At 43.3% G+C, this 461,373-nt stretch carries 376 protein-coding genes, 29 tRNA genes, 1 other RNA gene, 7 pseudogenes and 1 CRISPR repeat array (2 of these 414 only partly in view); of the genes and pseudogenes, 306 read left to right on the plus strand and 107 right to left on the minus strand.

What is annotated here, in order from left to right; translation table 11 throughout:
* On the plus strand, positions 1–53 hold the 3' end of the coding sequence (locus JK628_RS07035; RefSeq protein WP_202288788.1) for a LysR family transcriptional regulator. The gene continues 850 nt to the left of window position 1, outside the view; 53 of the gene's 903 nt are visible here — the last part of the coding sequence; the start codon falls outside the window, past its left edge; its stop codon occupies positions 51–53.
* Between the two features lie 68 nt (positions 54–121).
* Here the strand turns inward: JK628_RS07035 and JK628_RS07040 are convergent, their stop codons facing one another.
* The gene (locus tag JK628_RS07040; RefSeq protein ID WP_202288790.1) at positions 122–727 is read right to left on the minus strand and encodes a YjaG family protein; all 606 of its coding nucleotides are present in this window, start codon (positions 725–727) and stop codon (positions 122–124) included.
* On the minus strand, positions 717–3,524 hold the full coding sequence (barA, locus tag JK628_RS07045) for a two-component sensor histidine kinase BarA (RefSeq protein ID WP_202288792.1): 2,808 nt from the start codon (positions 3,522–3,524) through the stop codon (positions 717–719). The genes JK628_RS07040 and barA overlap by 11 nt, the downstream gene beginning before the upstream one ends.
* A 97-nt stretch (positions 3,525–3,621) precedes the next feature.
* Here barA and rlmD point away from each other — a divergent pair, with 97 nt between their 5' ends.
* From rlmD to rpoS, 13 genes are all read left to right on the plus strand, one after another.
* Positions 3,622–4,956 (plus strand): 23S rRNA (uracil(1939)-C(5))-methyltransferase RlmD, encoded by a 1,335-nt coding sequence (rlmD, locus tag JK628_RS07050; protein ID WP_202288794.1) that lies wholly within the window; start codon positions 3,622–3,624, stop codon positions 4,954–4,956.
* A gap of 141 nt (positions 4,957–5,097) precedes the next feature.
* On the plus strand, positions 5,098–7,311 hold the full coding sequence (gene relA, locus JK628_RS07055; RefSeq protein WP_202288796.1) for a GTP diphosphokinase: 2,214 nt from the start codon (positions 5,098–5,100) through the stop codon (positions 7,309–7,311).
* A gap of 23 nt (positions 7,312–7,334) precedes the next feature.
* On the plus strand, positions 7,335–8,138 hold the full coding sequence (mazG, locus tag JK628_RS07060; RefSeq protein ID WP_202288798.1) for a nucleoside triphosphate pyrophosphohydrolase: 804 nt from the start codon (positions 7,335–7,337) through the stop codon (positions 8,136–8,138).
* Positions 8,139–8,253: 115 nt separating this feature from the next.
* Positions 8,254–9,891: a CTP synthase gene (locus tag JK628_RS07065; RefSeq protein ID WP_202288800.1), complete on the plus strand. Its 1,638-nt coding sequence runs from the start codon at positions 8,254–8,256 to the stop codon at positions 9,889–9,891.
* Between the two features lie 127 nt (positions 9,892–10,018).
* On the plus strand, positions 10,019–11,320 hold the full coding sequence (gene eno, locus JK628_RS07070; RefSeq protein WP_202288802.1) for a phosphopyruvate hydratase: 1,302 nt from the start codon (positions 10,019–10,021) through the stop codon (positions 11,318–11,320).
* Positions 11,321–11,410: 90 nt separating this feature from the next.
* Positions 11,411–11,707 (plus strand): cell division protein FtsB, encoded by a 297-nt coding sequence (gene ftsB, locus JK628_RS07075; RefSeq protein ID WP_202288804.1) that lies wholly within the window; start codon positions 11,411–11,413, stop codon positions 11,705–11,707.
* A 34-nt stretch (positions 11,708–11,741) separates the two neighbouring features.
* Positions 11,742–12,446 carry a 2-C-methyl-D-erythritol 4-phosphate cytidylyltransferase gene (ispD, locus tag JK628_RS07080; RefSeq protein ID WP_202288806.1) on the plus strand — a complete coding sequence of 235 codons (705 nt, stop codon included), beginning with the start codon at positions 11,742–11,744 and terminating at the stop codon, positions 12,444–12,446.
* Positions 12,447–12,481: 35 nt separating this feature from the next.
* On the plus strand, positions 12,482–12,961 hold the full coding sequence (ispF, locus tag JK628_RS07085) for a 2-C-methyl-D-erythritol 2,4-cyclodiphosphate synthase (protein WP_202288808.1): 480 nt from the start codon (positions 12,482–12,484) through the stop codon (positions 12,959–12,961).
* Positions 12,962–12,976: 15 nt separating this feature from the next.
* On the plus strand, positions 12,977–14,041 hold the full coding sequence (gene truD / locus JK628_RS07090) for a tRNA pseudouridine(13) synthase TruD (RefSeq protein ID WP_202288810.1): 1,065 nt from the start codon (positions 12,977–12,979) through the stop codon (positions 14,039–14,041).
* Positions 14,038–14,793 (plus strand): 5'/3'-nucleotidase SurE, encoded by a 756-nt coding sequence (gene surE, locus JK628_RS07095; protein WP_202289738.1) that lies wholly within the window; start codon positions 14,038–14,040, stop codon positions 14,791–14,793. Before truD ends, surE begins: the two co-directional genes overlap by 4 nt.
* A gap of 77 nt (positions 14,794–14,870) precedes the next feature.
* Positions 14,871–15,506 (plus strand): protein-L-isoaspartate(D-aspartate) O-methyltransferase, encoded by a 636-nt coding sequence (locus JK628_RS07100; protein ID WP_202288812.1) that lies wholly within the window; start codon positions 14,871–14,873, stop codon positions 15,504–15,506.
* 72 nt (positions 15,507–15,578) lie between these two features.
* Positions 15,579–16,475 carry a peptidoglycan DD-metalloendopeptidase family protein gene (locus JK628_RS07105; protein WP_202288815.1) on the plus strand — a complete coding sequence of 299 codons (897 nt, stop codon included), beginning with the start codon at positions 15,579–15,581 and terminating at the stop codon, positions 16,473–16,475.
* Between the two features lie 76 nt (positions 16,476–16,551).
* On the plus strand, positions 16,552–17,520 hold the full coding sequence (gene rpoS / locus JK628_RS07110) for an RNA polymerase sigma factor RpoS (protein ID WP_202288818.1): 969 nt from the start codon (positions 16,552–16,554) through the stop codon (positions 17,518–17,520).
* Positions 17,521–17,568: 48 nt separating this feature from the next.
* Here the strand turns inward: rpoS and mutS are convergent, their stop codons facing one another.
* Positions 17,569–20,151 carry a DNA mismatch repair protein MutS gene (mutS, locus tag JK628_RS07115; protein WP_202288821.1) on the minus strand — a complete coding sequence of 861 codons (2,583 nt, stop codon included), beginning with the start codon at positions 20,149–20,151 and terminating at the stop codon, positions 17,569–17,571.
* Between the two features lie 318 nt (positions 20,152–20,469).
* Here mutS and recA point away from each other — a divergent pair, with 318 nt between their 5' ends.
* The 24 genes from recA to JK628_RS23270 all read left to right on the plus strand — a co-directional run bounded on the left by recA (position 20,470) and on the right by JK628_RS23270 (position 47,025).
* Positions 20,470–21,540, plus strand: coding sequence for a recombinase RecA (recA, locus tag JK628_RS07120; protein ID WP_202288823.1), 1,071 nt, complete (start codon positions 20,470–20,472; stop codon positions 21,538–21,540).
* 481 nt (positions 21,541–22,021) lie between these two features.
* Positions 22,022–24,649, plus strand: coding sequence for an alanine--tRNA ligase (alaS, locus tag JK628_RS07125; RefSeq protein ID WP_202288825.1), 2,628 nt, complete (start codon positions 22,022–22,024; stop codon positions 24,647–24,649).
* Between the two features lie 475 nt (positions 24,650–25,124).
* A complete protein-coding gene (gene csrA / locus JK628_RS07130) occupies positions 25,125–25,322 on the plus strand; it encodes a carbon storage regulator CsrA (protein ID WP_202288827.1) in 198 nt (65 codons plus the stop codon).
* Between the two features lie 200 nt (positions 25,323–25,522).
* Positions 25,523–25,614 (plus strand) — tRNA-Ser (locus JK628_RS07135).
* Positions 25,615–25,635: 21 nt separating this feature from the next.
* Positions 25,636–25,712 (plus strand) — tRNA-Arg (locus JK628_RS07140).
* A gap of 32 nt (positions 25,713–25,744) precedes the next feature.
* Positions 25,745–25,821: transfer RNA gene (locus tag JK628_RS07145), tRNA-Arg, on the plus strand.
* Positions 25,822–25,860: 39 nt separating this feature from the next.
* Positions 25,861–25,937, plus strand: a tRNA-Arg gene (locus JK628_RS07150).
* 33 nt (positions 25,938–25,970) lie between these two features.
* Positions 25,971–26,047, plus strand: a tRNA-Arg gene (locus JK628_RS07155).
* 33 nt (positions 26,048–26,080) lie between these two features.
* A tRNA-Arg gene (locus JK628_RS07160) sits at positions 26,081–26,157 on the plus strand.
* 33 nt (positions 26,158–26,190) lie between these two features.
* Positions 26,191–26,267: transfer RNA gene (locus JK628_RS07165), tRNA-Arg, on the plus strand.
* A 103-nt stretch (positions 26,268–26,370) separates the two neighbouring features.
* Positions 26,371–26,462, plus strand: a tRNA-Ser gene (locus JK628_RS07170).
* A 466-nt stretch (positions 26,463–26,928) separates the two neighbouring features.
* Entirely contained in the window at positions 26,929–28,479 is a 1,551-nt protein-coding gene (locus JK628_RS07175; RefSeq protein ID WP_202288829.1) for an arylsulfatase, read from the plus strand.
* A gap of 105 nt (positions 28,480–28,584) precedes the next feature.
* Positions 28,585–29,562 (plus strand): AAA family ATPase, encoded by a 978-nt coding sequence (locus JK628_RS07180; protein ID WP_202288830.1) that lies wholly within the window; start codon positions 28,585–28,587, stop codon positions 29,560–29,562.
* Complete coding sequence (locus JK628_RS07185) at positions 29,559–30,497, plus strand: DUF58 domain-containing protein (RefSeq protein WP_202288832.1); 939 nt, start codon at positions 29,559–29,561, stop codon at positions 30,495–30,497. The genes JK628_RS07180 and JK628_RS07185 overlap by 4 nt, the downstream gene beginning before the upstream one ends.
* Positions 30,494–30,961 carry a DUF4381 domain-containing protein gene (locus JK628_RS07190; RefSeq protein WP_202288833.1) on the plus strand — a complete coding sequence of 156 codons (468 nt, stop codon included), beginning with the start codon at positions 30,494–30,496 and terminating at the stop codon, positions 30,959–30,961. The genes JK628_RS07185 and JK628_RS07190 overlap by 4 nt, the downstream gene beginning before the upstream one ends.
* Positions 30,951–31,952 (plus strand): VWA domain-containing protein, encoded by a 1,002-nt coding sequence (locus tag JK628_RS07195; protein WP_202288835.1) that lies wholly within the window; start codon positions 30,951–30,953, stop codon positions 31,950–31,952. The genes JK628_RS07190 and JK628_RS07195 overlap by 11 nt, the downstream gene beginning before the upstream one ends.
* Positions 31,942–33,519, plus strand: coding sequence for a vWA domain-containing protein (locus tag JK628_RS07200; protein WP_202288837.1), 1,578 nt, complete (start codon positions 31,942–31,944; stop codon positions 33,517–33,519). Before JK628_RS07195 ends, JK628_RS07200 begins: the two co-directional genes overlap by 11 nt.
* Positions 33,512–34,765, plus strand: coding sequence for a BatD family protein (locus JK628_RS07205; RefSeq protein WP_202288838.1), 1,254 nt, complete (start codon positions 33,512–33,514; stop codon positions 34,763–34,765). Before JK628_RS07200 ends, JK628_RS07205 begins: the two co-directional genes overlap by 8 nt.
* A gap of 487 nt (positions 34,766–35,252) precedes the next feature.
* On the plus strand, positions 35,253–35,498 hold the full coding sequence (locus JK628_RS07210) for an OadG family protein (RefSeq protein ID WP_202288839.1): 246 nt from the start codon (positions 35,253–35,255) through the stop codon (positions 35,496–35,498).
* 17 nt (positions 35,499–35,515) lie between these two features.
* Positions 35,516–37,324 (plus strand): sodium-extruding oxaloacetate decarboxylase subunit alpha, encoded by a 1,809-nt coding sequence (gene oadA / locus JK628_RS07215; RefSeq protein ID WP_202288840.1) that lies wholly within the window; start codon positions 35,516–35,518, stop codon positions 37,322–37,324.
* Between the two features lie 8 nt (positions 37,325–37,332).
* Positions 37,333–38,463 carry a sodium ion-translocating decarboxylase subunit beta gene (locus tag JK628_RS07220; RefSeq protein WP_202288842.1) on the plus strand — a complete coding sequence of 377 codons (1,131 nt, stop codon included), beginning with the start codon at positions 37,333–37,335 and terminating at the stop codon, positions 38,461–38,463.
* Between the two features lie 172 nt (positions 38,464–38,635).
* The gene (locus JK628_RS07225) at positions 38,636–40,348 is read left to right on the plus strand and encodes a type I secretion system permease/ATPase (protein ID WP_202288843.1); all 1,713 of its coding nucleotides are present in this window, start codon (positions 38,636–38,638) and stop codon (positions 40,346–40,348) included.
* 10 nt (positions 40,349–40,358) lie between these two features.
* Entirely contained in the window at positions 40,359–41,672 is a 1,314-nt protein-coding gene (locus tag JK628_RS07230; protein WP_202288845.1) for an HlyD family type I secretion periplasmic adaptor subunit, read from the plus strand.
* A 37-nt stretch (positions 41,673–41,709) separates the two neighbouring features.
* On the plus strand, positions 41,710–47,025 hold the full coding sequence (locus JK628_RS23270; RefSeq protein ID WP_272931648.1) for a calcium-binding protein: 5,316 nt from the start codon (positions 41,710–41,712) through the stop codon (positions 47,023–47,025).
* A gap of 57 nt (positions 47,026–47,082) precedes the next feature.
* Here the strand turns inward: JK628_RS23270 and JK628_RS07300 are convergent, their stop codons facing one another.
* Together JK628_RS07300 and JK628_RS07305 are read right to left on the minus strand one after the other, a co-directional pair.
* Complete coding sequence (locus JK628_RS07300) at positions 47,083–47,271, minus strand: hypothetical protein (protein WP_202288847.1); 189 nt, start codon at positions 47,269–47,271, stop codon at positions 47,083–47,085.
* A gap of 95 nt (positions 47,272–47,366) precedes the next feature.
* Positions 47,367–48,617: a dicarboxylate/amino acid:cation symporter gene (locus tag JK628_RS07305; protein WP_443019991.1), complete on the minus strand. Its 1,251-nt coding sequence runs from the start codon at positions 48,615–48,617 to the stop codon at positions 47,367–47,369.
* A 491-nt stretch (positions 48,618–49,108) separates the two neighbouring features.
* On the opposite strand from JK628_RS07305, the gene JK628_RS07310 reads away from it, so the two are divergent.
* The 5 genes from JK628_RS07310 (at position 49,109) to JK628_RS07330 (ending at position 56,209) form a co-directional block, all read left to right on the plus strand.
* Positions 49,109–51,946: a M16 family metallopeptidase gene (locus JK628_RS07310; RefSeq protein ID WP_202288849.1), complete on the plus strand. Its 2,838-nt coding sequence runs from the start codon at positions 49,109–49,111 to the stop codon at positions 51,944–51,946.
* 178 nt (positions 51,947–52,124) lie between these two features.
* Complete coding sequence (gene gshA, locus JK628_RS07315) at positions 52,125–53,690, plus strand: glutamate--cysteine ligase (protein WP_202288850.1); 1,566 nt, start codon at positions 52,125–52,127, stop codon at positions 53,688–53,690.
* 3 nt (positions 53,691–53,693) lie between these two features.
* A complete protein-coding gene (locus tag JK628_RS07320; protein ID WP_202288852.1) occupies positions 53,694–54,122 on the plus strand; it encodes a hypothetical protein in 429 nt (142 codons plus the stop codon).
* Between the two features lie 122 nt (positions 54,123–54,244).
* Positions 54,245–54,862: a transglycosylase SLT domain-containing protein gene (locus JK628_RS07325; protein ID WP_202288854.1), complete on the plus strand. Its 618-nt coding sequence runs from the start codon at positions 54,245–54,247 to the stop codon at positions 54,860–54,862.
* Between the two features lie 165 nt (positions 54,863–55,027).
* A complete protein-coding gene (locus tag JK628_RS07330) occupies positions 55,028–56,209 on the plus strand; it encodes a methyl-accepting chemotaxis protein (RefSeq protein ID WP_202288856.1) in 1,182 nt (393 codons plus the stop codon).
* Here JK628_RS07330 and JK628_RS07335 read toward each other — a convergent pair.
* A complete protein-coding gene (locus JK628_RS07335) occupies positions 56,206–57,420 on the minus strand; it encodes a diguanylate cyclase domain-containing protein (protein ID WP_202289741.1) in 1,215 nt (404 codons plus the stop codon). The genes JK628_RS07330 and JK628_RS07335 overlap by 4 nt on opposite strands.
* 556 nt (positions 57,421–57,976) lie before the next feature.
* On the opposite strand from JK628_RS07335, the gene purE reads away from it, so the two are divergent.
* The 3 genes from purE to JK628_RS07350 all read left to right on the plus strand — a co-directional run bounded on the left by purE (position 57,977) and on the right by JK628_RS07350 (position 59,961).
* Complete coding sequence (purE, locus tag JK628_RS07340; RefSeq protein ID WP_202288858.1) at positions 57,977–58,480, plus strand: 5-(carboxyamino)imidazole ribonucleotide mutase; 504 nt, start codon at positions 57,977–57,979, stop codon at positions 58,478–58,480.
* Positions 58,481–58,784: 304 nt separating this feature from the next.
* Positions 58,785–59,339: a sigma-70 family RNA polymerase sigma factor gene (locus tag JK628_RS07345; protein WP_202289742.1), complete on the plus strand. Its 555-nt coding sequence runs from the start codon at positions 58,785–58,787 to the stop codon at positions 59,337–59,339.
* Positions 59,332–59,961, plus strand: a complete 630-nt coding sequence (locus JK628_RS07350) for a hypothetical protein (RefSeq protein WP_202288861.1) — start codon at positions 59,332–59,334, stop codon at positions 59,959–59,961. Before JK628_RS07345 ends, JK628_RS07350 begins: the two co-directional genes overlap by 8 nt.
* A 43-nt stretch (positions 59,962–60,004) precedes the next feature.
* On the opposite strand, the gene JK628_RS07355 is transcribed toward JK628_RS07350, so the two are convergent.
* Complete coding sequence (locus JK628_RS07355; RefSeq protein ID WP_202288863.1) at positions 60,005–60,418, minus strand: hypothetical protein; 414 nt, start codon at positions 60,416–60,418, stop codon at positions 60,005–60,007.
* A gap of 215 nt (positions 60,419–60,633) precedes the next feature.
* On the opposite strand from JK628_RS07355, the gene JK628_RS07360 reads away from it, so the two are divergent.
* The 4 genes from JK628_RS07360 to JK628_RS07375 all read left to right on the plus strand — a co-directional run bounded on the left by JK628_RS07360 (position 60,634) and on the right by JK628_RS07375 (position 67,229).
* Positions 60,634–63,915: a S41 family peptidase gene (locus JK628_RS07360; RefSeq protein WP_202288865.1), complete on the plus strand. Its 3,282-nt coding sequence runs from the start codon at positions 60,634–60,636 to the stop codon at positions 63,913–63,915.
* Positions 63,916–64,171: 256 nt separating this feature from the next.
* Entirely contained in the window at positions 64,172–65,317 is a 1,146-nt protein-coding gene (locus tag JK628_RS07365) for an HlyD family secretion protein (protein WP_202288866.1), read from the plus strand.
* The gene (locus tag JK628_RS07370) at positions 65,307–66,374 is read left to right on the plus strand and encodes a DUF2955 domain-containing protein (RefSeq protein ID WP_202288868.1); all 1,068 of its coding nucleotides are present in this window, start codon (positions 65,307–65,309) and stop codon (positions 66,372–66,374) included. Before JK628_RS07365 ends, JK628_RS07370 begins: the two co-directional genes overlap by 11 nt.
* Positions 66,375–66,644: 270 nt before the next feature.
* Positions 66,645–67,229: a hypothetical protein gene (locus tag JK628_RS07375; protein ID WP_202288870.1), complete on the plus strand. Its 585-nt coding sequence runs from the start codon at positions 66,645–66,647 to the stop codon at positions 67,227–67,229.
* 248 nt (positions 67,230–67,477) lie between these two features.
* Here the strand turns inward: JK628_RS07375 and JK628_RS07380 are convergent, their stop codons facing one another.
* Both JK628_RS07380 and JK628_RS07385 read right to left on the minus strand, forming a co-directional pair.
* Complete coding sequence (locus JK628_RS07380; RefSeq protein WP_202288872.1) at positions 67,478–67,981, minus strand: hypothetical protein; 504 nt, start codon at positions 67,979–67,981, stop codon at positions 67,478–67,480.
* 11 nt (positions 67,982–67,992) lie between these two features.
* Positions 67,993–70,152: an LruC domain-containing protein gene (locus JK628_RS07385; RefSeq protein ID WP_202288874.1), complete on the minus strand. Its 2,160-nt coding sequence runs from the start codon at positions 70,150–70,152 to the stop codon at positions 67,993–67,995.
* Between the two features lie 311 nt (positions 70,153–70,463).
* On the opposite strand from JK628_RS07385, the gene bshA reads away from it, so the two are divergent.
* Both bshA and JK628_RS07395 read left to right on the plus strand, forming a co-directional pair.
* The gene (bshA, locus tag JK628_RS07390; protein ID WP_202288876.1) at positions 70,464–71,648 is read left to right on the plus strand and encodes an N-acetyl-alpha-D-glucosaminyl L-malate synthase BshA; all 1,185 of its coding nucleotides are present in this window, start codon (positions 70,464–70,466) and stop codon (positions 71,646–71,648) included.
* A 27-nt stretch (positions 71,649–71,675) separates the two neighbouring features.
* Positions 71,676–73,907 carry a cation:dicarboxylate symporter family transporter gene (locus JK628_RS07395; RefSeq protein WP_202288877.1) on the plus strand — a complete coding sequence of 744 codons (2,232 nt, stop codon included), beginning with the start codon at positions 71,676–71,678 and terminating at the stop codon, positions 73,905–73,907.
* Between the two features lie 106 nt (positions 73,908–74,013).
* Here JK628_RS07395 and JK628_RS07400 read toward each other — a convergent pair whose 3' ends face one another.
* Together JK628_RS07400 and JK628_RS07405 are read right to left on the minus strand one after the other, a co-directional pair.
* Positions 74,014–75,018: a lipid A deacylase LpxR family protein gene (locus tag JK628_RS07400; RefSeq protein WP_237524163.1), complete on the minus strand. Its 1,005-nt coding sequence runs from the start codon at positions 75,016–75,018 to the stop codon at positions 74,014–74,016.
* Between the two features lie 141 nt (positions 75,019–75,159).
* Positions 75,160–76,158: a helix-turn-helix domain-containing protein gene (locus JK628_RS07405; RefSeq protein WP_202288878.1), complete on the minus strand. Its 999-nt coding sequence runs from the start codon at positions 76,156–76,158 to the stop codon at positions 75,160–75,162.
* Between the two features lie 190 nt (positions 76,159–76,348).
* Between JK628_RS07405 and nfsA the strand changes: the two genes are divergently transcribed.
* The 7 genes and pseudogenes from nfsA to JK628_RS07435 all read left to right on the plus strand — a co-directional run bounded on the left by nfsA (position 76,349) and on the right by JK628_RS07435 (position 81,310).
* Positions 76,349–77,071, plus strand: a complete 723-nt coding sequence (nfsA, locus tag JK628_RS07410; RefSeq protein ID WP_202288879.1) for an oxygen-insensitive NADPH nitroreductase — start codon at positions 76,349–76,351, stop codon at positions 77,069–77,071.
* A gap of 264 nt (positions 77,072–77,335) precedes the next feature.
* A complete protein-coding gene (locus JK628_RS07415) occupies positions 77,336–77,677 on the plus strand; it encodes a zinc ribbon domain-containing protein YjdM (RefSeq protein ID WP_202288880.1) in 342 nt (113 codons plus the stop codon).
* A 426-nt stretch (positions 77,678–78,103) separates the two neighbouring features.
* Positions 78,104–78,412 (plus strand): annotated as a pseudogene (locus JK628_RS23275) (transposase); the annotation flags it as partial.
* Positions 78,413–79,139: 727 nt separating this feature from the next.
* The gene (locus JK628_RS07420) at positions 79,140–80,558 is read left to right on the plus strand and encodes a hypothetical protein (protein WP_202288881.1); all 1,419 of its coding nucleotides are present in this window, start codon (positions 79,140–79,142) and stop codon (positions 80,556–80,558) included.
* A gap of 58 nt (positions 80,559–80,616) precedes the next feature.
* On the plus strand, positions 80,617–80,838 hold the full coding sequence (locus JK628_RS07425) for a hypothetical protein (RefSeq protein WP_202288882.1): 222 nt from the start codon (positions 80,617–80,619) through the stop codon (positions 80,836–80,838).
* A complete protein-coding gene (locus JK628_RS07430; protein ID WP_202288883.1) occupies positions 80,835–81,128 on the plus strand; it encodes a prepilin-type N-terminal cleavage/methylation domain-containing protein in 294 nt (97 codons plus the stop codon). Before JK628_RS07425 ends, JK628_RS07430 begins: the two co-directional genes overlap by 4 nt.
* 5 nt (positions 81,129–81,133) lie before the next feature.
* Positions 81,134–81,310: a hypothetical protein gene (locus tag JK628_RS07435; RefSeq protein ID WP_202288884.1), complete on the plus strand. Its 177-nt coding sequence runs from the start codon at positions 81,134–81,136 to the stop codon at positions 81,308–81,310.
* Between the two features lie 249 nt (positions 81,311–81,559).
* On the opposite strand, the gene JK628_RS07440 is transcribed toward JK628_RS07435, so the two are convergent.
* From JK628_RS07440 to JK628_RS07470, 7 genes are all read right to left on the minus strand, one after another.
* Positions 81,560–81,868 carry a hypothetical protein gene (locus JK628_RS07440; protein WP_237524164.1) on the minus strand — a complete coding sequence of 103 codons (309 nt, stop codon included), beginning with the start codon at positions 81,866–81,868 and terminating at the stop codon, positions 81,560–81,562.
* A 957-nt stretch (positions 81,869–82,825) separates the two neighbouring features.
* Positions 82,826–83,200: a hypothetical protein gene (locus JK628_RS07445; protein WP_202288887.1), complete on the minus strand. Its 375-nt coding sequence runs from the start codon at positions 83,198–83,200 to the stop codon at positions 82,826–82,828.
* Positions 83,201–83,247: 47 nt separating this feature from the next.
* Entirely contained in the window at positions 83,248–83,538 is a 291-nt protein-coding gene (locus tag JK628_RS07450; RefSeq protein WP_202288888.1) for a cytochrome c3 family protein, read from the minus strand.
* 15 nt (positions 83,539–83,553) lie between these two features.
* Entirely contained in the window at positions 83,554–84,495 is a 942-nt protein-coding gene (gene nrfD / locus JK628_RS07455; protein WP_202288889.1) for a cytochrome c nitrite reductase subunit NrfD, read from the minus strand.
* Positions 84,492–85,172 (minus strand): 4Fe-4S dicluster domain-containing protein, encoded by a 681-nt coding sequence (locus JK628_RS07460; protein ID WP_202288890.1) that lies wholly within the window; start codon positions 85,170–85,172, stop codon positions 84,492–84,494. Before JK628_RS07460 ends, nrfD begins: the two co-directional genes overlap by 4 nt.
* Entirely contained in the window at positions 85,165–85,647 is a 483-nt protein-coding gene (locus tag JK628_RS07465) for a cytochrome c3 family protein (RefSeq protein ID WP_202288891.1), read from the minus strand. Before JK628_RS07465 ends, JK628_RS07460 begins: the two co-directional genes overlap by 8 nt.
* Before the next feature lie 70 nt (positions 85,648–85,717).
* Complete coding sequence (locus tag JK628_RS07470; protein ID WP_202288892.1) at positions 85,718–85,891, minus strand: hypothetical protein; 174 nt, start codon at positions 85,889–85,891, stop codon at positions 85,718–85,720.
* 289 nt (positions 85,892–86,180) lie between these two features.
* Between JK628_RS07470 and JK628_RS07475 the strand changes: the two genes are divergently transcribed.
* Both JK628_RS07475 and JK628_RS07480 read left to right on the plus strand, forming a co-directional pair.
* Positions 86,181–87,146, plus strand: coding sequence for a LysR family transcriptional regulator (locus JK628_RS07475; RefSeq protein WP_202288893.1), 966 nt, complete (start codon positions 86,181–86,183; stop codon positions 87,144–87,146).
* Positions 87,147–87,294: 148 nt separating this feature from the next.
* On the plus strand, positions 87,295–89,658 hold the full coding sequence (locus tag JK628_RS07480; RefSeq protein ID WP_202288894.1) for an OmcA/MtrC family decaheme c-type cytochrome: 2,364 nt from the start codon (positions 87,295–87,297) through the stop codon (positions 89,656–89,658).
* Positions 89,659–89,740: 82 nt separating this feature from the next.
* Here JK628_RS07480 and JK628_RS23280 read toward each other — a convergent pair whose 3' ends face one another.
* Complete coding sequence (locus tag JK628_RS23280) at positions 89,741–90,700, minus strand: LysR family transcriptional regulator (RefSeq protein ID WP_202288895.1); 960 nt, start codon at positions 90,698–90,700, stop codon at positions 89,741–89,743.
* Positions 90,701–92,062: 1,362 nt separating this feature from the next.
* Between JK628_RS23280 and cas9 the strand changes: the two genes are divergently transcribed.
* Genes cas9 through cas2 form a run of 3 tightly spaced genes read left to right on the plus strand, consistent with a single transcriptional unit; the run spans position 92,063 to position 96,312 of the window.
* A complete protein-coding gene (cas9, locus tag JK628_RS07490) occupies positions 92,063–95,104 on the plus strand; it encodes a type II CRISPR RNA-guided endonuclease Cas9 (RefSeq protein ID WP_202288896.1) in 3,042 nt (1,013 codons plus the stop codon).
* Positions 95,097–95,978, plus strand: a complete 882-nt coding sequence (gene cas1 / locus JK628_RS07495; RefSeq protein WP_202288897.1) for a type II CRISPR-associated endonuclease Cas1 — start codon at positions 95,097–95,099, stop codon at positions 95,976–95,978. The genes cas9 and cas1 overlap by 8 nt, the downstream gene beginning before the upstream one ends.
* 28 nt (positions 95,979–96,006) lie before the next feature.
* Positions 96,007–96,312: a CRISPR-associated endonuclease Cas2 gene (cas2, locus tag JK628_RS07500; RefSeq protein WP_202288898.1), complete on the plus strand. Its 306-nt coding sequence runs from the start codon at positions 96,007–96,009 to the stop codon at positions 96,310–96,312.
* Positions 96,313–96,362: 50 nt separating this feature from the next.
* Positions 96,363–97,266: direct repeats of the CRISPR family, unit length 36 nt; unit sequence AGTGTATCCGACCAAGGACTATCTGCAAATCACAAC.
* Positions 97,267–97,330: 64 nt separating this feature from the next.
* On the opposite strand, the gene JK628_RS07505 is transcribed toward cas2, so the two are convergent.
* Together JK628_RS07505 and JK628_RS07510 are read right to left on the minus strand one after the other, a co-directional pair.
* Positions 97,331–97,720 carry a (deoxy)nucleoside triphosphate pyrophosphohydrolase gene (locus JK628_RS07505; protein WP_202288899.1) on the minus strand — a complete coding sequence of 130 codons (390 nt, stop codon included), beginning with the start codon at positions 97,718–97,720 and terminating at the stop codon, positions 97,331–97,333.
* Positions 97,721–97,734: 14 nt separating this feature from the next.
* Entirely contained in the window at positions 97,735–98,559 is an 825-nt protein-coding gene (locus tag JK628_RS07510; RefSeq protein ID WP_237524166.1) for an HNH endonuclease, read from the minus strand.
* Positions 98,560–98,821: 262 nt separating this feature from the next.
* Here JK628_RS07510 and JK628_RS07515 point away from each other — a divergent pair, with 262 nt between their 5' ends.
* The 14 genes from JK628_RS07515 to JK628_RS07580 all read left to right on the plus strand — a co-directional run bounded on the left by JK628_RS07515 (position 98,822) and on the right by JK628_RS07580 (position 115,272).
* Positions 98,822–99,670: a hypothetical protein gene (locus JK628_RS07515; protein ID WP_202288901.1), complete on the plus strand. Its 849-nt coding sequence runs from the start codon at positions 98,822–98,824 to the stop codon at positions 99,668–99,670.
* A gap of 78 nt (positions 99,671–99,748) precedes the next feature.
* Positions 99,749–100,144: a hypothetical protein gene (locus JK628_RS07520; RefSeq protein WP_202288902.1), complete on the plus strand. Its 396-nt coding sequence runs from the start codon at positions 99,749–99,751 to the stop codon at positions 100,142–100,144.
* Positions 100,145–100,150: 6 nt separating this feature from the next.
* Complete coding sequence (locus tag JK628_RS07525; RefSeq protein ID WP_202288903.1) at positions 100,151–101,014, plus strand: hypothetical protein; 864 nt, start codon at positions 100,151–100,153, stop codon at positions 101,012–101,014.
* Between the two features lie 419 nt (positions 101,015–101,433).
* A complete protein-coding gene (locus JK628_RS07530; protein ID WP_202288904.1) occupies positions 101,434–102,435 on the plus strand; it encodes a hypothetical protein in 1,002 nt (333 codons plus the stop codon).
* A gap of 100 nt (positions 102,436–102,535) precedes the next feature.
* Positions 102,536–102,736: a helix-turn-helix transcriptional regulator gene (locus JK628_RS07535; RefSeq protein WP_202288905.1), complete on the plus strand. Its 201-nt coding sequence runs from the start codon at positions 102,536–102,538 to the stop codon at positions 102,734–102,736.
* Complete coding sequence (locus tag JK628_RS07540; RefSeq protein WP_202288906.1) at positions 102,729–103,220, plus strand: helix-turn-helix domain-containing protein; 492 nt, start codon at positions 102,729–102,731, stop codon at positions 103,218–103,220. The genes JK628_RS07535 and JK628_RS07540 overlap by 8 nt, the downstream gene beginning before the upstream one ends.
* On the plus strand, positions 103,204–104,322 hold the full coding sequence (locus JK628_RS07545; RefSeq protein ID WP_202288907.1) for a tyrosine-type recombinase/integrase: 1,119 nt from the start codon (positions 103,204–103,206) through the stop codon (positions 104,320–104,322). Before JK628_RS07540 ends, JK628_RS07545 begins: the two co-directional genes overlap by 17 nt.
* Before the next feature lie 149 nt (positions 104,323–104,471).
* Positions 104,472–105,050 (plus strand): recombinase family protein, encoded by a 579-nt coding sequence (locus JK628_RS07550; RefSeq protein ID WP_202288908.1) that lies wholly within the window; start codon positions 104,472–104,474, stop codon positions 105,048–105,050.
* A gap of 177 nt (positions 105,051–105,227) precedes the next feature.
* Positions 105,228–106,157, plus strand: coding sequence for a restriction endonuclease (locus JK628_RS07555; protein WP_202288909.1), 930 nt, complete (start codon positions 105,228–105,230; stop codon positions 106,155–106,157).
* Positions 106,158–106,167: 10 nt separating this feature from the next.
* Entirely contained in the window at positions 106,168–108,969 is a 2,802-nt protein-coding gene (locus tag JK628_RS07560) for a type I restriction endonuclease subunit R (RefSeq protein ID WP_202288910.1), read from the plus strand.
* A 16-nt stretch (positions 108,970–108,985) separates the two neighbouring features.
* Complete coding sequence (locus JK628_RS07565) at positions 108,986–110,713, plus strand: type I restriction-modification system subunit M (protein WP_202288911.1); 1,728 nt, start codon at positions 108,986–108,988, stop codon at positions 110,711–110,713.
* Positions 110,703–112,376, plus strand: coding sequence for a restriction endonuclease subunit S (locus JK628_RS07570; protein WP_202288912.1), 1,674 nt, complete (start codon positions 110,703–110,705; stop codon positions 112,374–112,376). The genes JK628_RS07565 and JK628_RS07570 overlap by 11 nt, the downstream gene beginning before the upstream one ends.
* The gene (locus tag JK628_RS07575) at positions 112,373–114,148 is read left to right on the plus strand and encodes a restriction system-associated AAA family ATPase (RefSeq protein WP_202288913.1); all 1,776 of its coding nucleotides are present in this window, start codon (positions 112,373–112,375) and stop codon (positions 114,146–114,148) included. Before JK628_RS07570 ends, JK628_RS07575 begins: the two co-directional genes overlap by 4 nt.
* Positions 114,149–114,180: 32 nt before the next feature.
* A complete protein-coding gene (locus JK628_RS07580) occupies positions 114,181–115,272 on the plus strand; it encodes an HNH endonuclease (protein WP_202288914.1) in 1,092 nt (363 codons plus the stop codon).
* Positions 115,273–115,390: 118 nt separating this feature from the next.
* Here JK628_RS07580 and JK628_RS07585 read toward each other — a convergent pair whose 3' ends face one another.
* The 3 genes from JK628_RS07585 to smpB form a co-directional block, all read right to left on the minus strand.
* A complete protein-coding gene (locus tag JK628_RS07585) occupies positions 115,391–116,593 on the minus strand; it encodes an integrase domain-containing protein (RefSeq protein WP_202288915.1) in 1,203 nt (400 codons plus the stop codon).
* 163 nt (positions 116,594–116,756) lie between these two features.
* Positions 116,757–117,111, minus strand: a transfer-messenger RNA (tmRNA) gene (gene ssrA / locus JK628_RS07590).
* 109 nt (positions 117,112–117,220) lie between these two features.
* The gene (smpB, locus tag JK628_RS07595; RefSeq protein WP_202288916.1) at positions 117,221–117,715 is read right to left on the minus strand and encodes an SsrA-binding protein SmpB; all 495 of its coding nucleotides are present in this window, start codon (positions 117,713–117,715) and stop codon (positions 117,221–117,223) included.
* Positions 117,716–117,907: 192 nt separating this feature from the next.
* Between smpB and JK628_RS07600 the strand changes: the two genes are divergently transcribed.
* Positions 117,908–118,339 (plus strand): SRPBCC family protein, encoded by a 432-nt coding sequence (locus JK628_RS07600; protein WP_202288917.1) that lies wholly within the window; start codon positions 117,908–117,910, stop codon positions 118,337–118,339.
* The gene (locus tag JK628_RS07605) at positions 118,336–118,668 is read left to right on the plus strand and encodes an RnfH family protein (RefSeq protein ID WP_202288918.1); all 333 of its coding nucleotides are present in this window, start codon (positions 118,336–118,338) and stop codon (positions 118,666–118,668) included. The genes JK628_RS07600 and JK628_RS07605 overlap by 4 nt, the downstream gene beginning before the upstream one ends.
* 124 nt (positions 118,669–118,792) lie before the next feature.
* On the opposite strand, the gene JK628_RS07610 is transcribed toward JK628_RS07605, so the two are convergent.
* Positions 118,793–119,290 (minus strand): outer membrane protein assembly factor BamE, encoded by a 498-nt coding sequence (locus JK628_RS07610; RefSeq protein ID WP_202288919.1) that lies wholly within the window; start codon positions 119,288–119,290, stop codon positions 118,793–118,795.
* 1,261 nt (positions 119,291–120,551) lie between these two features.
* On the opposite strand from JK628_RS07610, the gene aceB reads away from it, so the two are divergent.
* Together aceB and JK628_RS07620 are read left to right on the plus strand one after the other, a co-directional pair.
* Positions 120,552–122,177 carry a malate synthase A gene (aceB, locus tag JK628_RS07615; protein ID WP_202288920.1) on the plus strand — a complete coding sequence of 542 codons (1,626 nt, stop codon included), beginning with the start codon at positions 120,552–120,554 and terminating at the stop codon, positions 122,175–122,177.
* 524 nt (positions 122,178–122,701) lie between these two features.
* Positions 122,702–124,162 (plus strand): HDOD domain-containing protein, encoded by a 1,461-nt coding sequence (locus JK628_RS07620; protein WP_443020008.1) that lies wholly within the window; start codon positions 122,702–122,704, stop codon positions 124,160–124,162.
* 57 nt (positions 124,163–124,219) lie between these two features.
* Here the strand turns inward: JK628_RS07620 and JK628_RS07625 are convergent, their stop codons facing one another.
* The 4 genes from JK628_RS07625 to JK628_RS07640 all read right to left on the minus strand — a co-directional run bounded on the left by JK628_RS07625 (position 124,220) and on the right by JK628_RS07640 (position 126,978).
* Positions 124,220–124,666: a nuclear transport factor 2 family protein gene (locus tag JK628_RS07625; protein ID WP_237524168.1), complete on the minus strand. Its 447-nt coding sequence runs from the start codon at positions 124,664–124,666 to the stop codon at positions 124,220–124,222.
* 99 nt (positions 124,667–124,765) lie between these two features.
* The gene (locus JK628_RS07630; protein ID WP_202288922.1) at positions 124,766–125,590 is read right to left on the minus strand and encodes a zinc-dependent peptidase; all 825 of its coding nucleotides are present in this window, start codon (positions 125,588–125,590) and stop codon (positions 124,766–124,768) included.
* Positions 125,591–125,813: 223 nt separating this feature from the next.
* On the minus strand, positions 125,814–126,275 hold the full coding sequence (locus JK628_RS07635; protein WP_202288923.1) for a CopG family transcriptional regulator: 462 nt from the start codon (positions 126,273–126,275) through the stop codon (positions 125,814–125,816).
* Positions 126,235–126,978 (minus strand): AAA family ATPase, encoded by a 744-nt coding sequence (locus JK628_RS07640; protein ID WP_202288924.1) that lies wholly within the window; start codon positions 126,976–126,978, stop codon positions 126,235–126,237. The genes JK628_RS07635 and JK628_RS07640 overlap by 41 nt, the downstream gene beginning before the upstream one ends.
* A gap of 556 nt (positions 126,979–127,534) precedes the next feature.
* Between JK628_RS07640 and JK628_RS07645 the strand changes: the two genes are divergently transcribed.
* The 4 genes from JK628_RS07645 to JK628_RS07660 all read left to right on the plus strand — a co-directional run bounded on the left by JK628_RS07645 (position 127,535) and on the right by JK628_RS07660 (position 129,458).
* A complete protein-coding gene (locus tag JK628_RS07645) occupies positions 127,535–127,762 on the plus strand; it encodes a DUF3820 family protein (RefSeq protein ID WP_202288925.1) in 228 nt (75 codons plus the stop codon).
* Positions 127,763–127,986: 224 nt separating this feature from the next.
* Positions 127,987–128,289, plus strand: a complete 303-nt coding sequence (locus JK628_RS07650; protein WP_202288926.1) for an NrfJ — start codon at positions 127,987–127,989, stop codon at positions 128,287–128,289.
* 133 nt (positions 128,290–128,422) lie between these two features.
* Positions 128,423–128,938 (plus strand): GNAT family N-acetyltransferase, encoded by a 516-nt coding sequence (locus JK628_RS07655; RefSeq protein WP_202288927.1) that lies wholly within the window; start codon positions 128,423–128,425, stop codon positions 128,936–128,938.
* A gap of 10 nt (positions 128,939–128,948) precedes the next feature.
* Positions 128,949–129,458: a GNAT family N-acetyltransferase gene (locus JK628_RS07660; RefSeq protein WP_202289745.1), complete on the plus strand. Its 510-nt coding sequence runs from the start codon at positions 128,949–128,951 to the stop codon at positions 129,456–129,458.
* A gap of 95 nt (positions 129,459–129,553) precedes the next feature.
* On the opposite strand, the gene JK628_RS07665 is transcribed toward JK628_RS07660, so the two are convergent.
* Positions 129,554–131,296, minus strand: a complete 1,743-nt coding sequence (locus tag JK628_RS07665; protein WP_202288928.1) for a bifunctional metallophosphatase/5'-nucleotidase — start codon at positions 131,294–131,296, stop codon at positions 129,554–129,556.
* Positions 131,297–131,409: 113 nt separating this feature from the next.
* Positions 131,410–132,486 (minus strand): CNNM domain-containing protein, encoded by a 1,077-nt coding sequence (locus JK628_RS07670; RefSeq protein ID WP_202288929.1) that lies wholly within the window; start codon positions 132,484–132,486, stop codon positions 131,410–131,412.
* Positions 132,487–132,793: 307 nt separating this feature from the next.
* On the opposite strand from JK628_RS07670, the gene JK628_RS07675 reads away from it, so the two are divergent.
* The 9 genes from JK628_RS07675 to JK628_RS07715 all read left to right on the plus strand — a co-directional run bounded on the left by JK628_RS07675 (position 132,794) and on the right by JK628_RS07715 (position 142,437).
* On the plus strand, positions 132,794–133,915 hold the full coding sequence (locus tag JK628_RS07675) for a bifunctional tRNA (adenosine(37)-C2)-methyltransferase TrmG/ribosomal RNA large subunit methyltransferase RlmN (RefSeq protein WP_202288930.1): 1,122 nt from the start codon (positions 132,794–132,796) through the stop codon (positions 133,913–133,915).
* A gap of 32 nt (positions 133,916–133,947) precedes the next feature.
* Entirely contained in the window at positions 133,948–134,736 is a 789-nt protein-coding gene (gene pilW, locus JK628_RS07680; protein ID WP_202288931.1) for a type IV pilus biogenesis/stability protein PilW, read from the plus strand.
* A complete protein-coding gene (locus tag JK628_RS07685) occupies positions 134,736–135,719 on the plus strand; it encodes a RodZ domain-containing protein (protein WP_202288932.1) in 984 nt (327 codons plus the stop codon). The genes pilW and JK628_RS07685 overlap by 1 nt, the downstream gene beginning before the upstream one ends.
* Positions 135,720–135,741: 22 nt before the next feature.
* Positions 135,742–136,857: a flavodoxin-dependent (E)-4-hydroxy-3-methylbut-2-enyl-diphosphate synthase gene (gene ispG, locus JK628_RS07690; RefSeq protein ID WP_202288933.1), complete on the plus strand. Its 1,116-nt coding sequence runs from the start codon at positions 135,742–135,744 to the stop codon at positions 136,855–136,857.
* A gap of 139 nt (positions 136,858–136,996) precedes the next feature.
* Positions 136,997–138,271 (plus strand): histidine--tRNA ligase, encoded by a 1,275-nt coding sequence (hisS, locus tag JK628_RS07695; RefSeq protein WP_202288934.1) that lies wholly within the window; start codon positions 136,997–136,999, stop codon positions 138,269–138,271.
* Positions 138,272–138,285: 14 nt separating this feature from the next.
* Positions 138,286–138,906: a YfgM family protein gene (locus tag JK628_RS07700; protein WP_202288935.1), complete on the plus strand. Its 621-nt coding sequence runs from the start codon at positions 138,286–138,288 to the stop codon at positions 138,904–138,906.
* Between the two features lie 11 nt (positions 138,907–138,917).
* Positions 138,918–140,105 carry an outer membrane protein assembly factor BamB gene (gene bamB, locus JK628_RS07705; protein WP_202288936.1) on the plus strand — a complete coding sequence of 396 codons (1,188 nt, stop codon included), beginning with the start codon at positions 138,918–138,920 and terminating at the stop codon, positions 140,103–140,105.
* Positions 140,106–140,199: 94 nt separating this feature from the next.
* The gene (der, locus tag JK628_RS07710) at positions 140,200–141,675 is read left to right on the plus strand and encodes a ribosome biogenesis GTPase Der (protein WP_202288937.1); all 1,476 of its coding nucleotides are present in this window, start codon (positions 140,200–140,202) and stop codon (positions 141,673–141,675) included.
* 423 nt (positions 141,676–142,098) lie between these two features.
* Positions 142,099–142,437: a cytosolic protein gene (locus JK628_RS07715; protein WP_202288938.1), complete on the plus strand. Its 339-nt coding sequence runs from the start codon at positions 142,099–142,101 to the stop codon at positions 142,435–142,437.
* 878 nt (positions 142,438–143,315) lie between these two features.
* Here the strand turns inward: JK628_RS07715 and xseA are convergent.
* On the minus strand, positions 143,316–144,653 hold the full coding sequence (gene xseA / locus JK628_RS07720) for an exodeoxyribonuclease VII large subunit (RefSeq protein ID WP_202288939.1): 1,338 nt from the start codon (positions 144,651–144,653) through the stop codon (positions 143,316–143,318).
* 120 nt (positions 144,654–144,773) lie between these two features.
* Between xseA and guaB the strand changes: the two genes are divergently transcribed.
* The 3 genes from guaB to tadA all read left to right on the plus strand — a co-directional run bounded on the left by guaB (position 144,774) and on the right by tadA (position 148,646).
* Positions 144,774–146,246 carry an IMP dehydrogenase gene (guaB, locus tag JK628_RS07725; protein WP_202288940.1) on the plus strand — a complete coding sequence of 491 codons (1,473 nt, stop codon included), beginning with the start codon at positions 144,774–144,776 and terminating at the stop codon, positions 146,244–146,246.
* Positions 146,247–146,367: 121 nt separating this feature from the next.
* Positions 146,368–147,945: a glutamine-hydrolyzing GMP synthase gene (gene guaA, locus JK628_RS07730; RefSeq protein WP_202288941.1), complete on the plus strand. Its 1,578-nt coding sequence runs from the start codon at positions 146,368–146,370 to the stop codon at positions 147,943–147,945.
* A gap of 170 nt (positions 147,946–148,115) precedes the next feature.
* Positions 148,116–148,646, plus strand: coding sequence for a tRNA adenosine(34) deaminase TadA (gene tadA, locus JK628_RS07735; RefSeq protein WP_202289746.1), 531 nt, complete (start codon positions 148,116–148,118; stop codon positions 148,644–148,646).
* Positions 148,647–148,857: 211 nt separating this feature from the next.
* Here the strand turns inward: tadA and mltF are convergent, their stop codons facing one another.
* Positions 148,858–150,279: a membrane-bound lytic murein transglycosylase MltF gene (gene mltF, locus JK628_RS07740; RefSeq protein WP_202289747.1), complete on the minus strand. Its 1,422-nt coding sequence runs from the start codon at positions 150,277–150,279 to the stop codon at positions 148,858–148,860.
* A gap of 290 nt (positions 150,280–150,569) precedes the next feature.
* Between mltF and purL the strand changes: the two genes are divergently transcribed.
* The 4 genes from purL to cydX all read left to right on the plus strand — a co-directional run bounded on the left by purL (position 150,570) and on the right by cydX (position 158,506).
* Positions 150,570–154,451 (plus strand): phosphoribosylformylglycinamidine synthase, encoded by a 3,882-nt coding sequence (gene purL, locus JK628_RS07745; RefSeq protein ID WP_202289748.1) that lies wholly within the window; start codon positions 150,570–150,572, stop codon positions 154,449–154,451.
* Positions 154,452–155,662: 1,211 nt separating this feature from the next.
* Positions 155,663–157,219, plus strand: a complete 1,557-nt coding sequence (locus JK628_RS07750; protein WP_202288942.1) for a cytochrome ubiquinol oxidase subunit I — start codon at positions 155,663–155,665, stop codon at positions 157,217–157,219.
* Between the two features lie 15 nt (positions 157,220–157,234).
* On the plus strand, positions 157,235–158,374 hold the full coding sequence (cydB, locus tag JK628_RS07755; RefSeq protein WP_202288943.1) for a cytochrome d ubiquinol oxidase subunit II: 1,140 nt from the start codon (positions 157,235–157,237) through the stop codon (positions 158,372–158,374).
* A gap of 15 nt (positions 158,375–158,389) precedes the next feature.
* Positions 158,390–158,506 carry a cytochrome bd-I oxidase subunit CydX gene (gene cydX, locus JK628_RS07760; protein WP_202288944.1) on the plus strand — a complete coding sequence of 39 codons (117 nt, stop codon included), beginning with the start codon at positions 158,390–158,392 and terminating at the stop codon, positions 158,504–158,506.
* Between the two features lie 90 nt (positions 158,507–158,596).
* On the opposite strand, the gene JK628_RS07765 is transcribed toward cydX, so the two are convergent.
* The 4 genes from JK628_RS07765 to JK628_RS07780 form a co-directional block, all read right to left on the minus strand.
* Positions 158,597–159,013 carry a DoxX family protein gene (locus JK628_RS07765; RefSeq protein ID WP_202288945.1) on the minus strand — a complete coding sequence of 139 codons (417 nt, stop codon included), beginning with the start codon at positions 159,011–159,013 and terminating at the stop codon, positions 158,597–158,599.
* Positions 159,014–159,454: 441 nt separating this feature from the next.
* Positions 159,455–161,458, minus strand: a complete 2,004-nt coding sequence (locus JK628_RS07770; protein ID WP_202288946.1) for a methyl-accepting chemotaxis protein — start codon at positions 161,456–161,458, stop codon at positions 159,455–159,457.
* A gap of 270 nt (positions 161,459–161,728) precedes the next feature.
* Positions 161,729–164,818, minus strand: a complete 3,090-nt coding sequence (locus tag JK628_RS07775) for an efflux RND transporter permease subunit (RefSeq protein ID WP_202288947.1) — start codon at positions 164,816–164,818, stop codon at positions 161,729–161,731.
* 5 nt (positions 164,819–164,823) lie between these two features.
* Positions 164,824–165,936 carry an efflux RND transporter periplasmic adaptor subunit gene (locus JK628_RS07780; protein WP_202288948.1) on the minus strand — a complete coding sequence of 371 codons (1,113 nt, stop codon included), beginning with the start codon at positions 165,934–165,936 and terminating at the stop codon, positions 164,824–164,826.
* Positions 165,937–166,097: 161 nt separating this feature from the next.
* Here JK628_RS07780 and JK628_RS07785 point away from each other — a divergent pair, with 161 nt between their 5' ends.
* A complete protein-coding gene (locus JK628_RS07785) occupies positions 166,098–166,712 on the plus strand; it encodes a TetR/AcrR family transcriptional regulator (protein WP_202288949.1) in 615 nt (204 codons plus the stop codon).
* A 138-nt stretch (positions 166,713–166,850) separates the two neighbouring features.
* On the opposite strand, the gene JK628_RS07790 is transcribed toward JK628_RS07785, so the two are convergent.
* Positions 166,851–167,411 (minus strand): chalcone isomerase family protein, encoded by a 561-nt coding sequence (locus tag JK628_RS07790; protein WP_202288950.1) that lies wholly within the window; start codon positions 167,409–167,411, stop codon positions 166,851–166,853.
* A gap of 28 nt (positions 167,412–167,439) precedes the next feature.
* Positions 167,440–167,919 carry a DUF2947 domain-containing protein gene (locus tag JK628_RS07795; RefSeq protein WP_202288951.1) on the minus strand — a complete coding sequence of 160 codons (480 nt, stop codon included), beginning with the start codon at positions 167,917–167,919 and terminating at the stop codon, positions 167,440–167,442.
* A 620-nt stretch (positions 167,920–168,539) separates the two neighbouring features.
* Here JK628_RS07795 and JK628_RS07800 point away from each other — a divergent pair.
* The 7 genes from JK628_RS07800 to JK628_RS07830 all read left to right on the plus strand — a co-directional run bounded on the left by JK628_RS07800 (position 168,540) and on the right by JK628_RS07830 (position 177,837).
* A complete protein-coding gene (locus tag JK628_RS07800) occupies positions 168,540–170,522 on the plus strand; it encodes a methyl-accepting chemotaxis protein (RefSeq protein WP_202288952.1) in 1,983 nt (660 codons plus the stop codon).
* Positions 170,523–170,808: 286 nt separating this feature from the next.
* Entirely contained in the window at positions 170,809–171,894 is a 1,086-nt protein-coding gene (locus tag JK628_RS07805; RefSeq protein ID WP_202288953.1) for a hypothetical protein, read from the plus strand.
* Entirely contained in the window at positions 171,891–174,485 is a 2,595-nt protein-coding gene (locus JK628_RS07810; protein WP_237524170.1) for a hypothetical protein, read from the plus strand. Before JK628_RS07805 ends, JK628_RS07810 begins: the two co-directional genes overlap by 4 nt.
* On the plus strand, positions 174,482–174,679 hold the full coding sequence (locus JK628_RS07815) for a hypothetical protein (protein ID WP_202288954.1): 198 nt from the start codon (positions 174,482–174,484) through the stop codon (positions 174,677–174,679). The genes JK628_RS07810 and JK628_RS07815 overlap by 4 nt, the downstream gene beginning before the upstream one ends.
* A 2-nt stretch (positions 174,680–174,681) precedes the next feature.
* Complete coding sequence (locus JK628_RS07820; protein WP_202288955.1) at positions 174,682–174,984, plus strand: hypothetical protein; 303 nt, start codon at positions 174,682–174,684, stop codon at positions 174,982–174,984.
* Positions 174,985–175,575: 591 nt separating this feature from the next.
* Positions 175,576–176,397 carry an HNH endonuclease signature motif containing protein gene (locus tag JK628_RS07825; protein ID WP_202288956.1) on the plus strand — a complete coding sequence of 274 codons (822 nt, stop codon included), beginning with the start codon at positions 175,576–175,578 and terminating at the stop codon, positions 176,395–176,397.
* Positions 176,398–176,709: 312 nt separating this feature from the next.
* On the plus strand, positions 176,710–177,837 hold the full coding sequence (locus JK628_RS07830) for a cytochrome c peroxidase (RefSeq protein WP_202288957.1): 1,128 nt from the start codon (positions 176,710–176,712) through the stop codon (positions 177,835–177,837).
* A 140-nt stretch (positions 177,838–177,977) separates the two neighbouring features.
* On the opposite strand, the gene JK628_RS07835 is transcribed toward JK628_RS07830, so the two are convergent.
* The 3 genes from JK628_RS07835 to JK628_RS07845 form a co-directional block, all read right to left on the minus strand.
* Positions 177,978–178,154, minus strand: coding sequence for a hypothetical protein (locus tag JK628_RS07835; RefSeq protein ID WP_202288958.1), 177 nt, complete (start codon positions 178,152–178,154; stop codon positions 177,978–177,980).
* Between the two features lie 204 nt (positions 178,155–178,358).
* Positions 178,359–178,434, minus strand: a tRNA-Arg gene (locus JK628_RS07840).
* A gap of 92 nt (positions 178,435–178,526) precedes the next feature.
* The gene (locus JK628_RS07845) at positions 178,527–179,696 is read right to left on the minus strand and encodes a flagellar assembly protein FlgT (protein WP_202288959.1); all 1,170 of its coding nucleotides are present in this window, start codon (positions 179,694–179,696) and stop codon (positions 178,527–178,529) included.
* Positions 179,697–180,013: 317 nt separating this feature from the next.
* Between JK628_RS07845 and JK628_RS07850 the strand changes: the two genes are divergently transcribed.
* On the plus strand, positions 180,014–180,643 hold the full coding sequence (locus tag JK628_RS07850) for a FlgO family outer membrane protein (RefSeq protein ID WP_202288960.1): 630 nt from the start codon (positions 180,014–180,016) through the stop codon (positions 180,641–180,643).
* The gene (locus JK628_RS07855) at positions 180,644–181,102 is read left to right on the plus strand and encodes an LPP20 family lipoprotein (RefSeq protein ID WP_202288961.1); all 459 of its coding nucleotides are present in this window, start codon (positions 180,644–180,646) and stop codon (positions 181,100–181,102) included.
* 642 nt (positions 181,103–181,744) lie between these two features.
* Here JK628_RS07855 and JK628_RS07860 read toward each other — a convergent pair.
* The 3 genes from JK628_RS07860 to flgA all read right to left on the minus strand — a co-directional run bounded on the left by JK628_RS07860 (position 181,745) and on the right by flgA (position 183,328).
* Complete coding sequence (locus JK628_RS07860; RefSeq protein ID WP_202288962.1) at positions 181,745–182,170, minus strand: flagella synthesis protein FlgN; 426 nt, start codon at positions 182,168–182,170, stop codon at positions 181,745–181,747.
* Positions 182,171–182,220: 50 nt separating this feature from the next.
* Positions 182,221–182,538: a flagellar biosynthesis anti-sigma factor FlgM gene (gene flgM, locus JK628_RS07865; protein ID WP_202288963.1), complete on the minus strand. Its 318-nt coding sequence runs from the start codon at positions 182,536–182,538 to the stop codon at positions 182,221–182,223.
* Positions 182,539–182,614: 76 nt separating this feature from the next.
* A complete protein-coding gene (gene flgA, locus JK628_RS07870) occupies positions 182,615–183,328 on the minus strand; it encodes a flagellar basal body P-ring formation chaperone FlgA (protein WP_202288964.1) in 714 nt (237 codons plus the stop codon).
* Positions 183,329–183,612: 284 nt separating this feature from the next.
* Here flgA and JK628_RS07875 point away from each other — a divergent pair, with 284 nt between their 5' ends.
* The 51 genes from JK628_RS07875 to JK628_RS08125 all read left to right on the plus strand — a co-directional run bounded on the left by JK628_RS07875 (position 183,613) and on the right by JK628_RS08125 (position 236,697).
* Entirely contained in the window at positions 183,613–184,533 is a 921-nt protein-coding gene (locus JK628_RS07875) for a chemotaxis protein CheV (RefSeq protein WP_202288965.1), read from the plus strand.
* Between the two features lie 140 nt (positions 184,534–184,673).
* Complete coding sequence (locus tag JK628_RS07880) at positions 184,674–185,507, plus strand: CheR family methyltransferase (RefSeq protein WP_202288966.1); 834 nt, start codon at positions 184,674–184,676, stop codon at positions 185,505–185,507.
* Positions 185,508–185,725: 218 nt separating this feature from the next.
* Positions 185,726–186,124, plus strand: coding sequence for a flagellar basal body rod protein FlgB (flgB, locus tag JK628_RS07885; RefSeq protein WP_202288967.1), 399 nt, complete (start codon positions 185,726–185,728; stop codon positions 186,122–186,124).
* Between the two features lie 2 nt (positions 186,125–186,126).
* Positions 186,127–186,543, plus strand: coding sequence for a flagellar basal body rod protein FlgC (flgC, locus tag JK628_RS07890; RefSeq protein ID WP_202288968.1), 417 nt, complete (start codon positions 186,127–186,129; stop codon positions 186,541–186,543).
* A gap of 25 nt (positions 186,544–186,568) precedes the next feature.
* Positions 186,569–187,375 carry a flagellar hook assembly protein FlgD gene (gene flgD / locus JK628_RS07895; RefSeq protein WP_202288969.1) on the plus strand — a complete coding sequence of 269 codons (807 nt, stop codon included), beginning with the start codon at positions 186,569–186,571 and terminating at the stop codon, positions 187,373–187,375.
* Positions 187,376–187,450: 75 nt separating this feature from the next.
* A complete protein-coding gene (gene flgE, locus JK628_RS07900) occupies positions 187,451–188,812 on the plus strand; it encodes a flagellar hook protein FlgE (protein WP_202288970.1) in 1,362 nt (453 codons plus the stop codon).
* Between the two features lie 1,006 nt (positions 188,813–189,818).
* Positions 189,819–190,562 (plus strand): flagellar basal-body rod protein FlgF, encoded by a 744-nt coding sequence (gene flgF, locus JK628_RS07905; RefSeq protein WP_202288971.1) that lies wholly within the window; start codon positions 189,819–189,821, stop codon positions 190,560–190,562.
* A gap of 10 nt (positions 190,563–190,572) precedes the next feature.
* Complete coding sequence (flgG, locus tag JK628_RS07910) at positions 190,573–191,361, plus strand: flagellar basal-body rod protein FlgG (RefSeq protein WP_202288972.1); 789 nt, start codon at positions 190,573–190,575, stop codon at positions 191,359–191,361.
* 99 nt (positions 191,362–191,460) lie between these two features.
* Positions 191,461–192,135 (plus strand): flagellar basal body L-ring protein FlgH, encoded by a 675-nt coding sequence (flgH, locus tag JK628_RS07915; RefSeq protein WP_202288973.1) that lies wholly within the window; start codon positions 191,461–191,463, stop codon positions 192,133–192,135.
* A 146-nt stretch (positions 192,136–192,281) separates the two neighbouring features.
* Entirely contained in the window at positions 192,282–193,373 is a 1,092-nt protein-coding gene (locus JK628_RS07920; RefSeq protein WP_202289750.1) for a flagellar basal body P-ring protein FlgI, read from the plus strand.
* 28 nt (positions 193,374–193,401) lie between these two features.
* On the plus strand, positions 193,402–194,436 hold the full coding sequence (gene flgJ, locus JK628_RS07925) for a flagellar assembly peptidoglycan hydrolase FlgJ (RefSeq protein WP_202288974.1): 1,035 nt from the start codon (positions 193,402–193,404) through the stop codon (positions 194,434–194,436).
* 43 nt (positions 194,437–194,479) lie between these two features.
* Positions 194,480–196,402, plus strand: a complete 1,923-nt coding sequence (gene flgK, locus JK628_RS07930) for a flagellar hook-associated protein FlgK (RefSeq protein ID WP_202288975.1) — start codon at positions 194,480–194,482, stop codon at positions 196,400–196,402.
* Between the two features lie 33 nt (positions 196,403–196,435).
* Positions 196,436–197,638 carry a flagellar hook-associated protein FlgL gene (gene flgL, locus JK628_RS07935; RefSeq protein WP_202288976.1) on the plus strand — a complete coding sequence of 401 codons (1,203 nt, stop codon included), beginning with the start codon at positions 196,436–196,438 and terminating at the stop codon, positions 197,636–197,638.
* A 345-nt stretch (positions 197,639–197,983) separates the two neighbouring features.
* Positions 197,984–199,372 (plus strand): flagellin, encoded by a 1,389-nt coding sequence (locus JK628_RS07940; RefSeq protein WP_202288977.1) that lies wholly within the window; start codon positions 197,984–197,986, stop codon positions 199,370–199,372.
* Positions 199,373–199,787: 415 nt separating this feature from the next.
* Complete coding sequence (locus tag JK628_RS07945; RefSeq protein WP_202288978.1) at positions 199,788–201,173, plus strand: flagellin; 1,386 nt, start codon at positions 199,788–199,790, stop codon at positions 201,171–201,173.
* A gap of 267 nt (positions 201,174–201,440) precedes the next feature.
* Positions 201,441–201,914: a flagellar protein FlaG gene (locus tag JK628_RS07950; protein ID WP_202288979.1), complete on the plus strand. Its 474-nt coding sequence runs from the start codon at positions 201,441–201,443 to the stop codon at positions 201,912–201,914.
* 69 nt (positions 201,915–201,983) lie between these two features.
* A complete protein-coding gene (fliD, locus tag JK628_RS07955) occupies positions 201,984–203,345 on the plus strand; it encodes a flagellar filament capping protein FliD (protein ID WP_202288980.1) in 1,362 nt (453 codons plus the stop codon).
* Positions 203,346–203,486: 141 nt separating this feature from the next.
* Positions 203,487–203,840: a flagella biosynthesis chaperone for FliD, FliT gene (locus JK628_RS07960; RefSeq protein WP_202288981.1), complete on the plus strand. Its 354-nt coding sequence runs from the start codon at positions 203,487–203,489 to the stop codon at positions 203,838–203,840.
* 6 nt (positions 203,841–203,846) lie between these two features.
* Positions 203,847–204,248: a flagellar export chaperone FliS gene (gene fliS / locus JK628_RS07965; RefSeq protein ID WP_202288982.1), complete on the plus strand. Its 402-nt coding sequence runs from the start codon at positions 203,847–203,849 to the stop codon at positions 204,246–204,248.
* 291 nt (positions 204,249–204,539) lie between these two features.
* Positions 204,540–205,973 (plus strand): sigma-54 dependent transcriptional regulator, encoded by a 1,434-nt coding sequence (locus JK628_RS07970; protein WP_272931649.1) that lies wholly within the window; start codon positions 204,540–204,542, stop codon positions 205,971–205,973.
* 566 nt (positions 205,974–206,539) lie between these two features.
* A complete protein-coding gene (locus tag JK628_RS07975) occupies positions 206,540–207,619 on the plus strand; it encodes a sensor histidine kinase (protein WP_202288983.1) in 1,080 nt (359 codons plus the stop codon).
* Positions 207,620–207,623: 4 nt separating this feature from the next.
* Positions 207,624–208,976, plus strand: coding sequence for a sigma-54-dependent transcriptional regulator (locus JK628_RS07980; protein ID WP_202288984.1), 1,353 nt, complete (start codon positions 207,624–207,626; stop codon positions 208,974–208,976).
* A gap of 527 nt (positions 208,977–209,503) precedes the next feature.
* A complete protein-coding gene (gene fliE / locus JK628_RS07985) occupies positions 209,504–209,836 on the plus strand; it encodes a flagellar hook-basal body complex protein FliE (RefSeq protein ID WP_202288985.1) in 333 nt (110 codons plus the stop codon).
* Between the two features lie 41 nt (positions 209,837–209,877).
* Positions 209,878–211,575 carry a flagellar basal-body MS-ring/collar protein FliF gene (fliF, locus tag JK628_RS07990; RefSeq protein ID WP_202289752.1) on the plus strand — a complete coding sequence of 566 codons (1,698 nt, stop codon included), beginning with the start codon at positions 209,878–209,880 and terminating at the stop codon, positions 211,573–211,575.
* Positions 211,565–212,620, plus strand: a complete 1,056-nt coding sequence (fliG, locus tag JK628_RS07995) for a flagellar motor switch protein FliG (protein ID WP_202288986.1) — start codon at positions 211,565–211,567, stop codon at positions 212,618–212,620. Before fliF ends, fliG begins: the two co-directional genes overlap by 11 nt.
* The gene (fliH, locus tag JK628_RS08000; protein ID WP_202288987.1) at positions 212,620–213,579 is read left to right on the plus strand and encodes a flagellar assembly protein FliH; all 960 of its coding nucleotides are present in this window, start codon (positions 212,620–212,622) and stop codon (positions 213,577–213,579) included. The genes fliG and fliH overlap by 1 nt, the downstream gene beginning before the upstream one ends.
* Complete coding sequence (fliI, locus tag JK628_RS08005; RefSeq protein WP_202288988.1) at positions 213,551–214,891, plus strand: flagellar protein export ATPase FliI; 1,341 nt, start codon at positions 213,551–213,553, stop codon at positions 214,889–214,891. Before fliH ends, fliI begins: the two co-directional genes overlap by 29 nt.
* A gap of 21 nt (positions 214,892–214,912) precedes the next feature.
* Positions 214,913–215,359, plus strand: a complete 447-nt coding sequence (gene fliJ / locus JK628_RS08010; protein ID WP_202288989.1) for a flagellar export protein FliJ — start codon at positions 214,913–214,915, stop codon at positions 215,357–215,359.
* A 161-nt stretch (positions 215,360–215,520) separates the two neighbouring features.
* Positions 215,521–217,143 carry a flagellar hook-length control protein FliK gene (locus JK628_RS08015; RefSeq protein WP_202288990.1) on the plus strand — a complete coding sequence of 541 codons (1,623 nt, stop codon included), beginning with the start codon at positions 215,521–215,523 and terminating at the stop codon, positions 217,141–217,143.
* A 95-nt stretch (positions 217,144–217,238) separates the two neighbouring features.
* A complete protein-coding gene (gene fliL / locus JK628_RS08020; RefSeq protein WP_202288991.1) occupies positions 217,239–217,757 on the plus strand; it encodes a flagellar basal body-associated protein FliL in 519 nt (172 codons plus the stop codon).
* A 53-nt stretch (positions 217,758–217,810) separates the two neighbouring features.
* Positions 217,811–218,839, plus strand: a complete 1,029-nt coding sequence (gene fliM, locus JK628_RS08025; protein WP_202288992.1) for a flagellar motor switch protein FliM — start codon at positions 217,811–217,813, stop codon at positions 218,837–218,839.
* 12 nt (positions 218,840–218,851) lie between these two features.
* Positions 218,852–219,232, plus strand: a complete 381-nt coding sequence (gene fliN, locus JK628_RS08030) for a flagellar motor switch protein FliN (protein ID WP_202288993.1) — start codon at positions 218,852–218,854, stop codon at positions 219,230–219,232.
* Positions 219,233–219,243: 11 nt separating this feature from the next.
* Positions 219,244–219,618 (plus strand): flagellar biosynthetic protein FliO, encoded by a 375-nt coding sequence (gene fliO, locus JK628_RS08035; protein ID WP_202288994.1) that lies wholly within the window; start codon positions 219,244–219,246, stop codon positions 219,616–219,618.
* Positions 219,615–220,364, plus strand: a complete 750-nt coding sequence (gene fliP / locus JK628_RS08040; RefSeq protein WP_202288995.1) for a flagellar type III secretion system pore protein FliP — start codon at positions 219,615–219,617, stop codon at positions 220,362–220,364. Before fliO ends, fliP begins: the two co-directional genes overlap by 4 nt.
* Before the next feature lie 96 nt (positions 220,365–220,460).
* Entirely contained in the window at positions 220,461–220,730 is a 270-nt protein-coding gene (fliQ, locus tag JK628_RS08045; RefSeq protein WP_202288996.1) for a flagellar biosynthesis protein FliQ, read from the plus strand.
* A 67-nt stretch (positions 220,731–220,797) separates the two neighbouring features.
* On the plus strand, positions 220,798–221,595 hold the full coding sequence (fliR, locus tag JK628_RS08050) for a flagellar biosynthetic protein FliR (RefSeq protein WP_202288997.1): 798 nt from the start codon (positions 220,798–220,800) through the stop codon (positions 221,593–221,595).
* 2 nt (positions 221,596–221,597) lie between these two features.
* Positions 221,598–222,731, plus strand: coding sequence for a flagellar biosynthesis protein FlhB (gene flhB, locus JK628_RS08055; protein WP_202288998.1), 1,134 nt, complete (start codon positions 221,598–221,600; stop codon positions 222,729–222,731).
* A 197-nt stretch (positions 222,732–222,928) separates the two neighbouring features.
* Positions 222,929–223,066 carry a hypothetical protein gene (locus tag JK628_RS08060; RefSeq protein ID WP_202288999.1) on the plus strand — a complete coding sequence of 46 codons (138 nt, stop codon included), beginning with the start codon at positions 222,929–222,931 and terminating at the stop codon, positions 223,064–223,066.
* A complete protein-coding gene (flhA, locus tag JK628_RS08065; protein ID WP_202289000.1) occupies positions 223,045–225,144 on the plus strand; it encodes a flagellar biosynthesis protein FlhA in 2,100 nt (699 codons plus the stop codon). The genes JK628_RS08060 and flhA overlap by 22 nt, the downstream gene beginning before the upstream one ends.
* Positions 225,145–225,155: 11 nt before the next feature.
* A complete protein-coding gene (gene flhF, locus JK628_RS08070; RefSeq protein ID WP_202289001.1) occupies positions 225,156–226,556 on the plus strand; it encodes a flagellar biosynthesis protein FlhF in 1,401 nt (466 codons plus the stop codon).
* Between the two features lie 4 nt (positions 226,557–226,560).
* Positions 226,561–227,442: a MinD/ParA family protein gene (locus tag JK628_RS08075; protein WP_237524171.1), complete on the plus strand. Its 882-nt coding sequence runs from the start codon at positions 226,561–226,563 to the stop codon at positions 227,440–227,442.
* Positions 227,435–228,154: an RNA polymerase sigma factor FliA gene (locus JK628_RS08080; protein ID WP_202289002.1), complete on the plus strand. Its 720-nt coding sequence runs from the start codon at positions 227,435–227,437 to the stop codon at positions 228,152–228,154. The genes JK628_RS08075 and JK628_RS08080 overlap by 8 nt, the downstream gene beginning before the upstream one ends.
* Before the next feature lie 41 nt (positions 228,155–228,195).
* Positions 228,196–228,579, plus strand: a complete 384-nt coding sequence (cheY, locus tag JK628_RS08085) for a chemotaxis response regulator CheY (RefSeq protein ID WP_202289003.1) — start codon at positions 228,196–228,198, stop codon at positions 228,577–228,579.
* A 13-nt stretch (positions 228,580–228,592) separates the two neighbouring features.
* Positions 228,593–229,330: a protein phosphatase CheZ gene (locus JK628_RS08090; RefSeq protein WP_202289004.1), complete on the plus strand. Its 738-nt coding sequence runs from the start codon at positions 228,593–228,595 to the stop codon at positions 229,328–229,330.
* 13 nt (positions 229,331–229,343) lie between these two features.
* Positions 229,344–231,536 carry a chemotaxis protein CheA gene (locus JK628_RS08095; protein ID WP_202289005.1) on the plus strand — a complete coding sequence of 731 codons (2,193 nt, stop codon included), beginning with the start codon at positions 229,344–229,346 and terminating at the stop codon, positions 231,534–231,536.
* Positions 231,537–231,631: 95 nt separating this feature from the next.
* A complete protein-coding gene (locus tag JK628_RS08100; RefSeq protein ID WP_202289006.1) occupies positions 231,632–232,780 on the plus strand; it encodes a protein-glutamate methylesterase/protein-glutamine glutaminase in 1,149 nt (382 codons plus the stop codon).
* Complete coding sequence (locus JK628_RS08105; protein WP_202289007.1) at positions 232,773–233,597, plus strand: hypothetical protein; 825 nt, start codon at positions 232,773–232,775, stop codon at positions 233,595–233,597. The genes JK628_RS08100 and JK628_RS08105 overlap by 8 nt, the downstream gene beginning before the upstream one ends.
* Before the next feature lie 63 nt (positions 233,598–233,660).
* A complete protein-coding gene (locus JK628_RS08110; protein WP_202289008.1) occupies positions 233,661–234,452 on the plus strand; it encodes a ParA family protein in 792 nt (263 codons plus the stop codon).
* On the plus strand, positions 234,436–235,335 hold the full coding sequence (locus JK628_RS08115; RefSeq protein WP_202289009.1) for a chemotaxis protein CheW: 900 nt from the start codon (positions 234,436–234,438) through the stop codon (positions 235,333–235,335). Before JK628_RS08110 ends, JK628_RS08115 begins: the two co-directional genes overlap by 17 nt.
* A 185-nt stretch (positions 235,336–235,520) precedes the next feature.
* The gene (locus JK628_RS08120; protein WP_202289010.1) at positions 235,521–236,012 is read left to right on the plus strand and encodes a chemotaxis protein CheW; all 492 of its coding nucleotides are present in this window, start codon (positions 235,521–235,523) and stop codon (positions 236,010–236,012) included.
* Between the two features lie 280 nt (positions 236,013–236,292).
* Positions 236,293–236,697, plus strand: coding sequence for a DUF2802 domain-containing protein (locus JK628_RS08125; RefSeq protein WP_202289754.1), 405 nt, complete (start codon positions 236,293–236,295; stop codon positions 236,695–236,697).
* Between the two features lie 689 nt (positions 236,698–237,386).
* Here JK628_RS08125 and JK628_RS08130 read toward each other — a convergent pair.
* Both JK628_RS08130 and JK628_RS08135 read right to left on the minus strand, forming a co-directional pair.
* Positions 237,387–237,695 carry an EscU/YscU/HrcU family type III secretion system export apparatus switch protein gene (locus JK628_RS08130; protein ID WP_202289011.1) on the minus strand — a complete coding sequence of 103 codons (309 nt, stop codon included), beginning with the start codon at positions 237,693–237,695 and terminating at the stop codon, positions 237,387–237,389.
* 13 nt (positions 237,696–237,708) lie between these two features.
* Positions 237,709–239,325, minus strand: coding sequence for a hypothetical protein (locus JK628_RS08135; RefSeq protein WP_202289012.1), 1,617 nt, complete (start codon positions 239,323–239,325; stop codon positions 237,709–237,711).
* 234 nt (positions 239,326–239,559) lie between these two features.
* On the opposite strand from JK628_RS08135, the gene JK628_RS08140 reads away from it, so the two are divergent.
* The 3 genes from JK628_RS08140 to JK628_RS08150 all read left to right on the plus strand — a co-directional run bounded on the left by JK628_RS08140 (position 239,560) and on the right by JK628_RS08150 (position 242,109).
* The gene (locus JK628_RS08140) at positions 239,560–240,324 is read left to right on the plus strand and encodes an MlaA family lipoprotein (protein WP_202289013.1); all 765 of its coding nucleotides are present in this window, start codon (positions 239,560–239,562) and stop codon (positions 240,322–240,324) included.
* A 102-nt stretch (positions 240,325–240,426) separates the two neighbouring features.
* The gene (locus tag JK628_RS08145) at positions 240,427–241,533 is read left to right on the plus strand and encodes a response regulator (protein ID WP_202289014.1); all 1,107 of its coding nucleotides are present in this window, start codon (positions 240,427–240,429) and stop codon (positions 241,531–241,533) included.
* A gap of 222 nt (positions 241,534–241,755) precedes the next feature.
* Entirely contained in the window at positions 241,756–242,109 is a 354-nt protein-coding gene (locus JK628_RS08150; RefSeq protein ID WP_202289015.1) for a four helix bundle protein, read from the plus strand.
* Between the two features lie 344 nt (positions 242,110–242,453).
* Here JK628_RS08150 and JK628_RS08155 read toward each other — a convergent pair whose 3' ends face one another.
* A complete protein-coding gene (locus tag JK628_RS08155) occupies positions 242,454–243,959 on the minus strand; it encodes a peptide MFS transporter (RefSeq protein WP_202289016.1) in 1,506 nt (501 codons plus the stop codon).
* 429 nt (positions 243,960–244,388) lie between these two features.
* Between JK628_RS08155 and rfaH the strand changes: the two genes are divergently transcribed.
* The 34 genes and pseudogenes from rfaH (at position 244,389) to JK628_RS08310 (ending at position 280,963) form a co-directional block, all read left to right on the plus strand.
* Positions 244,389–244,907 (plus strand): transcription/translation regulatory transformer protein RfaH, encoded by a 519-nt coding sequence (gene rfaH, locus JK628_RS08160; protein ID WP_202289017.1) that lies wholly within the window; start codon positions 244,389–244,391, stop codon positions 244,905–244,907.
* 1,277 nt (positions 244,908–246,184) lie between these two features.
* Positions 246,185–248,950: an SLBB domain-containing protein gene (locus tag JK628_RS08165; protein WP_202289018.1), complete on the plus strand. Its 2,766-nt coding sequence runs from the start codon at positions 246,185–246,187 to the stop codon at positions 248,948–248,950.
* 318 nt (positions 248,951–249,268) lie between these two features.
* Positions 249,269–249,645, plus strand: a pseudogene (locus JK628_RS08170) (four helix bundle protein).
* A gap of 186 nt (positions 249,646–249,831) precedes the next feature.
* Positions 249,832–250,794: a Wzz/FepE/Etk N-terminal domain-containing protein gene (locus JK628_RS08175; protein ID WP_202289019.1), complete on the plus strand. Its 963-nt coding sequence runs from the start codon at positions 249,832–249,834 to the stop codon at positions 250,792–250,794.
* 825 nt (positions 250,795–251,619) lie between these two features.
* A complete protein-coding gene (locus tag JK628_RS08180; RefSeq protein ID WP_202289020.1) occupies positions 251,620–251,844 on the plus strand; it encodes a hypothetical protein in 225 nt (74 codons plus the stop codon).
* A 1,290-nt stretch (positions 251,845–253,134) separates the two neighbouring features.
* Positions 253,135–254,262 (plus strand): hypothetical protein, encoded by a 1,128-nt coding sequence (locus JK628_RS08185; protein ID WP_202289021.1) that lies wholly within the window; start codon positions 253,135–253,137, stop codon positions 254,260–254,262.
* Positions 254,255–255,457: a hypothetical protein gene (locus JK628_RS08190; protein ID WP_202289022.1), complete on the plus strand. Its 1,203-nt coding sequence runs from the start codon at positions 254,255–254,257 to the stop codon at positions 255,455–255,457. The genes JK628_RS08185 and JK628_RS08190 overlap by 8 nt, the downstream gene beginning before the upstream one ends.
* Entirely contained in the window at positions 255,444–256,538 is a 1,095-nt protein-coding gene (locus JK628_RS08195; protein WP_202289023.1) for a hypothetical protein, read from the plus strand. The genes JK628_RS08190 and JK628_RS08195 overlap by 14 nt, the downstream gene beginning before the upstream one ends.
* Positions 256,538–258,049, plus strand: coding sequence for a lipid II flippase MurJ (locus JK628_RS23555; RefSeq protein ID WP_443019993.1), 1,512 nt, complete (start codon positions 256,538–256,540; stop codon positions 258,047–258,049). The genes JK628_RS08195 and JK628_RS23555 overlap by 1 nt, the downstream gene beginning before the upstream one ends.
* Positions 258,025–258,156, plus strand: a complete 132-nt coding sequence (locus tag JK628_RS08205) for a polysaccharide biosynthesis protein (RefSeq protein WP_272931650.1) — start codon at positions 258,025–258,027, stop codon at positions 258,154–258,156. Before JK628_RS23555 ends, JK628_RS08205 begins: the two co-directional genes overlap by 25 nt.
* Positions 258,157–258,259: 103 nt before the next feature.
* A complete protein-coding gene (locus JK628_RS08210) occupies positions 258,260–258,436 on the plus strand; it encodes a transposase family protein (protein WP_202289025.1) in 177 nt (58 codons plus the stop codon).
* A gap of 322 nt (positions 258,437–258,758) precedes the next feature.
* Complete coding sequence (locus tag JK628_RS08215) at positions 258,759–259,961, plus strand: glycosyltransferase family 4 protein (RefSeq protein ID WP_202289026.1); 1,203 nt, start codon at positions 258,759–258,761, stop codon at positions 259,959–259,961.
* Between the two features lie 400 nt (positions 259,962–260,361).
* Positions 260,362–260,478: pseudogene (locus JK628_RS23285) on the plus strand (ISAs1 family transposase); the annotation flags it as partial.
* A 448-nt stretch (positions 260,479–260,926) separates the two neighbouring features.
* Positions 260,927–261,213 (plus strand): annotated as a pseudogene (locus JK628_RS23290) (transposase family protein); the annotation flags it as partial.
* 101 nt (positions 261,214–261,314) lie between these two features.
* The gene (locus tag JK628_RS08220) at positions 261,315–262,436 is read left to right on the plus strand and encodes an ISAs1 family transposase (RefSeq protein WP_202289027.1); all 1,122 of its coding nucleotides are present in this window, start codon (positions 261,315–261,317) and stop codon (positions 262,434–262,436) included.
* 21 nt (positions 262,437–262,457) lie between these two features.
* Positions 262,458–262,688 (plus strand): annotated as a pseudogene (locus JK628_RS08225) (ISAs1 family transposase); the annotation flags it as partial.
* Between the two features lie 70 nt (positions 262,689–262,758).
* Positions 262,759–263,856: a polysaccharide pyruvyl transferase family protein gene (locus tag JK628_RS08230; RefSeq protein WP_202289028.1), complete on the plus strand. Its 1,098-nt coding sequence runs from the start codon at positions 262,759–262,761 to the stop codon at positions 263,854–263,856.
* 195 nt (positions 263,857–264,051) lie between these two features.
* Positions 264,052–264,420 (plus strand): hypothetical protein, encoded by a 369-nt coding sequence (locus tag JK628_RS08235; protein WP_202289029.1) that lies wholly within the window; start codon positions 264,052–264,054, stop codon positions 264,418–264,420.
* The gene (locus JK628_RS23560) at positions 264,411–264,668 is read left to right on the plus strand and encodes a hypothetical protein (RefSeq protein WP_443020009.1); all 258 of its coding nucleotides are present in this window, start codon (positions 264,411–264,413) and stop codon (positions 264,666–264,668) included. The genes JK628_RS08235 and JK628_RS23560 overlap by 10 nt, the downstream gene beginning before the upstream one ends.
* Positions 264,669–264,771: 103 nt before the next feature.
* Entirely contained in the window at positions 264,772–265,311 is a 540-nt protein-coding gene (locus JK628_RS08245; protein WP_202289030.1) for a group II intron maturase-specific domain-containing protein, read from the plus strand.
* A gap of 65 nt (positions 265,312–265,376) precedes the next feature.
* Positions 265,377–266,291 (plus strand): annotated as a pseudogene (locus tag JK628_RS08250) (IS5 family transposase).
* Between the two features lie 60 nt (positions 266,292–266,351).
* A pseudogene (locus tag JK628_RS23295) lies at positions 266,352–266,594 on the plus strand (hypothetical protein); the annotation flags it as partial.
* Positions 266,595–266,799: 205 nt separating this feature from the next.
* Positions 266,800–267,927 carry a glycosyltransferase gene (locus JK628_RS08255; RefSeq protein ID WP_202289031.1) on the plus strand — a complete coding sequence of 376 codons (1,128 nt, stop codon included), beginning with the start codon at positions 266,800–266,802 and terminating at the stop codon, positions 267,925–267,927.
* Entirely contained in the window at positions 267,928–268,965 is a 1,038-nt protein-coding gene (locus JK628_RS08260) for a polysaccharide biosynthesis protein (protein ID WP_202289032.1), read from the plus strand. It begins immediately after the preceding gene.
* The gene (wbjC, locus tag JK628_RS08265; protein WP_202289033.1) at positions 268,966–270,072 is read left to right on the plus strand and encodes a UDP-2-acetamido-2,6-beta-L-arabino-hexul-4-ose reductase; all 1,107 of its coding nucleotides are present in this window, start codon (positions 268,966–268,968) and stop codon (positions 270,070–270,072) included.
* A gap of 2 nt (positions 270,073–270,074) precedes the next feature.
* The gene (gene wecB / locus JK628_RS08270; protein WP_202289034.1) at positions 270,075–271,205 is read left to right on the plus strand and encodes a non-hydrolyzing UDP-N-acetylglucosamine 2-epimerase; all 1,131 of its coding nucleotides are present in this window, start codon (positions 270,075–270,077) and stop codon (positions 271,203–271,205) included.
* Between the two features lie 39 nt (positions 271,206–271,244).
* Positions 271,245–272,465 carry a glycosyltransferase family 4 protein gene (locus tag JK628_RS08275; protein WP_202289035.1) on the plus strand — a complete coding sequence of 407 codons (1,221 nt, stop codon included), beginning with the start codon at positions 271,245–271,247 and terminating at the stop codon, positions 272,463–272,465.
* Between the two features lie 16 nt (positions 272,466–272,481).
* Entirely contained in the window at positions 272,482–273,039 is a 558-nt protein-coding gene (locus JK628_RS08280; RefSeq protein ID WP_202289036.1) for a GNAT family N-acetyltransferase, read from the plus strand.
* Positions 273,036–273,698 (plus strand): sugar transferase, encoded by a 663-nt coding sequence (locus tag JK628_RS08285; protein ID WP_202289037.1) that lies wholly within the window; start codon positions 273,036–273,038, stop codon positions 273,696–273,698. Before JK628_RS08280 ends, JK628_RS08285 begins: the two co-directional genes overlap by 4 nt.
* Positions 273,688–274,743: a hypothetical protein gene (locus tag JK628_RS08290; protein ID WP_202289038.1), complete on the plus strand. Its 1,056-nt coding sequence runs from the start codon at positions 273,688–273,690 to the stop codon at positions 274,741–274,743. Before JK628_RS08285 ends, JK628_RS08290 begins: the two co-directional genes overlap by 11 nt.
* Positions 274,733–275,830 (plus strand): GNAT family N-acetyltransferase, encoded by a 1,098-nt coding sequence (locus JK628_RS08295; protein ID WP_202289039.1) that lies wholly within the window; start codon positions 274,733–274,735, stop codon positions 275,828–275,830. Before JK628_RS08290 ends, JK628_RS08295 begins: the two co-directional genes overlap by 11 nt.
* Positions 275,831–275,836: 6 nt before the next feature.
* Positions 275,837–277,012: a DegT/DnrJ/EryC1/StrS family aminotransferase gene (locus JK628_RS08300; protein WP_202289040.1), complete on the plus strand. Its 1,176-nt coding sequence runs from the start codon at positions 275,837–275,839 to the stop codon at positions 277,010–277,012.
* Positions 277,013–277,156: 144 nt separating this feature from the next.
* Positions 277,157–278,512 carry a phosphoglucosamine mutase gene (gene glmM, locus JK628_RS08305; RefSeq protein WP_202289041.1) on the plus strand — a complete coding sequence of 452 codons (1,356 nt, stop codon included), beginning with the start codon at positions 277,157–277,159 and terminating at the stop codon, positions 278,510–278,512.
* Positions 278,513–279,013: 501 nt separating this feature from the next.
* The gene (locus tag JK628_RS08310; RefSeq protein WP_202289042.1) at positions 279,014–280,963 is read left to right on the plus strand and encodes a nucleoside-diphosphate sugar epimerase/dehydratase; all 1,950 of its coding nucleotides are present in this window, start codon (positions 279,014–279,016) and stop codon (positions 280,961–280,963) included.
* 159 nt (positions 280,964–281,122) lie between these two features.
* On the opposite strand, the gene JK628_RS08315 is transcribed toward JK628_RS08310, so the two are convergent.
* Positions 281,123–281,296: a hypothetical protein gene (locus JK628_RS08315; RefSeq protein ID WP_202289043.1), complete on the minus strand. Its 174-nt coding sequence runs from the start codon at positions 281,294–281,296 to the stop codon at positions 281,123–281,125.
* Between the two features lie 279 nt (positions 281,297–281,575).
* On the opposite strand from JK628_RS08315, the gene rfbB reads away from it, so the two are divergent.
* The 5 genes from rfbB to JK628_RS08340 all read left to right on the plus strand — a co-directional run bounded on the left by rfbB (position 281,576) and on the right by JK628_RS08340 (position 288,263).
* Complete coding sequence (gene rfbB / locus JK628_RS08320) at positions 281,576–282,625, plus strand: dTDP-glucose 4,6-dehydratase (RefSeq protein ID WP_202289044.1); 1,050 nt, start codon at positions 281,576–281,578, stop codon at positions 282,623–282,625.
* 960 nt (positions 282,626–283,585) lie between these two features.
* A complete protein-coding gene (locus JK628_RS08325; RefSeq protein WP_202289045.1) occupies positions 283,586–284,704 on the plus strand; it encodes a polysaccharide export protein in 1,119 nt (372 codons plus the stop codon).
* A gap of 32 nt (positions 284,705–284,736) precedes the next feature.
* Positions 284,737–285,183: an arsenate reductase/protein-tyrosine-phosphatase family protein gene (locus tag JK628_RS08330; RefSeq protein ID WP_202289046.1), complete on the plus strand. Its 447-nt coding sequence runs from the start codon at positions 284,737–284,739 to the stop codon at positions 285,181–285,183.
* Between the two features lie 155 nt (positions 285,184–285,338).
* A complete protein-coding gene (locus JK628_RS08335; protein WP_202289047.1) occupies positions 285,339–287,537 on the plus strand; it encodes a polysaccharide biosynthesis tyrosine autokinase in 2,199 nt (732 codons plus the stop codon).
* Between the two features lie 276 nt (positions 287,538–287,813).
* Positions 287,814–288,263 carry an REP-associated tyrosine transposase gene (locus JK628_RS08340; RefSeq protein WP_202289048.1) on the plus strand — a complete coding sequence of 150 codons (450 nt, stop codon included), beginning with the start codon at positions 287,814–287,816 and terminating at the stop codon, positions 288,261–288,263.
* 335 nt (positions 288,264–288,598) lie between these two features.
* Here the strand turns inward: JK628_RS08340 and JK628_RS08345 are convergent, their stop codons facing one another.
* Positions 288,599–290,035 (minus strand): MBL fold metallo-hydrolase RNA specificity domain-containing protein, encoded by a 1,437-nt coding sequence (locus JK628_RS08345; RefSeq protein WP_202289049.1) that lies wholly within the window; start codon positions 290,033–290,035, stop codon positions 288,599–288,601.
* Between the two features lie 155 nt (positions 290,036–290,190).
* Here JK628_RS08345 and rfbC point away from each other — a divergent pair, with 155 nt between their 5' ends.
* On the plus strand, positions 290,191–290,745 hold the full coding sequence (gene rfbC, locus JK628_RS08350) for a dTDP-4-dehydrorhamnose 3,5-epimerase (protein ID WP_202289050.1): 555 nt from the start codon (positions 290,191–290,193) through the stop codon (positions 290,743–290,745).
* 988 nt (positions 290,746–291,733) lie between these two features.
* On the opposite strand, the gene JK628_RS08355 is transcribed toward rfbC, so the two are convergent.
* From JK628_RS08355 to JK628_RS08410, 12 genes are all read right to left on the minus strand, one after another.
* A complete protein-coding gene (locus JK628_RS08355; protein ID WP_202289051.1) occupies positions 291,734–293,068 on the minus strand; it encodes a CDP-glycerol glycerophosphotransferase family protein in 1,335 nt (444 codons plus the stop codon).
* Positions 293,068–293,544, minus strand: a complete 477-nt coding sequence (locus JK628_RS08360; RefSeq protein WP_237524172.1) for an adenylyltransferase/cytidyltransferase family protein — start codon at positions 293,542–293,544, stop codon at positions 293,068–293,070. The genes JK628_RS08355 and JK628_RS08360 overlap by 1 nt, the downstream gene beginning before the upstream one ends.
* A 75-nt stretch (positions 293,545–293,619) precedes the next feature.
* Complete coding sequence (locus JK628_RS08365) at positions 293,620–295,095, minus strand: sugar phosphate nucleotidyltransferase (protein WP_202289052.1); 1,476 nt, start codon at positions 295,093–295,095, stop codon at positions 293,620–293,622.
* A gap of 10 nt (positions 295,096–295,105) precedes the next feature.
* Positions 295,106–297,133, minus strand: a complete 2,028-nt coding sequence (locus tag JK628_RS08370; protein ID WP_202289053.1) for a WecB/TagA/CpsF family glycosyltransferase — start codon at positions 297,131–297,133, stop codon at positions 295,106–295,108.
* 271 nt (positions 297,134–297,404) lie between these two features.
* Entirely contained in the window at positions 297,405–298,484 is a 1,080-nt protein-coding gene (locus JK628_RS08375; protein WP_202289054.1) for a glycosyltransferase family 2 protein, read from the minus strand.
* A 54-nt stretch (positions 298,485–298,538) separates the two neighbouring features.
* On the minus strand, positions 298,539–299,987 hold the full coding sequence (locus JK628_RS08380; RefSeq protein WP_202289055.1) for an oligosaccharide flippase family protein: 1,449 nt from the start codon (positions 299,985–299,987) through the stop codon (positions 298,539–298,541).
* Positions 299,988–300,730: 743 nt separating this feature from the next.
* Positions 300,731–302,002: an O-antigen ligase family protein gene (locus JK628_RS08385; RefSeq protein ID WP_202289056.1), complete on the minus strand. Its 1,272-nt coding sequence runs from the start codon at positions 302,000–302,002 to the stop codon at positions 300,731–300,733.
* Positions 301,957–303,372, minus strand: a complete 1,416-nt coding sequence (locus JK628_RS08390; RefSeq protein ID WP_337249444.1) for an exopolysaccharide biosynthesis protein — start codon at positions 303,370–303,372, stop codon at positions 301,957–301,959. The genes JK628_RS08385 and JK628_RS08390 overlap by 46 nt, the downstream gene beginning before the upstream one ends.
* A 145-nt stretch (positions 303,373–303,517) precedes the next feature.
* Complete coding sequence (locus tag JK628_RS08395; RefSeq protein WP_237524173.1) at positions 303,518–304,852, minus strand: polysaccharide biosynthesis/export family protein; 1,335 nt, start codon at positions 304,850–304,852, stop codon at positions 303,518–303,520.
* A gap of 25 nt (positions 304,853–304,877) precedes the next feature.
* A complete protein-coding gene (locus tag JK628_RS08400; RefSeq protein WP_202289057.1) occupies positions 304,878–305,228 on the minus strand; it encodes an STAS domain-containing protein in 351 nt (116 codons plus the stop codon).
* Between the two features lie 424 nt (positions 305,229–305,652).
* On the minus strand, positions 305,653–306,045 hold the full coding sequence (locus JK628_RS08405) for an ATP-binding protein (protein WP_202289058.1): 393 nt from the start codon (positions 306,043–306,045) through the stop codon (positions 305,653–305,655).
* Between the two features lie 18 nt (positions 306,046–306,063).
* Positions 306,064–307,311 (minus strand): fused response regulator/phosphatase, encoded by a 1,248-nt coding sequence (locus tag JK628_RS08410; RefSeq protein ID WP_202289059.1) that lies wholly within the window; start codon positions 307,309–307,311, stop codon positions 306,064–306,066.
* Positions 307,312–307,637: 326 nt separating this feature from the next.
* Between JK628_RS08410 and JK628_RS08415 the strand changes: the two genes are divergently transcribed.
* From JK628_RS08415 to rfbD, 5 genes are all read left to right on the plus strand, one after another.
* The gene (locus tag JK628_RS08415) at positions 307,638–308,525 is read left to right on the plus strand and encodes a phosphate/phosphite/phosphonate ABC transporter substrate-binding protein (RefSeq protein WP_202289060.1); all 888 of its coding nucleotides are present in this window, start codon (positions 307,638–307,640) and stop codon (positions 308,523–308,525) included.
* Entirely contained in the window at positions 308,525–312,169 is a 3,645-nt protein-coding gene (locus JK628_RS08420; RefSeq protein WP_202289061.1) for a PAS domain S-box protein, read from the plus strand. The genes JK628_RS08415 and JK628_RS08420 overlap by 1 nt, the downstream gene beginning before the upstream one ends.
* Positions 312,170–312,378: 209 nt before the next feature.
* Positions 312,379–313,869: a sigma-54-dependent transcriptional regulator gene (locus JK628_RS08425; protein WP_202289062.1), complete on the plus strand. Its 1,491-nt coding sequence runs from the start codon at positions 312,379–312,381 to the stop codon at positions 313,867–313,869.
* Between the two features lie 78 nt (positions 313,870–313,947).
* Complete coding sequence (locus tag JK628_RS08430) at positions 313,948–314,694, plus strand: phosphatase (protein ID WP_202289063.1); 747 nt, start codon at positions 313,948–313,950, stop codon at positions 314,692–314,694.
* Between the two features lie 143 nt (positions 314,695–314,837).
* Positions 314,838–315,983 carry a dTDP-4-dehydrorhamnose reductase gene (gene rfbD / locus JK628_RS08435; protein ID WP_202289064.1) on the plus strand — a complete coding sequence of 382 codons (1,146 nt, stop codon included), beginning with the start codon at positions 314,838–314,840 and terminating at the stop codon, positions 315,981–315,983.
* Between the two features lie 532 nt (positions 315,984–316,515).
* Here rfbD and JK628_RS08440 read toward each other — a convergent pair.
* From JK628_RS08440 to JK628_RS08490, 11 genes are all read right to left on the minus strand, one after another.
* Positions 316,516–317,982: a capsule assembly Wzi family protein gene (locus tag JK628_RS08440; protein WP_202289065.1), complete on the minus strand. Its 1,467-nt coding sequence runs from the start codon at positions 317,980–317,982 to the stop codon at positions 316,516–316,518.
* A gap of 313 nt (positions 317,983–318,295) precedes the next feature.
* Entirely contained in the window at positions 318,296–320,884 is a 2,589-nt protein-coding gene (locus JK628_RS08445) for a glycoside hydrolase family 3 C-terminal domain-containing protein (protein WP_202289066.1), read from the minus strand.
* A gap of 92 nt (positions 320,885–320,976) precedes the next feature.
* Positions 320,977–321,690, minus strand: a complete 714-nt coding sequence (locus JK628_RS08450; RefSeq protein ID WP_202289067.1) for a DUF6445 family protein — start codon at positions 321,688–321,690, stop codon at positions 320,977–320,979.
* A gap of 131 nt (positions 321,691–321,821) precedes the next feature.
* A complete protein-coding gene (locus JK628_RS08455; protein ID WP_202289757.1) occupies positions 321,822–323,315 on the minus strand; it encodes a tryptophan halogenase family protein in 1,494 nt (497 codons plus the stop codon).
* A 33-nt stretch (positions 323,316–323,348) separates the two neighbouring features.
* Complete coding sequence (locus JK628_RS08460) at positions 323,349–324,365, minus strand: cupin-like domain-containing protein (RefSeq protein ID WP_202289068.1); 1,017 nt, start codon at positions 324,363–324,365, stop codon at positions 323,349–323,351.
* Positions 324,366–324,409: 44 nt separating this feature from the next.
* Positions 324,410–325,165, minus strand: a complete 756-nt coding sequence (locus JK628_RS08465) for a SapC family protein (RefSeq protein ID WP_202289069.1) — start codon at positions 325,163–325,165, stop codon at positions 324,410–324,412.
* A gap of 57 nt (positions 325,166–325,222) precedes the next feature.
* On the minus strand, positions 325,223–326,818 hold the full coding sequence (locus JK628_RS08470; protein WP_202289070.1) for a tryptophan halogenase family protein: 1,596 nt from the start codon (positions 326,816–326,818) through the stop codon (positions 325,223–325,225).
* 294 nt (positions 326,819–327,112) lie between these two features.
* Positions 327,113–330,082: a TonB-dependent receptor gene (locus tag JK628_RS08475; RefSeq protein ID WP_202289071.1), complete on the minus strand. Its 2,970-nt coding sequence runs from the start codon at positions 330,080–330,082 to the stop codon at positions 327,113–327,115.
* A 1,077-nt stretch (positions 330,083–331,159) separates the two neighbouring features.
* A complete protein-coding gene (locus JK628_RS08480) occupies positions 331,160–332,161 on the minus strand; it encodes a LacI family DNA-binding transcriptional regulator (protein WP_202289072.1) in 1,002 nt (333 codons plus the stop codon).
* A gap of 45 nt (positions 332,162–332,206) precedes the next feature.
* A complete protein-coding gene (locus JK628_RS08485; protein WP_202289073.1) occupies positions 332,207–333,535 on the minus strand; it encodes a glycoside-pentoside-hexuronide (GPH):cation symporter in 1,329 nt (442 codons plus the stop codon).
* 119 nt (positions 333,536–333,654) lie between these two features.
* Entirely contained in the window at positions 333,655–334,986 is a 1,332-nt protein-coding gene (locus JK628_RS08490) for a GH1 family beta-glucosidase (RefSeq protein WP_202289074.1), read from the minus strand.
* A gap of 443 nt (positions 334,987–335,429) precedes the next feature.
* Here JK628_RS08490 and JK628_RS08495 point away from each other — a divergent pair, with 443 nt between their 5' ends.
* From JK628_RS08495 to JK628_RS08520, 6 genes are all read left to right on the plus strand, one after another.
* Positions 335,430–336,731 (plus strand): sugar MFS transporter, encoded by a 1,302-nt coding sequence (locus JK628_RS08495; RefSeq protein ID WP_202289075.1) that lies wholly within the window; start codon positions 335,430–335,432, stop codon positions 336,729–336,731.
* Positions 336,732–336,796: 65 nt separating this feature from the next.
* A complete protein-coding gene (locus tag JK628_RS08500; protein ID WP_272931651.1) occupies positions 336,797–339,367 on the plus strand; it encodes a glycoside hydrolase family 3 protein in 2,571 nt (856 codons plus the stop codon).
* 519 nt (positions 339,368–339,886) lie between these two features.
* Positions 339,887–340,693, plus strand: coding sequence for a 3'(2'),5'-bisphosphate nucleotidase CysQ (gene cysQ / locus JK628_RS08505; RefSeq protein WP_202289759.1), 807 nt, complete (start codon positions 339,887–339,889; stop codon positions 340,691–340,693).
* 149 nt (positions 340,694–340,842) lie between these two features.
* Positions 340,843–341,748, plus strand: coding sequence for a fructokinase (mak, locus tag JK628_RS08510; protein ID WP_202289076.1), 906 nt, complete (start codon positions 340,843–340,845; stop codon positions 341,746–341,748).
* A 221-nt stretch (positions 341,749–341,969) separates the two neighbouring features.
* Entirely contained in the window at positions 341,970–342,707 is a 738-nt protein-coding gene (locus JK628_RS08515; protein WP_202289077.1) for a YdcF family protein, read from the plus strand.
* A gap of 77 nt (positions 342,708–342,784) precedes the next feature.
* Positions 342,785–343,462: a DUF2982 domain-containing protein gene (locus JK628_RS08520; protein ID WP_202289760.1), complete on the plus strand. Its 678-nt coding sequence runs from the start codon at positions 342,785–342,787 to the stop codon at positions 343,460–343,462.
* Between the two features lie 58 nt (positions 343,463–343,520).
* Here JK628_RS08520 and JK628_RS08525 read toward each other — a convergent pair whose 3' ends face one another.
* From JK628_RS08525 to galU, 4 genes are all read right to left on the minus strand, one after another.
* Positions 343,521–343,937, minus strand: coding sequence for a bactofilin family protein (locus JK628_RS08525; RefSeq protein WP_202289078.1), 417 nt, complete (start codon positions 343,935–343,937; stop codon positions 343,521–343,523).
* 196 nt (positions 343,938–344,133) lie between these two features.
* Complete coding sequence (gene napF / locus JK628_RS08530) at positions 344,134–344,610, minus strand: ferredoxin-type protein NapF (RefSeq protein WP_202289079.1); 477 nt, start codon at positions 344,608–344,610, stop codon at positions 344,134–344,136.
* Between the two features lie 58 nt (positions 344,611–344,668).
* Positions 344,669–345,682: a UDP-glucose 4-epimerase GalE gene (galE, locus tag JK628_RS08535; protein ID WP_202289080.1), complete on the minus strand. Its 1,014-nt coding sequence runs from the start codon at positions 345,680–345,682 to the stop codon at positions 344,669–344,671.
* Between the two features lie 34 nt (positions 345,683–345,716).
* On the minus strand, positions 345,717–346,622 hold the full coding sequence (gene galU, locus JK628_RS08540; RefSeq protein WP_202289081.1) for a UTP--glucose-1-phosphate uridylyltransferase GalU: 906 nt from the start codon (positions 346,620–346,622) through the stop codon (positions 345,717–345,719).
* 458 nt (positions 346,623–347,080) lie between these two features.
* On the opposite strand from galU, the gene phhA reads away from it, so the two are divergent.
* The 5 genes from phhA to maiA all read left to right on the plus strand — a co-directional run bounded on the left by phhA (position 347,081) and on the right by maiA (position 352,168).
* The gene (gene phhA, locus JK628_RS08545; protein WP_202289082.1) at positions 347,081–347,872 is read left to right on the plus strand and encodes a phenylalanine 4-monooxygenase; all 792 of its coding nucleotides are present in this window, start codon (positions 347,081–347,083) and stop codon (positions 347,870–347,872) included.
* Positions 347,873–347,967: 95 nt separating this feature from the next.
* Complete coding sequence (locus JK628_RS08550; protein ID WP_202289083.1) at positions 347,968–348,309, plus strand: 4a-hydroxytetrahydrobiopterin dehydratase; 342 nt, start codon at positions 347,968–347,970, stop codon at positions 348,307–348,309.
* Positions 348,310–348,537: 228 nt separating this feature from the next.
* The gene (gene tyrR, locus JK628_RS08555; RefSeq protein ID WP_202289084.1) at positions 348,538–350,082 is read left to right on the plus strand and encodes a transcriptional regulator TyrR; all 1,545 of its coding nucleotides are present in this window, start codon (positions 348,538–348,540) and stop codon (positions 350,080–350,082) included.
* 260 nt (positions 350,083–350,342) lie between these two features.
* Positions 350,343–351,329 carry a fumarylacetoacetate hydrolase family protein gene (locus JK628_RS08560; protein WP_202289085.1) on the plus strand — a complete coding sequence of 329 codons (987 nt, stop codon included), beginning with the start codon at positions 350,343–350,345 and terminating at the stop codon, positions 351,327–351,329.
* Positions 351,330–351,514: 185 nt separating this feature from the next.
* Positions 351,515–352,168 (plus strand): maleylacetoacetate isomerase, encoded by a 654-nt coding sequence (gene maiA / locus JK628_RS08565; protein WP_202289761.1) that lies wholly within the window; start codon positions 351,515–351,517, stop codon positions 352,166–352,168.
* A gap of 35 nt (positions 352,169–352,203) precedes the next feature.
* Here the strand turns inward: maiA and JK628_RS08570 are convergent, their stop codons facing one another.
* On the minus strand, positions 352,204–353,085 hold the full coding sequence (locus JK628_RS08570) for a LysR family transcriptional regulator (RefSeq protein ID WP_202289086.1): 882 nt from the start codon (positions 353,083–353,085) through the stop codon (positions 352,204–352,206).
* Positions 353,086–353,268: 183 nt separating this feature from the next.
* Here JK628_RS08570 and JK628_RS08575 point away from each other — a divergent pair, with 183 nt between their 5' ends.
* Positions 353,269–354,495, plus strand: coding sequence for an MFS transporter (locus tag JK628_RS08575; RefSeq protein ID WP_202289087.1), 1,227 nt, complete (start codon positions 353,269–353,271; stop codon positions 354,493–354,495).
* 43 nt (positions 354,496–354,538) lie between these two features.
* Here JK628_RS08575 and JK628_RS08580 read toward each other — a convergent pair whose 3' ends face one another.
* From JK628_RS08580 to JK628_RS08625, 10 genes are all read right to left on the minus strand, one after another.
* Entirely contained in the window at positions 354,539–355,768 is a 1,230-nt protein-coding gene (locus tag JK628_RS08580; protein WP_202289088.1) for an MFS transporter, read from the minus strand.
* Positions 355,769–355,996: 228 nt separating this feature from the next.
* Entirely contained in the window at positions 355,997–356,224 is a 228-nt protein-coding gene (locus JK628_RS08585; protein WP_202289089.1) for a hypothetical protein, read from the minus strand.
* 109 nt (positions 356,225–356,333) lie between these two features.
* Positions 356,334–356,409, minus strand: a tRNA-Val gene (locus JK628_RS08590).
* A 43-nt stretch (positions 356,410–356,452) separates the two neighbouring features.
* A tRNA-Val gene (locus tag JK628_RS08595) sits at positions 356,453–356,528 on the minus strand.
* A 43-nt stretch (positions 356,529–356,571) separates the two neighbouring features.
* Positions 356,572–356,647: transfer RNA gene (locus tag JK628_RS08600), tRNA-Val, on the minus strand.
* A gap of 44 nt (positions 356,648–356,691) precedes the next feature.
* A tRNA-Val gene (locus JK628_RS08605) sits at positions 356,692–356,767 on the minus strand.
* A 44-nt stretch (positions 356,768–356,811) separates the two neighbouring features.
* Positions 356,812–356,887, minus strand: a tRNA-Val gene (locus tag JK628_RS08610).
* A gap of 40 nt (positions 356,888–356,927) precedes the next feature.
* Positions 356,928–357,003: transfer RNA gene (locus tag JK628_RS08615), tRNA-Val, on the minus strand.
* Between the two features lie 48 nt (positions 357,004–357,051).
* Positions 357,052–357,127, minus strand: a tRNA-Val gene (locus JK628_RS08620).
* A gap of 46 nt (positions 357,128–357,173) precedes the next feature.
* A tRNA-Val gene (locus tag JK628_RS08625) sits at positions 357,174–357,249 on the minus strand.
* 440 nt (positions 357,250–357,689) lie between these two features.
* Here JK628_RS08625 and gltX point away from each other — a divergent pair.
* From gltX to JK628_RS08690, 13 genes are all read left to right on the plus strand, one after another.
* A complete protein-coding gene (gltX, locus tag JK628_RS08630; protein WP_202289090.1) occupies positions 357,690–359,099 on the plus strand; it encodes a glutamate--tRNA ligase in 1,410 nt (469 codons plus the stop codon).
* A gap of 103 nt (positions 359,100–359,202) precedes the next feature.
* Positions 359,203–359,278, plus strand: a tRNA-Ala gene (locus JK628_RS08635).
* A gap of 80 nt (positions 359,279–359,358) precedes the next feature.
* Positions 359,359–359,434, plus strand: a tRNA-Glu gene (locus tag JK628_RS08640).
* Positions 359,435–359,536: 102 nt separating this feature from the next.
* Positions 359,537–359,612, plus strand: a tRNA-Glu gene (locus JK628_RS08645).
* A 102-nt stretch (positions 359,613–359,714) separates the two neighbouring features.
* Positions 359,715–359,790, plus strand: a tRNA-Glu gene (locus tag JK628_RS08650).
* Positions 359,791–359,892: 102 nt separating this feature from the next.
* Positions 359,893–359,968 (plus strand) — tRNA-Glu (locus JK628_RS08655).
* A 241-nt stretch (positions 359,969–360,209) separates the two neighbouring features.
* Positions 360,210–360,285: transfer RNA gene (locus JK628_RS08660), tRNA-Glu, on the plus strand.
* A 244-nt stretch (positions 360,286–360,529) separates the two neighbouring features.
* Positions 360,530–360,605: transfer RNA gene (locus JK628_RS08665), tRNA-Glu, on the plus strand.
* Positions 360,606–360,707: 102 nt separating this feature from the next.
* Positions 360,708–360,783, plus strand: a tRNA-Glu gene (locus JK628_RS08670).
* Between the two features lie 102 nt (positions 360,784–360,885).
* Positions 360,886–360,961, plus strand: a tRNA-Glu gene (locus tag JK628_RS08675).
* Between the two features lie 105 nt (positions 360,962–361,066).
* Positions 361,067–361,142 (plus strand) — tRNA-Glu (locus tag JK628_RS08680).
* A 105-nt stretch (positions 361,143–361,247) separates the two neighbouring features.
* Positions 361,248–361,323 (plus strand) — tRNA-Glu (locus JK628_RS08685).
* A 56-nt stretch (positions 361,324–361,379) separates the two neighbouring features.
* A tRNA-Ala gene (locus JK628_RS08690) sits at positions 361,380–361,455 on the plus strand.
* 277 nt (positions 361,456–361,732) lie between these two features.
* Here the strand turns inward: JK628_RS08690 and JK628_RS08695 are convergent.
* On the minus strand, positions 361,733–363,562 hold the full coding sequence (locus JK628_RS08695) for an ABC transporter ATP-binding protein (protein WP_202289091.1): 1,830 nt from the start codon (positions 363,560–363,562) through the stop codon (positions 361,733–361,735).
* Positions 363,563–363,740: 178 nt separating this feature from the next.
* Here JK628_RS08695 and JK628_RS08700 point away from each other — a divergent pair, with 178 nt between their 5' ends.
* From JK628_RS08700 to sstT, 7 genes are all read left to right on the plus strand, one after another.
* On the plus strand, positions 363,741–365,270 hold the full coding sequence (locus JK628_RS08700; protein ID WP_202289092.1) for an AlkA N-terminal domain-containing protein: 1,530 nt from the start codon (positions 363,741–363,743) through the stop codon (positions 365,268–365,270).
* Entirely contained in the window at positions 365,267–365,797 is a 531-nt protein-coding gene (locus JK628_RS08705; RefSeq protein WP_202289093.1) for a methylated-DNA--[protein]-cysteine S-methyltransferase, read from the plus strand. The genes JK628_RS08700 and JK628_RS08705 overlap by 4 nt, the downstream gene beginning before the upstream one ends.
* Positions 365,798–365,923: 126 nt before the next feature.
* Positions 365,924–367,246, plus strand: coding sequence for a DEAD/DEAH box helicase (locus tag JK628_RS08710; RefSeq protein WP_202289094.1), 1,323 nt, complete (start codon positions 365,924–365,926; stop codon positions 367,244–367,246).
* Positions 367,247–367,299: 53 nt separating this feature from the next.
* Complete coding sequence (locus tag JK628_RS08715) at positions 367,300–367,770, plus strand: phosphatase domain-containing protein (RefSeq protein WP_202289095.1); 471 nt, start codon at positions 367,300–367,302, stop codon at positions 367,768–367,770.
* 27 nt (positions 367,771–367,797) lie between these two features.
* On the plus strand, positions 367,798–369,342 hold the full coding sequence (locus tag JK628_RS08720) for a phospholipase D-like domain-containing protein (protein WP_202289096.1): 1,545 nt from the start codon (positions 367,798–367,800) through the stop codon (positions 369,340–369,342).
* A 90-nt stretch (positions 369,343–369,432) separates the two neighbouring features.
* The gene (locus JK628_RS08725; protein ID WP_202289097.1) at positions 369,433–370,335 is read left to right on the plus strand and encodes a chemotaxis protein; all 903 of its coding nucleotides are present in this window, start codon (positions 369,433–369,435) and stop codon (positions 370,333–370,335) included.
* Between the two features lie 189 nt (positions 370,336–370,524).
* On the plus strand, positions 370,525–371,745 hold the full coding sequence (gene sstT / locus JK628_RS08730) for a serine/threonine transporter SstT (protein WP_202289098.1): 1,221 nt from the start codon (positions 370,525–370,527) through the stop codon (positions 371,743–371,745).
* Between the two features lie 133 nt (positions 371,746–371,878).
* Here sstT and JK628_RS08735 read toward each other — a convergent pair whose 3' ends face one another.
* Positions 371,879–373,246, minus strand: a complete 1,368-nt coding sequence (locus JK628_RS08735) for a Gfo/Idh/MocA family protein (RefSeq protein WP_443019997.1) — start codon at positions 373,244–373,246, stop codon at positions 371,879–371,881.
* A 384-nt stretch (positions 373,247–373,630) separates the two neighbouring features.
* Here JK628_RS08735 and JK628_RS08740 point away from each other — a divergent pair, with 384 nt between their 5' ends.
* On the plus strand, positions 373,631–373,969 hold the full coding sequence (locus JK628_RS08740) for a hypothetical protein (RefSeq protein ID WP_443019998.1): 339 nt from the start codon (positions 373,631–373,633) through the stop codon (positions 373,967–373,969).
* A gap of 61 nt (positions 373,970–374,030) precedes the next feature.
* Here JK628_RS08740 and JK628_RS08745 read toward each other — a convergent pair whose 3' ends face one another.
* Both JK628_RS08745 and JK628_RS08750 read right to left on the minus strand, forming a co-directional pair.
* Positions 374,031–374,684 carry a pseudouridine synthase gene (locus JK628_RS08745; RefSeq protein WP_202289099.1) on the minus strand — a complete coding sequence of 218 codons (654 nt, stop codon included), beginning with the start codon at positions 374,682–374,684 and terminating at the stop codon, positions 374,031–374,033.
* Between the two features lie 141 nt (positions 374,685–374,825).
* Entirely contained in the window at positions 374,826–375,419 is a 594-nt protein-coding gene (locus JK628_RS08750; RefSeq protein WP_202289100.1) for an acyl carrier protein phosphodiesterase, read from the minus strand.
* Between the two features lie 153 nt (positions 375,420–375,572).
* On the opposite strand from JK628_RS08750, the gene JK628_RS08755 reads away from it, so the two are divergent.
* From JK628_RS08755 to JK628_RS08805, 11 genes are all read left to right on the plus strand, one after another.
* Entirely contained in the window at positions 375,573–375,734 is a 162-nt protein-coding gene (locus JK628_RS08755) for a hypothetical protein (RefSeq protein WP_202289101.1), read from the plus strand.
* Positions 375,735–375,875: 141 nt separating this feature from the next.
* Complete coding sequence (gene queA, locus JK628_RS08760; RefSeq protein WP_202289102.1) at positions 375,876–376,913, plus strand: tRNA preQ1(34) S-adenosylmethionine ribosyltransferase-isomerase QueA; 1,038 nt, start codon at positions 375,876–375,878, stop codon at positions 376,911–376,913.
* 184 nt (positions 376,914–377,097) lie between these two features.
* The gene (tgt, locus tag JK628_RS08765; RefSeq protein ID WP_202289103.1) at positions 377,098–378,231 is read left to right on the plus strand and encodes a tRNA guanosine(34) transglycosylase Tgt; all 1,134 of its coding nucleotides are present in this window, start codon (positions 377,098–377,100) and stop codon (positions 378,229–378,231) included.
* Between the two features lie 30 nt (positions 378,232–378,261).
* Complete coding sequence (yajC, locus tag JK628_RS08770) at positions 378,262–378,594, plus strand: preprotein translocase subunit YajC (protein WP_202289104.1); 333 nt, start codon at positions 378,262–378,264, stop codon at positions 378,592–378,594.
* 17 nt (positions 378,595–378,611) lie between these two features.
* Entirely contained in the window at positions 378,612–380,462 is a 1,851-nt protein-coding gene (gene secD / locus JK628_RS08775; RefSeq protein ID WP_202289105.1) for a protein translocase subunit SecD, read from the plus strand.
* Between the two features lie 12 nt (positions 380,463–380,474).
* Positions 380,475–381,422, plus strand: a complete 948-nt coding sequence (gene secF, locus JK628_RS08780; protein WP_202289106.1) for a protein translocase subunit SecF — start codon at positions 380,475–380,477, stop codon at positions 381,420–381,422.
* Between the two features lie 288 nt (positions 381,423–381,710).
* Complete coding sequence (locus JK628_RS08785) at positions 381,711–382,028, plus strand: putative signal transducing protein (RefSeq protein WP_202289107.1); 318 nt, start codon at positions 381,711–381,713, stop codon at positions 382,026–382,028.
* Positions 382,028–382,387, plus strand: coding sequence for a rhodanese-like domain-containing protein (locus JK628_RS08790; protein ID WP_202289108.1), 360 nt, complete (start codon positions 382,028–382,030; stop codon positions 382,385–382,387). The genes JK628_RS08785 and JK628_RS08790 overlap by 1 nt, the downstream gene beginning before the upstream one ends.
* Positions 382,388–382,421: 34 nt before the next feature.
* Complete coding sequence (locus tag JK628_RS08795) at positions 382,422–383,333, plus strand: precorrin-2 dehydrogenase/sirohydrochlorin ferrochelatase family protein (RefSeq protein ID WP_202289109.1); 912 nt, start codon at positions 382,422–382,424, stop codon at positions 383,331–383,333.
* A 122-nt stretch (positions 383,334–383,455) separates the two neighbouring features.
* Positions 383,456–383,998, plus strand: a complete 543-nt coding sequence (locus JK628_RS08800) for a YaeQ family protein (RefSeq protein ID WP_202289110.1) — start codon at positions 383,456–383,458, stop codon at positions 383,996–383,998.
* A gap of 165 nt (positions 383,999–384,163) precedes the next feature.
* Positions 384,164–384,406, plus strand: a complete 243-nt coding sequence (locus JK628_RS08805) for a YecH family metal-binding protein (RefSeq protein WP_202289111.1) — start codon at positions 384,164–384,166, stop codon at positions 384,404–384,406.
* Positions 384,407–384,489: 83 nt separating this feature from the next.
* Here the strand turns inward: JK628_RS08805 and JK628_RS08810 are convergent, their stop codons facing one another.
* The gene (locus JK628_RS08810; protein ID WP_202289112.1) at positions 384,490–384,894 is read right to left on the minus strand and encodes a phosphate-starvation-inducible protein PsiE; all 405 of its coding nucleotides are present in this window, start codon (positions 384,892–384,894) and stop codon (positions 384,490–384,492) included.
* Positions 384,895–385,209: 315 nt separating this feature from the next.
* Positions 385,210–386,013: an inositol-1-monophosphatase gene (gene suhB, locus JK628_RS08815; RefSeq protein WP_202289113.1), complete on the minus strand. Its 804-nt coding sequence runs from the start codon at positions 386,011–386,013 to the stop codon at positions 385,210–385,212.
* Positions 386,014–386,171: 158 nt separating this feature from the next.
* Here suhB and trmJ point away from each other — a divergent pair, with 158 nt between their 5' ends.
* The 13 genes from trmJ (at position 386,172) to JK628_RS08880 (ending at position 398,392) form a co-directional block, all read left to right on the plus strand.
* On the plus strand, positions 386,172–386,936 hold the full coding sequence (trmJ, locus tag JK628_RS08820) for a tRNA (cytosine(32)/uridine(32)-2'-O)-methyltransferase TrmJ (RefSeq protein WP_202289114.1): 765 nt from the start codon (positions 386,172–386,174) through the stop codon (positions 386,934–386,936).
* A 15-nt stretch (positions 386,937–386,951) separates the two neighbouring features.
* Positions 386,952–387,773: a serine O-acetyltransferase gene (cysE, locus tag JK628_RS08825; protein ID WP_202289115.1), complete on the plus strand. Its 822-nt coding sequence runs from the start codon at positions 386,952–386,954 to the stop codon at positions 387,771–387,773.
* 196 nt (positions 387,774–387,969) lie between these two features.
* Positions 387,970–388,431, plus strand: a complete 462-nt coding sequence (gene iscR, locus JK628_RS08830) for a Fe-S cluster assembly transcriptional regulator IscR (protein ID WP_202289116.1) — start codon at positions 387,970–387,972, stop codon at positions 388,429–388,431.
* 82 nt (positions 388,432–388,513) lie between these two features.
* Complete coding sequence (locus tag JK628_RS08835) at positions 388,514–389,728, plus strand: IscS subfamily cysteine desulfurase (protein ID WP_202289117.1); 1,215 nt, start codon at positions 388,514–388,516, stop codon at positions 389,726–389,728.
* Positions 389,729–389,768: 40 nt separating this feature from the next.
* Positions 389,769–390,152 (plus strand): Fe-S cluster assembly scaffold IscU, encoded by a 384-nt coding sequence (gene iscU, locus JK628_RS08840; RefSeq protein ID WP_202289118.1) that lies wholly within the window; start codon positions 389,769–389,771, stop codon positions 390,150–390,152.
* 14 nt (positions 390,153–390,166) lie between these two features.
* Positions 390,167–390,490 (plus strand): iron-sulfur cluster assembly protein IscA, encoded by a 324-nt coding sequence (gene iscA / locus JK628_RS08845; RefSeq protein WP_202289119.1) that lies wholly within the window; start codon positions 390,167–390,169, stop codon positions 390,488–390,490.
* 17 nt (positions 390,491–390,507) lie between these two features.
* Positions 390,508–391,032 carry a co-chaperone HscB gene (hscB, locus tag JK628_RS08850; protein ID WP_202289120.1) on the plus strand — a complete coding sequence of 175 codons (525 nt, stop codon included), beginning with the start codon at positions 390,508–390,510 and terminating at the stop codon, positions 391,030–391,032.
* A gap of 72 nt (positions 391,033–391,104) precedes the next feature.
* Positions 391,105–392,967: a Fe-S protein assembly chaperone HscA gene (gene hscA / locus JK628_RS08855; RefSeq protein WP_202289121.1), complete on the plus strand. Its 1,863-nt coding sequence runs from the start codon at positions 391,105–391,107 to the stop codon at positions 392,965–392,967.
* A gap of 8 nt (positions 392,968–392,975) precedes the next feature.
* Positions 392,976–393,314 carry an ISC system 2Fe-2S type ferredoxin gene (fdx, locus tag JK628_RS08860; RefSeq protein ID WP_202289122.1) on the plus strand — a complete coding sequence of 113 codons (339 nt, stop codon included), beginning with the start codon at positions 392,976–392,978 and terminating at the stop codon, positions 393,312–393,314.
* Between the two features lie 137 nt (positions 393,315–393,451).
* The gene (gene iscX / locus JK628_RS08865; RefSeq protein ID WP_202289123.1) at positions 393,452–393,649 is read left to right on the plus strand and encodes a Fe-S cluster assembly protein IscX; all 198 of its coding nucleotides are present in this window, start codon (positions 393,452–393,454) and stop codon (positions 393,647–393,649) included.
* A gap of 198 nt (positions 393,650–393,847) precedes the next feature.
* Positions 393,848–394,018 carry a hypothetical protein gene (locus tag JK628_RS08870; protein WP_202289124.1) on the plus strand — a complete coding sequence of 57 codons (171 nt, stop codon included), beginning with the start codon at positions 393,848–393,850 and terminating at the stop codon, positions 394,016–394,018.
* Between the two features lie 216 nt (positions 394,019–394,234).
* On the plus strand, positions 394,235–394,666 hold the full coding sequence (gene ndk, locus JK628_RS08875) for a nucleoside-diphosphate kinase (RefSeq protein WP_202289125.1): 432 nt from the start codon (positions 394,235–394,237) through the stop codon (positions 394,664–394,666).
* An 873-nt stretch (positions 394,667–395,539) separates the two neighbouring features.
* A complete protein-coding gene (locus JK628_RS08880) occupies positions 395,540–398,392 on the plus strand; it encodes a TonB-dependent receptor plug domain-containing protein (protein ID WP_202289126.1) in 2,853 nt (950 codons plus the stop codon).
* A gap of 89 nt (positions 398,393–398,481) precedes the next feature.
* Here the strand turns inward: JK628_RS08880 and JK628_RS08885 are convergent, their stop codons facing one another.
* A complete protein-coding gene (locus tag JK628_RS08885) occupies positions 398,482–398,838 on the minus strand; it encodes a TraR/DksA C4-type zinc finger protein (RefSeq protein ID WP_202289127.1) in 357 nt (118 codons plus the stop codon).
* A gap of 126 nt (positions 398,839–398,964) precedes the next feature.
* The gene (dusC, locus tag JK628_RS08890; protein ID WP_202289128.1) at positions 398,965–399,909 is read right to left on the minus strand and encodes a tRNA dihydrouridine(16) synthase DusC; all 945 of its coding nucleotides are present in this window, start codon (positions 399,907–399,909) and stop codon (positions 398,965–398,967) included.
* 387 nt (positions 399,910–400,296) lie between these two features.
* Between dusC and JK628_RS08895 the strand changes: the two genes are divergently transcribed.
* From JK628_RS08895 to JK628_RS08925, 7 genes are all read left to right on the plus strand, one after another.
* Complete coding sequence (locus tag JK628_RS08895; protein ID WP_202289129.1) at positions 400,297–400,797, plus strand: HvfA family oxazolone/thioamide-modified RiPP metallophore; 501 nt, start codon at positions 400,297–400,299, stop codon at positions 400,795–400,797.
* A gap of 78 nt (positions 400,798–400,875) precedes the next feature.
* A complete protein-coding gene (locus JK628_RS08900; protein ID WP_202289130.1) occupies positions 400,876–401,712 on the plus strand; it encodes an HvfB family MNIO-type RiPP peptide maturase in 837 nt (278 codons plus the stop codon).
* Positions 401,712–402,476, plus strand: coding sequence for an HvfC family RiPP maturation protein (locus tag JK628_RS08905; protein ID WP_202289131.1), 765 nt, complete (start codon positions 401,712–401,714; stop codon positions 402,474–402,476). Before JK628_RS08900 ends, JK628_RS08905 begins: the two co-directional genes overlap by 1 nt.
* A gap of 279 nt (positions 402,477–402,755) precedes the next feature.
* A complete protein-coding gene (locus JK628_RS08910) occupies positions 402,756–403,124 on the plus strand; it encodes a YbaN family protein (protein WP_202289132.1) in 369 nt (122 codons plus the stop codon).
* Between the two features lie 250 nt (positions 403,125–403,374).
* Complete coding sequence (gene apt, locus JK628_RS08915; RefSeq protein ID WP_202289133.1) at positions 403,375–403,926, plus strand: adenine phosphoribosyltransferase; 552 nt, start codon at positions 403,375–403,377, stop codon at positions 403,924–403,926.
* A 151-nt stretch (positions 403,927–404,077) separates the two neighbouring features.
* The gene (gene dnaX, locus JK628_RS08920) at positions 404,078–406,804 is read left to right on the plus strand and encodes a DNA polymerase III subunit gamma/tau (RefSeq protein ID WP_202289134.1); all 2,727 of its coding nucleotides are present in this window, start codon (positions 404,078–404,080) and stop codon (positions 406,802–406,804) included.
* A gap of 100 nt (positions 406,805–406,904) precedes the next feature.
* Complete coding sequence (locus JK628_RS08925) at positions 406,905–407,234, plus strand: YbaB/EbfC family nucleoid-associated protein (RefSeq protein ID WP_202289135.1); 330 nt, start codon at positions 406,905–406,907, stop codon at positions 407,232–407,234.
* 144 nt (positions 407,235–407,378) lie between these two features.
* Here the strand turns inward: JK628_RS08925 and JK628_RS08930 are convergent, their stop codons facing one another.
* From JK628_RS08930 to JK628_RS08940, 3 genes are all read right to left on the minus strand, one after another.
* Positions 407,379–408,560: an anaerobic sulfatase maturase gene (locus tag JK628_RS08930; RefSeq protein ID WP_020911868.1), complete on the minus strand. Its 1,182-nt coding sequence runs from the start codon at positions 408,558–408,560 to the stop codon at positions 407,379–407,381.
* A gap of 100 nt (positions 408,561–408,660) precedes the next feature.
* Positions 408,661–409,257, minus strand: coding sequence for a response regulator transcription factor (locus JK628_RS08935; protein ID WP_202289136.1), 597 nt, complete (start codon positions 409,255–409,257; stop codon positions 408,661–408,663).
* Positions 409,258–409,316: 59 nt separating this feature from the next.
* A complete protein-coding gene (locus JK628_RS08940; RefSeq protein WP_202289137.1) occupies positions 409,317–410,510 on the minus strand; it encodes a sensor histidine kinase in 1,194 nt (397 codons plus the stop codon).
* Positions 410,511–410,743: 233 nt separating this feature from the next.
* Between JK628_RS08940 and JK628_RS08945 the strand changes: the two genes are divergently transcribed.
* The 15 genes from JK628_RS08945 to JK628_RS09015 all read left to right on the plus strand — a co-directional run bounded on the left by JK628_RS08945 (position 410,744) and on the right by JK628_RS09015 (position 427,330).
* On the plus strand, positions 410,744–412,276 hold the full coding sequence (locus JK628_RS08945) for an arylsulfatase (RefSeq protein WP_202289138.1): 1,533 nt from the start codon (positions 410,744–410,746) through the stop codon (positions 412,274–412,276).
* Positions 412,277–412,357: 81 nt separating this feature from the next.
* The gene (locus JK628_RS08950) at positions 412,358–413,320 is read left to right on the plus strand and encodes an AAA family ATPase (RefSeq protein WP_020911872.1); all 963 of its coding nucleotides are present in this window, start codon (positions 412,358–412,360) and stop codon (positions 413,318–413,320) included.
* A 19-nt stretch (positions 413,321–413,339) separates the two neighbouring features.
* Complete coding sequence (locus JK628_RS08955; RefSeq protein WP_202289139.1) at positions 413,340–414,320, plus strand: DUF58 domain-containing protein; 981 nt, start codon at positions 413,340–413,342, stop codon at positions 414,318–414,320.
* A 1-nt stretch (position 414,321) separates the two neighbouring features.
* Positions 414,322–414,846 carry a DUF4381 family protein gene (locus JK628_RS08960; protein ID WP_202289140.1) on the plus strand — a complete coding sequence of 175 codons (525 nt, stop codon included), beginning with the start codon at positions 414,322–414,324 and terminating at the stop codon, positions 414,844–414,846.
* Positions 414,840–415,826 carry a VWA domain-containing protein gene (locus JK628_RS08965; protein WP_202289141.1) on the plus strand — a complete coding sequence of 329 codons (987 nt, stop codon included), beginning with the start codon at positions 414,840–414,842 and terminating at the stop codon, positions 415,824–415,826. Before JK628_RS08960 ends, JK628_RS08965 begins: the two co-directional genes overlap by 7 nt.
* Positions 415,819–417,432, plus strand: coding sequence for a VWA domain-containing protein (locus JK628_RS08970; RefSeq protein ID WP_202289142.1), 1,614 nt, complete (start codon positions 415,819–415,821; stop codon positions 417,430–417,432). The genes JK628_RS08965 and JK628_RS08970 overlap by 8 nt, the downstream gene beginning before the upstream one ends.
* Positions 417,432–418,682, plus strand: coding sequence for a BatD family protein (locus tag JK628_RS08975; RefSeq protein WP_202289143.1), 1,251 nt, complete (start codon positions 417,432–417,434; stop codon positions 418,680–418,682). Before JK628_RS08970 ends, JK628_RS08975 begins: the two co-directional genes overlap by 1 nt.
* A 140-nt stretch (positions 418,683–418,822) precedes the next feature.
* Positions 418,823–419,200: a hypothetical protein gene (locus JK628_RS08980; protein WP_202289144.1), complete on the plus strand. Its 378-nt coding sequence runs from the start codon at positions 418,823–418,825 to the stop codon at positions 419,198–419,200.
* Between the two features lie 286 nt (positions 419,201–419,486).
* Entirely contained in the window at positions 419,487–420,086 is a 600-nt protein-coding gene (gene recR, locus JK628_RS08985; RefSeq protein ID WP_202289145.1) for a recombination mediator RecR, read from the plus strand.
* Between the two features lie 171 nt (positions 420,087–420,257).
* Positions 420,258–422,174, plus strand: a complete 1,917-nt coding sequence (gene htpG, locus JK628_RS08990) for a molecular chaperone HtpG (RefSeq protein ID WP_202289146.1) — start codon at positions 420,258–420,260, stop codon at positions 422,172–422,174.
* A gap of 72 nt (positions 422,175–422,246) precedes the next feature.
* Positions 422,247–423,092 (plus strand): co-chaperone YbbN, encoded by an 846-nt coding sequence (locus JK628_RS08995; protein ID WP_202289147.1) that lies wholly within the window; start codon positions 422,247–422,249, stop codon positions 423,090–423,092.
* A 187-nt stretch (positions 423,093–423,279) separates the two neighbouring features.
* Positions 423,280–423,924, plus strand: coding sequence for an adenylate kinase (adk, locus tag JK628_RS09000; protein ID WP_202289148.1), 645 nt, complete (start codon positions 423,280–423,282; stop codon positions 423,922–423,924).
* A gap of 129 nt (positions 423,925–424,053) precedes the next feature.
* Complete coding sequence (hemH, locus tag JK628_RS09005; RefSeq protein WP_202289149.1) at positions 424,054–425,049, plus strand: ferrochelatase; 996 nt, start codon at positions 424,054–424,056, stop codon at positions 425,047–425,049.
* 248 nt (positions 425,050–425,297) lie between these two features.
* Positions 425,298–426,602 (plus strand): inosine/guanosine kinase, encoded by a 1,305-nt coding sequence (locus JK628_RS09010; protein ID WP_202289150.1) that lies wholly within the window; start codon positions 425,298–425,300, stop codon positions 426,600–426,602.
* Between the two features lie 179 nt (positions 426,603–426,781).
* Positions 426,782–427,330: a sugar O-acetyltransferase gene (locus JK628_RS09015; RefSeq protein WP_202289151.1), complete on the plus strand. Its 549-nt coding sequence runs from the start codon at positions 426,782–426,784 to the stop codon at positions 427,328–427,330.
* A gap of 115 nt (positions 427,331–427,445) precedes the next feature.
* On the opposite strand, the gene JK628_RS09020 is transcribed toward JK628_RS09015, so the two are convergent.
* Positions 427,446–428,762, minus strand: a complete 1,317-nt coding sequence (locus JK628_RS09020) for a dicarboxylate/amino acid:cation symporter (protein ID WP_202289152.1) — start codon at positions 428,760–428,762, stop codon at positions 427,446–427,448.
* A 218-nt stretch (positions 428,763–428,980) separates the two neighbouring features.
* Here JK628_RS09020 and JK628_RS09025 point away from each other — a divergent pair, with 218 nt between their 5' ends.
* Positions 428,981–431,398: a hypothetical protein gene (locus JK628_RS09025; RefSeq protein WP_202289153.1), complete on the plus strand. Its 2,418-nt coding sequence runs from the start codon at positions 428,981–428,983 to the stop codon at positions 431,396–431,398.
* A 101-nt stretch (positions 431,399–431,499) separates the two neighbouring features.
* On the opposite strand, the gene astB is transcribed toward JK628_RS09025, so the two are convergent.
* Positions 431,500–432,837, minus strand: coding sequence for an N-succinylarginine dihydrolase (gene astB, locus JK628_RS09030; protein WP_202289154.1), 1,338 nt, complete (start codon positions 432,835–432,837; stop codon positions 431,500–431,502).
* Positions 432,838–433,170: 333 nt separating this feature from the next.
* On the opposite strand from astB, the gene topA reads away from it, so the two are divergent.
* The gene (gene topA / locus JK628_RS09035; protein WP_202289155.1) at positions 433,171–435,876 is read left to right on the plus strand and encodes a type I DNA topoisomerase; all 2,706 of its coding nucleotides are present in this window, start codon (positions 433,171–433,173) and stop codon (positions 435,874–435,876) included.
* Between the two features lie 110 nt (positions 435,877–435,986).
* Here the strand turns inward: topA and JK628_RS09040 are convergent, their stop codons facing one another.
* Complete coding sequence (locus JK628_RS09040; RefSeq protein WP_202289156.1) at positions 435,987–436,763, minus strand: hypothetical protein; 777 nt, start codon at positions 436,761–436,763, stop codon at positions 435,987–435,989.
* Between the two features lie 226 nt (positions 436,764–436,989).
* Here JK628_RS09040 and cysB point away from each other — a divergent pair, with 226 nt between their 5' ends.
* Positions 436,990–437,964 (plus strand): HTH-type transcriptional regulator CysB, encoded by a 975-nt coding sequence (cysB, locus tag JK628_RS09045; protein ID WP_202289157.1) that lies wholly within the window; start codon positions 436,990–436,992, stop codon positions 437,962–437,964.
* A gap of 70 nt (positions 437,965–438,034) precedes the next feature.
* On the opposite strand, the gene JK628_RS09050 is transcribed toward cysB, so the two are convergent.
* The gene (locus JK628_RS09050) at positions 438,035–439,411 is read right to left on the minus strand and encodes an L-serine ammonia-lyase (protein WP_202289158.1); all 1,377 of its coding nucleotides are present in this window, start codon (positions 439,409–439,411) and stop codon (positions 438,035–438,037) included.
* A 379-nt stretch (positions 439,412–439,790) separates the two neighbouring features.
* Between JK628_RS09050 and nagZ the strand changes: the two genes are divergently transcribed.
* The 3 genes from nagZ (at position 439,791) to JK628_RS09065 (ending at position 441,942) form a co-directional block, all read left to right on the plus strand.
* A complete protein-coding gene (nagZ, locus tag JK628_RS09055; RefSeq protein WP_202289159.1) occupies positions 439,791–440,804 on the plus strand; it encodes a beta-N-acetylhexosaminidase in 1,014 nt (337 codons plus the stop codon).
* A gap of 122 nt (positions 440,805–440,926) precedes the next feature.
* Complete coding sequence (gene ycfP / locus JK628_RS09060) at positions 440,927–441,466, plus strand: alpha/beta hydrolase YcfP (protein WP_202289160.1); 540 nt, start codon at positions 440,927–440,929, stop codon at positions 441,464–441,466.
* A 200-nt stretch (positions 441,467–441,666) separates the two neighbouring features.
* Positions 441,667–441,942 carry an acylphosphatase gene (locus tag JK628_RS09065; RefSeq protein WP_202289161.1) on the plus strand — a complete coding sequence of 92 codons (276 nt, stop codon included), beginning with the start codon at positions 441,667–441,669 and terminating at the stop codon, positions 441,940–441,942.
* 15 nt (positions 441,943–441,957) lie between these two features.
* On the opposite strand, the gene JK628_RS09070 is transcribed toward JK628_RS09065, so the two are convergent.
* The 3 genes from JK628_RS09070 to JK628_RS09080 form a co-directional block, all read right to left on the minus strand.
* Positions 441,958–442,965: a peptidoglycan binding protein CsiV gene (locus JK628_RS09070; RefSeq protein WP_202289162.1), complete on the minus strand. Its 1,008-nt coding sequence runs from the start codon at positions 442,963–442,965 to the stop codon at positions 441,958–441,960.
* Between the two features lie 2 nt (positions 442,966–442,967).
* Complete coding sequence (mfd, locus tag JK628_RS09075; RefSeq protein ID WP_202289163.1) at positions 442,968–446,441, minus strand: transcription-repair coupling factor; 3,474 nt, start codon at positions 446,439–446,441, stop codon at positions 442,968–442,970.
* Positions 446,442–446,531: 90 nt separating this feature from the next.
* Positions 446,532–447,116 carry a hypothetical protein gene (locus JK628_RS09080; RefSeq protein WP_202289164.1) on the minus strand — a complete coding sequence of 195 codons (585 nt, stop codon included), beginning with the start codon at positions 447,114–447,116 and terminating at the stop codon, positions 446,532–446,534.
* A 208-nt stretch (positions 447,117–447,324) separates the two neighbouring features.
* On the opposite strand from JK628_RS09080, the gene JK628_RS09085 reads away from it, so the two are divergent.
* From JK628_RS09085 to JK628_RS09120, 8 genes are all read left to right on the plus strand, one after another.
* The gene (locus tag JK628_RS09085; protein ID WP_202289165.1) at positions 447,325–448,548 is read left to right on the plus strand and encodes a lipoprotein-releasing ABC transporter permease subunit; all 1,224 of its coding nucleotides are present in this window, start codon (positions 447,325–447,327) and stop codon (positions 448,546–448,548) included.
* Between the two features lie 10 nt (positions 448,549–448,558).
* The gene (gene lolD / locus JK628_RS09090) at positions 448,559–449,257 is read left to right on the plus strand and encodes a lipoprotein-releasing ABC transporter ATP-binding protein LolD (protein ID WP_237524174.1); all 699 of its coding nucleotides are present in this window, start codon (positions 448,559–448,561) and stop codon (positions 449,255–449,257) included.
* Positions 449,254–450,507 (plus strand): lipoprotein-releasing ABC transporter permease subunit LolE, encoded by a 1,254-nt coding sequence (gene lolE / locus JK628_RS09095; protein WP_202289167.1) that lies wholly within the window; start codon positions 449,254–449,256, stop codon positions 450,505–450,507. The genes lolD and lolE overlap by 4 nt, the downstream gene beginning before the upstream one ends.
* Before the next feature lie 395 nt (positions 450,508–450,902).
* Positions 450,903–452,024, plus strand: coding sequence for a heme-binding protein (locus JK628_RS09100; protein WP_202289168.1), 1,122 nt, complete (start codon positions 450,903–450,905; stop codon positions 452,022–452,024).
* Positions 452,025–452,837: 813 nt separating this feature from the next.
* Complete coding sequence (locus JK628_RS09105) at positions 452,838–453,083, plus strand: hypothetical protein (RefSeq protein WP_202289169.1); 246 nt, start codon at positions 452,838–452,840, stop codon at positions 453,081–453,083.
* A gap of 142 nt (positions 453,084–453,225) precedes the next feature.
* Positions 453,226–455,706: a TOMM precursor leader peptide-binding protein gene (locus JK628_RS09110; protein WP_202289170.1), complete on the plus strand. Its 2,481-nt coding sequence runs from the start codon at positions 453,226–453,228 to the stop codon at positions 455,704–455,706.
* Positions 455,707–455,804: 98 nt separating this feature from the next.
* Positions 455,805–456,770 (plus strand): Gfo/Idh/MocA family oxidoreductase, encoded by a 966-nt coding sequence (locus JK628_RS09115; protein WP_202289171.1) that lies wholly within the window; start codon positions 455,805–455,807, stop codon positions 456,768–456,770.
* A gap of 100 nt (positions 456,771–456,870) precedes the next feature.
* Positions 456,871–457,263 carry a DUF3568 domain-containing protein gene (locus tag JK628_RS09120; protein ID WP_202289172.1) on the plus strand — a complete coding sequence of 131 codons (393 nt, stop codon included), beginning with the start codon at positions 456,871–456,873 and terminating at the stop codon, positions 457,261–457,263.
* Between the two features lie 111 nt (positions 457,264–457,374).
* Here the strand turns inward: JK628_RS09120 and JK628_RS09125 are convergent, their stop codons facing one another.
* Positions 457,375–457,875 (minus strand): glycine cleavage system protein R, encoded by a 501-nt coding sequence (locus JK628_RS09125; protein WP_202289173.1) that lies wholly within the window; start codon positions 457,873–457,875, stop codon positions 457,375–457,377.
* 180 nt (positions 457,876–458,055) lie between these two features.
* Between JK628_RS09125 and JK628_RS09130 the strand changes: the two genes are divergently transcribed.
* Together JK628_RS09130 and pstA are read left to right on the plus strand one after the other, a co-directional pair.
* Positions 458,056–460,311, plus strand: a complete 2,256-nt coding sequence (locus tag JK628_RS09130) for an ABC transporter permease subunit (protein ID WP_202289174.1) — start codon at positions 458,056–458,058, stop codon at positions 460,309–460,311.
* A 75-nt stretch (positions 460,312–460,386) separates the two neighbouring features.
* Positions 460,387–461,373 carry the 5' portion of a phosphate ABC transporter permease PstA gene (pstA, locus tag JK628_RS09135; RefSeq protein WP_202289175.1) on the plus strand. It continues 666 nt past the right edge of the window, so only the first 987 of its 1,653 coding nucleotides appear in the window; the start codon lies at positions 460,387–460,389; its stop codon lies off the right edge, out of view.

A 461,373-nucleotide genomic window follows, 5' to 3' on the forward strand; every position in this document is an offset into this window, starting at 1 on the left:
TTATTGAGTTTATGCAGTCGAAAGCGGAACAGTTGTTTTCAATGGACAGTTAAATGCTGGAGATAATAGTGATGAAAAGCTAGAGCCGCTTTGCTGTTAACAGAGCGACTCTTGTGCCATTTTACTCTACTGGACCGATACCAATATTTGATATGCCGACGGCAACCACTTCTCGGCGGAACTCTTTGACAAAATCGGCTTTAAGGTGCGGGTGCTCTTCGATGGCTTGCAGAAGTAATTCTTGTACCTCCTTTTCCTCAACCATAACCTCATGGTTAAAGATGTAATCATCTAATTCGGTTTCATTTGTAAACTCTTGCTCACAGGTCGCTTCAATATAATTAGCTACCGTGGCAGAGGATAGTTTGCTGATATTGGTGATATCTTCTTCAACCTTGCTTTCTAATGCGCTTAGCAAAGACGTTAAGGCGACCGCTGCATCCATTGCTGGGTAAACACCGTAGACGTCAAAATCAGCAGGCTCTGGCGTATTATCTTCAATACGCTCCATCTGTATCTCTAAATTGAGCTTGAGCTTATTGTCATACATAGACTGCCAAAGCAGGTTTAGCAGTGTATCGAGCACCTTGGGATTGCCAAATTCACACACTTCAGAAAAAAGCTGATAATTGGGCAGCATGCGCTGACATAGTGCGATAGCAAAAAGTTTCTTTTGCGCTAGCGATAGCCCTTTTAAGCGTTGAAAAAAGCCCGGTTTATTTGTCATCTTTTATTTCCACTGATAGCTGGGTGATCACTTGATTAGCGGCTGATTCTACCTTAGTTAGCTCATCAAGTAACTCAAGGATTTCAGGTTCTATATCTTCTACGGCAACACCACGCTTTAATCCTGACTCTATCTCTTGGCAAAGTTGTTGGGTTGTAGGGACACCACAATAACAGCTTGCACCGTGCAGTTTATGGATACAGGTAAGCATGCTTTGCTGATCAAAGCTCGCGAGTGCGCTATTGATATGCTCCAACGTTTCAGGCAGTGATTTTAATAACATCTTCAGCATATCTATTGCTAAGTCAGGTTTGTTATTGGCCTGGGACAAGCACAGTTCCCAATTTAAGATACGCTGATCAAAATGGGTGAACTTAGGTCTGCTTTTCCATTTATGGATCACATCTCTGAGTGCTGCTTCATCAATAGGTTTGGGTAAGTATCCGTCCATACCACTCGATGATATGCGCTCACGCTCTTCAGCGATAGCGTGGGCGGTTACCGCTATAATGGGGGTATTGCGATTTGCTGAATTCTGTCTTATCTGTCTAGTGGCACTAATGCCATCAGTGCCAGGCATCTGAATATCCATAAAAATAAGATCGAAACTGCGCTGCTTTGCAATTGTGACTGCAGCATCACCATTATCGACGATGATCACATGGGTCACTAACTCTTTTAGTAGTGTGTCGATAAGCTTTAAATTGGCCGGATTATCGTCAACCGCCAGTACGGTTAAGTTTTCTCTCACCTCGGGAGTGGCTTGCATTGCAAGCATTGGTAAGGCTTCTGCTTCAAGTGATGACTGCGGATCTATTAAGCTACTCGATAGTTTTTTCTCACCAATAGGCATGGTGAGTTGCTTGTCGATATAGGGGCGGATTTGTGAAAAGAGCTCTTCACTTTCTACGCAGTTGCTGATCAACATTAAGTAATTAATTTTTTGCTTGGCAACTTTAAGTACATCAATAGCGTTGCCCCCAGCAGCGATCCCTTTACAACTAAAGAGCCCATAATCAAACAAATGACTTGACTGGGTTACAATAAATTCGAGCTGTTTGCTACTGGCAACATTGGTGACTTTAAGCCCCCAGCGCAGCAGCATACGTTCAACGGCATGATGTGATAATGGGTTTGGTTCAAACAATAAAATGCTTTTATTCTTAAGCGTGCCAATCGGCAAAGTATCGCTGATGGGATATTGGCTTAGATTAAGTGGTAGTGAAAACCAGAAGGTAGAGCCTTGCTGTGGCTCGGAGTTACAGCCTATTTGGCCGCCCATGCGGTTCACCAAGCGTTTGGTGATTACCAGCCCGAGCCCGGTGCCGCCAAAGCGTCTTGAAATGGATGAATCGGCTTGGCCGAAAGCTTGGAATAAAGAGCCCAGTTTTTCAGCATCAATACCAATCCCTGTATCAATAATTTCACTGCGGACATGTACTTTTCCGTCGGCTATCTCTTCGAGTTGCATCTTAAGCTGCACACTGCCACTGTCGGTAAATTTAATCGCATTGCCCACCAAATTGGTCAGGATTTGGCTAAAACGCATTGCATCGCCAGTTACATCCTCTGGAATGCGCGGGTCAACATCGACCACCAACTCAATCTCTTTTTCTTGTGCACTGCTAGATAACATCGTCACGGTTTCTTCGATGACTTCACGTAAAGAGAACGGCATATTCTCTAACACCATCTTGCCCGCTTCCAGCTTAGAGAAATCCAAAATATCGTTAATGATACTAAGCAGATTTGTTGCACTGCCCTCAATGGTGCGAATATAGTCTTGCTGACTGGAGTGCAATGGCGTTTTTAACAACTGTTTTGCAAAACCAATAACACCATTGAGTGGAGTACGCAGTTCATGGGACATGTTGGCTAGGAATTCTGATTTAATTCGACTCGCCTCCAGTGCTCGCTTTTTGGCGATGTCTAGTTCAACGTTTTGGATCTCAATCTGTTCAAGAGTTTCCCGCAAATCAGATGTGGCTTGGTCAATATTTTGTTGCATCTCATCATGGTATTCGGACAATGATCCTGCCATGGCATTGATGCCGCGTTTGAGTAAGTCTAGCTCACCAATGAGGTTGCCTGTTAAACGGGTGTCAAGTTTACCCTCACGAATTTTTGCCACCACTCGTACCATTTCGGTAATGGGTTGGGTGACGTTTTTAACCAATCTGAATGTAAAGAATAGGTTCAGTTGCACTCCAATAAGTACAATGATGAATGCGGCTACAGCGGCTCGATGTTGTTCAAGCAGCGCATTTTCTCTATTGATCAATATCGATATGTAACCGAGCTTAACCGTCTCTATTGAGATTTGGTTGTTATTTTCATCGAAGGTATCGACGGGATTGATGGCGTTGTTTTTAAAAATAGGGCTGCGCAAAATCATGCTGTCACCAACTTGTTCCAGTTCAGTTCTTAGCATAGAACTGAGCGGTTTGTCGTAACGCATGACTTCATGGTTTTTATAATGGTGCGAGGTTACGACAACGCGGTTGTTGACATCAAAAATAGCAATAAATTGCACTAAAGAGGCTTTGTTGAGCTGGGCGGCGGTGATTAAACGCTTGGTGGTTTCAAAATCTTTACTGTCTAAACCTACCTCAGCGGCAATGGCTAAAGGTTCGATGATATTACTTGCTTGCTCTATGAGTGTTTCTTCAAGTTCATAGAATCTATTTATGGTAAAATAACTGCCCAATAAAATACCCACTAAAATAGTCGGAGCTAGCGCCAATACCAGAACCCATGAACGTAGGCTGTACTTGGTCATATTATTGGCTTCATTCATGAGACGTTTGCGTTACCGATAAATATAGTGAGAGTATTCGATAGACTGCCAGTAACAGCCTGTGTTGGCCAGTTTTTTTATCTATTTAGAGAGTAAAATGGCACAATTTTTTAAAGCAAAACCAAATAGATCTAAACAATTATCCTCTAAATTGTCTTTAGCGGTGACAAAGCTGGATCATCTCGGTGCAGGTATTGCTCATCATCAAGGTAAGATAGTGTTTATCAACGGCGCTCTTGCTGGCGAAACCGTGCAAGTACAGCTTACCGAGCAGAAGAAGAAGTTTTCTAGAGCAAAGCTGTTAAAGGTTGAAAATCCATCAAGCCAGCGGGTCGAGCCCCCGTGCCCGCATTATGAACAATGTGGTGGCTGTGATTTGCAGCATCTGGATGTTGATGCTCAACGGGCACACAAAGCTAAGGCACTGCAGGAGTTAGTGGCTAAATTTGCTCAAACCCAGGCAAGTGAAGTCTGCGACACATTGAGTGACTCCCCGTGGCATTACCGTAGACGAGCCCGTTTAGCGACTTGGTTTGACCGTAACACTAAACATGTCAGTTTAGGCTTTAGAGCAAGTAGTAGCAGTGATGTCGTAGAGATCCAATCATGTGCTGTACTTGCAAAGCCACTGTCGGCATTAATCCCCGACCTTGCTTATCTACTCAATCAGCTCAGCGGTAAGAAAGCATTAGGCCATGTAGAGTTGACCCAGGCTGACAACGGCATTTTTGTCGTTCTGCGCATCACCAAAGCTTTATCCGATAAAGATCGTCAGCGTCTGGCCGCTTTTGGTCAGAGCAATGAGCTTAACCTTGTATTGCAAGACGATGATGCCGCGACTGAGTATCTTAGCGGTAAGGCTGAACAACCATTCTATGGCTTTAGTGACAGCAATGTAGAACTTAAGTTTTCAGCAGGTAACTTTATTCAGGTTAATGCGGCGGTTAACCAAGCAATGGTAAAGCAAGCGGTAGATTGGCTTGACCCTCAAGCTGGTGAACGAGTGCTCGATCTGTTTTGTGGTATCGGCAATTTTAGTCTGCCATTAGCTAAAAATGGCGCTGAAGTGATTGGTGTAGAAGGGGTGCCGGCAATGGTTGCTCAAGCAGAACTTAATGCACAACATAGCGGTTTAGATAAAGTCTCTTTTTTCCATACCGACTTGAGTGCTGATCTGTCACAAGAGCCGTGGCTCGGTAAAGTTAATAAAATGCTCATTGATCCAGCCAGAGCAGGAGCCTATGAAAGCATGTTATCGCTAAAGAAGCTCAATCCTAAAGCCTTGGTCTACGTATCTTGTAACCCTGCAAGTTTAGCGCGTGATAGTGAAGTGATATTGAAGCAAGGTTATAGCCTTAAAAAAATCGCAATGGTGGATATGTTTCCACAAACCCACCATTTAGAATCAATGGCGTTATTTGAACGCGATTAACAGACAATTTTAGTTACGATTGTCAGCGTTTGTTCATTGACAATATTCGCTGAATGCTGAAGATAGAGGGTCTGAATTTTAAAAGGTTTGGATTAATATTTTTGGTTTAATCCACCTCGGGATGTAAAGGAATAATAGACGATGGTATCAGTTCGTGAAGCACATTTTAGCGACCCTCACTTTCAACTAGAAGAGTGGGTGAAACGTTATATTAGTGATTCCAACGAAGCCAAAACTCTTTTGGAGTTGATAGCGCAGGTTGAGTTATTAGTTGGCCAAAATAAAGAGGTCAACCTTCCTGTGCTGCAACGGGCTCGCGAGATGATTGAAATTCTTGCACCTTTGAATATGGATATCGAAACCCTGCAAGCGGCAATATTGTTTGTTGTTTTTGATGCGGACTTAATCACTCAAGAAGATATTCATGAGCGCTTTGGCCCTAAGCTTGAAATTCTAGTCTCTAGCGTTGAAACCATGAATGCTATTGGTGCGTTGAAAATTGACAATCAGACCCGTAATGGTGAGCCGCAAATCGATAACATTCGTAAAATGTTGCTGGCAATGGTTGAAGATGTGCGCGCAGTGGTCATCAAACTCGCAGAGCGTATCTGCTTATTGCGTGAAATAAAAAATGCCGATGAAGAAGTTAAAGTGCTCATCGCCAGAGAGATTGCCGACGTGTATGCGCCACTCGCCAACCGTCTTGGTATTGGGCAGTTAAAATGGGAGCTAGAAGATATCTCTTTTCGCTACCTGCATCCGCAAACCTACAAAGATATCGCCAAGCAACTTGATGGTAAGCGCATTGACAGAGAAACCTTTATCGATGACTTTGTCAGCCAGTTGCAAGCGCGTCTAGATAAGGACGAGATCCGAGCCAAGGTATATGGCCGTCCAAAGCACATATACAGTATCTGGAAGAAGATGAATGGCAAACAACTTACATTTGATGAGTTGTTTGATGTACGAGCGGTACGAATTGTCACCGACAGACTGCAAGATTGCTACGGGGCCTTGGGTGTGGTGCATACCCTTTGGCATCATATCCCTAGCGAATTTGACGATTATGTCGCAAATCCGAAACCAAATGGCTATCAGTCGATCCACACGATTGTAGTGGGACCTGAGGGCAAGACCGTTGAGATCCAAATTCGTACCGAGCAGATGCATGAAGATGCAGAGCTCGGTGTCGCTGCCCACTGGAAGTATAAAGAGGGTAGTGGCAGTGGTGGCGGTAAGCAAAGTGGTTACGAAGAGAAGATTAATTGGTTACGTAAGATTTTGCAGTGGCAAGAAGATGTTGCTGAAAGCGGTAACCTGGTTGAGGAGGTGCGTAGCCAAGTCTTTGAAGACCGTGTCTATGTCTTTACCCCAAGTGGCGAAGTGGTTGATCTACCGCTGGGTTCTACTGTTCTTGATTTTGCCTACTATATTCATTCACATGTTGGGCATAAATGCATTGGTGCTAAGGTTGATGGCCGTATCGTACAGTTTACTTACCAAGTTGAAACCGGACAGCGGATTGAGATCATCACCTCTAAAAACCCTAATCCGAAAAGAGACTGGCTTAACCCAAGCTTAGGCTACATTAAAACTTCGCGGGCTCGTTCTAAGATCCAGCACTGGTTTAAGCAGCAAGACAGAGACAAGAATATTATCGCCGGCCGAGAAATGCTGGAGACCGAGCTTGCACGAACTAATTTAAAGATAAAAGACGCTCAATCGGCGGTGGAACGCTTTAACATGGTTAGCATGGATGATCTCCTTGCGGGGATCGGTGGAGGTGATGTTCGTCTGAACCAAGTTGTTAATCATGTGCAAAGTAAGCTGCGTACCAACGAGCTGTCTGATGAAGAGGTGCTCGAAGACCTGGTGAAAAAGAGCCATAGCAAACCGGCAAGAAAGGGCTCTGGTCAGGTAGAGGTTAATGGCGTAGGTAATCTTATGAGCCATATTGCTAAGTGCTGTCAACCCGTTCCCGGTGATGAAATTTTTGGCTTTATTACTAAAGGCCGCGGCATATCCGTACATCGCGCCGATTGCGATCAAGTCAAAGAGCTTATTCGTGCTCATCCAGAACGCTCTGTTGAGGTTGTCTGGGGAGAGAATTACTCAGGTGGCTACAAAATTCGTTTGCGAGTGATAGCAAGTGATCGTTCGGGACTGCTTAGAGATCTTACTTCGGTATTAGCCGCTGAAAAGTCTAACGTATTGTCAATGAGTTCGACATCGGATGTGAAAACACAAACTGCAGCCATTGAGTTAGAGCTTGAACTGTACAATTTGGATGGTCTATCGCGCGTCGTTGCTAAATTGTCGCAGGTCGATGGCGTCAGCGAAGCCCGCAGAGTATAACTCGCACCAAGAATAGGTAATAGATGAAAGAGCCAGTGGGAAACATGCAGCCTTTGCTGACGATAATGCAAAAGCTGCGAGACCCAGAAACGGGTTGCGACTGGGATAAAGCACAAACTTTCCAATCTATCGTGCCCTTCACGTTAGAAGAAGCCTATGAAGTGGCAGATACCATCGAGCGTGTTGCACTCGATGAACTGCCTGATGAATTAGGTGATCTACTGTTTCAGGTGGTGTTTTACTGCCAGCTGGGTAAAGAGCAGGGAATGTTTGATTTTGATACCGTTGTTAACCGTATTTGCGATAAGCTAACTCGACGCCATCCCCATGTTTTTGCTGATCTCAAAAGTAGTAGCACCGAGCAGATAAAACAAAACTGGGAAAAAATTAAGGCGTCTGAACGCGTAGAACGTGAGCAGCATTCTGTGCTAGATGATATCCCTCTAAACCTCCCGGCACTTTCTCGCTCAATAAAAATTCAAAAAAGAGTATCCGGCGTCGGTTTTGATTGGCCTGAGTTACCTCCTGTGGTTGCAAAAATCCACGAGGAGATAGAAGAGGTACTTTTTGAAGTCGAGCAAGAAAATATTGATCATAATAAAGTTACTGACGAAATGGGCGACTTATTATTTGCTGTAGTCAACTTGGCAAGGCATCTAGGTGTAGAGCCAGAAAAAGCCTTAAGACAAGCAAATCAAAAGTTTGAACGACGTTTTCGTGGTGTAGAGGACTATGTTGAACAGGATGGAAGAGCGTTTGATGAGCATACGTTAGTGGAGCTCGATAGATACTGGGACAAGGTCAAAGTGAGTGAGTCGAACAAATAATCTGAATTTAAGGTTAATTCTAGTTTGTCGAATCGATGATGCTTTGGTATAATATTGCCCCGTCCTAGTGCTTTCTTACAAGCACATATTTCCAACTCATTTTCTCAGGTTCAGCATGACTACAAGGTATATCTTCGTTACTGGTGGCGTCGTTTCATCACTAGGTAAAGGCATTGCAGCAGCATCTTTGGCTGCAATTTTAGAGGCCCGTGGCCTAAACGTAACCATTATGAAGCTGGATCCATATATTAACGTCGATCCAGGTACCATGAGTCCAACACAGCACGGTGAAGTGTTTGTGACTGAAGACGGCGCTGAAACCGATCTTGACTTAGGTCATTATGAGCGTTTCATTCGTACCAAGATGAATCGTCGTAATAACTTTACCACTGGCCGTATTTACGAAGAAGTATTACGTAAAGAGCGTCGTGGCGATTATTTGGGGGCCACAATTCAGGTTATCCCTCATATCACTAATGCCATTAAAGAAAAGGTTCTTGCTGGTGGCGAAGGTCACGATGTTGCCATCGTTGAGATTGGCGGCACAGTAGGTGATATTGAATCACTGCCTTTCCTTGAATCTATTCGTCAGCTGGGTGTTGAACTCGGCCGCGAAAGAACCCTATTTATGCATCTAACTTTGGTGCCATTCTTAGGTGCTGCTGGCGAAGTTAAAACCAAGCCAACCCAACATTCAGTTAAAGAGCTGCGTTCTATCGGTATCGCTCCTGATGTTTTAGTTTGTCGTGGTGACCGTCCAGTACCTGCAAATGAAAAAGCGAAAATATCGCTATTTTGTAATGTAGAAGAACGTGCCGTTATCTCGCTTAAAGATGTCGACAGTATTTATAAGATCCCTGCGTTGCTAAAAGCACAGGGGCTTGATCAACTCGTCACTAAGCGTTTTGGAATTGATTGTCCTGAAGCTGACTTACACGAGTGGGAAAATGTTATCTATCAAGAAGCTAACCCAACTGGCGAAATCGTCATTGGTATGGTTGGTAAATACATTGAGCTACCAGATGCTTATAAGTCAGTAAACGAAGCCTTGAAGCACGCCGGTCTGTTTAATCGTGTATCAGTTCAAATTAAGTACATTGATTCTCAGAACGTTGAAGCCAAAGGCGAAGAGATCCTTCAAGGTCTTGACGGTATCTTGGTTCCTGGCGGGTTCGGCGAGCGTGGCGTAGAAGGTAAAATCATGGCGGCTAAGTACGCTCGTGAAAATAATCTACCTTACTTTGGTATATGCTTAGGTATGCAAGTAGCGCTAATTGAGTTTGCACGTAATGTTGCTGGCCTTGAAGGTGCACATTCAACTGAATTCAATAAAGAGACTCCGTATCCTGTTGTTGGTTTAATCACTGAGTGGATTAACGAAGAGGGTAACGTTGAAGAGCGTCATGAAACGTCAGACTTGGGCGGTACTATGCGCTTAGGTGCTCAACTATGTCATCTAGAGGAAGGCACTAAAGCCGCTGCAGCCTATAAAGGTATCAGCTGTGTTGAGCGTCATCGTCATCGTTATGAAGTGAACAACAACTTTAAAGACCGTCTTGAAAAAGCAGGTTTGATTTTTAGTGGTCTATCATCAGACCGCCAACTGGTCGAAATGATTGAACTACCAAACCACCCATGGTTTGTAGCGGGTCAATTCCACCCTGAATTCACATCGACACCTCGTGATGGTCAGCCATTATTTGAAGGGTTTATCGCAGCAGCCGCCGCGTATCAAAAACGCGATTTAGGCTAAACCAAACTATTAACCGCTTCCATCTAATGGGGGCGGTTTTTTTGTTTTTGGTGATGTGAGTTTATAGAAACAAATTCGTTTTACTTTTTACTTTAAATTTATCTTTCAAACTTAAATCGAGGGCATTATGGCTAAGATTATTAACATTATCGGTCGCGAAATCATGGATTCTCGCGGTAACCCAACTGTTGAAGCTGAAGTTCATTTAGAAGGCGGATTCATGGGTATGGCTGCTGCACCATCTGGTGCATCTACGGGTAGTCGCGAAGCACTAGAACTACGTGATGGTGACAAAGCACGTTATTTAGGCAAAGGCGTACTGAAAGCAGTTGCAGCCGTCAATGGTCCTATTGCTGACGCGCTGAAAGGCAAAGATGCGATTGCGCAAGCTGAACTTGATCAAATCATGATTGATTTAGACGGCACAGAAAACAAAGCTAAGTTTGGCGCTAACGCTATCCTAGCTGTTTCTCTTGCAGCGGCTAAAGCGGCAGCAGCCTTTAAAGGTGTACCTTTATACGCACATATTGCTGACCTAAACGGTACTCCGGGTGTTTACTCTATGCCGTTACCTATGATGAATATCATTAATGGTGGCGAGCATGCAGATAACTCTGTTGATATCCAAGAGTTCATGATTCAACCTGTTGGTGCTGAAAACTTCCGCGAAGGCCTACGTATGGGCGCAGAAGTATTCCACAGCTTAGCTAAAGTACTTAAGGCTGATGGTCACTCTACAGCAGTAGGCGATGAAGGTGGTTTCGCGCCAAACCTACCATCAAACGCATCTGCTTTGGCTGCAATTAAAGTTGCAGTGGCAAACGCGGGTTACGAGCTAGGTAAAGACATCACTTTAGCGATGGATTGTGCGGCGTCTGAGTTTTATGATAAAGAAGCCAACATCTATGACCTTAAAGGTGAAGGTAAGAAGTTCACTTCAGAAGAGTTCAACTTCTTCCTACAGGACCTAACCAAAGAATACCCGATTGTTTCTATTGAAGATGGTCTTGATGAGTCTGATTGGGACGGTTTCGCGCACCAAACTAAACTAATGGGTGATAAAATCCAATTAGTTGGTGACGATCTATTCGTAACAAACACTAAGATTTTGAAGCGCGGTATCGACAACGGTATTGCTAACTCAATCCTAATCAAGTTCAACCAAATCGGTTCATTGACTGAAACTTTAGCTGCTATCAAGATGGCTAAAGATGCAGGCTTCACTGTTGTTATCTCTCACCGCTCAGGTGAAACTGAAGATGCGACTATTGCTGATTTAGCTGTAGGTACAGCTGCAGGTCAGATCAAAACGGGTTCTTTAAGCCGTAGTGATCGTGTTGCTAAGTACAACCAGCTACTGCGTATCGAAGAACAGCTTGGCGAAAAAGCACCTTATAACGGCTTAAGCGAGATAAAAGGCCAAGCATAATTTGCTATAAAGTGTAAAAAGGCCGCCACTCGGTGGCCTTTTTTGTTGTACTATCTGTTTACTATTCTCAAACTCTTTCTATTTAGCATCATGAAACGCCTTCTTTTTGCCTTGGTAGTGTTACTTATCTTACTGGAATATCGCCTTTGGTTAGGAGATAAGAGCCTCGCTGACTCTATTCATCTGCAAGAGCAGATAAAACTACAACAACAGAGTAATGCACAGTTGGTGGCTAGAAACCAAGTGTTGAGAGAAGAGATCAATGATCTTCGTAGCGGAACCGAAGCGCTTGAAGAGCGCGCTCGTAACGAGCTAGGTATGGTCAAAGAGGGAGAGACATTCTTTAGAGTCGTGGGTGGTGACCGCCTCTCAAAACAGAATCATTGATTATAAGATATAAGCTTCTAAGTGGGATCCTCTAATGAGCCAATCAACTAAACAGATCATTGCAGTTGTTCCTGCTGCAGGGATAGGCAGCCGTATGGGTGCAGAAGTGCCCAAGCAATACTTAGCACTTAATGAGCAAACCATTCTCGGACATACTTTGGATTGTTTGTTAACTCATACTGAAATATCAGCGGTTATCATAGCGCTTAATCCTGAAGACAAATATTTTTCAGCGTTGCCTCAGGCTACGCATCCTAAGTTAATCACCGTTACAGGCGGCAATGAGCGTGCAGACTCGGTGCTAGCTGCTTTACAACATGCTGATGAGAGCAGTTGGGTGTTAGTACATGATGCCGCTAGGCCGTGCCTAAGCCATCTTGATATCGATAAACTGATTGCTTCAACTGCTGTTTTCCCACAAGGGTCGATATTAGCCGCTCCGGTGCGCGATACTATGAAGCGCAGTAATGATAGTGGCGAAATTTGCCATACTGTTTGTCGAGACAAACTTTGGCATGCGTTAACGCCGCAATATTTCCCCGCTAAACAGTTAAAAGACAATTTAGAGGCGGCATTAGCCGCTGAAGCACTTATCACCGATGAAGCGTCGGCGATGGAGTGGGCGGGCATTAAGCCGGGAATTATTAGTGGTCGTGCTGACAATATAAAAGTGACCCATCCCGACGACTTACAATTGGCTGGGCTGTTTCTTAAAAATCTAAGCCGTCAGGGCAAGTAATAATCTGACTGCTTGAATCATAACTAGGAATTGAAATGAAAATTAGAATTGGTCATGGCTTTGATGTGCATAAGTTTGGTGGAGAGCCACCATTGATCTTAGGCGGCGTTGTTGTACCCTATGATGTTGGTCTTATTGCACATTCTGATGGTGATGTCGTGCTGCATGCCATATCTGATGCTATTCTTGGCGCAATGGCGCTGGGAGATATTGGTAAGCACTTTCCTGATACCGATGTTGAGTTTAGAGGTGCGGATAGCCGAGTATTATTGAAGCATTGCTACCAACTGGCGCTAGACAAAGGTTTTTCATTGTCCAATCTGGATGTAACTATTATTGCACAAGCTCCAAAAATGGCGCCGCATATCGAATCGATTAGAGCTGTTTTAGCCGTTGATCTTCTAGCAGATATTGACGATATCAATGTTAAAGCGACTACCACCGAAAAGCTCGGGTTTACCGGTAGAAAAGAAGGTATTGCAGTGGAAGCTGTAGTATTGATGACCAAGATTTAGAGAGAAACAACTGATATGAGCGAACTTCATTATTTACACGGCAAGCCAACCGCTACGGCAGATCTTAGAACACATAATAGCGATTTTTTAGTGCAAGAAATACTCCCCTTTGCTCCAACGGGTGAAGGGGAACATCATCTGCTACATATTCGCAAAGATGGTTTAAATACCGTAGAGGTCGCCAAAATGCTGTCGAGTTTTGCTCATGTTCACCCCAAAGAGGTGACATATGCAGGGCAAAAAGATAAGAATGCAGTGACTGAGCAATGGTTTGGTGTACGCATTCCAGGTAAAGAAACGCCAGATTGGCAAAAACTGAACAGCGAGCAGATAACGCTTTTGTCGGCATCTCGTCATGGTAAAAAACTGCGTATAGGCGCATTAGCGGGCAACCGTTTCACCTTAGTACTTAGAAACGTCACAGAAATTGAAGATGTTGTCGCTCGTTTAAAAGAGATCACCAAAATAGGTGTACCTAATTATTTTGGTGAGCAACGTTTTGGCCATGAAGGAAAAAATCTTGTATTTGGCCGGCAGATGTTTGGTGGTCGTAATGTGAAAGACCGAAATAAGCGCAGTATGTATCTTTCTGCTGTTCGCTCGAACCTGTTTAATGTGGCTACATCATCGAGATTAGCCATACACGGCATTACGACGCTTAGCGGTGATTGTGTCATGCTGGCGGGAAGCAAGAGCTATTTCATTGCTGAGGAATGGGATGAAACCTTAACCGCACGTTTAGCTAAAAAAGATATCCAACTATCGGCTCCAATGTGGGGGCGCGGTTTGCCATTAGCACAAGCTGAAGCAGCTGAAATGGAATCAAACGCGTTGCAAGATTTAGCTGTTGATCGTGACGGATTAGAACATGCCGGGCTAAGTCAGGAGCGTCGCGCACTGCTACTTGAGCCACAACATTTACAATATCAAATCGAAGACGATACCATTACAATTAAATTTGCTTTACCATCAGGCTCTTATGCCACATCTGTTTTACGTGAGCTCGCTGATTACCAAGATGTACAGGAAGTGGCTAGAAAACAGAGGCTCGCTGCTGAACAGGAACTCGTTGCAAAATAATGAAGATTTTAATTAGTAACGATGATGGTGTAAACGCCGAAGGTATCGTGGCTTTAACCGATGCGTTGAAGCAGGTTGCAGAAACATTAACCGTTGGCCCAGACCGTAACTGCTCAGGTGCGAGCAATTCCCTGACCTTGACGAATCCACTGCGGCTGAATAAGTTAGACAATGGTTATATCTCCGTCAGTGGCACTCCAACGGATTGCGTGCATCTCGCTATTAGAGAGCTGTATCAAGATGAGCCTGACATGGTGGTGTCTGGGATCAATGCAGGCGCTAACATGGGTGATGACACTCTATACTCTGGCACCGTTGCTGCTGCAATGGAGGGACGCTTCTTAGGTTTTCCTGCGATCGCTATCTCACTAGTAGGCTCGGAGTTAAAGCATTACCAGACGGCAGCTCATTTTGCGTTGAAAATTGTTAAAGGCTTACAAAAACAGCCTATAGCACAAGATAAAATTTTAAATATTAATGTACCAGATCTCCCCGTTGCAGATATTAAAGGCATTAAGATCACCCGATTGGGTGCTAGGCATCGAGCGGAGGGGATGATTAAGACACAAGATCCTGCGGGTAAAGAGATATTTTGGTTAGGCCCACCAGGCGATCAACAAGATGCGAGCGACGGCACCGACTTTTATGCAGTAGCCAACGGCTATGTTTCGATAACGCCTTTGACAGTTGACTTAACCGCTTTTGAGCAGCTACCAGCAATGACGACTTGGTTAGAAACCATAACCTTGTAAACAGATAACTTATGCCTTTCTAAAATTTTCTGGAAGGGTTGACGACATATAACTTAATACTATTGGAACCGTTATTTATGAACCGGGTCGCCTCAACATCAGCTTTGAACCTTGCAAGAAGTCTGTATGAAGCTGGTATTCGCCAAGAGTCAGTCTTAAAAGCGGTGGCTAATACACCTAGAGAGCAGTTTCTAGATGCTGCATTGGGGCATAAAGCCTATGAAAATACTGCGTTGCCAATTGGTCAAGGCCAGACAATATCTCAACCTTACATAGTGGCACGGATGACCGAGATTTTATTGCAAAGTCAACCGAATAAGGTGCTAGAAATAGGTACTGGTTCAGGTTATCAAGCGGCGATATTAGCGCAATTAGTACCACAGTTATGTACCGTTGAACGGATTAAGAGCCTACAGATCCAAGCAAGACAACGTCTAAAAAAGCTTGATCTGCATAATATTGCTTTTAAATATGGAGACGGCTGGCAAGGCTGGTCGAGTAAAGGGCCCTATGATGCAATTATGGTGACGGCTGCAGCTGCGAGTGTACCTAATGCCTTGATAGAGCAGCTAGTGGATGGTGGCGTGCTTGTTATTCCTGTTGGAGAGGCATCTCAGCAATTACTCAAAGTCACTCGAGTCGGTGAACAATATGAGTCAGAGGTGATAGAGTTTGTGCGATTTGTGCCATTAGTTAATGGCGAACTTGCTTAACTGTTTGTTGTAGTCTTTGTCCGAAATTTTAAGTAACGGTCGCAGACTAGCGATTTGGGGTAGCCGAGTAATATGAAGTTTATTGCACACTTCTGTATCATTTTTGCTTTTACATTAACTGGCTGCAGCTTCCAATCTGAGCGCCCCGCACCAGTAGAATCCTTGAATTCCCCCATAAAGCCGAGTCACGACCGAGGCTCGATTACCAGTAGTCGATATAAAGTTAAACAGGGTGATACGCTGTACTCTATCTCCTGGGGGGCAAATAAAGATTTTGCTGCTGTTGCTCTGGTCAATAATCTACGAAAGCCTTATACCATCTACCCTGGACAGGTATTGAGTCTTAGCTCTAAAAAAACTGTTACAAATACCAATAGTGCCAATAAACCGTCAAAAACGGCATATAAAGCACCAGTAAGTGCAACTGAAAGTAATAATAAACAAAGTGTTAGCGCTGAAAAGAACAGCGAGAAAGCAAGTCAGCCAGCGTCAAAAAAACAGCTTGATCAAGTCGCAAAGCCTGCGTATTCTGTAACAAGCGGTCAACAAGATGTTAACCGGGTTGTCCACAGGCAAGAGTCAACATTACCTAAAAAGGTAAGTCGGTGGTTCTGGCCAGTGAAAGGTAAAGTGATTGGAACTTTCTCAGCCAAAGAGCAGGGAAATAAAGGGATAAAGATCGCGGGTAATCGTGGTGATGCAATTAAAGCTGCTGCTAGTGGTAGAGTGGTTTATGCAGGAAGTGCACTACGAGGCTATGGTAATTTAGTTATTATTAAACACAGTGACGATTATCTAAGTGCGTATGCACATGCTGATAAGATCTTAGTGAAAGAGAAGCAAGTTGTTAATGTTGGACAGACAGTTGCTGAAATGGGTAATACAGGCACTAATCGGGTCATATTACATTTTGAGATCCGTTATCATGGGAAGTCAGTAAACCCACTTAAATATTTGCCTAAGCAATAATCGCTTAGGCTGCCAATTTGGCACATCGGAGGATAGTAAAGTGCAGTAATTAAATATGAAATTTGGGAGATATATTATGGGCAGAACTAATAATGCCGTTGTAGCAGAAGAACCTACAAACATTGCTGTAGAAGGATCTAAACTAGACCTTAGCAAAAAACAAGTTAAAGAAGCAGAGTTAGAGCAGCAAGTACAAGACGATTTACAGAAAAATCTCGATGCGACTCAACTGTATCTAGGTGAAATAGGATATTCCCCCCTTCTGAGCGCAGAAGAAGAGGTGTATTTCTCACGCAAGTCACTTAAAGGCTGTGACAAATCCCGTAACCGCATGATCGAAAGTAACCTCAGATTAGTCGTAAAAATTGCTCGACGATATAACAACCGCGGCTTAGCGCTGCTTGATCTTATTGAAGAAGGCAATTTAGGCTTAATTCGTGCCGTAGAAAAGTTCGATCCTGAACGTGGTTTTAGATTCTCTACTTATGCCACTTGGTGGATTAGACAAACAATCGAACGAGCAATTATGAATCAGACTCGTACGATTCGATTACCTATCCATGTCGTAAAAGAGCTTAACGTATACTTGCGTACAGCAAGAGAGTTGGCTCACAAATTAGACCATGAGCCCACCGCAGAAGAGATTGCAGAGAAACTCGATCTATCAAGCTGCGACGTCAGTCGTATGCTCAAATTAAATGAACGCATTACTTCAGTAGATACGCCGCTAGGCGGTGAAAGTGATAAAGCACTACTCGATGTCTTAGCTGATGATGACAATGTCGGACCTGATTATAAAGTTCAAGATGAAGACATGTCCAAGTCAGTAGTGAAATGGTTAGATGAACTTAATACTAAGCAAAGAGAGGTGTTAGCACGCCGATTTGGTTTATTAGGTTACGAGCCATCTACACTTGAAAATGTCGGAAAAGAGATTGGATTGACCCGTGAACGTGTTCGTCAGATCCAAGTCGAAGCGTTAAAGCGTTTAAAAGATTTGCTAGGCGCCCAAGGTCTATCTGTCGAGGCTATTTTTAGAGTGTAGAACCTTAAGATAAAGAAAAGGCGCCATTGGCGCCTTTTCTTTATCTACTTAAATTGAAATCTTTTTCAATTGATAAAGATAATCGAGCGCTTGTTTGGGCGTAAGTTCATCGGGATTGAGCTTATCAAGTGCCTCAATAACCGGTGATGTAGCTTGCGTTGGGAAACTGATCACTTGCTGCGCAGTCAGGTTACCGTTGTGTGATTGCTCCAGTGCCTGATCGCGGCTCTCTAAATGGTGAAGTTTTTGTTTCGCAGCGTTTATGACACTGTTTGGTACACCGGCGAGCGCTGCCACCTGTAACCCGTAACTCCGGCTCGCAGGTCCCTCTTGCACTGCATGCATAAATACGATTGAATCACCATGTTCAACGGCATCTAGGTGCACATTTTCGACGTTATCCATCTGCTCAGGAAGCTGCGTTAGCTCAAAGTAATGGGTGGCGAATAGGGTCATCGCTTTGAGGTTATTGGCTAAATATTCTGCCGCCGACCATGCTAATGATAAGCCGTCATAGGTAGATGTACCGCGGCCTATTTCATCCATTAAAACCAGGCTGCTTGGCGTAGCATTATGCAGGATATTAGCCGTTTCGGTCATCTCTACCATAAAGGTTGACCGTCCTGATGCTAGATCATCAGAGGCACCAATTCGGGTAAATATCCTATCTACTGGCCCTATCACCGCATGCGCCGCGGGAACATAACAACCAATATGCGCCATTAAAGTGATCAGTGCTATCTGCCTCATATAGGTAGACTTACCGCCCATGTTTGGACCGGTAACAATGAGCATTTTACGCTTGTCATCCAGTGTGACTGGATTGGCGATAAAGGGGCTTTGACTCACTTGCTCGACAACGGGGTGACGACCCGCTTCTATATGTATTCCTGTAGAGTCAGATAATTGTGGGCAGGCATAGTTAAGCGTTTCGGCACGTTCTGCGAAGTTACACAAGACATCTAATTCTGCTGCTGCTTTGGCAAACTCTTGCAATTCATGTATTTTCGGCAGTAGTAGATCAAATAACTGTTCCCATAACTGCTTCTCTAATGCGAGTGCTTTACCTTGGCTTGAAAGGACTTTTTCTTCATGTTCTTTTAGCTCCGCAATGATATAACGCTCAGTGTTTTTTAGGGTTTGACGGCGTTGGTAGCTAAGGGGAACCAGATCAGATTCACGGCGACTGACCTCAATGTAGTAACCGTGGACTCGGTTGTAGCCGACTTTTAACGTCGATATCCCCGTTTGCTCTTTTTCTCGTGCCTCTAATTGGGCCAAGTAATCGGTAGCGCCCGCGCTTAGTACGCGCCACTCATCAAGCTCTGTATCATAACCATCACGTATTACACCGCCATCTCTAATAAGCATTGGTGGATTATCGACGATTGCATTGGATAGTAATGCCAACTCTTCAGGGAATTCGCCTATAACCTGTGATAGATATTGAAGGTGTGGAACCGTTGTTGACTTAAGCGTTTGTTGCAGTTGCGGTAACAGACCTAATGCTTGGCGCAAGCGGGCAAAGTCTCTTGGGCGGGCATTACGAAGGGCGATACGAGCTGTGATCCGCTCAACATCACCTAACGCTTTTAAGTCTTCAGCAAGAGTAAGGTAATAATCACTGCTGATTAACTCGGCAATAGATGACTGTCTAGCGTTAATCACTTGGTGATCACGTAGTGGCTGATGTAACCAACGTTGTAGCATACGGCTACCCATTGCTGTAACCGTGTTATCTAATACTGATGCTAACGTATTAGTTTGTCCGCCCTGTAGGTTGATTGTCAGCTCTAAATTACGACGTGTAGCAGCATCAAGTATAATGCTGTCAGCTTGGTTAAAACGCACAATTGAATTAATGTGTGGTAGTGCCGTACGCTGAGTATCCTTGACATACTGCATGAGGCAACCCGCAGCTTGCAGCGAAAGTCTTGCGTCTTCAATACCGAAACCCTTAAGGTCTTTGGTGCCAAATTGAGTTAGCAGTAAACGGTGGCAGGTATCAAAATCAAACTCCCACTCTGGGCGGCGGCGAGTGCCATTCATGCCTGCAATTAGGCTCATTTGTGAAAAGTCTTCGCTATAAAGCAATTCTGCTGGGTTGGTTCTCTGCAATTCAGCTTCTAGTGCTTCGATATTTGCCAGTTCTGTGACGACAAAACGGCCCGATGCGATATCGAGAGTTGCATAACCATAGCCGGTCTTGCCTTGATACAGTGCAGCAAGCAGATTATCTTGCCGCTCCTGCAACAACGCTTCATCAGTCAAAGTCCCTGGCGTAACGAGACGAACAACTTTGCGCTCAACCGGCCCTTTTGAAGTTGCAGGATCGCCCACTTGTTCACATATCGCGACTGACACCCGAAGTTGCACTAGTTTGGCTAAATAACCCTCTACAGCGTGGTAGGGGAGGCCCGCCATGGGGATCGGATCGCCACCGCTTTTTCCTCGTGCAGTTAACGATATACCAAGCAACTCAGAAGCGAGTTTGGCATCTTCGTAAAAAAGCTCGTAGAAGTCTCCCATACGATAAAACAACAACATATCTGGATGTTGTGCTTTTAGCGTCCAATATTGACGCATCATAGGAGTGTGTTTTTCTAAGTTTTGCGGATCAATAGCAGTCATCGATTTGCTTTGCCTGTACTTTACTGCGGCGCATAGTGGCCATTAAACAATTATGGCTGCAATCTTAGCAATTTTTTACCCATTTTAGTGGGTATTATTACAAGGAAATACTGGTAATTGAGTTATGTTTAGAGGTATTTCCAGCTATCTAGTTGTTTTTATGAGCTTAATAAAAAAATCTCGCACAGCACTTGATACTGTATGATTGTACAGTATACTAGTTTCATATTGAGGCCCTAAAGAAGACATTAGAGTCGTCACCTAAATGATAATACAGTGCTGAAACTGTGTTAGCACTGTGATTCAAAGGACATAAAGATGAAGAAGACTGATCCAAATAAAGAGAAAGCGTTAAATGCCGTTTTAGGTCAAATTGAAAAGCAATTTGGTAAAGGTTCAATTATGAAGTTGGGCGAAGATCGTTCGATGGACGTTGAAACGATCTCTACTGGCTCTCTATCTTTGGATGTGGCGTTGGGCGCCGGTGGCCTGCCAATGGGACGTATTTGTGAAATCTACGGTCCTGAATCTTCAGGTAAAACGACACTGACTTTAGAAGTGATTGCTGCAGCGCAAAAGCAGGGTAAGACCTGTGCATTTATTGATGCTGAGCATGCCTTGGATCCTGTTTATGCACAAAAGCTAGGTGTTGATATTGATAACTTGCTTTGTTCACAACCTGATACTGGTGAGCAAGCGTTAGAGATTTGTGATGCATTGACTCGTTCTGGTGCCGTTGACGTTATTGTTGTCGATTCGGTAGCTGCGTTAACGCCAAAAGCTGAAATTGAAGGCGAAATTGGTGATTCTCACATGGGTCTAGCGGCACGTATGATGAGCCAGGCAATGCGTAAGCTTGCGGGTAACCTTAAGCAATCAAACACTTTGCTTATATTCATTAACCAAATTCGTATGAAAATTGGTGTGATGTTTGGTAATCCTGAAACCACAACGGGTGGTAATGCACTTAAGTTTTACGCTTCTGTTCGTTTAGATATTCGTCGTATCGGTGCCATCAAGGACCGCGATGAAGTTATTGGTAACGAAACGCGAGTTAAAGTGGTTAAGAACAAAATCGCTGCTCCGTTTAAGCAAGCTGAATTCCAAATCCTTTATGGCAAAGGCATTAACAGCACTGGTGAGCTAGTTGACCTAGGTGTTATTCATAAGTTAATCGAAAAATCAGGTGCTTGGTATGCATACAAGGGTAGCAAGATAGGCCAAGGCCGTGCCAATGCTGGAAAGTACTTAATTGAAAACCCAGAAGTCTCAGACGAGATTGAAACAGCTCTGCGTTCAATGTTGTTGAATAAAGGCGAAAAGATAGCACCTGATGCTGCTGACACCGCTGGTGATAATGTTGATTTAGAAACAGGCGAAGTGTTTTAAGTTCGTTTTTCAACAAACGTTTTAAATTAATTATTTAGGCTAGTTTAAAAATCATTTTTTAAGCTAGCCTTTTTCTTTACAGCTCAGCCAGCAGTGCATATCGTGATAACGTTTGTAGTGCGCCGACATTCTCTTTCTCTATAAGAATCAATCCAAGCTCAAACCCCACTCTTCGTTTTTGCGATCTATACCTGGCCGCTGTTAAATGCACTCGTTATCTATCGGTTAACTTTTCTGTGTGAACAAATACCTTTAGCTATGGGATACGCAAGTGGGTTGAAGTTATCGTTTACACCTTTATCTCTTTCAGCACTCATATATTTAAATGATCTGCTAATAACCATTTTATTTTTAGTGTCTAAGCAGTTTTGTACCTTCAGGGCTAGCTGTTAGTCATGACACTGCTTATAATGCTCTTCATAAAAATTTATCATTAGGCTCTTTTTTGGGCTAGTTGCACAACCTAATTCAGGACGGTTTCATGTATCAAACCACTGCAGCACTGCGTAGTGCTTTTTTGGAATATTTCCGCACCAATGGTCATCAGGTCGTTGATAGTAGTTCTTTAGTGCCAGTTAACGACCCAACATTATTATTTACTAATGCGGGTATGAACCAGTTTAAAGATGTATTCCTTGGAGAAGACAAGCGCAATTATAGCCGTGCCACCTCATCTCAACGATGCGTAAGAGCGGGCGGTAAGCATAATGATTTAGATAATGTTGGCTACACCGCGCGCCACCATACATTTTTTGAAATGCTTGGTAATTTTAGTTTTGGCGATTACTTCAAAGAGGACGCAATAAACTTTGCTTGGAACTTTTTAACTAAAGAGTTAAAGCTGCCTAAAGAGCGTTTATGCGTCACAATTTATGAAACTGATGATGAAGCTTATGAAATTTGGACTAAAAAAGTCGGTGTCGCACCTGAAAATATTATTCGCATAGGCGATAACAAAGGTGCGGCTTATGCTTCAGATAACTTTTGGCAGATGGGTGATACCGGACCTTGTGGTCCATGTTCTGAAATCTTCTATGACCACGGCGATCATATCTGGGGTGGCCGCCCTGGTACACCAGAAGAAGACGGTGACAGATTTATTGAGATCTGGAATATCGTGTTCATGCAGTATAACCGTCAGTCAAACGGTGACATGAACCCGCTACCTAAACCTTCTGTAGATACCGGAATGGGAATTGAACGTATTGCTGCGATTATGCAAGGCGTGCATTCAAACTATGAGATTGATATTTTCCAAGCGCTAATTAAAAAGACAGCTGAAATCCTTGGCGTCACGGATTTAGAGAATAAGTCACTACGCGTAATCTCTGATCATATCCGTTCATGTGCATTTCTAATTGCCGATGGCGTGATGCCATCAAATGAAGGCCGCGGTTACGTATTACGTCGTATTATTCGTCGTGCAGTACGTCACGGTAATAAATTAGGCGCGACTAGCAGCTTCTTCTTCTATAAGTTGCTACCGACGTTGATCGAAGTTATGGGTGATGCTGCTAAAGGCTTAGTCGCAACTCAAGCGATTGTTGAAAAGTCGCTTAAAGCTGAGGAGGAGCAGTTTGCTCGTACACTCGAGCGCGGTCTAGGGATCCTTGATAATGCATTATCGAATCTAAAAGGTGATGTATTAGACGGTGAAACAGCCTTCAAATTATATGATACCTATGGATTCCCTGTCGATTTAACCGCTGATGTTTGTCGTGAGCGGAATATTACCGTCGATGAAGCGGGTTTTAAAACCGCAATGGCTGAGCAGCGAAGTCGCGCTCAAGCAGCAGGTCAATTTGAAACAGATTATAATGATGGTCTAAAGATTGATGCCCAGAGTGCTTTCGTTGGTTATGAGCAGCTTAGTAATCAAGCGACTGTCAGTGCTATCTATAAAGCGGGTGAGTCCGTTAGTGAACTAGCGGCAGGTGATGAAGCGGTAATCGTTCTCGATAGCACACCATTTTATGGTGAGTCTGGTGGTCAATGTGGCGATAAAGGTGTGCTGAATGCCGACGGTATTGAGTTTAACGTTACAGATACTCAAAAATATGGCCAAGCAATTGGTCATATCGGAAAGCTAGCGGTCGGCTCAATTCAGGTCGGCCAGCCAGTCTCTTCTCATGTCGATAATGAGAGTCGCCAAAGTACAGAGTTAAACCACTCTGTTACACATCTACTGCACGCTGCGCTACGTCAAGTGTTAGGTACACACGTCACTCAGAAAGGCTCATTAGTCGACCCTGAGCGTTTACGTTTTGACTTCTCTCATTTTGAAGCTGTTAAAGCCTCTGAAGTTAAAGAGGTTGAAGCGCTGGTCAATACTCAAATCCGCCGTAACCACGCCTTAACCGCTGAAGTGATGGACATAGAGCAAGCCAAAGAAAAAGGCGCTATGGCGTTATTTGGCGAGAAGTATGACGACGAAGTCCGTGTGGTGGCGATGGGCGATTTCTCAATTGAACTCTGTGGTGGAACCCACGTCGGCCGCACAGGTGATATTGGTTTGTTTAAGATCACCTCTGAAGGTGGTATTGCAGCGGGTGTTCGCAGAATCGAAGCGGTAACGGGGGCAGCTGCACTGGCCTACATCGCTAAGCAACAAGCTCAACTTGAAGAAGCAGCCTCATTATTAAAAGGTGATAGCGCTTCTGTTGTAGCCAAGCTCAAGGCACAACTGGACAAGTCTAAATCTCTAGAGAAAGAGCTCGCTCAGTTAAAAGATAAACTAGCGGCAGCAACGAGTGCCGACCTTGCAGGTGAAGCTGTTGACGTCAACGGTATAAAAGTTTTAGTTAAGAAGCTCGAAGGTGTAGATGCCGGGTCGCTGCGAGGTTTGCAAGATGAGCTCAAGCAGAAACTTAAGTCTGGCATTGTGGTATTAGGTATCGCAGGTGACGCTAAGGTGAATCTAATCGCTGGTGTCACTAAAGATCTTACTGGGAAAGTGAAAGCGGGTGAGCTTGTTGCCTCTATTGCTGTTCAAGTAGGTGGTAAAGGGGGTGGGCGTCCAGATATGGCGCAAGCGGGTGGCAGTCAGCCTGAAAACCTCCAAACTGCACTTGATAGTGTCATTCCTTGGATTTCTGACAAGTTAGCCTAATCGTTCGATTGTTTAATGGAAGTTTTTAAAACGCTCTTTATGGGCGTTTTTTGTTGTCTGAAGGGTAAAAGTTAGCATAAGTGCTAATGAGAGTGCTTATGTTTAGCAAACTAATTGCATGAATATCACCATTTACGCGAAAACTAGTAGATATACTAGTTAACTTTGGTATGGTTGGTTGCGACAATGAAAAGTTGTTTGGCTAGTTGAAGTGTAGGGCGGTTGCTGAAATAGGCTTAAAATCTTTTTCATGTCTGTTTAATCTCTATATTTGAACATAGCCTTTTTAGTGCAGAATTTTTTAATATGGCTTGTAGGGTTTTGATGTTAAAACTGTAGATAAAGGCAGTAAAGGTGCAATTAATTAGCGTATTTCAAATTGAATACTGTTAATTTGTACTAAGCTAACTCTATAATAAGTATATAGCGGAATAATGCCGTATAAAGCAGATTTAGGAACTAAAGGAGCAAAATAATGCTGATATTGACTCGTCGTGTTGGTGAAACACTGATGATTGGTGATGAAGTTACGGTCACTGTATTAGGCGTTAAAGGTAACCAAGTAAGAATTGGTGTAAATGCACCTAAAGAGGTCTCTGTCCATCGTGAAGAGATTTATCAACGCATTCAATCCGAAAAATCAGGTACCGCTCCAGAAGGTGGAAATTTCTGATTGTAGTTTGATGATTACTGAGAATTTTAGAAGCTAGTTTTTTAACTGGCTTTTTTATTTTCTAGGATATGAAAAGTCTCATTATGGGCGTTCTTAGGCGTATATACAGTCAACATGCTTAAAAACAGTTCAAACGGAAATAGTTTCTTAAAAATGGTTTGACTTATTTTCGGCAAACAGTAATATGTGCGCCAAGAAACGGAGAGGTGGCCGAGTGGCCGAAGGCGCTCCCCTGCTAAGGGAGTATGGGCTTTAAATCCCATCGAGGGTTCGAATCCCTCCCTCTCCGCCATTTCTTAAAGTAAACGACGATGCGGATGTAGCTCAGCTGGATAGAGTACCTGGCTACGAACCAGGCGGTCGGAGGTTCGACTCCTCCCATCCGCACCATAATTTACTTTTGTGTTTAAATGTTTTGATGAGCGGATGTAGCTCAGCTGGATAGAGTACCTGGCTACGAACCAGGCGGTCGGAGGTTCGACTCCTCCCATCCGCACCATTAAATCATTTAGAAGCTTTACCTTAATACTTAATATATGCGGATGTAGCTCAGCTGGATAGAGTACCTGGCTACGAACCAGGCGGTCGGAGGTTCGACTCCTCCCATCCGCACCATTAAGTATTGTCAAATGTTTTACCTTAATATATGCGGATGTAGCTCAGCTGGATAGAGTACCTGGCTACGAACCAGGCGGTCGGAGGTTCGACTCCTCCCATCCGCACCATTAAGTATTGTCAAATGTTTTACCTTAATATATGCGGATGTAGCTCAGCTGGATAGAGTACCTGGCTACGAACCAGGCGGTCGGAGGTTCGACTCCTCCCATCCGCACCATTAAGTTGTTCTAAATGTTTTATCTTTATATATGCGGATGTAGCTCAGCTGGATAGAGTACCTGGCTACGAACCAGGCGGTCGGAGGTTCGACTCCTCCCATCCGCACCATATAAGGCTTACAGATTTTGCGTTTTAGTGCCGTTAGATAGATTATCTGATAACTAATAAGATGGAAGGAACTTTGATTTCTTTCATGCGCACCATGTTTTGCGGAGAGGTGGCCGAGTGGCCGAAGGCGCTCCCCTGCTAAGGGAGTATGGGCTTTAAATCCCATCGAGGGTTCGAATCCCTCCTTCTCCGCCATTCTTTAAATACAAAAAAACCGCTTTAATAAGCGGTTTTTTTGTGCCTGAAATTTAGCTCAGCATTTATAAACCTACTGTACCGATATTGCTAATTTTATTACTCCCATTCCTCTCCCTTTTCTCGGTTCTGCTAAGTAAATCTGACTCGCTTTTGTATGAAAGTCGAGTTGAGCAAATCTTGGAAATGCTTTAACAAAACAATCAGTTCCTGTTTGGATTTAACGCTAGAAGTGAAAGTTCGATTTTATAGAGATCACAAAAACCACCCAAAAGGTCTTTGCTTATGGTTCATTTACCTATCGCTAGAGGTTAATAGTTGCAAATTTAGTTAATTACACTATGTAAGCGTGTGTTTTTAATGTTAGCAACTATATTTGTCGTAGTCATTCTGGAAGTCGCTTTTTGCGCAGGGTGAATTCAGGTTTGTATAAAAACAAGTTTGTATTAAAGAACGGAGATCTTTTATGACGCTACTTCGCAATAAATTTACTAAAAAGTTTGCTCTGCTATCTATTACCGCTGGGTTAATGTCCTTCGGCGCGGCTGCGGCTGACAAACCCAATATTCTCGTGATCTGGGGCGACGATATTGGTCAATCTAATATCAGCGCATATACCTTTGGAGTGATGGGCTACAAAACCCCCAATATTGATAGCATCGCCAAAGAGGGAATGATGTTCACCGATTATTATGGTGAGCAATCTTGTACTGCGGGCCGTTCTACCTTTATCACTGGGCAAAGTGTATTTCGTACCGGTTTATCTAAGGTGGGAATGCCTGGAGCTGATATCGGTTTACAGGCCTCCGATGCAACCATCGCAGAAATCCTCAAACCTATGGGCTATGCAACAGGCCAATTCGGTAAAAATCACTTAGGCGATAAAGATGAATTCTTGCCAACAAATCACGGCTTTGATGAGTTCTTTGGTAATTTGTATCATCTCAATGCTGAAGAGGAGCCTGAAAATATTGATTACCCCAAGAACCCTGAGTTTCGTAAGAAGTTTGGTCCACGTGGCGTCATCAAGTCTTCTGCTGACGGAAAGATTGAAGACACAGGACCATTGACGAAGAAACGTATGGAAACGGTGGATGATGAGACAGTTGCAGCAGCTATAGATTTTATGCAACGAAAGGTAAAAGCCAAAAAACCATTCTTTGTTTGGTGGAGTGGTACTCGCATGCATTTTCGTACCCACATTAAAGCTGAACTACAAGGCTCAAGTGGCTTGAGTAATTATACCGATGGTATGATTGAGCATGATAACCATGTGGGGCAATTGCTTGATACCGTTGATAAGTTGGGCATAAAAGATAATACCATTGTCTTTTATTCAACCGACAACGGCCCTCATATGAATACCTGGCCTGATGCGGGAACAACACCATTTCGAGGTGAAAAGAACACCAACTGGGAAGGGGCTTACCGTGTACCAGCCATGGTACGTTGGCCCGGACAAATAGCAGCTAGTTCTGTATCCAATGACATTATGCATCATATGGACTGGTTACCGACGTTTGCTGCCGCTGCGGGTGATAGCAATGTGAAAAATAAGCTATTAAAGGGCCATAAGGCGGGTAGTAAGACGTTCAAAAATCACCTCGACGGTTATAATTTTTTACCCTATTTAACGGGTAAAGATAAAAAGGCTCCTCGTGAAGAGATTTTCTATTTTACCGATGATGGCGACTTAGCCGCGCTTCGTTTCCAAAACTGGAAGCTGGTATTTATGGAGCAGAGAATGGTCGGTACGCTAGCACTATGGGCCGAGCCGTTTGTCGTGCTAAGACTGCCAAAAATTTATAACTTGAGAACGGATCCATACGAAAACGCCGACATAACCTCGAATACCTACTGGGATTGGATGTTAGACAGAGCGTTTATGTTGGTGCCGGCCCAAGCCTATGTCGGTAAATTCCTTGAGACATTCAAGGAATACCCACCAAGTCAAAAAGCGGCAAGCTTCAGCTTAGACCAAGTGATGGAGAAGTTGCAGCAGCCTGCCAGTAAATAGCAGTTTGTATTATTAAGGGCGCTTGCGCCCTTTTTCTATTTTTAAATGATACTCATCAATAAGTGTCCTTTAAAAATGGAAACGGGTAAAAAGGAAAGCTATTGTATGGAAAGCCAAGCGATATATTCACAGCTGAATGATTTACAAACTGCCTTACAGCAGCAGGTTCTAGGTCAGGAGCATGTCGTAAGAGGGCTTGTATTAGCGCTGTTGGCTGATGGACATGTGCTACTCGAGGGGTTGCCAGGTACTGCAAAAACTCGCTCAGTTAAAACACTTGCGGATCTGCTGCAGCTATCTCAAGGCCGAGTGCAATTCACCCCTGATCTGCTGCCTTCCGACGTTATTGGCTACGAAGCGTTATCATCCTCCGCTAGTAACCAAATTGATTTTAATCCAGGCCCAATCTTTAACCATATATTGCTCGCGGATGAGATCAATAGAGCCCCCCCTAAAGTGCAGTCTGCTCTGCTTGAAGCGATGGAAGAGCGGCAAGTCACCATCGGCAATACTAGCCATCCAATGGAAGCGGTATTTTTGGTATTGGCGACACAAAATCCTATCGAACAAGAGGGAACCTATCCATTACCCGAAGCACAAATGGACCGGTTTTTATTTAAAATAGTGATCGATTACCCTGAAGATGCCACAGAGCTTGCGATTATTCGCTTAACCCGAGGTCAAGAAGTTCGAAATGATAGCCCCGCAATAAAGATAGATAATGCTGAAGCGTTGATAATGCAGGCGCGTAGCTTAGTGCATGAGGTGTTTATGTCCGAGAGTATTGAAAAATATATCGTCGCTTTAGTGATGGGGACAAGAAAGCCAGAAAGATACCCTCAGAGTGAGTTGCATCAATACATAAAAATTGGCGCCAGCCCAAGAGCCTCTATTGCACTTGATAAGGCGTCACGTGCGCATGCGGTGCTTGAGGGAAGAGACTATGTTGATCCTGATGACGTGAGGGCGGTCGTAATGGCCGTACTTAGCCACCGGATCATGCTTTCTTATGCCGCTGTCGCTGACGGTAAAAGTGCTCAAGATGTGGTTAAAGAGCTTGTAAGGGTGACTCCTGTCTTATGAGCAAGCTAGATCCGCGAATTTATACCAGCTTAAGTGCGCTAATAGGGCTGCGACAAGATAGTCGTCACTTGTCATTGTCGCCGCATTACCGACCTGCAGGAATGCTCTCGGGTAGGCATGCATCGCGTATAAAAGGTCGTGGGTTGAATTTTGAAGAGCTGCGGCAGTATCAAGCGGGCGACAATATACGCCAAATCGACTCTAGAGTATCAGCGCGACTCGGTAAACCTTATGTGAGAGTCTACTCCGAAGAAACTGACAGACCGGTACACATTATTGTTGACCAACGCTTACCGATGTTTTTTGGCAGCCAAGTCAATACTAAGTCGGTTACAGCAGCTCACCTGGCGGCGTTGTTAGCATGGCAAGTCTTTGATGGTGGAGATCGCGTTGGTGGCGCGGTTATCGGTTGCAGCGATATAGTACAAATGTCAGCTAAACGCAGCAGCAATAATGTTATCCAGCTACTCGAAGCGATAGTGACAGCCAATAATCAATTGGATTTAGCATCACTTAAAAACAGTAAACAATCGACAACAACCAGTTCCTTACTCTCTCAAGTTAGACCGTTAATTGCTACGTTAAACAGTCAAAGTGTAATGATATTAATCACTGACATAGAGGGGGTTGAAATTGAAGAGTTAGCTGAGTTGGAACTGCTCTCTCAAAAATCGAATGTACTGCTTTTTGTTATCCAAGATCCACTAGAAGATGATTTAACTGCAGCCCATGGTTTGAGTGTTTCTTATGGGGAACAGCAAATTAGTATTCAAGCCAATGCCCACAATCAGCAGAAATACGATGATCTTTATCAGCAACGCTTAGCGAGTTTGAAAAAGGCGACGCTAACCAGCGCGTTGCCTGTGGGTCTAGTTAATACCTATGAGCCTGTGATTACTCAGTTAAGTCGTTTGTTAATGGGCGAACCGCTATGAACCTGGTGACTCAACTGGTGGATATACCGCTGCCAGCATCAATCCCCTGGTGGCCGTTAGAACCAGGTTGGTATGGGATAATGTTTGTTGTATTACTCTTTTTGATCGTCGTTATTGTTCGACAAAGGCGGCGCTGGATTGCCAATGCCTATCGACGAGCTGCATTGAGGCAATTGCAATCTCTGACGGTGCATGATGCGGCCGTCATGAATCAAGTCATGCGGCGAACAGCAATGCTAGCAATGCAATGTGACAATAAATTAAGCCAAATAGGGGGGCCTTGGTATCGGCTCATAATGAACAGTAGCCCGGAAGCGATTTTTACTGAGATGCAGTTAATACGACTTGAAGCGTTAAACTATCAATCGTCTAAACACCTTTCGCAGCATCTATCTAAAAGTGACTTTTCTAAGCTGAATCAGCTATGCCAGCGTTGGGTAAAGGAGCATCGCTTTGAGCATTAGTCTTGATTATCCATGGATGCTTACACTTATTGTCTTACCGGCCTTCGTGTTCCGAATATTTCCCGCCTACCTGCAGCCTACAGCTTCTATCTATGTGCCCTTTTTTGCTCGATTAGTAGCGGCGACAGGGCAAGCTCCCACGTCAGGTAGCCAAGTTAAACAGCGAAAACGTATCCAAGCTATAGCGTTAGTGCTGAGTTGGTTGGCGATCATCATCTGTTTAGCAAGACCTGTCTTGTTAGGTGAGCCCATCGTTACGCAAAAGACCGGGCGAGATCTGATGATAGCGGTCGATCTTTCTCAATCAATGGAACAGCAAGATTATCAACTGCAAGAGAAAGGTAAGGTCTCTCGTTTAGTAGCACTTAAATTCTTGCTGAACACTTTTTCAAAGCAGCGTAGCGGCGACAGGCTAGGGCTGATTGTTTTTGGCTCTGGGGCATATTTACAAGTGCCTTTTACTGAAGACACTCTGCTTTGGCAGACATTATTAGATCAAATGGATACGCAGATGGCAGGCCCTGCTACCGCAATTGGTGATGCGATAGGTTTAAGTATTCGTGCTTTTGATGAGTCCAATAGCACGGAGCGAATACTGCTGTTAGTTACAGATGGTAGCGATACGAGTTCTAGATTAGATCCTGTAGATGCCGCCAGAATGGCTGCTGCCGATGGGATAGAAATTTTTACCTTAGGTATGGGATCAGTTGATACCGAGGGAGATGATAAAGTCGATTTTAATACGCTCAATAAAATTGCCAATATTACTGCCGGCCAGGCATTTGAAGGTAATAGCACTGGCGCTATTGAGCAGGTTTTGCAACAGGTAAATCAAATTGCACCGGCACAGTATCAGCAACAACGTTACTTACCTAAGTTGGACCTATATCCTTGGCTTATGGGGCCTATGCTGGTTATCTATCTTTTTGTGTGGCTAGCACTAACCATCTCAGCTGCGATGGCAAATAAGGAGCGGGCTGATGTTAAGTAGTTTTGCATTTGCTGAGCCACTTTGGTTGTGGCTATTCCTGCCTATAGGTTTACTAATGTATGGCCTTTGGCGCAATCGAAAAACGGCGCAGCAACAGGCTGGAGAAGGGGTCATAGCAAACCACTTAGCAAAAGTATTCTCAATGCAGAATAGTGAAAGATCCACTAAAGCACCTATAGGGCTAACGTTGCTCACGGCAAGCTTGATCATCATTGCATTGGCCGGACCAAGCTGGCTAAAACCCAGTGACGATGACATTAAAGCGCCGTTGATTATTGCGGTAGATCTGTCGCAATCGATGTTAAACAGTGAAGGTAGTATAAGCCATCTAGAGCGAGCAAAATTACTGACGTCGCAACTATTAAATCGCGGCAGTTCGAGGCCTATGGCATTGGTAGCATTTGCAGGCAGCAGTCACCAAGTATTACCACCATCAGATCAGTTTGAGTTGCTAACCTTATATTTGGGCTATATGTCGCCGCAAATCATGCCCGTTGACGGTGATGATATTGATAGTTTGATCGGTGTTATTACAGCGATCCCCGATGCAAAGAAGTTTGGTTTTGACTTACTTATTTTATCGGATGGTTTTGAGGTCCAAGGTCGAGCATTGGCTAAGTTCACAGATGCACAAGATGCACGAGTGCTATTTGCCTCACTGACGGCATCAGCCGAGTCTGCAGCAGCCGAGCTTGGCTTTACGGTTATCAAAGCTGATAGCCTGTTGTCTGGCGGTGATAGCTGGCTTAAGCAAATAACAAAGCTTGAGCAGGACATTATCGGCAAATCGAGTCAGATGGTTAATCAAGGATATTGGATACTTTACCCGGCAGCACTGCTATTACTACTGTTTTTTCGCCGAGGCTTTAGTCTCTATTGGGCTACTTCTATCGTGCTATGTGTCAGTTTGATACCTGCGCCAGCGCACGCGCAATGGCTCGACTGGTTCTTTAGTGCCGATCAGCAAGGGCAGTACTATTACGACAAGGGAGATTATCAAGAAGCTGCATTACGCTTTAAAGACCCTAGCTGGAAGGCTCGTGCTTATTATCAAGCAAAAGAGTACAGCAAAGCGGCTAAGTTATATCGGCAGCAGGACGATTTGCAGAGCCTTTTTAATCTAGCAATGAGCTACACTCGTGGACGTAACTACAGTAAAGCAAAGATGCTATATCAATTGTTACTCGAGATAGACTCAGATTTCCCTGGTGCTAGAAAGAATCTACAAATAGTGACTCAGCTTATAAAAGAGATAAAGCAGCTTGGAGAGAGCCAACAAGAGGAAAACCCGCCGGAGTCGATTAGCCCCGACGATATGACAGACATGAATCTTGGCGCTGATAAACCGCAAGTGGGAAGAATACAAGTTGAGCTACAGCAGTTATCAGTTGAGGAGTTATTAAATAGTGAAACCAAAAAAGAGCAGTGGTTAAGGGATATCAGTAAAGATCCACAGCAGTTTTTAGCTGCAAATTTCCAAGTTCAGTACAACATGTCTCAACAAGAATCTAGCTCATTAGCGCCCAAGGCGGGCAGCAACAATGCTAAGGAGGAGAGGAATGATTAGCAAGTCTGGCCATTTTACCCTTCATTTAGCACTGCAGTATAAGTGTGTGGCACTGTGTCTCTTTGGTATGATTTGTATCAGCAGTAGTGCGATATCCGCTGATATTGCTGCGATTAATACTGTAAAAACAGTAACGCCATCGAGCCAAATATTGACTCAAGTGTCTAACGTTCACCCTGTTGTCGGTGAGCAAGTTGTGTTGCGATTTGAACTGCTCGTTAACGGTTTTTTTAACGGCGGCACTGAGTTTGATTTACCTTCGATGTCCAGTGCTCGATTGTCTCAAGCATCTTCATTTGCCATTAACGGCAGCAGAACAAGCGCAGGGCAAGCGCTCTCCTCTCAGATCTGGGAGTTGTATCTTTACCCTGAACATAAAGGTGTTATTGAAGTACCGAGCCTTAGATTTAAAATCAAATACATGGATAGCAGCAGTGGAGAGTCTAAGACTGCAACCTTGATGTCGGACGCGATTGCTCTTTACGCGTATATTCCTGCCAGTCTTAAAAATGCAGAACAATATATCGTTTCAGAATCGGTATTGATTGAGGACCAGTGGTCGGTATCGCAGCCTAGTTACAATGTTGGTGATGTGATTAAGCGTAGAATCAAGATCTCTGTTGCTAACCTTCCTGCAATGAATATCCCCCGAATTTTAATTACCTCAGCTGATGGCGTTAATGTGACTGCGCTTGAAGCTAAACTGACTGACAACAATAACCGTGGAGAAAACAGCGCAATATTGAGTCAAGAACTTCACTATATTGTCGAAGACGGCGGTAGATTTATCGTTGGAGGAGAAGAGATTATGTGGTGGGAACCTGACTTTGGTTTGCATCGATTAAACTTCGCTGAAATTGAACTCAACGTAGCCGGGAGCAGTACGGGTCGTGAATGGGTGTTGTTTGCTCTTGTCACATCTACAGCCACTTTATTGATTTTGCCTGGATTAAAAAGATTAGTACTGCCAATACGCGTTAAATTGACCAAAGCACTGTTAGCCGGAAATTGGCGAGAATTTATCAATCTATTGTATCTACGTGGTGACAAGTTATCTGCCCCCGCAATAATAAAACCTTCGTTACCGTTGCCAGCTTCAGTAGAAGAACATAAAAAACACCAGCTTATATCAGAGTTATTTAGAGCATGCTTTAACTCTGTAGCTGAAAACAATAGCAATCCATTCAAGCCTAAAGAGGGAGAGAAGCTTTCCATCATAGAAGCGCTTAGATATTTAATAAAATAATGTGCTCGTTGATCACTCATTTAAATGACACTGCTTAGCTTAGTCGGTGACTGCATAAAATTTCATCTGCGCCGTTTTATTGAGTCTCTGTTCTCATAGCTGAAATCATTATCCTTCAATTCAACATTCAGATTATAAATATTTAGCCTGTTTCGTGATAAGGCTAATGAATCATCATTTATTGTGCTTATAAATTGAAGAATTATCATTGGTGGCGTGATATTTACATCCTTTTTGGTATGACCAATTTACAAAGGGCTCGCTATTTTGTTATAGATTGGTTATTGTTTTTGATTGCTAAACGCGTCATTGAGCTATTTATTATTCGATCGAAGTCGCAAAAAATGCATAACTTGCGATCTAGTAGTGAATAAATATCCATTTCACGTTACTTTAGTTGCGTGGTTGTTAACTGGGTGACTGAGGTGCGGGCAACTTGGTTACAGCGATTTTTTCTAAGTAAATTCAGGGCTGGTGAGAGGAAGAGATGGAAACAATATCAGAGCAGTTAACCGATGCGCTGGGGATCATGATACTCGGCATGTCTTTGGTGTTTGTGTTTTTAGGAACATTGATTTTGGCAATGAAGCTCGTTGCCAAAAAATATGCGCCAGTACCCCAAGAGAAAGCAGCCGATAAACCTCGCCAACCGGCAGTAAGTAAACCCGCAGTGAGCCCTTTAATGGCAGCCGTTATCGCCTCTGCAATTCATCAACACCGTCAAAAAGCATAATAAGTAGGGAGTTTACCATGAGCAAGCCACTGGCTTTAACCGATGTCGTCTTAAGAGATGCTCACCAATCCATTCTCGCTACTCGGTTGCGTACCGAAGATATGTTACCCATCGCACCATTGCTCGATAAAGTTGGCTTTTGGTCGCTTGAATCATGGGGTGGCGCTACGTTCGATTCTTGCATTCGTTATCTTGGTGAAGATCCATGGGAACGTATTAGAGAGCTTAAAAAAGCCATGCCTAATACGCCTCAACAAATGCTGCTTAGAGGACAAAACCTTTTAGGCTACCGCCACTACGCTGATGATTTAGTTAACCGTTTTGTTGAACGTGCTCACACTAACGGTGTAGATGTATTCCGTATTTTCGATGCCATGAATGATGTGCGTAACCTTGAAACTGCGGTTAAGTCAGTCGTTGAGGTTGGCGCTCATGCCCAGGGGACTATCTCTTACACCACTAGCCCTGTGCACACGACGGACACCTGGATTGACATGGCTAAGCGCCTTGAAGATATGGGCTGTCACTCCTTGTGTATTAAAGATATGGCAGGGTTACTAAAACCATTCGATGCCTTTGACATGATTAGCCAAATCAAATCTCAAACAGATTTGACGGTTTCGCTACATTGCCATGCAACAACAGGCCTAAGCAGCGCCACATACCTAAAAGCGATTGAAGCGGGCATAGATGTCCTTGATACCGCCATTTCATCGATGAGCCAGACATACGGCCATAGCGCGACGGAAACGCTTGTTGCAATGGTTGAGGATACTGACAGGGCAACCGGTTATGATATGGCGTTATTGGAAGAGATAGCCGCTTACTTTAGAGTTGTACGCAAAAAATATGCAGCATTCGAAGGTGAGCTTAAGGGGATTGATTCACGCATTCTTCGCGCCCAAGTTCCTGGCGGTATGCTAACCAACATGGAAAGTCAGCTTAAAGAGCAGGGTGCCGCTGACAAATTGGATTTAGTGCTAGAAGAGATCCCGCGTGTTCGTGAAGACTTAGGTTTTCTACCTTTAGTTACACCAACTTCTCAAATTGTAGGCACCCAGTCGGTGATTAACATACTGACCGGAGAGCGTTATAAATCGCTTACTAAAGAGACTGAAGGCGTACTTAAGGGAGAGTATGGTGCAACCCCAGCCCCGGTGAATAGTGAATTACAGCGACGCGTTTTAGCGGGAGCCGAAGCAATCACTTGTCGTCCAGCAGACCTGCTTGAAGCTGAGCTAGACCGATTACGTTTAGAGTTAGCTGAAAAAGCCAACGCTGAGGCGATTAGCTTATCAACAGAGGTCGATGATGACGTATTAACCTACGCATTGTTCCCGCAAATTGGTCTTAAGTTTCTTAAGAACCGCAATAATCCTGACGCGTTTGAACCTAAGCCTGAAGTGGCTGCAAAAGCGCTTGAGCAAGCTAACAAAGCGGAGGCGGCAGCAGTAAGTAAGCAAGGGCCGGAAACTTATACTGTCACAGTGCAAGGACAGCGCTTTGTTGTTGAAGTGGCCGAAGGTGGTGACATTAGTGACATTACGCCAGCTGAAAATGTGGTTCCTTTTGCAGCCCCTACTGCAATTGCTGCGGTTGATACCTCGGTCGTTAAGCTAGAACAAAATGCACCGCTCTCAGGTAATATTTTTAAAGTGCATGTTTCTGCGGGTGACACAGTAAAAGAGGGCGATGTCGTTATTATTTTAGAAGCGATGAAGATGGAAACCGAAGTCAGGGCCGAGGCAGATGGAGTGATCTCTCAGGTTTGGGTTAAAGAGGGTGATTCGGTATCAGTTGGTAGTCAACTGTTAGCCTTAGCTTAGGAGTCGTCATGGAAGGATTAATTGCCTTTTGGTCTGAGTCCGGCATTGCCAATTTTACTCCAGGCCAACTGTTAATGATGGGTGTTGGTTGCCTATTACTGTTTCTGGCTATCGCAAAAGGTTTTGAGCCGTTGTTACTCTTACCCATAGGGTTTGGCGCTATTTTAGCTAACATTCCTAATGGTGGATTTACCGATGAAGGCGGTTTGCTCTACTTTGCTTATCATGTGGGTATTGAAACGGGGATCTTCCCACTGCTGATCTTTATGGGGGTGGGGGCATTAACTGATTTTGGAGCATTGATAGCTAACCCTAAAATGTTACTGCTTGGCGCGGCAGCGCAGTTTGGTATTTTTGCCACCTTGCTAGGGGCGATAGGCTTAAACCTAGTGCCAGGGTTTGAATTTTCAATGCAAGACGCCGCCGCAATTGCGATTATTGGGGGAGCGGACGGGCCTACAGCTATCTTCTTAGCCTCCAAACTGGCTCCTGATCTGCTTGGTGCTATTGCGGTTGCTGCATACTCCTATATGGCGTTAGTGCCGCTTATTCAACCGCCGATTATGAGGCTACTAACAACAGAGTCTGAGCGTAAGATCAAGATGGAACAGCTGCGTGAAGTGAGTAAGAAGGAAAAAATAATCTTCCCGCTCATGGTGTTGGGGTTAACCATTTTATTCCTTCCAGCTGCAACACCATTGGTCGGCATGTTTTGTTTAGGTAACTTAATGCGCGAGTCAGGTGTGGTAGATAGATTATCTAACACTGCGCAAAATGAGCTGATAAATATAGTCACCATTTTTCTAGGACTCGCAGTGGGCTCTAAATTATCTGCCGATCAGTTTCTGCAAATTGAAACTTTAGGCATTTTGGTGCTCGGTGCAGTTGCGTTTGGTATTGGTACAGCGACGGGCGTGTTAATGGCTAAGCTAATGAGCAAGCTGTCAGGTGGTAAGATTAATCCACTGTTAGGGGCTGCGGGTGTATCAGCAGTGCCTATGGCGGCGCGAGTGGTTAATAAAGTCGGTCTTGAAGCGAATAATCAGAACTTCTTGTTGATGCATGCTATGGGCCCCAATGTGGCTGGCGTGTTAGGCAGTGCGGTTGCCGCAGGTGTACTACTTGCCGTGCTTGGCTAACGATTTATGTAAAATAGCGAATAATTTAATTAATTAAATCAATCCTATACTTTTTGAGTATGGGATTTTTTTTATCTCAAGCAAATTAAATTGTGCAGTTGGCTATACTAAGGATCACTTAACCACAAATCACTAAGCCCCTGCAGTATCTTTCGCAATGGAGTGCGAATATATGAATAATCACTTCAATAGTATTATTCGCTCACTACAAATGGAATTAAAGTATGTAGCGATATTTAGTATCTTTGTCAATTTGTTGATGTTGGCATTACCCATTTATAGTTTGCAATTGTTTGGTCGTGTCATCGCAAGTTCCAGTTACCACACGCTTTTGAATCTAACCCTTATCGTTGTATTTCTTCTAGTCGTTCAGGCCTCTTTAGACTTTGTTCGAAATAAATTATTACAGCAAACTGGTCTCAAACTTGAAATGAAGTTGAGCTCACTCTTAGTGCATGAAGCGATTAAAGAATCAGCGCGGCAAGGAGTTATCAGTAAGCAAAGTTTGCTCGATGTTCGTGAAGTCAGAACCGTACTGCTTACCCCATCAACCACGGCAATATTTGATGCTCCATGGGTGATTATCTTTCTAATTGTGCTATTTGGCTTGCATCCACTACTGGGTATAACTGCAACATTAGGTGCAGTTGTGCTGTCGTTACTAGCCTTTGGTGTTAAAGCCGCCGCTAAGCCGCCACAAGATGCGGCGTCTAAAGCTGTTATTAAAAGTGGTATGCAGATCAATGATATTTTAAGACATGCAAGCTCATTACAAGCGATGGGGATGGCCGGTGATGTCGCGAGACATTGGCAAAAAGGCCATCAACAGTTACTGGGCTTGCAGTGGAGTGTGGCGGACAAAGTTAGCATGATGCTGGTATTGACTCGATTGACACGCACCTTACTGCAAGTTGCCATTATTGGTATCGGTGTTGGGCTTGTTTTGACGCAGCAACTGGGTACTGGTGAGATCATCGCTGCATCGATTATTCTCGGCCGCGCAATGGCACCCATAGAACAGGCTGTTGGCTGCTGGAAAAACTGGGAGTCTAGCTGGCAAGCATACCAACGCTTAAAAGTGGCGTTAAAGAGAGCGCCAGAGGAGAAAAAGACCTCTCTACCTGCACCCAAGGGGGAGTATTTACTTGAACGAGTAAGCTTTGCGGTAGACCGTCAGAACAAACCGATATTGACCAACATTAATTTTAGGCTGCAAGCAGGATTATCACTGGCCATTATCGGGCCAAGTGGCTCAGGTAAATCGACTTTAGCCAAACTTCTAATGGGAATTGTTGCGCCGACAAGCGGCAAGGTAAAGCTTGATGGAGCATGTCTAAACCAGTGGAATGGCGATGATCTCGGTCGTTATATTGGTTTCGTATCACAAGATGTAGAGTTACTTTCAGGCACTGTAGCCCAAAATATTTGCCGCTTCAGCGATGCGGAGCCTAAAGATATTGTTGCAGCTGCACACCTTGCCTGTGTACATGAACTCATTATCGCTCTGCCTCAAGGTTATGAGACGCAGCTTGGAGAGGCCGCTAGCCAAATAAGTGGTGGGCAAAAGCAACGGCTTGCGCTTGCTAGAGCCTTGTTTAGTAAACCTAAAGTACTCATTCTCGATGAACCCAATTCTAACCTCGATCCTGAAGGCGAAGTCGCGTTAGCGATAGTGCTCCAGCACTGTAAGGAGCAAGGGATCACCGTCATTATGATCAGCCATAGAGCCGGTTTTTTACGGCAAATGGACTGGGTTGTTTGTCTGCGTGATGGCTATATCGAAAAGGCAGGGCCTAAAGAAAAATTTATCTCAGATATACATGAGATAAGTGAGCGCACTGAAAACGCGGTGCAATCAATAGATAAACCTGCGGCAAATCAGTAAGGAAAAGATCATGGATGATGTTATTGAGTTTAATACCCGAAAAGTGATTGTGTTTGGTTTCTCGATCATCACTTTCGCGGTGGGCGGTTTTATTCTTTGGGCAAGCTTAACCAAGATTGATGCCGCAGCGATTGCACCAGGTAAGCTTGTGGCGGAGTCGCAACGAAAAAAAGTGCAACATCTACATGGCGGGCAAGTTAAGCAGATATTGGCTTTTGAAGGGCAGCATGTAGAAAAAGGACAAACACTTATTGAGTTAAGTGATGTGCAAGTGGAAGCCGACTTTCAACGAATACTATTAAAGACAGTACGAGCACAAGCGCAAATAGATAGGCTCACGCCATTACTCGCGGGTAAAGGGCTAGCGAGTCAATCTGGTCTAGTTTTTTCATCACTGGTTTTAGAGCATCAACAAAGAGATGAAGTAACACAAATAATGATAATGCAGCAGCTAATGTTTGAGCGACAAACGTCAGATTCTCACATGTTAAATCAACAGTTTCATTTCCAAAAAAATCAGTTGGAGCATAGCCTCAAAGGCGTTCAACTAAGGCTTAAAGCGACCCAGAAACAACTTAGTTTGGTGCAGGAAGAGGTGCAGATGAATGCCAGTTTGTTAGATGACGGCTTTGTCTCTAAATCGCGTCACTTGGCAATACAACGCAGTGAGTCAGGCGTTGAAGGACTATTAGCGCAGTTACGCGCAGAGGTTGATGTAACTACAGCAAGGTTGGGGGAGCTAAATCAAAGTCACGCTGCGGACAGTTCTAATCGAGAGTTGCATTGGGCGCAACAGCTTCAAGAGCAGCGGCAGATAAGGGATGAGGGTCTGCATAGACTCTCTGCTCAAACGGATAAAAAACAGCATGTCACCATCACTGCCCAGCACAGTGGAACGGTGGTAGCAATGGCGATTCACTCTATCGGTGCCGTTATTTCTCCAGGGCAAATATTGATGGAGCTAGTGCCTGAAACGGATGAGATGATTGTCGAAGCTTATGTACGCCCCGAAGATATTGATGTTGTTCACGCAGGTTTGCTTACTCAAGTGCGGCTCACAGCCTATGACAGCCGAGATGCAGTTCCGATGTCTGGCGAAGTGATACATGTATCCGCAGACCGTTTTTTTGCTTCTGCTGCAGGACAGCCAGAAGGTTATCTAGTCAAAGTTAAGCTCACCCCCGGTAATAGTAAGCAATCCAATATCAAGTTATATCCAGGTATGTCAGCCGATGTGTTCATTGTATTACAGCCTAGAACGTTACTTGAGTATTTGTTGTCGCCGTTAGGTAGCTCATTCGAGCTTGCCTTCAGAGAAAGTTAATCAGCATACATTGCATTTTTGAATAAGGAATACGGTTATGGATGGAATCAATGATGAGGAAGTTCTTGTCGGCAATGATGGTAATGATCATCTTGAAGGCACTGACGGTAATGACCATCTAGAAGGTGGTAAAGGTAACGACATTATTGGCGGCAAAGGGGGAGACGACTATTTAGTTGGCGGCGAAGGAGATGATGAGATATCCGGTGACGCAGGTGAAGATTTTATTTTGGGAGACCAAGCATTAGGGGAAGTACCTTTTGAGGAGGTGGTTGAAACGGAAGAAACGACTGCTTGGGGGGTAGAGCAGAACGTATTTTCCAGTAATGAAGGTTTAGCGCCGATAAGTGCCGACACCCCGACAACTCAAACAGTGAATGTAGGTAACTTTGTTGGTAGTGAAGGCAACAATTTTCAACTAAATGTCGCAGTGCCTGAAGATAGCCCTGTTTTAGCTGAAGGCGCTGAACTGACGGTTAATGTCTACGCTCCGGGAGAGAATGGCACTATGGTCATCGTTGCTTCCGGTACTGCTACCGAACTTGCTGACGGTACTATTCAGATAGATTTCGAACTGACAGAGGATCAGCTTGATGTATCTGGTGATATCGAGTTTCAGTTCGTGACTACAGGTGTTGACGCCGATGTTGACATTGATATTGATTCAATAGAGTTACTCGCACTTAATACATATGACGATACTCTAGAGGGCGGAATGGGTGACGACCATATCATGGGGCAGCAGGGCGAAGATGTGCTGTATGGCAATGAAGGTGACGACATCTTAGATGGCGGAATTAATAACGATGAGCTACACGGCGGTTTGGGTGATGACTTGTTGATGGGAGGTCAAGGGCAAGACGCTCTTATCGGGGGCGAGGGACAAGACGCACTCATGGGCGGCGATGGTGATGACCATTTAAGCGGTGGCAGTGGTGATGATTTCTTAATGGGTGAGCTTGGTGATGACGCACTTTATGGCGGCGATGGTGATGATCTGCTCTTAGGTGATGATGGCGATGACTTACTTGAGGGCAATGATGGACAAGATCAACTCATAGGAGGTAAGGGAGATGACAGCCTGAGTGGTGGTGCCGAGCATGACGTTTTGCAAGGGGATGAAGGTGACGATAGTTTAGTCGGAGGGGAGGGTAACGACACACTCATCGGAGGTAGTGGTAGTGATGAGCTACAAGGTGGTTCTGGAGACGACGTTTTACTTGCTGGCAGTGGTTCTGATCAATTGGTTGGAGGGGAAGGCAATGATCTCTTATTCGGCCAAACAGGTGATGACACCTTAACCGGGGGGGACGGTAATGATGAACTACATGCCGGAGAAGGAGATGATGTACTTTCCGGTGGCGATGGTGACGACGTACTTTATGGCTATAGCGGTTCCAATATACTCGATGCTGGTTCAGGAAATGACACGATATATGGTGGTAATGAGGAAGATATTATTCTCGCCGGTGAGGGGGATGATCTAGTTTATGCTGAATCTGGTAGTGACAATATCAGCGGCGGCTCTGGCAATGATGCTCTATATGGCGGTGATGGCGATAATGTCATCGATGGCGGTGAGGGGAATGATCAAATTTATGCCGGTATAGGCGATGACACTCTCATTGGTGGTGCTGGTGATGACCACATCTATTCAGGTTCTGGAGCCAATATCATCGATACTGGTGATGGCAATGATACAGTCTATTCGGGCGTCGATGCGGATAGTATCAATACTGGAGACGGTGATGATTTAGTCTTTTCTGATGACGGTAATGACACCGTCATTGCTGGGTTGGGTCATGACCGAATATATTCTGGAGCCGGAAACGATGACGTGCAGGGAGGCTTAGGTGATGACATTATTTATGCTGAAGATGGCGATGACTTAGTCTCTGGCGGTGATGGAAATGACATTCTTAACGGCGGTGATGGTAACGACACTATAGAAGGTGGCGCTGGCAACGATAAGCTGAGTGGAGGAGCGGGAGACGATATTTTAACCTCTGGGACTGGTGATAATGAGATCGATGGTGGTAGTGGTGACGACACTATTACTGCACAAGCTGGCGATGATGTATTAGTTGGTGGTGCGGGACACGACAGCATCATTGCTGGTGCCGGTAGCGATATTGTCGATGCTGGTGCTGGTAATGATGTGATAGCCGCTGGCGATGGCGATGATACCGTTTACGCTCAAGCTGGCGATGACACCATTGATGGCAGTACAGGTAATGACCTACTTCATGGTGGTAGTGGAGACGATTATTTAGACGGTGGAGAGGGCAACGATACTCTTTATGGTGGAGAGGGGAGTGATGTATTAATTGGTGGCGTAGGGGACGACACGCTTGATGGCAGTGAAGGAGATGACATCATTGAAGGGGGAGAAGGCGATGACACTCTTATCGGTGGCGCTGGAGCAGACCTTTTAACGGGTGGAGTGGGTTCTGATGTGCTAGTGGGGGATGATGGTGATGATGAATTATTGGGGCAGGCGGGTGATGATACTATTTTTGCTGGTGAAGGTAGTGACATAGTATTGGGCGGTGAAGGCGATGACATTCTGTTTGGTGGAGCTGGAGATGATGAGTTAACAGGTGGTGAAGGTTACGATGAGCTATATGGCGGCGCGGGTAACGATATCCTTCATGCCGAAAACGAAGCCGGTTTACTCGCTGGGGGCGATGGCAATGATTTACTGCTTGGAGCAAGCGCCAATGACGAGCTTCATGGTGACGGTGGTGACGATACAATATTAGGAGAGGAAGGTGATGATCTTATTTTTGCTGGTACTGGCGATGATACGGTAATTGCTGGTGATGGTAATGATACGGTATTTGCTGGTGATGGCATCGATAATATCGATACTGGTGATGGTAACGATATCGTCCTAGGCGAAGCCGGCGAAAATACCATAAACACAGGAGCGGGGGCAGATGAGGTTTATGGTGGCACAGGTAGTGATACCGTGAATTCTGGCACCGGTGACGATATTGTTTATGGTGGTGATGGGGATGACACATTATACGCTGAAGATGGTGATGACTTCATTGATGCGGGTAGTGGCAATGATACGGTCAGTGCTGGCATTGGAGCTGACTTAGTTTTTGGTGGCTCAGGTGACGATGTTATTGACGGTGAAGAAGGGGATGATTTGCTCTTCGGTGGCGATGGTGAGGATAATATTCATGGCAGTAGCGGTGAGGATCAGCTTCACGGTGAAGCAGGACAAGACAGCTTAAGTGGTGGCGAAGGCAACGACCAGCTATATGGCGGAGATGGTGCCGATATACTTGATGGTGGATCCGGTGATGATCTACTCTATGCTGATGATGGTGATGATACCGTTATAGGCGGTGTGGGTGATGACTTTGTTGATGCTGGTAGCGGCAATGATGTCGTTGATGGTGGTGAGGGGCAAGACATCATATTGGGTGGTCTAGGTAGCGATGTGATTAGCGGCGGCGCAGATGATGATAGATTATTTGCTGGTGCTGGCAATGACCATTTACTTGGCGGTGAAGGAGCTGACGAACTGCATGGTGAATTAGGTGATAACACGCTCGATGGCGGCGTTGGTGATGATGTTATCTATGGTGGTAGTGGTAATGACAGCTTAATCGGTGGCGAAGGCAATGATCATCTAGAGTCCAATCTTGGTAATAACCTTGTAGAAGGTGGCGTCGGTGAGGATACCATTATTACCGGCAGTGGCAACGATACTATCGATGGCGGAGATGATAACGACAGCATCGAAGCGGGCGCGGGAGATAACATTATCAGTGGCGGAACTGGTGATGACACTATCACCACGGGTGGCGGTAATGACGTTATTGCTGGCGATGATGGCAACGATACTATTCTTGCTGGAGAGGGCCATAATCAAGTTAGCGGCGGCGCTGGAAACGATAGCATTGTAGTCGGTAGTGGCAGTGATATCCTTTCTGGTGGTGATGGTAATGACAGCATCGATGCTGGCGATGGCGACAACCAGATCAGCGGTGATGGCGGTAACGACACCTTAGTAGCAGGTGCTGGCAGCGATGTTATCTCTGGAGGTGCAGGCAGCGATACCATAGACGCAGGTGATGGTGACAATACTGTGACTGGCGGCGATGGAGATGACTTTATTCTTGCAGGTTCCGGGCATGATAATCTATCAGGAGGTGGCGGTGACGACAGGATTGAGACTAGCTCGGGTAATAATACCCTAAGTGGTGGCGAAGGAGATGACGTGCTCATCGCAGGTGGAGGTGATGACGACCTTAGTGGTGGTGATGGCGCTGACAGTCTCAATGCTGGCGACGGCAATAACCAGCTATCAGGCGGCGAGGGCAATGATACGCTTACTTCGGGAGCGGGGGCTGATTTACTTGAAGGGGGCTTGGGCAATGACTCGCTTAGCTCAGGCAGTGGTAGCGATCAACTATTTGGTGGTGACGGCAACGATACATTAAGTGGTGGCTCGGGCGATGACATGCTCTTTGGCGAAGCGGGTAACGATAAGCTCATCGGTGGTGGTGGTAATGACCAACTATTTGGCGGCGAGGGTGATGATAAGCTCATCGGCAGTGGTGGTAGTGACCAGCTCTATGGCGATGTGGGTAATGATCAACTCAGTGGCGGAAGTGGTAACGATCTGCTCTTTGCTGGTGATGGTGATGACAAGCTTGATGGTGGTAGTGGCAATGATGAGCTATACGGCGGCAGTGGCGACGATAATCTGGCTGGTGGTAGTGGTGACGATATCTTATTTGGTGATAGTGGCAGTGATACATTAGATGGCGGTAGCGGTGCAGATCAAATGTTTGGCGGTGCCGGTGATGACACGATTGTTTTTGATAGAGGTGACTTTGCTAGTAACGCCGACGGCAGCATGAATAGCGATAGCTTTAGTTACGACGGTGGCGATGGGTTTGACGTACTGCAAATCTCTAGTGTTAATGACGAAATTATTGATATGGCAGGCGCTGGCATCCAAAACATGGAAGCCTTTATTGTCGACGATGGGGTCAGTGATATTCAGTTACTATTGTCACTGGATAAAATCTATCAGCAAAGTGATGGTGATGGCATTGTTGGTAACGATAACCATGATCCCTTTGAGAATAACTTCTTAGTCGTCGGCAGTGAAAATATTGACCTTACAGGCGATGGCAATTGGACTCAATCAGACAGTACTTTAAGTAGCCAAGATATGGACGCTGAACTTCGTGAAAAATATGAGGCTGAGGGCGTTGATATTGATGAACTACAAGGCTACATCTTTTCCAGTGATGAAGGCGATGTAGTGATCTGGAGTGACACAGATATTGGTGGTATTTCGTTAAATGATGAAGCATTAGGCTGATACGATAGCGCCTGATTGTCGAGTCAGGCACATCAATGGACTGGTGTTGCAGCCAGCTTACCAACTACGAATATTTTGACCTGCGGTAAGCCAAAGCAGAAAACCTAAAGCCATAATGATGGTTAAACTAATGCCGATTATATAGATAAACCCTTTTTTCCCCTGCTTTAGCGGCACACCGTTGTAGTTAAGAAATAGTGCCCATGCGAGAGACAATAGCAGTGGAAGAATAAACATCTTAGCCATACTTAACACCCTTGATATTAATCACTTAGCGATATGATTTTAAAGTATAAATGAAAAAGGCCGCAATTGCGGCCTTTTCATTAATGCTAATCTTACTAATTAGCAATAGGCGCGGTTTTAGTACTGTCTTCAGCATAAAACTGCTGTTGATCCAGCTGACCTTCGGATTTGCCGATTACAACGGCGGTCATCATATCACCGGTAACATTGGTCGCAGTACGGATCATATCGATGATACGATCAATCGCAGCAATAAATGCAATACCTTCAAGTGGCAGGCCTACGACACCTAAGGTGACGGTAAGCATGACCATTGCACTGCCAGGTACGCCGGCTGTGCCTACTGACGCCACTGTCGCGGTCACCGCTATCAGCATGTAATCAGTCATATCAAGAGGGATACCATAAATTTGCGCAATAAAAATTGCGGCAATCGCGGGATAGATCCCACCACAACCATCCATGTTCATGGTTGCACCGAGTGGCAGTACAAATGAGCTATAACGTTTTGATACGCCCATTGATTCGGCACTACGAGTACTTGCTGGCAGAGTGCCGAAACTTGAAGCCGTGGTAAATGCCACTAACTGTGCCGGTATTGCTTTCCTGAAAAATTGCAGTGGGCTTAATTTAGCTGCGAATTTTACCAGTCCACCATAGACAAAAATAATATGGATTAGCGCTGCTAGATAGATAGCACCAATGAACTTTCCAAGGGGTAACAGCATCGATAAACCATACTCGCCGACCACCCATGCCATTAAACCAAACACGCCAATTGGTGTTAGTTGTAATACCATACGAGTCAACTGGAACATGACTTCGGCGCCCGCTTCAATAGTTCTTTTTAAGGGTGCTGCTTTTTCGCCGACTTTATTGATTGCGATGCCAATGAGTGCTGCAAATACGATTATTTGAAGTACTTTACCTTCTGCTAGAGAGGCAAATGGATTAACCGGTACCATGTTCAGTAGTACCTGCGCAAAACCTGGTACATGACGCTCGTTAACTTCGGTGGCAACAAGTTCCATTGAGCCGCCCATATCAATCAGCGAGCCAACGGTTAAGCCGATAAGGGAGGCAATAGTACCGGTAAACATAAACATGCCTAACGTCTTAAAACTTAACCTTTTCAGATTCGCCTCTGAGCCTAGAGAAGTAATGCTCACAACGATGGCGCAGAAAATAAGCGGTGCGACCAGCATTTTAATTGCGCTGATAAAGAGGTCACCTAAAGGCTTTAATACTGTCGCCGACTCACCAAAAATGACACCAACCGTGGCACCAAGTATAAAGGCAGCTAATACCTTCTGCCAAAAAGGGATGTTTTTAATTACTTGCCACATTATCAATATTCCAAATATATTATTGTTATTTCATTTGTAATAAGCGACTAAGATGTCACTTAATTTTTTGCAGTTGTCTGCTCGGAAACTAACACTTCAATGCTGTGAAGGTTTACATTTAGTTACCCTATCGTCGGCATTCTATAGATAGATCACCTTGCATCACAAACCGATTTAGTTATAACTTATTGTCATATAAAAGTTTGTTTTAATTATATTAACAGTTAACGTTTGGCTAACATAGCAGTAATAGACTAACTAAAGTCTAAAAAACACAATAGATTCAAAGTTAGAGTGAGATCGGCTGTTCGATTATGATTAGGTGTTAGCAATATTTTGTTAGGAAAAAGCGTAATTTTTTTTACGTAGTAGGTGTGTTTAACTGATTATGACTTGCTGGTTGTTTCGAGCCGAGTAGGTAATACTAGTGCCAAGCATAGCTTACGGATCAGATGTAAAACTATATCGCATTCAGGCGAAGGAGATAACAATTGAAGAAATGGATGTTAGCCGCTGCAGTTAGCGCAGCGTTATTTGGATGTGCCGGTCAACAACAGGCTGAAACAACGTTACCCGCAGGAGTGACTTTACTTGAGTCGGTAAGCTTTTCTGGACAGGATGTTGGTATTCCCTATCGTAAATATCAATTAGCCAATGGCTTAACGGTTATCTTGCATGAAGACCATTCTGATCCGTTAGTACATGTTGATGTGACTTATCATGTCGGTTCAGGGCGTGAACTCGTCGGGCGTTCGGGCTTTGCGCACTTGTTTGAGCACATGATGTTCCAAGGTTCACAGCATGTTGCCGACGAACAGCATTTCAAAATGGTCACTGAAGCTGGTGGTAACCTTAATGGTACAACCAATACCGATAGAACCAATTATTTTGAAACTGTGCCCAATAATCAGTTAGAGAAAATGCTGTGGTTAGAATCAGACCGCATGGGCTTTTTCCTACCCGCCTTAACAGAAGAAAAATTTGAAGTGCAACGTGAGACGGTTAAAAACGAGCGTGCTCAACGTATCGATAACCGCCCTTATGGTCGAATGGGTGAGCGCTTTGATCAAGCATTTTATCCTCAGGGTCACCCTTACTCATGGCCTGTAATCGGTTGGCCAGAAGACTTAGACCGTGCCGATGTTGAAGATGTTAAGCACTTTTTCCAGCGTTGGTATGGGCCTAATAACGCCACATTAACGATTGGTGGCGACTTTGACGAGATCCAGACTCTAGCTTGGGTTAACAAGTATTTTGGTGAAATCCCTACGGGTCCTGAAGTTAAAGCACCGCAAAAAGAGTTAGTGACTCTGGATGAGACTCGTTACCTGTCGATGGAAGACAGAGTGCATCTGCCCTTGATTAAAATGGCAATGCCAACGGTTTATGCTCGCCACGAAGATGAGCCGGCGTTGGACCTACTATCTAATATTTTAGGTGGTGGTAAAACTTCCATTTTTTATAAAAATCTAGTTAAAGACGGCTATGCCGTTCAAGCTGGTGTGAGTCATCCATGCCAGGAGTTGGCTTGTCAGTTTTCAATGTACGCATTAGCAAATCCAGCCCAAGGTGGCTCGCTCGCAGATTTAGAAAAGATCATGCGCGACTCGGTAACCGAGTTCGAGCAACGCGGTGTAACCGATGATGATCTAGAAAAAGTGAAAGTAAACTTTGAAGCAGGAACTATTTTTGGCCTGCAAAGCGTGCAAGTAAAAGTCTCTAGTCTTGCATTTAACGAAACGTTTTCCGGCAACCCCAACATGATAGGGTCTGACTTGGCACGTTATGCCAACGTCACTAAAGAGGATGTTATGCGAGTCTTTAATAAATATATTAAAGATAAGCCTATGGTAGTGATGAGTGTTGTGCCTCAGGGGCAAAAACAGCTTATTGCTAAAGCTGATAATTTTGTCGCGCCAATAGCAAAGGTAGCTGCAGTCGCTGTTCAAGAGCTGCAGGTAAAACCACAAATTAGCTCAGCGTTTGATCGTAATATAGTGCCGCCAGTAGGTGCCGCACCAGAGTTGAAGGTACCTACGCTATGGCAGGGGAAATTGGCTAATAGTATTGAAGTAATAGGTACTGAAACTAACGAAACACCTACCGTGGAAGTGGTAGTTTATCTCAATGGTGGCCATCGTATACTTGATGTTGAGCAAGCCGGTCTGGCATCTATAACGGCGTCAATGATGAATGAGTCAAGCCTCAAGCGTAGTTCTGAGGAACTAACCCAAGCGTTAGAGATGCTCGGCAGTAATATCAGTTTTGGTGCTAGTGGCTATCAAAGTCGATTGCAGGTTTCATCGTTAACAGAAAATCTTGATGCGACAATGAAAATTGTACAAGAGAAACTGTTTGAACCCGCATTCAATCAAGCTGATTTTGACCGCGTCAAGCAACAGATTTTACAGAACCTGCAACGACAGCTGACTGAGCCAAACTATTTGGCTTCGCGAGCATTTGGTACATTGCTATACGGTGATAAGAGCCCGTTTGGGGTTAGCAGTGGTGGTTCAATTGCGTCAGTAACAGCAATTACCTTAGATGATGTTAAAGCCTTCTATAAGCGTCAATATACAGCGGGTAATGCACAAATAGTGGCGGTCGGTAATCTAAACGAAGCGCAAATGCTGTCCAAGCTTAGTGGCTTGAACAGTTGGGCTGGGGCTAAAACACCACTTCCTCAACTGGCAGCGCTTCCTGAGTTTTCAGGCGGGAAAATCTACATTGTCGATAAGCCAGAAGCGGCGCAGTCAGTCATAAAGATTGGTAAACGTGCACTGCCTTACGATGCAACGGGAACTTTTTTCAAGTCATACTTGATGAACTACCCGCTGGGAGGGGCATTTAATAGCCGTATCAACCTCAATCTTCGCGAAGACAAGGGATACACTTACGGCGCCAGAAGCTTCTTTTCTGGAGGACCTGAGCAAGGTCTTTATCAGGCAACGGCCAGCGTACGTAGCGATGTGACAACTGCAGCCTTAGTGGAATTTATTAAAGAGATTAATGGATTTCAAGCGACGGGGATGACCGAGGATGAGCTTGCCTTTATGCAAAACTCTATCTCACAATCTAAGGCACTAAAATACGAAACACCTTACCAGAAAGCCGGTTTGATGCGTAATATCCAACGTTATAATTTGGATGATAATTACAACGAGCAGCAAACTGAAATCACGAATAACGTCACACTCGATGAGTTGAATTCATTGGCCCAAAGCCAGTTGAAAATTGACGATATGCTAATCCTAATTGTCGGTGACCGAGCTAAGATAGAGTCTGAATTATCAACACTTGGTTATCCAATTGAGGTTTTACAGTTGTAAAGCAAGCGGGGAGACCCTATATAGATGATGTAGTCCCAGATGATGGGATTACCTCATCTATAATTGTCATGACAGTGGCATAAAGGCTATTTTTGCTATGACTTGAAAGTTTAGTCAGCGAAAGCAGGTCTGACTGTCATGAGCTTTGGGTTAAAGTCACGTACTAGAGAATAATATATTGAAATCATTCAATGAATTAGTAGGGGACTTGTCGGATCCGACAAGTCGTCAAGCGCTAAGGTCAATGCAGCGAGGCATTGAACGTGAGGCGCTTAGAATTGAAAAGACAGCTCACTTAGCAATGGATAGTCATCCTGAAGCGTTAGGCTCAGCCTTGATGCATTCGCGGATCACCACAGATTATAGTGAGTCCCTGCTTGAGTTTATTACTCCTGTTTTTGAAAACATTGATGAACTCGTTGAAGATTTAACCTATACGCACGCATATAGCGTGCAAAATTTGAACGGTCAGCAGTTGTGGCCAGTCAGTATGCCTTGTTATGTGGGTGATGTTGCCGACATCCCAATTGCCGATTATGGCAGTTCAAATAATGGCAAAATGAAACGCTTATATCGTAAAGGGTTAACCTATCGATATGGTGCGCAAATGCAGATTATCTCCGGTGTGCATTTTAATTTTTCAGTGTCAGATGATCTTTGGTCGCGGCTTTACGAATTATCAGATAAAGCGCTAAACAAAGAATCCTTTATCTCAGAATCTTACTTTGGCCTTATTCGTAATTATCGACGCCTGGTTTGGGTCTTACCCTATCTATTTGGTGCTTCACCAGCATTATGTGGATCGTTTATTAAAGACCAAGAGACGACGCTACCTTTTGAAAAAATCGGCAAGGGCACGCTTTACTTACCCTACGCCACGTCGCTACGGATGAGTGATTTAGGCTATACCAATCAAGAGCAAGACAATCTCGACATTAGCTATAACAATCTATCTTCTTATCTTGATGGCATGAATGCCGCTATCAATATGCCATCGGCGAACTTTGCTAAGATCGGCGTTAAAGTGGATGGCGAGTATCGTCAATTAAACGCAAACGTTCTACAGATTGAAAATGAATTTTATTCCCCTATTCGTGCTAAACGCGTTGCTAAGGGTAATGAGAAACCTTCTGAATCATTAGCGCGGGCAGGGGTTGAATATATTGAAGTTAGAGCGCTTGATGTTAACCCTTATAGTGCAGTTGGTATCGAAAAGTCACAAATTCGATTCTTAGATATGTTCCTGCTTAATTGTTTATTGCAGCCATCAGCTAGCAGTGATCAAACGGAAGAAGCCGAAATCGCGGCAAACTTACAAGCAGTTGTCCTCGAGGGGCGTAAGCCTGGCTTAAAACTGAGCCAAAATGGCACAGACATAACGCTTTCACAGTGGCTTGATACGCTGTTTGACAGTCTAGCTGCAATCGCTGAACTGCTTGATGAAGGTGATGATGGCGAATACCAACAGGCGCTAGTATATTGGCATAGAGCGGTCGTTAACCCTGGTGAGACTTTATCGGGCCGGATTATGAGTAAACTTACAGAGGAGCAAGTGGATCACAGTCAATGGGTGAAGCAGCTTGCACAGCAATATTATCAGGAGCTTAATGGCTTCCCTATTAGTGACTCTGTGCTTGCACGCTATAAGCTAGATGCTAAAACGTCCTTAGAAAAACAAGCGGCGACGGAAGCGATAGACGAAATTAACTTTGATCAGTTTCTTAGCGATTACTTTGAGCATTAATTCTTGAAACGCGTTAGTGCCTGTTCATTGCTGTTATTATCTCTGCTATCTGGCTGTGCAACACAGCTCGATAGCAGTAATCAATGCGGCACTGTCTCAAGCTTTTTGGCACCTGAGCCAGAGCTTGGGTTCTATCGCGCAGTGGTGACCCATCTCGATGGAAAACCTGTTATTTCCCAACCCAATTATCGTCTTAGCATTGGTGAACACCGCTTTACACTGGCAGAATTGATTGACTCGCCCGACTTAAAAGTGTCGCTGGCATCTCGTACTCCAAAAGAGTTAGTCGTGTTGGTAGAGGCCAATACTCGTTACCACTTAGCCGCCAAGTTTAATCAGGGCAGAGTCTATAGAGGTAAAGATAGTGGCTTTTGGCAACCTGAAGTATGGCAACAAGAGCCTTTTGAATGTGAGTTTCCCGTACCGAGGTAGTTGTTGAAATAAGGTTATCTCAGCTTGATTTATAACACCTTTTAAGCAAACCTCAATTGCATATTTTGGCTATCAATGTGACACTAGTGCTTTGCTATTATTGTCCGTTGGTATCAATTTTTATGAAATGGCCTGCACTACTTGCGACTGTTATCTTGGCTACACTTTTAACGGGTTGCGCAACTCCCCCCCCAAAAGATCCCGAAAATCTATGTTCGATATTTCAAGAGAACCGTTCATGGTATAGCGCTGCTAAAAATACTAGAGAAAAGTGGGGTGTGCCTGTTCATGTTCCATTGGCAATGATGTATCAAGAAAGCTCATTTAAGCATAACGCTGCGCCGCCAATGCAGTATTTTTTAGGGTTTATTCCTACCGGTCGTGCCAGTGACGCCTACGGTTATGCCCAGGCTAAAACCATGACTTGGGATGATTATGTAAGAGAGACCGGTAACTCTTGGTCAAGCCGCAGTAATTTTGATGATGCTATGGATTTTATGGGGTGGTTTATTTATAAAACCAACAAAATTAACGGCGTATCTAAGTGGGACGCACGTAATCAATACCTTAATTATCACGAAGGCTGGGGTGGCTATAAACGTAAAACGTATAACCAAAAAGCCTGGTTAATTAAAGTGGCTAAAAAAGTGGATGATCGCTCAAAACGTTATGCTGGGCAGTACAGACAGTGCCAAGAGGATCTCGATTCGTCTTGGCTGTGGCGATTATTTTTTGGCTAGATAGATCAGTTCGCTATAAATTGATTATTTTTAAAAAGACCAGTAACCCTTGTGACTGGTCTTTTTTGTTTTACCTGATAACTATGTAGACATTTTGTTAAATCGCTTTTATTCTGCTGTAGCGATTATTAAACTTCATGGCTCCGCCCTTAGAATGGAACTCTTATGCAAGAAAATTATGATAACAAGTTGCAATTAAAGCTTATTTTTCCCGTCGTTGCTCTTAACCTCGCAGCACTACTCTTATTGGCTATTTTCGCCAGCGCTTCAGTGTCAAAATTAACCGTTGTGTTGTTGCTTCTAGGTACGGCAGTAACTCAAGTGGGTGGCTGCTTATATGTTAATCACAAATTGTTAATAGAGCGCCTAGCAAAACTTCGTCACTATCTTGCATTAGTGGTGAGTACTGAAGAGGCACCAGAGGGGCGGCTAATTGATCGAAATAAAGATGAACTAGCCCTGATCACTAATAGTTTGAGTGAATTTATCGAAGGGCTTAAGGATGTGCTTGATAAAGTCCGCAATGATGCGACAAGTTTTCGTCAAGGTTCAGAACAATTAGCACAGCAGATGACGTTAGCGGAGTCATCAGTGGATCTAAGTACACGAGAGAATGAGAAAATCACGCTCTCATTAGGCGAAATAGATAGCACTGCGCAAGAGTTAACCTGTAATGCCAAAGAGTTGAAAACAACATCAATGCAAGTGAACGAATTACTGCAAAACGGTACTCATGACGCTATCCAGAATCAGACATTTATGGGTGACTTTACCCACGGCATTGAAAGCTTAGTCAGTGAGCTTGATGTGTTAAATAAAGATAGCCAGAAGATTGGCAATGTACTTGAGGTGATTAAGAGTATTGCAGAGCAAACTAACTTATTAGCACTAAATGCTGCAATTGAAGCCGCAAGGGCGGGAGAGCAGGGGCGTGGTTTCGCTGTAGTCGCTGATGAGGTAAGGGCGCTCGCGCATAGAACACAAGAGTCGACAGTTGAAATTCAAAGCATTGTTGAAGGGCTGCAAGGAAAAACCAGTAGTGCGGTTACCGCAATTGGTGAAAGCCAGCGGGTGAGCCAAGAAAGCTTGTTGCAGTGTGAACGGGTATCGCAAGCGTTTGCTGATATAGGCTGTGTGTTCCAACAGCTAGACACCCTGACTGGAAATATTAATTACAGCATTCAGGGACAACAAGTTTCTACTTCAAGTATTAACGATCGAGCATCTGAGATCTCTAGACTTAGCCAAGATGTTCATAGCAACTTAAAGACTATTGCCGAGCAAGCAAGAGAGCAAAAAACGACTTCTGCAAGGCTTGATAAAATTCTAAAACGGGTTTGTGTTTAATTAATTTTGTCTCGTTTATTACGATACATTGCTTCATCTACGGCCTTGAATGTTTTATTCCACTGGCCGTTATATTGCTCAATACCATAACTGAACGAGACTAAACCTTGTTGTTCGAGCGCTTTTTCAATTGCATTTATTTCGTTGTTAATCCGCTCTAAAGGACCATGGCAAAGGGCGATAAATTCATCGCCGCCGTAACGAGCGACTAACTGCTTATCGTGCCATTGTGCTTTTAGTAACGCACTGAGCTTTTGTAATGCAGCATCTCCAGCTTGATGTCCCAGTTGATCATTGATTGTTTTTAGATTGTCTAAATCAATCAATAGCAGATAACTGCCAAAGTGTGGCTTTAAGGCCCACTCCTTAACAAGTGCTTCAAAACGCTGGCGGTTATATAAACCGGTTAGGCTGTCAAAGTTTGCTAGTGTACTAATCTTGTGTGTTTTTTGATAAAGGGATATCGCATTAGCTGCCTCATGGGTCAATATCGCGACAAGGTTCCTATCATAATGGCTAAATGCTTTTACTTTACTGCTATCTAAATTGAGCATGGCGTATAGCTTACCATCGATATGAATAGGGCTTGATAGCGTGGAACGTATTGCCGTTGATGGTGCCTGAAGTAGTATCTCTTGGTCAGAGGCGCTTAAAGAACTGTGGGCATTTATGGCTTCCATGTCGTCAATCACCACCACTGTGTCGCACTTACCTTTTGTGATCCTATATTCGAAAGATTGCTCCAAATTAATATTTAGCTGCTTGAGTTTGTTGATATCAATGCCCACAGCTGATTCAAATGATAAGCAGCCGGAATCAGGTTCAACCCGAATGATGCTGCCCATCTCGGCGCCATCAATACTACTGACAGCCTTATTGAGTAAGGCATTAAGAAAAGCCGTTTCATCTCGATATTGGTTAGCAATATTAACTAATTCGAAGGTGGTCTCATTGACATGAACGACTCGCTGTAAGTGTTCCCAAAGTCGGGTGAGTCGGCCTTGATGGAAATAGTAATTTAGGCTGTAACCGAATAAATAAATGATGCCTATTAGGATAAGGTTTGCGACAGAGTTTGGAGTTGCAGTAATACTAAAAAAAATCGCCCAGCAGATAAAAAGCAATAGCAAAGGCACGCCTAGTAGAACTAAATGTGTCTTAAAATCCAATGAGTCAATTTTCTTCTTTTTCAAACTATCTTTGATGGGCAACATGAATATCCTATTCTATTTGTTCAAACCATTTGTCTGCTGCATCCAAAATGTCTAAGCCTCTTTCTAGATAAATCATAACTTACTTAAATAATAGGCAAAAAAACACCGCTAACAAGTGAAATTACTGCAAGGAGTTGTCATCCAAAATAAATTTTTTGTCGGTACTACACTGGCTAAGTTTAACAAATTAGCTCGATTGAATAGTAGTAATATTTGCAGTGATTAAAGGAAATATAAGCGTAAAGTGTGTGATTGTCTTATTTGCCGCGCAATGGGCTTGCCTCCTCTACAAAATGATACAGCTGGAGCTTACTTTATATACAATAAATCAGTCGTGCAGCAGTTATAGCTAGTTGTAAATGCTCAATCAAAGGCCACTATTGTTGTCGTAATAATTTGTTATACATCAATACCAATAAGTTATTTGCAGTCAAATCAAAGCTTAGGGATAATTGTTGTATTGGCTTTGGGGGAAGCCTGTTTACTCTTTGCGCTTATTTTCATTATAATGCGCGCAAATATAATAATGTACCGCCCTACTGAAGGACTTAAAATGAGCAAACCATTTGTTGCAGTATTAATGGGGTCTGATTCTGACCTGCCTACAATGCAATCTACCCTAGATGTACTAAAGACTTTTAACATTACGTTTGAAGCTAAAGTTACATCGGCCCACCGTACTCCTGCTGCTACTCACGCATATGTGACTGACGCCGAAGCACGTGGTTGTAAAGTATTTATTTGTGCAGCAGGTCTTGCTGCACATCTGGCTGGTGCCGTTGCTGGTATCACAACTCGTCCAGTGATTGGTGTTCCAGTTGATTGCGGCCCATTACAAGGCCATGACGCACTGTTATCAACAGTAATGATGCCTGGTGGTGTTCCTGTTGCCACTGTAGCCATCGGCAGTGCTGGTGCAAAAAATGCGGGTTACCTTGCAGCGCAAATGCTAGCTGTAGGTGATGATGCAATGGCTGCCGCAGTCAAAGAAGAGCGTGCAAAGTCAGCTGAAGCTGTTCAAGCTAAAGATGCAGCGCTACAAGCAAAGCTTGCCTAGTGAGGTGATCTCAATATTAAAACCGCAGTCATAGTACTGCGGTTTTTTTTGCCTGTTAAAGCCTATTTAAAACGAGTTAGTTGACCCCATTAGAGCCTGTTCCATCTTTAAACTGCTATTTTGTCATCTCCATTAGAGCAACACCAACCTTGATTATGCATGCATATTTACACCCTAGCGCTATAGACAAATCCTCAGCGCCGATGCAGACTTAATCTATAAGATTTTCTCTAAGGACCTTGGTGTGTTAGAGCCCACTCACACAATTGAACAACCTATAGATGCAGACCCTGATCGAGCACTAATGTTGCAATATGCAGGCGGCAATACGCGTGCCTTTGAATTGCTCTATAACAAACACAAAGCGCCGTTATATCGCTATTTTGTGCGACAAATTTATGACAACCAGCTTGCTGAAGACCTTTACCAAGAAACCTGGAGCCGAGTTATTAAAGCGGCCTCAGCCTATGAGGCTAAAGCTAAATTTACCACCTGGTTATATCGAATTGCGCATAACCTAATCATTGATCATGTCAGAGCCAAAAAGCCTGAGAGTAGCTTTAGTGAAGTCTATGAGCCTGAACAACAACCCGACGCAATGGTGGCCAGTGCAAGCGAAACACCAGAACAACAGCTGCAAATACAGAATAAAGCTCTGCTGCTAAAAAACTGCGTGCAAGAATTGCCTCAGGTGCAGAAAGAAGCATTTCTACTCAACATTGAGATGGGTTTTACTGCAGCCACTATTGCTGATATTGCTGGCGCTACGCTTGAAGCCACTAAGAGTCGCCTCCGTTATGCGCAAAAAGGGCTGAAAACCTGTGTCGATTTAAAGTGGCAGGAGGTGGAGTATGATTAAAGATAGTGATGAGATTATTCGTAAAGAGGTGCACGCTCTTTATCAACATATAGAGCAAGAGCAGCCCCCTCAAGCACTTGATCAAAAGATCTTAAACTTGGCAGCTGCAAACGCAAAACCTAAATTGCAAAGCCAATCGTTTTGGCGCAAGCATCGCTGGCCTTTATCATCAGCCGCTTCAGTGCTAATGGTGGTCACGCTATTTGTCATTAACCCACAAATAGAGACGGGGAATTTGAGTGATGAAGCAATGCCAACATTAATGATGACCCCGCAAGATAGTCCCGCTCCGGCAATGATGAGAATGGCATCTCCGGAGGTATCGGATATTGAAATGTCTGCTGATAATTCGACTGCAAGCAGCAGCGAAGCACCGTTATTACTGCCATCGAATGGTTTTAGTGATAATACAAATTCTGCAGCAGATGAGGCTGCAAACCAAGAGCTAATCTCGCGTCTCGATAAGGTATCTGAGCTTATTAATCGAAAAGATTATGGCGAGGCTGAACACATTTTACTGCAGATAGAAAATGACTATCGCTCAATATTGGTGACAGAATCCCAATTGAGTCAACGCTTTAGTGAATTAGAGACACAGCTAAAAAAGAGTCTAGAAAACTAGAATATGAGTGAAAATAATGCCTGTTTATATAACAGGCATTATTTTAGCCATTAAACCAATCCCAAATGCCTAGCGAGCTGTTTTCGAACAGGTCGATCCCCAGAGCGGATTTAAGTAAGTAAAGTAATATTAGTCCAAAGACAATTGAGATAACAATAAATGATACTACTGAAACAATAAATATCAGTATCGATAGCTGCTTCTCTTTTCTGTTTAAGGCTCGTTTGTTTCTTCCTAATAGAAACACGTAGAAAAAGCGCCAACCTATAAAGGGAAAATAAAAGGTGCCGCGAGTATCGATAAAGTGGCGCTGCCACTGGTGATCCATAAGGGCATGTCTGAAATAGACCAGCTGTATTTCACTGTAGCTATCAGCATGTCGACCTGGCATATTCAGTAATGCCTTATTAACGCGTGGGTCGTCCCTTAATGAAGGCCGCTTATAATTGGAGATCACTTTACCCCTTTGAATAGCTGATGATTAACGCCATATAGTAAGTTGATTAAGCGTAGTTGAAAGAAGCCGAATCCAAAAGTATCCCACATATCAGTGAAACACATTTGCTAATAATTCTTTGTGACTATTTTGCTGAAGCGTAGCTGAAAGTTTGCTATTTTGATTGGCTTGCACTGTTTTCATTTAATAAAAATAACAATAGGATGGCCTCATCGATGAAACTTCGTCACTCACTTGCCTGTTGCATGTTAGCCCTTGGCACTATCAGTACAATTCCTACGTTTGCCTCTGATTCTACAGATAAAGCTGGGTACTTTCGCTCGCCTGCATTAAATCAGCAAACCATAGTGTTTACTGCAGAGGGGGATCTGTGGACTAAAGATCTTGCAGAGTCAAAGGCGAGGCGCTTAACCAGTTTACCTGCTGAAGAGTTAGGCGCGACAATTTCACCCGATGGCAAGTCTGTTGCGTATGTTGCTAACTATGAAGGTTCATCTGAAGTCTACGTGATTAATATTGATGGCGGACAAGCAAAGCGAGTGAGTTTTGAAAATTCTCGAGTCAGAGTGCAAAGCTGGACTAGCGACGGGAAAGTGCTTTACGCCACTGATAACGCGTTTGGCCCGGCTAATTACTGGGTCTTGCGTACAGTTGATCCAACGAGCCTCGTGACCACAGATTTACCACTAGCGGATGCAATAGAGGGGGTCATTGATGAGCAAAATGAGTATGTGTATTTCACCCGTTTTGGCCTGCAAACCACAGGCGACAATGCCAAAGTTTATCGTGGCGGCGCTAAGGGAGAGCTATGGCGTTTCAAATTAGCATCTAAACAAGAAGCTGAGCAACTAGCGACAACACATGACGGTTCGGTTAGGCAGCCTATGCTGTGGCAGTCTCGCTTATATTTCATCAGCGATAGTGATGGTAACGACAATATCTGGTCTATGTCTGTTGATGGCAAAGATCTGCAGCAACATTCACATTATAAAGAGTGGCAGGTAAGAAGCGCCAAACTTAATGAAGGGCGCATCGTATTCCAACAGGGCGCCGATATTAAGCTATTTGATATCGCCGCTAATAAAGAGGTTACGGTTGATATCGATCTCACCTCTGATTTTGCCCATAAGCGTGAACATTGGCTTACCGATCCAATGAAGTACGCCACATCGACGAGGTTCACGCCGCAAGCTGATAAAGTCGTTATCACGGCGCGCAGTCATGTTGCTGTTGCGTCAACCGACGGCCAAAGGCTAGTCGAAATAGCGTTGCCTGGAGATAGTCGAGTACGTAACGCGGTGATGAGCAAAGACGGTAAGTGGGTTTATGGTATTAGTGATATTAGCGGTGAGCAGGAGATCTGGCAGTTTGACGCGACGGGTCGCGACAAACGTAAACAGTTAACTAAAAACGGCAAAGCACTGCGGATGGATCTGCACTTATCACCCAATGGGCGTTATTTAGCCCATGATGATTACGATGGCAATGTTTGGTTACTAGATTTAAAAAAGGCAAGCAACAAAAAAGTTATTACCCAAGGTGAGGGCTTAGGTCCATATGCTGATATTGTTTGGTCTAGCGACAGCAAGTTTATCGCGTTAACCAAAGCCGAAATTGATCATCCGCGCACGCAAGTGGTGCTTTATTCGCTTAAAAAGAGTAAGGCTCAAGCACTCACGACCGATAAATATGAGTCGTTCTCACCGAGTTTTAGTAAAGATGGAGATTGGCTATACTTCCTTTCAAATCGTAAATTTGTATCTACGCCAAGTTCGCCGTGGGGGGATAGAAATTTAGGACCTATGTTCAATAAACGTACCCAGATTTTTGCTATTGCGCTTAATAATCAAGCGCGTTTTGCATTTCAAAAGCCAAATGAATTATTGAGCGAGCCTAACAAAGAAACTGATGACAAGGTTGAAACCCGGGTTGATTGGGATGGTTTATCTGCAAGGCTATGGCAAGTGCCGGTGCCTGCTGGAAATTATTCATCTTTGCAGTTAGCTGAAGATAAGCTGTATCTGCTTAATAGAGATGCAGCTAGCCGAAAGTCATCATTAAAAGTGATTAAATTTGATGCCTTAAGCCCCAAGGTTGACACGTTTGCTAAAGACATCGGTTCATACACATTGTCAGATGACGGTAAAAAGCTGTTTCTGCGTAAACAATCAAAGCAAGGCAAGGAGATGTTGATTGTTGATGCGGGTGACAAGTTGCCAAAAGAGCTAGCTCACGCCAAGGTGCAGACACAAAACTGGCAGTTGGCGATTCAGCCTACAGCCGAGTGGCAGCAAATATTTGAAGATGCCTGGTTAATGCATCGTGATTCATTCTATGACAAAAAAATGCGTGGTGTTGATTGGCAGCAAACCAAAGTTAAGTACCAACCTTTGGTGGACCGTATAACTGATCGTCATGAACTCAACGATATCTTTAAGATGATGATGGGAGAGCTGAACTCTCTGCACTCTCAAGTTCGCGGTGGTGATTTTTCAAAAGATCCTAAAAAGGCCAAGTCGGCGAGTTTAGGTGCCCGTTTAGAACAGACTAAAGCGGGGGTTGTTATTGAACATATTTACCAAGGCGACCCAGAGTTACCGTCACTCGCAGCGCCGTTAAATCAGATGGGTGTAGATGCAAAAGTGGGCGATGTTATTCTCGCCATCAATGGTAAAACACTCGCTAATATTGCCGATGTTACTCGTCTTATTCGTAATCAAAGTGCAAAGCAGGTGCTATTGCTACTTAAACGTGGCAATAAAACACACCTAACAGTCGTTAAACCCGTCACAGCATCTGCTAATGCCAAATTGCGATATCAAGATTGGGTAACCCATAACAGTGGCACCGTCAATGACGCTAGCGACGGTAAAATTGGATACTTACATCTTTACGCTATGGGCAGTGGCGATATTGCCAGCTTTGCGCGAGAGTTCTATGCCAACTACGACAAAGATGGTTTGATTATCGATGTTCGTCGTAACCGAGGTGGTAATATTGATAGCTGGATTATTGAAAAACTACTAAGACGCACATGGGCATTTTGGGCACCAACCCACGGCACCCCTTCAGGTAACATGCAGCAAACCTTTAAAGGTCAGTTAGTTGTGCTTACCGACCAACTGACATATTCAGATGGTGAAACCTTCTCTGCAGGCGTTAAAGCACTAGGTATAGCGCCGCTTATTGGCAAGCAGACTACAGGGGCTGGAGTGTGGTTGTCAGGCCGAAATTCGTTAACAGATAAAGGCATGGCGCGCGTTGCCGAGTACCCACAATATGCAATGGATGGAAGTTGGATCATCGAAGGTCGTGGCGTGAGTCCTGATATCGAAGTAGACAATTTGCCATATGCCACATTTATGGGCAAAGATGCCCAGCTTGAAAAGGCGATGGATTACTTGCAACAAGCATTGGAAAAGCAGCCTGTAGTTGGTTTTAAGCCAAGCGCTTTACCTGCCAATGGCATGGCTGAGGACGTAAAAAAGGCGCAATAATTATTGTGCTAACTATCTATCATATCTAAGAGTTTCGAGCGTTATTGATCAAGCAGTTCCCAGGTTGATAACGCTCATTTTATTCTAAGTCTACTCCCCCTAGCCTGTACATTCTGCAAACGCTGTAAGCGTCATAGTATTGTTAATTTAACAAAGAGATTGAGTTTTATGCATTTTTACCACTAAACTGGTTAAAAATAAGCACGTGTTAGTTGCTCTTTTTTGGGCGTAATACCGATTATGCATAGGGATGAATATGACGAAACCAAAGGGTAAGAATGAAGAGCAAGTATTACAGAGTGACAGTTCGCAGGCCGAAAGTAGTCAGGCTGTGGATAAAAAAAGCAATAAAATTCGCCAAGCCACCAATCTCATCTTAATTATTGTTAGTGTTCTGTTTGTATTTCACTTGATTGCCGACCGTTTTATCCCGTCCACAGATTTAGGCCGTATTCGTGGTTATGTCGTTCCCATTAGTCCACAGGTATCAGGCGAAATCATAGAGATTTTAGCCACTCCGAATACCTTTATTCAGGCCGGTGATGTACTGGCAAAGATTGACCCTACCGATTATGTAATCGCACTAGAACAAGCTGAACAGTCTTTGAAAAAAGCGGGGCAAAATGTTGGTGCACAAACGGCAAACGTTGCAGCGGCACAAGCAAAGGTCACCAACGCGGTGGCGAATTATAAAAATGCGCAAGTTCAGTCTAAACGAATTTTCACCATGGTCGAAAAGCAAGTCATGTCGCAAGCCGATGCCGATAATGCGCGTGCTGAATTAACTAAAGCCGAGGCTGGTGTCGCTAGTGCTAAGGCTGACTTAGCGAAAGCGAAGGAACGCTTAGGCTCAGAAGGTGAAAACAATACCAATGTGCAATCGGCGCTGCTTAGTTTAGAAAAAGCACAACTCAATTTACAGCGCACTTCCATCATTGCGCCCACCGATGGGGTTGCCTCTAACTTTAGGTTGAAAGAGGGGATTTATGCTAACGCTGGTCAGCCAATAATGACCTTTATCTCTTCGGAAGATGTTTGGATCGAAGCCTACTTTAGAGAAAATAGTTTGGGCAATATTACCGCTGGCGATAAAGTTGAATTCGCTTTGGATTATGCCCCAGGGCAAGTGTTTAAAGCGACTGTAGGAAGCATTGATTATGGTATCGATTGGGGACAGAGTGAGCAAACAGGTAAGCTGGCACAAATCTCAGGTCAAACGGGTTGGCTCAGGCAATCACAACGATTCCCCGTCACCATTGTATTATCAAAAGAGGAAGCGGTTGGCCTTAGGCGTGTAGGTGGTCAAGCGGATGTGATTGTTTATACCAAAGATAGCTCTTTGATTAACTTATTTGGTCGCGCTTGGATCCGAATCGTAAGTTGGTTCTCATATGTCAGATAGTATCCGTGAGCAGGAGCCTATTGCTGCTGCCAATAAGGAGCTACTTGATGAGGCTATTTATACTCGCAGAGTCCTTAGGTTTACCTTAGGGATTGGTCTTGCTGTTGCGGTTTCTTCTATCTGGGCTTGGCCGCTAGCGTTTATCGTGCCAGTTTTTGTCGCCAAGTTTTTGGTTGATAGACAAGAGCCGACAGTGCAAACGGTCTACGAGCTACTCATCTCGATGATTTGTACCATCGCCATTGCGTGGCTAGTAAGTTTTGGTCCGACGCAATATCCTCTGGTATTGCTACCCTTATTAGCGATGATGATGCTTTGGGGGTATTACCTTTTTAGTAGCCCTAAATGGAACTTCTTCGCCACGATTCTCATTGTAGCGACGCTATTATTACCTTACTTGGGACTATTGCAGCCAGGTGCATCACTAATGGTCGGTGTGGGACTGAGCTTTTCTGGAGTGGTTGCCGTTAGCATCTTTGCATTACTGCATGTTTTACTGCCTGACCTTTCTCCAGAGAGAGAGCTGTTGGCTGGGGCGGAACAAAGTCATGATGAGCGAACCCATGAAGCATTTCGAGCGCTGATCCTAGCATTTCCTGTCATCAGTTTTTTCTATTTTCTAGAGATCTCCGGTGCGTTACTCACCATGATCTTTATTGCAATCTTGTCATTGCAGGCGGCAGGGGCAAAGAGCATTAAAGTCAGTCTGTTTTTGCTGATCACTAATGGCATTGGTGGCGTGCTGGCGATTGTTTTTTATAACCTATTAACCATAGTACCTGAACTGCCATTCTACATAGGAATGGCGATGCTTGCCGCGCTGTTCTTCGGCCAAAAAATATACGCTGATCCCGCCAAGGCTCCTTTGTTTGCGGGCATTTTATCTGCACTCCTAGTAGTAGTGGGCTCGACAGTATCTTCTACAGACAAAGATGTAGCGATCAATTTTTACCTTAGAATATTGCAGCTTTTCTTTGTTGGTGTGTACATGGTATTTGCTTCTTTCTATTTAGAGTCAAGAGATTGGAAGTTTTTAAAAAAGAGAAACTCGCTTTAACCCCAAATAGTCTTGTCTACAGGGCTTTCCTTTCCTCACATCGCTTTATAAGCCATATTTTCATGGAGTTTTAGCATTGTTGCTGTAGTGACATTACCTATTTTAGATAAAAGTTATTCAACTTTGGTTCAGCAAAATAATGATATATAGTCGAATCAATAGTTTGAATCTTGTGCTATAGCTTATATAGCCGAGTATTTTAGCGGATGTCATTTTATATAAGTGGGTGCTGATTTGTACCCACTGTTGTTTTAGCAAAAGGATAAAACTATGTTCCAACTGAATAAGCTTAAGTTTGCTGCAATTTTAGTTCCAGTGCTACTTGTAGGCTGTGCAACGGGTGATAGTCCCGACTCGAAAAAGATGAATGCTCGTGAAGAGACTCAATCGGCATTGCAAGAGATCTATAAGGAGCATCCAGCAGCGAAGTCAGCGGTCGCTGAGTCAGTGGGTTATGTTGTCTGTACTGGAAGTAATTCTTATCTGTTTGCACTATCGACCGGTGGTGGAATTTGTGTTTTGCATGAGGGAAGCAAAAATTCTTATTACCGATTTGCCACCGGTGGCGTTGGTGCAGGCATTGGCTGGAAGCAACTAGCCTTTGTTCAAGCTTTCATGGATAGAGATGCCTTGACTCGTTACAAAGAGTCTGGCTATGAAGGCCAAGCGCAGGCTGAAGCCAGTGCCAAATACGAAGAAAGTGGCGATCAAGCATCGGCAAATCAATCGGTTGATGTTTCAGGTGTAAAAACTTACCAAGTTAACTTAATGGGCGCAGCAGCTCAGGCGACGGTTCAGGCCTATAAATATTGGGAAACAGATTTTTCAGATGACTTTATTGAGAATGAAAAATAGGCTGATTTAATATATAGCCGTCCTAAAAAATCTTGCATATTCAGGTTGGATGGAAACAAAAATGCCAGGTTAATAACCTGGCATTTTTGTTTTAATGGAGTTGCTATTATCAGCAAGTAGAAATCGCGCTTGCTCAGTATTGTTTTGCTGAGACTAGGAGCATGAACAGCTCGGCCTTGCTCCCTCAGATGACTAAATATTTAAGCTCTCCATAGCATCGATGAAAAGTCTAGTATCGGCTATAGGGTTTAGTTCATTGTTAATATTTGCTCTTCGTTGTCGGTCATATAGCTCCACTCCAAATACTGTGGAGTTTGGCCTTCATAGAACCAAATAACTGCAATTAGCTGGCTTTCATGGTTGGCAATTTTTAGCTCCTTACTCAGTTTCCCCTCATTTAAAGGCCCTCTGAATAAACATGAGTCGAAGTTCACTGCGTAAGCTCCACCCAGCGTTGTGTAGTCGTCACATAAAGAGAAGTAACCTCTGCGTTGACTGCTCATATCGACAGCAATTCTCAGCATGTAAGATGACTGCAAAGCGTTGTCAGCATCGACAACGAGGTCATCTAATGATGTTGGATCTGCCGCTGGTTCCGGGTCCGGATCCGGTGTCGCCGTAATGGTAGGTACTGGCGTTGGACTTGCGTCACCACCGTCTCCTCCTCCTCCACCACAGGCTGTTAATGCGAATAATGAAAATGCAATAAGACCACAAGGTACATTGATGAATTTTTCAATTTCAGTTTTCATGGCATTCTCCTTTAATCGTTAAAGATAAGTGCTTGGTTAGCATTTTCATACCAAGTTGGGTTGGTGGCACCGCTGCTGTCGGCTGCAAAATCGACAAATTCGGTATAGGCATTATCTAAGCGTTCTTTCTCTTTTGGATGTTTCCAATCGACCGGGATTTCAATCGCCCAAGCCATGCCGTTTTCATTTTGAAAGTACTGGCCAGCACTTGGGTTGGAAGCGTCCTCTCTGTAGCCAAAATAATTGCTGGAGAACTTATCTGTCGGTGCTTGATTCTTAAGATGCACTTCTAGTTGACGACCAGGATTAGCACCAACAGCATTTTTAGCGGCGAGACCATGATCTGTGTTGGGAGTGGCAAAGATAAATGGGTCATAGGGGAAAGCGGGTATGAGGCTTTCTGATACCGGGGTTTCAAATGGGATCTCAAGTGACCAAGTCGTTCTAAAGGCACTTTCACAACCTGTTTCGGTTCTTAGATATTCGCAGCCTTGCTCAAGCGTGACGAAATCGGATAGATCTTGGGTAAAGATAAATACAGCGTTGGTCTGCCCCGCCTCTAAAGGTGACTCTAGTTGGACTATATCGTCAATAGTCCAACTAATAAGAGATTCTTTGATTTTGTTGCTACTCACACCGGGAAGGTGCACAGCAAAACCATTGTGATAGGCTGCGCCCATTGCCGCTAACTGTGCATCAAAACCAATGCGTCTCACTTTGTTGTCTTTGACATACTCGGTGATCCGCAGTTGCACAACCACGTCATTCATATCAAAGTCACCTTGGTCAGGATAAAGATCCTCATAAGCAAGTGTTGTATAGGTTGATGATGAAGGGTAATAGTTGATGGTCACGCCTGTTTCTGTCAACGTTACTGCATAGTCTTCGACCTCACCATCTCCAACGCCCCCTGTCGCAGCAATATCTTGCTGAGTACTTAAACGGAAGCGTGCCCAAGTTGGACCCTCTTTCGCCCAGCTAGGTACCGCAACTGTGATGGTATTTAAACCGTTGTCGAGTGGTTCACCGAGAATGATCTGTTCTTCTAGATCAAAATTGCCATTTTGGTTCCAATCAAACCATGCATTAAGGTAGCCATCACTGCCTGTAGCGGTCACTAGTAAAATAGCGGTTTCACCAAGTTCAAAGCCGGTAGGCATTACCACACCGTCTTCATCATCAGAGCCGTCATTGACGTCATCTGATAATGGCGAGGCATACCCATCTGATTCATTATCAACTGAAGCCCCAAGGTACAGCTCGTCGCTTATGGCATGTCGAGCACCGTTTGATGTTAATAATGTGCCGTAAGAATCTGGCGCATCACCAAAGTCGACTGAATCTCCAACGATGACCTCTGCTAAAGCACATCTTGCGCCGTCATTACTTGATGATGCCGGTCCGTAAGCAAATAGCACAGTACTTGGGGAGGCATCATTGACATTAACTTTATAGATATTACCGTTGCTGTTGTTACTTACATATAGGTTGCCATTGGGATCAAAGAACTGTGCGCCAAAGATGAAATTACTGCCACTAGAGGTGATCACAGTCCCTAGATCTGTTGCTTCGCCGGTTGTAGCATCTATTCTGAGCAGCTTACCGACGGAGCCATTACTGATCGAGTAGATGTGGCCATCGGTGGGGTGAAAGGCTAAATCTGTTATGTTGTAACTGGCATTTTCTTTACTGCCAGGCACGATAGTCATGTTGTAGCTTGCTGGGTTATCGAGTGGGATTTTAAATAACCCCTTACCTTTACGGTAGCCGTACCAGATGTTTTCAGCGATAGCGACATCACCAACATAAAAATTACCTGCAGTTGCAGCTGACGCATCTTTTATTACCGTCAAAGCCGATATTTGATAGTCGTTGCCAGCCTTACCAAGCGTTGCGTTTGAATAGTCCCAGCCATAAATGTAGTTGTCGTGGTAGTTAAAGCCGACACCGTTAAATGCATTGCCTGTGCCCATATCATTGGACAATACAACGTAGCTACCTGTCGCAAGGTTTACGCCGAAGGTTTTTGGTGTATTGGATTGCTTCTGAATGACAAATGCTTCGGTTGGACAAGCGCTAAAGGGTTCAGATGCACTAACATTCGCTGATATAAGCAGACTCAGAATTAAAGGTGAACTGCAGCTAAATGAAATAAATTTTGATTTTTCCATAATGCATCTCTCACTGTCACGTTATCAAAGTAAGTTGAATACAGCATAAGCTGTGCCAGTTTTTTTAGCAGTTATAAATCAATGTGTTATCTATTTGCTTGGGTGTTTTAAGATCAATAAATTGCATTTTGCAAATCGAAATAACCAATCGGATAGGCAGAGGGGGGAGCAATATCTATTGGTTAAGGCGGTTAAAGGCCGAGTAAGGTAGCGTATGTTTTTTATACGACTTGGCTTAACTCTTATAACAGTGCTAAGTTTTATCGATAGCTAACATTTTATTAACTATTGTTTCAGGTGGTGGTAGATCTATGTCAAAACTGCGCATTGGTATAGTGTGCCACCCCAGTATTGGTGGCTCGGGTTTAGTTGCAACAGAGTTGGGTCTCGGCTTAGCAAAGCTCGGTCATGAAGTTCATTTTATCTCCAGTGTTAGACCCTTCAAGCTAATTGAAGATTCTCAGCGACTCTTTTTTCATTCAGTTGAAGCTATTAACTATCCGCTTTTTGCTGATCCTCTATATACTTTTGCTTTAACGGCAAAGATTGTCGAAGTTGCAGAGCAGTATCAACTGGATGTTGTTCATGCTCACTATTCAATACCACATTCGCTATGCGCATATCTCGCCAGTGAGATAAGTCGACAAAAATTTTCTACCGTCACCACTATTCACGGTACCGATGTCACTATTGTTGGCCAAGATAAACCACTTTATCCGTTAAATAAATTCAGTATTCATAAGAGCACTAAAGTGACCACGGTTTCAGATTATCAACGTAACTATATCTATGGCCATTTTGAAAAAGACAAAACCATAGAAGTTATCCATAACTTCATTGATTTGAGTGTTTTTACTCCGATGAATGCTGACATCAATATCCGCCGACAAATGGCAATGGATGACGAAAAAGTGGTGATGCATGTATCTAATTTTAGAGCGCTTAAAAATACCGATACCGTCGTAAGGGCGTTTTACTTGCTGCTTAGAAAGGTAAATGCTCGTTTAGTGCTACTGGGAAGCGGGCCATATATCGATAGGATTAAACAGCAGTGTGAAAAACTCGATATTTTGCAGCAGGTCACTTTTATGGGGGCTGTGACGCATGTGGAGACATATCTTCCCAATGCTGACTGCATGATCCAACCAAGCTACAGAGAGTCATTTAGCATGGTATTACTCGAAGCTATGGCCTGTGCGGTACCGACTGTTGGCAGTAATGTTGATGGGGTTCCAGAGGTAGTCGAGGAGGGCGTATGCGGTTTTATGTTTGACCCTGATAATGCAGTAGGTATGGCAAAAGCAATGGCAGGTATTTTGAACGATCCAGATAAGCAACTACAGATGGGGCAAGCGGGTCGCCGCCGAGCAAGAGCATTGTTTAGCCCAGAACAAAAAATCGGCCAATACGTGGACTGCTATTACGAAGCTATCGCCGAAGATGACATCGTATATCCAAGGAATTTGGGGATAGATCTGCAGGTTAACTGCAAATAAGATACAAATAAAAGGACAGGCTTGATTATGGTTGATAAAGCGACGGTTGCCGACAGTCAGGGCGATAGTGAACTCGGAAAAGAGCTTATTGAAAAGCCGAATAAAAAGATGAGCATGTCGACGTTGGTGTTATTGTCTTTTGCCGCTGGTATTGCTTCAGGGTTGTTCTTTGGTGAGATGCTAGCATGGATGTCCGTTATAGGTGATGCGTTTATTAAACTGCTTCAAATGACCATTATTCCCTATATTATTGTTTCGCTTATCTCTAGTTTAGGCAGCTTGACCATGGATCAAGCAAAGTCGCTGGGCGTTAAAGTGGGTAAGCTGATGTTGGTGATCTGGATGTTCGGTTTGCTGACGATGTTTCTGATTAAATACACCTTTCCAGACTGGCAAGCGGGTGAGTTTTTTAGTTTAACCGCGCTACAAGATCCAAACTCGATTAATCTGTTAGATATATATATTCCTTCAAATCCATTTTTCTCGCTATCAAACAGCTATATTCCAGCGATTGTATTGTTCTGTGTTGCAACTGGTATAGCACTGATCTCCATCGACAACAAAGAATCCTTGATGCGGCCAATGCAACTGCTTGGTGAGTCATTTAATAAGGTGACTCAAAGCATTGTAAAGCTGATGCCGATAGGTATTTTTGCCATGACAGCAGCCACGGCTGGCACCATGGATTTTGAAGAGTTTCAAAAGCTGCAGGTGTATTTTGTGGCGCACGTGGTGATGACTATCATTTTGACCTACTGGGTGTTACCGGCAATTCTTGCCACTATTACCCCTTTCTCATATCGTGATATTACTGGCATAGCTAAAGATGCCATGATTACTGCCTTCGCCGCCGGAAATATATTCATTGTTATTCCGCTGCTTATTCAGCGTACTAAAGAGTTATTTCATAAGTACAATATTGGCAATCAACAAACAGATGATTACGCCAATATCATTATCCCAGTGGTCTTTAGCTTTCCTAATCTTGGTAAGTTATTGACCATTGTTTTTGTCCTGTTCGCGGCGTGGTTTTCAGGTAAGGAGATAGATTTTTTAACCTATCTGCCCATGTCGATAAATGGCCTGATTAGTCTATTTGGTAGCGTATATCTAACCATACCAATGTTACTCGATTCGCTTGAGTTATCATCGGATCTATTTCAGCTTTATATGGTCTCTAGTTTGTTCACCAGCCGATTTACTTCGTTACTAGCGGCAATGAATATCTTCATTCTCGCGGTTGGAGGCACAGCTATGCTAGTCGGCATTGCTAAAGTCAGTATGACAAGGTTACTGATGTACAGCGCATTAACGCCAGTGGTCGTCGGCGTCAGTTTATTAGCGTCTAGCTGGCTGCTGAGTAGTATTGTTAATACTGAATACAACATGGATGAAGTGGTAGCGCAGATGAGTGCTGCCGAGAAGGTTCCCGATCAAGTAACTGCTTTTAAGTGGGAAGAGCTGGCGGAAGCGACAGGCCCAAGAGGCTTAGCAGCGATAAGAGAGAGTGGCATATTAAGGATCGGATATAACCCTATTCAGGTGCCGTTCTCTTTTTATAATGCGCAAGATCAACTGGTCGGTTTTGACGTTGAGTTAATGAAGAAGCTAGCAGCAGAAATGGAGGTCAAAATCGCGTTTGTCCCCTACACCTTTGACAACGTGTTGAGCGCCATCAATAAAGGGCAATTTGATATTGCCATTTCAGGGTTACAAATGACGACCAAGCGTATTGAGTACGTTGGGTTTACGACCCCTGTACTCGATCTTCACTACTCATTTGTGGTGAAAGATCATCGCGCCGATGAATTCAAAACTGACAAAATGATGCGCGAAGCCGGCACCATTAAAATAGCGTCTGTAGGTACCTATTCGATAATGCCTCACCTTGAGAAGAAGTTTCCAAATTTTGAGTTTGAAACGATTCAATCTGACCGGCTGTTCTTTGAAGATGATGGTAAAACATGGGACGGGTTAATGATCAGCCTTGAAGCGGGTAAGACCTGGACTATCTTGTATCCAGAATATACCACGCTCTATAATCGAGAAGAGATAAAATCATTCCCTGCATCATATGCAGTTGCCAGAGATAATGCCTCGTTGCAAACATTTCTCAATAGCTGGTTAGCGATCCAAAAGTCATCGGGTTATGTCGACACCTTATATGGATACTGGATTTTAGGTGAAAACGCTAAACCTAAAACCCCCCGCTGGTCTGTGATAAAAGATGTGCTGCATTGGGTTGATGCCGATAAGTAATCTGTTTAAAGGCGATGTCCTTTATCTGTAAGGCCAAACAGGTAAAAGACGTCGTATACCCATCCCACTGAATCCTGCATCTTCAGGTAGGATGGGTATATACAAGTTACATAATCCAACTGTAGCTAAGTACCCCATAACCATGCCAGTCCTGCGAGTCTGACTCATACTCCTTGCTATAAAAATCAAAGCGCCAACTAAGAGACCAGCTCGGGAATGCCCATATAACGCCGGCACTCGCTTGTGCTTGCTCATGCTTTAGCTGCACATATGAGTCATAGGGTAAATTACCGTCTATGCTGAGGTCGTTAAAGCGGTATCCCGCCTGAGCTCGTGCAAAAACAGTCCAGCTGCCGCTCTCTTTTGCTGCTGTACTATATTGGCCGTAATGACCTTGATGGCTGCTTAATTGGCCAAAAGACTGACTTAAATCATCCCCCCAGCGCAATGTCACTCCTAAATTGGTTTCTGAGCGGAAGTTACCCAGCTGCGAATAACTATGACCACTGAGCTCCCAGCTACTGTCTTTAAAAGCTTGTTGCCGTGTTAATAGGTAATCTGCTTCATAGGCCAATTGCAGCGTGAGTTGACTCTCCATTTGATATTGCCAGCCCTGCGGCGATGTGGAAGAGGTAATTTTGTGTACCAATTCCTGTGTTGCTTGCGCACCGGAAGCTGGGCCCATGACGCCCACACCAAACCAGTTTTTTTGCGCCAGCTGGCTGCTATAGACAGCGGTAAAGCTTTCAAGCTCTAACAGACCCGCATAGGGACGTTCGTTAGGCTGAGCATAGTCATGTTTAATTTCAGTGGGCGTCCACATGCGTTGGTATACTTTTGCGCCCCATTGCATATGTCCACTTGGTTGCGAAAAGAGTAGATTTTTTTGCCAGGTTAACGGCCAAAATGGTTGAGAAAAATTGGTGTCGGCAGTCTGCCATCCAAAAACAATGCCATTGGAGAAGTCGCCGTCATCACCAATGACTACGTCATTATCGAGGCCTAAATACCATTGATCTGCCTGAGCGGGAATAGAGAGAGTGGCACATATCAGTACTGTTACTACAGAGCTTTTATTCAATGCAGTGTGATTAATGTGAAAGAAGGTCAAAAGAGACTCCTCGATGTAAAGTTCAATGCATGATTTCAGGCGAGAATATACATAAAACTAACGCTTTCAGCATATAGATAAAGCCATAGCTTGTATATACGCTAAATGCGCGGGCAAAAGGGTAATGGCTTAGGCGAATGTTTAGCTGTGTTGTCGTCGATAGGCTCGAGGCGAAAGCCCGGTTATACGCTTAAATGCACGTGAAAAGTGAGGCAAGTCTGAATAGCCTAAAGATGAGGCAATACGGCTGATTGGAATATTTCTGTCTGTCATCATCTCACTGGCTTGGCTAAAGAGAATGTTTTCTACGATATTAGAGTAGCTTGCATTTTCTACTTTTAAACGACGTTGTAAGGTTCTTACCTGAATCCCCAAAATGCTTGCTGCAGACTCAATGGAGAGTCTCCCCAAGCCCAAATATGGCTTTAATGCATGCTTTAATGAATCGGCAAATAGGGTTGGCTTTAATGGTTGTTCAGTTTGAGTTTCATGCCAACCCAGTTTGAGTTTGATAGGTTGTGCGAGCTCTTTACTCGATAACGATATGCCTGTGACGCTGCGGTTGAGATAGAATTGAGAGTTATTGATAAGTAAGTTTTTTTCTAGTTTGCCTGTACTGTCGATAGTCAATGCAATCTCTTTAGGAGACCATTGTCTTTGTGTTAATCCACGAACCAGTTCGATCATGAAAGTGAGAATGAAATGTTCTCTAAAATCCGCTAACAGCTCTTTGCCAAAGCGATGTTCTCGTACAAACCAGTGACGCCCAAACAAGTGGCGCAGCTTTACCGTTGAGTGAGTTGATTCTCGGTTGAAAAACACACAGAACTCATTGAGTGCTTGCCCTAAGGTTTTCGCATGCTTTATTTTATCTATGTAGCTTGGAATAAATACTTGTCGGCAAGCTTGCCATATTAGCTGGCTATACTTATCTGGCCCTGCTTTTTCTCCAATAATATTCAATAAATTGATTAGCGGGAGCTGCGGCACATAGTCATGCTCAATATTTGAGATACTTTCAGGTAACTGTGCTTTTGCAATGGTGGGATAGATATCATCGTCGATCTGTTTAAGCATATCGATAAAAGCAATTGCATATTGTGACTTGATTAAAGGAACCAGCGGTGTCATTTTACTCATGATTACAATCCTCCGTCGCGTTGCTGGCTAGTTCTTCTATTATTATCGCAATCATCTGGCTTAGGCAAATTGACTCATTTAATGCTTAGGCACTATCGTTGAGCTTTGCGTAATTGACCTGAAGTATGGTGAGTTGTTATTAGGTTAGAAAAGTAGGCTGGTGGCACTAAATGCAATAGGTGAAGTTGATATGAACTCGACAATAGCAACAATAATGCGCCACCGTTCAATACGTCATTATACTGAGCAGGCCATCGAAGTGGAGAAGCTTGAACAGATTTTAAATTGCGCGTTAGCAGCCTCTACATCGAGCTTTATTCAATGTACTAGCATTATTCGTGTCTCAAACCCATCGCTACGGCAACAGTTGGCTAAATGTGCCGGAGGCCAGGACTATGTTGCATCCGCTGCTGAGTTCTTGGTATTTTGTGCAGACTTTAATCGCCATCAACAGATCCATGCTGAAGCGCAACTCGGTTTTACTGAGCAAACCTTAATCGGTGCCGTTGATACAGCATTGATGGGACAAAATGCGTTGCTCGCAGCGCAGTCGTTAGGTTTAGGTGGAGTGTTTATTGGCGGTATTCGCAATAACCCACAGCAAGTTACCGTGTTGTTAGAGTTACCAGAGCATGTACTGCCACTATTTGGTATGTGTCTAGGCTACCCTGCAAGAGAGCCTGAGCCCAAACCACGTCTGCCACTCAATATTGTGGTGCATCAAGACCAGTATCAACAACTCGACAGAGTCGTATTGGCTGAATATGACCAACATATTCGTGACTATTATGCTGCTCGTAGTAGCAGTACCAAGCAAACCTCTTGGTCTGAACATGTTAAAGCCGCGCTGAGCAAAGAATCACGGCCCTTTATGAAAGAATATCTTAATAGCCAAGGCTTTAGCGTTAAGTGAGCAGTGAACGCAAATCGCTGATTCATGATTGTTAGCGCAAATGAAGCGCAGTGAATAGACAAAATAACCTGTTGAAAACGAATTCTAATTAATGGAATCGGTATCAACAATCTAGGCTTGTTCACAGGACAAGATCCTCAATCTAGATGATATCGGAATTTTTGATTATAATGAGTCTTTGAAAAGCGAGTTGTATCGATGATCATTATCAGAAGTGGTCTATTAAGCACGACTCAACAAATTATTTATTAAAGAGAAAATACCATGAGCGCTATCCCAACATGCCCAAAATGTGAATCAACATACGTATACGAAGACGGTTCACAGCTCGTTTGTCCTGAATGTGCTCATGAATGGAATCCTAGCGAAGTTATCGTTGATCCAGATGCAATTATTTTAAAAGATGCTGTCGGCAATTTATTAGCAGAAGAAGATAAAGTGACACTAATCAAAGACCTTAAAGTGAAAGGGTCATCATTAGTGCTTAAAGTTGGTACCAAAGCGGTTATCAAACGTTTCGTAGACGGCGACCACGACATCGATTGTAAGGTCGATGGCCACGGCTATATGATGCTTAAATCTAAGTTTGTAAGAAAGCAAAACTAACCGACTTTCGAGTCGCACTGGTTACTGCAAACTATAAAAACATCTGCCTAGAGCAGATGTTTTTTTATGCCCCAAAGAAATCCGTTGGGTGTTTCATCTATGGCTACTTTTCAATAAAGAGAAAGAGGCTCTTAAGCCAGCGAATAAAGCAGAATCGCTTAGAGCACTGCTATCTCTTTAGAGTGCTAAAAGGGAGTTAAATAAAGCCACCCATAGCAAATTGCGAACATTGCATCCTCTTACTAAACTTTAGCTATTGCTAAAGTGGGGGGTGAATAAAATAAAGAATGAGAACAGATGGAACTCTGATAGTTCAAAGAGTAGCTGGAATGGGACGTTAAAGAACAAGAAAATATTTATTTCTGGTCTTTTTATTGGTTTTGCAATCGGTGTGACTCTTGGATCAATGTTGTGAGGTCGCGATAGATTGGAGGTGAACGGTTTAACCAGCCAGAAGGGGTTAACTTTGCGTTACCAGATTATCTATAGCTAGTGGATAAAACGGGTCGAATACTTCGTTAAGACAAGCTTGGCAGTATCTCTGCCAGTTCATCTAAGATTATAAATAGGTTGAATATATCAACGGACAATTGGATTAAACTCACCTCTGAGTTTGGTAAGATATTTCATGGGCCAGTTGGTACCACTCAAGGGCTTACAAATTACTGCGAACATCTACAAAAACGGCGCCGTCATTTTGCTAAGTGTTGTCGGTATTTAGAAGATGGTTGGTAGCCTAATTTAGCTAGCTTACTGTTCGTTGTACTTATTACTTGAATCCAGCAGCCCTTCAAAATCTTGAGTTAACAACCCCTGTCAGAAATTCTGTTTCACGCTAGAATTCCCCCTGTTTAACATTCATAAGTAGATTGACGGTGGCATTGCTGTTGCTGCAGGTCGAGTCATTGTGTGCAGTTGAAATTCAATTAAGCAACGAGTTGTTACCTTTCTAAATCCCTCAGCGACTTCGTGCCCATTTATACCAAGCAGGTTATTTAGGTTATCCAATATGGATCTCTTGTTATTGCTATTTGATGAGAAGATTACTGTCAAAATCGAGGCAATAATGAAATTTACTCCTTAGTTGGTAAGGCTCTCCAAAATATGAATTATATCAAGGTTTGGAGGGTTGTAGTAATTTTTGTTGTTAACTGGAGGGGTATTGTGTTGTAACCCTCCAGTTCTGAGTGTAGGATGCTCGCCGTTGAAACAAGTTGACGAGAGCTGCAACATGAGCATCAAAATTGAAGCATATATGCAAACTAGAGGTTATTTATGTTTACTTGCTTACTGATTGCAGAAGTAGGTAGGTCTGCTTGATGAAAACAGCACTGAAACAAGGCATTTAATCGATAGTTTTGATGTTATCTATATCCTTTCTGAAGAGATAATTAAAACCGCAAGCCGTTATTAACCAACTCCACGCCGTCTTTGAGCGGCTTTAGCAATGAGATCTGTACCAATGAAAAAACTTGTATTAGTGTCACTTATAACAACGGCATTAACAGCCTGTGGCGGAGGATCTTCGTCATCAGAAAACTCATCCTCTTTAGTCAGTGGCAAGGCAATAGACGGCTATATCATCGGGGCGACCGTATTTCTTGATCTTAACTTCAATGGCCAACTTGACCCTAAAGAGCCAAGCACAGTTACAGAGGAGGAGGGGGAGTTTGCTCTCCATATTTCTGACAATTATGCCAAGTGCGCTGAATACGTTCCCGTAACTGTAGATGTGCCTGTAGGCGCTATAGACACTGACTATCCTGATACGCCGATCACCGAAGCGTACACCATGGTGTTTCCTCCACATTTTACGCTAACAACCGATCAAGACCTTATTAACCTTACCCCGTTAACTTCCGTGGTATGGGATCAGGTAGAGAGAGAGCTTCAGGGTGATAGCACCGCGCCCTTAACATGCGAAACGATTTTAAATGGGGAAGAGCTGCGAAAAGACATTAAGAGCCGCCTATCTGCCCAAGAGCTGCGAGTCGCCAGAAGATACAACATAACAGTTAATGACCTATACGGTGACTATGTTGCATCTGGTGACACTGAGATCCACGCTATTGCTCAGGCAATTGTTCCTTCGCTGCAGAAGTCATACGTAGAAACAAAAGAACTGATTGATAGTAATCCAGATGCCAGCATTGTTTGGGTGGAATACTTTTCTGGCAAGTTTAGTAGTGAAGGCCACTATCTCGATAGCTGGTATCGAACCTCGTTTGTGCAGGCATCAAGCGGTAATTTTGAATCTGAAACGCATGAAGTTAGTGAAGATCTGAATCACTTGGTCGGATTATTCAGCAAACAAGTAATGGCTTCTACTCAACGTGACGGCCTAAATATTCAAAGAACTGTAACAGTTGAGCAAGAAAGTGATAACTACAGTTGCTCGAATGATGAAGAGATTGAAACTGTTAGTGGACAAAGCACGTCTGGAATTCGCAGTACCTATATAGGTGCTGTGGAGGGCTGGGAGCAATGCGCTTCTATGGACGAAGGTAATTTAGTGCAATCTAAGCTTGTTCGTGACACCTCATCCACTGGTCGTACTTATGCTGAGTTTGTCTACCACTCAGGAAATGTTAACCAGTTTCGTGAATTGGCAGGCATTACGGACACTATTACCAGTAGCGACATTGAGGCGGTAACGGCAGGGATTAGCCGCAGCTTCTATGATGAGTCTAATTTCGATTCTGACTTTTGGTATAGAGTCGAAGATGTATCGGGCGACGACCCTACACAGGTCATGACAATGCATGACAGTCACGGCCAGTGGGAGAGGAATACATTCTACAAAGACGGAACTCATAAGACTGAGTGCGGCACGTCTGCAGACAGCTTAGATACATCACTATGTAGTGATACAAGCAATTAGCGACAAAATAATATACCTAGCCGTCTATGGGCGGCTTTTTAACAATGAGAGCAACATAATGTACGGAATACCAATATTTGTTTATGCGATTGTAGCCTCGTTAATCACGATAGCTTGGATCGTCTTGCCATTCGCCGTCTTTGGCCTTAAGGGAAGAGCAGACAGGGTTATTGAAGAGCTAAAGGCAGTGAACGAGAACCTATATATGCTGAGAAAAGAAATAGCTAACAAAGGCGGTAGCCACTCTGAAGATACATCATCGTTTAAGGCTGAAAAGTGACAAAGCAAAAAGGCTTTACGCTTATCGAGCTGATAGTAGTGATCATTATCTTAGGGGTACTTGCTGTAATAGCAGCACCTAGGTTTATTAATCTGGGTGACGATGCGGCCAACGCTACTCTTAAAACGATGAAAGGAGTGATTGATAGTGCCTTAGCCATGTCTTATTCCAAGATGGCTATAGAAGGTAAGGAAGGGCTTGCTTCAGCGGCACCAGATTTTGTCCTGATTGTGATGTATTCGCTTATGGCTATCCAACTAATGCTTATGCTGACTTGCCAAGTCTGGTAGATAACATGACTCAATCCATCGGTGGAACAGGCAGTGCTGACTGGCTAGTGACTCCTACATTTGGGGCTGGTGAGTCTTGGATCTATTCAGAAATTCATGCTGACAGAAAGTGCTGGCTTGTTTATAAGCCAGCGACAAACGACACAAAAAAATACAGTTTAGAAATAGTTGAGTGCAGATAAGGAAGTCTTTCAGAAATATATAGGTGTGGGACTTCAGAGTTACGGACGGCGCTGGGTAACGCTTTGATAGTTCTCCACCATTAATGATGGAGTTTATCAAGGAAAACAAGATGAAGATAAAGGTTGGATTAGCGGCGATGATTGCGATGTGGAATCGGTGTTTTCAATGTCGAAGATAACTTACCAACGTCTCCTCTTCACAGCCTAGCTTAGAGCGGGTCACAAACGCTGCTTGCTTACTAGTAATTTTTAAGATCTAGTCCATCCATCTTCTGGTACTGCATTGTATAAACATGTCTTACCGCTTAATACTAATAAGTGAACCCAGGATGAGTAAGGGATACTAGATACCTCATCTGGTTCACCATCACACCACTTTCTAAGTACTTTTGTCTTATCTTTACTCGCGGTTTTGAGGCCAAGCATTCTGGCAATATCAGTCTTGCAGTGACCAATAAAGATCATGGTATCTATGACATGTATAACTTCTGCATTGGTTGGTTCGCGATACTTGGGATCGTCGATGTTCCTATATGAGTCAAGTCTAATTGGGTTCATGAAGTAGACAATTCCAACATGTCGCTTCATCTTTCTGAAGGACTCCATGACCTCGCGCTCATCGAGATCACCTATATCAGCCACTTTATCCAAAAATTCATCTCCAAACTTTTCATTTCGTCAAGAATACAATTCTTTAGGAGGGAACTCAATTCAATACCCTCCAAACAATCTGGTTGGTCGAAAATATGATTAACGTTAACTCGGTGAAGGAATTGTGCGTTTACTATGTGTTTTAGGAGGACGTGAACGTTAACTCCCAGCTTGTTGCATGTAGAATGCTCCTCGTGGAAACATGGAACTAACGTGGTAAGTAATATTAGCGCTAAAGCCTAAAAATTGAGCAGGTATTTAACGGCCTTTGCACTTGTACAGAACAGATCTTGCTAGGTGGTTAAACATCAAAGTTTGGATATAGCTTAACTGCTTCATGGCTAGAGCCAGTTGTTCAAGCTATCCGCTAAGTTATGCTATTGGAAGCTGCGAGTGCATTTACTTACTTCGACATTGATACTACTGCTAACGACCCTTAAGCGTTAGACCAACAGAAACCAGCACTATGAAGTTAGACCTTGGGGAGAGGAAAAAAATACTAGAAGCTATAGCTGAAACAGGCCCGTTCATTCAGCGAGAGACAAAAACAGTATATAGATAAATAGCTATGGCCAATAATGAAAATAAAAAAACTAGGTTTACTCTATGCCATACGGCGTTTGGGACTACTATTGACGAAGAGTGTGATACGTGTGGCTGGCTCACTTGCCCTAAGTGCGGTAAGTGTGGCCCAGCTTACCAATACTGGGAGTCAACGGGAGGCCATCAAGATGAGTATGACCCTTATGACTTCGCGCATAACGAAGAGCCAGAAGACCACTCTAGATCACGCTAACGGCAAAGATTCAATCAATTTAGGAAACAAGGCCGCCGACCTCCCTTCCTACATTTTAGCTAGAGGGCTTATTTAAATTCAACATTGGCATTGTGTGAATGCGACCAGCCTAGGCCTTCTGGCAGCTCGGTTACAGGCCAGCCAAAGTCTTCTGTCACTTTTGGCAACGATGGCGGGTGTGAGAACGTAGCGGGTAGCGGTGGGTCGAATAAACTATTTCCTTTGAATGTAAGCTCAATGACGTTCAGTCTCACTCGAGTTAGTCCATGTTCATTGAGTCCTCTTATAGCCTCCATGATTTTTGGTTTGGATAGATTAATGAGGGCTAGAGCCTGTGATAGCGTCGCATTTCGCCTACCCGCAATGTGGCACAGCACAAGGCGCTCATTCAGCGTATGCGATTTTGCACTGCGATATGTCTTAAGGAAGTTCGTTAGGCGCATGGTAGTCCTCTTGCTACCTTTCCCGCGTTAACGGGAAAGGTTTGTTGTTAGTGGCAGTTAGTGCAAGTATCGCTCGGCAATTCTTCGCTATGGGAAACGTGGCAGTCGCTACAGGCTATCATTTCAAAGTGCTTCTGATGTGTTTCGTCAGCGAACTCGTTTAGTGCTCCGTGACACTCGACACACTTCTCGTTTTCAAATGTTAATTCCGTAGTTGGTGAACCGTCTGGATGGCAAGACTCGCAACCTGCCATTTCTGCATGGGTCTCTGCGGTTGTCTGTGCTACAGCTGCGCCGGATATGGTTAGTAGCACTGCAAGTCCTAAAGGTTTTAGCATGGTGTCTCTCCGTGGTTAAGCGACCGTCATCTGGCCAGTGTAAAGAATGAAGTTTCTTAGCAGTAAAACACCCAACAGGCTGCAGCATGCGGTTACTACCACGTAGGACAGCTTTCGTTTTGAAGATGCTTCCATGAATAGGTTCATCGCCAGTGGTGTGGTTAGGCCGAGTGTTACGATCCCCAGCCAGAATACAGCGCCCCAGAATCCAGTCCCAATAGCGGCCATTGCTGCTACTTGCTTCTGACCGCCTGACACGATGAGTCCTGCGAAGAAGGTGAATAGCAGCACTAGCTCTGTAAGTATCAGCGGGATCTCAATGCGGTGGATAAAGTGCACCTCCTTACCATCTGGGTCACCTTTTAGTAGAACACCACCTATAAGTGTTCCTGCGGCTCCAGAGGATATCCCCGATATTAGAAATAGCATCGGCAGTACAGGATTGTTTAGCATTGGAAATGTGGTCAGGGCAGATAATAAGAAGCCTGTGTACGCGCCAAGTGACATAGACAAAACCACTAGGAGACCTGTGATCGTCGGCTCATGTTTCGTTAGGGCTGCAAGTGCTTTATCGACTACAGACCAGCGTCCCGCACACCATGTCTGTATTGGCTCTTTGAATAAACAGGCAAGCCAAGCGAATAGCGCCACTTGGTAAACCATCAGCACGGCAACGCCAATAGACATTATCGATGTCGGGTTATAGAAGACTAAAATCTTCCAGAAGTCGAATGGTTTGGTCAGGTCTATTACTAGAATTCCGAGGCCAGCAAATACGGCCAATGGGGCTAGAATACACGCTGCTCGCACGAATGGTGACTTGTGCGCATCTTTGCCAAGCTTGAAGTTCTTGAGCAGTACAGCGAAGCAGATAGCGCCTGCTGATATACCAGCTAAGAATAGATATATAGCGATTGGCCAGTGCCATACTAAACTGTCGAAGTGAAAAGGGCTCATAGCGCTAAGTCTCCCGTCTTGGCTGCGATGCGGAACAGTTTTGGTCTTGTTCCTAACTCAGTCTTAGTTCGGTAGTGTGCTGTGGTTTTTAGTAGCTGCACGATTTTTGAATCTGGGTCTTGCAGGTTTCCAAACGTGAGTGCTTCGGTAGGGCATGCTGTTACACACGCTGGCTGTTCACCGTTCTTTAGCTTGGTTTCTTTACAGAAGTCGCATTTATCCGCGGCCTTTGTCTCAGGGTTAATGAAACGGATCTGGTATGGACATGCAGCTATGCAGTATAGGCAGCCTACGCATTTCCACGGGTCAACAGCCACAATACCTGTGGCCTCGTCATAGTTAGCCGCGCCTGTTGGGCACACATTAACGCAAGGTGTTCCCTCACATTGTTGGCATGATTTACGCGAAAACTTGAAGTACTGGTTTGGGTAGTCACCGAAGGGTCCCTCTTTCTCAATACTTAGACGGCTCACGCCCTCTGGTACGTCATTTGTTTTGCGGCACGCCTGTTCACACAGGTTGCATCCGATACATTTCGTTTCATCATGTACCATGCCATACCGGACTTTTGGGTCGTGCTGATGGCCTTCGTGGGCTGATGCTGCAATAGAAGCACTGGCTACACCAACGGCAGATGCACACATTGATTTTAGGAACGTTCGTCTTGGATTATTCACCTTGTGCGTCCTCTTTTATTGCATGGCACTTGGCACATATCTGGCTTCGTTGTTCTGGTTCTAGGCCGAACATTGGGTCGTTGCTACTGTGCAGTTTGTGACAGCTTGCGCAGTTCACTTTGTTGGTGTGTACGGTGTGCGTCCACTCTTTGCTACCTTGTGATGACACTAAGTGACAGCTCTCGCATGCCGCGACTTGCTGTATTGCGGTGGCGCTTGATTTTTCAGCAAAGCCTAGGAGGTTTGAGGCTTTACGTGGGTGCCCCTCTTTGCGGCCATGGCAGTTTTGACATTTTATGACAAGGTCGTTGGCCGAGTGCACACCAAACATCTTGCCGTTTTTCTTGTGGCACATGATGCATTGCTTGTTGCCATTGATGTCTAGCTTAGGTTCATCGGCTTTAGCGGTTGCTTGTAGTGGGGATAGCACTGTGGCTAGTGCCATTGCGTAAATGTATTTGTGTAGTTGTCGCATAAGTAGTTCTCTGTTGGCAGCCATTTATAGTGGCTGCCGAGGTTGGTGGTTAGTTGCCTTGTTCACGGAGTTACTGTTCTCCCTTAGCCATGTTCTGGCATTTAGTCAGGATCTCATCCTCCTCATGCTCTTCGCTCTTGAAGAACTTAATGCAGGTCATTACAAAAACGATAGCTACGAACGGTACGATGACGAACAGGACGCCGTAGATGAATAGGTAACTCATTAATCCCAGTGTGCTCATGGTTTATTCCCTATGTTGCTTAAAATTGTTAGTCGTTTGGAAACCGAAACTTGTCGGATTCTTAGTACGATTTAACTCAAATTTTCAGCGCTAGTCATTTCTGGATTCGATGTTTGGGCGGGTAGTCTTGTTTGGATTTTATAGAAGATGAATACCACTTTTTTAGAATGTCATATGGGCTTAACAGTTTTTAATTAATTGTTTTCTACAACTACAAATCCGCTGTTTGACCGTTGGTAATATTGGTAGTGTGGCGTCAAGTTAATTTTACAGGTTAGGATTTGTCGCTATGGATAACGGGTTGTTACTGTCTTTGGATTTACTGAGCATCAGTATCTTTATTAGCGTTTATGAGAACCACTCAGTAACCGAAACGGCCACTGAGATGGGCGCACCAGCTCCGAAAGTAAGCAGAAGTATTCAGCGTATTCGTAACGCATTCGGTAATGAGCTATTCGTCCGCAAGAAGCATGGCCTAGAACCTAATGAGTTTGCCGATCGAATTTACCCTGCGGCTAAGAATTTAATGGATAGTTTCGATGGAATTAGGAATGTTCTAGTGGATACGGCTGAGGGTGCAGCTAAGACATTCAACATAGTAGCTCCTGATATTTTAGCTAAGTCATTACTTAACCCACTCCTCGATGCAGCCGATGACCGCAGCAAGAAGCTGAGGCTCAATGTCAAAGCTTGGGGCAGCGGCTCACTCGATGATGTTGTTTCTGGTGCGGCAGATTTTGGTATCTACAGCTCCGACGGCTCTGATATTGCGAACCTACTTGATAAGAGCCTATCGCACACAAAACTTGCGTCCTTAAACTCGCTGTACTTAGCATGCGCTGAGGGGCACCCCTTACTGTCCGGAGAGATTAGTCTTGAGACTATCGCTGAGTATCCGCACGTGTGGTGTGATACCGGTTCGGAGTCTCGGTACTCTAGTAAGTATCAGGAGTATTGCGCGCGTAAGTCGTTGCCTCTGCAATCTGCTATGGAGACAGTGAGTTCATCAGCGTTGTTAGCCTGTATTGCTGGTAGTGAGTACGTCACGGTTACTGCTTGTTCGTCTGTGTACGAGGAAACAGGCAAAACTAAAGGCGTGCATGGGGTTAGGATCTCCGATGTTGAAGCCCGTAATATGTATGGCCTAGTTGGCGAGCAAAGCATATCTCTGGTGTATAGCACGAAGAATAAGAAGCAAGATTTTCTATGGCTAAAACAGCGGATCGAGCAGCTTGGTTTCGAGATCTTGTTCTAGTCACAAAATGCATTTTATAGGAACTGTGTTTCTATATTTCGAGGAGTGATGTGGGCTTCAAGAACCCAGCTTTTAAATTTGTTGATACCGAAAAAAACTTTTATAACTAGCGGCGAGTACTTACAAAAACAAACTCGGAGCTATAAAAATGATGAACAATTTTAAACGCTGTCTTGTCGCTGGAGCTGTGGCATTCGTGCTAGCTGGCTGTAGTGGTAGCGATGGCAAAGATGGCACTAATGGCACAGATGGCGAGAACGGGCAAGATGGTACTTCCCCTGTACCCTATACAACCACAATTGAACAGGCTTATGACTTTAAGTTAGATCTCACCCCTGCCGATATATCCATGAGTGATGGCAAGCCACTGTCTGTAACGTTTAAAGCAACTAATAATTTTGGGGTTCCGCTGTCAGGGATACACAAGGCAACGCTTATCGCCTCATCTGAAGACGAAAACGGTGAGTGGATTAACCACGTATGGACAAATGAGCCAGGGGGATATCTGTATTGCACCCCAGAAGGCACAATGGAAGATGACGGAGAGACCGTTAATACTTGTACGCTGACAGAGACTGAAGTGGGGACATACGAAGCAACATGGGATCACGAAGGTCAAGCGCCAGTGATCCTAAAAGGGGCGGACGTTAATGCGGTAAACAGATTAATCGTTCGTTTGTATAAGATGAAGAATGCTGAAGGTGAGTACATTAGTGATAAGGTATTTGCAGCGCCAATAACGTTCATCCCATCAACAGGTGAGTTGGCCACGCCGACAAAGACGACAATAAGTACTGAGTCCTGTATTGCATGCCATGGCTCTATAGAAGGCTTTGAAGATGGCGACAAGCGCATCGCAAAGCTTGAGGCGCATCATAACTACCAGACTGTTGAGGCATGCGTGTCATGTCATAACCCGTCGTTAGAAAATCACCCATTATTTGATACAGATGTCGGCTGGAACATCAACTTTGATGAGATGATCCATCGGTTACATGCAGGTCATCAGGCTGAAGCTAAGTTTGGCATGCCATTGCAAGGTATGGCTCATGACTTCTTTGGCGATATCGGCTTCCCTAATGAGCTTAACGACTGTTCTTCATGCCATGACAACAATGCTTGGAAAGAGATCGTCAATGAGGGAGCGTGTGTTAGCTGCCACCTTACCGTTAATCTTACTACTGGTGAGAATCATGCGGGTATCGTGCCTAACGGTGATGAAGCTTGCTTAGGTTGTCATACAAGTGGAAGCTTAGGCGCTGAAGGTGCTCACTCTGTTGGATTGCGCGCTGAAGGTACAGACCTTGTATCTCTGGACGTAACAAGCGTTAAGTTTGACGGCGTAGAGCTAGCGGTTAAGGTTGTTGTTAATCTTAACGGTGAACCTCTAATGACTGAGACTCTTGCTGAAGTTCTTAAGTCTATCCCCGAAGAACACCATATGCCTATCGGCGTAGTGACTGGTAAAGGTATTATTCATCGTATTATCCCTGAGTATCATCATAACGTTCGCGTCTTTGATCAAGAGTTCGATGCTACAGACTCATCTTTCACCATGACCATCACTGAAGACATGGTTATGGAAGACTTTAAAGCTGAGTTCGCAAACCTTGGCAACAAGACAGTGTGGGTTAGTTCTGACATTGCGGTATGTGTTGCTAAAGACACAGTAGGCAATGCGGTATTAGCAGAGTGTAAGGATGCAGGGCATTCAGGTCTTGATTACGCTGTAGCGGCTAAAATGACTCCTAAGTATTGGAACATGGCCACTGACAACGGCGACAACCCAATCCTTCCTCGCTTCGCTGATGAAAGCCGTATGAACGTTTCTGAAGCCAAATGTAATGCTTGTCACGGCAGCTTAACCATTCCTAAGTTGGCACACGTACACGGCGTTGATGACTTTGGCAGTTGTTCAGCTTGTCACAATGAGACAAACACAGGCACTTACCATGGCCGAGTCACTAAGTTTGCACCAGGAGAAGATACGCCTGAGACAACTAAGTACGAAGTGTACAGCCGTGACTTATCGACAGTGACTCACCGTTATCACAGCGGGCACTGGGATTCACAAGATCCAAGCGGTGTTTACTTAACATCTGAGGACGAGTTAAAGGGCTATTCAGCTTCTAAGACTGACTGCTCAGTGTGTCACAAAGAAGAGTCTCCATTGTTCGGCACTGATGGTGGGCTGTTCTCAGGTAAGATTGCCACTCAAGTTACAGACACTTGGATTGCTCCTCACTTGGTAGGCCAGAAGCTAGAAGATGATGTGCCAGCAGTAGGCTATATCTCGCCTGTTGCTGAAGCATGTCGTAGTTGTCACGCTCACTCTGACAAGGCGGCTATTGCACACTTCAAGACTAACGGCGCGTATGTGGCAGAGTTCGATAGCGAGGGTAACTTGTTGCCAGAGTCTATTAGTGGCACGAAAGAGATGTCAGTTGAGAGCTGTGGTGTGTGCCATGCGAAAGGTAAATCTTTCGGTGTAGATAAGTTCCACAAGTTCTAAAGAAAAAGTGTGCGGGTTAGTCCCTGCCAGTTCCCCCGTACAAACTTTTAGCCCCTGAATCATCACAGGGGCTTTTTCTTGCCTAGTCGGCAGTGACTTCGGCGTAGATAACCCTTAGTGCTTCTACTGCTTTGTTGTAGTTCTCGTCCCATTCGGAAGCCATATAGTTTAGGTAGTACGCTGGCTGCATTAGCGAGTTATGCAATGCGTCCATTGCTCCCTCTGGCAATGCCTCTACTCTAATGTTGCTGCGGCCTGATACATAACTTATGAGGCTCTTAGTTCCCACAAACCCAAGGTATCGACCAGTGCTGATATTCGCTGCCCATTCATCGAGGTTGTTTACCTCAAGTGTTTCTTTTATCTCTATAGAGTGCTTGCGGCAGTAGGACTGTAGTGGATCTATGCGCTCGTTAAATCCATCAGAGGCCATGTACATAAAACCATAGCTAGCGATGGTTTCTAGGGTGACGACTTCTTCGTCCCATATGGGGTGTGACGGAACGGCTGCAAGGTGAAGCGAGTTCTCTGCACCAATTCGTTCAGACTCAATGCCGTCTGTGAATATTTCATCAAGAGAGAACATGATGTCGACTTCCCCGTTCTCCATCATCTCTTCCGATTTAGCTGTCTTGCTGCGGAATATAAACCAATCACTCTCTATGCCCAGTGCAGCACTCCTGTTAACTATTGCTGTGGGGATGACTCCCATCAAGCGCGGGCATACGTGTACCGTAAGTTTGGCTTTACACAATCCGTTGTTATCAGAGGATAGGCTACTCGTAATCGTGTTAACGGCTGGGGTTATTTCTTTATATATTCTGTGGGCTAGGTCGGTCGGGACTAGTCCTGCTTTACGTCTGTAGAACAGTTCATCGTTGAAGTATGTTCGCAGTGAAGCAATGTGTCGACTCACTTTAGAAGCATGTAGTTTCGTGGCTACAGCAGCTTTGGTTACGCTCCGTTCTTGGTATACTTTCGTGAAAATAATGAGAGTAATTATATCAATGTTTGATAGCTTTTCGCTGGTATTGTTCGACATGACTGTATCCTTGTATCGGTCTTGGATAATGTACAAGGTATAGGCAAAATTTAGTGTGATTCGTGTTGGTTTTAGCCCCTGAAAAAGGAGATTGTTTACATCGTTAACCTATTTTTAAGGAATAGAAATCAGTGGCTTGGTTATCGGTGAACCCGCGTATGAATTGGCGGACGATTTTCCACCTACACCTCGACTGTCCATGCTGTTCTGATTTGTTTATATTCAGGAGTCGGTGCCTGATTGTAACGATAGCCTAGTCTGAAACTCGGCCAGTATCACACTGTATCGCTTCTTAACGAGTTCAGGCATTTCCTCACTTGTGTCGATTCGCGTATCATTGAATACGTTAGAATGGCGTGCTCCAGTAGGTTCATAAATATTGTGATTGCAGCCTCACGCTTACGCTCTTTGGTACGTAAAAGTATGGTGTATCGTACTAGTTGGTCTTTTAATATTTTATTTGTCTCCTAGTTGTTTGCTGGGGGGCTTACGGTGACTAAGCTTTAACTCGTTAAATTTCAGGCAGAAAAAAGCCCCGATACTTTCGTATCGAGGCTTTCTATATTTGGTGGAGGCGGCGGGGCTCTTCTTTGTATTTTAAGGTGTTGTTTGTATTTGGTTTGTTTGATCTGTTTTTGTACAGGTGTTCCATTGAGTGTTACATTGGTTTGATGGTGCAAATGCAAATTTTGGAACCAACTCAGATTATTTTCTTCTAAAAATGGGCAAGCACAACGATTAATACCTTGAAGAAGCCTGTTAGCAGTAAGCAGATCAAGAGTTGTTTCTTAGGCAAGTTTCATCAGCTCAATGAAACTGACCGACATTATCATTTTATCATTAGCCCTAATTCCTTTCTGACTCAAAGCTTGTTAGAGCTGACCGGCTGACCGGCTAAGCGGGTAATAAGTCAGTGAGCCATAAATGAAACTTACTAAGTGCTTTCACTAAGGCATCCATATCAAAGCGCACTTTTCCGATTAAGTCTACTCGTTTGTCCGCCTTGAATTTTTAGAATATTTATTAATCAACGGCCTTGCTTAAGCTAGGCTTAGATAATAGATTTAGAAGATAATAGTTAAAATTTCTTTTCACTTACAAAATACGCTAACCGCAAGCCATTGTTTTATTAGGTTATTAGGTTGTAAGTGGTTTCAATGGTTGAGGTTGTTTGAGTAACTTTCAGGTCGGAAAAATAATCTGTTGATATAAGGTTTTTTAATCATAGAATGAAAAAGCCCCCGCTGGGAGGGCTCTGGTCGCTTTAAAGCGTTGCCTACGAAAAAGCTATTTCTTGGTATGAAAAGCAAAGATAGGCCTTGGTCGGATACACTAAATATTAATGTAACAGGGAAAGTTCTAATGGGCAAATCCATTTTAGGTTTAGATTTAGGTACCAATTCAATCGGGTGGGCGCTATTGGCTGCGTCACATGACAACATACCTAACAGTATCATCGATTCAGGTGTAAGAATATTTCCTAAGGCGGTGCAAGATAAAACACCTACACCAAAAAATCAGGAGCGTCGTAACAATCGTCTAGCGAGACGGGTTATTCAAAGAAGGGCAAGAAGAAAGGAACGTTTAAAAAATTACCTTATTTCACTTAATTTATTACCTTCAATATTAAAAGATACGCCACAGCCAGAAATCACACTAAACACCTTTGGATGTCCATATCAACTTAGGGCGAAGGCGCTTGATCACGTTTTAGAACCATATGAACTAGGGCGTGTCATTTTACATATTGGGCAACGCAGAGGCTTTCAAAGTAACAAGAAAACCTTGTTGGGCAGGGATATGCTTGACGATCCTGATGTTATGGCAGTACTTCAGGATGAAGGTCTTATTGATGACTCAAATAAAGAAGAGAGAGCTTTTAAACAAGAGATAAGCGAGTTACGTCAATCAATTAACCATTCTGGCTTTCGTACTTTAGGCGAGTACTTAGCTTCGCTAGAACATCAAGACTGTAAACGAAATCGTAAAGGTACAAAACTAAGAACCGACAGGCAAATGTACCGTGATGAGCTTAAGATGATATTTAATGCTCAAGCTAACCACCACTGTCAATTAACAGAAAATGTCCAAATTGAGCTCGCAAACATCATTTTTCATCAACGACCACTAAAACTAAAAAGTGACCGAATTGGTAAATGTAGCCTAGAACCAAGAAAAAAAAGGGCTGCGCTAGCCAGGCTCGAAGTACAACAATTTAGGTACCTACAGGATATTAATCACCTTAAATATTTTGATCCTTACTCAGAGCAAGAGCTTTGGTTAACACAGGAACAAAAACTAAAACTGATCGAACTATTTGAGCAAAAAGATTTAGTTACCTTTCCACAAATATGTAAAACGCTTGGTCTAGATAACACCTACAAATTTAATTTGGATACGGGTAATAAAAAGTTAAAAGGTAACAGAACATCGTTTGCCATTTACAGCGTGCTGCCTTCGTGGAATGAAATCTCGCTAGATCAAAAGATTGATTTTGTTGAAGATTTAATTACCATTAATAAAAAGTCGGTGCTTAAAAAAAGGTTAATAGACCATTGGAAGTGTGATAGAGAAATAGCAGTTAAATTGTGCATGCTAGAGTTTGAGCCAGGGCATGCAAATAATAGCCTAAAAGCAATCAATAAAATGTTGCCTTTCTTACGAAAAGGGCGAATATATTCAGATGCTAGAGTTGCAGCAGGCTACGAATACGAAAGCCAAACTGGCAAAGTAGTCGATAGGTTAGGCCCTGCACCAGAAGTTAACAATCCAATAGTTAGCAGAGGTCTTAGTGAAGTAAGGCGTGTGGTTAATGCCATCATCGCTGAGTATGGGAAACCAGATGTTATTCACATTGAGATGGCGCGTGATCTTGAAATGAATACCAAAAAGTACGCTGCATTTGCAAAGCAACAGAAAGCCAATACCAAAGAAAATGATGAGGCTACAAAGAAATTTCAGCACATAGCATCCAAAACCGTACTTGCCACTAAATATCCCAACCATGAAATGAAGCTCCGCTATCGATTATGGAAGGCGCAAAATGAACAATGTGCTTACAGTGGGAAAATGATAGGGCTTGAGGAGTTATTTACAGCAAATATCGAAGTTGATCATATACTGCCATACAGTAAATCCTTTGATGACTCCTTCATGAATAAAGTTGTATGCACCCAAAAAGAAAATCAATATAAAGGTAATCGTACTCCCAAAGATGCGTATGACGGCAGTGAAGAGAAGTGGGAGCAAATCAGCCAGCGCATAAAGAAATGGCCTCAAGCTAAGCAAAGCAAATTTTATAAAACCTCAGAAGAGCTAATAAACGGGGAAGGCGACTTCCTATCGTCGCAGCTTAACGACACTCGCTATATCTGCAAAGAAGCAGGTCAATACTTAAAAAAATTAGGCGTTGATGTAACTTACCCTAAAGGTGTCATGACATCATGGCTGCGCTTTCAGTGGGGGTTAAATAATTTAATAGGTACAACAAATGAAAAAGAGCGTATCGACCATCGCCATCACACTATCGATGCAGCAGTCATAGCCTGTATAGACAGAAAACTCTACGATACTCTACGAAAGCAGGCTAAAAGCTTAGAGGAAAGTGATAGGGGCCTATCGATGAAAGACATCCATATAGAACCGCCTTTTGCAAGTATTCGTGAACAGCTAATGGAGCAATTATCCAAGCTAATAGTTTCCCACACGCCACAGCATAAAATTAGCGGGGCACTTCACAAAGATACCGGTGTCGGTTTTATCGACGGTATTGGCACTGTCTATCGTAAAGATTTAAATGGAGATTTCAGCTTGAAAAATGCCCAAAGCATTATCGATCCACAAGTGAAAAAGCAGGTATTAAGTCATTTAGCAAAATATGACAATAAGCCCAAAGACGCTTTCGCTGATGGTGAAATAGTTACCCATAAAGATAACAAAACGTCTATAAAAAGGGTGCGAGTTGTGCAGGCCAAAAATACCCTGGCTAGCCTACATAAAAGCAAATTGCCAATTACCGATAAACAGGGGAAAGTTTTTAAATGGTACGCATTTGGTAATACACACTGTGTCTATATTTTTAAACTCGATAATGGTAAGTACCGCACAGAATTTGTCACTGCTTATCAGGCTAAAACAGCAATTAACACAAAAATAGATAGCGAAGTTCAGCCTATGCTCACACTACATAAAAATGATTTGGTCGAGTTAACGGTTGATGGTGAAAAGCAGTTACATCGAATACAAAAATTAGAGAGTAAAGCTAATTCAATTCAAACAAGGTTGCACACTGCAGCAAGGAACAATGATAAATCTGAGGGTATTCGCCTGTCTGTACCTGTTTTAATGAATACCTACCAATTGAAGTTATTAAAAGTAAATGCAATAGGAAAATTACTTGATTAAGCGTGTTATCGATATTAGTCATGCTGCTTATCTGCACATTAAAGATAGGCAGCTGTGTATTGATAAAAATCGAGAAACGGTGGCCACTGTTGCAGTGGAAGATATTGGGGTGTTGTTACTGGCGCATAAGCAGGTGGTATTTACCCAATCAGTGATGGTGTTGTGCCAGCAGCACAATGTCGCGGTGATTTTTTGTGACGACAAACACCTGCCACTCAGCTTAAGCTTGCCGTTGTTCCAACCGAGCAGTTTGCATTCATTAGTCCTTAAACAGCAAATATCAGTAAGTAAACCAATACATAAACGCTTGTGGCAGCAGATAATTAAGCAAAAGATTATCGCTCAATCTGCTGCATTAATTCACTGTGGTAAGAGTCATGAAAAAATTGTCCATTTTGCCACAAAAGTAAAAAGTGGTGATCCTAATAATGTCGAGGCACAAGCTGCAAAGCATTATTGGCACGCCTTGTTTGGTGAAAACTTTAGGCGTAATAGAGAGCTAGAGGGCTTAAATCAGCTATTAAATTACGGGTATATGGTTCTTCGTGCTTGTGTGGCAAGGGCATTAGTCGGCTCAGGGTTGCATCCAGCGCTAGGAATATTTCATCAAAATCAATACAACAATCTCAGCTTAGCCGATGACATTGTTGAACCATTTCGACCGTTTGTCGATATTGCTGTATACGATCTGCAAGAACAGGGTGTACTAGAGGTCACACAGGAGGCTAAGCAAATATTACTCGGGCTAATATCTAAACGGGTAACCTTTAAGGGAGAAAGCATGCCATTGATGAATAGTCTTCATTTTATATCCGCCGACTTAAAGCGAAACTATACTAAGGAGATGGATACAATTATTTTTCCTACTCTATAATATGGAAACTTTTGGCGGAGCTGGCACCGTGTGGATTATTGTTCTTTTCGATTTACCAACCGATACGCCAGAGGCAAGGCTCGAATACACCCAATTTCGAAAAGGATTATTGAAAGATAGCTTTATCATGATGCAGTATTCGGTTTACATGCGCCATTGCAACAGCGATGAAAATGCAATGGTGCATGCAAACAGAGTAAGGGCAAGTCTTCCCGCCGATGGGGAGGTAAGAATAATAAAAATCACCGATCAACAATTTGGCAGAATCGAGGTTTATTATGGAAAAAAACGCCGTCCCACAGAGAATGCCCCTTCGCAGTTGGCGTTTTTTTAATGTCACTTTGCTAATTAGCTTAACAAAAAACAGCTGTTTATTGTGCAGGTAGTGTATCCGACCAAGGACTATCTGCAAATCACAACTTCCTGAGTTACCTCCACATACTGCTGAAAAGTGTATCCGACCAAGGACTATCTGCAAATCACAACTCGCTGAAACGAGATTCGCAGCGCGAAGATAGTGTATCCGACCAAGGACTATCTGCAAATCACAACAATATCATGGTGGCCAACTGCGAGGCCATTAGTGTATCCGACCAAGGACTATCTGCAAATCACAACCACGAGTCTTGTAAGTCCTCGTCATCAAAAAGTGTATCCGACCAAGGACTATCTGCAAATCACAACAAAGCGCGCCCCTGGCTCTGTCTATGAGCAAGTGTATCCGACCAAGGACTATCTGCAAATCACAACGTATTCCAAGCGGCCACGAACCCAGCTCAAAGTGTATCCGACCAAGGACTATCTGCAAATCACAACAAGTACGATAGGGATCACGCGCCCATCCTCAGTGTATCCGACCAAGGACTATCTGCAAATCACAACAGAGCTGGGGCTAACTGCTGCTGATCGCATAGTGTATCCGACCAAGGACTATCTGCAAATCACAACTATCTGATAAGGCTTTATCGGCGTCAGCGAAAGTGTATCCGACCAAGGACTATCTGCAAATCACAACCAACTCACTTGGTTATAAACTCACCTGGTGAGTGTATCCGACCAAGGACTATCTGCAAATCACAACAGTAAACCTTATTCAACTTGAAAGTAAGCTAGTGTATCCGACCAAGGACTATCTGCAAATCACAACCCAGACTCAGTAGAACCCCACGCATTCGCCAGTGTATCCGACCAAGGGCTATCTGCAAATCACAACTTGTAACATCTCGACCATCTCGACCATCTCAAATGTCTCAGTGTATCCGACCAAGGACTATCTGCAAATCACAACGACCTAAAAAGTCTTCCCATGTTCCAGCCCAACCAGATTGGCTCAATACCATTAGATAACCCTTTTAAGTTAATTTCTTTACAGCAGGGATATCCGCGGCAGCCCAATCAACATCCCAAAGTTCACTGCTATTGAGCCAGCGGGAGTCAATATGCTCAGTGAACGTGATATCCGTTGTATCTAAGTGACAAAGGAAGCAATGCATAGTGATATGAAAATCTGGATATTCATGATTAACGGTAATAAGTAACTTCAGTCCACTTACTGTAACTTTAAGCTCTTCGTAGAGCTCTCGCTCAATTGCAGTTTTAAGTGATTCGCCAGCTTCTACTTTTCCGCCTGGGAACTCCCATTTATGGCTTATGTAATCTAAAGCTGCTGGACCGCGCTGTACGGCAAGATATTTTCCATCACGTTGAATAATGGCTGCTACGACTTCTATTTGTTTCTTCATATGCATTCTAGGTTTTAAAAGTTATTCGCTCTATTGGTGAGCAATGCTACATCGTTTGGTAAGTCGAGCACATGCATTTTTTTATGACAATTAGGGCATAGCGCAACAGTGTTTTCTGGAGTATCAATACCATTACGAGAGAGCCATATAATATGATGGGTCTCTAGATAAGGCTCGCCTTTCAGGTTATTAAATGGTGCAGGCAGATGGCACAGCTGGCATATTCCGTTGGCTAATCTTTTTGTATATTCGACTACCCACACATTTCGGTCATAAATTGTAGTTGTTTGCTGTGAGCAACTTATCTTTCGAGTAGATTGGCTAGCACGTTTAGCGAGCTCTTCTATGCTAAGCCTCTTAGCTTTCTTCTGTTTCACTTTATATACGTGCAGTTTATCTTCAGCTAAAACGCTATGAAATTTAGAATTAAGTTGAAGGGGGAAAATATAGACTTGGCGGAGGTTACCATTTTGATCTGGCTGCTGTTCGGTGTATGGGGTGTCAACCAGAATTACTTCGCCTGTGTAGGTATATTCCTTGTCTCGAAATACTTCAAAAAGGTGAACTGATATACCATTTGTTTTGCAGTTACTTAGTGTTTTATTTTGCAAGAAGTTCAGGCTTTGATCGCCTGTAGTGCCCATTCCGGTGTAATGCAGTGTATCTATGTCCCATCTATCATCGTAAATAGATTTGATGTGATTTGAAACTATGACCAGTGAATTAGTAGAGTTAGATTTTCTCATTCCACCTTGAGGGCTGCAGCCAAACGTATTACACAATTGTTTGTTGTTTAGTTTATCCCCCTGAATCAGTCGAGCTATCGCACTTTTCGTCATGTGGTTATCCACTAATAAGGCTATGTTTTAAAAGTATTTGTAGTTGTATTTTTACACGTTTTCAATCTCTGGAACAACCCTGCCAGGTAAATTTCGGTGGCTTATTATCATGAGGTAAGCTCTAAGACCTACTTGATTTACTGAGCATGATGCGAGGATATAGTACTCAATAAAATAAGGCTGCATTACTAGTTGATTATGAAATATGATGGTGGATATATAGTGCTCCAAGATTGGCTAAATATGATAAGGAAAGTTATCCATGGTTGGATTAGGTGATATCGAAGCATTTTTCTCATTGAGAGATAGGTTCAAAAAATGGCGTAAGCCTGAGCCTATCGTTACTAATACAGCACAGAGGTTTATTCGGCTTTTTGAAGCTCATGGAATAGCCAGGGGGCAAATCCCTCGTATTTTTGGCTATAAACTTACTATTCATCAAGTTGAAGATGAGACCGAACTTCTGAAGGCGTTAGATTGCAATTTGTTGCAAGCTGCCGCAATGCTCTTTGGCATAAAACTGGAGTGGTTGGAAGGTGGTACTGATGAGTTGTATGAGCTTAGGCACTTTTACAAACAGCCAAAGTTGTTTGGTGACTGGATGGACTCCTTGTTGCCCGCTGCTGGTGGAAGTAAAGTCGATGGCTGGTTGTTAACAACGAAGTACACGACTGATGAATACGATACATTAATTTTAATGAGAGAGCAGATCGGTGAGCTCGGAGAAGAAGCTATTTACCGCTATCATTTCTGCGAATTGTGGGTTTATGGTTACTGGAAATGTAGAGCTGATATTGCCGCATGTATAGCGCAAGCCTGGAAGCGTAATTGTTATGTATCAGGACGTCACATTAATCCTAGAGTCTTTAGTAAAGTCACTTCCCTTAAATATGTGCCTGATAGTCAGCTGGATCTGACAGAAATTAAAGGTAAAAGGTTTAACGCGGAAAAGCTCACTACAAGTCCTGAGTTTTACTCACAAGCTTTGAACGAAGGTCAATTCGGGATAGATAACGCAATTGCCCTATGGCTTGATTATCACCAGCAAAGCCTAATGGATTCTGGTTTTGGTGATTACGAGAGGTCGTTTAAAAAGTTATTATCTGCTTAGCTCTTTGATTAATAATTGATTATGGTTAATTGTTCTAAAATGATATTGTGTATGAAAATCTCATATGGATGTGTATTTGTGAAACAGCTCTCTTTCCTTTTGTTTGCTTTGTTATTCCTTTCGGCGTGCTCAGCGCCAACCCGTAGTGATAAAGATGACTTTTTTGTCGTTTCATTGGGCAACATACCGATAGACAAGATTGAATTTTTTGTTGATTGTTTATCTGATGGCTTTCAACAGTCTCATTCCGGTATAACAAATTTCGAGGTTCGACAATTCAACCGTGCTAATGGTTATAGAGTAGAAACTTATACCGGTAGTTTTAATTATCTTTTGGTGAGTGCAGATGTGTTTAACGATGGCAAAGTTGTACTAAATGAGAGTATTAGTGCTGGTTGGATAAATACTACAGGCGAGAAAGGTGCTTTCGCTAATTGCTTACACGATTTTACAGCTAATGGTACTGAAGGTTAATTTGATATGAGTGATAAAAATGGTCGAGTTTCAAATCAACCTGTTAACCCTAATAGGAATCAAAAAGATATATTTCCAAGCTTGCTGAAGGCTTCTATGATAGTTGTTGTATTTGCAGCAATTGGTATTTTGGTTTTATATTTCTTTCAGTTCAAAGGCTCCTTAGGTACACAGGAAACCTTTGCGCAGTTTGGTGATTTTATCGGTGGTACGCTCAACCCAATCTTGGGCTTTGCCACTGTTAGTTTACTCATTTGGTCTATACGTCTGCAGATGAAAGAATTGAGGTTAACAAGAGAAGAGCTAACAGCAACCAAAGAAGAAGCAGAAAAAAGTCGTCTTGCACTTGAAGGACAAGTTGCGCATTTAGAAAAGGAAGCGCGCTTGAGCGAGCTAGACCGGTTACTAAATGTTCAGTTGAATAAGTATCAAGAGTTGCTGAAAAACAAAGTGATAAATCAAAATAACCTGAGGGCTGAACTAAATATAAAAAAATCTCCCAATGAGCTAGTGACTTGTGAAAGCGTTATTGAAGGAGTGATTTTTGATGAAGTGTTAGATCAAGAACAGATTGAAAATTTAGGTATCTATATAAACTACCTTCATTGCTCTGGTACGAAAGATGGAATGCAGTGGCAAGAGATAGAACAGGTGGGTATTAGCATAGGGGAGTTAGTCAAAAAATATATAGAAATTTATCCAAGTACTGAATTTCGCTACGTATATTTACCTCAAGCGAAAGCCTTGCTAAGAGATTTATATGATTGCCTTGGAACTGGTGAGCTCATAGATGCAAACCTCAACCTAGATCCAAGCTTTAACGCTAATAGGAAAAACAAATATTCGGAGACCAACTTTCATGTAGTTTGATGGCTAGATTAGCCCCTATATCTTCGGTATACCTGCTGACAGCATCCTTCGTAACAATGGCATGCCTACCTAGTTTTTTTGAGTTGAAAATGATTGTTGCTGAAGCATGAATCATTACCTCAAGTAAATGCTAGAAAGCTCCTGTTTCTCTTGTTTCTCCAGTTTAGCGTCCCAAGCAAATGACAACATTAAATTGCCGTAGAGGCACTGCTCTTGGTCGGGTACATTTCGAGACGATAAGCATGTAGCTATCAGTTTTATCAAATAAATTCGCGTTTTCTTATTGGTTACGATACTTTCCGCCATATTCTGTCATGGCAGCATAAAGTTATTTTTTGCATTGGTTTTTTTTATATATTGGCCTAATGGAAAATTTTAGTTTCAATTGCTGCTGGAACATAGGTTTAAAGTAAACTTAAATGAGTAAAGTATTTAAATTAAAGAAGTTTTTCACGTTGGAAGAGGCAGCTAATTACTTGTCATCTTCTCTGGAAGAGCAAGTCTCTTTAACTGATATTTATATGTTTGCACTAGAAAAGCAACTAACCTTGTCAGTTCGATTGCTTAATCAGGCATATGCACTAAACGGGCAGTTTATAACTCAACCATATATCGACAATAACGGCCATCCAGTAGCGTATGACTTGGTGACGAACGAGGCTTTAGATGAAGAATATCTAATTTCCTTAGATGATTTCTTGGAGGTTGAAGACAATAAGTGGCTTGCATTTAACGACAAAGTGCATCTTATCGATGGTATTTGGGATTTGGCCATGATTGGGATGGAGACTTTAGATGTTGAGCAGCTTTATCAAAAAGAGGTTGGTGGACCAGAGCCATTAGTTGCTCCAATATCAGGGCTCTTTCTAAAGCGAGAAGGGTTGATCTGTAAACTTCAAAATAGCCTCTTACCTCCACCAATACTCGAAAATATGGTGATATTGGAACAAGAAATGGAGAGTTTTTTACACCCTAAAGGCCTAACAATAGATGATTTTTTAAATTGTGATGAGGTATCAGAATGCTTAAGTAGAGCTGAAATCGACTCCTTAGGACAACTGTCTGACATCATGCAAGTTGAGCTTACTGATGATGAGAAGTTTGAAGATTCAATTACTCTTGAAGATCATAGTTGTCAATTTGTCATTAGAAAAAATGAGCTAACACGTTTTGAGAAATCGCTAAATGAAGAAGATTCGTCACCAATTCAAACTGAGGAATCATTAGGTTCAAAACAGCGTAATACGCTACTTGTTCTCATTGGTGCCTTGTGTCATGCGCTAAACATTGATCCCTCAGCACGAGGGGTAACCCCATCTGTAGAGGCTATGACAGAGTTGATAGGTGTTCCTTTATCTGATGATTATATTCGAGACACATTAGCTGACGTTGAAGCTGCTATAGAAAGAAGACAAAAATAAAAGAATCCTATTTAGGAATTTGGTTTTCCTAAATAGGATTTAGCAATACACCAATTCGATAACCTCTTGGCTTTCCAATAAGTAGCTAAGAGGTTTTTTTATGTCCAAAAAATTAATGCGCCTTCCTGAAGTTAAACAGAGGGTTGGTTTATGTCGTAGCAGTATCTATTCACGTATTTCTAAGGGGGAATTCCCTACAAGCATCTCATTAGGTGATCGCGCGGTCGGTTGGCTTGAATCAGATATTGAGCAATGGCTTGATGAGCGCATTGCGGCATCTAAGGTGGCTAACGATGAGTAAGCGATTTAACCCTAATAGAGTCAAAGTCCATCGCAGTTATACAGTTAAGGATGCTAGTGAAACTATAGGTGCTCATGTAAAAACTGTACGTAATTGGATACATGCCGGTTTGCCGGTTATCAAAGAAACCGGTCCTTTACTAATTCAAGGTGCTGACTTGAAGCTGTATTTAAAGCAGAAGCGCAAAACATATCTGCATCGATGTGAGCTTAATGAGATGTTCTGTTTTAAATGTAAAGTCCCTAAAAAGCCAAGCATTGATTCAGTTGAATTTATAGCTGTACCTTCAGGTAGTGCGCAAATGACTGGCCGTTGTGCTGAGTGTGATAAGCAGTCAAATAAGTTCGTTTCTTGGCGTGACCTTAACCAAATTTGGACGGAACTAGGTGGGAAATTACCGATAGCTGAAAAGCACTTAATCCTGAGAGGTCAAAAGCCCTTAAATTATCCTTTTGCTAAGGTATTTAATGATGAAAAAAAATAGCACTAAAAACACCCGAATTATATACGAGTATGCAAAGTATTTGAGGGAAGCAAAACAATTAGATGACTCAACAATTGACGGTGTAATGAAGTCAATTAATCGGTTTGAAGATGCGACAAATTACCTCGACTTTAAGAAGTTTGGATCTAAGCATGCTATTGGGTTTAAGAAGAACCTGCTTGCTCAAAAATCGATAGTGACAGGGGGAAAGTTAAGTAAGGCGACGGTGCTGACTACCATGCGCCACTTGAAAGGTCTTTTTAAATACCTAGTGACACAAAAAGACTATCGAGCAAAAATAAACTACAGCGATATTGAATATTTCAATTTGTCTGAAAAAGATACTCGCATTGCCAATGCAAAGCGTAAAAGGAATGTGGCGACGGTTGAGCAAATTATGCAAACCTTGGAAGCGATGCCGTATGACACAGCATTAGAAATGCGTGATAGAGCGTTATTCTCATTTGTTCTCTTAACTGGTGCAAGAGATGGGGCGGTTGCTTCAGTAAAGATTAAGCATGTCGATCTTGCTGACAAAAGCTTTTATCAGGATGCAAGGGAGGTTAATACAAAGTTTAGTAAAAGCTTTACCACTTATTTTTTTCCAGTGGATGAATTGCCATCAAAGATTTTGACTGAGTGGATTGATTATTTGATTAAAGAGCTTGGATTTAAGCAAAGTGATCCGCTGTTTCCAAAAACTAAGTTGGCACACAATAAAAATCAACAGTTCGAAGCTGTTGGTTTACATAAGGAGCATTGGAGTAATGCAAATCCAATACGTAAAGTCTTTAAACAAGCCTTTGAAGCTGTTGGTTTACCTTACTTTAATCCTCATAGCTTCCGTAATACTTTGGTAAGGCTAGGTGAGAACCTTTGCCGAACGCCTGAAGAGTTCAAAGCATGGAGTCAGAACTTAGGGCATGAAAGCGTGTTGACCAGTTTTTATAGCTATGGTGATGTGCCTGATTACAAACAAGCCGAACTATTGCGTAAATTAGCTGAGCCTGCTGAAAGTACCTCTTCAGATGTGGAAGAGGAATTTAAGCAATTCCAACAATTTCAAGCAATGATGGCGAAATCTAAAAGTATACCCAACTAACCTAATTAGCTGGTATCAAAAAACATTCGTATATTGATACCAGCTTTCTTTATTGAATGTTGGTATCACAAAATTAGGGTGTAGCTTTAATGGTACTTTAATTATATGATACCCCTTTATTTGATACCTTTTTCAAAAGAGAGTGGCCCATGCGTATCTTTTCCTATTGCCGTGTTTCTACAACAGAGCAAACCACCGAGAATCAGATTCTTGCTATCCGACAAAAAGGGTATGAGGTAAATGATGCTCGCACTATCAGTGAAACGGTCTCAGGTTCCGTTGAGGCAATGAAACGTGAAAAGTTCAAGATGCTTATCAATCACCAGATGGAGCGTGGGGATATGCTGGTGGTACTTAAACTAGACCGTTTAGGCCGCGATAACATTGATGTGCAAAACACCATTAACCTACTTACAGATAAAGGCATCAAGGTTGCTTGCCTGGATCTCCCCGTAGCAGATCTATCAAGTGCTGAGGGCAAGTTGATGTTACAGATGTTTTCGGCCTTTGCTGAGTTCGAGCGAAACCGGATCAGAGAGCGAACAAAAGAAGGCCTTGAAAGAGCAAAAGCTCAAGGCAAGAAGCTTGGTAGACCAGAAGCTCACGCCACAACAGTATTAGTTCAAGCAAAAAAAGCTGAGGGGTTATCTCAATCTAAAGCGGCAGAAACATTAGGTTTGGGGATTGCGACAGTTAAGAGGCATTGGAACAAAGCCAATCAGAGCTAACTACTTGAACTCTAGAGCAAGATCATTGTTTATTATCCAATTTTCTCATATTCTCCTTACAGCTCATTAAACATTACGAATGTGATAGATTAATCAGACTAACATGACAGATCGAATTGTATGGAACTTAAAGTGCGAAGCTTTAAAAACCTGGATAGAGAAGCAAAAGGATAACGGATGATCCCTAATTACCAAGAGTTTATGCGTCCATTTCTTGAAATTGCTCAGGCTGCAGATGGTGCTGAGGTCAAGCTTAGAGATGTCATCAATCAAATTGCAGACCAGTTTAACCTCTCTGAAGATGAGCGAACTGAAACACTTCCTAGTGGCAGACAGAGTACTCTGGATAACCGCATTGGCTGGGCGCGTACCTATCTCACCAAAGCTGGTCTACTTGAAGTTACCAGGCGAGCACATTTTGTCATTACAGACAGAGGCATTAAGGCACTGCAAGACCCAAATACTCTTATCAATAATCACTATTTGAAGCAGTTTGATGAGTTTATCGCCTTTAAAGAACAAAAGAATGACTCCTCCAGCACGGAAAAGGCTTCCACTGAGGTAATAGAAAGTTCAGCCAATGAAACTACACCAGATGAAGTGCTAAGAGCTGCTTACAAACAGATTAACGACGCGTTAGCTTCAGACATCTTGTCTCGAACACGCAAAGTGTCCCCAGCCTTCTTTGAGCAACTACTTATCGACCTGCTACTAGCAATGGGCTATGGCGGTAGTGATGAAGGAATGGCTCATACCCTGGGTAAAAGTGGTGACAATGGTGTTGATGGTGTCATCAACCAAGACCCATTGGGTGTTGACCAGATATACATTCAAGCGAAACGGTACGCAGAAGGTAACAATGTCAGTTCTGGGGATATTCGTGGCTTTTTTGGCGCGCTTAACCTAAAGAAAGCGCAAAAAGGGATTTTTATTACCACGTCGGAATTCACGTCATCAGCAACTCAAACAGCTAAAGACCTAGGTATGCGTATCGTTCTTATCAATGGTAAGGAGTTAGCAAAACTGATGCTGCGTTACAACATTGGTAGCCGTGATGAGCAGGTGTTAAGCCTGAAGAAAATAGACGAAGAGTTTTTTGAAGTTTGAGGGCAGTTGAATGACAAAGTCAGAAGCACAAACTCGTGTGGAGTTAATTGACAAAGAATTAGAACTTTCAGGTTGGAATATATTAGATCCTACACAGGTAGCGCATGAATTTGACATCCTTGTAAGCTTACCTGAAGGGATCAAAGAGCCTCAAACTCCTTATCAGGGTCATCAGTATAGTGATTACGTGCTTTTAGGTAAGGACGGAAAACCACTTGCTGTCGTTGAAGCTAAGAAATCAAGCACAGATGCAGAAATCGGTCGGGAGCAAGCCAAGCAGTACTGCTACAACATTCAAAAGCAGTTAGGCATTGAACTTCCGTTCTGTTTTTATACCAATGGACATGAAACTTATTTCTGGGACCTTGAAAACTATCCTCCTCGTAAAATTTTTGCTTTCCCTTCTAGGGATGATTTGGAGCGTTTTCAATATATCCGCCGAAATAAAAAATCACTAACTCAAGAATTTATTAACAAAGATATCGCAGGTCGAGATTATCAAATTAGAGCTATTCGTTCAGTACTAGAAGGTATCGAAAATAAAAAACGTGAGTTCTTACTGGTTATGGCAACAGGTACGGGAAAAACTCGTACTTGTATTGCCTATGTCGATGCGATGATGAGGGCTGGGTATGCAGAACGAGTGCTGTTTCTTGTCGACAGAATAGCACTAAGAGAGCAAGCTTTATCAGCTTTTAAAGAACATCTACCGAACGAGCCACGTTGGCCTAACGTTGGTGAGAAAATAATAGCAAAAGATAGGCGCATCTATGTCTCAACCTATCCAACAATGCTTAATATTATTCAGGACGAGCAACAACATCTGTCTCCCCATTTTTTTGACATCATTGTTGTAGATGAAAGCCACCGCTCTATTTACAATACTTTCGGCGAAATCTTAAAGTATTTCAATGCCACCCTATTAGGGTTAACGGCTACGCCTATCAACACTATAGACCGTAGTACTTTTGAGCTTTTTGATTGTGAAGACGGCTTACCAACCTTTGCCTATACCTACGAAGAAGCGGTAAACAATACTCCTCCGTATTTGAGTAATTTTCAGGTAATGAAAATACAAACGAAATTCCAGATGGAAGGAATAAGCAAGCGCACCATTTCACTTGAAGACCAAAAAAAGTTGATTCTTGAAGGCAAAGAAATAGAAGAGCTTAATTTTGAAGGGACTCAGCTAGAAAAGCAGGTAATTAACCAAGGAACTAACACTCTAATTGTAAAAGAGTTTATGGATGAGTGCATTAAAGATAGTGATGGTGTTTTACCAGGAAAAACAATTTTCTTTTGTTCTTCGAAAGCTCATGCTCGTCGCATTGAAAGTACGTTCGACAAGCTTTTCCCACAGTACAGTGGAGAACTAGCTAAGGTATTGGTTTCTGATGATCCTAGAGTGTACGGTAAAGGTGGGTTGTTAGACCAATTTACTAAAAACGACATGCCTCGGGTAGCTATTAGTGTTGATATGCTCGATACAGGCATCGATGTACGTGAGCTAGTAAATTTGGTGTTTGCGAAACCAATTTATTCTTATACCAAGTTTTGGCAGATGATAGGACGAGGAACACGCTTGCTTGAACCAAAAAAAATCAAACCTTGGTGTACTGAAAAAGACGCATTTTTAATAATTGACTGCTGGGATAATTTTGAATACTTCAAACTTCAACCTAAAGGTAAGGATCTCAAATCTCAACTTCCTTTGCCTGTAAAGCTAGCTGGTTTACGTATAGATAAAATTGAAAAGGCGATTGATATTGGAGAGCAAGAAGTTGCTCGGCGAGAGACAGAAAAATTACAGCAACAAATCGAACACTTACCGAATAGCTCAGTAATCATCAAAGAGGCTTCTGCGCTTTTAGATAAATTAACTGAACATGGTTTTTGGGAATCATTAGATCATCAAAAACTAGAATTTTTACGAACAGATATAAAGCCACTATTTAGAACTGTATCGAATACAGATTTTAAAGAAATGCGATTTGAACGTGACCTATTGGAGTATTCTCTAGCTGCTTTAAGTGAAGAGAAAGAAAAAGCACTGGCACTAAAAGCCGGAATTGTAGAGCAAGTAAGTGAACTCCCTCTTACTGTACCTTTTGTCAAAATAGAAGAAACCTTAGTGCGTAATGCTCAAAGTAATCATTATTGGAGCAATATAAGTGAAAATGAATTAGACCACCTTTGTAGTAAGCTAGGACCATTGATGAAGTTCCGTGAACAAGAACGAGATGGTAAATCGCAGGTCCATCTGAACCTCGTAGATAGCCTCCACAAAAAAGAGATGGTTGAGTTCGGTCCTCAGCATGAAGCGGTGAGCATTTCACGCTATAAAGAGATGGTTGAAGAACTGATTATTGAGCTGACAAAAAACAACTCTATTTTACAAAAAATTCAAGCTGGTGGAAATGTTGGTGGTGATGAAGTCATTCTACTTGCTGACATTCTTCATGCTGAACATCCGCACATTACGCAAGATCTTCTTCGACAAGTATATAAAAATAAGAAAGCCCAGTTTATTCAGTTCATACGTCACATTCTAGGAGTTGAGATTCTTGACAGTTTTCCAGAAACTGTTGGCAAGGCGTTTGAGGATTTCATTCAGACACATACTACACTGACTAGCCGACAGTTAGAGTTTCTGTCGTTGCTAAAAAATGTAATAATAGAGCGAGAAAAAATCGAGAAAAAAGATCTCATTAGCACACCATTTACAGTGATACACCCTCAAGGAATTCGTGGCGTCTTTAGCCCTAATGAAATCAATGACATCTTACAGCTAACAGCGCAGTTAGCTGCCTAATTAATAGAGAATAATCATGCTACAGCATAACGCAGAACTCAAAAGTAAAATCAACCAACTTTGGGATAAGTTCTGGTCTGGTGGTATCTCAAATCCCCTGACAGCAATTGAACAAATTACCTATTTACTTTTTATGAAGCGTTTAGATGAGTTAGATCTAAAGAAGCAGCTGGATGCTGAATGGACCGATGAGCCCTATAAATCAAAGTTTGAAGGTAAGTGGGTACCACCAGAGTTACGCAGTAAAATTCCTGACAATGCTTCTGAGTTAGAGAAGATTGATTATCGTGCTAACGATGAGAAAAAACATGGTATCGACAGAAGAGGTTTGCGCTGGAGTCAATTTAATAAAAAACCAGCAGAACAAATGCTGGAGCATGTGCAAACGAAAGTTTTCCCATTTTTAAAAGATTTAAACGGGACAGAGTCGAATTTTACACACCACATGAAAAATGCGGTGTTTATTATTCCAAAACCGTCTTTGTTAGTCGAGGCTGTAAAAACCATAGATGAAATATTTGTCATAATGGAGAAAGATGCGAAGCAAGGACAAAATTTTCAGGATATTCAGGGTGATGTATACGAATTTCTATTGTCTGAGATTGCTAGTGCGGGTAAAAACGGTCAGTTTCGAACACCACGTCATATCATCAAGCTTTTAGCTGAATTAGTTCAACCAAAACTTGGTGATAAAATTTGTGACCCAGCATGCGGTACTGGTGGTTTTTTGCTTGGCGGCTATCAATACATTGTTACTCAGCTTGCTCTTAAAGCTGGTACAAAGGATTTAATCCCTGATGAAGACGGTTTCATTCGAACATCAGTTGCTTCTACTCTAACTCCGGACGCTCAAGCGATACTAGATACCAGTTTATTTGGCTTTGACATCGATGGCACGATGGTACGCCTAGGTTTAATGAACCTGATGATGCACGGAATTAGTGAGCCACAGATTGACTACAAAGATACGTTGAGTAAAACCTTCGAGGAAGAAGGTCAATACAACATTATCATGGCTAACCCCCCCTTTACAGGAAATGTAGATAAGGGCGATATTAACGAACGTTTCCAATCGGGTACGACTAAATCTGAATTACTGTTTATGGAAAACATCTATCACCTTTTAAGAAAAGGTGGTACAGCCGGTGTGATCATTCCTCAGGGAGTTTTAACCGGAAAGGGAAAAGCTTTTCAATTTATAAGAAAGCAATTGATTGAACGCTGTGACTTCAAAGCTGTGATTAGTATGCCTAGTGGTGTGTTTAAACCTTATGCAGGGGTAAGTACTGCAATCTTAATCTTCACTAAAGTATGGGGGCCTAAGGAAAAAATTAGCACGCCAGCTACTGAACGTGTTTGGTTTTATGATATGGAACGCGATGGCTACAGTCTAGATGATAAGCGTATTAAAAAAGAAGATTTTGGTGATCTTCAGGATATTATCTACCAATATAATGGCTATATTAGTGAGGAGCACTCACAAAAACAAAATAAAGAGTGGGATAGAACTAAGAAATGTTTTGCTGTTCCTTTTAAAGAAATAGAATCTGAAGGTTATGATCTTAGCTTTAATTGCTACAAAGAGCATACTTTTGACTCAGTTGAATATGAGTCGCCTTTAACGATTGTTGAACGATTAATATCTTCAGAGGTGGGAGAGCTATCAGAAAAAGATATATCCAAAATCGAAAGTGGGATTGTTAGAGACTTGTTGGATTTGAGAGGGATGATTAGTGAGCAGTAATCGCCAGTTAACAGTTGGTGATATTGTCACTATAACTAAAGGTAAGAAACATACGGTTTCCGAATCACCATCAACATTCTCAAAAAGAATCATTTTAATCGATGACTTACGAAATGATAGAACGATTCGATTTACTGATGATGTCAAAGGAACGGAAGTTAACTCTAGTGATGTAATGATTGCTTGGGATGGCGCTAATGCAGGGACTATTGGTTTTGGAAAATCAGGCTTTTTAGGCAGTACAATCGCTCGTCTCCGTATAAACGAACTAGACAAAATAAATACTCAATTTGTAGGGTATTTTTTAAAGTCGCAGTTTGAATACCTGAGAGAAACATCTACAGGTGCCACTATACCGCATATAAATCGACGCGCGTTAGAAAAAATCTCTTTTCCGAGCATTGATATTCATGAACAAGTTAGAATTTCACAATTGCTTGGAAGAATTGAGAATATTATAGCTGAGCGTATCGAGCGGAAAAACCAGCTAGATAATTTGGTTAACAGTGTTTTTTTTGAAATGTTTGGAGATCCTGTTCATAACGAAAAGTTATGGAATAAGCTCCCATTAGGGGACTTACTTTCTCAAATAGATAGTGGCTGGAGCCCAAAATGTGAATCTGTGTCAGCCAATGACGACCAGTGGGGGGTATTGAAGCTTGGAGCTGTTACATCGGGAGCCTTTAAACAAGAAGAAAATAAGGCAATGCTACCTAATTCCGAGCCAAAGATTCAGCATGAAGTGAAAAATGGAGACTTACTTTTTAGCCGTAAAAACACCTATGAACTGGTCGCAGCAACTGCATTTGTACATGAAACTCGTTCTAAACTACTTTTACCTGATTTGATATTTCGACTTGTTATCAAAGATGAAGGTGAGATTCACCCTGTATATTTGTGGAAGTTGCTTTCATACCCTTCGCAACGTAAAAAAATACAAAGCCTTGCAGCAGGCGCTGCTGGCTCAATGCCAAATATATCTAAAGCTAACCTGAAGACGGCGTTACTTCCTGTTCCAAGTATTGAACTACAGCTTAAATTTGTTGAAATTTCCAATAAAATAGAGGCAATAAAAAATTTATTTCAGAATAGTCTTAATGATTTAGAGCTCCTATATGGTTCACTAAGCCAAAAAGCGTTTAAAGGTGAACTGGATCTAAGCGCTGTTCCCTTACCTGAATATCTTAATGAAAAAGCTGATCAAGACGAAGATGTTGAAAATGAACTCCTAGCTATAAATCAAATACAAAAGAAGCTTGAACGCATAACTAAACCTCTTGAGTCGCTCACTAAGCCATTAGAGCAGATAAAGAGTATTACTAGGCCGATTGAACAAATAACAAAAAGCTTAGAAGCTATTATTTTGCCTAAAGTCATGCCGGATTTAAGTAAGGACAAAACACGGAGAAAGTGGCTAATCAAATTATTAAAGGAGTTTCTAATGGACTCTGATACAAACTCTTTTTCTCTACCTGACTTTTGGGAGGCGGCCCAAAACTGGATCGGAAAGTTTGAACAAGAAGATTGTGAAAGCCTTTGTTTTTCAATCAATGACTATGAAGTTCTTAAAGATTGGCTATTTAAAAAGCTGCGAACCGGAATGATCCTACAGGTGTATCAAGAAGCCTCAAATAGTATTAAGTTTAAGGTTAGCCAAAAATGAAATTAGTTCGCCTTAAAGTAACAGACCCAATGGGCTTTCGCAGCTTACAAGAGGGGTTTGAGTATGTTTTTCGTTCAGAATGGACCCTTCAAGATGAATCTTCCAAGAAGCCTCAGTTTAGTGAAAAAGGCTTCGCACCCTTTGTTTGTGCGGGCCCCAATGGCAGTGGTAAGTCTAACCTTCTAGAAGTTCTAGCTGCAATATTCTACCACTTAGAATGCATGTATTTAGATAACCTTCCGCCAGCGTTTGGTTATGATGAAGAGACTAATAAGACTGGTTTCAGAAGTGATAGCGCTAATCCCGATGGTTTTGAAATTGAATACTTAATACCGATTGGAAGTGATGATGTACGGATACATGCACATGTATTGATCACAAAAGAAATAGGCATGACACCTAAGGTGCAATGGCTAAATCGTGATGAGTTATACAAAGATCATAATCCACTTTCTCGAGATGAAATTAAGCGGTTACTTCCAGATTTTGTATTAGGCTATTCTTCAGGTGAAAACGAAGTACTCAGCTTGCTTTTTTTTAAAATGAGATTTGTTCAATTTGATGAGTATTGGGGGGCATTAAGAGATCAACTTCCTTACTCTGGTCGCCCTGAAACTCGTATGGCTTATATGGACAATTCATATAGCCAAGCGATTCTGCTTTGTAATTTGCTATATAACGAAGTAGAAGCGAGAGAGCTTTTTGAGTTGGATATGGGGCTAGGTGCTTTGCATGAGTTTCGTATTGTAATCAAACGAAGTATTGAGGTTAGCCGAGAGCAAGCTGACTTGTTTGGGCTAAAACACCCTGCTCTGGCTGTAGATGAGGAAAGCAATAGATACACTCTGAACCTTGTTGATCTGTTAGAAGCTGACGAAGACTCTTCTGATAGATTTGATCCTATGATCACTAGATTAAAGCGATGTGCTACTTGTTTCTTTGTAGATGAGGAAACAGATACTTTATATCTGGATTATTGTGTCAATAGCGCCACTAGAGAAGCCTTTGCTGAAAACTTTAGTTTTGCTGTTAACAAATCTCCCATTGAGTTGTTTCAAGCTTTCCAGGTATTGCTATCGCTTAACTTGTATACAGTCAGCGAGCAACTTAAATCTGATTTATATCAATCAGATAGTTTATACGTTAATGAAACAGTGCCTACGTTAGCTTCTGATGAACGGATCATGCGTTTTAAGAACTTTTGGTTTAATAAAGAAGGGATACAAGAGCCTGTTTTGCTTAAGTCTTTATCTGATGGAGAACATCAGCTCTTACATAGCCTTGGACTGTGCTTGCTATTCAAGGATACCAATAGTTTATTTCTATTAGATGAGCCTGAGACACATTTCAACCCTGCATGGCGCTCAAACTTTATTAGCCGTCTAAGAGCGTGCTTTCCTGAAAAAGATAAAGCGCAAGCAAGCCATGAGATGTTAATTACGACGCACACACCGTTTTTAATTTCTGATAGCGAGCGTCATAAGGTTATGGTCTTTGATAAAAATCCTGAAAGTAATCAGGTCACTATTCAGCATCCAGAATATAAAACCTTAGGCGCATCGATAAACAAAATAACCATAGAAACGTTCGGAAAGCACGAGACTATCGGTGGCTATGCTCATAAGTTGCTAGATGATTTCAAAGAAGAGTTCAAAAAAGAAGGGGTGGATATTGATAGCTTGTTAAAGCGTATTGATAATCGACTCGGTGATTCTGTTGAGAAGCTCTTACTTATGAAAACGATAATGGACAGTTTAAAGGAACAGGACTGATGCTCTTTCCGTATCAATTTTTAGACCATAAAATGAACACAATGCAAGAATACATCCAGTTCATTTTAGAAGATGTATGGTGTATTGCTATAGATGGAGTGGACTATGAAATCGATACTTTATTTGCTGCTAAACCTGACCTAAGGGATATGATAAAAGAGCTCGATATTCATGATGTTGAAGTTAAAGGGGCTAAGAACTTTCTTGGTCCTTTAAACTCTCTTTTTGAAAAGTTCAAGCTGTTAAATGCTGTTCAAAAGCAGCAGTTTAAAGATTGGTTTGCCCTTAATAATGATATTAAAAAGCTTTGTGAAGATGGGGACCGGTGTACTCCTGCTACTTATGAAGCAATTAAAGCTCTATATCCTGAAGCTCAGTATCCTGGTTTAGTCAGCGAGCTTGAGAAATTTTATAAAAATATGTACTCAGGCGACTTTCTGAAGTTAGCATCAGTTAGAGAGCGAATAGGACTCATTGCGGATCATAATCTGAAGTTTACTCAATTGAACGACCGAGATGTATGCCCTTTCTGTGGGTTGTCAGGTATTTTAAATCAGTTTACTAAGCCACGTGAGGCTTATGATCATTATTTCCCCAAAGGAAAATATCCATTCAATAGCATTAACTTCCTTAACTTAGTGCCAGCTTGTCCTCATTGCAACAGCAGTTACAAATTAGCAAAAGATCCAAATATAGAAAAACCTGATACAGCTAAGGCTAAAGCTAAAAACCCTTTACGAGTCCCACGTAAGGTTTTCTATCCTTACGCCAATTATACGAATCTAATTAACTTATCTCTGAGTATCCAAACCCAAGATTGGAAGAGTTTAGAGGCTACCGATGTAACTCTAAATATGGGACCTGCCTTAATCAGGCCGGAACTTGATACATGGGATGATTTATACGGGATTTCTGAACGTTTCAAGGCCGAATGTTGTTCTAAAAATTCAGGTAAAGCGTGGCTATCCGAAATATTTGAACGCTCAAAGAAATTAGACATGCCCACGTTAAAATATGTTACTGCGATAGAGTTTAATAGTGATCTAGACCCTTTTGTAGACAAACGATTTCTTAAAAAAGCTTTCATATTAGGCTGTTGTGATGCGGGGTTGTTTGACAATTAGTAGTTGTTACTTTCCATGACTGATACGCCCCCAGCTGTATTGCAATGTTTTAACCTAAGCCTGGGCTAACATTTATATGGGGGCTGTCTTTAGTGTAGTTATTGACTTCGGAAATAGATTAGCTTGATTTTTTCGGTGCTGTAATATGCTCGCTCCACCAGCACATAAGCTCTCTGCGCCGCTCAATGTAGTCGGCTCGGTTATAAGCCGCTCTTACTGTGTTCTTATCTACGTGGGCGAGTGATACCTCAATAAGCTCAGCATCAAAGCCTTGTTCGTTTAGTGTAGTGCTGGCTAATGCACGTAGCCCGTGCGCCACTAGACGGCCTTTGTAGCCCATACGCTTAATAGCCATATTGGCCGTTTCAGTGTTGGTATGTCTGTTCGGGTTTCTGTCTGCAGGAAATATGTATTCCAAGTGACTACTGATTGGCTCCATGCGCTTTAGTAATGCGAGAACTTGAGGTGTTAAAGGGATTATGTGCTCACGCTTCATCTTCATGCGCTCAGCAGGGATCACCCATAGCTTTTTATCAAAATCTATCTCAGCCCACTTAGCCATAGCGGCTTCCGCTGGGCGGGTCATCGTATGTAATTGAAGTTCAATCAAGCAGCGAGTTGTCACCTTGATACTGGCATAAGATAAGTCCTGCATAAATTCAGGTAGCTCACTAGGTTTGATTGTGGGCATTTGACGCTTCTCTGGGACACCAAACGCAGCCGCTATGCCAATAAGCGGGTTGGAGTGAATTACGCCTGTATTAACTGCAAAGGTCATCACTTCATTAAGCCAGCTGATCACACGTCTACAAGTTTCTACGTGTCCTTTGCCCTCTAATGGTTTGAGCACTTGAATGACCTGTGGGGCGGTTAAGGTGCTGATTGGTGTTTCGCCTAGGGCAGGGAATAGGTATAGCTCTAATCTGCGATAAAGCTTCCTTGAGTGATTTGTAGATACTTTTTGTTTTTTTACTTCGAACCAAGTATCAGTAACAGCTTTAAGGGTATTAGCTGCATCCGTTTTAACTGTTTCTTCTTGTTGCTGAAGGTGATATTGAGGGTCTATGCCTTTGGCAAGCAACTCTCGGGCAGCATCTCTGCGTTTTCTTGCTTCTGCTAGCGGCACATCAGGGTAGGTGCCGAGGCCAAGGTTAGTACGTTTTTTCGTAACAGGGCGGGTATAGTTGAGCAGCCAAAATTTTGAGCCACTCGGCTTTATTCTAATTGATAAGCCACGACCATCAGCAAGGTTGTATTCTTTCTCTTTAGACTTAGCGTTTGCAACTTGTGTTGCTGTGAGTTGCTTAGTGGTATTGGCCATGAATGTAACACGATTATGGGATTTGGATTCGATGTTACATTGAGTGTGACATAAAACTCAAGCTGCTATGGGATGACAATAAACGCTATTGTACGCTAAGCTATTGATTTTACAAATCTCAGGCAGAAAAAAAGACGTCCTGAGACGTCTTCGTTCCTATATTTGGTGGAGGCGGCGGGGCTCGAACCCGCGTCCAAAAAGCCTACATCCAAGGCGCTACATGCTTAGTCTCTCTTTTGGTTAACCTTGCAAGCTCCGAAAGACAGGATATTACAAGGCGAGTTCAGTACTGTTTCGCGGTTCACCCCTGAACGTGGTTCCCTCGCTATCAAATGTGAGATGACCATCTATAAACCAAACCCATTTGAGAAGTTTCGGCAAGATGGCTAGCTAGCCTAAGCTGCTAGAGAGTAGTTAGAGTCGTTTGCAACTATAACAGTGCGGCTTTTTACGAGGCCAACCGCCCCTCGGCATGCTCCCAGGGTTTCGAGAATCTTGTCGAATCCAGAATCGCCCCCAAGTACAATATGATTGTAACGCGTCACATCTTGTTTTACCAAGCATAAAAACCGCATTAGCAACCGATTGTTCGTTTTACACCCGTTATTGAAAGAACTGACGTTGAAACTACTGCTGTACCGCTTTCTTTATGGTACGCGCTTTTTCAATCTGCCATTCGCGATCTTTAGTATCGTCACGCTTATCATGTTCTTTCTTACCTTTACCCAGGCCAATCTCTATCTTTACCCATGCACCTTTTTGCCAGTACATTGAGATAGGAACGATTGAGTAACCTTTACGGTCCACTAAGCCTTGTAATTTATCTAGCTCTTTACGTTTGAGCAGTAACTTACGCGAGCGCAACGGATCGCACACTACGTGAGTAGAGGCGGTATTGAGTGGCGCGATAGTACAACCAAAAAGATAGGCTTCGCCTTCTCTTAGAAATACATAGCTTTCAGACAAGTTTACCTTGCCCATACGAATAGACTTAACTTCCCATCCCATTAGGGATAGGCCTGCTTCCATTTTCTCTTCAAACTTATAGTCGAAAGTCGCGCGTTTATTACGGGCGATTGAAGCGGAAGTGTTCTTTGATTTTTTTGCGTTTTTCTTAGCCATAGGCTGGCTATTATACGCAGGCAAGCAGGATTTGGAATTAGGCAAACCGAAATATTCACTTATTTGTGGATTCTCTGATGCGTTTGTCTGCTTTTTGAGCACTTAAAGTTGGCTAAGTGCGTCAAAGATGCGTTTTTTTGTAGTCATGTTAAAATTCAACAATCTTGTTTATATTCTGAGTACCAACCATCAATGCCACAAATTTCCCGCAATGTATTAGTTCGTTTTAGTGCGATGCAGATGTATGACTTAGTCAATGATGTCGAATCTTATAAAGAATTCTTGCCCGGTTGTGTCGGTGGCAAGGTATTGGAGTTTGATGGTGAGACCATGGTTGCCTCGGTTGATGTGGCTAAAGCGGGGATAAGTAAAACGTTTACCACTCGTAATAAGGTGGTAGCGGGTAGGAGTATTCAGCTGCAGTTAGAAAACGGCCCTTTTAAAGAGTTGGTTGGCGAGTGGACGTTTACTGAGTTAACAGAAGATGCCTGTAAAGTTGATTTCCAGCTGAAGTTTGAGTTTTCTAGTCCGATTGCTGATTTGGCATTTGGTAAAGTGTTTAAAGAGTTAATGTCGTCTATGGTGACCGCGTTTACTCGCCGCGCTAAGGTGATTTACAAATGAATACTGAGCAAGGCCTGTTTACGGTCGAAATTATTTATGCGTTACCGCACCAGCAAAAGCTGATTAAAGTGAACGTTGAACCCGGGACTACCTGTATCGATGCGGTAAAGCAAAGTGACATGCTGCGCTATTTCCCCGATATTGATCTTGAGACGGTAAAGTTGGGTATTTTTAGTCGCTCAGTGAAACACTCTGAAGTATTGCTTCCAGGACAAAGAGTAGAGATCTACCGACCGTTAATCGCTGATCCTAAAGATGTGCGTCGTAAACGTGCAGAAAAAGCGAAGGACGAAGGGCGGGTGAACAAGATCACAGGCGCTAAGTTATAAAGACTGGTATCCGTTAAAGAATAAGGTTGATGCTTAATCAAAGTTAAAAAAAATGCGAGTCTCCGATAGGAGAACCGCATTTCTTATGTTCGTTAAAAGCAGAGTTAAGCTGACAACACGTCGATTACTCTTGGTCTTTTTCCGATAATGCTTTTGGTTGAGTTTGCTTCTCTTCAACTAAAGGCTCTGCTTGAGGGCGCTGTTCTGGTACCAAGGGCTCACCTTCTGGAACATTTAAACCAGGTAGCTTACTCTCTTCAAGCGGCGTATTAAACTCTTCGCTTAAATCATAATCACCTGTCACTTTAACTAGAACATCTCCGTCAAAGTTAATGATCAGCTCTTTATGGATAATGCTGGCGTCACGGCCACTTTTATAGTGGTAAACGTAATACCAGGTATTGTCTGAAAAACTATCACGCAGTACAGGACGACCTAAAACGTATTCAACCTGCTCTTTAGTCATGTCAATACGCAGCTTTTCTACCTGCTGCTTTTCCATGTAGTTACCTTGCGGAATGTCTGGCTTATAGATCAACCAGTCCAATACACCACAGCCACTGAGCGATAGTGAGAGCGCAGCAGCGCCCAAAAGGGTAAGACTTCTTTTTTTAATTGTCATTAAATGCGCTACTTCATCAAAATCTGTCGGTCATAATACCCAAGCAATCCCCTATCTGACAAGAGCTATTGTCGCAGAGTCTGCTCAGGTTGCTAATCTATGTTGTTTCTCAGTTTTAACACTGAGGTTACATATGCTGCTTATATTGAGTCGTAAATGGGTAATTAGTTCATTCGTATTAGTATTTTTCTAGGCATTGGTCACTTTTTACTTGCCACACAATGGCAAGTAAAGGTCGCTGTTGAATTTAAATAGATTTACCGCTGCTTTATAACTAATTGATTTTAAGTGGTTTAATTCTTATCTGGCTAGGGATGATTAAAGCTGCAGTTTGCTGCTATCAGATATTAGCATTCGCTTTCATAGCAATAAGGCTTTAAGTCCATCACTGCAGGGCAATTGAAGCTTGGTGGTGAGCGCTAGCCATTATTCAACCGCTATTTATTTTTTAATCATTGTCACAGATTTGATATTTGTATTGAAGGCACGTTTTGTGTTGCTCGTTTTTAAGGACAAAGAATGTAGCCATTAGTCAGTGGTCGTTTTTTTAATGGTGTGATTTAAGTTGCTTAAGGCCGAATTTTAAAAAAAAGTTAACATAAAACCAATATATTTTGTGATGTTAGTCACTATTCTTCCTCTAGCGGTGATTCATAGCGTTAACTCATCACACTCTAGCTAACGTAAACGTCAATATAAAACGATCGTTTACATTCCTGTTAAATAGTATATTTTTTAACTTACTGGTAATTAAGCATTTATTTGATTTACGTCTAAGGTAGCCGTAAACGGAGCTCTGCATTTACCTTATTACTAAATTTCACACTTGCTGTATCAATTTAATGACGATGCGTAATTAAATTACGGGGTGGAGTTTAAGCAAGCTTGCTTGGTCAATTTGTCTTACAACTGTATTTTCCGTTATCTCTAAATATTGTTTGTTGTCTATATCTGGTTGTTTTTGCTTGCTTTAATTGTGTGCTTATAATCTGATTTAATACTGTTTTACGTCTGTTACTTATGCGCTATAAAGTCTCTGCCGAGCTTAGGTTTGCTTGCATCCAACACTATTTGTGGTTAGTTTTTGTTGCAAATAACCACATGTGGCCCTCGGTGGTGTTTTTATTGGTTCGCTTCCTCTAACCGAGAAAAGTAAGTGGCCGCATTTATTGAAGCCATCTTTAGTTACGCTAAATACACAGCTGCAGGTATTTGGCTTCATAAGTAAACATACTGGCGATACAGATTGGAGAGAAAGTTTATGGCAGAACAGATCACAATTGATAATGGCGTTGTTGAAAACGAACTTGCCATTAATGCTAGCACTGTCGATGGACAAGAAACGGTATTAACAGTAGGTGCGTTAAGTTTACTTAAAACGCTCTGTAAGCATTTTGCTAGCGATGTACCTTCGCTACTGGTTGATCGAAAGATTAAACAGGGACTCGTCGATAAAGGTCAGTTGCCAGATTTTCTAGAACAAACAAAAGCCGTTCGCGATAGCGAATGGAAGATCAGAGGGATCCCCGATGATTTGCAAGATAGACGCGTTGAAATAACTGGGCCTGTTGATCGGAAAATGGTGATCAATGCGCTTAACGCAAATGCAAAAGTGTTTATGGCTGATTTTGAAGATTCGCTTGCGCCGAGTTGGGATAAGGTGGTCGAAGGCCAGATTAATCTACGCGATGCGATTACAGGGAATATTAGTTATACCTCGGCAGAAACGGGTAAATCATATACGTTAGCTGCAGATCCAGCCGTGTTGATCTGTCGTGTACGCGGCCTGCATATGCTAGAGAAGCATGTCAGCTATGCTGAACAAGCTATACCTGCAGCGTTATTTGATTTCTGTATCTATTTTTATAATAACTACCGTCAATTACTCAGTAAGGGCAGTGGTCCGTATTTTTATATCCCTAAACTGGAAAGTCATCTTGAGGCTCGCTGGTGGGCAAAGGTTTTTGCTTTTGTGGAGCAGCGTTTTTGTCTACCGCCTGGCACGATTAAATGTACCTGCTTAATTGAAACCTTGCCTGCTGTCTTTGAGATGGATGAGATTTTGTATGAGTTACGCTCAAATATCGTGGCACTCAATTGTGGCCGTTGGGACTATATATTTAGCTATATCAAAACGTTGAATAACCATAGTGACCGTATTTTACCTGACAGACAATCTGTCACCATGGATACACCGTTTCTTAGTGCCTACTCGCGCTTGTTGGTTAAAACATGTCATAAACGCGGTGCACTCGCAATGGGCGGAATGGCAGCCTTTATTCCAACAAAAGACCCAATTGCTAACCAACAGATCTTAGATAAAGTGCGTCAGGATAAGCAACTTGAAGCGCGTAATGGTCATGATGGCACTTGGGTTGCTCATCCTGGCTTGGCTGATACCGCAATGGAGGTCTTCAATGAGTACATTGGCGAAGATCATGTCAATCAATTGCATATTACTCGTGATGTTGATGCACCTATCCTAGCTCATGAACTATTGTCGGCGTGCAAAGGTGAGCGAACAGAGGATGGAATGCGTCGAAATATCCGTATAGCGCTGCGGTATATAGAGGCATGGATCAATGGTAATGGCTGCGTGCCTCTATATGGCTTAATGGAAGATGCTGCGACGGCGGAGATCTCTCGCACCTCTATTTGGCAGTGGATTAAGCATCAGCAGCAGCTATCGAACGGCACATTAGTGACCAAGTCTTTGTTCAAAGAGATGTTGCTTCAAGAGTTGGCTCAAGTTAAAGAGGAGGTGGGGGCAGATAGATTCACCCATGGCCGTTTTACTGAGGCTGCGGTTATTCTGGAACAAACGACCACCGCTGAAGAACTGGTCGATTTTATCACTCGGCCAGGTTATGAGCTGCTTATTGCATAGGGTTTATTTTATCGGCTTGTTGAATGATAGAGCTAAGTTAGTGTTTGTTTTATAAGTTATTTAGATTTTAAGTTTGGCTGCCTATTGCGGCTTGTGTCCCCCGCGTAGTAAACCTACGTGCTACGCGGGTTTTTAATAAAAAACGTGATCTCCCGCTTCCCAGTATGGTGATGACGGTTTACGCTTGTGATTGGCGACTCTTCGGGGTCGCATTTTTTTACTCTTCTTAACCCCCACGTATGATATCAACGTCAATCAAACATCGTAGCAATGGCAGGCCTATACTGCACTTTACGCTAATTGCGTATACAATTAACTCTATTAGTATCTTATACGAATTGTATTGAATATCTGTTCATTCAGAGCCTTGAATTGAAAAGCTTGAGTGTTTCTGAACTGGCTAAACACTTAATGCAATCGGTATTGGAGTCTGCGCACATCATCAAGAGGATGGGCGCATTTAATCATTGGAAACTTGGCAGTATTAGCCGTCATAAGCAGAGTATTATTTGAAAGCTAACAGCATGCAAGATAGCAAGTTAAAAGGCGCTGATTATTGGACGCAGCGGATCAGTGAGCAAGAGATGCCCGCGCTATGTTCAACGATTAAAACCTTAGAGAGGCTGGCGAAAGATGATGTGTCATCTCTTGCTATATTAGGTCAGAGCGTTATGCATGATAATGCGCTGACATCCCGTATTCTGCGTGTTGCAAACAGCGTGACATACAATAAGGGCGGCGCTCAAGTGACGACGGTGAGTAAGGCGGCGGTTGTCTTGGGCTTCGATGCGATCAAAAATATATGTATTACTGCAAAGTTACTGAGTAGTTTATTAGAGTCGGAAGGCTTATCTGAAGGTGTTTATAAGCGCCTGATTAGTTTAATGGCAAAGTCGTTTCAGGCGGCGATGTTTACTAAAATGCTGATGCACGATCATGATGATGAACTCCAGGAAGAGGTGTTTATTGCGTCACTGCTTTATCATTTGGGTGAGAGTGCATTTTGGGGCACAGGTTCCACTGAAACCTTAGTGTTAGACAGTAAACTGAATCAGTGTGAGTCATCATCTGAGCGTGATCAAGCGGTCAGAACGGTATTAGGAACGAGCTTTCAACAGCTTTCAGCAGGCATAGCACGTAATTGGGGCTTAGGCAGTATTCTCATTATGTCGTTAAGCCAACCGGATGAACGAACACCTGAAATTCGCAGTATTTTTCTGGCAAATAAGTTGAGCGATCTTCTATCGCAACCGCTGCCTTCGATGCTTGAACTATCAAAAAGATTGAAACAAACCGCTGATATCCTTGATATTGAGGTTGATGAACTAAAAGGACGCATGATCAGTTGCCATAAAGCCACAGAACTAATGGCTGAGGCCTATGGTGCAAAAGTTTTAGTTGATTATTTACCTGATGTGAAGCACCTATTAATTGAACACCAGATCGAAGTTCAACAACCTGTTATACGGGGTTCAAACCCGCTAGAACAGTTGAAATGCCTGCGAGCCTTGACGCAATGTGCATTAAAAAAGTCTGACTTTAATCAGGTTTTATCGATTGCGTTACAAGGCGTTCTGCAAGGGGTTGGGGTAGATCGGTGTGCAGTATTGTTGTTAACGCCGGACAGAAAGATACTGCAGCCACGCATTGTATTAGGTGATGGTGCCGCTGAGATGAAAAAAAACTTCTCGATAGAACTCAGTGGGACGAAAAATTTGTTTCAAGAATCGATTCAATTCAAAAGTGCGCTGTTTGTAGATAATCCTCATTCCGCCAAATGGAGGCTGTATATGGATGATACATTGAGAAGCCTAGTATCACCGACAGGATTTATGCTGGCACCGCTGATAATGAACCACACGGTTATTGGTGTGTTATTCGCAGATAGAGATAGTTCAGGAAGACGTTTAAGTGAAGAGGATTTCTTAGGTTTTAGCCACTTTGCTGAACTTTCAAATGTTTGCTTTTCAGCGACAATGAACTAATCAATATTTGCAGCAGAAAAAGCGCTTTATTATTGCTAATAAAGCGCGTTTTTTATTTTACTGAGACCCAGCGGCAATAATTTCCGCGGTAATGGTTTTAGCTATCTCATTGGGAATGGGAAAGCTCAAGTGATACTGGGCTATCTTCCAACCTTGTGCTGTTTTTATTAAGGTGCCCGTGCCACGGCTTACTCCATAAGATGGGCTATTAAGGAGTTCATCAAACCAGATGACGTCACCGTGCTGAGTCATTGCGCGGCTGGTTAGGTCATAACGCCAGCCTTTTGTTGGTCGCGCATATTGTTCAAATTGCGCCTTATCCCAGTGTTCATTTGCATCGGTACCAATAAAGATGCCATTGTCTGCGTAAAGATCAAAATAGTTGTCCCAGTCAGCGTTTGCCGAATAGGTATTGAGGTTGTTGAGTAGGGTCGCTGCTTGCTGTTTATCATCATTTTGGCTGACAGTTTGCGCGGCGGCATTGAATCCAAGCAGGACGGACATTAGTATAACTGCTCGACAAAGGGCAGATGTTTTGTGGTTTAGATGAAGCATAAATCCCTCATATATATTTGTTAGTTCAAATCCACTTTGATTTAAAAACTAGTGCCAGTTTACGGGATCGAGTTTATAAAAAGAACTTAACTCGTTATAGAGTGCCGTATGTAAAGCAAGGAAGTCGTGTGGCTGCTCGAAAAAAACTTCGCTTATTACTGCAAAAAACTCAGCAGGATTTGTCGCACCATAATAGCTAAATAAAGAGTATTGTTGGCTCTGGCTTGCTTCAACTAGATGTTGATACTCCTGCATCATCACCGTTGACCAAGATGCATAGTCCTGTGAGTGGGTTAAGATCGGCGCGCCGTTGGCATGGCCATCTTCTTGGTCAAGCTGGTGAGCAAACTCATGGATAACCACATTGCTGCCGTCATTGGGCACAGCAGCGCCCTCTTTAGCCGTTTGCCACGATAGAATGACCTTGCTGTGCTGCCAAGATTCGCCCGATAGGACTCGACGGCGCTCCGATACCAGCCCATTTGAGTCACGTTGCTCATTGTTAACGATGAATACCGAGGGATAGATAAGGATCTCTTTTAAGTGTGGGTAGAAATCAGTCTTTCTATTGAGTAGCAGTAAACACGCCTGAGCGGCGACGGTGACACGGATATCATCATCAATCTCTAGTCCATCACAACCAACGAACTGCTTTTCGGCAATAAACACTTGGATATGTTTTTTCAGCTGTAACTGCAGGTCTGCCGGGAGTGAGCGGAAAAAAGGGATCCGCTTTTTAAGAATGGCTCGCCATGCATGAGGGAAGGGCGTTTGAGTTAGCTGTTCTCTGCGCCTGTTTACTCGCCATGTACGGCTGGCAATCCACAAGATAGCGCTAGCGCTAATCAGTATTATCAATAAAATAGCGAGCATTAGAACCCCTTATTAACATGTTGAAGCTAAGCTTCGGGTTGCCGAAGTATGGTGCGGCTAATGTTAAAGATATGTGGGTGAAGGGGTTGGAATTCAACAATGAATGCTTTTTTCTAAGATTATTTATGGAAATCTAAGTGAGAGGTAGATTTTTTTGCGGTAAAAAAGGCTGGCAGTTCAACAATTCAAAACTTTTCCATCTCTGCCAGCTAAATTGGGAAGGTTACTCAACAATAATACGTTTCTCTATCTCTTTTCTCTCTTGTGGTGTCATATTGAAATAATGTTCAATTAAAAAGCGCACCAATTTGGACTTAGCAACATCGCCGTCATCGGCTAAAACCGCTAGGTGAGTAATAGCCGATTCACTCAGGGTGAATGTTGATTTTCTAAACGGTGCATCTCCTTTGGTTATTCTCTTCACTTTTGCTGTGGTCGGCTGCACTACAACGCCGACATCGTCTGCAAGTTGCTTTAAACTAGATAAATTAGACTGGCTCTTGCTAGTGTTTAGCGCTATCACCATATTTGTTGACGGAGCGAGTTGCTCCTCTCCAACAGCATAGCGATTAGCATCATTAATAAAATCATCAATTAAATCATCTAAGGCTAACTGGGAGCTATGGATTTTTTGATGAGCTGACTTAGACGGCGTAGAGCTTTTCTTGAGATCGGTCAGACCCATATTCACCTCTCATCTTTTTTATCTGTTTTTCAGCGATACGGTTGCGTATCTCTGTTGAATTAGCAACTTGCAGCAATTCTGTGGCAATGCCACGGATCTCGTTGGCTGCTTTTCCTTTTGGCTCTATTTCTAAAACAGATAAGCCAGACTCTTCACTGTCATCATAGATATTTCGACTATAAGTAATGGCATCGAGAACATTGATGTCATAGGTCTTGCACACCTCTTTAGCTTCAAAAATACGGTTGGCTTGGTTGGGTAAACTAGGGCATTGGGTAATAACAAATGTTGCGCGCATTTTAGGGTTAATCATCATGCATGTAGCGACAATATCATCCATGTGGCTCACGGTTTTAAGATCGCGTCGCTTGGGTCTAAGCGGCATAAGTACATGGGATGCAACTGACATTGTTGCGCGCAATGCAAGGTTGTCTTGACCACCACAATCAACAATGACGTAGTCATAGTGCTGTTCCAGACTCAGCAAGTCATTACGTATTTTTCCATATAGTTGTACGCAGTTGATACCCGGCAAATCTGAATTGTTATTTCTGGCGTGGATCCAATCTGACGTGGTACGTTGAGGATCGCAGTCAACCATAATCACAGAAGCTTGGCATTCTGCTGTTAAGAAAACGGCAATATTTTGCGCTAGACAGCTCTTGCCACTACCGCCTTTTTCACCACCAACTAATATAATCATGCTTTTTCCTCAAGTACGCGTTTATTTATCTGACTGTTTGCAAGCTGCTGGATGCGTACTGGTTTTATTGGGATAATCTAGAGCGACTTATTGTTACCCAATGCAACAGCTGTGACATTAATTTAGGCAGAGATACGCGTAAGGTCAACTGTATGATTTTTGACGCTTTTATCCCAATTGACTAGCGAAGTTTTTTTGACATAAAAGTTGTTTTCGTTATTTTTTTGACGCGCAAGTGTAGCGACAGACTAATAGGCGCTGTTTGGTATGATTATTAGTAGTTTAAGTTATTTATAAACCCAATCTGCAGGGTGAAAGCCGACGAATTTACTCGCGCAGATGGATATCGCAGTGTCATTCTAAAGTTTGATATATCAAAAGTGTCGATTAACGCTGGCGCTTATGTCAATTAATTATATGTTAGGTTGGTTATCGCTGCTCGATACATCGTATCTTGTCTGAGCGTAAGTAGGGTAAAAATTACTACTACGACTAGTACTCCATGTTAGTCTTTGCCGACAGTTTCCTAAGTACCTATAAACACGGATGCAGCACAGTGGATGAGAAACTATTACAACAAGCGATTAGTCAGAAAATGCCGTTTGGCAAATATGCTGGCCGTTATTTACTTGAGCTACCCGAACCGTACTTAGTGTGGTTCCATTCAAAAGGTTTTCCTGAGGGCAAACTTGGACAACAACTGGCATTAATGTATGAGGTGAAGCTCAATGGTCTAGAAGGCATGTTGCAACCACTACTCGATAAGGTAAAACAGGCTCGATAAACCATTTCATCCTGAATAAAGTTCCGTGAACTTGCTAAATTTCCTTTGGAATGAGAGTTGGGTCTAATAGTTGATGATTTGATTATGATTAGTGACGAGTATTAGAGATTTATGCTTTATTGCGTGCTTTAATATAACCGTTCTACCTCAGGAAGTTTTGCAATATGCACTTTGAAGTAGAACGGGTATATATTCAATTGATCACTTTTGAAAGGAAATTTCCGATGATAGCTAAACTAGTTAAATTGGCTGCTGCAGCAACACTTGCTCTTGGTATGTCTAGCGCTTGGGCTCAAGGTGTTATGCATGAAGGTACTGTCATGGATACTATGAATGGCGGCGGTTATACCTATGTACAGATTAAAGAAGCAGACCAAACCTTTTGGGCTGCTGGTCCACAAATCGAAGTTAAGAAAGGCGACAAGGTCGTAGTTCAAGAGCAGATGTGGATGAATGACTTTGCCAGCAAAACCTTAAATCGTACTTTTGACAAGCTGTTGTTTGTTGGTCGTATCGATAAGAAGTAATAGCGATATCAGTTGTCGCTAAGCGCTCAACTTGTATCACTGTAAAAGAAAACGGCGCAGACTTTGTTTGCGCCGTTTTCTTTTGTCATCAACTAGCGCAAAATAACCCCACAGTTTCGCTTATTTGATTTTCATGCTCAAAATTATTCCCTATAGAAAGTGTTATGCACTGCAAGTCAGCCAGCTGTTTCATCTGGCAATTAACGCCATTGAAGAGGGGGTTTACTCGGCAGCTGAAAAGCAAGCTTGGTCGTTCGCCCCTCGTTCCAGCTACCATTGGCACAAAAGATTATCTCGTTCAAAAGCCTGGTTAATGGTAGATGACTCGCGTGAAGTACAAGGCAATCCTTTATGCTGTGGCGTGGTAAACCTAGAAACGCATTTTACTAGTCGCGGTTATATCGACAGTCTTTATGTTCACCCCAGTTTTCAACATCAAGGGATAGCTGCAGCACTGTTTAACCAATTACAAACCTGGGCTATTAGTGCAAATATCAGCAACTTATCCGTTGATGCCTCAAAGCTATCTAAACCGCTGTTTCTATCTCATGGGTTTAGACTGAACCATCGCAGTTATCAAGAAAAGCGTGGTCAAATCATAATGGGTTATTTAATGACTAAAGCCCTGACTGTGCCGAGGCAAGCTTAAGATGAATTTGATGTGTGTGAGACGATTTAACCCCCGAGATGTTGAACAACTTACGACTTTGTTTCATTTAAGCGTTACACAAGGCGCAAGCAGTCATTACAGTGTTGAGGAAAGGGCTGTTTGGTCTGCTTCGCCTAGGAGTCATCAAAATTGGCTAACAAGATTGCAACCAACCACTACTTGGGTGGCTGAAGAAGGCAGTGTTATTACTGGGTTTATCAACTTAAAACCAGCACAGCTTAAGCTGCAGTCGGATAATAAAGAGTGGCTTTGCGCTGATATTGATTGTCTCTTTAGCCACCCAGAGTTTACAGGCAGAGGGGTCGCAACGGCGCTTTATAAAGGTTTAGAAGAGTTTGCTGTAGCGGAGCAGATAAGGGAGCTTACAGTTGAGGCCTCTTTTCTGGCTAAACCCTTTTTCGAGAAACAGGGTTATGAAGTGCTTTCTAAAAACCAGCATCCACGCGCTGGACAAGTGTTAGTCAACTTTAGCATGCATAAAATACTGACAATGGTCTAACGATTACCTTATGCATCCCAAAAAATCCCCCATCAAATGATGGAGGATTTTGTCGATTTTTTACTGCGTGTTGACTGGGTCCTTACAAAATAGCGTTAACTTCTATGGCTAGTGTAATGAACTTGTGGCTCTATCACTTCAGCTAGCGTTTCTGCTCGACTGACGAAACGAATAAAGGCGCTGGGTAAGGTTAATTGTTCGACACTGCGCTGCCAGTTGGACTGCAATATCGGTGAGTATCCCTCTTTCCCCGATGCGGTATATGCCGATGACACGCCGATATAATGTTGCTGCGGCTCAACATCAAGCCACTGCGCTATACCATCGACTTTGCGCATAATTTCGAGTTTAACGATGCGTTTACCTAAGGTTTGTCTGCCATCATAAAAGTATTTAAGACCATAGGTGTATGGAAAACTGCCGGCCCCAGTGCCTATCACGCAGTTGTTCGTTGCGGCATTAATGGCAGATTCCAGCATCTCAAATAGATACTTCCCTTGGATTTGGTAGGTCACTAAAGGTAAGTCAAATGGCAGGATGCGGCCAATAACCTCAGCAAGGCTTAATTGACCTTTATTGAGTGATTGCCTTACTCCCCCAGCATTATGTAGCGCAAAATCAACCTCAATACCAATCTTCGTGGTTTCTTGGTACATACTCCGACTAACCCAAGGTGCTATCTCACTGCCATGAGGTAGGGCTTTGCTAGGCAAGCGGGTATGAACTAGGTTTCTGGGTACAAAACCGAGAATTTGATTATCTAACGCGTCGAGACTTGGACGATATTTTTTGAGAATGGTTTGCTGAACGACGCTGTCTTCGCCATCCCAATATATCGCTGGGTTTGCATCAAGTTTGGCGCGGATGGCAAGATAATTATCTGCGCTCACTTCGCCCTCACCAGCTTGTAAAATAAATTGCTGATCAAGCATAAAGTAGTTAGCGCCGTTAAGGCTGATTACACTGCCTTTGTCATCAAAAGTAACATCCGCGATGCCGATGGTTTCGGCGTACTTTCCTGCATGCAGAATCGGGGTGTTATTAACGCGTTCAGCATAGGGAATATTGCTCAAGCCCAATTCGCGAAAATCACCTTGTAACGTATGAGAGTGGCCGCCAACAATCAAACTGATCCCAGCAACCTCTTGGGCGAGTATTTTATCTTGGTCCAGACCGAGGTGACTTAGCACTATGATGTGGTAAATGCCTTCAGCATGGAGTTTAGTAACAGTGCGTCTGGTGGTTTCAATGGCATTGATAAAATGGGTATCTTCGTCGGGACGAGCAATCTCTTTCATTTGATCAAGCGTGATGCCGACGATAGCGACTTGCTTGTCCTGCAATGGCTTTAAAATATATTTCGCCGTCTGCGAGTCATTGTCGTAATCGTACAGGTTTGGGTGGCACGCTAGGCGCGCTTTTTTGTCTAAGCTTTCTTGGCTTAAATCCATATTACCGGCAAGTAACGGGAATTGGATATCGTTTAGGAAATCTAACACTGGACCGTTACCGGCATCAATTTCATGATTTCCGAGCACCATGGCATCGGGCTTTAGTAGATTCAGAAGGTCAGAATTGGCTTTGCCTTTGAACTCATTAAAGTAAAGTGTGCCTTGAAAGCTGTCGCCGCCATGTAAAAACAGAAACGATTGCTGCTTGGCTTTGGCCGATAACTTGGCCTGAGAAAGTTGGTAACCTATGCGTGCATACCCGCCGCTATGGGTGTACAGCGTTAGCTCTTGTTGTTGCTCGGTGAACGTAAACTGCAGTCTATTTGCGTCGAAATGAGAATGTGTGTCGTTGATGTGGGCAAGTTTTAAAGTGTAATTAGACGTCATCTTAATCCTCAGAACCAAACAAGAATTATAGCACTAACCTTTCTGTTTGGTGAAATACTGATTTTGGCGGCTAAAAAAGGGAGCCAAGCTCCCTTTTTTACAGAGTAAGTTAATTAGCTCTTATCGGGCTTGTCATCAAATTCACCGTCGTCTGACAGCACAATGCCTTTGTGCTTCATTCTACGACTCCACAATTTACGCGCTAATTGCTGCATATCTGTGACAGGGTCATTCGAATCGACAATTTCTAGTCCGAGCAGGGATTCGACGATATCTTCTAAGGTAACAATGCCTTCACCTGAGCCGTATTCATCAACAACCATCGCAATCTTGGTATTACGTTTAATCATAAGCTCAAATAGTGGGAGAATTTTTGCGGTTTCAGGGATGACCAACAAGTTCTTCTTCAACACGGCAATCGATTCTTTCGGTGTCTTACGCTCTGCAAGCAATACGTCATTGCGGTTAATATAGCCGATGATGTTATCAGGCTCATCTTTATAAACCGGAATTCGAGTAAAAGGCTTTGCCATATATTTAGCCGCAAAATCGCCTTGGGTTAAGGTTGTTGGCAGCTTAAACATCACCGTTCTTGGCGTCATTATTGTGGTAACAGGCATCTCTTTCACTGACAACATTTGCGTCAAAATCTTAGACTCTTGCTCGTCTAGTTCGCCCGATACTCTACCAATCTCAGCCATGGCGCTCATCTCTTGACGAATATATTGGCCTTCATCGCCTTTGCCCATAAGCTGGGTAACCTGCTTAGACATCCAGATGAGTGGCCGTGTTGTACGCTCCATCCATACTAGTGCGACTGAAACTGTTGGTGCCAGTGAGCGCCAGTAGTTTGCCCCTAGTGTTTTAGGGATGATCTCTGAGAAGAACAAAATCAGAAAGGTAAGCACACCAGAGAATACGCCTAGCATCTCGTCACCAAACACTTTAGCGGCTTGTGCGCCAGCTACTGCGGCTCCAACTGTGTGCGCTATGGTATTTAAAGTAAGGATAGATACGAGTGGAGATTCAACGTTTTCTTTTTGTTTCTTCAACCTAGCTGCTGCTGCGGGTTTTGTTCCGGCAAGAGTGGCGATATAACTGGGCGTGACTGAGAGTAGAACTGCTTCAAACACACTACAAAGAAAAGAGATAGTAATGGCGACAAATACTATAATGATAAGAGTTATCATAAAGGTGAAATTACACTTCCAAATTGCAGACCAACATTGGTCTGAGCGGATTCTAGCATAGGTTTATCTTAACCGTGATAGGGGCAAATGCAGTTTAGTCGCAATTTATTCGGTTTTTTGTATCTAGCTATTATAAGTCGTCGCTTGAATTGAATATTTATCATGCTTTTGCAGCCTAGCATTAACGATAAGTGTATGAATTAGCGGTATGAGCATATTAGAGGAGCGAGGTTGCTGGCCAAATTTTGTTAGGATCTGTATAATTCGCCGCCCGCATGCAGGTTTTAGGTTTTTTGAGGTTACACACATGAGTGAAAAGAAGATCAATTTATTAGATCTTGATCGTAAATCGATGAGAGCGTTGTTTGCCGATATGGGCGAAAAACCGTTCCGTGCTGATCAATTGATGAAATGGCTTTATCACTTTGGTGTGAGTGACTTTGAAGAGATGAGCAATATCAACAAAGCATTACGTGCAAAGTTGGCGCGTAAGTTTGAGATTGTTGCACCAAAAATTGCCAGCTATCAAAAATCAGCTGATGGCACTATTAAGTTTGCTATTGACGTGGGTAACGGCCAAGAAGTTGAAACGGTTTATATACCTGAAGATGATCGCGCCACTTTATGTGTCTCGTCGCAGGTTGGTTGTGCCCTTGAATGTACCTTCTGCTCAACTGGAGCTCAAGGCTTTAACCGTAACTTAACTGTGGCTGAGATCATCGGTCAAGTCTGGCGTGTCGCGGACTTTATTGGCTTTGTGAAAGACACTGGCGAACGCCCAATCACTAACGTCGTTATGATGGGAATGGGTGAGCCACTGCTCAACCTGAAGAACGTTATCCCCGCTTTGGACATCATGTTAGACGATTTTGGTTTCAGCTTGTCAAAGCGCCGTGTCACTGTATCGACCTCCGGTGTCGTTCCTGCGTTAGATATTCTTGGCGACGCACTTGATGTGGCTTTGGCTGTGAGTATTCATGCGCCAAACGATGAGCTACGTGATGTACTTGTGCCAGTAAACAAGAAGTACCCATTGGAAGATTTCCTGGCGGGGATCCGTCGCTATATCGCCAAGTCTAATGCTAACCGTGGCCGCGTTACAGTTGAGTATGTGATGCTTGACCATATTAATGACAGTACCGACCAGGCGCATGAGTTGGCTAAGTTGATGAAAGATACGCCATGCAAAGTGAATTTAATTCCATTCAATCCATACCCAGGTTCTCCCTACGGCCGTTCGTCTAATTCACGAATAGACCGTTTTTCTAAAGTATTGATGGAATATGACTTAACGGTTATTGTGCGTAAAACCCGCGGTGATGATATCGATGCTGCTTGTGGTCAACTTGCAGGTGATATTCGAGACAGAACCAAGCGTTTAGCGAAAAAACGCATGCAAGAGAATCAAATTTCGGTCACAATGGATTAACTCTTTGTATCTATTGGTAGATAGGCTAAACGATGAATCATAGAAAGGTAAGTGTGCCACTGGCTATTTTGCTGTCTGCAACCGCTCTTGCGGGCTGCGTGACACAAAGTACCTATACCGGCACTAATACACCTGTCTCTGAGAAGAAAGTCGATAAAGTGGCCGCTGCACGTCAACGGGTGCAGTTGGGCTTAGCCTATTTACAGAAAGGTAATAGTGAGCAAGCAAAAGTAAATTTGGATCGTGCGTTAGCTTTTGCGCCTGAGCTTGAAGATGTGCATATTGCATTTGCATATTATTACAGCTCAGTCGGCGAATTAGAAAGGACCGAACAGGCATATCGACAGGCAACAAACCTTAGGGATGCCAGCGGAGATTCATTTAATAATTTCGGTACATTCCTGTGTCAACAAGGTAAATATGCTGAGTCTGAAAAGATGTTCCTTAAAGCGCTTGAACATTCTGCATATACTCAATCAGCATCTACTTATGAGAACTTGGGAATTTGTAGCCGAAAAGCGGGTCAAATAGAAAAAGCGAAAAAGTATTTCTCTATGGCGCTTAAATATGATCCTAGAAGACGCACTTCGCTTATCGAGTTAACAGAAATTGAACTTGAAGCGGAACGCTATATAGAGGCGAGAGCTCGACTAACGCGTTACCATAAAGTCGCGGTCGAATCTCCAATCAGTTTAGCGCTGGGAATTGAAATTGAACAAGGTCTGAAAGACGACGACGCAGTAAGAAAGTTTGGTATTTTACTATTAGCAAAGTTTCCCTCTTCGCCTCAGGCCAAGCAATATCGGGCTAATATGCATTAATGAAAAACGAACAGAATGATCTGCCCAACATAGACACCGAAAGCCTAGTGGAAGAGTCAACACTCACACTGGGCGTTTTGCTAAAAAAAGCCCGCGAAAATAAAGGGGCAACGATAGAGGATATTGCGGCGCAATTGCATTTACGCCCGGCTATCATTAAAGAGATTGAAGCGGACAATTTATTAGCGGTCGGCGCGGCGACCTATGTGCGCGGCTATGTAAAAAATTATGCTCGAGCGGTGCAAGCGGATCCGTTTGAAGTGCAAGCCTGCTTAGACAAACAGCTATTAAACGATGCTGAACCGTCGATGCAGAGCTTTTCTCGTAAAACAACTCGTCAGGCTCGTGATGGTCGGTTGATGTTTTTAACCTACTTCATAGTGTTAGTACTCTTAGCGTTAATGGTGCTGTGGTGGTTCCAAAAGTCATCCATGGAAACTTCGGTTGACTACTCTCAACCCACCGTTGAAGAAGTTGCGGCCTCTGCTGAAGATGCTCGCTCCAATGAACAGAACGATATTGCTAATAACTCAAGTGTACAGCCCTTGAACGAACAAACAGCAGATTCGCAATCTATCGCGACTGATACGTTAAGCGCTAATCCTCAGGTTACAGTTGCTAGCACACCAATGTCTGCAGGAGCGATGCTAGCCTCTATAGTTGAAAACCAGCTCGGCGACGAGGTCAGTGAAGACAGTTCTGCCACTAAGCAGGTTAATCGCAGCGATGCCATCATGTCAGATGTGGCCTTAACCCTAACGGGCGATTGCTGGATAAAAGTAACCGATGCTAACGGTGAAATACTCATCAATGGCTTGAAAAAATCAGGACGTGACATCAAGGTGAGTGGCATTGAGCCTTTTGCATTGATATTGGGCGCCCCACAAGTTGTGAATATACAGCTCAATGGGACTCAAGTTAGCTTGAAACAGTATCCTAGCGGTAAAGTGGCACGCTTAAGCCTGCCTCTCGCTGGACAATAACGAATGACAGAGCACAAAGACGATGTATAACGAATCTCCAATAATTAGACGCAAATCAAGCCGCATTTATGTTGGCGATGTACCGATTGGCGACGGCGCACCTATCGCTGTGCAATCGATGACTAACACTCGCACCACTGATGTTGCTGCGACTGTAGCGCAAATTAGCGCATTGGAAAAAGTTGGCGCAGACATTGTGCGTGTATCCGTACCGACGATGGATGCAGCAGAAGCGTTTAAACTTATTAAGCAACAAACCAATATCCCATTAATTGCCGATATTCATTTCGATTACCGTATCGCCCTTAAAGTGGCTGAATACGGTGTAGATTGCCTACGTATTAATCCAGGTAATATCGGTAACGAAGAGCGTATTCGCAGTGTTGTTGAATGCGCGCGCGACAAAAACATCCCCATCAGAATTGGGGTCAACGGTGGTTCATTAGAGAAAGAGCTAATGGACAAGTACAAAGAGCCAACACCTGAAGCGCTGCTAGAGTCTGCGATGCGTCATGTCGATATTCTCGACCGGCTTAACTTTGACCAGTTTAAAGTTAGCGTTAAAGCATCGGACGTATTTTTAGCGGTTGAATCTTATCGTTTGCTGGCTAAGCAGATAATACAGCCACTTCACTTAGGCATCACTGAAGCGGGCGGTGCACGTGCAGGTTCAGTTAAATCAGCTGTCGGCTTAGGTATGTTGCTGGCTGATGGTATTGGTGACACGCTGCGTATATCACTTGCAGCCGATCCTGTTGAAGAGATTAAAGTCGGTTTTGATATTCTTAAGTCTTTGCGGATCCGTTCGCGCGGGATTAACTTCATTGCCTGCCCGTCATGTTCTCGTCAAGAGTTTGATGTTATCTCGACGGTTAACGAATTAGAGCAGCGCCTTGAAGATATTGTTACCCCAATGGATGTTTCTATCATAGGTTGTGTGGTCAACGGTCCTGGTGAAGCACTTATCTCCGATATAGGGCTGACAGGCGGTAACCGCATGAGCGGCTACTATAAAGACGGTGTGCGTCAAAAAGAGCGTTTTGATAATAATAATATCGTTGATTCGCTAGAAGCTAAAATTCGTGCCAAAGTCGCCATGAATGAAGCAAGAATTCCAGCGCAAGATGTAAGCAAGTAAACCGTTTATTAATCACAAGTAAGCCTTGGCGACTTGTGATTTTTTGTGGGTCAAAGCACCCATTTTACGTTTAGTATTGAAACGCCTATAATGCGAGGCGTTTTTTATTTTTTAAACAGCAAATTTGGCGAGTCGAATAGTGGCAAAACAGATCCAAGCGATCCGCGGAATGAACGACATTCTGCCGACCCAAAGTCCTATATGGCAAAAACTTGAAACCGTTCTTAGAGATACTGTCAGTGCATACGGTTATAGCGAAATTCGTACACCTATCGTAGAAAGTACCGACCTTTTCAAACGTTCAATCGGTGAAGTAACTGATATCGTTGAAAAAGAGATGTACACCTTCGAAGATCGTAACGGCGATAGCTTAACGCTGCGCCCAGAAGGCACCGCTTCAACTGTACGCGCGGGTAACGAGCACGGTTTACTGTATAACCAAGAGCAACGTCTTTGGTATATGGGACCTATGTTCCGTCATGAGCGCCCTCAAAAGGGTCGTTATCGTCAATTTAACCAGTTTGGTGTTGAAGTTTACGGCATCCCGAGTGCAGACATCGATGCAGAAGTCTTGATGCTGTCCGCCATGCTTTGGAAAAAGCTGGGGATCTCGGAGCATGTCACACTGGAACTGAATACCCTAGGTGATAGCGAAGAGCGTGCAGCATACCGCGATGCTTTGATTGCCTTTTTAGAGCAGCATAAAGATGTGCTCGATGAAGACAGTCAACGCCGTATGTACAGTAATCCTCTTCGAGTTTTAGACTCTAAAAATGCGGCTGTTCAAGCACTTTTGGCTGATGCTCCAGCGTTGATGGACTATTTAGGCGAAGAGACTCGTTCACATTTTTCACATTTATGTGAACTCTTAGAGGCTGTTGGCATCCAATACACAATCAATCCTCGTCTAGTGCGTGGCTTAGATTACTATAACCGCACAGTATTCGAGTGGGTGACATCAAGTTTAGGCTCACAGGGCACAGTATTAGCAGGCGGTCGTTACGATGGTTTAGTGGGTCAACTTGGAGGCAAATCAACGCCTGCAGTCGGCTTTGCTATGGGTCTTGAGCGTATTGTGTTATTGCTAGAAACCCTTGAGCTAGATAAAGACGTTAAACCTGCAGTTGATGTATACGTCACTGCGATGGGTGATAACTGTCGTGTTGAAGCGATAAAGGTAGCGCAAGAATTAAGAACAAGTTTGCCAAATTTGAGAGTGATGAGCCATTGCGGTGGCGGTAACTTTAAAAAACAGATGAAGCGAGCAGATAAAAGCGGTGCCGCTGTGGCGCTTGTGATTGGTGAAGATGAACTTGCCAATAATCAAGTTGCAGTAAAGTACCTTCGTGAAGATAAAGCACAAGAATTAGTTGCCCGAGATGCGTTGGCGACTTATATTGCAGAACTGATTTAAAAGGGGAAGTACACGTGGAAGTCTATAGCACAGAAGAGCAACAAGTAGATGCTATCAAACAGTTCTGGAAAGATTACGGTAGCTCAGTTGTCGTAGGTGCTGTTGTCGGTTTAGGTGGATTATTTGGTTGGAACTATTATTCCGACTACCAGATAGCTCAAGCGGAAGCAGCCTCAGAGTCTTTTCAGGCCCTAAGTAGTCAAAATACAGCGGATGCAGCAATGCTTAGCGCAGCTGATACGTTTGCTAAAGAGCATGGTCAAAAAGGCTATCAGTCTTTATTAGAGCTTATGGTGGCGAAATCAGCTGTTGAAACGGGTGATTTAGAAAAGGCAGAAGCGACACTTAAAAATGTAATAGCGGTCAATGCAGATAGCAGTATCGTGCTCGTTGCCACTATCCGTCTAGCACGTGTACAAGCAGAGCAAGGTCAATTTGCGACAGCGATTACTACGCTAGAGCAGATTAAAGATGTTGCTTCAGCGGCACAGAGAGATGAATTAAAAGGTGATTTCTTGGTTCGCCAAGGTGATACCGACAAGGCTAAGCTTGCCTATCAAGCTGCGGTAGAAAATGGTGGCACTATGAGTAGTCCAACATTGCAAATGAAGCTTGATAATTTGAACAAGGCATAAGGAATCTGCCCATGAAGTCTTGGTGCAAAACACTGCTCGCATGTGGATTGAGCATAGGTATGCTGTCTGCGTGTTCATCGAATGATGTCGAAGAAGAGCCCATTGCTGAGCTTACAGAAATTGAAGCAAGCGTTTTCCCTGAAGTTAACTGGAGCGCTAATGTAGGTGATGGGGTAGGCGATTACTATTCACGTCTACGTCCGGCTGCGCGATATGATAAACTTTATGTTGCTGATCGCTACGGTAAAGTCGTTGCATTTGATGAAGCGACGGGTAAAAAAGCGTGGGAACAAGATTTTAGCTCCGTTTTTAGGGATAATATCCTAGCTAAAAACAAAGGCGCTCGTTTAGCTGGTGGTGTTACAGCCGCTCGAAACAAGGTTTTTGTGGGCGGGGAAAGCGGCCTTGTTGCGGCGTTTGATGCTGAGACTGGTGAAAAAGTATGGCATGTTATCGCTGGTGGTGAAGTGTTATCAGCACCGACGGTTGGCGAAGACATTGTGGTCGTCAATACAGGTTCTGGTACACTAGAAGCCTTTAATGTTGATGATGGCGAAAAGCGTTGGGTTTATGAAAACCAACTGCCAACGTTAACCCTACGTGGTACTGGCTCGGCAGCCTTTGATGCGGGTGGTTTTTTTGTCGGTACTGCCGATGGAAAAATTGCAGTCGTGATTAAAACCAACGGCCAGGCAGCATGGCAACAAGCGATCTATACGCCTGCAGGCGGTAACGAGTTTTCTCGTATGGCCGATGTTGACATGCAGCCATTGCTCGTGGGTGAAAACCTATACGCGGTGAGTTACAACGGTAACCTTGTCTCAATGGAGATGCGTACCGGTCGTGTTGTATGGACTCGTAAGTATTCAAGCTTTCATGAATTAGCCTATTCAGGTGCGAGCTTGTTTGTGGTTGATGATCATAGCCGTATTTACTCTGTCGATAGACGAAATGGTCTAGAGTTATGGAGTAATGTTGAGCTGGCAAACCGTAACTTAACTGCAGCGGTTGCATTTAAAGACTATGTTGTAGTTGGTGATTTTGAAGGCTACCTACACTTTTTAAGCAAGTCTGACGGCAAAATAGTTGGTCGTGTTCAAGTAGATAGCACAGGTTTGTACAGTCAGCCGCTTGTTGTCAATGACAACTTGTATGTGCAGACTCGTGGTGGACAAGTGGTTCGAGTTACACTTCCGTAAGCCGAGTTGTTTGAGATGATAAGGCCCCTGGATGTGTATTCCGGGGGCTTTTTAGTTAATAGAAATATAGTAATTAGTAATAGAGGCAATAAAAATGATTCCTGTTGTGGCCCTTGTTGGGCGACCAAACGTTGGTAAGTCGACCCTTTTTAACCGACTTACCCGTACCAGAGATGCCTTAGTGGCAGATTTTCCTGGGCTAACTCGGGATCGTAAGTACGGCCGAGCATTCTTGGCTGGCTATGAGTTCATTGTGGTCGATACTGGTGGTATTGATGGCACTGAAGAGGGGATAGAAACCCGCATGGCTGAGCAGTCGTTAGCGGCGATTGAAGAAGCTGACGTTGTCCTGTTTATGACCGATGCTCGCGCTGGTCTAACCGCAGCCGATTTGGCAATTGCACAGCACTTACGTAGCCGTGAGAAAACCACATTCGTTGTTGCCAATAAAGTTGATGGTATCGATGCCGATTCAGCTTGTGCAGAGTTTTGGTCGCTGGGTCTTGGTGAAGTTTACCAAATGGCAGCGGCGCAAGGTCGTGGTGTAACCAACATGATTGAGTATTCGTTGGCGCCATATGCTGAAGCGATGGGTATCGTTAAGCAGGGTGAAGGCGAAGAGGACGAAGAGGAGCGTGAATTCACGGAAGAGGAAGCGGAAGCTGAGCAGAAACGTCTGCAGGACTTGCCGATTAAACTTGCCATTATTGGTAAGCCTAACGTGGGTAAATCAACGCTAACTAACCGTATTTTGGGTGAAGAGCGCGTTGTTGTTTATGACGAACCTGGCACCACACGCGACAGTATTTACATTCCAATGGAACGTGAAGGTCGTGAGTATGTACTTATTGATACTGCGGGTGTACGCCGTCGTAGCAAGGTGCATGAAACCGTTGAGAAGTTCTCGGTCATTAAAACGCTTAAAGCGGTTGAAGACTGTAACGTGGTACTGCTTATTATCGATGCCCGTGAAGGTATCGCTGAGCAAGATCTTGGTCTTTTAGGTTTTGCCCTAAACGCTGGTCGTGCATTGGTGATCGCCGTCAACAAGTGGGATGGAATCGATCAAGACGTTAAGGATCGTGTTAAGAGCGAACTTGACCGACGTTTAGGTTTTATCGATTTTGCCCGTATTCACTTTATCTCTGCTTTGCACGGCACTGGCGTTGGTCATTTATATGAGTCGGTTGAAGAAGCATACGACAGTGCTACTAATCGTGTAAGTACCGCTATGTTGACCCGTATCATGCAGATGGCACAAGACGATCACCAGCCGCCATTGGTAAATGGTCGCCGCGTTAAGCTTAAATACGCTCACGCCGGTGGTTACAACCCTCCTATTGTGGTTGTTCACGGTAACCAAGTTAAGAAGCTACCTGATTCATACAAGCGCTATATGATGAACTACTATCGTCGTTCACTTAAAGTGATGGGCACGCCGATCCAAATTCGCTTCCAAGATGGTGCTAACCCGTTCGAGGGTCTGCACACTAAGAAGCTGACAGTGGGTCAAGAGCGTCGTCGTAAGCGTATGACATCGCATATTCGTGACAAGAAGAATGAAGATTAACTCTTTGCTTATCGCTTGATGATCGAGTTTGATTGCTAAGTTAGTGACTAAAAGGAACCTTCGGGTTCCTTTTTTGTTGCTTGGGGTTTGGGTTTTAAAGGTTAATTTCTGTTTTTACAAAAGAGGTTGAGCTAATAAAGCTCTGCTTGATAAAGGTCGTGGGCTTCCAGCTTACACTTGGCCAAGAAGGGGTCAACAGCAACCCCTCTTGGATCGCACCTGCCGCCCTGGCGAAGTTGCCTCCCTTGTACTTATTTGAAATATGACTAAAGGCCTAGCTCGTTATTGGACAAAAACGTATTTCAAGTTGGCCTAGTGAATGTCCGCTAATGGCACAGAATTACCGCCTTTAGCAACTAAATCACTACTACGTTCTCCTCTGATAGTGATAAAATCTCCGCATCAGAATTACCGAGAAACTCTATGTTTATCCATCATGTTAACGGCATCGACTGGCTTGTGATTACAGCTTTTGAAGAACTGAAAAATATATTTATCGAAGAAGCCGGTGAGATTCCCTTTTGCTTCTCTACCGCCAGCGAATTGAACCTGATTGATCAAGCCAAGCGTACTTATGGATATTTGCCTACACTCAGCGGCGTAATCACCGATACTGGCTCATTTCAAAGTCAGGATAACGAAGAAGATTTGAACCCACAGCTTGCCTGCCTAGTTGAGGGGCGTGGTCGGGTGTTTATCTATCACGGCGGCTTTGTGGCTTTTGTGGATAACGAGCAAACCTTTATTACCCGAATGGACTGAAAATTATTCAGTAAGTTGAAATCAGCGAATTGGCATCCCTAGCCGTTCATCTGCAAGCGCTTCGTTTATTAACAGGGTGCGAATCGAATGGAGCCGGATCCTAGCTTCAATAATAAAAGCAATGCTGCGGTTAACTGGCGAGCTGTATCCCTAGCAAGGAATGGGGCAAAATGAGCTAGCTTTTAACAATGGCGGTTCCAATGACCTGCGGTCGGCGTATGTGCAGACGTAACTGAGGCACGCTTTGCGCCGTCTGACCTCCAAGGACGGTGGGAATGCCAAATTCTGTATGGAACAGAATTGGCCATGGCCGCTCTGCGGTTTCATCAGACCTCCAGGGATGGAGGAAATGCCAAATTCTGTAAGGAACAGAATTGGCCCTGAAACCGATGGCCTCAGCTGCATCTACACTGGGTTATAAAAGCGTAAACTCTCGGCATTTGAGTTTTTTAATTAAAGAACACAAAAGCCACCGTTTCGCAAAACTAATAGAAAACAGCCATTCCCCATCGAAGTTGCCGAAGTGCGTAGATAACAATGCCGTGGAGCCATCATGGTCTTTCCCGTGCATCCATGCACTTCAAGACATTCAGGCATCCTGCCTATCAGATGATGGTTCAGGCTTGGGGGGACATGGATGTCCCATCTGAGCCGTTAGGCGATTTTTATTGGAGTATGAGGCCCGTATCTAATGCATGTAACTTCGTCGGGGCTCATGGTGGATGCAAGGAGGATAAGGACGAGCAGTCCTCCTTGCCCAGGTATGGGATGGAATCCCATTATTGTAGTTGTTAGACGTAGTCTAACTATAAGGTCAAACGAAGTTTGATTAGCTGTATGTTAAATATAAAACGAAGTTTGAACCAAAGCACAACAGGTTAACTCACCTCAATAACCGTTGAAGTCACACTTCCATCCCGCAAACGCGTCGTTAACGTGTCCCCCACAATGGTATCGTCAGCTGTCTGTAGCACCTTACCTTTACCGTTCAAGGTAATACTATAGCCTCGACTCAATGTCGCCAGTGGACTCACTGTGTCTAACTGCTGGCCGCGATGAGCGAGGCGTTGCTCGCTCATGGCAAGCTTATCGGTCATTAGTGTGGTTAGCTTGTCACCAAGATAGCTCAATCGTTGACTTTCTAGGTCCAAACGATGTTGCGGAGATTGATTGTCGAGTCGATTACTTAATTGCTGCTGTTTTAGTGTCAAAGCGTGCAGTTTTGATTGCAGTGCTTTTTGTAGTCTGAGCTGCATCTCATCGAAGGTTTGCTCGTAGGTTTGCAAGCGTCGCTGTGGATCTTGCTTTTGCAGACGGTGTTCAGCTGTTTGCAGCTGATTTTGCTGCTTTAGCTGGTAATGCTGCCAGCTCTGCTTCAATCGAGATAATACCGCAGTTAACTTTTGCGCCTTGTTGTCGGCATCATTGGATAACAACTCTGCACCGGCCGATGGCGTCGGGGCGCGCAGATCGGCGACATAATCACTGATAGTGGTATCAACTTCATGACCAACGGCGGATACCACCGGGATACCACTGTTATAGATGGTGTGAGCTAAGCCTTCATCGTTAAAGCTCCATAAATCTTCTAATGATCCACCACCACGGGTCACTAACAAGACATCGACCTCTGCGCGGGTGTTGGCTAGATTAATTGCGTTGCAAATGCTCAATGCGGCCTCAGTGCCTTGCACGGCCGTTGGGTAGATGATGACCTCAACAGATGAATCACGGCGGGCTAGTACATGTAATATATCGCGAATCGCCGCGCCAGTAGGGGAGGTGACCACGCCAATGCGTTGAATATTTTTCGGTAATGGTCGCTTGGTATCTGCAGCAAACATACCTTCAGCCGCGAGCTTCATTTTCAGCGCTTCATACTGCTGGGCTAATAAGCCATCGCCTGCAGGCTGCATCGATTCAATCAGTAACTGATAATCACCTCTTGGTTCATAAACGCTAATGTTACCCTTGACTAAAACTTGCTGACCATTGGCTGGGCGAAATGTCACCGCTTGGTTTCTCCCTTTAAACATCGCGCAGCGGATCTGCGAAAAGTTATCTTTAAGGGTCAAATACCAGTGGCCAGAACCGGGAGCGGCAAAGTTTGAAATTTCAGCATTTAGCCAAATTCGGCCTAACTGTCCCTCAAGAAGTTGTCTGACTTCACCATTGAGCCGAGAGACGGTATAAACATTGTTTTTTGAGGTTTTCATGATTTATTTACACACAAATGCTAATTAATGCCTATTTTCCATTTACCAACCCAGATATGCAAGGTATAATCTCGCCGCAATATTTCACCTCTAAATCCTACTCTCTTGGGGAGATGTTGCATGTTAAGATTAAAGAAAGAAGCGCTAACGTTTGATGATGTGTTGCTAGTTCCAGCGCACTCCACCGTCCTCCCAAATACTGCCGTTCTCAAAACACGTCTAACAAATAAGATAGAACTAAACACGCCTATTGTGTCTGCTGCGATGGATACCGTCACAGAAGCACGCTTAGCAATTGCGATTGCTCAAGAAGGTGGTTTAGGATTTATTCATAAGAATATGACGATTGAGCAACAAGCTGAAGAAGTTCGCAAAGTTAAAATTTACGAAGCGGGTATTGTTCAGCAGCCAGTGACTGTGACGCCAACGACCACCCTTGCCGATCTTAAAGTTCTCACTGAGAAAAATGGCTTTGCGGGTTACCCAGTCGTGAATGATGCACATGAGCTTGTCGGTATTATTACTGGCCGTGACGTGCGTTTTATTACTGATTGGAGCCGTACTGTAGATCAGGTGATGACCCCTAAAGATCGTCTAGTGACTGTTCCTGAAGGGACTAAGCTAGATGAAGTTCAAACGCTGATGCATTCTCACCGTGTTGAGAAAGTGCTGGTCGTTGACAGTAACTTTAAGCTTAAAGGTCTTATCACAGTTAAAGATTTCCAAAAAGCCGAGCGTAAGCCTAATGCCTGTAAAGACGAGTTAGGTCGCTTACGTGTTGGTGCTGCGGTTGGTGCTGGTCCTGGTAATGAAGAGCGCGTTGACGCGCTTGTTATTGCTGGTGTTGATGTACTGCTCATCGATTCATCTCATGGCCACTCTGAAGGCGTGCTGCAGCGTATTCGTGATACTCGCGCCAAATATCCTGACCTACAAATTGTTGGCGGTAACGTTGCAACAGCTGAAGGCGCAATAGCCCTAGTTGAAGCCGGTGTTAACGCGGTTAAAGTCGGTATTGGTCCTGGCTCTATCTGTACTACTCGTATCGTTACTGGTGTGGGTGTACCGCAAATTACTGCTGTTTCTGATGCAGCTGAAGCGGTTAAGCATCTTAATATTCCTGTTATCGCTGATGGCGGTATTCGTTTCTCTGGTGATTTGGCTAAAGCATTAGCTGCGGGCGCATCATGCATCATGGCCGGTTCTATGTTTGCCGGTACTGATGAAGCGCCTGGTGAGACTGAGCTATATAACGGCCGTGCTTATAAGTCATACCGCGGTATGGGTTCTCTTGGTGCAATGACCCAAACACAAGGTTCGTCTGACCGTTATTTCCAAAGCGATAATGCAGCAGACAAGTTAGTACCAGAAGGTATTGAAGGTCGGGTCGCTTACAAAGGTAAGCTTAAAGAGATCATTCACCAGCACATGGGCGGTCTACGTTCATGCATGGGCTTAACCGGCTGTGCGACTATTAAAGATCTTAATGAAAAAGCAGAATTTGTGAAAATTACCTCAGCAGGCATGGGCGAGTCTCATGTGCACGATGTGACCATCAGCAAAGAAGCGCCGAACTATCGTTCAGGCTCTTAAGGTTTGATAAAGGCGACAGTTATTGTCGCCTTTTATTTATGTGTTAAAGGCTGGCTAACAGACGGCAGCCATTAACCGACAAAGATAATCGTTAAATAAAAATATAAAGATAAGGTACCCCATGAGCAATATTCATGAGCATAAGATCCTCATCCTGGATTTTGGATCTCAATACACCCAGTTGATTGCCCGCCGTATTCGTGAAATCGGTGTTTATTGTGAACTTTGGGCTTGGGATGTTTCCGAAGAGCAAATTCGTGGTTTTGCACCTAACGGCATTATCTTAGCCGGTGGTCCCGAAAGTGTGACTGCCAAAGACTCTCCACGTGCCCCAGAATATGTCTTTAACGCTGGCGTTCCAGTACTTGGAATTTGTTATGGCATGCAAACCATGTCTGAGCAACTTGGCGGTAAAGTGATTCAAGGTGTGGGTGAGGGTGAGTTTGGTTACGCACAAGTTGAAGTGCAAGCTGAATCGGCACTGTTCAAAAGCATCGAAGATGCCATCAGTGAAACAGGCAAACCACTGCTTGACGTATGGATGAGCCACGGCGACAAAGTGTCAGAGATCCCTGCAGGTTTTGTCACTGTCGCTAAAACTGAAACTTGTCCATTTGCGGCTATGGCTAATGAAGATAAGCAGTTTTACGGCGTACAGTTTCACCCTGAAGTGACCCACACTCGCCAGGGTAAGCGTATGCTAGAGCATTTCGCATTAGAGATCTGTGGCTGTCCTGCGAATTGGAAACCGTCATCAATTATTGAAGACGCAATTGAGAAGCTTAAAAAACAGATCGGCAACGATGAAGTTATTTTGGGTTTATCTGGTGGTGTAGATTCATCGGTAGTGGCTATGCTGCTGCATCGCGCAATTGGCGATAAGTTGACTTGTGTATTTGTTGATAACGGTCTTTTACGTTTGAACGAAGCCAATCAAGTGATGGATATGTTTGGCGATCACTTTGGCCTTAACATTGTGCACGTCAATGCTGAGCATCGTTTCTTAGAGCAGATGGCTGGCGAAGCAGATCCAGAAGCAAAACGTAAGATCATTGGTCGTGTATTTGTAGAGATCTTCGATGAAGAGTCAAAGAAATGCGCTAACGCTAAATGGCTTGCTCAAGGCACTATTTACCCAGATGTGATTGAATCTGCAGGTAGCGCCACCGGTAAAGCTCATGTGATTAAGTCACACCATAACGTTGGCGGATTGCCTGATGATATGGAGATGGGGTTAGTTGAGCCACTGCGTGAATTGTTTAAAGATGAAGTGCGTAAAATTGGTTTAGAGTTAGGTCTGCCATACGACATGCTTTATCGTCACCCGTTCCCAGGACCTGGTCTTGGTGTACGTGTTCTAGGCGAAGTGAAGAAAGAGTATTGCGACTTACTACGTTTAGCCGACGCGATTTTCATCGAAGAGCTACACAATGCCGACCTATACAATAAAGTGAGCCAAGCGTTCACTGTGTTCCTACCAGTGCGTTCAGTAGGTGTCATGGGCGATGGCCGTAAATACGATTGGGTTGTATCTTTACGTGCGGTAGAGACTATCGACTTTATGACAGCGCATTGGGCACATCTGCCCTATGACTTCTTAGGTCGTGTATCTAATCGAATTATCAATGAGATCGATGGCATTTCGCGTGTCGTTTACGATATTTCAGGTAAGCCACCTGCAACGATTGAGTGGGAATAATCTTCCGCTTATAATGACCCCAAAAAAAGGTGCTTCGGCACCTTTTTTATTTTGTACCACAATTGATAGAATACGAGTTAGTAAAACGTTATCAGCGAAAAACCGCGACTCAGCTGGAGATAAACTTGTCAGAACCCGATACATCACCCACAGAACACAGCAATGAAGGCATGAGTGAAGCAATGGCCGCGCAACAGGCTCAAGATCGCCGCTTTATGAAGATGGCAATGCAGATGGCTGCAAAAGCTGAAGAGAAGGGAGAGGTCCCAGTAGGCGCAGTATTGGTCAAAGACGGTGAAGTCGTCAGTGCGGGGTTTAACTTTAGTATCGGTCTACATGATCCCAGTGCTCATGCCGAGATGCAGTGTATTCGCCAAGCTGGCAAAGTATTAGCAAACTATCGTCTACTCGATAGTACCTTGTATGTCACGTTAGAGCCTTGCGCAATGTGCGCCGGTGCAATAGTCCATTCGAGAATTAGCCGTTTAGTATTTGGTGCGCAAGATCAGAAAACGGGCGCTGCGGGGACGGTGATTGATATTGTGCGCCACAGTGCGTTTAATCATCAAGTAGAGGTGACCTCTGGGGTGCTTGAAACTGAATGCGCTACGCAGTTAAGTGCCTTTTTTAAGCGACGTAGAAAAGAGAAAAAGGCCGCTAAAGCGCAAGCTAAGCTCGAGGCTAGTCAGAAGGGCGAATAAAAACAAAGAACTGCTTTTGTCTATTAAGGTTTTTTACATGGCGTGCCTTTAGTTGATTACGGCGACGTGCGGCAATATTGTTAATCGTTTTCTTTCTCATATCAGTTCCAAGGTCTGTGGGAGGTTTCTTCTAAATAGCTTAACCTAGTTAGATGAAGTTTAAATTAATTAAATTCAATTAAATCTATAGGTTTCGACGGTTTTTACGTCGTTACTGTGGTTGAGCTGTTTCAATTGTTTGGCCACTATTGTCGGCAGTTTGAGTCGCAACTTCCTTTAATTCAATTAGCATATTCTGGTTATCAATCCACACTAACGTGTCGTAATAACGACGGATACTATCGACATAGTGCACAGCTTCATTGCCGCGAGCATAACCATATCGAGTTTTCTGGTAATGTTTACGCTTTTGTAGCAGCGGTAATACCTCTTTTATATCTCGCCAAGCACTCGGATTGAGCCCCATCGATTGGGCTAGTTTACGAGCATCTTCGACATGGCCAAAACCGATGTTATATGATGCGAGTGCAAACCACATCCGCTGACTCTCTGGTATAGAGTCGGGCAGACGTTCAAGCATACTGTTGAGATACTTAGCGCCGCCTTGGATGCTCTGAAAAGGGTCGAGTCTATTTTTAATTCCCACCTGTTTTGCCGTGGGCAGCGTGAGCATCATTAATCCCCGCACACCAGTCGGTGAACGTGCATTGGGGTTCCAATGTGATTCTTGGTAGGCGGTCGCGGCAAGCTTGCGCCAATCAATCACTCCGGCGTATTTTTCAAACGTCGCTTGATATTTAGGCAGCTTATTATCGATGGCACGTATAAAGGCGCGTGTATCGACATAGTCAAAACGTTTTACGTGAGCAAAGTATTTTTCGTTCAAGTGGGCGAGGGTGCCACTGCGCTTTTCGGTATGCCAAAATGCTAATAGCTGGCTCATGAGGCGGTCACTATTATTGGGGGGAAGCAACCAAACTACGGGTTGTTTCTCTTTTAGGATAGGCCCTTGACGTAACTCAGGCATAAAGCGCCTGTTAATATCTAAGCTGGTTGAGTCGGCAATGGTATAGAGTAGCTCGCCAGCGGCTATCATAGTGAGTAACTCCTCTGCATCTTTATCTTTTTCCTGACTCCAAACAAGATTAGGGTTAGATTTTTGCAGTTCAGTTAAGGTGTCGACAAAGGAAGAGTCGGTAATAACGGTAATATCACCTTGTAAGTCGTTAATGTCTTTAGGCTGCGGCGTGCCTTGACGATAAACTAAGACTTGGTTGACTCGGTATAAAGGCGGACCAACACGAAACTGCTCTCTTCTTGCTGGTGTATCAGCAAGACCTGCGGCTATCAAATCAATTTCGCCGCGCCTTAGTGCGTTATAAAGCTCACTGATATTACCGTAGGGCTGCATCTTCAGCTCTAGGTTTAAGTATTTGGCAAAACGCTCAGCCATTTCAAAATCGTAACCAGAATCACCTTGACCAGAGCTAAAGTAGATCTGCGGGCCAAACATTGTGCCAACCACTAATTCAGTTTTAGGGGCCGTTACGCGGACTTTCTCTTGCTCCACTGCTACCTTCTGGCAGGCAGCCAGTAGGGTTATGCAGGTAAAAACAAGCAAAAGTCTTTTCATCATTATTATTGGTTAGCGCTTAAAATATAAAGAAATAGTCGTCGATTATACCACATTCTGCTATATGGCAAAAAAATGCCATTTTTCAATTAGGCTGCTATTTTATTATGACCCTAAATCGAGATTTTGCTGCAAATTCACTCAGCAAATCGACAAAAAATAGTGAGTGCTTTTTCCTATACAGGAAACACTGTTTTCTATAGTGACTGCTAATGATTTGTGGCAAACATTTCCCTATAATAGCGCCAGATCTGACCCTGCAATTATAATTTATAAGGTGAAAAGACGTGATGGAGATCATTCGCGGAGCCCCTGCACTTTCGGCGTTTAGAGTACAGAAGCTGATGGAAGCTTGTGGATCGGCAGCACTACCAGTGCGCCAAATCTATGCCGAGTTTACCCACTTAGCTGATTTGAAAGAATCACTAGATGAAAATGAAACTCAACAGCTTGAAAAAATCTTAACCTATGGCCCTGCTATTGAAGCACACCAGCCAGAAGGTAAACTCCATTTTGTCACACCCCGTCCCGGTACAATTTCTCCTTGGTCTTCTAAAGCAACTGATATCGCCCACAACTGTGGACTCGATAAAGTATTGCGTTTAGAGCGTGGTATTGCTTACTACGTTGTCGCTGATGAGTTGACTGTTGAACAAGAGAAGACGTTATCTGCACTGTTACATGACCGCATGGTCGAAGTGATTTTAACTGACTTTAATGCAGCGGATGTGCTGTTTGTTCGTACAGAACCGGCAAAATTCAACAGCGTTGATATTCTAGGTAAAGGGCGCAGTGCGCTTGAGCTTGCTAACACCACGTTAGGGCTTGCATTAGCTGAAGATGAAATCGACTACCTAGTTGAAAACTTCAAGCTGTTAAAGCGTAATCCGCACGATGTTGAATTGATGATGTTTGCTCAGGCAAACTCTGAACATTGTCGCCATAAGATCTTCAATGCAGACTGGACAATTGATGGTGAAGTGCAGCCTAAATCACTGTTCAAGATGATTAAGAATACCATGGCTGTCACACCCGATAATGTCCTCTCAGCTTATAAAGATAATGCCGCGGTGATGACAGGTGCTACAGCGGGACGATTCTTCCCAAAACAAGATGGTGTTTACGCTTATCACACCGAACCTATGCATATCTTGATGAAGGTCGAAACCCATAACCACCCGACGGCCATAAGCCCTTACCCAGGAGCTGCGACAGGTTCTGGTGGCGAAATTCGTGATGAAGGCGCAACAGGTCGTGGCTCTAAGCCAAAAGCAGGACTTACCGGTTTCAGTGTTTCAAACCTTAAAATCCCAGGTTTTGTGCAGCCATGGGAAGCCGATTATGGCAAACCCGATCGCATCGTTACCGCACTCGATATAATGACAGAAGGCCCACTTGGCGGCGCTGCATTTAACAATGAGTTTGGTCGTCCAGCACTTGTGGGTTATTTCCGTACCTACGAGCAGGAAGTTAACAGCCACAATGGCGTTGAAGTGCGTGGTTACCACAAGCCGATTATGCTTGCCGGTGGTTTAGGCAACATTCGCGAAGACCATGTGCAAAAAGGCGAGATCACCGTTGGCGCTAAGCTTGTCGTGCTAGGTGGCCCTGCAATGAACATCGGTCTTGGTGGTGGTGCAGCTTCTTCTATGACATCTGGCCAATCAAGTGAAGACTTAGATTTTGCCTCTGTTCAGCGTGAAAACCCTGAGATGGAACGTCGTTGCCAAGAGGTTATCGATAGATGTTGGCAGATGGGTGATGAAAACCCAATCCAATTTATCCATGATGTGGGCGCTGGCGGTTTATCAAATGCCTTCCCTGAGCTCGTCAATGATGGTGGCCGTGGCGGTAAATTTGAGCTGCGTAACGTACCCTCAGATGAGCCAGGCATGAGCCCGCTTGAGATCTGGTGCAACGAGTCGCAAGAGCGCTACGTTATGTCAATCGCCCCTGAAAACTTACATATATTCACTGCTATTTGTCAGCGTGAACGTGCACCGTTTGCCGTTGTCGGCATCGCGACGGAAGAGAAAGAGCTGATCCTAAGTGATGAACACTTCGAAGATCACCCCATTGATCTACCATTAGAGGTGTTGTTAGGTAAAGCACCTAAGATGAGCCGTGATGTGGTCAGCGCTAAAGCTAATTCAGCAGCACTAGATCAAAGCAATATCACAGTTAAAGAAGCAGCGCATCGTTTGCTACGCTTGCCGACGATTGCAGAGAAGACCTTCCTCATTACCATTGGCGATAGAACGGTAACTGGCTTGGTTAATCGCGATCAAATGGTTGGCCCATGGCAGGTTCCAGTTGCAGATTGTGCCGTGACAGCGTCAAGCTATGATGCCTATGTCGGTGAAGCAATGTCGATAGGTGAGCGTACGCCGCTGGCACTGCTCGATTTTGGCGCATCGGCGCGTATGGCTGTGGCTGAATCAATCTTGAATATCGCCGGTACTGATATTGGTTCGTTCAAGCGTATCAAGTTATCTGCTAACTGGATGTCACCAGCGGGTCACCCAGGTGAAGATGCGGGTCTGTATGAAGCGGTAAAAGCGATTGGCGAAGAGCTATGCCCTGATTTGTCACTGACCATTCCAGTCGGTAAAGACTCAATGTCGATGAAGACGGCATGGGAAGATAACGGCGTTCAAAAAGCGGTTACCTCACCAATGTCACTGGTGATCACCGCTTTTGGTGTGGTACAGGACATTCGCAACACTGTCACACCAGAGCTTCGCACCGATAAAGGTGATAGCGAGCTATTGCTACTAGATTTAGGGCAAGGTAAGAACCGTCTTGGCGGGTCTTGTTTAGCACAAGTTTATAGTGAGCTGGGTGATATCGCGCCAGATCTTGATAACTCAGCGACCCTAAAGGGCTTCTTTGAAGTCATTCAGCCGTTAGTGGCAGACAAGTCAATTATTGCTTATCACGATAGAAGTGACGGTGGCTTATACACCACGCTCGTTGAGATGGCATTTGCGGGTCACACTGGTTTAAATATTGATTTAGGCGCCTTAGCTGGAACTGACGTTGAGCGTCTATTTAATGAAGAGCTTGGTGCTGTTATCCAGGTGAGTAGTGAACAGTCTGCTGTCATTAGCGCTAAGTTTGCCGCAGTTGGCGTGCCTTGTCATAAAGTGGCTAGCATCAACGATACTGATCAAATCGCTATCTTTGATGGACAGCGTGAGATCTTAACTGAGTCGCGTACATCACTGCGTACTATGTGGGCTGAAACGACATATCGCATGCAGTCGCTGCGTGATAACCCTGAATGTGCCAAAGAGGAGCATGCGCTTAAACAAGACAATAACGACCTTGGTCTTACTGTTGATTTAAGCTTTGATCCTAGTGAAGACGTTGCAGCGCCGTTTATCTTAAAAGGTGCTGCACCTAAGATGGCTATCATTCGTGAGCAAGGGGTTAACTCGCATATAGAGATGGCTGCAGCATTTGACCGTGCAGGATTTGAATCAACAGATGTTCACATGAGTGACATTTTAAACGGTCGAATTAGCTTAGAAGAGTTCCAAGGCCTAGTGGCTTGTGGTGGCTTCTCTTACGGTGATGTACTGGGTGCTGGTGAAGGTTGGGCTAAGTCTATCTTGTTTAACGAGCGTGCTCGTGAGCAGTTTAGCCAGTTCTTTGAGCGTAACGATAGCTTCTCTCTTGGTGTGTGTAACGGTTGTCAGATGCTGTCTAATCTAAAAGACATCATTCCTGGTACTGAACTATGGCCACACTTTGTACGTAACCGCTCTGAGCGTTTTGAAGCGCGCTTTAGCTTGGTTGAAGTTCAAAAGAGCCCATCGTTGTTCTTCCAAGGGATGCAAGGTTCGCGTATGCCGATTGCTGTCTCTCATGGCGAAGGTCGTGCTGAGTTTGCATCACCAGGGGCATTAGCTGCCGCTGAAGCGTCGGGTACTATTGCACTGCGTTATGTTGATGGTAATGGTCAAATTGCCACTCAGTACCCGCAAAACCCTAACGGTTCGCCAAATGCGATTACCGCGTTAAGCTCAACCGATGGCCGAGTCACTATTATGATGCCGCATCCTGAGCGTGTATTTAGAACGGTTGCCAACTCATGGCATCCTGATTCATGGGGTGAAGATAGCCCATGGATGAGAATGTTCCGTAACGTTAGAAAATCAATTGGTTAATTAGCCTTTGCGTATCAATGCGCTAACGTTAACCATTAAAAAAGCCCCTAAATGTTAGGGGCTTTTTTTTTCAGTAGAAATTGAGATAGAAAAAGAGTAGTTAAACAGGCTATTAGCTTAAGTTTAGTGATGCATGTAATGCTTAATTAAGCTGTTTTATTGTTGTTAGAGGCTGTCGAATGACTAGGTAAACTTATTGCAAGTTAGCGAGAAAAGCTAATGAAAAGGAAAACTTATAAACGAGAGGGTTCTGAATATTAAAAAGCCACTCTTATTGCTAAGAGTGGCCGCTTTGCGCTAACAAAACTTCAAGAATAATCTTGCAAAGAAAACTTGAATTAACGTTCTCTTGAGGTATAAAGCTCAACGAAAACACGCTGATAACTGCTAACTAGACGCTCAAAAAATGTATTCATAATCGTATCTCCACGCTTGGTTGATGATGTAAGCGGAGGCAGTCTTTCCGGGTAACTTCGCCGGGGTTAATTGACTGTCTCCTTAACTTGGTGCTCATTCTATGCGAGGCAATGTTTTTCATCAAACGAGAAAAATTACATGTAGAGATTAGTAAAACTAATCCGTATTGTCGGGGTTGTTATTTCTTGTTTTGAGCGTAAAGTGTTAAGTTGCTGTATTTTATGTATTTATTGTTGTGCGTGGTGGTTTGTAGGATTCTATTAGCAATAGCATTGCTGTCGCAATATGTGATTGGTTTTCTTTTTTCCTATTTATGGATAGAATTATGTTGCTAGCGGCTGAAATAACTTGTTTAAGCGTTGTCAATGTTATTCCTAGCGTGTTTTTTGTTCTTTGTCAACGGCGGGGTGGGTGTAATTGTGTACTCCCCCCCAAAAACGACTAAAAGCAAATGCATTGATTGATTTGAATCAATTTTGAATGGTATAAATTCACTGCTGATAACGCTATTTCGTGTTGCAAGTGACTGATATTAACTAATTTGTTGCTTTTTTATCTGCGAAATTAGATGGTGGTCACACTTACTGGTGATATTGCGATGTTAGGCTGGTTGCTGTCAGTGTTTTTGGCTTTGAATTACAAAATTTATGAATTAAACAACGAAACGCAGTTAAATAGGTATTTTTGAAAATAAACTACCTAGTTTGCTACGTTAATATATCCTATATAGGCAGTCACTATTGTTGATGGGGATCTAACAATAATTACTGGACGCACCACCTAAGGAGTCACAAATGATTTTAGAAGAGGTTGTTGAGCTGTCGCGCTTTCAATTTGCGATGACTGCTATGTATCACTTCCTATTCGTACCTTTGACCTTGGGGTTAGCATTTTTGCTAGCCATTATGGAATCACTTTATGTGATGACCAATAAGCAGATCTATAAAGATATGACCAAGTTCTGGGGTAAGTTATTCGGAATTAACTTTGCTCTCGGCGTAGCTACAGGCCTGGCAATGGAATTTCAGTTCGGTACGAACTGGTCATACTTTTCACATTACGTAGGCGATATTTTTGGCGCGCCTTTAGCGATTGAAGGCTTGATGGCTTTCTTCCTTGAATCGACATTGGTCGGGATGTTCTTCTTCGGTTGGGATCGCTTTAGCAAGCGTCAGCATCTGGCGGTGACATGGTTAGTCGCACTTGGATCTAATATGTCAGCGCTATGGATCTTAGTGGCTAACGGTTGGATGCAAAACCCAGTGGGTTCGGTGTTCAATTACGAAACCATGCGTATGGAGATGACTAGCTTCGCGGAAGTGATATTCAACCCAGTAGCACAGGTTAAGTTCGTGCACACCGTCGCTTCAGGCTATGTTGCCGGCGCTATGTTTGTGCTGTCGATTAGTGCTTACTATATCTTGAAGAAACGTGATCTACCTTTTGCGCGTCGCTCATTTGCGATTGCAGCAAGCTTCGGTATGGCATCAATCTTGTCTGTTATCGTGCTTGGTGATGAATCTGGCTATAAAGTCGGTGAAGTACAGCGGGTTAAATTAGCCGCAATTGAAGCTGAATGGCACACTGAGCCCGCTCCAGCAGCATTTACCGCGGTAGGCTTCCCTAATCAAGAAACACAACACACTGATTACGCGATTAAAATCCCGTATGCAATGGGGATTATCGCAACACGCTCACTTGATGAAGAAGTTATCGGCATTAAAGATCTGATAGCGGAGCATGAAGTGCGTATTCGTAACGGTATGGTGGCGTACAGCCTACTTGAGGAACTTCGCGCAGGTAATGAAACACCAGAGATTAGAGCTGCATTTGAAGAGTCGAAAGTTGATTTGGGCTATGGCTTACTCCTGAAACGTTATACCGAAAACGTGGTTGATGCGACTGAAGAGCAGATCAAAGCGGCAGCTGATGACTCTATTCCAAATGTTGCCCCTATGTTCTGGTCTTTCCGTGTCATGGTGGGCGCCGGTATGATTATGTTGTTCGTCTTTGCTGCTGCATTCTGGCAAAGCACGCGTCATCAAATCGAAGAGAAGAAGTGGGTACTTAAAGCGGCACTTTACAGCTTGCCTCTGCCTTGGATTGCCATCGAGTGTGGTTGGTTCGTCGCTGAGTATGGCCGTCAACCGTGGACTATCTCTGAAGTGTTACCGACCTTTATGTCAGCCTCGAGCTTGTCGGTTGGTGATCTATTATTCAGTATTATTTCGATTACCGCATTCTATTCAATCTTACTAGTGATTGAGCTTTATCTAATGATTAAGTTTGCTCGTAAAGGACCAAGTTGTTTGAAGACCGGTCGTTATCACTTTGAAAAGCTTGATGCCTAAACTGGAGATCTGATTATGTTTGATTATGAAATGTTAAGATTCATCTGGTGGGCACTGATTGGCGTGTTGTTCATCGGTTTTGCTGTTACTGACGGCTTTGATATGGGAGTAGGCGCGTTGTTACCGATTATCGGTAAAGACGATACTGACCGCCGTATTATGATTAACTCAATCGCCCCACATTGGGATGGTAACCAAGTTTGGTTGATCACTGCCGGTGGCGCATTATTTGCTGCCTGGCCTATGGTCTACGGCGTGTCATTCTCAGGTTTTTATGTCGCAATGATGTTGGTTCTGTTTGCATTGTTCCTAAGACCTGTTGGCTTTGATTACCGCTCGAAGATTGAAGATCCAAGATGGCGTAAGTCTTGGGACTGGGCATTATTTGTCGGTGGCTTTGTTCCGCCGCTCATTATCGGTGTGGCGTTTGGTAACTTATTGCAAGGGGTGCCGTTTAACTTTGACGAATACCTTCGTGCAACCTACCACGGCGGTTTCTTCGGCTTACTGAATCCATTCGGTATACTTGCAGGCCTAGTGTGCGTCAGCATGTTTATGTTGCAAGGTTCTACTTGGTTACAGATGAAGACTGAAGGCGAGCTACGTGTTCGTGCTACTAAGATGTCGCAACTCTTGTCTGTGCTATTGTTTGTCTTCTTTGGGGCTGCGGGCGTATGGCTAATCAATGGTATCGACGGTTATGTCATCACCTCAGCAATCGACACTGGTGGGTTATCAGATCCGACATTGAAGACTGTTGCTGTTGAAGCGGGTGCATGGTTGGTTAACTACGATAAGTATCCGGTTACTATGCTGTTCCCTGTACTCGGCCTGCTTATGCCTATTTTAGTGTTGCTATCAAGCCGCATTAACCGATCTGGTTTTGCGTTCTTCTTTAGCTCACTGGGTATTGCTGCAGTTATCTTAACCTGTGGTGCAGCGATGTTCCCATTTGTTATGCCATCATCACTAGAGCCAAACGTCAGTTTGACGATGTGGGATGCCACGGCGAGTGAAGTTTCACTCACAGTGATGACATGGGCTGCAATCATCTTTGTACCGATTGTGTTGAGCTATACCGTGTTTACGTACTTGAAGATGTTTGGCCGCTTATCGCGCGACTTCATTGAAAAGAACAAGACCTCACTCTATTAATAAGGAGCCTAGACTATGTGGTATTTTGCTTGGATTTTAGGCGTATTGTTAGCCTGCTCCTTCGGTATTATCAACGCACTGTGGCTTGAAAATACCGAAAATATGGACCGAGATGTTGAGCACGAAGATTAAACTCATTTTGGTTTGATAAGTCTGAAAGCCCCGATATATCGGGGCTTTTTTTTGCGGATTATATCATCTACAAGTCAGGTGGGATTAAAACTACAGCGCTTTGAGATTATCTTTTTTATTCATATGTGGATAACCAATGCAAAGCAATGATACAACGAGCAATGTACTATATTCGATACCATTGGTCCCTGAACCGACAACAAACCAACCATGCTGTAAGTGTACTAAGAAAATTCCACCGATATATATCACGATATAGCTGGCGCAAATATAGGGTAACTGTTTGCCCGTTATCAAGAAGAGAGAACCGATGATCTCAAACAGGGTAATCGCCCAAGCTATGCCTAGACCGAACGGGAAACCTTGACTGCTTAACCAGCCTCCAAATGGCTCATAACCGCCGCTGAGCAGCCTGTGCCAGCCGTGACTGGCAATAATGATAGCCACGATAGTCCTCAAAAGAATGAATGCGACTTCCTCCTTCGTTTTAGTTTTAGTTTTTTCCATTTTAAACTCCGTATATCCATATCGATTAATCAAGTAAATAGCGAATTTGTAGTCTAGATTAATGCAGTGAAACATCTTCCTTTGAAAGTGAATGTCAGTCCAAAAGATACTTGTCACTTCATAAATGAATAAAATGATTACTGTAAAAATATCAACAGGGATCTTGGTTGTAAATTGAATGATTTTCTTGATTCAGATGGCAAAATTATTAAAGGTAAGTACGCCGTTGGAACATGAGTTTGATTGCTCGAGCTTGAAAGAGCAGTTATTGCAGAAATGATGAGCGGGAAGGCAAAACGGTTTGGCAGACAGGATGTCGCTTTAGCTTTGGCTATCACGATCGTAAAAATAAAAGTAACGGCTTAAGCTGTTACTTTTACTTCAAATGACTCAGAAGCGGTCTAGGCCAGAATGTGATCTATTAATTTTAATTGAGCTGGATCACGCCTTAAATACACTGATTTTTTGCTTAATATCATTAGCGATAACGGCAAGATCTTCAGCTGAATCGACGGTATCACCAGAACGTTGTTCGCCATCTCTAGCAAGCTCAGTGATCTGATGTAGATTACGGGTGATCTCCTCGGCTACAGCGCTTTGCTGTTCGGTAGCGCTGGCAATACTGCTTGATGCGATAGCGAGCTCACCAATGCTTTGGGTGATCGTAATAAGCAGTTCAGTGGCTTCTTTGCCTTGAATTGCCGAGCGGTCGCCAAGTTCATTGCTTTGATTCATTTGAGTTGCAGTGGCTTTAACTTGGTTTTGCAACTGGGTAATAGTGTGCGAAATTTCAGACGTTGAGGTTTGAGTGCGTTGGGCTAAAGTACGCACTTCATCGGCAACAACGGCAAATCCACGACCTTGCTCACCCGCTCTTGCGGCTTCAATGGCGGCATTGAGTGCCAGCAAATTAGTTTGCTCAGCAATACTGTTAATCACCTCGGTAACTTGGCTAATCGCGATGCTCTCTTGACTGACAAGCTCAACACTACTGTGACTCGTTGCAAGTTGTTGGCTAAGGCTTTGTAGATCGATAACAAGTTGATTGAGGCGATCGAGGCCATTTTGAGTCGCTGCATCCACTTGTTGGCTCATAAGCGCACCTTCGCTCGCATGGTTGGCCACATCACGCACGGAAGCTGACATCTCTTCAATTGCGGTAGCAATTTGATCTGTCTGCGCCATTAATGCTTGCGACTCTTCACCATTAAGCCTGGCGGTTTCTTGTGTTTGCACCGCATGATCTTGCAGTGAAGTTACAGACTGCTGCAGTGAAATAATTAGCTCTCTTAGGTTAGTGGCCATTCTAGAGGCGCTGTGAGTAATTTTGTCGACCTCGTTATTTGAGTCACTATCGCTATTTGCGAAGCTTTGTGACAGATCGCCTCTACCCAAATTGTCGAGTTGAACTTCAAGCTGTCGTAGCGGCTTAAGTGTTCTGAGTAAAATGAGCGACAGCAGTATAGTGATAGCGAATAAGCCGATGGTGCTAAAAATCAAATTAATGCTCAGTAATTTACTACTCTCTTCATTGAGCTCCTTCATCGGCACTTGACCGACTAACGCCCAGTTCCAACCTGGTATATTGAGAGTGTAAGCATAGGACTTATCACCATTGCTATCGAGGTACTCCCATGAGCCTCGATCGGTTAGGGCCTGCTCTACAGTGATACCATCGAGCACATTTCTGTCAACTTCACCGCCGATCTCATGGCCGGGGTGGGCGACAATCGTTTGATCTGATTTACGTATAATAAGAAAACTACCTGTTTCTTCGAGGCGCAGCGAGTTGGTTGAACTCCGCAGTTGTGTCAATGAGTCGCTGATATCGAAGCCGATATAGAGGATCCCTATCACCTCACCCGCGGCACTTTTAATCGGGCGATATACCGCCATATAATCTTTACCGAATAGGCGGGTATAGCCCTCATAGATTTGTCCCTGTAGTAATTTGTTGTAACCCGGGTGTTTTTTCCCTAAATAGGTGCCTAAAGCGCGCTTACCATCCGCTTTCTTTAACGATGTTGCAATTCGTAAAAAGTCGTCACCATCTTTAACAAACACCGTGGCGTTGCCGCCGGTTAAATTGGCATAGCGATCGACTTTGCTTTTTGATGAGTTAACTTGTTGGCGCTCATGAACTAGCGATGGAGTGTCTTTACCCAGTACCCGTACGGTTCTATTGGGTTTATGAAAGTTGCCAGGGTACATGGCTCTAAAAACATCGGCATTGCGGTGGGCGAGCGACAGTAAGCTGTTGTATTGCAGCTCGATAAGATCGGCGGTGCCGTTCATCTGGTCTTGCATTGCCTCTTCTGCTTTCTCAGTTAAAATATTTGAGGCTGAGATATACGAGGTCATGCCTAACGCGCCAAAAACAATGATGCTAAGAACAAAGGCGACCAATCCAATCTGTTTGGCCACTGGCCAATTTTTATAATTCATGACAGGTTAATATTATCTGTAGGATGTTGCGGTTAATTTAATGGAAATTAAGGGTAATTGATTTGATGTAGGTCTAATACTCAAGTCGTTTTAGCTAAAATGCTAAAAAATTAAGCGACTAATTTGGCTATTTTGTTGAATCACAAAACAAATAGGTGGGTGTAGAGGTTAGAGTGAGTATAAGAAGGCACCATATGTCCTCTATTACGAGGACATATGATGTTCGCCTAAATCATCTTAATTCACGCTATGGCAGCCTCAATAAGAGGGTTAACCCGTTGTTTTTGCCGTTAACGGTAAAGACGAGTCGGCAGCGGTGGTTTTTTTAGGGCGCATAATTAAATGATACATGGTCGGTACCCACACCAAGGATAACAGGGTGGTGAGTAGTGTTCCGCCCGCAATGGCAATAGCAAAGGGTGGCCAGAATCCGCCGCCTGCAATAATCAAAGGTAAGAAGCCACCAATAGTGGTAATAGTGGTTGAGCCGATATGACGACCACAACTACTGACGAGGTCGACAATCACTTGGACGTTGCCACTACGAGTGGCTGGCACCTCTTCAAGCTCAGCTAAAATCACGATGGCAGCGTTAATCGCCAACCCCATTAGGCCAAGCAAGCCGATAATAACGGTAAAGCCAAACGGATAACCGAAGGTATAAACAGCCAACAAGCCAAGACCTGCCGACTGCATCGCGCTAAAGAGTATAATGCCAGTCAATCTAAATGAGTTAAATGACAGCACCACTGTGGCGAATAGCAAGGTCACTACTAACACCAAGTTAGACATTAGATTACCGACAGCTTCATTTCGCTTGGCACTTTCACCACCCACCTCAATTTTATAACCACTGGGTAGTGCAATTGCGTCGAGCTGCTCTTTAGCATGGTTCAAGACTTCTTGGGGTAATACACCGCTAGTGATGTAAGCCTCAATAGTATTAACGCGTTGACCATCACGACGGGGGATCGCGCCGCGACTCACCTCTATTTTGTTGGTCGATATCGCTGATAATGGAATACTATTACCACTGCTCGATACCAGCATTAAAGCAGACAGTTTTGTTTGCTCTTGTCGGGTACTGTCGTGCAAGCGCACTCTAATGGGCAGTGACTCCGTTTGCTCTAATATACTGCCACCATTAATACCTGTGGTCGCCATTTCAACTTGTTTGGCGATGTCGGTTAACGACAAACCGCTCATTAGGCTTGCATCTTCATTGACCTGTAGCCATACCTTGGGTGCACCAGCGCTTAACGTGGCGCGAGTATGGATCACGTCTTTGGTGTCACTCAGCACCTTTCTTACCTGCTCACCAAGCAGCTTTAACTGGTCAAGATTGGGGCCAAATATTCTGAGCTCAACTGGGGCATTAAAAGGCGGGCCTTGTTCTAGTTTTCTCACAATAACTTGCGCCTGTGGGAACGCTAAGTCGAGGGATCTCTGCAGCTGTGGAATAAGTATATTAGCAGTATCAAAGTCACGCACTTTAACCATGGCTTGCGCGTAATGACTGGCGCCTTGTTGCCGTTGTAATAGGTTGTAGTAAAAAGAGGGCGCGTTGCCGCCAATAACCCAATCAATGCGAGTTATACCTTCGGTTTTGCGCAGTTCGCTATCCATTTTTTCGACTTGAATGCGGGTATTATCAACGCTGACATGTGGCGCGAGGTAGACCTCTATCTGAAACATATCCCTGTCTGATGGCGGAAAAAACTGTTCGGTCATTTGCCCTGCAGCAATAAAGCCCATCACTGGCAATACGCCAATGACGACCGCAGAGAGTAATGGACGAGACAGGGCAAAAGACAAGCTGCGCTTAAAGGCATTGCTCATCGCTGGCAGTTTTATGCCATGGTGATACCACTGAGTACCTTTGCCGTCGACCCCAAAACGGCCTGCAAGTCCGGCGATAATAGTGTGCGAGATAATAAAAGAACCGAGCAGGGCAAACATCACTGAGATTGCGATACCGCCAACAAATTCTCCTGCGGCACCTGGCATCAATACAATCGGTGCAAACGCCAGCATGGTAGTTATCGTTGAACCTGCCAAGGGTAGCCATAGATGCTGCAAGGTCTCTTTAACTGCTTGGATCTTGTCTTTTCCCTGTTGCCTGCGCTGGGAAATAGCATCCACAATTACAATCGCGTTATCGACCATGATCCCTAACGCAACGACTAAGCCGGTGACAGACATTTGGTGAATAGGCAGCCCGATGTATTTCATACAAGCGAGGGTAAATAGCGCGGTTAATGGCAGTGACAACGACACAATAACGGCGTTTCTAAGCCCGAGCGTTAGCATTAAAACCGCTAGAATAATGATGAAACCTAGCAACAGGCTGCCGACTAAGCCGCTTAATCTATCAGTGGTATAATGCTCTTGGTCAAACAGCCATTCTATTTCGATATTGGCTGGGATCCCCGCTTGCATCTCATCCACTACAACGCGCACTTTTTCGAGCCAAAGATCGACACGGGTATTGTTGAGCATGCGTGCTGCAACCATCACACCTTGTTGTTGCTCAACCAGTGCAATACTGCTGGCGGGCATTTTAGGTTGTCTGGTGATCTTGGCAAGGTCGCCTAAGCGAATGATCTGTCCGTTACTGGTCACTTTTAAGGGCACTTGACGCACACGTGCAATCGAATCGAGTTCACCAGAGACCTCAACTAAGGCTCTGAAATCATCGTTGTTAATTTCACCGGCAGACACTTTGGCATCGGCATTTTGCAGGATCTGCGCTATGCCCTTCGATGTTAACTGCAGTTGATTGACCTTATTACCGTCAAGTTGTACTAGGATCTCCTCAGTCGGCTGGCCATACAGTTTGACAAAATTGGTACCGTTTAGCAGTCGTAGTCGGCTCTGCAGTTCTTTAGCGTATCGGTTTAACATGTCGGTACGAACAGCACCTTCACCACGCCATGCGATACCTAAAATAGCGGTATTGGCATAGCCGACTTTGTCATCGAGTATGGTATTTTGTGCCGAACTCGGCAGTAAGCCTTTGGCGTCGCCAATCATGTCTCTAGCACGAGACCACACTGGTGCAGTTGCTAAGACGTTATCTTTAAGTTCAAGCTGAATAACTGAAATACCGGGCCGTGAGGTAGACTGCACCAGCTTTAACTCTTCTAAACGCCTCAATTCACTTTCGAGTACTTCGGTCACTAGCGCTTCGACGCGCTCAGCAGATGCACCAGGGTATAGGGTGATCACCGAGGAGAAACGGTTGGTAATATCAGGATCCTCCATCCGTGGAAGGCTTGAAATAGCGCCTAAACCCGCTACCAGTAATAATGCGATGACTAAGCTAATTAAGCGGCCATTTTCAACTAATGCTTTGACCATCTTAATTACCTCGTTGCCAAGTTAGTTTGGCGAGTCACAATTTGGCCTGCAACCAACTTATGCAAACCTTGGTCGACATAAGCTTCGTTAGCTTTTACGGCACCATTAATGAAGGCTTTGTCTTTTGAGGTGTAGATGATTTCAACATCGCGGCGCTCGATACGGAAACGTTGTTCACTGTCTTTCGTCAGCACGTAGATATTCCACAGACCGCGAACACCATCGGTAAGCGCGGATATTGGTACCCAATAGCCGGCAGTTTCGATAGCATGTTGGTAAGTGAAATAGCTTAACTCACCATTAATGACATTGGCATCAGAGGGCAGTGTTACCCTTAGCTCTACGGTGCGAGTGACAGGATCTAGCTGTGCGCCGATACCTGCAATGTTAGCTTGATAGAGTCTATTTCTAACGCGTAAGTTAACCGTTTGGCCAGTGGTTAAGGTGCTAGACACATCAATTGGTACGCCGATATAAGCTTGCACATTGTTATGTTGGATTAAGGTAAATACCGGACTGCCGAGGCCAATAACTTCACCGAGGTTATGACTTCGTTTACTAATGGTGCCATTGAAAGGGGCGAGAAGGTCTGATTTTTCAATCTTGAGCTGATTAGCTTGAATAGCGGCATTAAAACGGCTTTTTGCTGCCAATAAGCTATTGAGTTGACCTTTTAATTCATCAAGTTGTTGCTCTGAAACATAACCCTGCTTTTTAAGCTCGAGACTACGGTTAAGTGTAGCGGTTGCAAGATCTAAATCGGCTCTGTTTTGTGCCAAACTCGCAAGCAGCTCATTTTTCTCAGCCTGTAAAAGTCGCGTATCCAATTGGGCTAGCAGCTGACCTTCAACAACGCTATCACCACTGTCGACAGAGAGTGCATTAATTTTACCTGCTAACTCAAAACCAACGCCTGTGGTGTTGCCGGCGCGGATGGTTCCGGAGAACTCTTGAGCATATGGATAGGATGATTCAGCAATTAACTCGCTGCTGCTTACGGATTGGTAGTTTGGCGCCTCAGGGCGCGCAACGGGAGCATCTTGGCATGCGCAAAGAAAGCTAACAACAGCTAAGCTAGCAAGCAGCTTACGGCGAGTCAAAGCCCTTTTAATATCCATTTTATAAAATCCGTTTGAGTAAGTTAATGGTTAACACAGCGTAAAGAAAACGTTAAACTAGACTGTCTAGTCTATTTCTTAAGAACTAGACTGTCTAGTCCATTTTGTGATTAAATAGTTAATTGATATATTTCAGCCCCCTAAAAAGAGCGTAAACGCCAATGAATGCACCTGTGATGAGTCGTAGTGAGCAAAAAAGAGAGCAAATATTACTGGCCGCAAAAGAGCTTTTTTGCGAGCAGGGCTTCCCTAATACCAGCATGGATGAGGTTGCTAAGCTGGCAGGGGTCTCGAAGCAAACGGTGTATTCACACTTTGGCTGCAAAGACGATCTGTTTGTTGCATCCATTGAATCCAAATGTCTTATTCATGGGGTAAACCAAGAGATGCTGTCGGATCCATCAACCCCTGAAGATAATTTAGCCTTATTTGCCAAACACTTTTCAGAGGTCATCACCAGTGCTGAAGCGATAACAGTGTTTAAAGCCTGTGTCTCACAAGCAGATACTCATCCTGAGATCTCTAAGTTGTTTTACAGTGCTGGGCCTGAAAACATACTGCGGATATTAACGGACTACTTTATTAACGTGACAAAATTGGGTCGATATCAATTCGATAATCCACAGCACTGTGCGGTAAGGTTTTGCTTAATGACGTTTGGTGAAATGAGAATGAAGCTAGAACTTGGCTTAGATGTAAGCGACCTTTTAGCTGATAGGGCTGAATATATAGATGGAAGTGTTTCGATGTTTTTAAAGGCCTACCGAGTGAAATAAGCCAGCTAATGGTTATGAGGGTTACTTCTTTAATGGTGAGCTAGAACAGGATTTACAAGGCAGCAAGGAAGAGATTGAAAACCAAGGCGCTATCGCCTTGGATCTCACTTATAAGTTCCAAGCAGTAAATAGCAAAATTTACTTGCCCAGCATGGCTTTTTTCAAGCTGTTTTGGGCGGGTTCATCCCCTAGCCAAATATTGAGTAATGCTTGGCGGAACGGCTCACTGGTAATGGTCGCTTGGGCTGTGCCATTTTTAAACGCTGTGACGCCAGAGACTTTACTTGCCAGTAGAGTAAATTGATCGCCATCGACAATCTCTGCGCTAAATAGATCCATAAATTGATCTATCTGAGTTTGAATAGCAGTAGTATTGCCATCGGTTGCATCATCGAACCCTTCGTTGATGGCATCTTTCATCTTATCGGCAGTGATCATACCTGAGGTAATGTTGAGTCTCACTGCAACGATATCGGCCGCTAGTACTGCTGCGGTATTATCAAGTGGTGTTGGGAGATATAAACTACCCACATAAAGATCGATAAAAAACTTACTGCGGACACCTGCGCCATTGAGTACGAGCGGTTGCTCGTTAAGTGTTAATGTTTCATCCAGTTCAACACCAGATATCTCTTTGGCTTGCAAAGAGAGTGGCAAAAGTAGCGCGGAAGCAATAACAATAGTAGAGATAAACTTCATAAAAACCTCAAATAAAAAGTTGCCGGGCTTAACCACGTGCACCCAGTTGATACTCACCACTTTGAAGAAACATAATAGCTTGCTTTTGCTTCGGTGAAATAAGCAGTGGACCATCATCAAAAAACAGAAAGCATTTCCAGTTTCTAACAAATACATCCCAACGGGTTTCAATCACTTGATACTTTTCATAGCAAAAATAGACCTTGGCTGCATCCAGCCACTTTATATGCTCGGCGATAGGCTCTGGCAGCGCGGGCTCTTCGCTGTCCCAAGCACTTTGCCAAGGCTCGGGTAATGCCCAAGCGTCTTGTTTTGCTGCCCAATCACCCTTACCAAATTGCTCGGCACAGCTGCTTTTATTGCTTATCCATTTATTCCAAACTTCCATTGATGCCTTTTGAGAAAGCGGCTTTATTAGCGCTTTATCTTCATCGGTAACAGGTAGATCTTTGTGATTAAAAATCCACTTACGTTTGTATTGTTCTAATGGAATATAGGTATCGGACACAGGGCCTCTCTGTTGAATTTAATTAGCTTAAAACGCAGTGCTCAGCATTATATACCCAAGCCTCTTGAAAGTGCAGGTTTCAGTAGGAATTAAATCGACTTTAGACAAGGTCAGTTATTGCTGCTGCATAACTGGCAAACACCGTTTTGGCGCTTGTTTAAATTGCAGTTATGGTCACTCCATTAACAAAATATAAGCCAGTCGAAAGTGGCGGGCATGTATGGGTAAGTTTTAGTGCTGCTAATGTAATTGGTTTTTCTGACGAGTGTTGGCGGTTTCGCCATTGATGTGACAACGGGGCAGAATATCTGTGGTTAGCGACCAGTTATCGAGGGGGAAGGGCTAATCTTCCGAGTTTATTACTCTGCATAGTATAAGTGTTTACTGATTATTTAGAGTAAGTTACTTCAAATAGGTATTCTCGCGGGGTGTGATCACGTTTTTGCTGGTTTTTGTGATCCAGCTCTACTTTTGTGTCGTCGCAAGTTACAATAATATTTCTTTGAATATGGTGTGCAAAATGAAGTGCTGTACTTTTAATCTTCATTCTAGGCTTTTCGAAACATATTTATTTATAACAAAATCATATGATTAATGAAGAGTAAATTAAAAATACTGTTATGACACTAAAATACAAATTATTATACTCGTTTATTTTCTTGGGCATGGTGCCCGCTGCAATCATTGCTTTTTTTGCTCTGTACATCGCCAGTCACAGCATTGAAAACCAAGCTTATAATCAGTTGACATCAGCGCGAGAAATTAAGAAAAAGCAGCTGGAAAATTATTTCCAACAGACACAGAAAGATCTCTCTTTAATAAACAACGTGTGGTCGAGCAATCTTAAGCTTGATTCCGAGCTGCGGCCTGAAGTATTGGCAAATCTAAAGCATCGTTTTTTTGAGTCATTTATTAGTGAATATAATTATTATGATCTGTTTCTGATCGATGAACAGGGCGAAATATTCTATACGGTTGCTAAAGAGTCAGACTATAAAACTAATCTCAAGACCGGCCTTTACCAGAACTCTGGCCTAGGTAAGCTGTTCCAACAAGTCAGTCTTAGTCAAAAAGTTGAGATAGAAGACTTTGCGCCTTACGCGCCAAGCAATGATGAACCTGCGAGTTTTATCGCAGAACCTATCGAGGTTAATGGTAAGTTCGTAGGCGTTATTGCATTGCAGCTCTCCATCGAAAAAATAAATCAAATAATGCAACTGCGTGAAGGGATGGGGGAGACTGGAGAGACCTATCTAGTGGGTCAAGACTTTAAGATGCGCTCTGACTCATTCTTAGATCCTGTTGGCCATTCAGTTGTTGCCAGTTTTGCCGGTAACGTACGCAGTAATGGCGTGCAAACAGACGCGGCAACAGCGGGGCTTAGAGGTAATTCTGGTACCGATTTGATCATTGACTACAACGGTAACCCTGTGCTGTCTTCATATACTCCGGTTGAGTTTCTTGATTTGAGCTGGGTATTGCTGGCGGAAATTGATGAAGCTGAAGCATTCGCAGAGCTCAATAACCTACAAAGAATTATCATCATCATTACCTTGCTTACCTTAGCGGGGATCTTATTGCTGACCTTCTTTATCGCTAGATCAATATTGCAACCCATCGGTGGTGAGCCAGAAGAGATGGGCTTGTTAACTGAAAAAATAGCGAGTGGTGATTTGACTACGCGCTTCTCGTCTAACGTCAATCGTACTGGGGTGTACTCTTCGATGGTATCGATGAGCCAAAACTTGACTCGCATGATAACCACCTTAAGCCATGCGACCACCGAACTGTCGAGCGCTGCCGAGCAAACTAGCAGTACTAGTGTGCAAGCCAGTGCCAGTTTACAAGAGCAACAAGCCAGTATCGAAAGTGTCTCTTCTGCTATGTTTGAAATGTCTGAAACAATTGAGAGTGTTTCTGAAAATGCGCGATCAGTGGCTGATTTATCGAGAAATGCGACAGCAAGCTCACAACTTGCGACAGATAGCGTGGCTAATACCATCGATGAGTTACATGAGCTGGTGGAAGAGGTCGGTGCTGCCACAGAGGTGATTGCCGAGATTGAATCCAAAAGCCAAGGGATTGGTTCGATTCTAGAAGTGATTAGAGGAATTTCTGAGCAAACAAACTTGCTAGCGCTAAATGCAGCCATCGAAGCGGCGCGGGCCGGAGAGCAGGGCCGAGGTTTTGCTGTGGTCGCTGATGAAGTGCGTCAACTGGCACAAAAAACGCAGTTATCCACCACAGACATCGAAGAGATGATTGCACAACTACAGCTTGATGCTCAAAACGCCGTAGCAGTAATGAAGCAAAGCAGTGAGCATACGCAAAAAACCATAAACGCAGCTGGTAGCAGTAAAGAGTCGATTCAGTTGGCAATGGAAGAGATGCACAGTATTGCTGCTAATGCTGAGCAGATTGCAACGGCGACAGTGCAACAGTCATTAGCGGCGCAAGAGATAAGCCAGAGCATGACTGCGATTAATGATACCGCGTTACAAAATTCTGCGGGCTCGGAGCAGGTCGCCGCAGCAAGTGAACATATCGATAAATTGTCGCAACAACTGCACTCCCTAACAGCGAAGTTCAAGCTTAATAGTTAGTCAAAGCGCTAAAATCCGTAGCTTTATATTTCCAATGAGAGCCTGCATTAGCTGGCTCTTTTCTACTATTTCTCATTGTCACTTACACTGCAGCATCTTCGCCATTTTGGAGTAAAACTTCTGCAATAGGCTAGCTCAAGTCGATATGTTTACCGGCTTAAATTGTTAATGTTCAGCCCTCTAAATGCACAATTAGCACACTTAAATCACTCATTTAATTACAATCTGTTGCATTTGAGTGGAGGGTGTACTATTTTGCCCACATGATAATAAAGAAGGATTTTTTGTGTCGTTACTAAGGACAATCTCGCTATATTTTTTGCTGGTTTTTTTGCTTTGGGGCTGCGCGGTAGATAAAAGACCCGACCATTATGTTTCTGCTATTTCAGTCAGTAGCTCATTAGCAGCTCATGCAAGCTCTCTTCCGCAGCACAGTGATTTACAAAATGCGTTAAAGCATCGAAACCTGATTATCTCTGAGACGGGGGAGGTGCTGCCGATTAACCAAAGTGTTTGTCAGTCACAGCTCTTTTATCGGGTCACTCAAGCTGCTTTCCCTCAATATGTCGGTAAGCATCAAGATCTATTCTCGGGCTTTTACATCGATGTAGCTAGGGTCAATAACAACTGGGTTGTGGTTGATACTGACAATGACTTTGCTCAAATTCAGAGTCAAACCCCAAGCCAACTGATCTTAAATGAGTTGCTGCTAGCGTTAACACCAAAGCTCATGATCCGAGATGTGATTATCATCAGACCAGAGTCAGAGATAACCCGCTCAAACCTAAAGCAGTTGATTGATTTGATTGAAGTGCAACTGCCAAAACATCCACTGCAATTTGTGGTGCCAGAAAAGTATGTTGCGCAAGTTGAAAAGTCTGGCTTTAAAGCTGTGTCTGATGGTCCAGCCAAATCTGATCTATATCTCGCCCCGACTCCTCTGACGTCAGATGCGCGAAAACGAATATTAATGAGTGTCGATAGTTTTAATGTGGCAGAGCCTATCGCCATTGTTGTTGACACACAGCCATTAATGGCCTGTATGCAGGCAAATAAAAGTGTGGTGCTTGCGCCAACCCAAAAGATCATAGCGCCGCCAGCAAACGTTAACGCCGTATTACTTGCCAATGTCTTGCCGTCTAATGCTGATTTTAATCGTCTAGATGAACAACAACGGCTACTGAGTTCAGGCCAATACTTAACGATTGATAACCAACAGCAAAGCTATCCGCTGAGTAATCAAGTTGACAGCAATCGCTGTCGCCACCTCAAGTCTGGTGATGCGCTCTATCAATACTGCTTAGATAGACAACAAGATGGTGAAACCGCTGTGACGACTCAAAAATACATCATGAAGAAAAAACAAAAATGATTTTAAGCAAGTTTTCAGACCAAGCAAAAATTATATTATTGCTGCTGCTATTTGTGGTTTATGTCTGTTTAGAGTTATCGCTAAACATATTACTAATCGACATGTATGCCCAACCGATCCAAGCGGTCTTTGGTGAACATCGAATTACCGCCGAAAGGCTAGAGTTATTCGGCAGAACCCTCTCCGGGTTTGGTTTAGCACTGGCTATAGCAACGTTTATACCGGCGAAGCTTTTTAATGTGTTGATCCGTGATGACACAAAAAAAGTGCTGCTAGATAAACCGATTGAACCTAAAACGGCTCAGCTTATCAATGGGGTTTTTCGTCCTTTGTTACTGGTATTGGTGTGGGCGTTAATTATCCCTTGCCTGAGGATTGCTGTTGACGGTGTTGTCGACACCACCTCCAATGATAAGAAGCTCAGTGCGGTTAGAGCGATAGTTTATAAAGAGGCTTATTTAGCAGAAACCGTCGCGATTGAGGGTTTTCCTGAGTTTGACGATATCGTTAGCGACCCCGAGCGTAAAGATTTAATGGTGGCCCTCATTCCATCGCTGGCTTACTTCTCTGCAGGGTTTAATCAATTGATTGAATCCAATTTAGAAAACATGGCTGACCAATTTCTACTGAATCGCCAAGAAGTGTCTTTTATCTCAGAGGCTGTTCCCCGTATTAGACAGTTTGACCGTAAATATAAGCAGGAGTTGGCGAGCTACCAAAAGGCCAGTAAAGCGTACCTAGTGGCATTAAAGAAAGAGAATAACTACAGCCTGATTGAGCAAGAAAGACTGTCGTTATTAAATCAAGCGAATGGCAGAATTACTGACCATTGGAAGCGTTATTCACAAGCGCTGTTAGATGCAGACAATTACCGTAAGGAAGTGGCAGAAGATCCAAATAATGCCATAAGAAAAGGCTACAGCTCTGTCAAAGATGATTATTTTCGCTCAAGCTGTAAATCAGATTGCCGTCAGCAGCTTAAAGTCGACTTTGCAGCGTACTTAAGCACGCTCAAATACGACACCGGAGAGTCGTTCGGTGTTTATCTGACTGCAGACGATATCACCGTTGCCAAAATGCTTAAGTCAAAGTATTACCTTATGTCGATGTTCGAGCGTGGGCGGATAAAATACATCCACCGCCAATATGGTATTCCTGAAGATATGGAATATGAGCAATATAATCGTTCAGCTCAAGCGGTATCCGTCGCGGTAAATGTGTTTAAAAAGCAAGGGGTCACAGTTGCTAACGATTGGACCTTAAGCGATCAAAGAGGCTTACATAAAGCCATTGAAGCCAAGTATAAAGGCCGCGCCAAAGCACTTTGGAATGACTACCGCAAAAACGCGACGTTTTCAGTCGCTAAACCGCGCTTAGACAGGATTGCCTTTGCCCGTTTGCCCCAGGTTACTCAATACGCTAAACAAACCTTGGGTAACTACTATTTAGCTGAATTTACTCCGAGTATTTCTGAGCGAAAATATAAAAAACTATGGCTCGCTAAACAGGACAATATCTCCTTCATTAAAATGGTGACCTCTACGGCCGCGACAGCGGCTTTCTCTCCTGGTGGCAGTATGTTCATGCTGGGTAAAGATGCGGTTAAGTTAGCGGTTATTCCGCCGATGAGCATAGCCGCAAGTTTATTGGCTATCTTTTTGTTGTTTATCAAACTAGGTGTGTACTTGTGGTCACAGAGTAAAGGCTACCTCACCCTAGCAATGCTCGCGGGTATATTGGCTTTTGGCGTGCCGGTAGGTAACTCTGTGGCAGATAAAAATGCTTATCATGCAATGATGGCTAACTTCGCCAAAGAGTTCAGTACGGTTGACCCATTTGATAAGTTTTTTACCATCGGCTTTGGTTATGTTCTGGATGTTGAAAACGGTATATTCCAAACTTATCGGGATCTAGCTGTGGTAAAGCTCGTGGGGAATGTCATCAAATACCGCCCGCCTTATCAACCGCAAGAGCAAGCTCAGCCTGTTGAGGCTATCGCCAAAAACGACGAGCACTTTTTGCGAGCCTATGATGACTTTGCTTATACCTGGCTATCTTTTTTGCCTAAACATTATGGTTTTGGGGAGGTTATCAAACCCTTTGACACCAATATAACGGTACTTAAGCAAGACTTGAATGTGGGCGCGTATATTGGAGTGCGACTCGAGAATGAAAAAGTGGCTGCGGTTAATATGCCTAACTTTTTGCAAAACTCCGATATTGGTTTGCTCGCAGATCAAAAGTTTTTCTATAAGCCAGATGTGGCTGGGCTCGTGTCTGAGTTTGCCTCTAATTTTGACGACCCGCAGTATTGGCTTAAATTAGGCCAAGGCGATATAGGCAAAGAGTCATTAATGCAAAAGCTTGAAATAAACATGGCGGCTTACCTTAACAATCAGCCTTCTACGTTGTCGCTGTTAAATACATTGCACAAGAAGGGTCAAAATAATTTGATTCTACTTGAACTCAAACGCAACAAAAAATACCGCTGCTTTGTGCTCGGGGTCGTTGATGCCCAGATGATAAGTGACTCAATTAACGTCAACTTCTTCGATTATGAAGAGTTACCTAAATGTAAGGCTGTTCTATGACAAAAAATATGTTCATCTCCAGCACTGAATGGATAGCAGAACAAATCGCAGAAAAACTGCTATTGCTACTCGCTGCAGGTGTTTTAGTGGCTTGCATTCAATATTTTAATTACCAAGAACACCAAGCAATAACTGAAGCAGCTAAACAAGCGGAAATTATAAAAATTAAACTTTCAATGATTACGGAACATTAACCATGACATCAGAAACTAACAAAAAAAGGTTCTCTTTCGAGTTTGATATATTTAGCTTGCTGACCTTGGTAGTCGTTCTATATTTGGCCTATAGCGCCCATACGACCAACATGAAAAATGCTGAGAAGTTGAATGGTCTACTGAGCAAATACGAACAAACATTAGATATGGCAATCGCTAATGACAAAGTGACGCTGGACCGTTACCAAAAGAATGTGAAAAAAGCGGTACAGTCACTGTCACCAAAAGAGCGTCAGTTGATGTTAGCCCTACTTGAAATAGAACGAAAGAAAGCTGCGCTATAAGCATTAACGGCAAGGCGCTGACAAGTGCCTTGCTCTCTATCTCTGTATAGAGGCTGGGCTGCTACTCTTTGATGTGCGTTAGCTGGTAGTTAATGGAACTTACACTTCACTATTTGTTCAAGACTAAATTGGATGATTTGTGAGAACGACCAAACATAGAGCTTCACTGCTACAACTTCATATATTCGCTCTTTTCTTCCGCCATATTACTGAATGAGCAGGCTTTGCTGTACGCAGTAGGGCAAAGGTGTCACTATCGAGAGACTCTGCCGTGCCATTGCCTGTTAATGTTTCGTGTGCGGATAGTCTATATACACCAAGAATGTGACCACGAGTAGCTATTGGGTACTAACCGCTAATCGATACAGAGAGCGCTGCACAATAGCCGGTACCCCTGCAAATAGTGTCCGCCACTTTTGATGTTCATTAAGAACTGGAGTCTGTCAGAGGTGTACTCGGTGTTTTAGGTGTAAGGCTCGAGTATGAAAGGTGCTAGGTGGTAGATGTTAGATTTATAAAAGAGAGAGCCGCAAGACAGGCAAGAGATATTTAATCGTTTATTTGTTAATAAAAAAAATCACAAGGAACAATATGATACAGCTAACTAATTCTGTTTGCGAAGCCCTTATTTGTGGTGTTTGGCGTTTAATTCCAGTTGAATCATTACATGGGAGTACTGGCATTTTACGCAGATGCCCAGAGTGCCATGCCTCTATCAAGCTAATGAAGCTCGGTAAAGAGGGTCAGCACCCGTACTTTGAGCATGAAAAAAGAAATCCTGACTGCAGCCTTATTTCAGCGAAAGGCAAGGCTGTTAAGTATGTTCATTCTTCGGTTAATGTATCCGAAAAAGATAGAGAAGACAGCGAAAAATTCGAAAGTTTGCTACCCCTTTGCATCAGTAATAGTGAAGTGATCAACGACGGTGAAGTTGGAGAAGATGTCATTGCTGCGTTTGAATCCTCTTTATCTGATTTAGAAAAGAGACAAGAAATAGATGCGCGTGTTGGCCTAGGTAAATTTAGACAAGAAGTTGTTAATGTATGGGGCAGTGAAACCTGCGCATTAACGCTGACACCCGTGAAAGAGATGCTTGTTGCATCACATATTAAGGTTTGGCGTAATTGTGAAAGCACCGCTGAACGCTTAGAGGGTGCTAATGGCATTTTATTGTGTGCTCATATCGATAAGTTATTTGAAAAGCATCGAATCACCTTTAAAAAAGTGGGCCGAGAATTTAGATTGAAGCTGGCTGATGATCTAGATCGTATGCTGATGACGCAACTAGGACTCAATGAGGGGGATGCACTTGCGACTGGTAGAATGAATGCTGCAGATCTTGAAAAGTTTGAGGACAATCTAGCGCATCATCAAAAGATTTTTAATCAAATAAATGAAAAAGAGATAGTCTAACCCCAACTTATAGAACAGCAGCTCAAGTAAGCTGTTGTTCTATACTTTATTTAAGTGTTAATTCTTCAATGTGTAATTTCACCGAGTTAATATTCTGCGCCTTAAAACTCACTAAATCCTCGCAATTTATTCTTTTTCATAGTATTCCGCAGCCGCAATATTGAAACATTTTATCTGATGATTTGAAAAACACTAAAAGTCTTTAAAAGTAAAAGTTTGCATCATTTTTAATGGACATTTTTTTCACAGTTAACCTGTTTTAATACCCACTCGAATGATAATGAGAATGGTAATGAAAACAAGAGGTGCACTATGAGAATCATATTTTCCTGTTTAGTCGTAATAGTCTTATCTGGCTGTGCAGATGCCGATGGTGGTGATGATAATTTGGGAGGTACACCAAGCCAACCCTATACCGATTTTTTCAGCCCTTTACCAGAAGCAGTGCCTTATCCTGCCAGTAACCCATTTTCAGAAGATAAACAGGAGCTTGGCATGCTTTTGTTCTTTGACCCCATTTTATCCGGCGAAGAAGATGTTGCTTGTGCTACCTGTCATCATCCAGATTTTGGTTGGGCGGATGGACGGAGTTTTTCCGTAGGCGTAGGCGGTACTGGTTTAGGGCCGAATAGAGATGACAACGGGATTGGAAACTTAACTCTCATTAACACGCCGACGATTATGAATGTCGGGTTTACGGGGTTGGGTGTCGATGACAAAACTGTCCCTTCTAATTTTATATCTGGAGCCTATTTTTGGGATTTAAGAGCGGATACGCTGGAGGAGCAGGCTCTAGGACCAATAGGTAACCCTGTAGAAATGCGGGGGAATTTAGCCGAACATACGCAACTGGATGATGATCAATATCTGGCGATGATAATAGAAAGATTGAAACATTCGTCCTACAAAGCTTATTTTGATGAGGCATTTGGCACAGTTGATCCCGTGACACAGCTTGCCGTTGAATCTGTGAGCGCAGAGAATCTTGCTGCAGTGTTAGCCACATTTCAACGTCGAGTCATAACGACTAATTCGCGGTTTGATAAGTTCCTTATGGGAGATGAAACAGCGTTAACCTCGCGTGAGATCACCGGTCTCAATAAGTTTATAAATGGGGGCTGCGCGCGTTGCCATGGTGGCATGATGCTATCTGATAACCTATTGCATGAAGGCGATCAAATTGTTCCAGATCTGCCGTCGGTAAGAACGCCGTCATTGAGGAATATCGAAAAAACAGCACCGTACATGCAAGATGGCTCGATGACCACCCTACGAGATTCTGTCGCGATTTATGAGCAGCGTGAAGATCTTCAAGTTGATCTAGGAGAGGACGATATTGGTGATATTGAAGCCTTTTTACGTAGCTTAACCACTGAAGAGTTTTATCAAGAGGTGCCAGGGGGACTGCCTACTGGGAATCAAGTCGGCGGTAATATCTAAATCTTAAAGGCTGTTGCTTTTTGAACACTCGCCCCTGGGGCGACTTCATTTAACCCGGTGCATACCCGCGTTAAACTCCCTTATCAGCAACGTAATGTTGGTGATAAGCGGAGGTTTCAATACTGGTGTTTTCAAGGTAGCTAGCACTCTTCTGCGTCTTTCGACATTGTTCCTTCGAAGTCAATTAGCTCATAAAATCTTGTTTGGCCGAATACCTCAAAGATGGAAGGAGCGTTGGTGAACTCTCGGATCTCGCTTGCTACTTTGTTGTGATTATTTGATGAGGTGTCACCATCACCATCACTATCAACTTCCATATTTCTGTCTGAGACAAAACTATTAGAAATAGAGCGAAATGTCTACAACTGAAGTTAACTGAGCAAAATGGACATTATTCGACTAATACCAAGAGAATGCACAATAAAAAGTACTAAAAAAGCACATTCCTGTGGTGGCACTGGGGGGCTCAGGATTTGACGAGAGCTGTAACTTATTGAATTGCAAATACAAAAGTTTGTATATGGTCTCCCCACAGGGACTCGAACCCCGATCGATCGCTTAGGAGGCGACTGCTCTATCCTGTTGAGCTATAGGGAGACGCCAGTGATTATACTGATTTTACTCTAGATGAAAAGAGTGTATACAAAGTCTTTGAATTTATTTGCTTATTCTGCTCGTTTATTACTCGGTTAGAGTTTTATTGCTAGATCATTTATCTGAATGTTCAGTGAAGCACTGACGCCTTTTAGTACTGCTGTGGCACTTTCTTCAGTCACTTGGTCGATAGTGATGGTAGCTTTGCTCTTGCCGGCAACGGCGCGCATGTTATCAAGCCTGTCTGGCATATTCTGCTGCAGAACCAATTGCAGCGTATCGCCGACACGAATACCGTTACGTCGACCTAGGTTGAGTATGATTCTATCAGCCTGCCTAGCAACAACCTGGCCTAAAAGCGGGCGGCAGTTTAGCGCTTCGTCAATATCTCGGCTGGCTACGAGCAAGACAGTGCTGATCATGTCGCCATATTCCGAACGCCAGAATTGGTCACTATTGGAGTTTACCGTTTGCTGCAGTGAGAATTCCCATTCGGCAGATTGCGCGTATTGCTTGCTCCATACCTTCTCGCCGCTAATAGCATGAAACAGCGATAACCTAAATTGAAATACACGCATGGGGTCATTTTCCCACAGGCCAAAAGTGCGGGTCGATGGCTCGGGTGATATATCGATGATCTCTGGCAATAGTATGTACTGGCTGTCGGTGATTTCACCTAACCAGCTGGGTAGTCTATAACCGCGAATATCAACTAACGCCTGATCTACATCTAAGCGCTCATTAGCGTGCAAATGGGTAAAGCTGCTGCTTGAGTTTGTTTCAATGACTTGGGCGAGTTGCTCTGACAGATTCTGCTCGAACATGCCTAGATTGCCGTAGCGTAATTGCGCTCTGTCTTTTATTAAGGCTTGTGGCACTAAAATAGAGGCTTTTAAATTATTGGCAGGGCAAGCTTGCTCAAATGGCTCAATGATGTCGATACGAATATTAACGGTGATGTAGTCATTTTCGATAAGTTCACTAACCATCTCAACTGCTTGACCTTGTGCATTGCGGGTCAAGGTAAAGCTGTCATTAACCAGTTGGCCATTACTGACGGTTTGTTCACTTGAAAAACGAGCGCCGGTTTTTAAGGTCGCGTAACTTACTGCTTGCTCTATAGCATCTTCGCGCGCTTTAGCTAAGTTGTTGTTTACAATCTTGGCTTGCCCGCTCGCTTGGATCCACTTTGCTTGTACTGGCGCTGTAATTATAAAAGAGCAAGCCAGAATGACTGTGATAATGCTACGTGAAGCCAGTTTCATATTAATCTTCCAAGTCTTTAGGCCAACATAATCGGCGTAATATAGGGGGACTGTTTGTCAAAAAGAGGTGCAATTACTTGCCGACAAAATGACAGTCTGAATCGATAAGGTTGAAATAAGCAATATCTATGCCCTTTATTTGGGAGGGGTAACGTATTTATCCATAAAGTTTCTCAGGTTTGCGCCGATAACTGCTTTAGATAACAATACTGTTTGGTTGGCCGCCGTTTAAGCAAAAAACTGTTTCTACTGACGCTAAGTCGATGGTTTTATTTCAAACCGGCTAATCTCTGTTTCTGCATTACAGGAATGAAAAGATGTATAAGACATTAATCTTGCTGCCATTACTTGTGCTGCTTGGCTGTGCAAACACCCAGCCAAACGCATCTGAACAGCAGACGCTAGTGAGCGGCAATGGTTTGCCGCACCTGTCATCAATTAACTATTTGTCTCAGCAGATGGTTAATGAGCTCGTCAGGCAAAACGACAGTTTAAAACCTACGCAGCCGCTATTAGTGGCAACACCGGTGATGTTGTCAGATCTAGCGACCACCAATGAATTGGGCTTGCAGTACCAGCAAGGACTAATTGCGGCATTACATGATCACCAGTTTAATCTGGTCGATATGAACGTAGCCGAAACATTGCGCGTCACTCAAGCGGGTGATTTTATCTTGAGCCGAGATTGGCAGCAGTTACCAACTGATATCGATGTAAGGCATGTGGTTGTTACTACGATGAGCCCGGACAAAGGCGGTATGGTTATTTATAGCCGCATTGTTGACGTGAGTAATAACCGTGTTGTTTCTGTTGCACAAAGCTTTGTACCCATTTCGTCGATGTCAGGCATGTTAAGCCGTTCCGAAAAAGTGGTATCAGAAAATGGTTTGTTGTACCGCTCTGAAAATGCGGGGCAGCGAATGGCAACAGTGGTGGGAGCTCAGTAGATGAAAGCAATTATTCGATGTGCAGCGGTAATACTGTTAGTCGCTTTAAGTGGCTGTTCAGCACAGGACCGTTATGTACAGTATGAGACGGAAGCGCCAGAGTCTTTTCCGACATTAACAGCAGTTGGCTATGCAACCTTGGCTAATCAACCCTCATCAGATCCGGCGCAGCGGGTACTAATGGCGATGCAAGCGTCAAAAATTGCCGCTTATCGAGAACTGGCAGAGCAGGTGTACGGCCAACACTTGGCAGCTTCAAGCCAAGTAAGCGATTGGATGTTATCGAGCGATGAGATCAAAGCCTCGGTATCAGGTGTGATCCGCGGTGCCAAGGTGGTTAAGAGTTATCCCGCTGGCGAGCATTATGTCACTGAGTTGGAGTTGGACTTTGAACAAGTTTGGGCTCTGTATCAGCAGCAGAATCGCTCGCAAAAGGTCAAAGAGATCACTTATTTTTAAAGTAAGGGAGATTCTAGGGCGGCCTTCAGCCTAATAAGTGCTAGGACGGGCTCCGTCCTGCTAGGGAATCAACAGCAAACACCACTTGGCTTTTGATGTTGACTTTATACTTTGCTAGCACCTATCTGAAAGCTGAGAAGGACCTAGGTGCTAGGTACTAGGACGTTCGCCAGCTCACTGCTAGGGCGGACTCCGTCCTGCTAGGGAATCAACAGCAAACACCCTTCGGCTTTTGATGTTGATTTTATACTTTGCTAGCACCTTCTTTTAAAGTAGGTCGGCATTTATGCCGTCGGTTAGCATAGTCGATTGCAATGATTGATGGGCTGAAGCCCAACCTACAGCGGTGTTGTAACGTTTATTTTGGTGTTTACGATTATCTTTTGTAGGTCGGTATTTATGCCGTCGGTTAGCATGGTCGATTGCAATGATTGATGGGCTGAAGCCCAACCTACAGCGGTGTTGTAATGTTTATGTTGGTGTTTACGATTATCTTTTGTAGGTCGGTATTTATGCCGTCGCTTTTCTCTTTTCTCGTTTTTACCGTAAGCGAAGCGTTCCGTAGTGACGAAGTCGCGTACCGTAAGGCCGTAGGTCGCTCGTCTATGATTTTACCTTCTTTACTCGAAGCTAGAACCGTTCTTAAGCTCTTAAATTATTCCCTAAGCTTGAGATGCTAGAGGTACGGCCTTTACCATCATAGGTGAGGCTGGCGGAATTACGACTGACCTGTAGTGCTTGAGAGAAGCGATTCAAGCTGGCTAAGCTCAATTCTATTAAAGACTCGTTCTCAGCATTGAGCTGTTGGCACTCTGCGAGCAAAGATTTTGCTTCGCTAACTTGCTGAGATAATGTGGCATCGGTCTCTAATATACTTTTATCAGGCTGTGTGGCTATCATCTCATCGTTATGTTTTAAGCTATCTAGTAACGTCGCTTTAGTACTGGCAAGTGACAGCAATGTGTCTGCATCTTGCGACTGTAGCGCCTGTTTTTCTTGGCTAATAACGGCTTTAAGCTCAGTCAACACGGTATGCTGTGAGCTCAATAGATGAGATAAATTTGTCATAATGGCCTTATCTTTTCTGCCTTAATCCGCTGCTTGCGGCGACATTAGTGTTAATCGCTAAGTTCATTCTCGAAGTTTGCGATATTAGTTGCAAGCTTTTCTGGATCGATTTTGTAACGACCTTCAGCAATCGCTGCTTTAATCTCATCAACTTTCTTTTGGTCAATATCTGGCATGTCGGCCATCTTAGTTTGCACGTTTTGCAGCTGTTGAGCCTGCGGCGTAATCGACACTGAGTCGGCTTTTTGTGCACCCGCTGTTTGCACTGGAGCTGCCGGAGCGCTTTGCGTTGCGGCACCTTTACCTGTGTTACCACTGTTTATGCGCGTAGTAGCAGCGCTATTTACTTGTTTAATATCCATAGCCATTTTGGTATCCAACATTGAATAAAGAGACTTTCTTACACATGCTATCGGCGCGATAGCTGTTAACTTTAATCTTATTTTACATTCTTACTTCAACTTGGCCAACTGCGGTGACTTTTGCGTTTAAGGTTTTGTGTGAATGACTGTTCTTAATCCGTATCTTATCGCCTAAATTACCATCGTGTAGGGCTTCTCCAACGGTTTTTATCTCGAAGTTTTCAGACTTGGCAAATATCGACACTGTGTCTCCCTTACAAACAATACACAGATGATTATTAAAAATAGGTTGCTGAGGTGCGACTCGACGTTTAAGACGGGCGCCGACCACTTCGCTTAGTTGGTCAAATTGTTGACCTCTGAGCGTGGTTTGCTCCACATAGTCAATGGCAACATCGCTACGTGAGATCAGATCTCCTGGGCCTAATGTTGCTTTAGCTACCACCACAGGGTAAAGAATGTCGACTCTCACTGATAAAAATATCTGCCATGGATAGCTTAAGTCTGGGCTGTCACAGCTTATTTTTACTGTATTGTTACGCCTTATTGCACGATCGCTGGCTATCTCTGCTTTTATCGGAAGAAAGCAATTAGGTAAGCTGACACGAGTATCTAAGCTTTGGGGAGTGATATTAATCTTTGCTTTTTCAGGAGCTTCTATTTTTTCTTCAACTGCCGCTATAGCTAACCGAGAAATGGTCGATAAAGAGGGAACACTCGCAACTTGATTCGCATTGGCGCTAGCGGTAACGGGGAAACAAAGTACGGTAAAAAGTAGCCCAAAATTTATTTTCATAATGAATACACCAGCTTGATTCGCTAGAATGCACCTAAGTCGTGTTAATTGTAGAATGTTGGTAGCGAACTCATTAAATCGTTGGGCGTCATAAAGTTGACTGATGTCGCAACGTTAGAATCAGATAGTGCTAACTAAGCAAGTAGCATGCCTAAATGTAGAGGTAGCATTATATTGAAGTGTATTGGCAGCATTGATGCGCAAAATCAACGTAATAAGCGTTAACTAAAATTACATTTAATCTTTTAGATTAATCGATAAAAATAAGTACAAGGCAAATTTTCATGTCGAACATTCTTGAATCAGTAAATAAGCGAACACAGTTGGTTGGACAAAACCGACTTGAGTTATTGTTATTTAAACTTAATGGACGTCAACGATTCGGCATTAACGTATTTAAGGTCAAGGAGGTGCTGCAATGCCCTCCATTAACCAGCTTGCCTAGGCTCAACTCTAGTGTGCGTGGAATAGCGCATGTGCGCGGCATGACCATTTCAGTGATCGATTTGAGCGCAGCAACTGGCGGCCGCCCAATTGAGAACCTTGAGAGCAGCTTCATTATCATTTCTGAGTACAACCGTAGTGTGCAAGGTTTCTTGGTGAGTTCAGTTGAGCGTATTATCAATATGAACTGGGAAGCCATCATGCCACCGCCACAAGGGTCGGGTCGTGGCTCATATTTAACGGCTGTAACAGAGATAGAAAATGAGTTAGTGGAGATCTTGGATGTTGAGAAGATCCTCGATGAGATCTCACCAGTCAATACCAACATTAGTAAAGAGTTGGATGATAAGCTAACCATTGATAGAGAGCGCCATTATCACATTATGGTCATCGATGACTCATCGGTTGCCCGCAAACAGATTATTCGTGCGTTATCCTCTCTTGATCTGCAAATTGATACCGCCAAAGATGGTAAAGAGGCGTTAGATAAATTACGGGCAATGGCGGCGGAGCTTGACGATGTGGCGACTGAAATCCCACTGATTATTTCAGACATTGAAATGCCTGAAATGGATGGGTATACCTTAACGGCTGAAATACGCGATGATCCTAAGCTTAGAAACATAAAAGTGGTGTTACATACTTCGCTTAGTGGCGTATTTAACCAAGCGATGGTGCAGAAAGTTGGCGCTAATGATTTTATTGCTAAATTTAATCCTGATGAGTTAGCAGCCGCTGTAAACAAGCACTTAAGTCTATAAAAGCTGGTTTATGCTGCAATGCCAAGCCAGAGGGAACCAAGTCTTGCTTGTGTTTCCTAGATGGCTAATGTATAACCCAGCGATTGTGGTAAAGCCGCGCCTTTTATGCGGCTTGTTTTATAGATATTTAGGATGTTAGCGTGCCAAATAAATCACTTGCTGAAAACGAGTACCATCAGTTCAGGCTCTTTCTAGAGCAGCACAGCGGTATTGTGCTAGGTGAGAACAAACAATATCTGGTGCGTAGTAGATTAGCACCGCTTATGGGGAAATATAATCTGCCCTCTCTATCGGATGTCGTTAAGCATTCAATGAAGCCCACAGAGCGTCAACTTCGCACCGAAGTCATTGATGCCATGACGACTAACGAGACGCTGTGGTTTCGAGATCGTTATCCGTTCGAATTGCTGTTTAATTCCATTTTGCCAAATTACAGTCGACTTGGTCGGCCGGTAAAAATATGGTCTGCAGCGTGTTCATCTGGGCAAGAGCCATACTCTTTAGGCATGACCATTCTCGAGTATCAACAGCGTAAACCCGGGACACTGCCCAGCGGTGCCGGCATATTGGCGACGGATCTGTCTCCGTCGATGCTTGAACGCTGTAAAAAAGCAGAGTATGACAACCTAGCGTTAGGTCGTGGCTTATCTGATGAACGCAAACGTCAGTTTTTTGATGCCTTACCCTCCGGTAATATGGTGGTTAAAAATAATGTAAAGCAATTGGTTAACTTTAGAGCGCATAACTTGCTCGAAAGTTATACCTTGCTCGGTAAGTTCGATATTATTTTTTGCCGCAATGTATTGATCTATTTCTCCCCAGAGGCAAAGCGGAAAATCTTGCGGCAATTTGCTGCCGCACTGAACCCTAAAGGGATCCTGTTCCTTGGTGCGTCAGAGTCTATCGCCGGTCTATCTGATGAGTTTGATATGGTGCGTTGTAATCCGGGGATCTATTACCAGAAGAAAGTCTAAACCTGCTTTATCCCCATCTTAACTGAAGCGAGCATCTTTAAGTGGGGTGGTATGTAGGGTGTTGAAGTGCAGTTAACGCAATTTTGACACCCTTTTTATCCGTCTAAACCCGCCCTCAATATCGCTAATCCTCAGCTAAAACGTCTATTTTCATTCTTTTAGACTAATTTGGCACACCAATTGCTTTATTTCAGATACCAAGCTGAGGAGGCAATTTTATGGCGATTAGTTTTGATAAAGCATTAGGGGTTCATCAATACACATTGGGCGTACGCTCCCAACGTGCAGAAGTCCTATCTTCAAATATTGCCAATGCCGATACACCAAACTACAAATCTCGCGATGTAGACTTTGCCAAAGCGATGAACTCAGCTCAGTCACGTCAGTCGGGTTTAGCCATGGCAAAGAGCGATGCTAAACACTTCGATTTGGCTGCCTTATCGCAACAGAATGTGGGCTACCGTGTGCCGAATCAGCCCGACACCGGTGACGGTAACACGGTCGACATCCAGCAGGAGCAATCTGCATTTATGCAAAATGCCCTAGAGTATCAAATGTCGCTCGGTTTTCTCGACGGTAAGTTCTCAGGTATGAAAAAAGCGATTAGAGGCGATTAATTATGAGTTTATTTAATATCTTTAACGTCGCAGGTTCGGGTATGTCTGCGCAATCGGTCAGACTAAATACTACGGCCAGTAACATTGCCAACGCAGATTCAGTATCAAGCAGCGTTGGCGAGACTTATCGTGCTCGTCATCCTATTTTTGAAGCTGAAATGAGCAAGGCACAACAGCATCAAAGTGCCTCACAATCAGTTGCGGTTAAGGGCATCGTTGAAAGCGACTTACCGCTAAATAAAGAATACTCGCCAGGTCATCCTATGGCAGACACCGAAGGTTTTATCTATAAACCCAATGTCAATGTGATGGAGGAGATGGCCAATATGATCTCTGCCTCTCGCTCATATCAAATGAATGTACAAGTGACTGAAGCTGCAAAATCGATGCTTCAGCAAACTCTTAGAATTGGTAAATAAACTCAGTGAAAGCTGGAGGTAAATTTTGAGCCTAATTAACCCGCTCAATAACACGCAATCGACAACAGCCCAGCCACAGCAGGCTAGCACTGTTACGCCGCAAGCTTCGTCGCAAACGACAACACAAAGTAGTGCGTCGACAGAGCAGACGACTACAACGGGGAATCCATTTTTAGACAGTTTGCGCTTGCCGGTAGAGGATTCAATACCTGAAGCGAATAGTCAGGATCTATCTCAAGAAGATTTCTTCTCGTTATTGAGTCAACAGTTATCGATGCAAGACCCGTTTAAACCAGTCGACAATGATCAAATGATCCAGCAGATGGCCTCGTTTTCTACCGTTGATGGTATTAGCAAGCTTAACGAAGAGATTGTTAACCTCAACGCGCTAACGACATCAAGCCAAGCACTGCAGGCATCTGGACTCGTTGGGCAGAAAGTACTTATTCCATCCGATACCGGTTATATCTCAGCTGAAGAGCCGAACATAAAAGGCATCGTCAGTACGCCTGAAACGATTAAAGATTTAACCGTGAGAGTGGAAGATGAAACCGGCCAGTTGGTATCGACTTTTCAAGTGGATGGCAGTGCAGGTGGAAATGTTGATATCACGTGGGACGGCATGGGTAAAAATGGCGAGCCCGTCGCTGAAGGGAGTTACACCCTTAAAGTGACCGGTAAAGTCGATGGTAAGAGTGAAGAGTTACCCGTTTCAACTTATGCTCACGTGACAAGTGTGTCGTTAGGCACAGCAGCTACTGGCGCAATTTTGAACTTGCGCGGTGTTGGCGGCATTAAGATTAGTGACGTGTTAGCAGTTTCAGAATCGTAAACGTACGACAGATATTAATAAGAGAGACGGATAAAGTCTCTCCTAAAACGAATTGAACAAGGATTGAGGTGAATTATGTCATTTAACATTGCTCTGAGCGGTATATCGTCTGCGCAAAAAGACCTAAATACAACTGCAAACAATATCGCTAACGTCAACACCACAGGTTTTAAAGAATCACGTGCCGAGTTTGCTGATGTTTACGCCAGCTCTATTTTTGCCAACAGCAAGACCACAGTCGGCGGTGGTGTAGCTACTAGCCAAGTGGCACAACAGTTCCATCAAGGCAGTTTACAATTTACCAATAACTCACTTGATATGGCGATTAACGGTGGCGGTTTCTTCGTAACCTCTTCAGAAATTGGCTCACAAGATCACTCCTTCACTCGTGCGGGTGCATTCAAGTTTGATTCGAACAACTACATGGTCGATTCTGCCGGTAATTTCCTGCAAACCTTCCCTGTAGACAAAGATGGCAACTCAACCTCAGTGAGTTTGACCACTACTGAGCCTGTACAGATTCCCGATACCGCGGGTAGCCCAGTAAAGACCGATAATATCGGTATGCAGATGAACCTCAATGCCGGCGATAAAACATTCGATCCAGCAAATTTTGATCCCAATGACCCTGATACATTTAACAACTCAACCTCAGTCACCATGTATGACTCATTAGGTGAGCCACATGTTATGACGACTTACTTTGTCCGCCCACCAGATGCTGCCCATACCGGTGAAAGCAACTGGGTTGCGTTTTACGCGGTTGATGGCAAAAAAGTGAATGTTGATCCAGCTTCAGGAACCTACGATGTAGATACTAGCGGTGATGGTCTGGTAGATGGCACTAAAAATGCTGAATCAGCGGGTGGCTGGAGAGGCGCTGCAATTTCATTCAATGACACTGGTGCATACACCGGTAGTAATCCAGCGACTATTCAGACTGAAGCGCTCGGTGTTGGCGGCGCCAATGTACTCGGCCCAGGTGCCGATGGTACACAAACTTTAAATCTTACCTTTAATAACCCAACTCAGTACGCATCACCCTTTGAAGTGACCGAATTGACACAAGATGGTACTACAGTCGGTCGCTTAACTAACGTTGAAGTTGGTGCCGATGGCCTTATCAATGCCAGTTACAGTAATGGTTCTACAGTGCCATTGGCACGGGTGGCGTTAGTACGCTTTGCTAATGAGCAAGGTTTGTCACAGGCGGGTAATACTTCTTGGAAAGCTAGTCTAGATTCAGGTCCTGCATTAGCGGGCGAGGCAAACAGTGGTACTTTTGGTAGTATTCGTTCATCAGCACTAGAGCAGTCAAACGTGGATTTGACCACTGAATTGGTTGATCTTATCTCTGCTCAACGAAACTTCCAAGCCAACTCTAGAACGTTGGAAGTCAACAATACGCTACAACAAACGGTACTGCAGATCCGTTAATTGACTGGGTAGATAAGGGCGCTTCGCTTCGGGGTTGCCTAGCTAGAACGTTCGCAGGCTAACTGCGAGGAGGAATTAAGGCAACAAATGTCCGTATTAGCGGTGCTTTGTTGCCTTTATTTTTTTAAGAGTTCCTCTAGAACCTAATCTGAAAGCTGAGAAGATCCTAGGTACTAGGACGTTCGCCAGCTCACTGCTAGGACGGACTAGGTCCTGCTAGGAGATCAACAGAAAACACCATTTGGCTTGTGATGTTGATGTTATGCTTTGCTAGAACCTAGAACCTAGAACCTTCTTTTAAAGTAGGTCGGCATTTATGCCGTCGCTTTTCCTGTTCTAGTTTTACCGTAAGCGAAGCGTTCCGTAAGGCCGTTCGTCTAAGTTTTTACCGTATTTGAAAGCTGAGAAGATCCTAGGTACTAGGACGTTCGCCAGCTCACTGCTAGGACGGACTAGGTCCTGCTAGGAGATCAACTGAAAACACCATTTGGCTTGTGATGTTATGCTTTGCTAGAACCTATCTGAAAGCTGAGAAGATCCTAGGTACTAGGACGTTCGCCAGCTCACTGCTAGGACGGACTGCGTCCTGCTAGGAAATCAACAGAAAACACCATTCGGCTTTTGATGCTGATTTTATGCTTTGCTAGAACCTTCTTTTAAAGTAGGTCGGCATTTATGCCGTCAGTTAGCGTGGTCGATTGCAATGATTGATGGGCTAAAGCCCAACCTACAGCGGTGTTGTAATACCTATGTAGGTGTTTACGATTATCTTTTGTAGGTCGGCATTTATGCCGTCGCTTTTCCTGTTCTAGTTCCACCGTAAGCGAAGCGTTCCGTAGTGACGAAGTCGTGTGCCGTAAGGCCGTAGGCCGTTGCGTCTTTGTATTCCATCTTCGTTTGTCCGTCCTTTCATTCTCGTATTGGCTTTAACCTAGAACCTTTTTTGCTTATCTTGGCACGATGCTTGCTAATTAATACGTTAGACGGAAGTTTGACGGAGCGTTAAGTGGACAAGTTACTCTATGTCGCCATGAGCGGCGCGAAACAGAATATGAATGCGTTGGCGATTAGCGCAAACAATTTGGCAAATGCCAGTACCGATGGTTTTAAATCAGATCTCGCTCAGGCGCGTTCGATGCAAGCCTTTGGTGATGGCTTGCCAACGCGTGTGTTCGCCATGACTGAAAACCCGTCTGCTAACTTTGAAAATGGCCCAATAAAGACCACAGGTCGAGACCTAGATATTGCTGTAAAAGGCGATGGCTGGATTGCCGTTCAAGCCGAAGATGGCGGCGAAGCTTATACTCGCTCAGGTAGCTTAAGTTTCGATACCACTGGCGTATTACGCAATGATAGAGGCACGGCGGTGATGGGTGACAACGGCCCCATCGTGTTGCCACTGCCTATCGAAAAAATTGAAATATCTCAAGATGGCATCATCTCCGTCCGTCCGTCGGGTGCCACTGCTGAGGTTATTGAAGAGGTGGGCCGCATTAAGCTGGTCAACCCTGGTAATGAAAATTTAATGCGTGGCCAAGATGGTTTATTCCGTCAAATGTCAGGTGAAGTCGCCGCTGCAGATCCTAGCGTCGGCCTACTTAGCGGTGCTGTTGAAGGCAGTAACGTTAACGCAGTACATGAAATGGTATCGATGATTGACATACAACGTCAGTTTGAGATGCAGGTCAAAATGATGAAAACAGCTGAAGAAATTGATAAAGCTTCCGCTTCATTAATGCGCATAAGCTAGGAGATATGATATGCATCCCGCTTTATGGATAAGTAAGACTGGTTTAGACGCTCAGCAAACTGACATCTCTGTTATCTCAAACAACGTGGCCAACGCCAGTACTGTAGGTTTTAAGAAGAGTCGTGCCGTTTTTGAAGACCTGCTCTATCAAAACGTTAATCAAGCTGGTGGTGTGAGTGCGTCAAATACTAAATTGCCTAACGGTTTGAACATTGGCGCAGGTACCAAGGTGGTGGCGACGCAAAAAGTGTTTACCCAAGGCAACATGTTGACCACCGATAACTCATTAGACTTGATGGTTGAAGGCCCTGGCTTTTTCGAAGTGCAGATGCCAGACGGTACAGCCGCTTATACCCGTACCGGTCAATTTAGCCTAGACGACACAGGGCAGATCGTCACGCCTGGCTCTGGTTATGTGGTGCAACCAGCAATAACCATCCCAGATGACGCCAGCAGTATTACCGTGTCGGCAGAAGGTGAAGTGTCGGTCAAAACACCGGGCAATGCTGAAAACCAAGTGGTGGGTCAGCTGGCAATGTCTGATTTTATTAACCCTGCGGGCCTAGATCCTATGGGGCAAAACCTCTATATGGAAACGGGCGCAAGTGGCACACCTATCCAAGGCACTGCATCACTCGACGGCATGGGTGCAATCCGCCAAGGGGCATTAGAAACCTCAAATGTTAACGTGACTGAAGAGCTAGTGAACCTGATCGAAAGCCAGCGTATTTATGAGATGAACTCCAAGGTTATCTCTGCTGTCGATCAGATGCTGTCGTACGTGAATCAGAATTTATAAGCAGGTAGGTCAGTTTTAGTGGCTTAAGTGTGTTACTCGCCACTGTTAATTTCAACGTATATGGCACTCAATATGGCCTAAATGTGAAGAGAGTTTTGTATGAGTCGTTACTGGATATTAATCGTTATTGCCGCGCTATCAGGTTGTAGTTCAACCAATCAAAAGCCGATTGCTGACGACCCGTATTACGCCCCTGTTTACCCTGAAGCGCCGCCAACAAAGATTGCTGCTACAGGATCTATGTATCAAGACAGCCAAGCAGCAAGTCTCTACTCAGACATTAAAGCGTTAAAAGTGGGCGACATTATTACCGTCATGCTGATGGAATCGACCCAAGCGAAAAAGAGTGCTAATAATGAGATTTCACGCGGGACCGACCTGTCTCTCGACCCTATCTACGCAGGCGGCGGTAACGTCACCATCGGCGGTAACCCAATCGATCTGCGTTACAAAGACAGCATGAACACCAAGCGTGAATCTGATGCTGACCAAAGCAACAGCTTATCGGGCAGCATTTCTGCCAATGTGATGAAAGTGCTTAATAACGGCAATTTAGTCATTCGTGGTGAGAAGTGGATAAGTATCAATAACGGCGATGAGTTTGTGCGTATTACCGGTATTGTACGCGCCCAGGATATTCGCCCAGATAACACCATCGACTCGCCGCGAGTCGCTAATGCGCGTATTCAATATAGCGGCACGGGAACGTTTGCCGAAGTACAGAAAGTGGGCTGGCTAAGTTCATTCTTTATGGGCAGCTGGTGGCCGTTTTAACTCATGAGCCAGAGTAATCAATATCAAGTAAAAATGACCAAAACACTAATAAGCCAACGTGCCGCGCGGACTGCGACACCTAACCGCCTGCTAGGGCAGCTTTTTAGCGGCGATAAGTTCGTCGACTAAGCTAAGGACTTTTCATGATGAAAATAAAACTGGCAATACTTTGCGCGATAATGGTAATTGCTGCGCCGGTAAATGCGCAGCGCATCAAAGATATTGCCAATGTCCAAGGGGTGCGCAGTAACCAATTGATTGGTTATGGCTTAGTGGTGGGTTTGCCAGGTACCGGCGAAAAAACCCGTTATACCGAACAAACATTTAAAACCATGCTGAAGAACTTTGGCATTAATCTGCCTGATAACTTCAGACCTAAGATTAAGAATGTTGCGGTCGTGGCGGTAAGTGCCAATATGCCACCCTTTATTAAACCCGGTCAGACATTAGACATTACCGTCTCCAGTTTAGGCGAAGCTAAAAGTTTACGTGGTGGCATGCTACTACAGACCTTCCTAAAAGGTGTGGATGGTAACGTGTATGCGATTGCACAGGGCAGCATGGTCGTCAGTGGTTTTAGCGCTGAAGGGCAAGATGGTTCTAAAGTGATTCAAAACACGCCTACCGTTGGCCGCGTTCCTAATGGCGCGATTATCGAACGTACCGTTGCGACGCCATTCTCGACAGGTGATCACCTTACCTTTAATTTGCGTCGAGCTGATTTTTCAACCGCGAAAAGATTGTCTGATGCAATCAATGACCTATTAGGCCCTGGAATGGCAAGACCGCTCGACGCAGCCTCAGTGCAGGTGAGTGCACCTCGTGACGTTTCGCAGCGAGTGTCATTTTTAGCCACGCTGGAAAATATTGAAGTTGAACCCGCTACAGAGTCAGCCAAAGTGATCGTCAATTCGCGTACAGGCACCATAGTCGTCGGTCAAAACGTCAAATTATTGCCAGCGGCAGTCACTCATGGTGGCTTAACCGTGACGATTGCTGAAGCAACCCAAGTGTCACAGCCTAATCCCTTCGGTAATGGTCAAACCGTCGTCACGTCCGATAGCACCATTGATGTATCTGAAGCCGATAGTCGCATGTTTATGTTTAACCCTGGCACCACGCTAGATGAGCTAGTTCGGGCGGTTAACCTTGTTGGAGCAGCCCCTTCAGATGTACTTGCCATACTTGAAGCGTTAAAGATGGCAGGGGCTTTGCATGGTGAACTGATAATAATATAAAAATTGTCGGTTTGAGTGGGAAGTAGTCATGGATAAGCTGTCGAATGCATCGCAATTTTTGGATATTGGGGGATTAGACTCACTCAGATCCAAAGCCCAAGGTGGTGAAAACGGTGCACTAAAAGAAGTGGCGCAACAGTTTGAAGGTATTTTCGTACAGATGCTAATGACTAGCATGCGAGACGCGAACGCTGTGTTTGAATCCGACAGCCCAATGAACAGCCAATACACCAAATTTTACGAGCAGATGCACGACCAGCAGATGTCTTTGAACCTTTCAGGCGAAGGCATGCTTGGCTTAGCCGATCTGATGGTGCAGCAATTAGACCCTGCTAACAGCCCAATGACCCCCGCGTCTGTATTAAGAGGCGACAGTAACACTTCAGCCAGAGCCAATAGCTTTACACTCGATGATGCACATCTGATGCAGATGCCAACCGCGCTCACAACGACATCGACTCCGGTTGATATTGCCACTAGCGCTAGCGTTGCGCCACAAACACTTGATTCTATGCTAAGTGGCAAGGTATTGCCGTCGGCAGCGCTCAATGCGGACAAGTCACAAGCCGACTTTACCAGTCAGGATGAGTTCGTGAGCCGTTTATACCCTCATGCCGAAAAGGCCGCCAAAGAGTTAGGCACAACTGCTGAAGTGTTAATCGCACAGTCGGCACTTGAAACTGGTTGGGGCCAGAAAATGGTCAAGGGCACTGCAGGACAGCAAAGTAATAATTTATTCAATATTAAGGCGGATAACCGCTGGAAGGGCGACAAAGCCCAAGTTAATACCCTTGAATACGAGCAAGGCGTAGCGGTAAAGCAAAAAGCAGATTTTAGAGTGTATGACGATATAGGTCAGAGCTTTAATGATTTTGTGTCGTTTGTCTCCAATAGCGAACGTTATCAAGATGCGATGAAGAAAGCCGCTAATCCACAGGCTTTTGTGCAGTCGCTACAAGATGCGGGTTATGCCACGGATCCAAAGTATGCCGACAAAGTCATTCAGGTAATGAAGACCATCACTAGAGATTTTAAAGATGTTTTACAAGGGGCGAAGCAATGATAAACCCAGTTGTGCAACCGTTTGTAATGGGGAGTGGTAACTAATGTCAATGGACTTGCTCAGTATTGCTCGCACCGGGGTGCTAGCATCACAATCTCAGCTGGCGATCACCAGTAACAATATCGCCAATGCCAATACCGAAGGCTATAACCGTCAGGTTGTTTCGCAGTCGAGTCTCGAGTCACAGCAGTTGGGCAGTAACTTTTATGGGGCTGGCACATATGTATCAGACGTAAAACGTGTTTATAACGATTACGCTGCGCGTGAGTTACGTATCGGTCAAACTGCGGTAAGCGAAGCGCAAACGACTTACAGCAAAATGTCTGAACTCGATCAACTATTTTCGCAGATAGGCTCGGCAGTTCCCGCATCGCTAACCAGCCTGTTTGGCGGGATCAACAGTCTGGCAGATATTCCTGACGATCTGGGGCTGCGAGATTCTTTACTGTCTAATGCTGAGCAGCTGGCCAACAACGTTAATCAGATGCAACTGCAACTTGATGGACAGATGGGACAAACTAACGACCAAATTTCGGCTGTCACCGAACGCATCAATGAGATCAGTAACGAGCTTGGCAACATCAACCGTGAGCTAATGAAGTCTCAGGGCCAAGATATGCAGTTGCTTGATAAGCAAGATGCACTGATCCTTGAGCTAAGTGAATATGCTGAAGTTAATGTGGTGCCGCTGGAGTCTGGTGCTAAAAGTGTCATGCTCGGTGGTTCAATCATGCTGGTGTCTGGTGAAGTATCAATGCAAATTGGCACCAAGCCGGGTGATCCTCATGCCAATGAATTGCAAATAACCGCGTCTTCAGGCGGCAACAGTTTAGTGGTTGATGCCTCAAAAATTGGCGGTCAGCTTGGTGCGTTGGTCGATTTTCGTGATGACACGTTAATTCCTGCACAACTGGAGCTTGGTCAGTTTGCCCTCGGTGTCGCGGATGCCTTTAATCAGGCGCAGTCACAAGGTTTTGATCTCAATGGTCTGGTGGGCGCCAATATTTTTACCGATATTAACGACCCTACAATGCAACTTGGCCGCGTCGGTGCATTTTCAACCAATACTGGCAATGCCAATCTAGGTGTCAATATTGATGATGTAAGTTCACTCACTGGCAGCAGCTATGAACTTAGCTTTACCACGCCATCGAGCTACGAGTTAAAAGACAGCAGTAGCGGAAATATCACGTCACTAACGCTTAATGGCAATACGCTTGAGGGAGCCGATGGTTTTAGCATCGACATCGCGAGCGGCGTATTAGCCTCTGGTGATAAGTTTGAAATTCGCCCCACTTCAAGTGCAGCCACAGCGTTATCGGTCACTATGACCGACGGCAAGGGCATTGCAGCCGCCGGGACAAGTATTACCAGCGATGCGGCAAACTCTGGCAATAGCAATATTAATTTAATCAGTATTGATAACCGCAACGCGCCGGGTTTTCCGACCACGGGCGCCGAGCTAACCTTCGAGATTGACCCATCAGCATTGCCACCGACCTTTGAAGTCTTCGACGCTCAAGGAAATTCTATGGGGGTAGCGGCTCCTTATACCCCACCTAACATTAGTGCCAATGGCTTTACCTTTGAAATTAACTCAACAGCAGTCACTAAAGATAAGTTCACTTTCGACCTGTCTTTCGCAGAAGGTGACAATAGTAATCTGGTTAATATGGCGAAGTTAAACGAAACGAAAATGATGAACGGTGGTAGCACTACCCTGACGGATGTGTATGAAAACACCAAGCTTGATGTGGGCGGCAAAACCAAGTCAGCTGAAATATCAGTCGGCTCCGCGGGAGCCATTTATAACCAAGCCTATACCCGAGTTCAAAGTGTATCAGGAGTTAATCTTGACGAAGAAGCGGCCAATTTAATGCGCTTTCAGCAATCCTATCAGGCGTCGGCGCGCATCATGACCACCGCGACGGAAATATTTAATACCCTGTTTAGCTCACTGCGCTAACTCGGCATTAAAGAATAGAGCAAGGAAAACAGCATGAGAATCTCAACGGCGCAAATGTTTACCCAAACGACAACCAACATGATGAAAGGCCAGTCAGCGACGAGCAAAATCATGGAGCAGTTGGCGACCGGCAAAAAGGTCAGTACGGCGGGTGATGATCCCGTTGCCGCTATCGGTATCGATAATCTTAAGCAGCACGGCGCAGTGGTCGATCAATTTCTAAAGAACATAGATTACGCTTCAAATCGTTTGGCTGTTAGCGAAAGTAAAATAGGTAACGCTGAAACGGTCGTCTCTAGCATGCGCGAGCAGATGCTTCGTTCAGTAAACGGCACATTGACTGATGCCGATCGGCAAACAATTGCCGATGATATGCGTGGCAGCCTGGAAGAGCTACTGTCGATTGCCAACAGCAAGGATGAATCGGGTAATAGTCTGTTTGCTGGCTTCAAAACCAATTCAGAACCGTTTGCTTTTGATAATAATGGCAAGGTGATTTACCGCGGCGACTCTGGTGTCAGAGATTCTGTGGTCGCGTCCGGTGTCACTGTCGGCAGCAATATCCCTGGTGATGGCGTTTTTATGAACGCTGCAAATGCCACGGGCGATTATAGCGTCAATTATTCGTCGACACAGCAAGGTAGCTTTAGTGTTGAAGGTGCCAACATTACTGATCCAACCCTGCCGATGGCGGGTAACTATACCTTTGACTTTGCAGACAATGGCGCTGGTGGGCTCGATCTTAATGTGACTGACTCTGCAGGCACTGTAACCACTATTCCCAATTTTGATGCCACCAACCCTGTAACCGTTGATGGTATTGAGGTGCAGCTTAAAGGTACGCCTGTTGCAGGTGATACATTCGAGTTAACACCTGAACAAAACTCCAATATATTCGATACCCTAAACAGCGCCATAGCACTGCTTGAAGATGGTAGTAAGTTAAATACTCCCCAAGGTCAGTCAGAAATGGCACAGTTATTGAATAACGTTAGTAGTGGCCAAGAACAGATGGCAACCAGCCGCAGTGTGGCAGGCAATAGTTTAAAGAGCTTAGAAAACTATACCAGCACTCATAAAGAGGAGCAGTTGGTTAACCAGTCGGCACTGTCTTTGCTTGAAGACTTAGATTATGCCGAAGCGATAACAGAGTTTGAAAAGCAACAGATGTCGCTCAACGCGGTATCTAGTGTGTTTAGTAAAGTTGGCTCTATGTCGCTGTTTGATTATCTATAAAACGGACGGCCTATAAGGTTTTGCGTGTGAGTGTGTAAACATTGAGTAAGCGATATGTTTAAAAAGTTATCAGTTTTACAATTGTTGGCACAGAAAAAGCATTAATAAATTTGAGAGTCAAAAAATTAGCTAGGTACGATAAAAAATTGACAGTTAAGGTATTGGTAATATTAGTTATATATCTCTAAACCTCTGTCTAGAATCAAATGAGATGTGCATCAGTTAATAATGTGTTTGCCGCGTTTGGCAAGCTAAATTGATACAGCTTCGGTTTGATAATTTACATATTAACAATTTTAGCCAAGTAACCAATCTTGGCAAACCAACTAAGAAGAGGATTACACCATGGCTATTAGCGTTAATACTAATGTCACATCAATGAAAGCCCAGTCAAACATGAACAAGGCGACTTCTAATCAGCAGACCTCGATGGAGCGTTTGTCTTCAGGTTTGCGCATTAACAGTGCCAAAGATGATGCTGCTGGTCTACAAATTTCAAACCGAATGACCAGCCAGATCAACGGTATTGGGGTCGCCATGCGTAACGCCAACGACGGTATCTCAATAGCCCAAACGGCTGAAGGCTCGATGCAAGAATCGACAAACATCCTCCAGCGTATGCGTGATTTGTCACTGCAATCAGCCAACGGTTCGAATTCATCAGATGATCGTGCTGCGATGCAAAAAGAGATGACCTCTCTACAATCTGAATTGACCCGAATTTCTGAAACAACCTCCTTTGGTGGCCAAAAACTGCTTGACGGAACTTATGGTACGCAAGATTTCCAAGTGGGCTCAAATGCCAACGAAACTATTTCTGTCACATTGTCTGATACAAGTGCTTCTGCTATTGGGCAACATAATCTAGCAGGTGGTGGAGCTGGCCTTGTATTGGGTGCTTCAACTTCGACAGCGCCAGGAGCCCCAACGGGTGTTGCTGCGGGTGATATTAAAGTTAATGGTGAGAAAATCGCCATTGCAGCAGACGCGACATCAACAGCGGTTGCTCAGCAAATCACTGATTCAAACAATGGCGTGAAAGCTGAAGCATCAGCTACCGCTACAATTGAAATGGGTACAGGTGCTGTTGCTGCGACACTTGAAGTAGGTGATAAATCATATGACTTGTCAACCTATGCTGGTGACGATGATGCGTTAGTGGCGAAATTACAAGGCGATGGTTTTGAAGCGTCACTTGATACTGGTGTGATTACAATTGTAGCTAAAAATGTTGACGACATCGGAATAACTGGTGCTGCAACTAACACGGCTAAATTCGACGGTAATACAGCGCTTGTTACTGGTTCAGAGCGTAATACAGCGACGATTGAAATGACTTCGAGTAGCGGTGCTATTGCCATTTCGGGTGATGCGGCAACAGTCGCAGATGTTGTAGGTGCAAATGTTGCTTCAACATTAACAAGTGTGAACGAGGTAGATATTACTTCTGCTGAAGGTGCGCAAAGTGCTATCGCAGTAATCGATGCAGCTATCGCTGGTATCGATTCACAACGTGCTGATTTAGGTGCTGTTCAAAACCGTATGAGCTTTACCATCAATAACTTGAGCAACGTACAATCTAACGTATCTGATGCACGTAGCCGAATTCAAGACGTGGATTTTGCCAAGGAAACTGCTGAGCTAACTAAGCAGCAAATTCTGTCGCAAACCTCTTCAGCAATGTTGGCACAGGCTAACCAGTTACCACAAGCTGCATTATCTCTATTGGGTTAATTATTGGCGGGTTTGAATCGTGCTGGTTTTTGCATGGCCTTAATCAATGCAGGTAGGACAAAAAAGCTTCGATGATCTCATCGAAGCTTTTTTGTTGTAGAAAAACCGAAGGTTGTCTTGATTGACAGTGTTTATTTCTGCTTTTCATCCTACTCTCCTTTCTGAACCGTGCTATCTCAAGCTCAACAACTTAGGTATGAGCGTGATCGTTATAATATCTAATGTTATTTATGCTGTTGTTTTATCTAGCTTTAAATATTTTTTTTGTAAAATTCAAAATAAAGGCTAAAGGTTAAAAAGAAGGTGCCGTTATAGATACTGTAACCAACATGATTCGCCTGGCTTTAGAAAGACAGGCACCAATATAAGTACTGTCGTTTAGTACAGTCTAAAGCAAGGTAAGAGGGAATTAATAATGGCTATTTCAGTAAATACTAACGTTACGTCAATGAAAGCGCAGAGCAATCTGAACAGCGCGACAAGCAATCAAAAAACCTCTATGGAGCGTTTAGCATCTGGTCTTCGCATTAACAGTGCAAAAGATGATGCCGCCGGCCTACAAATCTCTAACCGTATGACCAGCCAAATCAATGGTATTGGTGTCGCTATGCGTAACGCCAACGACGGTATCTCAATCGCACAAACCGCTGAAGGTTCTATGCAGGAGTCTACTAACATTCTCCAGCGTATGCGTGACTTGTCACTGCAATCAGCTAACGGTTCTAACTCTGCCGATGACCGTACTGCTATGCAAAAAGAAATTAGCTCGCTAAACAGTGAATTAACGCGTATTGCAGAAACCACCTCTTTCGGTGGCCAGAAATTACTAGACGGCACATACGGCAGCCAAGATTTCCAAGTGGGCTCAAATGCTAACGAAACTATTTCAGTATCACTTACCGATACGAGTGCGTCAGCGTTAGGCCAACATAATCTAACAGGTGGCGGAACTGGCCTTGTATTGGGTGCTTCAACTTCGACAGCGCCAGGAGCCCCAACGGGTGTTGCTGCGGGTGATATTAAAGTTAATGGTGAGAAAATCGCCATTGCAGCAGACGCGACATCAACAGCGGTTGCTCAGCAAATCACTGATTCAAACAATGGCGTGAAAGCTGAAGCATCAGCTACCGCTACAATTGAAATGGGTACAGGTGCTGTTGCTGCGACACTTGAAGTAGGTGATAAATCATATGACTTGTCAACCTATGCTGGTGACGATGATGCGTTAGTGGCGAAATTACAAGACGATGGTTTTGAAGCGTCACTTGATACTGGTGTGATTACAATTGTAGCTAAAAACGTTGACGACATCGGAATAACCGGTGCTGCAACTAACACGGCTAAATTCGACGGTAATACAGCGCTTGTTACTGGTTCAGAGCGTAATACAGCGACGATTGAAATGACTTCGAGTAACGGTGCTATTGCCATTTCGGGTGATGCGGCAACAGTCGCAGATGTTGTCGGTGATACAGTTGCTTCAACATTAACAAGTGTCAATGATTTGGATATTACTTCTGCTGAAGGTGCGCAAAGTGCTATCGCAGTAATCGATGCAGCAATCGCTGGTATCGATTCACAACGTGCTGATTTAGGTGCTGTTCAAAATCGTATGAACTTTACCATCAATAACTTGAGCAACGTACAATCTAACGTATCTGATGCACGTAGCCGAATTCAAGACGTGGATTTTGCCAAGGAAACTGCTGAGCTAACTAAGCAGCAAATTCTGTCGCAAACCTCTTCAGCAATGCTTGCACAGGCTAACCAGCTACCACAGGCTGCATTGTCACTGTTGTAAACCTTAAGTCACTAACTTAAGTAAAGTTAAGGTCTGATCTTATGTTAATAACAGAGTTAAGCATATTAGCGAATTGATTAAAGGGAGGGTCGGCAACGACTCTCCCTTTATTGTTTAAACTGCTAGGAAGACCGTTCTAATGAGGCCTTTAAGAGAGTTCAAAGGACTGGTTTAACAAGGTATGATGTTAGCGGAGCTTTCAGGCAATATAGTGTTTCTCGCAACTATCTAGCCGACTTATAATAATGAAAGACAGGAGTGGTGAAAATGGAACTTAACTTATCCAGCAGCTCTGCAGCGCCGATAGTCATTGATACAACAAAAACTCAGAGCCAGTTGCCAAGCCAGGAACAAGAGTCGAGCCATGCGTTATCCAGGGCTGAAACTGTCAATAATCTGCAAGATGGCAATATCGTTAATGTGATTGAGCAATCCACAAACGCACAGGAGCTAGCGAAGCTTGAAGAGGCAGAGCAGGCGAAAAAGTCAGATCAAGCGCAAGAATCACCTGAAGAGATGGAAGAGGTTGCGGCCAAACTTTCTGATATGATGGCCATGTTACGTAAAGGCCTCACTTTTAAGGTCGATGATTCACTGGGAACTCAGGTTGTTAGTGTACTTGATATAGACACGGGTGAACTGATTAGACAGATCCCCAACGAAGAAGCGTTAGAGTTGGCCATTAAATTGCATGAAAAAATGGCTGAGATGGACGGTTTACTGATGTCTACCCAAGTGTAGGCTGAGTTGCCGTTGTCTTATTTTTTTCATATTTGTACATGTTTTTTGTATTAGCGTATTGAGGTTGTCATGGGATTAACATCGGTTGGTATTGGTTCAGGAATGGACATTAACGGCATTGTTTCGGCATTGGTACAAGCTGAAAGCGCACCTAAAGTGGCTCAGTTTGATGCCGATGAAGGTAAAATCAATACCCAGATATCTGCAATGGGTGCACTCAAGAGTGCATTAACTGATTTTCAAGATAGCCTAGAAAAACTAACCGACCCAGATACCTTTATAGCGCGTAAGGTTAAACTTTCAAGTAGCAGTTATATCAGTGCCACAGCAGATGCTACCGCCGTTGCAGGTAGTTATAAAATAGAAGTTGAGCAATTGGCCGAGAGTCAAAAACTTGGCTCTGCGCCGGTCACGGATGCAACCACCCCATTGGGTGAGGGCTCATTGACTTTTGGGGTTGATGGGGCTGATTTCAGCATTGATGTTGTTGCGGGAGACTCCCTTGAATCCGTGATGCAAAAAATCAATGACGCTGAAGATAATGTTGGTATCACTGCGACCATCATCAATGGTGATAATGGCCCACAGCTGGTGATGACTTCGGACAAGACCGGAACAGATAAGCTGATTTCAGTGACCGCTGCAGACACCGATGGCGGTACAGGCCTAGTTGATACCTTTACCATGACAGAATTGAGTGCAGCCAAAGATGCGGTGCTTTATGTTGATGGTCTAAAAGTGACATCGGGCAGTAATACGGTTGAAAATGTGATTACCGGTGTAAGCATAGAGTTATCCGATGGTGATCTGAGTAAAAGTACACAATTAACCATTTCTGCAGACACCGCTACAGTTGAAAAAAGCATTGAAGGCTTCGTCGAGTCATACAATGCTTTAATGGATACCGTGTCGAATCTATCGGGTTATAATGCGGAAACTAAAGTCGCCGGGGTGCTGCAGGGGGACTCGATGATCCGCAGTATCCAGAGTCAACTTCGGGGTGTATTATCGAGTAGTTTTGATTCTGAAGATGGTGCAACTATGTTGGCCAATATCGGTGTTAAAACCACTCAGCAGGGCACATTGGAGCTCGACGACAAGATCCTCGACAAAGCACTTGATAATGACATGACCCAGATTAAGGATATGTTTAGCACCGAGGATACAGGACTTGCTGCTAGGCTTGATGGTTTAGTCGAAACTTACGTACAAACCGGTGGCACTATTGATAGTCGTGACGAGACTTTAGATAACCAAATAACCCGTATTACTGAAAGCCGTGAGCAGCTAACACGTAAAATGGTTTCCTATGAAGCCAGACTACTAAAACAGTTCAATGCGATGGATTTGATTGTGGCGAACTTAAGTGCGCAGTCTGCAGACCTTACTAGTCGTTTGGCATCACTACCTGGCGTAGTACCACAAAAATAGCAGTGATTTAATCATTAAGAGTTGAATCAATTTTCGATGATCCGAACGGCAATAATATTACGCTGCAAAAGAGCTATGTAAACCTGTGTGCCGTAATTAATTTCTAATGCTAAAAAAAGAAACCGATGAAGTGAATGCCTTATGATTACCCCAACTATCCCCGCGACTGAAATTACTCTTCAACTGGCTACAGTCGATACCGCCATGACTGAATTACTTGAAAAACTAGAAAATATTCAGTTCGAAGATGATACTAGCGACACTTTGGTACTTAAATTGCAAGAAGTCATTAGTACGCGTCAAATTTTGATAGGTCAGTTAGTGGCCGATAGTCAGTTCGAAGACCGAACTTACCTGCAAGCACAGGTGGACAAAACGTTGGAGTTTGAACGTCAAGCAAAAAAAGTATTAGCCGACCGCGAAGCCTTATTACGAGGTATACGTAAAGGTAAACGCCAAACTAACTTATATAAAACAATAGATTCAAATAGGTAGGTATATATGAGAGGTTCGCTTCAATCATATCGTAAGGTTTCTCTAGATAGCAGTATTGCAGTTGCTTCACCCCATAAAGTGATTCAAATGATGTTTGCCGGCGCATTAGAGCGTTTAGCACAGGGACGTTATGCCATAGAGCAAAATAACTTGGAGCTTAAAGGCGTGAGCTTAGGCAAAGCCGTTAGCATAGTTGCTGGGCTTAATAGCAGTCTCAACATGGAAGCTGACGGTGATGTTGCCAGTAACCTAAGCTCGCTCTATGACTTTATGCTGCAGAGAATATCTGATGCAAATGTCAATAACGATGTACAAGCCATTGATGATGCAACTGGTGTTTTACGCACTATTAAGGAAGCTTGGGATGCAATCCCAACTGAACTGCATGAGTTATCTTCTGAAAGTTGATGATTGTCGAGAGGTTTTATCTGGGGCTAAAAGAAGGGGTGGTTGGTCACTCCTTTTTGACATTTGTCAAAAACTTGTCGCTGCTAAATTAGTGACTGCTGAGTTTTTAAGCAAAACGGATCCAGTTTCTCATAAAGTTCATCGGAGGCTTGCTTATGGCGAGCCGATAATACACTATTCAATTTGGTAGTGAATTTGATAAGATTTCTTTGAAAGAAGCTATCGGCTTGAAATAAGCAACGAACACTAATAATTAATGCGCTGATACATATAAGCCTAACGGCCTTCGGAATGATGCAAACAGATCAACGAATTTTACTTGTGGGTAACCAGTCAGAGCGAATTAATCGCTTGTCATGTGTCTTTGAGTTTTTAGGTGAGCAAGTCGAGTTAATCGGTTTCGATAAACTTGAACTGCATACTAAACAAACGCGTTTTCGCGCGGTTGTTTTACCTGCTGAAAACCAATCAAAAGAACTTATCCAGTCTTTGGCTGGAGCACTTCCGTGGCAGCCTTTTTTGCTGTTGGGTGAAGTCGATAGCTTGAAAGCATCGAATATTCTTGGCTGTATCGAAGAACCACTAAATTATCCTCAGCTCACTGAGTTACTTCACTTCTGCCAAGTCTATGGTCAAGTGAAGCGTCCTGATGTGCCCACGAGTGCCAATCAAACTAAACTATTTCGTAGTCTAGTCGGCAGAAGTGAAGGTATCGCCAGCGTGCGCCACCTCATAAGCCAGGTTGCCAGTTCTGAAGCCACAGTGTTAATCCTTGGGCAATCAGGTACCGGTAAAGAGGTTGTTGCACGAAATATTCATTATATTTCAGAGCGCCGTGATGGTCCGTTTATTCCTGTGAACTGTGGTGCAATACCTGCCGAGTTATTAGAAAGCGAACTGTTTGGCCACGAAAAAGGTTCATTTACCGGTGCAATAAGTGCCCGTAAAGGTCGATTTGAATTAGCAGAAAAAGGCACACTGTTTCTTGATGAAATAGGCGATATGCCACTGCAAATGCAGGTTAAGCTACTGCGTGTATTGCAAGAACGTATGTTTGAACGTGTTGGTGGTAGCAAGTCTATTGCAGCTGACGTGAGAGTCGTTGCGGCGACACACAGAAATCTCGAAACCATGATTGAAGAGGGCGGCTTTAGAGAGGATCTCTATTACCGCTTGAATGTTTTTCCAATAGAGATGCCAGCTTTGTGTGAACGCAAAGAAGATATCCCATTATTATTGCAAGAACTGGTTAGCCGAGTTTATAACGAAGGCCGCGGTCGAGTTCGTTTTACGCAAAGAGCTATCGAGTCGCTTAAAGAGCATGCATGGTCTGGCAACGTTCGTGAGTTATCTAACTTAGTAGAACGCTTAACCATTTTATACCCTGGTGGGTTGGTTGATGTTAATGACTTACCCGTTAAGTATCGTCATATCGATGTGCCAGAATATTGCATAGAAGTCAGTGAAGAGGAGCTCGAGCGTGATGCGCTAGCCTCCATCTTTAATGATGACGAGCCAATAGAGATCCCAGAGTCTCGCTTCCCAAGTGAGTTACCTCCTGAAGGTGTAAACCTTAAAGATCTGCTAGCAGAACTTGAAATCGACATGATTAGACAAGCGTTGGACCAACAAGACAGTGTGGTCGCTCGTGCAGCGGAAATGCTCGGTATTCGCCGTACAACGCTAGTAGAAAAGATGCGTAAATATGGTTTAGGGAAAGACTAGTTTTACACTAATACTTTCTGTAGAAAAAATGTGACACTTCTGGTGTCGCATTTTTTTTGCGCTAATTTTGTGTAGTTCTTAGGGAACGTAGGCATTAGGCTCGAGGTATTCGCTACTAGACGCTAGATACTAGGCTCGAGACGCTAGGTTCTAGCAAAGACGGTAAAGTCTTAGATGCACGGCCTACGGAACGCTTCGCTTAACGTAAAAACTAGAAAAGAGCAAAGCGACGGCATAAATGCCGACCTACAAAAGATAATCGTAAACACCAACATAAGTATTACAACACTGCTGTAGGTTGGGCTTTAGCCCATCAATCATTGCAATCGACCATGCTAACCGACCGCATAAATGCCGAGCTATTTTAAAAGAAGGTGCTAGCAAAACATCAAATCAACATCAAAAGCCGAATGGTGTTTTCTGTTGATCTCCTAGCAGTGAGCTGGCGAACGTCCTAATCGCGAAGCGTCCTCGCAATGGCGAAGCCATGATCTAAGGCCTATGTTCTTATTGTGGCACGAAACCTGCTTTATCCCGGCAAATGCAGTTTTTTTGACGGAGTCATTATGTCCGCGATCCCCCAACCCAAATTAGATGCGCTTATCGCTAATCGTCCGCAATTGGTCGATGTACAGCAAGCGGCAAATATGTCCAACCGTATGGAGCATATTTTGCAGGCGATGCCGTCGGGTGTAGTGATCATTAATGGCGACGGTATAGTGACTGATGCAAACCCGGTCGCGATAGAGTTGCTCGGCGGACCGCTTGAAGGGCTGCGCTGGTTTAAAGTGATCAATCAGGCTTTTTCACCGAAAGATGATGATGGTCATGAGGTGTCACTGCGTAATGGCCGCCGCGTTAAGCTGGCGATAACGCCATTAACACCAGAGCCGGGACAGTTAATTGTATTAACGGATTTGACTGAAACCCGTTTACTGCAAAAGAATTTATCACATCTGCAAAGGTTGTCAGCGTTAGGGAAAATGGTGGCCACACTGGCACACCAAGTGCGTACGCCACTGAGCGCAGCGTTGTTGTATGCCTCCAATCTTGCCAGCCCTAAAATATCAGATACTGCTAGAAAGCGTTTTCAAGGCAAGTTGGTCGATAGACTCAATGAGCTGGAGCATCAAGTAAATGACATGCTGCTAATGGCTAAAGGTCGCCAGCAGGAGCTGGATGTTATCGTCTCTATTGAAGAGGTTATCGATAGTGTGCTCAATAACTGTGAACCCATTTCGGCGCAAAAAGGCTGCCAACTTAGTTTTGATAATCAGTCAACTCAGCGTATTCGAGCCAATGACTCGGCGCTAAGTTCTGCAATAAATAATCTAGTGGTTAATAGTATTGAAGCGGGCGCAACACAGATAGAGATTAAGGCCTATGATACTGCCACCGCGTTGCATGTGGATGTGATAGATAACGGTAAAGGGTTAGATGCTGATATGCAGCTACAAGTGCTTGAACCCTTCTTTACCACTAAATCCCAAGGCACAGGCCTCGGACTCGCAGTAGTGCAATCGGTGGTGAACAATCATGGTGGTCTTATGCAGTTTAGTTGTCATGTTGGCGAAGGGTGTACCGCCTCGCTTAAATTCCCTCTAGTGACTCAGCAAGAGTTCACTGACACCATCGGCGGAGCATAAGCGCATGTCTGAAGGTAAATTACTATTAGTTGAAGATGATGCATCATTACGCGAAGCGCTATTAGACACACTTATGCTGGCGCAATATGAGTGCGTTGATGTTGGCTCGGCTGAAGCGGCTATTTTAGCGTTAAAAAATGACTCTTTTGATATGGTGATAAGTGATGTGCAAATGGAGGGGGTTGGCGGTCTAGGGCTGCTCAATTACCTGCAACAGCATCATCCTAAAATACCTATGTTATTGATGACGGCGTATGCGACCATCGATAATGCGGTTAACGCGATGAAGCTCGGTGCTGTCGATTATTTAGCAAAGCCATTTTCGCCAGAGGTACTTCTTAACCAGGTATCACGATACCTGCCAGCCAAAACAACGACAGGCAACCCCGTCGTTGCAGATGAAAAGAGTTTAGCGTTATTGGCTTTGGCGCAGCGAGTGGCGGTATCTGATGCATCGGTGATGATCATGGGCCCTAGTGGCAGCGGTAAAGAGGTATTAGCACGCTATATTCATCAACACAGTCATCGTGCAGCAGAGCCCTTTGTGGCGATAAACTGCGCCGCCATCCCTGAAAATATGCTCGAAGCGACACTGTTTGGTTATGAGAAAGGCGCCTTTACCGGTGCTTATCAAGCCTGCCCTGGCAAATTTGAACAAGCCCAAGGCGGTACGTTACTGCTTGATGAGATTTCAGAGATGGAAGTAGGCTTACAAGCTAAGTTACTGCGGGTACTGCAAGAGCGTGAAGTGGAGCGATTAGGTGGCCGTAAAACCATTAAACTGAATGTACGGGTATTAGCCACTTCAAATCGCGACTTAAAAGCGATGGCAGTATCGGGAGAGTTTAGAGAAGATCTTTATTATCGCATCAACGTGTTTCCATTAACGTGGCCAGCGCTAAATCAACGTCCAGCAGACATTTTGCCTTTAGCGAGGCACTTGATTAATAAACACTCTTTAGCGATGAATAAAACAGAAGTGCCGCTATTGGCTGAATGTGCTTCACGCCGCTTATTAACCCATCGTTGGCCGGGCAATGTACGTGAACTCGATAACGTCGTCCAGCGAGCGCTTATTCTAAGTGTTTCAAGCGAAATAACGGCAGCTGATATTATTATCGATTCTTGTGACATTCAACTGGCAGCTGAAGCGGTAACTGTTGAAGAGGATAAGTCAGCAGAACTTGATGGTTTAGGCTATGAGCTTAAAGCGCAGGAACATGTGATTATTTTAGAAACCTTGACTCAATGTAATGGTAGTCGTAAAGCTGTCGCCGAAAAGCTGGGGATCAGTGCCCGCACCTTACGTTATAAAATGGCAAAGATGCGCGACTCAGGAATTCAAATACCGGCTTAGCACATAAGAGGACGCTGCGCTTCGAGAGCGGCCTCCGGACTAATGGGTCCTAGGTACTAGGAAAAAGAAGCTAGGAGAATGTATTTACGCATGGTTTGTCATGTCAAACATGCACCTATCTAAAAGCTGAGAAGGTACTAGGACGTTCGCCAGCTCACTGCTAGGAAATCAAACAGAAAACACCATTTGGCTTTTGATGTTGATTTTATGCTTTGCTAGCACCTTCTTTTAAAGTAGGTCGGCATTTATGCCGTCGGTTAGCATGGTCGATTGCAATGATTGATGGGCTAAAGCCCAACCTACAGCAGTGTTGTAATGCTTATGTTGGTATTTACGATTATCTTTTGTAGGTCGGCATTTATGCCGTCGCTTTGTTCTTTTCTAGTTTTTACCGTCTTTGCTAGAACCTAGAACCTAGAACCTAGAACCTAGAACCTAGAACCTACCTTTCCGCATTCTGGCACGATTTCTGCTTTAACTCATTCAATATAAGTTTTTCGTCAAGAAAACGACATTGGGAGATAGTTATGCAAATCGGCGCTAATTCTTTACTGCAAGAGATGCAGTCACTTAACGGCCAAATTAGTACTCAAGGGATCCAAACCGGTATCGCTCGCCAAGTAAATAACACTTCTGGTGCGGATTTTGGACAACTTCTCTCTCAAGCTGTTGGAAATGTGAGCGAACTTCAGTCAAATGCAGCTAATTTGGCCACTCGCCTTGATATGGGCGACACCACAGTGACATTATCTGATACCGTGATTGCGCGTGAGAAGTCTAGCGTAGCTTTTGAAGCAACAGTGCAGGTCCGCAATAAGCTGGTAGAGGCTTATAAAGACATTATGAGTATGCCTGTTTAGGCTTTAATCACTAACAACAGGTAGCAATTGTGAGTACAGAAATGGTCGTAGGAACAGGTTCAAGTGTCGCTGCCAGTGGGCAGTCTGGTGGTGTTCAAGAGGAACACAAACCTGGCGTGATGGGCTCTCTCGGTAATATTGATATGTTACGCCAAGTGACAATGATATTGGCGTTGGCTATCTGCTTGGCATTGGCTGTTTTTGTGATGATTTGGGCGCAAGAGCCAGAATATCGCCCTTTGGGGCAAATGAGTACCCAAGAGATGGTGCAGGTACTCGATGAACTTGATAAGAATAAAATTAAATACCAGATCCAAGGCGATGTGGTTAAAGTCGCTGAAGACAAATATCAAGAAGTAAAGATGATGCTAAGCCGAGCAGGTTTAGATCAAGCGGCTGCAAATGACGACTATTTAAGTAAAGACAGCGGCTTTGGTGTTAGCCAGCGAATGGAACAAGCTCGCCTTAAACACAGCCAAGAGCAAAACTTGGCAAGAACTATTGAAGAGTTAAAAAGTGTTAGCCGCGCTAAAGTTATCTTAGCGTTACCAAAAGAGAATGTTTTTGCGCGCAATCGCTCAAAGCCGAGCGCAACAGTGGTCGTCAATGTTAGACGTGGCGGTCTTGGCCAAGAAGCGGTCGATTCGATTGTTGATATTGTGGCCTCAGCAGTGCATAACTTAGAACCGAATAAAGTCACCGTGACAGACTCAAATGGCCGTCTACTTAACTCTGGTAGTCAAGATGGTGTCTCCGCTATCGCCCGTCGCGAGCTCGAAATCGTGCAGCAAAAAGAGTCTGAATATCGTAACAAGGTTGAGTCTATTTTGATGCCCATTTTAGGGCCTGAGAATTTCACCTCTCAAGTTGACGTTAGCATGGACTTTACCGCTGTAGAGCAAACTGCCAAGCGTTATAACCCCGATCTGCCCGCACTCCGTAGTGAGATGGTTGTTGAAAATAACTCAAACGGCAGTACGAGTGGTGGTATTCCTGGAGCGTTATCGAACCAGCCGCCAATGGATGCAGATATTCCACAAGAGGTTGGTGCTGAGTCGACAACCCTTAGCTCTGGCAATAGTCATAAAGAAGCGACCCGAAACTATGAGCTCAATGAAACCATAAGCCATACCCGTCAGCAAGTTGGCACCTTAAGACGCGTGAGTGTGTCAGTTGCCGTTGATTTCAAGAACGCCCCAGTTGCTGAAGATGGCAGTGTTACCAGAGTGCCTCGTACCGAACAGGAACTGACTAACATTCGCCGCTTGCTCGAAGGCGCTGTAGGTTTTAATACTCAACGTGGTGACATGATCGAAGTCGTCACTGTGCCGTTTATGGATCAGCTCATTGAAGATGCTCCTGCTCCTGAAGTTTGGGAGCAACCTTGGTTCTGGCGTGGGGTTAAATTAGGGCTCGGCACGTTAGTTGCGTTAGTTATAGTGATTTTTGTTATCAGCCCGATGCTGAAACGAATTGTTTACCCTGATAGCACCAAAATGCCTGACGAGCCAAAAGTGGGCGATGAACTTGCCGAGATTGAAGATCAGTATGCTGCCGATACATTAGGCATGCTCGAGCGGCCCGAAGCTGAATATAGTTATGCTGATGATGGGTCTATTTTAATTCCCGATCTGCATAAAGATGATGACATGATTAAAGCCATCCGCGCCATTGTCGCGAATGAACCTGAACTATCGACTCAAGTCGTGAAAAATTGGTTACTAGACGATGAAAAATAATGTTAGCCCAGAGGTGCAAGCAGTTGCACCTGCTGCCGGCTTTAAAGTTGAAGATCTGACCGGTATTGAAAAAACCGCTATTTTGCTGTTAAGTTTAAGCGAAAGTGATGCCGCCTCTATCTTGAAGCACCTTGAGCCGAAGCAGGTACAAAAGGTGGGCATGGCCATGGCTGCGATGCAAGACTTTGGTCAAGATAAGGTCATCGGCGTACATAAAGTATTTTTAGATGAGATCCAAAAGTACTCCTCTATCGGCTTTAACAGTGAAGAGTTTGTTCGCAAGGCGCTAACCGCGGCGTTGGGTGAAGACAAAGCTGGTAATCTTATCGAACAGATTATTATGGGCAGCGGAGCTAAGGGGCTAGATTCTCTTAAGTGGATGGACGCGCGTCAAGTGGCGACCATTATCCAAAACGAGCATCCACAAATTCAAACCATTGTGTTGTCTTATCTTGAGCCCGACCAAGCGGCAGAGATCTTTGCCCAGTTCCCAGAGAATACTCGTTTGGACTTGATGATGCGAATTGCCAACCTTGAAGAGGTGCAACCTGCAGCGCTGCAAGAGCTTAACGATATCATGGAGAAACAGTTTGCCGGCCAAGGTGGCGCGCAAGCCGCTAAGATGGGTGGTCTTAAAGCTGCCGCTAATATCATGAACTACCTCGATACTGGCGTTGAAAGTCACCTGATGGAAACCATGCGCGAATCTGACGAAGAGATGGCGCAGCAGATCCAAGATCTAATGTTTGTCTTCGAAAACCTCAGTGATGTTGATGATATGGGTATTCAGGTACTTCTGAGAGAAGTTCAGCAAGATGTGTTGATGAAGGCGCTAAAAGGTGCTGACGATCAACTCAAAGAAAAGTTATTGAGCAATATGTCTAAACGCGCCGCTGAACTACTACGTGATGATTTAGAGGCAATGGGCCCCATTAGAATTAGTGAAGTGGAAGTGGCTCAAAAAGAGATCCTCTCTATTGCCCGTCGCCTTAGTGAAAGTGGTGAGTTGATGCTCGGCGGTGGTAGCGGTGAAGAGTTCTTATAATGGCTGATGCAAAAGAGCCCAAAGGGGTAACGGTAAATACCACTGATGAATTTGGTCATTGGGAACTTCCCGATATTACCGAAGAGGTTGATAGCTCTTCGCTGAATATGTTTGGCCGTCATGGCTTGCATGTTGAGGTTGAAGATGAGAATGAAGCGGAGGCTATTTTACCGCCGACGCTGACAGAGATTGAAGATATCCGCGCTCATGCTGAGCAAGAAGGTTTTGTACAGGGGCAAGAGAGTGGCCATGCCGAAGGGCTGGAAAAAGGTCGTTTGCAGGGGCTGGAACAAGGCCATACAGAAGGCTTTGAGCAGGGAAAAGAACAAGGGGTTGAAGCGGGACTACAAGCATCCGCTGAGATGCTGCAACGCTTCGAAACACTGCTGAGTCAATTTGAGCAACCGTTGAGTATCTTAGATACTGAAATTGAAAAAGAGCTTTTGTCGACAGCAATGAGTCTGGCCAAAGCCGTGATTGGGCATGAGCTTAAGACCCACCCAGAACATATTCTAAGCGCCCTGCGTCAAGGTGTTGACTCTCTACCGATTAAAGAACAAAAAGTGAATGTTAGACTGTCACCAGACGACGAATCGTTAGTTAGCAGTTTATACACAGCCGCCCAATTGGAGCGTAATCGCTGGGATATTGAAGCCGACCCAAGCTTGTCGGCTGGTGATTGCATCATCAATAGTGGCCGCAGCCATATTGATATGACCGTAGATACCCGTATCCAACATGTCTTTTTTGAGTTGGAAAAAAGCCAGCAAGATCTGCTGCAGCTCAAAGAGCAGCAAGAAGAGGCGCTACTCAATCAACGTGAAAGCAATCAACGCCAGAACAATCAATCTACAGCAGCTGAAGAAGCTACTGCTAATGCCGCCGCGGTAGAACCCTCACCAGTAGAGCCTCCAATAACCGAAGGTGAACATGCCGACACGCCAACACCGACTGCGTAGCAAACTGGCGCAGCACCATGAAAAGGTAAACCCTTTTATTGCAGAAGCCAGCGGGCAATTAGTGCGCGTGGTGGGCCTTACGCTCGAAGCTACAGGTTGTCGAGCCTCGGTTGGTAGTCTTTGCTCCATCGAAACCATGTCAGGTGATCTCGTTGCCGAGGTGATAGGTTTTGATGATGAACTACTTTACTTAATGCCAATCGAAGAGTTAAACGGTGTATTGCCTGGCGCTAAAGTGACGCCACTGGGGCAGCAGTCCGGACTGAGTGTTGGTTTAGCATTGTTAGGCCGAGTACTCGATGGTAGCGGCCTGCCAATAGATGGCTTAGGTAATCTACAGACAGATCAAAAAGCGCCCACCCATACAACCGCAATTAACCCCCTAGCGAGGCGTGCGATAAGCGAACCGCTAGATGTTGGTGTGCGCGCAATTAACGCGATGTTGACTGTTGGCAAAGGGCAGCGAATGGGCTTATTCGCAGGCTCTGGTGTCGGTAAGAGTGTGCTGTTGGGCATGATGACTCGCGGCACTACCGCTGACATTATTGTGGTGGGGTTAGTCGGTGAACGTGGCCGAGAAGTTAAAGAGTTTATTGAAGAGATTCTAGGCCCTGAAGGACGAGCGCGCTCGGTTGTCGTGGCAGCGCCAGCAGATACTTCGCCATTGATGCGACTTCGTGCTTGTGAAACCTCGACTCGAATTGCCGAGTACTTTCGTGACATGGGCTATAGCGTACTATTACTTATGGATAGCTTAACCCGTTACGCACAAGCGCAGCGAGAGATAGCCTTGGCTGTGGGTGAACCGCCAGCCACTAAAGGTTATCCGCCTTCAGTATTCGCTAAACTACCGAAACTTGTGGAACGCGCCGGCAACGGTGGCGGCAAGCAGGGCTCTATTACCGCATTTTACACCGTGCTGACAGAGGGTGATGATCTACAAGATCCTATCGCCGATGCATCGCGGGCAATTCTTGATGGCCATATTGTATTATCACGATCACTAGCGGATTCTGGGCACTACCCGGCGATTGATATTGAAGCATCGATTAGCCGTGTCGCGCCGATGGTGATTAGCTCTGAGCATTTAGAAGCTATGCGCCGCGTCAAGCAAGTCTACTCGCTTTATCAACAGAATAAAGATCTGATTTCGATCGGGGCTTATACCCAAGGAAGCGATCCTAAAGTCGATAATGCTATCCGCTTACAACCTGCCATGAATGCGTTTTTACGACAAACGATGAAAGACGCCATTACCTTCGACAGTAGTGCGTTAATGTTGAGCCAATTAGGCGCGCAATGTCATGCTTAGCGCTGAAGAGTAAACTGTAAAATGGCTAAGACAGATCCACTCATTACCGTACTTAAACTCTCCAAAGATGCGGAAGAGCAGGCATCGCTGCAACTGCGTAGTGCTCAATTAGAACTGCAGCGTAGGCAAGCGCAATTAAAAGCGTTGCAGGACTATCGTTTGGATTACATGAAGCAGATGGAGCAGCAGCAGGGTCAACAAATTAGCGCCAGCTACTACCATCAGTTTCACCAGTTTGTGCGCCAAATTGATAACGCGATTGTGCAGCAAGTTAACACGGTTCAGGAAGCGCTGACTCAACAGCAACACCGACAAACCCATTGGCAAGAGAAGCAACAAAAGCGTAAGGCTGTAGAGTTACTGCTGGCTAAGAAAGCTGAAGCAGCTCAACTTGCAGAGCAACGTAAAGAGCAAAAAATGGTCGATGAGTTTGCATCGCAACAGTTTTACCGAAAATCCCGCCGATAGCTTTTCTCTGTCACATTTCTTGGCATCATAATTGCTATGAATGGTTATAGGTGTCAGCTATCAAGCCGATATTTTGACGCCCAATACCGGACCAATACCAGGCTAATACCAAATATTGATAGCCATTTAGTGCTTGTTAAGGCAACGCTGACGGAGAAGTTATGCAGCAGATGACCAATGTTTTACTCAGTAATGCTGATGCCACAAAAAAGTCGACGGCTAACAGCAAGCCAGAAGCGACTGCTGGCGGTGACAATTTCTCTGCTGCCTTAGAAAAAGCCCGCATAAGCGATGCAGCGATAAAAACTGAGCAAACGAATAACCAGGCTATTAAGCAAGGTAACAAGCAGAGCAGTGCCGAAACAACAGCAAACGATTTTAATACTCAAAACACCACAGTTGCACAGTCAAGCGGCAAGACCGGAACTGGAGATGCTAAAGAGTCAGACAACAGCGACGATGTTAGCCAAGTCCTAGCACAGATCAATCTGGCTAATAACTTCCCTATTTATGCAGAGAGTGGAGCTACAATTGCCGCTGACGGCGAAAGCTTGCCGTCAGACGATGAAATGGCTTTAGAGCAAACTGATGAACTGCTGGTTAAAGAGGGCGAGTTATCGACCGCTGCCGCCAACACTGAGTTGTCTGATGAAATATTACAAGCGTTAAGCCTTCAAAGTGGCTTATCGGAACAAGCTCTGCGCGATATGCCAGCAGATGAACTCAAGAGCCTGTTAGCAAAAAGCCAAATACTGGATGCTGATAGTGATGGTGAGCTACTTACTCAGTATGCAGTAACATCGACCTCACAGTCAGTAACATCAACCGATGCAGCCAAAGCACAGGCGGCCAGCGTTGAGTCATTAGCAACAACCAATGCAGCTAGGGCACAGACGGTCAGTGCTGAGTCATTAGTAACAACCAATGCAGCAGCGTTAAATAGCGGCGCAGCTGACTCAAAACAGCTCAATGCTACTCAGACGGGGGCTGAACAGGCTGATTTAGATAATAAAGTTGTTAGCCGTGATATTTTAGGCAAGGAAGCGGCCATGCAAGCTGTCACCTCTCAAGCTAAAGCAAACGACATAGAAAACGGCGCTAGTGCGACTAAATCTGCCGCAGCTAATGCTAACCAGATGGCTGCAGAACAGTTAAAAGGCGCAGAGCTTTCAGTTCGGTTAACGCCAATTAAGATGGGGCTAGAAGCCAATTTAGCCAGTGGCAATGAAGAGTTATCGACACAAGATATTAAAACTGTTTCAGGTCTACAAGCCCACAATTTACATGTTCAGCAAAGTTTGCCCCGTGCGGAGCCGCAGCAAATACAACTTTCACTCAAGCAACATGCCGAGCAAACTACGCAGATGCAGGAGATGATCCAGCGATTCTCTCCGGTGATGAAACAGCAGTTAATGACCATGGTAAGTCAAGGTGTTCAACATGCTGAAATTCGCTTAGATCCGGCTGAACTCGGCAGTATGGTCGTACGTATTCAGGTGCAAGGCGATTCCACACAAGTTCAGTTTCAAGTATCACAACATCAAACTCGCGATCTAGTTGAGCAAGCAATGCCAAGGTTACGCGAAATGCTGGCTGAGCAGGGGATGCAATTAACCGATGGTCAAGTGTCCCAAGGCAACGGTGGCAATGAACAGTCTTTTAACGGTGATGGAGACGGCCAGGGCCGAAGTCACGCAGAAATGGATGAAATTTCAGCAGAAGAGCTGGTTGCTGGCGCAAATGTGGCAACAAGTAGCGCTTCAGGTATAGATTATTATGCATAAGCAGGTAACCTATACCACTATAAGTAATTTTGGCTTAATTGGTTACTCATTAGCCTGTTAAGCAAGAGCATTGAAGCTCCAGTTAGGGAAAGCAGATGGCAGAAGAACAATCATTGGAGCTCGAGGTCAGCAACGAGCCAAAGAGTAAAAAAAAGTTAATCATGTTTGGCGCTATTGCGGCCGTGCTCATCACCATTATCGTTGTGACGTTATGGATGGTATTCAGTGGTGATGCAGCCTCTGATCAGGGAGCCGATGGTCAATCTACGGTTGCGACAGAGACTGTAAACCAGGGAGAAGCCTTTTACGCTGCTATGCCGCGACCTTTTCTGTTTAACTTGCCCGGTAATGGCCGCACTCGACTTGTAGAAATCAAAGTGCAGCTAATGGTGCGCGGCAAGAACGATGACATATTGATTAAAAAGCACATTCCACTGATTGAAGATGCGCTATTGACCACATTTAGTGGCTCTGATGTACAAAAACTCAGCACCCAAGCAGGCAAGGATGAGGTGCGCCTTTTAGCGCTGCTCAATGTGCAAAACACCTTACAGCCCATTATTGGCCGTAAAGTGGTTGAGAAAGTATTATTTACCGGCTTTGTGATGCAGTAAGTTTGCACGGCTTTTTGTAAACCAAACGTTTTTATATAGGCAAAGGCAATATCGTGAGTGATTTATTAAGCCAAGACGAAATTGATGCGCTACTACACGGTGTAGATGACGTTGAAGAGGATATGATCGAAGATGGCGAACTTGACGCCCGCTCTTATGATTTCTCTTCCCAAGACCGTATTGTGCGTGGCCGAATGCCGACGCTTGAAATTGTTAACGAACGTTTTGCTCGTCACTTGCGTATTAGCATGTTTAACATGATGCGCCGAGCGGCAGAAGTGTCGATCAATGGCGTACAGATGCTCAAGTTTGGCGAGTACGTTCATACCTTGTTCGTCCCAACCAGTTTGAACATGGTGCGCTTTAGTCCTTTAAAAGGCACGGCGCTTATTACCATGGAAGCGAGGCTGGTGTTTATCTTGGTCGATAACTTTTTTGGTGGTGATGGACGTTTCCACGCCAAAATTGAAGGCCGAGAATTTACCCCTACAGAGCGCCGTATTGTTCAGCTTCTTCTGAAAATCATTTTTGAAGATTATAAAGAAGCATGGGCACCGGTGATGGAGGTTGAGTTTGATTACCTTGACTCTGAAGTTAACCCAGCGATGGCAAACATTGTTAGCCCGACCGAAGTGGTGGTGGTGAGTTCATTCCATATCGAGGTTGATGGTGGCGGCGGTGATTTCCATATTACCATGCCGTATTCGATGATCGAGCCTATCCGCGAGTTACTCGATGCGGGTGTACAAAGTGATACCCAAGATACAGATATGCGTTGGTCGCAGGCGTTACGAGACGAGATCATGGATGTCGATGTCGGTATTGATGCCACAGTCGTTGAACATAAACTGACTTTGCGTGAAGTGCTGGAGTTTAAAGCGGGCGATGTTATTCCGGTTGAACTACCTGAACATATTATTTTGAAAGTAGAAGATCTTCCCACTTATCGTTGTAAGATGGGTAAAACAAAAGAGAATCTTGCATTAAAGATTTGCGAACAAATTCCTCGACCAGAGACGGTTAAGTCAGAGTTGCAGTTGGTTACGCTTAAAGGCAAGCCACGCGAACGTTCTGAGATATAAGGTGATAAGTTAATGAGTACAGATACAGGTGATGATTGGGCTGCAGCAATGGCTGAGCAAGCAATTGAAGAAGCACAAGCGGTAGAACTCGATGAGTTTAGTAGCGACCCTTCTCAGTTCAGCGAAGCGGAAGCGTCAAAACTGGATGCGATAATGGATATTCCGGTGACCATCTCGATGGAAGTGGGCCGTAGTTTTATCAATATTCGTAACTTACTGCAGTTGAATCAAGGCTCTGTGGTTGAGTTAGATCGCGTTGCAGGCGAACCCTTAGATGTTATGGTCAATGGCACCTTAATCGCCCATGGTGAAGTGGTGGTGGTTAACGACAAATTTGGTATTCGTTTAACCGACGTTATCAGTCAAACTGAGCGGATTAAAAAGCTTAAATAAAAGGATTAGCAATGAGTTTTCAGCTTGTATTAGCTAGTCTTGGTACTGTTGTTGCCACTGCAGAAAAGTCGGCGGCGCCATCAAGTATTGCCACTCTCGCCAGTATGGTCGGAGGGCTAATCGTCGTATTGTTGCTCATTTTTGCCTTAGCTTATATGGTGAAACGACTCAATTTAGTGCCAAGCAGTCAAGGGGTGCTAAAAACACTCGCCGTAACCCCACTCGGGCAAAAAGAAAAGTTGGTATTAGTCGAAGTCGACGGCCAGCAATACTTACTTGGCGTTACCCCGCATCAAGTCAATGTGGTCGATAAACTCACCACTCCGGTACAAATATCTACAGACTCTTTTGCGAGTCGTTTACGTCAAGCGAAGACGTCACAATGATAAAATGGATTATATTAATTGCTGGGCTTGCGCTGGCTTTGCTCTCGCCGACAGCTCTCGCTGAAACGGGTATTTTACCCGCTGTAACAGTATCGACGGGGGCTGACGGCTCCACTCAATATTCAGTAACCATGCAGATTTTGCTGTTGATGACAGCGCTAAGCTTCATTCCTGCCGCAGTCATTATGTTGACCTCATTCACCCGAATTATCGTGGTACTGTCTATTTTGCGACAAGCGATTGGGTTGCAGCAGGCACCGTCGAACCAGATCTTAATCGGCATTAGCATGTTTATGACATTTTTTATTATGTCGCCGGTATTTGATAAAATTTATGAGCAGGCGGTTAAACCCTATATTGAGCAGGGGATGCCGATTGACCAAGCGTTCAATAGCGGTAAAGGCCCGTTGAAAGCATTTATGCTGTCACAAACCCGCTTAACTGATTTAGATACCTTTATAGAAATTTCAGGCTATCAAAACATCAATGAGCCTGAAGATGCGCCGATGAGCGTGATCATTCCCGCTTTTATCACCAGTGAACTGAAGACAGCATTCCAAATTGGCTTTATGTTGTTTGTGCCATTTTTGGTATTAGATCTAGTGGTGGCCAGTATTTTGATGGCGATGGGTATGATGATGCTGTCACCAATGATTGTCTCCTTGCCCTTTAAGATAATGCTTTTTGTATTGGTTGATGGCTGGAGCCTAGTCATGGGCACCTTAGCCAATAGCTTCGGTTTATAGGTAGGCTATGACTCCTGAAACGTTCATTAATATTTTTGATATTTGCCATGAAACGTTAGTAGCCATAGTTTCTCGCTTGTTCATTGGAGGTACGCTATGACTCCTGAAGCACTGATTGATATTTTTCGTGAAGCGCTAGCCGTTATTGTCACCATGGTCTCCATGATCATTGTACCTGGTTTGATTGTCGGTCTGATTGTGGCCGTTTTTCAGGCGGCGACCTCAATTAACGAACAAACACTGAGCTTTTTACCTCGACTACTGACCACGTTATTGGGCTTGATGTTCATGGGGCATTTGCTAGTGCAAACCATGATGGAGTTTTTTCTACAGATGGTGAACATGATCCCGCAGGTTATCGGCTAGTGATACACTGCATGCTGCTACCGCTTAGTGAGCCACTCTATCCGCACAAAGATCCGGTGCTGTAACGATGGATATCTTACTTGATACCATCATGAGCGGAATTGCTGGCTACATGTGGCCACTAACGCGCATATCGAGCATGTTTATGGTGATGGCTGTTTTTGGTGCCAATACCACACCATCTCGAGTCAGATTAATGCTATCACTGGCGGTAACCGCCGCCATAGTGCCTGTTTTACCGCCTATGCCTAATATTGACTTGTTCTCCTTAAGTGCCGTTTTTGTAACGTTTCAGCAGATCATTATTGGTGTGTCGATGGGGTTTGCCACTTTATTGCTAATGCAAACCTTTGTATTAACAGGGCAGATCATTGGAATGCAAACCAGCTTGGGTTTTGCATCAATGATCGATCCCAGTTCCGGTCAACAAACTCCAGTCGTTGCTAACTTCTTCTTACTGCTCACTACATTAATATTTCTCGCTGTAGATGGGCACCTAGTGCTAATAAAAATGGTGGTGGCCAGTTTTGACTCCATTCCTGTGTCGATGGAGGGGCTGAGTCTATCCAGTTACCGCTTGTTCAGCGAATTTGTCGGCTACATGTTTGGTGCAGCATTGACCATGTCATTGTCGGCTATTGTGGCGCTGCTAACCATTAACCTCTCATTTGGGGTAATGACTCGCGCTTCCCCCCAGTTGAACATCTTCTCCATTGGTTTCCCTGTCACCATGGTCAGTGGTCTATTTATTCTATGGCTTACGCTGACGCCGATTATGGCCCATTTTGATGAGGTGTGGCGTGAAACGCAGATCTTGTTGTGTAATGTACTCGAGCTACAGTGTACTTTGGATGGCGGGCTTTAATAATGGCTGAGAATGACAGCAGTCAAGAAAAAACAGAGGAAGCAACCTCCAGGAAGTTGCAACAGGCCAAAGACAAAGGGCAGGTTGCACGTTCCAAAGATTTAGGTACCTCAGCAGTGCTTATTGCGGCTGCGGTCGGCTTAGTGATGACTGGCCCGAGCATTGCTAAGGCGATGCACACCATCATGACTAATTTGTTTACCATGACCCGCGAGGAGATTTTTGACACGCGGCAGATGATGAATATCTGGGGCATGGTCGGTAACGAGTTAGCGGCGCCTTTGTTGGGTTTTATCGCCTTTCTCGCTCTGATAGCTTTCGTGGGCAACATCGCACTTGGTGGCATGTCTTTCTCTGGTAAAGCTTGCATGCCCAAGGGCAGCAAAATGAATCCCGCTAAAGGCTTAAAGCGCATGTTCGGTGTGCAAGCTGTGGTGGAACTGACCAAAGGTATTGCTAAGTTCTCTGTGGTGGCGATAACGGCTTATTCAGTGCTTAACATCTATCTCGATGATATTTTGATGCTGTCGCAGGACCATCTGCCCGGCAATATCTATCATGCACTTGATCTCGTCTCGTGGATTTTCATCTTGCTGTGCGCATCAACATTCTTAATTGTTGCCATCGATGTTCCCTATCAAATTTGGAATCACAGCAAAGAGTTGAAGATGACCAAGCAGGAAGTGAAAGACGAATATAAAGACACCGAAGGTAAACCTGAGGTTAAGGGACGTATCCGTCAGCTACAACAAGAGATGGCTCAGCGACGCATGATGGGGGAGGTGCCCAACGCCGATGTCATTGTGGTTAACCCTGAACATTACGCCGTAGCCGTTAAATATGATGCGGTTAAATCTACCGCGCCTTTTGTGGTGGCTAAAGGGGTAGATGAGGTGGCCTTTAAGATCCGTGAAATAGCCCGCGAGCATGATGTGGCGATTGTGACTGCAGCGCCGTTAGCCCGTGCTATTTACCACACTACCAAAATCGACCAAGAGATCCCCGAAGGGCTATTTACCGCAGTCGCTCAGGTGCTTGCCTATGTATTTCAGCTGCGACAGTTTCAAAAAGGCAAAGGGCGCCGTCCTAACGCTATCCCTACAAAACAGCCTATCCCCGATGAGCTAAAACACTAAACATTAAGTACTGACATTGATCTGCTCAATATAGTTCTTAAGGCGGTTCGTTGATCGCTGTTTGGTATATACCCAACGCCTCTGAACGAGCATTACTCAAGTAAGATGGGTATAAGTTCTCATTGTTTGAATTAGATAGCATAAAAAACAGTCGGTTGTTTAGCTATCCATTCTTTGGTTATCGGTTTCAGGTTATAGTGTCCGACGCTCTACGATGTGAGCAGATTGACCCTGTTGGTTTTGTTACTGATATTAGTATTGGTATTAAATTTGCAGTACAGCTAACAAGCGTCAAAGATTGGACTCAGGGTGAATGGAACTTAAAGCAAGTTTAGGGCAATTAAAACAATTAAAGCCCGCACAATTTAAAGGATTGGGTACCCCAATATTGGTTTTAGCCGCCTTGGCTATGATCACTTTGCCCATGCCTGCCTTTCTGCTGGATATTTTGTTTGCATTTAACATTGCACTCGCCTTGGTTGTGTTACTTGTGGCGATCTATAGTGACCGGCCACTCGATTTTGCTGCCTTTCCTACCGTTCTCCTCATTGCCACACTATTGCGACTAGCACTAAACGTTGCCTCTACTCGGGTGGTGTTACTCGAGGGCCACAATGGTGGTGATGCCGCGGGTAAAGTGATTGAAGCCTTTGGCTCGGTGGTGATTGGTGGTAACTATGCTGTCGGTCTCGTGGTATTTTTAATTCTAATTATCATTAACTTCGCGGTTGTGACCAAGGGTGCTGGTCGTATCTCTGAAGTTAGTGCTCGCTTTACGCTGGATGCAATGCCAGGTAAGCAGATGGCGATTGATGCCGACCTCAATGCCGGTCTGTTAAGTCAAGAAGAAGCACGTACAAGACGCGCTGAAGTGACCCGTGAAGCCGATTTTTATGGTGCGATGGATGGTGCGTCAAAATTTGTAAAGGGTGATGCGATTGCCGGGATATTGATTTTGGTGATCAATATCCTCGGTGGTTTTGTTATTGGTATGGCTCAGCATGGGCTTAGTTTTTCGGATGCCATCGAAATTTATACATTGCTGACCATTGGTGACGGTCTCGTTGCGCAAATTCCTGGTCTTTTGTTGTCAATTGCCGCCGCCTTGATGGTGACTCGCCAGAATGAATCTGGCGATATGGGCGAAATGATGATGAGCCAGATGTTTGACAGCCCCAAAGCGCTTGCCATCGCTGCCGCGGTCATGTTTGTGATGGGCATCGTGCCAGGCATGCCACATTTTGTCTTTATAACGCTTGCTATTGTCGCTGGCGGTTCAGCATATTTTATTAACAAAAAGAAAGGCAAAGACCGCGAGAGAGCGTTGGAGTTGGCTAAATCTGGCCCTGTTGAGAAGCGTGATACTCAACCTAAAGAGTTGAGCTGGGATGATGTTCAACATGTTGACACTATCGGTCTGGAAGTGGGTTATCGTCTAATTCCGCTGGTAGATAAAGGTCAGGGCGGCGAGCTACTTGGCAGAATTAAAGGCGTACGTAAAAAGTTGTCACAAGAGCTAGGTTTCTTAGTCCCAGCGGTGCATATTCGCGACAACCTGGACTTATCACCCAACGCTTACCGCATCTCATTAATGGGCGTATCTTCGGGCGAAGGCGAAATTCGCCATGATTGCGAGCTGGCGATTAACCCAGGGCAGGTGTTTGGCAAGCTTGATGGCATTGAAACCACCGATCCAGCCTTTGGTTTAGAAGCAGTATGGATCGCACCTGAGCTTAGAGAGCATGCGCAGACCTTAGGTTATACGGTAGTCGATTCTGCAACGGTAGTGGCCACTCACATCAGCCAACTGCTCACCAATAATGCGTCTAAGTTGCTAGGTTATGAAGAGGTTCAACAGCTACTTGATATGTTAGCTAAAAACGCGCCCAAGTTGGTTGATGGCTTTATTCCCGATGTTATGCCGCTGGGTACCGTGGTTAAAGTGATGCAAAACTTACTTAACGAAGGTGTGTCGATTAGAGACATGAAGACCATAGTACAAACATTATTAGAGTATGGGCCAAAGAGTGCTGACACCGAAGTGCTTACAGCCGCCGTACGAATAGCGTTAAAGAGAATGATAGTGCAGGAGATCAGCGGACCTGAGTTAGAGATCCCTGTCATTACTTTGGCGCCAGAGTTGGAACAGATGTTGCATCAGTCTATGCAAGCAACGGGAGGCGACGGTCCAAATATAGAACCAAGCCTCGCAGAGCGTATGCAGAAGTCATTGGTTGATGCCACACAGCGCCAAGAAATGGTCGGTCAACCAGCAATATTACTCACATCTGGCATGCTACGTTCAACGTTGTCGAGATTTGTTAAGCATACGATTCCAAATCTGAGGGTGATCTCCTACCAAGAGGTTCCTGATGAAAAACAGATACGCATCGTATCCGCTGTTGGGCAGTAGAGGGCGAATAATTGAAGATTAAGAGATTTTTAGCAAAAGATATGCGCTCGGCCTTAGCCCAAGTTAAAGAAACTTTGGGCTCAGACGCTGTGATCATGTCGAATAAGAAAGTGACTGGCGGAATTGAAATTGTTGCGGCAGTGGATTATGACGACCCAAAACCACAGATCCCAGCCGCAGCGCCGTCACCAGCAGCCTTTACTGACCTTAGCGATGAAAAAGTCACCCTAGGCTCACGTGCCAATGTGAAGACAGAAACTCGCGCTAAAGCAACGCCGGCGCCTGATTCACTACAAGCACTACTTGAGCGCCAACAAAGCCGCCTCAGCCAGCACACACCGGCAACGCGCAGTGACGAGCTCGATATGCCTGAATGGGCAAAAGGATTGCAAGCACAGGTTCCACAAACCAAGCAAGCGGCTAAAGCTGAATTTACGCCTAATAGAGCGCCAGATAGTTTTAGCCCACAAAAGCAAAATAACAGCGCTGAAATGGACGCGATGAAAGAGGAACTGGCGTCCATTCGTAGTTTATTGACTCATCAAGTCAGCACCTTAATGTCTGAGCAAAAGAAACGTATCGACCCCGTTGGAGCAATGTTAGAAAGTAAACTGCTTGAGGCTGAATTTTCACCAGCCATCGCCAAAAAACTGTCAAGTTTGAGCGAGCATTATGACCCGGCAGAGCTTGTTGCTTCCTTGCCACGCAGTTTAGCCAATTTACTCGACAATCAAGGTGACGATATTGTGCGTCAAGGTGGTGTGGTCGCCTTTGTTGGTCCAACAGGGGTGGGAAAAACCACAACAGTTGCCAAATTAGCGGCCAGATTTGCTGCGCATCATGGCTCAGATCAAGTCGCATTGATAACAACCGACCATTATCGCATTGGAGCCTTTGAGCAATTGGCAACTTATGGCAAAATAATGGGGTGTCCAGTTAAGCAGGCTCATGATTTTAATGAGTTAGAACAGATCTTGTATCAGTTTAGGAATCGTAAGTTGGTTTTGATTGATACCGCGGGAATGGGGCAGCGAGACCTACGTTTGTTCCAGCAACTTGATAACTTAACCGCAAATAGCAGAATACCTATCCGTAGTTATCTGGTAATGTCTGCTACAGGTCAGCGTCGAGTACTAGAAGACGCCGTAAAACAGTTTACTCGTATCCCGCTTTCAGGCGCGGTACTGACGAAGTTAGATGAATCAGTGTCATTGGCGCCAGCGCTAAGTGTATTGATTCAAAGTGGGTTACCTTTGAGTTATGTGACGGATGGACAACGCGTTCCTGAAGATATGCAAGTGGCTGACACGTTAGCTTTAGCCAATCGAGCATTAGCCGTGTTAGATAACGAACAATTAGAACCATTACAGAATAGTGAACGGTCACACGAGATGACCTATGCATTTGAGTGAAAACATGACTCCCGATCAAGCAAGCGGTTTACGTATGATGAATCAGCCAAATAATGAAAAAGTAAAAGTTATCGCCGTATCAGGTGGTAAGGGTGGCGTTGGTAAAACCAGCGTGTCTATTAACACTGCTGTCGCGTTAGCCGAAAAGGGCAAACGGGTACTGGTTTTGGACGCAGATTTGGGCCTAGCGAACGTTGATGTGATGCTAGGATTGCGCGCCGATAAAAATTTATCTCATGTTTTGTCTGGAGATGCCGAATTAGATGATGTCATCTTAAGAGGACCAAAGGGCATTGGGATCATTCCAGCGACGTCTGGAACCCAATCGATGGTCGAATTGACTCAGGCACAACATGCAGGTCTTATTCGTGCATTTAGTGAAATGAGAACTCAGTTTGACATCTTGATCGTGGATACTGCAGCCGGTATTTCGGATATGGTGCTGAGTTTTTCTCGGGCATCACAAGATGTATTAATTGTGGTTTGTGATGAGCCTACGTCGATAACCGATGCTTACGCATTGATTAAAATTTTGAGCCGTGAACATGGCGTGTTCCGTTTTAAGATTGTCGCCAATATGGTGCGTAGTTTACGCGAAGGAATGGAGCTATTCGCCAAGCTGAGTAAAGTAACGGATAGATTTCTTGATGTTGCATTAGAGCTGGTTGCTACCGTACCTTTCGATGAGAATTTACGTAAGTCTGTCAGAAAGCAAAAGTTGATTGTAGAGATGTTTCCTAAGTCTCCAGCGGCCATTGCTTACCATGGACTAGCGAATAAAATACTGAGCTGGCCTATCCCCTCTCAACCAGGTGGACACTTAGAGTTCTTTGTTGAACGATTAGTGCAACGTCCTGATTATCAAGAGGATAACTCTGGTGAATAAAGCGGCCGCGTATACTAGTTTAGATAATAAGACCTCTATCGTTGAACAGTATGCACCGCTAGTTAAAAGAATTGCCCATCACTTATTGGCGCGCTTACCGGCGTCAGTGCAGCTAGATGATTTGCTGCAAGCGGGTATGATGGGGCTGTTAGAGGCGTCATCGAAGTTTGATGGTAGTAAAGGCGCGAAATTTGAAACTTTTGCCGGGATCAGAATTCGTGGCTCTATGTTAGATGAGATAAGACGTGGCGATTGGGTACCCAGATCGGTACACCGTAATCAACGCCGCGTTGCACAAGTGATTGACGAACTTGGGCAAGAGCTTGGACGTGATGCACGTGATCCAGAGATTGCTGAACGACTAGAGATGTCGCTCGACGACTACTACAGCATTTTAAATGATGTGGCAGTGGGTAAAGTCGTTGGCATAGAAGACCTTGGAGTTGCTGTTGATGTGGTTAATCACGACGATAACCATGACGACGTTGCTTATGAATCGTTAGCTAAAGTTGAATTTCATTCAGCATTAGTGGCGGGAATAAAGCTATTACCAGAGCGTGATGCTCTGGTATTGTCACTGTATTACGATGAAGCGCTAAATTTAAAAGAGATTGGGGCCATTCTTGAGGTCAGTGAGTCTAGAGTTAGCCAGATCCATAGTCAGGCGATGCTAAGACTCAAGGGTAAACTCAAGCACTGGACGCAAACATAACAATAAACGAACACTAAAAATTAAGTTCCGCGGAGGAAACCTTGGACAAGAATATGAAGATTCTTGTTGTTGATGACTTTTCAACAATGAGACGTATCATCAAGAACTTGTTGCGAGACTTGGGATTCAACAACACTCAAGAAGCAGACGATGGTTCGACAGCCTTACCTATGTTACAGAAGGGCGAATTTGATTTTGTCGTCACCGACTGGAACATGCCTGGAATGCAAGGTATTGATTTATTAAAGGCGATTCGTGCCGATGATAATCTAAAGCATCTACCTGTGCTGATGGTTACGGCGGAAGCTAAACGTGAGCAGATTATTGCTGCCGCACAAGCTGGCGTTAATGGTTATGTAGTCAAACCGTTTACCGCAGCAACGCTAAAAGAAAAGTTAGAGAAAATTTTCGAGCGATTAGGTTAAGCAGGGATGAGCAATGCAGCAATATACTTCAGGGCTCATTACTCTCGAGCAAGCTGAGAGCCTCGTCGCGTTACTTCGCGATGGCGAGCAAGCGCAAGCCGATGAATTAGTGAGAGAAATTGCTTCACCGATTCAAAAAGAACTCTTCGATGAAGTGGGCCGTTTAACGCGGCAACTTCACAGTGCAATAGTTGATTTTCAAGTGGATAACCGCTTGGTAGAGCTAGCCAATACCGAAATTCCAGATGCAAAAGAGCGCTTGACCTACGTTATTGATATGACGGAGCAAGCGGCTAATAAGACTATGGATGCGGTTGAAGAGTGTTTACCTTTAGCAAACGCACTAAGCGATAATATTCAAGCGGTGAAGCCAGCATGGGATAAACTCATGCGTCGTGAACTGCCTTTAACTGAATTTAAAGCACTGTGCCATGACATTCAGCAATTTGTAGAAAGAAGCGAATCGGACGCAAACCGAGTTAAAGAACTTCTTAATCAAATATTGTTAGCACAAGACTTCCAAGACTTAACTGGCCAAATGATCCGTCGAGTGATTGAACTCGTCAGAGAAGTGGAGACAAGTTTAGTGTCTATGTTGACCGTCTTTGGTGAGCAGCCTGCATCCAATGCAGCAAGCACACCGTCGCTAGATGTTGAAGCCGAAGGTCCTATTATGAATGCAGAAAAACGTCAAGATGTTGTGACGGGTCAAGATGAAGTTGACGATCTGCTTTCGAGTTTAGGTTTTTAAGGGAGTCAAGAGAATGTCCTTTGATGTTGATGAAGAGATACTGCAGGACTTTTTGATCGAAGCTGGTGAGATTATCGAGCTTCTACAAGAACAACTAGTAACGTTAGAGAATAACCCTGACGATAGCGAACTGCTCAATGCCATTTTTAGAGGGTTCCACACTGTAAAAGGTGGTGCGGGTTTCCTCAGTTTGACTCCAATGGTAGATGTCTGCCATGAAGCCGAAAATACCTTCGATCTGTTACGTACAGGTAAGCGGCAAGTCAGCGCCAACCTCATGGATGTCATCTTACAAGCCGTCGATGCCATCAACTCTATGTTTGCCGAAACTCAGGCGGGCCAGCCCCAGTCTGCAGCCGATGCGAACTTGTTATCGCAACTTAAAACCTTGAGTGCAGGGCAATTGTTACCTTCAGAGATAACTGATGCTCAAGTGAGTCTACAAGGTGATGCGGTCATAGAGGAAATAACGACTATTGAAGCCGTTGTTGAGCAAGTCGCAGTGGTTGAACCTGCGAGTGTAGACATAACCGCCGGTGGCAGTATTGACGACATCAACGACGCTGAGTTTGAAGCCTTGCTTGATGCTCTGCATGGCAATGGTAATAGCCCAGGCGCTCCTGCTGATAGCACGAATGTAGTGACGGCCAGTTCCAGCGATATTACCGACGATGAATTCGAATCGTTACTTGATGAATTGCATGGCTCCGGTCAGTTTTCAGCACCAGCACCAGCCGCCGTTGTCGAGGAAACTGCGCACATAGTTGATTCCGATGAAATTACGGATGATGAATTTGAGCGTTTACTCGATGAACTCCATGGTTCAGGCAGTAGCCCAAGCGCATCGGCTGCAGCGGAAACGACACCAGCCAATATCAGCGAAGCCGCTGTTGTACAAGCCATCACGACATCTCAGCAAGCGCCTGTTGCACCAGCAGCAAAGCCTGAGAGCAAGCCAGAATTAAAACCTGTCGCCCCAGTGCAAGCCAAGTCAAAGCCTAAAGCGGCTGCTAATAATATGCCGCAGGCGGAAACAACGGTTCGAGTTGATACCTCAAGGCTTGACCAGATCATGAACATGGTCGGTGAGTTGGTGCTGGTACGTAATCGTTTGTTGAGTCTTGGGGTGTCCCGTGATGACGAAGAGATGTCAAAGGCACTGGCAAACTTGGATTTGGTTACCGCTGATCTGCAAGGCGCGGTAATGAAAACGCGCATGCAGCCGATTAAGAAAGTCTTTGGCCGTTTTCCGCGAGTCGTTAGAGATTTAGCACGCAGCCTAAATAAAGAGATTGATCTTATTATGGTGGGTGAAGACACGGACCTTGATAAGAATTTGGTTGAGGCATTAGCCGATCCATTAGTGCATTTGGTCAGAAACTCGGTTGATCATGGTATTGAAATGCCTGATGAACGTGAAGCAAGCGGCAAGACCCGCTCTGGAACTATCACGCTCTCTGCCAGTCAAGAAGGCGACCATATCCTGCTGAAGATTGAGGATGACGGTGCGGGAATGGATCCTGGCAAACTCAAGGATATTGCGATAAGTCGCGGTGTACTTGATGAAGATGCTGCTGCGAGAATGAGTGATGAAGAAGCCTATAATCTGATTTTTGCCCCTGGTTTCTCTACCAAAGTAGAGGTCTCGGACATATCAGGCCGTGGTGTTGGCATGGACGTTGTCAAAACCCGTATTGCCCAATTGAATGGCACAATTTTCATCGACTCGCATAAAGGCAAAGGGACACGTCTAGAAATTAAAGTACCGCTAACCTTAGCTATTATGCCAACGCTCATGGTTGAAGTTGCCGAGCAAGTATTTGCCTTGCCACTGTCTAGCGTGAATGAAATATTTCACCTAGACCTGACTAAAACCAATGTGGTTGATGGCCAACTAACAGTCATAGTGCGTGATAAAGCGGTACCACTGTTTTATTTGGAGCATTGGCTGACACGCAGTCGCTCGACGTTAAGTCCTAGTGACAAACAACACGGACACGTGGTGATAGTGCAGCTGGGAACAATGCAAATAGGGTTTGTGGTTGATTCATTAATAGGACAGGAAGAGGTGGTTATTAAGCCACTAGGCACCCTGTTACATGGTACGCCGGGAATGGCGGGCGCAACAATTACCTCCGACGGCGGTATCGCGCTGATTTTGGACGTTCCAGGACTACTAAAGCACTACGCTCGCAATAAAAGCTAGCGTTTCAATAAAGGAGTAAGCAGAAAGTGTACTTTCAACTTATTCCTTTTTGCGTAGTGGCAAAAGCAGGAACCCCATGCGTTATAGGAATTTAAATGGGTATTAAAGTACTAGTTGTCGATGATTCGAGTTTTTTTCGACGACGTGTTAGCGAGATAGTCAGTCAAGATCCAGAGCTTGAAGTAGTGGCAACCGCAGTTAATGGTGCTGAGGCCGTTAAGCTTGCTGCTGAGTTAAATCCGCAAGTGATCACGATGGATATTGAGATGCCCGTCATGGATGGGATCACTGCGGTTAAGCAGATCATGGCCAGTCGGCCGGTGCCTATTTTGATGTTTTCATCATTAACTCACGACGGCGCAAAAGCGACATTAGATGCACTTGAAGCGGGAGCACTCGATTTTCTCCCCAAACGTTTTGAAGACATCGCTACCAATAAAGATGATGCGATTGCCTTATTACAGCAAAGGATCAAAACCTTAGGGCGTCGACGTTTATTCAGACCCGCGGTGCGGCCACAAGCTGCTGTAACAAGAGCGCGCACTAGCATAGCGCAGCCGTCAGCGTCTGCACGTTCAAGCAATGCTGCAACTATGTCATCGCAAGCGCCTGCGCTAGCAGAGCGGCCTTGCAGCCGTTCAACGGTTGTAGCGCGTGCGAGTGGTAAGAGATACAAAGCTTTGCTTATCGGCACCTCAACCGGTGGACCGGTAGCACTGCAGAAAGTGCTAACGCAACTGCCAGCAAGCTATCCACACCCAATCATCCTAATTCAGCATATGCCAGCGGCATTTACACCGACGTTTGCAACCCGTCTCAATAGCTTATGTAAGATAGAGGTTAAAGAGGCGCAAAGTGGCGATCAGCTGCGAGCAGGTTGTGCCTATTTAGCGCCTGGCGGTATGCAGATGATGCTTGAACGTGGTGGTAGTTTCGGTCGAATTAAGGTGCTAGCGGGTAAACCTGAGATGAATTACAAGCCAAGCGTCGATATTACCTTTGCCTCAGCTTCTAAGGTATTTGGCGGCGATGTATTAGCAGTGGTATTAACGGGCATGGGTGCCGATGGCCGAGAAGGTGCGCGGATGCTGAAAACGGCAGGCGCCAATATTTGGGCACAGGATGAAGCGAGTTGTGTGGTTTATGGTATGCCTCAGGCTGTAACCAATGCTGGCATCTCGAGTAAATCGATAGGCATTGAGCAAATGGCCGAGTCAATTCTTAAAGAGACCTTACATGGCTAGTCATATGCAGCAACTTGCGGGTAAAACAGATATCAAAGGTGCAGTTAATACTGTGTCACTGTTGCTGATTTTTTTGCTGAGTATTGCTGCATTTACCTTAGGCTCGCTCTATTTTGAGCTCAAGTATAAGCATCAACTGCTTGTTGAAGAGGTTGCCGAGTTAAAAGGCAGCCAAATATTGTTTATGGTGCCTGATGAACAAGCTGAAGTTATGGCTAATTGGATGGCAGAGAACCCGGTATTTGTACAGTCTTTTGCAGAGCGAGCCCGTAAAGGCGAGATAACTACCATGCCGGTCGGTGATGGCAGTGTTGAGCAAGATATCGTTAAGCAAGCAGTGCAAACAGTCACCGCCGATGCTAACAGCGAACAAGCGGGCGATAATCAAAAAGTTGCTACTGATCTTGCTAGCAGTATTGAAACGGCGGCCGCGAGCGTGCCTGTCAGTAAGGTTCCCGCAACTAAAGCTTTAGCGACAATAGAGCTGACTGGCGACGCACTAAATGAGAGCGCAACCCCCGTCAATGCCGCTGTCACTATGAATAGCAAGCCCTCCGCGCCAGCCTCAAATGAAGAAAGTAATGAGGCGACATCAGCGGTGCTGGACGCAGCTGCAGTTGCTACCCCGGTAAAAGCGCAGATGCTCTCCGTCGCCGCAAATGAAGTCAATAATGAAACTGCAACGGTGGTGCTGGACGCAGCTGCAGTTGCTATCCCGGTAAAAGCGCAGATGCTTACAGTTTCTGAAGATGGAGTGAAACTGATAAGTCTCCCCCACGGTGGGATCAGGATCACAACTCGAACGTTAGAAGAGTAACAGCCGGCTAAGCGCGAGTTAAAGTACCCCTAAGGCGATGGCTAACCCATCATAAGGATCATTTTGAAAATTTGGACCATAGCAAACCAGAAAGGCGGTGTTGGTAAAACAACCACGGTCGCGAGTTTAGCTGGCGCGTTTACCAAGCGAGGTAAACGGGTGTTGATGGTTGATACCGATCCACATGCTTCTTTGGGGTATTATTTGGGGATCGATAGTGAAGAGCTACCTAGCTCTCTATATGATCTGTTCTTAGCGAACAAAAACTTAAGCAAAGAGAATATTGGCAATTACATTGTGCCAACCAATGTCCCTCGGCTCGACCTAATACCGTCAACGATGGCGTTAGCGACGCTAGACCGAAGTTTGGGTCATCAAGAGGGGATGGGGTTGATTTTAACCAAGGCACTGGCACTGCTAGATGAGCAGTATGATGTGGCATTAATCGATTGCCCACCGGTATTGGGCGTATTAATGGTCAATGCCTTAGCCGCGAGCCAACATATCATTGTGCCAGTACAAACCGAGTTTCTAGCAATTAAAGGCTTAGATCGCATGGTGAAAACCATGATCCTTATGGGGAGATCGAAAAAAGTCCGTTATAGCTATTCTATAGTGCCAACCATGTTTGATAAACGTACCCGTGCCAGCAATGCCGCATTGTTGCAGTTGAATCAAGACTACCAAGACAGCTTGTGGTCGGACGTTATTCCCGTAGACACCAAATTCAGAGATGCAAGCTTGAGCCATTTACCCGCTTCACATTTCGCACCGCGCAGTCGCGGCGTAAAAGCTTACGAGCGATTGCTTGATTATTTGCTCGCCAAGGATCTATCTCATGTCAAAATTGGTTGATGACGCGGTATGTGATTACTTCTCTTCGCTGCTTAATGATACGCCCATAGCTCAGCGCGTTGAAACTGATGAGTCAACTGCTATAAACCACGGCACTTTGAGTGTAGAACCTCGCCAGCAGCATGGTGGCATCGCCGTGCAGGCGAAAGAGTTTGCCACTGCAGAGGTTGAGGATCGCATTAGCCAGCTAGCGCTAGCTCAGCTATTAGCGCCGGTGTCGGCGCCAAAAGTAATACCTGAGCCGATTGTAGAACCCAAGCCAGCAGTGACTGTGGTTGCAGAGAAACAGATAGCAGCAGTATCTCAAAAGAGCGTATTGCCAGAAGAGATGACTCTCAATGCCGTGGCAGAAAGTATCAATATTGATGATGCTAACGTTGCTGCGCTGCAGGCTGCATCAACACCAGCAAGTATGACTAAAGAGTTGATTGAGCAGTTAGACGATGAGTTTCAAGTACTGTTTTTTAAAGTTGCTGGGCTGACATTAGCGGTACCTTTAGTGAGTTTAGGTGGCATTGTCAATCTTGAACGCATTAATCATTTGATGGGCCGGCCGAGCTGGTATTTAGGTGTGCAGCAACATCGACAGTCACAACTTAATGTCGTAGATACTTGCGCTTGGGTGATGCCTGAAAAATATGATCAATCCTTAGCGGAAAAAGTGTCCTATAAATACATTGTGCTGCTACAAGACAGCAGTTGGGGCTTAACTTGTGAATCGTTGGTCAACACCGTCAAAATTCATAAGTCCCAAGTTAATTGGCGCAGCCAGGCAGGAAAAAGACCGTGGCTAGCGGGCGTGGTAAAAGAGCAAATGTGCGGCATCTTAAATGTCTATGCATTAATCACAATGCTCGATTCAGGTCTTGGCAGCCAAGGCTAGTTTGCCGCTAAAACGATTGGACTAGTATTATTTTGAAATGCGAGTTTAGAAATAGTACAAATAGCCGATAAAAGACTTAGGTTTGTATTATTTCGATATTAAATTGATTGGTTTGAAGCGCATAGAAAGATATGCTTATTGTGAATTTTAAATAGATAGTCATAGAACTATTGATTGAGGCGATTATGACAAGTTCAAATAGTGTAGCCGTACCGGGCAGTAATGACGATGCGGTATTACAATGGGTGACTTTTAAGTTAGATAACGAAACTTATGGCATCAATGTAATGCAGGTACAAGAAGTGCTGCGTTATACCGATATCGCTCCAGTGCCTGGTGCACCGCACTATGTCCTCGGGATCATTAATCTACGTGGTAATGTGGTTACTGTCATCGATACTCGCTCACGTTTTGGTCTAGCGTCGGCAGACGTAAACGACTCTACCCGTATTGTGATTATCGAAGCAGAAAAGCAAGTGATTGGCATCTTGGTCGATAGCGTTGCTGAAGTTGTTTATCTACGCCGTTCAGAGATTGATAATGCACCGAACGTGGGTACTGAAGAGAGTGCTAAGTTCATCCAAGGAGTCAGCAACCGCGAGGGTGAGCTATTGATCTTAGTTGATCTTGATAAGCTACTGTCAGACGAAGAGTGGATGGAGCTGACGCAGATTTAGTCGCGAAGGTACGAGCTGAGAAGGTTAGGAGCCGGTTTAGAGCTGAATAAGCTAAGACGGTACGGACTAAGACGATACAAGCTGGGACGGTATAGGCAGAGACGGTTAAGAGCAGGTTTAGAGCCGAATAAGCTGAGATGGTTCGAGTTGAGGTGGTACGCTGGTCCTCTTCGCTTTTACAGTAAGTGAGTTTACGAGCGTTCCGTTATCCGTAAGCGGAGCGTTCGTCTGAGAATTTCCGTCTTCGCCCTAACCCCTTTTATTAAAAGAGACACTAATGATGACTGATGAAGTGCTTATTGCTGCTGCACTGGTGTTTGTAATTGCATTTATAGGCTTGGTTTGGTTTTTACAAAAACAAGCGGAAAAGATACGCACAAAAGTGGAAGCGTTGACCTTATTGGTTAAAGAGGGCGATAAGCAAAGAGAAGCGGTTAAGCGAGAGCTCCAAGAGCTTAGAAGTGGCACTATTGGTGTCGGGCGCAGAGTACTAGAGCTGGAAAAGAAGCTACAGCAGCAAGATGCGAAATGGGACGAAGCTAATCAGCAAGATCCACAAGCAAGATTGTATTCCCGTGCGATGAAAATGGTCGATCTGGGCGCAGGCATCGACGAGCTTATCCAAGAGTGTGAATTACCAAAAGCCGAAGCTGAACTACTGATCCGTTTGCATAGAAAGGGCTAACACACGGTTGGAGCTAAGACTGTAAAGAGCAGGGTAAAGGCGAACAAGAGCCGATTAAAAGCCGGTATTAGCTGAGACGGTACAGGCTGAGAAGGTTAAAAGCCGAACAAGCTAAGAAGATCCTAGCTACTAGGACGTTCGCCAGCTCACTGCTAGGATGGACTACGTCCTGCTAGGAGACCAACAGAAAACACCATTCGGCTTTTGATGCTGATTTTATGCTTTGCTAACAGCTAGATTCTTCTTTTAAAGTAGGTCGGCATTTATGCCGTCGCTTTTATCTCTTCTAGTTTTTACCGTAAGCGAAGCGTTCCGTAGTGACGAAGTCGCGCGCTGTAAGGCCGTAGGCCGTTCGTCTAAGATTTTACTGTCTTTGCTAGAACCTATCTTAAAGCTAAGAAGATCCTAGGTACTAGGACGGACTACGTCCTGCTAGGAACTCAACAGAAAACACCATTTGGCTTGTGATGTTGATTTTATGCTTTGCCCTTTTCTAGCTTTTACCGTAAGCGAAGCGTTCCGTAGTGCCGAAGTCGCGTGCCGTAAGGCCGCAGGCCGTTCGTCTAAGATGTTACCGTCCTTGCTAGTACCTAGTACCTAGTACCTAGTACCTAGTACCTAGTACCTAGTACCTAGTACCTAGTACCTAGTACCTAGTACCTAGAACCTCTATAGCTCGAACCTAAAAATCAAACCTCTTCCATAATTTTTTGATGCATGTTGTTCCACTTCTCTGGAAATTTACCGTCAAGCACATAAGCAAAGGCGATTAGTTCGGCTATCAGCAGATAGAGCTCTTTGGGAATAGCTTCGCCGACTTCCAATTTTTGTAGAAAATCGCAGAGGTGTTCGTCTTGATGAATATACACGCCCGCGGCCTCCGCCAACGCTATCATCTCTTGCGCTAATGCATCTTCGCCCTTAGCGGATATTGTGGGAGCAGCGCCTTTATCGTATTTCAACGCCACGGCTTTGGTCGGCTGTTGATTGTCACTCATTAGCTATTCCTTTTTAGACTTCTACTTTAACCAAGTAATGTTCACCGGGCAGCAAGGTGGCAGGGACAGTCTGCTGTTGAGTGCTGACCTCGCTGATGGATATTCCTAACTGCTCGACTTTGCTGGTCAGACTGGGGCTGAGCAATCTAACTTTGCTTAGCAGGGCCTCACTGTCACTACTAAAATTGACCGATAAGCGTAATGGATCTTCGGCCGATTCAGCGACGTGGGCGGTGGCCGTAATTAACAGTGGGCCGCTAGACAGGTTAAATTTAAGCCTAAGTTTCCATTTGTCGCTGCGTTTTGATCGCTCCTCGACCTGCTCAAAATGACCTTCAAACTGTTCTTGATAATGATTGATGGAGTAGGGCAGTGCAAAGTACCAATGGTTAACGCCTTCAAGCGTACCTGATTGCTGCTGATAAAGGCTCAAGTTATTCAGTAAGTTTGCCATCGATGTCTGCGTGCCAGTCGCTTCAAGCAATGATAACAGTTGTGGTGAAAGTCCAAGTTTGGCCTGTAGTAGTGCCAAGCTATTTTGTAGTTCAGGGCTCAAACTTGGGCGTTCTGTCGTACGCCCTAACAGCAGCTGGCAAAGCAAACTCAAGCTGTCGATATGGCTATTGGCTGTAGTGGTCCATGTTGTAGGATCGATATTGAGTGTGACTAGGCTTAACAGTGCTTGTTGTAACCTTTTTGGCTCACTGAGCGAAGACATCGACTCAGGATTGAGTTGCGGCAATATCTTAAACAGTTCACTTGCCAAGCTTGTCAGTGGCGAACTGTACTTTATTGATGCTTTGGGTAAGCCGCCCGCTTTGGCTAGCGCAGATGCCAAAAAGCTCTGTTGCCCCGATTGTTTTGGGCTAGCAGTGCTTGTTGATGCAAGTGTACTTTTGGCAGCTACCGCTGATGAGCTAATCGAGCCGGGTAGAGACATGTTTTCAAGATGGCTAAATAGCTGCTTGTACTCATAGTTGACGTTTGTTTTCGCTTTGTCTATTTGTGTTTTCGGGGGCTGTAAATCCTCAGAGCTCTGCTTCAGGCTACTATCACCAAGTTGGCCGTCGAAGCTGATGGGGATTTGGGCTTGAATAGGCGACAGTTTAAGTAATAGTTGCTGCTCTTTGGTTTTTATCGCTACTGAGTACTCGCCATCGGTCAGTGTAGCAAGCATTGGCAACTTAATGGTTGGGCCGTTTTTGAACTGCAGTTCGGTGCCGTGGCTTTTGGCTATAGGTAGCGAATAACCTTCTGACTTTCCAGCAAGATTTAATAGCTTTTGCTCTGAAATATTGTTGCGCTTTGCCAGTGCTAACATCGCTTTAGGCATTGGAAAGTAAACCGATTGGCCTAAGGTTAGCAGCTGCATCTGCGCCGCATTAGTGGCAAGCGCATTTTGCTGCACTATATTAAGGAGGAATGAGTGCGCTTTAGTAAACTGCTGTGCAGCGAATGGGGCTTCTAATTTTATTGAGTATGTTTGTCCTGAAAACTTGATCTGGGTAGCACTTTTACTCATGGTAGCTGTGACAGGAATAAGCGCAGTAGAACTTGAGGATAACGCTACATTTAGGGCTGGCTTACCTCCTTTTGCAGTGTTTGATACTGTATTGACAAAGTTATCCAAAAGTAGGTCCTATTTTAACCAATTAAATCGATATGTTTTATCACAAAATTATGTTTGACCTATCGGCTGTACTGAGTATCCTATGGCGTCTTACCCGTAGTATCATAATTTTAATAGTTAATTACGTTAGATGTAGCTTAATTATCCGCTCTTATGACTATATCGGCAGCAACCTGAAAAGACTTAAGCCGATCCGCTGCGGTAAGAAATTTGGCCTTTTTTAAAGAGACAATTATGAAGTATAAATGGATTGTGCTTTCTCTGGCGATAGTTGGATTTTCTACAACAGCTGCAGAAGATAACACCACGGAAGGTAACGAAGTAACAGTCACTTACAATGATCCGCGCGACCCCATCGAAGGGTTTAACCGGGCCATGTGGGATCTAAATTATCTGTTTATGGATCGATATTTTTATCGACCCGTAGCACATGGTTATAGCGACTACGTGCCGCGGCCGGTTAAAAACGGCATTAATAATTTTGTCCTCAACCTCGAAGAGCCGAGCAGTATTGTCAATAATACTCTGCAAGGTAAGTGGGGCTGGGCCGCAAACGCGGGTGGTCGTTTTACGGTAAATACCACTTTAGGCCTGTTAGGCGTGGTTGATGTAGCTGAAATGATGGGCATGACTCGTAAACAAGACGACTTCAACGAAGTGCTTGGTTATTACGGTGTACCTAACGGTCCCTATTTCATGGCGCCCTTTATAGGTCCCTATGTCACAAGAGAGCTCGCTTCGGATTGGGTTGATGATCTATACTTTCCTTTATCTGAGCTGACATTTTGGCAGTCAGTACTAAAGTGGGGTCTTAAAAACCTGCATAGTAGGGCATCTGCAATCGATCAGGAGCGGTTGGTTGACAATGCACTCGATCCATATACTTTCGTCAAGGACGCGTATTTCCAGCATATCGATTACAAGGTGTATGATGGAGATATTCCTCAAAGTGAAGATGATGACGAATTACTTGATGAATATATGCAGGAACTTGAGTAAATAATTATATTGTCGGTAACGTATAGAAAAATAAGCCGATATAAAGCGGAAACATAAAAAACAAGGATGTGAGTTTACGCTGTTGTAAGTTAAGGACAGCAAATGGCGCTAAAAGGGTTAACAATTCTGTTCGTGGAGGACGATCCCGTCTTCCGCAAAATCGTGACGGCTTTTTTAGAGAGCCGAGGCGCGATTGTCATCGAAGCTGACGATGGCGAGGTCGGCTTGAATGTGTTTAAAAAACAAAGGTTTGATATCGTTGTTGCCGATTTAAGTATGCCAAAACTTGGTGGCTTAGAGATGCTAAAGGCAATGAATAAATATAGCCCAGGCACCCCCTCTATTATTATCTCAGGCAATCAGGTGATGGCTGATGTTATAGAAGCCCTCAGACACGGCGCGAGTGATTACCTTGTTAAACCCGTCGCTGATCTTTTTCTTATCGAAAACTCCGTCCTTGAATCTATCAACAGCTCGCTTGAAGCCTCTTTGCAGATAGATGAACTGGAGTCGTTATCTTATCTAGAGTTAAACCAAAACCTTGAATTATTGGAGCAAAGTGAGCAAGCAGCAAAGAGCGTGCAACAGCAACTATTCCCCCCAAGCCGCATTGAATACGTAAAAGCCGAAATTGACTATAGCCTGTTTAATACCAATGAAGTGAGTGCGCACTTTATCGATACTGCAATGCTAGATGACACCCATATAATGATGTACATGGCGCATTTTTATCCCCATGATAATCGCGCCGCATTTGCCAGTGTGTTGTTGAAAAGTTTTGTTAATCATAAGTTGAAGCGCTACCGTAATAGTCTGTCAACAGTCATTGCTGAGCCCTTCAATATGCTCACCTACCTGAATGATAGAATGACAAAATCAGGCTTAGATATCTTTGTAGATATGACCTATGTGGTGATTGATTTGAGCAGCTACCGCGTCGCAATTGCCCAAGCCGGCAGTGAATTTCGTTGCTACTTGAGAAATAGTGAAGGGCTGACTCCACTCGCATTAGCTGATTCTTTGCAATTAGGCGTGATGAATTGGGGGAACCCCTCTATTCAGTTTCGCACGTTGATGCCAGGCGAACAGCTGTGTATTTTAACCAATGTGAGCGAGCATAAGCTGCAGTTATTAAATAATCAATTCCACGGCCTAGTGCACGACACAAGCATGCCACCAGGAGGTTATATACAGCTGTCAGCGTCTTAGGAAAGGTTTTAGGTGCTAGGTACGAGTCACTAGGAGGAGAACTTAATGTTTACCTCGAATCATGAGGTCTAGTTTAACTCCATTAGATGACAGCCTATGTTCATAAGGCTAATTTTGTTACTCCTTAGGAAAGCTGTATTTAGCCTGATAGCCACTATCAATACGGTAGTGCCAGATCAATACTATAGTCACTATCTGTTTTTATTGTTCAAGGATGAATGAATGAAAAGCTTTGCGTATGAGAAGCTAGATGTTTGGAAGAGGGCGTCTAGATTAACTTGTAATATTTATAAATTATTTAAAAACTGTAAAGATTATGGCTTTAAAGATCAAGTGACAAGAGCTGCACTGTCAATCCCATCTAACATAGCAGAGGGAGAGGAAAGGCAATCAGCGAAGGAATCGGCTCGCTTTCTATATTACTCAAAAGGCTCCGCTGGTGAACTTGTTACCCAACTGTACATAGCCATTGAAGTCGACTTAGTGCATAAGAAAAGTGCTTTAGCACTCATTGATGAAACAAAACAGCTATCTTCAATGCTCGCTGCATTAATCAGGATACGAAAAGGCAACTAATCAACAGAGCTATAATTTATTTCTTTTTTATATGAAAATGCCTCGTATTACTACGAGGCATTTTCATTTCGTTGCAGAGCCTATCTGAAAGTAGATAAGCTCCTAGGTACTAGGGAATTCGCCAGCTCACTGTTAGGACGGACTCCGTCCTGCTAGGAAATCAACAGCAAACACCACTTGGTTTTTGATGTTGATTTTATGCTTTGCTAGAACCTAGAACCTAGAACCTAGAACCTAGAACCTAGAACCTAGAACCTAGAACCTAGAACCTAGAACCTAGAACCTAGAACCTAGAACCTAGAACCTAGAACCTAGAACCTAGAACCTAGAACCTAGAACCGACTTTACTGCTTTATTCCTTCATGCTCTGCTGTAACTGCAATTTCTTGCTCAAGCACTTCTTCTTCAGTTTCAGCATGGCCTTCTGCGCCGTGCATCCAATCTACAAGCTTGTCAGCCATAAAGTAGAGGATGATGCCAGAAACAGTAGCAGTGATTGCGATACCTGCGAAGATCCCCATGGCATTAGCCAATTGCTCCTCTTTAGTACCATCGTGACCGATAAATGAACCAACCACACCACCAATCTTATTCGCTGCTGCGATAAATAGGAACCATGCACCCATGAGTAACGAAGCAATACGCAGTGGAGCAAGCTTAGTCACCATAGACAAACCGATAGGAGATAAACATAGCTCACCCATGGTATGGAAGAAGTATGCACCTACTAACCACCACATGCTTGACTTAACGTTGGCGCTGCCGTCCATTTCCATTACGGCACCCATCATAAAGAGGAAACCAATCGCAAGTAGGAAAAGACCTAGTGCAAATTTAACTGGAGAGTTGGGTTCGTTCTTACCGAGACGGATCCAGATAGACGCAATAACCGGGGCAAAAATAACGATGAAGATGGCGTTAAGAGATTGGAACCAAGTCGTTGGTACTTCAAAACCACCAATAGAACGGTCGGTAAACTCATTTGTAAATAAGTTCAGTAGTCCACCGGCTTGCTCGAAACCAGCCCAGAAAATGATGGTGAACAGACCCATAACCATGATGACCTTGATGCGATCTCGCTCAATCTTAGTTAGTGGTTCTTTACGAACAATACCGCTAGCTGCTGCATTTTCTTTATCAACTTTAGCTGCCGGGTAGCGACCGATATCGCCAAGCAGTTTTTGAGCAAATATGTACTGGATGATCAGAGAAAAAACCATACCAACACCAGCACAGAAGAAACCAGCCTGCCAGTTGTTAATGAAGACTTCTTGGCCTTCAAATAAAACTGTTTGACCAAAAGAAGTATAAGCCCAAGCTACAACAAAACCAGCTAGTGCTGCACCCACGTTGATCCCCATATAGAAGATAGTGAATGCACCGTCACGACGGTGATCGCCTTCTTCATATAGGTCACCAACCATGGTAGAGATATTTGGCTTGAATAGACCGTTACCAATAATCAATGTGCCTAGGCCGATATAGAATGCCATGGTTTCAGAACCAGGGATCCAACTATGTGGGAAGGCGAGGGTGAACTGACCAATGGCCATTAAGGCGCCACCAATGTAGATAGCTTTACGTTGCCCAAGGACATTATCTGCTAACCAACCACCAATCAGCGGAGTGAAATAGACTAAACCAGTAAATGTACCGTAAAGTGAAAGAGCATCGGCACTGGTCCAACCTAAACCATGACCACCTTCACCTTGTACTTTATCAACTAGATAAAGTACTAAAATTGCACGCATCGCGTAATAACTAAATCGTTCCCATAATTCTGTTGTAAACAACAGGAACAATCCCTTCGGATGCCCAAGCATCGTCCCCTGGGGTTTTACTCCGCTCATTTGTTCTTCCACCTTCAGCTTGTGATTGCCTGTGAGTTAATAAACATCACAGAAGTAGTTTTGCATAAATTAGCCCGATCTGATGTGTCGTATATATCTACTGCAACGTTATGCACAGTGGGTATATGTAACAGATTCGATCGCGCTGTTACTGGCTTATATTCTAATTTTTATTATTTGAAGCTAAAAATAGCGTCAAATGCGATAAAGCCCACCTTATATACCCTTTTAAGGGGTATTAAGTCAATTTTAAGGGAGCGACTGCTGGCTAATTAAGCACAGCCTAGAGTGACTTCGACGCTGCGTCACACATACAAGCTTTTTATTAGCCCGTAACATGAAATTTACTTTCAATTTAATTAGAACTTTTGCTAGTATTCGACTCCGTGAAGGGACATCACCATTTTTACAATTGATAAGAGATAGAGAATGAAGGCTTGGTATTTACTTTATTGCAAACCTCGTGGCGAAGCCCGAGCGCAACAGAACCTAGCACTTCAAGGCATTGAAACTTATCTGCCAACCTTTCCAGAAAAAAAGTTACAAAAGGGACAAGTAACGGTTCGCCGCGTTTCGCTCTTTCCGAGCTACCTATTTGTATATTTTGATCCAGAAGTGACGAGTGTTGCCCGTATTCATAGCACTCGAGGTGTTATCCGCATTGTTGGCTGTAAGGAATTAATGACAGCTATCGATGAAAGTGTTATCCACCGGATAAAAATGCGCGAGCATAAGCTAATGTCTCAACTGATGCCTGAATCGGTCGCCCAACCTGAAATGGTGCAAGGTGAAAACGTATGCTTTACCGAAGGCCCCTTTGCAGAACTTGAAGGCGTATTTGATGAGTCTAATGGTGAAAAGCGTTGTTTTGTATTATTTGAATTGATGGGTAAACAGCAGCGTGTTGCAGTAGATAAATCTGCCATTTCACGATTGGATAAAAAGTAAGCCTAAACTCTGCATAAGTGAGTCGCGGATATAGCTTTTTAAAGCATGTTTTTAGTACTAGTTATTTTAAAGTACGTTAAAAACGATTTTTCTTGTAAGAGATTCGCCATAGCCACAGTTATCCAGAGTAGAAAATTTAACTATGGTTGCTAGTGCTGTTGCAACATAGCGAACAATATGAAGAGTAACTCTTTTTAGCGAGATCTGTTCAGTTAGTTCTTTTATTGGGTTTATTACACCATGTTTAGCTTATTTATAATTATTATGTCGTTATCTTTAATGAACCAATAATCATCAAGCTACATTTTGGTTTTTAGTATTTGCTGATTTTGTGGCTTCAGCGGATAAAGATTGAACACTTAGTAAATTGTATCTCTTAGAGTTACTGCTCAAATTTGCTCATTGATGTATAATCTTGCGCGACTTGAAACAGGTTATTGGCGAAAGAAGATGGGCCTGCGGGTAAACTTTACCTGAAGGAGTTAGCGTTGCGGTTACTAGGTCATAGGGACTACAGCAACGACAGGTGAGTTTTTTTAGTAACAACCAATCCTAATTTCTATATTGGTTGTTACTAAATTGGCTTAAAGGCTCGACCTTTAGTTAGATAAATTGAGATGTCCGCTTTGCGGATGGGCACTTTGGAAGCCGTAATCCATGGGCGGTAGCGTGTCTGAAAGCTGATAAAGTACTAGGTACCAGGACCTTCTTTTTAAAGTAGGTCGGCATTCATGCCGTCGGTTAGCATGGTTAATTGCAATGGATTGATGGGCTAAAGCCCAACCTACTTTTGATGTTGATTTTATGCCTTGCTAGAACCTTTTGAAAGCTAGGTATCAGGACGTTCGCCAGCTCACTGCTAGGACGGACTACGTCCTACTAGGAAATCAACAGAAAATACTATTTGGCCTTTGATGTTAATTTTATGCTCTGCTAGAACCTAGAACCTAGAACCTAGAACCTTCTTTTAAAGTAGGTCGGCATTTATGCCGTCGCTTTGCTCTTTTCTAGTTCTAACAGTAAGCGAAGTGTTCCGTAGTGACGAAGTCACATGCCGTAGGCCGCAGACTGTTCGTCTAAGATTTTACCGTCTTTGCTTTACCGTAATCGAAGTGTGCCGTAGACCGCAGACTGTTCTTCTAAGATTTTACCGTCTTTGCTTTACTGTAAGCGAAGCGTTCCGTAGTGACGAGGTCACGTACCGTAAGGCCGTAGGCCATTCGTCTCAGCTCTAACCCGGCTTTTTACCTGCTTTTAACTTTTTTCGGAGATAACTGGTGCTTAATAAGACTAAAAAACTCATCATTGCTGGCATGTCGGCGCTGATATTACTGTCAGGGCAGGCTAGTGCTATTACGCCATCTCCTCAAATGATTGAGCAGTTTAAAAACTTGCCAGCATCAGAGCAACAACGTTTAGCGAAGCAATATGGCATCGATCCTTCGATGTTGGGAGGCAGCAATGGCTCGCAGCAGCAATTGCAAAATCCTCAGGTTGTTAACCCTCGAGGTGAATACAACCAAAATGGTAATGCAAATCAGGCTGGCAACTTCTCCAATAGTAACGATGAAGAAAATAGAGAGCTAACCTTCGAAGACGAAGCAGCTAAAACGGAACTAAAGCGATTTGGTTATGACCTGTTTGCCGGGGAGCCAACCACGTTTGCACCGGTTTCTGATGTGCCAGTACCGAGCGAATACCTCGTCGGTCCAGGCGATAACGTTAAAGTTCAGCTGTACGGTAAAGAAAACAAAGAGTATGACCTAGTTATCAACCGAGAAGGTGTGATTCAGTTTCCTGAACTGGGTCCAATGACCGTCACAGGGCTTACTTTTGGCGAGTTACGAAAATCGTTATCGCAACGAATTAAAAAACAGATGATTGGTATTCAATCGAATATCACCATGGGCGAATTACGCTCCATTCGTATATTTGTAGCCGGTGATGCCTACAAACCTGGCTCATATACAGTTTCAAGTCTTTCAACCATAACTCAAGCCCTGTTTGTTTCTGGTGGTGTCAACGAGATTGGCTCGCTGCGTAATATTCAGGTCAAACGAGCAGGTAAGCTCATTGGCAGTATGGATCTATATGATTTGCTACTTCGCGGTGACGCATCTGGCGATATCCGCCTTCGTTCAGGTGATGTGGTATTCATTCCATCGGTTGGCGGTTTAGTTAGTGTTACCGGTGAAGTTAGACGTCCTGCTATCTATGAGCTTAAAAAGCACGAAACCATGGCGCAGGTGATTGAAATGGCCGCGGGTGTTAAGCCTGGCGCCTATCCTAAACGCAGCAGTGTAGAGCGTTTTAATAAAAACAGCCTCAGAACTATCGTGAACGTTGACCTTACTTCTACTGCCGGTAAAGCAACTAAAGCGCTATCGGGCGATGTTATTCGGGTTAAAAGTGCCGCTTCACAATATGAAGATGCGCTTACCGTGGTAGGTGCTGTTGTTAGACCCGGAAAATACCAATGGTATAAAGGTCAGAAGTTAAGTGACCTGATACCTTCGATCTGGGGCGATTTAACCGTTGCAGCCGATTTAGAATACGCAATTATAGTACGTGAAACAAATAAACAGGGTGATATCGAGGTCTACCAGTTCTCACCATCACAAGCGATAAACGCTAAAGTAGCATCGCAAAATCTACAGCTAAATCCACGCGATAAAATTATCTTCTTTAATTTTAGCGATATGGCGCAAAATCGATATGAACTCAACAAATTAGTCAAAGAGCGTGTCAAGAAGGTTCGTTCACTTGCCGGTGACTCGTTAATTGGCAATGACCTTTTTAAAGCGGGATTCTCTCAACTGAGCCAACAGAAGTTTGCCGATCGCTCAGAGTTGGGTGGCATCGCAATTAATAGCAAAGCTGAAGATAACGAAAACGCGGCAATCAAGGGTGAAGTCAACAAGATGTTGGTTAACTTGTTTGAAGATAGAGATCTAATCAAGCTTAGTAGTGTAATGAATCGAGGCGAACTTCTATATCCAGTAATCATGAAGTTGAACAACCAAGGTCGCCAAGGAGCGGGGGTTCAAGCGATTGCAGTAAATGGTAAGGTCAATAACCCAGGAATTTACCCTCTAGCATTAGATTCAAAAATAAGTGATTTGGTGACGGCAGCGGGCGGCCTAGAAGAGGGTGCTTATACAGCACGCGCAGAGCTAACGAGTACCTTTACTACAGTCGATGGTTCATCAATCAGCCATAAAAATATTGCATTAGATTTAGCGTTGCAAGGTGATGCGTCTCAGAACGTGTTACTAAAAGGTCGCGACATATTAACAGTGATGACAACGCCTGATTGGCAAGAAAATAAGTCAGTTGAAATTCGCGGTGAAGTTAAATTCCCAGGCACTTATAACATTCGTCGCGGTGAAACCCTAGGTGATGTACTTACTCGCGCAGGTGGCTTTACTGACTACGCTTATTTACCCTCTACAGTTTTTGTACGTGAATCTGTGCGCCAGCAAGAGCAGTTAGAGATTAAGAAGCTTGCCGATCAACTGCGTCGTGATATTGCCACTCGTGGAGTATCGAAAGACGGTAACGTTGTAAATTACAGCGATGCTCAGTTGATGCTAACGGATCTAGAAACAATTCAAGCCGTTGGCCGTCTAGTGGTCGACCTTTCTGCTATCTCTATCGGTATATCTCAGGCAGATCTCCAGTTAGAGGATAAAGATGTACTGTATATCCCATCGACCAAACAAACCATCGCAGTTATGGGTGAAGTTCAACATGCAGCAACCCATAGATTTAAAGAGGGCCAGACAGTTGACCAATATCTAGCAATGTCTGGCGGCGCCAGAGAGCGTGCGGATGATGACAGAACCTACATCATTAAAGCGGATGGCTCAGTAATGTTACCAAATCAGTCAATGTGGTTTAGCAGTGAATCTAGCCTACAACCAGGTGACACCATCATCGTGCCACTTGATACTGAATACAAAGACAGCTTAACGCTCTGGACGCAAGTCACCAGCATCATATACAACACAGCAGTCGCATTCGCCACAGTCGCAAATCTTTAAAAGAAGGCTAGGACGCTCGCAAGCTCACGGCTAGATCGCTTCGCTACTAGAACGGTGAAGCTAAGATGACTCTAGAACGCTACGCTGCTAGAGCGGACTACGTCCTGCTATAACTGCAAAAGCCAAAAGCCAAAAGCCAAAAGCCAAAAGCCAAAAGCCAAAAGCCAAAAGCCAAAAGCTAAGGTAAGGATAAGTCGTTCGCTTTGCTCTGCTATTGATTTTATAGAATCTAGAAGGAGCTTGCGACGCTCTCGCCGTGACTGTGTCACGTCCTAGAAGCGCAGCGCTCTGCTCTGACTACTGAAATGAGTCACTCAAATGAGATTCGAACAACTGGATGTTTGGAAAAGAGCCTCTCGGCTTCTTGCGAAATATATAAAGCCACTGAATTAATAAGTAACTGGGGATTCAAAGATCAAATAACACGTTCAGGGTTATCAGTTCCTTCAAACATCGCTGAAGGTGAAGAACGTGAAACAAACAAAGAGAAAATTCGTTTTCTGTACTATGCAAAAGGCTCACTTGGGGAGCTAGTTACTCAGCTATACATCGGAATTGAAATCGGTTACCTGAGTAAGCAATCCTCACTGGAAATGGTAAAAGAAGCCAAAGAGCTGGCGAAAATCCTAGGTTCTCTAATTAAAAACAAGGAATCACAGATTAAAGAAGATAACGCTGATTACAAAACTGATTAATTTAATTGAACGGATAGCGACTATTGCTTTCCATTTTTATAGCAGCGTAGCGCTCTAGCGCCACAAACCTTAGCAGATTTCTGCTGTTTCTTTTGACTTTATAGCAGCGCAGCGATCTAGAAGCAAAGCGCTCTAGCCGCGAAGCGTCCTAGACTCTAGCCCCCGAATACAGAGAAATACTTTTAAATGTCCAATGAAATGAATAGATACACACAAGATCAACAGTTTGCATCGACTTCGTCAGAAGACGAAATCGACCTCCGCGAACTGTTTTCCGTAATTTGGCAAGGCAAATGGCTAATCATTGCCATAACTGCAGTGTTTGCCATAGGTTCAGTCATATTCGCACTCTCGCAACCTAATACCTATAAGTCTGAGGCTTTATTAGCTCCAGCAAGTGAGGAGCAAGGTGGTGGATTAAGTGCATTAGCGGGTCAATTTGGCGGCCTTGCCAGTATGGCGGGTATTAACCTTGGTGGCGGTGGTGGAGTTGATAAAACTCAAATGGCGATAGAGGTAATGAAGTCTCGTCAATTTACTAGTCAATTTATCCAAAAGCATAATATTCTTCCGGACTTAATGGCTGCTGAAAAATGGAACATGCAAGACAATAGCCTAGCATACGATGATGAATTATATGATGTCAGTAAAAAATCATGGGTTCGTGGAGTTAAAGCGCCCTTTAAACCAGAACCTTCAATGCAAGAGGCATATAAAGAGTTCGCTAAAGTCATTTCGGTTAACTCAGCTAAAGATAGTGGCATGGTTACGGTATCTGTTGAGCATTTATCGCCAGTTATTGCACAGCAGTGGGTGACTTGGTTAGTAGAAGATATTAACAAAGTCATGAAAAAACGAGACGTTACTGAAGCAAATCGCAGTAGTGAGTTTTTGAATAAGCAAATTGCACTAACTAACGTCGCAGATATTCGTTCAATTCTTTATAAGCTTATCGAAGAGCAAGCAAAAACAATTATGTTCGCAGAAGTTAGAGATGAATATGTATTTAAAACAATCGATCCAGCATTAATCCCAGAAGAAAAAGCAGGGCCGAAACGCGCTCTAATTTGTGTATTAGGAACAATGCTAGGTGGCATGCTTTCGATAATGATTGTACTAATCAGACATTTTGTTAAAAAAGAAGATTAGCATAATCTAGGATCTATAACTTAGATCCTTCTTTTTGCAGCTTATTGGGACTGTTTAAAGAAAAACAGTGAAACCGAGGCTTTACAAGGGATAGCGATAGTTCGACTGTCTCAAAATGGATGAAAAGTGTCTCATTGGGGTTTTAAAGACTGAGTTTTTAATTGATATTATATAACTTCTGCGACGCTAAGTGCAGAAGAACTTGCACACGCAGCAAGAGAGCATTGGTCCATTGAAGTAAAGTTACACTGGAAATTGGATGGTGTGCCACAGGCACATAGTTTTGTCGCATAAGGATATGTGAAAATAATTATGGCGAAGCATAAGAGAAGATGGTGGTATGGCCCACCGAAGACTGTTGTCGGAAACTGGCTTCAAACCACTTCAAGTTGCGAACTTTAAGAGTGTTCGTGATGAGCGTTTAAGAAACGGATATATTAAAGTAACCAGGTGAGGAATGAGAAGACGAGTTATCGAACCCATGATGACGCATCGTTATCCAAAGACTCAACATCAAAAGCTAGTAGCGTCTAAGACTAGTGATAAATTTACAAGTTGCTCCGAAGGCTGTGTAAGTGGTGTCCGGTGTAAAGTGGGCGTGATCTCATTTCAGGCTTTTCTTAGGAACTGTGGGAACCAGTCGTTAGAATGTTAAGGGAGAAATACAAATCATCAAAATGATAAGTATGAGAGTACCAATGTCTAGCACTGGGACGGAAGAACTCATAGTAGTGAAGAAGCGTTTGTAATGAATGTGGAGCAAAGGAGTCGTGTTAAACAGTATTCAAATAATATCCAACTGTGTTGTAATCAGGAGGAGATATTGTGACGAATACACATCGGTTTATGATTGATAAATGGCAGGTTGTTCAAGCCTATCAATTAGTGAAAGCAAATAAAGGCACAGCAGGCATTGATAAACAAACAATGTTGTCTTTTGAAAAAGACTTAAAGAATAACCTTTACAAAATTTGGAATCGAATGTCGTCTGGTAGTTACTTTCCACCGGCAGTAAAAGTAGTTGCGATACCTAAGAAATCAGGCGGATAAAGGATCCTCTGTATACCGACGACTCAAGACCGTATAGCCAAATAGTAGTTAAATTATCTTTTGAGCCATTGGTTGTACCAACATTTCTTAATGATTCGTATGGTTATAGGCCAAACAAATCTACCATTGATGCGATACGGATAACAAGACAACCTTGTTGGTATCAAAAGTGGGTTTTAGAATTTGATATAAAAGGTTATTTGACAATATTTCACATGAACTTCTCATGAAGGCTGTTCGTAAACATACGCAATGTAAATGGTTGCTGTTGTATATAGAGCGTTGTTTAAAGACACCAATGGGTAAGGAAAATGGGGAGAAAATTGAGCGAACATAGGGGACACCACAAGGTGGTGCTATCAGCCCTGTATTAGCAAATTTATTCTTGCATTATGTCTTTGATAAATGAATGCAGAAAAACCATTCAAACGTGAAATGGTGCCGATATTCAGATAATGGGCTTGTGCACTGTAATAGTGAAGATGAAGCATCAACAGATGCTAAGTCAGTTATAAGAAAGATTTGAAGTTTGTGGGCTTGAATTGTATCCAACGAAAACTAAAATTGTATATTGCAAAGATGGTTCTCGAAAAGAAAAGCATGAGCATATAAGTTTTGACTTTTTAGGGTATACATTCCGATCTCGACTTTGTTGTAATCGAGTCAGAGATAGTATCTTTGTCAGTTATACACCCGCAGTGAGCAGATGTGCTCAAAAAGGGATGGGCATGGAAGAGAAGAAACTCGGCACCACATGGTAATACATGATTTAAGCGTGTTGGGAGACATTCTATTTGAATGACCTAAGCTTAAAAGCATTGGTTATTCAATTTCTTTTAGAAAAGAATGCAAGAAAGAGGAAACCTGCTCATTTCGCTTTTATATTTCATCTGCAAAGTTAAGTGCTGAAAAGTTTGCTTATGCAGCAAGAGCACATTGGAGTATAGAAGTTGAGCAGTACTGGAAATTGGAAACGGCATTTAATGAAGATGCTTGTCGAATTAGGCGATAAAATTCGGATGAAGACCTTGCTATGGTAAGGTACACAGCCATTAATTTACTCAAGAACGAAAAGACTTTCAAAGCAAGTCTGAAAAGAAAGCTTAAAACAGCTAATGGAAATACAAGTTATGTCGACAAAGTCTTTATAGGGCGCGGCCCTAAATGTAGACAATTGAAATGCGCGTTCAATACAGAATTCCGAGAGAGAGTTTTATTTGTTTCTTAGGTGTTTTAACAACTTTGCAACTCATGCGGGAACTCTGGGTTGACACTTTACGGAGAAAATAATTGATTACTAGAATAATATTTATTTTTATTATTAATATTAATTTCATATTATTAATACCAAAGCTATCTGGTATACCTGTTGATTTTACTAAAGAAAGGCTGTTCCTATTTTTTGCTATATTTATTTTATATGTTTTCGGCCTTAAAGATATTAAAAAATATCAGTACGTACAAAGTTTTTTTTTAATAAATTTAGTTGTTTTTTTTTACGCTTTAATAAATGTATATTTGTATAAGTCATCAAGTGCCACATATTTAGAAATTTTCAACTTATTGTTTATGATCGTCATTTACGGTTTGATTAAAGAAATAAATATTAATGAATTAGATTTTATAACTAAAATTCAATGTTTCTTTTTATTGTTATATGCCACTTGTTTTGCTTATCTCAAGCTTTATGTGGGAATGAGTAATGGTTTATTTGTTAATACAATTTATTATCAAATATCGTTAATACCATTTATATTGCTGTTATCTAAAAGATATATGTATATATCTCTTTTCTTACTGGTATTTATTGGTTTTAATGGTTTGATCTCGGGAAAAAGAACTGTAATTATTTTGTCATTAATATCTATCTTTTTCTTAATTGTTAAAAATTTAAATTTAAATTTAAAATTAAATTTAAAAAATGTTTTAAGTTTTTTACTTCCTATTGCTTTGATCATCCCATTTTTTTTAACATTCGATTTTTCCTCCACATCAAGTAGTCGTATAACTAACTTGGATTTAGCTGACGATGCAAGATTCCATTTACTGTTTAGTTACATAAATAAGGCATATTATTTTAATTTCTTTGATACGTTTTTTGGGCATGGAATTATAAATAGTTCAAAAGATATTTTATTGACCAATCAAGTCCATAATGATTTTTTTGAAATTCATTATAGACTAGGGTTGTTTGGCATTGTATTGTATTTGACTTTGCTGATAGCTATTTATAGAGCTGGTATATTAGTTATAAATGATGGATTTAATCTATCTGTTTTTAAATTTTCTTTTATCCTTTTCGTTATGCTATCATGGAGTAGTATGTTATTATTCATACCTTCATACTATAATGTTTTCGTTATTTTTTGGTTTTCGATTATATTTAGTCACCGAAACATAAGAGCTGTAAATGTATAAAATCATTAATAAAATTATATACCTGCTTTCATTAAAACCTGATGATCTGCTATCCACTTTGTATTATCAATTTAATAAAATTTTTAATAAAGATTTTAGGGACTTCATAAATAAAAAAATATGTAGAAATGAAAATGATGTTTTAAAACAAGCTTATATTCTCAAAAATAAAGGAATCGATAATCTCCATTTCCTAAGAATTATTTCGGTAACTGTAAATGATTACGATGACGATGTGTTATCAAATTATTTTTCTGTTCGATATTTTGAAAAAAAAATATGTGAACTAACTTGTTTTCTAGGTTACGTAGAAAATCATATTATAGATAATGGTTTAATGGAAAAAGGAACATTTGATCTAAGTTACAAATCAGTTATTGGTAATGAAAATTTGGGCTCTATTTTATTGAATTGTGATGGGAAATCTTATTTTGGAAAGATTTCTCTTAATAATCAAAATAAAAAAGAAGTAGCTTTTTATAAAAGTGTAAAAGCTATTGGAAGTAGTTATATTGTCAATGTTTTATTCAGTTTGAATTTAGAGAAATATGATGTAAATATAATGTTTTTTGATAGCTTACCGAAGAATGGTTTCTTAAATAAAGGTGAAGTACCCAAGGTATTAGAATTATATAATAATATTGAGTCTGAATTGTTATCTACAGATATCATAATTAATGCTGGTGAATTTTATAAAAAGCCTTATTCATACGGAGTGAGATATAAGTTTTTTAGTAAGATGATAGTTGAAGAGTTGAAGACAGTATTAAGTGTTGATGATTATCTTTATATTAATCATATTTTTATAGAGAACAAATTATACAAATCAATTGAGGATAAACACTTTGATTTTGTTCATAATGATTTTCATTGGAAAAATTTAAACATTAATTCTGACTCTATAAAGGTTTTTGATTTCAATTCATACTGTACCGGATTGAAAACATGGGATTTAGCAACATATTTTAGTACGTGTAATTATAGTTTCGATGAGACAATAGAATTCATTAAGGAAAACCTTGATTTATTGAATGATTTTAATACAAAAAATCATTTGTCTGTTAATTATTTTGTATTGTTTTATGTGTTCTTAATAAAACTTAGATTTAATAATAATGTTTTAAGTTACCAAGAATCTAATATAGAACCATCAATAGCTTTTCTAAAGTGGTATAATAAAAATGTTAATTGTTAAACGTGTATTAAAAAAAATTGATTCTAAATTCTCTTATGGTATCGATAAAGATTCTTTTGAAGATTTCTATAAGTACTTAGATCTTAATAATATAGATTATGTTGTTCTTAGATGGTTTGACGCTTATCCCTATATATCCATTGATGAAGATGTTGACATTTTAGTTTCTGATGAAAGTTATAAACGTTTAAAAAAAATGTGTAAAAGAGGTAGGCCAAAATTATTGTCTTTCATTAAATTTGATATTTATTCAGTTACAAATATGGACAAATATATTTCATATTACCCACCCCATTTAGCAAATAAAATTTTACAGAGTAAAGTTAGGCACTCTTCTGGTTTTATGGTTCCAAATGATTATTATCATTTTTTATCATTGTGTTATCATGCCTTGTTTCACAAAGGGAAGAATTCAGGCCTTTCTTCTTCCTTCCATGAAACTCACTCATCAAAACATAATTTTAAAAATTATCTTTTTAAATTGTCTCAATTAAATGATCTCAATTATACTTATGATGATTTTACAATTGAAGGTATTCATTCTATTCTCAAAGAACATAAGTTTACGCCCCCTGTTGATGTTTATTTCCGCCGAGTACCCAAAAATGAAATTTTGAGTCATTTTTTACCTGAAATGTTAAATACTTCTGATTATCATAACTCCGGTTTAACTGTTTTCATTTTAAGAGAAGTTATAAATAATGATTATTATAAAAATAAATTACTTAAATTATTTTCTAAATATAATCTGAGCGTTAAATCTTCACATCTTCTCGATTATAATACGTCATTAGAATTTTATAATATCAGCCGTGGTGGTGATTGGGGGTGTTTAAGCTTGAATAGTAATTGGGGGGGGTATCCTGCATATGTTTATGTTGTTAAAGATGATACTATGAATTCAAGTATTGCGGAGTCCTACCCAGTTGGTCATGTTTGCTACGATAATGTTAAGCTAATAAAAGCAGAGTTTAGGGATTTTGTTAATATTCAGGTGAGAAAATCCTTACGTTGCCATGTATTACATACAAGTGATAATGGTATTGAAGCTTCACAATACATAAAGTTGTTAAATATTTAATGAGATCATTTGGCCCAACTACTTATCTAATAATAATTGCTTTCATTACAAAGTTTATTGTTTTGTTTCGGGATATTATATTTGCGTCTGAATTTGGTTTTACGAAAGATACAGACGTGTATTTTTTTGCAACATCATTCTACATTTTAATTTCTATATTACTTATACAGTGTATAAACGCAACCATTGTTCCGGTTTTTTCAGATAAGAAAACAGGTAATATTGATGTTAAATTGTTTAATGCTGTATTTACTGCTTTAATTTTATTTTCGTCTTTTTCTGTCTTTGCGTATTACGTTACAACTTCACAGGTTAATATCTTTAATTATATAGTTCCAGGTTTTACTGCCGAGCAAATTTCACTAACATTGAAATTCCTTGATATTCTTTTCCCATCTTTAATATTGGTAGTTTGTGTTGCTCTTTTTCGTGGTTTTTTACAATCGCAGTCTAAATTTTTTGAAACTTCTATCTCAGAGATTTTCTTACCTGTTTTGTCAATATTGTTGATTTATTTTGTTGAGGATTTTGGTTTTATTATTCTTGTAATTCCTTTTGTGTTATCGCCACTTATACAATTGATCATTCAGTTTAATGTTATGAAGTCATTTTTCACTAAAATCAAATTGAATTTTGATTTTGATAATAAATTTAAAAACCTGATCCATTTAATGTTACCTTTAATCTTTGCGGGTGTATTTACAACTGTTTCCAAAGTATTTGATCAGTCGTTAGCTTCTACTCTAGATGCAGGGATTTTATCTTCATTAAATATGTCTATTAAGATAAATTTGTTAGTAATGTCCTTGTGTATCATTCCGATTATAACTGTACTTTTCCCAATGTTTTCGTCAATAAATGAAAACGTAGTATACAAAAATAATTTTCATACCAATGAAGAATATAATAATCTAATAATTGAGTCTTTTTATAAAATAATACTTTTGTCATTGCCCTTATCTATTTATGTATATTTTAATTCGCTTTACATTGTTGAACTTCTTTTTGGTTTTGGTAAGTTTAACTCCGATAATGTTTATATTACATCTGAGTGCGTTAAATACTTTTCTCTAGGATTGGTCTTATCAGCATTGCGTCTTTTGCTTATTAAGATATACTACTCTTTTAAAAATACTTATGTACCAACCGTATTTATAATCATATGTAGTTTAATAAATATCTTTTTTAATTACATGCTTGTTTCTAAATTTTCTTTTTATGGAATAATTTATTCCACTTTAATTGCCAACCTGTGTTTGTGTTTGTTTTTAATTGTGTTCTTTTTTGTTAAATCTAATTGTACGATTTTCACAAAGTTTTTCCTATACAGGCTGTTTTTAATTGTTGTTTTTGTATGTTTATCGTTTGTGTTTTTTAGCTTTTTGAATATGTTGTTGACAACAACCATGCTGTTTATACTTAGTTCGTTCATTTTAAGTGTTTATTTTTTACTATTATTATATTTTAATTTTTTCAGGCCATTATTATGTTTAAATCAAAAGTTTTATTAATAACTGGAGGTACAGGTTCTTCTGGGAGTGCTGTTCTAGATCGTTTTTTAGATACCGACATTGCTGAAATTCGCATATTTTCACGTGATGAACATCCCCACTTTTAAAGGGATTGATAACGTTATAATTTTCATGATTTCGCCCTAGTTTTTCCTATGATCTTATGCTTATCTTTAGGCTAAAGGTAATAAAATTAATGGGTTAACTTTAATGTCCCATAATTCAATCATCACTGATCATCGTCAAAACTGGAAAGTTGTTCACTTTTTACCTGATATATTGTTTCTTGCTATAACAGCAATAATTGCAGGTTGTGATGGATGGGAATTGGACACTGCATTTATTGAAGTAGACGAGAAAACTCGGATGAAAACCTTGCTATGGTAAGGCACACAGTCATTATTTTGCTCAATCACGAAACGACTTTTCAAGCGAGTATGAAAAGAAAGCTTAAAAAAGCCAATAGAAATACAAGTTATGCTGAGAAAGTCTTCATAGGGCGCGACCTTTCTTGATTTTTCCCTGAAGTGGCAAGCGACCGCCTAGAACAGGCGGGTGTTGAAACTAAAGGCGTTATTCTAAACGCAGTAGATAAAGACAGCATCTAGCTATTATACCTATGGCTACGACAATTATACGTATAAGAGCGAATAATTGTTGTTTAATATTAACTCCTAGATTAACTCCTAGATTAACTAAGGCTACTTAAATGACTGAAGTCGTTATTTCACATCCAGCCCAACAACATTCATATGCATTAGCTTGTGCGATGGAAGATATGAATGTAGAATATAAATACATAACTACTGTTTATAATAAGAAAGGTGGTATTACAAATATATTATCATCACTCATATTGAAAGGTGACAATAAAAAGAGAAGCTCATCTCGTTGTAACCCTAAAATAAAAGATATTAACGTTATACAGTACTGTGAAATTTTAGGCTTATTTCTATTGTTTTTGCAACGAGTAGATAAGAATCAACTAGTATGCAATGCTTTAAAGCGCTATATAAATAAAGTCTACGCAAAAAAACTTGCGAAATATTTAATAAGTAATAATATTAAAAAAGTTATTGTATTCGATCAATATTACTATTTCTTGATGAAAGAATTAAAGAAAAAAAATTATAATTTGGAAATTATACTAGATATGTCTGCACCCGCGTATTCCTTTATGATGAAAAAATATAAGGAAGACATAGATGAATTTAATGTTAACAGTACAGATAATTATTTGTCTTATATAGGTGATCAAGAAATAAAGAACAGTAATAAATATCTTGTAGCATCTAGTTTTACCAGTCAATCTTTAAAAAGTGTAGATGATAATATTGAAGATAATATGGTGTTTAAATGTGTTTATGGGATTGATAATGTACGTTCAGGTATTAAAGTAACTCAAGAAACTATCAATATTATTTTTATTGGTAGATTAACTAATCGTAAAGGTTTTCATATTTTTAATGAGTTAGCTAGTAATAATAAAAATGAAAATATCAATTTCATGGCATTAGGCGATATTGAATCCTGTTCCTTAAGTGAGGAAGAATTAAGTGAAAATATTGAACTACTAGGGCATAAGCCAAAAGATCAAGTAAATAAAATTTTAGATGTTTGCGATATACTAATAATGCCATCACTATCTGATGGGTTTGGGCTTGTAGTTTTAGAAGCTATGTCAAGAGGCCTCGTAATATTTTGTTCTAACTCTGTAGGAGCGGCTGAATTAGTAAAAAGTGATGTAAATGGATATCGCTTCTCAATTTCTGATTACACTAGTCTTACGTCACTAATAGACGTCATTGTTAGAGATTCAGAAAAAATGGATAAAATAAAAAGAAATAGTTTAAAGATGGCAAATGATTACACTTGGGAGTCATATTATCGATCGGTGATACGTGCGCTGTAGATTTAATTTATAGAAAATATTGTGTATTTCATATCTCTTATTGATATACCCGACTTCAGATAATAACTGCGAAACTCATGGGAAGCTGTAGAAGAGGGAGCCAACTGTCGAAGGTGGTACGCTCTTCTCGCCAAAGAACAAGCAGTACTATCATGAATTATCAGCAGTTGACTGAGGGGAGAATATATCAGATTTCTACCCTTTTGGAACGGGGAATTTCAGTATCATAAATTGCCAAAATAGTTAAATGCCATCGCTCAACCATTTATCGAGAATTGAAGCGAAGTGGTAAGAAAGACCGATCTTCCCGACAAGTCGCATCAACATTCAGTTGATTTACGGCGATAAGCCCGCAAGTATCGAAAACCAGTCGTGAATAGATTTTGTAGATTCACCCTATATTAGGGGGCGGTTAATCACAATTAATGCGATCCGTTGCAAAACTAAGATTGCGAAAAAAATAGTAGATAAAGGTGGTGACTACCTTTTAGAAGTAAAAGGAAATCAAGGTCGATTATTTACTAAATCAAATAGAATAAAATATTCAATGTTCATCATCTAGATTCAGTGTCAGAAAATATTTTCAGTCAAAGTAATAAAGGGTATGGAAGAGCCCTGCATCATATAGTAATCAGGGAAAGATCATGAAGAAGCCCTATTTAATAGGCTATTCAAATATTAGTGATAAGTAATTTCATAGGATTTAGAAATAAAAAAAGATCGGTTTGAGGATCTAATTTGGATGTGATCTTATACTTATACCAATAAGTTTTTGCTTACTTGTACTTGTTAAAATATCTCAATACGTCGTTGCACTCATTCCTAATAGGTCAGGAAATAGCATGAAATGTCCTAATATATAAGGGCTGTATTCACTTGATTTTTTTCAGTTTTTAGCAAATTAAGGATCGAGTTGTAGATCGTTTTCGCTGTGCTTAAATGAGTTTCTATTCAAGGATACTCGCATGACATCAGTAAATAATCCATTCAAACACTTTTCAGAAATAACAGACTATCGAAAAAAGAAAAAGTTCAGCACAAGCTTTCAGATATCATTCTTTTAACTATTTTTGCTTTAAATTCAGGTCAAGATGGCTGGAGTGGTATTGAAGATTTTTGCCATGCCTGAATTGACTTTCTTAAACGGTATGGCATATTTTCATTAGGTATTCCAGATGCATGCACAATAGCACGGGTTATGGGGTTAATAAGCCCTAAAGCACCACAAAGATGCTTTATTAGTTGGATGCAAAGTCAGGGCAAGATCGTGAACGTATTTTAACCAATTGAATAGATTGATTTGACGCTCAAAGCTACCTGTGATCTTATACTCCCTTTTGAAAGAGAGTACTCTTGCATATCGAGAGCTTCAAAGGCCATTTCCAACCAATCTCTGACCAACGCCAAAGTGCTAAAGTAACTTACACTCTCTTTGAGGTCTTATTCGGTTCCCTTCGCGCCGTTATTGCGGGCGCTAAAGGTTGGTTTGATATTAGAGAGTATATCTTAGGCCACCATCAATGGTTTAAAAGCAATGGCATGTTTGTAAACGATATTCCAGCTGATGACACTATTGCTCGTATTCTCTCGAGGATTGAACCAGAGCAATTCCAACAATGCTTTTTAGCCTGGATGCAATCGATTCATGCTCTGACAGAAGGTCAAGTGATCGCTATTGATGGGAAAACACTTCGTGGTTCGTATAACCGCGAAGACAGGTTAAGTACCATTCACATGATAAGTGCCTACGCTTCATTAAACAAACTCGTGCTTGGTCAGGTTAAAACGGCTCAGAAAGGCAATGAAATCACTGCTATTCCAGAACTGCTTAAGATGCTCGATTTACGCGGAGCTTTAGTCACAATTGACGCTATGGCTTGCCAGACAAAGATAGCTAAGACGATTGTAGCTCAAGGTGGTGACTATTTACTCGCGGTTAAAAACAATCAAGGCAAGTTGCGACAAGCCATTGAAAAATCCTTTAAACTACCACGCTTAGCCGTATTGGGTAAGATAGATTTTGAAAAAAGACATGGTCGAATTGAGTCTCGACAATGCACCGTGTTAAATGCGCAAGAGCTTGATGGCAACTTTACGCGGTGGAAGAACTTAAAAAGTATCATCATGATAGAAAGCTTTCGATACAAACAGGGTAAGTCCGTTGGACTTGAGTATCGTTACTACATCAGTTCAAAGGAATTGAGCGCTAAGCAGGCCGCGTCTGCAGTACGTGAACATTGGGGTATCGAGTCAATGCATTGGGTGCTCGATGTCAGTATGAATGAGGATGCTTGCCAGGTTTATAAAGATAACGGTGCAGAAAACTTAGCTTGTTTACGTCATATGGCGTTGAATATGTTGCGTTCAGAGCCAACCAAACTGAGTATTGTCGGTAAACAGAAGCGGTGTTTAATGAATCCAGTGATGGTTGAAAGCGTTTTAATTGCAGGCTTGAGTGCGGAGGTTGAAAAATAAGCACTCATGCGGTTGCCCCGGATGCAAAGTTGCCATACTTTAACCGAAGGTGAAGTTATTGCTATAGATGGCAAAACAGCGCGAGGCTCATATAATAAATCGAATGGTAAAGTTGCTATCCATATGGTTAACGCTTTCGCTACTCGTAATGGTATGAGCATTGGGCAGTTAAAAGTACATGTTCAAAATAATGAGATGAAAGCCATTCCAGAATTACTTGAACTCCTTGATGTGAAAGGATGTCTAATTTCCTACGTACAACAAGATCACAAATTTAATTGAAATAGTATAATTACACTCGTTATGCTAAAGAGGAGAGAGAATGAAAATCGGTTTATTAACGTATCATAGAGCGCACAATTATGGTGGAGTCTTGCAATGTTATGCTTTAACCAAAGCTATCAAGAAATTAGGCTATCAGGTAGAAGTAGTAGATTATCAATGTGAATTTTTTAAGGAGCAATACAAGGAGTATAGCTTATTTAATTTACCAAAAATTAAAATGCTATTATCAATATTGGTTTACAATGGTAATGTTAAATACAACGGCGTTAATTTTGAACGTTTTGTAGAGCAGTACTTACCGATAACTAGCGTAAGTTACTCTAAAGAAAGTATAAAAAGTATAGATGATGAATATGATATTTTACTCACAGGTAGTGACCAAGTATGGAGTCCATTTTGCTCTGCCTTTGATACAACATATTTCTTGGATTTTTCCAATCAAACAAAAAAATGCGCATATGCTGCAAGTTTTGGTGTTGATAGTATTGATACGAAATTTGACAAAGACTACACGGAATTGTTTAAAGATTTTTCAAATGTTAGTCTGCGAGAAGAGTCAGGTGCATCCATTTACAAGAGTTTCACTGGCAAAGAAGAACCTGTAGTTCTCGACCCTACATTACTTCTTGGTGAGCAGGATTGGCAAGAATTAATAGTGGATGAGTATAAAAATAGGAAATATGTATTAGTCTATATGATTGCAGAATCAAAAAATACACTTTCTATAGCAAAATCGATCGCTAAAGAGAAAGGACTTGAAGTAATTTATATATCTGACAGGTTATTCAAAAGAAATGGTGTAATAACCCTGTCTAAGGTTAAGGTCACTGATTGGATTTCTCTTTTTTATTACGCAGAATACATTGTCACAAATTCTTTTCATGGGATTGCATTTTCTATTGTTTTTAAGAAAGATTTTTATGTGCAGTTCTTGCCTGGAAGAGCGAAAACGAACACAAGGATATCAACTATATTAAATAAATTTGACTTAGGGAATCGGCTATTAAATTCCGACGTTTCCGATGTTTCCGATGTTTCTTTTACTTCAATTCAAAATTATAGTGAAGTTACTAAGGAATTGAATAATCTTAGGCTGGAATCTTTAAACGTACTATCTAAAACACTATTAAAATAAGATGTATTTAGGCTTCTGTTAAAGTATTAGTATTAAGTCATTTTTCCCTGCTTAAAAACTGGAGGTTCAGTTAGATGCTTAGTTAACCTGACCTCTCTCTTGGAAAAAGAACATAAATTTACAGTACTCACCTCTTTTTATGATTTAGATAAAAACAGGATATATCCAACTGTGTTGTAATCAGGAGGAGATATTGTGACGAATGTACATCGGTTTATTATTGATAAATGGCAGGTTGTTCACGCCTATCAATTAGTGAAAGCTAATAAAAGCACAGCAGGCATCGATAAACAAACAATGTTGGCTTTTGAAAAAGACTTAAAGAATAACCTTTACAAAATATGGAATCGAATGTCGACTGGTAGTTACTTTCCACCGGCAGTAAAAGCAGTTGCGATATCTAAGAAATCAGGCGGAGAAAGGAGCCTTGGTATATCGACGATTCAAGACCGTATAGTCCAAATGGTAACAAAATTATCTTTTGAGCATTTGTTGAACCAAAGTTTCTCAATGATTCGTATGGTTATAGGCCAAACAAATCTGCCATTGATGCGATACGGATAACAAGACAACGTTGTTGGTATAAAAATTGGGCTTTAGCATTTGATATAAAAGGTTTATTTGACAATATTTCACATGACCTTCTCATGAAGGCTGTTTGTAAACATACGCAATGTAAATGGTTGCTGTTGTATATAGATCGTTGGTTAAAAGCACCAATGGTTAAGGAAAATGGAGCGAACATAGGGGACACCACAAGGTGGTGCTATCAGCCCTGTGTTAGCAAATTTATTCTTGCATTTTATCTTTGATAAATGAATGCAGAAAAACCATTCAAACGTGAAATGCTGTCGATAATCAGATAATCAGATAATGGGCTTGTGCACTGATATAGTGAAGATGAAGCATCAACAGATGCTAAGTCAGTTAAAAGAAAGATTTGAAGTTTGTGGGCTTGAATTGCATCCAACGAAAACTAAAATTGTATATTGCAAAGATGGTTCTCGAAATGAAAAGCATGAGCATATAAGTTTTGACTTTTTAGGGTATACATTCCGACCTCGTCTTTGTCGTAATCGAGTCAGAGATAGTATCTTTGTCAGTTTTACACCCGCAGTGAGCAGAAGTGCTCAAAAAGGAATGATAAAAAAATTCAGAATGTTAGCTATCCGAAAACGAACTGATTTAAGTCTTGAAGAAATAGCTAAATGGGTTAACCCAATGATAAATGGTTGGATTAATTATTATGGTCATTTCTGTCGCTCGGAGTTTTACAAAGTCTTTCGTCAAATCAATAAAGCATTGATTTGGTGGGCAAGACATAAGTATAAGAAACTTCAACGACGCAAAACGAGAGCAGGTAAATGTATGGAAAATATTGCCGACACTCATAGTGACTTATTTGCCCATTGGAAAGTGAGAATGAAAGGGTCGATGGTAGGCCTTGTTTCCTAAATCGAATGAACCTTTTGCCGTTAGCGTGATCTGATCTCCCAAGGTAGTTATGAGAAAGCAGCAAGATGGGAAAGTCTAAACATAAAATAACCAATTGGTCTCAGTACAACAAAGCACTCGTCAATCGTGGCTCTCTGACGTTCTGGATTGATGAGCAAGCGATTAAGTCTAGGCGATGTACTGAACACCATGGTCGTCGTGGCCGAGGGTATATTTACTCCGATGTTGCTATTGAAACAGCACTGGTTGTTAAAGGCGTATTTAACTTGTCTCTGCGAGCACTAGAAGGCTTTACCAACTCTATATTCCAGCTTATGGATGTACCACTGACCTCCCCGAGTTACAGCTGTTTCAGTAAGCGAGCTAAGACTGTTGAAATCAAGTATCGGGCAAAGAGTCATGGTCCTGTGTCACATGTTGTTATTGATTCAACAGGTCTCAAAGTTTACGGTGAAGGTGAATGGAAAACCCGTAAGCACGGCAAAGAAAAGCGCGCACCTGGCGTAAGCTACACCTGGCAGTTGATAGTAATACGCATGAGATTGTGTCAGCTGAAGTCACTCTGGTTAACGTTGCCGATAATGAAGTGTTACCTACATTGCTCAACCCGTTGAGAAGACGTATCGCTCAAGCCTCAGCTGATGGTGCCTATGACACAAAGGCACCATCAGCTACTCAAACGAAAGGGTCGTAAGCCCACTATTCCACCTAGAAGTAATGCAGGGTATTGGGAGGAGGGGCACCCGAGAAATGAAGCCGTTAAAGCGCTCAAAGCTAATCAATTAGCCGAATGGAAACAGGATAATGATTACCACGTAAGGTCGCTCTCTGAGACAGCGATGTATCGATATAAGCAGTTGATTAGTCCTAAACTTAGCCTTCGAGATTACAACGCTCAGGTAGGCGAAGCTTTAGCGGGCGTAAAAGCGATGAACAAAGTCATAGGGCTAGGTATGCCAATTAGGAAACAAGTTGCCTAGCTAGGTAGAATCCTTGGGGTAGCTGCGTCTAGGGCTCTGATTTGATCAACAACGCCTCGATGGTATACTCTCCTCGGTATGAACGAAGATAAGTGCAGGATCCGACGTAGTGAAAGTGGAGAAAATTTAGCGCTAGTGAGGCATATTGGTTTAAACTTAATCAATACCGATAAACCCTTCACAGCAGGATTAAAAAGAAAACAAATAAAGGCTGACAGAAATAATGAATACCTCTCACGGAGCCTTACAGGATGCGAGGCTTCGTATACTAGCCCTGTATTGAGCTATCAAGATTTATGGTAACAAAAAACACCCAAGGTTGGTTTTATCAATTTGTGGTTTCAGTGCGCAAAGTGTGATGCCAACGCTTGATAAAACATTGTTAAAAGCTAATGATTTTTTTAACGTATAATTAAAGAGCGAACCCGACAAGAGATAAGGGCTATTAAAATGTTCAGATCCAATTATCTCTTAATGTCTAACCTATAAATAGATATTATAAATAGATATGTCAATAAAAAACACACCAACAGTAATAGTTAATGCAACCGCAATGAAACATGGTGGAGCTTTAACCGTTTTACACCAGTTTTTAAAATCCGCTAATAATGACGGCAGTGATTTTCTGATTTTTATAGACCACTCTCATAATTTTGATGAACTATATACAAATTTGAAGTTTTTCAAAGTGAATACCAGAACTTTTTTATCCAGAATTTTATGGGATTACTTTGGTTTTAAAAGACATCTTAAAAAATATGAAATAATCCCTAATGTGATTATTTCATTGCAAAATACAACTGTCAGACATAATCATCAATGTCCTCAAGTAGTATATTTGCATCAACCTCTTCCTTTTAGCTCTAAACGCTGGAATATATTTAAAAAAGATGAGCGTTTATTGTTTTTTTATAAATATTTTTATTCATACTTCATATTTATACATTTTAATAAACATAAAGATCATTTTATCGTTCAGTCCGATTGGCTAAAAAACAAACTTATTAAAAGTTATGCTATGTCAAGTGATTTCATTCATGTTTCAACTCCAATAGTAAGCTTAGGCTGTGATAGTGAAAGACTAAATGTTGAGAAAATAGATTCTGATATTTTTCAATTTGTATTTCCAGCGTCACCAATTATTTATAAAAACCATATGGAAATTGTAAATGCTATTGTTTTCTTAAAGAAATCAAACAAACTTAATAAAGATTTTAAGATTATTTTTACTATAAATGAATCTGACTTGCCAAACCTATATCACAAATTAGTTAACGAAAATCTGTTGGGTTACTTTGAATTCAAAGGGCATTTAAGTAAAGGCGAATTAAATAATCTGTATGGTAATTCAAATGCGTTGTTATTTCCGAGTTATATTGAAACATTTGGGTTGCCTCTTATTGAAGCTGCAAGTTTTGGTTTACAGATTATTGTGTCTGATGAACCTTATTCAAGAGAAGTTATTGGTGATTATAAAGGTGCAAGTTTTATTCACAAAAATTCACCTGAACAGTGGGGAAAACAAATTGATAAATTGATTAACGAGATTGAAAGTGAAAGATACAATTTTAAATTTTCTCAAAAAGGAAATGGAATGGATGATGTAATAAATTTACTGATAAAGGTAGGAACGTAGATGTTCTATAATAAGATTTTATTAATAACTGGTGGTACTGGTTCATTCGGCAATGCTGTTCTTAATCGTTTTCTAGAAACGGACATTAAAGAAATTCGTATTTTCTCGCGAGATGAAAAGAAGCAAGAAGATATGCGTATAAAGTATAAAAATTCAAAGTTAAAGTTTTATATTGGTGATGTTCGTGATGCACAAAGTATCTCAACAGCAATGCGTGGTGTAGATTATGTATTTCATGCTGCGGCATTAAAGCAAGTACCTTCTTGCGAGTTTTATCCGTTAGAAGCAGTCAAAACAAATGTGTTAGGCACCGAGAACGTTTTAGAATCTGCAATCTTCCACAAGGTCAGGCGTGTTGTTTGTTTAAGCACAGATAAAGCAGTTTACCCAATTAATGCAATGGGTATTTCAAAAGCTTTGATGGAAAAAGTGATTGTTGCTAAAAGTCGTAATTTAGAGGGGACTAACACTGTTATTTCTTGTACTCGTTACGGTAATGTTATGGCATCTCGTGGTTCGGTCATTCCTTTATTTATACGTCAAATAATTGAGGATATTCCAATTACGTTGACCGATCCATCAATGACTCGTTTTATGATGACTTTAGATGACGCTGTTGATCTAGTACTGCATGCTTTTGAACATGGTACTAATGGTGATGTTTTTGTACAAAAAGCACCAGCAGCTACAATCGAAGTGGTGACACAAGCTATCCTTGAGATGGTCGGTAAACCGGAACATAAAGTGAATATAATTGGAACCCGTCATGGTGAAAAATTATTTGAAGCATTATGTAGTCGTGAAGAGATGTTTGTTGCTCAGGACCAAGGTGATTATTATCGTATTCCAGCTGATAATCGCGATTTAAATTATGCGCAGTATACCGAAGAAGGTGATAAAGATTTATCTGCCATTGAAGATTATAATTCGCATAATACAGAGCGTCTAAATGTTGAAGGCATGAAAGCTCTGTTACGCCAGCTTGATTTTATGTGTGAAATCGAAGCTGGGAATCTATTTATCCCCGAAGGTGTATAAATGAATATATTGGTGACGGGAGCTGCAGGTTTTATTGGTAAGAATTTATGTGTATTTTTACAAGAAGCGGGCTTTAAAAACATTAATAAAATTACACTTGATGATAATGAAACAAGTGTTGCACAAAAAGTTAAGTCAGCCGACTTTATATATCACCTTGCAGGTACTAATCGTCCTAAAAATGATGATGAGTTTAAGAAAGGTAATACTGATTTAACACAAAACATCATAGATATACTCATTGAAAGTGGTCTTAAAACACCTATTTTACTAACATCATCAATTCAAGCTGAGCTTGAAAATCCTTATGGTGCTAGTAAGGCTGGTGCAGAACAAGCATTAGAAAATTATCAGCAACAAACAGGGGCTACTGCTTATATTTATCGTTTGCCTAATGTTTTTGGTAAATGGTGCCGTCCGAATTACAATTCAGCAGTTGCTACTTTTTGTTATAACACTATCAATGAATTGCCAATTACTATTAATAATCCTGATGCTACTCTTAGTTTAGTTTATATCGATGATGTTTGTCATTCTTTTATCAGTTTGTTAACAACGCCCGAACAAAATGAACAATACAGTAGTGTTGCACCTGTTTACCAAACAACGGTAGGTGAAGTCGTTTCATTACTTGCTGAGTTTAAAGAAAGCCGTAAAAGTATGATTTCAGCTAAAGTGGGTGAAGGTTTGATCCGCTCACTTTATTCAACTTATGTTAGTTACCTAGCACCAGAGCAATTTTCATACTCCGTTACTCGTCATAGTGACGATCGCGGTACTTTTGTCGAGATGTTAAAAACCAAAGACTCGGGTCAGTTCTCTTTTTTTACCGCACACCCTGGGATAACTCGTGGAGGTCACTATCATCATACCAAGACCGAAAAGTTTTTAGTGATAAATGGCAAAGCTTCATTTAAATTTAGACATATCAGTACTGGTGAGTCTTACGAGTTAATTGTTGACGGTGTGGAATCTCGTATTGTAGAAACAGCCCCAGGTTGGTCACATGATATAACTAATATTGGTGAAAATGAATTGGTTGTTATGTTGTGGGCAAATGAAATATTTGATCGTGATAAGCCTGATACAGTTAACTTTAAGGTTTAAGAATGAAAAAATTAAAAGTAATGTCAGTAGTTGGTACTCGTCCAGAAATTATTCGTCTTTCACGTGTGCTTGCTAAGCTAGATGAACACTGTGAGCACATAATCGTTCATACTGGTCAAAATTATGATTTTGAACTCAATGAAGTATTTTTTAATGACTTAGGCGTTAGAAAACCTGATCATTTTCTTAATGCTGCGGGTAAAAATGCCGCTGAAACAATTGGACAGGTGATTATTAAAGTTGATCAAGCATTAGAAGAAATCCAACCCGAAGCGATGTTAGTGCTAGGTGATACTAATTCTTGTTTATCTGCTATTTCTGCAAAGCGTCGTAAAGTACCTATTTTTCACATGGAAGCTGGAAATCGTTGTTTTGACCAACGTGTACCAGAAGAGACTAACCGACGCATAGTTGATCATACTGCAGATATTAATTTAACCTATAGTTCAATTGCCCGTGACTACCTACTGGCTGAAGGTTTGCCGGCAGATCGAGTCATTAAAACGGGCAGCCCAATGTTTGAGGTGCTAAATTATTATATGCCTCAGATTGATGCATCAGATGTGATTAAGCGTTTAGGATTAGAACAAGGTAAGTTTTTCGTAGTCAGTGCTCACCGTGAAGAAAATATAGATAGTCCGTCTCAGTTAGCAAAGCTTGCTGAAACACTAAACACAGTGGCAGCGCAATACAACATGCCAGTCATTGTTTCTACTCATCCTCGAACACGTAATCGTATTGAAGAGCAAGGTATTGAGTTTCATAAAAATATCCAATTACTGAAACCTTTAGGTTTTCACGATTATAATCACCTGCAAAAAAATGCCAAGGCAGTGCTTTCTGATAGCGGTACGATTAATGAGGAGTCATCTATTATGAACTTCCCAGCGCTAAATCTACGCGAAGCACATGAACGTCCAGAAGGTATGGAAGAAGCATCAGTTATGATGGTGGGTCTTGAGTCGGTTAGAGTTATGCAAGCGTTGCAAATATTAGAATCTCAATCAGTAGGAAAAGAACGCCTGTTGCGAGCTGTCTACGATTATAGTATGCCTAATGTATCTGATAAGATTGTTCGCATAATTCATTCTTATACTGATTATGTTAATCGTGTTGTTTGGAAAAAGTATTAAATAAATTTAATTCAACATATTTATTCTATTGAGGTTAATGTGAAAATTATTATTATTAGTCAATGGTTTGATCCTGAACCAACGTTAAAAGGACTTATATTTGCTAGAGCATTAGTCAAGAATGGTCATGAAGTTCAAGTTATTACTGGATTCCCTAATTATCCAGGGGGGATAGTTTATGATGGGTATAAGATTAAATTCTATCAAAAAGAAATTATCGATGGGGTTGTCATTCACCGAGTGCCTTTATATCCTAGCCATGATAGTTCTGCTTTGAAACGCGTTTTTAACTATATGTCTTTTTCATTCAGTTCTTTATTATGTGGTATTTTTAAAGCAAAAAAGGCTGATGTTATATATGTTTACCATCCGCCAATTACTTCAGGCTTAGTTGCATTATGTGTTGGGAAAATACGTAGAATACCTGTAGTGATAGATATTCAAGACCTTTGGCCTGACACACTCAAAGCAACTGGGATGGTAAATAGCGAAAAGTTGATTTCTATAGTTTCTGTTTTTTGTGGTTTTATTTACAAGTATGTACAAGATATAGTGGTTCTTTCACCAGGTTTTAAAGAAAAACTATTATCCAGAGGTGTTAGTAAGGAAAAAATAAGTGTTATTTACAATTGGGCTGATGAGTCTTCTTTTTTGAATCCTTCTGTTAAGACATCGGTTCTGCCTTCAAAAGGCTTTAATGTTTTATTCGCAGGGAATATAGGGCGAGCACAAGGTATAGTTAGTATTATAGATGCTGCTTTGTTATTAGAGAAAAACAATAAGAATGTAAATATAGTGTTTGTTGGTGGTGGTGTTTTATTGGATACGGCTAAAGATTATGTAACTAAGCTAAATGTTAAGAATGTTTTTTTTATACCTAGAGTATCAATGCAAGAAGTTAGTGGCATAATTAATTCCGCTGATGCTTTGTTAGTTCACTTGATTAAAAATGAATTGTTCAACATTACAATCCCATCTAAAACCCAATCGTATTTGTTAGCTGGAAAGCCTATTATAATGGCTGTTGAAGGTGATGCTAAAGATCTTGTTGAAGTAAGCAAAAGTGGCTTCTTTGCAAGTCCAGAAGATTCCATTTCTTTGTATGATAGTTTTGTTAATGTTTCTGAATTACCCAAAGAAAAGTTAGATTTAATGGGAACTAATGGGAAATTTTTTTATTTTGAAAATTTGTCCCAAAGTGTTGGCGTGTCAAAATTTGAGGATGTTTTTTTAAAGGCTATAGAAAATTTTAACAAATAATTATTAGGATGTTTTTATGCATATATACGGTAATAAAGTTTTACTCAGGGCTATGGAAGCTGAAGATATGGAAATGTTGAGAGCAATGGTAAATAGCCCTGAAATAGAACATTTGATTGGTGGTTATTCTTTTCCTGTTTCTAAGGAACAGCAACTTGATTGGTTTAATAATGTTAAGTCAAATAATTCGAGCCTAAGGTTGATTATAGAGACTGAAGAAAACGGTGCTATAGGTTTTGCAAATATTACTGATATTGATTGGAAGTATCGTTCTGCAACACATGGTATTAAAATTGCCGATTTTAAGGACAGAAAGAAAGGCATTGGTACTGATGTTGTTATGGCTGTTATGAGGTATGCTTTCGATGAGTTACAACTTAATAGACTAGAAACTACAATCGTTTCTTATAATAAAGCATCTTTAAATCTCTATACAAAAAAATGTCGATGGACAATAGAAGGAATTAAGAGAGAGGCAGTTTTTAAAAGAGGGGAATATAATGATCTAAACGTTTTAAGCATTCTAAAAGATGAGTATGTTAGTTTAGTTGATAATTTGGAGTATTGGAAGTGAAATTATATTTCTATGTTAAATTGATCTTTGATTTTGTTTTGTCTAGTTTTTTGTTGGTTTTTTTATTTCCAGTTATGATTGTCTGTGCAATAATTATTAAAATTGAAGACCCTAAAGGTCCTGTTCTTTTTATCCAGAAAAGAGTTGGTTATCAAAATAAAACTTTCAGTATTTTTAAATTTCGTAGTATGAAAGTACAAATAGAAGATAATGGCGTTTTGTTGAATGACTCCGAAAGAATGTTAAAATTTTCTGGGGTTTTTAGAAAATTAAGCTTGGATGAAATACCACAGTTAATAAATGTTCTCAAGGGCGAAATGTCTTTTATCGGTCCTAGACCTCTCCCTGTACTTTATTTTCCGTATTTTAATAAAAATGAGTTATTACGCCATAATGTCAAACCTGGAATTAGTGGCTGGGCTCAAGTAAACGGTAGGAATAATTTAGGTTGGGAGGAAAAGTTTGCATTAGATATCTATTATGTTAGTAATGCCTCTTTTATTTTTGATCTTAAAATTTTGTTGTTAACTGTCTTAAAGGTTATATCTAAATCTGATGTTGTTGTTAGAGGACAGAATGAAGTAATGGACTTTCACACTTTCAGAATATTACAAAGTAATAAAATGGGTCAAAAAAAGAATTGTGATTATGAAGTATGAATTAGGCAGTGAATTTCATTGGGAGAATATCCCAAAGAATGATGTGACTAAATGGCCACCGAATTGTCTTTTTACTTCTATGGGGAGAGCTCCCCTTATTATGCTATGGAAGCAATTTTGTGGCCCAAAGGCAAAAGTCTACATTCCAGAGTATTTTTGTGAAGAAGTAATAGAATATTGGAAGTCTTATGGTCTAAACATAGTTTTTTATCAGGATAATCCGACTCTAAAAGAGCCATGTTTTAAATCCTTGAAGGCTACTGATGGTGATATTGTTCTCGCTGTTAATTATTTTGGAATGAAAGACGGTGTCTCTTGGAAAAAGTGGAAAAAAATCAACCCAAATATTTTATTGGTTGAAGATCATACCCATGATCCAGTGTCCGTTTGGGCTTTAACGTCAAATTCTGATTTCTGTTTTGCTTCACTACGAAAAACACTCCCTATATCTGATGGTGCCATTCTATGGTCACCTGCTAAATTTGATATATTTAATGATTTGCCTGATATGAATCTTAAAGACAGTTCTATGAAATTGTCGGCAATGTTTTTAAAATCTCTATATATTACCGATGGTATCACTGAAGTAAAAGATGCTTACCGAGCGCTTCAAATTGATGGTGAGTATGTACTTTCACAATTAGATATAACAAAAATTTCTATTATGTCTTCGATTCAAATAAAAGATGGCTACCCTAATTCTTTTAGAGAAAAACGTATCCGCAATGTCAAGTTTTTTGATAAAGAATTTCATTCAATTGTGGGGGCTGAGCACTTAACCTGTTCAATTCCGTTGGGTGGGAGTCCTTTTGCAGCTGTTATTTTATTTGATAGTAATCAGAAAAGAAATTATGTACAAAAATATTTAATTTCAAACTCTGTTTACACTCCTATTCATTGGGCTATTGATAACCTTGATTTGGCTACTGCTAGTGAGATATCAAACCGAATATTAACGATTCCTTTTGATCAGAGATATGATGAGTCTGATGTGTACAAAGTAATAGAAATGATAAAGTTTTCACTGGAGTGTTATGATGATTAATTTGTTAGATTTATCAAAAGATGAAGATGTTGTTTTATATAGAAATCATTTGGTTAAATATGAAGTAAATGAACCATATTATAAGTTCGAGTTTTTTACAAGTTTTTCTAAAGGCACAAAAAACCTATATTGTCTAATATTTGAAGAGAATGATTCGATAGGAATATATCCGTTTTATATGAATGTTATTCCATTAGAGAATAATGGGGTTAAATACTATGATATAGCTTCTCCGTATGGTTACTCTGGTCCTTTATTTGTTAATATGTCGAAAGACCAAATTACAGCTTTTTGGATTTTGTCTGATAACTTTTTAGCTTCAAATAATGTCGTTAGCGAGTTTGTTAGATTTTCATTAGATAGTGAAATTGAATTGTATAATGGTATTGCACTAGCAACTCTATCTAATGTAAAAGGTAATATAGTTAGCGAAGAAGAATTGTGGACGAATTCTGACCATAAGGTAAGGAAAAACGTAAAGCGCGCGCTAAGAGAACATCTAAGAAGTGAGATTTATATAGGTAATGAGATTGATAATAATGTATTAGCTATTTTTCATGATATTTATATTAATACAATGAAAAGAACAAATGCAGATATCAGTTTCATGTATACCCCAAATGATTTTTTTGATTACATACGAAATAATATAAAAAATAGCGTCATCATTACTGTTTATGACGATTTAAAAGCAGTTTCAACAGAATTGCTGTTGATTTCTGATAACACTATTTACTCTTTTTTAGGTGGAACGCTTAAAGAATCATTTTCAAAAAGGCCAAACGATTTTTTGAAATATGTAATAACTAATTGGGCTAGAGAACAAGGCATTAGTTACTTTGTACTTGGCGGAGGTTATGGAAAGGATGATGGAATATTTGAGTATAAAAAGGCTTTCTTCCCATCAGACATTGTTAGTTATTATACTGGAAGGAAAGTTTTAAATAGCGCGATGTATGATGAAGTTTCTAAAGTAATTAGTACTTTGGTAGATAAGTCTAATGTATGTAATGAAGAAGATATTTTAGAATTAAAAGAAAAGGATTATTTCCCATGTTATTCAAAGTTTTACAAAATATTAAGTTAGGTTAAGATGAGTATTAATGTTTTTTCAAAATGGCCTTGTTTTACTTTGGAAGAGGCTAATAAAGTCTCATCAGTTTTACTATCTAATAAAGTAAATTACTGGACTGGTTCTGAATGCCGTGAGTTCGAAAAAGAATTTGCTTCTTTTACTAACACTGAATATGCAATAGCCTTAGGTAATGGCACATTAGCACTAGATCTTGCTCTCAAATCGTTAGATATAGGTGCGGGTGATGAAGTTATAACAACTTCTCGTACTTTTCTAGCATCAGCTTCATCTATTGTAACTAGTGGGGCCGCACCTGTTTTTGCTGATGTTGACTTAAATAGTCAGAATATCACTGCGCAATCTATAAAAGCTGTATTAACTCCAAAGTCTAAAGCCGTTATCGTTGTTCATCTTGCTGGTATGCCTGTTGAAATGGATGCGATCATGGAACTTGCTGCAATACATAATTTGTATGTAATTGAAGATTGTGCTCAGGCACATGGCGCTAAATACAAAGGCAAGTCAGTAGGCAGTATTGGTCATATTGGTGCTTGGTCATTTTGTCAAGATAAGATTATGACCACTGGTGGTGAAGGTGGCATGGTTACGACTAATGACAAAGCTTTATGGTCTACAATGTGGTCTTATAAAGATCATGGTAAAAGCTATGATGCTATTTATAATCGGGAGCATCCAACAGGTTTTCGTTGGCTACATGAAAGTTTTGGTACGAACTGGCGGATGACAGAAATGCAGGGAGCGATAGGCCGCATTCAGTTAACTCGTATGCAAGATTGGACCGCTAAACGTCAATCCAATGCTAAAGCGGTAGATGATGCGGTTACTGGTATTAACTGTGTGCGCACTGTCGTAGTACCTGATTATATTGAGCATGCCGAATACAAGCATTATATGTTTGTTAAGCCTGATAAGTTAGCCAAAGGTTGGTCACGAGATCGTATCGTGGATGAAATTATTGCTCTTGGCGTACCAGCCTTTCAAGGTAGCTGTTCTGAGGTTTATCTTGAGAAAGCCTTCGATGGAACCCCATGGCGTCCGAAAGCGCGTTTAAAAAATGCGGTTGAATTAGGTGAGACCAGCTTAATGTTTTTAGTGCATCCAACGTTAACTGAAGCTGAGATTGATAAAACCTGTGAAGTTATAAGAAAAGTTTTATTATCTGCTCAAAAGTAGCTCTAATCAGTTATTTATGAGTGCCTATTACGTATTCTTTTAATTTGATATCAGTCAATTATTCAGTTATTTTTGTCAATTACAAACTTTTATAGTTTAACTGATGCCTCATTTTTTGAACTTTGGTTTGCAAAGGTTATTTTAATGTCGCGTAAATATTTTGGCACTGATGGTGTGCGTGGAAAAGTAGGTGAATTTCCTATTACACCTGATTTTGCAATGAAGTTAGGTTGGGCTGCTGGGACGGTACTAGCGTCTTCTGGCACTAAGGGCGTGTTAATTGGTAAAGACACTCGGATAAGTGGCTATATGCTTGAATCCGCGATTGAAGCTGGGTTATCAGCTGCAGGTGTGAATGTTTCACTTGTTGGGCCAATGCCTACACCCGCTGTAGCGTATCTAGCATCTACTTTTCGGGCTGATGCAGGCGTTGTGATTAGTGCATCACATAATCCTTTTTATGATAATGGCATTAAGCTTTTTTCTAATACGGGAACCAAACTCACTGATGCTCAAGAATTAGAAATTGAAGCATTATTAGATAAAGCAATTAATCACAATGCAATGCAGTGTGTAGATTCTGCTAATTTGGGTAAAGTGCGTCGCATAGACGACGCTGCTGCTGGGCGTTACATTGAGTTTTGTAAAGGTGTATTTCCGCATGACCTATCGCTAGCAGGGTTAAAGATCGTCATTGATAGTGCTAATGGTGCTGCTTATCATATTGCTCCAAATGTTTATCGTGAATTAGGTGCTGAGGTTGTCAGCATCAACGACAAACCTGATGGGTTAAACATTAATAAACAATGCGGTGCAACAAGTTTAGATAGCCTGCAAACAGCAGTTATCGCTCATAAGGCTGATCTAGGTATTGCACTCGATGGTGATGCTGATCGGGTTATGTTTGTTGATTATAATGGCCAAGTCATTGATGGTGATCAGATTTTATTTATACTAGCTCAAGCAGCCAAACAAAATGGCACGCTGGAAGGCGGAGTTGTTGGTACTTTAATGTCCAACTTAGGCTTAGAACTTGCCTTAAAAGATTTAGATATACCTTTTATCCGTGCTAAAGTGGGTGATCGTTATGTTGTTGAACAGCTTAAAAAGACTGGCTGGGAGATTGGTGGTGAAGGTTCAGGCCATATATTAGACCTTAACTACGCAACGACTGGCGATGGTATTGTTGCTTCATTGTTGGTGTTGCAAGCAGTTCTACTCAGCGGTAAGCGACTTGCAGAAGTAGCGTCTGGTATGACTAAATTGCCACAATTATTCATTAATGTTCGTTTAACGTCTGACAATGCTGATGAGATCATTGCCTCTGAGAAGGTTAAGCAAGCTGTTTTAGATGCAGAAGTTATCCTGGCTGAAAATGGACGAGTGTTATTAAGAAAGTCTGGGACTGAGCCATTGATCAGAGAGATGGTAGAGTCTGCTGATCTAGATATGACTCGAGCCCAGGCTGAGTATATCGCTCAAGCTTTAAGAGATGCATAAAAGTTAAAATATTGTAGTAAGTGTTCACTTACCTGTAGAAGGATAATTGTTATCGAGCAATATGATTGAAGCTCGGGCTAAGCACTTAGTCCGGGCTTTTTTCTTATATTAAATCCCAATGAAATACAGCTTTCCATAAGCAACAAGTCAAGACTACTTGCTACAGAATAGGGGGCTTACCAGCGCCTGACTCTCAGTGCTTAATAAACTGTTTTCATTTCGAATTCACCTAAACTTTATCTCTGATAATGTTCTTTCTTTATATTCGCACGGAGATGAATTGGCTATTCAAACTGTCAAGCCTAGTCAATTTCACCATATGTTTAAAAATGCCATTCGTTAAAGATTATGACCCGAAGTGAACTCGATTCGAGTACCGCTAAATGTGTATATGTATAACACCTATTATGATAAAATCGCTGCTATTGGCGCTGCAACAATAGCAGCGTAAATCTTTTTAAGATCTCTTATATTATGACACTTATGAAATTGAGGCGAAAAATGGAATTTTTGCAAGGCATATTTACGTTACCTCGTGCTCAAAAGCGTTTTGTGAGCTTGGCGGTTGACTCTTTATTTTTGATATTTGCTTTTTGGACTGCGTTATTAGTTCGTTTAGATGATGTTTCTGTTTTGTCGGGCAGCGGTTACTGGCTGGTGTTATTGTTCGTACTGCCTGTTAGCTTATTTGTGTTTGCCAAGCTTGGGCTCTATCGTGCGGTTTTACGCTATATGGGGCTGCAAGCGCTGGTCGCTATATCCTCCGGCATTGTTGTATCGACGATAACGCTAGTGCTGGTCGCATTCTATACCGAAGCGAATATACCTCGGACCTTCCCTCTCATTTATGCCTCTTTTGCACTGGTTTTTATTGGAGGTTCACGGGCTCTGGTTCGCTCGTTGGTCGGCACAGGGATCAAACGAGTCGGCGAACCTGTGATTATTTATGGTGCTGGTGTTAGTGGGCGCCAACTTTTGAGCTCTTTAGTGCAGAGCCATGAATATCATCCGTTTGCGTTTGTCGATGATGATGTAAGTTTGCACGGTACGGTTATTCAAGGGGTGCATGTTCACTCACCTTCTATTATACGTAAGCTTATTAAGCAAAAGTCAGCGACAAAAGTACTATTGGCTATACCGAGTGCGAGCCGGACTAAGCGACAAAAAATACTGCTAACACTCGAATCGTTTGCGGTTCAAGTGTTAACCATTCCGGCGACGGCGGATTTGGTGAATGGCAAGAAGCTATACAGTGACATAAAAGAGGTTGAGATAGATGATTTGCTTGGGCGCGACTCTGTCTCGCCTCGTGAAGATCTTCTTTCCGCTAATATCACTAATAAAGTCGTTATGGTCACTGGGGCTGGCGGTTCTATTGGTTCTGAGCTCTGTCGTCAAATTCTGAAACAATCACCAGCAAAACTTGTCCTTTTTGAACTGTCTGAGTTCGCTTTATATGCCATAGAGCGAGAATTGAGAGCTATTGCTTTAGAGCTTAATTTAGATGTACCGATTTTTCCGTTGATGGGTTCAGTCCAGCGCGAAAATCGAATTCAAGCGGTCATGGAGTCTTTTGGCGTTCAAACCGTCTACCACGCAGCAGCTTACAAGCATGTGCCACTCGTTGAGCACAATGTGGTGGAGGGGGTGCGAAACAATGTGTTTGGTACTCTATATACCGCAAGAGCCGCAATTGCCGCGAAGGTCGAAACCTTTGTGTTAATCTCTACAGACAAAGCGGTAAGGCCTACCAATGTTATGGGCACGACTAAGCGCATGGCTGAATTAGTATTGCAGGCTTTCGCTAAAGAAAACCACCAAACTCGTTTTTGCATGGTGAGATTTGGTAATGTTTTGGGTTCATCAGGTTCGGTTGTGCCGTTATTTAGAACTCAAATCGCAAATGGTGGCCCGGTTACTGTGACCCATCCTGAAATTACCCGCTTCTTCATGACTATTCCTGAAGCATCGCAACTGGTTATTCAGGCGGGTGCGATGGGCAAAGGCGGCGATGTTTTTGTATTGGATATGGGTAACTCAGTTAAAATTGTCGACTTGGCCTCTAAGATGATCCGTTTGAGTGGCTTTGAAGTCAGAAACGAGATTAACCCCGATGGTGACATAGCTATCGAGTTTAGTGGCCTACGCCCAGGCGAGAAACTCTATGAAGAGTTGCTTATTGGTGATGATGTTACTGGCACCGATCACGAGCGTATTATGACGGCTAATGAGTCATTTTTAGATTGGAGTGACTATTCGACGATATTGGATAGACTCGACAATGCTTGCCATGAATTTCAACATGAAGTTATTCGCGATATTTTGCTTACTACACCGACAGGTTTTAATCCAACCGATGGTATTTGCGACTTGGTATGGCAGCAACGTGAATCAGAAAGAGAGATGGATTCGGTTAAAGAAAGTGGCAAAGTTGTGCCGTTAGTTTCCTAACACCTCCTCAAGTTTATTTAAAGGCCAATTCTTAGAGTTGGCCTTTTTTGTTTTGAAGGTAAATGAAGGTTTAAGAGCCCGGGTTAAGGCCGATTAGGAGCCGAGAAGGGCTGAGACGGTTAACGGCGCGTTCGGAGGCTTACTGACGGAACGCTGCGCTTACGGTGTAATGCTTATGTTGGTGTTTATCTTTTGTAGGTCGGCATTTATGCCGTCAGCTAACATAACCCATTGCGGTGATTGATGGGCTAAAGCCCAACCTACAGGGTGAATGTCTTTCTGTTGGTTTGCATGATCGATTTTAGGGTTATCTTTTGTTGGTTTACGTTTCACATTGTAGGTCGGTATTTATGCCGTCAGCTAACATAATCCATTGCGGTGATTGATCGGCTAAAGCCCAACCTACAGGGTGAATGCTTATGCTTTAGAGGATAAGTCTTTCTTCAATGATGTTGATAGTCTTGCATGTTTTGATGGCATATTGATCTAAATGAACAGCAATATAATAATGTGTTCACCTTCTTATATTGAATATTATAAAAACGGAATATACTTACAATCGCTATATTTTTAAATATAGAGAAGCATTAATTCAATTCTAGGGGAATGTAGTTGGTTGTTTTAGTCACTGGTGGTACGGGCTTTATCGGTTCAGCGTTAGTGCGCTTTCTCATTGAACAGACAGAAGATAGTGTTATCAATATCGATAAACTGACCTATGCAAGTACTCCTTGTGCGTTAGCGGGCATTGAACAAAACGAGCGTTATCAGTTTGTCGAAGGTGACATTTGCGATAGGCAGTTACTGCTAGGCGTATTAGAGCAATTTCAGCCCGACGCCATTATGCACTTAGCAGCTGAAAGCCATGTTGATCGCTCTATCAGTGGTGCTGATGAGTTTATACAGACCAATATTGTCGGTACGTTTACTTTATTGGAAGCTTGTCGTGATTACTACTCTACGTTGCAAGATGAAAAACGACAAGGGTTTCGCTTCCATCATGTGTCTACAGATGAAGTGTATGGTGATTTACCTGATGGCGGTAAGTTCACTGAACAATCAAGCTATGCGCCTAGTTCGCCATATTCTGCGAGTAAAGCGGCCGCTGACCATCTTGTAAGAGCTTGGCACAGAACGTACGCCCTGCCAGTTGTATTATCAAATTGCTCTAACAACTACGGTCCATATCAGCATGTTGAAAAGCTGATCCCTCTTACCATATCAAACGCACTGCAAGGCAAGTCAATTCCCATTTATGGCTCCGGTCAGCAGGTGAGAGATTGGTTATACGTTGATGATCATGTACGAGCACTTTATCAGGTGCTGTGTAATGGGCAATTGGGCGAAACCTATAATATCGGTGGAAACTCTGAAATGCGGAACATTGATGTAGTCAAAAAGATTTGTGAGATTCTTGAAGATGTCGCCGCTGATAGCCCATATTCACTGCAGGGTAGTGATAAGCGCATTGATGGCTTTGCGAGCTTGATATCATTTGTGACCGATAGGCCGGGTCATGATGTGAGATATGCAATTGACGCAACTAAAATCCAAAAGGAATTAGGGTGGATGCCGAAGGAATCGTTTGAGTCTGGACTGCGGAAAACGGTTGAAGGCCGGTTAAAGGTCGATAAAAGCCAAGGTGATTTAGAGCTGAGATGATTAGAAGACGGTTAACGGATAACGGAACGTTCGCAGGCTCACTGACGGAACGCTATGCTTACGGTTAGGAGCCCAAACTACGGCGGTGTAATATTCATGCCGGTGTTTGCGAATATATTTTGTAGGTCGGCATTTATGCCGTCGGTTAGTGTGGTCTATTGTTATTATTGATGGGCTAAAGCCCAACCTACAGGGGAATGTCTTTCTGTTAGTTTGCATGATCGATTTTACGGTTATCTTTTGTTGGTTTACGTTTCACATTGTAGGTCGGCATTCATGCCGTCGCTTAGTGTGGTTTATTGCGATGGTTGATGGGTTAAAGCCCAACCTACAGAGGCGTAATGCTTATGCCGCTAGACTAACCTCCAATGACAGCAACTCCAGCCACCCCTGCCTGTGTCAGGAAGGTTGACGTTTAACAGATAGTTGTCATTACTAACTTGATATCAAAATTGGCACTGCAGATAGCTTAACCTGTGGATAATTATTAACCGCGCCACCAAAATGTCACCTTCCCATCCGAGTCTTGTAGCTCATTTCTAACAAAATGCCATTTTATTGTCATTTTTTTCTGAATAAGTATGTATAATCACAGCCGTGTAACATATATAAGCAAGAAGGAAAATTGCTTAGCAATAGATGATACGGCAATTTGGAAGCCACAATCCGTGGGCGGTAGCGTGTCTAAAATGGCTGGTTTCGGCGTCAGTGCTCGTTATACGGATATATAGCCGCTGTCGTCAGCCTATATGTAAGTCCTCTTTTATAGCTCCCTTGATGCATTTTCCACAGATACAGCGCGTTAAATCTCATAAAGTCTCTAAGTTCTGCCACCATGGTGATGTAGGTTTATAGTCAGTGGTCTAGTAAATAGACTCTAGTCTTACGGTGTCTTCACGTAATCGGTACAACATTTTGCCGCGTAGTAATTAATCAATATTAATGAAATAAAAAACAAAAATGAACAAACTAAATATGAAAATTGCAGCACTTACGTTATGTACTCTTTTCCTCGCCGGTTGTGTGGTACCAGGGCAACACCTTAGTGTTGAATCTGAAGTTATCAACCAAACTGACTTAGATGAGTCTGTATCAAATATCGATGTCTATGCTTTAACGCCAAAATTGGTAAGAGAGCTAGCACCTGCTGCCATTAACGGTCAGAGCAATCCTAGCTTAGATTCAGAACTTGCTAATTACGAATATTTCGTCGGGCCAGCTGACATTTTAAATGTCACCATATGGGATCATCCTGAGTTAACAATACCAGCAGGCTCTTATCGTAGCGCGACTGAATCAGGTAATTGGGTGCATGCTGATGGAAGTATATTTTACCCCTACATCGGTTTCGTTGACGTAGCGGGTAAAACCGTTGTCCAGATCCGCAAAGAGATGGCGACTCGTCTGTCAAAGTATATTGAAACTCCCCAAGTCGACGTAAATGTCGCCAACTTTCGCTCACAAAAAGCCTATATAACAGGTGAAGTCAGTAAGCCAGGTAAGCAACCGATTAGTAATGTGCCGCTAACTCTGCTCGATGCAATTAATCAAGCTGGCGGGTTAGCTGCTGATGCAGATTGGCGCAATGTTGTGTTGACCCGTAATGGTAAAGAGGATCGAGTTTCACTTTATGGCTTAATGCAAAAAGGTGATTTAACCCAGAACAGATTGCTGTGTGATGGCGATATAGTGCATGTACCACGCAATGACGGGCAAAAAGTATTCGTCATGGGCGAAGTCAACGAACCTAAAATAGTTAAAATCGATAGAGCGGGCATGAGCTTAACTGAGGCATTAACTGCGGCTGGCGGTTTGAATCAATTATCATCAGACGCTACCGGGGTGTTTGTTATTCGAGCAAGTAGAGATAATGATGTAACCGCAAACGTTTATCAGCTAGATGTAGAAAACCCCACAGCGATGATCATTGGCACCGAATTTGACATCCAGCCCTATGACATTGTGTATGTTACCGCTGCACCAATTACTCGTTGGAACCGAGTCGTTGGCCAATTAGTGCCTACTATCAGTGGTTTCAATCAACTAACTGAAGGTGCGCTTCGCATTAGAAATTGGTAATCGGAATAAGCAAATAATATAGGTTTTTATGTATGTTTAATAAAATATTGGTTGTCTGCGTAGGTAATATTTGCAGATCACCCACTGGTGAATATTTGCTAAAACAGTATTTGCCTGAAAAAGTCATTAAATCCGCTGGTATAGCAACTGAAAAGAGTGGCTTAAGTGGTAAAGCAGCAGATAAATCGGCCAATCATATAGCGACGGAGAACGGTTGTTCGTTAGATGTGCATAAAGCGCAGCAATTAACGCGAGATTTGTGTGGTGATTACGATTTGATCCTAGCAATGGAGAGAGGGCACATAGAGGCTATAACGCAGATAGCGCCAGAAGCGCGAGGTAAAACCATGCTCTTTGGCCAATGGATAGGGCAAAAAAACATACCCGATCCATATCGTCAAAGCAGGGAAGCGTTCGAACATGCATTTCAGTTAATCGATAACTCCGCAAAAGCTTGGGCGAAAAAAATAGCTAAATAAATACAACGAGCAAACACACTAGATTGCTCTCTGAAATCAAGAGTTAAATCAACAGCTAACTCTACTAATAAGTTAGAAAGCAGTAAGTCAGCTTACGATATACAAATAACTAAGCGTCTCACTTTTAAAGTCAAAATTTGGATTCTATAAACGCTATGAGCAGTAATCCCCCCTATCATACAAATAAGTCGCAACAGTCATCGCAAAACAACACAACCGATGAAATCGATTTAGGCAAACTATTTGGCATCTTACTTGACGCTCGCTGGCTAATTATCGCAGTAACGTTTGTATTTACGGTTATTGGCGTTGCTTATGCGTTATTAGTTACGCCTATATATAAAGCTGATGCTCTTATCCAAGTCGAGCAAAAAAGTAGTGGCATGTCTGCGCTTGTTGGCGATATGGGCGATATGTTTTCAAGTGAATCTTCTGCAACAACAGAAGTCGAAATCATCAAATCTCGGATGGTGTTAAACCAAACGGTTGAAAAGCTAAATTTAACCACCCTTGCAACACCTAAGTACTTGCCAGGAGTAGGAAAAGGACTCAGCCGTATTAGTGGTGAGCAAAATGTGATTAAGATTAGTCGTTTTGAAATCCAAAATTATGCTTCGACCAATTTTAATCTAATCCTTGATGATAAAAATCTAGGGGCTTACTCACTCTATAATACAGATGGCCGTAAGGTACTTGCTGGTGTTGTTGGTGAACTGGCCAAGCAAGGTGACTACCGTCTATTCGTACAACAGCTAGTCGGTAACAATGGCGATGAATTTGTAGTGTCTAAACGCTCAGCACTAGATTCAATTCTATGGTTGCAACAGCACCTAACTGTAAGTGAACGTGGCAAGCAAACAGGCATACTGCAACTGTCGTTTAGTGGTGAAGACAAAATACTCATCGAAGATATTCTTAATGACGTTAGCCAAAACTACTTTTTACAAAACGTAGCACGAGACTCGGCAGAAGCCGAAAAAAGCTTAGACTTCCTACAAGGTCACCTGCCAAACATTAAGACAGAGTTAACCGATTACGAAAACACACTGAATCGTTTTCGCCAGGATAACGATTCAATCGATTTGGGCTTAGAAGCGCAATCAACCTTAAAGGTAATGGTAGAGCTAGAAGCACAGCTAAATGAGTTAACCTTCAAAGAGAGTGAAATTAGCCAGCGCTTTACTAAAGATCATCCAGCGTATAAGTCATTATTGGACAAGCGTCAGGTATTATTTGGTGAAAAAGAACGCCTCAATCAACGAGTGCAGCAGCTACCTAAAACACAGCGTGAAATACTGCGCATGACTCGCGATGTTGAAGTTAACCAGCAGATCTATATTCAGTTGCTTAATAAAGTGCAAGAGCTAAGCATTTTAAAAGCGGGTACAGTTGGCAATGTACGCATCTTAGATACCGCACAGTCTTATTCACAAGCGATTAAGCCTAAAAAGCCGCTAATTGTGGTATTAGCAACTCTGTTGGGTGGAATGTTGGCTGTAGCCATTGTTTTGGTTCGAGCGGCACTGCATAAAGGCGTTGAAAACCCAGACGAAATTGAAGCAATAGGGCTAGCGGTTTATGCCAGTATCCCTCTGTCAGAGTCACAGAATGTTATTGATGAAAAATATAAGAAAAACAAACACAGAAAGAAGCTTGCGGTTAGCGAATCACTCTTAGCCGAATTTAATCCAGCGGATCTATCAATCGAAGCGTTACGTGGCCTTAGAACCAGTATGCACTTTGCCATGATGGAAGCTAAAAATAATGTGGTGATGATATCTGGCTCAGCGCCGGGTATTGGTAAGTCCTTTGTATCAGCAAATTTCGCGGCCGTACTGGCAAAAACGGGTCAAAAGGTACTGCTTATTGATGGTGATATGCGTAAAGGCTACATTCAACGACATTTTAATCTGGAATGGGATAACGGCTTGTCTGAGATGCTATCTGGCAAACTGGAGACTAAAGACGTGATTAAAGCATCAGGCGTCGAAAACCTAGATGTTATTACTCGTGGTCAAGTGCCACCAAACCCATCTGAGTTGCTCATGCATTCACGCTTAGCTGACTTCTTTAATTGGGCTTCAGGCGAGTACGATATGGTTATCATCGATACGCCACCCGTGCTGGCAGTAACAGATCCTAGTATTGTCGGCGCGATTGTCGGCACAACATTGATGGTTGGGCGTTTTGGCCAAAATACGGTAAAAGAGATTGAAGTTGCCCGCAACCGTTTTGAAATGGCAGGGGTAGAAGTGAAAGGCTTTATCCTTAATGCTGTTGAAAAGAAGGCCAGTGCATCATATGGTTATGGGTACTATAACTACAGCTATGAAAGCGATACGAAATTAGCATAAAATTAAAGCAATTTGGTAAAAGTGCCGAGGGCCATTCCGGCTAAAGCGAGTTGTTTAATGAGGCTGAAGTTGAAGGAGAGCCCTTTTTTGCCCTGAAATGCAAAACTAAGCTAGGTGTAGTTCATCGGACGGATACGGTGTTTAGGATTATCTTTTGTAGGTCGGCATTTATGCCGTCGGTTAGCATGGTTCATTGCGATGGTTGATGGGCTAAAGCCCAACCTACAGCGTGTAATGCTTATGCTTATGCTTATGCTTATGTTTTAGGAGATCATTATGTCATGGAGTGACTTAAGGAAGGGGCGTTGTTCACAAGAGCAGGGTGAGTACTTCATCACTTTTAATACAAAGGATAGATTGGCCCTTTTCAATGATGTTGATATGGCTCGTATGTTTTGTTTACAGATTGCTCTAAATGAACGCCATTACAATAGTACGTGGTTAACTTGGGTGTTAATGCCAGACCATTTTCATGGTTTACTAAGGTTAGGCGCTGGAGCGGAGTTATCTAAAACCGTAGGAGCTTTGAAAGGGACTAGTAGTTTCGCTATTAACAAAATAGCCAAGCAAAGTGGAAGTTTGTGGCAGTCCTCATTTTATGATCGAGCCTTACGTAATGATGACGACAGGATACAAATTAGTCGATATATAGTGGCTAACCCATTAAGAAAGAGAATAGTTAACCGCATTGGTGATTATCCGTATTGGAACTCTATCTATTTATAAGGCATTCATGCCGTCGTTTAACGTGGTCTATTGTGATTATTGATGGGGTAAAGCCCAACCTACAACGGTGTAATGCTTATATTGGTGTTTTCGATTATCTTTTGTAGGTTGGCATTTATGCCGTCGGTTAGCATGGTCCATTGTGATGATTGATGGGCTAAAGCCCAACCTACAGCGATGTAATGCTTATGTTTATGATTATCTTTTGTAGGTCGGCATTTATGCCGTCGCTTATCGTGGTCTATTGTTATTATTGATGGGCTAAAGCCTAAGCTACAGCCCGGCTTACATCATCTCAGCTCATACCGTCTCAGCCTGTACCGGCTCTAACTGGCTTAAACTCCTATCTCTATTCTCGCATCAGGCAGTAACTTCTTATATTCCTCTGCGAGTACGCTCTTTGCTTCGTTATCACCATGGACGATGCGAATGAGTGTCGGTTTAACGCGCATGCCTTTTACAAAGTTAATCAGGTTGTGCTGATCTGCGTGGGCTGAATAACCACTGACGGTATGGATTCCGGCTTTAATTGCTACTTTATTACCCTCTATAAGGCAGTAGCCTCCTCGAGGGCCGTAGGTTTGAATGTCGCGGCCTGTTGTCCCTCGGGCTTGGTAACCGACAAATATGATATCGGTGGTTGGTTCGCTTAACAGTCTCGCTAAATAATTTTGAATTCTTCCACCTGTACACATGCCACTGGCGGCAATGACTATCGCCGGTTTATTGCGTTTACAGAGGTATTCTATTGTTGCTAGATGCTCTTGATGGCTGCCGACGGTATAAAGTTGTTCGAAGTCTAACGGGTGCCGGTGTTGCTTTAGCTTCTGTTTGGCTTCGTTGTCCCACAGCGCTTTAAACTGCAGGTAATGCTCGGTAAACTTTGCCGCCATTGGTGAGTCAATAATCACTTCAATATTTTTCCACATCTGGTTTTTATGTCGATATTGATGGATCAGTTGTTCTAGTTCATAAAGTAACTCTTGTGTTCGGCCAATACTAAAGGCTGGGATCAGTACCACGCCATTATCTGCAACAGACTTTTCTATGACCTTTCTTAAACTCTCGCAGCGCTGTTTTCGACCATGATGATTTTTATCGCCGTATGTCGACTCTATTACCAAAGTATCTGCCCTATAAGGGCTTTTGGGACTTGCCAGCAGTGGCGTGTGAGTCGCACCTAAATCCCCCGAAAACACCACTCTATGGTTGTTTTTGCTCTTGTTAGTGAAGCTGTTGAACAGTTCTGTTTCTACATAAGCAGAGCCTAGAATATGACCCGCTGCTCTAAATTTTGCCTTCGCTTGGTTATAGCTTTTAGCTTTAGCTGCTGTGTTGTTATTTTTGATAGGGGAGCCGAGCTCTAAGGTAAACCATTGGTTATATTCAATCGGGGTAATGAGTTGTTTAAGCTTTTTTAAGTAGAGCTTTATCATACGCTGGTTTTGGGTGACACCAATTTTTAACGCGTCTTCAATCACCATCGGTAGCAGTGCAGCAGTGGCTACGGTTGCATAGATGGGTTTGTTGAAGCCTGCTGCAAGCAGGTAGGGGATACGGCCTACATGGTCGATATGGCAGTGAGTTATAATGAGCGCTTGTATATTGCTGATATCGAACTCTATGGGTAGTTGTTCAATGGCGCTTTTACCTGCAGTTTCAGCTCCTTGAAACAGGCCGCAGTCAATCAAGACACTGAAATGAGTGTTGATATCAAGTTGGTGGCAAGAGCCTGTAACTCCATTGACGGCACCGTGATGGATGATTTGCATGTTTTATCTCCGTATTTAACTCCTTCCATGGATTAAACTAGAGTAATCCAAATATAATAGGATGCAAAGGCGCTTAATAGTATAGTTCTGCGGGCGCTTATTAATTGCTAGGGTTGTTTGTTCTGCGTAGATGCCATTTTTTACCATGAGATATTATGAAACTTATTCCTACTGCGATTGCAGATGTGCTGCTATTTGAATCTCAATGTTTCGCTGATGAGCGTGGCTTCTTTATGGAAACGTTTCGCCAGTCAGAGTTTGATAAACTGTTTGGGGAGCAAGGTTTAAAGGCGCCCACTTTTGTGCAGGAGAATATGAGCCGTTCAGTAAAGCATGTGCTGCGGGGGCTGCATTTTCAAAAGAGGCATCCTCAAGGCAAATTAATACGGGTTGTTAGCGGCGAGATTTTTGATGTCGCAGTGGATATTCGTCAAGGCTCGGCGACTTATGGCCGATGGTTTGGTCAAATCTTATCAGCTGAAAATCGATTGCAGATGTATATTCCACCAGGCTTTGCCCATGGTTTTTTAACCTTGAGTGATTACGCAGATATTATCTATAAATGTGCCGACTATTATGCGCCAGATGATGAGCATTCGATTATTTGGAATGATGCCAATTTAGCTATTAAGTGGCCGTTAGATAAGGGGGCTGTGCCGATATTGTCGGATAAAGACGGAAAAGCGGTTAGGTTCGAGCAAGGACGGTAAAACTAGAAAAGAGCAAAGTGACGGCATAAATGCCGACCTACAAAAGATAATCGAAAACACCAACATAGGTATTACAACACCGCTGTAGGTTGGGCTTTAGCCCATCAATCATTGCAATCGACCACACTAACTGACGGCATAAATGCGACCTACTTTAAATGAAGGATCTAGCAAAGCATCAAATCAACATCAAAAGCCAAATGGTGTTTTCTGTTGATTTTCTAGCAGGACGGAGTCCGTCCTAGCAGTGAGCTGGCGAACGTCCTAGTACCTAGGACCTTCTCAGCTTTCAAAGACGGTAAAATCTTGAACGAACAGTCTACGGCCTACGGCACGCGACTTTGTCACTACGGAACGCTTTGCTTACGGTAAAAACTAGAAAAGGAAAAGCGACGGCATAAATGCCGACCTACAAAAGATAATCGTAAACACCAACATAGGTATTACAACACCGCTGTAAGTTGGGCTTTAGCCCATCAATCATTGCAATCGACCACGCTAACTGACGGCATAAATGCGACCTACTTTAAATGAAGGATCTAGCAAAGCATAAAATCAACATTAAGAGCCGAATGGTGTTTCAGTTGATTTTATAGCAGGACGGAGTCCGTCCTTGCAGTGAGCTGGCGAACGTCCTAGTGCCTAGGACCTTCTCAGCTTTCAAGACGGTAAAATCTTAGACGTACAGCCTACGGCACGCGACTTCGTCACTACGGAACGCTTCGCTTACGGTGAAAACTAGAAAAGAGCAAAGCGACGGCATAAATGCCGACCTACTTTAAATGAAGGGGCTGGGATCAAGGTGCTAGCTCCTCTCGACTTAAATCGTCTCAGCTCGCTCGGCTTTCCCCTGCTCTTAATCGACTCCAACCGTCTCAGCTATTCTCGGCTTAAATCTTCCCTGCTTATTCGGCCTTTACCCCGCTCTTACTGTCTTGGCTCCAACCGGCTCCAAACCATCTCAGTTTGCTCGGCTTTTCCTCGGCTCTTAAACCGCCTTAGCATTCATCCACTCCTCTAAAACTGCAAATGACTCGGTTTGCGAGTTTCCCCAAAACATCTTGTTTGCAGCTTGATAATTATCCTGATATTTACTGGCTAGTGCATTGACTGAGTCAGGCTGGATTTGTGCTAACAGTTGGTTAAAGGTGAGGCACTCTGGCCCGAGTGTCGGCATTGTACTGGAATACTCATACATATCTCGGCAGTTCTGTTGATATTGCTCTTTATCAAAGCGATAGAAACACAGTGGAATATCCAGAGGCAGGGCATCGATGAACAGTGATGAATAGTCGGTGATTAGCAGATCAACTTCATGCAGTATTCCATATACGTCTTCCATGGTACTGATGTTCAATATGTTAGCAAAACTTGCGAGCTTTACGCCCAGCTCGGCTTCATTTGGATGCAGGCGCAGTAAAAATAGCTGGTTATTTTTTTGTAGTTGCTCTGATAGCGCTTGCCAGTCAAAGGCCGCGCAGTAGGGCGTTGCAGCTTCAGGGCTCTTTGCTTGAAAGCTCTTTGTTTGAAAACTTTGGCTTTGAAAGCTCTTTGTTTGAAAAGAGTCACGCCATGATGGAGCGTAAAGAATCACTTGTTGATAGCTTTGACTCTTTATTTTGTTCTCTATTTCATTCTGTTTTTCGCTCGGCCTAGCAGGGTTAATCAAACAGCCAGTTTTGATTGATAGTGCCTGATGAGGGTTTAGGCTGTAGTAATCGCTTCTTGGGTAGCCGCAGTTGAGTAAATTGTGACTGTCGAGTCTAAATGCGCTTTTAAACAACTGTTCAACCAGTGGGCTGGGGCTTAACATCAGATCGGGTTTTATCCATTGTTGATGTGCGTGCAGATTCTGCATAAGCCTTTGCAGCACGGACTCTGGGTTGAATACTATTGCCATGGGGCCTGATGTAATGTCGAACTCAATTTTCTTCATCGGCAGACCATGCCACAAGTTTATTTTTACAGCGCCACCTGCCAGCCATTGATTAATGTCACCAATATAGCTGTTGTAGAAGTAATACTTGGCCGTTAATGCATGAAATGCACCTTGGAATGACCAGCGGTAATAGACCTCATAACCGTCAGATCGCAGCTGCGTGATAACCTCTCTATTGGCCGTGATCCAAATGCAGCGGATGAACTCTTCATCACTCCAATGCTTATAAAGATACTTGCTGTTGTCTGAAAATAGCTCTTTATAACTGCCAAATACGGCCTTATTTTCACTGCGGGGAACCAGCCTTGCAAGCTGATATAGCAGTTTTCGACTGCAGGCCTTAATCCATTGCAGCAAAGATGACAGTAGCGAGGAGCATCGCATTATTTAGAGACCTTATTGTCAAAATTATCATGAGGGTTATTGTTCGAGTCTTTGACTGACGGCTTGGTCGCAGTGTCTTTGTCTGCCAGGCTATTTTTAATTTCAGTTGATGATATTTCACCTGTTCGGTCTAGGTAGACAACATCGCACAGTATTGACAGCTCATCAAACTCTCCCTTCCAGTCATCTCCCATACCAAAGGTGCTGACGTCGTATTTGCAGATGTCTTTGGCTTTTTGCTGCCAATGCGTTTCTGGCACCACCATATCGACATACTTGCATGCTGCTACGATTTCAGCACGCTGTAGGTAACTAAAAAAAGCGGCCTTACCCTTTAGTGCATTAAACTCATCAGTTGAAACGGCAACAATGAGTTTATCTCCCAGTGCTTTGAGGCGCTTAAACAGACGTACGTGGCCATAATGGAATAGATCGAACGTGCCGTAAGTAATGATAGTTTTTGTATTCGTTTTCATAATGTTCCCTCTTACTCTGCTCTGTATGGGCGTCAGTTATAAATCGATATGCCAAATACACATTAATGATTGTGATTACTTCACTGCATTTACCGGTGCATTGTTTTTTACAGGTTTACTCACTAGGGATTTTCTGACTAATGACCAGTATCTACAGCGTTGGTTAACACTAAGGTACTCAGCTTCAATGAGTTGACGCTCCTCGATGGGGGCCGCAGCATCAATAAATAGTTGTAAAGGACCGTATAGACCTAAAGAGCTTGCTAGTGTGATCTGCTTAAACTGTTTGGTATTTTGTATTTTTTGCTCGAATGGTGTGGCGCCAAATAGGGCGATCCTGCCGGTAAACACCCAGTAAAGCTGCGGTAGGCGGGCGATAAACTGCTGGCTGATATTCCAGCGCCAAGTGGATTTTTGTCCGCCCTTGATAAAAAGAGTCTCTGTTACAAATGGTCGCCGAGGGTGGGTCGTTAGTGAGATCATCATCAGTAATGGCGCTACAATCAGGCCGACAAAGAACAATATCAATGCTTGTGTTTTATCGAGAAGAGAGACCGATTGTGATGGCTGCTGATTTTTAGCTTGCTGACGGTTGTCTGCAATAATACTGGGGTCTGTTAGCCTTAGGTGGCCACCACTTTCAGGCATTAACAGTAGATCTTTACAGACAATTGCATTACTGACATTGAGCCCCTGACCAATGTAGGTATTATCCAATATGAGGCAGTTCTTCAGGCTACAGGCTTTTTCGATTAAGCAGTTCTTGCCAACAATAATGCTTTGCTGCATATCAACACTTTCATCTATCCAGCTATTTTTGCCTATCACCCCCCAGGCGTTGTGCATTCTAAGTTGGCCGGACTTAGTTTTAGCGGCAAGGTAAAAACCTTTAACGGGTGCGGCGCTGCTAAAATAGCGTCCTTTAGGCGTAGCCCCGGTGAGTTTTGCTGATGCTAATGCTTGGTTAGCACTCATGTAGTTTTCCAGAGAGTCGAGAAGAAAACAGTCGCCGTGGAGTATTTGGGTGACACTTTGCTGCTCTGTACCTTGATCTGCCCGCTGAACGCCCCCTTGGCAATTAGCCAGTGGCCAGTTGAGATCTTCGGTAAAATGGCTAGCGCCTGGTAACAGCATCAGCCCCGAATTTTGATTGGCTATTTTAGCGAGCACATAGCTATGACTCATCTGCTTACTAAACTGTACAAATGATTTGATACATGGGCTTCTTAACATATCAGCACGTGCCAGTAATATGGCTTCATCTTTATTCAGAGCAAGCCGTGGCAGAATTTTTGATACATCTTCTTGCTCACGACTTAAAAAATACTCAACCTCTAACCCCCATTTTTGACCATTACCAACTAGCTTTTCTATTGCTGCAGAATGTGATGAAATCACAATTTTCACTCGGTCAATATGGGCTTCGGCTAGATCCTCTAAGGTAAATTCAATTACGGCCTTATTACCAACGGGCAATAGCGCCGGGCAGTAGTACTCGTGTAACGGGGATAGTTCATTGCCATTTCGATTAGCGAATATAATTGCTTGCATAGTCGATTCCTTAATATGCGCCACGTGCAAATAACACCGCGGGAATGGTTTTAAGCAGTAGCCAAATATCTGCAGCGATCGATTGTTGGTAGATATAGTCGATGTCGAGTTCAACTTGTTTATCAAACGGGATGTTTGAACGGCCAGATACTTGCCATATACAAGTGATCCCAGGCTTTACCATCAGCCTATTTCGGTCATGCTGGCTGTATTGTTTCACTTCACTTAACAGCGCTGGACGAGGACCGACTAGCGACATATCACCTTTTAAAACATTCCAAAGTTGCGGTAGCTCATCGATTGACGCTTTGCGAATAAATCTACCGAATAAGGTGATCCTTGGATCTCGCTTGATCTTAAACAGCACGCCGCCTTGCATTTCATTCTCTGTTTTCACCATTGCTAATCTTTGCTCGGCATCTTGATACATGGAGCGAAACTTCCACATGGTAAAGGGTTGGTTGTTGCGTCCTGCACGAGGCTGGCAGAACAGCACGGCGCCTTTTGACTCGATGCGGATAAGCAGTGAAATGAGCACAAATAGCGGCATGAGTAACGTGAGTAAGGTTGCCGATACGCTAATGTCGAGTATTCGTTTGGCAGCGCGGTTCAAGTGTCTATGCAAGTTATGCGCTGCGCGGCGGGCATTGGCTTGCTTAGCATTAAATTTGGGGGTGTCGTTTATATTCGTTCTTGGCTTTTGCTTTTGTGGCTGGGCTGATTGCATCTTTTTCAGTTGACGGTTTTCGCGCCACACGCGTAGCAAAAACGTAGGATTACCGATGATATAGCGTTGCCACATTCTGCGCGGCTCTTGCAGTAATCGATAGCTCCACTCCATGCCCATCTGTCTTAACCATGCAGGGGCGCGCTTGATGCGGTTTGAATAGAAATCGAAAAGACCACCGACACCGATCCCAACATGGCAGTTGAGCTGATGTTGGTTATCTTTAAGCCATTGCTCTTGCAATGGTGCTCCCATCGCCACTAATAAGATGTCTGCTTGAGCCTGGTTGATTTGATTCACAACCGCGTCGTTTTCACGGCAGCCATGCCCTTTGTCAGCATCATTGTTACCGTTACTGTTAGTCGTATTGAAGTAACCGCTGTGAGTGCCGGCAATTTTAAGGTTTGGGTAGCTTTTTATCATATTGGTAGCTACGGTTGTGGCAACCCCCTCTTCACCTCCCAGTAGAAAAATAGACAGGTGCTGCTCGACGGCGAGCTGGCATAATCTTGGGAACATGTCGGTACCGTTGAGATTGTCTTTAAGTCCATGGCCTTTTGATAGGCACGCTAAGCGGACGCCAATACCATCGGCAAATACCCGCGCACTTTGCTGTAAGCACTGGAGATAAACCTCATTTTGAGTGCTGATATTTAAACAATCAGCATTAACAAAGCAGTATTGCTTCATTGATTGTGGCTCAGGGTTTTGGCACGCTTGCTGAAAATCATTTAACAGCTCCGCCATGGTCCAATTATCAAGTTCTACGCCAAATACAGATGTTGCTTGGTGAGTTCGTTTGATTTTGGGCATGAATGTGCGGGTGATAATAAACACAAATAGGGCTCTAACTAGTGCGGCAATGTAGCTCGGTAAACTGTTGTGGGCTTTATTGAGAGAGTGCTGCGCCGCTTCAAAGCTAAGCCCTGTGGCACTGTTTATCTGCTCGATAGAGATGAGGCCTGGTTTGGCTGCGTATTTGTCTGCTGTTTGACTGCGCGCTTGGGTTGCATCACAGGCAAACTTAATCTTGCTACCCAGTAGGCTGATATCGCCATTTAGCAAATTAAATAGCATTGGCAGCGATTTGTAGCGTCCATCGTAAGTCAGCTGCTGCAGTGCGATTACGCTATTATTAGGGCCACAAACAAATACCGATTCAAAGGTATGGATATGGCTAATGGTACTTCTGAGCATGGCATAAGCAAGTAACGGGCTGGATAGCAATATCATCAACATTGCAGCAGATGCATCAACAACACGGATAGCCAGTGCGGTTGTGCTGGTGGGGCGCGTTGCTGTATTTATCATAATCGGCCTCGTGGTCTATATCGCATTGTGAATTACTCTGCTGTAGTGATTAAGCTAACGGCTGCTGTTATGAGCCGTTGTTAACGCAGTCGTTATGGTGCTTGCTAGAGGTATTGCAGGTAACAGGCCAACTCTGCAACCCCTTATTAAACAGTGGTTTGGTGTGTTTTTGTGCTGTTTTGTATTTGTAGGGGAATGGTCCGTTTGCATCTTGCATTGCGTGCTGCAAACGGGAGCTAGCTATTTTTACTCGCTAACAGGGGCCACGGCTTTACAGGCTTTTCATTAGCTCTGGTGTCACGCCGTCTTTAGATATTCGGGCACGTTGCATACGGCCAAGAGCCGATTGAGCCAATAACTCAACGCCTTTATAGGCAGGACGAGGCAAAATATTTAACAGATAGGCGGCGGCAAGAGTGGCCACAGTGCGTCCTGTTTCATACCTCACAATCGTCGGCGATGTTTTCAGTGCTTGGTTTATGCGTATGACTGCTTCTTTACCATCGTTATTGCGAATGGCTTGTCTCGCAAGGTATCGCAGTTGGTAGGCTCTGGCACGATTTTCGTGTAGCGCCAATAGCTCAGGTGCGTAGCGGCTAGCTTTGTTTACCATGTTCTCCCATGAGGCATACTGCTTATTGGAGTCCGCAGATAACCCCTGGTTATTGAGGCGGTAATAGGTGAGTGGTGCGGGGAGTCCCTCCATTTTCCAATGGGTGGTGGCCAGGATCCTCAACCAACACTCGATATCTTCCGATTGACGAAAGTTCTCATCAAAGTAGCAACTATGGGGATGGCTTTTATTCAGTGCTTGATAGCGGATATCGCATAATGTTTCCCTGCGCAGTACTGCAGCGGAACCGTTACCGACAGGGTTACGACAAAGTAGATCACTGGCACTGATATCGGTTAACTGCGGCATCTGGAACACATTGATAGCGTTACCTTGGTAATCAATAAACAGTGAGCGGGAAAAACTAATGCCGACCTCTGGGGCGTTATCCAAATGCGCTACATGCTGAGTTAACTTTTCTGGGTGCCACATGTCGTCAGAATCAATAAAAGCAACATAACGACCGATAGCGTGGCGTATGCCGGTGTTTCTAGCGGCAGCTAAGCCTTGGTTTATCGGATGATTAATAATCCTGATCCGTGGATCTGTAAAAGTCTGACATATCGCGAGACTGTTATCGGGGGAGCAGTCATTGACCAAAATTAGTTCAAAATTACTCAATGTTTGTGCCAGTACCGAGTTGATAGCGTCTTCTACAAACGCAGCAACATTGTAGATGGGCATGACCACAGATACTTTTGCCGTTAGCGGTTTATGGTATTGGTTATTAGATGTCATAGCGTGTCTCCCGTGAGCGTTCATCTGCGGTTAAGGTGTTCTTAGTGAACGGCGTCAAGGTGATTTATTCCATGACACCCTAGTGGTGATATCTTGTCGCTGCTGGCCATTGCGGACGCTTTTGGATGGCGTTTGAGTAAACATTAAATAGAGGGTAAAGCTCGGCATGGCAATCAAGTGAACCAGTAAGATACCCAGTGCCACAGTGGTGAGCCCTGAGATGCTGCAAAACGCGATAGTGGTGGCTAGCACTAAAGTGAAAATACTATTACAGATAAGGTTGAACCGGCTTTGTCCTGAGCTGATTAAGTATTGGCTAACAGCTTCGCCAAGCGGCCTGACCAGACCACTTAGACACAGCAAAATAAAAATGGGTAGGGCGCCAGCATCGAGCCACTTTTGGCCATAAATCAGCGGCAGATAAAAAGGAGCGAGCATCGCTTGCACGGTAATGATCGGTAGCGTGAGCAGCATAATGAATTTAAGCGATTGAAAGTATTTTTGGTATAAACTCAGGCTTGGTTTGTTGCTGTCAGCCGCTGTTTGACAAAGGTGAGAGTAAAGGGCTGTACCATAGCTTTGGATCAGCCCAAGACTGATCCCTAAGCTGGCATTAAAAGCAAAAAAGTAGATCCCTAAGGCCTCAATACCGAGGAAATAACCGACCAGTATGTAGTCGACGTTCTGGCGTATGGCGATAGCCAAGTCCCCGAAACCAACTTGTAGGCCGAATCTTAACATCTCAATGGCCTGTGGGTTCAACCCCAGTGTTTGTTTGTGCTTGCTAGTACGCTTGCTAGCGCTGGGGACAGTGTTAGGGCTCGTCGTAAGTTGCTGAGTCTCAACCGTATTCGATGAGGTAAGTGTGTTTAATAAAGCCTCGGGAAGGGGATTGTGATATCGATGAACCCCAATCCAAACAAATATCACAATAATCTTAGGCAAGATAATTGCCCAGATCCCCAACCCGAGTAAAGCAAGAGTGGCTGTTAATAGCCCATCAAAAACCGTTTGCCAAAGCACGGCGCGACCAACCACTCTCATGCGGTTGAGGCGCAGGTTTTGCGCGGCGTAAAGCATGCCCAGTGGCAGTAATAAATAGCTTGTTGCCATAAGTATCATTGGCATTATGAGCTGCACGTCATCGTAATAGAGTGCAAGTGGCCAGCTGAGTAAGCTCATGGCAACGAAGGCGGTAATGGCGGCTAACCAGTTAACTTGATTGGCACTGGTGAGTGCATTATTAAACTGTTGGTCATCCATCTGTATTAGTGCAGCGGATGATATTCTGCGTGTCGGAGTACAGATAACTTCAAAACTGGTGAGAATGATGGCGACCAGACCAAACACTTCCGGTGTCAATAGGCGAGCGATAATGATGCTAGACCCAAGGCGCACAATACGACCGAGTACTTGAGCGGAACCAAGCCAAAACAGACTCTTGCCAAGCGCACAGCCTAACAGGGTGGTTAGGCTGCTTTTAAGCTTTGATATTGCCTGCATACAACCACCTGTTAGTCGATGAAATTAGGAGACGCTAACATTAAGCTGCATATCCTCTCGTGTTACACAGAGAGTTACAGGTATCGTGCCAACTTTTAATTTCCGTACATTAAGTTGCTAAGTAATTGAAGAGTATTACGATTAGTTCGTTGGTGTTTTTGAGTGTTGTGGGACTTTAGATAGTGGCAGCGAATATTAATACTGATTTTGCATATTGCGAGTCAGAATGAATAAAGCAGGGTAAAGCAGGAGTAAAGCAGGGGTGGGGCCGAGGAAGGGCAGGATTAAAGCTGGAATAGATAGAGCCGGTCAAGAGCCGGATTAGAGCAGGAAAAGGGCAGAGATAAAGCCGAGTAAAAGCAGGATTAAGTCCGGAATAGATAAAGCTGAGGAAGGGCCGGATTAAAGCTGGAATAGATAAAGCTGAGGAAGGGCCGGATTAAAGCTGGAATAGATAAAGCTGAGGAAGGGCCGGATTAAAGCTGGAATAGATAGGGCCGGTCAAGAGCCGGATTAGAGCAGGAAAAGGGCAGAGATAAAGCCGAGTAAAAGCAGGATTAAGTCCGGAATAGATAAAGCTGAGAAAGGGCAGGATTAGAGCTGGAATAGATAGAGCCGGTCAAGGATAGAGCTGGAAAAGGGAATAGATAAAGCCGAGTAAAAGCAGGATTAAGGCCGGAATAGATAGGCCGAGGAAGAGTCGATATAGAGCCGGTCAAGGATAGAGCTGGCAAGATCTGGACTTAGGGCTGGGGTGGAGCTGGGATTTCGCCGGTTTTATTGTGTTTTAGCGCACTGCCTATAATGATAAGTCCCGGCCAAAATAGGTAGGCTAATATCTCTAAGTTTTCACCAAAGGTGTAAAGGAAAATCATCACTATAATGGCAACCGCGGCTGCTGAAATAGCATTGCTAAATACATAGCGCAGCAGACTGAATAAAGTGATTAACATCGCGGAGGCTAACGCTAATGCGCCAATGAGTCCTTTTACAAATAGCAAACCATACCAGGTGTGGTGAGAGCCAATCGGCATGTACTCCACTAAATGGGGACCTTTTTCGACAATGCCGTGGCCCCATATCATCGCCTCATTAGCCCAACGTTCGAGGGCAATATTAGCCAGCTCCTGTCTGACACGTGTCGACCCCGCACGGACATTTTTAAAGGCGTCGATACTCTGTTCAATTTTTTCAAGTACGCTATTTCCCGATAAGCCGAGCAATAGCAGCGCTGGGCAGGCGGCAAAATACAACCAAGGGGAGCGGTACCACCGAATGAACATAAAAAAGCCGATCAAAAGTAGGTAGCAGACCAGTGCCAGTCTAGACTGAGACAGTAAAACCATGCTTAAACTGCCAGCAAAACCGTAGAACCGATATCGCCTTGATTGTTCTTGGCAGGCAAAGATAAAAAACAGATTGCCCATCAGGCCTAATGCCGGTGCCCAGGGGGTAAATAAGCGCCATCTTGGCAGCCCACTGCCTGGATCAAGTTCATATAGGCTTACGCTGAAAAACTCAGGCCCTGGACCACCAATAATGCTCAGTGGTGAGGTATAGAGTGTACTGGGGAGCTTTATCGCCCATGCGAGTATAAAAATAGGCAATAATATAAGCGTGTGCTTACAGACGATACAACCGGCGCGATAGATGATGTGGGGGCGAATATTGAGTGAACCGATTAACGGGAATATGGCTAGCAGCGCCCAACCTTTGGCCCAGCCAATGCTCGATTTGATTAGCTTGGCTAGGCCTAACCCCTCACTGAAATGTGCGATAACCAAGGCTAACAACATCAAGCTCATTGCCACTATCCAGTAAAGCTGTGTTTTGCTGACCACAAAATGCTGCCCTTTAAACAGGGGTCTGCTGGTGAGTCTTAATAGCAAGATCCAACCAATGACAGGGGCAACCACATACATGGCACCTAATAACCAGAAGAGGTAGGTGCCAGTCATCGCATACCAAACTAGTCGTTCATCAGAATTTTCTGGAGTATAGGCTTGCGGATCCATAACATTCCCATCCCTGCGATTAATGATATCGATGCGGCAAATCCGCCAACAAGCGCGAGTAAAACAGGCAGCTTATCTGATGACTCCGGCAGCGTCGGCGTAGACATTAACTGCAGCAAAGGAAATGACGAATATATATCTGCTTTGCCTACATCCATTTTTGCCAGTGCCGAGGTAAATACCGCCGTTGCTACCTGATGCTCTCTTTGTAGTGCCTCAAGTTTAGCAGCGTCATCGTTACTGTCGTATAAACGGTGATCCCAATCGTGGATCTGCTGCGTAAGCGAACCAATTCGACTATTTAGCCCTTTGGCTTTAGTGTCCAGAGTTAAGAGTTGCTGCATTAATTGGGCTCGACCATCAAGATCATCGGCTGATAACATCAACATCAAGCGTTTATCAGTATAGCCAAGTAATACTTTACAACGTTTTGATATTGCAGCGAGTATCGATGTTTGCTCATTTCGATGGGTAACGACTTGCGGATGACGTTTACCAAAGCGACTGGCATACTCAGTCAGTGTTGCCGTGACATCGGTATAGCTTATTAGTAGCTGTTGAAACAACTGGTCATTTTTTAATGTTAGCAAGCCAGCTGCTTGTTTGGGTGATAATGATAAATGTATCTCTAGCATTCTCTGGCTGGCGATAACACCTTGATACTCTGACGACAAGTTAACCTTGTTATGTCTTAAGCGCTCCATCGTTAACGCCAGCTCTTTAAATTGATCGAGCGTGACTAAACCATACTCTGATTGGAACTCTAATAGCTTGTTTTGGGTCAGGCTGACTTTATTGGCAAAACTCGCAATACCAACCCTAATGGCGTCTTCTCGTTGTTGTACTTCATCATTACGTAACTGCGACAGTAATGCTTGTAGGCTGTGATAATGTGCCCATGCTCGCTGCTGCGCCCCTTCGGCCGTGGTGGCTTTTAAACTGAACTGCATTAGCCCTGTTTGATTTGGCAGTTTTAGTTTGGGTTTTGTAAACTGACTCCCTTTGATATTGACGATCTTTGCCGCTTCATTAAGTAAGGTTCTGCTGCTGGCAATGGATTTGTAATTGATCCGCGGATCAATGGCGGTGCTTAAGTAGGGCGAGCTAACTGTGCTGCTTGCTTGACCGACACTGTCTAAACTCACCACTGCACCGGCACCTGCGCCGGGTAGAATGAGTGTCCATTGGCTGACATAGCGGCTAGGAGTGACAAGTATAAAAAACAGTACGAATGACCATATTATCGCCAGCAATATAAAGGTTAGCTTTAGGTAATTGCTTTTTCGCTGTTTGACAGTGACTTGGCTACCGTTAATGAGTAAACGCTTCATCCACTGTAGAGGTCTTATTGATTGCTGTTTATCCATCATTGCCTCCTTTATTTATACTGGGTTATAGACCTTAGCCGGTCAGTTATAAGGAGTAGGCCTGCTATTTCACTGCGGTCTAATCCCGGTCTTAACCTCTTTTCAATCCCACTGAAATCACGCATCTTGAGGTTGAACGGTTATAACATTAAAGTAGTTCCAGCAAGGTTGCAGGGACTAAAATCTCGGTGACTGTTCTTGCTATCTCGCGCATATTGGTGACACGTGAGTCGTAGCAAGCAATACCGTCACCAGGCATCAATATCGGGTTCATGCCAGTTTCCCAAGAGTGTCTAATGAGTGAATCCATCGAGCGCTCAATCACATCCACTTCTGAAGTTAATGGATTTTTCGTGATCAGCAGTAGATGTCGACTGGCATTGGTTGATTGCGCGCCACCGACGCAGTTTGCTGCTATTGCACCATTAAGTAGACGGGTACCGTAGGGAAAACGCGTGGCATCGGTATCGACTGCCGACTGCGAGTTACTGCTGGCGGGTTGCGTTAGGTTTGATAGAAACACCCGGATCCCTGGCGTAGTGATTTGAGATGGTCTAGCCAGCGCATCATCAAAATAGTCGTGCTGCGGTACATGTATATGGTCACCTGACATTAAGGTCATTGATGGCACTGGGTAGCCGTGGATCACGCCCGAAAGGTCAAGCTTGAAGCTGTGCTGCTCACGAATAACGATAATTTCACTGATATTGGCATCGGGGCGAACGCCACCAGAGGCTCTTAGTGCAGCGGCAATGCTTCTCTCTGCTGCTTGATCGCCGCTGTGCCCGCCATCATCATCGATGATCTCAAGATCTGTTTTTTTGTTGATTTGATGCTGTCCTGGTTCAAACACCCCCCCTGAAACGGTGACCTCTACCGGTGCCCATTTTAGCGGCGTAATACTGAGTCTTACACTGTCTTTGAGCATAAAGTCTTCATCAACTAAATGCTGATTTATCGCGGTAGATAGTTGTTGAACATCGAGCCCCTTGGCATGAATGGCTTGCAGGTAGGGCAGGTAGATATAGCCGTCGTTATTGACTTCGACGTTGCCACTAAACTCCTCGCCGTTAAGAATATCGACCTTCAATCTATCTCCGACGGATAAACTGATGTTTTGCGGTAGATGTAGCGCTTGTTGCGCTTGAGCTGCATCCATCAACCAAGTGGTGCCCATTGGACTGTTTGGCTGCTGGCTTATATTTTTAGGCGCCCGTTCGCTGGTTTTACTGCGCATGTAGGGAGTATCGCTATCGTAGAAGTGGCACTGGGTCATGTCATCTTCAACATTGTCACAAATGTCCGCTTCTTCTGGGTGGTGAGGCAGTACGCATCCGGATAATGCCGTTGCTATGGTAATGATGAACAGTGCTGATAACGCCTTTAATGGCTTTGTCGTCCTCACCGAGCTCATTTCAACACTCTGCGTCAATGCAGAGTGAATTGCTGTCGCTGATAAGTTTAAGCTGTGATTGGGGTTCATAGCGTAGCCCTCTATACATGGCTTGTTAGCTAGCAAGTTCATTGCATATGTAATCAACTGCGGCAGTTTCGTCTTCAAAGATGGAAAAAACCTGATGCAGACGAGTAAGCTCGATCAGTGCTCGTACGCCAGCAGTTGGTGACAGCAATACAATTTCGCCATCTTGCTCTTCAACTTTTTTTAGCGCTGAAATAAGTACTGAAAGGCCACTGGAATCTATGTACTGCACCTGATGTAAATCGATAACCAGTTGGGTCATTCCGGCATTAATTTGTTGCAACATTGCAGCGCGAAGCGTCGGTGTCTTGGTCATGATCACTTCAACAGGAAAAGTGATTTTGCAGGCATTATTTTGTGCTAGTGGGGAGAATGTCATAGGAAGCTCCTTAATATACTTTGGCCACTGTTACTCATGGGTCGCAATTAGTGATTAGTAAGTCGTGATTAGTGAATAGTTGCTAATGAAGATGAAAGTAGCGAGTGCTCTGCTCTACATCTTTATTGGCTTCATATAGACCATTGCAACTGCAGTGCCAGTTTTTAAGTGCCTGTATTACTGTGAGTTTACCTGTTTTGTCGCGAGGTTGGGGGAAGTGACATTTAAATCGATTCTTAATATGCAAAGCAAAATGCACAATCTGTCAATTGCCAAAATGTGCAGTAAGAGCGGAGTTATGGCGGTTGAAAGAGGAAGATAATACGCCATGTTGCGCTTTGATTACTGACTTAACTGCTTAGCCAGAACACAGCGTACAGATCTTGATTAAGCTTCGTTAATATGAGCGCTGAGCATGCCAGCATCATCGGATTGACAAGCTCAATTGCAGATGAGTCCCCGCAACAGATTCTTGTACTCTTACGTTATCCATCCAGCTGTGCATAATCCATAAACCTCGGCCAGATTGAGTATTAGCATCAGGGCATTGCTGTGGTACTTGGTTGCTATGTAATGCAGAATTATCAAGCAGGTCGACAATCAATTTTCTATCGCGATAGTGCAAAATGAGGGTCATATTTGCGGAGCTGTTATCAGTGTGACTCATTACATTTGCGACAGCTTCAAGTACGCAGGTGACAATCTTAAATCTTTGCGACGAGCTTATGTGGTTTTGTAACATAAACTGCTCTATCTCTAGGCAAAGAGAGTGCTTAGCCAATATCGTTTTATTGAGGTTGATCTGTAAGCTATTCATATTCTGTCCTTGATAAGATTAATTTATTCGTGGAGTGAATGAGTTATTGGTCGCTGACGGTGAGGAGATCAGCATTAATGAAATATCGTCCTGAGCCTGATTCTGTTGCCATAAATCACAACTATGGGTTAGGTGGTGCAGCAGGGAATTAGGAGTTAGTGTTCTGGCATCGTTGATGACTTTGAGCAGACGCGGCTGGCCAAAGAATCCATGTTTCGGGTGACGGCATTCATAGATCCCATCGGAGTAGAGTAGTAAGTGTTGCTGCTGTGCTAATGAAAAATGGCTGCTGCTATATTGAACATTCTTGCGGACCCCCAAAGGCAGTTGAGGAGTCACATTGAGCTGGGTTTGACCGACAAAATAGGCTTGCTGTGGATCAATGATAATAGGTGCTGGGTGGCCCGCGTTAATGTACTCTACAGCGCCAGTGACAGTATTAGCTATGCCAAAAAAACCGGTTGCAAAACAGCCACTATTTTGCGGGTCATCAAATTCATTGTTAACCGTATAGACCAGTCTGCACAGATCTAATGCCTGCCAGGCCTCTTGATTGTTAGTTAAATTTTGTGCCAGGGTGAAGCTTTGCATAGAAGCTGCTGTGCCATGGCCGCTGACATCGAGTAGGTAAAACCCAATATGCTGCTCATCGATATTGAAGCACTGAAAAATGTCCCCAGCCAGATCGTGTGCTGGTTTGAACTCACAGGTCACCTGCCACTGCTGATTCAGCTGACAGTGTTCCGGCAGCAGCGCCTGTTGTAGTTGGGCTGCCAGCGCGAGATCCTGTTTAACTAAACTGAGGTATTGTTGCTCCTTTTTAAGTAGCTGGTTTAGTTTGGTATTTTTTTGTGCAAGTTGGCTCTGCATCTCTATTATTCGAAGTCCAGCATTGATCCTCGCCTTGAGTACAGCACTATTGAATGGCTTAGCAACATAATCATCGGCGCCGGAATTGATCCCCTCTACAATATGGCTAGCCTCGCTGTTGCCTGTGAGTAGAATGGTATAGGGGCTATTGAGTGAGCGTTTGAGTATCTTGCAAAACTCGATGCCGTTCATGTTTGGCATCATCCAATCGGTAATGACGAGATCGATATGGTGATCGCTAAGGTATTCAATCGCTGACTCCGCGTCGGCGAAATCTACGCAGTTAAGCCCCATAGCAGCCAATAAACCACTTAGTAAGCAGCGCTCGCTGTCGCAATCTTCGACCAGCATGATGTTAAACTTTTGCTCTGTTTCTGAAGAGGCAAACACAGTCATTACTCAATTCGCAAAATTGCTGGGCCATGGAACTAGACAGCAAGCACTATGCCACCGTCACTTACTTTCTCCTATCTACCTGTATACATTAGTTATTGTGTTTTAAATGGTTTTTTGAACTCTAGCCTAATAGCCATTTTATTGTGAGACTGTTGCAAATTGCGAATCGCTGTTCCATATTGAGAATCTACATCTATTATCAATAAGTACTTGTCATAGATGGATATTTCTAAATGTGCTGGTTGATTTCGGCTTTTGTTAATCTTGGCGTGCTTATTGCTGGTATTAATCAACCGCAAATTGTTTCAAATCAAGGATAGAACGGCATGTTTTCACTCTTCTATAAAGACAAAGTAGATTTAATGCTGGGCTTAAAAATAGTGATCGCTAGCTTGCTATTGTTCTTCGCGCAGACCAGCACAGCTGAGGTTGAGCGCCATGGCTCTACTGAAACACTGGTATTTGGTGTTGTGCCTCAGCAAGCGGCGAGTACATTGGCTAGAGCTTGGGGACCGCTGTTGGCTGAAGTGTCGCAAAATGCAAAGCTTGATTTGCGTTTTGCAACAGCGCCAGATATCCCTACTTTCGAAGCAAGGCTTGCGAAAGGGGAGTATGACGTTGCATATATGAACCCGTACCACTACGTGCAGTTTAATCAATCGCTGGGTTATCAGGTTCTTGCTAAAGAGCAAGACAAAAAGCTTAGAGGCATCATTGTGGTTGCAAAAGATGCGGCATATAACAATCTCGAGGCTTTGTCTGGAAAAACTATCGCGTTCCCTGCACCAGGGGCATTTGCTGCCAGCATGATCCCCAGAGCAAACTTAAAACAACGCAATATAGACTTTTCGGCTAAGTTTGTCGGCTCCCATGATTCTGTCTATTTAGGGGTATCGAAAGGGCTATTTAAAGCAGGCGGCGGGGTAGGCAGAACATTCAATAATTTGCCCGCTGAGACAAAGTCTAAGCTGCGTATTCTTTGGACCACGCCTGGTTACACTCCCCACGCGATTGCCGTGCATCCGCGAGTGTCACAGAGCACGCGTAACATACTTGTCGACCAGCTAGCGGCTTTATCTGAGTCGCAGCAAGGTCTGGCTTTGCTCAATACGCTTGGTTTTAGCGCATTGAACCCCGCGAGTGATAGTGACTGGGATGATGTTCGAGCATTAAAGCTTGGTGAGCTATCAATTCCATTAAAGGAGGGTCATTAATGTCGTTTAGACTAAAAACCATTCTTGGCATTGCGATTATTGAAGGCTTGCTGTTAATGCTGCTGGTGTACACCAGTATCGGTTATCTGAAGTCATCGAATGAGTCTGAAATTGAAAAACGGGCGCAATCAATTGCTTCATTATTTGCGGCGGCGGCAAAAGATGCGGTGTTGAGCACCGACTTATCCACTTTGAGTAACTTGGCGAATGAGCTGATTGCGACCAATCAAGTACTGTATGTCAGTGTTTTTAATATAGATGACCTTCTAGTTACCGCTGGCGGAGTTGATGAAGTTCACCTTGCCGCACGTGATAGCACGGTGACAAATGTAGATGATGGTATTTTAGATATTGAAGCTATGGTAGCCGAGTCAGGGATTGTTTACGGCAGAGTAGAGCTTGGGGTCGAGGTGTCTAAATTGGAACTCTTTATTGCCGATGCTACTAAGCGGTTTCTATTTATTGCCGCCTTAGAGATGATTCTCGTGGCGCTTTTTTCTTGGTTATTGGGTCACTATCTAACCCGCAATTTACTGCAACTAAAATCGGCTTCTACTCGAGTATTTTCAGGTGAAAAACAGGTTAAGTTAGCGGTAACATCAAATGACGAAATAGGTCAAGCAGCGCATGCTTTTAACCTGATGGTTGAGCAGATTGATATGAAAACTCATGCGCTTGAAAATGCAAATACACGCTTGAGCACTATTTTAGGCACCGCTTTAGATGGCTATATTATTATTAATACTCGCGGTGAAATCAACGAAGTTAATCCGGCTGTTAGTCGGCTTTTTGGTTATAAAGAGAGTGAGCTATTAGGCGAGAATGTATCGTTACTTTTGCCACTATCAGAACGACAGATGCATGACGGTTATATCCGCAAGTACCTAGAGAGTGGCGATGCTAAAGTTATAGGCAAAGGTCGAGAGTTAATGGCGCAGCATAAAGCTGGTGGATTGTTTCCTATTGAGCTGTCAATCTCAAAAATGGTACTCGATGGCGAACTACTGTTTTTAGGATTAGTGAAAGATCTTAGTGATGTAAAACGTGCAGAGGGCGCTGCCCAACGTACAGAGTCAATTCTATTAGCCACATTAGAAGGCAGTAAAGATGCACTCATCACCATCGACATCACAGGTGAAATTCAAGAGGTAAATGAGTCCGCTTGTTTGATGTTCCACGCCCATTCACAGGCTTTGGTCGGTGAGATAATGGAGACCTGCTTGTTTAAAGGCGAGGCGCAAGTAGCCTTTCGCGAAATTTTAGAGGAGTACCGCCGCACTGGGGCTGGAAAAGCATTTAAAAATGCCACCGAAATGTTTGCGACTCGCTTTGATGGGCAGTCCCTTCCAATTGAGATTACATTAGTTCCGGTTCAGCTAGGAGAGGAGATGCTACTGACTGCGTTTATTCGCGATATTTCAAAGCGAATAGAGCATGAAACTCAGCTTCAACTCGCTAAGGAACAAGCGGAGCAAGGCAGTAAAGCTAAATCGCGTTTTCTAGCCACCATGAGTCACGAAATTCGCTCACCACTCAATGCTGTTCTGGGCAGCGTAGAGTTGATGCTGGATTCGCGCCTAAATAAAGAGCAGCGTATTTATGCTAATACGGCAAAAGAAGCGGGCACAGCACTACTAAGCACGATTACCGATATTTTGGATTTCTCTAAAATTGAAGCTGGGCAGATGTTGTTGGAAAAAAGCACTTTTTCAGCAGCGAAGCTAGTTAGTCAGGTGCTACAAATTTTGTCACCTAAAGCGCAAGATAAAGGGGTTACTCTAGCAAGCTTTGTCAATTGTAATGTCCCTGAAAGTCTTATTGGTGATGGTCAGCGCTTACGCCAAGTGCTGCAAAACTTAGTCGACAATGCAATTAAATTTTCATCCGGTGGTTGTGTGGCCGTAGAGATGTGGCTGCTTGAAAGTACCTCAAGTAAGGTGCAGCTATGCTGTACCGTATCGGACCAAGGTATTGGTATTAGCCAGGAAGCGCAGAGCACGCTATTTAAGGAGTTTAGTCAGGTTCATGATGAGTACAATACTAACTATAGCGGTACCGGGCTGGGTTTAGCTATCTGCGCAGAAATTATCACACGTATGGAGGGTTCTATTGCGCTCAAGAGTGAACAAGGCGAAGGGAGCTGTTTTAGCTTTGACGTCAAACTTGAGCTAGACGAAGCTGATGTGCCGTTATCTGCTCACCCGCCTCGTGATGATCAGGTGCTACTGGTGCACCCTAATGCGACTTACTGTGAATTATTTGAAAAGCAATATAAGCAATATGGGGTAAATGTAATATGCGTCGATAGTGTTGAGAACATCTTCAATGTATTAAAAGCGCAAGCTCGTTTTAACCTTGTACTGATTGATGAACGCTGTCTTGTCGATCTCACAGTGCAACAGGCTAAAGAGATTAAACAGTCTTATCTTTATGATGAAGCGTTAATGGCGGCGCTAATGACGGTTGTAGTCCCTGAAGCGTCAAAATTGTTGGCAGAGGTCGGTCTTGAGCAAGTCGTTAACAAACCGCTAAGCAGAGATATGATGCTTGCCATGCTCAGTGGGGAACATCGCTTAAATACTGAGTTAACCAGCGCCGAAGATATATTGATGAATGAAAGCCAAACAACATTGCCCATCTTGTTGGCCGAAGACAGCCCCGCAAATCAGATGGTTGCTAGTGCGCTATTAAATAAAGCGGGCTTCGATGTTGAGATAGCTAATAATGGTAAAGAAGCTGTAGCTATGGCGGCGAGCAAGGATTATGCATTGATTTTAATGGACATGAGAATGCCAGAGATGGATGGTATCGAAGCCACCGAACATATATTACTGCACAATCCGCATCAGCTCATCATAGCTATGACCGCCAACGTGCAAAAAGAGGATGTAGAGTTATGTATGAATGCGGGGATGAAAGACTTTGTGCCTAAACCCGTCAACAGAGCGCAACTCATTAAAGCGGTTAATCGATGGGTGGTAAAGGACACATTTGCAGGTCAAGTGTCTTATCATGTAAATCAGCAAGGGGGTCGCAGTGGTAAAACTATCGCTGCTGGGTATAACGATCCGCTTAAAGCTAATTCAGCCAAGCATACGCCCTCTATTCAAATTGATGATGCTCTAAACGAGAGCATTGAATCAAAATGGTCAGCATCACAGCCTGTTTTTACGGCTACAATTAATAATGAAGCCAATCAAGACTGCCAGCAAGTAGAGGAACCACGTTTGTCTGAAAAACATCAGCTAGAGCAGCATGCAGCAAACGATGTTACTGAAGAGAACTGCAGTGGCATACTCGATGAAACCACACTTGAAGAGCTAACCAGTATGCTTGGAGAGGAGGCGATGGCAAGAATGTTCACTGTTTTTATAGATGAGGCTGAGGAGCGACTCGATATATTGCGGTCACTACTAAAATCCTGTCAGTCACAGGGTGAATGCGATTTAGGCGAAGCTGATATACAGGCTCACACCTTAAAAAGCAGTGCTGGCAGTTTTGGTGCTAAAGCATTAAGTGCGGCAGCAAAAGCGCTTGAATTAAGTGCTAAAGAAGGTGATATTAATCAAGTACCGCAGTTACTTAGTCATGTCATTGAAACGGGCGAGCAAACGTTGCAGGTATTTAAATCTCGCGTAGGATAGTTTCTCGACCTCTACCCAAGCCACTTGAAAGTGCAGGTTTCAGTGGGAATTAAATGGACTTTAGACACTGTCCTTGGTACTTGCGTCTATTGCAGTTAATGGTCATACCCTTAATAAAATCATATGCAAGATAACTGCTAGACTTTACATTCGATAATGAAAGCGTATTCAGCTTCGTTAATGATAAATAGGTAATAGGTGACTCTTATATGGATATAACAAGCTCGTTCACCACACTGCTTGTAGAAGATAGCATGTCGCTCGGAGCGTTATACACCGAATACTTACGTGCCGATGGAGCAAAAGTCACTCATGTTAATCATGGTGAGGATGCGCTAAACGAGTTGAAGCAGTGGCAACCGGATCTACTAGTTTTAGATATTAAACTTCCCGATATGTCCGGTATGGAGATTCTTGATATTGTTCAGCAACAGTATCCAGCTATTACCGTCATCATGATCACCGCGCATGGCACCATTGATCTGGCGGTCGATGCTATGCGAGCGGGTGCTTTTGATTTTTTGGTGAAGCCATTCGACGCCAAGCGTCTATCCATTACCGTCCGCAATGCCCTCAAGCAGCGACAACTGGTTAACTTGGTCGCTAAATATGAAAGCAGTTTACCCAAACCTCATTATATGGGGTTTATCGGTGAGTCGCTTGCGATGCAAACCGTGTACAAAACAATCGACTGCGTAGCAAATAGCAAGGCATCCGCTTTTATCGTGGGCGAAAGTGGCACCGGCAAAGAAGTTTGCGCACATGCGATTCATCATGCCGGTAGCCGCCGCGATGAAGCTTTTGTTGCCTTAAACTGTGCCTCAATTCCTAAAGATCTCATCGAGAGTGAAATTTTTGGCCACACCAAAGGGGCCTTTACCGGCGCTATTGCTAACCGTGATGGTGCGGCTACTCGCGCCCACAAAGGTACGCTGTTTCTTGATGAAATCTGCGAAATGGATTTAGAGCTGCAAAGTAAGTTACTACGTTTTATTCAGACCGGTGTTTTTCAACGCGTGGGGGGCACTAAAGAGGAGAAAGTTGACGTACGTTTTGTTAGTGCGACTAACCGCACTCCTTGGGATGAAGTGAAAGCAGGCCGCTTTAGGGAAGATCTATTTTATCGATTACATGTTATCCCCATTGAACTGCCACCGTTAAGAATGCGCGGTAAAGATATTATTCTATTAGCCAATAAATTGCTTCAAGAGTACAACAAGGAAGAGGGTAAGCAATTTAAAGGCTTTAGCTCTGCCACTAAGCAATGCCTTAAAAATTATCGATGGCCAGGCAATGTAAGACAGCTGCAGAATGTGATTAGGCAAGTGGTGGTGCTTAATGATACTGATACGGTAGAGCTTGATATGTTACCTATGCAAGTCAGCGCCGATAATAATGTTAAACATATAACGCCTCAAGTTCAAACTAAAGCAACGCCCTTTACGGGGGGGAATGGTCACTCGGCGGTTAATGAGGTTGTAGAAGTTGAGGGCGGAGGAACTGAGCCGCTAGCATCACAAACAGCAGTCGATATCGTTCCGTTATGGATCTCCGAGAAGCAGACTATTGAAGATGCGATTGATTTTTGTGGTGGCAATGTACCTAAGGCGGCGGCATTGTTGGATATTAGTGCCTCGACAATCTATCGAAAACGACAGAGCTGGGAAGAGCTGGAGAGTAGCTTAACTCAAGAAGGTTAGGTATAGAACATAGAGAAACCACCTGTATCGGAGTAGACTACATGTCTACTCTTTTTGTTTTTAAGAATGAGACTAATCATGAAGTTTCTCGTCGATACTCACGCTCATACCATAGCTTCAACCCATGCTTATAGCACTGTGCATGATTACCTTAGGGTTGCGAAAGAGAAAGGCATCAAGTTATTTGCCATTACCGATCATGGGCCTGATATGGCTGACGCACCGCATTTTTGGCATTTTGTTAATATGCGGGTTTTACCGCGGATTGTTGATGGTGTTGGTGTGTTGCGTGGTATCGAAGCTAATATAAAAAATCAGCAGGGTGACATCGACTTTTTTGGCGACTATCTGCAAGAGCTCGATATCGTGTTGGCAGGGTTTCATGAACCAGTGTTACCGCCATCGACAAAAGAGGCTCACACTGCTGCACTGATAAACTGTATTGAGGGCGGTAATGTCGACATTATTAGTCATCCGGGCAACCCCGCATACCCGATTGATATTAAAAAAGTGGCTGTTGCCGCCGCCAAAAACAATGTCGCGTTAGAGATCAATAACTCCTCTTTTTTGACCTCCAGAAAAGGCAGTAAAGGTAACTGCATTGCAATTGCTAATGCCGTAAAAGAAGCTGGTGGGCTATTGGTGATGGGCTCTGACTCTCACGTTGCCTTTAGCTTAGGTGGTTTTGAAAAAGCGATCGAAGTTATTGAGCAAGCAGAGTTTCCAATAGAGCGTTTACTTAATCGTAGTCCTGAAGCCCTGCTGTGTTTTCTATCTGCTCGAGGTCATACATCACTGGACGAGTACTCCGCTTTAATTGAGTAAACTTACGTTAAATGATGGCTGTTAGCGATGACCGTTAATGGGCCACTCTTTTTGCTCGGTGCTCAAATAGATATTGTTAGTAATAGTGTAATCAAATCGGTTAATTAACCGCTGACAATGCAACAACTTTAGTGAATTTTTTGATGAAAATATTGGTTACAGGTGGTAACGGGCAGCTAGCGCAGTCCTTAGCATTGATAGCAAACATCAGTGGTGCTCAGGTTAAAGCGAGCCCGTTTGATGACCAAAGTGCTGGCGCTATTAACACCGACCTTAAACGGGCATTGCTCGCTGTTTTACCTGAAGCATCGAGTTGTTTAAGTCCGCTAGATGAGGTGTTTATATTGGATCGCCAGCTGTTAGATATCTGCAACTCCACATCAATCGCTGCCGCTTTTAAGCAAATAAAGCCAGATGTGCTGATTAACTGCGCGGCCTATAATGCTGTCGATAAAGCGCTGTTAGATGTGGATACTGCCTATCAAGTCAATGCAATTGGGCCTGAGTTACTTGGATTACAATGTAAGAAAAATGGGGTAAAGCTAATCCATATCTCGACGGACTTTGTTTTTGCCGGCAATAAGGGCTGCGCTTATGATGAGAGTGATAGTCCATCTCCGCTATCTGTTTATGGCAAAAGTAAGCTGGCGGGCGAGCAGTCCGTACAGCAAGTGTTGGGAGCTCAGGCAAGTATTATTCGAACTGCTTGGCTTTATAGTTGCTCGGGGCATAACTTTGTCAACACTATGCTGGGGTTATTCGCGGTTAAGGATAAATTATCGGTTATCGGGGATCAATATGGCAGTCCGACTTGGAGTGAAGCGCTAGCCGTAGTGATTTTTAAGCTAATAATACACAAAGAGGTTGTGAGCTTAAATGCTCTGAGTACAAGCCAAGCGGACATTACAGATAATGAGGGGGATCCTGATACAGGAGCAAGCAATTTATACCATTACGCTGCTGCAAACACTTGTTCATGGTTTGAATTTGCCAAAGAGATCCAGCGATTAATGGCATTAGAGTCAGATAAACTTTTGCCTGTTCCCTCTTCCGCGAAAAATGCGTTAGGCGTTAGCCATTGCCAAATTAAGTCAATTAGCGCCAAATCTTGGCAAGCATTGCATGAAAAACCGCTAGCTAAAAGGCCATCGAAAAGTGCTCTAAATATTAAAAAACTGTGCCAACATTTAGGGGGCTTACAAGGGAGTTTACTTAATGCTAAATGGCAACAACAGCTAAAGGCTATGCTTGACTGTCAAAGAAGGTCCCAGAATCTACCTGACAGCTGAGAAGGTCCTAGGTACTAGGACGTTCGCCAGCTCACTGCTAGGAGATCAACAGAAAACACCATTCGGCTTTTTATGCTGATTTTATGCTAGCATCTAGAACCTTCTTTTAAAGTAGGTCGGCATTTATGCCGTCGCTTCGCTCTTTCCTAGTTTTTACCGTAAGCGAAGCGTTCCGTAGTGACGAAGTCGCGCGCTATAAGGCTGTAGGCCGTTCGTCTAAGATTTTACCGTATCTGAAAGCTGAGAAGGTCCTAGGAACTAGGACGTTCGCAAGCTCCCAGCTAGGACGGACTACGTCCTGCTAGGAGATCAACAGAAAACACCATTCGGCTTTTTATGCTGATTTTATGCTAGCATCTAGAACCTTCTTTTAAAGTAGGTCGGCATTTATGCCGTCGCTTCGCTCTTTCCTAGTTTTTACCGTAAGCGAAGCGTTCCGTAGTGACGAAGTCGCGTGCTGTAAGGCTGTAGGCCGTTCGTCTAAGATTTTACCGTCTTTCCTAGAACCTAGAGCCTAGAACCTATGCTGAACTTAAAAACTACGCTCCCAACCGGCATAAAGTGTCGCATCCCAGTCGTTGCCGCCAGAGGTGACATATTCACTGTAACTAACGGTGCCACCGACTTTTAAGGTGCCTTCATAAAAGGGTCTATGGTAACTAGTGTCATATTGGTATACCCGCTCATACTCACCTGGTGAAACAGGATTGCCACCATCAACATTACCGGTGTCAATGCCATCGGTATTGAGGCGTAACCAACGTAGTTTATTGGTAATGTTTTGACCTCCACCTAATTGGGTAATGCCGCCTACAACCAGAGTTTCAGAGTCATTATCATAAGTGCTACCTAAACTGCGGCCATAATAACGATAGCCACTCTTGTAAAATCCATGTTCGTAGAGGCAGTTATACTTTTGTGGGTCAATGCCACAAGATACCTTGGTATCTGAGTACTCTAAAAATACCCGAGTATTTAAATCGCTTAACACAAAATCGATACCGCCCATATTGGCTGCATTGATCAGTTTGTTTTTACCATTGTGATAGTCTTCATGGGTACGCTCGTAGTAGATCCCGTAAGGGATACCAAAGGCGGTGTCTGACCAGCGGAAATCGTAGCCTGCCAGCATATTTTCTTGACCATTTTCAAGCTCACCTTCATGCTTGCCACCATTAAATAGTCCGTCCCACCAATCGCTAAGGCTATTACCGTAACCTTCGCCGCCCCACTGCATGGTCCATGAAAAGCCCACTTCCAATTTCGAAATTGGTCTTAGGGTACCGCGTGCGCCCCAATGTTTAGTCTCTGGCACGTAACGGTCACTTTCCATCTGGCTAAATGCAGTGGTAAAGGTCCAAGGGCCGATCCAGTTAAGCCAAGGCGTTTCAAATGCTTGACTGTTATTTCGGCTTAAGGTCACACCGGGCATCGGTCTGGCATTGGTAGTTTGAATGAGTCCACTGTCCCAACCTGGTCCCCAGTATTTTTGTTGCGCACCGGCACTGACAATCCAGTTGCCTAACATAACAGCGGCAAAACTGTCGTCTAAACGGGTGCTGTTTCCATCAATAGGATCTACATGATAGCTGGCTGATAGACGGCCACTGAACCAGTCTTGGGTGACTTCAGCACTCACACTCCCTTCGCCTTTATCGCGATAGTCTTGGCCAAAGCCGATGAAACGAGTGGTGTCGGTTGCGCCAGCAAGTTCAACCTTGGTGCTAAATGCCCGATGGTCTTTATCGTAGGCACGATTAACTCTGTCAAAAGCACTGCGTTGAATATTTGAAAGTTCAGCCGGCTCGGCTTTATCTAAATCTTCTTTTAATCCATCCCACATCAAAGGGTAGGTGGTAATGGGTTGGACAATAACACCCGTATCGGAAAGTAGTTGGATGTCGGCTCTAAGTGCCAAGTCAGTCGGTTCAACCCACCATGCTGCTTGCACTGAGCTACAACCGAAAAGAAAAAGTCCTGCTAATAATTTGAGTTTCATTGGGATCCCTTATGTCAATGAAGCGCATTCTAGAGTATTTCGCTATAGGCTAACAGTCTAGAGTGATTTGTTATTCAAAATAAGCACTAATAACGATCAATTGGTTAGCCAATTATTCATATTGTTGACTATTACCATATAAACAGTGAATAGGAGGTTGACTGTAGGCGGAATGACTCAGCTTTTAGACTGCAGACTGCTTTTTCTATGGGGGAAATAAGGTTATTTTCTATAATTCACTCAAAATGAGAGTATTTTAGTAAGTACTCTCAGCAATATTACTAAGAGTACTTGATAAGATTAGTTACTAAGTTTAATCGAGAGTAAAAGTCTCTCGCAGATGGATGTAATCTAAACTGGTGCCTAATAGAACTTCAAACTCACCCGCTTCTGCCAACCAATCATTTGCTTTTTCATCCCAGAACGACAGATCCCGTTGGGTCAGTTGCATACTCACTTGTTTGCTTTCACCAGGCTGTAGCATCACTTTGGCGAAGCCTTTGAGCTCTTTTTCGGGGCGCTCGACACTCGCTTTTTTATCACGCAGATAGAGTTGTACCACTTCTGCTCCGGCTAATTTTCCGATATTGCTAACAGTGACTGAAACGGTGAGAGTTTCTTCCTCATTGATGCTGGGTGCAGATAGCTTAATATCACTGAGGGTGAAGTTGGTGTAAGACAAACCATGACCGAAACTAAACAGTGGTTTTATATTTTGCTGCTCAAACCAGCGATGTCCAATAAATACCCCTTCAGAGTAGAGTGACTCGGTGGCATTGTAATCGTTGAGCGCTATAGGGGCTGTATCGGCAAGACTTTGCGGCAGGGTAAAGGGCATTTTGCCACTGGGGTTCACATCACCAAACAGCATATCGGCCACAGCATGCCCGCCCTCCATGCCGCTATAGGAGTTCCAAACAATGGTTGAGGCGTCGTCTTTCCAGGGCATTTCAACGGCGCTGCCAGCGGTCAGAAACACAATAGTATTTGGGTTAGCATCAATGAGCTTAGCAATCATCTCATCTTGCTGATTGGGTAAAATTAAATTGGCTCTATCAATTGATTCTCTGTCATCACTATGGCTCAGGCCACCAAAGTAGATCACAGCATCTGCTTTGTTGGCAGCACTGAGGTATTCAGTTTCACTATTAAACAGTTTATTGGGAGTATCCCAGCCTAAGGTATAACCATCAGTGCCGTTATATTCGATTTCGAACTGGTAATCTGTATCTTTCAGCAGCGAGATGTTTTTAGTTAACAGCTCTTCTGAGTCCCCCTCATATAGCAGGACAGGGTTACCATCGATTGTAATATTAATCTTGCCTTTAGCTGTCAATTTTAAGGTATGCACACCTGATTCAAGGGGCTTTATGGCCGCTTTCATGGTAATAAATTGCTGAGCATCTTTTGCCGTAAAGCTTGAGGGTTTGAACTCGGAGTCGGCTATCCATGATTCATTGATGAGTTTTTGGCGGCTGTCATCACTAAAATAGCTGATGTTCCATGAGGGGGTTCCAGTCCAATGTCTCGTGGCTAAATAGTCGTTGCTAATAGGTGCTAACTTACTGCTTTGCGCGCGCATAACGGTGATATTTACTTTCTCACCAAGCTTATCTCTGAGGGCTTGTAAAGGGGTGATCTCATAAAGGGATTTTACTTCTGAGGAGCCACCTCCTTGCCCATGCTTTTTATCAAGGTTTGGACCTAATACTAAAATATTGCTAACGTTGCTCTGATCTAACGGCAACACGTTGCGGCTGTTTTTGAGCAGTACTATGCCCTCTGCTGCAATCCGTCTGGAAGCCACTCTGTGAGCAGTGATATTTCGTTGACCTGCAAGACGGTGATTGTCCATCATGCCGATACTTAGCTGCACTCTCAGTATGCGTGCGACCTTGTCATCTAGTGCGGCCACTGGCACCTTGCCAGCGTTAATCATTTTAATCAGTGGCTCAGCGAGATAGTAATCTTTGTAATTTGGCACATCTGTGCCCATTTCAAGGTCGAGTCCATTGATTGCTGCATCAACAGTATTGATATCGACGTTCCAATCGGTAACGAGAAGACCCTTGTAATCCCATTCACCTTTTAGAATATCCATAACCAAATGCTTGCTTTGGTTGGCGTTAGTCCCTCTGAATTCATTGTAAGCTCCCATCATTGCATAAACGTTTGCTTGTTTTACCGCAGCTTCAAAAGCTGGCAGGTATACCTCTCGTAAGGTGCGCTCATCAGGCTTTGCATTAACCCCGGTTCGATTTAGCTCCTGGGTGTTTAATGCGAAATGTTTGATGGTGGCAGCAACATCATTCTTTTGAATGGCTTTAATTTGCGGTACAACCAGTTTTGAGGCTAAGTAAGGATCTTCACCCAAATATTCAAAATTGCGGCCATACAGCGGCAGGCGGGCTAAGTTTACCCCCGGGCCAAGGATCAGATCTTTGCCGCGATGGCGTGCTTCACTGCCAAGTACTGCGCCATGTAAGGTCGCCATATCGGTATTCCAGCTAGCAGCAACGGCGGTTAACACGGGCAGGTAAGTCGAGTAATCGCTGCTCCAATTTGCTGAGTTCCAACTGTCGCGTTCAATTTCATGACGTACACCGTGTGGACCATCGGATAACCACATCTCATGGATCCCAAGGCGCTCAATCGCTGCCGTCGTGAACTTGCCATTGGCATGCACTAAAGATACCTTCTCTGCTAGGGTCATTTGCGGAATGAGCGTTTTAATGGTCTGTTCAACCAGATCCAAACGTTGTTGTAACAATGGACGAGTTGGCTCTATAAGGCCCACTTCGTCATAAATAGTCAGTTTGGATGCTGGTACCTCTGCGGCAAAAAGTGGGGCGCTAACAAAAAGGCTGCTCAAGGCTATGGCAAAAGTGGTGGGACGCTTCATTCTAAATTCCATATTAGTTTGTTGACGTATCGTTCGAGTTAAATGGGTTAATAGCGATAAAGTAACAAAGAGCGTTATCTCATGCGGTTATATCACTTAAAATCGATGAATATATTGGCAGTAAGTCGGCCTGTATTTGGGTTTGAGTCTATATCCTGAGCTGGTTTCACTATGCTGGAGTGTAGTAAATTGCCGGGATAAATCACTAGCCTGTTCGGGCGGTATTCTATCTGCTCGTATAGGTCAAAATGATGATCGCTCTCAGTGCAGTACCCCTTTTTTGGTTCACCATTTACCTCTATATGCAGCTGCGCTGCATCAAAATAGGGCTGACAGCGCTGCGCTGTTATCCGTTCCCACTGGGTCGGTCGATGACGAAAAAAACCGGTTGGTCCATGCTGATTTGGGTTGAGGTAATGCAAAATAGCAAAGTGATAGGGCTTTGGCGTATCAAAGTGTGGCATTTTTTGCAGTGCTGTTAGCTTGCTTTCTTCCTGCGTTATAAGAGACAGAAACAGGCTTTGTGGCTTCAATCTCAGCTGATGCGGGATCTTGTAGCACTGGTAAATACCTTGGTATACGGCATCAATGACAGCTTTAACATACTCACGCGGCAAGGCTGCACGAATACCTGGGTAATATGAATTGCGGTCTGCTTTAAAGTCGGCATGGTCTGCTGCGTAAGCATTAATACCGTCAGTGCTTAGAGCAAAGTCATCGATAATGACAACCGGTGTTTTCTCAGTACCTATCAAGACAATGTTTGGCTTAGCGACGGGGTTAACCGTAATCATATTCTGCTGCATATTAATTTTCCCACTTAGCCATCTTTTGAGAAAAACCTGGCCGTTTTAAAGCGCTAAACTAATTAGTTTTACGTTCAAGCTCAAACAGCGCCCTAACCATGTGAGCGGTAGGGCTGCTGATACTTTATGGCTTACATCATCAGCGACTTGCAGTAGTGCTGAATAAAGTCGTAATGATGAGGTAGGTTTTCATTTTTACGCTTCACCACACTCTTGATATTACCCAAGAATGCTTTTAGTTCTTCATCCTCCATCATATCGACAATCGGATGATACTGTTTAGGCGCTATGCCTTGACCAAGCATGACTTGGATCCATGAGCTTTCACCAAATAACTCATTGGGATACTTGTATACTTTGGCTGCTGCCTCAAACATCGCTAATCGGTGTGCCAGTGATTCAGGTATTGGCATATTGCTACAGTAGCGCCAAAACTTACTGTCACGTCTTTGGGTGACGTGGTAGTGCAAGATAATAAAGTCGCGTACGTTATCGGTTTCAAATTTGGTTTGCGCATTAAATTCGTCGATATCAGCTTGAACCAACCCTTGGGATGGAAACATCTGCATTAAGCGCACGATGCCGCGCTGGATAAGATGAATGCTGGTGGACTCAAGTGGCTCAATAAAACCGCTTGAAAGGCCAATTGCCACGCAGTTCTTGTTCCAATGTTTACGTCGAGTACCGGTTTTGTATTTGATCACGCGAGGTTGAGTCAGCAGATCACCCTCGATGTTTTCGAGTAGTAACTGTTTTGCTTGTTCATCAGTCATGTATTTGCTGCAAAATACCAAACCATTGCCGGTTCTGTTTTGCAATGGAATACGCCACTGCCAACCCGACTCACGGGCTATTGAACGTGTATAAGGAACGGGTGTGCTGGTGGTCGTGGTTTGCACTGCAATAGCGCTATCGCAAGGCAGCCAGTGTGACCAGTCTTCAAAGCCAGTATGCAGGGCATCTTCAATGAGTAAGCCTCTAAAGCCAGTACAGTCAATAAAGAGGTCGCCCTCGATTAATTGACCCGAGGCGAGCTGTAAACTCTCTATCTCACCGCTGTCTCGATCAAGATTGACCTCAGTGATCTTGCCCTCAATGCGCACGGTTCCACTCTTTTCAGCAATTTTACGCAAAAACTTAGCGTACAACCCCGCATCGAGATGATAGGCGTGATTCAGATCTTGGTTCGGCAATACGGCAAACTTGCCGGTACGCGATGCTAGATGTTCGGCGCAGTAATCACCTATCTCGCTGGCAATGCCTTTTTCTCGACCTTTTAGCCAAAAGTGCTGAAAGCCTGCGGCCCAGCAATCTTTACCTAAAAATCCAAAAGAGTGTAGATAGTCTTGATTTTCATCGCGCCAATTCTCAAAAGAGATCGCCAATTTAAAAGTCGCGTTGGTGGCGGCCATAAACTCTTGTTCGTTGATACCGAGCAAGCGATGGAATACATGCAGGGTTGGGATGGTGGCTTCACCCACGCCGACGGTGGGAATATCGTCGGACTCAACTAAACGTATATTGAGGTGTTTCCCCAACAGTTTTGATAATGCCGCTGCCGCCATCCAACCTGCGGTGCCCCCACCGGCAATGACGATGTTTTTTATGGGTTTTTTAGTTTTCATCATATGTCCTTCTCTGATCATTACCTTAAAAGGTTAACGCTTTAGTTTGTTCAGTAAGTCTGCTCGTAATTTACGCGCCGATAGCTCATCTATTGGGTGAGATAACATCCCTTGGGCATGCTCTGCTATATGGTCTGTATCATGCAGTTCGTGTTCAAAAACATAGTGGTTGAACATGGCTTGCCACGCTTTACGTTGCGCTATGGGTAAGCTGCGTAGACTCAAAATTGCATGTTGCAGCGCATTAGTCGGTCTGCCCATAAAGGCTGGGGAGTCACGCCACCAATGGGTGACGAGTACGTTAATAGCATCGAGTGCTTCTACATGATGCCACCACATGCTTGGTATAAAAAGTGCGTCGCCAGGTTCAAGTTCTGCCACTTGAGCCGCTTTAAGGGCTTGCTCAAATTTTGGATGCTTGTCAAAGTCAGGTGCATGAAAGTCCACCAGACTAATATCTTGGCCACCGGGAGAAAACTCCATCGGGCCAACGTAGAGGTTGTCTATCTGCTCTGGTGGAAACAGCGTAAAGCGGCGATGACCAACGGCTGAGCAGGCAAGGTTATTGGGGAAGTCAAAATGCGCGGCGATACGACTCTGATTACCAATCCAAACGCTGGTTAGTGGATGAATATCATCTAAGGCTAATGGGTTGGCTGCTGCAAAACCGGGCAACCAGCGGTTAACTTCGGTTGAACCTACATACAAGGTGGGCGGCGTTTCATCATCAAGGTGCGACAATAGTTTGTCGAATACCTGCTTCAGGTCGACCTGGCTGGCGCGAAAATTAAAACCTGTCAGCTGCTCGTTATAAAATACTCTTCCTTGCTGCTCACTGTCGCTGTAGCAAGCCGTGACAGGGGTACCAGTATAAAACTCAAGCAGGTAATCAATAGCAGTTTGAGTCGATTGCTTACCCGCTTTGACTAACGGCCACTCGGCGGCAAAGTCTTTCAGAATGAGCGGCTGAGTCGACGATAATACAAACTCTGGAATATCCCCAGGTTTGCAATTACATATCTGTTTAACGCTATTTTCGACGGTTAGCATGGATGCACCTTGTTCTGTAAACGCTTACATCAATAGATAAAAAATTATCCTTCGAGTTGGTTATTTTTCTTATCCAATAATGTGCGAATATTTGCTTGTGAGGCTATCGTCATATATATCGCTTGCAGGTAGCCTTTGTCATGCAGTTGAGCCAAGTTTTCGCTAGCAAGGGTTTTTAGTTTGTCTTCATTAATGGTGTAAAAGCCAATCATTTGGTGCTTGTTGCCGTTATTAAGCTCAACGTCTAATGTGAAAGACTCTAGTAGTTCGAACTTCAGCAGCGCATCTATAAAATGTTCGCTGTCTTCAAGGCCATGGTGAATAACATCTAACATATCTGCCGCGGTATCAAGGAACGGGGTGTTGCCGCCAAACTCCAGAAATAACGGCTCGCCCTGTTGAGTGCTTATCCGGGGATGATTAAGATCGATATGCAGCACTTGTTGTACCTTTTGCACGCCGTCTTCGATAATATTTTGGCTGCCAATTAAAAATGGCTGACGTTTGATAGCGAGTGGAATATAGGACGCTTGCCATTGACCCTTGTCTAAAAACAGATTCTCTCTATCTTTAAAGCCAAACAGCGCGACAGAGAAGAAGCGACCTGTCTGTGGATCTTTTTGGAAGAAGATAGGGTAGTGGGCCTGCACGCTTCTAAATTCAACCGGGAAGGTCAGTGCATACCAAACATTGTCACCATATTGAGCTGCATGGTCGGTGATGACTTTAAGGTCTTTATGCTCAACACTGTTCAACATGACATTATTGTTTTGCTCTTGAGAAACTGCTTGAGTGGCCATTTTGACTCCTTTTTTTATTCGTTATATCTGTTTTATTCGTTATATCTGTTTTATTCGTTATATTTTAGGAAAACCAAACTGTTTGACTTTATCGAGTAGGGCTCTGTTGCTCGGTAATACCTTAAGCAACTGCTGACTACGCTGACTATTTTGTTGAAATAGCGCTAGGGCTTTATCTTGCTCAGCTTGGCTTAGGTACTTCGGCACGGCGCTGTTAAATCCCATGCCAAACAGTACATACTGAAAACTGGCGGCAGGAAAAAGCGCTTCCGTTTGATTGATATCATATGAATATGGCTGTTGATGTTGCCAAAGCATGATCTGCTCTTTTAGCGATTCCGGGATTGAGCTGTTATCTCGATTATCGCGCCAATAGCCTGAGTCATCTCGATGACTGATGGCGTAATGCAATTTGAGAAAGTCGATGATTTGGCTCCAGCGCTGCTGAAATTTAACATTGAAGCGTTTGGCAATAATATCCATGACCTGACGATTACGCGGCAACTGCTCGCTAATCATCTTGGCTGATTGCTCAATAAGCGCTAATGCTGATGCTTCTAATGGTTCAATGAATCCCGCTGCAATACCCACTGCAACGCAGTTATGTTTCCAAAAGTACGCTCTGTGTCCAGGAGTAAATGCGATTTTTCGCAGTGATGCTGACTCTGCTTGGGCTTTAGTCATGCTTGCTAGCAGGTAACTGCGCAGCTCATTTTCTGCATTGTCGTCGCTGATATGGGCACTCGAATACACATGGCCAACGCCGCGCCTAGATTGCAGGCCTATATCCCAAATCCAGCCTGATGATTGCGCTGTAGAGTGAGTATATGAGGCGATAGGGCTGTGCTCATTGTCATAGGGAACTTGCACCGCTAACGCTGAATCATTAAACAGTACCGACTTTTGCTCAATGAAGGGAACTTGGTAATGCTCGCCGAGCAGTAATGACTTAAAGCCGCTGCAGTCGATAAATAGATCGCCAGCGACGCTGCCGTTTACTTTTGTGGTTACCGATGCAATATCGCCGTTATCATGACTGCTGATGTGCTCAACATGGTCGATAATGTGTTGTACCCCCAGTTTTTGGGTGCAATGACGTTGTAAAAACTGGGAAAATTTTCCTGCATCTAAATGGTAACCGTAGTTAGCATTACACTCATACTCTGCGGTTATTATCTGCTTAGGGGCCGAGCCTTGGTCGCACAATCGTCCTTGAAAGCTAACAGCATTGGTAAAAGAGACATGCTGTTTATGTGCTTGCCAATGTGCGGCAAGGTTTATCTCATTGAATTGACTAGGGAGAGAAAAGGGGTGGTAATAACTGTCACAACTTGGCTGCTTCATGGAGCTAGTCTGTTGTGGCGCATGTGACCATTGGCTGAATTTGGAACCTTGTTTAAAGCTAGCATCACACTCAATAATAAATTCAGTTTCAGAAATGCCCATTTTGTTAAGCGTGCCACGCATTGATGGCCAAGTCCCTTCACCTACGCCAATGGTTGGAACTTGAGGGGATTCAATTAAGATAACCTCAATGGCTCGTTCAGCAGCGGGTAACTTAGTATTAATATGCTCGGCTGCAATAATACCTGCAGTGAGCCAACCACTGGCTCCACCGCCGATAATAATGATTCTATTAATGTCGTTATTCATACCGCTCGACCTATTATTATTGCTCTTATTGAGACACTCTTTTGTGTTCTATGTTGACGCTTTTGTAAGAAATGAAAGGTATCTGATATCCGTTACAAATATTTAACTTGAGCCAATATAACCTTGTCATTTCAGCAGATCTAGTCTCTTTATGTATCAAGGGCTAGACTGAATACTTCAGGCTGAAACAGATTGATATAGCGCTAAAAGTGTCTTAATAAAAAGTGCCTTGTCGTTTTATTTTTAAGAGATAAAGGTGAAGCCACTGTATTGGCTTCACCTTTTAGTGATCACTTAGAAAGTGTATCGTGCACCGATACTATAGCGAGCACCCGTTTGAGTCAGGTTAAGTACCTGTTGAGTTGCTCGGCCATGAGTTCGAGTGTATTCATTGGTAATGTTCAAACCTTCGACAAATACAGTTAAGCCTTCAAGTGCCTCAAAGTCGTAACCAATGTCGTAACTGACATTAAAATCAACTTGTGAGTAAGCTTCGGTATATTCTGGATTTGCACCTGTACCTTGCCCTTTAGAGCTTAAAAATTCATCACGCCAGTTATAGGCTATACGTGCCTGAAAGCCGTAGTTATCGTAGATAGCAATGAGGTTAGCGGTATCACTAATATTGGTTTCTACTGGCTGGTCTTCTAACAAGTAGTTGTTATAGATAGCGCCGGCATCAACCAAGGTGTAGTTACCAATCACCCCGAAACCTGATTCTCCAAAGAAGTGCTGTACCGCAAATTCCCAACCATCAATAGTGGCTTTTTCTTTGCTGTTTGCAGGCGTATCTAAGTCAAATAACAGCGTGTTATCTTCTGCAGGGTTACCTGAAATAACACCGTTGGCGGCATCAACAAATGGGTCGTTAGGGTAGTTATCAAAGATCCACTGACGTATTGCTCCTGCATCAGTCCCTACAGCTGCAACGGCTGCATCGTACTTAGCACCATCGGTTGGGTTAGCGATGTTATAGATATCAGATTCAACTTTTACATTATCGATCCCATTTACGGTGTCTTTTCTGAAGTAACCTACAGATACATAACTGCTTGATGAGTAATACCACTCTGCTGATAAGTCGTAGTTTGTTGATTCAAGCGGTAATAAGCTTGGGTTACCTGTGGTGCCACTACCACCAGCACGGTTTGCCAATGTACCAACGACGGTGCCACCTTGAATTGAGGTATAATCAGGACGTCCAATGGTTTCGCTATAAGCTGCACGTAATATCACATCTTCAACCACTTCAATGTTGAAGTTAACATTTGGCAGATAGTAGTCGTAATCGCCGGTTTGAGTTTGGAAGTCTTGCATGCCCGTTGCGACGAGGGCAATTTCAGTTTCCGCAATCCAATCGGCACCATCATAACTAGCTACTGCAGAGGTTGAAGTTACATCGGTCTGCTCGTAGCGTAGACCAACATGAATGTCATAAGGCATATCGCCAAATTCTGATTCGAAATTGTACTGAATATAGGCTGAGGTTGATTGCTCCTCGGTATAGCGGTCGACGTCCATCGCATATTGAGTTGATGGGCAGAAATCGGTACCACAATCACCTGCGCCGACGTAACCCGCTGCGGTGTAAAGCTCTTCAGCTCGGCCACGAACAGCGTCGAAATCCCAGAAGAAGATGGTATCTAGTAGATCAAAGTCACCATCAGCGGCTGAGAAATCCCCTTTACTTGCATCAAATTTGTCGTGGATCCCTTCAGCTGGGAACCACTCATCTTCAAAGTCGCCCTCTTGACCAACACCGCCCCAATCGTTTCGCTGCACGTTAACGGCTTGAGAGTGGTTGTTAACGTCAGTTAGCGCGATACCAAAGTCGATGCTACCGGCATTATCAAATAGGTATTCACCATCAAGTTGATATTGCTCTATTTCTGATTTATTACGTGAATTACCAAATACACTGCCGGTTACGCGCATGTCAGATGGCTTGATATTGTTACCGTTACCAACGGCTAGGGCGGGGAGATCTTTTGAGAAGTCTGCCGCTGCACTAGTACGGATAAAACCGGCGGTACTAAGCGTGTTGCTACTACCATAAATATGATTTGGTTTATTCTCAGCATCTGACTTATGTACATCTAGGGTCAGGTTTAGGCTGTCATTGACTTGCCAGTCTAAGTTTAGGCCTAAAGAGCCACTTTCGTTACGTACACCGTAGTCACCTGCTGCCATCGATATATCGGCAGGGGTGTCGTAGGTTTCAGAGTAAATGAGTGGTGAAGATACTGGCCCATCAGTCCAAACGTTTTCAGAAGGGGCAAAGGTAAACCAAGCTGATACATCGTTATATTGAGTATCAATGTCATTGCGCATATAGGTGTAATCAAGCGTAGCGACCAATGAATCTACCGGACTATATTGCAGCACTAGCTGACCATTAGTACGGGTGCGTTGCTGCTCTTCAAACCGATAAACCGTAGTTTGTGGCACTGAATAGATATCATCATCACCGGGGCGGTTAACTTGATTATCTTTTTGTACGCCGCCCCAATCGGTGGTGTTATCAGCGCTTCCAGGGAAACTTCTCCAGCCGGTACCGACTTGCGCTTGTTGATTGCCGCTTTCACGCTCTTGGTAACTTGCAGAGATAGATATACCAAATTTATCATCGGCAAAAGTGTTGGAATAAAGACCAGATAGTTCGGGTGTAATACTACCTTTATCAGTAGAGGTATCATCTACCGCTTTTGCGCCAAAGGTGGCTTTTAGGCCAGGTGTATTGAATGGGCGGTGCGTTAATACGTCAATTGTTGCGCCGATACCACCTGTTGGACTTGATGCCACACTGGTCTTTCTAATTTCCACACCGCTAATTGAATCAGAAGCGATGTTGGCAAAATCAAATGAGCGAGAGCCTGTTGTTACTGGCATTTGACGGCCATTTAACAACACTAGATTTCGGTCTGCACCGAAACCGCGAACTGAAACACGACTACCTTCGCCATTTTGACGGTCAATCGAGACACCCGGTATACGTTGCATCGATTCTGCTAAGTTAGAATCAGGCATTTTACCGATATCTTCAGCAGAAATAGCATCGACAATGCCATCTGATGATTTCTTAATGTCCATAGATTTGACTAAACTGCCACGAATACCCGTAACGGCAATGACTTCCATATTCTCATTTGCAGCATTTTCGGTATCGACAGCTTCAGCAGCATAAATAGGCGCTATCGTTGATGCGCTAAGCACCAACGATAGGCTAGTTGCCAGCCTCGTCTTTTTAAATAGTTGTTGTTTCATCTCCATCCCCCCAGAGTCATTCAATCATAGTTTTATTTATATTCTAAATGTAAGCGCTTACAATTGAGGTTAAAAAAAATACCTTTACCGTTTATCGGTGATTTGTAAGCGCTTACACAAACCTAGGGGAATTTGTTTCTAAGGTCAACATAAATTCACTATTGATTAACATTTTCGTAACGATAGTGGTTTTAGCATTACTTAGCTATCCATGTGTAGCAAGGGCTGGAGTAGAGAATGAGTGCTAAGGATTTTCATTGTGAGCGGAGCTGGTCGCGGCGTTAATATGCTTTGAAGATAATGAGAAAGCGCTCAACAGGAAATAGGTCGCTATATACTGTTTTTCGAACCTTTATAGGATAATAAATCCGCTTAAATTGTCATCGGTGGTTCATCTGGCTTCAATATGGCAATTTGATAGTAATTGCAAAATGGCTAACCGCTAGTTTTACAGCCGATAATTGATAAATATTGAAATAAAATTAATGTAAGCGCTTTCATCCTTATCTATTTCTGCCTATACTGATGTTGTCTAAATGTTAAGTAAAGGTCGCATTTCGGACATTGGGGAGAGGTAGTATCAAAGGATTTGAGCGGTTGAGTAACCTTGATCTAGTTGGGAGTTATACCCATCCGACTAATTCCAGCACCTTCTGTTGGGTGGGTATATATTGAATGCTGTTTAGCAAGGATGTTAAGCAGCCATTTTTTACCATGGGTCTATCCCATCCGCCATTTCCGCATCCAGTTAGCTTACTCGTAAAATCCTCATTTTAATATTCTGATAGTTTAGCTTAGTGAAAAGTCCAACATGACAATCATCTCTATTGTATAGATAAGTGAATAGATGCTGGTTAAACACTGAATGAAAAGAACAGTACTTGAGTTCTGTATTTTGTGCTTTTGACTTCTAACAGGTAATGTTGATTGTCGATGCTATATCCATCCGACTGAGTCCTGCATCTTTAGGTAGGATAGGTAGGTAGAAACAGCTCGCAATAAAAAAGACGGTTAAAGAGTGATTCTTTACCGTCTTTATTCAACTCGTAGTTTAAGTGAATCACCAATTTGAAGCCGTTAGTGATGAGAAATGATTGAATCTCTTTTAATCAACTTAGGTTCAAATACATTTTTAACCTCGAGCTCAGGTTTCTTAAAGGTATTTTTCAATATCCACCTAGCCGCCATCTGTCCCATCTGTTTCACTGGGTAATCAATAGTCGATAACTTAGGGTAAATATATTGCGCTAAAATAATGTTATCAAAGCCAATAATGGATAACTCAGCAGGTATTGCTACCTTTTTTTCTCTGGCTAAATTCATCGCCCCAGCAGCCATTTCATCGTTAGCACAGACTAAAGCGCTAAAGGGGAAATCGTTCTCTAATAAATACGCTAATCCGTCGCTCCCGCCTCCTTCCTGGTAGTCACCTTCATAAGTTAACTTTGGGTTATAGGTGATATTGAACTCTTTCAAGGCTCTTTGATGGCCTTGTAGACGATCGCAGGCATCCATTTTCCAGTTGGGACCCGATATATAAGCTATCTCTCGATGGCCTTGCTCAATCATCGCTTTGGCAGCAATATAGCCGCCAAGCTCATTATTGAGACTAATGCAGTTATTAGCGATGGACGGAATAAAGCGGTTAATGAGTACTATAGGCACCTCTTTTTTGACAAGATCGATAAGATAATCGTCAGACACAGCTTCCACATGGAGGATCAGTGCGTCACAGCGACGGCTGATAAGAAACTCAATACCCTCTTTCTCTAACGCTTCTTCACTATGACCCGCCGCAATGATGGCGTGTTTTTGCGCCACTCTAAGTTCCGCTTCAATACCGCTAAGCATTGAACCATAGAAGGGACCGTGCAGTTCGGAGACCAAGATCCCAACGCTATTTGAACGATTGGAAGCCAATGACTGTGCAATGGCATTAGGTCGGTAGCCTAATTGATCCATTGCATCTTGCACTTTTTTCAGTGTCTTCTCACTCACTTTGGCATTCTTGTTCATCACTCTCGATACCGTCGCGAGTGAGACTCCAGCCAGTACTGACACATCGTAAATCGTTGCCATATATTCCCTTTAAAACGCCTATCTACTTATATATCTAAACTGATATTACGTGTTTGCAGCATGTAATTCACTTTGAATTTGCTCAACTTTCCTATCATCCAAGATATACCACTTCATTACGGCGGCTACAATTAAACTGCCTATGGCTGGATATAGTGTGAATGACAATAAAATCCCTGATTTTGTTGCTTCACTTTGTTCAACATCGGCTTGGTAGCCGTAATAGGCTAATGCCCATCCTGCCAGTGCGCCACCGAGCGCGACGCCCAATTTTATGAAGAATATGATAGTCGAATAAACCATGCCTGTTATGCGAACTCCGGTTTTCCATTGGCCGTAATCTATCGCATCCGCCATTTTTGCCCATAGTAAAGGGGTCGCCATATCAAGGAAAAACTTCCATAAGAAGAACGCGATAAAGGCTAAAGTAACCTGTTCTGCAGTAATAAAGTAGCTTAGCACACAGATGATAGCAGCAATGATCTGCAAACCAATATAAGCCTTGATCTTACACATCTTTTTAGCTAGAACCTGTGCAAGCGCGCAGCCAAGCATGCTGCCGATCATGCCAGTTGTCATAAAGGCAGTAATTAAATCTTCTCTAAGTAGGAAGTATTTAACGTAGTAAACGGCGAGAGTGAACTTCAGCACTTGCCCAGTTAACAGAAAAATCCCAGCGATACAAAGAATACGAGCCTGATCGTTTTCCCACAGGAGCTTTACGCCAACCCAGAAATTAGTCTTCTGCTGCGCAGGTGTTGAGATCCGCTCTTTTGTGCCCAAAAAGCACAAAATAAACAGCACGACCCCAAAAATACTCATGGCAGTCATTGTCAGTTGATAGCCCTTAGCGGTATCACCATTACCAAACCATTCAACTAAAGGTAGAGTGCAAGACGCGACAATAACCCCGCCAAGCATTGCAAAAACAAACCGATAAGATTGCACTGACACGCGCTCTGAAGGCTTAGCGGTTAGTACGCCACCTAAAGCGCAATAGGGAATATTAATTGCGGTATAGATCATCATTAATAGCGTATAAGTGACAAATGCAAAAATAAGCTTATTGGAATCACTCAAATCCGGTGTTGTAAAAGCCAACACGCTGATGATGCCGAAAGGCAATGCTAGCCAGAGTAAGTAAGGACGAAACTGACCCCAACGGGTGCGTGTTCTATCGGCGAGTGAGCCCATTAATGGATCTGTTATGGCGTCAAACACGCGCACAACTAAAAACAGTGTGCCCACTGCCGCAGGCGATAAGCCCACTACATCGGTATAGAAGATAAGGAGAAACATCATTACAGTTTGAAAAATGATGTTACTGGCGGTATCCCCTAGACCATAGGCAATTTTCTCTTTTACTTTAAGCATGTTAGCCTCATTGTTTTTATTCTTATTTTGTTGCAGCTTAACTTAAATTGCTGTGCGTTGAGTAAATGTGGCAAGCAAGTTAGAGAACATAAGCTTTCTGACACTTGTTTTAAAGCTTGTTATGACCGTTTCGAGATAAATTCCCGATAAGCTTTACCACTATTTTTAAGCGTACGCTGCTGAGTTTGGTAGTCGACATAAATAATGCCGAAGCGCTTTAAGTATCCTTCTGCCCACTCAAAGTTATCCATTAAGCTCCAAGCGAAATAGCCCTTAACGTTAACGCCCGCTTCAATGGCATCGTTTACGGCATTTAGATGTTGGTGGTAATACTGGATGCGGCCTTCATCATTAACCGCAGCGTTAACCATTTTGTCGTCCATGGCTGCGCCGTTCTCGGTAATGTAAAGAGGTGGTAGCTGATAAATATCATTTAACGACACTAATAACTCAGTTAAGGCTTTAGGATAGATCTCCCAGCCAATATCAGTGTGCGGTACATCTGGCACTTCTATTTGCTTGAATTGATGATAAGTACACGCTTGGTAAACGGCTCGAGTATAGAAATTGACCCCCATGAAATCGAGTGGCTGGGCAATGATCTCCATATCACCGTCGAGAATGTCGGGTCGCTCTATGGCTGGTAGAGTTTCAATGACATCTGGATAGCATTTATCAAATAGCGGCTTTATATACCACTGATTAAAATGAGCATCGGCAATGCTACTAGCATTCCTGTCCGCCGTTGAGTCACTGGCTGGGTAGCAAGGAGTGAAGTTGAGCACAATACCGTTTAACGCATCAGGGCAATTTTTTTGCAATACTTGCATGGCTAAACCGTGAGCTAATAGCAGGTGATGCGCCGCTTTTTTACCAAACTCTCGACCCTTAATACCTGGAGCATGAATACCGGCTTCATAACCTAAATAGGCGCTGCAGAAGGGTTCATTTAGTGTGGCGTAAGAGGTAACTCTATTGCCCAGAGCTTTAGATATTAAGTCAGCATAGTCGCGAAACTTATAAGCCGTGTCTCTATTTAGCCAACCGCCTTTATCCTCTAAATGCTGTGGCAAGTCCCAGTGATATAAGGTCACATAGGGCTTGATCCCTTTTGCTATAAGCTTATCGAGTAAACCTATATAGAAGTCTACTCCTTGTTGATTAAGCTCGCCCTCGGCATTGATGACCCGAGGCCAAGAGATGGAAAAACGATAAGCATCAACATTTAGCGAGTCAATAAGATCTACATCTTGTTGCCATAAATTGATGTGGTCACAAGCGACTGAGCCGTCTGAATTGTCACGAATTTTATTAGGTGTTTGACAAAAAGTGTCCCAAATACAGGGAAGGCGAGAGTCAACACCACCCTCAATTTGAAATGAGGCTGTGGCAACTCCAAATATAAAGTCACTCTTTTGCATTATTGAATTAAGAGGGAGAGAAATCTTCATGGTGATGTTAGTCATTCCTAATAGTGATAAAAAATACACAGCGCAATCATCAATATTATTAGCAAGTAGTTTGGTATCTTTTACGCACTAATAGCATGATTGAACCTTCCAAATCATTACCGTAATTCACTGTTAGTCGACATAGAGCAAGATTTCAGGCGACGAAAATTGCATTATCAACAAGTACATTACCAATGAAAGCGCTTACATTAAATGTTAATATTTTCGTTGATCTTGGTTGTGAGTATGTTATAAATGAAAGCGCTTACATCGAGATTAGAGCCTAACTGGAAAAAGGTCAACACATTTATTTAACATAGTTGTGATGGTGTAACGGTGAAGCAGCGATTAACTTTTGAGCCGTGGATAAAGCTTTGCTTTTTTAAGCAGATGAATTTGCGGTGCATTGACTATAAGAAATATGAGATTAATAAGGGGTGGATATGGCTAGCTCGCCAATAGTTTCAGATAACAATAACTTAAAGGCATCAAGTGGAGCTGAAAAGCACACGTTTGCATTAGTGTCGCTAACATCGTTGTTTTTTATGTGGGGATTCATTACCTGCTTAAATGATATTTTGATCCCTCATTTGAAAGCTGTTTTCTCGCTGACTTACACTGAAGCAATGCTGATTCAATTCTGTTTCTTCGGTGCCTATTTTCTGGTCTCTATGCCAGCTGGCCAGTTGGTTAAAAAAATAGGTTATCAACGCGGTATAGTCACCGGGTTAGTGATTGCCAGTATTGGCTGCGCGCTGTTTTATCCGGCGGCTGATCAAGCGGTATATGGTCTGTTTTTGGGGGCATTGTTTGTACTTGCATCGGGTATTACTATTTTACAGGTTGCAGCGAACCCTTATGTGAATGCATTGGGCACAGCTGAAACTGCCTCTAGTCGTTTGAACTTAACCCAAGCATTCAATGCGCTAGGTACAACAGTAGCGCCATATTTTGGTGCGGTGCTCATTCTATCAGTCGCTACTGGTGCTGTTAGCGAGCTAACGCATGCACAATCCGAAGCTGAACAAGTGAAACTCCCTTACTTGATATTGTCGGCCATGCTCGCAATGCTAGCCGTTATTTTTTCACAACTTAAACTACCGGTTATAAAAGCTCATTCAAGCTCTAGTTCAGACACTAATGCAGTTGCATATTTAGGTAAAACTAATGCAATTGAGCATCGTCACCTTGCGCTTGGTGCTTTAGGCATTTTTGTCTATGTCGGCGCAGAGGTGTCTATTGGTAGTTTTCTCGTAAGCTTTTTAGGCGAGGCGCATATCGCGGGTCTACAAGAGGCGGACGCGGCTAAGTACATCACTTATTACTGGGGCGGCGCCATGATAGGGCGTTTTGTCGGCTCGGCTATTATGCAAAAAATTCCAGCAGGAAAAGTGCTGGCCTTTAATGCGACTATGGCTGCCTTGTTAGTGTGCGTGGCGATAGTGAGTTCGGGCCCAGTGGCTATGTTTGCTATTTTGGCTGTCGGACTATTTAACTCAATCATGTTCCCAACGATATTTAGTTTAGCACTGCAAAATCTAGGGCCGCACACCTCTCAAGGCTCTGGCTGGTTATGTCTCGCCATTGTGGGTGGTGCTATTTTACCTCTGGCGCAAGGAGTTTTAGCGGATAGCATCGGTATTCAGCTGGCTTTTTTTCTACCGGTACTGTGCTATGGCTATATTTTGTTCTATGGTCTTAAAGGGAGCCATGTTGAACAGGTTTCTAGCAGGAAGCAGGTGTAATGGAATGTTTGATGATGAAAACTCAGTTAACTATCCATATATGGCCATATAAAGGGAATTAAATAATGATCAACAATAAGTTAAATCAGCAACGAGCTGTATCAATAGCAAATAAACCCACCATTACCTTGCTGACGGCAGCAATGATTATTACGGGTATTACTGCTTGCTCACTCAAGGACTCTAAGCCAGTTGAGCAGCGTGATGCAGCGGTTGTATGGCCAAAGCTGCAACTTGAAATCAAACCCGAAGCAGAGATGGAAAAGACCATTGCCAGAATGGTCAGTGAGATGACATTAGCGCAAAAAGTCGCCCAAATGATCCAACCTGAGATCCGTGACATTACTGTGGAAGATATGCGCACTTATGGCTTTGGCTCCTATCTTAATGGTGGCGGTGCATTTCCTAATGATGATAAGCATGCCACACCTGCTGATTGGATTGCGTTAGCGGAAGCTATGTACCAAGCATCGGTAGATGACGCTATCGATGGTTCAACCATTCCAACGATGTGGGGCACCGATGCGGTTCATGGCCATAATAACGTCATCGGCGCGACACTTTTCCCGCACAATATTGGATTAGGCGCTGCCAACAACCCTCAACTGATTGAACAGATCGCCGCTATTACCGCAAAAGAGGTGATGGTTACTGGTATCGATTGGGTGTTTGCACCGACTGTTGCCGTAGTGCGTGATGATCGATGGGGCCGCACGTATGAGGGCTATTCTGAAGATCCTGAAATTGTTAGCGCCTATGCTGCGTCAATCGTCAAGGGCTTACAAGGTTCAGCCGAGCAAGACTTTTTGGGCGATGAGAGAGTGATATCAACCGTCAAACATTTTTTAGGTGATGGTGGCACAGTTGGTGGTATCGACCAAGGTGATAATATTGCTACAGAACAAGTGCTATTTGATATTCATGCCCAAGGTTATGTTAGTGGATTAACCGCAGGCGCCCAAACTGTGATGGCCTCTTTTAATAGTTGGCACGGTGTTAAGAATCACGGTAATAAGTACCTATTAACCGATGTATTGAAAGATCGGATGGGCTTCGATGGGTTTGTTGTTGGTGATTGGAATGGTCACGGCCAAATTGCGGGTTGCAGTAATGAAAGTTGCCCACAAGCAGTCAATGCTGGGCTAGATGTTTATATGGTACCGACGCCAGTATGGAAACCACTTCTTGAAAACACGATTGCACAGGTTAACAGCGGCGAAATACCAATGTCGCGCATTGATGATGCAGTGACGCGTGTGCTTAGAGTGAAGATGCGAGCTGGCTTGTTTGATAAACCAAGTCCTGCACAGCGAACATTATCGGGTAAAACTGAATTAATCGGCACTAAGGCACATCGCGACGTTGCGAAGCAAGCGGTAAGAGAGTCACTGGTGATGCTAAAGAACAATGGCAATCTATTGCCATTGGCACCAAACCAAGTGGTATTAGTGGCAGGTGATGCGGCGGATAACATTGGTAAACAATCAGGTGGTTGGACGATTACTTGGCAAGGCACCAATAATACCAATGCAGATTTTCCTGGTGGTAGCTCGATATATGATGGTATTCAGTCGCAGGTATCAAAAGCGGGTGGTAAAACGATTCTAAGTCCCACAGGTGATTTTGCGATAAAGCCAGATGTCGCGATTGTCGTTTTTGGTGAGGAGCCCTATGCCGAAGGTAATGGAGATATTGATAACTTGGAGTATCAACGCGGTAATAAACGAGATCTGGCGCTGCTGCAAAAGTTGCAGGCGCAAGGCATACCTGTGGTGGCTATTTTTATCAGCGGCAGGCCAATGTGGCTAAATGCAGAGTTAAATGCAGCCGATGCCTTTGTCGCGGCTTGGTTACCAGGCAGTGAGGGTGCTGGTGTTGCTGAAGTGTTGTTTAGCCATGCCGATGCTGAGATGCAGTTTGATATGAGCGGTAAGTTGTCATTTTCTTGGCCAAGCAGTCCGACACAAACGGCAGTAAATCGCTTTGATGATGATTATCAACCGCTTTTCCCCTACGGTTTTGGCTTGAGTTACGCTGATGAAACGGTACTTGAAGTCTTGAGCGAAGTGGCTGCTGTTAGCAATGATAAATCACAATCCGTCGCCATTTTTACCCGTTCAGTGCAGGCGCCTTGGGTTATGTCGATCGGTAGTGACAACGAGCAACTGCCTGTGACGAGTAGTGTTTTACAGGCTGAGACCGTGTATTTACGCACGGTTGATAAAGTCGTTCAGGAAGATGCAAGGCGAGTCGAATTTAATGGTGTAGGTGCGGGTTATATTAATTTCAGAAGTAATTTCCCAAGAGACTTGAGAGCAGTCGTTGAGTCTAACGCTGTCCTCTCTTTTGCCCTAAAAGTGGATAGTGATATTAGTGATGATGTTTATGTTGCGATGGGTTGTGATACTGATTGTGGCAAGCCATTAAATATTACTGACGCAATATCACTTTTACCAACAGACGAGTGGCAAACTGTCAGTATTGAGCTGAAATGTTTCAGTGATACTGGGGTCGATTTTGCAAAAATTAACTCGCCATTCTCACTGTCTACAAAGGGTAAGTTAATCGTTAGCATCGCCGATATAGAAATGAAACCGCTTGAAGATAATGAGCATGCAACGATTCAATGCCTGTAGTGTACGCTTTGTTAGATGTCAGTCACCGTAGTGGCTGACATCTAACGAGCTAACAAAGTTATCTGTGAACTTAAAATCTGGAAAGTTCACCTTGTTGCTAGGCAAGAGCAATACACTGGGGCCGCTAATAAGGATGATCACATCGATGACACATCTGCGACTAAAAGCGATACCTCAGCGCGCCTGAACAAATTGAAATGTGTATTCACGGCAGATTACATTACGCTCGAAAATGGCCTAATAATGTCCAGCCTGATGCAGTAAAGGTTCAAGGTAAACGCCGTGAACGTTAATGAATAAATGATGCTTCAATCGCGGCGCTCATTGCTGTTTGGGTTGAATACGAATGCAGCACTGCGCTAACACTTTTTTTGTTTATGAGAGTAGCTTAGTATCTTTTAGACCTAGATTGAGTAATTGGTTATTAAATTTTGTTTTGGGTCGGTGGCATAATGGCAATCTGGGCATATTAAGCATAAGAGAGAGAACACCTTGAGTCAGATTGATACACCAGCATCAATAGAACAGCGCTGCAGTAATAGTGAGGCTTTTAACCCCGTTTGGTTGGAGTCGATAGTCGATATTGCTGTCGCTGCAGGTGATGCGATTATGACCATTTATGCGACAGATGACTTTGCTATTGATATCAAAACGGATGATAGTCCGGTCACAGCAGCAGATGTTGCCAGCCATAACGTTATTGTTGCGGCATTAGCTAAGTTAACGCCAAGTATCCCTGTGATGTCGGAAGAGTCGACGACAATAGCCTGGGATGAAAGAAAACAATGGCAATCGTACTGGTTGATAGATCCCCTTGATGGCACCAAAGAGTTTATCAAGCGCAATGGTGAGTTTACCGTTAACATTGCCTTCATTCATCAAGGAAGAGCGATAGCCGGTGTAGTTTATGCTCCTGTTTTAGATAAATGTTATTTTGGTAGCCATGATGCAGGGGCTTGGTTGAAACAAAAGGGCACACAACGGCCGCTGGATAAAATTGTAGCTGACAAGCAAGCGGTGCCAAGAGTGGTTGGCAGCCGTTCTCATATTAGCCCTGGGTTACAGACCTATTTAGAGGCGCTTGGTGAACATGAAATGAAGAGTGTAGGGAGTTCACTCAAATTCTGTTTATTGGCCGAAGGTGAAGCTGATATTTATCCTCGACTGGGTCTAACAAGCGAGTGGGATACGGCTGCTGCGCAAGCCGTATTAGAAAGTGCGGGTGGCAAAGTGTTGCAATATGGCAGTGAAGTCGCATTAGATTACAATCAGAAGTCTGATATTTTGAATCCATACTTTATTGCTTATGCGCCTCACAGGGTTTAACTTCGAGCATTTTAAAATAACTATTAAACATTACATTCAATAAGATAGAGTTTGATTGGCTTTGTGTTTTGATGGAAGCATACATTAATGCATGTAGTCATAATATTATAATTAGAATAACGAACACTACAATTATGGGAGAGGGTTAAATGTTACGGATTGGCATCGATCTAGGTGGGACAAAAATAGAGTTGGTTGCGCTGAGTGGCGAAGGTAAAGAGCTTTTTCGTAAACGTGTACCCACTCCAAAAGAGTATCTGGCGACCTTAGATGCGATAGAGGCGTTAGTGAATGAAGCGGAGTCCCAGCTTTGCGAGAAAGGCACTATTGGCGTGGGGATCCCAGGTGTGGTATCGCCTTATTCTGGCTTGGTAAAAAATGCCAATTCAACTTGGATAAATGGTCATCCGCTGGATATTGATTTAGGTAAACGTCTCGACCGAGAGGTGCGAGTCGCTAATGATGCAAACTGCTTTGCAGTGTCTGAAGCGGTTGATGGCGCAGCTGCAGGTAAAGGCGTTGTTTTTGGCGTTATTATTGGTACTGGTTGTGGAGCCGGAGTGGCTATCAACGGCAGAGTACATGGTGGCGGTAATGGTATCGGTGGCGAGTGGGGACATAACCCTCTGCCATGGATGAATGCCGATGAGTTTAATTCAACAAGTTGTTTTTGTGGTAATCAAAACTGTATTGAAACTTTTATCTCTGGCACTGGTTTTGTACGTGACTATAAGCAAGCGGGTGGCAATGGGGTGAGCGGAATTGAAATCGCCGCAAGAGTGGAGACCGGTGAACTGCTTGCTAAAGAGGCGTTTGATCGGTACATCGATAGACTAGCGCGTTCACTTGCGCACGTTATTAATATCTTAGATCCCGATGTCATCGTGCTCGGTGGTGGTGTCTCTAATATTGAGGCTATTTATCCATTATTGCCAAATATCTTACCTAAGTATGTACTCGGTGGTGAATGCCGTACCCCAGTGGTACAAAATATGTATGGTGGTTCATCTGGCGTTCGCGGCGCCGCTTGGCTATGGAGCAAGAACGAAAACTAGGGACTATTATTCTCTAGTGATAATTTAGCGATATAAAATATGCTTATTAAGCCATATAATCTTTTGTCATTATATGGCTTTTTTATATCTGGAAAGCAGACTGTATTTTACTGCTTAATCCTCTTATTAGGGTTAGTGATTGAGAGCAATCGTTAAGCTTAGCAGGGAAGAAACATGCTAAGCTTACTGTTCTACCCATCTTTTTTTCTGGTTCTTATTTGATGTTTTGGTTAAAAAAGATTGTTTCCCAGCTATTTATGCCAGTCCCGTTAGCGATCATCCTCATTGTGCTGGCCTACCTTGTTGTTCGTAATCGAAAGCTAGCGAGAGGTCTCCTAGCCATCACCGCTGGCATGCTTATCGTCTTGTGCAGTGGTCTCGGCAGTAATGCGCTATTGGCGCCGTTAGAAGACAAGTATTCCGTGAACAATAGGCCTATGGGAAAAAGCTGCTTAGTGATGGTGTTAGGTAGTGGTCATGATGAGGCTGAGAACCAATCTGCGGTGCAGCAGCTATCCAGTACGGCTTTGGCACGTTTAAGTGAAGGTATAAGGCAATTGTCATTAGGTGACGGCTGCAAATTAGTGGTCAGCGGTTGGAGCGGTGGAATGAACCAACGTGCACATGCCGATGTCATGTTTGATGCTGCGGTTGAACTCGGCGTAAATCCAAATTCGATTATCAAGTTCCCGCTTGCTAAAGACACCATTGAGGAAGCACAATATATGCAATGGGAGGTGATGGATGCACCCTTTAGGCTGGTGACTTCTGCGAGTCATATGCCGCGTTCCATGGCGATATTTGAGAATGCTGGGCTCAATGTTACTGCAGCACCAACAGATTTCGCCCAAAGAAAAACCTACTGGTGGTATTTTGATGCGCAAAGTCTGTTATCGTCACAGCGCGCTATCCACGAATACCTTGGATTGGCTTGGTTTAAACTAAAGCATGCAAATTGAGTCATGATTTAAGTACTTCGTATTAGAGCCTGAACCTATTAATTAACCAACATATAGTAGACACCACCTTGGAACAATTGCATATAGATCCTCTCCTGATTAAACCTACCAACAAACGCAATGGATTTACCCTTACTTTTGCAGGGATCACGGGGATTATTACGGGAATAGCTCTCTTCATCAATGGCAGTCACCTCTTTGCGCCTGGGATTGTTTGTTTTGGTTTTGGTGCTATTTCAGCGGTACTTGGTATTTCCAAATTACTTGAGCCGGAAGTGACAATAATGATTGATACTGACGGGATCCGCTATTTTCATCGGCGTGGTGAAGTTAAAATAGCATGGGGAAATATCCAAAGATTTGATCAACCCAAAGTGATTCAAGGTGTTGAGACACTCACTTTGCCCTATATCGGGATAAAATTGAGAGCCATTGGCCCAATCTTAGAGTGCATCTCATTGCGCTTAGCAACGGGGATGCTAACCGAGCAAAGACCGCTTTTAATAACAGCTTCGGCGCAAGATGAAGATCTATCGACTTTGGAAAACCAAATGAGTGAAGAGTTTACCCCTTTTATAGAGGACGATAGTCGCTATAAAGGCGTATTGGCGATGTTTGGTCATCGATGCCGCATATTAGGCAGCCATTTAGGTTTTCATCTGTATATTGCTACAGATGCATTAGATAGACCTGCTGATGAGTTTATTGCACTCATGCGTGAGTATCATAGATTGGCACTGTTACTAGAGAGCTAATTAGAACTAAGTTTATAAAAATTCGACTGTTTTATAAACTTAGTTCTTTAACGTATTATTATCCTGCTGATAATTGCGCTTCTTCTATCTGTTCGGGTTTAGCTGAGCCGTGCTTGTCTGTTGAAGATGCGGGTAGGAAGGCGATATCATCACGTACGCGCATTCCAATAAATTGACCGCCTTCAAAAATCTCCATCGATTGACAAGTCACTTCCCCATCAACAACACCAGTACTGCTTATGTTGAGTTTATTGCAGATTAATTTACCGCGAAATGTACCAGAGACACGCAGCTCTTGGCAGTTTAATACACCATCGATAAGGCCATCTTGCTCAATGGTAATGTTACTTGTGGATTGGATATCGCCAAAAATCTCACCAGAGACAAGTGCCTCGGCGCTGAATTCACTCTCTCCAGTTAGCTTTGTTCCTTGGGCGATAAAAGTGAGCCCACCGCTTCTTTTTCTGTTAAACATAAATGCGTCGCTGTTAGTCAAGGTAGCTTGATGTTACCTTGAAAAAAAACAATAAAAAACCACTTATATTTGGCGCTTGCTGTCATTATTTTGGCTCAACAGTGCAGGATGTAGCGGGGCTTTTGGCTGGATAGGCTTAGAAAGTGGATGAGCAGAAATGTTAATCTGAAAAATATTTATGTTAATCAGTGTTTAATCAGAGATTAATTAATATTGCATTCGATGGGCAAGGGGAAACACATGCGCCGCAGCCCGTACAAGCATCAACATCAATGTGTGGTTGAGGCGCTTTGCCTATTGCCATAGTAAAGCTGATCGCACTTTCATCGCAGGCATCCTTACAGCTTTGACACCATATACCTTGGTAGGCCATACAGTTGTCCCGTATGGCGGCGGTTACCGTCCAAGGAGCCTCGGTTGTTGCGGTAAACAGAGGTTCAGGGCAAGCATCAACGCACTGCTGACAGAAAGTACATTCATCGATGTTAAAATCGACTTCAGGGAAACCACCGTCGCCTTTGATGATGATGTTGGTTTCACAGGCCTGAACACACTTATTACAGCGAGTGCACTCATCGGTAAACTCTATGTCTTTTTTTACCCAAGGAAGATGAACAGCATCGCTTTTTTTACGGCTAAAAAGACGACGTCGACTTCGATTGATACTGCTCATCAGTTGTACTCTCGGTTATGTAAATTACGGTTCAAACTAGCCTAAGGTATTACTCGTTCTAGCTACTGTAACCATTAGGGTTACTTGCCTGCCAATGCCAACTACTTTGTGCCATATCATCAATATTATGTGTCGCTTGCCACTTTAGCTCTGTTTGCGCTTTTTCTGGATTAGCATAACAAGCGGCAATATCGCCAGGACGTCTTGCCACCAATTGGTATTTTATAGTGGTGTTACTCGCTTTTTCAAACGCTTTAACCATCTCTAACACACTATAGCCCTGACCTGTACCAAGGTTATAAGTCACTAAACCTGGCTTGGTGCGGAGTTTATCAAGTGCTCTTAAATGGCCAATGGCTAAATCAACAACGTGGATATAATCGCGTACTCCGGTGCCATCAACAGTATCGTAATCATTACCGAACACACTCAATTGCGCTCGTTTACCGACTGCGACCTGGGTAATGAACGGCATAAGGTTATTGGGTATATCATTTGGGTCTTCACCAATCAGGCCACTATGGTGTGCACCAACGGGGTTGAAGTACCTAAGACGAGCAATATTCCAGCTCGGATCGGAATGATGTAAGTCTGCCAGTACATTTTCAACCATTAACTTAGATTGCCCATATGGGTTTGTTGCGCCCGTTGGGAAGTCTTCAGTAATGGGTAGCGATGCAGGATCGCCATAAACCGTTGCTGAAGAGCTGAACACTAAGTTTCTAACGTTAAATTCATCCATCACTTGGCACAATATAATGGTGCCAGTGACGTTGTTTTCATAGTAACGAAGCGGTTGCTCTACTGACTCGCCCACTGCTTTAAGGCCAGCAAAATGGATAACAGACTCAATATCATGGTCGGTAAACAGCTTTTGCAGAAAAGGTTTATTGAGAATATCACCTTGATAAAAGGTCACAGACTTGCCTGTGATTTTCTCGACACGCTCTAATGCAGTAACGCTCGAGTTACTTAGATTATCGAGGATCACGACATCACTGCCACTATTTAGCAGTTCAACCACCGTATGAGTACCGATGTAGCCTGCGCCGCCTGTTACCAAAATTGTCATTTTAATACCCTTTATTACTATGCTTTTTCATTCATTAAAGATTTTTTGCGATGTCTTTTATATATTTGGCAAACTCTGGACCAATATCTTTATGGCGCAAAGCATGCTCTACATTGGCTTGCATATAGCCCAGCTTGTTACCGCAATCGTGACTTTTACCCTGCATGTAATAGGCATTAACCGTTTGATTTTCCATTAGCATGGCAATCGCATCGGTTAATTGGATCTCATCGCCTGCACCGGCTGGTGTCTTGGCTAAATAGGCCCAAATCTCTGCTGGAAGCACATAACGTCCAACCACACCTAAATTAGACGGGGCATCATCAACGTCTGGTTTTTCAACTAACTGGGTAAGCGGTAGTGATTGACCTGGCTTTAGCTCTTGGCCGCCAATATCGGCTATGCCGTATTGATCGACTTGATCGTGAGGCACGCCTTCTACCATTATCTGACCTACTTCAGTTTCGTCATATAACGCTACCATTTGCGCTAAATTGTCTTTAGCTAAATTACTGCTGGCATCATCGACAATAACATCAGGCAGTAATACCGCAAAAGGCGCATCACCAACAATCGTCTTCGCACAAAGAATGGCATGACCTAACCCCTTTGCTTGGGCCTGGCGCACACTTATGATGGTCACGTCTGTTGGACAAATGGATTGCACCTCTGCCAGTAACTGTCTTTTTACTCGACGCTCAAGATGCGCTTCAAGCTCAAAACTGGTGTCGAAATGGTTTTCAACTGAATTCTTACTGGCATGAGTTACTAGTACAATCTCTTTAATACCGGCTGCAATCGCTTCTTTGACAACATACTGGATAAGGGGTTTATCCATAACGGGCAGCATCTCTTTAGGCATCGCTTTTGTTGCTGGTAACATCCTTGTACCAAGACCTGCGACCGGGATCACTGCTTTTAGAATCTTATGTTGTTTCATTGTATTCCTACTTTTCCTATCAATGGATTAGCGCTTCATTACTATTCTATACTGAATCTTTATCATGTGTGCTGTGATTTTGCTGAAGCCAATTGATATTTATTGTATTTGATGTTTGTAAGGCGATATTTTGCCCGTATGTTGTTTAGAATGCACTCAATAGCTTTGACGTTTTTTTGTTTAGTTGTTTACACAATTGGAGGTGAAAACTCGATTCGATGCTTTTTAATCCTTTATGTTTTTGGGTTATCTCGATAGAGACTAAGATGGGTGTAAATATTTGAATACATCAAGTTGACTGTTAATAAAGGATTAATTGATGTAGCTAAGACGCATGTAATATATTCGTTACGCTATGCGACGTGGAACGAGTAAAGAATAAACTGTGATCTAGTTAACAAAAAGCTGAGTTTGGTTAACTATGGTGATAGGAAATAGTCACTAGCGTTTTTATCACCATGAGCAAACCCACGAAGTATATCGCTCGCTTGCCAGATGCAAGTGGCCATATTAATTACCCGCAAGATGAACATGACATCTGGCAGGAGCTTTATTCAAGACAGCTTGCTAATTTACCCGGCCGAGCATGCCAAGCTTACTTAGATGGACTAGAGCGATTGGATCTGGCAAGCGATAGGATCCCACAGTTAAGTGAGATTGACACTGTGCTACAAGAAACAACAGGGTGGAAAACCAGCGCAGTGCCAGCGTTGATTTCCTTTGGAAAGTTTTTTGAGTTATTGGCTAATAAATCATTCCCGGTGGCGACCTTTATTCGCAGTCGTGAAGAGCTTGATTATTTGCAGGAGCCAGATATTTTCCATGAGGTCTTCGGGCATTGTCCACTACTGACCAATCCATCTTTTGCTCACTTCTCACATCTTTATGGTCAATTGGGCTTAGCTGCAAGCAAGGAGGAACGTGTTTATTTGGCGCGCCTTTATTGGTTTACCGTTGAGTTCGGCATCATACGTGCTGAAAATAACAACCTGAGTATTTATGGTGGCGGTATTATTAGTTCGCCAGGCGAAACACTGTTTGTGATGGGTAATGAGCCCGAAATCAGGGAGTTCAATCTGGTTGATGTCATGCGTACTCCTTATCGTATTGATATTATGCAGCCAATCTATTACGCAATAAACAGTATCGATGAGCTCGATAGCATCGCTGAAATGGATATTATGGGCGCAGTAAAAAAAGCACAGCAGCTGGGGTTATTTGCAGCAACTTATCCTGCTAAAGCGGGTTAAATATGATTAGAAAGAACCTTGGTTTGAAGTGAACATTGAAACCGAAGGATGAGTTTCAGAATGATGATAGAAATAACAGAATTAGAGGAAAGAAAATGACTGAATTAGCCCAAATGAAATGTGAAGCCTGTCAAGCAGATGCACCCAAGGTGAGTGATGCTGAACTAGCTGAACTTGTGCGTATGATCCCTGATTGGACTGTAGAAGTACGTGACGGCATTATGCAGCTTGAGCGTGTGTACAAGTTTAAGAATTTTAGATTAGCAATGGCGTTCACTAATAAGCTTGCCGATCTTGCAGAGGCTGATTTTCATCACCCTGGAATTTTGACTGAGTGGGGAAAAGTGACGGTAACATGGTGGTCTCATTCAGTTAAAGGCCTACACAAGAATGATTTCATTATGGCAGCCAAGACGGATACACTTTTAGCTGACTAATCGAGCTTCGCGCCAGCTCTACTGGCGCGTGTTTATTCTCTATATCCCCAAATCTGCTGTAAACAAGTCTTGCCACAACACTCATAACCTTTTAACGTATAGGCGAAATATGCTTAACAGTTATCTGCTCTCCTTATTGGGCTGAGCACATTGTCGCTGGATACTGGTCACTAGTTATATTTTAGTTTTATCCCAATAACAATTATTTAGAAAAGGGACTGCAATAGTATGCGCTTGGAAGTCAGCTGTTTAGACCGAGTCGGTTTAGCGAAAGATATATTATTGATAATGGAAGATTATGGTATCAACCTGTTTGCTATCGACGCTAGTAATCAAGGTTTTCTGTATCTGCAATTTGCTGAAGTTAGCTTTGATATGCTCAGCGAACTATTGCCGCTTATCCGCAAAGTAGAGGGGGTACACGATGTACGAACCGTCTCCTTTATGCCGTCTGAGCAAGAACATTACGCGTTAAAAACACTGTTAAAAACATTGCCTGATTCAGTCTTTTCACTCGATATAAAAGGGCGTATTCGCATTGTGAACGAATCGGCTTTGCATATTATCGGTATGGCTGAGCATGAGATCATAGAGGAATCCATTGGCCACTGGGTACAGGGTTTTAACTTTAGCCGTTGGTTGAGTGAATCAACCGTGTTGGCGCAAGCGACTCGGGTCAATATTGGTGAGAACGAATATCTGGCTGAAATGTTGCCTATTTATCTGCCTGACGGTAGTGAAAACCCAATTCTTGCTGGTGCAGTCGTGTCATTAAAGTCACCAGCCCGTTTAGGTAAACAATTTAATGCATTGCAAAACCAAACCACTGGGTTTGAAAATGTATTAGCAACCAGCGATAAGATGAAAGAGGTGCTGGTGCAGGCCCGCAGAATGTCGCAGTTGGACGCACCATTATTGATCACAGGAGAAACCGGTACTGGCAAAGAGTTAATGTCACGAGCGTGTCACGATGCCAGTATGCGCCGCGAACAGCCTTTTATTGCGATTAATTGCGCCGCGATGCCAGACAGTGCAGCCGAAGAAGAGTTATTTGGTTATGTGAGTAATGGCACTGTGGTCAAGCGCGGATTTTTTGAAGAAGCAAAGGGCGGAACCGTCTTTTTAGATGAAATTGCTGAGATGTCTCGGTCTGCACAAGTTAAGTTATTACGTTTTTTACAGGACGGTACCTTTAGACGTGTTGGCGGAGATGAAGAGGTGCGCAGTGATGTTCGCATCATCTGTTCGACTCAGAAAAATCTAGCCGAGCTGTGCCAGACAGGTGAGTTTAGAGAAGATCTTTACTATCGTATCCACGTCTTAAGCTTCCATGTACCGTCTCTTCGGGAGCGTAAAGTGGACGTGATCCCACTGACAGAAATGTTTTTAGAGCATTACAGCCAACAACTCTCTATCCCAATTCGCCGTATTTCAGGTGAATGTCGTGAGCACCTTCTTGCTTATGCTTGGCCGGGTAATATACGCCAACTTAAAAATGCCATTTTTAGAGCGGTGTCTATGTGGGATGGCAGTGCTGAATTGACTGTGGACCAACTTAAATTGCCATCGTATGCAGAAGGCTTCGGCTATTTTGATCATCAGTTTGAGGGCAGTCTTGAGCAAGCGATGAAGCAGTTTGAAGCTAGTTTGCTACGACGCTTATATCCGGCTTATCCAAGCACACGTCAACTTGCTAAAAAATTAGGTGTCTCTCACACCGCTATCGCGAATAAGCTGCGTGAATACAAGATTAGTAAACAGAAAGCTTTGTAACAGCTGATTGCCAGTGTTTGCTTGCTTTAGCAGCAATAGAAGCTTAGTAACCCCTATTACAGCCTATCTCATCTAGGCTGTAATTATATGTTTACATATTGGGTGCAATTGTAGGTAAATGTGATTTAGCTCACGCTATTCCACTATTGCCGTTCTTAAGGTATTTCTATGCCAAGTAGATCTAGGCGTAAGCTTGATTCATTTAAAACAGCATACAAAAGCTGGGATCAGCAGCTAGCCACATTTTATTAGGAGTGAGTATGAAGTTAGCAAGTTATGATAATGGCCGCCGTGATGGTCAGTTAATGTTAGTTAGCCGTGATCTAACTAAAGCGGTTGCGGTGCCTGCTATTGCTCATACTTTGCAGCAGTTGTTAGATTCATGGGATCTACTCAATCCACAATTGGTTGAGCTTTATGATGCATTAAACGAAGGTTTGATGGATAACGCAGTAGTGTTTGACGAAGCTAAGTGTTTATCACCACTTCCAAGAGCCTATCAATGGGCTGATGGCAGTGCTTATGTAAACCATGTTGAATTGGTACGTAAAGCTCGTGGTGCTGAGATGCCTGAGACATTCTGGACCGATCCTCTCGTTTACCAAGGTGGCTCAGACTGCTTTATAGCACCAACTGCAGACATTCCATTGGCAAGTGAAGCGTGGGGCATCGACTTTGAATCTGAAATTGCCATTATTACCGATGATGTACCCATGGGGGTCGCAAGGGACAATGCTGCCAAACATATCAAACTGCTGATGCTGGTAAATGACGTGTCATTAAGAAACCTGATCCCTGGCGAACTGGCTAAGGGTTTTGGATTCTTCCAAGCTAAGCCTTCAAGCAGTTTTTCACCTGTCGCGGTCACGCCCGATGAGTTAAACGATAAGTGGCAAGATAGCAAAGTACATCTGCCATTAATCACTCATCTGAATAATGAGCTGTTTGGGCGCCCAAATGCGGGTGTCGATATGACATTCAACTTTAGCCAGTTGGTATCTCATGTTGCAAAAACACGTCCTTTAGGTGCGGGTGCCATTATTGGTTCTGGGACTATTTCTAACTATGATCGTAGTGCGGGTTCAAGCTGTCTTGCTGAGACTCGCATGCTTGAAACCATCGCCGACGGTAAGCCTTCAACGCCATTTATGGGCTTTGGCGACCGCGTTCGTATTGAGATGCTTGACGAAAATGAGCAGTCAATATTTGGTACTATTGATCAGCAGGTCGTTGAATACAAAGCTTAGATTCTTCACTAGTGGTTAATAATTAAAGTTTGAAAGAGAGTTAATTCGTATCGGGTTAGCTCTTTTTATTTTTAGGATATCCCCGTCCCTCTGAATTCTGCATCTTCAGGTAGGATGGGTATATAAGATATTGGTTGTTCCTTGGTAAGTCAGTGCAATTGATAAAATAGGGAAATTTAATAATGATGAAATTATATGGCTACTGGCGTTCAAGCGCTGCTTACCGCGTGCGTATCGCGCTTAATTACAAAGGGGTGATAGCTGAGCAGCTCTCGGTTCATCTGGTGAAAAACGGCGGTGAACAGCATCAGCAACAATACACAGCATTGAATGCGCAAGAGTTGGTGCCAACATTGGTGACAACGGATGAAGATGGACGAGAACTGGTATTAACGCAGTCGCTCGCGATAATCGAGTATCTTGAGGATATGCACACTCATAATCCACTTCTGCCTCAAAGTGCATCTGATAAAGCGATTGTAAGAGCTATGTCGCTTACCGTTGCGTGTGAAGTTCATCCGTTAAATAACTTAAAAGTTCTGCAGTATTTGGCGGCAGAGTTAGATATTAGCGATAGTGCTAAAGCATCCTGGTATCACAATTGGGTACATCAAGGTTTTGCCGCATTAGAACAGCAATTAGAACACTATAGTGGTAAGTTCTGTTTTGGCGATAAAATTACCTTAGCTGACCTGTGCCTAGTGCCACAAGTTTATAACGCAGAGCGCTTTAAAGTGGATATGACGCCATATCCTAATATCGTACGCGTCAATGCCAATTGCTTAGCGGAGCAAGTCTTTATTGATGCGATTCCTGAGAATCAGCACGACGCAACATAGGCTCGCATTTAGATTGCCGATCTATCTATCTTCCATTATCTATTTTCCATTAAGAATTCCACAAACGCTCGGTCTGCTTTACTGATCGGGCGTTGTTTTTTCCAGGCAATATGCAGATCTAAATATACTGGCGGTTCAAAAGGTTTTGCCAATATGTTGTCATGGGGTTCAATCACCATCTCTAAAACGCTAGTAATGCCATACTCTTGAGCAACCACTTGTTTGATGAGATTGATAAGATTAGTCTCGAACGCAATACTGGCATTAAGGCCCAATAACTGTGCTTGTGCAAGCATCCACTCTCGATGAAAGTACCCCTGTTTAAAGAGCACTAAATCGTGTTGGAAAAACTGCTCCAGGGGGACGGAACCCTGATCTGCTAACGGATGATGTTTACCTACGGCAACAACCATTTGTTCTTGCAGCAAAAGGTGGCTTTCAAAGTGTTCGTTTAGATCATTGGCGGTAATGATGGCGATATCAACATCTTCTCGTAGCAGCATTTTTAATGTGTCACGAGTCCCCCCTTCAAATAGCGATAACTTCAAATCCGGATGTTGATGTCTAAATGCCATTAATCGGCTTGGCAGATAAAAAGAGCCTAGCATGCCAGGTACGGCAACCCTCACTTCACCTTTGGTCAGGTTTGCCATTGATTTGATATGCGCTTCAGCTTGCGCCATGTTTTTAATGATTTGGGTCGCATGTTGATGTAGTGCGCGTCCCTCAGCTGTTAACGAAAGTACCTTACTGCGCTTATGAGCCCCTCTATCGACTAAAGTAACCCCTAGTGAGTCTTCTAACCTTTTAATGCTCTGACTGAGTGCTGGTTGCGCTATGTTTAATTGTTGCGCTGCCTTAGTAAAGCTACCTGAGGTTATCAATGCATCAAGGTGTTTTAACTGCTTTATATCCATAACAACCTCACTTACAACAGAATGAAAAAATTAACCGCTTTCGAGTGGTTATACTAACGAGTTTGATAGTTAAACATCCATAACAAAAATCAATAAATAGTGCCGTTTTTAATTATTATCGTTATGTATATTGAATTGTTATGATCTTTAGACCGAGAGAAAATCGTGAAAAGTCATTCTATTATGAGCAATACAGCTGTGCAGGGTAGTGGTAAGCGCGAACTCCAATTAATTGGCGGGTTATCGATTGCGTCAATAGTCATTTTTATTAATTTATACCTTGTTCAGGGGATGCTTCCGCTTATCGCTGAGGCATTTTCAGTATCGAAAACTCATGCAACATTATTGCTGTCGGTGACCAGCTTCACGATGGCATTGTCATTATTGCTGTTTGCTGTGATGTCAGATCGTATCGGTCGTAAACGCCCGATATTAATTAGCCTTTATCTGCTCGTCATCGTGGATATTATTGCCATCTTTATTGGAGATTTTAGTCAGCTCGTTGCGTTGCGGATGGTGCAGGGGATTTTGCTGGCGTCGGTGCCTGCAATGGCAATGGCTTATTTCAAAGATGAGCTAGGTGGAAATGTGTTGTTAAAAGCGGGTGCTATTTATATTGCAGCCAACAGTATTGGCGGGATCGCAGGCCGGTTATTGGGCGGTTTAATGTCAGAGTACTTACAATGGCATGAGGCGATGATGTTATTGGCTGCTTTATCGCTTTTCGGCACGCTACTGGCTGCAATCATGCTACCTGATAGTCAGTTTATTAAACCAAAATTCGAACTCGGAAATTTATCACTGAAATCAGATTTTAAAGGGTTTTGTGAGCACCTAACGAATCCAAGACTGAGATTGATTTATTTGGTGGGTGGTGTCGCATTCATGGTGATGGTCAATCAATTTAGCTATATCCAGCTGCATTTAATGGCGAGCCCTTTTGTGCAGGGACCCTTTGAAGTTACCTTGATTTTCCTTTGTTACTTAAGCGGCACTTACGCATCCTATCGCAGTGCTAAATGGATTAGTGAACTGGGTATTAAAGGCGTATTTAGCTTGTCAGTTATTGCGCTAATGCTTGGTTCATTGTTTACCCTTTTTAATAGTGTTATGACCATCTATTTAGGGTTTCTCATCTCGTCATTTGGATTTTTTCTTATTCACAGTAGTTGTAACGCTTGGGTGGCATTTATCGCCAAGCAACATCGCGCTAAAGCCACCGCGCTGTATTTATGTAGTTACTATCTTGGTGCTGCAATTGGTGGGCCTTACTTATTACCGTTTTGGCAACAGTGGGGCTGGCAAGGCGTAGTCTTCGGCTCAATGATCTGCTTGAGTGTATTAGCAATGCTTGTTAGTAAGTTGATATCGCCAATGGATGCAAAAAGTCCGCTGACATTCACTGTTTAATGTTGTGAGCTACTGTTGAAGTTGAGCCCCTATCTACAGCTGGTTAGCCAGATACACTGGACGGCTGTGGCCATATTTTGGCCCGGAAATGTCCATGAAAGAATACCCCAGCGGCAAAAAATGTCACTAAAGCTCCACTCTGCAAAGCCCATTTAACATCAAACATACTCAATACACTACCAAGCCCAGCAGCGAGTAAGTTGCCTAAGCAAAATATCGTCACCAACATCCCCATCAACTGTCCTTGCGCATTACTCTGGTATGAATTAGACAAATACACTGGTAAGAAACCATTGTAAATGGCGATTCCTGCACCCATAAGCGCAAAAGAAATCAAATATAACTGGCTCGTGACAAGGGGCAGGGTGGCGAGTGAAGAGGCAAAGATAATGACTCCCATTAGACCTGCGCTAGCATGTGACATCATTTTCTGAATTTTGGGGTTAATCCAAATGCTGGTAAAAATCATACATGCCGTTAAGAATACTGTGGCCCAACTAATATCGACGGGGTTATAGTCGAATTGTCTTACTAAATGTAAGGGGTAGTATTCGTAGTAGAGATTGACCCCCATGGTTAGTAGTAGATAAAGCATGAAAAAGCGTCGCAAATCCGCTTGGCGTAACAAGACTAGACTGGAAGCATTACTTGCGGCTTTGACTGTTTTATTTAAGCTTACAGGCATGAGAAAGTGGCTCAAGGCTGCACACAAAAAGCATGCTATCGCCGCAACAATAAATACTGTTTCAATTCCAGAGTAAATTAAATATCCGCCCATAAGAGGTCCCAGTAGATAGCCACCGTATCCCATGGCACTAATGAGAGAAAAGCTACGAGTTTTATCAATAATCGGATGAAGATCGGCTGCAATAGCGCGTGCAATCGAAATATTACCTTCGCAAACGCCTGTCATTAACCTAGCAATACAAAATAATGCAAAATTACCGCTAAGTGCTGCGAAAGCAGTTGCACTATAGCCAACGCCACTGCCTACTAAGGTGAGGGTTAATAAACGACGTCTACCGTAACTATCCGACAAAGCACCGATAAAAGAACTACCTATAATAATTCCTAATGGATAAACACCCAATACAATACCGAGTAATAGCTCTTTTGGCAGCCCTTGAAATTGAGTTAATGCACTTTCACCTTGTTCAAACAGCGGCGCTAAAATAGGGTAGGGAAGGGCGATACCGGCAACACTGATAAGTGTCACGACGAGTGTGATCATCAATATTCTTTTGGCGTCGGTCTGCGGCATAGATGTCGGCATCGATTTTGTCTTTAACGAATAATATGAATGGCAAATATTACACGTAACAGATGTTATGTAAATAAAAATGTTTACTTAATTGGTTGCGACATTAAATTTCAATTTTATGTCATAAAACAAACAAACGATTTACTGATGTGTGGAGGTGGTTTTGTCTAAAATCTGTAAACAGGGGATAGATGTTTGGTAGCGTCTAGTTTCCGCTAGCAAGAGGGCAATGCCTAATGCTTACTTGGTCGGATTAATCTGATTCATTACTGAATCACTAGGGAGTAACTCAAGATGGCCTTGCTCATCAAAATACCAGCCTGTGATAAAGCCTTTTTGGCGCATTCTCACTAAGTTTTGCATAACTTCTTTTGCTTCAACAAGGGCGGTTTGCTGATCATATTGGTAGGTGAGTTTTAAATAGGCGGCAATACTCGAAAGCGAAGCCGATTGACTGACGTCAGCCATGAGATTCATCCAAAAATAAAAGATACTAAAGGATAGTTGAAATTGAGAAGTACAGAAGGTAAATAACCGAATAAACAGTAAGGAAGATTGTATTTAGGAGATAAGAATATGGTGGTCGATACTGGGCTCGAACCAGTGACCCCCTCCTTGTAAGGGAGGTGCTCTCCCAGCTGAGCTAATCGACCTGGGACTTACTAATCTTACTAACTTTATTCTCTTGGCAGAGAATGGTGGTCGATACTGGGCTCGAACCAGTGACCCCCTCCTTGTAAGGGAGGTGCTCTCCCAGCTGAGCTAATCGACCTGGGACTTACTAATCTTTCTAACTTTATTCTCTTAGTAGAGAATGGTGGTCGATACTGGGCTCGAACCAGTGACCCCCTCCTTGTAAGGGAGGTGCTCTCCCAGCTGAGCTAATCGACCTGGGACTTACTAATTTTACTACCTTTTATTCTCTTAGCAGAGAATGGTGGTCGATACTGGGCTCGAACCAGTGACCCCCTCCTTGTAAGGGAGGTGCTCTCCCAGCTGAGCTAATCGACCTGGGACTTACTAATTTTACTACCTTTTATTCTCTTAGCAGAGAATGGTGGTCGATACTGGGCTCGAACCAGTGACCCCCTCCTTGTAAGGGAGGTGCTCTCCCAGCTGAGCTAATCGACCTGGGCATTAGTACAATAAAATATTCTCATCATCAAAAAGATGGTGGTCGATACTGGGCTCGAACCAGTGACCCCCTCCTTGTAAGGGAGGTGCTCTCCCAGCTGAGCTAATCGACCTGGGAATACTTTAACAACGTTGATTTAGATAAGCTACATCTAGTTAGATGGTGGTCGATACTGGGCTCGAACCAGTGACCCCCTCCTTGTAAGGGAGGTGCTCTCCCAGCTGAGCTAATCGACCTGGGACTTATCTAATTTTACAACTACATTCTATTAAAAATAAAACATGGTGGTCGATACTGGGCTCGAACCAGTGACCCCCTCCTTGTAAGGGAGGTGCTCTCCCAGCTGAGCTAATCGACCTCGCTGTGTGGGGCCGTATTATAGGGGGGAACGATCTACTGTCAACGCTTTTTTAGATAAAAGCTCGTGTACGGTTCAATTATGCACGTATTGGCGCTTAGTTAATCATTTACGACAGGGAAAGTGAGGGTAAGTGACTCAATTTAGGTTTAATCATATTAGTTTGTTCGAATGAAAGAGACATTAATCGGTTATAAAAAAGCTTGGACTTACCAATATTTGCGATTAGCTAAGTAGAATTAGCTAGAGATGGTTTTTACTGAATGACTGTTAAAGACGAATAAAAGTGATTCTAGTGTTTAAAAGCGTCATTCCACCCACAAAAATTGCCATATAGTAGCAGGCCTATTTTCCCTGACCGTTTTGACTGTTAGAATGTGCGCCACATTCATTGGTACAGTCTATTATTTAGGCTTTCTATATTAGGTCAGTGTCCCATTATGACAATTAAGACGCGTTTTGCACCAAGCCCTACAGGTTTTCTTCACGTTGGTGGTGCTCGAACAGCACTTTATTCATGGTTATATGCACGTGCAAACCAAGGCGAATTTGTATTACGAGTAGAAGATACAGATATTGAACGTTCTACACCTGAAGCATGTGCTGCTATTTTAGAAGGTATGGAATGGTTAGGATTAAACTGGGATGAAGGTCCTTTTTACCAAACTAAGCGTTTCGACCGTTATAACGAAATTATCGCGCAAATGTTAGAGCAGGGTAGTGCATATAAGTGTTATTGCAGCCGCGAACGTATCGAACTTATGCGTGAAGAGCAGGCCGCAAAAGGCGAACAGCAGAAGTATGATGGTTGTTGTCGTAATAAAGCGCCTCGCAATACTGACGAGCCTTTTGTTATTCGTTTTAAAAACCCAATCGAAGGTAGTGTTGTTTTTGATGATCACGTACGTGGCCGCATTGAAATTTCAAATAGCATGCTAGATGACTTGATCATCGCTCGTACCGAAGGTACACCTACCTATAACTTCTGCGTTGTTGTTGATGACTGGGATATGGGTATTACTTGTGTTGTTCGCGGTGAAGACCATATTAATAACACACCACGTCAAATTAATATCTTAAAGGCCCTTGGTGCTCCAATCCCTGAATATGCGCATGTAGCGATGATTTTGGGTGATGATGGCGCTAAGTTGTCAAAACGTCATGGCGCCGTCGGTGTTATGCAATATCGTGATGATGGCTATCTGCCAGAAGCTCTACTTAACTATTTAGTTCGTTTAGGCTGGTCGCACGGAGATCAAGAAGTATTCTCAATCGAAGAGATGAAACAGTTATTCAAACTTGATGATATCAACAAAGCAGCATCAGCCTTCAATACTGAAAAGTTGATTTGGTTGAACCAGCATTACATTAAAGAGATGAATCCTGAGTATGTTGCTTCTCATCTAGTGTGGCACATGAATGATCAGAACATTGATACCAGCAACGGCCCTAAATTGGCTGAAGTTGTTACTGCACTTTCTGAGCGAGCAAAAACACTGAAAGAGCTAGCGTCTTCGAGTCGGTACTTCTATGAAGACTTTGCTGACTTTGATGAAACTGCAGCGAAAAAACATCTTAGAGGTGTTGCCATGGAGCCATTGACTCTTATTCAAAATAAATTATCTGAATTAACTGAGTGGACAGTAGAAGCTATTCATCAGGCCATTGAAGATACAGCAAGCGAATTAGAGGTGGGTATGGGTAAGGTTGGAATGCCTTTACGCGTTGCGGTTACTGGCGCGGGTATGTCTCCAGCTGTAGATTTAACCTTATTCTTGGTTGGAAAGGCACGTTGTGAGCAAAGAATATCCAAAGCGATTGAATTTGTAGCAAATAGAATAAATTCCTAAAAAACGAGTTGACACTTTTGGGTGTGCTGCATAGAATGCGCCACGCAGTTGAGACACTGGTAGCAAATGCTTATAGTGCACTCGAAAGTGATTTAGTTAGTGAGGGGCCTTAGCTCAGCTGGGAGAGCGCAACACTGGCAGTGTTGAGGTCAGCGGTTCGATCCCGCTAGGCTCCACCAACTAACTAATGTTAAGCGTTAAATCTTAGCCTACAGGGTTTAGTGAGTATTCACTCTTTGCAGAGTCTAATGCAGTCCGGGTCCCCTTCGTCTAGAGGCCTAGGACACCGCCCTTTCACGGCGGTAACAGGGGTTCGAATCCCCTAGGGGATACCACTATTTAAAATAACAAGATTTCGGTCTGGTTATTCAAGCATTAAATCTTAGCCTACAGGATTTAATGAGTATTCACTCTTTGCAGAGTCTAATGCAGTCCGGGTCCCCTTCGTCTAGAGGCCTAGGACACCGCCCTTTCACGGCGGTAACAGGGGTTCGAATCCCCTAGGGGATACCACTATTTAAAATAACAAGATTTCGGTCTGGTTATTCAAGCGTTAAATCTTAGCCTACAGGATTTAATGAGTATTCACTCTTTGCAGAGTCTAATGCAGTCTGGGTCCCCTTCGTCTAGAGGCCTAGGACACCGCCCTTTCACGGCGGTAACAGGGGTTCGAATCCCCTAGGGGATACCACTATTTAAAATAACAAGATTTCGGTCTGGTTATTCAAGCATTAAATCTTAGCCTACAGGATTTAATGAGTATTCACTCTTTGCAGAGTCTAATGCAGTCCGGGTCCCCTTCGTCTAGAGGCCTAGGACACCGCCCTTTCACGGCGGTAACAGGGGTTCGAATCCCCTAGGGGATACCACTATTTAAAATAACAAGATTTCGGTCTGGTTATTCAAGCGTTAAATCTTAGCCTACAGGATTTAATGAGTATTCACTCTTTGCAGAGTCTAATGCAGTCCGGGTCCCCTTCGATTAAAGAAGAGAGCGCCTAGGACACCGCGCTATTTTTATTTAAAGCAGCACGGCGGTTTCACTTTAATAGCCTTCTAAAGTGTTACTTATAGGTCTTCGTTATATTAGAAGTAAAACAATATGTCCGGGTCCCCTTCGTCTAGAGGCCTAGGACACCGCCCTTTCACGGCGGTAACAGGGGTTCGAATCCCCTAGGGGATACCACTATTTATTTTTCTTGATGTATGTCGAGAAATTAAAGCCAGCGTTAAACCTTAGCCTACAGGGTTTAATGAGTATTCACTCTTTGCAGAGTCTAATGCAGTCTGGGTCCCCTTCGATTAAAGAAGAGAGCGCCTAGGGCACCGCGCTATTTTTATTTAAAGCAGCACGGCGGTTTCACTTTAATAGCCTTCTAAAGTGTTACTTATAGGTCTTCGTTATATTAGAAGTAAAACAATATGTCCGGGTCCCCTTCGTCTAGAGGCCTAGGACACCGCCCTTTCACGGCGGTAACAGGGGTTCGAATCCCCTAGGGGATACCACTATTTAAAATAACAAGATTTCGGTCTGGTTATTCAAGCATTAAATCTTAGCCTACAGGATTTAATGAGTATTCACTCTTTGCAGAGTCTAATGCAGTCCGGGTCCCCTTCGTCTAGAGGCCTAGGACACCGCCCTTTCACGGCGGTAACAGGGGTTCGAATCCCCTAGGGGATACCACTATTTAAAATAACAAGATTTCGGTCTGGTTATTCAAGCGTTAAATCTTAGCCTACAGGATTTAATGAGTATTCACTCTTTGCAGAGTCTAATGCAGTCCGGGTCCCCTTCGTCTAGAGGCCTAGGACACCGCCCTTTCACGGCGGTAACAGGGGTTCGAATCCCCTAGGGGATACCACTATTTATTTTTCTTGATGTATGTCGAGAAATTAAAGCCAGCGTTAAACCTTAGCCTACAGGGTTTAATGAGTATTCACTCTTTGCAGAGTCTAATGCAGTCCGGGTCCCCTTCGTCTAGAGGCCTAGGACACCGCCCTTTCACGGCGGTAACAGGGGTTCGAATCCCCTAGGGGATACCACTATTTATTTTTCTTGATGTATGTCGAGAAATTAAAGCCAGCGTTAAACCTTAGCCTACAGGGTTTAATGAGTATTCACTCTTTGCAGAGTCTAATGCAGTCCGGGTCCCCTTCGTCTAGAGGCCTAGGACACCGCCCTTTCACGGCGGTAACAGGGGTTCGAATCCCCTAGGGGATACCACTTTATTTTCTCGAAAGAGTAAAATTGCTGATGTATGTCGGTAGTTAGCTACAAATGGGGCCTTAGCTCAGCTGGGAGAGCGCAACACTGGCAGTGTTGAGGTCAGCGGTTCGATCCCGCTAGGCTCCACCATATTTACCATTAATTGGTATATATTAGAAACCACCTTTAGGTGGTTTTTTTGTGCCCGTAAATCGAGGGAAAAAATTGGTAGCAATGACAAAACTCACCTCATTTTTCCGCTATCCTACGGAAGTTCTGAAAGAGCAATTTGAAGTTGTATAAGTATGAACCAATCTGAAATTGGTGGAATAACAGGTAATTAGCGCTTGCGATATAGTAAAGCCACCATTAACGGTGACTTTAAATTGGTGAGGTGACCTTCTAAGAGGATAGCTTGTTGGTATAACTAGTCTACCCCTAGGAAACCACCTGTTTGATGAGCCCAAAGCTGGGCATAGATCCCACCGGAATGGATAAGTTCTTGATGGCTACCTTGCTCTACTATTTTCCCTTCATCAAGCACTATCAGTCTATCCATCGCGGCAATAGTCGACAAGCGGTGTGCAATCGCAATTACCGTTTTGCCTTGCATGAGCTGATATAAACTTTCTTGAATTGCCGCTTCGACTTCAGAATCCAACGCTGATGTTGCCTCATCGAGAAGCAAAATAGGCGCATTCTTTAGCAATACGCGGGCAATAGCGACTCGTTGACGTTGGCCACCAGACAGTTTTACGCCACGTTCACCGACTTGAGCATCAAGTCCCACGTTGCCTTCAGGGTCGCTTAAGCCTTGAATAAACTCATATGCTTGTGAGTTTTTGATTGCATTATTTAGTTCTTCTTCTGAGGCATCTGGGTTGCCGTAAAGAATATTTTCCCTAATTGAACGGTGGAGAAGGGAAGTATCCTGAGTGACCATACCAATATGTGCTCGCAGCGAGTCTTGAGTGACTTGGGTTATGTTTTGTTTATCAATAAGAATGTTACCCGCTTCAACATCATGAAAACGCATTAACAAGTTAACTAATGTTGACTTTCCAGCACCAGAACGGCCAACTAAGCCAACCTTTTCCCCAGCTTTAATATTAAGATCTAAGTTATCTATAACGCCGGTATTTTCGCCGTAATGAAAACTCACATCGTTAAAATCAATGCTGCCTTTATCAACCGTAAGATCTGGTGCATCATCAATATCGGAGATTTCTGTCGGTTTAGATAACGTGTTCATCCCGTCGGCTACGGTACCAATATTTTCAAATAAAGAGCTGATTTCCCACATTATCCATTGTGACATGCCATTAAGACGCAATGATAAGCTAATGGCGATCGCAATCGCACCAACAGTAACTGCACTATCACTCCAAAGCCAGATAGATACTGCTGCAATGCTAAATGCCAACATATAGTTAATGATCTGCACACTCACATTTATCCAAGTTACTAGCCGCATTTGACGATAAACGGTATGAAGGAATGTCTTCATGCTGCCTTTTGCGTATTCAGCTTCTTTTTGGGTATGAGAAAACAGTTTTACCGTAGCAATGTTGGTATAACTATCGACAATACGACCAGTCATAGTCGACCGGGCATCAGCTTGTTCTGTGGAGACTTTTTTAAGCTTAGGTAAAAACTTTAGCTGTAATCCAATATAGAGCAATAGCCAGACAAGCATGGGAAGCATCAATCTCAAGTCAACGTTTGCAATCATCACTAACATGGTGGTGAAGTACACTAGGATATAGACCAAGACATCGAGTAACTTCGTGACTGTTTCTCTTACTGCAAGTGAAGTTTGCATTACTTTAGTGGCAATACGACCAGCAAAGTCATTTTGATAAAAAGACACACTTTGTTTAAGTAAGTATCTGTGGGCAAGCCAGCGAATGGACATCGGGTAATTCCCCAGCAGTCCTTGGTAAACAATTAATGCGTGCAATAAGACGAGCGCGGGGATAACGACTAAGATAAGAATGGTCATCCCAAGTAACTTCATTCCCTCTTTTTCAAACAAGGTCTCTGGATCATTGTTGATTAAAAGATCGACCAAATCGCCCATGAAACCGAATAAAGACACCTCTAAGATAGCGAGTAGCGCCGTTAAAATAGACATAATGACTAACGGTACTTCAAACCCTTTGGTGTAATGGCGACAAAAGGCATATATCCCTTTAGGAGGTTGTTCTGGTTCTTCTGGGGGCAGAGCATTGACCCAAGATTCAAATCTCTTAAACATGTAATGTCTCAGTTGTTATTGATGGATTATCAAAATGTTGCTTAGTAGGGTTAGCATACGCGCAATTGGATAATTAAGGGGAAGAAAGCGAGATTTATATTCAGTTCCGTTTTCCGCTAGTGGTAAGGACATTGATTGGGTAATATTCATTTAACGCTTAGCCTAAGATGGAAACATAGTGGTTGATCACGATTGTATAATCGCAAATGATATTTGCCGAAAAGCGAGGCTGGCACGTGATGCTAGGTTTGATGGCCAGTTTTTTACCGGAGTGCTTACCACTGGTATTTATTGCCGTAGTATTTGCCCTGCCGTGAGTCCCAAAGAGGAAAATGTCCGTTATTTTGATTCACCTTTAAAAGCAGCCAATGCGGGATTAAGGCCTTGTTTACGTTGTCGTCCCGACAGTGCGCCTGGTTCATTTGCTTGGAAAGGTGTAGCGACCACGCTAGAGAGGGCTATTTCATTAATTGATATGGGTGTGCTTACCGGAGCTGATGCCATCAATATCGAGCAACTATCAGAACGTTTGGGAGTAAGTAGTCGCTATCTGCGCAAGCTCTTCACCGACGGACTGGGTACTTCAGTAAAACAATATTCCCAGTACCGACAGTTAATGTTTGCTAAACAGTTATTGCATCAAACAGAGTTAAGTATCACTCAAGTTGGGCTTGCTGCAGGATTCAATAGTATCCGCCGTTTCAATGAGGTGTTTAAACAAGTATTGAAATTAACCCCGTCAAGCTTTAGAAAACAGCTTGTGTCAGAAAATACCAACACGCTCGTTAGTTGTCACTCTGCAACTAACGAGCAGGCTGTCTGTGCAGCAGAACCGCTAAAGCTGAGCGTCGAGTTGTTTTATCGTCCACCAATTGCATGGCAACAGCAGCATGATTTTTATCAAGTTAGAGCCGTCAGTAATATGGAGTGGTTAGATAGTGATGATCATTATGGTCGCAGTTTTACCACTAATGGGGTGAGTGGTTACTTCGACGCCAACCACAATAAAACCCGTAATAGTTTTAACGTTGATATCGTATTAGAAAACGAACAGGGCCTAGCAGAACTTAACGCTATCATTGGCAATATCAAAAGGGTATTAGATCTTGATGCCAATATGCAGGCGATAGAGCAAGTATTGGAATTGCTAACACCATTGCAGAAAAAAATCATCCCAGGTCTGAGATTACCTGGTACCTGGTCTACTTTTGAAGCTGGGTGTAGAGCGGTATTAGGCCAGCAGGTTAGCATTGTTCAGGCGTCTAAATTATTGAATCAGTTAGTACTTGCTTATGGTGAGCGGCGCATTATTGCCAATAAAGAAGTCGTTTTGTTTCCAACAGCAATAGCAATCGCTAACGCGAACCTAGATGAATTGAAGATGCCTGGAGCAAGAAAACTGGCCCTTAACGGGTTAGGGGAGTTTGTTACACAAAATACCACGGCAGATATTAATGACTGGCTATCAATTAAAGGCATTGGCCCTTGGACCATCGCTTACGCACAAATGCGTGGGGCGAGCTGTTCTGACATCTTATTGTGTGGTGATTTGGTTGTGAAAAAGCGAGTACTAGCGCTTTATCAGCAGTTCAGTGAAACGCCGATGCAGGCATTAGCAATAGATTACAGCACGCTAACCAAAGATATCGCCAATACAGTGAGTCCTTGGGGAAGTTACTTAACCTTTCAGTTGTGGAATTTATCATGAAGCCGTTAATACCATTAGCAAAACTTAATTTTGATACCGGCGCGGGTGTTATCTCGATTTGTGCAAACGCATTTGGGCTGTCTCATCTAAATTTTATTCCACAATCAACAGATGGTTGGAAGACACGAGAATTGACAGTGGATGACACCACTGATGTAGAGGCATTAGCGCTTGCCAAAACGCACTTAAACCAAGCAAAGAGTGAACTGCTTGAGTATTTAGCGGGTGAGCGGCAACAATTTAATGTGGCTTTAGCGCCGAAAGGCACTGAGTTTCAGCAGCAAGTTTGGCAAGCACTTAGCAAGTTAGGTTTTGGTGAAACATGTAGTTATGCCGATATCGCAACCAAAATTGGGCGACCTAAAGCGGTAAGAGCGGTCGGTACTGCCAATGGCGCTAATCCCATCGCTATTATTGTGCCTTGCCATAGGGTGATAGGTAAAAATGGCACGTTAACTGGCTATGCCTATGGTATTGCGCTTAAGCAAAAGTTGTTAGAAATGGAAGGGATCAATCTAATTAAGTAATGTTTCAGCGCTCATGTCGGTTGAAACTCAGTACTTGTTAACGGTATTTGGCAGCAAGTAAAAGCTTTTTAAGTGATATTAGCGTAGAATAACGCCCTTATTTTTGATTAGGCAACGCCCGTAAATATGACTCAGCCAGACTTGACAGCTAAAGCCATCCTAACCTCTGTGGATAATGCAGTGAATCACCGTACTTTTTCGGGGTTAGGGTTGATCCCCGAGCTTTTAGAAACGCTTAAAGCCTTGGATTATCAGTCTCCAACTGCGATTCAGCAAAGCACTATTCCTGCCGTTATAGCGGGTCAAGATGTATTAGGTGGTGCGATCACGGGCTCAGGAAAAACTGCGGCTTTTGCACTGCCTATTATTCAACTACTTGCCAAATCATCGAGGCAAAGTAAGCAGGGCAATATTGTTTCTGGTTTGGTATTGGTACCCACTCGCGAACTAGCACAGCAAGTGGCTGATAGTTTTATGCGTTATGCGCAAAACATTAAGCCTAATCTAAAAGTGCTTGCTGTTTACGGTGGTGTTTCAACTAATATTCAAATGCAAAGTTTACGTGGCGGTGCAGATATTCTTGTAGCAACGCCTGGGCGACTACTCGATTTGATCTCAAGCAATGCGGTTAAGCTAGACAAAGTCAGTACGCTTGTCCTCGATGAAGCGGATCGCATGTTGAGCTTAGGCTTTACTGAAGAGATCACCACGTTACTGGCACAAATGCCCGCAAAAAAGCAAACGTTGCTATTTTCAGCGACTTTTCCCGAAGAAGTCAGCTTGTTAACTCAATCATTGCTTAACAAACCGGTTGAAGTTCAACTGCAAAGCCAAGAAGAAAACACCTTGGTTCAGCGGGTGATCACGGTTAATCGTAATCGTAAAACGCCGTTGTTAGTCCAGCTTATCAAAGAGAATGATTGGCAGCAGATCCTAATATTTGCCAGCGCTAAATATACCTGTAATCGTTTAGCTCAAAAGCTTGATAATGCAGGGATCACTGCCGAGATCTTCCACAGTGATAAAGCTCAAGGCGCCAGAACACGAGTTCTAGATGGTTTTAAACGCGGTGAGATCCGAGTATTGATCGCGACCGATATCGCCGCCCGCGGTATTGATATTGAAAAACTGCCTATTGTGATTAACTATGAGTTACCACGTAGCCCTGCTGATTACATGCACCGTATTGGCCGAAGTGGCCGTGCCGGCGAAGCGGGTATAGCGCTATCGCTGATCTCTCATGATGAGTACCAGCATTTCGCAGTGATTGAGAAAAAGAACAAATTAAAGCTCGAACGTGAACAACATCCTGGTTTTGAAGCCGATAAAGAAGCGCCTGAAGATTGTCCATCACGGCTAGAAAAACCGATGGCAAAACCAGCGGGTAGCGGTAAAAAGCATCGCAATAAACTGCCACAGGCAAACACAGACCTTTGGTCAAAAAAGTAACTCACCATTGTAAATTTTACTTCGTTTAACACTAAGATTATTTAGGAATAAATATGCAGCACCTATTTTGGTTAGTAGAAGGACAAATTGCAGGACGCAGTGGCCCCAATAAAGACGCATGGAATTTGTCTGAATTGAAAGAGGAGGGCATAGATGCCATTCTTTCTGTTAATAATGGCGAGTCGTGTGATGATGCTGATTTTTCATCAGCGGGTATAGAATACAAGTGCATCCCTTTTTCGCGAAATGCGCCACCGGAAGCTGGAGATCTTGAGTATTGTGTTGAGCAAGTCCCAAAAGCACTGGCTTATATTAGAGCATGTGAAGCACAGGATAAGACAGTGCTTATCCATTGCCGTTCAGGCAAAGATAGAACCGGCCTGATTATGGCCTACTATTTAATGGATAATGGCGCCGCACCATTGCATGCAGTAAGTCAAATACGAGCAATACGTGACATTGCGTTTAGCGCTGATGGTTGGGATCAATTTGCATTTGATGTACTTTATGCGTTACAAGAATAGGTATTAGCTAACAACTGAAGTTATTCAATGAAAGCAATCGGATTGCTGACAAGCTTATCAATTAAATCTATGTTTATCTGGGCAGCCATAACGTTATTGGTTGGCTGCCAGACTTCTCCTCAATACCCTGATAAAACATCTACATTCAAGCTTGCTAAACAAACACAATCAGCACTTTCGCAGTATGTGGCAGCTGATCTTCAAGCTAACCCTAATTTAACCGGCGTAGTGCCATTGAATGATGGAGTTGATGCTTTCATTGCCAGGTTGGCCTTAGTTAATGCAGCAACGACGAGTATTGATCTGCAATACTATATTTATCGGGCTGATGAGTCCGGCAGACTGCTGTTATGGCACTTATTAGATGCTGCTGAACGCGGAGTCAGAGTTAGAATTCTGCTCGACGATATGGCAACCAAGGGTGCTGACAATACGTTGTTGATGTTAGCAATGAACAAGAACATTGATGTACGATTATATAACCCATCATTTGAACGATATTTTAGAACTCTTGCCTTTATCAGTAGCTTTTCTCGTTTAAACCATCGTATGCACAATAAATCACTCACAGTAGATAACACCATTACTGTGGTTGGTGGTCGCAATATTGGTAATGAGTATTTTTCTAATAATACCGATGTCGATTTTGGTGATTTTGATTTGATGGCTATTGGTGAAGCTGTCGATGACGTGTCGGATCAATTTGATCTGTATTGGAATGCGCCTTTAACTGTTGAAATCAATGCGCTTGCTGAGGTTGAAGTGACAGAGCAAGAGTTAACACAAGCTATGGAGTTAGTAGAGACCAGTAAAGCTAATTATCAAGATAACCCGTACATAAAGCGTTTGCTGAGCAGCCAGTTAATGCAGAGGATGGAAGGCCACTCATTATCTTGGTATTGGGGAGAGGCGAGACTTATTTATGACCAACCCGATAAACAGAACCATCAATCAGACTCAGACAGTATTTTAGCCAACTTGGGTACATTTTTATCACAGGCTAACCAAGAAGTACTCATTGTATCGCCGTATTTCGTGCCCACCAGAGCAGGTGCAAGCAGTTTAATTGATGCGGTTGAAAAAGGTATTGAAGTTACAATAATCACCAACAGCCTTGCCGCAACAGATGTATTGGCCGTACATGCAGGATATCGAACTTATCGGCAGCGCTTATTAGAAGCTGGAGTGAGATTATTTGAAGTTAAGGCCAACCTCGATCAGAAACAAAGCAGTAGTTGGACTGGGAGTTCAAAGAGTAGCTTGCATGCTAAAACATTTATTATTGATAAATCGTCGATTTTTGTTGGCTCTTTTAATTTTGACCCTCGCTCTGCTTGGTTAAACACTGAAATGGGCCTCATAATTAACAACGGTGAGCTTGCTAGCGGCGTGGTTAATAGTATAGAAGATAGCTTAGCGGCAAATAGTTATCGTCTGTCAATTAGAGATGAAGAACTTATCTGGCATGATGATTCTAAACAGCGAGAGATCTATACCGAGCCTGATGCAGGCCTTTGGCGCAAGTTTTTAGTGGATTGCATCGCATTACTGCCTATTGAGTCACAGCTTTAATTGAGAGTTTAATGTGATTGGAGTAGAGTTTAGCTGCAGAAATCTGCGCTTCGCCAGCATGACGGATTTAATAAAAGAGACGGCAACATAATGAAAAGTAAGGCAACGCAGTCCCAAGGATTATTATTGTTTCAGCTGTCATATACTCAGTTGTTTGCACTAGGAACATTAAAAGTGCGCGAATTGGTGCCTTATAGCCCGCTGAGTGTCATACCTCATTCTCATCCGACGATATTAGGGGCTGCAACAATACGCGGCACCACCATTCCGGTAGTTGATATGGCAGCTGCAATTGGTTATCGACCGATATCGGAAGAGGAACTTAAGAGCAGTTATATTATTATTACTGACTGCCAGCGGATGGTGATCGGATTTCTAGTGCGCGCTATCGATAAGATCATTGAGTGTAATTGGCGAGATATTGAATCACCTCCCAATAACTTGGGTAAGAATGCTTTTCTGACGGGGGTGACCCGTATTGATGATAAGTTAGTGCAATTGCTAGACGTAGAGCTATTGCTGTCAAAAGTTTTTCCACCAAGTCCTGAAACAACAAGAGCGATATTGACGGATGTACAGCGAGAACAGCTAAAACCTCTGCATATTTTGCTTGTTGATGATTCAATGGTTGCACGTAAACAATTGTCTGATGCACTTGATAGTATCAATATCCCATATCAGGTTACCGCTGATGGCCAACATGCGCTTGCTATCATGAAAGAAGCTGAAAAAAACGGTCAGGCGATTGATCTCTTAGTTAGTGATATTGAAATGCCAGGTCTAGATGGCTATGAATTGGCATTTGAAGTTAAGAATAATCCGGCAATTGCTGACGCCTATATCATCTTGCATACATCGTTATCGAGCGAGATTAGTGTGAGTCAGGCGCATCAAGTGGGAGCCAACGAAGCGCTTACAAAGTTTGATGCCCATGAGCTTATCGACGCTATGTTACGTGGCGCCAATAAAGTAAAAGCCATCGCTAATATTTAGGAGCTTGTTAGTAAGATGCTACCTCAGGGTAATATCCAAGCCTAAATGTCTACCAAAGGTAGACAACAATGGATACATCCGATACAAACGGTGTTGAAGGAAGATGAATTTTATTTAAGGTTTACTATTTTGCTGATAACCCTTAAATCAAATTGATACATACTAAAAATTATAATGACAGGTTAAGTAATGAATCAAAAAACATCACTGTTTGCCAAGTTAGTCAATGGCAGTCTCGTGCTACAAATTCTCGCCGGTATCATTGCTGGTGTCGTGTTAGCGACTGTATCAAAAAGTGGCGCAGAAAATGTCGCTTTTCTTGGTGAACTTTTCGTTGGTGCGCTAAAAGCTATCGCACCTATTCTGGTGTTCGTTCTTGTTGCGGCTTCGATAGCGAATCAAAAAAAGAACGCCAAAACAAATATGCGCCCAATCGTAGTGCTCTACTTATTTGGTACTTTTTGTGCGGCTTTAACCGCTGTTCTGATGAGTTTTGCGTTTCCGACTACGTTGGTGTTAGTGACCGGCGCTGAAGGCGCTACGCCGCCAGAAGGGATTGGTGAAGTTATCAATACCTTGTTATTTAAATTGGTTGATAACCCAGTTAACGCATTAATGACCGGTAACTATATTGGTATTCTGGCTTGGGGTGTCGGACTTGGTTTAGCCTTGCATCACGCCAGTGATTCAACCAAGCAAGTATTTGCAGATGTAAGCCACGGTGTTTCACAAATGGTGCGCTTCATTATCCGCTTAGCACCTATCGGTATCTTCGGTTTGGTGTCAGCAACATTTGCAGCGACAGGCTTTGAAGCTATTGCCGGTTATGCACAACTACTTGCTGTATTACTAGGTTCGATGGTAATCATTGCATTAGTGGTTAACCCTGCGATTGTTTATTACAAAATCCGCCGTAATCCATATCCACTGGTATTTACTTGTTTGCGTGAAAGTGGTGTTACCGCGTTCTTTACCCGCTCAAGCGCTGCGAATATTCCGGTTAACATGGCACTGTGCGAAAAGTTAAAGCTACATGAAGATACTTACTCGGTATCTATTCCATTGGGAGCAACCATTAACATGGGCGGCGCGGCGATTACCATTACAGTTTTAACGCTTGCTGCAGTGAATACTATGGGCGTTCAAGTTGATATCTTAACGGCTATATTGCTCAGTGTTGTTGCAGCAGTCTCTGCTTGCGGCGCATCAGGTGTAGCGGGTGGATCATTATTGCTTATCCCATTAGCGTGTAGCTTATTTGGGATCTCAAATGATGTCGCTATGCAGGTTGTTGCGGTAGGCTTTATCATTGGCGTGATTCAAGATTCTGCTGAAACAGGTTTGAACAGCTCGACTGATGTTATCTTTACTGCTGCTGCATGCGAAGCTGCTGAAAGAAAACAGAGCTAGTATATTGAGTATTACTCAGCAGTGAGAAAATCAGAGTTAGTTTAAAAAAGCCCCGTAACTTGAGTTACGGGGCTTTTCTATTTATCGAATGCGCTGTGAGTCAGTTGTTGGATACCTTAGTTAAGCGTTGTAGCTAGGCGCCGATAATCCCCAGTGGCTTTGCAGTTTTCCAAGCACCGCGGGTAAAGTCGGGGAAGTTAACCGAGTTGCTACGGTTATTGACTGACTCTTCACTGAGGACATTGACCACTGACCATGCAGCACCGTCATAGACATCTTGATCTAGTGCTTCTCCATTTCTCAAGCAATAAACCATTCTCCACAGCATTAAAAAATCCATACCACCATGGCCGCCATTTTTTTCGGCTTCTTGCCCCATTCGCTGCCAAAGAGGGTGATCGTATTTGTCATACCATTTAGTCATGTCCATATCCCATTGATGGAAGTTGCCATTACCTCCTTGTTCAATCGCAATGCGGTTTGGGAATCCAGCGAAAACACCGTTAGTTCCTTGGATGAGATTATGGCGACTATAAGGCCTTGGTGTCGTCGTATCATGCTGCACCATAATGGTACGGCCTTTGGCTGTTTTAATTAGACTGGTGTTAATGTCACCGTTGATAAAGTTGAGCTTGTTCCGTTCATGGTCTTCGGGGAACTCTCGTTGCGCATATAAGGCTCGGCCTAACGCTGGAGAACTCATTGAGGTTAAGTAATCAAAACGGTCACCACGGTTAATGTTCATATACTGCGATACAGGGCCTAAGCCATGGGTTGGGTATAGATTGCCATTGCGTTTTGTGTGCCAGTAGGTGCGCCATGAACCTGTTTTCTGGTTTATCTCCTTCATTTGCCAGCGCAGCTCATGGATATAAGCAGCTTCACCATGAAGAAGTTCGCCAAATACGCCTTGTCGAACCATATTAAGTACCATTAACTCATCACGACCATAGTTTACATTTTCCATCATCATGCAGTTCTTTTGGGTCTTCTCTGCAGTGTTGACGATTTGCCAGCACTCTTCGACAGTCAATGCGAGCGGAACTTCGACGAAGGCATGTTTTCCGCTCTCCATCGTATTGATAGCCATGGGAGCATGCCATTCCCAAGGAGTTGATATAATAACAATGTCGATGTCTTTGCGGCTAAGCAGGTCTAGGTAAGCTCGTTCACTGCCTGTGTAGCGTGCGGGTACCTTAAGGCCTTGCTGTTTAACAAATTCGATTGATTTGTCCAGCACTTCTAGATCGGTATCGCAAATCGCTATTATTTCGACCCCCTCAAGATGACAGAAATGTTTTACGTGCCCTGAACCGCGTTGCCCTACACCAATAAACCCCACTCTCACCGTTTCCATTTTTGGAACCACCAACCCCATAACGCTAGTGCCTAGGGCTGGAGGCCTAGGTACAGTGCTTGCCGTGGCTGAAAAAGAGGATGTAGCAAGGCTCGCGGCAGCAAGGCTCGCTGTTTTCAAAAAATGTCTGCGATTGAGTTTCATTATCTGTCCTATGTAGAGGGCGATAGAGTGTTGGGGCCCGAAAGTCCATTTTTAGTTTTTGTAATCAAACAAAGTTATATCAAATTTATTGAGTTAACGACCAAAAAAAGGTGTTTCGCTTTGCTGCACTTGTATTTTTATTCATCTTTACTAAAGTAATGCATATAAAGTGACTTATATCGCGTTTTTATTTTTATTGCTCGATACAATTTCATTGTAGAGATATTGGGCATTTTTGTGGTAAACATTATTTTAACAATTGATTCTAATAATATTATTTTCACAAGTTAACTATTTGGGGTAGTGAAGTCGATGGCTGTTGTGCGTAATGGGACAAAAGAAGTTATTCAAATTGAGAATAGAGCCAAACTCAAGGAGATTGAAATGTCGGTAGTCGAAAAGCGTAGACGTTTATTTTGGCAAGATACGGATCTTGAAACTAGAGAAGTTATTGGCCGCTGGGTTGATGAGAGACCGCTACTGGGTGATAACATTACCGTTTACAAGCAGGCCGACACTTATTATCTAGAGACCTGGTATAACGATGGCTGCCACAGCTTAGATGAGATGATCTCAAATGAGTCAGCTGCAGGCGTAAAGCTCGAAGATAAGGGCGGTAATATCTTTGGTGAGTATTTTATGCTAACAGCAAGTAACGATCTGATGTTCTGTAATTCTAGCCTGTGCTATTACACAGCCACAAAAACTGAAGTGGCAGCATAATCTAAGCCATACCTGTTGATTTTAAAGGGGCTTTGCCCCTTTCTAGTGTGTGCTTTATTTTCTAAAAAGAGCAATGGCTTTTAAACTGCATGTTTTTACCCGTATAGGGGTGATCAAAGCTGAGCTCTTGAGCATGCAGTCTTAACCTCGGTGCAGCATCTATTACCTGTTTGTCCCCATAAAAATCATCCCCCAAAATAGCATGACCAATTGCAAGCATATGCACTCGAAGTTGATGGGTACGGCCAGTAACCGGATTTAGCATTAACAGAGTACTATTAGCTCTAAGTTCAAGCGTTTGATAATGGGTTATAGCAACCTTGCCTACATCACTGACTTGTTGCATTGGCGGGCTGGTTTTATTAGCTGCTAATGAGAGTTCGATGACGCCTTGAGCATCCTTGAGATGTCCGCTCACTTCGGCAATATAGGTTTTCTTGGTTTTCCTGTCTTGAAATTGTGTTTTAAGGTTTGATTCTGCCTTTTTATTACGAGCAAAAACCATGATGCCAGATGTTGCGCAATCTAAACGATGTACCAAAATTGCATCTGTGAATCGTTGTTGAATTCGGGAGAGCGCACAGTCATGGGTATTTTTTGCGATCCCAGGGTTTGACAGTAACCCTGATGGTTTATTAATGATAATAATGTCTCTATCGACATAACGAACATCTATCCAAGGAATACTAGGGGGTTGGTAGGTAAATATCTGCATGAATTCTCCTGTTGCGAGGCAATTCTAGCAAAATAATCCTCGACGACAAGTGGCAAATACCGTCGAGGTGATTCTAAGTGGAAAAATATTGCAGAGGGTTATTGTCTATGGGGAAGAATTAGAGAGTACCGATAGGGATATTTAAAGGTATTCAACTGGAGTATTACGAGTCCAAAGACGGCTGTACGCCATTAGCTGTGGATAAAAGGTGCGAAAAGCGATCTCTATTTCGATATCAAGTTTCTTGGCATAATCTTGAGCACCCGTAAATATTTCAGGCTTTGAAACCCGTAGTGCAACCGATGCGAGGGTTTGGTTAAGGCCTTTTCTACTTTGATAACTGACTAACCAATTCTCTTGCCGCATTTTTGGCGCAATGCTTTGCAACTGTTCGGGCAACTGCTCACAAGCAGCGATTTCATTGTACGCATGAGCGGAAAATTCGCTCAAACTTTGATGATGATACTCATCCCAATACTTTGCTAGCATGTGGTCAAAGCAAATATCAACGATAATGGGGGCCGCGCGCGTCAACGACTTTGGAAATTTCGCATACAGTTCTTTGGTGAGCTCGTGGGTATCAGTAAGCTTATCTATTTGTCGGTGTAGCCAGATCCCTTGTTGTAGATGTTTTGGAAAACGTTCGATATTACCTTTTGCAAAGTCGCCAGCTAAGTTTGCGGCTAAAGAGGTGCGGCTAACATCTGCTAAATGTAAGTGAGCAAGAAAGTTCATATTTTATACTTGGTGATATGAGTACTTTCACGGTAACATGCAGTGCGATGCGAAGGAAATTCTTTATTACAATTATTATGCTAAAGAGTTGGCTTCATGGATGTGCATCGTTTTATTGCAATTTCCCCCTTATTAACGGTTTGAGGATCAAGGATGATGTGGAACTGGTTATCTAAAAAACTTGCTCGTACAGAGCAGCCCCAGCGCAGAAAAGTAGAAATCGATATTCCATACGAGCAACATCGCTATCGAATCGAAGATTTTGATCGTGAAACAGAAGCATCTTCCAAAGATAATGAACACAGTAAAGCGTGACATGGACAGACATCAATAACGATAGAATGTCTTTCACTCTCTATAAATACCAATAATGGGGTTTTATTGTGCCATTATTGTTGATCTTATTTTGCTCTAGTCATAGACTAGCGGCCGATTTAAAGACAGTAGAGACTTTCCATGCGCGTTGCAGACTTTTCTTTTGAACTTCCTGATGAGCTTATAGCTCGTTACCCAACTCCTGAGCGCACAGCGTCTAGATTATTATCGTTAGACGGTAATAGCGGTGCATTGGCTGATCTGCAATTTACTGCGATTCTTGACAAAGTGCAGCCGGGTGATTTGATGGTGTTTAATAATACCCGCGTCATACCTGCTCGCTTATTTGGCAAGAAACAGTCTGGTGGTAAGTTAGAGATCTTAGTTGAGCGCATGCTTGATGATAAGCGAATACTTGCTCATGTTCGTAGCTCTAAATCCCCTAAGGTGGATACTATAATCTGCCTAGATGGCGGTTATGAAATGAAAATGTGTGCTCGTCATGATGCACTGTTTGAATTAGAACTGCAGTCTGATAAAACGATATTAGAGGTGTTAGAAGAGGTGGGGCATATGCCGCTTCCACCTTATATCGACAGACCTGATGAAGATGCCGATAAAGAGCGTTATCAAACCGTTTATAACCAAACCCCCGGTGCTGTTGCAGCACCAACTGCTGGTTTGCATTTTGACGACGCCATGTTGGCAGCACTCAAAGAAAAAGGTGTTAATACCGCATTTGTGACTTTGCATGTTGGTGCTGGCACATTTCAGCCTGTGCGTGTTGATAACATTCTTGAGCACAAAATGCATTCAGAGTGGGCTGAAGTACCACAAGATGTAGTTGACTTAATTGCCATGACTAAAGCGAAAGGCCACCGAGTCATCGCCGTCGGAACCACCTCCGTACGATCTTTAGAGAGTGCAGCAAAGGCATCTTCTACTGAGCTCGAATCATTTTGTGGTGACACCGATATCTTTATTTATCCCGGATATCAATTCCAAGTTGTCGATGCGATGGTGACTAATTTTCATCTGCCAGAATCGACATTAATAATGTTACTCAGTGCATTTGCGGGCTTTGATGAAGTAAAAAACGCCTATCAGCATGCGATTGCTCAAAAATACCGCTTCTTTAGCTATGGTGATGCCATGTTTGTGACTAAAAAAGCGAACTAATACTGAAATATGCTTTAAAATACCCACCCACATAAAATGAGGTGGGTATTTTTTTGTCCTCATTTTGGTGCTTAATTTAACGATAAGGGTTGATACTCAATTGTTTGCCCTTATCTCTAGTCTTAATCTACAACTCGATTGCCGAGTTAACTCAGGTCAGACTGTTTCTCTGGCGAGGTGAACAATGAAATTTGAATTAGATACAACCCAAGGTCGTGCTCGTCGCGGTCGTTTAGTGTTTGAACGCGGTACGGTTGAAACGCCTGCGTTTATGCCTGTGGGAACTTACGGTACGGTTAAAGGTATGACACCTGAAGAGGTGCGTGAAACTGGCGCTGATATCTTGCTCGGTAACACTTTTCACTTGTGGCTACGCCCAGGTGAAGAGATTATGCGCAAGCATGGCGATCTACATGACTTTATGAACTGGCAACGGCCAATTTTAACAGACTCCGGTGGATTCCAAGTCTTTAGTCTGGGCGATATCCGTAAGATCACTGAAGCGGGTGTGCATTTTCGTTCACCAATTAACGGTGAAAAGATTTTCTTGGATCCTGAAAAATCGATGCAGATCCAAGATTCTTTGGGCAGTGATGTTGTAATGATTTTTGATGAGTGTACGCCATACCCAGCGACTGAAGATGAAGCACGTAAATCGATGCAGATGTCTTTACGTTGGGCGCAGCGTTCACGTGATGAATTCGATAAGCTTGAAAATCCGAACTCGCTGTTCGGCATTATTCAAGGTGGTGTTTATGAAGACCTGCGCGACGAAAGCCTTAAAGGCTTAGTGGACATAGGTTTTGATGGATACGCAGTCGGTGGTTTAGCTGTAGGTGAGCCGAAGGAAGACATGCACAGAATTCTTGAGCACACTTGCCCTAAAATCCCAGCGGATAAACCACGCTACTTGATGGGGGTCGGTAAACCAGAAGATTTAGTTGAAGGCGTACGTCGCGGCGTAGATATGTTTGATTGTGTTATGCCAACACGTAATGCTCGAAACGGTCATCTGTTTACCAGTGAAGGTGTTATCAAGATCCGTAATGCACGGCATCGTGATGATACTGCAACACTTGATGATAAGTGTGATTGTTATACCTGTAAGAACTATTCTCGGGCGTACCTTTACCACTTAGATCGTTGTAATGAGATTCTAGGCGCTCGATTAAACACCATTCATAACCTTCGCTACTATCAAAGATTGATGGAAGGTTTGCGTGGCGCGATTGAGACAGGTACATTAGACGACTTTGTTACAGAGTTCTATACTGGCTTGGGCCGGGAAGTACCTGAAGTTCCTGAATTAACCGATTAATTTTTACTCAGACAATAAGAAGAGAAAACTATGTTTATTTCAAATGCACATGCAGCAGATGCACCTATAGGCGGCGCTGGCGGCACTATGGAACTTATTTTCATGCTGGTCATTTTTGGCCTTATTTTCTACTTTATGATTTTCCGCCCACAGTCTAAGCGCGTTAAAGAGCACAAGAACCTGATGGGCTCTTTGAGCAAAGGCGATGAAGTGCTAACGAGCGGTGGCATTTTGGGTAAGATTGCCAAAATCAGTGATGAGAATGACTATGTATTGTTGGCTATCAACGAGACTAGCGAAATCACTATTAAAAAGGATTACATTGCGGCGGTATTGCCAAAAGGCTCTATTAAGTCACTTTAAGCCAAGAGGGCTATGGCGTGTTAAATAAATACCCAATGTGGAAAAACCTAATGGTGATGATTATCATCGCCGTAGGTGCATTCTATGCGATACCAAACCTTTTCGGTGAGGACCACGCTGTACAGGTGGTTGCAACCCGTGGAGCTGAGGTGACAGCGTCGACTCAGTCGGCAGTAAATGATGTATTAGTAAGCCAAGGTATCGCGGTTAAGCGTTCTGAGCTTGAAAATGGTCAATTATTAGTTCGTGTGAATAACGGTGAAGATCAGCTAATAGCTAAAGAGGCTATTGCTGATGCACTTGGCGACAAGTTCACCGTTGCGCTTAACTTAGCGCCGGCAACACCTGAGTGGCTTGAGTCGATGGGCGGTTCGCCTATGAAGCTGGGTCTAGATCTACGTGGTGGTGTTCACTTCTTAATGGAAGTCGACATGGGTGAAGCCATTCGTAAGATGACCGAAGCCAAAGTTGCTGATTACAGAACTGATTTACGAGCTGAGAAAATTCGCTATGCGGGTATTCGTAATGGCGCCAAAGGTATCGAGATTAAGTTTCGTGATGCTGAGACCTTAGCGAATGCTGAACGCTTCCTTAAGTCTCGCAGTAACGACATGGTCTTTACTGACCGCTCTACTGGCAGTGATTATTTCCTTATTGCAAATCCAAGTGACGTTTACTTAAAACAGATCAAGGAAGAAGCGTTACAACAAAACATCACTACCCTGCGTAATCGTGTCAACGAGCTTGGTGTGGCTGAGCCTGTTGTACAGCGCCAAGGTGCTGAACGTATTATTGTTGAACTGCCTGGTGTTCAAGACACGGCGCGCGCAAAAGAGATTTTGAGTGCGACGGCGTCAATTGAGTTCCATATGGTTGACCAAAATGCAGACGCTCAAGCGGCAGCAAGTGGTCGTGTACCAGCGGGTTCTGAGGTTTATCAGCGCCGTGAAGGCGGCCCTGTAGTACTTAAAAAAGCGGTTATGCTAACGGGTACTCATATCCAGGGTGCACAACCAAGCTACGATGAGTACAGTCGTCCACAAGTGTCGATTAACCTAGACTCAAAAGGTGGCTCTATATTCTCAAACGTGACTAAAGACAACATAGGTAACCCTATGGCGACTTTATTCATTGAGTATAAAGATACTGGTGATAAGAACGCTGATGGAAGCGTGAAAATGAAGAAGATTGAAGAAGTTATTTCAGTCGCCACGATTCAAGCTCGTCTTGGTCGTAACTTCGTCATCACTGGACTCGGCCATGCGGAATCACAAAACTTAGCATTATTATTACGTGCTGGTGCGTTGATTGCGCCTGTTTATATCGTTGAAGAGCGTACCATTGGTCCGAGCCTTGGTCAGGAAAATATCGAAAACGGTATGCAAGCGATGATCTGGGGCATGGCAGTTGTACTTATCTTCATGCTGGTTTACTACCGTGGTTTTGGTCTTATCGCAAATCTTGCGTTAACGGCTAACCTAGTCATGGTTGTTGGTGTGATGTCGATGATCCCAGGTGCAGTGCTTACGCTTCCTGGTATTGCTGGTATGGTATTAACAGTGGGTATGGCGGTTGATGGTAACGTACTTATTTACGAACGTATTCGTGAAGAACTGCGCAACGGTCGTAGCGTTCAGCAAGCGATTCATGAAGGGTACGGCAATGCATTCTCAACAATTGCCGATGCAAACATTACTACCTTTATGACTGCGCTGATCCTATTTGCTGTCGGCACGGGTGCTGTAAAAGGCTTCGCGGTGACCTTAATGATTGGTATCGCTACTTCTATGTTTACCGCTATTGTCGGAACTCGTTCAATTGTGAATGCGATCTGGGGTGGTAAGCGCGTGAAGAAACTGTCTATCTAAGGGGAAGTTGAAATGTTTCAGATTTTAAATATCAAAGGCTCCGTCAACTTTCTGCGTCATGCTGTACCTATTAGTATCCTTTCTGCGATATTAGTGCTGGGCTCGTTAGGCTCTCTAGCAACAAAAGGTATTAATTGGGGTTTGGATTTTACCGGTGGTACCGTTGTTGAACTCGAGTTTTCGAATCCAGCAAATTTGACCGCAATACGTGACGGGCTTACATCAGAAGCAACTGATGGTGCGATAGTACAAAACTTCGGTTCAAGCCGTGACATTCTTATCCGTCTTCCTGTGAAAGAAGATATTAAGAGTGATCTTCAGGTTAGCCATGTGATGAGCGCTGTTACTCAGCTAGACTCTGCTGTCATCCAAAAACGCGTTGAGTTTGTTGGACCACAGGTCGGTAAAGAGTTGGCAGAACAGGGTGGTTTAGCGGTATTGGTTGCCTTGATATGTATTCTTATATACGTATCTTTCCGCTTCGAATGGCGTTTAGCAATGGGGGCTGTTGCGGCTCTAGGCCATGATGTCATTATCACCTTGGGTGTCTTTTCTCTATTCCAACTAGAGTTCGACCTCACCGTATTAGCAGGTGTACTCACCGTTGTGGGTTACTCGCTAAATGATACGATTGTGGTATTTGACCGTATACGTGAGAATTTCCTTAAGTTGCGTAAAGGGACTCCTGTAGAAGTTGTTAATACATCGATTACTCAGACAATGAGTCGTACGATTATTACAACGGGAACTACGCTGGTCGTGGTTGTGGCCTTGTTCCTAAAAGGTGGCACTATGATCCATGGCTTTGCTACAGCTTTGCTAATGGGAATTTTTGTCGGTACATTCTCTTCAATCTACGTCGCTAGTTTCTTAGCGATTAAACTTGGGATCAATCGTGAACACATGATGCCAGTAGAGATTGAAAAAGAGGGTGCAGATCAAGATACATTAATGCCTTAGTCATCGTGTTGATGTTTAAAAGCCACCTTTAAGGTGGCTTTTTTGTTTAAGTTACTATGGTATTGCTCAATTGCAGCGGATTTGACTAAGATCTATTTCTCTCTATGGTGTTTTATATTGAACGATAAAACAGCGCTCGACAGTACAGATGCTTTAGCAGTAGCATGTAGGCCATTCCAATGCGAATTAATATGATCAAGACTGGTTAATAATGTTTTATACCCGTTAATTGTTAGTCGTATCGGCTTATAAAATATTGCCATTAGTGCAATTGCAGTAGGAAATAACATGGACGATAAAATGCGGTTACTAGCAGCTGGAAACTTATTAGAAGCACATACTTGGAAGGGTATGCTTGAATCTAGCGGCATTGCGGTAGAGCTCAAAGGTGAGGCGCTATTGGGTGGTGTGGGTGAGTTGCCGACAGGGATACAGAATGTTGAGCTTTGGGTATCTCAAAGCCATTATCAAGATGCAAAGAATCAGATGGCATCGTTAAATGCGGAGCGTCCGCAATGGAAGTGTGTCAACTGTCATGAAGTTAATGAGTCTAGTTTTGAGTTGTGCTGGAACTGCAGCGCTGAAAGAAGTGAGAAATACAGTTAATGAAACATAACCCTGCGTTCCTAGCTCTAGTTGAAAGTATTATTCCCCACATTACTGAGATAACTATTGAGCAATACCAGTCACACAAAGACTGGGTTTTACTCGATGTGAGAGAAAATCATGAGTGGAATGTTAATCACCTGCCAGCAGCACATCATTTAGGCAAAGGGATCATTGAACGAGATATCGAGACCCGCTTTCCTGATAAAATGACGCCTTTAGCCTTGTATTGCGGTGGTGGTTACCGTTCGGCGATGGCCGCCTTTAACTTACAAGTTATGGGTTATTCTAAAGTTGTCTCACTCCAAGGTGGCTATAAAGCATGGCTTGAGAGACAATTACCGCTTGTTGAAGGTTAGTCCTTCTTGTTAGCTGTAGAGGTCAGTTCGCTTAATGCAATATTTTCCGTTGTTTGTAGATACCCAGTCGTTGAAAATATTAATCGTCGGCGCAGGCGACGTTGCTAGTCGTAAACTGGATCTGCTTTGCCGCACAGAAGCTGAGGTGCATGTTATTGCATTAGAGCTGAACGCTGAAGTCATTGCTTATCAGCAACAAGGACGCATTACACTAGAACAAAGACCGGTAAGTGAATACGATATCGAGTCCTGGGATCTCGTCTATTTGGCAACAGCAGATAGATCGCTAAATGAGATGTTAGCGAATGTCGCCAAGCAACGTAATATATGGGTTAATGTGGTGGATAATCCAAGCTTTTGTCGATTTATTACTCCCTCTATTGTCGATCGCGGCCGGTTACAAATAGCAATTAGCACCGCCGGTGCAGCGCCTGTTTATGCACGAGAGCTTAGAGCAAGACTTGAATCATGGTTACCACAGTCGATTACGCCACTGTTTGATTTTATTGCAGAACATCGACAAGATGTGCAAACAAGGTTACCTATATTTAAGCAAAGGCGATTATTTTGGCAACGTTTCTTTAAGCTTAATCAGTCGCGGTTCGATGAAAATACAACGGCCCACTATCAAGCAAGTTTTTCACAGCAAGATGGACAAGGGGAGCTGCTGTTGCTTGACCCGAACATTGATGCCGAACTTTTACCAATCGCCGCGATGCCATACCTGCAGAAGTTAGATATTGTCTTTAGCAAACATTCGATACCACACTCTCTCAATGAGTTACTGAGGCGAGACGCTGCACGTGACAGCAATTGGAGTGTTAACAGCCTTGAGCAAGCACTGAATGCAGGGGAGCACTGCTTAGTATGTGCTGATGTTGCAGAGGTTAAGCGACTAGCTATATTGTTTCCCGGTGCCAAACGCTTCCAAGTAGGCGCTGTATAAGGCAAGTTAGCCCAACATTAGATAATCGAAATTTCAATCGAAGGCTGTAACCCCTTAATGTTTGCCCTTTTGTTGGTGGAATTAAGGTACACTAAGCCGAATATATTTAGTCGAAAAAACTCATGGCCTTAAAAGCAACAGTATATAAAGTATCCGTCCAGATCGCCGATATGGATCGTGCATATTACAATGATCATCAACTGATGTTAGCTCAACACCCCTCTGAAACCAATGAACGCATGATGGTAAGACTGCTCGCCTTCGCTATGAATGCTAGCGAATCTTTAGCGTTCAGCAAAGGTATGAACGTTGACGATGAACCCGAGCTTTGGGATAAAACTTTATCTGGTGAAATTGATCTCTGGATTGAGTTTGGTCAAAGTGATGAGAAATGGGTCCGTAAAGCCTGTGGGAGAGCTAAGGCAGTGCAACTGATTACCTACGCTGGCCGTAGTGTTCCCATTTGGTGGAAGCAGAATGAAGCTGCGCTAGCGCGTTACGATAACCTAACGGTCATCAACATTCCTGAAGACGCGGTAAAAGCGATGGGGCAACTAGTTGGTAAAAATATGGCTCTGCAAATTAACATTTGTGAAGGTCAGATCTGGATCTCAGATGACAACGACAGTGTGTTAGTGGAACCTGAAATTCTAAAGGGCGAATAACAAACTCACTTCAGGCGGATATAATCAGATTTAAAAGCCAATCATATGATTGGCTTTTTTGTTTTACTGTATGTCAAAGTTAAAGATTGCCGCTTAGATCAAAGTTTAACAGCTGAACTTACAGTATAAAGTGTTTAATAAATACAGCTTTAATTTTGAGGGTATATGTCAGATTCAATCCACGGTCATCAAGTCATGGAGCTCATGCTGGAGCATGGTCAGTCGTTGTCACAAGAGGCGCTTAAAGCGTTAATGCATAAGACGTTTGGCGCAGATGCTCATTATCATACTTGCTCTGCGCAAGAGATGAATGCAGAAGAGCTAATTGCTCTTTTAGAGAAGAAAGGTAAGTTCATTCATTCTGAAGCTGGCATTGCGACTGCGGCAGATCGAATTTGTAATCATTAATCACTGTAAATTTTGTAAAGCCATAAAAAATGCTCAAAGTGTTAGCTTTGAGCATTTTTGTTTTCAGCAATCTTAGATTGTGATTAATCAATGTCCTTCGGGCGAGGATATGGCAGTTTAAGCTGACCCCAGCGAATGACTATCACGGTAGCCGCTAAAATTAATGTGGACAATGAGATAGCTGCAATACGCCAGTCGTCCATAGCTTTCATATCCAAAATGAGATAACGCGCTAACGCTACAATGGCAATGTAGAGTGGCATTCTAATCGGTAGCTTTCCAGATTCCGCATAATGCGAGACCATAGCTAACACTTCCAAATAAATAAATAGTAGTAATAGATCCGCTAAAGCGACTTCCCCAGCGTTAAATATATGCACTATCTCTTGTCCAATCGCAACAATAGTAGCGATAGCAATAATGATTAATACTAGATGTTCAACGGCTTTGATACTTGAGATACCATATTTCCGATACATTTTATCCATGTTACTTCCTAATGCAGTCGTTTCATAAAGAGTACCAGCAAATTGTATAAATGCGACATTGGCTGTGTGATGCTTTTCACAGTTGTGTGTTTTATATGGAGAAATCAGCATTTTCAAACGGAACGTTCATATATGAAAAGTGAGGCAGATGCTTTGTAATTCAAGACGTTTTTATGAGCTAATGATGACTTCCTAGTAATACAATGGCTATACGCTTTTTGTAGCACACATTCAGAGAAGAAAATAAGCCACAAAAAAACCGCCTAATTAGGCGGTTTTTAAACAATATCCAAATAATTTATGATCTGCCTGCTATTAACGCTTAAGTGCTTCGCTCAATAATGGGCGGAAAGACTTAACAAGTGCAGTTGTTGTTTTTGGGTTACCAGCAACGATATTTCCTGATGCAAGGTAATTATGGTTGCCAGTGAAGTCTGTTACTGTGCCGCCAGCTTCACGAACAATCAGATCACCTGCAGCAATATCCCAAGGCTTAAGGCCTATTTCAAAGAAACCATCGACACGGCCCGCTGCAAGGTAAGCTAAATCTAACGCAGCAGAACCAGCACGACGTAGATCAGCACATTCAGTGAATGTTAAAGCAAAAAGCTTCATGTAAGTTTCAGTATGCTGTTTGGCTTTGAATGGGAAGCCAGTTGCAATGATATTGTCGCTGAGGTTATTTTTTGGCTTAACACGAATGCGGAAATCATTTAGCTTGGCGAATTTTCCACGTACAGCAGAGAAAAGCTCATCACGAATTGGGTCATAAACTACAGCGACTTCTGTCTTGCCTTTGAACTGCATCGCAATTGATACAGCAAAGTGAGGGATGCCTCTGACAAAGTTATTAGTGCCATCCAGTGGGTCTACGATCCAAACGTAATCTTTATTAGCGCCTTTGTTCTCACCTGTTTCTTCACCAATGATAGTGTGATCAGGGTAAGCCTTACGGATCTGGTAGGTAATTGCAGCTTCAGCTTCTTTATCTACGTTAGTTACGAAGTCATTAGCCCCTTTTGAAGTAACCTCAATTCGGTCTAATTCTGCATAAGCACGTATAATTGTTTGGCCGGCAGCGCGAGCGGCGCGCACAGCAATAGTATGCATTGGAAGCATTGCAAATCCCCTGGATGTAAAAGAACAGATATAAATTATCGGAGCCGAATTATACGTGTTTTTTCGATGATATCAAATGCTGATTTTTGTATAAGTAAAAATAGCGGGCTTGTGTTAAAATATTTTCAAGTGTTCTCTCATTTAAATTAAGACATTTCATGCTCAGTAATATTCGCGTCGTTCTTGTCGGTACGTCCCACCCTGGCAATATAGGTTCAACAGCCCGTGCTATGAAAACCATGGGGTTATCCACTTTATATTTAGCTGAACCTAGGGTTGCACCTGATGGTCATTCTGTGGCCTTAGCTGCAGGGGCTTCAGATATTTTAAAACATGCAATTACAGTCGATTCTGTTGAAGAGGCTATTGCAGATTGTAGTTTAGTGATTGCAACCAGTGCGCGCAGCCGCACACTGGATTGGCCTATGCTAGAGCCTAGAGAAGCTGGTGAAAAACTGGTTGCATCATCACTTACTGGTCCTGTTGCTATCGTATTCGGACGGGAAAATAACGGTCTTTCTAACGAAGAGTTGCAGCGCTGCGACTATCATGTTGCGATACCAGCTAATCCCGAATACACCTCGCTCAATTTAGCTCAGGCAGTTCAAATTATCTGCTATGAGGCCCGTGTAGCGCATCTTGCTCAGGTTCAAACTGAATTTGAAAGCAAGAAACCTGCAGACTTTGTTGAGCCTGAAACAGAATATCCATTTTCAAAAGAACGCGAAAATTTCTTTGAACATATGGAAAACACACTTCTATCAACTAATTTTATAGTCAAGCAGCACCCAGGTCAGGTTATGACAAAACTGCGTAGGTTATTTAGCCGCGCAAGAATCGAGCGTCAAGAGATGAATATCTTGCGCGGAATTTTGACGTCCGTAGATAAAATTGTCGCTAAGAAAGAAACCAACGATAAGTAAAAGGAATTAGTTAGCATGGGTGTTATCGCAAGACTTAAAGATGATATAGCGTCTATCTACCATAGAGACCCTGCTGCGAACGGGACAATTGAAATACTGTTCAATTACCCTGGCATGCAAGCTATATGGATCCACCGGATCAGTCATAAGTTATGGGTTCGAAAATGGCGTTTGCTAGCACGATGTCTATCTACATTTTCTCGTTGGTTAACCGGTGTTGAGATCCACCCAGGTGCAACTATCGGCGACCGCTTCTTTATTGATCATGGCATGGGCGTTGTGATTGGTGAAACTGCTGAGATTGGTAATGATTGTACGCTTTATCACGGAGTAACGCTCGGTGGAACAACTTGGCAATCAGGCAAGCGACATCCGACGCTTGGCAATAACGTGGTTATTGGTGCCGGGGCAAAGATTCTTGGACCTATAACCATGAATGACGGCGCTCGCGTAGGTTCCAATTCGGTTGTTGTCAAAGATGTCTCGATGGACACCACAGTGGTTGGCATTCCGGGCCGAGCGGTTGCTAGCCCTTCTGAGCAGTCTAAAGAGCAGACAGATCGACGCACTGAAATGGCCAAAAAGTATGGCTTCGATGCCTATGCCGTCGCGCCTGACAATCCAGATCCCGTTGCAAATGCCATCGGCCAAATGTTAGATCATATGCATTTGATGGATTCAAAGGTACAGGAAGTGTGCCAAGCCGTACAAACTTTGGGTGGTAGTGTGTGCACTGAGAAGCTTCCTGAACTTGAAGTTGATGATTTTAGTGAAGCTGAATTAGCGGCTGCGCAAAAACGTCAGAAGTCATTAGATGAGTTTGATCCCATTATCTAGATTTATGTGCGCCATTTTTACTAAATGCCATTGAATCTTGCCTAATAAACAGGTTAAATACCCCAGCAAAATGACGGGGTATTTAGTCCCTGCCATGCTCTTTATAATACTTGACCAATTCACTAGGTTTTATACTTGACTAAATTACTCGGGTATGATGAAATTACCCTATGCTTTTTTGGGAGACGTAGTAGCAATGAAACTTACATCTAAAGGTCGATATGCTGTCACTGCAATGTTAGATGTTGCAATGCACTCTACCGATGGTCCAGTACCATTAGCGGACATTTCAGAGCGTCAAGGGATCTCTCTATCTTACCTAGAACAACTTTTCGCAAAACTAAGAAAAAATGGGCTTGTATCTAGCGTCCGTGGCCCAGGTGGCGGATATCGCCTAGGTACCGACGCAAGCGAAATTTCTGTGGGTATGGTGGTACGAGCGGTTGATGAGTCTGTTGATGCCACTCGTTGTCAGGGCAAGGGTAACTGTCAAAGCGGAACTCGATGCTTAACTCACTCTTTATGGGGAGATTTAAGCTCACAGATTTCAGATTTTTTAAACGGCATTTCACTTGCCGGGTTAATGAAAAAAAGAGATGTGCAATTTATCTCGGTCAAACAGGATAAATTGCAGCAGGAACAGAGGGTTAGCGTTTAGCGGTCTCTGTTATTAATATAAAAATAATTTTTGTACGTTGTAAGTGGTAGCACAATGGCTACCACAAAGTACGGAGTGTGTGATGAAGCTACCTATCTATTTAGATTATGCTGCGACGACGCCGGTTGACCCTCGCGTTGCAGAGAAAATGATGCAATGTATGACTATGGACGGCATTTTTGGTAATCCAGCGTCTCGCTCTCACCGTTACGGTTGGCAAGCAGAAGAAGCCGTTGATATTGCTCGTAACCAGATTGCGGACCTTATCAATGCCGACCCGCGTGAAATCGTATTTACCTCTGGTGCGACAGAGTCTGACAACCTAGCGATAAAGGGCGTTGCTCACTTCTATCAGAAGAAGGGCAAGCACATCATCACCAGTAAAACAGAACATAAAGCGGTGTTAGATACCTGTCGTCAGCTTGAGCGTGAAGGTTATGAGGTCACTTATCTTCAGCCTGAATCGAGCGGTCTTATCCCTGTTGCTATGATTGAAGCGGCAATGCGTGAAGACACACTACTGGTTAGTATTATGCAAGTTAACAATGAGATTGGTGTCATTCAAGACATCGATGCCATTGGTGAACTTTGTCGTTCACGAAAAATTGTCTTCCATGTTGATGCTGCACAGAGTGTTGGCAAATTGCCAATTGATGTTCAAAAGACAAAAGTCGATCTGATGTCTATCTCTGCTCACAAGATGTATGGTCCAAAAGGCATTGGCGCATTGTATGTTAGCCGTAAGCCTCGCATTCGTTTAGAAGCGGCTATGCACGGTGGTGGACATGAACGTGGTATGCGCAGTGGCACATTAGCGACACACCAGATTGTGGGTTTCGGTGAAGCTGCAGCCATCGCAAAAACCGACATGGAGTCAGATAACCAGCGCATCCGCCGTCTACGTGACAAGTTATGGAATGGTATTAATCACATTGAAGAGACCTATATCAATGGCGATAAAGATCAAAGACATTGCGGTAGTTTAAATGTCAGCTTTAACTTCGTCGAAGGTGAGTCTTTGATGATGGCGCTTAAAGATCTTGCTGTTTCATCTGGTTCAGCGTGTACTTCTGCGAGCCTTGAGCCAAGCTACGTGCTTCGTGCTCTAGGCTTGAACGATGAGATGGCGCATAGCTCGATTCGATTCTCACTAGGCCGCTTTACGACTGATGAAGAGATCGATCATGCAATAGAAACAATTAAAGAATCTATTGGTAACTTAAGGGAGATGTCTCCGCTTTGGGAAATGTTCAAAGACGGAATTGACCTGGACTCTGTCCAGTGGGCACACCATTAACCTTAACGATATTAACGAATAGATAAACTGGAGCAGTATCATGGCTTATAGCGAAAAAGTAATAGATCATTATGAGAATCCACGCAACGTTGGTTCGTTTGATAAAAACGATTCATCAGTTGTCACTGGAATGGTTGGCGCACCCGCTTGTGGTGATGTAATGAAGCTACAGCTGCGCATTAATGATAATGGTATTATCGAAGATGCTAAGTTTAAGACATACGGTTGCGGTAGCGCGATTGCGTCTAGCTCATTGGTCACTGAATGGGTGAAAGGTAAAACAGTTGCAGAAGCTGGTGCTATTAAGAACACCGACATCGCTGAAGAACTAGCATTACCCCCTGTTAAAATTCATTGTTCGATTTTGGCTGAAGATGCCATTAAAGCTGCTCTGGATGAGTATAAAACAAAGCAATCGAAGTAATACCTGGAGTTAAGATGGCAATTAGTATCACTCCCGCAGCGGCAGATCGAGTTAAAAGCTTTTTAGCTAGTCGCGGCAAAGGTCTAGGCTTACGTTTAGGGCTAAAAACATCAGGCTGTTCTGGTATGGCATACATACTGGAGTTTGTTGATGACTTGAACGATGATGATGAGCTTTATGATGTCGATGGTGTGAAAATCATTATTGATGCAAAGAGTTTTATCTATCTTCAAGGGATTGAGTTGGACTTCATTAAAGAAGGCCTTAACGAAGGTTTCCAATTTAACAACCCTAATGCTAAAGGTGAATGTGGTTGCGGTGAGAGTTTCACCGTATAAGCTTTAAAAGTTAAACTATGAATTATTTTGAGCTGTTTAGTTTATCTCCTTCCTTTGATGTCGACACCGCCATCCTTGCAGAGCGCTACCGCGATCTGCAAAGGGCGGTTCATCCCGACAAATTTGCTAATGCAAGTGAACAAGATAAACGCTTGTCAGTACAACGTACTGCACAAATCAATGATGCCTTTCAAACATTGAAAAACCCAATCCAACGCGCTGAGCACTTATTGGCCCTTAAAGGGCTAGAGTTAAGTCACGAGTCTACTACGCTTAAAGATACTCAATTTTTAATGCAGCAGATGGAGTGGCGAGAGTCTCTTGAAGAGATTAGCGATAGTGATGATCCTGAAACTGAAATAGAAGCGCTTTATGCGTCTTTTGAAGCGTTTGCAAAGCCGATCACAGCAGCACTAAAAGTGCTATTGTTGAGCGATTTAGCCGCTGAGCATTTGCAGGCCGCGGAGCAAATTCGTAAACTTAAGTTTATGGCAAAATTACAAGACGAGTTGGCAAGAGTGGAAGATACGCTCTTAGATTAGCCAGCTTGTTTTCATTTTATAATGCTGTTGGCTCAATAATCTTGAGCCAACATTTTTTTAAGTTGGATATATATGGCACTTTTGCAGATCGCAGAGCCTGGACAGACTGCTGCTCCCCACCAACACCGTCTTGCAGTGGGCATCGATTTAGGTACAACCAACTCCTTAGTTGCCGCCGTTCGAAGCGGTGAAGCAAACACTCTAGCAGATGAGAGCAATCTGCATTCATTGCCGTCTGTGGTTCGATATAGCCAGGATGCAATCTTTGTTGGACGTGAGGCCGAAGCCTTTTCAGCGCAAGATCCACAAAACACCATTGTGTCGGTTAAGCGTTTTATGGGCCGTAGCCTTGAAGATATTCAGTCAGGTAGCCAAACATTCCCTTATGTTTTCGAAGCGAGTGAAAACGGACTGCCGATATTTGTGACGCCTAAAGGTAGAGTTAATCCAGTACAAATCTCAGCGGAGATCCTAAAACCGCTAGTACAACGTGCAGAAGCGACTCTCGGGGGAACCTTAGAAGGCGTCGTTATTACTGTGCCAGCCTATTTTGATGACGCGCAGCGTCAAGGCACCAAAGATGCGGCAGCATTAATTGGTGTTAAAGTGCTGCGTTTACTCAATGAGCCGACTGCAGCGGCAATCGCCTATGGGTTAGACTCTGGTAAAGAGGGGGTCATTGCTGTTTATGATCTTGGCGGCGGGACGTTCGATATCTCAATTCTTCGATTGAATAAAGGGGTATTTGAAGTCTTAGCAACCGGTGGTGATTCTGCGCTCGGTGGTGATGATTTTGACCATATGCTACAAGCTTATTTCCAACAAGAGTGGTCACTGCAGGAATTAAGCGCGAGTTTAAGTCGTAAGTTGCTTATCGAAGCTCGTCGCGTTAAAGAAGCATTAACCGACAATGAGAGCACGACAGCAACCGTCGTTGATGACAAGGGTACTGAGCTGTCATTAACCGTTTCTCGTGTAGTATTTGACAGCATGATCAGCAAATTAGTTAAGAAAACCGTTTCAAGCTGTCGCCGTGCACTGCGTGATGCCGGTGTGAGCACTGAAGAGGTGCTAGAAACTGTCATGGTCGGTGGATCCACGCGAGTACCACTTGTACGAGAAGAGGTGACTAATTTCTTTGGTAAAACGCCTTTAACATCGATCGATCCTGATCGTGTCGTTGCTATCGGCGCAGGGATCCAAGCAGATATTCTAGTGGGTAATAAGCCTGAATCCGATCTGCTGTTATTGGACGTTATTCCATTGTCATTAGGCGTTGAAACCATGGGCGGGTTGGTTGAGAAAGTGGTTTCACGTAATACCACTATCCCAGTTGCTCGTGCTCAAGAGTTTACAACGTTTAAAGATGGTCAAACAGCAATGGCATTTCATGTTGTTCAAGGTGAGCGAGAACTCGTTGCAGATTGTCGTTCACTCGCTAAGTTTACGCTTAAAGGGATCCCGCCGTTAGCTGCTGGAGCTGCTCATATTCGCGTGACATTCCAGGTCGATGCTGATGGATTACTCAGTGTAACGGCAATGGAGAAATCAACGGGTGTTAAAACCAGTATTCAAGTTAAACCATCATTTGGTTTAACTGATACTGAAATCGGCAGTATGCTAAAAGATTCAATGGCCAATGCTAAAGAAGATATTACTCGTCGTATGCTCGCTGAAAAGCAGGTCGAAGCTGCGAGAGTATTAGAGTCGCTTAACGCGGCTATAAGTAAAGATGGTCAGTTGCTAACAGCTGATGAACTTTCTTCTATTCAGAGCTTTATGGCCTCACTAGCACAACTTGCAAGCGAACAAGACAGCGATGCTATTGAAAAAGCAATCGAAGCATTAGATAGCGTAACGCAGGACTTTGCTGCTAAGCGTATGGATAATTCAATCAAACTGGCCCTCAAAGGGCAGTCAGTTGACAATATATAGGTTCCAACATGCCACAAATAGTATTTTTACCACACGATGAATTATGCCCAGATGGTGCAGTTGTAGAAGCCAATGAAGGCGAAACTGTATTAGACGTTGCTTTGCGGAACGGTATCCACATAGAGCATGCTTGTGAGAAGTCCTGTGCATGTACAACTTGTCACTGCATCGTGCGTGAAGGGTTTGATGACCTGGAAGAGAGCGATGAGCTGGAAGATGACATGCTCGATAAAGCTTGGGGCTTAGAGCCTGAAAGCCGTTTGTCTTGCCAAGCTAAAGTACCCAATAGTGATTTGGTGGTTGAGATCCCTAAGTACACCATTAATATGGTCAGCGAAAGCCAATAGCCTCCAACTAAAATATAAAAACCAGTAGCTAGCCTACTGGTTTTTTTTGCTAAAAAATCGCTATTATTACTGCTTTCTCCTTCATCATAATGAGATTGGTATTATACTCAATTCATGTTGAATCGACGGAGCTGGACATGGCACTTAAATGGATTGATTCGCAAGATATTGCACTTGAGCTTTTGGAGAGTTATCCGGACGTTAACCCTGAATCTGTTCGGTTTACCGATCTATGTGATTGGGTGATAAAACTCGAAGCCTTCGATGATGATCCTAACCACTGTAATGAACGTATTTTGGAAGCTATTCAAGCTCACTGGATCGATGAAAAGTGAGACTAATTGTCACCGACTGCTCAAGCTGTTGTGATCTAAATCATGTAAGTCGATATCTAATATGTGAAAGAAACGTAGGCTTGATCAACATCAAGTTTACCTTCAGTGTTTGATTTTAGGCTAGCGTCACTGTTATTACTTTACTACGCAAAGTGGTAAAAGTGATATGTTTCAGCCATTAATCAAAGGAACGTTAATATGAGCAAGTTTCTAATTCTAGCCTTCACACTACTCACTCCAACCTTAGCATTTGCCCATGAAGGTCATGGTGGCATCGGGTTATTTCATCACTTTATGGATCTCGCACCAGCATTAGCATTACTAGTTGTGATTGCAGCAGGCGTAATGTGGGTTAAAAAGCGTAAGTAAATAGCACCTATAGTGGCAGAGTGTATTCCCTGAGCGTTAAGTTCATAAGCCAAGTTTTGAACAAATTCATCAATGAACTGTGATCTGATTGGCTTTTATGCATTTACAAATAAGACTTATCTCAATTTGATAGCACTATAAGGGTAGGCAATTAAGCATTAATTTCGTATAATCCGCGCGAAATTAAAACCCGTTTATTTAAGAAGGAAGCTTTTCATGGCTATCGAACGTACTTTTTCTATCATTAAGCCTGATGCTGTTGCAAAAAACCACATTGGCGCTATCTACAACCGTTTTGAAACTGCTGGCCTGAAAATCATCGCTTCTAAAATGGTTCATCTAAGCCAAGAACAAGCTGAAGGCTTTTACGCTGAGCACAGCGAACGTCCTTTCTTTGGTGCGCTAGTTGCATTTATGACATCTGGTCCTATCATGGTTCAGACGCTTGAAGGCGAAAATGCTGTTCTTGCACACCGTGAAATCTTAGGTGCTACTAACCCAGCTGATGCTGTGGAAGGTACTATCCGTGCAGATTTTGCTGAAAGCATCGATGAGAACGCAGCACACGGCTCTGATTCAGTTGCTTCGGCTGAGCGTGAAGTAGCATACTTCTTCAGCACTGAAGAGCTTTGCCCACGTACTCGTTAATTTGAGACGTGTAAGAATCTAAAAAGGAGCCTTATGGCTCCTTTTTTTATGCTTTTTGATTAATCACTCCCTATAGGCATCGAAGTACTGCATATAGAGACATCTCAAATTCTTCCTTAGCCATTACTCCTCTACTTCCCCCTATTTTATTGTGGCTGCCACAATGTTTTATTTCGGCCCTCCTAGCCAGATTAATGGCCCAACGCAAACTATGTTGCAGAAGCCTGCGTTATTTTTTCAGTGCTGTTAATTAAATTTGGATATTATTTGACCGTTAGTTTTTATTTGATAATGTGGCATTACAAACTTATTTGTTAAAAGATAGGTTGGTTCGGTTATTAATAATGTAGTGAAGGCTAATTGTTATGCAGTATTTAGCCTTCTTTTGCTGATTAGCGCCTTTTAATTGTTGCCAACTTGTTTAGCCCTAAGTGGCTACGCAATGTCTTGTTAAGTGATCTCTAAATTTTATTGTCTTTTCTTACTGCTTGTATTGTAATTATTATTTTTTATTTTGACCTATCTTGTACTTTGTATTTCGTATTCAATATTTTGTATGTGTATGTTTTTTGTATGTTGAAATGTTAATACTTATAACAAGTGTAGCAAAATTGATTTATTTGTTATTTTAACGCGGTGACTTTGCATTGTTGGTATATGTCATTGTTTTAATAGTGTAATAATCTTGTTTTGTTAGGTTTGGAAATGTGACCTGTATCAATTTATGTCTTTTGAGTTATTTTTATGTAATTACTATTGACACTTTAGGTTATATTTAACAGTATTCATACCGAAGAAATTAACTTCTATAAATATTAAAAACATAAAAATAACAATCTCGACGTGTAACGTGGAAAATTGAAGGGGAAATATATGAGCTCGATGACATTAACAGCAAGCGCAATCCGAAAAAGCTTTATTGCAGTTGCTGCTAGCAGTGTAGCTTTATCTGGATTTGCTTTGGCAGAAGATGCTGCAGAAGGAAATACAGCTGAAGAGAAAGTTGAACGTATTCAAGTTACCGGTTCACGTATTAAACGTGCCGATATGGAAACATCTAGCCCTGTAAGCATTATTGATGCATCTGCGATTATGTCAGGTGGTTCTACTTCTATTGATGACGTATTGCAGAAAATGACGTCAACTGGCGGAGCCATGGTGAATGCCGCTGTGAACAACGGTTCTGGTGGTGATGCAAGTATCAACCTACGTGGCCTGGGTTCAAACCGAACGTTAGTATTGGTTAACGGCCGTCGTATGATTGCTTCAGGAACGGGCGCTGCATCTACTGTAGATTTAAACACTATTCCGGTTGCCATGGTCGAACGTATTGAAGTCCTAAAAGATGGCGCTTCAGCCATTTATGGTACCGATGCAATTGCTGGTGTAGTTAACATTATTTTAAAGCGTGATTTCGAAGGCTTCGAAATGAACGTTCAAACAGGTATCTCTGGCCAAGGCGATGCAGACGAGAGCAGTATTGACTTCGTAATGGGTAACTCATTCGATAAAGGTAATATTGTAATCGGTGGCCAGTACACAAAACGTGGCGAAGCAAGTCAGGCAGATCGCGATTTCTCTGAATGCCCGCTAGCAGAAGGCGCTGATGGCCTATATTGTGGTGGTAGCTCATATTCACAAGGCGGTCATATCTGGGGTGATTCACAGCACCTGATGACTAAGAGTGGCGTCGATGAAGAAGGCAATCCAATTGTTATCAATGGTGACTCTGGTTACTACGGTAAATACGTACAAAGACTTAATGATGATGGCACTGTTTGGTTAGACGATGACGGCAAGTCAAATGATGCATACTACAACAGTTGGTCTGCAATTACTGATACAGCTTCAGTTTACTATGACGCCACAGTAGATCCTTCATTTGGCGACAGAAGTGTTCCAGACCTCAGTGGTCGTGGTGGTGAATACCATGATTTCACTAATGACGATAAGTACAACTATTCAAAAGACAGCTATCTTTCAACGCCAATGGAGCGTTTGAACCTATCTTTCTCTGGTACTTATGAACTTTCAGATTCAATCATGTTTTTCTCTGAAGCAATGTACTCAAAGCGTTGGTCTGAGCAGCAAATGGCACCTCAGCCAATTTGGAACAGCACAGCTTGGGCTTATGATTCTTCTTGGATGAACAAAGAGCTAGTTGGTTTAGTTCAAGAGGGTGAAAAGTTAGATTATGGCCGTCGAGTCGTTGAGTCTGGCACTCGTGATTTCTCTCAAGTTGTCGATACTGTACGTATAGTAGTTGGTTTGGAAGGCGAGTTCGACAATGGTTGGACATGGGATGCATCATATAACAAGGGTAAAAACGACTCTGTTGATACTCTTGCTAACCTGCATAACCTAGGCTCAATTAATGATGCTGTTTTAGACGGAACTTTTGATCCATTTAGTCAGTCTTCTTGGGAAGGCGAAAGCATAGCTCCTTATATCTATACTGAAATTAACAGCGGTGGCTCAGAGCTTGATATTGCAGCTGCAACGCTTTCTGGTGAGGTTTTCGAATTACCAGCAGGTATTGTAGGTTTTGCGGCAGGTTATGAGTACCGTAAAGAGTCCGCACATTTCACGCCAGATTCTTTGACTGCACAAGGTTTAGCAAACGACCCTCGTGTTGAAGCTACTGCGGGTTCATTTGATGTTAATGAAGTTTATGCAGAACTTGCTATTCCATTGTTAAGCGATTTACCTTTCGCACAACAAGTGGACCTAAGTGCAGCTATGCGTTATTTCGATTACAGCACATTTGGTTCAGACAATACTTGGAAGCTAGGTCTTACTTGGCGCATGACGGATGACTTGATGGTCCGTGGTGGTATGTCTACAGCATTCCGCGCTCCAACAGTTGATGAGTTATATGGTGGTAAATCACCATCTTTTGAGCAAATTGTTCACGCAGCGTCAGAGCAAACTCAAGCAGAAGTAACGGTAGGCGGTAACCCACTACTAACACCAGAAGAAGCGGATATTACCACACTTGGTTTAGTTTACTCTCCAAGCTTTGTAGAAGGTCTATCTTTCACAGTAGATTACTTTGATATCCAAATCAGTAATACAATTACATCAGTTGATAACAATTACATCGCTAACCAGTGTATGGATGAGGTTGGAAATCTGATTAATACGGGTAGCGCGTTATGTCAGTCGTCTAATATTGCAATTGACGGCACAGGTCGAATCACTTTCGACAATGGTTTACAAAACATTGGTGAAACGAATACATCTGGTTATGATGTTAACGTAGCTTACGCATTTGAAGGCTTCGGACTAGATTGGAAAGCAGGTCTTGATACTTCAATTTTAAGTGATTATGAAGAGTTTGATCAAGACGGTAATGCAGTTGACTATCGTGGCTACATCACAGGTGGAGCAGGCGCATTTGCAGAGATCAAAACTAACTTCAACTTAAGAGCATCAGGTGATAACTGGAGTGCTACATACGAAGCGCGTTACATTGACGGAATGGATTCATTTGCTTGTAAAGATGATCCAGCAGATTGTTATGCACCAAGTGTAGATAGTATTGTTTATCACGATCTATCAGCAACCTATGATGTGAATAATACACTTCGTCTATCGGGCGGTGTAAACAACATTCTTGATGAAGAGCCACCGTACTACTCAGGTAACAATGATTCAAACACAGATCCGTACACTTATGATGTACTAGGTCGCTACTTCTTCGTAAGAGCAAGTGTTAAGTTCTAAATTATTTTTTAGATAATAAAAAACCTCCGCTTGCGGAGGTTTTTTTTTGCTTGAGCTAATTGAAGATCAAATGAGTCAATAATCGATAGTTAGTGATTAAGTCTTAACTCTTGACGATGTTCCTGCTTATACTGGCTATTACAGTTTAAACATCGCTGTTCAAGTGGATTAGCTGCTAATAGTTCTGTTTCGATATCTGATTCACAATCAGAGCACACGCCATACAAACCAATGTCCAGTTGACAACAAGCTGCATCGAGTTGTGTCAACTTTAAAAATAATGGGTTATCGCATAAGTGAGCTTGGGTCATTATTTCAATGAGCTCACAAAGGGAATAATTATGCTGGTCCATTAGCTTGGCCTGGATCTCTGGGAGCGCACCAATCTTCTGTCTTAACTCCGATTCAATACCGGATAACATCTGTTTGATCTGGTTCGTACTCACGGTTTTGCCTACAATTATCAACTTTACGGTTTATCAGTCTAAACATGTCACGACAGTAGGTAATGACGAAGATCAATTCAGAGAGCATTAGTACTAATAATAACCAATTATTTTATTAACTAGCTTTTACTTGTAAAGATTGCTATTTGCAGTTTGCAGCACATTGATGATCTCTTCAGCCGTTTTGTAGATTCTAAGCTCGCGAAATAGCGTATCTGCTTCGGGATATTGGCGGTTAAGATAATTAAACCATTGTTTAATTCTGGCAGGGTAATAGGTGCTTTTACGGCCTACGAGCTCGCGGTTGGTGTATTCCAGCATCAACGCCAGTGATTGTTGCCAAGTATATGGTGTTTCTCCTTTGATGCTTGCAGCCAAATTCGGCAAGGAGATAGCACCACGCCCTACCATTATGCTGTCGCACCCTGTCACCTGCATACAGCGCTGTGCGTCTTGTTGATCCCAAATCTCGCCGTTAGCAATAACCGGAATAGGCAACTTTGCATTAATGTCGGTTATGTATTCCCAATATGCAGGTGGCTTATAGCCATCAACTTTACTTCTAGCGTGTACCGCAAGTTCACTCGCCCCGGCTTCATGAATGGCCAGTGCATTCTCCATATAAAGAGATTTGTCATTAAAACCTAGACGGATTTTTGCGGTTACAGGTTGCTCATCTGGCACTGCATCTCGCATGGCTTTGACGACATTATATAGTTGCTCAGGATATTGCAGCATCACTGCGCCACCGTTACTACGGTTAACCATTTTTGCTGGGCAACCAAAATTAACGTCGACTCCTTTGGAGCCAAGCTCGATTGCTCTCAGCGCATTTTCAGCCATCCAACCAGGCTCTTGCCCTAAAAGTTGCACCCTAACTGGTGTGCCTGATGCTGTTTTTCCATCGGTTTTTAATTCCGGACAGATACGATAGAACACTTTTTCTGGTAATAACTGATCAACGACACGTACAAATTCCGTCACCATTAAATCGTAAGGATTGATTGCTGAAAGAATTTCACGCATTAAATCATCAACAACGCCTTCCATAGGCGCCAAAATTATTCGCACAGAACAGTCCACTCATCAGTTTTAAAAGGCGCTGCATTCTACATCATGCACCGTGTGGTACCAAACGAAAGCGCGTATAGAGTGATCTTATCGCAGTAGCAAATTAGTCGTGTTATCGGGTTGTTTATTTTTTGGACTGCTGCTATTTGTTGCTAACTAGTGCCTATTTGGCGGTTCCTTATTATGTCAAGCATCGTGAAAACAGGCACTAAAGAGTGATAAATAGATATAAGCAATATTTGCACTATCAGCTTTTATGCGCCATAAATGTGATAGGTGTAAGAAAAATGAAATTTATTTGTAGCTGTGCTGGTCTCTTTAAGCAAGCCAGCAAAATACATTGTTGGTAACCGAAATACTGTAGATTAAATCAAGAAGGAAGATATTATGAAACTCGTTAACAAGACTGCTATTACTGTTGCCGTTGGTGCTGTTGTGCTTGGAAGCTCTTTGGCTACATCTGTTCAAGCAAGCCCGTTTGGTTATAGTGAAATGCAAGCCGGTTACCAGCTAGTTGAAGGCGAGGGTAAATGTGGCGAAGGTAAATGTGGCGCAGATAAGAAAAAAGCCAAGGAAGGTAAGTGTGGCGAAGGTAAATGCGGCGAAGACAAAATGAAAGCCAAAGAGGGTAAGTGTGGCGAAGGTAAATGCGGCGGCGATAAGATGAAAGCCAAAGAGGGTAAGTGTGGCGAAGGTAAATGCGGCGGCGATAAGATGAAAGCCAAAGAGGGTAAGTGTGGCGAAGGTAAATGCGGCGGCGATAAGATGAAAGCCAAAGAAGGTAAGTGTGGTGAAGGTAAATGCGGCGGCGACAAAATGAAAACCAAAGAAGGTAAGTGTGGCGGCGATAAGAAAGCTAAAGAAGGTAAGTGTGGTGGCACTAAGTAGGCTTTCTACTGAGTAGAACGGGGTCAGCGTTTGCTGGCCCTATTTGTTAATAAAATCCTAAATTAACAGGCGTGCTGTATGACAAGTAAAGGACAAGTGGGACTCGGTCTAAGGCGGGAAATGTTGGATGAGTTCTGCCAAGCTGTGCCGAAAGAGATTAATTTTTTTGAAGTTGCCCCCGAAAATTGGATGACACTTGGTGGAAAGTTCAGTCGTCAATTTAGGGCTTTGACAGAAAAACATGAGTTTTACTGTCATGGTTTATCGCTATCCATTGGCAGCCCTGCGCCGCTCGACATTCAGTTTGTCAAAAACATCAAAGATTTTCTCAATCAACACCAGATTAACAGCTATTCTGAACACTTAAGTTATTGCTCTGGTTCTGGACATATGTACGACTTAATGCCAATTCCTTTCACTGGCGAAGCCGTTCGTCATGTGGCTAAGCGCGTTAAACAAGTTGAAGATATTATTGAACGACCATTAATATTGGAGAACGTGTCATTTTATGCAGCGCCTGGCGCCGAAATGTCCGAACTGGAGTTTGTTACCGCCGTAATGGAAGAAGCAGATTGTAAGATGTTGCTCGATGTCAATAACATCTATGTGAACTCGATTAACCATCAATATGATGCGTTTGAATACTTAAAGGCAATGCCAACAGAAAGAATCGAATACTTACATATCGCGGGTCATTATGAAGAAGCTGAAGATTTAATGGTTGATACCCATGGTGCGGATATAGTGGATCCAGTTTGGAAGCTACTCGAGGCTTGCCATCAGTATCATGGTGTATTTCCTACGCTACTCGAGCGAGATTTTAATATTCCAGCAACCAGTGAACTATTGTTAGAGATTAATCAGATCCATGACTATCAAAACCGTCATATCGCTAGTATAAAAAGGAGCGCTTGATGAGTTTTATTGACACACAGCAACACTTTATGGATTACATTAAAGATCCATCAAAGCCGCTGCCGGAGGGGATTGAAGCTCGACGGATGAAGATTTACCGCGAACTATTTTTCAACAATATTGATGGCTTTGTCTCTAACGCCTTTCCGGTATTAAAGACTTTATACCGCGAACAAGACTGGCAACAAAGGGTGCAGCAGTTTTTTGCTATTCATGACTGTCACACGCCGATCTTTATTGAGATCGCGCAAGAGTTTCTGCTGTTTTTGCAGACAGAATATACCGCCACAGAGATCGATCCCCCTTTTATGCTGGAGCTGGCGCATTATGAATGGCTAGAGCTTGTGGTGGCAGTCGCACAAGATAATCCAAAGCAAAAGATCATCGATATGGCGGCAATGGATGCCGACGTTATCTCAACAATGACCTTGAGTGTCTCTGCTACATCGCAAATAGCGCAATATACATTTGATGTACAGCACATTAGTGAAGATTATCGGCCACAACAACCAACAGTAGAACCGCAATTTTTTTGCATCTATTCAGACTTTGAAGATGAGGTAAGCTTTTTACAGTTAAATCCGCTAACGGCGCAGGTTTTGGCTTATATGTCGCAATTTGAATCTGTCGAATGTGTAGAGTTGATTGATTGGTTATCAGTGACTTTTACTAATATTGAACCTGCTGTATTGCAACAAGGTTGTATTGAGCTATTAATGCAGTTGAGCGCTAAAGGGATAATTAGAGAGTTTATTGCTGAATAGACTTTCTATCGGTGTGACGAAACCCTATAATGGCGGCAAAAATTGATCTAGATCAATAACAGCCGTTAGCAATAGTCGTCGAGGAAGTCATGAGTCAGCCGTTTAAAGACCCATTTAACATTGTTTATTTTATTGGTTTTATCTTGGTAATGTTGTTGCCGACATTGCCAGCAAGCTTATCTTGGTTAAAGGTGATGGGGCTGATTTAAGCTGCCTTTAACCAAAGTCAGGTATACTAGCCACTCTTTTGAGTGGCTTTTTGTTTTTTAGGCGGTACGGATGGCGTTAAAACGTGGTTTCTTTCTTCTAGCTGGTCTTTGTAGCCTCGCACTAGGCTTATTGGGTATTTTATTGCCGATACTGCCAACTGTGCCGTTTATCTTATTGGCTGCTTATTGTTTTGCTCGTTCAAGTGACAGATTATATCAATGGTTGATGCTGCATCCGTGGTTTGCTGATGCGCTGCAAAATTGGCAGGCAAAAGGTGCTATTCGCAAAGGGCTGAAGAAGAAAGCATATATTGCCAGTAGCCTTAGTTTTATCGTCAGTATCACAATTGTGCCGCTAATTTGGGTCAAAGTGATGCTAGCCTGCATCGGAACAGGGTTAATTGTTTACCTGAGAAGCATTCCTGAAATTGATGAATAGTGATAACACTGTATTGCTGCATCATGCTGAATTAAAATATTAAATTAAGCCGCAGTTAAAGGCTCTTTTTACATGTGAACAATAGTAGCAATATTTAGCGTGATATGACGCAGCAGTTCTCGCTATCCAATGTTGCAACTGATCATAAAGCGGCTTAAGCTTTACGGCCATTTTTACATTTCGATGACATTGCTTTGGCGATAATAGCCTGCAGGGTGTCAGAAAATTAAACTCAATAAAGTAAATAATTATGGTTATGAACACTGACAGCTTGGCACTAATAAAGAACAGCATTAAAACTATCCCTAACTACCCTAAAGAGGGGATTTTGTTTAGAGATGTGACTAGCTTATTAGAAGATCCACAAGCGTATAAACTTACAATTGATCTTTTAGTGGAATACTACAAGGAGCAAGGTTTTACGAAAGTTGTCGGTACTGAAGCTCGTGGTTTCCTATTTGGCGCACCTTTGGCGTTAGAGCTGGGAATTGGTTTCGTACCAGTACGTAAGCCGGGTAAATTGCCAAGAGAGACTATTTCTGAGAGCTATGAGCTTGAGTATGGTCATGATGTTCTTGAAATTCACGTCGATGCCATCACTAGTGAAGATAAAGTCTTAGTTGTTGATGACCTACTGGCGACTGGCGGTACCATTGAAGCAACGGTTAAGTTAATCCGTAATTTAGGTGGTCAAGTTAATCACGCTGCATTTGTTATCTCACTACCGGATCTAGGTGGCGAAAAGCGTCTAGGAACTATGGATCTCGAATTACTCAGCTTATGTGAATTCGAAGGCGAATAATCAGACTAAAATATCTGTTTAAGGTGATTTAATCACCGCCAAACCGCTCCTTGAACACTTGATATAGCATGTCAAACCTTGGCATGCTATTGTTCAAATAAGTCGAGGAGCGTGCTCCCGTAATCATATTCATGACACGTTGGGGAGTTCCATGTCATATCAGGTGTTAGCCAGAAAATGGCGCCCTGCCAAATTTGAGCAAATGGTTGGCCAGTCTCATGTTTTACATGCATTAACCAATGCGCTCACTCAGCAAAGATTGCATCATGCTTATCTGTTTTCCGGCACTCGAGGAGTGGGTAAAACCAGTCTTGCACGACTTTTCGCTAAAGGCTTAAATTGTGAACAAGGGGTTACCGCCACGCCATGTGGTGTGTGTTCAGCTTGTGTTGAAATCGCAGAAGGGCGTTTTGTTGATCTCATCGAGGTCGATGCTGCTTCGCGCACAAAAGTTGATGATACTCGCGAACTACTCGATAACGTTCAATACCGCCCGAGCCGTGGCCGCTATAAAGTGTACCTTATCGATGAAGTGCATATGCTGTCTCGCAGTAGCTTCAATGCGCTACTCAAAACGCTCGAAGAGCCGCCAGAACATGTAAAGTTTCTACTTGCTACAACGGATCCACAGCGCTTACCGGTCACCGTGTTATCACGTTGTTTGCAGTTTAACCTCAAGAGCTTGACCCAAGATGAGATTGCCAATCAGCTAGCCAATGTCTTGACTCAAGAAACATTGAATTTTGAATCTTCAGCGATAACCCTACTTGCAAAAGCGGCTAACGGCAGTATGCGTGATGCGTTAAGTCTTACCGACCAAGCTATTGCTTTTGGTGCCGGGCAAGTCAAACTTGAACTTGTGCAAACCATGCTGGGCAGTATTGATGACAAACAGGTCATTGCTTTGTTGGAAGCATTAGCCAAAGCAGATGTGATGGCGTTGATGCAAGTCAGTGCCTGTGTATTGTCATTTGGCGCTGAGCCCGAAGAGGTGCTGCGTAGTTTACTAGAGTTATTGCACCAAATTACCTTAACTCAATTTGCTCCCGCTGCAGCGCAGATGTCGCTATACAGCGAGCAAATAAAAGCGTTTGCGGAGCAGTTATCGCCTGAGCAAGTACAGCTATATTACCAGCTGCTGTTGACCGGCCGTAAAGACTTACCCTATGCGCCTGATCCCAAATCGGGGCTTGAAATGGCACTCCTGCGTGCAGTGACTTTTGTGCCGGAGCAACCAGTAACTAAATGGGTGACTGACACGCCTGCAAAGCTCGCTATACCTGAGCAAACGCCGCAAAGCACATTGCTGGAACACCCCGAGAAAAAAGCCTCTCCAGTTGATACAGCGGCAGAAAAAAAAACGCTGATAGAGGCTAGTGACACAGTTACCAGTCACCTTAGCGATAAAACGACAGAGCTTTCAGACTTAGAGTCAGAGCTAGAGCGCAATTCAGATGCTACAGCTAAGGCTCAAGAACCAGTGTCTCAATCTGTGCCGCCAGCATTAGGTGATCTGGAGAGCATGAATAGTGAAATGGCCGTCATACTCAGTCAAGCTGAGAGCCAAGGGTATGCAAAGGTTGATGGGTCAGGTCCACTGCAAAGTAAAACTATCGACGCCACTATCGACAAAAACGTTGACTCAACTGTCGATTCAACATCGGCAGCCAATAATGATGATCATCAAAGCGTTGATGAAACAGCTGGTAATCAAGTAGAGATAACAACTGCAGCTGTCACATCATCAAGTCAAGGTGACTACGGGGCTGAAGACGACCTGTCTGCTTATTCACAATATGCTGGCGCGCAGGATATAGATTTTGATGACAACAATTTTGACTTTGATGCTCCTAACTCGGCGCCATTACCACAAGACTCGTTATCTCCTGTTGCGGCCGAACAAATTACAGTGGTTGCTAAAAGTGGAACAGAAAGTTCAACTGCAGGTGGCGAGTTAAGTGACGATATTTTAGATGCTGTATTAGCTGCAAGGGACTCTTTACTGGACGGATTAGGCGAAGATGAGCCTAAGGAGAGTTCAGCAAAAAAGTCCGTTAAGGAGCGAAAGGCGTTTACGCCGCCAGTACGTAAGCCTGAACCTGAAGTCGAAGAACAAGATGCTGAACAGCCAGCACAGCCAAACAATGAGATGGTTCAAGCAGATAGCAGCAGTAATATTGTCGACAGACCGCCATGGGAAGAGCCACATGAGCATGATCCCACGCCACGGTTTAAAGATACCAGTGACGCTAATGTAGCTAAGCCGGAAATAGATGTTGACGCTGTTAAAGCGCCACCTCAACAGCAACGCCAAACGGCTGCAGTGGAGCATCAAGTCACAGCGTCGCAGCTTGATTCAACTTCAGTTCAGGATGTTGAGTTAAACTTGCCAGAACTTCCTAGCGGTGAGCTAACGGGTAATGACATTGACTTGAAGTGGTATCGCTTTATGGCTGAGCTTGAAGTCGGCGGGCGCGTTAGACAGCTCGCAGTCAATTCAGTGTGTCATCAGTTTGAACAACCATTGTCACTGTTACTCAAGCCGGATCAAAAGCATCTTGCTGCCGATGTTGCCATTAAGCAGTTTGAAGAGGCTATGAGTCAAGCGCTTGGCGAGCCAAGTGAAGTGCGAGTCTCTGTTGGCGTCGACAGTACTCGAGAGACGCCTCTTGAAGTTAGGCGTCGTTTCCATAAAGAGATCCTTGCACAAGCTCATCATGGGTTGATGACTGACGATAATGTACGTTGGTTAGCACAACACATGGGCGCACAATTAACATCTGATACGCTTACTTATGCACCAGAATTGTTGGTTAAAAAAGGTAAATTGATAGAATTGGTCGATATGTCGAACTTTAAGCGGTTACCTGAGTCATAATTTTACAATTGAAATTTCAGCTTTCATTGCTAATCAGTCTATATTTAGTAAGATTAGCGCAGTTTATTTGTAGTGATAAATAATAGAAGAGAATTAGAGTATGTTTGGAAAAGGCGGTATGGGCAACTTGATGAAGCAAGCCCAGCAGATGCAAGACAAAATGGCTAAAGTGCAGGAAGAGATTGCACGTATGGAAGTGACTGGCGAAGCTGGTGCTGGCCTTGTTAAAGTTACCATGACAGGTTCTCACAGTGTGCGCAAAGTCGACATTGATGCAAGCTTGCTTGAAGATGATAAAGAGATGCTAGAAGACCTGATTGCAGCAGCATGTAATGATGCCGCTCGTCGAGTCGAAGAGAGTCAAAAAGAAAGAATGGCTGAAGTCACTGGTGGCATGCAGCTTCCACCAGGCATGAAGATGCCGTTCTAAGCGCTTGCTTAGTTGATGACATTATAATCAAACTAGGTTCTTCTGAGCCTAATTTGGTATAAAAAAGCCCAAGTATATCTTGGGCTTTTTTGAATCTGTTTTAAAATTAGATAGAGTTGAAACGTTTAAAGTGAACAGTTAGTGTTACTTTCTCTGCAGGTAAATAGGATAAACACTGGCAGGGTGGCCTTGTTTAATGGCTTCTAGCATCGCACCTAAGTATGGCATTGCATGGACGAAAAATTGCTTGTAGCCTCTGCATAAGTGATGCAAACCAGCCTCTAAGTCGGCGGTAGTCCCTGTACGTTCTTTTGGACAGCCACCATTACAAAATGGCCTAAAATCACACTCTCGGCATTGCTTGGGTAGACGGGTCCACTTATTCATACCAAATTCAATCTGACGTTCACTACTCGCCATTTTTCCAAGGTCTATAATGTCGATGTCGCCCACTTTATATTCCTCATAACTATAGTGGTCGCAGCTATAAACACTGCCATCATGCTCTAGCATCATCTGTTGACCGCAAGCTTCTGCATGAAAGCACATTTGGCTCGGTTGTCCTGCTAAAATTCCCAATGTGTTTTCAAAAAATTGAACAAAAATTTTACCGACATCTTCTTGCTTCCATTCATCAAATACTGTGCATAAAAACTGGCCCCACTGCTGTGGCGATAAAGACCAGTCTTTTTGGCTTCTGCGATCGAGTTCATGCTCAACACAGGGCTGAAATTGAATGACTGTTGAGCCTAGCGCTTTTAGCTTTTGATAAGTTTCCTTGCCAAGGTGAGCATTATCGCTGTGAACTACGGTTAGCGTATTGAATGTGACATGGTGTTTTTTAAGTAACTCCAGTCCACGCATCACATTGGGGTAACTGTTATTACCCTTTAGATCGGGACGGCCGTTGCCATGATTTAGTTCATCTCCATCAATACTTAAGCCAATGAGGAAGTTGTTCTTTTTGAAAAACTTAGCCCAACGCTCATTAATGAGGGTGCCATTGCTTTGGAAGGTATTGGAGATGGTCATCCCTGAGCGGGCATACTGTTTTTGCAGTTCGACGGCTTTTTCAAAAAACGCTAAGCCACGTAATGCAGGTTCGCCACCTTGCCAGCTAAAATCAACATTGTTGATATGGGCTGGTTGTGCGGCAATGTACTGTGAGATGTAAGTTTCCAGCATAGCCTCTGACATCTGCATCGTTGCATTGGGTTCATAACGCTCCTCTTTACGAAGGTAATAGCAGTAGTGGCAATCGAGATTACACTTTGAACCGACAGGCTTTACGAGAAGATGAAATGGATATTTAGCGACTGATGACATATGGAAACCCCTCTATTTGTGCTCATTATCCATACATATATGAGCCAAATCGACTGGGAAGTTTCCTAGTCAGCACTTAATGTCGAGACAGTAGGAGGGGTTAAATAAGGTTACGGCTGTGGGCGTACGCAACCAACGATGATGCATTTTCTAACGCCAGTAACTCAATCATTTTGTACTTATGATATTCCACCGTTTTCGCTGATATATTGAGGGTAGTAGCAATTTTTTTTGCTGACATTCCAGCGGCCAAAAGCTTGAGAATATCTAACTGCCTAGCGGTAAGTACTGTTTTTTGTGTTACCTTTCCTTGTAATTCTGCAGAGATATATTGCTTACCGGCCAGCACAGTCTCAATAGCTTGTAGTAGCTCGAATCCGGCTTGATGCTTAACAACGTACCCATCGGCGCCATATTCAAAAGCGGCTTGTAAAATTTCTGCTTCATCGTGCATGGTTAGACAAATAATCTTTGTATGCGGGCAAGAACGTTTAAGTAAGCCTAAGGTGTGGTTGAGCTGCATGCCAGGCATTGATATATCCGTGATGATAATATCTGGCTGCTCAGCTTTTGTGGCTTGGATAAGTTCATCAGCATTGGTTGAAATAGAACTGACTTGATAAAGCTTTTCAACGAGCCGTGCTATACCTTCACTGACCATCTGGTGGTCATCAGCGATTACCATTGTTGGCATCATAGTTTTATTGTCCTTTGTTATCTCTTTGCATAGGTTTATCAAAATGTTCGAGTAATTCTTTAGAGAGTGTTTTTTTGTGGCATTGGCCACTGCAGTGTGACCCTGAAACCAGACGATTGCTGATCGGTCTGAAACTGGATTTTGGCGCCAATCATGTCCGCTCGTTCACGCATAGATTGTATTCCCAGGGATGAAGACATAGGTTGCGGTTCTAATGACATACCCACACCGTTATCTTGGAAAGATAGGCTGACAGTATTTTCCTTACAGGCTAAAACGATTGCCAATTTAGTGGCACTAGCATGTTTGGCAACGTTTGATAGCGCTTCTTGGGAGATCCGATAAATATGTAGTTTCTGCTCTTCAGTATATAAGATTGCTTGGCTTAGGTTGAGCGATAGAGCAATACTCTTATGAGCCGCCATTTTCTTTGCTTCTGACTCAATCGCCGCATACAAACCGACTTTATCGATAATTGCTGGGTGTAAGTGCCGCGAGATGTGTTGTAAATCGCGGGTGATTTTTGATAGATCAGCAGCAGCCTTCATTATCGCGGGTTGTGATTTGGGCTCAATCTGATTATTGATAAAACCTAGCTCTAGATTCAACGAGGCTAAACGCTGGCCAATATCATCATGTAGATCTCTGGCTATAATTTTGAGCTGCTCCTCACTATCTTCGAGTAAGCGCTTGTTCAATGCAGTCACTTTCTCTTTTTGGTTTAATAGCTCTTGATAATGCTGTAGCCGCTGAATACTAGAGGCCATGATATTTCCCAAGATGGTTGAGCTACGAATAAATTGCTCATCAAAATCTTTCACGGTGTTAAAGTTAGCGGCCGCAAATGCCCCCCAAGGTTTACCCATTGCTTGGATGGGGATCAAAATATGATTGATAGGAGCTTGGTCTTGAAGCTCTTTTGCTAGCGCCAGTAACTGCGGATGGGTCGCACTATTGAGAATAACGCCTGAATGGATCATAGCCTGATACTGAGATTTTATCTCAAGACTTAGGTCTAGCTTTATACTGGGTATATTACGTCCTGACACCGTATATGATCGCCAATCGGCAGCAATGTCTTTTGTATTTGGTAAGCAAGATATTCGATCAACACCCAGCAAAACACGGCACTCTTCCAATACCGCATCCATGACGTCAGGCAGCGTTCCTGTGGGGGAGTCTAATAGCTGGGTCGAGATTGAAATCAGCGTTTCATCGAATGCAGAAGACGCTATTGAATGTTGATGACTCACCTTAGGACTCTCCAATTATTGCGTTGAGTTTTCCTGCTTAAACACTCTGATCTCGGTGTGTTTAAGTACAAAAGTATCAATGAATTTACTATTCAGAGACACTATTTTTTCAATACTATCTTCTACTAAAAAAGTGATATAAGCACGGGTAAATAACGGTTTTAGGAATTTTCCTAGTTCGATTCCTCACAAAGAATCTAGATACTAGCCCCAACTTAAATGGGGAGTGAACGATGAAAATTTTCACCAAAACGTTGTTATCAAAAGCAGTACTGGGCATTGCGGCTGTTACAACTGCAGTATCTGCACCAGCAATCGCTAAAAATGATTCAGAAAAACCAAACATTCTCGTTATCATGGCAGATGATATCGGTTGGTCAAATACTTCTGCATATAACATGGGCATGATGGGTTACAAAACTCCAAATATTGACCGTGTAGCAAAGTCTGGAATGATGTTTACTGACCACTACGGTCAACCAAGTTCAACAGCGGGTCGCGCAGCCTTCCTTACTGGCCAGCTACCGATCCGTACAGGTCTGCTAACGGTAGGAATGCCAGGTTCACCAATTGGTATTCACCAAGATGATCCAACCATCGCCGAAGTATTAAAAGAGCAGGGTTATATGACTGTTCAACTTGGTAAAAACCATTTGGGTGACCAAGAGCACATGTTGCCTCATCGCCGTGGTTTCGATTACTTCTACGGAAATCTATATCATTTAAATGCTGAAGAAGAGCCTGAGAATGAAGATTACCCTAAAGATCCAGCATTCCTAGAGCGTTTCGGTCCTCGCGGTATCGTTGAAGGTTCAGCTGACGGTGAAACGGGCTCGGGTGGTCCGTTAACTAAGAAACGTATGGAAACTATCGATCGCGAATTGACCGATATGGCCGTTGACTATATTGAAGATTACGCGAAGAAAGATGAGCCTTTCTTTATGTGGTACAACCCTTCACGTATGCATGTTTGGACACATTTAAGTGAAAAATGGCAGGGTAAAACAGGCTATGGTTTGTACGCAGATGGCATGGCTGAGCTTGATAGTTATGTCGGTGAAATCCTCGATACTCTAGACAAGACTGGCCAACGTGAAAACACCATTGTTATTTTCACTACCGATAATGGCGCTGAAAAAATGTCTTGGCCTGACGGTGGTAATACCCCCTTTAAAGGCGAGAAAGGTCTAACGTCTGAAGGCGGTGTACGTGTTCCGTTCATGGTTAGCTGGCCTGGAAAAATCCCAGCTGGCAGTGTTAACAACGGTATTCAATCTCATGAAGATATATTTACCACTCTAGCCACTTTTGCTGGTGAGAAAAATGTACAGCAGAACTTCAAGAAGAAGCATGATGTTTACATTGATGGATATGACCACACTCAAGCTTGGTTAAGCAATGAAGATACCGCCCGTAATGAGATTTTCTATTTTGCTGAAACTGGCAATTTAGAAGCTGTACGAGTTGGTAAAACGAAAGCAACCTTTATTCAGCCAACTGAAGAAAGCTGGTTTGCACCTCGCTTAGCAACGCAGTGGCCTCAACTTGTCGACCTACGTTCAGATCCGTACGAAGATGCTCCTGAGCATTCGATGATGTACCTTCGTTGGTTCGGTGAGCGTATGTATAACTTCGTTCCAGTCCAAGTTGAAGTCGCTAAATTGCTACAAACTTTCAACGAGTTCCCTCTAAGACAAGAGCCTGCATCATTTAACTTAGAACGAGTGATCAAGCAACTGCCTTATCGTGGCGGTGACGCGAAGTAATTAGTCGCACTATTAAGGGCACAATTTAGTGCCCTTTTTTAATCTATCTAGCACCCTCAAAACACTCTAAAGGTGATAGCCTTGCATCCATCAATTTGTCTATTTGAAGAACTACAACTGCGCGTTAATCAACAGGTGCTTGGCCAAGAAACCGTTGTTGAGCAGTTAGTCATTGCGCTTATTGCCAATGGGCACGTCCTGATACAAGGGCTACCTGGCTTAGCTAAAACTCGGGCTGTGAATGCCCTAGCCGCTGAGGTTTCAGCGCAGCTTAATCGAATTCAATTTACTCCTGATATGCTGCCGGCCGATATTACTGGTAGCGAGATCTACAACAATCAAACTCAGAGTCTGAGTTTTAAACCTGGGCCCGTCTTTTGCCACTTCTTACTCGCCGATGAAATAAACCGAGCGCCGGCAAAAGTACAATCAGCATTGTTGGAGTCGATGGCTGAAAGCCAAGTCTCTGTCGCGGGTGTTTCACATTCGCTGCCTGAACTCTTCATGGTATTAGCGACGCAAAACCCCGTAGAGCAAGAGGGGACCTATCCCTTGCCGGAAGCACAAATGGATCGCTTTTTAATGCAGGTTTTAGTGGACTATCCAGATAAAAATGCCGAAAAGAAGATGCTCCAATTACTTCGAGCCGCAACAAACAGTCGCTTGGCAGCCGCTACCCCTAAACTGACGGTCGACGCTGTCCTTGCAGCGAGAGCCGAGGTGGAGCAAGTCTATGTTAATGACAATATCGATCAGTACATCGTCGATATTGTTGATGCGACCCGCTTCCCGCAGAAGTTTTCCACCGAATTAGCTGAATTAATTGATCTAGGGGCGAGCCCTCGCGCCACGATAGCGCTCGATAAATGCGCACGGGCGCGCGCCTGGTTAGCAGGCCGTGATTTTGTTACCCCTGAGGATGTAAAAGTCGTTTGTCATGCGGTTCTGCGTCATCGAATTGTTCTTAGCTTTACTTGTATCAACCTCAAGCTAACCAGTGATGATGTCATCGATAAGCTACTCGAGAACGTCACGTTTGTCTGAGTAAGGTGAGGGGATAAAAATGAACAACGATGATCGTATTTACAGCAGTTTTTCAAGGTTAAGTTTGCTAGCCAAAAGAGGGAGAGATTTAAGCTGGCGCCCCCCCTATAGCAAAATATCCCCGATGAGTGGTGTACAAAAAAGTCATCAGCGAGGGCGAGGTTTGGATTTTGTCGAACTGCGGCATTACTTTCCTGGTGACGATGTTCGTTGTATAGATTGGCGGGTGACTCAACGAACAGGCCAAGCTTTTATTCGTTTATATGCCGAAGAGAAAGACAAAAATACAGTATTAATTATCGACTTGCGCAGCAGTATGTTTTTCGCAAGTGATGGCTCGATGAAATCAGTCATTGCCAGTGAGTTGGCTGCGATCATTGCTGGTCGTATTCAACTTGAGGGCGATCGAATTGGTGCACTATTAATGACCGATAAAGGGATTGCAGTGCATCAGCCACAACGTGGTGAAAAATCACTGCTCACCTTACTGGAAAACGTTGTATTTCACGGGCAGTCGTTGGGGCAGACATTGGAGAAGACGCAGGAAAATTCTGTTAGGAAACCATTAGTCTGTGACGGCCCAGAGACTTGCTTTAGTTCTCAGGCATCGCTTGATGACGTATTAAAACAGCTGTGTTTGCAAAAAACCAAAGAAAGCCAAATCTTCATGATCAGCGACTTTATCGATTTCACCGTTGAGAAAAGTAACGCCTTTATCGCTCAGCTAGCAAAACGTAACAATGTGATTGCCTTGCGTGTCAGTGACCCGTTTGAAGATCAACTCCCTGAGATCGCGCTAGTCATGGGTAACGGAAATGTTCAGTTAGACGTCAGCCAAAATGCAGCTGAACTTCGTCAACGCTATAACCAATTTGCAGCGCAGCAAAATCAACAGCTTGAAGCAAGCCTGACGGCAATGGGGATCCCCTGTTTGCATTTATCGACTCATCAAGACTGCTGGCAGCAATTGGCTGCCATGTCGATAAAAGGACAGGGTTAATATGACGGGATCGGCACAATCTTCAGGACAGGTGGTCGAATTTGGCTCACACCTGATCAAAAGAGCTCAATGGCAAACAGCGCCAGACGCAATTTCTTGGTGGCCAGAGACGCCTTTATGGACAGCCATCTTTATCACTATAGTGGCCTGTATTATTGGCTGGACAATACTAAGTGGCTATCGTTTTTTGCAAAAAGCCTACGTACGCCAAACACGGCGTCATTTTATTGAATTTGACAGCAGCAACGATCTGGTTGGAATGGCAGATTTACTGAAGCGCTTTAGCCAGCAACATTGGCCATTGCAGTCGCTGTCAGCTTTAGATACAAGGGAGTTTTCTAAATGTGTTGTCGAGTTAACCGCTACTGTAAGGGCACCTCGGAGATCTCGCGTCGCGCCCATGGATTTTGCCCTGCTTGAATCTGCCATGTGTGCACTGCTAAGCAACAGTTACCAACAAAACCCCGAGCTTGAGCCAATGCAACGGCAACTTATCAAAAAATGGTTTGAGGAGATAACATGTTAACGTTCAGCAGCCCTTGGCTAGCATGCCTACTGTTATTACCTATCATTGCATTGCTGCTGCCAAAACACCGTACTCAGTTATCTGCCATTCGTTTTTCTAGGTTTGAGCAACTTGCCAGTTTAAGTACTCATAAACCGACCCAAGGTGCCGTGGTATTAAGACGATTATTTTGGCAAAGAAGCCTCGCGGCGTTGACCTATATAGCTTTAGTTATCGCTGCAATGCGACCGATATGGCTCGATGAACCTTTCACCCTAGATAAAGTCGGGCGAGAGATGATGGTTGCGGTAGATTTGTCAGGCTCGATGGAAGCCGGTGACTTTGTCGATTTACAAGGTGACAAGACTCGACGTATAGATGGCGTAAAGTCACTATTACTGGATTTTTTAGCGCAAAGAGCATCAGATCGTATCGGATTAATCGCTTTTGGTGATGCAGCATATCTGCAGGCGCCATTTACCGAAGATAAGGGCACCTTGAGTTTATTGCTTAAAGAGATGGATGTCCGCATGGCTGGCGCTGGCACCGCACTTGGCGATGCTATCGGTGTGGCGGTTAATCACTTCTCTCACTCAGACACTGACAATAAAGTGTTGCTGTTGCTTACCGATGGCAATGATACCAGCAGCGAGTTTCCCCCACTGGAAGCGGCTCGTTACGCCGCGCAGCAGGGTATTGTTATTTACCCTATCGCTATCGGAGACCCTGCTAATGTAGGTGAAGATAGTCTCGATATCGAGATGTTGCAGCAGATTGCTGAAATAACCCATGGGCAGGTATTTGAGGCGCAAGATGGCAAAGCCTTTACGCAAGTCTACAACATCATTGAGACGTTAGAGCCGCAGGTTTTTGATAGCTTTACTATACGCCCGGAGAAACAGTTATATTTTTGGCCATTGTTAATCGTTGTAGGGTTAAATCTCGCCGCGCTGATCATGGCAACATGGAGCGCGCGAAGAAAGAGAGGCAAGCATGAGTGAATTTCATCTTATTCGGCCATGGGCACTGTTGGCGCTTATTCCTTACCTCTATTGGTTGTGGCTTAGCCACAGAGCAAAGCGACATACTCAAACTAAATTACCCTTGGCTGCGCACTTAGCCCCTTATTTAAATACTGGTCATCAAGGGGGAAAGCGGTTTTCCCCTATGCAGTTATTGCCCATGGTTATGGGGATTATGATTGTTATTGTGAGTGGTCCAGCTTGGCAGCCAGAGGAGGGAAGCTTGGCTAAAAATAGGTCGCCGCTCATCTTTGTCATCGATCTTTCCAGCTCGATGGCGCAGTCAGATATCGCCCCCAGTCGAATCGAAAGTGCTAAGCATAAATTGACGAGGTTACTTGCGAATAAAAATGATGGCTTAGTTGGGGCATGGGTGTATGCCGGTAGTGGCCACCAACTTATTCCTCCGACCGAAGATCGCGAAGTACTAACTGTGTATTTGCAGAGTTTGAATACTCGTTTAGTGCCTAGACAGGGGAAGGATATTGCGACTGTGTTAAGCCAACTAAAACAGCAGCAAAATACCCAGTCAGTTCCAGCGAGTATCGTGGTCATTAGCGACAGCATCGATAACGAAGCGCGGCAGGCTATATTAGCCTACGAAAAGGATAGCCATGACCAATTACTGCTGTGGAAATTTGGCTTTGCCTCATCGATGTCGAGTCCTCGTGGCATAGAGTTACTGCAGATGACGGCAGATGATACTGATATTGAAGCGATAATTAGCTGGGTTAATCAATTTAGCTTCTTTGACCCAGAAGATACCAATATTGTTTGGGCTGAGGCTGGCTATTGGTTAGTTTTTCCGACGTTATTGCTGAGCTTGCTTTGGTTTCGAAGGGGCTGGAGCATTCACTGGGTTGGCGTTATTCTTCTGCTGCCCTTGCTCAGTATGGCACCAACCAGTGAAGCTAACGCACAAGGGGCTGCTAAGGTCGCTGTAGGGGAGATCAACAACTGCGATAATCTATTTATGCGGTTATTGATGACGCCAGATCAGCAAGGGCAATGGTTCTATCAACGACAGGATTTCTCTTGTGCTGCGAATAGCTTCGTTGACCCACAATGGAAAGTAGAAGCCTTAATGCGTAGTAACCAATGGGAATGGGCTCTGACCATGCTTAATACTCAGCCGGACTCACTAACACGACGGTTTAATATCGGCATGAGTTATTTACATCTAGCGCGATTTCGCTCCGCGCAGCGTTGGTTCCAGCAGGTTTTATTGTTAGAACCTGAGCACCCACAAGCCACTTATAACCTAACAGTGCTGGATGATATTTTTGAGCTGATGGAGCAACGTGCACAGGGACAGGGCACTGCTGGCGAAGATATGACGGCTGATGTGATTGATTCCTTGCAAGAGGATATGCAGATTGATGAGCCTGCAGAAAAGATTGAATTAGTTAATAGCGCGGATCTTATTGCCGAGGAACATCTAACCAAAATTTGGCTAGAGCAAGTTAAGCGTGATCCTGCTGTTTTTTTACGTAATAAATTCACCCTGCAATTACAGAAAGATGAAACTGACAGTTCGCGCACGCCGCAGAAAACGGATGCTCAAGCGTTAACTGGAGGCCTGTGATGCGCTTAACCGACCACTCAACCTTATTACTCAAGCTTTGTTGTTACCTATGCTTGGTATTCAGTATATCGGCCAATGCCACAAGTTATCGCGCTCAATGGATTATCGATAGCCAAAAGCCGTTAGAATCTCGGATGAAGAATACCTTGTGGTTAGCCGTTATTAGCGATGAACCGATAGCCGCTAGAATGGTGGTTGAACCGATTAAAGTGAAGCACTTTTTTATCGAAAAAGCGAAATCGGGGCCTATTTATACCACTCGTGTCATTAACGGTCTGCGAAAGCATGTCGCTCAAGTGAAATACGATATTTATCCTGCAAAAGCAGGTGAATTTGCGTTACCCGCCACTAAAGTGACGCTTGGTAAAGGGGAAGGCGCAAGCATCATCTATGCTGACACTCAGCAGTTTAATGTTGTCGGCCAGCCAGAAAAAGCACGCGGCCTGATAGTTACCTCATCATTAACCTTATCGCAAAAGCTGTCAGACATTGAGCTTATTGCTGGTGGCGCAGTGAGTCGTGAAGTATCCATGAAAGTGGCTGACTTGCCGGGGTATTTGATTGCAGAGCTTCCTTTATCAGTTACAGACTCAGCGAGTAGTCAGTTTGTGACGATGGCAAATAGTGTCACCAGTAGTGCCTCTTTTAGAGGGACAGTGACGGGGAAGAGAGAAAGTGAGCTGCTCTACCGATTTACAGTTGAAGGTCAATATCAGCTGCCTCAAATATCTGTTAGTTGGTGGGATCCAATTAAGCAGCAGGTGGAATACAGTGTTTTACCAGCAGTCGATGTAACGGTTAGGCCAGCGCCGTCCTTGCCGATGAAACAAAGGGTCAGCTTCTGGCTGTCGAGCCTTGTTGATGTGATTCAAGCCTATCAGCAGTATTTTGCGGTGGCGTTCGCGGCAATATTGTTGGTATTTTGGCAAAGACGTTGGTTTGTCGGCTTGTTTAATCTAGGGCTAACTGAGGTAAAAGTCGCGGCATCATTACCCTTGAGTCAGCTGCTTATTTTGACGATAAAAGCCGTTTTTTGCTCCAAGCAAAAGCTACCTGCGTTATACACATGTTGGACAGAACTTCTGTCTAAATCATTACAAATTGAAGCTCGGCAATTGCAGTCATTATTCTGTTATCAAATATCTGGCTCAGTTAAGGTTCGACGCCGGCTCCTACTTGGGCAAATGATCCATATTAATTGGTTATTCTATTATCAAGGTTTTCAACTGCAACCGCTTAACCCTAGGTAGTTCATGTTGGTGAAACGCATCGAATACTAGAGCATTGGTCTGTGCTGGATGAGTAATGGAACTTAGGAAAAGTCCCAGTGTTGGAAATGCTCTTTAGCACATAAAATGGCGGCTATGAGTACGAGTAAAGGTAAAATAACATGAACAGATTCTGCTTTTTATTCGCTGCAGTGGCTGTGGTATTAGTTGCAAGTCTAGGCAGTGCTGCGAGTGCTGGAACCTGGAGTAAAGACAGTCAATCTCCAGTGCTGGAGTTTAGCGGCGAGTCGATACAAGCTATTAGTAAAACCCATTTTCGCGTGAAAGTAGCATACAGCGAAGCCGCTAAAATGCGTTGTGTTGGGTTTGCTGAAAAGCAAGCCGTTGCGATTGACTCTATTGTGGTTATCCCACCTTTTGGGGTCGCAAATATGCTGATTAATGAAGCGGATAAAGACATAGATAGCGTGAAATGTTGGATAACCAGCACCCGTAAAGAAGATTTGAAGCGCGATTATATTCAGCATGATTTAAAATAACTGCGCACGTTATTGGCAAGTTTGCCCGAAGGCCGCTAGCCAATAATGGAATATCACTGGCTATTTTACAGCCCAATTAAATAGGGCTTTTGTTGGGGCGATATCGAGGTGGTAGGCTAGATAAAGCCAAGCGTTGCTTAATTTAGCATGCTGTTAAGATTTTCTATGTTAATATTCGCTTAATCAACCTGATTAAGCGTACAGTGGGCTTTAAGCTTACCATTGGCACTTAACAATCAATATTATTATTCTTAGGCTGTTTTTGCCTTGCTACGCGGAACGTTAAATGAAATTTAGTCCTCTTGTTGATGAGTTGATCCAGTCACTTAAATGCTTACCTGGTGTCGGGCCAAAATCAGCACAGCGCATGGCATTTCAGCTATTAGAACGTGACCGCAAGGCGGGAAGTAAGCTTGCTGATTCGCTCGGTAAAGCGATGTCTGAAGTTGGCCATTGTCAGTCTTGCCGTACCTTTACCGAAGAAACTTACTGCCCAATTTGTGTTAGCACCAAGCGTGGCCATTCAAGTACTATTTGTGTTGTCGAAACCCCCGCAGATGCATTAGCAATCGAGGCTGGTGGCCATTTTAGTGGCCGTTACTTTGTTTTGCTTGGGCACTTGTCACCACTCGATGGCGTCGGGCCAGATGAATTGGGGCTTGCACTGTTGGAAACCCATTTAGTCTCGGGTGAGGTCAGTGAACTTATTTTGGCAACCAACCCAACGGTTGAAGGCGATGCCACTGCCCATTATATTGCGGATATGGCGAAGAACCATGAATTGGCTGTTAGCCGCATTGCCCACGGTGTACCTGTGGGCGGCGAGCTTGAATATGTCGATAGCACCACCTTAGCCCTGTCATTTAACGGGCGCTTGCCGATTTAACCTGTTTGGCAATAGTGAGTTTAAGATTGAAATCCAGCTAATGTTGACCCATTAGCTGGATTTTTTTTGCGCAATCGAAATCAATGAGACCTTTTCCCCTTGAAAAGCGATTTTATAACCCCATTTCTAGTAACAAGCAGTACTTATATCAAATTTTAAAGGGAACATTTCATGTCACAACAAGAGACTCATGGCTTTCAAACTGAAGTCAAACAACTACTACATTTGATGATCCACTCTTTATATTCAAATAAAGAAATTTTCTTGCGCGAACTAGTCTCTAATGCCGCAGATGCCGCAGATAAGTTGCGCTACGAAGCCTTAACCAATAACGACCTTTACGAAGGTGAAGGCGATCTACGTGTTCGCATCAGTGCTGATAAAGAAAAAGGCACGATTACCATTGAAGACAATGGTATTGGTATGACTCGTGATGGCGTAATTGAACATTTAGGTACGATTGCTAAATCAGGCACGGCTGACTTCTTTAAAAATCTATCTGGTGATGATTCAAAAGACTCGCAGTTGATTGGTCAGTTTGGTGTTGGTTTCTACTCTGCATTTATTGTGGCTGACAAAGTGACTGTGCGTACTCGTGCTGCGGGCCATAGCAGTGATGAAGGTGTGCTTTGGGAATCAGCCGGTGAAGGTGACTTCACCGTTGACACTATTACTAAGCAATCTCGTGGTACTGAAATTACCCTGCATTTGAAAGATGATGAAAAAGAGTTTGTTGATGATTATCGTCTGCGCTCTATCGTGACTAAATACTCAGATCATATCTCTGTTGCCGTTGAGATGTTTGAAGAGGGCACGCCAGCAGTTGAAGCGACTGAAGACAGCGAAGCTGTTACTGCAACTGAAGGCAGCTGGAAGCCAATGAACAAGGCAACAGCGCTTTGGACACGTAACAAGAGTGACGTGACTAAAGAGGAGTACCAAGAGTTCTATAAGCATATTTCTCACGATTACACTGATCCGCTAGTGTGGAGCCACAACCGTGTTGAAGGTAAGCAGGAATACACTAGCTTACTTTATATCCCGGCTAAAGCGCCATTTGACATGTGGAACCGTGATCGTAAGCACGGCTTAAAACTGTTTGTACAACGCGTATTTGTGATGGATGACGCTGAGCAGTTTATGCCTAGCTACCTGCGTTTTGTGCAAGGTTTGATTGACTCAAACGATCTGCCACTAAACGTATCCCGTGAAATCCTACAAGACAATAAAGTGACCACATCACTACGAACCGCGGTGACTAAGCGCGTTTTGGGCATGCTTGAAAAGCTTGCTAAAAATGATGCTGAAAAATATCAATCGTTCTGGGCTGAATTTGGCCAAATCTTGAAAGAGGGTCCTGCTGAAGATTTTGCTAACAAAGAACGTATTGCAGGTCTGTTACGTTTTGCTTCAACCCATACCGGCGAAGCAACACCAAATGTATCTCTTGCTGAGTACGTTGAGCGCATGCAGGAAGGTCAAACTAAGATCTACTACATCGTAGCCGATAGCCATGAAGCAGCTGCCAATAGCCCGCATCTAGAATTGCTGCGTAAAAAAGGCATTGAAGTATTATTAATGTCTGAGCGTATCGATGAGTGGTTGATAAACCATCTTACTGAGTTTGATGGCAAGCAGATGCACTCTGTTACTCGCGGCGACCTAGAGTTAGGTGAATTAGAAGATGCTGGTGAGAAAGAGGCACAGGAAAAGCTTGAAACAGAATCTGAAGGCCTAGTTAAGCGTGTTAAAGACAGCTTAGGTGACAAAGTGTCTGCAGTTAAAGTGACCACGCGTTTAACTGATACACCAGCGTGCGTTGTTGCGGGTGAAGGCGAAATGTCTAGCCAAATGATTAAGCTGATGCAAGCTGCGGGTCAAGCTGTTCCTGAGTCAAAGCCAACATTTGAGCTAAACCCAGAGCATCCTCTTGTTGCCCGTCTTAACGACGAGCAAGACGAAGAGGCATTCGCGCAGTGGTCAGATCTTTTACTGCAGCAGGCATTATTGTCTGAAAAAGGCAGCTTAGCAGACCCATCAGCGTTCATTAAATTGATGAACCAGATGTTGTTAGCCAACGCTAAGTAATAAAGAACTATAATGAAAGAGGCAGTTAATCTGCCTCTTTTTTTTGGGTATTTTAAAGGTTAAAGGAAAGTGATGGAAAATATTCTAGAACTGACTAAAGACAACATTCAGCAAGTCGTCGATGCTTCAATGGAGCAGGTGATTGTATTAGCGTTTTGGGCCAGTAAAAGTCCTGAAAGCTTAACGCTAATGCAAACACTTGAGAGTCTTTCTCAGCAGCAAAACGGTCGATTTGTGTTAGCCAAAGTAAATTGCGAAGCTGAAATGGAGATAGCCAACTATTTCCAGATCCAAAATTTGCCAACCACCTTAGTTTTGCATGAAGGTAAACCTATTGATGGTTTTGCTGGCGTGCAAGATGCGGCGCAGATCACTGAAATGCTCGATAAGCATTTGCCGGCGGCTTGGCAGTTAAAACTTAACCAAGCCAGGGTGTTTTTATCTGAGCAAAATGCCATTGGTGCGTTGCCGTTGCTGAAAGAGGCTTATGCTGAACAGCCCATTGCTGAAATTGCGCTTGCTTTAGCGGATGTGTATCTGTCGCTAGGTGCTTTAGAAGATGCGCAAACACTACTCGCTAGTGTGGGGCTTGCAGATCAAGATGGCTATTATCAGACTTTAAAGGCCAAGTTTGCGCTCGCACTCGATGCGGCTGATACGCCTGAGATCAGAAAGTTGCAAACTGACTTTGAGCAATCACCAAATGACTTTGACGCTTTGCTGGCGCTTGCCAAAGCACTGCATCAGGCAAAACGTAATGACGAAGCACTGGCCTTGTTATTTACACCTTTGCAGAAAGATCTTACTGCGCAGGAGGGTAAAGTAAAAGTGTTATTCTTAGAGATCTTAACCGCTTTAGGCCAAGCAAATAGCTTAGCGAAACAGTATCGCCGTAAACTTTACACCTTACTTTATTGATAATGGCCATAATCTAGACTTATTTGCCATAAGTGAGGCTAAAGTCGAAGGGAAATCGCTTCAAAATGGCGGCTATTTATGCGAAAATCGCCGCCCTAAACATAATAATACCAATCGCGTGACCACACTTTAGACTTTGTCTGCGTTAGAGGTTGGTATAACAATGCGAAATAAGAGGAAGATTGAGATGCGCATTATGCTATTAGGTGCCCCAGGTGCCGGTAAAGGTACCCAAGCCCAATTCATCATGGAAAAGTACGGTATTCCTCAAATTTCAACAGGTGACATGCTGCGCGCTGCAGTTAAAGCGGGCACTCCACTTGGCTTAGAAGCAAAAAAAGTGATGGATGCAGGTCAACTGGTATCTGACGAGTTAATTATTGGTCTTGTGAAAGAGCGTGTTGCACAAGATGATTGCGCAGATGGATTCCTATTAGATGGTTTTCCACGCACAATTCCTCAAGCTGATGCGATGGCTGTTGGTGGCATTGCTATCGATCATGTCGTTGAAATTGACGTGCCTGACGAAGAGATCGTTAAGCGCATGGGCGGCCGTCGAGTTCACCCAGGTTCTGGCCGTGTTTATCATATCGTCTTTAACCAACCAAAGGTTGAAGGTAAAGATGATGTTACTGGCGAAGACTTAGCTATTCGTCCAGATGATGAAGAAACAACAGTGCGTAAACGTCTTGATATCTACCATGAGCAAACAAAGCCATTGGTTGAATATTACGGTGCGGTTGCAGCGAAAGGTGAAGCGACTTATAACAAGTTTGATGGCACTCAGTCTGTTGCTAAAGTTAGCGAAGAAATTGTTGCAGCACTTAGCTAAATTTACACAAAATGATAATGTGTTTATGAGCTAGTTCTCATATTTGAAAAAGCCCATGTAAGTGGGCTTTTTTTATGCTTTTTCCAATGTTAGCCTGACGTTGAATATCTTGGTTAAAAGAGAGAAAACGTGAGCGACACAACCTCCCCATTTGGTGTTTTGTTAGTTAATCTTGGCACGCCAGATTCTCCAACAGCGCCAGACGTTAAAAAATTCCTCAAGCAGTTCCTTAGTGATCCACGTGTGGTAGATATCTCTCCTTGGATCTGGAAGCCCATTCTTAATGGTATAATTTTAAATACTCGCCCAGCGAAAGTCGCCAAGCTCTATGAGTCTATTTGGTGGGAGCAAGGTTCGCCGTTAATGGTAATAAGCCAGCGGCAGCGCGAAAAACTAGCGCAATCTCTGCACAACAGTTTTGGCTTTAAAGTGCCGGTCGAGTTAGGCATGAGTTATGGTAATCCGTCACTAGAATCAGGTCTTGATAGCTTAAAGTCGCAAGGTGTTAAAAAGATTTTCGTACTGCCTCTTTACGCGCAATATTCTTGCTCTACTGTTGCGCCAGTGTTCGACGCGATTAGCGATCTACATAGAACTAAACGCGATTTTCCAGAGCTTAGGATCAACAAAGACTATTTTGCTCATCCAGCCTATATTGCCGCACTTGCTGAATCCGTTAAGCAACACTGGCAGAGTAAGGGGCAGGGTGATGTATTACTGATGTCGTTTCATGGCGTGCCCGTTCGTTATGTCACCGAAGGCGATCCTTATCAAATGCAGTGCCAAAAAACAGCGGAACTGGTGGCTGATTCGCTAGGATTAACGGCTGAGCAGTGGCGGATCTGTTTTCAATCTCAGTTTGGAAAAGAGCAATGGTTAACGCCGGCAACTGACAAACTGTTGGAAACTCTCCCAGCTGAAGGGGTGAAATCTGTCGATATCATGTGTCCGGCTTTTTCTTCTGATTGCTTGGAAACGCTGGAAGAGATCTCTGAAGAGGGCAAAGCGTCGTTTATAGCGGCAGGCGGTGAGCGCTATGAGTTTATTGCTTGTTTAAATGACTCAAATCCGCATATCAGCTTGCTAACGCAAATTGTTGAGCAACAATCCTTAGGTTGGTACTAAATTTAGCCGTTTAGCAGTGATTTCAGCTAGCGAATGAGGCTGGATATGGTAGAATTCTCCACTTTTTTGTATCCGCCTAACGTTAACGCATTTTGTTTAATCGTTTTACGACAGTTAGCTGCGTTAACTCCACAGGCTGCTAGAATTGAAAGCCACAAGTCGTTTGTTTATGCCAAGCGTAATGACTTGTGATCCCTTAGCCGTTTTAATTATCTTTTGCATGGATGCCGAATGAAAGAGAGCTCAATATGAAGTTTCCAGGTCAGCGTAAGTCTAAACATTATTTTCCGGTCAAAAATCGCGATCCGTTATTAGCACAGTTGATCCAACAGCCTCAGCCTATCTCTACTTATGTGTCAGGTATAGACCAAACATTGGTAGATATTGAAGCGAAGGTGGAAGATGAGTTACTCAGTCGTTATGACTTACCTAAGGGTAATTCGACCTTGATAGATGATGACAAGGCACATGCCTTGTACACTGAATTGAAAGAGCGAGAGCTGGTTAGTGATGAGTTTGCTGGTGGCACCATAGGTAACACGGTACACAATTACTCCATTCTTGCTGATGACCGCTCTGTGTTATTTGGCGTTATGAGTCAAAATATCGAAATTGGCAGCTACGCTTATCGATACCTCTGCAACACTTCATCAAAGGTTGATTTAAACCAGTTGCAGCCTGTTGCAGGTCCAATTGGCCGCTGTTTCACATTGATCTCTGAGTGCGGCGAAAGAACGTTTGCGATTAGTAAAGGCTCAATGGATAAACTGACACCTGAATATATTGATAAAGATATTGTACAGGGCGGTTCGGCACTCATTTTGACAGCTTACCTTATGCGTGCCAGTGGTGAAGATAAAATTACCGATGCGGCAATGAAGGCCATAGAATACGCAAAAGCGGCTGAAGTTCCTGTGGTATTAACCTTGGGCACTCGCTTCCTAATTGAAGAGGATCCACAGTGGTGGCAGCGCTTTATTAAAGAGCATGTGACCATTTTGGCCATGAATGAGGATGAAGGTGAGGCACTCACTGGATTTAAAGACCCCCTACAAGCCAGTGAAGCAGCGTTAGAATGGTGTGACATGGTGTTGACTACAGCAGGACCGTTAGGGCTTTATACTGCCGGATATACTGAAGACTCTGAAAAGCGTGAGACCAGTCATACGTTGCTCCCTGGTGCTATCCCTGAGTTTAACCGCTATGAGTTCTCTCGCCCTAAGCTGAAAGCCGACTGTGAGTCCCCGCTTAAAGTGTATGCACACATCTCTCCGTATATGGGTGGCCCAGAAAAAATCCGTAATACGAACGGCGCCGGCGATGGTGCATTAGCCGCATTACTGCATGATCTAGCATCTAATCGATTCCACAAGACCAATGTGCCGGGATCAAGTAAGCATAATCGTGATGGTCTGTGTTACTCATCATTCTCGCAGATCTGTAAATATGCTAATCGCGTTGCTTATGAAGTCTTAGCGCAACACAGCCCTCGATTATCTCGTGGTTTACCTGAACGTGAAGATAGCCTAGAAGAGTCATACTGGGAAAGATAATCTATTTAACTTACTCAGAGCTTTAAAGAGAATCATAAATGGTTCAGCTCCCTGTCTCGGTGCGATTTTAAATTCTGAGAGAAATGACTCGGTTTGTATTAAACGAACGACAATATAATAGGCCACAGTTTAGTCCCTCTAAACTGTGGTTTTTTTACTTTTACATATATGAGCATCAGATGACAGAATATGAAAAAATGCTTAACGGTGACGTTTTTGAGGGTGCAGACCTCGAGATTTCAGCCGTGCGTGATAGGGCTTTCACTCTAACAAAGAAAATTAATCACAGTCATAGCTTTACTGATGCGCAGGACTTAATTAAGCAACTGTTTAATAACGTCGGAACAGGAACTTTGGTGAGTGTGCCGTTTAACTGTGAATTTGGAAAGCAGATAAGCATTGGTGAAGGAAGCTTTCTCAACATGGGTGTTTTGATGTTAGATGGCGCTAAGATCACCATTGGCAACAATGTCATGATCGGCCCTAACAGTCAGTTTTATACCGCATCACACTCGACTAATCATTTGAGTCGCCGCCGTTGGGAAACATTTTGTCTGCCGATAGTCATAGAAGACGATGTTTGGATTGGCGGTAATGTAGTGATTAATCAAGGAGTAACGATTGGTGCTCGTTCCATTGTTGCGGCAGGTGCCGTGGTCAATAAAGATGTTCCAGCTGATTGTATGGTCGGTGGTATACCAGCTCGGTTGTTGAAGAAGCTTAAGTAGTCAAATCGATGAATCGAATACTCGCTTAGGTTTGATATCAAAGGTAAGAAAAGGGTGAACGGAGTCAGCAATAAAAAAGGCGCCATCGAGGCGCCTTTTTCATGCTAAATCAATATTACTTTTCTTCAGCATGAACCTGTGCGTTAAAACCAGGTGCCACTTTACCCGCTTGAGTGTCGTTGAAAATCTCTTCATTAAACTCATTTTCAGATTTAGCAATGACCACGGTTGCTACCGTATCACCTGTTACGTTAACAGCAGTACGTACCATATCAAGTAGTCTATCTACACCGATAATCAATGCGATACCTTCGACAGGAAGACCGACTTGGTTTAGCACCATAGCTAACATAATAAGGCCAACACCTGGTACACCAGCGGTACCAATTGATGCCAGCGTTGCGGTGACCACAACCATTGCGTAATCCGTGATGGTTAAATCGATACCGAAAACCTGTGCAATAAATACCGTTGCTACACCTTGCATGATCGCGGTGCCATCCATGTTGATGGTCGCACCTAAAGGCAGTGTGAATGAAGCAATTTTATTATCGACACCCATTCGGTGTTCAGCAGTTTCAATCGTTACTGGCAATGTTGCGTTTGAACTCGCTGTGCTGAATGCGAACAACTGCACATCACGAATTTTGCGGATGAAGGTAAATGGACTTAGGCCCGAGAATACTTTCAACAGCGTTGGATAAACAATGAACGCATGGATGAGCAGTACACCCAGTACCACAAAGAAATACTGCACCACACTGCCGAAAGTTTCCATTCCGAGTGTTAATGCCAGTTTTGCCATTAATGCAAATACACCGTAAGGCGCCAGTTGCATGATTAGCGTAACAACACGCATGATCACTTCGTTAAGGTCTGTAAACAACGCTGCAACGCGTTTACCGCGCTCGCCGATATGGGAGATAGCAAAACCAAAGATAACCGCAAATATGATGATTTGAAGCATATTACCTTCGCTCATCGCTTGCAGTGGGTTAGTGGGGACGATATTAATGATTACATCAGCCAAACTTGGCGCCTGTTTAGCATCAAAATGCATGCTCTCAGTCACTAAGGTTGCGTGGCCAGGATGAACCGCAATAGCAATTAGAATTGCCATCGAAAGTGCGATAGCGGTAGTGAATAGATAAAACGCGATGGTTTTGCCACCGAGTCGTCCCAACTTAGACGGTTCGCTTAACGAACATGTACCACAAACTAGCGATACAAATACCAAGGGTACAACTAACATTTTTAAACTTGAAATAAAGATAGTACCGATGACATTTAAGAAGCCTTCGGTGATGTAATCTTTGATGAATTCACTTTCAGGGAAAAGATTACGAAGAAGTAACCCGAGAATGATACCTGAGAACATGCCGAGTAAAATCTTACTCGTCAACCCAAGCTTTTTTGATTTTGTAGCAGACATAGTGCTTCCTGTATAATTTTTATGCTTTTCAATTTGCGCATTAAAGCCTAGCAAGAAAGAGCCACAGTTGAAATGGTGTTAAAGTTAAAGTTTTTAATGAAATTTAGAAATTTACCACCTTTCGTGGTAGATAAGTTGCCAGTAAATTGTGTAGTGTTGAACTCTAGGTAATCAGATAATTACCAGATATTATAATCAGAGTAACAGGGAGTCTGACAATGAAGTCAGCTTATAGTGTTTTTATTGCGTTAATATGGTCGTTTTTTCTCGTTGGTTGTGGAGGCGGGGGAAGTATTTCCACTGATCCTGGTGATGGGGGGACGCCGAGCCCTGTCACAATATCCATTCAGTTAAGTACTACAAATACACAAATCTCAGTTGCAGAAAACGCTGAGATAACAGCCAAGGTGATTGACTCGAATGGTGCTGCCGTTAGTACATTAGTTTCGTTTACTTTAAATAATGATACTTATGGCACTTTTGAGCCAGGTACTGGAGAAGTATCAACAGGCGCTGATGGTATAGCTACAATCAAATTAAATACAGCTTCAATACCTACGGGTGCTGAAGTAACTGCAACAATATCTTCTGGTGAAAAAGCAACTATTAATGTGACTATGGTTGGTGATGGTGGTGAGACGAGTGAAGGTGCATTAGTTGTATTAACCTTGACAGATACTGATGGAAACATTACCGATACTATTTCAACGACAAAACCAGGGAAATTGGTTGCAACCGTTACGGGAACAGTTAAGCCAGTTATCGTGACATTTACCGCCGTTAAAGGAGAAATTCCTGTTGATGCCGCTGTAACAGTGAATGGTGTCGCCACTGTAGACATATTTGCAGGTTCGGATTTGGGCGCAGGCAAAGCAGAAGCGTCACTTGAAACTGGTGAAAAAGGAGATGCCATTGTTGTCGTTGGTGCTACTAATGTCTTTATGGGGAGTGGTGACCCATTTGTCACTGGTGTCGCATTAATCTCTTCGCCACAAATTTCAGCGGGTGGCACAGCTACTATAAGTGTAAAACTTCAAGACGGTGATAATAATCTTTTTACACAGCCAGTTGAGGTCCATTTTACCTCGACATGTGCTTCATTCTCAACACCACAAGCAATCTTAAGTACTCCAGTTACTGCGGTTAATGGAGAGGCTTCTAGTACCTATTTAGCCCAGGGGTGCAGCGGTGATGACCAGATAAATGTAACCGCAAATGCTGGTGGACTTAATTTATCCGCAAGTACCAATATTAATATCTTACCTGCAAGCTATGGGAGTATTGTTTTCGAATCAGCGACGCCGACGAAAATTGGTATTGTTGGAACTGGTCTTCCTGAGTCATCAACCGTTGTGTTTAAAGTACTCGATACTAATGCGCTACCAGTGAGCAATCAGAGAGTTGATTTTGCGATAAATACTGATGTTGGTGGAATTACGTTTGATCCGGATTTTGCAACAACAAATGATAAAGGACTAGTGCAAACAGTTGTACGTTCAGGAACGGTAGCAACGACAATTAGGGTAACCGGTACCATTAGTGGTTCAGACCCTATTGTTGCAAGTCAGTCGAATGAGTTGGTTGTAACGACAGGTATTCCAGACCAAGATAGCTTTTCATTGTCCGCCTCAACCACAAACCCTGAGGGCTGGACCAGTGAAGGTACTATTGTAAATATTACTGCTAAGTTATCTGATGCGTTTAATAATAGAGTGCCAGATGGTACCTCTGTGACGTTTAGGACTGAAGGTGGAGACATAGTTGACTCATGTGTGACGAACGACGGAGGTTGTACCGTTGAGTGGCAAAGTAAAGACCCACGTCCTTATGGGAAAGCAGTCCAACCACTAGCAATCGATGGACAAGGGCGTCAATACTGGGATGTTCGAGAAAATTATTATCTTGGCCAACCAATAGGAGGAAGAGCTACAGTCACGGCTTTCGCTATTGGTGAGGAATCCTTTGCAGATACCAATGGTAACGGGCGTTTTGATTTAACTGAGTTAGCTGCTTTTTTAGGTAAAAACACAGCTGGTGAAGATTTTGACTTAAATGAACCATTTGAAGACTTCAATGAGGATGGATTATTTAACCCATCCGAAGGGGCAGCTGCTGGCGGCGGGAATTTAGAAGAGTTAATTGATTTTGATTCTGATGGTGAGTTTGACACTAAGGATTCTTTATACAATGGTTTTCTATGTGCAGAACCTACTCATGCTGGGTGTGCTTCTTTTACCAATCAAAGCACGAGTACTTATATCAGAGAAAACCTTGTTTTAGTAATGTCCGGTAGTACAGCTATAGCCTCACAACCTATCGTAGTGGATAGCGCTACGGATACAGGTGTTCACGTATTAGATTTAGCCCCCAAGTCAGTTGGTTATGTTTCTCTTTGTATTTCAGATATGCATAATCAACAAATGCCATCAGGTAGTGAAATATCTTCGGTAACTTCAGTTGGTAGTATCGCCACAACCAATCCTATTATATGGCCAAATACAAACTTTAATGGTGCACGATGTGAAACTATTGCAGTTAAAGCGCCGACTGAACCAGAAGGAGGTACTTTGACTATTAGTGTGACAACACCTAGTGGAGTAATTTCAACAGTGGCGGTGATTGATATATCTATGTAATAGATATTGTTATGTTTCACAAGAACTTAGGCTTGTAAAAAATAAAAACCACCTTTAATAAGGTGGTTTTTATTTTTATATCACTTTTAAACGACAAATACTTATCTTTGGAACTGATACACACTACCCAACTTCATGATCTGAGTGAGTTCATCAAGTGCGGTACGTGATTCCATCACTAGCTGTGGGTCGGCTAAGTCTGAAACCGATAAACGATCGCGGTAATGCTTATCAACCCATAGGTTTAAGCGTGCAAACAATGCATCATTCATCATGGTATTCTGGTTTACAGCAGCCACTTCATCTTGATTCATCGCTACACGCAACCGCAAACAAGCGGGCCCTCCGCCATTTTGCATGCTTTGTTTTACATCGAAATAGTGGACTTGCTTTATCGGTGTTCCCAAAGTAACTAGCTCGCTTAAATAAGCGTGCACGGCTGGATTTTCCTGACAGTTTGTTGGCGCGATAATCGCCATCTCACCTGAAGGTAATGTCACCACTTGTGTGTTAAACAGGTAGCTTTTAACGGCATCTTGAATCGCGACTTTTGCCGTTGGTACTTCTACAAAATGTAATGGCGTTTCACCAAACTTTTGTTTTATCTCTGCAAATTTAGCTTGTGTATTTAAAAATGCTTGCTCATGATAAAAAAGAACGTTCTGGTTACCAACAGCGATAACATCGTTATGGAACACGCCTTGATCAATCACATCTGGGTTTTGCTGCATGTATACCGTGCCGTCATCATCGAGTTGATGCAGGCGAGCGATGGCTTGCGAGGCTTCTAGAGTTTGGCGTGCAGGAAACTTTTTAGGTTTTGGCGCCGAAGGATTAGTCGCTTCTTGACCATAAACAAACAGTTCAATACCTGCATGGCCATATTCATTACACAGGCGAGTATGGTTGGCTGCACCTTCATCACCAAAGCTTGTGTGTTCAGGCAAATGTTGATGGTGTTTGAAATAACGGCTATCGTTAAATGTGGCTTGAAGAATATTGCCTGTGGTTACAGGTTCAATACTGCGATGAAGTTTGTCGACTAAGTTGGCTGGCGTGAAATGCAGTTTACCGTCATGGGTATCGGCACTTGGTGATACGGTCGCCGCGTTTGCCGTCCACATGCTCGAGGCACTGCAGCATGCACGTAACAACGCTGGTGCGTCTTTTGCTGCTTTATTTAAGACTTCAGAGTCTGAGCCTGTAAAACCGATTCTACGCAGTGTGTGGAGGTCTGGACGCTCCTGAGGCGCAAACATGCCTTGTACTAAACCTAGGTCTGCAAGTGCTTTGGCTTTCTTGATCCCTTGTTTGGCAGCATCTTTAGGGCTAGATGTCGCGGCAGCGTTGTTTAAAGAGGCAACGTTTCCGAATGATAAGCCCGCGTAATTATGTGTTGGGCCGACAAGTCCGTCGAAATTGGCTTCAAAATGCTTCATTCTTTATCCTTTAGGGTAGCTCAGGTGCAATTTCCATTCCTGAGTTATAATTATTGAGCTCAGTATACTTAAGCTCAAAGGCTAAACAAGGTGGCTATATTTTTAAAAAATGGTGAATATGCATCAAAATTCACATCTAATAGTTGCTTGATGACTAATAATGAAATATTAGTTTTTAAATAAGCACTAATTTTTTTCACATTTATTTCAAAAACGCTTAAAAATGGTACTCCAGTGCAAATAAAAGAGGGATTAGCTTGAAAGTCTTTACACAACCCTCTATATATGGAGCAAATTTTCAGAGTTTTGAAACTTGTTGGCGCAAATTAATTTATGGGTAAATCGCTAGTAATCGTCGAATCACCGGCCAAAGCCAAGACTATTAATAAATATCTAGGCAAAGATTTCATCGTTAAGTCGAGTGTGGGTCACATCCGTGATCTACCAACATCGTCGAGTCCTGACGCTAATGTGGTCAGTAAGACACCAGCTGAAGTCAAGAAGATGTCTCCAGAGGAGAAGGCTGAGTATAAAAGTTTAAAGGCGAAGCAAGCGTTAGTTGCACGCATGGGAGTCGATCCCGAAAAAGGTTGGAAAGCTAAATATCAAACGCTTCCCGGCAAAGAGAAAGTTGTAAAAGAGTTACAAACACTGGCTGAGTCAGCTGACCACATCTATCTCGCAACCGATTTGGATAGAGAGGGTGAGGCGATTGCTTGGCATCTCCAGCAAGTCATTGGTGGAGATCAGTCCCGCTACCAGCGCGTCGTTTTTAATGAGATTACTAAATCGGCGATTCAAGACGCATTTAGTCAGCCATCGGTGCTAGATACTAACATGGTCAATGCGCAACAAGCGCGTCGATTCTTAGACCGTGTTGTGGGCTTTATGGCATCACCGTTACTTTGGAAAAAAGTGGCGCGCGGACTGTCTGCTGGACGAGTTCAATCAGTTGCTGTGCGTTTAGTTGTTGAACGTGAAAGTGAAATTAAAGCGTTTGTACCTGAAGAGTTTTGGGATGTCCACGCTGAGTTAAATACTTTAGCTGACGAGCTGTTAAAAATGCAGGTCGTTAAATATCAGAATAAAGCATTTAACCCTGTTAATCAGACAGAAGCAGACACTGCCGTAAGTGCATTGTCGCAGTCTAGCTTCGTTGTTGCAGCGCGTGAAGACCGTGCAACGCAAAGTAAGCCATCGGCACCTTATATCACCTCAACGTTACAACAAGCAGCAAGTACACGTTTAGGTTATGGCGTTAAAAAGACAATGATGATGGCGCAGCGCTTATATGAAGCGGGCCACATTACTTATATGCGTACCGATTCAACCAACTTAAGCCAAGAAGCACTGGATAATGTGCGAGAAATGATTGGCAAAGAGTTTGGTGATAAGTATCTACCAGAAGCTCCACTTCGTTACGGCAGCAAAGAGGGGGCACAAGAGGCTCACGAAGCGATTCGTCCGTCGAATGTGAAAGTCACAGCGGCATCTCTAACAGATATGGAGCGTGATGCTCAGCGTTTATATGAGTTGATCTGGCGTCAATTTGTATCCTGTCAGATGACACCAGCAAAGTATGACGCGACGCGTCTTACCGTCAAAGCAGGTGAATATGAGCTAAAAGCCACTGGACGTACGTTACGTTTTGATGGTTGGACCCGAGTTCAAACGGCTGTTAAGAAAAAGAACGAAGAAGACAATACACTGCCTGTTGTCGCTAAAGGCGACAAGGTTAAGCTCAAAGAGCTACTGCCTAAACAGCACTTTACTAAACCTGCTGCACGTTACAGTGAAGCGTCATTAGTAAAAGAGCTTGAAAAGCGCGGTATTGGTCGTCCATCTACATACGCGACGATTATTTCGACCATTCAAGATAGAGGCTACGTAAAGGTTGATAACCGTCGTTTCTATGCTGAGAAAATGGGTGAAATCGTCAGTGACAGACTTGTCGGCAGTTTCCAAGATTTAATGAGCTATGATTTCACCGCAAGCATGGAGCAGACATTAGATGATGTTGCTCAAGGCAAGCTGGAGTGGAAAAAAGTACTCGACGGTTTCTATAAGGATTTCACCAAACAGTTAGAGCACGCTGAATTACCACCTGAAGAGGGCGGTATGCGTCCTAATGAGATGGTAATGACGGATATTAAGTGTCCTACCTGTGGTCGTCCAATGGGTATCCGTACCGGTACAACCGGTGTATTCCTAGGTTGTTCAGGCTATGCATTACCTCCAAAAGAGCGTTGTAAGACGACCTTAAACTTAACGCCTGGCGAAGAAGCGATAAGTGAAAGTGCTGAAGATGCAGAAACTGAAGCATTACGTGCAAAACATCGCTGCGGTATATGTGGCACTGCTATGGATAGCTATCTCATCGATGAAAAACGAAAACTGCACATCTGTGGCAATAACCCCACGTGTGAAGGTATTGAAATCGAAGAGGGGCAATTTAAGATTAAGGGTTATGAAGGGCCCATTATTGAGTGCGATCGTTGTCAAAACGATATGGAACTTAAGAATGGTCGTTTCGGTAAGTATTTTGGTTGCACTAATTCTGAATGTAAGAATACGCGTAAGCTGCTAAAAAGCGGCGAAGCTGCGCCACCAAAGGAAGACCCTATTCACCTGCCAGATCTTAAATGCACTAAGTCTGATGCTTATTTTGTATTGCGAGATGGCGCTGCAGGGATCTTCCTTGCCGCCAGTACCTTCCCTAAGTCCCGTGAGACACGTGGCCCATTAGTTGAAGAGCTGGTTAAGTACAGAGAGCTGTTATGGCCTAAGTACGCTTTCCTTGCCGATGCACCGATTGCTGATGATGATGGTAATCTAGCGTCAGTGCGCTTTAGCCGAAAGACAAAGGAGCAATACGTTGCAACCGATGTAGATGGTAAAGCGACAGGCTGGAATGCTAAGTTTATTGACGGAAAGTGGGTTGCTGAAGCCAAGGCAAAGGCAAAACCTAAAGCGAAAGCTAAGCCTAAAGCCAAGCCAAAGGCTAAAGCAAAACCGAAAGCAGAACCGAAAGGTAAGTAAGTTGTTTGGTTTGAAAGCTTAATAAAAAGCCCCGACTATATCGGGGCTTTTTAATGTTTGTTTTTAATGTGATTGGTTGTCAAATCATAGAGCGTTAGTGTGCTAATCGCTTACCACTTGCGTTTTGGTTGGAACAGCACGTCAATATCATCCTCTTCAGCTCTTGGCTTTACAGCTTGAGGTTGGGCCAGTTTTTGTGCGCCCATTATTTCGTCTAACATTGTCTTAGCTTCGTCGACTTTCTTTGCTATGAAAGGATCATTTGGCGTTTGTGCTTTAATGGTATGCAACGTTGCTAAAGCTTTAGTGACCATCTGTTTTGCTGAGCCGTATTGCTTCATAAAACAAGCTGCTCTGCCTCTTGCGAGCATAGAGTCAACGTTAATTCTAAGCTGTAGACTGTCTATTCTTAACTCTTCTTGACTGAAGACGGCAGGTTCGACTCGTCCTTTATTGTGTTCAGATCTCAGTATGGCTTTCATCTTTTTAAGAGTCTGGACTAACGTGAGCACCTGTCTATCGTTATCAGGTAGTCTAAACTGTTCAATGGCGGGTGCAGATTTAGGTGAACTGTTGAGTACTTCTATTTGGCTACGCAGATCATATAGTCGGCGTTCATAATCATTTTTTTGTACAGGTGATAATGAAGCGGCGATATTAAGGGCTTCCTCTATTCTTTTATATAGCACGAGTACTATATTGCTGGAGCAGGGAATAAGCCCCGTGTTAGAAAGCACAGCTTCTGTTTCATCAATGATCGCCCTCTGTCGAGCAAGCTCTGTGCGCCTTTCAGCTTCCACACGCGCTTTTTGTTGTTGAATGATGCTAGTGCCAATAATAAGAAGAAGCAAAACACCGATCAAAACAAAGACTGAAACGATAATCATAGGGGGTCCAAATATTTTACAGTGCTTTTAATGCTACTATAAATCAACATTCTAGGATAGTAATCTTCATCATGGTTTGGCTATTATCAGTTCGCACGGATTAACAATTATGGTATATTCCATTTGATTTAATTATTTCGTTATACTATAACGAATAAATATACTTAAATGTGTTATTGCTTATCTAATAATGGATCTGTAAGCCTACCAAAGAGAAGGACTAAAGATGAAGTTGCAGCAACTTAGATATATTGCAGAGGTGGTTAACCATAACCTCAATGTTTCTGCTACGGCAGAAAACCTCTATACTTCTCAACCTGGTATTAGTAAGCAAGTCCGTATGCTTGAAGACGAACTTGGTATTCAAATATTTGGTCGTAGCGGTAAGCACTTAACCCATGTGACTCCAGCTGGTCTTCAGGTTATTAGCATTGCGAATGATATTTTAGGCAAAGTAGAAAGTATTAAGAAAGTTGCCGAAGAATATACTAAACCTGATCAAGGTGAGCTAAATATTGCGACTACTGATACACAAGCTCGCTACGCTTTACCGCATATTATTCAGGGCTTTATTGACCGTTACCCAAAAGTTAATCTGCATATGCATCAAGGCACACCGTCACAGATCAGTGAGTTAGCAGCCCGTGGCGACGCAGATTTTGCAATTGCAACAGAAGCGATGCATCTTTATAGCGATCTTATTATGTTGCCGTGTTATCACTGGAATCGCTCAATAGTGGTCACCCGCGATCATCCGTTAGCCTCTAGAAGTCATATCAGTATCGAAGATCTCGGTCGCTTCCCCTTAGTCACTTATGTATTTGGTTTTGATCGCGCATCTGAGATTGAGAAATCATTTAACCGTGCAGGTCTTGAGCCACGTGTCGTCTTCAGTGCAACCAGTGCCGATGTGCTAAAAACGTACGTCAGGTTAGGGTTAGGTGTTGGTGTTATTGCTTCAATGGCAATCGATGAGCATATGGATAAAGATTTAGTTGCGATCGATGCAAGTCATCTATTTGCTCACAGTACCACCAAGATTGGTTTCAGAAAGGGTAACTTCTTAAGAACTTACATGTACGATTTCATCGAACATTTTGCGCCTCATTTAACTCGCACTGTTGTTGAAAAAGCGGTTGCGCTGAGAGATCCACAGCAGATTGAAGCGATGTTCGCAGATATGCAACTGCCCGTTAGGTAGTGATAGGAAATGATTGATAGCCAAAAAAAACCTCGCAATGCGAGGTTTTTTTGTTGAAAGATAATGGGGGTTAGCACTCAACGATATTAACAGCCAAACCACCTTTAGCAGTTTCTTTATACTTGCTACGCATATCTTTGCCCGTATCCATCATGGTCTTAATCACTTTGTCTAAAGACACCTTGTGGTTACCGTCACCGCGCATTGCCATTCGTGAGGCGTTAATTGCTTTTACGGCGCCCATGGCATTACGTTCAATGCAGGGGACCTGCACCAAGCCGCCAACGGGATCACAGGTTAAGCCTAAGTTATGCTCCATACCGATTTCAGCTGCATTCTCAACATGCTCTACTGTACCGCCCATTATCTCAGTTAGTGCGGCAGCAGCCATTGAGCAGGCCACACCGACTTCACCTTGACAGCCTACTTCTGCACCGGAGATGGATGCATTCTTTTTGTAAAGAATACCAATCGCAGCAGCAGTAAGTAGGTAACGACAACACACGTCCATATCCACTTCTTGTACGAACATATCGTAATAACTGAGTACTGCAGGAATGATCCCCGCGGCGCCGTTGGTTGGTGCAGTAACAACGCGATCGCCTGCCGCATTTTGCTCATTGACTGAAAGTGCAAACAGGTCTACCCAGTCCATCGCAGTAAATGGATCGACCACACTTTTCCCTTCCGCCTTTAATCTGCGGTAAAGCGATGGTGCGCGGCGTCTTAGCTTTAATCCACCGGGGAGAATACCCTCTTTTTGATAACCCCGTTCCACACAGGTTTTCATAGTTTGCCAAATTTGCCACAGTTGCTCTTGTATGGCGTCAGAGTCTGCAATACTGAGCTCATTAGCCATCATTAATGATGAAATACTAAAGCCGTGTTCAGTACAGAGTTCAAGTAGTTGTTGTGCTGAGTCAAAATCATACGGGGCAGATTTTATAGGTGCAGCTGGAGAGGCATCTTGGGCTGTGATCTCATCTTCATCCAAAATAAAACCACCACCTACGGAGTAATAGGTCCGTTCATAGATGCATTTACCATTAGCGTAAGCATAAAGGGTCATGGCATTGGCATGGGCGGGTAGGCTCTTACGTCTATGATAGGTAACACCGTTTGCACGAGAAAACTTCACTTCTCGGCCATCACTGAGCAATAACTTTTCATTATTGCTGACGTTTTCTAAAATGGCATCAATCTTATCGGTATCAACGGTATCTGGTGCTTCTCCCATCAAACCGAGTATCACGGCTTTACCTGTACCATGTCCTTTACCAGTTTGGCCCAGTGAGCCAAATAGTTCTGACCGTAACTCATCAGTAGATTCAAATAGACCTTGTTCTGAGAGCTCATTTATAAAAATGTTGCCCGCTTTCATCGGGCCTACCGTGTGTGAACTTGATGGGCCAATGCCTATCTTAAACATGTCGAATACGCTAATCATGCTAAACCTTTATTGTTCTAGTTATACCCAATATTACTAAGATCGTCTACGCGTGGTTAATTGAGCATATAGTTGTATATGTCGATTAATCAGCGTAAAAAACTTAAGCTTAATGTTAATCTTAGTTGCTTGAATTAATTGGCGTAAAAAGTATCCCATACTTTAGCTTTATTTATAGCATTAGTTTTTTTACATCTAATGCCAAAGCATTAGATAAACTAATTTTAGTGTAAGATGTATAATTTCATTAAGTATGTTTTGAATAGATTTTATAGTCTATATATAACAAAGCTTTAACTTGCCTCTATTAGGTGAACGATGTTTTACTTAGCCTTTTTTCGCATGTTTTTTTAGTCATAAATTATTTTTTAGAGGTGATATGAGTTATTTGATGCTAGACGTTGATTCGACTGTTTTAAGTGATGATGAGGCAAAGCAGCTAGCCCACCCAATGATTGGTGGTCTAATCTTGTTTAGCCGTAACTACGCTGATCGCAATCAACTTATACAACTCATTCGGTCAATAAGGGCAGTTCGTGCCGATATTTTAATTGCGGTTGACCAAGAGGGCGGACGGGTACAGCGTTTTAGAGACGGTTTTACAATATTGCCTGCAATGGGCGATATATTACCAGCGGCTAAGGGCGATATCAGGCTGGCCTGCTCTTGGGCTACGGAGTTAGGCTTCCTTATGGCGATAGAGCTTCTAGCTATCGATGTCGACTTGAGTTTTGCACCGGTGCTCGATCTCAATGGTATTAGCCAAGTGATTGGCAAACGTAGTTTTAGTGATAATAAGGATGAAGTTGAATTACTTGCAAATGCATTTATTGCAGGGATGGAACATGCTGGAATGGCCAGCGTGGGTAAACATTTCCCAGGGCACGGCAGTGTAGAGGCTGATTCACATATCGCTAAGCCTGTCGACACAAGGCCAAAAGAGTCTATTTTTGCTAATGATATGCAGCCGTTTAAGGAGCTTATAGCGAAGGAACGACTGCAAGGGATCATGCCTGCACATGTTATTTATCCAAATGTAGATCCGCATCCAGCTGGATTCTCGACGTTTTGGCTGCAAGATGTTCTGCGTAAAGAGCTTGGATTTAATGGGGTAATCTTCTCTGATGACTTAGGGATGAAAGGTGCGGCTGTTGCTGGAGGTTATTGTGAGCGGGCGCAGGCTGCTATTGATGCAGGCTGCAACATGATTCTGGTCTGTAATGACAGTGTCGGTGCTACCGAGGTACTCCATGGCGTTAATTGGCCTAAGCAGGAGCAAAAAGTTAGTGCCAATTTGTTAAAACCTAAACTGGATGTTGTGGCTAATGCATTGCAAGATAATGGACGTTGGGAAAAAGCCAAAGCAATAGCAGCTGAAATTTTGAAAGATTGATTTAGCGCAATGAATTCTATAGCTTAGCTTGTTAGGTTAGCTATTATTAATATACCCACCCCACTGAACCCTGCATCTTCAGGTTGGATGGAGATATACTCGCATAGACAGAGGAGCCTTATATGATCCTGTATTTACATGGGTTTGATGCAACCAGTCCTGGTAACCACGACAAAATGCGTCAACTGCAATTTATTGACGAAGATGTACGTTTGGTTAGCTATAGTACCCAGCATCCCAAAAATGATATGCAGTATTTATTGAATGAAGTTAGTAAGCATATTATCGCATCAGAGGATGTATCACCGCTGATCATCGGTGTTGGTTTAGGCGCATTTTGGGCGGAACGAATTGGCTTTTTAAACAAGATTAAGTCGGTGTTAATTAATCCGAACCTCGCTCCGCAACATGATATGGTTAACAAAATAGACAGGCCAGAAGAGTATGCCGATATCATGAACAAATGCGTTACTGACTTTCGCTTACTTAATCGTGAAAAATCATTGTGTATCTTGGCCAGAAATGATGAAGTTAATGATAACGATGCTATCGCTAATCAATTAAAGGATTATTACAGTATCGTATGGGACGAAGAGCAGAGTCATAAGTTTACTTCTCTTGCTGCTCAGCTAAATTGCATTAAGGCATTTAAAATAAGTTAAGCCATTTATTGACAAGTGATAGTCGTCCACTAAAAATATTTGAAGTTAAGTGGATTTAAGTTTCAGGGTTACTTTGCTCAATAGTGAAGTTTAGGCTAAGTTGTTAAACATAGTCTAAGCCTTGCGCTTGGTAAAAATAGTGTTTGGAAGCAAGTACTATTCTCTCTACACAGGCTGATATTATGGAGTGGGTGTGAATTATGAAGCGTGTCATCATTAAGATCACTGGAAAAGTTCAAGGTGTCTCTTTTCGTCAAAATACTTTGTTTCAAGCGACTATGCTCGGTATCACCGGCTATGTAAGTAATATTGCTGATGGCTCAGTTCAAGTGCTGGCGCAAGGTAGCTACCCAGCTGTCGATAAGTTAATTGATTGGTGTCAGAAAGGCGCACCGATGGCCAACGTTGATAAGGTTTATGTAGAGGATGACGAGGCAGATGATATCTACCTCGACTTTTCTATTGTTCAGTTGTAGAGAGCAGTATTAGTGTTAAAGGCTGTTTACGTCATTGGCGCTACTGGTATTATCCAGCACATCAATCTCAGGTTGCGCGGTAGGTTGCTCCATTTTTCTGATTTGAATGATCATCCCCATCTTTGGATGATCAAAATAATGCACTTCGTCGCTTCTAACGCGTCTATTTTGTTTCATCGGAATCGAATACAAGAATGGGCTAGTTACTGACTCTAGCGCTGTTTCTTGACGCTCATTGCTAAAACTTGTTGTGTCATGATGAGTCAATGTGACCGTTTTCTCACCCTCTTCACGCAAATTAAACGCAGTTTCTATAAATAGATAATGCTCAAGGTAGATGTTAAGCGTGCCATCAAGCTTCCAGACTGGTTTCTTGCTGTCAGCTAAAAATCCACTGCTCATAAAATCAAACTGCGGCAGCTCTTCATTTAACTGACTAAGCTGCAAAGGCTGTCCATTTTGCTCATAGTCTTTGGAGTAATCTTGACCAGAATAGAGCTTAAGCGGAATCGCTTTGTTTCTTGGTAGCATGGATTGCTGCCATGTCATATGCAGTAGGCTTTTATTACCTTTCTCTCGTTTTAACGTCGCGATAATCTCTTTAAATTGACTCTGACTTTCAGCCAATAAAACTGCGCCATCACCCAAGTAAGCCGTAGCGGGGTCAGAGGCTGCAATTACCATCGGGATGTCTGCGAGCGATTTAACTTGATTGCTTGAGTTAAGCTGCTCATTGCAATTGAGACTATCAGTTGCCCAATCTACAGAGGTACAGCCATTAAGTCCCATATTGAGCGCAGTTAAATCAGTGCTTACTAACGGGGTGATAAAATCTACGGTTTTGCGTTGTCGCGACTTAACGGTATTATCTGGCCATTGTTCACTCGTAGGCGCGTTGTGCTCATATAGATAGATCTCGACTTCAAACCAACGCTCTTCTTGGGCTAAGGCTGTTGTCGACAGGCTTGAAATAACACCTGCTGTTAGGGCGAGTATTAACTTATTTGTTGATAGTCTAAACACGATTACTCTCCAATGCGATGTTGAGACAACTGTTCAATTAACAGTTTTATGAGCGCGAGCCTGTCTTTGGCTGATTCAGATGGCATGCTAAATTTTAGCTTATTGGGGCCATCCATTCGATAAATTTGCGGCTGGTTCTGTAACAATCCAATAATAAAGGTGGGGTCCACTTTATTATTGTCGCCAAATTCTATGCTACCACCTTTTGCGTGCATTTCGATCTTTCGAAGACCAAGCTGGGTTGCAAGGTGTTTATAGAGAGTTAACGCCATTAAGTTTTTAGTTGGATCGGGCAGCATACCGAAGCGGTCAATAAACTCCACTTTTAGCTCGTCAACCGCTTTTTCTGTTTTACAGTTAGCGATGCGTTTGTATAGCGAAAGTCGCATATTAACATCACTAACATAGTCTTCTGGCAGCAGGGCTGGGATCCGCAAATCAATTTCACTCTGTTGACGTAGCATCTGATCGAGTGATATCTCCTTACCATCTTTTAGTAATTTAACAGCCTCTTCAAGCATCTCCATATAAAGAGAAAAACCGATCTTGGAAATATGGCCACTTTGTTCGTCGCCAAGTAACTCACCCGCACCACGGATCTCTAAATCTTGAGTTGCCAACATAAAGCCTGCGCCGAGATCCTCTAAAGCACCAATCGCTTCTAATCGCTTACGTGCATCTTTTGTCATGCTTTTAGGGTGCGGAGTCATCAAGTAAGCATAGGCTTGGTGATGAGAGCGACCAACACGGCCTCGTAATTGATGCAGCTGCGCCAATCCAAACTTGTCAGCCCGTTCAATTACAATGGTGTTTGCTGAGGGCACATCAATACCGGTTTCAATAATGGTGGTACAGACTAATACATTAAAGCGTTGATGATAAAAATCGGACATGACTCGCTCAAGTTCACGCTCACGCATCTGTCCGTGGGCGGTAACAACCCGAGCTTCAGGCAGTAACTCGCTTATCTCAGCAGCTCTTTTCTCTATAGTTTCAACGTTATTATGTAAAAAATAGACTTGACCACCACGTAAAATTTCACGCAGAAGTGCTTCTCTAATTGTGGCTTCATCATATTCACGGATAAAGGTTTTTACCGCCAAACGCTTAGCAGGTGGTGTGGCGATAATCGACAGGTCACGCATTCCGGACATCGCCATATTCAAGGTACGTGGAATAGGGGTTGCGGTTAATGTAAGAATATCGACATTGGCACGCAGCGCCTTAATTTTCTCTTTTTGCCTAACCCCAAAACGGTGCTCTTCATCGATAACCAGTAAGCCTAAGTTTTCAAACTTTGCCTCTGACTGCAATAACTTATGAGTACCTATAACAATATCTACTTTGCCATTGATTAAGTCTTTCATCACTTGGGTTTGTTCTTTGGCTGTTTTGAAGCGTGACATAACTTCGATTTTGAACGGCCAGTCGGCAAAACGGTCTTGAAAATTCTCGAAATGTTGCTGTGCAAGTAGCGTCGTTGGCACCAAAATGGCCACTTGTTTACCGTCATTAACGGCTACAAATGCAGCACGCATGGCGACTTCTGTTTTACCAAAACCAACGTCGCCACAGACTAATCTGTCCATTGCCATGGGGGTACGCATATCTTCTAGGACTGCAGATATCGCCGTTTCTTGATCAACGGTTTCTTCAAACGGAAAGCTGCTGGCAAATTGTGCATACTCCTCTTGGTCAATATGACAAGCATCGCCTGGGCGTGCTTGTCTACGTGCATACACATCTAACAGCTCAGCGGCAACATCACGGATTTTCTCAATCGCTTTGCGTTTTGCCTTGGCCCAGCTTTCGTTGCCTAGTTTGTTAAGGTTTGCCTCTTCATCGGGGCCAACGCTGTAACGGCTGATGAGGTGTAAAGAGGACACTGGCACGTAGAGTTTGTCACCACCGGAATACTCTAGAATCAAATATTCTGCAACAAGGCCACCAGTATCAAGCGTTTCAAGACCTTGATAACGCGCGACACCATGTTCAAGATGGACTATCGGCTGGCCGACTTTAAGCTCTGCAAGGTTTTTAACCAATGCATCACTGCTGATCTGACGCTGTTTATCTCGGCGGCGGCGCTGTGAAATTCGCTGGCCAAACAGTTCCGTTTCGCAAATTAGGCTGAATTTACCGCCAGTCTTTTTCTCAATGACACACCCTTGAGACAGCGGCGAGACAATAAGTCCGAGTTTAGTTTTACTGGCTGCAAATTCGTTAAAGTGACTAAATAGCGTCGGCTTTAGCTTTATTTTACCGAGCAGTTCAACAAGTGCTTCGCGGCGACCTTCAGATTCGGCACTGAATAACAACCTGTCACCAAGGCCTGCATACTCTTCTAGCAGCGCGAGTGGCTGTTTCAGTTTATGATTTGCGGCCAGATCAGGCAGTTTCACCGCTTTTGCTTCGACTGCAGTGCCAGTATAGGGAGGCGTTTTTAATTGGAATCTTGGCAACACTTTAAAGGCGCTAAAGATCTGCTCCGTCAAAAGGTACAGCTCTTGCGGGCTCAATAAAGGTCGTAGTGGATCGACTCGTCTATCTTCATACCGAGTTTCAACTTCCTGTAGGTGAGCTTGGGTCGCAATCTCAATATCACCAACAGTGACTAATTGTGTTTTCTCAGGTAAATAATCAAACAGAGTGGCCGTGTCATCAAAAAATAGTGGCAGGTAATTTTCTATCCCTGCAGGCATGGTTTTTTTACTGACCATCTGATAAATAGAGCCAGGTTCTTTGACTAAAACCTCAAATCTGCGACGGTAACGCTGTCTAAAGCCTTCGATAGCGGCATCATCAGTGGGAAACTCTTTAGCTGGAAGCAGTCGAATCGAAGGGATCTCGTGGCTAGAGCGTTGAGTTTCTGGATCGAAATGTCGAATAGACTCCACTTCATCGTCAAATAACTCAATCCTAAATGGCTGATTTGATCCCATTGGGAAGATGTCGATGATTGAACCGCGGACTGCAAACTCACCGTGTTCGTATACTTGCTCAACACTATGGTAGCCAGTACTAATCAACTGTTCTCTAACATCATGCAGCTGATAGTTATCACCTTTCTCTAAAATAAGCACATTACCACTTAAGAAGGATCTAGGAGGCAGTTTGACCATTAGTGTCGTGATCGGCACGATAACGACGCTTTGCTGCGCTTGAGGGATCCTCGACAGCGTTTCAAGACGTTGTGAGACTAAATCTTGATGGGGAGAGAAGCTGTCGTAGGGAAGGGTCTCCCTGTCTGGAAATAGCCATATCGCTATCGATGTTTCACTAAGCAAATAACCGAGCTCAGACTCTAGCGCGATGGCACTAGGAGTATCAGCGGTCACAACAAGAGTGACACCTTGATGTTGCTTAGCAATATTTGCGATCGTAAGCGCTTGGGCAGCGCCACCAAGAGTACACAGCGTTTGTGCTAATTTAGCACTTTTGACTGCTGGTGGAGTCAATACAGAAAAAGCATTCATTAAGGGCGAGGAAACGAGTCCAATAACAGCAAAGTTGCTTGGTATTGTAGTGGCTTGGGCTCGCTCTGGCCAGTTAAAACTGGTTTTAGATTACGGCGCTAACTTTCGCAATTTTAGTTGTTTCTGCTGTAGGCTTAAGCTTGCTTTTACCAATTGCTCTACGTCAGCATCTTGAATGACACTAAACGCTAATTCAACGCTAAAGGCCTGCGGCGCGCCCTCTGCTGCAGTGGTGATTAACGCGCAGTTTTTTACGGTCGCAAAACAGAGCAGAGCAACTAACTCCTCCTTAATATTTAAGTTTACTTTAAACTGGTTACCCACAGTTATCGCCTCATTGGCGGTTATTCTAATGGAGCTTCCGCCAAAATGGCTGCCAATATAATGATGACCTTCGTACTCCTCTTTGGCGATGATGTGTTGCAACACCATGTCAATTTTTCGAGATTGTAATTTTAAAAATTCAACAACGGTTTTGGCATCATCATCTAGGTGGCGCAGCTGCAACAGGCAATCTGATTCGAGTACCTTTATGTCACTAATTAGCTGTAGGCTCGGAGGTAACATAAAACTCAATTGCTCTACAGACGGCAGCGGCTGGCCACTGTCGCAAGCTTGTAGATAGACATCAAATGGATGATTAATACTAAAATAGGCGCTAGAGTCATTTAACAATGGTTTTGCCTCTTGTTTTTAGGGGGCTAATACCCCTATTATCGTGCGCATCTTTATGATTTAGCAAGGTTAGAGGCGTAAATGCCTTTTCTTTATTAATTAATAGGGTATTGCTGAGTAGTATTTGTTGGAATTAGTGTTGTTAATATGTGCTAATTTTCTCCTCATATTAGCATCAGAATCGAGTCGACTTTATTTGGGTTTATTAATGAATTTTTCATTATCATTTTATATTGGTTATCGCTATTGGCGAGCAAGAAAGGCTAATGCGTTTGCATCCTTTATCACCATTTTTTCTGTATCGGGTATCTTGCTTGGGGTGGCAGCACTGATTGTAGTCAGTTCGGTAATGAATGGTCTCGAAGGACAGCTTAAAGAGCGTATTTTAGGTGCTGTGCCACAGCTTACTATCCATTCCCCTGTTCCGTTAGAAAACTGGCAGCAAGATGTGACTCAGTTGTCGGCCTTAAAGGGGGTGCAAGGGGTAACGCCGAGTGTGTCGACTCAAGCGATGTTGCAATCGCCCTCGAACATCGGCGCTGCACAAATTTATGGTGTATACCCGCAGCAGGAGAAAAACCTGCTTAGCCTTACGCGCAGTACGTATTCAGGTAACTTCGATGCGTTGCTCCCAGGCAAGTATCAAATAATATTGGGCGCTGAGTTGGCGCGAAACCTTGATGTTGTAGTCGGTAATAAAGTTCGAGTCCTTAGTGGTGATGGTGTTGTTTATACGCCATTTGGGCCGGTTCCAAGTCAACGAAAATTTACAGTGGCTGGCGTGTTTGAAATGGGCTCTCAAGTCGATGCTAGCGTCGCTTATATCCACCATGATGATGCACAGCGCTTAATGCGGCAACAAGCGGGGGAGGTCAAGCAACTACGGGTTTATCTTGATGACCCCTTTAGTGCAGCTGCAATAGCACCGAGCGTGGTCGATTACTTTTCACGTCAAGTTACCACCACAGATTGGCGTGACACTTATGGCCACCTTTTTAGCGCTGTTAAAATGGAAAAGAACATGATGTCATTAATGCTCAGCCTTATTATTGCGGTTGCCGCATTTAATATTGTGTCTGCGCTAGTGATGATGGTCGTTGATAAAACCACTGACGTTGCCGTGCTGAAAACCCAAGGCTTATCCACGGGCGATGTGATGGGGATTTTTATGATCCAAGGTTCGCTCAATGCCATTATTGGTTTGATTTCGGGTGTTGCTATCGGGGTATTATTGACCATTAATTTAAACGAAATCACTAACGTATTAGGGGTTTCTATTCTTGGGGCAGGTCAAAACCTGCCTGTACAACTCGAGATTAACCAACTGAGCTGGATAGTCGTAGGCACTCTTGTCATAACTCTATTAGCCACCATTTATCCGGCTTTAAGAGCTGCAAATGTTCAGCCTGCGAGTACCCTTAGACATGAATAGTGAGTTAACAATGAATTCAGAGCTATTGTTAAAAGTGAGCAACGTGAGTAAGCGATACAACGATGGCTCAGTAGAAACGCAAGTGTTACATAGCGTCGATTTGGAGGTCTATAAGGGCGAACAACTGGCGATAATCGGTAGTTCAGGCTCAGGTAAGAGCACGTTACTGCATATTATGGGCACACTTGATCAGCCGACGAGCGGTAATGTGACCATGTTAGATGAAGATCTTTATCAATTGTCGAGTAGGCGCCAAGCTCAAGTGCGTAACAGTAATATCGGCTTTATCTATCAGTTTCATCATCTTTTGCCCGAGTTCAGTGCATTGGAAAATGTCTCTATGCCTGCCTTGATACAGGGTAAAAAACGTAAAGAAGTAGAGAGTAAAGCAACGGTTCTACTTGAAAGAGTCGGACTCGGACATCGCTTAGCACACACGCCTGCAGAGTTGTCAGGCGGAGAACGTCAACGTGTCGCTATCGCCAGAGCATTGATTAACGATCCTAAATTGGTGCTTGCCGATGAGCCGACGGGCAACCTTGATGCTAACAGTGGCGAAGCGGTTTATGAGTTGATTACTGAACTCGCCGCACAACTAGGCACCGCCTTTGTTGTTGTCACCCATGATCAACAACTAGCTGCGAGAATGGATCGGCAGCTACACATGAAAGATGGTCATTTGGTGAACGCTGAGGAGCTTGCTGGATGAAAAGCCTGTTAGCGATGCGTATCGGTTGGCGCTTTTACTTAGCCCGTCAGTCAAATCGTTTTATTAACTTTATCTCCTTTGCATCAACAGCGGGCATAGCCCTTGGTGTCGCGGTGTTGATCATTGCTTTATCGGCGATGAACGGTTTTGAAAAAGAGTTAGAGGAGCGATTGTTAGGCGTGGTTTCTCACGGTGAACTTGTCGGCGTGAATGAGCCTATACATGATTGGCAGGCTATTGTCGCGGACGCTGATAAGGTCACTGGTATTGTTGCTGCCGCTCCGTTCGTACGGATGCAGGGGTTAGTGCAAAAATCGGGAGGTTTTCAAGGATTAACAGTACTTGGCATTAATGCCGCCCAAGAGGAAAAAGTCTCGAACATTAGCCATTTCATGTCGGAGCAGAGTTGGCAAAGTTTGCAGGACGAAAGCCAAAATAATATTGTGCTCGGTAAAGGACTGGCGAAGAGCTTAGGGGTTGAAGTTGGTCAATCTATTAGCTTGTATATGCCAAACAACAGTAAGCAATCTAAAAACAAAATTGCTGCGGCTAAAAGTCACCGATTTGTCGTCTCCGGTACTTTTGAACTTGGCGGCGAGCTAGATACAACCACCGCCTATGTGCCTATGGGTTATGCCGCCAAGTTGCTCAAGTTAGAGCAAGGCGTTTCTGGTGTGCGTATTAAAGTTGAAAATGTTTTCGAGGCGCCGATGTTGATCCGTGACCTTGGCTTTAGTCAAAAGCAATATGTTTACATTTCGGACTGGACTCGAACTCAGGGCCATTTATATCAAGATATACAGCTCGTTAGAATGGTGATGTATCTTGTATTGGCGCTAGTGATTGCAGTGGCCTGTTTTAATATTGTGTCGACATTGGTGATGGCTGTACGTGATAAACAGTCTGAAATTGCTATTTTGTTGACCATGGGTATGAAAAAGACCGCCGTGATGCTCATTTTTATTGTACAAGGTGCACTCAATGGTATTTTAGGCTGCGTCATTGGCTCTATTTTGGGAGTCAGTATAGCGCTTAACTTAAGTGATATCGCTAAAGGGATTGAGTCGATATTTGGTGTTCAGCTGCTTTCTGCTGATGTCTATTTTATTGATTTTCTGCCGTCGCAATTAGTGGCTAACGATGTCATTATGGTTGTATCTCTCGCTTTTGTGATGAGTCTGATTGCCACGTTATATCCAGCTTGGAAAGCAAGTCAAACACCACCAGCAACTGCATTGGCAGGCCGTTAGAGTCGCTATTTTTGATGACAACTATAGGCACTTTATAGTTCTTTAGTGTTAGGGTGATCGCAAGTGCGATCACTATCACTCTTCAGTAAACCTTACCTAAACCTTACGTTAATCTTACCCTGCCTATAGCACTGTCGTTATGTTCAGCTCTCATGGGGGCTGTGACATATTTATAGTGCTGATTTATTTCCCTCTTGTGGTACTTGACTCGATTTTTATAGTGTCTTTTTAGCCCTGTTTTTATTGACTGATTATCCTCATAAAGTGCTATTTTTATGCTGGATCTGCTGTGCTAGTTTTTTAATACACCCAAATCAAAGTTCGTTTGCAGCTTTGCTTTTAGGCAAGGAATGGAAGCCTTGATTTGGTTAACTGAAAAGCATGGAGCAATGATAATGAACGCAAAGCCAGATTTAGAACAGTTAGATTTGAGTGTGCAACAACTGACATCCGTGGTTGCCGAACTAGAGAAGCAATGCCCTGTTGCAGAGCAATCAATACCGGAGAGTGCACCGCTTGGTTGCCCTATTACTAGGTGCAGTGATTCAAACCCTTCAACTCGTCTATGTGCTGTTAATACGCCAGTGCAGTCACCTTTTGTCCCAGATTTTGATATTCCACTGCTTGCACCTGGTGGCGGGGATACCGATCCAAAAATACTGGCCAAGCTCGGCCCATTAGCAGGGCTGGTGGGGACATGGGTGAGCCAACGCTTCAGTGGTTTTAATGTTATGCCAATTCCCCAGGTGACCGCTCCCAATGGTTTTATTTTGAAAAATCATAGCTACTATGAGGTCATCACTTTCAGCGCTATACAAGGTAAGGTGGCGAATAGAGCGGGTAAATACGAGCAAGATGCCTATACACTTTTTTATGAGCAAAGAGTCTTTTTCGCTGATGGCCTGCAGGCTAATGAGTTAGTCCATGCAGAAAATGGATCTTGGCTGCACCAAGTGACAGGCCCACAAGGTCAGAACCCACTAAATACTGAACCTTATATTCCCACTCCACCGGCTCCGAATCCGATCCCGACACAAGACCCATTGACTGAAATCGTTAAGCAAGTCTCAGTGCCGCATGGTAATTCAATTCTAGCGCTAGGCGGAGTGAAAGAGGTCTGCGCTGAGCCAACAATTCCTGTGGCCAATTGCTTACCTATTGACGCACCGGAGGCATTCAACGCTGTGTACGGAACTAATATTCCTACAAATCCAAATATCAACCCTAATGTACTTTTGGACCTTGCCCTGAAACAGTTGGCAGACAAAGGCATTTCGGTTACCAATACCAAAGCGATCACCGTAGATAGCAGTAACAATGGCGCAATTGCCAACACGCCATTCATGAAAAAGAACTCAGACGTGTCAAAGTTCACGACGACTTACTGGTTAGAACAGCTATCAACCGGTCAGTTGCAGCTGCAATACACGCAAAATATCACTTTGGATCTGCCTATTGGTGGCAACACATACAAATTCCCCCATATCACCGCCAATACACTGACCAAAGTTCAGTAACACCCGACTGACCGAATATTAATCCATCTTCAGCAATTAAAGATCGAGCACTAATTTGGACTCGAGGAGTGTGTTACTCCTCGAACCAAAAAGCGTTCTCGAGTCGTCACGGCTAAAGCTATGGAGGACTCGAGGCGTTCAACTGTCTCGAAATTAGGTTTTCGGGATCATCTGTTAGCAATTTCTATGCTATTGACATAGCTTCAAGGAATGAAAAATGAGTGAGAAAACGATAAAGGAACTTCAGCTTCAGGTGACGGAATTAACGTCAAAAGTGAAAGAGTTGGAAGTTCAATGTAGTCAGCAAGCTTCGGCTGATAAATGTCTAGTTTGCGCCGCAACGGAATGCGTCGTGTGCGACAGCGGTCAATCTGTGCGTAAGTGTGAGAATTGCTTACCTTGTATTATCAATTTCTGTGCCCCTTGTACGGTCAGTTTTTGTGTGCAATGTGACCAAAGCGCAGCTTATTGCTGTCTGACCTGCCAGCCCAATGTTAAATGCGTGACCTGTCAACCGAACTTGCAATGTGTCACTTGCGCACCTGGGCCTGTTTATTATTGCCTGCCGTGCCAGCCGACAGTGTTATGTTCACCCTGCCAGCCGACAGTGTTATGTTCACCCTGCCAGCCGACAGCTCAGTGTGTGACTTGTTCATCTGGTCCAGTCGAGCAATGTGTCACTTGTCAGCCGAACGTGCAGTGTGCGCCTTGCTACTATTGCGTACCGTGCCAGCCGACAATATTATGCGCGCCATGTCAGCCTACCGCCCAATGTGCAACTTGCTCCTCAGGTCCTGTTGAGTTCTGCGCACCGTGTCAGCCAAACGTGCAGTGCGCGCCTTGCTACTACTGCGTCCCTTGTCAGCCGTCGGTGCAATGTGTCACATGCTCACCAAGCCCTGTTGCTTATTGCGCTCAGTGTCAGCCCTCGCCGTGTGCCACAGGGCTGCAATGCTTGACATGCCAACCTACGTTTCAGTGCGTAACGTGTGCGCCGAGTCCCGTAAGTTACTGCGTACAGTGTCAACCGACATCAAATCTGCAGTGTGTCACCTGTAGACCTTGTGACACTGGGTATCAATGTGCGAGTTCACCGGTAACATTTTGCTTATTGAGTGCGACTAGCTAATTTGAGTTTAATGACGGAAAGCAAACAACTCTAGCGAAGTGCTAGGGTTGTTTGGATTAAAGGAATAACAAGATGAATACTCTTTTGCTCTCACCCGCTGCAACCATCACTCCCAATGTTCACGGGGTTTTATTGCAGTCAGATCTAGGCGATTTTCAGCTGCACGGTAAAGATATCAGTGACTTTGTAACCACTGTTGTACCGCTATTGCAGGGGGACAATACAGCGCAAGAAGTGTGTGAAAAACTGCCTGATTATAGCGACAGTAGTGTGCTCTCCGTTATTGCTTTACTTAAGCAGAATGGATTACTGGAGGAGGTGGAGGCCGATAACCGCTTTGCGCCACCATGGGCAATGCATCAGCGGTTTATGAATGCCTGGTCTAACAAAGCAACAGCTGAAAATGGATTAAATGAGAAGGCAATACTGGTGATTGGACTGGAGCCATGGTCAGTAAAAATGATCGATGAGCTCGCCTGCTCTGGCGTTGCTCATATTCATATTATCGATAATGATGTTGTCACCGCCGACGATATTCTTTGTCACCGCGCTTTTGGTCAACATAGCCTTGGACAGCTACGTGGGGAGGTTTTAAAAGCGGCTATTGCTCAACAAAGCCCTTGGTGTAAAGTCACCACGCAATCACTCACCAAAGGGAGTCATGGAATCGATTTGGCCGATGAATTGGGCTGGGACTTGGTGGTTGTTACACTCAGTAAAGAGGCGAAACACTGGCTTTATCAGATATCTAAAACACTGCATCATCATGCTTTGCCTGCACTCTATGGTAGTTTAGACGGTCTAGAGTCTTGGATTGGCCCGGCGGTTAATCTATCCCACGCCACGAGTGCAATCGATGCGTGTTGGAACTGCCTACGTTTACGTCGATTAGGCACAGAGCAAGCCCCTGATTTAGCACACGAGTTAGACAAAAGTGCTAACAATAGCCAACAAACAAGCCGATCGCGCAGTATGCTCACCTCGATGGCTGCACTGACTGGCCATCAGCTTACGATGGAAGTGATAAAACTTTTATCAGGCTATATTGCAACCGATCTGGTGGGTAAAGTGAATGTGCAAAATCTTGTTACCAGTCAGGGCGAATTTCATAAAATCATCCCTGTGCCTTGGTGTAAGGTATGCGGCTACGATCATAGCTCAGCAGCAGCTCATGCTTCACTCATTAAAGAGCAACAGTTACAACATGCAGGTATGCAAGTTGGCGCAATGAGTGCTGTTGCTGCACATCAAATTGAACTGACGAACCCGCTGAATCTCACAAATACGGTCGACGATGTCAATCAACTCTTCGAAGGCTGGGTTGATAGCAAAACCGGTATTATTCGCCAATTAAGCGGTCACTCTCCACAATTACCAGACTTCCCTGTGACAGCCTCAGCCAGTGTCTCAAATTTTACCTCTGGGCACTATGATCCTCGGGCTGCAGGACAAGTGGGTTCTGGTAAAGGGCTTGATGGTGTTTCTGCTCATATCAGCGCCATCGGTGAGGCCATTGAACGCTACTCAGCGGCAAGGTACCGTCTAGAGGACTGTCACTATGCATCCATTAGTCAGCTAACTGGAAATTACCTCGACCCCAATGATTTAGTGTTGTACTCAAAAAAGCAGTACCACTCGGCGCAATTTCCATTTTCACGCTGGAATAAAAAACGCAAGATCCACTGGAGCAAAGGCGTTTATTTAGGTGGGCAGGAACCGGTATGGGTGCCCTCATTAGTGAGCTACTTCAATTTTAGCTGCCCCTATGAGGAACAGTTCAGTCAAGTATCCTCCAACGGTCTGGCTGCCGGTCAGGATAACGACGATGCCGCCATCAGAGCAACTTACGAGCTTATTGAGCGTGATGCCATGATGTTGACCTGGTACGGCAAGCAACCCTGTCAGCGTTTAAAGCTTGATGCCGTCAATCACGGTAAGATGCGAGTAATGCTTGATGAACTATCAGCGATGGATATGACATTGGAGCTTTATCTACTCGATGTAGGGATTCATGTACCAACCGTTGTTTGCTTAGCCTTTGGCGATGGTCTGCGCACACCTGCGGTATCAGTGGCACTTGCATGTCATGGCGATATTCAAGTTGCGATGAAAAAAGCATTGCTAGAGCAGGGACATGTGATGCCGTACTTATGCCACTTGATGAGAACAGGCGCAAAAGTGCCGCAACATGTTTCTGAGGTGCAAAGCCTTGAAGATCACGCGGCTTACTATTTTAAGCTAAACAAGCGCTCAGCTTTTGACTTTATGCGTCAACCTGCTAAGCAGGCTATCGATATAGAGGAGTGGGGCTACCCGGTTGTAAAGGACTCTGTCGATTTAAATCAACGGCTACGTGATGCCGGAGTAGAGGTTGCCATTGTTGATGTGACCTCTCCAGATGTGGCTTTAAGCCCCTTTAGAGTCGCAAGGGCAGTGGGCAAACACATGCAGCCGATTCATTTTGGCGAGCAGTTTAAGCGAGTGGACAATCCACGCTTGAAACGACTGCTTGGCGGTGAGAGTGTCAATATGGACCCTCATCCAATCGCTTAACAGGCAATCACTGACCCTCAATCATTAACACGACCATGCTGTTAGCTTTTTCTTTAGATAGCAGCATGGGCAAACTCTTTACCATCAAGGATGAACTGATGAAAGTACTTGTATGCGGCACCAATTATGGCGCAACTTATATTCGCGCATTAGCGACACAGCCGCAAAACCTAAGTTTGGCGGCAATATTGTCGACAGGCAGTCAGCGATCAAAGGAATATGCAGCGCAACTGCAGGTACCGCACTTTACTCAAATCGAGCAGATCCCGACAGGAAGCGTCGATATAGCCTGTATTGCCGTGTCAGGAGAAGCCGGGCAGCAGTTGACGGTGCAATGCTTAAATAGAGGGATTCATGTTTTGTGTGAGCACCCTGTTGGCGAGGAGTTTGTGCGTTATGCACTAGAATTAGCCGCGACAAATGGCTGCCGTTTCCACGTCAATGCTCACTTTGCCGATCTTGAGGCACCGCAAGCGTTTTACCAAGCGATTTCAGTTGCCTCGCAGCAAGCTGGGTGCATGCATTTTGACCTCAATGTCAATTTACGCACCCTGTATTCTGGGCTGGATCTGTTAGGCAGAGCCTTAGGCTCACTATCAAACATTGGACTTGTACCAGTAACTCAAGCCGCTAAGACAAAGGGATTATTTGAAACATTGCAGTTAACAGGGCCTGAATTTTCAGTGTCTCTTTTATGCCAGAACTTTGCTTCACAACATGATGACGGTAGTGCGACACTGCTCAACCACCGCGTTAGTGCCACATTCCCCCATGGTAACTTGCTACTTTGTGAAACTGCAGGGCCTGTCTATTGGTTCCCATCACCTGTTTCTATGCCTGCAGAGACATGGCAAAGCTACTTGTCAGTGCAAGTTGAGCCGAGCAATCAGTATCAGTTAATGCAGCAGCGAGATAATGCCAATATCTCTGCACTCAACAAACTCGTCACCAGCATGAGTGAGCCAAATGCGATTATTGAGCAACAGCCAGAGTACCTATTGGGATTATCGAGATTATGGGAAAGAGCACTAGCTGTTTTACAGTCCGGTGACAGGTCATCGTGAAAGGTTACGCAAACTTTAAAACGGTAAGTTGTGATTGTGAGAGTTGACTTTATTTGTGGCTTTATCTGTACTAGTTTTAAGTTTTAAAAGAGGGCTTTATATGAAAAAACTAATCGCGTTATTATTTGTTGTTGTGTCGATTTCAGGTTGTATTGGAATCGCGACAGTGGGTTCTGTCATGTACTATAAGAGTCAACACCATGAAGTTGCATCAGTTGATATAAAAGCGCCGGCTAACAATGTTTATAATGCAGTTCTTAATGCCGTAGAGGGCAACTCGAATATCGTTCTTGTTAATCAGGATGATGTGGCTATGCTGGTTGATCTGCGTCAAAATGAAAATGATGGCAGTATTAAAGTGAGGGAGTTAAGCGCTAAGCTTTCGCAACTGATAATCACTTCGGGACTCACCGCTGAGAATGAAACGACTCCATTGATGGCTGTGCTAAAAATCTGTAAAGATTTAAAAGTTGAATGTAAACAAAGCCAGTAATCAATCTCAATTATGCCAATTCTCGATGAATAAAGCCTAGCTTAAATAGGCTTTTATCAAGCTCAGACATTTGTGGCTAGCGCATCGCCCAAGAGTTATGTGCTGTCTCCTCTACGCTGATATGTTATCTAACACCACATCGTCACCAATAGCGTATAGCGCTTCGGTCAATTTATCCTCATGACTGGCATCTTTAAGGCCTAAATCAAATTCTGCTCTAAACAGTGCTATACCACTATGGCTTGCACTTTCATATCGAGTGCTCATATGCTCAATGTTGATCCCTAGTGCACTAATTTTGTTCGATATTTCATGGACTAAACCAGGTCTGTCATAAGCAACAAGTGAATAACTAAGGTGGATATCTTTGTCGGCTACTTTTTTTGTTTTGGCGTAGCTTAGCGCCACACCTTCTAGACACTCTAAGGTTTCAATAAGTGTGTCCCATTGAGCTGAAGGTACCTCTAATAGCAAGATTGCAGCAAATATACCATCGATATGGCGCAGCTCAGAATCTAACCAATTACCGCCGTGATGGCTTACTGCTTGGGCTATTTGCTCTACTAAACCTTCGCGGTCCATCGCTTGTAAGGTAACTAAGTATCTCAACATATTGATATAGCTCCATTAATTATTAAGTTAACCGCTGTAACACTAGTGTCATTTTTGCGTCATATAATGCATCACATTAAAATATGTCAACGTAGTGCTTATTTGGTACCACTACAGTTAACATAGTCGTTGATACAATCCCAGTTTATTTTACTGGCTTTTTAATAATCGAGGTTCTTAATGGAAACTCAGGTATCTCAGCCTGGACCTGCGGCAAAAAACCTATTGATAAACAATGGTACATCGCGCAGAGCAATCATGGACAAAGCAGCCCAAATAGGTGTCACCATTGGTGGAACCATGGTATTTGTGGCCTTGCTACTGATCTTCTTTTATCTACTTTATGTCATTAAGCCTCTATTCGATAGCGCGGAGGTAACTGCTGTTGCGAGTGCGAAATATCATGATACTAAGCCCGCGTTAATGGTTGGTAGTGATGAGCAAAATGAGATCATGTATCGAGTATCCCAGCTGGGTAAAGTGGACTTTTTTGATACTGAAACATCACAACTTTTAAGAACAGAGCAGATTAATACGCCTGTAGGTGCAAATGTTGTCAGTAGTTCGGCTGCTATGCCAAATGAGCAGCGCTTTGCATTAGGGTTAAGTAATGGTCAAGTGATTATTGCCGGTGTGGAGTTTGGGGTTAGCTACCCTGATAATAAACGCCTCATCACACCTAAGCTTCGTTTCTATAATGGCAATGCGCCACTGACGGTCGATACTGACGGTCATGCACTTAACCATTTAGTATTTGATGTCAGCAGTGACAAAATGAGCTTTGTATATCAAGGTGATGATAAAGTATGGCGCATCTCTCGTCAGGAAGGCGAAGAGAATATGATGACCGAAGAGGTTGAGTGGGTGTCGTACACAGGTACCATCCCTGATGCGCCAGTCAACGTTCAACAGCAGATAATGACACCCGATCAACGTCAACTGATTTTGAGTTCAGATAACAAACTGTTTGTTTATGATATTCGTGATGCTGAAGCCGTGAGTTTACGACAAGTGCTTGAACTTGGGCGCGCTAAAGCCAAGGTGACCAATGTGAGTTTGTTAGCAGGTGCTAGCTCTTTGCTGGTCAGCTACGACAGTGGCCTAATTCAGCAATATTTTCAGGTAAACGGTGAACAAGGACGTCAATATCAAGAGATCCGCGGCTTTGAAAACAGAGCGGGTATTAAGAGTGTCGCCTCTGAGTTTTACCGTAAGAGTTTTGTTGCCATTACTGACGAGGGCAACTTAAGCTTGCTTTATACCACCAGTCAGCGTGAGCTTTTCTCTGAGAACTTTGACCTTAAAAATCCCGGTACTGTAGGATTTAGCCCACGCTCTAACGCGTTGGTTGTCGAGGCTGGCGGTAAGCTTAACCTGTTTAGTGTGTCTAATACCCACCCTGAAATATCGTGGAGTGCGATGTGGAGTAAGGTGTGGTATGAAGGCTACCCTGAGCCTAAATATGTGTGGCAGTCAACGTCAGGTTCTGACGACTTTGAAGCAAAACTAAGCCTGATGCCACTGGCGTTTGGTACCATGAAAGCGGCGTTTTACGCGATGCTATTTGCCACTCCTTTGGCGATAGCGGGTGCGATATACACAGCATACTTCATGTCTCCAAAGGTACGCGCCGTTGTTAAGCCTACGATTGAGATAATGGAAGCCTTACCGACAGTGATTCTGGGTTTCTTAGCGGGTCTTTGGCTCGCGCCGCTGATTGAAGAGAATCTGCCCGGCATTATTACCCTGCTCATATTGCTACCCACCTCGATACTGTCTAGTGCATTTGCATGGCATAAACTGCCCACTAAGTGGAAGCAACGCCTGCCCGATACTTACCAAGAGATTATGTTAATCCCAGTGATCCTCTTTATCGGTTGGTTATCGTTTGCGATTAGCCCAGGTTTAGAATCTGCGTTCTTTGGTGGTGATACTCGTATGTTTATCACCAACGAGCTCGGTATCACCTTTGACCAACGTAATGCGTTAGTTGTGGGGATTGCCATGGGCTTTGCGGTTATTCCGACTATCTTCTCTATTGCTGAAGATGCGGTGTTCTCGGTACCACGTCATCTATCAAACGGTAGTTTGGCACTGGGTGCAACGACATGGCAGACCTTAACACGAGTGGTTTTGTTAACGGCAAGCCCAGGTATCTTCTCTGCCGTAATGATGGGGTTAGGGCGCGCCGTAGGTGAAACCATGATTGTCTTAATGGCCACGGGTAACACGGCGATTATGGAGTGGAGTGTCTTTGAAGGCATGAGAACACTGGCAGCCAATATTGCTGTTGAGATGCCGGAATCTGCTATTGGTAGCTCCCATTACCGAGTGCTATTCCTCGCTGCTTTTGTATTGTTTATCTTTACGTTCTTCTTCAACACTATTGCAGAAGTTGTCAGACAACGTCTACGTGAACGCTATAGCTCACTGTAATGTTAAAAGTACAGATATATATGGATATTAAGATGATTAATAATATTTCGCCTGTCGCCGTAAGAGGTTTAGCAAATGGGTAAGTGGTTTAAATCTGGTTCTCCGTGGATTTGGATGACCAGTGGCGCTGTGAGCGTGTGTTTAATTGCGGTACTCGGATTGCTTTTACTTATCGCATGGCGTGGTTTAAGTTACTTCTGGCCTGCTGATATCTACCAGTGGGAGATGAAAGACCCGCAAGGTGAGCGCTACACGATTATCGGTGAAATATACGATAGAGAAGAAGTGCCGATTGAACGCCTATTGTCTGCAGGCCATACGTTTGATGCTGACGTCGGCGACACTGTGACACGCTACCTGATTAAAACCGGTAACCGCGAGTTTGTTGGCTTGGACTTTCGCTGGGTGATGGAGACCAATATTATATCGCGCTCTAAGCCGAATGATATAGCAGTCATAGAGCGTAGCAAAAACGGTGACTTCTACGGCTATCCAGTTGGGATAATTGAAGATGGTAAGCGCTTAACACCTGATAACATTGAATCCGCTTTTGCTGAACATATCGAGCGTGCAGTGGCGTTAAATGACCGCGCACTCGATATTCAAAAAGGTGATATTGGCACCATAAACTATGAGCTAGAAAATCTACGCTTAAAGTCACGTAAGTATGAGCTGGATAATGCACTGACCCAGAGCCGCAAAGCTGAAATTGAAGCACAGCGTTTAAAATTAGATGCTGAGTATCAAATCGTTGAAAAAGAGTTCTTTGCCCTTAAAACAGAGGCGGGTCGTGATTTTGTTATTATTCGCGACATGCGCGGTGAAGAGGTTACCCTTAAGCTCGATACAATTTTAGATGTCACTTATGCTAACCGCCTTACTACATTAGGCAGAATAGGGCATTGGTTTATTGGTATTGGCAAGTTTGTCAGCGATGACCCACGTGAAGCCAATACAGAAGGAGGGGTATTCCCCGCTATTTTCGGTACTGTGTTTATGGTGATGCTGATGGCGGTGATTGTGACGCCATTTGGGGTGATAGCGGCCATTTACTTACATGAG

This window comes from Shewanella sp. KX20019 (assembly GCF_016757755.1).
GTDB lineage: Bacteria > Pseudomonadota > Gammaproteobacteria > Enterobacterales > Shewanellaceae > Shewanella.

Bases quoted from the DNA above. Each gene is read 5' to 3' on its own strand.
- JK628_RS07550 (WP_202288908.1), top strand. From the start codon at position 104,472: ATGCGTATCTTTTCCTATTGCCGTGTTTCTACAACAGAGCAAACCACC.
- JK628_RS08790 (WP_202289108.1), top strand. From the start codon at position 382,028: ATGAAACATAACCCTGCGTTCCTAGCTCTAGTTGAAAGTATTATTCCC.
- JK628_RS08260 (WP_202289032.1), top strand. From the start codon at position 267,928: ATGTTCTATAATAAGATTTTATTAATAACTGGTGGTACTGGTTCATTC.
- JK628_RS07625 (WP_237524168.1), bottom strand. From the start codon at position 124,666: ATGTCCGTCCTGCTTGGATTCAATGCCGCCGCGCAAACTGTCAGCCAA.
- JK628_RS07855 (WP_202288961.1), top strand. From the start codon at position 180,644: ATGAAAGCAATTATTCGATGTGCAGCGGTAATACTGTTAGTCGCTTTA.
- JK628_RS08150 (WP_202289015.1), top strand. From the start codon at position 241,756: ATGAAAAGCTTTGCGTATGAGAAGCTAGATGTTTGGAAGAGGGCGTCT.
- JK628_RS07395 (WP_202288877.1), top strand. From the start codon at position 71,676: ATGGTTGATAAAGCGACGGTTGCCGACAGTCAGGGCGATAGTGAACTC.
- JK628_RS08400 (WP_202289057.1), bottom strand. From the start codon at position 305,228: ATGACATTCTCCCCACTAGCACAAAATAATGCCTGCAAAATCACTTTT.
- JK628_RS08515 (WP_202289077.1), top strand. From the start codon at position 341,970: ATGTTTTGGTTAAAAAAGATTGTTTCCCAGCTATTTATGCCAGTCCCG.
- JK628_RS08720 (WP_202289096.1), top strand. From the start codon at position 367,798: ATGAAAGCAATCGGATTGCTGACAAGCTTATCAATTAAATCTATGTTT.
- JK628_RS07365 (WP_202288866.1), top strand. From the start codon at position 64,172: ATGACGAAACCAAAGGGTAAGAATGAAGAGCAAGTATTACAGAGTGAC.
- JK628_RS08090 (WP_202289004.1), top strand. From the start codon at position 228,593: ATGCAGCAATATACTTCAGGGCTCATTACTCTCGAGCAAGCTGAGAGC.
- JK628_RS08735 (WP_443019997.1), bottom strand. From the start codon at position 373,246: ATGAAACTCAATCGCAGACATTTTTTGAAAACAGCGAGCCTTGCTGCC.
- JK628_RS08390 (WP_337249444.1), bottom strand. From the start codon at position 303,372: ATGATGGATAAACAGCAATCAATAAGACCTCTACAGTGGATGAAGCGT.
- JK628_RS09020 (WP_202289152.1), bottom strand. From the start codon at position 428,762: ATGTCTGCTACAAAATCAAAAAAGCTTGGGTTGACGAGTAAGATTTTA.
- JK628_RS08575 (WP_202289087.1), top strand. From the start codon at position 353,269: ATGAGCAATACAGCTGTGCAGGGTAGTGGTAAGCGCGAACTCCAATTA.
- JK628_RS08255 (WP_202289031.1), top strand. From the start codon at position 266,800: ATGTCAATAAAAAACACACCAACAGTAATAGTTAATGCAACCGCAATG.
- JK628_RS07450 (WP_202288888.1), bottom strand. From the start codon at position 83,538: ATGCTAAAACCTTTAGGACTTGCAGTGCTACTAACCATATCCGGCGCA.
- JK628_RS09100 (WP_202289168.1), top strand. From the start codon at position 450,903: ATGAACGCAAAGCCAGATTTAGAACAGTTAGATTTGAGTGTGCAACAA.
- JK628_RS07440 (WP_237524164.1), bottom strand. From the start codon at position 81,868: ATGAACCCAATTAGACTTGACTCATATAGGAACATCGACGATCCCAAG.
- flhB (WP_202288998.1), top strand. From the start codon at position 221,598: ATGGCTGAGAATGACAGCAGTCAAGAAAAAACAGAGGAAGCAACCTCC.
- JK628_RS07960 (WP_202288981.1), top strand. From the start codon at position 203,487: ATGATTACCCCAACTATCCCCGCGACTGAAATTACTCTTCAACTGGCT.
- cysB (WP_202289157.1), top strand. From the start codon at position 436,990: ATGAAGTTGCAGCAACTTAGATATATTGCAGAGGTGGTTAACCATAAC.
- JK628_RS07470 (WP_202288892.1), bottom strand. From the start codon at position 85,891: ATGAGCACACTGGGATTAATGAGTTACCTATTCATCTACGGCGTCCTG.
- JK628_RS08375 (WP_202289054.1), bottom strand. From the start codon at position 298,484: ATGACATCTAATAACCAATACCATAAACCGCTAACGGCAAAAGTATCT.
- JK628_RS08500 (WP_272931651.1), top strand. From the start codon at position 336,797: ATGATCAACAATAAGTTAAATCAGCAACGAGCTGTATCAATAGCAAAT.
- JK628_RS08100 (WP_202289006.1), top strand. From the start codon at position 231,632: ATGGGTATTAAAGTACTAGTTGTCGATGATTCGAGTTTTTTTCGACGA.
- JK628_RS08440 (WP_202289065.1), bottom strand. From the start codon at position 317,982: ATGAAACTCAAATTATTAGCAGGACTTTTTCTTTTCGGTTGTAGCTCA.
- rfbD (WP_202289064.1), top strand. From the start codon at position 314,838: ATGAAAATATTGGTTACAGGTGGTAACGGGCAGCTAGCGCAGTCCTTA.
- flgC (WP_202288968.1), top strand. From the start codon at position 186,127: ATGAGTTTATTTAATATCTTTAACGTCGCAGGTTCGGGTATGTCTGCG.
- JK628_RS08480 (WP_202289072.1), bottom strand. From the start codon at position 332,161: ATGGCAACGATTTACGATGTGTCAGTACTGGCTGGAGTCTCACTCGCG.
- JK628_RS08970 (WP_202289142.1), top strand. From the start codon at position 415,819: ATGAGTGAATTTCATCTTATTCGGCCATGGGCACTGTTGGCGCTTATT.
- JK628_RS07650 (WP_202288926.1), top strand. From the start codon at position 127,987: ATGATAGCTAAACTAGTTAAATTGGCTGCTGCAGCAACACTTGCTCTT.
- flgE (WP_202288970.1), top strand. From the start codon at position 187,451: ATGTCATTTAACATTGCTCTGAGCGGTATATCGTCTGCGCAAAAAGAC.
- JK628_RS07845 (WP_202288959.1), bottom strand. From the start codon at position 179,696: ATGAAACTGGCTTCACGTAGCATTATCACAGTCATTCTGGCTTGCTCT.
- aceB (WP_202288920.1), top strand. From the start codon at position 120,552: ATGGCAGAACAGATCACAATTGATAATGGCGTTGTTGAAAACGAACTT.
- phhA (WP_202289082.1), top strand. From the start codon at position 347,081: ATGAGCAAACCCACGAAGTATATCGCTCGCTTGCCAGATGCAAGTGGC.
- JK628_RS07685 (WP_202288932.1), top strand. From the start codon at position 134,736: ATGAAAAACGAACAGAATGATCTGCCCAACATAGACACCGAAAGCCTA.
- JK628_RS08280 (WP_202289036.1), top strand. From the start codon at position 272,482: ATGCATATATACGGTAATAAAGTTTTACTCAGGGCTATGGAAGCTGAA.
- JK628_RS08210 (WP_202289025.1), top strand. From the start codon at position 258,260: ATGTCCCATAATTCAATCATCACTGATCATCGTCAAAACTGGAAAGTT.
- JK628_RS09015 (WP_202289151.1), top strand. From the start codon at position 426,782: ATGACAGAATATGAAAAAATGCTTAACGGTGACGTTTTTGAGGGTGCA.
- JK628_RS08695 (WP_202289091.1), bottom strand. From the start codon at position 363,562: ATGTTTAAGAGATTTGAATCTTGGGTCAATGCTCTGCCCCCAGAAGAA.
- flgJ (WP_202288974.1), top strand. From the start codon at position 193,402: ATGGATAAGCTGTCGAATGCATCGCAATTTTTGGATATTGGGGGATTA.
- JK628_RS08945 (WP_202289138.1), top strand. From the start codon at position 410,744: ATGAAAATTTTCACCAAAACGTTGTTATCAAAAGCAGTACTGGGCATT.
- flgL (WP_202288976.1), top strand. From the start codon at position 196,436: ATGAGAATCTCAACGGCGCAAATGTTTACCCAAACGACAACCAACATG.
- JK628_RS07475 (WP_202288893.1), top strand. From the start codon at position 86,181: ATGGATAACGGGTTGTTACTGTCTTTGGATTTACTGAGCATCAGTATC.
- fliO (WP_202288994.1), top strand. From the start codon at position 219,244: ATGAGTTTTCAGCTTGTATTAGCTAGTCTTGGTACTGTTGTTGCCACT.
- JK628_RS09010 (WP_202289150.1), top strand. From the start codon at position 425,298: ATGAAGTTTCCAGGTCAGCGTAAGTCTAAACATTATTTTCCGGTCAAA.
- JK628_RS07545 (WP_202288907.1), top strand. From the start codon at position 103,204: ATGATGAAAAAAAATAGCACTAAAAACACCCGAATTATATACGAGTAT.
- JK628_RS07860 (WP_202288962.1), bottom strand. From the start codon at position 182,170: ATGACAAATTTATCTCATCTATTGAGCTCACAGCATACCGTGTTGACT.
- JK628_RS07180 (WP_202288830.1), top strand. From the start codon at position 28,585: ATGGAAAGCCAAGCGATATATTCACAGCTGAATGATTTACAAACTGCC.
- JK628_RS08355 (WP_202289051.1), bottom strand. From the start codon at position 293,068: ATGCGATGCTCCTCGCTACTGTCATCTTTGCTGCAATGGATTAAGGCC.
- tgt (WP_202289103.1), top strand. From the start codon at position 377,098: ATGAAATTTGAATTAGATACAACCCAAGGTCGTGCTCGTCGCGGTCGT.
- JK628_RS07970 (WP_272931649.1), top strand. From the start codon at position 204,540: ATGATGCAAACAGATCAACGAATTTTACTTGTGGGTAACCAGTCAGAG.
- JK628_RS07560 (WP_202288910.1), top strand. From the start codon at position 106,168: ATGACAAAGTCAGAAGCACAAACTCGTGTGGAGTTAATTGACAAAGAA.
- JK628_RS08525 (WP_202289078.1), bottom strand. From the start codon at position 343,937: ATGTTTAACAGAAAAAGAAGCGGTGGGCTCACTTTTATCGCCCAAGGA.
- JK628_RS08360 (WP_237524172.1), bottom strand. From the start codon at position 293,544: ATGAAAACGAATACAAAAACTATCATTACTTACGGCACGTTCGATCTA.
- ispF (WP_202288808.1), top strand. From the start codon at position 12,482: ATGAAAATTAGAATTGGTCATGGCTTTGATGTGCATAAGTTTGGTGGA.
- secF (WP_202289106.1), top strand. From the start codon at position 380,475: ATGTTTCAGATTTTAAATATCAAAGGCTCCGTCAACTTTCTGCGTCAT.
- JK628_RS07670 (WP_202288929.1), bottom strand. From the start codon at position 132,486: ATGATAACTCTTATCATTATAGTATTTGTCGCCATTACTATCTCTTTT.
- csrA (WP_202288827.1), top strand. From the start codon at position 25,125: ATGCTGATATTGACTCGTCGTGTTGGTGAAACACTGATGATTGGTGAT.
- JK628_RS09110 (WP_202289170.1), top strand. From the start codon at position 453,226: ATGAATACTCTTTTGCTCTCACCCGCTGCAACCATCACTCCCAATGTT.
- astB (WP_202289154.1), bottom strand. From the start codon at position 432,837: ATGAAGCATTTTGAAGCCAATTTCGACGGACTTGTCGGCCCAACACAT.
- JK628_RS08420 (WP_202289061.1), top strand. From the start codon at position 308,525: ATGTCGTTTAGACTAAAAACCATTCTTGGCATTGCGATTATTGAAGGC.
- topA (WP_202289155.1), top strand. From the start codon at position 433,171: ATGGGTAAATCGCTAGTAATCGTCGAATCACCGGCCAAAGCCAAGACT.
- fliP (WP_202288995.1), top strand. From the start codon at position 219,615: ATGATAAAATGGATTATATTAATTGCTGGGCTTGCGCTGGCTTTGCTC.
- JK628_RS07830 (WP_202288957.1), top strand. From the start codon at position 176,710: ATGAGAATCATATTTTCCTGTTTAGTCGTAATAGTCTTATCTGGCTGT.
- JK628_RS07820 (WP_202288955.1), top strand. From the start codon at position 174,682: ATGACATCAGAAACTAACAAAAAAAGGTTCTCTTTCGAGTTTGATATA.
- smpB (WP_202288916.1), bottom strand. From the start codon at position 117,715: ATGGCTAAGAAAAACGCAAAAAAATCAAAGAACACTTCCGCTTCAATC.
- JK628_RS08925 (WP_202289135.1), top strand. From the start codon at position 406,905: ATGTTTGGAAAAGGCGGTATGGGCAACTTGATGAAGCAAGCCCAGCAG.
- mltF (WP_202289747.1), bottom strand. From the start codon at position 150,279: ATGAAAAGACTTTTGCTTGTTTTTACCTGCATAACCCTACTGGCTGCC.
- JK628_RS08395 (WP_237524173.1), bottom strand. From the start codon at position 304,852: ATGAACCCCAATCACAGCTTAAACTTATCAGCGACAGCAATTCACTCT.
- recR (WP_202289145.1), top strand. From the start codon at position 419,487: ATGAAATTTAGTCCTCTTGTTGATGAGTTGATCCAGTCACTTAAATGC.
- JK628_RS07950 (WP_202288979.1), top strand. From the start codon at position 201,441: ATGGAACTTAACTTATCCAGCAGCTCTGCAGCGCCGATAGTCATTGAT.
- JK628_RS08570 (WP_202289086.1), bottom strand. From the start codon at position 353,085: ATGGATATAAAGCAGTTAAAACACCTTGATGCATTGATAACCTCAGGT.
- JK628_RS09025 (WP_202289153.1), top strand. From the start codon at position 428,981: ATGAAGTCAGCTTATAGTGTTTTTATTGCGTTAATATGGTCGTTTTTT.
- fliD (WP_202288980.1), top strand. From the start codon at position 201,984: ATGGGATTAACATCGGTTGGTATTGGTTCAGGAATGGACATTAACGGC.
- JK628_RS07425 (WP_202288882.1), top strand. From the start codon at position 80,617: ATGTACGGAATACCAATATTTGTTTATGCGATTGTAGCCTCGTTAATC.
- flgH (WP_202288973.1), top strand. From the start codon at position 191,461: ATGAGTCGTTACTGGATATTAATCGTTATTGCCGCGCTATCAGGTTGT.
- JK628_RS08995 (WP_202289147.1), top strand. From the start codon at position 422,247: ATGGAAAATATTCTAGAACTGACTAAAGACAACATTCAGCAAGTCGTC.
- JK628_RS08870 (WP_202289124.1), top strand. From the start codon at position 393,848: ATGAGCAAGTTTCTAATTCTAGCCTTCACACTACTCACTCCAACCTTA.
- eno (WP_202288802.1), top strand. From the start codon at position 10,019: ATGGCTAAGATTATTAACATTATCGGTCGCGAAATCATGGATTCTCGC.
- JK628_RS08705 (WP_202289093.1), top strand. From the start codon at position 365,267: ATGAAGCCGTTAATACCATTAGCAAAACTTAATTTTGATACCGGCGCG.
- fliF (WP_202289752.1), top strand. From the start codon at position 209,878: ATGGTCGTAGGAACAGGTTCAAGTGTCGCTGCCAGTGGGCAGTCTGGT.
- flgG (WP_202288972.1), top strand. From the start codon at position 190,573: ATGCATCCCGCTTTATGGATAAGTAAGACTGGTTTAGACGCTCAGCAA.
- JK628_RS07580 (WP_202288914.1), top strand. From the start codon at position 114,181: ATGAACACAATGCAAGAATACATCCAGTTCATTTTAGAAGATGTATGG.
- JK628_RS07765 (WP_202288945.1), bottom strand. From the start codon at position 159,013: ATGGAAAAAACTAAAACTAAAACGAAGGAGGAAGTCGCATTCATTCTT.
- JK628_RS08430 (WP_202289063.1), top strand. From the start codon at position 313,948: ATGAAGTTTCTCGTCGATACTCACGCTCATACCATAGCTTCAACCCAT.
- JK628_RS07940 (WP_202288977.1), top strand. From the start codon at position 197,984: ATGGCTATTAGCGTTAATACTAATGTCACATCAATGAAAGCCCAGTCA.
- JK628_RS08470 (WP_202289070.1), bottom strand. From the start codon at position 326,818: ATGAATAACGACATTAATAGAATCATTATTATCGGCGGTGGAGCCAGT.
- JK628_RS08130 (WP_202289011.1), bottom strand. From the start codon at position 237,695: ATGAGTGACAATCAACAGCCGACCAAAGCCGTGGCGTTGAAATACGAT.
- JK628_RS08930 (WP_020911868.1), bottom strand. From the start codon at position 408,560: ATGTCATCAGTCGCTAAATATCCATTTCATCTTCTCGTAAAGCCTGTC.
- JK628_RS08410 (WP_202289059.1), bottom strand. From the start codon at position 307,311: ATGACTGTGTTTGCCTCTTCAGAAACAGAGCAAAAGTTTAACATCATG.
- JK628_RS08445 (WP_202289066.1), bottom strand. From the start codon at position 320,884: ATGAAGCGTCCCACCACTTTTGCCATAGCCTTGAGCAGCCTTTTTGTT.
- JK628_RS08335 (WP_202289047.1), top strand. From the start codon at position 285,339: ATGAGCAGTAATCCCCCCTATCATACAAATAAGTCGCAACAGTCATCG.
- JK628_RS08905 (WP_202289131.1), top strand. From the start codon at position 401,712: ATGAGTTTTATTGACACACAGCAACACTTTATGGATTACATTAAAGAT.
- JK628_RS08290 (WP_202289038.1), top strand. From the start codon at position 273,688: ATGAAGTATGAATTAGGCAGTGAATTTCATTGGGAGAATATCCCAAAG.
- fliH (WP_202288987.1), top strand. From the start codon at position 212,620: ATGGCTGATGCAAAAGAGCCCAAAGGGGTAACGGTAAATACCACTGAT.
- JK628_RS07370 (WP_202288868.1), top strand. From the start codon at position 65,307: ATGTCAGATAGTATCCGTGAGCAGGAGCCTATTGCTGCTGCCAATAAG.
- purE (WP_202288858.1), top strand. From the start codon at position 57,977: ATGAGCAAACCATTTGTTGCAGTATTAATGGGGTCTGATTCTGACCTG.
- cas9 (WP_202288896.1), top strand. From the start codon at position 92,063: ATGGGCAAATCCATTTTAGGTTTAGATTTAGGTACCAATTCAATCGGG.
- JK628_RS07515 (WP_202288901.1), top strand. From the start codon at position 98,822: ATGGTTGGATTAGGTGATATCGAAGCATTTTTCTCATTGAGAGATAGG.
- bshA (WP_202288876.1), top strand. From the start codon at position 70,464: ATGTCAAAACTGCGCATTGGTATAGTGTGCCACCCCAGTATTGGTGGC.
- ftsB (WP_202288804.1), top strand. From the start codon at position 11,411: ATGAAACGCCTTCTTTTTGCCTTGGTAGTGTTACTTATCTTACTGGAA.
- bamB (WP_202288936.1), top strand. From the start codon at position 138,918: ATGAAGTCTTGGTGCAAAACACTGCTCGCATGTGGATTGAGCATAGGT.
- JK628_RS08550 (WP_202289083.1), top strand. From the start codon at position 347,968: ATGACTGAATTAGCCCAAATGAAATGTGAAGCCTGTCAAGCAGATGCA.
- JK628_RS07175 (WP_202288829.1), top strand. From the start codon at position 26,929: ATGACGCTACTTCGCAATAAATTTACTAAAAAGTTTGCTCTGCTATCT.
- JK628_RS08195 (WP_202289023.1), top strand. From the start codon at position 255,444: ATGTTAATTGTTAAACGTGTATTAAAAAAAATTGATTCTAAATTCTCT.
- maiA (WP_202289761.1), top strand. From the start codon at position 351,515: ATGAAATTATATGGCTACTGGCGTTCAAGCGCTGCTTACCGCGTGCGT.
- JK628_RS09120 (WP_202289172.1), top strand. From the start codon at position 456,871: ATGAAAAAACTAATCGCGTTATTATTTGTTGTTGTGTCGATTTCAGGT.
- rfaH (WP_202289017.1), top strand. From the start codon at position 244,389: ATGAAGGCTTGGTATTTACTTTATTGCAAACCTCGTGGCGAAGCCCGA.
- JK628_RS08380 (WP_202289055.1), bottom strand. From the start codon at position 299,987: ATGCAGGCAATATCAAAGCTTAAAAGCAGCCTAACCACCCTGTTAGGC.
- fliR (WP_202288997.1), top strand. From the start codon at position 220,798: ATGGATATCTTACTTGATACCATCATGAGCGGAATTGCTGGCTACATG.
- JK628_RS08750 (WP_202289100.1), bottom strand. From the start codon at position 375,419: ATGAACTTTCTTGCTCACTTACATTTAGCAGATGTTAGCCGCACCTCT.
- JK628_RS08725 (WP_202289097.1), top strand. From the start codon at position 369,433: ATGAAAAGTAAGGCAACGCAGTCCCAAGGATTATTATTGTTTCAGCTG.
- JK628_RS09065 (WP_202289161.1), top strand. From the start codon at position 441,667: ATGAAGCGTGTCATCATTAAGATCACTGGAAAAGTTCAAGGTGTCTCT.
- mfd (WP_202289163.1), bottom strand. From the start codon at position 446,441: ATGAATGCTTTTTCTGTATTGACTCCACCAGCAGTCAAAAGTGCTAAA.
- JK628_RS07600 (WP_202288917.1), top strand. From the start codon at position 117,908: ATGCCACAAATTTCCCGCAATGTATTAGTTCGTTTTAGTGCGATGCAG.
- JK628_RS07385 (WP_202288874.1), bottom strand. From the start codon at position 70,152: ATGGAAAAATCAAAATTTATTTCATTTAGCTGCAGTTCACCTTTAATT.
- JK628_RS07415 (WP_202288880.1), top strand. From the start codon at position 77,336: ATGAGCGCTATCCCAACATGCCCAAAATGTGAATCAACATACGTATAC.
- JK628_RS08425 (WP_202289062.1), top strand. From the start codon at position 312,379: ATGGATATAACAAGCTCGTTCACCACACTGCTTGTAGAAGATAGCATG.
- JK628_RS08245 (WP_202289030.1), top strand. From the start codon at position 264,772: ATGCTAAGTCAGTTAAAAGAAAGATTTGAAGTTTGTGGGCTTGAATTG.
- JK628_RS08955 (WP_202289139.1), top strand. From the start codon at position 413,340: ATGAACAACGATGATCGTATTTACAGCAGTTTTTCAAGGTTAAGTTTG.
- JK628_RS07350 (WP_202288861.1), top strand. From the start codon at position 59,332: ATGATTAAAGATAGTGATGAGATTATTCGTAAAGAGGTGCACGCTCTT.
- JK628_RS07610 (WP_202288919.1), bottom strand. From the start codon at position 119,290: ATGACAATTAAAAAAAGAAGTCTTACCCTTTTGGGCGCTGCTGCGCTC.
- guaB (WP_202288940.1), top strand. From the start codon at position 144,774: ATGTTAAGATTAAAGAAAGAAGCGCTAACGTTTGATGATGTGTTGCTA.
- JK628_RS08710 (WP_202289094.1), top strand. From the start codon at position 365,924: ATGACTCAGCCAGACTTGACAGCTAAAGCCATCCTAACCTCTGTGGAT.
- JK628_RS08015 (WP_202288990.1), top strand. From the start codon at position 215,521: ATGCAGCAGATGACCAATGTTTTACTCAGTAATGCTGATGCCACAAAA.
- JK628_RS07655 (WP_202288927.1), top strand. From the start codon at position 128,423: ATGCTCAAAATTATTCCCTATAGAAAGTGTTATGCACTGCAAGTCAGC.
- JK628_RS08140 (WP_202289013.1), top strand. From the start codon at position 239,560: ATGAAGTATAAATGGATTGTGCTTTCTCTGGCGATAGTTGGATTTTCT.
- JK628_RS07635 (WP_202288923.1), bottom strand. From the start codon at position 126,275: ATGGGTCTGACCGATCTCAAGAAAAGCTCTACGCCGTCTAAGTCAGCT.
- dnaX (WP_202289134.1), top strand. From the start codon at position 404,078: ATGTCATATCAGGTGTTAGCCAGAAAATGGCGCCCTGCCAAATTTGAG.
- JK628_RS08585 (WP_202289089.1), bottom strand. From the start codon at position 356,224: ATGGCTGACGTCAGTCAATCGGCTTCGCTTTCGAGTATTGCCGCCTAT.
- lolD (WP_237524174.1), top strand. From the start codon at position 448,559: ATGAATTCAGAGCTATTGTTAAAAGTGAGCAACGTGAGTAAGCGATAC.
- JK628_RS08115 (WP_202289009.1), top strand. From the start codon at position 234,436: ATGTCAAAATTGGTTGATGACGCGGTATGTGATTACTTCTCTTCGCTG.
- der (WP_202288937.1), top strand. From the start codon at position 140,200: ATGATTCCTGTTGTGGCCCTTGTTGGGCGACCAAACGTTGGTAAGTCG.
- JK628_RS08345 (WP_202289049.1), bottom strand. From the start codon at position 290,035: ATGCAAATCATCCATCACGGTGCCGTCAATGGAGTTACAGGCTCTTGC.
- queA (WP_202289102.1), top strand. From the start codon at position 375,876: ATGCGCGTTGCAGACTTTTCTTTTGAACTTCCTGATGAGCTTATAGCT.
- JK628_RS08385 (WP_202289056.1), bottom strand. From the start codon at position 302,002: ATGGATCCGCAAGCCTATACTCCAGAAAATTCTGATGAACGACTAGTT.
- JK628_RS07585 (WP_202288915.1), bottom strand. From the start codon at position 116,593: ATGGCCAATACCACTAAGCAACTCACAGCAACACAAGTTGCAAACGCT.
- tadA (WP_202289746.1), top strand. From the start codon at position 148,116: ATGAGTGAAGCAATGGCCGCGCAACAGGCTCAAGATCGCCGCTTTATG.
- ispD (WP_202288806.1), top strand. From the start codon at position 11,742: ATGAGCCAATCAACTAAACAGATCATTGCAGTTGTTCCTGCTGCAGGG.
- JK628_RS08745 (WP_202289099.1), bottom strand. From the start codon at position 374,684: ATGCAGATATTTACCTACCAACCCCCTAGTATTCCTTGGATAGATGTT.
- rlmD (WP_202288794.1), top strand. From the start codon at position 3,622: ATGGCACAATTTTTTAAAGCAAAACCAAATAGATCTAAACAATTATCC.
- flgK (WP_202288975.1), top strand. From the start codon at position 194,480: ATGTCAATGGACTTGCTCAGTATTGCTCGCACCGGGGTGCTAGCATCA.
- JK628_RS08415 (WP_202289060.1), top strand. From the start codon at position 307,638: ATGTTTTCACTCTTCTATAAAGACAAAGTAGATTTAATGCTGGGCTTA.
- JK628_RS07835 (WP_202288958.1), bottom strand. From the start codon at position 178,154: ATGGAAGTTGATAGTGATGGTGATGGTGACACCTCATCAAATAATCAC.
- galE (WP_202289080.1), bottom strand. From the start codon at position 345,682: ATGACAATTTTGGTAACAGGCGGCGCAGGCTACATCGGTACTCATACG.
- JK628_RS07525 (WP_202288903.1), top strand. From the start codon at position 100,151: ATGAGTGATAAAAATGGTCGAGTTTCAAATCAACCTGTTAACCCTAAT.
- JK628_RS07200 (WP_202288837.1), top strand. From the start codon at position 31,942: ATGTTAAGTAGTTTTGCATTTGCTGAGCCACTTTGGTTGTGGCTATTC.
- JK628_RS08910 (WP_202289132.1), top strand. From the start codon at position 402,756: ATGGCGTTAAAACGTGGTTTCTTTCTTCTAGCTGGTCTTTGTAGCCTC.
- JK628_RS08965 (WP_202289141.1), top strand. From the start codon at position 414,840: ATGTTAACGTTCAGCAGCCCTTGGCTAGCATGCCTACTGTTATTACCT.
- JK628_RS07800 (WP_202288952.1), top strand. From the start codon at position 168,540: ATGACACTAAAATACAAATTATTATACTCGTTTATTTTCTTGGGCATG.
- JK628_RS09115 (WP_202289171.1), top strand. From the start codon at position 455,805: ATGAAAGTACTTGTATGCGGCACCAATTATGGCGCAACTTATATTCGC.
- napF (WP_202289079.1), bottom strand. From the start codon at position 344,610: ATGAGCAGTATCAATCGAAGTCGACGTCGTCTTTTTAGCCGTAAAAAA.
- JK628_RS07445 (WP_202288887.1), bottom strand. From the start codon at position 83,200: ATGCGCCTAACGAACTTCCTTAAGACATATCGCAGTGCAAAATCGCAT.
- JK628_RS08190 (WP_202289022.1), top strand. From the start codon at position 254,255: ATGTATAAAATCATTAATAAAATTATATACCTGCTTTCATTAAAACCT.
- cydX (WP_202288944.1), top strand. From the start codon at position 158,390: ATGTGGTATTTTGCTTGGATTTTAGGCGTATTGTTAGCCTGCTCCTTC.
- JK628_RS09050 (WP_202289158.1), bottom strand. From the start codon at position 439,411: ATGATTAGCGTATTCGACATGTTTAAGATAGGCATTGGCCCATCAAGT.
- xseA (WP_202288939.1), bottom strand. From the start codon at position 144,653: ATGAAAACCTCAAAAAACAATGTTTATACCGTCTCTCGGCTCAATGGT.
- JK628_RS07750 (WP_202288942.1), top strand. From the start codon at position 155,663: ATGATTTTAGAAGAGGTTGTTGAGCTGTCGCGCTTTCAATTTGCGATG.
- JK628_RS08365 (WP_202289052.1), bottom strand. From the start codon at position 295,095: ATGCAAGCAATTATATTCGCTAATCGAAATGGCAATGAACTATCCCCG.
- fliE (WP_202288985.1), top strand. From the start codon at position 209,504: ATGCAAATCGGCGCTAATTCTTTACTGCAAGAGATGCAGTCACTTAAC.
- relA (WP_202288796.1), top strand. From the start codon at position 5,098: ATGGTATCAGTTCGTGAAGCACATTTTAGCGACCCTCACTTTCAACTA.
- JK628_RS07530 (WP_202288904.1), top strand. From the start codon at position 101,434: ATGAGTAAAGTATTTAAATTAAAGAAGTTTTTCACGTTGGAAGAGGCA.
- JK628_RS08075 (WP_237524171.1), top strand. From the start codon at position 226,561: ATGACTCCCGATCAAGCAAGCGGTTTACGTATGATGAATCAGCCAAAT.
- JK628_RS08205 (WP_272931650.1), top strand. From the start codon at position 258,025: ATGTTTAAATCAAAAGTTTTATTAATAACTGGAGGTACAGGTTCTTCT.
- JK628_RS07630 (WP_202288922.1), bottom strand. From the start codon at position 125,590: ATGCTCGCTATTTTATTGATAATACTGATTAGCGCTAGCGCTATCTTG.
- JK628_RS07980 (WP_202288984.1), top strand. From the start codon at position 207,624: ATGTCTGAAGGTAAATTACTATTAGTTGAAGATGATGCATCATTACGC.
- JK628_RS08495 (WP_202289075.1), top strand. From the start codon at position 335,430: ATGGCTAGCTCGCCAATAGTTTCAGATAACAATAACTTAAAGGCATCA.
- JK628_RS07640 (WP_202288924.1), bottom strand. From the start codon at position 126,978: ATGATTATATTAGTTGGTGGTGAAAAAGGCGGTAGTGGCAAGAGCTGT.
- sstT (WP_202289098.1), top strand. From the start codon at position 370,525: ATGAATCAAAAAACATCACTGTTTGCCAAGTTAGTCAATGGCAGTCTC.
- JK628_RS07330 (WP_202288856.1), top strand. From the start codon at position 55,028: ATGCAAGAAAATTATGATAACAAGTTGCAATTAAAGCTTATTTTTCCC.
- galU (WP_202289081.1), bottom strand. From the start codon at position 346,622: ATGAAACAACATAAGATTCTAAAAGCAGTGATCCCGGTCGCAGGTCTT.
- JK628_RS07715 (WP_202288938.1), top strand. From the start codon at position 142,099: ATGTTTATCCATCATGTTAACGGCATCGACTGGCTTGTGATTACAGCT.
- JK628_RS08755 (WP_202289101.1), top strand. From the start codon at position 375,573: ATGATGTGGAACTGGTTATCTAAAAAACTTGCTCGTACAGAGCAGCCC.
- JK628_RS08475 (WP_202289071.1), bottom strand. From the start codon at position 330,082: ATGAAACAACAACTATTTAAAAAGACGAGGCTGGCAACTAGCCTATCG.
- JK628_RS23270 (WP_272931648.1), top strand. From the start codon at position 41,710: ATGGATGGAATCAATGATGAGGAAGTTCTTGTCGGCAATGATGGTAAT.
- JK628_RS08450 (WP_202289067.1), bottom strand. From the start codon at position 321,690: ATGCAGCAGAATATGATTACGGTTAACCCCGTCGCTAAGCCAAACATT.
- JK628_RS08295 (WP_202289039.1), top strand. From the start codon at position 274,733: ATGATGATTAATTTGTTAGATTTATCAAAAGATGAAGATGTTGTTTTA.
- tyrR (WP_202289084.1), top strand. From the start codon at position 348,538: ATGCGCTTGGAAGTCAGCTGTTTAGACCGAGTCGGTTTAGCGAAAGAT.
- JK628_RS08460 (WP_202289068.1), bottom strand. From the start codon at position 324,365: ATGCTAACCGTCGAAAATAGCGTTAAACAGATATGTAATTGCAAACCT.
- JK628_RS07190 (WP_202288833.1), top strand. From the start codon at position 30,494: ATGAACCTGGTGACTCAACTGGTGGATATACCGCTGCCAGCATCAATC.
- oadA (WP_202288840.1), top strand. From the start codon at position 35,516: ATGAGCAAGCCACTGGCTTTAACCGATGTCGTCTTAAGAGATGCTCAC.
- alaS (WP_202288825.1), top strand. From the start codon at position 22,022: ATGTATCAAACCACTGCAGCACTGCGTAGTGCTTTTTTGGAATATTTC.
- JK628_RS07535 (WP_202288905.1), top strand. From the start codon at position 102,536: ATGTCCAAAAAATTAATGCGCCTTCCTGAAGTTAAACAGAGGGTTGGT.
- JK628_RS07225 (WP_202288843.1), top strand. From the start codon at position 38,636: ATGAATAATCACTTCAATAGTATTATTCGCTCACTACAAATGGAATTA.
- JK628_RS08105 (WP_202289007.1), top strand. From the start codon at position 232,773: ATGGCTAGTCATATGCAGCAACTTGCGGGTAAAACAGATATCAAAGGT.
- iscX (WP_202289123.1), top strand. From the start codon at position 393,452: ATGGCACTTAAATGGATTGATTCGCAAGATATTGCACTTGAGCTTTTG.
- JK628_RS09040 (WP_202289156.1), bottom strand. From the start codon at position 436,763: ATGATTATCGTTTCAGTCTTTGTTTTGATCGGTGTTTTGCTTCTTCTT.
- JK628_RS07360 (WP_202288865.1), top strand. From the start codon at position 60,634: ATGAAACTTCGTCACTCACTTGCCTGTTGCATGTTAGCCCTTGGCACT.
- mak (WP_202289076.1), top strand. From the start codon at position 340,843: ATGTTACGGATTGGCATCGATCTAGGTGGGACAAAAATAGAGTTGGTT.
- JK628_RS08325 (WP_202289045.1), top strand. From the start codon at position 283,586: ATGAACAAACTAAATATGAAAATTGCAGCACTTACGTTATGTACTCTT.
- JK628_RS07850 (WP_202288960.1), top strand. From the start codon at position 180,014: ATGTATAAGACATTAATCTTGCTGCCATTACTTGTGCTGCTTGGCTGT.
- JK628_RS07465 (WP_202288891.1), bottom strand. From the start codon at position 85,647: ATGCGACAACTACACAAATACATTTACGCAATGGCACTAGCCACAGTG.
- JK628_RS07825 (WP_202288956.1), top strand. From the start codon at position 175,576: ATGATACAGCTAACTAATTCTGTTTGCGAAGCCCTTATTTGTGGTGTT.
- JK628_RS08810 (WP_202289112.1), bottom strand. From the start codon at position 384,894: ATGGATAAAATGTATCGGAAATATGGTATCTCAAGTATCAAAGCCGTT.
- JK628_RS07505 (WP_202288899.1), bottom strand. From the start codon at position 97,720: ATGAAGAAACAAATAGAAGTCGTAGCAGCCATTATTCAACGTGATGGA.
- JK628_RS08805 (WP_202289111.1), top strand. From the start codon at position 384,164: ATGTCAGATTCAATCCACGGTCATCAAGTCATGGAGCTCATGCTGGAG.
- JK628_RS08215 (WP_202289026.1), top strand. From the start codon at position 258,759: ATGACTGAAGTCGTTATTTCACATCCAGCCCAACAACATTCATATGCA.
- guaA (WP_202288941.1), top strand. From the start codon at position 146,368: ATGAGCAATATTCATGAGCATAAGATCCTCATCCTGGATTTTGGATCT.
- JK628_RS08935 (WP_202289136.1), bottom strand. From the start codon at position 409,257: ATGATGCCAACAATGGTAATCGCTGATGACCACCAGATGGTCAGTGAA.
- JK628_RS08740 (WP_443019998.1), top strand. From the start codon at position 373,631: ATGTCGGTAGTCGAAAAGCGTAGACGTTTATTTTGGCAAGATACGGAT.
- iscU (WP_202289118.1), top strand. From the start codon at position 389,769: ATGGCTTATAGCGAAAAAGTAATAGATCATTATGAGAATCCACGCAAC.
- JK628_RS07665 (WP_202288928.1), bottom strand. From the start codon at position 131,296: ATGACGTCTAATTACACTTTAAAACTTGCCCACATCAACGACACACAT.
- JK628_RS08800 (WP_202289110.1), top strand. From the start codon at position 383,456: ATGGCCTTAAAAGCAACAGTATATAAAGTATCCGTCCAGATCGCCGAT.
- JK628_RS07675 (WP_202288930.1), top strand. From the start codon at position 132,794: ATGAGTGAAAAGAAGATCAATTTATTAGATCTTGATCGTAAATCGATG.
- JK628_RS08330 (WP_202289046.1), top strand. From the start codon at position 284,737: ATGTTTAATAAAATATTGGTTGTCTGCGTAGGTAATATTTGCAGATCA.
- JK628_RS07345 (WP_202289742.1), top strand. From the start codon at position 58,785: ATGTTGCAATATGCAGGCGGCAATACGCGTGCCTTTGAATTGCTCTAT.
- JK628_RS07780 (WP_202288948.1), bottom strand. From the start codon at position 165,936: ATGGATATTAAAAGGGCTTTGACTCGCCGTAAGCTGCTTGCTAGCTTA.
- JK628_RS08155 (WP_202289016.1), bottom strand. From the start codon at position 243,959: ATGAGCGGAGTAAAACCCCAGGGGACGATGCTTGGGCATCCGAAGGGA.
- JK628_RS08975 (WP_202289143.1), top strand. From the start codon at position 417,432: ATGCGCTTAACCGACCACTCAACCTTATTACTCAAGCTTTGTTGTTAC.
- JK628_RS07790 (WP_202288950.1), bottom strand. From the start codon at position 167,411: ATGAAGTTTATCTCTACTATTGTTATTGCTTCCGCGCTACTTTTGCCA.
- JK628_RS08880 (WP_202289126.1), top strand. From the start codon at position 395,540: ATGAGCTCGATGACATTAACAGCAAGCGCAATCCGAAAAAGCTTTATT.
- nagZ (WP_202289159.1), top strand. From the start codon at position 439,791: ATGAGTTATTTGATGCTAGACGTTGATTCGACTGTTTTAAGTGATGAT.
- JK628_RS08980 (WP_202289144.1), top strand. From the start codon at position 418,823: ATGAACAGATTCTGCTTTTTATTCGCTGCAGTGGCTGTGGTATTAGTT.
- JK628_RS08145 (WP_202289014.1), top strand. From the start codon at position 240,427: ATGGCGCTAAAAGGGTTAACAATTCTGTTCGTGGAGGACGATCCCGTC.
- lolE (WP_202289167.1), top strand. From the start codon at position 449,254: ATGAAAAGCCTGTTAGCGATGCGTATCGGTTGGCGCTTTTACTTAGCC.
- JK628_RS07305 (WP_443019991.1), bottom strand. From the start codon at position 48,617: ATGTGGCAAGTAATTAAAAACATCCCTTTTTGGCAGAAGGTATTAGCT.
- JK628_RS08310 (WP_202289042.1), top strand. From the start codon at position 279,014: ATGGAATTTTTGCAAGGCATATTTACGTTACCTCGTGCTCAAAAGCGT.
- JK628_RS07185 (WP_202288832.1), top strand. From the start codon at position 29,559: ATGAGCAAGCTAGATCCGCGAATTTATACCAGCTTAAGTGCGCTAATA.
- JK628_RS07815 (WP_202288954.1), top strand. From the start codon at position 174,482: ATGACAAAAAATATGTTCATCTCCAGCACTGAATGGATAGCAGAACAA.
- fliL (WP_202288991.1), top strand. From the start codon at position 217,239: ATGGCAGAAGAACAATCATTGGAGCTCGAGGTCAGCAACGAGCCAAAG.
- JK628_RS07620 (WP_443020008.1), top strand. From the start codon at position 122,702: ATGCAAGATAGCAAGTTAAAAGGCGCTGATTATTGGACGCAGCGGATC.
- fliI (WP_202288988.1), top strand. From the start codon at position 213,551: ATGCCGACACGCCAACACCGACTGCGTAGCAAACTGGCGCAGCACCAT.
- iscA (WP_202289119.1), top strand. From the start codon at position 390,167: ATGGCAATTAGTATCACTCCCGCAGCGGCAGATCGAGTTAAAAGCTTT.
- cydB (WP_202288943.1), top strand. From the start codon at position 157,235: ATGTTTGATTATGAAATGTTAAGATTCATCTGGTGGGCACTGATTGGC.
- JK628_RS07375 (WP_202288870.1), top strand. From the start codon at position 66,645: ATGTTCCAACTGAATAAGCTTAAGTTTGCTGCAATTTTAGTTCCAGTG.
- JK628_RS08785 (WP_202289107.1), top strand. From the start codon at position 381,711: ATGGACGATAAAATGCGGTTACTAGCAGCTGGAAACTTATTAGAAGCA.
- flgB (WP_202288967.1), top strand. From the start codon at position 185,726: ATGGCGATTAGTTTTGATAAAGCATTAGGGGTTCATCAATACACATTG.
- ycfP (WP_202289160.1), top strand. From the start codon at position 440,927: ATGATCCTGTATTTACATGGGTTTGATGCAACCAGTCCTGGTAACCAC.
- JK628_RS07605 (WP_202288918.1), top strand. From the start codon at position 118,336: ATGAATACTGAGCAAGGCCTGTTTACGGTCGAAATTATTTATGCGTTA.
- iscR (WP_202289116.1), top strand. From the start codon at position 387,970: ATGAAACTTACATCTAAAGGTCGATATGCTGTCACTGCAATGTTAGAT.
- JK628_RS07945 (WP_202288978.1), top strand. From the start codon at position 199,788: ATGGCTATTTCAGTAAATACTAACGTTACGTCAATGAAAGCGCAGAGC.
- fliG (WP_202288986.1), top strand. From the start codon at position 211,565: ATGAAAAATAATGTTAGCCCAGAGGTGCAAGCAGTTGCACCTGCTGCC.
- pilW (WP_202288931.1), top strand. From the start codon at position 133,948: ATGAATCATAGAAAGGTAAGTGTGCCACTGGCTATTTTGCTGTCTGCA.
- JK628_RS07435 (WP_202288884.1), top strand. From the start codon at position 81,134: ATGACTCAATCCATCGGTGGAACAGGCAGTGCTGACTGGCTAGTGACT.
- JK628_RS07100 (WP_202288812.1), top strand. From the start codon at position 14,871: ATGAACCGGGTCGCCTCAACATCAGCTTTGAACCTTGCAAGAAGTCTG.
- JK628_RS08560 (WP_202289085.1), top strand. From the start codon at position 350,343: ATGAAGTTAGCAAGTTATGATAATGGCCGCCGTGATGGTCAGTTAATG.
- JK628_RS07420 (WP_202288881.1), top strand. From the start codon at position 79,140: ATGAAAAAACTTGTATTAGTGTCACTTATAACAACGGCATTAACAGCC.
- JK628_RS08715 (WP_202289095.1), top strand. From the start codon at position 367,300: ATGCAGCACCTATTTTGGTTAGTAGAAGGACAAATTGCAGGACGCAGT.
- JK628_RS08900 (WP_202289130.1), top strand. From the start codon at position 400,876: ATGACAAGTAAAGGACAAGTGGGACTCGGTCTAAGGCGGGAAATGTTG.
- truD (WP_202288810.1), top strand. From the start codon at position 12,977: ATGAGCGAACTTCATTATTTACACGGCAAGCCAACCGCTACGGCAGAT.
- fliS (WP_202288982.1), top strand. From the start codon at position 203,847: ATGAGAGGTTCGCTTCAATCATATCGTAAGGTTTCTCTAGATAGCAGT.
- hscB (WP_202289120.1), top strand. From the start codon at position 390,508: ATGAATTATTTTGAGCTGTTTAGTTTATCTCCTTCCTTTGATGTCGAC.
- mutS (WP_202288821.1), bottom strand. From the start codon at position 20,151: ATGACTGCTATTGATCCGCAAAACTTAGAAAAACACACTCCTATGATG.
- JK628_RS07230 (WP_202288845.1), top strand. From the start codon at position 40,359: ATGGATGATGTTATTGAGTTTAATACCCGAAAAGTGATTGTGTTTGGT.
- JK628_RS07555 (WP_202288909.1), top strand. From the start codon at position 105,228: ATGATCCCTAATTACCAAGAGTTTATGCGTCCATTTCTTGAAATTGCT.
- JK628_RS07040 (WP_202288790.1), bottom strand. From the start codon at position 727: ATGACAAATAAACCGGGCTTTTTTCAACGCTTAAAAGGGCTATCGCTA.
- JK628_RS07480 (WP_202288894.1), top strand. From the start codon at position 87,295: ATGATGAACAATTTTAAACGCTGTCTTGTCGCTGGAGCTGTGGCATTC.
- JK628_RS09125 (WP_202289173.1), bottom strand. From the start codon at position 457,875: ATGTTGAGATACTTAGTTACCTTACAAGCGATGGACCGCGAAGGTTTA.
- JK628_RS07205 (WP_202288838.1), top strand. From the start codon at position 33,512: ATGATTAGCAAGTCTGGCCATTTTACCCTTCATTTAGCACTGCAGTAT.
- flgA (WP_202288964.1), bottom strand. From the start codon at position 183,328: ATGAAAATAAATTTTGGGCTACTTTTTACCGTACTTTGTTTCCCCGTT.
- JK628_RS08465 (WP_202289069.1), bottom strand. From the start codon at position 325,165: ATGGCCACTCAAGCAGTTTCTCAAGAGCAAAACAATAATGTCATGTTG.
- JK628_RS07210 (WP_202288839.1), top strand. From the start codon at position 35,253: ATGGAAACAATATCAGAGCAGTTAACCGATGCGCTGGGGATCATGATA.
- JK628_RS08370 (WP_202289053.1), bottom strand. From the start codon at position 297,133: ATGATAAATACAGCAACGCGCCCCACCAGCACAACCGCACTGGCTATC.
- JK628_RS07660 (WP_202289745.1), top strand. From the start codon at position 128,949: ATGTGTGTGAGACGATTTAACCCCCGAGATGTTGAACAACTTACGACT.
- JK628_RS07220 (WP_202288842.1), top strand. From the start codon at position 37,333: ATGGAAGGATTAATTGCCTTTTGGTCTGAGTCCGGCATTGCCAATTTT.
- JK628_RS07775 (WP_202288947.1), bottom strand. From the start codon at position 164,818: ATGGTCAAAGCATTAGTTGAAAATGGCCGCTTAATTAGCTTAGTCATC.
- JK628_RS08960 (WP_202289140.1), top strand. From the start codon at position 414,322: ATGACGGGATCGGCACAATCTTCAGGACAGGTGGTCGAATTTGGCTCA.
- mazG (WP_202288798.1), top strand. From the start codon at position 7,335: ATGAAAGAGCCAGTGGGAAACATGCAGCCTTTGCTGACGATAATGCAA.
- nrfD (WP_202288889.1), bottom strand. From the start codon at position 84,495: ATGAGCCCTTTTCACTTCGACAGTTTAGTATGGCACTGGCCAATCGCT.
- JK628_RS07380 (WP_202288872.1), bottom strand. From the start codon at position 67,981: ATGAAAACTGAAATTGAAAAATTCATCAATGTACCTTGTGGTCTTATT.
- ispG (WP_202288933.1), top strand. From the start codon at position 135,742: ATGTATAACGAATCTCCAATAATTAGACGCAAATCAAGCCGCATTTAT.
- JK628_RS07565 (WP_202288911.1), top strand. From the start codon at position 108,986: ATGCTACAGCATAACGCAGAACTCAAAAGTAAAATCAACCAACTTTGG.
- JK628_RS23555 (WP_443019993.1), top strand. From the start codon at position 256,538: ATGAGATCATTTGGCCCAACTACTTATCTAATAATAATTGCTTTCATT.
- JK628_RS08455 (WP_202289757.1), bottom strand. From the start codon at position 323,315: ATGAAAACTAAAAAACCCATAAAAAACATCGTCATTGCCGGTGGGGGC.
- JK628_RS23280 (WP_202288895.1), bottom strand. From the start codon at position 90,700: ATGTCGAACAATACCAGCGAAAAGCTATCAAACATTGATATAATTACT.
- JK628_RS07105 (WP_202288815.1), top strand. From the start codon at position 15,579: ATGAAGTTTATTGCACACTTCTGTATCATTTTTGCTTTTACATTAACT.
- JK628_RS07785 (WP_202288949.1), top strand. From the start codon at position 166,098: ATGAATGCACCTGTGATGAGTCGTAGTGAGCAAAAAAGAGAGCAAATA.
- JK628_RS07810 (WP_237524170.1), top strand. From the start codon at position 171,891: ATGATTTTAAGCAAGTTTTCAGACCAAGCAAAAATTATATTATTGCTG.
- suhB (WP_202289113.1), bottom strand. From the start codon at position 386,013: ATGCTTCCAATGCATACTATTGCTGTGCGCGCCGCTCGCGCTGCCGGC.
- JK628_RS08120 (WP_202289010.1), top strand. From the start codon at position 235,521: ATGACAAGTTCAAATAGTGTAGCCGTACCGGGCAGTAATGACGATGCG.
- JK628_RS08405 (WP_202289058.1), bottom strand. From the start codon at position 306,045: ATGAATAGCTTACAGATCAACCTCAATAAAACGATATTGGCTAAGCAC.
- JK628_RS08835 (WP_202289117.1), top strand. From the start codon at position 388,514: ATGAAGCTACCTATCTATTTAGATTATGCTGCGACGACGCCGGTTGAC.
- apt (WP_202289133.1), top strand. From the start codon at position 403,375: ATGGTTATGAACACTGACAGCTTGGCACTAATAAAGAACAGCATTAAA.
- fliJ (WP_202288989.1), top strand. From the start codon at position 214,913: ATGGCTAAGACAGATCCACTCATTACCGTACTTAAACTCTCCAAAGAT.
- JK628_RS09130 (WP_202289174.1), top strand. From the start codon at position 458,056: ATGGAAACTCAGGTATCTCAGCCTGGACCTGCGGCAAAAAACCTATTG.
- JK628_RS07875 (WP_202288965.1), top strand. From the start codon at position 183,613: ATGTCGAACATTCTTGAATCAGTAAATAAGCGAACACAGTTGGTTGGA.
- JK628_RS07325 (WP_202288854.1), top strand. From the start codon at position 54,245: ATGAAATGGCCTGCACTACTTGCGACTGTTATCTTGGCTACACTTTTA.
- JK628_RS08795 (WP_202289109.1), top strand. From the start codon at position 382,422: ATGCAATATTTTCCGTTGTTTGTAGATACCCAGTCGTTGAAAATATTA.
- barA (WP_202288792.1), bottom strand. From the start codon at position 3,524: ATGAATGAAGCCAATAATATGACCAAGTACAGCCTACGTTCATGGGTT.
- nfsA (WP_202288879.1), top strand. From the start codon at position 76,349: ATGAACTCGACAATAGCAACAATAATGCGCCACCGTTCAATACGTCAT.
- JK628_RS07975 (WP_202288983.1), top strand. From the start codon at position 206,540: ATGTCCGCGATCCCCCAACCCAAATTAGATGCGCTTATCGCTAATCGT.
- JK628_RS08490 (WP_202289074.1), bottom strand. From the start codon at position 334,986: ATGAAGATTTCTCTCCCTCTTAATTCAATAATGCAAAAGAGTGACTTT.
- JK628_RS07540 (WP_202288906.1), top strand. From the start codon at position 102,729: ATGAGTAAGCGATTTAACCCTAATAGAGTCAAAGTCCATCGCAGTTAT.
- JK628_RS08300 (WP_202289040.1), top strand. From the start codon at position 275,837: ATGAGTATTAATGTTTTTTCAAAATGGCCTTGTTTTACTTTGGAAGAG.
- JK628_RS07510 (WP_237524166.1), bottom strand. From the start codon at position 98,559: ATGACGAAAAGTGCGATAGCTCGACTGATTCAGGGGGATAAACTAAAC.
- JK628_RS07300 (WP_202288847.1), bottom strand. From the start codon at position 47,271: ATGGCTAAGATGTTTATTCTTCCACTGCTATTGTCTCTCGCATGGGCA.
- flgM (WP_202288963.1), bottom strand. From the start codon at position 182,538: ATGGCTATGGATATTAAACAAGTAAATAGCGCTGCTACTACGCGCATA.
- JK628_RS07770 (WP_202288946.1), bottom strand. From the start codon at position 161,458: ATGAATTATAAAAATTGGCCAGTGGCCAAACAGATTGGATTGGTCGCC.
- trmJ (WP_202289114.1), top strand. From the start codon at position 386,172: ATGCTCAGTAATATTCGCGTCGTTCTTGTCGGTACGTCCCACCCTGGC.
- JK628_RS07575 (WP_202288913.1), top strand. From the start codon at position 112,373: ATGAAATTAGTTCGCCTTAAAGTAACAGACCCAATGGGCTTTCGCAGC.
- gltX (WP_202289090.1), top strand. From the start codon at position 357,690: ATGACAATTAAGACGCGTTTTGCACCAAGCCCTACAGGTTTTCTTCAC.
- JK628_RS08095 (WP_202289005.1), top strand. From the start codon at position 229,344: ATGTCCTTTGATGTTGATGAAGAGATACTGCAGGACTTTTTGATCGAA.
- JK628_RS08895 (WP_202289129.1), top strand. From the start codon at position 400,297: ATGAAACTCGTTAACAAGACTGCTATTACTGTTGCCGTTGGTGCTGTT.
- cysE (WP_202289115.1), top strand. From the start codon at position 386,952: ATGGGTGTTATCGCAAGACTTAAAGATGATATAGCGTCTATCTACCAT.
- JK628_RS07920 (WP_202289750.1), top strand. From the start codon at position 192,282: ATGAAAATAAAACTGGCAATACTTTGCGCGATAATGGTAATTGCTGCG.
- htpG (WP_202289146.1), top strand. From the start codon at position 420,258: ATGTCACAACAAGAGACTCATGGCTTTCAAACTGAAGTCAAACAACTA.
- JK628_RS08485 (WP_202289073.1), bottom strand. From the start codon at position 333,535: ATGCTTAAAGTAAAAGAGAAAATTGCCTATGGTCTAGGGGATACCGCC.
- fdx (WP_202289122.1), top strand. From the start codon at position 392,976: ATGCCACAAATAGTATTTTTACCACACGATGAATTATGCCCAGATGGT.
- JK628_RS07405 (WP_202288878.1), bottom strand. From the start codon at position 76,158: ATGAGTAAAATGACACCGCTGGTTCCTTTAATCAAGTCACAATATGCA.
- fliN (WP_202288993.1), top strand. From the start codon at position 218,852: ATGAGTACAGATACAGGTGATGATTGGGCTGCAGCAATGGCTGAGCAA.
- rpoS (WP_202288818.1), top strand. From the start codon at position 16,552: ATGGGCAGAACTAATAATGCCGTTGTAGCAGAAGAACCTACAAACATT.
- JK628_RS08230 (WP_202289028.1), top strand. From the start codon at position 262,759: ATGAAAATCGGTTTATTAACGTATCATAGAGCGCACAATTATGGTGGA.
- hscA (WP_202289121.1), top strand. From the start codon at position 391,105: ATGGCACTTTTGCAGATCGCAGAGCCTGGACAGACTGCTGCTCCCCAC.
- JK628_RS08340 (WP_202289048.1), top strand. From the start codon at position 287,814: ATGTCATGGAGTGACTTAAGGAAGGGGCGTTGTTCACAAGAGCAGGGT.
- JK628_RS07065 (WP_202288800.1), top strand. From the start codon at position 8,254: ATGACTACAAGGTATATCTTCGTTACTGGTGGCGTCGTTTCATCACTA.
- glmM (WP_202289041.1), top strand. From the start codon at position 277,157: ATGTCGCGTAAATATTTTGGCACTGATGGTGTGCGTGGAAAAGTAGGT.
- wecB (WP_202289034.1), top strand. From the start codon at position 270,075: ATGAAAAAATTAAAAGTAATGTCAGTAGTTGGTACTCGTCCAGAAATT.
- fliQ (WP_202288996.1), top strand. From the start codon at position 220,461: ATGACTCCTGAAGCACTGATTGATATTTTTCGTGAAGCGCTAGCCGTT.
- JK628_RS08580 (WP_202289088.1), bottom strand. From the start codon at position 355,768: ATGCCGACATCTATGCCGCAGACCGACGCCAAAAGAATATTGATGATC.
- JK628_RS09085 (WP_202289165.1), top strand. From the start codon at position 447,325: ATGAATTTTTCATTATCATTTTATATTGGTTATCGCTATTGGCGAGCA.
- adk (WP_202289148.1), top strand. From the start codon at position 423,280: ATGCGCATTATGCTATTAGGTGCCCCAGGTGCCGGTAAAGGTACCCAA.
- ndk (WP_202289125.1), top strand. From the start codon at position 394,235: ATGGCTATCGAACGTACTTTTTCTATCATTAAGCCTGATGCTGTTGCA.
- recA (WP_202288823.1), top strand. From the start codon at position 20,470: ATGAAGAAGACTGATCCAAATAAAGAGAAAGCGTTAAATGCCGTTTTA.
- JK628_RS08175 (WP_202289019.1), top strand. From the start codon at position 249,832: ATGTCCAATGAAATGAATAGATACACACAAGATCAACAGTTTGCATCG.
- wbjC (WP_202289033.1), top strand. From the start codon at position 268,966: ATGAATATATTGGTGACGGGAGCTGCAGGTTTTATTGGTAAGAATTTA.
- flhA (WP_202289000.1), top strand. From the start codon at position 223,045: ATGGAACTTAAAGCAAGTTTAGGGCAATTAAAACAATTAAAGCCCGCA.
- rfbC (WP_202289050.1), top strand. From the start codon at position 290,191: ATGAAACTTATTCCTACTGCGATTGCAGATGTGCTGCTATTTGAATCT.
- purL (WP_202289748.1), top strand. From the start codon at position 150,570: ATGGAGATCATTCGCGGAGCCCCTGCACTTTCGGCGTTTAGAGTACAG.
- yajC (WP_202289104.1), top strand. From the start codon at position 378,262: ATGTTTATTTCAAATGCACATGCAGCAGATGCACCTATAGGCGGCGCT.
- JK628_RS08125 (WP_202289754.1), top strand. From the start codon at position 236,293: ATGACTGATGAAGTGCTTATTGCTGCTGCACTGGTGTTTGTAATTGCA.